Origin of the sequence: Paenirhizobium selenitireducens ATCC BAA-1503 (genome assembly GCF_900492185.1) — a bacterium.
Classification (GTDB): domain Bacteria; phylum Pseudomonadota; class Alphaproteobacteria; order Rhizobiales; family Rhizobiaceae; genus Allorhizobium; species Allorhizobium selenitireducens_A.
The window spans coordinates 57,672-505,605 of record NZ_UEYP01000001.1; the positions used below are offsets into that span (position 1 = coordinate 57,672).

Below are 447,934 nucleotides of genomic sequence, written 5' to 3' on the forward strand. Positions count from 1 at the left end.
GATGTCGGGATGGTTGAGGATCGCGTCGACCGCGCCCTTGTCACCGTTGACGACGTTCAGCACACCGGCCGGAAGTCCGGCTTCGATCATCAGTTCGGCCAGGCGGATCGGCAGCGACGGATCGCGCTCGGAGGGCTTGAGGATGAAGGCGTTGCCGCAGGCGATCGCCGGCGCAAACATCCACATCGGGATCATGCCGGGGAAGTTGAACGGGGTGATGCCGGCGCCGATGCCGACCGGCTGGCGGATCGAGTACATGTCGATGCCGGGGCCGGCACCTTCGGTGAACTCGCTCTTGGAGAGATGCGGAATGCCGATGACGAATTCGCAGACTTCGAGGCCGCGGATGATGTCGCCCTTGGCGTCCTCGATCGTCTTGCCGTGCTCCTTGGAGAGCATTTCGGCCAGTTCGTTCATGTTGTCGTTCAAGAGCTGTACGAACTTCATGAAGACGCGCGCGCGGCGCTGCGGATTGGTGTTGGCCCAGCCCGGCTGCGCTTCCTTGGCGTTCTGCACGGCAGCGTCGAGTTCGGCGTCGCTTGCCAGCGCTACGGTCGCCTGGACCTCGCCGGTTGCCGGGTTGAAGACGTTGCTCGAGCGTCCGCTCGTGCCAGCGACGTGCTTGCCGCCGATGTAATGGCCGATTTCACGCATGGATGTGCCTCCTCAGGGGTCTTTTGACTGGGGTCGAGTATGCGCCTTGATTTGCACAACGCAACAGGATGTTTTACGTATCCGTTGTGCAGGAATTGATGCTCGAATTTTGAGCTGCCCCTCCCCAACCCCTCCCCACAAGGGGGAGGGGCTCGGCTCGCATCCGTTGGATCGCTTGAACAGGGCCTTCAGATTTTTGAGGGGCGATCCTTCAGTCCGGGACAGGACCATGGATTTGAGCCAACTAGTCCATTGGCTATGGACAAGAGGTGCAGGGGTGCGACGCTCGGTGCGTCACTATCCTTCACGGGCGTCAGAGGACAGTGACGCCAGCGCTCTAGGCTGGGTCAAGCCCCTCCCCCTTGTGGGGAGGGGTTGGGGGAGGGGAAGTGACACGAACAAAGGAGACCCCTCATGAACTGGGATGACGTACGCATGTTCCTCGCGGTGGCCCGCTCCGGCCAGATCCTCTCCGCCTCGCGCCGGCTCGGTATCAACCATGCCACGCTGTCGCGCCGCATCACCGCGCTCGAGGAATCGCTGAAGACCCGGCTTCTCATCCGTCGCACCAATGGCTGCGAACTCACCCCCGAGGGCGAGGTGTTCAGCCGGGCGGCGGAGCGCATGGAAACGGAAATGCTCGCGGCCCAGTCCGACATCGGCCGGGTCGACAGCGCGGTCGCCGGCACGGTCCGGATCGGCGCACCGGACGGATTCGGCGTCGCCTTCCTCGCTTCGCATCTCGGCACGCTGACGCGGCGCTATCCGGCCCTGAAGATCCAGCTCGTGCCGGTGCCGCGCGCCTTCTCGTTGTCGCAGCGCGAGGCCGATATCGCCATCACCGTCGAGCGGCCGGAACAGGGCCGCCTCATCTCGTCCAAGCTCACCGACTATACGCTCGGGCTGTACGGCTCGCGGGCCTATCTCGCCGAAGCGGGTACACCGGCCGACATCGAGGCCCTGCGGACACACACGCTGATCGGCCATGTCGAGGATCTCGTCTATTCCGCCTCGCTCTCCTATACCGGCGAGATCATGCGCGGCTGGGAATCCTCGTTCGAGATTTCCTCGGCGATCGGCCAGACGGAGGCCGTGCGCTCCGGCGCCGGCATCGGCATCCTGCACGACTACATCGCCCGCCAGCATGCCGAACTGGTGCGCATCCTGCCCGAAATCACCATCCGCCGCGCCTATTGGACGACCTATCACGAGAGCGCGCGCGAACTGGTCCGCGTGCGCACCGTTGTACAGTTCCTGCAGGAACTGGCCGACGAGAACCGGCGGATTTTTGTGTGAGGCAAAGGCCGTCCGGCCTCAATGCCCCTGGAGCGGGCAGGGTCCCCAGCCCGATCCCTTGCGGTAGTGCTTCTCGTTCTGGCAGGGCGAGCCATCGGTGGTGTTGCGCGATCCGCACCGGCGCGCCGTGCCGTCCTTGGCAAGCCCCTTGGCCCGCTCCTTGCGAAGGGCGGACAGAAGATCCTTGCGCCTTTCCCGTTCATCGATCCAGGCTTCCCTGTGGTCGGGCAGAAGGGACAGGATCTCCTCCGCCTCGCTGATGAGCTCCTCGGCATTGGCAATATTGCCGGGCGTCTCCGGCGGCACCTTGTGGCCCTTCCTCTTGCACTCGGCGATCATCCTGTTCTGCCGGGCGATATATTGCTGGTACTCCCGGATATGCCGCCGCTCCATCGACTCGGCGTCGGCATTGCGCTGGATCTGCGAGCGGGCATCCGCCAGCTCGCTCGCGTATTTGCTGATGGCGTCGTCGAAGTCGCTGATCGACCCCGGATAGGGATCCGGCTCGCCCAGCGCGTCGCCGGGCGTCAAGGATGGCCATTTCGGAATGCTCGGCACGTCTGACAGTTTCGGCATGATCTCCCCCCAGCTTGTCCCTGCGTGGACCACTTGAAGGGCCACGCCCCAACGGCCTTCGATGCGGCCGCGAGAGAATATCAGCGCGATCTGCAACCTGCGTCAAACACTCTTTCGTACAGGTTGCGTTGGCTGCCTGTGATCGGAACTTGGCTTCGATTTCGGCGCAGGCAGAAGACGATCGCCCGCGGTAGGAGGACGGCCGTTCGACGCAGGCCGGCCTGCGCAATTGCCGCTCTGCGCCGTTCGGATTATACAGCTCTGGCTCCCAAGGGCGGGACCGCGATCGATCGGGCTGAAGGCCGCGTCTCCCGCCGCTCCCACCGCAATCAAGAGGACGGATATGGCACGCATGAGAGACGCAACGACACGCAGCGGGGCGATCGCCGCGCTCCTGTTCGGCTCGCCGCTCTGCATCATCCTCTCTGCCAGCCCGGCCTCCGCCCATGCGCTGGGCGGCGTGATGGGCGGTTTCGGCAGCGGCTTCGGCCATCCGCTGGCCGGCTTCGACCACTTCCTCGCCATGCTGGCGGTCGGGCTATGGGGTGCGCAGATGGGCGGGCGTTCCGTCTGGACGCTGCCCGCGACCTTCCCGCTGATCATGTGCATCGGCGGCATTTTCGGCATGCTCGGCATCGGTCCCGGCGCCTATATCGAAACCGGCATCGCGCTCTCGCTGATCGTGCTCGGCGGGGCGATCGCCGCGCGCTGGATAGCGCCCGAGTGGGCGGCGCTGATGATCGTCGCGATCTTCGCCTTCTTCCACGGCTATCCGCACGGCCAGGAGGCGCCGCGCGCCGTCGATCCGGCCGCCTATACCGTCGGCTTCGTCGTCTCGACCGGCCTCATCCACATCCTCGGCATCGGCGTCGGCTTCGGTCTGGGACGGTATTATCAGGGCAGGATCGTGCGGGCGCTCGGCCTTGCCATTGCCGCCTGCGGCGTCTATTTCCTCGTCACCTGAGCAGGCGCGCGACGTACCGCCTTTTTGCGGCTCAGCCTTCCAGAGGGGCGACCTTGCGGCCCGGAACAAGGCCAAGCACGACGGCACAGCCGGCGATGATGACGACCGCGCCGACCATCTGGACGATCGACAGCGGCTCGCCGAGGAAGACGGCCCCGACCAGGACGGCGATCGCGGTGACGGCAAATTCCACGCTGATCGCCCGCGTCGCGCCGATCGAGGCGACCAGGCCGAAATAGAGCACATAGGTCATGGCGCTCATCACCACGGCGGCGATCAGCAGATAGCCGTAGTCGATCAGGCGCGGCACATCCGGCACCGGCACGACGAAGAGCAGCGGCAGGGTCATCAGCCCGCCCATCAGGAAGGCGCCGATCGTCACCTCCCAGGCGCCGGTGCCCTTCAGCCTGTGGCTGGCATAATTGCTGCCGAAGGCGGCGCAGACGCAGGCAAACAGCGCGCCGGCGCAGCCAAGTACGAAGGCCGCATCCACCGGCACGGCCGGAAAGCCGACCAGAAGCACCACGCCAACGAAACCGATGACGAGCCCGATTAGACGCTCCGGCGTGATCCGCTCCAGGCCGAGCAACTGGCCGATCACCATGGCGAACATCGGAATGGTCGCCACCAGGATCGCCGCCATGGCCGTGCCGATCAGCGGCGTGGCATAGGAAAGCCCGATCAGCTGCCCGGCCACGGTGGTTGCCCCGACCACGGCAAACGGCCACCAGCCGGCGCGGAATCTCAGGCTCCGCCCGCTGACGCGCGCCAGGAGGAAAAGCGTGATCCCGGCGATGAAGGAGCGAAAGGTGACGGCGCCGACCCAGCCGAAGGCCGAGACGATCTTCAGCACCAGCAGAAACGACAGGCCCCAGGCGACAGCCAGAAACGCATAGGCGGCAAGATCCTTGGGCTTCATCGCAGGTCCTGGAAAATCCGCGCGGCGGCGGGATAGGGGAGATGAGAAGTAAGCTGATTATCGCTGGCGGCGGACGGGGTCAAGGTGAGCGAGGAACGCGAATAGCATTCAGGATACCGGCCTAGGAAGTCCCCTGGACGTATCCCGCCGTCAAAAGCGACCATGAAATGATTGACTGGGCAGCAATGAAGAGAAGAAAGAAATGGTACGGTTGGGGGGTCTCGAACCTCCGACCTCAGGTGCCACAAACCTGCGCTCTAACCAACTGAGCTACAACCGCACATCGGGCGTCCAAGACGCCTTGAGGGGTCACATACGGACAGTTGGCGTCTTTTTCAAGCCTTTTTTGCACCAAACGAAAAAAGGCCGGGGCAAGTGCCCCGGCCTCAAGTCCTTGGGAGGACATGTGTCTTTGATCAGGCGGCCTTGAAGGTCGACATGACCTTTTCAGCGGCTTCCTTGCCCGGCTTCACGACCGTTTCGGCAACCTTCTTGACGGCTTCCTGCATGGTCTTGGCCTGTTCGACGGTGACTTCGGCCTGCTTGCGGATGAAGGAGGTCTGCAGTTCGACCAGTTCGGCGATCGACTTCACGCCGAGCAGGGCTTCCATGTGCGACAGCGACATTTCGGCATTGGTGCGCAGCGCGTCGATGGCCTTGAGGCCGAGTTCGACGGTGCCGGCCTGGGCGGTCTGCAGCGTGGTCTCGACGGTCTTGGTGGCTTCTTCGGTCGCGGTCTTCATCTTGGCATAGGCGTCCTTCGACTGAGCGGCGCCCTTTTCGGCGAAGTCGCGGAAGGTTTCGTTGACCTTTGCCGGGTCGAAGGCGGTGGCGGAGAAGGAGAAGACGTCCTTTTGGGAATTGGCAGCCATGTCAGTGATCCTCATCTTTGAGCGGGTCAGCGATGGGCGGGCCCGGTTGTGTTCGATGAACCTCATATAGCACCGCCCATTGTGCATTGCAATATTATTGTGCGCCGCAACATAGATTTTCTCGCGTCCGCCGCGGATTAACCCTGTTGGTCGAAACAGTCGCACCTTGCTGGACCCGAAAGCCGTGCCTAGCTATTAAAAATCTGTTAATTTGCCGCAGGTGACGGCAATTGCTAAGACAGGTCCCAGGATGCCCGCTCCATACCCGTTCATCGACGTCGCCGTTCACGACAGCATCCGCACGCGCTTTGCCCGGGGCGAGGCGCTCGTCGTGTTTTCGCCCGCGCTCGACCGGGTGCTGTGGGCCAATGGGGCCGGGGCGCGCTTCTTCGGCAATGCCTCGATCTACGACCTCATCGAGGAAGGGCCGAACCGTGGCGACGTCGCCTTCCGCCAGATCGAGGGCGTGGCGCGCCAGCTTGGCGCGGTCGGCGACAGCCGTTCGCTGCTGTTGCGCATCGCGTCGGGCTTCCAGCGCGTTCCCGTGACGGCGACGGCGGAAATGCTCGAGATCCGTCGCGGCGAGCCCGTCATTCTCCTCTCCGTCCCGCCGCTCGGAAAGGCCGGCAGCCTTGCCGAGCGCGCCGGTGACATGCTGAGCGGCTTCGACGATCCCGACACCCACATGGCCGTGCTCGACGGGGACGGCCGGGTGGTCGTCGCCTCGGCGAAATTCGCCGGTCTCGGCATTACCGCGCAGACCGCCCGCACGCTGGTGACGCTGGCCGGCACGGATGCCGACCATCTGGTCAAGCGGCCTATCCCGACCGGACGGGGCTATCTGCCCGCCGCCATCGGCAAGCTCAGCGACGATCCGGCGCTGCATCTCCTGTTCGCCGTGGAAACCATCCTCGGCACCATGGACCCGACCGACCAGTTCCAGAGCGAGGAACCGGCCCCTGCGGTCGCCCCGGCGACAATCGTCACGCAGGCCTCCGCCGCCGAACCGGCCCTCTCCGCCGAGACCGCGGCCGTGGTGACCGCCGGCGTGGTCGAGGCCGAAGCCGGATTTGCCGATGTCGTCGAAGCGATCGGCGAGATCGAGGACTTCGACGGCGACGAGATCGAGGCGCTGGACGAGGCCTTGGAAGACGAAGCGGCCGAAGACCGGGTTTCCGAAGAGGGTCCGGACGAGGTCGCGACACCGGAGGACGCGGTGCTTGCCGAAGCTGCGGCCGAGGTGGTCGCGACCTTCGAGGAGGAAGCCGGCCCCCTCGCCGACACCGAGGCCGACGCCCTTTCGGCCGATGCCGGGGAGACCGTCGCGCTGACCGACTCAGTTTCGCCAGTTGAGGCCACCGACGCCATGCCGGAGATTACGCCGGACGCGCCTACTGCCGCCGACATGGGCTCCGACGCAAAAGCCGAGGAGTCGGACACCGTTGCCGGAACCTCGGCCGAGACGGTCCGCGCCGTCGGGGCCGAGGCGGCATCCTTCCCATCCTCGCGCGCTGCTCCAGGCCCCGCCTTCGTCTTTTCGCCGGAACGGCGCGCCACACGGTTCGTCTGGAAGATCGACGCCGACGGGCGGTTCTGCGATGTCTCGGCCGAGTTCGCCGAGGCCGTCGGCCCGCGTGCCGCCGACATCAACGGCATCGCCTTTGCCGACCTCGCCGCCCTGTTCAACCTCGATCCGGAGGGAAAGATCGGCGAACTGCTGAAGAAGCGCGACACCTGGTCGGGCAAGACGATCCACTGGCCGGTGGAAGGCACGACCCTGATGGTGCCCGTCGATCTCGCCGCATTGCCGACCTATACCCGCAGCCGCGACTTCGACGGCTTTCGCGGCTTCGGCATCGTCCGGCTGGCCGATGCGGTCGAAGACCCGAACCGCACCGGCCTGACCTTCGCCGCGCCCGCATCACCGAACGAATCGGTGGCGGCTGGCATGATCGAGCCGACGGCAGAGCCCGTGCCCGTCGTCCCGCTGGTCGATGTCCGGCCGCAGGACGCGCCCGCTGCGGATCTGGCAGACGATGCGACCGAGGGCGAACAGCCCGTGTCCTTACCCGAGCCGTCGATCAGCGCGTCCGAAATGCCGGCCGTTGCCGACGGGTCGCAGACCGCCGCGCCCGCGCCCCTCGCCGAAGTGCCGGCAACGAGCGGCGAGCCGGACCTCTTCGAGACGGCCACAGAGACGGCCGAACCGACCGGGCGCGCCGCGGTGGAGCCTCCGGCGCTGCAGATCGTCCAGACGCCCGGCCGCCGCCATTCCGACAAGGTGGTGCAGCTCGAGGAACGTCGCGCCCGCGGCAAGGAGGGCCTGACGCCCGGCGAACAGGCCGCCTTCCTGGAGATCGCCCGCAAGCTCGACCCGCAAGGTTTGCGGGAAAAGGCCGCCGAGGCCCTAAGCGAGATCCGCCGCAACGAGGCCGGGGTCTCGGCGATGGAGACCTCGGAGGGGAACAAGTCCAAACCGGACGCTGCCGAGGAGCGTGCAGCGGAGGTACAGGCCGCCGAAATCGAGACGGGCGAAATCGAGACCAGTGAGATCAAGACAGGCGAGATCAAGACAGGCGAGATCAAGGCGGGTGAATTGTCCAAAGCGCCGGATGCTCTACAATCGGTTCCGCATGCGCCCGTCGCCGACGTCCCCACGCCGCAGGCGCCGGACGCGACAGGGTCTTGGCCGGTCGATCCGGCCGTCGAGGAATTCGCCACGCTGCGTCTCAAGCGCGACAATGCGCTCTCGGCCGAAATCGTCGACCTCATGCCGGTCGCGCTTCTGATCCATGTCGGCGACCGGCTGATCCACGCCAATCCGGAATTCCTGGCGCTGACCGGCTATGCCTCGATCGAGGATCTCGATACCGCCGGCGGCCTCGACGTGCTGATCCAGCGGCAGGATCTGGAGGGGGCGAGCGAAGAGGCGGGCCGGGTCGTCATCGTACGCGCCGACGACCGGTTGGTGCCGGTCACGGCGCGCCTGCAATCGGTGCGCTTCGAGCGGGCGACCGCCCTGATGCTGGCGCTGATCCCGGCAGCCGATGCAGCGCCGGGCACGGCCGAGAAACCCGCAGCGGCCTCGACCGTCGTTCCGCTCCCCGTCGCCGAACCGCGGGGCGAGGCCCGCGCCGAACAACTGGCCCGCCTGCAGGTGGAGGTCGACGAATTGCGGTCGATCCTCGAGACGGCGACCGATGGCGTCGTCATCCTCGATGCCAATGGCGACATCCGCTCGCTCAACCGGGCGGCCAGCGCGCTGTTCAACTTCGACGAGACGGAAACGCGCGGCAAGCCGTTCGTCATGCTGTTTGCCCATGAGAGCCAGAAATCGATCCTCGACTATCTCGGCGGGCTTTCCGGCCATGGGGTCGCAAGCGTCCTCAACGACGGCCGCGAGGTGATCGGCCGCGAAGCCTCGGGCGGTTTCCTGCCGCTGTTCATGACGATCGGCAAGCTCACCTCGTCGAACGGCTATTGCGCGGTGATCCGCGACATCACCCAATGGAAGCGGACCGAGGAAGAATTGCGCAACGCCAAGCGCGCCGCCGAGACCGCCAATGCCCACAAGAGCGACTTCCTCGCCCGCGTCAGCCATGAGATCCGCACGCCGCTCAACGCCATCATCGGCTTTGCCGACATGATGGCCAGCGAGCATTTCGGCCCGCTCGGCCATCCGCGCTACGGCGAATATGCCAATGACATCGTGCGCTCCGGCCGGCACGTGCTCGACATCGTCAACGACCTGCTCGACATTTCCAAGATCGAGGCAGGCGAGATGGATCTCGATTTCACCGCCGTGGGCCTGAACGAAACGGTCCAGGCGGCGGTCTCGATCATCCAGCCGCAGGCCAACGGCCAGCGCGTCATCATCCGGACCGCGCTGTCGCAGGCCGTGCCCAACGTCGTCGCCGACATGCGCTCGATCAAGCAGATCGTCCTCAACATCCTGGCCAACGCCATCCGCTTCACCCCGTCGGGCGGCCAGATCATCGTCTCGACCGCCTATGAGGCGAACGGCAGCGTGGCGCTGAGGATCCGCGACACCGGCATCGGCATGAGCCGCACCGAGCTCGAACAGGCGATGAAGCCGTTCCGCCAGGTGCAGACCGGTGCGCGCAATCGTGGGGACGGCACCGGGCTCGGCCTGCCGCTGACCAAGGCCATGGTCGACGCCAACCGCGCCCATTTCTCCATCTCGTCCTCGCCCAACGAAGGCACGCTGGTGGAGATCATCTTCCCGTCGCAGCGCGTGCTGGCGGACTGAGCCGAAGGCCGGCCCGCGACCAATCCGATACGCGGCAGGAAAGGCCTGACGATCTGGCCTTTCCTGCCTCCTGGAAAAAGGGCTGCCCCTGCGGCCCGTCCACCAGGCATTGCCAAACCCGTTTCCTTCCCGGCCGGTTTCGGCTAGACCGGCTCAGGCACGGTGGCGTCCAGCGCCGCCGGCCTCTTGGGATAACGCAGGGAGACCAGCCTTGGCAGCGGAAGCGCGCATGGCGCAGACAAAGGATTGCGAGCCGATGCGGCGGCGGCTGTCTCTCCCGACGATCGCGGCGATCGCCGTGTCGGCCCTCGTCGCCATGCCGATCGTCGCCATCTTCCTGATCGGGCTTGGCGGCGGCAGCGACAACTGGCAGCACATGCTGACCAATGTCGTGCCGCGCGCCGCCGGCCGCACCCTGCTCCTGCTGGCCTTGACCGGCGCGTTGACCGCCTCCATCGGCATCGTCAGCGCCTGGCTGGTGGCATCCTGCGACTTCCCCTTCCGCCGCCTGCTGTCGGTGGCGCTGGTGCTGCCGCTCGCCATACCGTCCTATCTCGCAGCCTATGCCTTCGGCGAATTCCTCGATTTCACCGGCCCCGTGCAAGGCCTCTATCGCAGCCTGTCCGGCTTTGCCTCGGCGCGGGACTACAGCTTTCCCGACGTGCGCTCGCTCGGCGGCGCCGTGCTGGTCATGACGGCGGTGCTCTACCCTTACGTCTATCTCGCCTGTCGCTCAATGTTCCTGATGCAGGGCCGGGCGGCGGCCGATGTGGCACGCACGCTCGGCGCCGGTCCATGGCGCGTCTTTTCGCAGGTCCAGGTGCCGATGGCCCGACCGGCCATCATGGTCGGGCTGACGCTGGTGATGATGGAAACGCTGAACGACATCGGTGCGGTCGAATATCTCGGCGTCCAGACGCTGACCTTTTCGATCTACGACACCTGGCTCAACCGCGGCAGCCTCGCCGGCGCCGCCCAGATCGCCTCCGTGCTGCTCGTCTTCGTCGTGCTTCTGTTGTGGATCGAGCGTCGGGCGCGCCGCCGCCAGCGCTTCGCCAGCCACAAGACGACCGCCGTCACCATCGACGCCGTGCGCCTGAAGCTCGCCGGTTGGCGCGGCTGGGGCGCGGCGCTCCTCTGCGCCCTGCCCGTCCTGGTCGGCTTCGTCATCCCCGTCGCGGTGCTGGCCGGATTTGCCCTGCGCCGCCTCGACGATTTCGCCGAACCGCGCCTCCTCGAGGCCCTCGGCAATTCGGTCCTGGTTTCCTCGGCGGCGGCCCTGCTCACCGTCATCCTCGCCTTCGTGCTGGCCTATGCCGTCAGGACCGAACGATCGCGGCTCACTGCCGGCGCAAGTCGCCTCGCCTCGCTCGGCTACGGCATTCCCGGAACCGTCCTCGGCATCGGCGTGCTGATACCGCTGGCGAGGCTCGACAACCTGATGGATGGCGCCCTGCGCTCCGCGTTCGGCGTCTCCTCCGGCCTGCTTCTTTCCGGCACCGGCTTTGCCATCGTCTATGCGGCGACCGTGCGCTTCCTCACCATGGCCGAAGGCACGATCGACGCCGGCTTCCAGAAGCTCTCGCCGCATCTCGACATGGCAGCACGCACGCTGGGCCGCAATGCGTGGCAGACCTTCCGGCAGGTTCTCCTGCCGAACATGCGCCCCGCTGTCTTGACCGCGGCTCTGCTGGTGTTCATCGAGACGCTGAAGGAACTCTCGGCCACCATCCTGCTGCGGCCGTTCAACTTCAACACGCTGGCGACGCTGGTTTACGAGGATGCCTCGCGCTCGAAGGTGCAGGATGCCTCGGTGGCTGCGATCATCATCATCCTGGCCGGCCTGATCCCGGTCATCCTGGTGTCCCGCTCGCTCGACCGACCTCGCTGACCCGGGGCGAGCCCATGAAAAAAGGGCGGCTTGCGCCGCCCTGAAAATTCATGCTGTCCAACTGGAGCTTGGGTCGATCAACATCATGTATCGTGAACCAGAGGTTCCAAGCCGCACGTTCATGGTGGGCCTCCAACTTGGTCAAGGTATGCCAAATGCGTCTTAACAAGTCGTTACCCGAGGTGACGGATGTCACCCCGATTGACGCATTTCCAACCCGCCGCCTTGTTCTTTGGCAGCCAAATCCCTCGTATGTCAGGACTTCAGCTCTTCGAGCCCGGCAAACAGGTCGAGTGCCTCCGGATTGGCCAGCGCTTCCTTGTTCTTCACCGTCCGCCCATGCACCACGTCGCGTACCGCCAGTTCGACGATCTTGCCCGACTTGGTGCGCGGAATGTCGGCGACCTGAATCACCTTGGCCGGCACATGGCGCGGCGAGGCGCCGGTGCGGATGCGGGTCTTGATCGCCTTGATGAGGTCCTCGTCCAGCGCGCGTTCGGCGGCAAGCCGGACGAACAGTACGACGCGCACGTCGTCGTCCCAGTCCTGGCCGATGCACAGCGCCTCGAGCACCTCTTCCATCTGTTCGACCTGGTTGTAGATCTCGGCCGTGCCGATGCGCACGCCGCCCGGATTCAGTGTGGCATCGGAGCGGCCGTGAATGACGATGCCGTCATGGGCGGTCCATTCGGCAAAGTCGCCGTGGCACCAGACATTGTCGAAACGCTCGAAATAGGCGGCGCGATACTTGGCACCGTCCGGATCGTTCCAGAACATGATCGGCATCGACGGGAAGGCTTTTGTGCAGACCAGCTCGCCCTTTTCGCCGCGCACCGGCCGGCCCTCGTCGTCCCACACATCGATCGCGAGACCGAGGCCCGGCCCCTGGATCTCACCGCGCCAGACGGGCTTCAGCGGATTGCCGAGCACGAAGCAGGAGACGATGTCGGTGCCGCCGGAGATCGAGGCGAGATGGATATCGGACTTGATCCCCTCGTAGACAAAGGAGAAGCCCTCCGGCGACAGCGGTGAACCGGTCGAGGTCATCATCCGCAACGAGGAGAGATCATGGGTGGTGTTCGGCGTGAAGCCACCCTTGCGCACGGCGTCGATATACTTGGCCGAGGTGCCGAAAAAGGCGAACTGCTCCTCGGCCGCATAGTCGAACAGCACATTGCCGTCGGGATAGAAGGGCGAGCCGTCATAGAGGCAGAGCGTTGCGCCGGAGGCCAGTCCCGAGACCAGCCAGTTCCACATCATCCAGCCGCAAGTGGTGAAATAGAAGAACCGCTCGCCCTTTTCGAGGCCGCAATGGAAGCGCTGTTCTTTCAGGTGCTGCAACAGCGTGCCGCCGGCCGAATGGACGATGCACTTGGGCACCCCCGTCGTGCCGGAGGAAAACAGGATATAAAGCGGATGCGAGAACGGCAGCGGCTCGAAGGCGATCTCGCCGGCCTCATATGGCGCAACGAAGTCGGCGAGCGTCCTTGCCCCCGGCACCGCCTCCGCAATCGCCGGAGCGTCGCCCGCATAGGCGATGACGACCAGCGGCACGCCGAGCTTGGCAGAGACCGCCTTGACCTTTTCCGCCGTATCCTGCCGCTTGCCGTTATACCAGTAGCCGTCGACCGCGAGGAACAGCTTGGGCTCGATCTGGCCGAACCGATCAAGCACACCCTGTTCGCCGAAGTCGGGAGAGCAGGACGACCATATGGCACCGATCGAAGCCGCCGCCAGCATCAGCGCCACGGTTTCCGGCATGTTCGGCACCATGGCGGCGACGCGGTCGCCCTTCTCGATTCCCATGGCACGGAAAGCCTGCTGCAGACGCGATACGGCATGGCGCAACCGATCCCACGACCAGCGGTCCTCGGCCTGGTCCTCGCCGCGGAAGATCATCGCGTCGTCGTCGCCGCTTTCACTCAGCAGGTTCTCGGCGAAGTTAAGCCGGGCATCGGGGAAGAACCGCGCGTCGAGCATGACGTCGCCGTTTTCCAAAAGCCGCTCGCCCTTCTCTCCCTTGACGCCGCAATAGTCCCAGACGGCCGACCAGAAGGCGGCGCGGTCGTCGACCGACCATTGATGGAAGGCATCATAGTCGGAGAAATCGCGACCAACGCGCGTACTGCACCAGGTCATGAAGCGGTACATCGGCGACGACTTGATCTGGCTGTCGGACGGGGTCCAGAGCGGCATTTCCTGTTGCATTCGTTCCTCCTCAAAAACATAGCCTGTATAGCAGTTTGCAGCGCAATATAAAGTCCCGGAGGAGACAGCCGGTTTGCATGCCGGCGGCAATTCCTATATCCGGCAGAACGATGAGACCGGGCCGTTGCCCGGCCGATGGAGCCCGGGGTCCTTCATGCCCGACGAGCGCAGACCAGGCGAACAGTGCCGGCGCCGACAACCGGCCGTGCGACGCATCCTGGGCGTGATCCTAGTTGCGCTTGTCGTCGTCTCGGCGCTGTTCGTCATATCGCGCATCGCCGCCCCCTATCTCGTCTCCTCGGGCCTCGTGCGCTCCGCCATGGAGGGGGCCGTTTCGCGATGGACCGGCCATCGGGTGTCGATGTCCGGCACGCCGGAGATCGAATTCTGGCCGAAGCCGCGGGTGTCGCTCAATGGCGTTACGATCAGCAAGCCCGGCGCTGACGGGATGAAGGTGCTCGGACGGATCGAAAAGCTGTCAGCGACCTTCGGCCTCTATTCGGCGATGCGCGGCCGGCCACAGTTCGACGCATTCCACCTGCTGCGCCCGCGTTTCCATGTGGACCGGGATAACAACGGCCGGCTCGATTGGGCGAGCGAAGGCCTGTTGAGCGCCGCGGTGCGCGAGGTCGAGCCACGCGACGGGGATGCGCAGATGCTCGGGCCCGAATTCGACGCATCCGTCGGCGCTGTCACGATCGAGGACGGCTCGATCGAACTCACCGACGAGGCCTCCGGTCATCTGCTCGTGGCCAATGGCATATCGGCCGATATCGCCTGGCCGAGGCTGTCACAGGCGCTCAAGGCCACCGCCTTGCTCGATGCCGGCGGGCTCGCCATCAAGCTGGACTTCTCCTCGCCGCAGCCGCTATTGCTGTTCTCCGGCAGGGACGCGCGCTTGAACGCCACCCTCGATGCCGCCGCCTTTGCCGCGCGGTTCGACGGCGTCGTCAATCTCACCGACGGCCTCTTCCGCTCGGGCGGGCTCGCGCTCAGCGCCAAGGATATTGCGGCACTCAAGGCGTGGAGCGGCATCCGCCTTGCCGGCCTCGACAATGTCAAGCAGGCGCAGTTGACGGCCGAACTGGCGCGGGTCGGCGAGGAACTGCGCCTCGACGGCCTGGAATTCGACGTCAACGACATCCATGGCACCGGCATCCTGTCGCTGTCGCGCCCGGCTGGGGCCAAACCGCGGGTCAGCGGCACGCTGGCCTTCGACCGGCTGAACATCACCCGGTTGCTTTCCGCCTTCTCACTCGACCTTCCCTCGGCTGACGAGGAGAGCCAGGCGACGGAGCGTCCGCCGCGCCTGCTGCAATGGCTGGATTTCGACCTGACGCTGTCGGCCACTCGCGCCGACCTGCCCCCATTCGAACTGGGCGATGTCGCCGCCAGCATTCTCGCGACCGGCAAGGCGGCGCAGTTCGACATCGCCGACGCGGCCTTTGAAGGCGGCGACCTGACCGCGAGCTTCATCGGTGCCGGCAGCGGCTTTGCCCGCGGCGGCGACCTGACGCTTTCGATCCGCAATGCCGATTTCGCCGCTGTTGCCGATCACCTGAAGGTCGCGGGACCGGTGGCGCGCGGCAGGGGCTCGGTCGACCTCACCGTCAATACCAGGCAGCCCCCCTGGGAGACCGGCCTGTCAGACATGTCCGGCACCTTCACCTTCGCCTCACAAGGGGGCGTGCTGACCGGCATCGACGCGCCGGCGATCCGCAGGCTGGCGTCGACCAGCGCCTATTTCCAGCTGAGCGCCGGTGGTGACGGGTCGATGCCCTATGACCGGCTCGACTACAGCGCCCGCTTCGCCAGCGGTAGGGCCGAAGTGCTGAAAGCCCGCCTCGTCGGCCCGGACGAGACGCTGACCGTCAGTGGGATCGTGCCCTATGCCGACAATGCGCTGGCCCTTCTGGGCGAGCTGTCGGCCACCGATCCGGCCGGCGAGGCAGCCTTTCCGCGCCTGCGTTTCTTCATCGGTGGCGCCTGGCCGGACCCGGTCATCACCCCCATCTATCTCCCGCCTGCAAATCCCCTAAAATAAGCGCGAATCAACGGTGGACCGGAGCATGAGCGGCCCGGTGCACGAGCGCAAAGGGGCTTGCGGTGTATCGGTTTGTCACGGGTCTCATCAAGATCGCGCTGGCTTCGCTGCTGGCAGGCAGCCTCATGGCCTTCATCGGCATCTCGACCGACAGCATGCTCGCCCTCTTCGGCATGACGGCGGAGGAATTCTGGAGCGGGGTGCAAGCCGCCGGCGCCTGGGCCAGCCCGCGCATCCTGCTCGGCGCGGTCATCGTCCTGCCGGTCTGGCTCCTCACCTACCTGCTCATGCCGCGGCGCGACGGTTGAGGAAGGACCGGAAAGCGAGGCTCAGGCCGCTTGGGCCGCCACATGCTCGTCGCGCTGTCTTTGCAGTTCCCGCCGCTTGGTGGTGATCGAGGCGATGATGACACCGATGGTGACGAGGCCGATCAGGATCGAACACACTGCATTGATCTCCGGCGTCACCCCAAGCCGCACCTGGCTGTAGATCTTGATCGGCAGCGTGGTGGCGCCGGGGCCGGTGGTGAAGGAGGCGATGACCAGGTCGTCGAGCGACAGTGTGAAAGCGAGCATCCAGCCCGACACCACGGCCGGCATGATCAGCGGCAGGGTGATCCTGAAGAAGGTCTTGACCGGTGGTGAACCAAGATCGAGCGCCGCTTCCTCGAGGCTGGTGTCGAAGGTGAGCAATCTCGACTGCACGACGATCGCCACGTAGCACATGGTGAATGTCGTATGGGCGATGGTGACGGTCATCAGGCTGCGGTCGATGTCGAGCGCGACGAACAGCAGCAGCAACGACAGGCCGGTGATGACCTCCGGCATGACCAGCGGCGCATAGACCATGCCGGAAAAAAGCAGACGACCGGGGAATCGGCCATAGCGCACCAGCGCCAGCGCCGCCAGCGTTCCAAGGATCGTGCCGAACGACGCACTGAGCAGGCCGACGCGGGCCGTCACCCAGGCGGCGCTCATCAGGCCCTCGTTGGACCACATCTGGCTGTACCATTTCAGCGAGAAGCCGCCCCATACGGTGACCAGCTTGGAATCGTTGAAGGAATAGATCACCAGGATGATGATCGGGATATAGAGGAAGGCGAAGCCGAAGGTGAGGATGGTCGCGTCGAATTTGCCGGGTTTCATGGTTTCGCCCTCACACCTTCTGCTGCTGGTTCTGGAAGATGGCGATCGGCACCACCAGCAAAAGCAGCAGCAGGACGGCCACGGCCGAGGCGAGCGGCCAGTCGCGGTTGCTGAAGAACTCGGTCCACAGCGTCTTGCCGATCATCAGCGTCTCGGCCCCGCCAAGCAGGTCGGGAATGACGAATTCGCCGGTGATCGGGATGAAGCAGATCATCGAGCCGGCGATCACGCCGGGGATCGACAGCGGGAACGTGATCCGCCAGAAGGCCTTCCACGGCGGGCAGCCGAGATCGCTTGCCGCCTCGAGCAGCGTGCCGTCGAGCTTTTCCAGCGCGGCATAGAGCGGCAGGACCATGAAGGGCAGATAGGAATAGACGATGCCTATATAGACGGCGATGTCGGTGCGGTAGATCTGCACCTGCTCGTCGGGCCCGTAGAGACCGATCGCCTGCAGCAGCAGCGTCAAAAGGCCTTCCGGCTTCAGGATGCCGATCCAGGCATAGACGCGGATCAGGAAGGAGGTCCAGAACGGCAGGATCACCAGCATCAGCAGGGTGGGCCGGATCGAGACCGGCGCGCGCGCCATGGAAAGGGCGATCGGATAGCCGATCAAAAGCAGAAGGAAGGTCGAGATTACCGCAATCTTGAGCGACGACAGATAGGCGTTCACGTAGAGCGAATCTTGGGTCAGGAAGAGGTAGTTCTCGAAATCCAGTTCCGAAAAGAACGATCCGATAGCCGACAGTCCGTCGAACACCGGAACATAGGGCGGCATGGCGATCGCCGTGTCCGACAGCGAGATCTTCACGATGATGAAGAACGGCGCCATGAAGAACAGCACCATCCACAGATAAGGTATGAGCACGACCAGCCAGCGCGCTGGCGAAGAGGTCGGTGATGGGGCTAACGTGGCGTCGCTCATGGCCTTGATCCCTCAGCGCGTCAGCACGAGGCCGGCATCGACCGGCCAGCTGAGCCAGACCTTGTCGTCCACCGTGATGGGGCGGTCGACGAGGCGATGGGTATTGGCCTGCGCGGCTCGGAAGGTGCTGCCATCGGCAAGCTTGACGATGAAGACCGAAAAGTCACCGAGATAGCCGATGTCCCAGACCTCGCCGGACAGCGCATTGACCGAGGTATCGGCCGGGGGCTCACTGCCGATGCGGACCTTCTCCGGCCGGATAGCGAAGGCAACCGGAGCACCGGGCTCGGCCTTGCAGGCGGGTTGGTCGACCACCACCCGGAGACCATTGGTGCAAACCACGGTGGCCAGCGCACCTTCCGCCACTTTCTCCACCGTCTCGAGCCTGCCCTCGACGATATTGATGTCACCGATGAAGTCGGCGACATAGCGGCTGTTCGGCGCCTCGTAGATTTCGGCCGGCGTCGCCACCTGCATGATCTCGCCCTTGTCCATGACCGCAATGCGGTCGGACACGGTCATCGCCTCCTCCTGATCGTGGGTGACGATCAGGAAGGTGGTGCCGAGCGTCTGCTGGATGTCCATCAGCTCGAACTGGGTTTCCTCGCGCAGCTTGCGGTCGAGCGCGCCGAGCGGCTCGTCGAGCAACAGCACCTTCGGCCGCTTGGCGAGCGAGCGGGCGAGCGCCACGCGCTGGCGCTGGCCGCCGGAGAGCTGGTTCGGCTTGCGCTTGGCGAATTCCTGGAGTTTGACGAGTTTCAGCATCTCGGCGACGCGCGCATCGATCTCCTCCTTCGGCAGACGATCCTGTTCCAGGCCGAAGGCGATGTTCTTGGCGACCGTCATGTGCGGGAACAGCGCATACGACTGGAACATCATATTGGTCGGTCGCCGATAGGGCGGCACGCCGGATATGTCCTTGCCTTGCAGCAGGATGCGGCCTTCTGTCGGCTCCTCGAAGCCGGCCAGCATGCGCATCAGCGTGGTCTTGCCGCAGCCCGACGGCCCGAGCAGCGAGAAGAATTCGCGCTCATAGATGTCGAGGGTAAGATCCTTGACGGCGGTGAAGTCGCCGAAGCGCTTCGTCACGTTCTCGAACCGGATGAAGGGGACCGATGCGGGATCGGTCCACGGAGAAAATTTGCGCTTTACCGGTCCCAGAGATTTCGCCATCGCCCGATCCAAATGCCTATTGAAAAAAACAGTCCAAAGAAACCGGGCGCCTTGAGGCGCCCGGTTGGTCTTGATCCGATCAGTTGCCGGTCTTGATCTGGGTCCAGACCCGGTTCAGGACGCGCTGTTCCTTCGGTCCGTAGGGCGAGATGGTGAAGAGCTTCTTGACCGTCTCGGCATCCGGATAGACCGACGGGTTCTTGAAGACTTCCTCGTCGAGCAGAGCCTGCGAGGCCAGGTTGCCGTTGGCGTATTGGACGTAGTTCGAGGCCTTGGCGATGACCTCGGGCTTCATCAGGAAGTTGATGAAGGCATGGGCTTCCTCGACGTTCTTGGCATCCGCCGGGATCGCCAGGTTGTCGAACCACATATAGGTGCCTTCCTTCGGGATCACGTAGTTGATCTCGACGCCGTTCTTGGCTTCCTCCGCGCGGGCCTTGGCCTGCAGGATGTCGCCCGACCAGCCGATGGTCATGCAGATATCGCCATTGGCGAGATCGTCGATATAGGAGGAGGAGTTGAAGGTCTTCACGAAGGGGCGAATCTTCATGTAGACATCGCCGCCGGCCTCCAGGTCAGCCGTTTCCTTGCTGTCCGGGTCCTTGCCGATATAGTTCATCGAAATGGCGAAGGTCTCGTCGGATGCGTCGAGGATGTTGATGCCGCAGGATTTCAGCTTCTCGGCGTTCTCGGGTTTGAAGATCGCATCCCAGCTGTCAACCTTGAAATCCGCACCGAGCGCCGCCTTGACCTTCTCGACATTGTAGCCGATGCCGGTGGTGCCCCACATGTAGTTGACGGCATATTCGTTGCCCGGATCGTACTTGGCCAGGCGCTCCATGATGTCCGGCCACATGTTGGACAGGTTCGGCAGCTTGGACTTGTCGAGCTTCTGGAAGACGCCGGCCTGGATCTGGCGGGCGAGGAAAGGCCCGGTCGGCACGACGACGTCATAGCCGGAGCCGCCGGCGAGCAGCTTGGTCTCGACGATCTCGTTCGAATCGAAGACGTCATAGACGACCTTGATGCCGGTTTCCTTGGTGAAGTCCTCGAGAACCGACTCGTCGATATAGTCGGACCAATTGTAGACGTGCACGACGCCCTCGGCCTTTGCCGCGGATGCCATAGCCAGCGTCACCATTGCGGCGGACGCCAAAAAACGCATGAGATCGGTCTTCATTTTCTCTCCTGTTCCAGCCTCCGAGCCTGACGCCCGATCAGCCATTCCCTCTTTTTTTTACCAGACTAGAAAGGAAATGGACGGGCGACAAGGGGTAATCTTCGCAGCTGCAAACCCTCGCCCGGGCTACTGGAAATCGAACGCGGAGAGGCCCGTGACCATTTCGTCGAGTCCAAGCGGGCGCGTCACCGGCGGCTCGGCACGGGCGAGACAGCCCTGCCTTTCGCAGAGCCGGCAGGCTGTCCCCACCGCCACAGGGCCAAGCGTCGAGCCCGCCACCACCTGGCCATAGACCACCTCCTCGCGATGGGCGATGTCGCAGGCAACCAGCAGGGCGGTGCGCCGCACCCGCTCGTTGAAGCCGGCCTGCGGTCCGTCGAGCGTGCGCGACATGGTGAGAAAGCCGGTGCCGTCCGGCATTTCCACGTGATCGACCAGAACCTGGCCCGGCTGGGCGAAGGCGGCATGGATATTGAGCTTGGGACAGCTGCCGCCGAACTTCGCCTGGGGGAAACCCTGCGCGCCGGCCTTGCGGAAGCGATGGCCGGCATTGTCGACCTCGAGCATGAAGAAGGGCACGCCGGATGCTCCCGGTCGCTGCAGCATGGTCAGGCGGTTGGCCGCCTGCTCGTATGACACGTTGAAGCGCGAGCGCAGCATGTCGATGTCGTAGCGCGCGCGCTGTGCCGCAGCAAGAAAGGCGCCATAGGGCATGATGACGGCATGGGCCGCATAGCGCGCCAGCTCGAAGCGCCCGAGGCGCTTGGCCTCGCCGGTCGAAAAGGCCAGCCCTTCCAGTTCGGCGGCGATCTCATCGCCGAAGGCCAGAAGACCGGCTTCCATCGCCACCTCGCGCAACTGGTCGAAGGGCGACAGCCGCTCGGACAGGAACAGCCGCATCGAGTGGCGGTCGTAGCGACGACGAAGATTGGGCATGGTGTGGATCGGCAGGGTGCGCACGACAATGCCGTGCTTGGTCCGCAGCCAGCCCTTCAGCGCCGGCGCCAGATCCTCTCCCGGCGACAGGCCGAGCGAGGCATGAAAGGCCTCCGCCGCATCCTCGATGCGCGCATGAAAATTGGGCCGCTTCTCGAACTTCTCGCGCACCTCGTCGATCGGCAGGCGCGCGCCGGAGATCGAGGTCTCGTGGCCCTCGCGCGCCAGAAGCTCGGCGAGATCGGTGAGCCTTGCCGCCTGCTCGCGATAGGCGCGGTAGAGCTTGACGACGCCGGCCGCCGCATTGGGCGCCGCCTCCGCCACCTCGATCAACTCCTGGTCGCCCGGCACCTCGCCAGACAGAAGCGGATCGCCGAACACCTCACGCAGCTGGCCGGCCATGCCGCCCGCCTCGCCCTGCAGTTCGTCGAGATCGACCTTGTAGACGGCGGCGAGCTTCAACAACAATTGCACGGTGAGTGGCCGCTGGTTGCGCTCGATCAGATTGAGATAGGAGGGCGAGATCTCCAGCGCCTCGGCCATCGCCGTCTGGGTCAGGCCCAGACCATTGCGGATGCGCCGGACCCTGGGGCCCGCAAAGATCTTGTTCTCCGCCATTGTGACACACCTTTTACAACCTTGGTCGACCAGGACACGAATTTCTGAATTGACAACATTTACAGATTTACATCGCCGCAATGTCAAAGACAAGACATGCTAACCTCTTTCCGGGCACCATTTCCTCCATTTATCTGGACGTATTGTGCAGTGCGCTGTAAATCCAGTCACATCGAAAGCGGAACTTCTGCCATCCCAAGGACAGCAGCTTCGTGAAACTGAGCAAGAGGGAGTTTGCTATGACTGATTTTTACAACGTCGTTCCGAATGCGCCGAAGGGCCGCTATGACGGCATCGAGCGTCCGTACACCGCCGACGACGTCAAGCGCCTGCGCGGCTCGGTCCAGATCACCCACACGCTGGCCGAAATGGGCGCCAACCGCCTGTGGAAGCTGATCAACGAAGAACCCTTCGTCAACGCTCTTGGCGCTCTCTCGGGCAACCAGGCCATGCAGATGGTCCGCGCCGGCCTGAAGGCCATCTATCTTTCCGGCTGGCAGGTCGCCGCCGACGCCAACACCGCGTCCGCCATGTATCCGGACCAGTCGCTCTATCCGGCCAATGCCGCGCCTGAACTGGCCAAGCGCATCAACCGCACGCTGCAACGCGCCGACCAGATCGAAACTGCCGAAGGCAAGGGCCTGTCGGTCGACACCTGGTTCGCCCCGATCGTTGCCGACGCCGAAGCCGGCTTCGGCGGCCCGCTCAACGCCTTCGAAATCATGAAGGCCTTCATCGAAGCGGGTGCCGCCGGCGTTCACTTCGAAGACCAGCTCGCTTCGGAAAAGAAGTGCGGCCATCTCGGCGGCAAGGTTCTGATCCCGACGGCGGCCCATATCCGTAACCTGAACGCCGCGCGTCTCGCCGCCGACGTCATGGGCACCCCGACGCTGATCGTCGCCCGCACCGACGCCGAAGCCGCCAAGCTTCTGACATCGGACATCGACGAGCGCGACCGTCCCTTCGTCGATTACGATGCCGGCCGCACGGCGGAAGGCTTCTACCAGGTCAAGAACGGCATCGAGCCCTGCATCGCCCGTGCGATCGCTTACGCGCCGCACTGCGACATGATCTGGATGGAAACCGGCAAGCCGGACCTCGAGCAGGCCCGCAAGTTCGCCGAAGCCGTCCACAAGGCGCATCCGGGCAAGAAGCTCGCCTACAACTGCTCGCCGTCGTTCAACTGGAAGAAGAACCTCGACGACGCGACGATCGCCAAGTTCCAGAAGGAGCTGGGTGCGATGGGCTACAAGTTCCAGTTCATCACGCTCGCCGGCTTCCACCAGCTGAACTTCGGCATGTTCGAACTGGCCCGCGGCTACAAGGATCGCCAGATGGCAGCCTATTCGGAGCTGCAGGAAGCGGAATTCGCCGCCGAGGTCAACGGCTACACGGCGACCAAGCACCAGCGCGAGGTCGGCACCGGCTACTTCGACGCCGTCTCGCTGGCCATCACCGGCGGCCAGTCCTCGACCACGGCGATGAAGGAATCGACCGAAACCGAGCAGTTCAAGCCGGCCGCCGAGTAAGCCTTCGGGGCCTTGCCCCTCACCCTAGCCCTCTCCCCGCTCGCGGGGAGAGGGGACGTGCCCCGAGACGCGCAGCGGTCGATACTCCCGCGGGAGTTTGCCGCAACCGTCCTTCTCCCCGCCTGCGGGGAGAAGCTGCCGGCAGGCGGATGAGGGGCAGCTACAGACCCAACCCTGGATCAACAGTTCAAGAACCCCGCACATAAGAGGAGAAATGCCATGACCCCGCAGACCCGAGTTAAGGAACGCGCCGAAGAACAGGCTTCCGCCATGACGGCCGACCAGCAGGCCATGATCCGCATGGTCGCCAACGACCTGCACCGCCTCAACCAGTCCGTCATGAAGGCGGTCGATGCCGGCGTATCGGTCGAGCTCGTCCGCTCGGCCCGCCATCACGGTGGCGAAGGCAATTGGGGCGACCTGTTGATCCCGGTCATCGTGACCCAGGGCAAATAAGAGAGTTTCAAGGACCATCCGGGGCGTCAAAGCCCCGGGTCGGCTCCCGCGCAATGATCGCTGGCTTCGGGGGGAGCTTCACGCGGTCGCTGCGCGGGATTTTCGTTTGCGCGACTTAGAGCGGCCTGACGAGCAAGCCCTCGGCCAAAGCCTTGAAGGCCGCCACGGCCTTCGGCAGCACGTCCTCCGGATTGTCGCTTGCGGCGATCCACAGGGCCGCATTGAGCGCCGCGCCGCTCAACAGCCGCGCTGCCGCTTCGGCGTCGACGGGCTTGATCGTGCCCTCGGCGATAAGCTGTTCAACGACCACGCGCGTCGCCTGCAGGCAGCTGCTCTGGCTCGGCCACTGCGAAGGATCGCCCAGCACAGCCGGTCCATCCAGAAGCACGATGCGCTGCACCTCCTTGTCGAGCGCCATTTCGATATAGGCCACGCCCTCGTCCAGCAGGGCCTGCCATGCGCTGTTGGCGCGTGCTGCCCGCTCCTGCGCGCGCGCCGCCATCTCCGAATCGATCTGATGCACCACGGCGGCCAGCAGGCCCTTCTTGTCGCCGAAGTTATGATAGAGAGCGCCACGCGTCAGTCCCGCCCTGGCGGTAAGCTCATCCATCGAAGCCGCGGCATAGCCCTGCTCGGCAAAGGACGCTCGCGCCGCCGCAATGAGCTTGGCGCGGTTTTCTTCCATGGTTTCACTGCGCCGTTTTGCCATACCGCCCCTTAAATTCACATACGCGATGCATGCGAGTTGACATACGGTGCGTATGTCAGTATCTCACATACACCTCGTATGTAGTAGCCATGTCCACCATGCTTGCCAAGCCTTTAGCTGGCCGGCACTGACCGGAGAAACAGAATGACCAGCAGGCACGCCGTCTTTCCCGCCAATCGCCACGCCCTCTACGAGGAGCACGGCTATTCCGCGGCAATCCGATCCGACAATCTCCTGTTCGTGTCGGGCCAGGTGGGCAGCCGGGCGGACGGCACTCCGGAGCCCGACTTTCCGGCCCAGGTCCAACTCGCTTTCGACAACCTCGAAGCCACGCTTCATGCCGGCGGATGCAGCTTCGATGATATCATCGATGTGACGACCTTTCATACCGATCCGGAAAGCCAGTTCCCGGCCATCATGGAGATCAAGCAGCGGGTCTTCAGCCAGCGGCCCTATCCGAACTGGACGGCAATCGGAGTTAACTGGCTTGCCGGTTTCGATTTCGAGATCAAGGTGATCGCCCGCATCCCGCCTGCGCATTAGCGCTCGACATCCGGTTCAGGTCACGCCCGGCTAGGCGCTATCCGTCGCCAAAGGTTGGAGGGCCATGCGCGTACAGGGAAAATCGCTGATTTCGCCCTTTGGGCGTTTCTATCGGCCATACGGGCTTGGGCACAGACGGCCATTCGTGCCGTCCGCACTGGCGAAGCTAAAGCCGCCCCGGCAATGAAGACACGGACAGCTGACCGACATCCGGAATGCCGCCTCTGCAGGCGGGCGGCGCCCCAGGCTGCCGCTCTCTCGCGTTACGCCGCGAAGGCGAGGGCCAAGGCGGCGAGCGCGGCGGAGGCACCGAGGCAGAGAAGGGTCAGGCGGCGAAGCCGTGCGAGTTCTTCGTCCCTCGTTCTGGCGATGGCGATGGCTTTTGCCTTGCTGTTCTTCATGATCATCGGCGCCTTCCTGGGAATAGCCGTTGAGGAAAAATGCCGATGCATTGCGGCAATCCGGTCCGACGTCATGTCACATCCGCTGTGGATGCCGGCATCGAGCCAGAATGACTCTGGCACGTTAACAAGAGCTAAATTATGGCGGAAAGCGCGCACAAATCAATGCGCTCACTAAAATTTGTTGCTATGCGTCAAAGCCTTCCGCGCGCGCCGGTCAAATGCTCTCTCCGGCCGCGTGACCGGATGCCCAGGCCCACTGGAAGTTATAGCCGCCCAGCCAGCCCGTGACGTCGACGCATTCGCCGATGAAGTAGAGGCCCGGAACGGCCTTGGCCATCATGGTCTTCGAATCCAGCCCGCTGACGTCGACGCCGCCAAGCGTCACTTCCGCGGTGCGATAGCCTTCCGAGCCGGCCGGCTTGATCGTCCAGCCATGGAGGAAGGCGGCCAGCGCCTCCAGCGCCTTGTCGGACAGGTCGGCAAGCGGTTTGTCGATCTTCTGCCGCTCGGCGACATATTGCGCCAGCCGCTTCGGCAGGTGCTGCGCCAGCACGGTCTGCACCGCCTGGCGGCCGTTCTCCTTCTTCGCCGCCTTCAGCACCGCGGCGAAATCCGCGTCCGGCTCGAGGCAAAGCGAGATCTCGTCGCCCTCGCGCCAATAGCTGGAAATCTGCAGGATGGCCGGTCCGGACAGGCCGCGATGGGTGAACAGCAGGGCCTCGCGAAACGCCGTCTTGCCGTGGCGCACCTCGGCATCGACCGAGACACCGGCGAGCGGCGCCAGCTCGGCCAGCAGCGCGGGGTCGAGCGTCAGTGGCACCAGGCCTGGCCGCGTCTCCGTCAGCCGAAGTCCGAACTGCTCGGCGACCTTATAGGCAAAACCCGTCGCCCCCATTTTCGGGATCGACTTGCCGCCGGTGGCGATCACCACGGAAGCGGCGCGGATCTCGCCGTCCGTCGTCTGCAGGCGAAAGCCGCCCTCGCCCTTCTCGACGGCTGAAATCTCGACGCCGAGCCTGAGGTCCACCCCGCCCGCGCGCATCTCGTCGAGCAGCATGCGGATGATGTCGCGGGCGCTGTCGTCGCAGAACAATTGCCCGAGCGTCTTTTCGTGCCAGGCGATCCTGTGCTTGTCGACCATGGCGATGAAGTCGGCGGGCGTGAAGCGGGCCAGCGCCGACTTCATGAAGTGCGGATTGGCTGAGATATAGTTCTTCGGCCCCGCATGGATATTGGTGAAATTGCAGCGCCCGCCGCCGGAAATGCGGATCTTCTCGCCCGGCGCCTTCGCATGGTCGATCAGCACGACGGAACGTCCACGGCGACCGGCGACGAGCGCCGCCATCATGCCCGCGGCGCCGGCTCCTATGACAGCAACATCAAATATATGCGCCAATTTCGGGTTCCTGCGACAAAGAAACCCTGTCTTTTCGATCAATCGGGCAAAGTCAATGGCGTTTGCCCCCTCGCCAAATGCCGAAGTCGGGTTATGATGCCGCCATCAACAACCAAACCGGTGAGACATGCCTCCGAAGAAAAATATGCTCAGACCCAAAGGCGCAGCGTCGAAAAAGGCGAGCATTCCTCCGGACATCAACTCCACCCGTGGCGTCAAGACCTGGAAGGAAGCCGCAGCTTGGCTGAGAGCCCGCGGCATCGAGGACATTGAGTGCATCACGCCCGACCTCGCGGGCGTTCCGCGCGGCAAGATGATGCCGACCTCGAAGTTCACCGGCGACACCTCGCTCGCCCTTCCCTCGGCGCTCTATCGCCATACGATTTCCGGCGAATATCCGGAGGAAAGCGGCCAGTTCCGCTACGATTCCCGCGACAGCGACATCAAGCTGATGCCGGATCTTTCGACCCTTTCCGTCGTACCGTGGGAAACCGACCCGACCGCGCAGGTGATCTGCGACATCATCACCACGGACGGCGAGGACGTGCCCTACACGCCGCGCAACGTGTTGAAGAACGTGCTGAAGCTCTATGACGCCAAGGGCTGGCGGCCGGTCGTGGCGCCCGAGATCGAATTCTATCTCGTCGCCATGAACGACGACCCGGACTATCCGCTGCATCCGCCGAAGGGCCGTTCCGGCCGCTCCATCCTCGGTGGCCAGGGCTATTCGATCGCCGGCATCAACGAGTTCGACGAGCTGATCGACGACATCTATCACTTCTCGGAAAAGCAGGGCCTCGAGATCGACACGCTGATCCACGAGGAGGGCCCGGCCCAGCTCGAGATCAACCTGCGCCACGGCAACCCGATCGAGCTTGCCGACCAGGTCTTCCTGTTCAAGCGCACGATCCGCGAGGCGGCCCTGAAGCACGGCATCTACGCCACCTTCATGGCCAAGCCCATGCAGGGCCAGCCGGGTTCGGCCATGCACATCCACCAGTCGGTGGTCGACGCGGAGACGGGCAAGAACATTTTCTCCAACCCCGACGGCTCGCCGTCCAAGGAGTTCTTCCACTTCATCGGCGGCATGCAGACCTTCGTGCCGAAGACGCTGGTGATGATGGCGCCTTACGTGAACTCCTATCGCCGGCTCACCCCCGACATGTCGGCCCCGGTCAACAATGCCTGGGGTTACGACAACCGCACGACGGCCTTCCGCGTGCCGGTCTCCGACGCCAGGGCGCGGCGCGTGGAAAACCGCCTGCCGAGCTCGGATGCCAATCCATACCTCGCGCTCGCGGCCTCGCTGGCCTGCGGCTATCTCGGCATCATCAAGGGCATCGAGCCGACGGCGGCCTCCGAGGGAACGGCCAATGAAGGTTCGGTCGAGCTGCCGCGCGGCCTGCTCGAGGCCGTGTCGCTGCTGGAATCCGATCCGGCGCTGGGCGAGGTCCTGAGCGCGGAATTCATCGGCCTCTATGCCGGCGTGAAGAGGGGCGAATTCGAGACCTTCATGCAGGTCATCAGTCCGTGGGAACGCGAGTTCCTGCTGCTGAACGTCTGATCCGAAGGAGTCTCCCATGGCTTGGCAGAGCCCCATCGCACCGGGAATTTCCTGGTATCAATCCACCGTGACCGAGCGGCCGGAATACCCGGCCCTCGACGGATCGAAGACCGTCGACGTCGCCATCGTCGGCGGCGGCTTCACTGGCCTGCAGGCCGCCTACAACCTCGCGACCGCCGGCCTTTCGGTCGTCGTGATCGAGGGCTGCCGCATCGGCGACGGCGCCTCTGGCCGCAATGGCGGGCAGATGGGCACCGGCCAGCGCTGGTATCCGGAGGAACTCGAGGCCGAACTCGGCTACGAGCGGTCCAAGGCTCTCTTCGATCTGGCCGAGAATGCCAAGAAATACGTGCTCTCCTTTGCCGAGACGCACGGCATCGACATGGAATTCATGCCCGGCCAGATGAACGTCTCCCACAAGCCGGGACACGACAAGGAATACCAGCGCACGGCGGAAATCGCCGCAACGCGCTATGGCTATCCGCATCTTGCATTCATGGACGGCAGGGAGACCGCCGAACGCGTCGGCTCGAAGCGTTTCTTCTGCGGCGTGCGCGACAGCGGCACCGGCCATATCCATCCGCTGAAGCTGATCGTCGGGCTCGCCAGGGCAGCCAAGGCTGCGGGTGCGGACATCCATGAGATGACCAAGGCCTCGTCGATCCGCCAGTCGGGGGGCAAGACCCTGATCGATACGCCGACCGGCACGATCACCGCCGACAAGGTGCTGATCGCCACAAACGCCTATATCGGCAATCTCGAGCCGGTGACGGCCGCCCATGTCATGCCGATCCGCTCCTTCATCGGCGCGACCGTACCGCTCGACAGGTTCCCCTCCGTCATCCCGGGCAGGGAATCGATCGCCGACTCGCGCTTCGTCGTGCGTTATTGGCGCCGCACGCGCGACGGAAGAATGCTGTTCGGCGGGCGCGAGGCCTATACCTCGGACACGCCGCGCGACATCTCCACCCATATCCGCCGGCAGATCGCCGAGATCTATCCGGAACTCAAGGATATCGAGATCACCCATGGCTGGGGCGGATCGGTCGGCATCACCATGCCGCGCAAGCCGTTTGCCCGCGAAGTCATGCCCGGCGTGATCTCGATCGGCGGCTATTCCGGCCACGGCGTCATGCTGTCCAACTATTGCGGCAAGCTCTATGCCGACATGGTGACGGGCAAGGGCGGCGAGCTCGACCATCTGCTCGACCTGAAAATCCCGCCCTTCCCCGGCGGCGCGAAATTCCGCAGTCCCCTGCTGTTCCTCGCGCTGACCTGGTACGCGCTGCGCGACAAGCTTTGATTTCTTGCGCTGCGGGCATGGTTTTCGCACCTGCCCACTGGCTTTTTTAAATCGATTAGATTACATCTGGCTTCAGTGATTTCGATTGAGAGAAGCCTGAATGAGCAGCCAGATCATCCCCGTCGAGCCGTTTGACTATGTCGTCTTCGGCGGCACCGGCGATCTTGCGGAGCGCAAGCTCCTTCCCGCCCTTTATCATCGCCAGCTCGCCGGCCAGCTGACCGAGCCGACCCGGGTCATCGGCGCTTCGCGCACGCCGATGAGCGACGACGAATATCGCCAGTTCGCCACCAATGCGCTGAAGGAACACCTGAAAGCCGGCGAGTTTGCCGATGACGAAGTTGCGAAGTTCTGCGCCCGCATCCACTACGTCTCGGTCGATGCCAAGTCGCCGGAGGGCTGGGACAAGCTGAAGGCCCTGCTCGACGAGGGCAAGGATCTGGTGCGCGCCTTCTATCTCGCCGTCTCGCCGGCCATCTTCGGCGACATCGCCGAAAAGATCCGCGATTTCAAGCTGATCACCAAGTCGACCCGCATCGTCGTCGAAAAGCCGATCGGCCGCGACCTGGAATCGGCGCAGGCGCTCAACGACACAATCGGCAAGGTGTTCAAGGAAGAGCAGATCTTCCGCATCGACCATTATCTCGGCAAGGAGACGGTGCAGAACCTGATGGCGCTGCGCTTTGCCAACGCGCTCTACGAGCCGTTGTGGAACTCCGCCCATATCGACCATGTCCAGATCACGGTCGGCGAATCCGTCGGGCTCGAGGGCCGCGTCAGCTATTACGACAAGGCCGGCGCGCTGAGGGACATGGTGCAGAACCACATTCTGCAACTGCTCTGCCTGGTTGCCATGGAAGCCCCCAATTCGATGGAGGCGGAAAGCGTGCGCGACGAGAAGCTCAAGGTGTTGCGCTCGCTGAAGCCGATCACCAATGGCAATATCGAGAAGCTCACGGTGCGCGGCCAGTACAAGGCCGGCGCCTCGGCCGGCGGTCCGGTCAAGGGCTATACGGAAGAGCTCGGCGGACCGTCCGACACCGAGACCTTCGTCGCCATCAAGGCCGAGATCGCCAACTGGCGCTGGGCCGGCGTGCCCTTCTATCTGCGCACCGGCAAGCGGCTCGCCTCGCGCGTCTCGGAAATCGTCGTCTCCTTCAAGCCGATCCCGCATTCGATCTTCGATGACGCCGCCGGGCGGATCGAGGCCAACCAGTTGGTGATCCGCCTGCAGCCCGACGAGGGCGTCAAGCAGTGGCTGATGATCAAGGACCCCGGTCCGGGCGGCATGCGCCTTCGCCATGTCTCGCTCGACATGAGCTTCGCCCAGGCCTTCGACGTGCGCAATGCGGATGCCTACGAGCGCCTGCTGATGGACGTCATCCGCTCCAACCAGACGCTGTTCATGCGCCGCGACGAGGTCGAGGCCGCATGGAACTGGGTCGATCCGATCCTCAAGGGCTGGGAGGAAACCGGGCAGAAGACGCAAGGCTATACGGCCGGCACCTGGGGCCCGAGCCAGGCGATCGCGCTGATCGAACGTGACGGCCGCACCTGGCACGAGGCGGATTAGAGCGCCATGGCTCACAGGATGCACCAGTTCCAAGACCGCGTCGCGCTTGCCGAGGCCCTGGCCGACCGTGTCGCCGCCCTGCTGTCCGCCGCGATCGCCGCGCGCGGCGCAGCCTCGCTCGCCGTCTCAGGCGGCTCGACGCCAAGACTGTTCTTCGAGGCCCTCTCCACCCGCGACATCGCCTGGGACCGGGTCACGGTGACCCTGGTCGACGAGCGCTTCGTGCCGGCGGACCATCCCCGCTCCAACCACCTGCTGGTCGCCACCCATCTGCTCAAGGACAAGGCGGCGCCCGCCCGCTTCGTGCCGCTCTATCATGCCGCGGCCAATGCCGAGGATGCGGCGGCGCTTGCCACGGACGAAACCGCGAGCCTCGGCAAGCCCTTCGACGTGGTGATCCTCGGCATGGGCAATGACGGCCACACCGCCTCCTTCTTCCCCGGCGGCGACCGTCTCGACGCGGCGCTCGATCCATTAGGCGCCCGCCGGGTGATGACGATGGAAGCGGAAGGGGCCGGCGAAACCCGCCTCACCTTCTCCTATCCCGCGCTCGCCGATGCCCGCCTGCTCATCCTCCATATCGAGGGCGCCGAGAAGAAGGCGGTGCTCGACCGGGCGCTGGCCGGAACCGACACGCGGGAAATGCCGGTCCGCGCCCTGCTGGAACGGGCGCCGACCCCGCCCGACATCTACTGGGCGCCCTGAGCCGCCCCACCGCTGCCGCCCCGCGCGCGGGACGGCAATCGACATGCCCGCGCTGAGCGGGCTTTTGAGCGCGACGATCGAAGCCGAGCCGAAGCGCGCCTTATCCAAGGAGTGACATCCGATGTCCGCAGACAGCCGTATCGAAGCCATCACCCGCCGCATCGTCGAGCGTTCCAGGCCGAGCCGCGAGGTCTATCTGGAGCGCGTGCGCGGTCAGATCAGCAAGGGCGTGCATCGCTCGGTGCTGTCCTGCGGCAACCTCGCCCATGGCTTTGCCGCCTGTTCCGTCGGGGACAAGGCGGCGCTTGCCGGCGACATCATCCCCAATCTCGGCATCATCACCGCCTATAACGACATGCTCTCGGCCCACCAGCCGTTCGAGACCTATCCGGCGCTGATCCGCAAGGCGGCAGCCGAAGCCGGCGGCATCGCCCAGGTCGCCGGCGGGGTTCCCGCCATGTGCGACGGCGTCACGCAAGGCCAGCCGGGCATGGAATTGTCGCTCTTTTCGCGCGACGTGATCGCCATGGCGGCCGGCATCGGGCTGTCGCACAACATGTTCGACGCGGCCGTCTTCCTCGGCGTGTGCGACAAGATCGTGCCCGGCCTCGTCATCGCCGCACTCACCTTCGGCCACCTGCCCTCGGTCTTCATCCCCGCCGGGCCCATGACCACGGGCCTGCCGAACGACGAGAAGTCGCGCATCCGCCAGCTCTATGCCGAGGGCAAGGTCGGCCGCGCCGAGCTGCTGGAAGCCGAATCCAAGTCCTATCACGGCCCCGGCACCTGCACCTTCTACGGCACGGCCAATTCCAACCAGATGCTGATGGAGATCATGGGCTTCCACATGCCCGGCGCCTCCTTCATCAACCCGAACACGCCGCTTCGCGACGCGCTGACGAAGGAAGCGACGAAGCGGGCACTCGCCATCACCGCCCAGGGCAACGAGTTCACCCCTGCCGGCGAGATGATCGACGAGCGCTCGATCGTCAACGGCGTCGTCGGCCTGCACGCCACCGGCGGCTCGACCAACCACACCCTGCACCTCGTCGCCATGGCCCGCGCCGCCGGCATCCATCTCACCTGGCAGGACATTTCCGATCTGTCGGACATCGTGCCGCTTCTGGCCCGCGTCTATCCGAACGGCCTTGCCGACGTGAACCACTTCCATGCCGCCGGCGGCATGGGCTTCCTGATCAAGCAGTTGTTGAAGGCCGGCTTCGTGCATGACGACGTGCGCACCGTCTACGGCCAGGGGCTGGCCGCCTACACGATCGACCCGAGGCTCGGGCCCGACGGCAACGTCATCCGCCAGCCGTCGCCGGAAGAGAGCGCCGATCCCAAGGTTCTCGCCCGCATCGACACGCCGTTCCAGCCGAATGGAGGGCTGAAGATGCTGACCGGCAATCTCGGCAAGGCGGTGATCAAGGTCTCGGCGGTCAAGCCGGAACGCCAGGTGATCGAGGCCCCGGCCATCGTCTTCCACGACCAGCAGGAATTGCAGGACGCCTTCAAGGCCGGCACGCTCGACCGCGATTTCGTCGCGGTCGTGCGCTTCCAGGGACCGAAGTCGAACGGCATGCCCGAGCTTCACCGTCTGACCCCGCCGCTCGGTGTGCTGCAGGATCGCGGTTTCAAGGTGGCGCTGGTCACCGATGGACGGATGTCCGGCGCGTCGGGCAAGGTTCCGGCGGCGATCCACGTCACGCCGGAGGCGGTCGACGGCGGCGCGATCGCAAAGATCCGCGACGGCGACGTGATCCGCCTGGATGCGATCGCCGGCACACTGGAAGTCCTCGCCCCCGCCGCCGAATTCGCCGCCCGCCCGGCCATCGTCGCCGATCTCTCGGCCAACGAATTCGGCATGGGCCGCGAACTTTTCGCGCCGCTCCGCCGCGTGGCGGGACCGGCCGACGAGGGTGCGAGCGTCTTGTACTGAACGGGCCGTGGAGTGCGCCTTTCGTGCCGAGCTGCCCGGCCCATGGGCCGGGCCTCGACGCATCCACCCGCGGAGTTAAGTCGGCGAAGAGGCCGGCTGCCAACCCGGAAAACCTAAAGAAGCCGGCCATCTCCATGGCCGGCTGCCTTTTGCTCCAGCGTTTACGCCGCTTACATCATCGCCACGTATTTCGGCAGTTCGGTCATGCGCGGCACGACGATCAGCGTCTTCACATTGCCGCGCTTGAAGGCGTTGAGGAACTTGTTGTAGTCCTCGAACACCACGCAACCGGAACTGTCGCCGCGTTTGCGCAACAGATAGGTGTGGGTCAGGAAGCCGTCGCGGCCATACATCTTGGCATCGCCGACCGGGGTCATGCGGATCGCCTCGATGCCGTGGAAGCGGCTCTCGCGCATCCGCAGGCTGTAGACGTTGGGTGGCGTCGGGCCGCGGTTCTTGACATGGACGAATTTCGGATTGTCGCGCATGTGGGCGCGGCCGGAATGGGCCTCGAGCTTCTCGCCGTTGGGCATGTGGACGATGCCGGCGGAAATATCATAGACGGCGACGCCCCGGCCCGGCAGCTTGGGCTTGCGGGAAAAGAGCGACGGGCGTTCCTCGTCGCTGCTGCTGGCCAGTGGGTTTTCAGGCTTGGCATAGGCGAGCAGTGTCGCCGGCTTTTCCGGTTTCGCCTTGGCCTTGGCGCTAGCGTCAGGCTTTTCGGTGACACGCGCCGGCGCACTCGGGCGGGCGTTCGGCAGCGGCACATCGTCCGGCAGAGCGCCGTGGTCTTCCACTTCGGGTTCGGACAGGAGTTCGACGAAAGGCTCCTCGCGCGGATCCGGGCCGGGGTTGACCACGTCCTTGGCCGGCAGTGGCGCGGCATAGGCGAGGACTGCGGGCGCGTTTCCAAGCGTTTCCGCGCCGGTCGAGAGCTTGTCGCCGGGGGCCAGCGCGGCAGGATCGATCGAGGCTGTCTGGATCGATGCACCGGTGGCGACAATATGGTTGTCCTCCTGCGGTCCAAGCCCGGCAATCGCCTTGGCATTGCGCTCGGCGATCGATTCCGCCAGTGCCATGCGCAACATGTCGCGTGCCATCGGATCCTTCGAAGCGCGCTCGCGCCGTTCCAGCATGCGGTCGCCCTTGTCGACAGCGGCCAGCGCCATCGAGGCGGGAAGCATCAGAATGCCCGCTTCCTCGGTTGCAGCGATCGCTGCAGCGATGCGCATGCGGGCAGCCTCCGCCTCGGTCGCCACGGTTGTGCGAGCGCCGCGCTTCGGCACCTTGCCAGTCTCGGCCGCCTGCCCGGACAGCGCCAGCTTCGGCGCCTCGAGCTTGGGCTGCGACATGACCGAATGAAGGATTGCCACGCCGGCCGTCACCCAGAGGATGGCGGCCAGACCGACGCCGATGGCGACGGGGCTCTTGGAGGCCTTGCGACCTTTTCCGGATCGGGATTTGGGACCAGTGGTCGGTTTGTCCTTGGTGTGTGTCTCGGTCGAGAACGCCATACTCTCACTCGCTACCAGAGGCCGAACGGCCCGGCGGGGTTGATCGCCGCAGCCTGTACACATCCGGTGAGCCGAGAGACCTTGTGTCAGGACCTCCGCTATTCCGGATGTCCTAAACAATGAAGAATCTTGGTAACCAAGAGGTTTACGCCGCGTGATTCTTTTATCACTGGCAGAAATGGCAAGATAAAGGCAAAAACTGACAGTTACACGGCGCGGGTAAGGCCGCCGTCGACGCGAATGTTCTGGCCGGTGATATAGCCGGCACCATCGGAGGCGAGGAAGGCGACGGTCGCGGCGATCTCCTCGCTCTTGCCGTAGCGCTGCATCGGCACGCTGCCGCGCCGTTCCTCCGTCGCCGGCAGGCTATCGATCCATCCTGGCAGAACATTGTTCATACGCACATTGTCGGCCGCATAGGTGTCGGCAAAGATCTTCGTGAAGGCCGCAAGGCCGGCGCGCGCGACGGCGGAAGTGGGGAACATGGCACTCGGCTCAAACGCCCAAGCCGTTGAAATGTTGATGATCGTGCCGGACCTGCGGGCCTGCATGACCGGCGTCACCAGGCGGGTCGGGCGGATGACGTTGAGCAGATAGGTGTCGATGCCCTTGTGCCAGTCCTCGTCGGTGATCTCGAGGATCTGGCCGCGCGGCCCGTGGCCGGCGCTGTTGACCAGGACGTCGATCCGGCCGAAACGCTCCATTGTGCCGTCGACCAGACGCTTCAGGTCGTCGTTCGACTGGTTGGAGCCGGTGATGCCGAAACCGCCGAGTTCGGCGGCCAGCGCCTCGCCCTTGCCGGAGGAGGACAGGATCGCGATCTTGAAACCATCGGCTGCGAGGCGTTTTGCCGCAGCCGCTCCCATGCCGCTTCCACCGGCGGTAATGATGGCAACCTTCTGTTCCGACATGACGAATTCCTTCTGCTGAATGAGGTTGCGAGGATTTCGTCCTTTGCCGGCAAAGTCGAGTCAGAAAAACGAGAGCCGGCGAAGCTTGCACTCCGCCGGCCTTTGATGTCGTGCATAAATGCTGCCCGGTGCCTTACCAGGAGCGAACGTCGAGCACCCGATCGCGATGCGCCGGATGGGTCGAGAAGACGAAGATGCGGTCGAGTTCCTTCTTCGTCAGCAGGCGCAGGAAGCGGATCTCGGCGGTGTTGTTGGCGAAGGTCTTCATCAGCAGGCAGCCCACCTTGGTGATGCGAGCGTCGGGAAGATCAAGATAGAATTGCTGCGGCAGATTGTACTGGGTGAGCAGGCCGATGATCGCGCCGCTCATGGAGATCTTGATGACATCGCAGCGGCGGGCGGCCATGTGCATCACGCCCTTCTCGGTATATTCGATGCGCGCCGCGTTCATCGTGTCCTCCATGGGAAACCGCGCTTCGCGGTCGTACATGAAGGATTCTTCGCGTTGCAGATAATGGCTGCCACCGACCGCCTGTCTCATCTGATGTCCCTGCCCCTGGTTTCCAGTGTTATGGGCAGGAGCCTAGCAGGAGGGACTTTAACAGATGGTATTTGCGCCAGGGCGCCCTGTGGACAAGGCGATCGCGTTTGCGGTCAGGGCAAACGGGAGCTTAATTTTCGGGGGTCACTTCCTGTAGGTGTGTCCTGTCGCGTCGAAAAGGTGCAGTTTGGTCCGGTCGGCCGAGAAACGCATCTTCTCGCCCTTCTTCACGTCGACGATGCCGGGAAGTTTGACGACGATCGGCTCGTCCTCGACGGGGCCGTCGACATAGAGCATCGTCACCTCACCCAGCGCCTCGACGATGGTGAGCGTACCCTCGAACAGGAAGTCATCGCCGGTGGCGATCGACAGGTCCTCGGGGCGAACACCGAAGCTCGCCGCCTTGCCGACATTGGCCGCCGGCGTCTCGATATCGACGCGAACGGACGTACCGTCCTTGAGGGTGATCGTGGTCGGATTGCCGGCAGAGGCAATCGTGGCCGGCATGATGTTCATCGCCGGCGAGCCGATGAAGCGGGCGACGAACAGATTGGCCGGGCGCTCATAGAGTTCGAGCGGCGGGCCGACCTGCTCGATCTTGCCGGCAGAAAGCACGACGATCCGGTCGGCCAGCGTCATCGCCTCGACCTGGTCGTGGGTGACGTAGATCATCGTCGTGTCGGGCATGCTCTCGTTGAGCTTGGCGATCTCGATGCGCGTTGCGACGCGTAGCGCCGCATCGAGGTTGGAGAGCGGTTCGTCGAACAGGAAGACCTTGGGGTCGCGGCAGATGGCGCGACCGATCGCCACGCGCTGGCGCTGACCGCCGGACAATGCCTTGGGCAGGCGGTCGAGATAGGGGGTGAGTTGCAGGATGTCGGCGGCGTTCTTGACGCGGCGGTCGATCTCGTCCTTGCTCTCGCCGGCAATCCGCATGCCAAACGCCATGTTGTCGTAGACCGTCATATGCGGATAGAGCGCATAGGACTGGAACACCATGGCAATGCCGCGCTTGGACGGCGGCACGTTGTTGACCACCTGGCCGTCGATGATCATCTCGCCCGAGGTAATGTCCTCGAGCCCGGCGATCATGCGCAGCAGCGTGGACTTGCCGCAGCCCGATGGGCCGACGAAGACGACGAACTCGCCTTCCTCGATCGTCAGATCGATGCCGTGCAGCACCTTCACCTGTCCGTAGTTCTTGCGGATATCCTTGAGAACCAGGCCCGTCATGTGTCTTCCTCCCAATCAGGCGTGACGCGCGAAATATGCGCCCCAGGCCGGCAATTCGACCGCGTGATCTTCTATCTTGCTGATGAAACCATGGTCTTCCAGGACGTTCCACGACCCTTCGGGCAGCGGAATTCGCGCCGGCTCGGCGCTCATGTTGAAGACGCAAAGCAAGGTTTCGTTGGCCAGCGTGCGGGTATAGGCAAGCGCCGTCTCGCCGATGGTGTGGAATTCCATGTCGCCCTTGACCAGCGCCGGATGGGCGCGGCGGAAGGCGAGAAACCGGCGATAGTGCTCCAACACGCTGTCGTCCTTGCCCTCCTGGACGCTCACCGCATTGATCGCGTGCTCGACTGGGATCGGCAGCCAGGTCTTCGTCGCCGTCGAGAAGCCGGCCTGCTGGGCGGCGCTGTCCCAGACCATCGGGGTGCGGCAACCATCGCGGCCCTTGAATTCCGGCCAGAACTGGATGCCGTAAGGGTCCTGCAGATCCTCGAAGGCGATATCGGCTTCGGTCAGCCCCAGTTCCTCGCCCTGGTAGATACAGACCGAGCCGCGCTGGGTCATAAGGATCGCCGCCATCAGCTTGGCGAAGGCGATGCGGTCGGCGACATTGGCGCCCCAGCGGCTGACATGGCGCACCACGTCGTGGTTGGAGAAGGCCCAGCAGGCCCAGCCTTCGGGGGCCGCTGCGGCAAAGGCTTCCTGCGTCTTGGCGACGACCTTCGGCGTCAGCGGTTCGGGCGCGAGGAATTCAAAGGCGTAGCACATCTGCATCTTGTCGTTGCCGGACGTATATTGGCCGACGATCTCGAGACCATACTGGCTGTCGCCCACCTCGCCGACCGCGGCGATCGCCGGATATTCCTCAAGCAGCGCGCGGAAGCGCTTGAGGAATTCGAGATTTTCCGGCTGGTTCTTGTCGTAGAGATGGTCCTGGAAATTGTAAGGATTGACCGCCGGCGCGGTCGAGGCATTGCGCCGCTCGGGCGCCAGCGCCGGATTGTCGCGCAAGAGCTTGTCGTGGAAGTAGAAATTGATCGTGTCGAGGCGGAAGCCGTCGACGCCGCGCTCGAGCCAGAAGCGCGTCGCGTCGAGCACGGCATTCTGGACCTGCGGATTGTGCATGTTGAGGTCCGGCTGCGACGCCAGGAAGTTGTGCATGTAATACTGCATGCGCGTCGGGTCCCAATGCCAGGCAGACCCGCCGAAGATCGACAGCCAGTTGTTCGGCGGCGTACCGTCGGGCTTCGGATCCGACCAGACATACCAGTCCGATTTGGAATTGATGCGGCTCGACCGGCTCTCGACGAACCATTCATGCTGGTCCGAAGTGTGCGAGATCACCAGATCGATCATCACCTTGATGTTGAGCCGGTGCGCCTCGGCGATCATGGCGTCGAAATCGGCTATGCTGCCGAACATCGGGTCGACGTCGACATAGTTCGACACGTCGTAGCCAAAGTCCTTCATCGGCGAGGTGAAGAAGGGCGAGATCCAGATCGCGTCGGCGCCGAGTGCCGCGACATGCGGCAGACGGGCGGTAATGCCCTTCAGGTCACCGATGCCGTCGCCATTGGAGTCCTGATAGGAGCGCGGGTAGATCTGGTAGATCACCGCGCCACGCCACCAGTCCTTGTCCGGCGCAGAGGTCGATGGGGTCATTGCAGTCATGGTCAGTCCTTGTGAATGCGAACAATGAAGGCCGAATGTCTCAACCGCCCTTGACCGAGCCCGCGAGCAGGCCGCGGACGAGGTAGCGTTGCAGCGTGAAGAAGACGAGGAGCGGAACGATGATGGTGATGAAGGCGGAGGCGGTGAGGATTTCCCACTTGCCGCCGCGCGAGCCGAGCAGGTTGACCAGGCGTCCGGTCAGCACGAGTTCGTTGTCGCCGGTACCGAGGAAGACCATGGCCACCAGCAGATCGTTCCAGGTCCACAGGAACTGGAAGATGGCGAAGGAGGCGAGCGCCGGATAGGAGAGCGGCAGCACGATCTTCATGAAGATGGTGAAATCGGAAGCGCCGTCGACGCGTGCCGATTCCATGATCTCGCGCGGCAGGCCGGCGATGTAGTTGCGCAGCAGGTAGATGGCGAGCGGCAGGCCGAAGCCCATATGGGCGAGCCAGATGCCGAGATAGGTCTTCGACGGCACGCCGAAGAAGCCGCCGACGCTGTTGTACATGCGCAGGAGCGGGATCAGCGACATTTGCAGCGGCACGACGAGCAGGCCGACGATGACCGCGAGGATGATCGCCCGGCCGGGGAACTTCATCCAGGCGAGCGCGTAGGCGGCAAAGGCGGCAACGAGGATCGGGATGATGGTCGATGGGACGGCGACGGTCAGCGAATTGAGGAAGGACTTGCCGATGCCCTCGGCGGTCAGCACGGTCTTGTAGTTTTCCAGCGTGAAGCGTGGCGGAATGCCGGCGGTGTAGAAGATGCGCTGGCCGCGCGTGCCCTCGAAGGCCTTGGGCGAAGTCAGGCGGAAATCGCCGCTCTCCGCAACCGTGAGCTTCTCCCCGTCCTTCAGTTCGGCGGTGGTGCCGGGCTCATAGGCGGCGGGGTCCTGGCTCGACGTGCCGAAGGCCGTGACGACGCCCTTGCCGCCTTCGAAGATGTTGCCGGAAATGACGAAGGCGCCGTTTTCCTCGACCTGGCTTTCGGCGCCGGGCGCCCGGTACATGGCGTTCTGCGTTGAGGTCGAGAGCGCCGTCCACCAACCGGAGGCGACGATCTGGTCCTTGTCGCGCAAGGCCGAGATGAACAGGCCGGCGGTCGGGAGGGTCCAGATGACCACGAGGAAAAGGACGGAAAGATGAACCGCCCAAGTGAGCGGAGAACGGATGCTGCCCTTGTGCATGTCAGCGTCCCTCCATTTCGCGGCGTGCGTTGCGGATATTCCAGATCATGATCGGCACGACCATGATCATGATGACGACCGCGATCGAGGCGCCGCGACCGAAATCACCGCCGCCGCGGAACATCCAGTCGAACATCAGATTGGCGAGCACCTGCGTCTGCCACTGACCGTTGGTCATCGCGAGCACGATGTCGAACACCTTGAGGACGAGGATGGTGATGGTGGTCCAGACCACGGCGATCGTGCCCCAGATCTGCGGCACCTTGATCTTCATGAAGATCTGCCAGGGATTGGCGCCGTCGATGACGGCGGCTTCGATGGTCTCTTCGGGGATGCCGCGCAGCGCCGCCGACAGCAACACCATGGCAAAGCCGGTCTGGATCCAGATGAGGATGACCATGAGGAAGAAATTGTTCCAGAAGGGCAGCGTGATCCATATCTGCGGCTCGCCGCCCAGCGCCACGACGATGGCGTTGAGAATGCCGATCTGTTCGGCGCCGACGTCGCGGTAGTCGTAGACGAACTTCCAGATGACCGAGGCGCCGACAAAGGAGATCGCCATCGGCATGAAGATCAGCGACTTGGCGATATTGCCCCACCAGATGCGGTCGGTGAGCGCGGCGATGATCAGTCCGAACAGCGTGGAGGCGGCGGGCACGACGATCAGCCAGAGCATGTTGTTGTAGATCGACTGGCGGAACTCGCCGTCGAAGAACATCCAGCGATAGTTGGCGAGCCCGACGAAATTGGTGCCGGAACGGTCATAGAGCGAATAGGCGACGGAGGAGAAGAACGGATAGACGAGATAGATCGTCAGCGACACCAGCGCCGGCCCGAGGAACAGCCAGGGGCGGATGCTGTTGGCGCGGTGAATGTTCTGCGACGCCTGAGCCGCATCATCGATATTCGAGGGAAATATCCAGTCGAGGAGAAGATTCGAGCCGTAGAAATAGCCGACCGCTCCGGCAACGCCGATGACGATGGTCACAAGGGCATAGAGTAGCTGTTCCAATCTTGCCTCCCCGGGTGGCTCTTCGCCGGCGGCCGCAAACAGCCGCCGGCAGAACCGCTCCTATCGTTGCCTCGCCGGACCTGTATCCGGCGAAGGGTCGCTTTGCGGACGTTTACTTCAGCGAATCCCAGACCTTCTGGACGCCGGCCGCGACATCGGCGGACGACTTGCCGCCGGTGAAGTCGACCATGCCGGTCCAGAAGGCGCCGGCGCCGATCTTGCCGGGCATCAGGTCGGAACCATCGAAGCGGAAGGTCGTGGCATTGAGCAGGATTTCGCCCTGCTTGGCCATCGGTGCGTTGGCGTAGGCTTCCTTGTTGGCTGCCTTGTACGGCGTGAGGAAGCTCGACTGCGCCATCCACAGTTCATGGGCAATCGGGGTCTTCAGGAACTCGAAGAAGACGCGGGCCGCCGGGGTGTCCTTGGTGAGGATGGCCAGCGTGCCGGCACCGAGTACCGGATTGCCGAGGTCCTTCTTGGACTCGTAAGGCGGCATGTAGAAGAAGTCCGCATCCTCGCCGACCACGGTGCCTTCAGGGAAGAAGGACGGGATAAAGGAGGCCTGATGGTGCAGGTAGCACTTCGGCGGCGAGGCGAAGAGGCCCTTCGGGCTGTCGCGGAAGTCGGTCGAGGAAACGGCAGCGACGCCGCCGTCGACGAACTTGTCGTTCTTGGCGAACCAGCCGAATTCATCGATCGCGCCGAGAACCGCCGGATCGTCGAACTTGATCTCGTTCGACACCCACTTGTCATAGACGTCGGCGGGTTGCGTGCGCAGCATCAGGTCTTCCACCCAGTCGGTGGCCGGCCAGCCGGTGGCGCCACCCGAGCCGAGGCCGATGCACCAGGGCGTGCCGCCGTCGGCGGCGATCTTCTCGGTAAGCGCCTTCAGCTCTTCCATGGTCTTCGGCACTTCGTAGCCGGCATCCTCGAAGTTCTCGGGCACGTACCACACCAGCGACTTCACGTCGATCTTGTAGGGGAAACCGTAGACGGCCGGCGTGCCGTCCTTGCCCTTGTAGGTGGCGAGGTCGACCCAGGACTGGCCGGCGGAATAGTTTTCCAGCAGCCAGTTCTTCACGTCGTCGCCGAGCGGCACCAGATGACCCTTGGAGGCGAGGTCGGCGATCAGGCCCGGCTGCGGCAGGATGGCAATGTCCGGCGGGCTGCCGGCCTGGGTGTCGATGACGATCTGCTGCTCGTAGTTCTCGGAGGAAGAATATTTGACGTCGATGCCGGTGGCGTCCTCGAAATAGGCGAGAATGCTCTCAAAGAGAGCCTGGTCTTCGCCGCGCCACGGCCCGAAAATGGTCACCGACTGACCGCTCGAACCGCCATGGGCCTTCTTGAACTCCTCGAAGCTCGCCCAGTTGAACTTGGCGTCCTCGCCGGGCTTGAACTTGAGTTCGGCGGCACCCGCCGATCCGGCGAGCAGTGCCATGGCAGCCGCCGTCAGGAGAAGTCTCTTCATGTGATTTACCTCCCATCACATAGCGGACGGGCAAAACCCGTCCCGCAGATTGAAAGTCATTCATTCAAAGCGCTTTGGCGAGCTAGTTTTCCCACCGACCTGGAAAGCGAGTCAAGCACAATTCGGAAATTGCCGCAAATGCTTGCAACATAACGGCGAAGAATTCGGCAACTGCAATTCATTCGACCAATTTCCTGTTTGTGGCGACGAACCCGGCTGCTAGAAAAGCACTCCAAGCGCTTTGGACGCCAGCGAGGCGGTATCATGCCGGGCGATCCTGAACGATGGGGAGGAGCAAGCCGTGAACCTGAAGCAATTGTCGGAACTGCTGGGCCTGTCGCAGACGACGATCAGCCGGGCGATCAACGGCTATCCGGAAGTGAGCGAGGAGACTCGCCAGCGCGTGCTGAAGGCCGCCAAGGAAACCGGCTATCGGCCGAACCGCGCGGCGCAGCGGCTGGCGACCGGCAAGGCCGGTTCGATCGGCCTCGTCATGCCGATCGAGCCCAACGACAGTTCCGACCTGCATTTCGCCGAATTCCAGCGCGGGCTTGCCGAAGAGGCCCTCCGGCACGACTTCCATCTGGTGATCATGCCGGCCTCGCCGCGCGACGAGGAGCAGGCGATCCGCGGACTGGTGGCGAGCGGCAGCGTCGACGGGTACTATCTCGCCTATATGCGGGAGAAGGACACGCGCATCGCCATGGCGAAATCCCTGCCCGTGCCGTTCATCGTCCATGGCCGGTCCTATGGCACGGACAATGACTTTCCCTATCTCGACGTCGACAACGAGGGCGCCTTTCGCGATGCGGCTCGGCTCCTGCTGCAACTCGGCCACCGGCGCTTCGGGCTTCTGAACGGGCCAGAGGAGTTCGATTTCGCCATCCGCCGCAGGATCGGCACCGTGGCGGCGCTCAAGGACAAGGGTATCGACCTGGACCCAGGCTCGATGCGCCATACGGCGATGACCGACGAAGCGGGATATCGCGGCATGGCTGAACTGCTGGAGAAGCCGGATCGACCGACGGCGGTCTTATGCGCCTCGACGGTTCTCGCGCTCGGCGCGGTCCGCGCCATCAATCGCGCCGGACTGAAGCTTGGCGAGGACATTTCCCTGATCGCCCATGACGACGTGCTGCCGCTGCTGAAACCGGAGCATTTCACCGTACCGCTGACGACGACCCGCTCGTCGCTGCGGGCGGCCGGCATCCGCATCGCCCACAGGCTGATCGCGGCGATCAAGCGGACACAGCCGCAGCCACCGGCGCACGAGCTGTGGACCACCGACCTGGTGATCCGCGCCTCGACAGGGCCGGCTCCGACCTGAACCGGCGCCCTACCCCCGTCGCGACCGGATGCGGAAACCGTCAGAACTTCGGCGCAGGCTTGCCATTGGCGCGGTAGGCGGCGATCACCGTATTGGCCATCAGCATGGCGATGGTCATCGGGCCGACGCCGCCGGGCACCGGGCTGATCGCGCCGGCGACGGGTGCACATTCGGCAAAGGCGACGTCGCCGACGAGCCGGGTCTTGCCCTCGCCCTTGTCCGGAGCCGGTACGCGGTTGATGCCGACGTCGATCACCGTCGCGCCGGGCTTGACCCAATCGGCCTTGACCATTTCGGCGCGGCCGACGGCGGCCACCAGAATATCGGCATTGCGGGCGAGCGCCGGCAGATCGCGGCTCTTCGAATGACCGATCGTCACGGTGGCATTGGCGGCAAGCAGGAGCTGCGCCATCGGCTTGCCGAACAGGTTGGAACGGCCGATCACCAGTGCGTTCAGGCCGGAAAGATCGCGGCCGTGGATCTGGCGGACCAGGATCATGGCGCCGGCCGGCGTGCAGGACACGAGGCCGGTCTCGGCATCGCCGGTGGCGAGCTTGCCGGCATTGACGACATGCAGCCCGTCGACGTCCTTTTCCGGCAGGATCGACTGGATCACGGCGTCGGAATCGAGGTGCCTGGGCAGCGGCAGTTGCACCAGCACGCCGTCGATTTCGGCATCGGCGTTGAGTTCGGCGACCAGCGCCATCAGGGTTTCCTGGCTGGTTTCCTCGGCAAGCGTATGCTGCACCGACTTGAAGCCGCACTGCTTGGCCATGCGGCTCTTGGAGGAGACATAGGCGTGGCTGGCCGGGTCATTGCCGACGATCACCACCGCAAGGCCGGGCCTGCGCCCCGTGTCGCGCTCCAGCGCCGCCGCCGCCGCCGTCACCGCCTCGATCACCGATGCGGCTGCCTGCTTGCCATCAATCACCGTTGTCACGATCGCATCCCTCGCTCGCGTTTTCCGGCATCATAGCCGCCGTGCCTGGCGGCCGATTGCCTCTCTCCGCCGTATGGAGTCAAAAGCACGGGCTTTGCAAGGGGAAACCGCACCCCTCGCAAACCTCCCTTGGTCTAGCATCAGGGATGCGTGTCCCTCGAGGACGGCCGATCAGGAATAGCGCCGGCTGGTCCGGTCCTGGCGCGTTGCGGAATGGCGGCTGCGCGGTCCGAGACGATTGTCGGTGCGTCGTCGGCCCTGGGAAAGCGGGTCTTCCCCGGCCGCGTGGCGGGGCGGACCGAACAGCTTGAAGCGGGCGACATGGCCGAGGAACACCGGAATGCCGACGATGTAACGGTACCAGAGCCGCTTCGGCTCCAGCCACAACCGGTAGACCCACTCGCAGCGGATGTGGCGCATCCACAGCGGCGCGCGCGGAACCTCGCCCGAAACGAAGTCGAACAGCGCCCCGACGCCGATCACGAGGCGGGCGTGCTCCGGACGAATGTTGCGGTCGATCCAGATTTCCTGCAGCGGGGTGCCGAGGGCGACCAGCAGAATGTCGATCCGTGCGTCCTTGAGGTCGTCCAGCACGCCGGCACAGTTGGTCTTGTCGAAGAAACCGTCGGATATCTCGACGAATTCGTGCCAGGGCGCATGCCTGCGGAAATTCTCCGCGGCCCTTGCCAGGACGTCCGCTCGCCCGCCGATCAGGCCGATCCGCCGGGGCGTGTCCATATAGCTCAGCATGGCGGGAATGAAATCCGTGCCGTTGAGGTTGGCGATGAACCGCTCGCCGTTGAGCAGGCGCGAAGCAAGGTCGACGCCGATCCCGTCGGGCAGCAGCACGGTGCGGGCGAGCGCCTTGCGATAGTCCGGATCGGACATCATCAGATTGGCATTGTTCGCGTTGAGAAACGCCATGTGGGTCGGGCCGAGCGGCAGGGACGCCAATTCGTTCACATAGGAAAGCGCGCCTTCCCAGGTGAGGTCGTAGACCGGCATGCCAAAAAGAGGCAGACGCGGCTCGGGCAGCGGGAGGCTGGGCTGCGGGTTCATGAGCGCCCCCGACGCAGGGCCGATGCGGCATGGCATGGCCCCGCCGGCGCCCGGCCACCCGCGAGGGTGCCGGCAATGCCTGCCAGCAAAGCCCGGTGAAAGGCCGGGAGAAAGAGAACGTCGACTGGAAACAGCATGACACCACGCAATACAAGGAGTGACCCAAGCCTTGTATCAGCGGCAGATCAAGTTCGACTTAAAGGAAACGGTCGCATTCATGCGCGCCGATTGACCGGTCGTTAACCATGCCCGGTGCGACCGCGTGGGGAGACCAGGATGGAGTTCCCGCCTGGACGCAAAACGGCGGCGGATGACCCGCCGCCCGTCGTCATTCTTCGCCGGAGATGCGTCAGTGGGCCGGTTTCGCTGCTTCCCCGACAGCGTCACCCTCGATCACCTTGACCGGTTCGGCCGGCGGTTTCGCGGTTCCCTCGCCGGTCGCGCGCACGTCATCCTTGGACATGTAGTCGAGCTGCTCGATCAGCACTTCCTCGACGAAGCCCTCGCCGAGATGGGCATTGATGTCGGTCTTGATCTTCTCCCGGAATGCGGCGACGTCAAAGGCGGCCATGTTGGAGATGTCGACCATCTTGTTGCCGATCAAAAGCGTGAACAGCTCATCGGTCATCAATTCGGTGAGCGGCAGCTCGACGCCCTTGATCTTTTCCTTGTCCATCATGAAGGAGATGCGACCGAGGAAATAGCCGCGCACGCTGCCGTCGGCGATCATCGGAATGGTGATCGCCTCGCCGCGCACCAGTTCGAGCTTCGCCTTGCGGGCGTCCTCTTCGCTGACTTCGGCAGGCGCCGTCGCCATGTGCACGGAAAAATAGACCGCGCCGAGCGTAACCAGGCAGACCCACAATCCGGCGGCCAGGATCTTGACCATCAGACCTCGCTGTACAGGAACTGTTCCTGGGAATAGGTGCCGTCACCGTCGGCTTCGCGCACGGCGTTCTTCAAGAGATCGGCAACCGCGCGCACGGCATTCATGTGGGCCTCGACACGGCGGGCATTGATCGCCAGCTTCTTCTTCAGGGCGTGCATCTGCTCGACATAGCCGACGGCGAGTTCCCGGGGGTCGGTATCGCGAAACAGCATGGTCAGCTCGTAGAGGCAGCGGCTCTTGTGGGCATTCGATACCTTGAGGTCGAATTCCGGGTCCTTGCCGATGCGCTGGTTTTCGTTGTCGATGATCATTTCGAGGCGGCCGAGCACCGTCTTGATCCGATAATCGCTATTGATGATTTCCATGGTCCTGCCCCGGATGAGTGTTGTTATGCTGTCTTGGCATCGGCTTCGGAGACACCGAGCGTTCGACGCTCAAGGTCCGTCACCATGTTGAACGCCACGCGCCGATCGGTTTCATCGGTGGCGGCGTTGACGACATTGCCCCCGCGCTTGCGAGCCAGTTCTTCGGAATACATCTGGTCGGCGATGCCGACCCCGCCGCTTTCGGCGATCGTCCCGCCGATCTGCTCGGCCATCATGCTCTTCCAGATTTCTCCGGCATTGCCCTTGCCGTAAACGGATTCGGTGTCCTCCGGCATCATCGTCTTGACGAAGTTCTGCAGGACGACGGCCTCGAAATCGCGATAAACCTTGGGCGTCTCCCCGGTCGCGGACTTCTGGACATTGCCGAGACCGGCATCGAAGGCGGCACTGTTGAGCACCTCGACCGCGGCACCGAAGCCGGCACCCTTCTCGGCGAGGCTGGTCGCGGCGAGAGCCGCGCGATGGGTCTTCAGTTTTTCCTGGGCTGCCGCCAGGACCATCGGATCTGCGGCCCGGACGACGTCCAGCACGAGATCGCTCGGAGGTGATATAGCCACGTTTCCGGTCTCCGATACGTTTGTTCAGGTGACGAGTATCACTCGTGAACCTTGCTGGAGGCTGTCGTGGCGAACTGCAGGTCGACCAGATCGTAGATCGCATTGTCGTCCGCCTCGCGATCCTCGTGGAGTCGGGCGTCCTTCATGTTCTCCTCCAGCCGATCACCCTTGGCGCGTTCGCGCAAGAGCTTGATCTCCTGGCCGTATTGGAGGCTTGCGAGTTGTTTGTCGCTATTGGACAGACGGTCGAAGCGGTCGGCATAGTTCTGGGCGAACAGGCGATGGACGGGTTCGAGCGAGCCGATCGCCTCCATGACGGTGGCCATCGAGGCGGCATTCTCCTCGCGGCGCTTGGCGGTGACGGCAAGATCGCTCTCGGCCATGCGCTCCATGTGGCGCTGCACCGTGACGAGGCGTTTCAGCTTTTCGGACTTCTTCGTCGGCCCCATGGGCGCTCCTTCAGCAAGCGGCTCGTGGCGTTCTCAGCCGATAAAGATTCGGGCGAAATTGTCGGCAAATTGTCGGACAATGGCGGCAATGGAGAAATACAGCAGCAACAGGCCGCCCATCAGCAGATAGGGCGTCGAGATGAAGTAGATCGGGATCTGCGGCGCGAGCTTGTTGATCAGACCTATGGAGAAATTGAACATGATGCCGAAGATGATGAACGGGCTGGCGAGCCTGAGCATGAGCAGGAAGGTGGCGCCGAGCGTGTCGGTCAGCGTGATCAGCATCTTCTGCACGTCGGGAAATCCGCCGAGCGGCATCAGCCCGTAGGAATCGATCAGTGCCCGCAGGATGACATGGTGGAAATCCAGCATGAACAGCAGCAGCAGGCCGCCGAAGCTGATCATGTTGGTCAGCTGGTTCTCCGCCGTGTCCTCGATCACGTCCGGTGCGCCCGGCGAGTTGAAGCCGATCGACATGGAGATCGCCGAGCCGGCGAATTGCAGGCCCAGCACATAGAGCCGGGGAATGAGGCCGTACATGGTGCCGATCAGCGTTTCGCCGACGACGAGGTGGATATAGGCATAGTCGCTGCCCGACACCTTCGGATAGATGGTATCCCACAGAACCGGCAGGATGGCCATGGCAACGGCCGCCGCCATCAGCAGCCGGACCATGACGGGAATGCGCGCCGAGGAGAAACCCGGAAGCACCATGAAGCAGGCGCCGATCCGGCAGAAGGCCACGAACATGGCCAGAACTGTCCCCTCGGGGTCGGTGATCATGAAATGGAGCCCAGGATCTTGATCTCGATGCCCTTGGCCAGTTCGACATGCGACAGGACCGGCAGGGTAGCGAACAGCCGCTCGATGATCATGCGCACATAGGAGCGCGTTTCCGGGGACGTGACAAGCACGAAAGGCAGGCCGCGGTCCATGAATTCACGGATTACCTTGCTGGCCTGCTCGGAGAACTCCTCGAGACTGCGCGGATCGATGTCGAATTCGACGATTTCGCCCTTGGCATCGCGCTTCAGCGCCTGGTGGAAGACGAGGTCCCATTTCGAGCCGAGGCGCAGCACGCGCAACACGCCGTTGTCGGTCAGGTCGCCGCAGAGCTGCTGCGCCATGCGTACGCGCACATGCTCGACGATCTGCTCGGTCTTCCTCACATGCGGCGCGAGTTCGGCCACCGCTTCGAGGATCAGATGCAGGTTGCGGATCGAGACGCGCTCGGCGAGCAGCAGCTTCAGCACCGCCTGCAGGCCGGAATAGGACATGTGCGACGAGCAGATCTCGTCGGCGAGCTTCTTGTATTCCGGATCGAGCCGGTCGATCAGGATCTTCACGTCCTTGTAGGACAGAAGCTGCGGCAGGTTGTTGCGGATGACCTCGCTCACATGGGTGAGCACGACCGAGACATTGTCGATCGGATGGAAGCCCTCGCGCTTCAGGTCCTCCGTGAAGGTCTCGAGCACCGAGACCGCCGGCATGCCGAAGGCGGGTTCGCGGATCTCGTCACCCGGCACCTTGGGCTTGCGGCCGGAACCGGTGACGACCAGCACTTCGCCTACGCGCAGTTGGTTGGAGGCGACCGTCGTGCCGTGGATGCGGATCTGGTAGGACTTTTCCTGGATGGCGATGTCGTCGGTGACCTTGATCTCGGGCACCACGAAGCCATACTGGCTGGCGAATTTCTTGCGCATCTTGCCGACGCGGAAGGCGAGTTCCTGGTGGGCGCCGAGCAGCCGGGTCGAAACCAGCTTGCCGAGCGCCAGTTCGATCTCGGCCGTCTTCAGAACGGACTTGACCGAATCCTTCTCGGCTTCCTTGGTCTGGATGACCTTCTTTTCCTCCTGCTCGCGCTTGACCTTGTTCTCCGCCTCGATCTGGCGCGGGATGAACCAGCTGCCGAAGGCCATGATGCCGCCAAGCGCCAGGAAGGGCACCATCGGCAGGCCGGGAACGATGGACAGCAGGACCATCAGCGATGCCGCTACGGACAGCGCGCGCGGATAGCCGCTCAGCTGGTTGACGACGGCCTGGTCGGTCGAGCCCGGATTGCCACCGCGGGAGACGAGAAGACCGGCGGCAAGCGAGACGATGAGAGCGGGGATCTGCGAGACGATGCCGTCGCCGACCGACAGCTTGACGAAGACGTCTGCTGCTTCGCCGATTTCCATGCCGTGGCGGAAGTAGCCGATAATGATGCCGCCGAAGATGTTGATGGCGGTGATCATCAGGCCGGCGATGGCATCGCCGCGCACGAACTTCGAGGCACCGTCCATCGCGCCGAAGAAGGAACTTTCCTGCTCGAGCTCACGCCGGCGATGCTGGGCTTCCTTGTCGTCGATCATGCCGGCCGACAGGTCGGCGTCGATCGACATCTGCTTGCCGGGGATGGCATCGAGGGTGAAGCGGGCGCCGACTTCGGCGATGCGGGTCGCGCCCTTGGTGATGACGATGAAGTTGACCGTGACTAGGATCATGAAGACGATCAGACCGATGACGAAGTCGCCGGACATGACCAGGCTGGAGAAGCCGGCGATCACCCCGCCCGCCGCATTATGCCCCTCGTGGCCGTGCGATAGGATGACGCGGGTCGTCGCGATGTTGAGCGCCAGACGGATCATCGTCGAGATCAGCAGGATGGTCGGGAAGGACGAGAAATCGAGCGGACGCTGGATCCACAGGGAGACCATCAGGATCAGCACCGAAAACGCGATCGAGAAGGCGAGACCCATGTCGATCAGGAAGGGTGGGATGGGCAGAAAGAGAATGCAGAGGATGACGACGATGCCGAGGGCAAAGCCGATGTCGCGACCTTGCGGGCTGACCTTCGGAATAATGATTGCAGATGGTTGCGCCATTTATCGTTCCGTCTCTTCATGAGAGGTCGGCCGCAGGCTTGGACGGCTTGCGGCCATGTTCACGTCAGCGATAGCGGGCGAAGCTTGCGCGAGGGTGGCAGTCCCGGCGAAGGATCGGCCGGAAGCGACCGGTCAGAAGCCGGTCTGGACGCGCGAAAAGACGAGATTGGCGAAAAGCGCGATCTGCCCGCCGACGAAGGGCGCGCTGATGCCGATGGTCACGAGAATGGCGACGATCTTCGGCACGAAGGTCAGCGTCATTTCCTGGACCTGGGTGAGCGCCTGGATGAGCGCGATGGTGACGCCGACGATCATGGCGGCAAGCACGGCCGGACCGGATGCGACCAGCACGGTCCAAACGGCTGCCTGCATGATGTCGAGGGCGTCTGCCTCATTCATGATCTAACTCTTCCCGGCCTGTTTCCGGGGGAATCAGCCCCCGGCACCATCAGGCATCCGAGTTCGTATCAGTGTCGGGATCGGGCGTCGAGGGCTCGCCGACGCGGACACCGACCGTGATCGGGATTTCGTCACCCGCGGTCGTGGTCGCGACCATGGTGTCGCTGTAGACGCGGACCGATTCAATGACGCCTGTGATGGATTCGTCGGCGCTGGTGATCGTCTGGCCAATGTAGTTGGTCGCGTTGGTGAGCGCGTTGCCGGTGATCAGCGTCTCGAGATTGGCATTGGTCTGGATCGTCTGCTCGACCTGGGAGAAGGTGGCCAACTGGGCGATCTGCTCGCTGGCGTCCATCGGGTCGGTCGGATCCTGGTTCTGCATCTGGGCGATCAGCAGCTTCAGGAACGAATCATAATCCAGCGAAGCGGCAGCCGACGCGCTCGATGCAGAGGAGTTGCTGGCCGTGGAGGTCGTGCTGGTGGCCGAGGTAACGCCGTCTACCGCCATGGTGCCATCTCCTTGCGAATCTGCTCGACGGTCGCCGGCGTCATTTCCTGACTGTTGAGGATCTGGTCCTCGATCGGGTAGAGCCCGCGGATCGCCTTCAGTGCATCGAAGGCGCGACCGGAGGAAACCATGCCGTCGACACGCTTCAGCTCGGCGAGGATTTCCTCGTTTTCGAAGCAGGTGAGCAGCATGATGATCGACTTGCGGAACATCGCCATCGACTGTTCGCGCCCGTCGGGATTGATCAGCATCATCTGGGCGATGAAGTAGAGCTGGCGGAGCGGCGTGGTTGCCTGCTCCGGCTGCAGGACGTGGTTTTCCAGAAGGAAGGTCACGTCGTTGAGGAATTCCAGCGCAACCTTGCGGTCGACGCGCAGAACCGCTCCGTTGATGAAAATCCGTTCGCCCGACTTGAGCGAGATGCGCAAAGTGCTCTTCATTTCAGTCCATCCCTGATGATGGTTGTCACGTCGATGATGCCCTGGAAATTGGTGGACTGGCGCTTCCGGATCCGGTCGCATTCCTTCAAAATCCATATGGCGATTGAGATCAGGTTGGCGCGCAATTCGGCGTCCAGCTGATTTTCCGGCTGTTTCAGATCCTCGATGAGGCGGATCCAGACGCGGCGGGTATAAAACAGCGCCTCGATGGCCTGGCGGGTATAGCCCTCTTCCTGACGCGCCAGCGTCAGAAGCTCGATAGAGCGGGTCAGCGCCTGCCGTTCACGATCCTTGGCGTCGGCGACGCCATCCTCCATGATCTCGGCATATGAAAACTGGTACATTCATCTGTCCTTCATTTTCATTCATTCCCTTTGGTCATCAAAGGTAGTTGACGAGGCTCAGCGCCTGGATTTTCGCCGTCAACGTGTAGGATGCCTCGACCAGAGACAGGAGATTGTTCACGCGGGTCGACGCCTCGTAAGCGTCGACCTCGATCTTGCTGGTCAGCGTCGTGTCGATGATGTCGATCTGCACCTGGAGCGATTCATTGGCCTTTTCGATCCGGTTCTCCGACAGGCCCAGTTTGGTGCGGACGCTGTTGATGCCGGTCGTCGCGACGCCGGTGTATTCGATCGCCTTGTTGGTCACCACGGTGCGGCTCGCATCGGAGAGATCGATCGCCAGCAGTTCCTTGGCGACCACCGCCGCCATCGCGAGATAACGCATGGCCTTATCGTTGGCGGTTGCCGAGGTTTCGACGGTTTCGCTCTGGCTGATCCGGCTCGTCATCACCTCGTCGGTCGCGCTCGACCAATCGGTGGTCCAGTCAGCGCCCGAATACATGGGCTCGATGACGTTGGTGATGAAGTTATCCATGCTGGGCGCAGCGCCGGTGGCCGCGATGCTGGCCGTCTGCGGGTCGCTATGCGGGAAGCCGAAATAGGTTAGGAACTCGGCGTCGAAGGCCAGCTTGGCGGCCGAGGTATCCGTATATTCCTGGATCGGCTGAACGTCGGTGTTGATGCCCGAAAACAGATATTCGCCACCGAGCGAGGTGTTGGCCATGCTGGTGAAAGTGTCGAGCGAATTGGTGATCGTCTGGATCGCCGTCTCGAGATTGCTGGTGTTGGAGGTGCCCGAAAGCGCGATCAGCGCATCGTTCATCTCGTCGGCCGCCGTCGCCATCTGGCCGAGCGCCTCCTGGGAGGCCTCCAGGCGCTGGGTGGCGATCGCATTGGTGCTCTTGATCGACTGCAGGCGCAGGCTGTCGCGGGTCAGGTCGACGACGGTGGAGGTGGCCCCACCGATCTCGGCGCCGATATCGGCATAGATGCCGGTGGTGACTTCCTGCTGCGCCTTGATCAGCTCGTTCTGGGCCTGACGGATGGTCAGGCGCATGGAGGTCTGGATCGACAGATTGGAGATGTTTGCCGTCGACATGTCTTATCCCGCCATCGCCAGTACGGCCTGCAGCATTTCGTCGATGGTCGAGACGAGCTTGGCCGATGCCTTGTAGGACTGCTCCACGTCGAGCAGCAGCGAGAGTTCCTCGTCGAGATTGACGCCGGTCTCGGAAGAGTATGACTGGAAGGACCGCTCATAGAGGGCGATCTTGTTGTCCGACGCGGTCGTGGCGTTGGAGCGCAGTTCCTCCAGCCAGCCGATCGAGCCGCTGGCAAAGGTCATGACGCTCATCGACGTCTTCAGATCAGCCGAGGCGTCGAAGGCCCGATCGGCATCGAGTGCATCGGAATAGCGCGCCAGCAGGGTCGTGTAGCCGGACGCATTCCCCGTGTTCCAGACGTAGGCCGCACCATTGATGCCGCCGTCGCGCAACAGCAGCGGATCGCCGCCGGAAGAAGCGATGACAGCGGTCGAGACCGTGATCGTTCCGGCAAGACCGGGCTCGAGCACACCCGAGGTGAGCGCCGTGCCGCCGGACCAGGTGAAGAGACCGGGCATATCGGGCGCGACACCCAGCGGGTCCGTCTCGGCAAAGGCCTCGATCAGGCCGCGCGCGACTTCGTCGAGCTGCGTCTGGAAGGTCGGCGCGATATCGTCGCGCAATTGGAGAAGGGCGCCCAGCGTGCCGTCGGCGGTGGTATTGCCGCCCTCGCCGGCCTGGATCGCAATGCCGTCGACATAGATCGAATTGCCGGTGACCGTCGCGTCATAGGCCAGCGTCCGGGTGAAGGTGACCGCGCGCGGCACGGTTTCGAAAAGCGTCGTGCCTTCCGACGTGTAGAGCACCATGTCGCCATTGGCGCGGGTGCTGGCATCGACGCCGATGATTTCCGAGATGTCTTTCAGCAGCGTGTCGCGGGTGTCGAGCGCATCGCTCGGATCGGCGCCGATCGCGGTTGCCTTGACGACAGCATCGTTGACGATCTGGAACTCGGCGAGAAGCCGGTTGAGTTCCTTGACCTGGGTATTGATCTCGGCATCGGCATCCACCCGGAGCTTCTGCACGGTCGCGGCCGCATTGTTGAGCGAATTGGCGACATCCTGCGCGTCGGTGACCACGGTGGCCGCCAGAGTATACTCCCCCGGAGAGGCCGCGAAGGCTTCCAGACTGGTCTGCAGTTCAGCAAGATAGGTCGAGGGGGAAAGCTCGTAGTCGTTCCCCCCAAGCGCGTTGGAGAGCGTCGTCAGCCCGTTGAGCAGCGTATCCTGGGCGCTGGACGCCGAGGTGGCGCTGTTAAGCTGGCGAAGCAGGGCCATCTGCTGGGCGCGTTCGGTGTTGACCGTCGACGCCCCGTAGATGGTGTTGGTTACGACAGGCGAGCGCCGCACATAGTTTGCGTTTCCGTCATTGGCAATGTTCGTGGAAATGACGGAGGTCTGTTCCCCCGTATTCCGGAAAATGGCTTGAGCCGTATTGAGTGCAGACGTAAGCGACATGTGGCTGCCTTAACCTTCCGGTTATCTCTTCAGGTTGACCAGGACTTCCATCAATTCGGAGCCGGTCTGGAATACCTTGGAGTTCGCGGTGTAATTCCGCTGGGATTCGATCATCGCGGTCAGTTCTTCCGCCACGTCGACATTGGAGTCTTCAAGGGCGCCCGAAATGATCGAGCCGAAGCCGCTGGTGCCGGCATAGCCCATGACGATGACGCCCGAGGAATTGCTCTGGGTGTAGAGGTTGCCGGCAACCGGGTTCAGGTTGTCCGGGCTCTGCACGCTGGCGAGCGCCACGCGGAAGCGCGGGGTCAGGTCGCCGTTGTCGTAGACGACGGAGACAACGCCGGCCTCGTCGATCTCGTAGCCGACCACTTCGGAAGCCGCATTGCCGTTGATCTCGCCTTCCTCGACGGAGAAGTCGGCGGCGAGCTGGCTCGACGTGCTGATGTCGATGGTCATCGACAGCATGTCGGCGCCGGCAACGGTAAAGGCCGTCGTGGTCAACGATGTCGGCGAGACGATCTGGCCGGCGGCGTCGAAGGTCACGGTGGTGGCCGGCACAACGGTGGTCGCGGGCGGACCGGCATAGGTCGCCGTCATCGACCAGACATTGTCCGCGGTCTTGGTGTAGGTGAAATCGATCAGGCGGCTGTTGCCCTGGCTGTCATAGGCGACGAGCGAGGTTGCCTCGGTGTCGCCGACCGCTGCATTCGACGGCAGGTTTACGTTCAGCGCGCCGGCGTCGGAAGCCGTTGCAGAGATCGAGGCCGAGGACAGGTTGATCGGCTCGAGACCGTTGAAGCCGTTGACGACGATGGTCGGATCGGCGGTCGAGGAATATTCGTAACCCATCAGGGTATAGCCGGCAGAGTTCTTCAACGTGCCGTCATCCTGAACCACGAATGAACCGGCTCGCGTCAGATATTCGACGCCATCGGCGCCCTCGACGATGAAGAAGCCGTCGCCGTTGACGGCAAGGTCGGTCGAGGATGTCGTGTAGCTGAACGTGCCCTGGCTCGAGATCGAATAACGGACGTCCGTCTCGACACCACCAGAATTATAGGCGCCCGACGTCGTCGGCAGGATCATCGAGGAAAACTGCACCGAGGCCTTCTTGTAGCCGACGGTGCTGGAGTTGGCGATGTTTTCAGCAACTGTGCCGAGACGATTCGCCTGGGCGTTCATACCGGACACACCGGTTCGCATCGTTCCGTAAAGGCTCATTGAAAATCCTCGTTTCCGTAGTCATTGCAGAGAATAGGAGGTGGGCCTTGCGTGAAGCTGTCTGGAGATGGCGGGCCTTTGCGAATTCACTCATAAGGCCCGCACCACGCGGCCAAGGGCTGAGAAATCAGCTCCAGTCGATGCAGTAGCCAAGGAAGCGCTTGGAATCGACGGGGTCGAAACCGAGCTTCTTGCGCAGCTTCTTGCGCAGCTTGGAGATATGGCTTTCGACGACGTTCTCTTCGACCTCTTCGTCGAAGATGCCGTAGATCGCGTTGAAGATCTGGGTCTTGGAAACGCGACGACCGCGGTTGACGACCAAATATTCGAGGATACGGCGCTCGCGCCGCGGAAGGGGGAAGACCTCGCCGGAGATTTCCGGATCGCGCCCATCCGAGAACACCCGGATCGGGCCGATCTCGGTGAAGTTCGCGATCGCCTTCAGCCGACGCCGGATCGCCGCCGCCCGCGCCAGGATTTCGCGCGGATGAACCGGCTTCCTGACAACATCGTCGACGCCACAGTCGAACAGGGCCAGCGTCGCCTCGAGCGACGGCTGGTCGCTGACCGCGATCACCGGCGCCTGCGTCCTGTCACGAATTGCCCGCGGCAACTCATGCGTGCAATCGCCCTGCCCCAGCAGAAACGCCTCGACGGCCGCGATGTCAGAATCCGCCGCCGTATTGACCCATTCGCCGAACTCGGCCGGATCAAATCCGGTCGATGGAATGCCCTCACGTCCAAATAAGGATGTGTACCCGTCTTTCACGAGCTCTCGCTCGTCTACCACTACGATCATCAGCCGCCTCCGAATCAGTGTGTGGTGTTTCGATGCTCTATCGGTACGAATCGGGCGAATCAGCGACAACTAGATGATGTTAATGGTAGGTATTAACAGTTGATTAAGATTTTGATGGCGATTTGATCTATATCTAGTGGGAGCATCACCACACAGGCACAATTTTCTTGTTGAAAAGTTAACGCATGGTTAACGCCGCGCTTGGGCGGCCAAAAATTGTCCACATTCCAGACACAATCGGCAAATCAGCAGATTGGCGCTTGTCTAGTCCCAAATCTGGCTATTCACCGCAAAATCTTTTGGCATTGTCGGTCCATTTCCCATAGCCGGTCGCCACCAGATTTCCGATCACGCGACAGACATATCGCTGCTGCGCCGGGTCGTTGTTCGGGCCCGCATGATATCGCGCCACCGCCATGGTCCAGGTTTCATGACGATCGTGCAGGTTGCGTAGAAAGCGCGCCGCATACTCGACGTTGGCGCGCGGATCGAACATGGCCTGCACCGATGAAAAATGCTCTCCGTGGAAGTGCTGATTGATCTGCATGCAACCGATGTCGATCAACCTCGAGCCGTTCCGTCGGGCCTGTACGAAGGCCTCGAGGGCATCGGCTTCGCTGTCGAAGTACATCGCCTTTCCCTCCACGTTCATCGCGAAGGCCTGTAGCGATCCCTTGCGCCCTGTCTCCGTCAGGCCGACGGAGTAGAGGATGCCTTCCGGGATCGCATATTTCGCCGCTGCCGCCTGGATCTCGCGTTCGCAGGCGCCGGTCGATGCCGCGACCTCAGATGTAAACGTGGCCAGGACGAGAAGCACCAGCCCCGCCAGGGGTCGCCTGTAGCGCGCTCGCGTCATCTGTCGTCTTCCCCATACCGGTGCCGCTCTCGGCCTGCGTCGTCGCCGTGCGGCGCTCGTTGTTTCCGTTGCCGCCCTGGGCACCACCCTGCGCCTGCTGACCGGATGACTGACCCTGCGCGCCGGTCTGGCCGCTGTCGGCACGATCCGCCGCACCGACGTTCAGGCTGACCTGGATCTGGTCGACCGTGAAGCCTTGCGCCCGCAGCGCCTTCAGCATGTCGCCCTGGTCCTCGCTTAGCGCCTTGTGGGCCGCATGCGTCTCCACGGTTATCTGCACCGTAAGTTCCTCGCCGCTCAGCCGCAGCGTCGCCGTGACATTGCCGAGTTCGATCGGGCTCATCTGCAGTTTCAGCGTATTGACGACCTTGCCGGAGCTCGACTGGCTGGCGGCATTGGCAAGCTCAGAGCCAGGCAACATGGCGCTGGCCCATTCCCCATCACCCATCATCGCGGCGGTGATCGTGGCGGCGTTGGTGGAGGCCGGAGCGATATAGCGGCGCGCATCGAGGACCGCGACGGTCTGACCGCCATCCTTCGCCGAGCCGATGTCATACTTGACCGTCTCGCCGTCCGACGGGCCGACGCGCATGGCGAGTGTCTGGCCCTTGCCGTCGGCACGCAGGAAGCGGAAGGAACGGTCTGCCTCGGTGGCGCCCGCCGTGCCGGTGTCCGCCGTATCGACGGATGGCAGATCGGCCTTCGCCTCGACGCCGACCGCCGAAAGCTCGCCGGAGGACGCGACGGCTGCCGTCGCTTCGCTGGCGGTGGCACGGCCTGCGGCATGATCGGCACGCGGCGCGACCTGCGGGGCTGCCGCCACCGCCTGGTTGAGCATTGACAGCACGTCGCCGAGGTCGGATGCCACGGGGGCGCCCGTCGCTGCGGCTCCAGCCTCGGTCTCCATGTCGGAGGCCGTATCGGTCTCGCCGCCGTGGACAGGCTTCACCGCCCGCTCGGTCTTGTCACCCTTCGCCACCTGGACATGCTGCACGACCGCGGCCACCTGGGCCCCGTCCAGTGTCTCGCCCGTGGTCCCGTTGGCAGGGTTCGCCAATGGGCTGTCAAGGTTCCTTGCCGCCTTGCAGGCGGCGACGATGTCGGTTGCCGGCGCATCGACGCCGAGAGCCTGGATACCGGTGCCGTTTTGCGCAGCGTCCGTGGCTGCCGCAGCGGTGGCTGTCGTCGCAGCGATCGCTGTCGGCGTCCGGCCGGCAGCCGCCGTAGCGGCCGCTGTCGTCGTCCGGCCGACAACAGTCCCGGCGATGTCGGGGCGAGAAAGGGCGGCGCCGGAAACATCGATTGCCGGCCGGGTGCCCTTGGTGGCCCGTGTCTCGGCGCCCTCGGCTTCCACGCCGTGCGCTGCGTCCGCCTCGGTTTCCCCACCGGACACCGCGTCCGCGCGGTCCTGGCGGTTTCGGCCGCTGTGACCGGCGTTCGACAGCGCGTCGTCAAATCCGTTGGCCGCCTTCGCGTCGTTCCGGTGCGAAGAGGCGCTCCCCGCGAGCGAGGAGTCCATGCTCGAAATCTTGGAGGCGGAGGACGGATCGATCATCAGTTCGTGCCTTCTTGCTTCAGGAGATCGTCGATGGCCTCCAGCTTTGAACGGCCGGTATCGACGAAGGAGCGGAACTCCGGATCCTGATCCTGGCTGCCCACCGCCTCCGCCTCGACGGCCGAAACGCCTGGCGGAACCGAAGCCGGCGCTGTCGGATCCTGCTGTTCGTCGATGGCGGGCGCCTCTGGAAGGGATGCGTCGTTCGAAGAAGCAACACTCGGCTCGGGAGCTTGCGCCGGACTGTTCAGTTCGGGCTTGCGTATCACCTCTTCCGCGATGGCGGCCGCGGCGTCACGGAGCGCGCGATCCGACGGGGAGAGGATCTCGTCGGGGATCGCCGCAATCGCCTTGATCGCCGCGCCGACCTCGCTGGTCGGAATGCCGGCCAGCCCGCCATAAAGCATGGCCAGCGCATCCGCGCCGTCCTCGGTACCCGACAGCAGGCGGGCCTTGTCAGCGGCCTGGCGCGCCAGTTCGTTGCGCCCCTTGATCGCCGCCTGCCGCGCGATGCGCAGGTAGACCTCCCGCTGGCGGTCAACGTCCATGTAGACGAGGGTCGCCTCGATCGCCGCCTCGTCGAAGGCGTCATTATGCTCGACGACGAGTTGCACGAAGAGATCGGCAAATTGGCTGGCATAGGGAGAATGCAGGAAGCGGCGCGCGTAGCGATTGGCATAGGCGGCGGCCTTGTCGACCATGCCGCCCTCGACCGCGACGGCCAGCGAGCGGCGCAGCGCCGCCTCCTCGACGATCGTCCCCGGCGCGGTCAACCGGGCCCAGTCATAGAATTCAAGCGCCTTTGCGGGATCGCGCGGGATCATCACATTGCCGGCCACCAGAGCCAGATAGGGTGCGACCTTGGTATCGCGGTATTCCGTCACCATGTCGCCCAGCGTCTTGGCAATCAGCGTGCCCTTGCCGGAGAGGTATTTGCGCAGCGCGTCGGTGACACGATTGTCGAAATTGCCATCGACATCGCGGGCAACGAGGAATTCCAGCGTCGCCGGATTGCCGCCGCTCATCGCATAGATCAGCGCGGCATCGACATTGCGCGGCTCCTCGAACAGCGATGCGTCCGCCTCGCGCAGACGCTTGTCGATCGTCGACAACATGAAGCGCTGCATTTCGGCGGCTGAGTGATCGCCGAGCACGACCGAATCCTGCACGAATTGCAGCGAACGCAGCATCTTGTACGGCGCGATGCCGTCGAGGCCCTCGGCCGCCGCCGCCCCGGTCCAGACAAGGCCGAGGAGCGAAAGAGCCGGTACCAGCCGCTGCAGTTTCGGGCACCCCATGTGATTATCCCTGGTCCGCCTGAATCAGGATCTCGATCCGGCGGTTGGCATCGGCGAGCGGATCGTCGGGAACCTGCAGGCGACGGTCGGCAAAGCCGGAGACCTGCTTGACCCGCCCTTCCGAAAGGCCGCCCCGGACGAGCATGTAATAGGCGCTGTGTGCGCGTGCCATGGACAGGCGCCAGTTGTCGTTTTCGGTTCCCTTGAACTGCCGGCCGTCAGTGTGTCCGCGAATGACGATCGGTCCTTCGCGCCCCTGCAACAGCTTGCCGATCCGCTCCATGGCGACGACGAGCTCCTTGCGCGGCACGGCCGATCCGACATTGAACATCGGCGCCTCGGATTGGTCGGAAATCGTCACCAGCAGGCCACCTTCGGCCGGGCTGACGATCAGGCCCTCGGCGAGCTTGCCGGAAACGCCGCCGATCTCCTTCTCGATCTCGGCCTTCAGGCTTTCAGCCGCTTGTTCCGCGGTCTGGCCCTCGGCCGTCTTCGGCGCGGACGCGACATCGGTCTTGCTACCTGTTCCATCAGCCGCCTGGCTCTTGTCGGCAGCCGCAGCCTCCCTGGCCGGATCTGCAGGCTGTTCCGGCTTCTCGCCGGGCACAGCCAGGGCGACCTCCTGTTCCGCCTTGCTCGGATCCAGGTTCTCGACCGTGGCCGGGGGCGTTTCCTGCTTACCCGGATCGCCCTGGACGGTCTGCACCTGCTGGGTCCAGAAATCCGGATCGAACGGGTCGCGATAGGCCTCGCCACCTTCGGCGCCGGTCGACGGGCCGGAATCGGCCGCACCGCCCTCGCCCTTGGCGCTGACATTGGCTTGTTGGCCGACCTCTTGGGCGATCTCGGCGAGTACGGAATAGGGATTCTCGAAGAAGTCGGCTTCCGAATAGTTGGCCTGGTCGCCGGAGGTCGCGGTCTGGTCCTCGCCGGTCGCGGCGGCAGCACCGACCGTCTCCTGCTGTTCCTCTACCTGGGAGCGTTCCTGCTTCTGCTCACCCTCTGCCTGGTCGACGGGCTTCTTCAAGCCCTTTTCCGTCGGCTTTTCGTCGGAGAGCTTGATCGGATTGAAATAGCTGGCGACCGAGGCCTTGGTCTCCTCGTTTGCCGCATTGACCAGCCACATCACCAGGAAGAAGGCCATCATCGCCGTCATGAAGTCGGCATAGGCGATCTTCCAGGCACCGCCATGGTGGCCGTCGTGATCACCGCCGCCATGCCGCTTGATGATGACGATCTCGTTCTTTCCGTGATGATGATTCTCGCCGTCGCTCATCCCAGCACTTTCTTCAGACTAGCGGCGAAGGCCGAGATCCGGGTAACCAGCACGGTACCGTCGATCTCCGCCGAGAGATCGAGGTCCTGGTCTTCGACATGGCGCAGGCGTCCTTGCTGTTCGGGCATGTGGGCGAGCAACAGGTCGAACAGCGCCCGCGGTCCCTTTACGGTAACCGTGCCCGCCTCGCCGTCGGCGATCGCGGCCCGCAACAAGTCGGCGAGATCGGCCACCGCCTTTGCCGCGACCTCCTGCGACAGGAACGGGGAAAGTGCTTCGGCTGCGTGTTCGCTGATGGCCAGCGCGAGCTCGGCGGTCGTGCGCTCCAGCCCCTCGGCCAGACGCTTCGCGGTTTCGCCCATCAACCGCGCCTCGAGCGCCGCCATCGCCTCTTCGTGGGCCGCCCGCAATGCCAGAAGCTCGGCGGCATGCCTCTCGCCAAGCTCGGTCGATGCCGCTTCATGGCCTTGAGCATAGGCCTCGCGACGCTCGGCCTCGAGGTCGATCGGCTCCGGCTCGGGCTCCGACATGCGGGGAAAATCCGTATTGAATCCGGCGTCGTCGAGGGATGCGAAATCGCCTCCGATCACGCCCGAGGGCGTGCCGGACGGCGCGGAAAAATCCTTGAGATAGTGGGCGAGCGGCATGCTCATCGACGAACTGCTCCCATGGCGAAGATTGCCGACATCCTGTCGCGGCGACATGAGAATGACCTGAATTCCCTAAACATTTTCGGATCGTGCATACTCATCATGCCATCCAGTGCCCGCTTCGGTTGCCGCGTTTGTGTCACGCTGCGCCTGGCATAAGCGCCATTTGCCTCATCCGAGACTAGAAGCCCAAACTTGTGCGAGGATGAAGGTGTTGGACCGCGCCAGGGCAGTTGCGCGGTCCAACGGTTCCACCTTATGCCGATGACCGGCGGCACGGTAGAAACGAAAAGGGTCAACTCCGGTCCGTTGCTGCCGATTACTTGAACAGGGTGAGGATGTTTTCCGCATTGGTATTGGCGATCGAGAGCGCCTGGATACCGAGTTGCTGCTGCGTCTGAAGCGCCTTCAGCTTGGTCGATTCCTCGTTCATGTCGGCATCGACGAGACGACCGACGCCCTTGTCGATCACGTCCATCAATGTCGAGACGAATTCGTCCTGCATTTCGATACGGCTGGTAATCGCGCCAAGCGTCGAGGCCGAGTCGGTCAGGCGCTGCAGCATGGCATCGACGGCGCTGATCATGCCGTCCAGCTCGTCTTCGCTCATCGAGGTGGTCAGCACGACTTCCGAGCCGGTGGCAGCCGTCGTCGCACTCACGTCGATCAGGAAATAGGTGGCGATCGTGGTCGTGGAGCCGGAGGGCTGGGTAACCTGGAAGCCCTTGGTCAAAACGCCGTTATTGGCGTCCTTGGTGTCGATCAGCACCGATTCGGAGGTGTCGAATGCAAGGGTGGTGACCGACACCGCCCCATCCGAAGCGCGGTTGAACGAGGCGACGATCTCCTTCGTTCCGGGTGCAGTGGTGGATTCGTTGAAGAGCCAGTTCTCGCCGGAGAACGACGCCGATTCGGCAATCGCGGCGAGCTGGTTCTTGAGCTCGGAAAGCTCCTTATTGATCTTGCTCTTGTCGACGCCGGGCTCGCGGGCGGCCACCAGCTTCGACTTGATCTCCGTCACCACTTCGACCGCGGATTCGAGACCGGTATAGGCCGTATCGGTTTTCGCGGCGCCGAGACCCAGCGCGTCCTGAACCGTGGAGAGAGCGGAATTGTCCGACCGCATGGTGGTCGCGATCGACCAGTAGGCAGCGTTGTCGGCGGCCGTGGCGACACGATAACCCGAGGATACGCGCGCTTGCGTCTCCTGCATGTTGGAATCGATGCTACGGAGGGTCTGGAGAGCCGCCATCGCGGCGGTATTGGTCATGATGCTGGTCATCTGGTGCCCCAAAATGAAATACGGGACATGCCGGATCTATCAAAATCTGCCGGCGACGACGGACTGCTTCATGCACATCGGCCACTGTTTGCCCTGGTGGCCGACCCGACGCTATTAACGAATGCTTAACGAACTTAGAGTTAACGAAAAGTTAACGCAATAAGGATTTGTTAATCTGTCTGAAGATTTGGTCAATAGAGCATGGCGAGATTTCGCATGGAGGCCGAGCTCTCTCGCAAACGGAAGAGCCGCGGTCCAGGGGACCGCGGCTCAAGGCATACGCTGCAAGATTGGGATGGTCGCGTGCGACCCTCGCGATCTTACTTGAACAGCGAGAGGATGTTTTCCGAGTTGGAGTTGGCGATCGACAGGGCCTGGATGCCGAGCTGCTGCTGGGTCTGCAGAGCCTTCAGGCGGGTCGATTCCTCGTTCATGTCGGCATCGACGAGACGGCCGACACCGGTGTCGATCACGTCGCGCAAGTCGGCGACGAAGTCGGTCTGCATTTCCAGGCGGCTGTTGGTGGCGCCGAGGGTTGCAGCAGCGTCCGTCATGTCGGCCAGCATGGCGTCGACAGCCGAGATCATGCCTTCGACCTGGTCGTCGGTGGTGGCCGAGGACAGCGCGACGACCGTACCGGTCGTGCCGGTGCCGCCGGCGTCGATCAGGAAGTAGGTGGCGGTGGTGCCGGAAGCCGAACCATCATCGACGGTGACCGTGTAGTCATTGGTCAGCAGGCCGCGGGTCGCGTCGACGGTGTCGATCAGGACCGAGGTGGCTGCGTCGAAGGACAGCAGTTCGACCGAAACGGTGCCGTCGGCGGCACGAACGAACGAGCCGACCATTTCCTTGGTGCCGACTGCGGTGGCGGACTCATTGTAGAGCCAGTTCTCGCCCGAGAAGGAAGCCGATTCGGAGATCGAGGCCAGCTGCGACTTCAGCTCGGTCAGTTCCTTGTTGATCTTTTCCTTGTCGACGCCCGGCTCGCGAGCGGCAACCAGCTTGGCCTTGATTTCGGTGACGACGTCGATGGCGGCTTCCATACCGGTGTAAGCCGTGTCGGTCTTGGCAGCGCCGAGGCCGAGTGCATCTTCGACGGCGGCCAGGGCCTTGTTGTCCGAACGCATGGTGGTGGCGATCGACCAGTAGGCGGCGTTGTCGGAAGCGGTTTCGACGCGGTAGCCGGACGATACGCGGTTCTGCGTTTCGTTCATGCTGGAGTTGATGGAGCGCAGGGTATCGAGTGCTGCAATTGCAGCAGAGTTCGTCATCAAGCTCGTCATTTTAATAAAGCCCCTTTCGGCAAAAATCAGTCACGAGGGCATGCCGGGTTTGCGACCGGCAACGGAATTCAGCGTCATGCAAGCCCGCATCGAGTGTTCGTCTGCCGGGCTACCGTTTCAATGGTCACAGAAAACACTATTAAGGTTAATGAATGCTAAACACCGGACAACACATGTTAATTAGCCGGCGGAAACAAAAGAAACGCCGCGGCCTGGGAGGCCGCGGCGCACTATCTTCAGGTGTCGGAGAGGGCCGAGGCCCTCCCCTCCCCTCACGCTTAACGGAACAGCGAGAGGATGTTTTCCGAGTTGGAGTTGGCGATCGACAGGGCCTGGATGCCGAGCTGCTGCTGGGTCTGCAGAGCCTTCAGGCGGGTCGATTCCTCGTTCATGTCGGCATCGACGAGACGGCCGACACCGGTGTCGATCACGTCGCGCAAGTCGGCGACGAAGTCGGTCTGCATTTCCAGGCGGCTGTTGGTGGCGCCGAGGGTTGCAGCAGCGTCCGTCATGTCGGTCAGCATGGCGTCGACAGCCGAGATCATGCCTTCGACCTGGTCATCGGTGGTGGCCGAGGACAGCGAGACGACCGTACCGGAGGTACCGGTGCCCCCAGCGTCGATCAGGAAGTAGGTGGCAGTGGTGCCGGTAGCCGTGCCGTCATCGACGGCAACCGTGTAGTCCTTGGTCAACAGACCGCGGGTCGCGGTGTTGGTGTCGATCAGGACCGAGGTGGCTGCGTCGAAGGACAGCAGTTCGACCGAAACCGTGCCGTCGGCGGCGCGAACGAACGAGCCGACCATTTCCTTGGTGCCGACTGGGGTGGCGGACTCGTTGTAGAGCCAGTTTTCGCCCGAGAAGGAAGCCGATTCGGAGATAGACTGCAGCTGCGACTTGAGCTCGGTCAGTTCCTTGTTGATCTTTTCCTTGTCAACGCCCGGTTCGCGAGCGGCAACCAGCTTGGCCTTGATTTCGGTGACGACGTCGATGGCGGCTTCCATACCGGTGTAAGCCGTGTCGGTCTTGGCAGCGCCGAGGCCGAGTGCGTCTTCGACGGCCGAAAGAGCCTTGTTGTCCGAACGCATGGTGGTGGCGATCGACCAGTAGGCGGCGTTGTCGGCTGCGGTTTCAACGCGATAGCCGGACGATACGCGGTTCTGCGTCTCGTTCAGGCCGGAGTTGATGGAGCGCAGGGTATCGAGTGCTGCGATTGCAGCAGAGTTCGTCATAATGCTCGTCATAAAATACTGCCCCTTGTTGACAGGATATGGAAAGGGACATTCCGGGTCTAAGTACCGGAAACGACGGTCCGCGTCATGCAATTAACCATTGTTTACAGTTGGTTAATCCGTCGTTTTAATGATCCTATTCAACCCGATTAAGGTTAATAGGTCCTGAAGCGATCGACGGAATTTTGAAGAATCTGTTCCATTGCCCAAAAAGGCATCGGGCCGCGCACCTTCCGGTGCACGGCCCGACTTGTCGATGGGTCGGAAATGGCCTGGCCTGGCTGGCCTGGCCGGCTTTTACTTGAACAGCGAGAGGACGTTTTCCGAATTGGTGTTGGCGATCGACAGGGCCTGGATGCCGAGTTGCTGCTGGGTCTGCAAGGCCTTGAGGCGGGTCGATTCCTCGTTCATGTCGGCATCGACGAGACGGCCGACACCGGTGTCGATCACGTCCATCAGGTCGGCGACGAAGTCGGTCTGCATTTCGACGCGCATGTTGATCGCGCCGAGGGTCGCGGCCGCATCGGTAATGTCTGCCAGCATGGCGTCGACTGCGCTGATCATTCCTTCTACCTCTTCATCCGTGTTCGCACTCGAGAGTTCAACGACCGTACCCGACGTACCGGTGCCGCCGGCATCGATCAGGAAGTAGGTCATGGTCGTGCCGGTCGCCGTGCCGTCGTCGACCTTGACGGTATAATCCTTGGTCAGCAGACCGCGGGTGGCATCGACGGTATCGATCAAGACCGAGTCGGCCGTGTCGAACGTCAGGGTCTCGACCGAGACGGTGCCATCGGCCGCGCGGACGAAGGAGCCGGACATTTCCTTGGTTCCCACGGCGGCGGCAGCGGCATTGTAGAGCCAGTTTTCGCCCGAGAACGAGGCGGATTCGGAGATCGACGACAGCTGCGCCTTGAGCTCGGTCAGTTCCTTGTTGATCTTTTCCTTGTCGACGCCCGGCTCGCGGGCCGCGACCAGCTTGGCCTTGATTTCGGTCACGACATCGACCGCGGCTTCGAGACCGGTATAGGCAGTGTCGGTCTTGGCGGCGCCGAAGCCGAGTGCGTCTTCCACGGCGGCCAGCGCCATGTTGTCGGAGCGCATGGTGGTGGCGATCGACCAATAGGCGGCGTTGTCGGAGGCCGTTTCCACCTTGTAGCCGGAGGAGACGCGCTTTTGCGTTTCGTTCATGGACGCGGTGATCGAGCGAAGGGTATCGAGTGCCGCGATTGCCGCGGTGTTGGTCATCAGGCTGGTCATTGAATGCCCCTTTAGGTTCCGGGAAGGAGGGACATGCCGGTCAATGGTTCCGGCGACGGTGGGGCGACTTCATGCCAATTAATTCGGATCTGTGTTTTAAATTAATCCACCGTTAATGACTGCACTTGACCCTAACAGAGTTAACAAAACCTAAATGCCCGACGTGATTTTTATCCATCCTTTAACGAAGGTATCCCGGGCGTTAACAAAAAAGGGGCCGCGCCATGCCCGGCGCGGCCCCCAGATCCCTGCCGGCCCGATAGGGCCGGCGCTGCTTGTCCGCTTAGCGGAAGAGCGAGAGGATGTTTTCCGAGTTGGAGTTGGCGATCGACAGGGCCTGGATGCCGAGCTGCTGCTGGGTCTGCAGAGCCTTCAGGCGGGTCGATTCCTCGTTCATGTCGGCATCGACGAGACGGCCCACGCCGGTGTCGATCACGTCCATGAGGTCGGCGACGAACTCGTCCTGCATTTCCAGGCGGCTGTTGGTGGCGCCGAGCGTTGCAGCAGCATCCGTCATGTCGGACAGCATGGCGTCGACAGCCGAGATCATGCCTTCGACCTGGTCGTCGGTGGTGGCCGAAGACAGCGCGACGACCGTACCCGAAGCAGCCGTGGTGGAGCTGGCATCGATCAGGAAGTAGGTGGCGGTGGTGCCGGAAGCCGAACCGTCATCGACGGTGACCGTGTAGTCCTTGGTCAGGAGACCGCGGGTCGCGTTGTCGGTGTCGATCAGGACCGAGGTCGATGCGTCGAAGGACAGGGTCTGCAGCGAAACCGTGCCGTCCGTGGCGCGAACGAACGAGCCGACCATTTCCTTGGTACCAACCGCGGTGGTGGTGTCGTTGTAGAGCCAGTTCTCGCCCGAGAACGAGGCCGATTCGGAGATCGACGAGAGCTGCGACTTGAGCTCGGTCAGTTCCTTGTTGATCTTGTCCTTGTCAACGCCCGGCTCGCGAGCGGCAACCAGCTTGGCCTTGATTTCGGTGACGACGTCGATGGCGGCTTCCATACCGGTGTAAGCCGTGTCGGTCTTAGCGGCGCCAAGGCCGAGCGCGTCGGAAACAGCCGAGAGAGCCTTGTTGTCCGAACGCATGGTGGTGGCGATCGACCAGTAGGCGGCGTTGTCGGAAGCGGTCTCGACGCGGTAGCCGGACGAGACGCGGTTCTGCGTTTCATTCAGGCCCTTGTTGATCGAGCGGAGCGTGTCGAGGGCGGCCAGAGCAGCCGAGTTGGTCATAATGCTAGTCATTGATGTGTCCCCTTGGAAACAAAATACGAGAGAGGGACATGCCGGGTTCTAGATCCGGCAGAGGGGGTCGACATCATGTCAATTAATCGGTGGTTTAAATTAATCCGCCTCTGTCGCTTAAGAAACAGCACGGACTTTAACGTCACCTCAAGGCAAATGGTTAAAAAGTCGTTTTCGCACTCGATTTGTCAGGAAAAACGGAATTTTTCCTTAGGTATTTGAATTTTATGATAAAATTCACCATCTTCCGGCGGAGTCGGGCGCCGGATGGTTAATCACGGCGTGCCGGAATGGGAAGAAGATCGGCCTCAGACCGGCCCGCGCCTCGAATCGTCGCCGACCTCAGGCAAACGAGCGCACGAGGCTCCCGACGAGCAGGTTCCAGCCATCGATCAGGACGAAGAAGAGGATCTTGAACGGCAGCGAGATCGAGGTGGGCGGCAGCATCATCATGCCCATCGCCATGGTGATGGTCGCCACGATCATGTCGATGACGAGGAAGGGCAGGACGATCAGGAAGCCGATTTCGAAGCCGCGGCGGATCTCGGAGAGCATGAAGGCCGGGACGAGTACGCGGTAGTCGACCTTGTCGCCGACGACCGGCGTCTGGCCGCGCTCGTTGGCGATGTCGACGAAGAGCTTCAGGTCCTTGTCCCGGGTGTTGGCGGTCATGAAGACGCGGAATGGTTCGGCGATCGCGCTGACCGCCTGCGCTTCCGTCATGCGGTTTTCCAGCAGCGGCTGGACGCCTTCGGTCCAGGCCCGGTCCATGGTGGGCGACATGACGTAGAAGGTCATGAACAGCGCCAGGCTGGTCAGGATCATGTTGGACGGGGTCGAAGCCAGTCCCATGCCGGATCGCAGGATGGAAAAGGCGATCACGAAGCGCGGGAAGCTCGTGACCATGATGAGGATGCCCGGCGCGACCGACAGGACGGTGAGAAGGCCGAAGGTTCGGACGATCCAGGCGGCGACCGAACCGTCGATCGGCGCGTTGAAGAGGTCCGTGGGCAGTTGTTGCGCCGCGGCCAGTCCCGGCACCATCATCATGACGGCGGCAAGAAGGAGGAACCGAATCATTCGATCACAAAAGTCCTGAACATCACCTTCGATACGCGCCCTTCGGAGCGAAGGTCAACACGCTCCTGGATGTCATCCTTGAGATACTGGAAGCCGCGCGGCCCTTCGATCTGTTGCAGGGAAACGGTTCGCAGATAGGCGAGAATGTCCTGGTGAACGTCTTCGGCGATCTTGACGTCAATGGCGCCGTTGAACAGGAGCGCCACTTCGAGGCGGATCCAGCTCTCCGACGGATAGGCGAGATTGGTGGTGATCGGTTCCAGCTGGACGATGCCGTTGGCCTCGGCGGGGATGCGCGGCAGGCCGTCCTCGGCCTTGCCCTCGCCCTCGGCGCCGGCTGCCTTTTCGGCGTCGGCGGCCTTCCTGGCTTCCTCGACGGCGGCGATCTTCGGCGCCAGAAGGGTGCCGATCAGCCAGCCCCCTCCCCCGCCGACGAGCGTCAGGACGGCAATTGCCGCGATCAGCATCAAGGTTGCCGATTTCTTCTTCGGTTCGGTGCCTTCGGCCTGTTCCATCTGCCCTGCCGTTCCTTCCAGCTTGCCGGGTTTAAGCGTCAGATCGGCGAGAAGAGGTCGACGACCTGCTGTCCGACCGGTGGCTGCTGGACTTCCGTCAGACGGCCGCGACCTCCATAGGAGATTCGGGCTTCGGCGATCCGCTCATACGAGATCGTGTTGTCGGCATCGACGTCCTGCGGGCGGACGATACCGGCGACGTTGAGGATGCGGATCTCGTGGTTGACGCGCACCTCCTGCGAGCCGGAGATCAGCAGGTTGCCGTTCTCCAGGATGCCGGTGACGACCGCCGCCACGAGAAGCGTCAGCTTTTCCGAGCGTTCGGTCGAGCCCTTGCCCTGGGTGCTGGTGTCGGAGCCCGAGGCGAGTTCGCCGGTCGTTTCCGGTGGCTTGTAGCCGAAGAAATCGGCACTGGTCGACCAGTTCATGCCGCTCGAATTGGTTCGGCTGCGGTCGGTCTCGTTGTTGAACGACGCCTTGTCATTGATCTGGATATTGACCGTGAGGATGTCGCCGACATTCAGGGCGCGGGCATCCTTGAACAGTGCCGACTGGCTGTCACTCCACAGCGAATAGCCGCTTGCCATGGCGCGAGGCTGTTTCGGGTAGAGCGCCATCTGCGGCGTCTGGCTGTATCGCAGGCCGCTGCCGATCGGGCTCATCGATGGTGCGTTGCCGATTTCCTTCAGGGTCTGGCTTTGGCATCCAGCGAGAAGGAGCACGGCCAGGATAGCCGGGGAACGCTTGATCATGACGGGTCCTTCGAAGTATTCGGATCGGCGGCGCTCGACATGATGGCCGCGACCATGGCGGCCTTTTCGGCTTCCATTTCGCTGAGGATGAGGCTCGACTGGCGGGCCGGCAGTTTCATGATGATGGCGGCGGCGAGAAGCGGGTTGACTTCCTGAAGCTGCGGCGCGGCGGCATCCGCCTTCATCTTCTTGTATATCTCGACGAGATTGCCTTCCGCCTGCTTCATGAAGGCGTTGCGCTGTGTCAGCCAATCCTCGTATTCGGCGCGGCGCTGCTCGAGCACGGCAATGCGCTGATCGACGTCGGCCTGGAGCTTTTCCAGCTCCTGCTTCTGCAGCAGGTAGCGCTGGTCGCGCGCCGGGTCGGCGATGCTGGTGCAGAACTGCTGGATCTCGGCCTGCGAGGCCGTGTCGAGGGCAGGCTTCTGCTCCTGGGCGCTGCCGGAGGCAAGCGGCAGGAGCGCCATGCCGGCGACGAGAGCCAGGCTGCGCAGGCGGGGCGAAAATACGGTCGAGGTCATGAACTTCATTGCAGGACGAGCTCCGCTTGCAGTGCGCCGGCCGACTTGATGCCCTGCAGGATGGCGATGATGCCGTCCGGCTTCACGCCGATATTGTTGAGGCCGCTGACGAGGGTGCGCAGATCCGGCCCCTCGACGATGGCGACATTGCCGCCCTCCTTCTGGGCCAGGATGTCGGTCTGTTCCTGGACGGCCGTCTGGCCGCGGGAGAAGGGCTCGGGCTGGATGATCTGCGGCGTCTCGGTCACCTGGACCGTCAGGGTGCCGTAGCTCACGGCAACCCGCGAAACACGGACCTCGGCGCCGATGACGATCGTGCCGGTACGCTCGTTGATCACGACCTTCGCCGGCGAATCGGTCTCGACCATCAGGTTCTCGATGTCCGCCATCAGGCGGGCGAGATCGGCGGTGCGTGGCTTCTGCACGATCACTTCCTGGCTGTCGCGCGCCTCGGCGATCGGCGCGCCGAAGGCGGCGCGGGCAAAGGCGTTAACCGTGTCGGCGATGCGGATCGAGGTCGTGAAGTCCGGGTTGCGCAATTGCAGGACGAGGTTGACCGAATCCTTGAATTTGGAGGGCAGTTCGCGTTCGATGATCGCGCCGTTCGGAACGCGGCCGGAAGTGGTAATGCCTTCCTGGAGATTGGCCGCCTGGCCCTGGGCATTGAAGCCGGAAACGATGACCGAGCCTTGCGCCACGGCATAGATCTGGCCGTCGGCACCGGTGAGCGAGGTCATGACGAGCGTGCCGCCGCGCAGCGAGGTAGCGTCGCCGAGCGAGCTGACGGTCGCGTCGATGCGGCTGCCGGGGCTGGAAAAGGGCGGCAGCGTCGCCGTCACCATGACGGCGGCGACGTTCTTGGCATTGGACTGGCCGCCTTGGGTCGAGATGCCGAGATTTTGCAGCATGGCGCGCATCGACTGCTCGGTAAACGGCGAGGAACGCAGGCTGTCGCCCGTGCCCTGCAGGCCGACGATCAGGCCATAGCCGATCAACTGGTTGTCACGCCCCGACTGCAGCGAGGCGATGTCCTTGATGCGCGAACCCGCGGCCTCCGCGCCGATCACGGGCCAGAGCAGCGCCGCAAGAACGACGAGCGCGATCCTGGACAAGCGGAGAATCTTCATTTCGCCATCACCTGTACTGTTCCGTCCGCCAGCACCGTGCCGGTGACGATGACGCCCGAATCGAGATTGCGGACCTTGATGACGTCGCCGACCGAGGCATCGGCAAGCGGCGTGCCGGAGGCGGAGATCGTCATGTTGCCAAGGGTGAAGGTCAGCCGGACATTGGCGCCGCGGTTGATCGCATAGGGCGGCCTGAGGCTTGCGACCGGAATGGTGCGTCCGGGCAGGAGCGTGCGCTTGGAGATCATGCCTTCGACTTCGGCGATCGATTGCGCATAGCCGCCGGCGATGTTCGGATTGGTGACCGCGACTTCCTCGAGCTGGGTGGCCGACACGGTTTCGCCGGGATAGATGGTCTGGGTCGGCACCACCGCAAAGCCCTGCGCCAAGGCGGCATGCGGCGCGGCCCACGACAGGGACGCAGCGACGGTCACGGCGACCGCCGCCTGGGCCAGGTGTCTCTTCATCCGGCGAAACCTCATGTTTGCCTGCCTCCGTGCTTACTTCAGGTTCTTGCTGACGATCTGAGCCATTTCGTCGGCGGTCTGAATGACCTTGGAGTTCATCTCGTAGGCCCGCTGGGCCGAGATCATGTCAGTGATTTCCTTAACGGAATCGACGTTCGACGACTCGAGGTAACCCTGCTTGATGTAAGCGAAGCCCGGATCTTCCGGAGCCGCCACGATGGCCTCACCCGACGCGGCCGTCTCGGCGAACAGGTTGTCGCCGAGCGGCTTCAGACCGGCCTCGTTGGCAAAGTTGGCGATCGTCAGCTGGCCGACATCGGTGTAGTCGGAACTGTTGCCGACGCGAACCTGGACCTGGCCGGTGCGCGAGACGACGACTTCGCTGGCATCCTGGGGAATGGTGATGCCAGGCACGACGGCATAGCCGTCGATCGTGACCAGCTGGCCATCGGCATTGGTGTTGAAGGCACCGGACCGGCTGTAGAGCGTCGTACCGTCGGGCGATTCGATCTGGAACCAGCCGCGGCCGACAAGGGCCATGTCGAGCTCGTTCGAGGTCTGGGCGAGTTCGCCCTGGGTATGGATGTTGCGCACCGCCGCCGTCTGCACGCCGAGACCGATATTGGCGCCTTCCGGCACGATCGCCTGGTTGGCCCGGTTCGGCACGCCCTGGGCGCGCTCGGTCTGGTAAAGCAGGTCGGTAAACTCGGCCCGGGCACGCTTGTAGCCGGTCGTGTTGATGTTGGCGATGTTGTTCGCAATTACTTCAAGATTGGTCTGCTGGGCATCCATGCCCGTGGCTGCGATGGCGAGCGCTCTCATGTGTTCGTCCTCAAATTCGCTAGATCTGCATCTTGGTTATTTCGAGATAGGCGGAGACGATCTTGTCGCGCAGCGCGATCGCGGTCTGCAGCGACTGTTCCGCCGCCAGAACCGCATCGACCACTTCGCGCGTGTTGGCCTTGCCGGTGATACCTTCGAACGAGGCCACTTCGGCCTGCTTCAGGTTGTTCACGGTGGAGTTGGCCATGTCGCCGAGCACGCTGGCGAAGCTGACGCCGGTCATGCTGCCGGGGGTGGAGCCGACCGTCGTGGTGGTGGAAGATGTGGCATCGGTCGTGATGCTGCCGAGGCCGGAGACCTTGGTGAGCGAGCCGACGTTCTGGATTTGATCGATCATTGCGAGGCTTTCAGAAGAGCAAGGGTCTGGGACAGCAGCTCACGGGTCTGCTTGATTGTCTGGAGATTGGCCTCATAGGTGCGGTTCGCTTCCCGCATGTCGCCCATCTCGATCAGGATGTTGACGTTCGGCATCTTGACGACGCCGTTCTCGTCGGCCGCCGGATGGCCGGGCTCATATTCCTCGATATAGTCGGAATCATCGACGCCGATCGTCTTGACCTTCACCACGTCGGTGCCGCTGGCGCGATCGAGTTCGGTGCCGAAGGTCACCGTCTTGCGACGATAGGGGTCGGCGCCCGGCGTATCACCGGTCGAGCGGGCATTGGCGATGTTCTCGGAGACGATGCGCAGGCGGGTGGACTGGACTTCCAGGCCGCTGCCGGCGATCTTGAGAGCTGCACTCAAAGGATCAGTCATTTTATCTCTTCACCGTCATCAGCATCATGCGATGGAAGGAAGCGACGAGGTTCGTATTGAGCTCGTGCTGCCGCTTGATTTCGCCGGTCTTGGTCAGTTCCTCGGCGATCGAGACCGAATTGCCGGATTCCTGCATGCCGATCTCGTCGTTGAGTTCGGATTCCTTGATCGCGATATTGTCGTCGCTGAGATCACTCAGCGCCATGTGATTGGGATTGGTCCGCGCCATCTGCACCGTGGTCGTGGTATCGAGGACGGCGCTGAAGGGCGTGATGTCCTTGGACAGGTATTTCGGGGTGCTGGCGTTGGCAATGTTGCTCGCCACAACCTCCTGGCGTACAGATAGCCACTCGGCCTGCCTGGACGCCAGTTCGAAGAGCTGGATGGGTTGCATGGACTTTTCTCCGCCATTTTCTGTCCCGAACCTAGAGCGGTAAACTTGCGTGGGACTTACGGAGACAGACAGCCGGGATTTGCGGTCGACAAGCGGGAGGGAGACGCACGGGCCATGTCGTTCAAGGATCGAATCGATGCCGGGGAACAGCTCGCGGACGCGCTGGAGCGGTTGCGCGGCGAAGATGTGGTGGTGATTGCCCTGCCGCGCGGTGGCGTGGAGGTCGCTCTGCCCGTCGCCCGTCGCCTCGGCGCGCCGATGACCCTGCTGATAGTGCGCAAGATCGGCCTTCCGAGCCAGCCGGAACTTGCCATGGGGGCCATCGTCGACGGCGACAAGCCGATCACCGTCCGCAACGAGAGCGTCATCGGCTTTTCAGGCGTGGAGGAGGCAGAATTCGACGCGGTCGTCGCGCGCGAACTTTCCGAGATCCACCGCCGCCAGGCTCTCTATCTGGGCGGACGCAAGCCGGTGCCGATCGAAGGCCGCGTGGCCATCGTCGTCGATGACGGCATCGCCACCGGCGCCACCGTTCGAGCGGCGCTGAAGGGATTGAGGGCGAGGAAGCCGGCGAAGATCGTGCTGGCCGTTCCCGTCGCCTCCGAAGATGCACTGGGCATGTTGAGGGACGACGCGGACGAGGTCGTCGTGCTTGAAGGCTTGAGCGCGCTTGGCGCGATCGGGTTCAGCTATCGACACTTTCCGCAGTTGTCCGATGCCGACGTGATTGCGGCGCTCGACGCGGCGGAGACCCCGGTCCAGAACTCCTGAACCGGGTTCGACAGCTCGCGGATCAGTCGTTCTCGTAAACCTCGCCGGTCGAGGTGACGATCACCCACTTGCCGTCGCGCTGCTCAAGCGTCGCCACGCGGCTGTTGTCCGGCAGGATGGAGCCGACGCGGACCATGAACATGCCCGAGCTGTCCTCGATGAGGGCGCGGCCATTGGCGACGTGCAACAGGCGAAAGCCGCTACGCCCCGGGAACGGCTGGGCTTCCGGCATCTCGTCCCCGGCGGGCTTTTCGGCGCCAAGCTTGGACACGGTAGCAGTTATGAGCGGATCGACCTGCGTGCCGGTCGACTCCCCGCCGCCATCATCATCCTTGTCGACCATGGCGAGCGGAGAGACGCTGAAGACATTGCGACCCGGCCCCTCGGGCAGATCGCGCGTGCGCTCCCAGTCGGCGACGCGGACACCGAACTTCTCCTCGTTGAAGAACACGTACCAGGGAAAGAAAGCTGCAGCGCAGGCCAGCGCCACGCCGGTCGCGCCCAGTATGCGGTCGGTCGTCAGTGTCCGCCTGGGCGCCTTGGGCTTCAGCGGCGCTACTGTTTCGTCAGCGTCGAAATCGGTCACGGTCACCCTCTCGTTCTTGCTGCCGCGGCGGGCTGGTTGCCGCCCAGGGCGGCCTTCAACGCGTTCGCCAGATCGGCATAGGCATCGGCGGCCGGCTTTTCGCCGGGCGTCTGTTTCAGGACTTCATAGATTACCGGCACCTGCTTGATCGCCATATCGAGATCCGCATCGCTGCCGGGGCGATAGCCGCCGATGAGACGCAGGTCACGGGTCTCCTCGAAGCGGTGGACCAGCGTCTTCAGCCGGGAGACGAGCTTTTCCTGATCGCCGGTCCAGGCCTTGCGCGCCAGACGCGAGATCGAGGTCAGCGGATTGATCGGCGGGTAGCGGCCCTCGTCGGCGAGACTGCGGTCGAGCACGATGTGGCCGTCGAGAATGCCGCGGGTGGAGTCGGCGATCGGATCGTTGTGGTTGTCGCCGTCCACCAGGATGGAGATGATCGCAGTGATGGTGCCGGTACCTTCTTCTCCGGGGCCGGCGCGCTCGAGCAGGCGCGGCAGTTCGGTAAAGACCGAGGCCGGATAACCGCGGGCGATCGGCGGCTCGCCGGCGGCGGTCGCCACTTCGCGGATCGCATGGGCGAAACGCGTGACGCTGTCGACGATGAACAGCACGTTCTCGCCCTGGTCGCGAAAATGCTCGGCAATGGTCATGGCGGTCAGCGGCGCCATCTTGCGCAGCATCGGGCTTTCGTCGCTGGTGGCGACGACGGCCACCGACTTCGCCATGTTCGGGCCGAGCGTGTCCTCGATGAATTCGCGCACCTCACGGCCACGTTCGCCGACCAGCGAGATGACCACCTTGTCGAAGGCATCGGCACGCGCCAGCATGGACAAAAGCGTGGACTTGCCCACGCCGGAGCCGGCGAAGATGCCAAGGCGCTGGCCGAGGCAGAGGGGCGAAAAGATGTCGATCGCCCTGACCCCGGTGCGAAACCCCTTTTCGACACGGCTGCGTGTCATCGAAGGCGGCGCGCTGTTGGAGATCGCGCGGCGAACCGAGCCGGGGGCGAGAGCCGGGCCGCCATCGATCGGATCGCCGAGCGCGTTGATGGTGCGACCACACCAGCTGTCGCCAGGGGCGATGCGGAAGGCGCCCTTGCGGATCACCACGTCATGGATGCCGATCGGCTCGCCCGGCTCGATCGGGCAGACATAGGCGAGATCCGGCTCGACCCGAACGACCTCACCCAGATGAACGCCCGTACGGCTGCGATGGGCGACGAACTCGCCGAGACGCAGGTGGCGCGACAGACCGGACACCGTGTAATGGCCGGCCGCAATGGTGCGCACATGGCCACCATGGGTGACGGAATAATCCGGATTGGCGTAACGGGCGGCGAGCCCGGCCATCTGGGTAAGCTTGGGGGACAGCACGGGCATCTGCGGCATCTCTTCCGTCATGGATCGAGGGCTTCGGGCTCAGGTCCGGGATCAGCTCGAACCGCCGAGAACCTTGATCGCGTCGCTGAGGGAGGATTCGCTGTCGCGCATCAACGAGCTGATGCTCTCGAAGGCGCGATTGACCTGGATGAGCTGGGTCATCTCGCCGATGCCGTTGACATTGGAATTCTCGAGGTAGCCCTGCATGATCGATACTTCGGGATTGTCCACCACCGGCTGGGGCTGGTCGACCATCGATACGCCGCTGTTTTCATAGCGGACGAAACCCTTGGAGATATCGGCGGTGAACAGTCCGATGGTCGCCACCTGGCGGTCGTCCTGGATGATCTTGCCATCGGCACCGACGGCAGGCACGCCGCCCGCGCGGTTCAACTGGATCGGCGCGCCGCCGGCGTCAAGCACCGGATAGCCGCGCACCGAGACCAGTTCGCCGGTTTCCTTCATGGTGAAGCGCCCGTCGCGGGTCAGAACCTGGCCGGCCGGCGTGTCGATGGCGAACCAGGCGTCACCCTTGATGGCGAAATCGAGCGCATTGCCGGTTTGCGCGAGTTCGCCGTTCTTGGTCGACAGGTAGTCGTTACCCTGGTTGACGAAGGCGATCTTCGCATTGATGTCGTTCTGCGTCTTGCTCAACACCTCGTCGAACTTGACCTCGGTGGAGCGGAAGCCAACCGTGTTGAGGTTGGCCATGTTGTCGGCAATGGTTGTCAGACGGCGCTCGAGCGCCATCTGCGAGGACAGGGATACATATAATCCGGATTGCACTTAGCTGCCTCCGAGCTTCAGGGAGTTGATGGATATGAGAAGGTCCGGCGAGATGCCGTAACCCGACGAGGAGCCGAAGACCGCCAGCGGATCGTAGTTTTCCGAGGGGTTTTCCATTTCCCACATCGCGGTGAAACGCTCCAGGAACTTGCCGGTCTTTTCAGTGTCCTGGAAGTCCTCTATGTCGAGCACGCGCTCGAAAAACTCCGCCTGCTGATCGATGTTTGCGGCGGCGAACTCCATCGGCAGCTGCAGCGTGGTGCGAACCACCTGGGCCAGCGCATCATCGGCAAGGATGTCCATGGCGGAGGTAATCTTCGAGGCATTGCGTTCGAAGTAGAGCGCCAGGCGAACGCCGGTATTGTCGTTGCCGGCCTCCTGCTCGAGCGTCTCGCGCATGTAGAGGTCGACCACGCCCTGCTGGGCCTTGTCGAAAGAGGTGGCCGCTGCACCCTGGGCCTCGAAATTGAGCGAAGTGGCAAGGTTGGCGTAGCGGCTGTCGGTCAACTGGTTGGCGAAGGCATCGTCCTTGGTGACCCCTTCGGTCAGGACCTTGCGGATGAAGGCCTTGGCATAGGCCATGTCCTCCAGCCCGTGCGCCTTCAACGCATAGTTATAAAGACGCGTATCGGCCATGAATTCGTCGACGGACTTGATGTCGCCGATATTCGACAAATAGTATTCGGTCTCGCGCGCCACGTCCGGTGCCTTTGCGACGCGTTCGATGGACTTGTCGATGTTCTGCGTAATCTGCTGGTAGCTCGTGTAAGTCGTCGTCACGGTCGTTGCGCCTTTCGATATGGACAATCGGAAAATGCGTCCGTTATCGCTCTTCTTGCGGCAAATGGCTTGCGCGAAGCTGTCTGTAGGTTCACAAACCGTCAACGCCCGGGGTTCAGCCTCACGCAAGGCAAGGCCCGTATCGCTTGTGCTGAAAAGCAACGTTCAGATGCGGGCACAAAATGAATATCATCATCGGACTCGTGATTACCTTCGGCTGCGTCCTCGGCGGGTTCATGGCCATGGGTGGCCACCTCGACGTTCTCGTGCAGCCGTTTGAGCTGGTGATCATCGGCGGAGCCGGCCTCGGCGGCTTTATCATGGCCAACCCGATGAAGGTCGTGAAAGACTCGGGCAAGGCGCTGATGGAGGCGTTCAAGCACGCGGTTCCCAAGGAACGTGCCTATCTCGACGTGCTGGGCGTGCTCTATTCGCTGATGCGCGACCTGCGAACCAAGTCGCGCAACGAGATCGAAGCCCATATCGACAATCCCGACGAGTCCTCCATCTTCCAGGCCGCCCCGAGCGTCCTGAAGAACAAGGACCTGACCGCATTCATCTGCGACTACGTCCGCCTGATCATCATCGGCAATGCCCGCAGCCATGAGATCGAGGCGTTGATGGACGAAGAAATCAACACCATCCTGCACGACAAGATGAAGCCCTACCACTCGATCATCGCCATGGGCGACAGCTTCCCGGCGATCGGTATCGTCGCGGCGGTTCTCGGCGTCATCAAGGCCATGGGCAAGATCAACGAATCGCCGGAAGTGCTCGGCGGCCTGATCGGCGCGGCGCTGGTCGGCACCATGCTGGGCATCGTGCTTTCCTACTCGATCTGCAATCCGATCGCCGCCCAGATCAAGATCGTCCGCACCAAACAGCATCGCCTCTACATCATCGTCAAGCAGACGCTGCTCGCCTACATGAACGGCTCGGTGCCGCAGGTGGCGCTGGAATACGGCCGCAAGACCATCTCCTCCTACGAGCGTCCGTCGATCGACGCGGTCGAGCAGGAAATGATGAACCCCGGCGGTGAGAACAAGGCGGCATGACGATGACCGAGCTCGAGACAAAACCCGCGCCCGCCATGGACCACGCCCTGCTCGCCCGCCTGACCGGGGCGCTTGGAGACCGGGCGACCGTCGCCAAGCTCTGCTCGGAATTCGGCGATCTCTACATGGAATTCCTGCCCGACATCTTTCACAGCGAGACCGGGCTGGCGATGGAAGTCGCCTATGCCGGCCACGAAAGCGGCCTGATGAGCGAACTGATCGCCGACCTCGGCGACAACGTCGTCCTGGCCGACACGCAGTTGCGCAACTGGTGCCCGCATTTCACTCTCGCCTGCGGCAACGGTTTCATCATCACACTGATGGAAAACCTGCTCGGCGCCCTGCCGGAGACGATCGAGGAGCCGATCCATCGGCCGCTGTCGCGTATCGAGCTCGACCTGTCGTCCATGGTGTTCGACAAGATCGCCAATGTTCTGCGTTCGGGCGTCAACGCGCCCGGCGGCTTCGAACCCTTGATCGACATGCCGCACAATGCAGAAGATCGCCCGAAGCCGGACGCCGACCATATCGACCCGTTCGCCGCCACCATCAAGATGCGCATCCAGCTGGGCACGGTAGCTTCCGAATTCTACCTCGTCGTGCCGCAGAAGGCTCTGCTGAAGACCGTCGTGACGGTGCCGAAGTCGAAGAACCAGATGTCGCGAAACAAGAAGGAATGGGCCGAGCAGATCGCCGAACAGGTGCGCCGCTCGCAGGTCACGCTGCAGGCAAAGATCCGCCTTCAGACCTTGACGCTGAACACCATTTCGCGGCTTGCGGCCGGCGACGTCATCCCGTTCCGCGACAAAGGCGACGTCATGGTGGATGTCAGCGCCAACGGCAAGGAAATGTACCGCTGCGAGTTCGGCCGGGCGGGGGAACACTATACCGTGCGGGTCAAGGACAATGTCAGCAGCGAAGACGAGATACTGAAACATTTGATGGGCTAAGCCACTCGGCCCGCCTTGGCGGCAAGGCAGGTTGGGGCAAGTTTCAACGGGAATAATCAATCCATGGCTACGAAGAAGACCCCCATTATCGAAGACGACGCGCTGGCGATGCCCGGCAGCGATACCGATTTCGACCAGGCGATCGACGACCTGCGCGGCGTGCTGAAGAGCGATGCCGAAGGAACGCTGCCGGATCTCGGCTCCGATTTCGGCGGCGGGATTGGTGACGACTTCGCCATGGGTGCCGGCAAGTCCGATCCGCTTTCGGCATTCGAGAGCGATTTCGGCGGCGGTGCGCTCGACACCCCGTCGGCCGGTTTCGGCGGCGGCGACACTTTTGCCGGTAGCGCTTTCGGCGAGACCTCCTTCGGCGATACGTCCCTCGGCGACACATCCTTCGGCGCGATGCCGGGCACGTCTTCGGAGCCGGGCAGTGCGCTGAACGCCAATCTCGACCTGATCATGGACATTCCGATCGATGTACAGATCGTCCTCGGTTCGAGCCGCATGCAGGTTTCCGGTCTGATGAATCTCGAGGAGGGCGCCATCATAGCGCTCGACAAGAAGATCGGCGAACCCGTCGAGATCATGGTGAACGGCCGGCGCATCGCGCGCGGCGAGATCACCGTGCTCGAGAACGACGATACGCGCTTCGGCGTCAAGCTGATCGAAGTGATGGGTAGCAAGATGTCCTGACCCGCTCCCGGGGCCAGAGAGGAAAGACCATGATGGACTTTGACGATTTCGGCGGCCCCATGACGGGAAAACCGCTGTCCCAGGCAGACAAGGCGGCCGCGGTGCTGCTGGCCATGGGCAAGGGCGTGGCCGGGAAACTGCTGAAATATTTCACCCAGGCTGAACTGCAGACGATCATCGCCTCGGCCCAGACGCTGCGGACCATTCCGCCGGACGAACTGCAAGACCTCGTCAACGAATTCGAGGACCTGTTCACCGAAGGAACAGGCCTGATGGACAATGCCAAGGCGATCGAGAGCATTCTCGAAGAGGGCCTGACTCCGGAAGAGGTCGATGGCCTTCTCGGCCGCCGCACCGCGTTCCAGGCCTATGAATCCTCGATCTGGGACCGCCTGCAGGATGCCGATCCGGATTTCATCGCCAAGTTCCTGATGCGCGAGCATCCGCAGACGGTCGCCTACATCCTGTCGATGCTCCCGTCGTCCTTCGGTGCCAAGGTGCTGCTGAAACTGCCGGAAAGCCGGCGCGCCGACATCATGAACCGAACCGTCAACCTGAAGGGCGTCAGCCCCAAGGCCGCCCAGATCATCGAGAACCGGGTCCACGACCTGATTGCCGAGATCGAAGCAGAGCGCAATTCGACGGGTTCGGCCAAGGTTGCCGAACTGATGAACGAGCTGGAGAAGCCCGACGTCGACACGCTGCTCAACTCGCTCGAGACGATCAGCAAGGCAGCGGTCGACAAGGTTCGCCCGAAGATCTTCCTGTTCGAGGATCTGCTGGCCATGCCGCAGCGCAGCCGCGTCATGCTGCTCAACGACATCTCCGGCGATATCCTGACGATGGCGCTGCGTGGCGCCTCGGCGGAAATCAAGGAATGCGTGCTCTCGGCCATCAGCCCACGCTCGCGCCGCATGATCGAATCGGACCTGCAGACCGGAACCACCGGCATCAATCCGCGCGAAATCGCGATTGCCCGCCGCGCGGTGGCCCAGGAAGCCATCCGCCTCGCCAATGCCGGTCAGATCCAGCTCAAGGACACCGAAGGCGACCAGCAGGCCGCCTGAAGCCCGAGCGGCTGTTGAAAACTGATGACTCGCAGCGCCCGCCGATTGTATGCCAATCGGCGGGCGTTTAGCGTCATGGGGAAATCGGCGGGATTTCCGACAGCCGGCCCCGGTGTAGGTCAGACGACCTGAACCGGCGGCGAGCGCCCGGAAGTGGACAGCGGTGCGGCCATTCCGCCCGCATTCCTGACAGACGAGGCAAAAGGCGTGTCCGAGGACAAAGACAGCAAGACAGAAGACCCGACCGAGAAGAAAATGCGCGACGCGGCGGAGAAGGGCAACACCCCGATGTCGCGCGAGGTGCCGATCTTCGCCGGGGCGCTCGCCTTTTATCTTTACCTCGTGTTCTTCCTGCCCTCCGGCGTCACGCGCATTGGCGAATCATTGCGCGACCTGTTCGAGCAGCCCGACCAGTGGCGAATCGATACATCGACCGATGTCGTCTCGCTGTTCACCCATCTCGCCTGGGAAGCCAGTGCCCTCCTCCTTCCCGCGGTCGCGCTCATCATGGTGTTCGGCGTCTTAGCGAGCGTCTTGCAGCACATGCCGAGCTTCGTGCTCGAGCGCATAAGGCCGCAAGCCTCGCGGGTCTCGCTGGCCAAGGGCTGGGAGCGGCTGTTCAGCGCCAACGGCCTGGTCGAGTTCGGCAAGTCGCTGTTCAAGATCGTCATCGTCTCGACGATCATGGTCTTCGCCCTGAAGTCGGAATATTTCGGCACGCTGGACGCGATGTTCTCCGATCCGCAGGTGATCTTCGTCAAGTTCGCCGCGATCCTGAAGAAGATCATGATCGTCATCCTGCTGGCCACCTTCGTTCTCGCGGTGGTCGACTTCTTCTGGACGCGGCATCACTGGTACAGCCAGTTGCGCATGACCAAGCAGGAGATCAAGGACGAACACAAGCAGTCCCAGGGCGACCCGATCATCAAGGCCCGCCAGCGCTCGATCGCCCGCGACCGCGCCCGCCGCCGGATGATCGCAAACGTGCCGCGCGCCACGCTGGTCATCACCAATCCGACCCATTACGCTGTGGCACTGCGCTATGTGCGCGAGGAAAACGAGGCGCCGGTGGTGATCGCCAAGGGCCAGGACCTGGTGGCGCTGAAGATTCGCGAACTCGCCCGCGAAAACAATATCCCCATTTTTGAGGACCCGCCGCTCGCCCGCTCCATGTTTGCGCAAGTCTCGGTGGATAGTGTCATCCCGTCGATATTTTACAAAGCCGTCGCGGAACTCGTCCATCGGGTTTACGCCGCGAAGGCGCAGAAGAGACGGGTGCGCTAACTGCGATGAAAAAATGCCCCTACACCACCCAGCGTGAACGCATCGTGGCCGAAGCGATCAGCCCCGTGGCCACCGAATTGCGGCTGCTCGATGCGGCGGACCTGATTTCCCTTCTGCGCTTCGAGCTCTACGGGAACATCGCGGATCTCGTCTCTTCAGCGGCCGAGCTCTACTTCCACCCGGGAACCGTCAATTTCGGCGCAGGCGGCGAATATCGCCTCGAATGGGGCGGTGTTCCGGAGGTCGTTCTCGACCTCGAGATCAAGCCGAGGGATGTGACGATCTATGCCCAGCTCAAGCTCACCGACGAGCATGCCGGGATCGAGATCAACCACATAGCCTTCCAGCAGCCGTCTGGCGACCCCGACGAGAATACCCGCATGTTGGAACGCCGGCTCAGTGAGGCGCGCTTCGTCAAGTCGCGATCCGACGAGCTTTACTCCTGAATCGGTGGCTGCGCCCAAAGCGCTTGCGGTTTAAGCTGGGCGCGGCGACGCCCTATCGGAAAATGATCAGATGATGTAGCCGAGGCGGATCGCCTTGGCGATCGCCTGGATGCGGTTGACCGAATCGAGCTTCAGCGTGGCTGATCCGAGATAGGAATTCACCGTGTGCACCGAAAGCTTGAGATGGACGGCGATTTCATCGCTGATCCGCCCGTCGCCCGCCAATTGCAGGCAGGCGATCTCCCGCTCGCTCAGCGCTTCCGTCGGCATCGCCCGGCGCTCGTCGAGCTGCAGGATTTCCGTCATGATCTTGCAGCAGCGGCCGTGCACATCGAGGATCACCTCGCCGGGCAGGTCGACCGAACCGGTTGTCGGAAACATCACGTAACCGTTGCCGACGGCCCCCAGACGCACCGGAAAGGCAATGCCCGAATAGGCCAGCACGCGCGGCTTGAGCTGCACGACGAAGGGCACGAAGTCGGAGGCCTCGGCGAAGCCGTCGCTTTCCTCGGCGCTCCACAGGACCGGCAGCAGCGAGGTCTCGATGTGCCCGAGCAAGGTCTCCCCATAAGCGGCGATGAAGGGTTCGCTGCCCATCCCGTGGGCCGCCGGCCAGTTCTCGTATTCCGCCACCAGCCGGCGCTTCGAAAGCATGCCGGAACCGGTCACGCGCAGCACGGCAAAACCACGCGCATGCAGGGCGCGTTGCAGCGAGACCAGCTTGGGGAAGATGTCCGAGCGGGACGTCACCTGACGGGAGGTTGAGGCCTTGAGGTCCTCCCGTACGGTTTCGAACGGCCCTTCCGGATATGCCATGCCTGCGCTTCCCTTCTTGCTAAACGAGATTGTTGCGGACCGCATAGGCGATCGCTTCGGAGCGCGTCTTCGTCGCCGTCTTGCGCATGACGCTGGTGATGTAGTTGTTGATGGTGTTCTTCGAAATGCCGAGGATGGTGGCGATCTCGTCGCTGGTCTTGCCCTCGGCGATCCAGAACAGGCATTCCAGTTCCCGTTCGGTCAGCTCGAAATCGCGATCGCTCTTCTGCGCCTTGCGGGTCGACAGGCTGACGCAATAGCCGGCGAGCAGTCCGACCTCGCGCAGCAGTTCCGGCGACAGGACGAAATTCTCCTCGAACAGCAGCATCAGGGCGAAGCGGGTGCGGCCGACGCTCACGGTCAGCGAGACATATTGCCGACTGATGCCCGGCGGCACGCCGGCGTCGTCGGGAAGCAGGTCGAACTTCGGTTGCACCACGGAGAGGCACTTCTCGAGCTCGGTCGAACGCGAATAGTTGGCGGTAATTTCGCTCTCCAGCCGGCGTACCAGATCGAAGGGCCAGTTGGACGAGACGACAAAATCCAGACCGTGCTCCTGGACCAGGTCGTAGCGCGCCAGGAAATAGTGCGAGGCGCCCACGTAATCGCTGAGCACGGCAAGGCTAGCGCTCATGTGCTCGGCCTGGGAAGCGATCGCCAGCTTGCGGATCAACTGGTCCCGGGACGAAAGCCGCGGCCCGGGGTCGGCCACCGACGCAGGCGCCCTTCCACTCGCGGCCGATGCATCGGCTAGCTCCGCATTCATTCTGTTGCCCCCTCAAGGACGAAACTCTGATCGCGATGGTATCGCGCCAATCATCCGGGATACCGCCCTGCCCCGAATGCCGCTTCGCTCGTTCTTGTCAGCTAACGAATCATAGCCATCCTAGAAGATAAAGAGCCAAAGATCACAGTCTCGAATCGATATGTCCCCAACTTGCCGATTTTGGCGCATTCATGGCAAGGGTGCCACGAAGACCTGTCGCAGGGACGGCTTCGCTGCCGGGCTAGCCAGGACGGGCGGCAGACCGCTCAAACGAAAACCGCGCCGGGCTTGCCGACGCGGTCGTGTTGATAATCGGTCGTTGTCAGGCCGCCTTGTCGATGGCCCATTTGCGCAGGATCTTGGCGGCACGCTCTTCCGAGATCTCCACCATGCGCGACAGACGGCGCTCCGGCCCTTCCTTGACCCGGCGGTTGAAGCCGCCGCTGGCATCGTCGCCCATGGTCAGGAGGTCGTCGGTGCTGTCGAAGCCGAAGTCGGCGCCGAAGCCCTCCATCAGCGAGCCGCCTGCCGGGCCAGCGAGCGCCGGCGAGAAGTCCGGCAGTTCCAGACCGGCGGCCTCTTCCACGCCGCCGGCGATGGCGGCAGATCCGCCACCGGCAGCGCGAACCATCGGACGGATGCCCATCCAGACGATCAGGAAGGCGACGGCGACGAAGGCGAGCGAGTTGATGATGCCGCCGAGATTGCGGTTCAGGGTTTCCATCAGGCCCGGGCCGGAGGCGGATTCCTGGAGCAGTTGGTTCTCGAGGAAGTCCATGGCCGTCAGGGTGACGAGGTCACCGCGCTCGGTGTCGAGACCGGCCGCCGTGGTGACGATCTTCTGCATCTCGGCCAGATAGGCATCGATCTTGGCCTGGTCGACCGGCTCACCGACCATGGTGGCGATGCGGCCCTTGTTGACGACGACGGCAACCGAGATCTTCTCGACGGTGTAGCTGTTCTTCACAGTCGCGACCGTCTTGCTGTTGATCTCGTAATTGGTCTGCTCTTCCTTCTTGTCCTGCTCGTCGGAGGACTGCGGTCCGGCGGTGGCACCCTGGACGTCGCCCTGCGGAATGTTCTGTTCGACGGTCGCGGCGTTGTCGGCCTGCTTGCTCTGCGAGCGCAGGTTTTCCTTGGTGACGCGAACCGAACGCTCGACCCGCGATTCCGGATCGTAGATCGTTTCCTGGATCTGCTGCGTATCGGTGTTGAGCTGGGCCGTGACCGACGAACGGAAGTTGTCCATGCCGAGGAACGGCGCGAGCGCCTTGTCGATGTTGGATTCGATCTCCTGCTGCACCGACTGAACCACGCCGAGCGAACGGTTCGCAGCGCCGCCGCTCTCGTCGCCGGAAGCCAGAAGCTGGCCGGTCGAATCGAGAATGGTGACATCCTCCACGTCGAGGCCAGGAACCGAGGAGGCAACCAGATGGCGGATCGACGCGGCCGACTTGCGGCCGGTCTCGGTCGAGGCGCGCACCATGACGGAGGCCGTCGGCTTCTGGTCGCCGCGGCGGAAGTTGCCGACATCGGGCATGACGATATGGACGCGCGCGGCGGCGATGCCGCTGATCTGCTGGATGGTGCGGGCGACTTCCCCTTCAAGGGCACGGACCCTCGTCACTTCCTGCATGAAGGAGGTGAGGCCGAGCGAACCGACATTGTCGAACAGCTCGTAGCCGGCATTGGCGCTGTTGGGCAGCCCGCGCTCGGCAAGAAGCAGGCGGGCCTTGCCGGTCATGCCGACCGGCACCTGGAGGCTTTTGCCATCGGTGCCGACTTCAAAATCGATACCGGCCTCGGCAAGGGCGATGCTGACCTGATTGAGATCCGAGGTTTCGAGCCCGACATAGAGGGTTTCGTAGGCCGGCTTGTTGACGAAAATCGCGGCCGCGATGATGAGAGCGAAAGAAACGACGCCGACACCGGCCATTGCCAGGAGCCGGGTCTGCCCCAGCGACGCCAAGTTCTTAAAGACTTGAAGCAATTGATTTAACAGATTCATTCTGTCTCGCACCATCACAAGAAGGGTCTTGGGGCTTTTGCCCTTGGCGCGACACTAGAAATCGAAACTTGTGCGAGCGTTTCGTGGCGGGGGATTTGCCGGCTTCATCGCGGCAAATCGTCCCGGCTCGCTTCGGCGCCCCTACAAGAGGCGGCGCCTTGATCAGAAGAAGTCGAAATCCCCAGCAGCCTTGCTGAGCGGCTGCGAATGACCGTGACGCAGGCCGGCGCCCAGCGCCTTCTGCATTTCGGCGAGCTTGACCAGGCTGAGCGCCGTGCTCATGTCGACCGCCCAGTCGGAGGGGATCGAACCGGTGATTGTATCGATGAATTCGGCCAGACCACGGGTCTTCTGGACCGCAAGGTCGATGCCCTGCAGCACCTTGATGCTGTCCGGATGCTCCAGCACCTTGGAGCCGCCTAGCTCCAGGAGCTGCGGCTCGATACGTTCGATCAGGTAGGCGACATCGTGCAGTTCCGACACGACGCGCATCATGATTTCCGGCAATGCCTCTTCCACGTCGGCCGTCCCCAGTTTGTTTTCGTTTGGCATCCGGATTCCAGTTTTTAAAAGAATTCGATTGAGCTCTCGACGGGTTTCGAGACAGGAACGGGACGCTGCTCCAGCGCCACGGTCTTCTGGGTCTCGGCCCCCGTCAGCGGATACTGCCTTGCCCGGCCGCTGACCGGCCAGAATTCCAGTTTGCGACCGTGCTCTCCGCCCGTAGAGGAGCCGACCACCTTGATGCCTTCGTCACGCAGGAACTGCATGGCAAAGGCCGCATTCTGCTCGCCGACATTGGAAAACGTGGCGATCGTCTTGGCGCCGCCGAACACCTTGGCCTCCAGCCGGTCGCGGCGTGCGCCCTGCTTCAGCAGACCATTGATCAGCAGTTCCATCAGATGGACGCCGTAGCGGGTCGCATCCCCGCCGCCGGAGCCGGGATTGGCCGAACCGGGCAGCAGGAAGTGATTCATCCCGCCGACACCCGTCACCGGATCCCGCAAACAGGCAGCCACGCACGAACCCAGGATGGTGGACAAGACAACGTGAGGATCGTTGACGACCTTGAACTCCCCCTGGATGATATGGACGCGCCTAGCTGCACTGTCGTCTATCATTTCAGCGCTCCGAATACCGCCTCGATGGCAGCCTTCATCTTTTCGATGGTGAAGGGCTTGGCGAGAACGTTGTTCGCGCCGAGCTGGGCGGCCTTCTGCACCAGCGCACGGTCGCCCTGGGCCGTCAGGATGATGAAGGCCGCCTTCTTCGTGTTCGGATTGGTGCGAACATGCTGGAGGAAGACCAGGCCGTCCATCTTCGGCATGTTGAAGTCGGAGATGACCAGATGATGGGGCTGCTGCTCCATGATCTTCATACCCTGCTCCCCGTCGCCGGCGGCAGTGATCTGCTTGAAGCCGAGCTGGGTCAGGGCGTCGCTCAGAAGCAGGCGACTGGTGACCTGATCGTCGACGATCAGAACTTTGATTTTTTCGGCAAGAGACATTTATTCGATACCTTCTTTTCGGGCGGCAGTAAGTTTGAGGATTTCCTCGCCAATGGAACCAAGCGGCCATTGCTGTTCGACGGCGCCTAATTCATGGGCGACGCGGGGCATCCCATAGACAACGCAGGTCTTCTCGTTCTGTCCGATGGTGCGCGCACCGGCGTGGCGCATCTTCAGCAGTCCGGAAGCCCCGTCGCGGCCCATGCCGGTCAGGATGACCCCCACAGCATTTCGTCCCGCCAGTTCCGCAACGGAATCGAACAGCACGTCCACCGAAGGACGGTGCCCGTTCACCGGCGGTCGATCGACCAGCCGGCAGCTCGGTGCGTGGGCATTGACCACCTGCAGATGGCGGTCGCCGCCCGGGGCGAGATAGATCTTGCCGATTTCAAGTCTGGCTCCATCGGTCGCCTCCTCCACGACCGGGGCGCAGAGACGATTAAGCCGTTCTGCGAAACTTTTGGTAAACGTCGGCGGCATGTGCTGCGTAATCACCGTCGGAGGGCAATTGCGCGGAAACTTTTGCAGGACGGTGATCAGCGCCTCGACGCCGCCGGTGGACGAACCAATGGCGACGATCTTGCGGCCGACCCGGAAATCGTTGGCAGGAGTATTCGCCGGCGGGGCAGCCTTCGGCGCTGTCTGATAGCGATGCTGCGAGCGCGCCGCGGCCTTGACCTTCTCCGCCAGATCACCGAACGGCCGGGCATCGCCCGGCGCCGGCTTTCCGACGCAGTCGAAGGCGCCGATCTCCAGCGCGGCAAGGGTCGCCTCGGCGCCGCGATGGGTCATGGTCGAGACCATGATGACCGGCATGGGCCGCAGCTTCATGATCTTGTCGAGGAATTCCAGCCCGTTCATGTTCGGCATCTCGATGTCGAGGGTGACGACATCGGGATTGAGCTGCTTGATGGCGGCACGCGCCTCCATCGCATCGCCGGCCTGGCCGACGACGCTGACCTCGGGATCGGAATTGAGCACGGCCGAGATGAGCCCGCGCATGGTCGGGCTGTCATCGACGACGAGGACGCGGGCGGGACCGCTCATGCGCGCCCTCCCGTGTATTTGCCGGTATAGCGATAAGTCGTGATGCCGATATTGTCGAAATGGTTCTTCGCGTCGCCGGAAACGCGTTCGGAATGGCCGATATAGAGGTGGCCGCCATCCGGCAACAGGCCGGCGAAACGCGACCAGATGCGCTGCTGCGTCGGCTCGTCGAAATAGATCACGACGTTGCGGCAGAAGATCACGTCGAAATTGCCCTTGAACGGCCATTGCGACATCAGGTTCAGTTCGTTGAACGTGATCAGCTTCTTGACGCGGTCATCGACCTGGAACTTGCGGCGGCCATTGACGTCGACCTCCCTGAACCACTGCTTGCGCATGGCCGGGTTGACGGTCTCGAGCGCGGTCTCGTCGTAGCAACCGGCCCGGGCGAGCGCGAGGATCTTCGGATCGATGTCGGTCGCAAGAATCTTGAAGTCATAGTCGGCGACGTTCGGCATCAGCGACAGGACGGTGAGCGCGATCGAATAGGGTTCCTGGCCGTCGGAACAGGCCGCCGACCAGATGCGCACCCGACCGCCGCTCTTGGCGCGATTGAGGAGCCCCGGCAAGACATCGGACTTGAGGTGGTCGAAATGGTGATTCTCGCGGAAGAACCGGGTGAAGTTGGTCGTCAGATGCGACAGCATTTCGCGCCGCTCCTGGGCCCCTTCCTGCGAGGCAACCAGGCTGCAATAGGCGCGGAAACCCGAAAGCCCCAGATTGCGGATATGCTTCGACAGTCGCGAATAGACCAGCGACGCCTTGGATTCATTCAGGGAAATGCCGGCATCCGAATAGATCATCGCGGCGATCTCATTGAGGTCGCGGCGGGTCAGCGGATATTCGCCGCTGGCCAGGACCTCATCATCCGATTGGCGGGAAGAGGTATTGATGGCAAGCGTCATGCGGCCTCGCTTTCAGCGTCGGGGAAGAGAGCACCAAGCTCGATGAGACAGATCATCCGCTTGTCGATCGCGAGAATGCCGCGGGCATATTGTTTCTCGAGGTCGGAGGAGATCTCCGGCGTCGGCTGTATGTTGTCGTCGCTGACGGTCAGGATGTCGGACACGGCTTCGACCAGCAGGCCCACCACCTTCGCCCCGACCTGGGCGACGATGATGACATGGCGCGCTTCCGGCTCGACCGGCTTCATGCCGAGCCGGATCGAGAGGTTGATGATCGGCAGCACTGCGCCGCGCAGGTTGATGACGCCCAGGACATAGGACGGCGAATGCGGCAACGGGGTCGCGGGTGTCCATCCGCGGATCTCGCGCACCGACATGATGTTCACGCAAAACTCCTGATCGCCGATACGAAAGGCGATGAGTTCGCGCCCACCTTCAACCAAGTTTTTCACCGCATACGACATCATACTAACCTGCGACAGCTAAGGACATTTCCTGTTTGAGCGACTGACCGCGCGAGGCAGCGACGACCGCATCGACGTCGAGGATGAGCGCGACGCGGCCATCTCCGAGGATCGTTGCCGCGGCGATACCCGGCACATGGGTGTAGTTTGCCTCAAGACTCTTAATAACGACCTGACGCTGGCCCTGGATGGCATCGACCATCAGGGCACGCTGGCCGCCGCCTTCGGACTCGACCAGAAGGGCGACGCCCTCGATCGGGTTGGCCTGGATGTTGCGGAAGTTCAGGATCCGGCCGACGTCGACCAGCGGGCAGAACGAATTGCGGATCGAGATGAGACGCTGGTTGGAACCGAAGGAATGGATGTTCTGGGCTTCCGGCTGCAGGGTCTCGACGATCGCGGTGAGCGGGACGACGAGCGTCTGGCCGGCAACCGTGACCACCATGCCGTCGAGAACGGCGAGCGTCAGCGGCAGGCTCATGGTGAAGGTCGAGCCATGGCCCGGACGCGAGGTGATCGAAATACGACCTCCAAGCGCCTGGATCGAACGCTTGACCACGTCCATGCCGACGCCGCGACCGGAGATGTCGGAGATCTTGTCGGCGGTCGAGAAGCCGGGCGCGAAGATCAGGTTGTCGATCTCTTCATCCGTCAGGTTGGCATCGGCGGCGATCAGTTCGTTGTCGATCGCCTTCTGCTTGACGCGCTCGCGGTTGATGCCGGCACCATCGTCGACCAGTTCGATGACGATACGGCCCGAACGATGCTTGGCCGTCAGCTTGATCGTGCCTTCCGGATCCTTGCCGGCGGCGGCGCGCTTTTCCGGGCTCTCGATGCCGTGGTCGACGGCGTTGCGGATCATGTGGGTCAGCGGCTCGGCCAGCTTGTCGATGACCGTCTTGTCGACTTCGGTGTTTTCACCTTCGGTGACGAGGCGGATCGACTTGCCGACCATGTCGGCCACTTCGCGAACGATACGCGACATGCGCTGGAAGACCGGCTTCACCGGCTGTGCGCGGATGGCCATGACCGAGTCCTGGATCTCGCGGGTAAGCTGCTGCAGCTCCTCGAGGCCCATGTTGACCGCGGACGTGCCGGTCGCATCGTTCTCGATGACGCTCTGCGACAGCATGGCTTGGTTGATCACCAGTTCGCCGACCAGGTTGATCAGGCGGTCGACGCGATCGAGATCGACGCGGATAGTCTGGCCGGCGGCGGCGTTGTTCTGGGCGGCGGCGGCCGCTGCGGCGGCTGCGGCTGCGGGCGTCTCCTTCTTCTCGTGCTTGGCGGCGCCGGCAGCGAGCTTGACCACATTGCTGGCGGTCTCGGCGGCGGCGACGGCCTGGTCGACGGCGGTGCCTTCGCCGGCGCCGTCGAGGATCGAAAGATCAAAGGGAACAGGAACCATCGGCGGCTCTTCGCCGGCCGGCGCCACATCGGCCTCGGAGCGCAGCTTGATGTCAAGGTCGCAATCCCACTCGGCGAATTCGAAGACGGAGCGGATGCCCTCCTCGCCCTTGTCGGTGGTGATCTGCAGCTTCCACGAAAAATAGGAGGCTTCCGGATCGATGTCGTCGAGCGAAGGCAGGCTGTCCATGTCGCAATGGACGCTCAATTCGCCGATGCGCGACAGGTCGCGCAACAGAAGAGCGGCCTCGTTGCCCTTGGCATACAGCTCGCGGCGCGGCTTGAAGGAAACGTCGAAGGTCGGCGTAGCGCTCTCCGGCTCACCGCCGAAATCGTCGTCGAAGGAGAACGGGATCGGCTGGAATCCGCTGTCGTCGCTCGGCGCGGGTGCGGCCACCGGCGCGGCGGCCTTGGCGGCCGGCGCAGCTGCCGGGGCAGGCGCGGCGGCCGCGTGCGGGACCTCGCCATTCGCCAGCGCATCGAGTTCCTTCACCAGTCCGCTCGAGCGGGACGGATCCACACTTCCACCATCGCGGGAGGCGGTCACCAGGTCGGCGAGCACGTCGGCCGACTTGAGCATGACCTTCATCACCTCGGGGCCAGGCTCCAGCTTGTTGGAACGAACGCAATCGAGAGTGGTCTCGAAGACATGCGCGAAGGCCACGAGGTCATCCAGACCGAAGGCACCGGCGCCGCCCTTGATCGAGTGCACGGCGCGGAACACGGCGTTGACCGTTTCCGGGTCGCGATCCCCATCATTCATTTTGAGAAGACCGGATTCCAGTTCAGCGAGCTGCTCCTCGCATTCCTGGAAGAAGATCTCTTTGATTTCGTTCATATCCATAGGAGAAAATCCTGGGCTTTAAGCGGTTACACGCTCGATGGCATCGATCAGTTTGGTGGGATCGAAAGGCTTGACAATCCAGCCGGTCGCACCGGCCTGGCGGGCGCGGTTCTTCTTCTCCGCGTCGCTTTCCGTCGTCAGGACGAGGATCGGAACGGCACGGTATTTCTCGTTGCGCCGGACACCTTCGATGAAGCCGAAGCCGTCGAGGCGCGGCATGTTGATGTCGGTGACGATGACGTCCGGATTGCATTCCTCGAGGACTTCCAGCCCCTCGATGCCGTCCTCAGCCTGGATGGTCTCGAAGCCCGCATTGTTGAGCGTGACCAGGAGCATGTTCCGGATGGTCCTGGAATCATCCACGGTAAGCACTTTTTTCTTCATTGCCGGATCTCCTTGGCGAGCAGATGATCTACGTTCACGCCTATCAGTTGAAGTGTCTTGAGAAAGGCATCGGAGGCCTTGACGTAGGTGAAGGGCTTCTTGTCCGCTTCCCATGCCTTGGCCCCTGCCACCAGGATCTGCGCGCATTGCGCGCCGACGCGCTCGACACCCGAAGCATCGATCGCCACCGCGCCACCGCGCAGGGACATGAGGTTGGCCTTCAGGTTGGAGGCCTCGTTCAGGTCGAGCACAGCGGACAGTTTCAAGCTCTTCTGTTCGCCTTTCTTAGCTGCCATCAGTTCTTTCCTTGTCTGGAGGGCCTTGCACAATCCGACCGTTCCGTTCGTCCCGCGGACTCTTCATCCGTTGTTCCGAAGGTCGCATTGCCCGCCCCGATCCATCCTGTGTATCTGAAGTTGGTAAACAATCCCCTCAACCTCCCGCTCAGCCGCCAAGTCCGGCAATACGAGGCGGAAAGCCGAAACCGTCGTCGAAGTCCGCGCCTTCCGGCTCGCCCGAGAAGATCGCGGCTGGCGGCGTCGCCTGGCGCTGCTCGGTCGCTCCAACCCGGCCTTCGGGCTTCGCCGGCTCGCCACCGCGCGCCTGACGTTCGAAATGGAATTCCCTGACAGTGTGTCCCAGCTCGACGATCACCCTGTGGAGGTCGTCGGAACCGCTGCTCGAGCGACGGGCGAAATCGGCGCTTTCGGCAATCTCGCCGCCAAGGCCGGAGACGAGGCCGGAGATCGACGCGAGTTCGCCGGCCTGGGCGCCCGCCGCCTGAGCAATGTCGGAGACCATCGCACTGATGCCGCCGACCTGCTCGACGATGTCGCCGATCGCCTTCTGGGTGCGCCCGACGATATCGACGCCGCTGTCGACCTGCGACTTGGTGGTTGCCACCAGCGCCTTGATCTCGCGCGCGGCCTCGGCCGAGCGCTGGGCAAGCGCGCGAACCTCCTGCGCGACGACGGCAAATCCGCGACCGCTATCGCCGGCGCGCGCCGCCTCGATGCCGGCATTGAGCGCCAGCAGATTGGTCTGGAAGGCAATCTCGTCGATCGCGCCGATGATCTGGCCGATCTGCTCGGCCGAGGCTTCGATGTCGGACATGGCGGTGATCGCCTGGCCGGCGACCGTGCCGCTCGCTTCGACCGCCTTCTGCGTCACCGAGACCTGCTCTTCCGCCGCCCGCGTCCTCGACGCGCTGTCGCGAACCCCCGCCGCCACGGTTTCGAGAGACGAGGTCGCTTCGCGGAGGCGGACGGCCTGGTTTTCGGCCCGGGCAGCATATTCGTTTGCCGCGGTCGAAACGGTCTGCGTTCCCGTCCCGGCGATCGCGATCCGCTCCTCGGAGGCGAGAAGGGCCGATTGCATCTGGTCGATCGCGCCGTTGAGCGTGTCGGCCAGTTCGGCATAGTGTGCTGGCACGTCGCCCGAAATGCGAACCGTGAGGTCGCGCGCGGCCAGCGAACGGAGGACCGGGCCGAAGACTTCCTCGACCTCCAGCCGGTCGCGCTCACGCTGGGCGGCGAGGTCGCGACTGTGTTTCACCCGCAATTCGTTGAAGCGCAGGGACACGGCGATTTCGACGTCGACCATGACCAGCCGGACGATCGCGCCGACGAGGTTGGTGATCTCGCGCTGCCGCTTGCGATTGCCCGGCAGGAGGCCACGGCCGGCGAGATCGGCGATCACCGCCTGGAGGAGGTGTTCCATGACCACGGCATGGCCGGCGATGTGCCAACGCGGATCGAGCCCCATGCGGCTTTCGGCATCGGAGAGAACCTTGACGCGTTCGGCATAGAGCGCATCGAAGCGGGCGTCCGTCAGCACATCCCAATGGGAGGAGAGCAGGTCGTGCAGCCGGTCGAACTGCCGCTCGCTGGAAAAATTGCGCGCGGCATCGGGGAAGGATTGCAGCCGCCGGAAGACGTCGCGAAGGCCGGTCTTGAGGTTCGGCTCGAGCAGATGGCGATACTGGCGCAGCAGATCGCAATCGGCGTCGCCAAGGCCGGCAAAGCGCAGCCGCTCGCGCAGGCTTCCCGCCTGTGCGCCTGCCGTCCGTTCTGCCGGCGAAAACTGCCCCACTGCCAATCCCCGCATGCGGCCGCTTCCTCACGGAAGGCCGCCCGAATTCAACTTTCCTGGTCGATCGACGGGATTGCGGACTTGGAGCCTGTCATGAGCGAGCTCGCCCCTGTCCGCACGCACCGAAGACTGTTCCTGGAACCGCTTCAATGAAATCTTCATACCGGACCAAAACCGGTACGACGGGACGGCGTCATGCCCGACGGTAACCTGCCTCACGCAGATCCCACTCCGACGTATGCTTCAATCTTTATGGTTAATTTCTTGCGCGAAGGTTAATAAAACTTCAATCCCGCGCCTAGGCTTCGGAAAGACAAGGGAAAATCTGCCCGCATGAGGTTGCAGGGTAGATTTCACGCCCGCCTGAGTTTAACACCCTTCCGATTAGCCGCGATCTGTCGAGAAGGACGGCAGGCGGGCCACGAGGCGCGCCGATGCGGCGGCGAGGACAACGCCACGATTCAGCCGACGCAGGCCTTGTGCGGCAGCGCGCGGAACAAAGAATTGCCTTGCCCGTTTCTCCGGCATTCAAGGAGATGGATCTTTGGCAGCGCGGGCAATCTGGAGAGGCGATCTCGTCATAGGCGAACTCAATTGCCCGGTGGCGCTCTATTCGGCTGTCACCGCGCAGGAACGCGTTTCGTTCCACATCGTCAACCGCGATACCGGCCACCGGGTGCGGCGCGAATATGTCGATGCCGACACGGGCCGGGGCGTCGACAATGACGACCTGGTCAAGGGCTACGAGACCAGCGAGGGTCAGTCGATCCTCCTCTCACCCGAGGAGATACGAGACGCTGTGCCGGAGGCCGACAAGACCCTCGACATGATGCGCTTCATCCCCTGTGACGAGGTCGACACGGTGTTCTTCGAACGCCCCTATTTTCTTGCTCCGGGAAATCGCCAGGCGCTCGAGGTCTATGATCTCGTGCGCGAGGCGATGGAGGCGAAGGGGGTGGCGGCGCTGGTGGAGACCGTCCTGTTCCGCCGCGTGCGATCGCTGTTGATCCGCCCGCACGGCAAGGGCATGATCGCCACGACACTGAACTTCGATTATGAGGTCCGCTCCGCCAAGGAGATCCTGGGAGACATTCCCGCTGTCAAGATCGAAGGCGAAATGCTCGACCTGGCGCGCCATATCATCGAGACCAAGACGGGAGAGTTCGACCCCGCCGATTTCGAGGATCACTACGAGGAGGCCGTGATCGAACTGGTCAAGGCGAAGATCGCCGGCCGCAAACCCAAGCGGCTTCCAAAGCGCAAGGACACCAACGTCACCGATCTCATGGCGGCGCTACGCAAGAGCGCGGGCCTGGGCGAAGACCGCAAGGCCGCGGCCAAGCCGGCGAAAAAGACGACCGCCCGGCGATCGACGCCCAAGCAAAGCCAGAGCAAGCGCCCGCCCGGACGAAAGGCCGGTTGATCCATGTCGCTCGATCTTTATCGCAGGAAGCGCGATTTCAAGGCGACGCCGGAACCCCAGGGCAAGGCCGGTCGTCGGGGCGGCGACAGCTTCGTCATCCACAAGCACGCCGCTCGCCGGCTGCATTATGACTTGCGGCTGGAGATGGACGGCGTACTGAAAAGCTGGGCGGTGACGCGGGGTCCGAGCCTGGTCGCCGGCGAAAAACGCCTCTCCGTCCATGTCGAGGATCACCCGCTGGACTACGGCGACTTCGAGGGCACGATCCCCAAGGGCCATTACGGCGCGGGAAGCGTCATTGTCTGGGATCGCGGACGATGGACCCCGATCGGCGACCTGAAGAAGGCCTATCGCAAGGGACATCTGGAGTTCGAGCTGCAGGGCGACAAGCTCTCCGGGCGCTGGCACCTGGTGCGCATGGCGGGCAAGGAGGGCGAGAGCCGCGAAAACTGGCTGTTGATCAAGGCGGAGGACGAGGCTGCGCGCAGAGAGGATGATCCCGACATCCTCGAAGAGCGGCCGGAATCGGTGAAGACCGGCCGGACGATCGAAGAGATCGGCGACGATCCTTCGCCGGCAAAGACCAAGCGATCGGCCTCAAAGGCGAAAGTCCGGCAAAGCGTGGCGTCAAAGCGCGTAGCAGCGGGCGACCCTGCTCCGCCGGCCAGGGAGATCGCTCCGGGCAAGCTGAAGGGCGCGGTTCGCGGCAAAAAGCCCGACTTCGTCGAGCCCGCGCTCGCCACGCTTGTGAAGGACGTACCGAAGGGCCAGCGCTGGCTGCACGAGATCAAGCTCGATGGCTATCGCATCCAGGCGCATCGCGACGGCGAAAACGTGCGCCTGCTGACCCGCACTGGGCTCGACTGGACCGCCCGTTTCGGCACGGACATCGTCGACGGGCTTCTCGCCCTGCCCTCCCGCCACTTCATCATCGACGGCGAGATCGTGGTGGAGAACGGTACGGGCACCAGCGATTTCTCCCTGCTGCAGGCCGATCTGAGCGAGGGTCGCTCGGACCGCTTCGTGTTCTATGCCTTTGACCTTATCCATCTCGATGGCTTCGACCTGCGCGCGGTTGGTCTCTCCGTGCGAAAGGCGGCATTGAAGCAATTAATGGAAGCGGCGCCGCCGCGCCTAAAATTCAGCGAGCACTTCGACGAAAGCGGCGACCTGGTGCTCAAACATGCCTGCCGGCTCAGCCTCGAGGGGATCATTTCCAAGGTGGCAAACGCCCCCTATCGCTCGGGGCGCGGCCGTGACTGGGTCAAGTCGAAATGTTCGGCGCGGCAGGAAGTCGTCATCGGCGGCTACGTCCCCTCCTCCGTGGCGAAGAATGCGATCGGTTCGCTGGTGATGGGCACCCATGACAATGGCAAGCTCGTACATATCGGGCGGGTCGGCACCGGCTATTCGCAAGAGACGGCAAGGCTTCTCATGCGCCGGCTGGAACCGCTTCGCCAGGACGAAAGCCCGTTCGCCGACCGCCTGACCGCTACGCAGCGAAAGGACGTCGTCTTCGTCAGACCCGAGACCGTGGCGGAGATTGAGTTTCGCGGCTGGACGGCGGATGCCCATCTGCGGCACGCTTCGTTCCGTGGTGTGCGCGAGGACAAGGCGGCAGGCGATGTGGTTCGGGAGGGCGAGATGAAGACGGTTGAGGCCGAGCCGAAACGGACAGTGACGCTGACCCATCCCGATCGGGTCTACTGGCCCGACGCGGGCGTCACCAAGGCGGGGCTTGCCGATTACTACATCGAGGTCTGGCCAAGGATGGCGCCCTTCGTCGTCAACCGCCCGCTCGCATTGCTGCGCTGCCCCGAGGGCGTCGGCGGCACCTGCTTTTTCCAGAAACATGCCTGGCGCGGCATGCGCAAGGACATCCGGATCGTGCCCGATCCGGCCGCCCCGGACGACGAGCCCAATGTCGCGATCACCGACCTCGACGGGCTGCTCGGACTGGTGCAGGGCGGCGTGCTGGAGATCCACCCCTGGGGCGCGACGCTCGACGCACTGGAAAAGCCCGACATGGTCAATATCGATCTCGACCCCGGTCCCGGCGTATCGTGGGAGCGTGTCATCGCCGCCGCCCTCGAGGTTCGCGCGCGGTTCGAGGCGATCGGGCTCACCGGTTTCGTCAAGACCTCCGGCGGCAAGGGCCTGCATGTCGTCGCCCCGGTCAAGCCGAAGACCGAATGGCCGCAGGTGAAGGCGGCGATGAAGGCACTGGCCGACGGCATGGCCAAGGACAGCCCTTCGGACTATGTCTCGACCATCAGCAAGGCAAAGCGCGAAGGCAAGATCCTGATCGACTATCTGCGCAACGGGCGCGGTGCGACCGCGGTTGCCCCCTATTCGCCGCGCGCGCGCGCCGGTGCGCCCGTCTCGATGCCGCTATCCTGGGAGGAACTCGGGCCGGACATCGGCCCCGCCCATTTCACCATCGGCAATGCGATCGCCCGGCTATCCGGATCGTTCGCCGATCCATGGGGCGATTTCCGCAAGGCCGAGGCCGTGCTCAAGCCGGCTTCCGGGCCCCGACGCAAGTCGCGTTAGTCCTTAGCGGTCGACTTCTTTTCCGAAGCGAGGCTCTTTCGCAGCGCCGTCATGATGTCGATGACATTGTCGCGCTTCGGCGGTTCCGATTTCTTCGGCTTGGCGGGTTTGGCGGCCTTCTTGCGGGCCTTGATGATCGCATGAAGCCGGTCTTCGACAGGGTCCTGGACAAGATCCGGCGACCAGCTGTCGAGCCGCTCGCCGATCAGCTTCTTCATCATGGTCAGAGCCTTTGCCGATGGCGCCTCCTTACCCGCGTCGGCGAAAAACTCTTCGCCCCCTCGCACCTCGTCGCCGTAGCGCAAGGTCCAGGCCAGCATGCCGCGATCACGCGCCAATAGCAGAACCGCGTGCTCACGCCGATAGAGGACGAGGCGGGATATGCCGGCGGTCCCGGTCTTCGCCATGGCTTCGCGAATGACGGAAAAGGCTTCTTCGCTCACCTTGTCGGCGGGGGCGAGATAATGGGGCGAGTCGTACCAGATCCAGTCGATCGACCCGGCGGGAACAAAGCGCTCAATGTCGATGGTGCGGGTACTCTCGAGCGCCACCTCGTCGAGTTCCTCTTCCTCGAACAGGACGTAATTGTCCTCGTCCTGCGGGTAGCCGCGCATCTGGTCGTCTTCATCCACCGGCTTTCCGGTGACCGAATCGACATAGCGGCTGACGACACGGTTTCCGGTCTTGGCATTGATGTTGTGGAAGCGAAGCTTGGCGCTCTCGGTCACGGCCGGCGTCATCGAGACCCGGCAGGTAACGAGCGAAAGCTTCAGATAGCCTTTCCAGTAGACGCGCCGCGCCATGCCTCCGCCCTCTCTTTTCCTTGCTTCCATAGCCGGCAATTGACCGGCTTTGGCCAGTCAACGTCCCAGCCACTTTGCGGTTCCCCGGACCGCTTCCATTTCATTGGCCATGACGGGAACCGATCGCCTTGAAATGCGTTCGACACGTGGCGACGAGGGAGACCAAGACCATGGCAGAGATCGATACCGACTGGATAGCCAGACGCGCCTATGCGCTGTGGGAAGAAGAAGGCAGGCCGGATGGCCGCCACGACATTCACTGGCAGGAGGCGATACGGGCCTGGGAGACGTGGCAGGCCAGCGCCAGTGCGACCACCGAACATGCCGAACGCCGTATCAAGAAGGCGCGAAACGCCGAACCGACCCAGATACCCGCTTCCGAATCGGCGGCTGCGGTGAAGCCACCGTCGCCGCGCGGCCGCCGCAAGGAATAGCGGACATGGGAACGGTTCATATCGCCCCGTCACTGCCCGACTCGCCGTTCCTCCGGATCTCCAGGGAAGCAAGCCCTCCTGCGCAAACGTCCCGCATTCCTTCCTCCGCTGCCACGCGCAAGAGGCTGAAGGTTCTTGCCGTCACCTCCGAGATCTACCCGCTGGTCAAGACCGGCGGGCTGGCCGATGTGACAGGCGCCCTGCCCAAGGCCTTGTCGGCATTCCGCATCGATACCCATAGCCTCGTGCCCGGTTATCCGGCGCTGCTCGAACAGGCCCGGCGTCATCCGCCGCTGATGGAATTCGACAATCTGCTGGGCGAACGGGCCACGTTGCGACATCTCGAAATCGACGGCCTCTGCCTGTTCGTTCTCGATGCGCCACAGCTTTACGACCGCGACGGCGGACCCTATGTCGATCGTCACGGCAACGACCACCCCGACAACTGGAAGCGCTTTGCCGTCCTGTCGCTTGCCGCAGCCGAAATTGCCGCCGGCGCCCTTCCCGGTTGGCAGCCTGATCTCGTGCATAGCCACGACTGGCAGACGGCACTGACCTCGGTCTACATGCGGTCGATGGGCTGCGCAGTGCCGGTCGTGCTGACGATCCACAACCTGGCCTTCCAGGGTCAGTTCCCGGCGCACGTGCTGAGCGCGATCGGACTGCCGCCCCATGCCTACAGTCTCGACTGCATGGAATATTTCGGCGACATCAGCTACCTGAAGGGCGGACTGATGACTGCCGACCACATCACCGTCGTCAGCCCGACCTATGCCCGCGAAATTCTGATGCCGACCTTCGGGATGGGGTTGCAGGGCGTCTTGCGCCAGAGGATGGACAGGCTGCAGGGTATCGTCAACGGGATCGACCAGGAGATCTGGGACCCGGCAAACGATCCGCACCTGCCGGTCGGCTACGACGCCCGCTCGATTCGCAATAAGAGGCGGAACAAGCCGGCGCTGCTCGAGCGTTTCGCCATGCAGCCCGGCAAGGGCCCGCTGTTTTCCGCCGTCAGCCGGATTACCTGGCAGAAGGGCATGGACATGCTGGCGGAGGTTGCCGACGAGATTTTCCAGGTGGACGGGCGCCTGATCGTGCTCGGCCAGGGCGACCGCGACATCGAGGCGGCGCTGCATCGCACGGCGGAGCGCTATCCGGGCCGCATGGCGGTATCAATCGGTTATGACGAACCGACAGCCCACCTTATTCACGGCGGTTCCGACGCCATCATCCAGCCCTCCCGTTTCGAGCCCTGCGGCCTGACGCAACTATACGCCCTGCGCTACGGCTGCGTGCCGGTGGTGTCGCGCACGGGGGGCCTGTCCGAGACGATCATCGACGCGAACGACGCGGCGCTTTCGGCACGCGTTGCGACCGGCTTCCAGTTTCATCCGGTAACGGCGGATGGTCTGCGCCATGCGATCCGCCGGGCCTGCGCTGCCTATCGCCATCCGACACACTGGTCGCGCCTGCAAATGCGGGCGATGCAGGCCGACTATTCCTGGGATCGCAGTGCCGCAGCCTATGCGTCGCTCTATGAGCGATTGGCTTCCACCCGGTCGCTTATGACCTGACGCTGGATGCACGACGCAAAAATGCCCGGCGTTGTGGCCGGGCACTTCCTGATCGGTTTTTTGTTCACTTGGTGGTCGTGCCGGAGCCCTGCGCCTGGCTTTCGCCGCCGGTGCCCGTTTCAGGCGTCGGATCGCGATCGTTCGTCTCCGCAGGTCTTTTTCATCTCCAAAACTCCTTGACGGGATTGTCGGAAGAACTGGACTGTCGTGCCGATAAGGTCCGCTCCAGGGCTGCGATGTCCTCGCAATCCGCGGGAACCGGGTCGCCGGCAATCGCTTCGAGCACTTCGGGTTTCAACGCACCATTGCGGATCGCCCATCGCAGCGTCTCACGCGTCTGCCGCTCGGCCTCCAGTTGCGCATAAAGCGCGATGATCAGGCGATCTCGAGGATCGGGATGACGCCGCCAGCGGGGCGGCCGAACGGTATCGGTCACGATTTTATCTCCAGAATGAACTCTTCTTTTGCCTCCAGGGGAAACTTTTCGGCGGCTTCATTGTTCCCTGTCCGGGGCTCGTCGCCCACTATGACGAAGCCAAGCGCAGGAGCGAAAAATGACCGATATCGCCAGACAGGAAATCGAAGGCAGGCTGAACGCCCACAGGGAGATTCTCATCTCCCTCCTTGCGGCAGCAATCAATGGTCCGGAAGCCATCTCCGGAATGGTACGCAGCCTGGGAGAGGACGTCCTGCCCAAAGACGGCGCCGAGGATCCGGGCCTGACGCCGTCGGCCGGCTACGCCTCGGGGGCTGAAAAGGCCGACGAGATCCGCGCCATTCTCTCCGCCGCGAACGACCGGGCCGAAGCTCTCAGGCGCATAGGTCCGTAAACGATCACGGTTGTCTGCAGGAGATTATTCCGGGGCCGACCGATCGGTCGGATCGTAATTGGGATCCCAGTCCTTGGGCGGATTCTCCTTGTCGGGAGGCCACTTGTTCACCGTTGCATCCTCGGAACCTGTGATCACCGTCGGCTTGGCGCTCGCCACGCCATTGTTGTCGCCGCCATGCTGCGTTCCGACGAATTGCGGCGCTGCATCCTTGCGGATGTCACCGGCAGCATCATAGGCGTAGGACTTCTTTCGCATTGGAACCTCGCTTCGATCCATGGAGCGTTTCGTGCCATGGACCTGTCGTGATTGTCAGGTCGCGCCATCGGCGTCGCACACTGTCAAACCGACGAACAGGGGCAAAGGTTCCTTGGCGCCGAGGCGGGCGGGATGCCGACGCGGGCTCAAAGCTCGCCGTGGCCCAGCGCATTTTCGATGGCCGACAAGGGAGCGGTCAGCGTCCAGTGCAAGCCGCTGTCCGCGAACTCCATGACCACCTTGCCGCTGAAGGCGGCCGCCGCATGGCGTTCGACCACCGTAGTGCCGAAGCCCTGTCGCGACGGCTTTACCACCGGCGGACCGCCGGACTCGACCCAGCGCAACTGGATCCGCTTGGTACCCTCCTCGCCGTCGAGGAAAGTCCATTCGATCAGCACCCGGCCCTCGGGAACAGAGAGTGCACCGTATTTGACGGAATTGGTCGCCAGTTCATAGAATACAAGACCGAGATTCTGTACGGCATTGGCATTGGCCAGCAAGTCCTCGCCGCGCGTCTCGATCCGGCTCATCGAACCCACGACGGCGGAAAGCTGCAGTTCGATCACCTTGGAAAGCGGAATGCCGCCCCATTGCTGCTGGGCGAGTGCCTCGATCGACTGCGCCAGGCCGGAAAGACGGCCGCTGACGGCCTTTTGCAGTTCATCGACGCTGTCGGTCCCGCGGGCCAGTTGGCGCAGCATGGCCTGAACCAGCGACAGGATGTTCTTGGTGCGATGGACGAGTTCCTGAAGGATGAAATGAACCCGTTCCTCCGCCTGGGCGCGATCGAACGAGGCATTGGACAGCGCGATGGCGACCTGGTTTGCCTCGGTGATCTTGGTCATCTCCGGCGAGACGATCTCGCCGCGGCCGATGCGTTCCGCCACGTGGGCGATCTGGCGGATCGAATACCGCAATTGATGCGCCGCCACGAGAACGATGCCGAGGCTGACCGCAAGCAGGGCGATGCTGCCGTAGATCAGATTCTGCCAGGTATTGGCGAGCGAGGCCTGCGCCGTCGAGACCGGCCCCCAGATCGCCACGCGCCAGGGCCAATCCCCGACGCGAGCATAACCGAGCATGGTTTCGTGACCGTCGTGCAGCGTGACCGCACTCTGGTTGGAGCCGACCATCAGTTCCACCAGATGCTTCGGAAAGTCCCCGCCGGAGGGGATATTCTCCGGCCCGCTCGACACGATGACCTTGTTGTCGACATCGATCACCGCGGCCGACCAGGCGGGGGGCAGGGTATCGGTGGCGGTCAGACTGACCAGGTCTCCGGCATTCTGCGTCAGGACAAGGGCGGCCCCCGATGCCGAAGCCGGCGGCGAGAGCGGCAGGATGAGGTTGAACACCCATTGCTGGCTCGTCGCGCCGAAAAAGATGCCCGATGCCTCGATCTTGCCGGAGGCGAGCACCGACTTGAGTGTCGACATATCCGTCATCCGTTTCAACGGCGCGCCAAATGCAACGCGCGTGTTGAGCTTCTGGTTGCCTTGCGCGTCGGCGAGCAGCACATAGAGCGAGCCTTCGCTGAGGCTCGACGCGACGCGCTTGTGGAAGGACTGGAGATTGCCGGTGGCCAGTTCTGCGGCGCCGCCCAGGAGACGAAGGGTCGTTTCCATGTCCTCGAGCTCGCGCTCGAAATTGCGTCCGATGGTCTGCGCGTCCTGCGCCGTCTCCTGGCGCAAGGCTTCATATTCGCTGCGTTCCAACTGCCACAGCAGGAAGATCACGAAGGCAAGCAACGGCAGCGTCGCCAGGATCGCCATGGCGACGAGATAGGCCCCGATCGAGGCCGTGGGGAAGAGCCGCGAGAGCCTACCCATTCCTGCCGAGGAACCTCGACTGCACCAAGGATGAACGCCGACCTTTACCGCATTCCATTGTTCGTCCTCCCTCGCTCAATATCTCTATCTAATTGAGCAATATAGCATGTCTCTATCGCTGCCAACCGGCAGAACGTCGGGCGCGGAACAATCGACCCGCGTGGCGGGTTCTGTCCTTGCAATGGCAGCCTGGCACTGTGTCGGGCGCCAAGCCATTCATCGCAACCTGCCGCACCGAAGGAGCGATCATGGACAGGACGACCCACAACAGTGACAGGACCGCGGAACGCCAGCGCGACATCCAACGCGAAGTCGCCGCCGACGATGCGCGCGAGGCCTCGGCGAAGACCGGCGACGGCGCGGTCCAGGCGGGGGCGCGACGCTATCCCGAACCGCCGTTTCCGCAGAAGCACAAGCCCAAGCCGGGTATGGAGCACGGCCTCGATCCGGCGCCGATGTATGACGCGCCTTTCTACAAGGGGTCGGACAAACTCGCCGGGATGGTGGCGCTGATCACTGGCGGCGATTCCGGCATCGGTCGGGCGGTAGCCGTACTGTTTGCCCGCGAAGGCGCAGACGTCGCAATCGCCCACCTGGCCGAGGATCGCGATGCTGACATGACCCGCAAGGCGGTCGAAGCGGAAGGGCGGCGCTGCCTGGTCAGCCGCGGTGACGTGCGCGACCCAGATTATTGCCGCCAACTGGTGGCGGACGTGGTCCAGACATTCGGCAAGCTCGACGTGCTGGTCAACAATGCCGCCTTCCAGGTCCATTCGAAACGGATCGAGGATCTTTCCGACGAACACTTCGACGAGACCCTGAAAACCAATCTCTACGGCTATTTTCACGTGACCAAGGCAGCCGTGCCGCATCTGAAGAACGGGAGTTCGATCATCAACACTGGCTCGGTGGTCGGCATCAAGGGAAGCGACAATCTGCTCGACTATTCCATGACGAAGGGCGGGATACACGCGTTTACGCGTTCGCTGGCTGCCAACCTGATTAAGCGGGGCATCCGCGTCAATGCGGTTGCTCCGGGTCCCGTCTGGACGCCGCTGAACCCTCCGGATCGGGAAGCCGAGGATGTCGCCAAATTCGGCAGCCAAGTGCCGATGAAGCGTCCGGCCCAGCCGGAAGAACTGGCGCCTGCCTATGTCTTCCTCGCTTCGCCGCAATGCTCCAGCTACATTTCCGGAGAGATCCTGCCTGTGATCGGCGGCTACTGAAAAAATTGGTGGGGCGCGGAACAAGAAGCGCCCCGGCGCGTTTTCGCGCATCAACGGCCAAAGGAGACGGCAATGGTATTCAAACCGCAGCGCTTTCACGACGAAAAGCCGGTCGTCGAGCTTGAGCACGACAATCAGGAATCGCTTGAGACCGCGGTGGCGCGCCAACTGGCCATTTCCCAAGGGATCGACGCCAGCCGGATCTCGGTCACGGCCTCCGGAACCACGATCTTCCTTTCGGGCAGCCTGTTGGACGAGGGCGAAATCGACCGGGCGATAGAGATCGTCCTGGCGGTTCCGGGGGTCGAGAAGATCACCCACGACCTGCAGGTCGGCTGACCAAGGTTTGGCGATCCGACCGCGTGCCGGGCTTATGGTCGGGCTAGCTGTGCCCGTTTTCGCATCCATGCTCCGGGCCAAATCGCGCGGTGAGCGGCTATAACGATAGGCGCGGCTGATAAAGGACGGCCGTGCCGGCGATCGCCAACATTTTTCCGTCCAAGTTCTGTTGCCGCAGCACGAACGAGCGGCGTTTCGCCACCGTCTGCATATGGCGCTGCGCCGCCTCCACGGCCATCCGATAGGTTGGATAGGAGGGCGACTGTACGCCTTCCGAGAGAAAGACCCAACCGCGTGCATGCGGAACAATGTCGCAAAAAACTTCGGTCATCCCAGACTCCTCCTGATGGCGGCAAACGCGTGAAGCGCCGGATGGTTCCGATCCCAGGAGCTGAATGGGGAAAATCTTTCACGTCGCCGGCCAGCAGCCGCCGACTTCAGGTGCGGGTCGCGACCGGATTGCCAAAGCCGGTGGTCATGGCCCGGTGCAAGCCGCTTAGGCGGCTGGCGAGAGCGGCACGACTTTGCGGCGCATAGCCGACATCGATACGGGGGAGAAGCTGAGGATGTCGCAGATGCTCGGCGAAAAGATGGCCGGCGCGGGTGGTGAAGCTCGCCTCAAAGCCGGCCAGGGCCGCCAAGCGCGCCTCGCGTTCGCCACAGGCGCCAGGCGTGCCAAAGGGATAGGCGAGGTAGCGGACCGGCCGGCCGAGCAGATTTTCGAGATAGGCCTTGTTCGACTTCAGTTCGTCCAGCACCGTCGCCTCATCGAGAGCGGATAGAAAACGGTGGCTTTGCGTATGGGCGCCGATCTCGACCAGGGGATGGGCCGCAAACGTCCGCAATTCGGCTTCATCCATCGCATGGCGTTCGACGAGGGTCGCGAGATCGATGCCCTTGGCCGCGAAGACGGGCGCCAAGGCGTCCGCCCGCGACTGGTCGGTGCCGATCCAGCCCGTGACAGTTCTCATGGTCGACATCTTGCTGGCAAGATCCCCGCAATCGAAGCTGCGCCCCATGGCGGGAAGATCAAACTGGTCCCAGGTCTTGATGATCTCGCGCAAACCCAGCCACCACGCATTTATCTCGCGCGTGATCATGCCGGTCGGAGCAAACAGCGTCATCGGCGCCTGCGCCCGTTCGAGCACCGGCAGGGCATTCGTCCGATTGTCGCGGTAGCCATCGTCGAAGGTCAGCAAGGCAAAGGGCGCGCTGTCCGGTTCGGCCAGCCGGCGCAGCCCCTCGCCGATCGTCGCGATGTCGCGACCGTCGGCGCGCACCGCATCGATGATCCGGGCGAGTTGCGCGGCGCTGCAGCCCGTACGCAATTCGCCGTCGACGTCGGAATGGATCTCGTGAAACATCAGGGCAATGCCCTTGCCGCGATAGGCGCGGGCAAGGATTGCGCCGGCGCCGGTGCGGTGGGCCGCTTCCTCCGACAGCCTGAACATCTTGGGCCTGGCAATCGCGGCCAGGCGGCCCGGCAAAGCCGAGATCGGCTCCTGGCGCAGATTGCGCAGGAGATTTCGAACATTGTCGAGATAAAATGACGTCGGCATGAGAGACCCGTGCAATAGTATGACTGTCGACCGCTCCAGTATACGGAATCGAAAGAAATGATTCCTTAATATCCCGATCCGCGAACGGGGTAGTATTCATGACAGAACCACTGGTGTCCGTTGTCATTCCGTGTTTCAACACGAAAGACTGCGTCGTACACGCGGTGCAGAGCGCGCTCGCGCAGCGGGATGTGCCTGTCGAGGTGATCGTCGTCGACGACGGATCGACCGACGGAACCCCCGAACTGGTGGAACGCGCATTTGCCGGGGACGCGCGCGTGCTCGTCTTGCGCCAACCCCGCAATATGGGTCCGTCCGCTGCCCGAAATGCCGGTTTCAAGGCCGCAAGGGGCACATGGACGGCCCTGCTCGATTCCGACGACCTCTGGCGTCCCGACCGGCTGCAGCGGCTTTTGCGCCACGCGCACGAGGCGGAGTTCATCGCCGACAATCTCATGGCCTATGACGCTGCGGCGGGAGCGGACGCCGGCCCCGTCTACACCGGCTTGTCCGACGGCTATCTGACGATGACGGACTTTCTCCTGCCCTCGGCTGCCGACCGGCACGATTTCGGTTATCTGCAGCCGCTGGTGCGCACCGACTTTTTGCGGCGGCATCGCATCGTCTACCGCGAGGATGTGAGGGCGGGCGAGGATCTGCTGTTCAACCTTCGCATCCTTGCCGCCGGCGGGCGTGCCTACTATGTCGATGAGCCGCTTTATATCTATACGACGCCGGTCGGCGCGATCAGCGGCCTGTCTTCGCCCCACTCCCGCAGCACGGCCGATACGCGTCCGCTCATTGCGGCGCTCGAGCAGGCACGGAGCGAACTGTGGCCCCGCCTGACGGGTGACGAAAGGCAGGCTTTCGAACTCCGCCTCGCCGACCTTCGCGCCAAGGCGCCCATCGGGCGGTTTCACCGCGCCAGGGCCAAGGGCAGGTATTTCGACATGATCAAGCTCTTCCTGACCGAACCCGTCATCCAACGCAGGGTCGTCGCGCGATTGCTGCGGGGAACCGACAGCCAACCGCCATCGCAAGGCCGGCTGCAGCAAGCGGCCGGCGGAGCGTCTCGGCCAAGGCGCAATCTGGACACGTGAATGTCCGCGAAAGCGGATATCAGCAGGAATATCATGGCCACCTTCATCCGTTCGTCGGCTTTCAGCACCCTTGCCGGCATTCTTTCCCTGGCCTTCGGTTTCGCCGGAAGCGTGATCGTGGCGCGTCTGCTGGGCCCCCAGGGGTCCGGCGAGGTCGCCTTCGCGCTGTTCATTGCCATGACCGCCTCGACGCTGGTCGGTCTCGGCTTACCGAACCTGCTCTTGCGCTACATACCGACCTATGACCGGCCCGGCCATCCCGGCGGCGGTCTGGCTCGGGTACTTCTGCCCTACTTCCTGGTGCCGACCGTGCTTGTCGCGGCGGGGCTCGTCGCCTATGCCTTGTGGCTGCAGGTCACCGGTCACGTCACCGAACACGCGCCGTCGACCTGGGCGATGACCAGCCTCATCCTCCTGTCCTATGCGATCGCCAGCCTTTCGGAGAGCGCGGCCCGCGGGCTCAATCGCTTTGCCGAGACAACCAGGCTCACCTTCATCGGCTGCCTCATCCAGCTTCCCCTGATCGCCATCGGCGGATATCTGTTCGGGGTCGCCGGCGCCCTTGCCGGTCATGTGGGCCGCCATCTTCCGCAGGCTCTTGGACTGTGGCGCTATATCGCCCAGAAACCCGATCCCGGCATCGTCGTCACGCCGAAAATGAAAGCCCTTGGCAGGGACAGCTGGTTCTCCGCCGCGGTCGGCATGTTCATCTGGACACGGATGGAGTTCTTCTTCCTCGGCCTCTATTTCGGCACGACCGAAATCGGCCATTATGCGGCGGGGCTGACGCTTGCCGGACTGGTCGTCCAACTCCCCACCCAGATGCTGGGCGGATTGACACCGCATATCGGCCGTCATCATGACAGCGGCGATCTCGACCGGATCCGGCTGACCTATCACCGCATCATGCGCTGGCTCAGCCTGCTCATCCTGCCGATCTGCTTCGGTGGTGCGGCGATCATGGGTGAGTTGCTGCCGCTGCTGTTCGGTCCGGATTTCCGCGAGTCGGTACCCATGGCTCAGGTGCTCGTCGGTTTCGCCTTCATCACCGCGCTGACCACCGTTCCGACGATCATCATCGGCGCCTGCGAGCGAAGCGGCTTCTTCGTCTACGCCTCGCCGATCACGGCGGTTGTCTCCATGGCGAGTTTCGCGCTGATCATCCCGGAGGGCGCCGGGCTCGGGTCCGCCTGGGCTCGGACCGCCGTTCACGGGCTATGGCTGACCTGGCTCATCGCCTTCTGCTGGATGCGCCTGCGGATCGGTCTCAACGTCAAGGACCTGCTGCTGATCGCACTTGCCGCCCTTGTTTGCGCGGCGGTTGCCTATGGCATTCTGCTGGAGATCCAGGGCCTTGTCGGCCTCGTCCTCGCCGTCGCCAGCGCCGCCCTCGTCTATGCGATCGCCTTGCGCCTGCTTCGCGTCGTTCCGCACAATGATGTCGTCGCGCTGGCGACCAATCTTCCTTCCAAACTCCCGCGTCGGCTGTCAGATCTCATCTATCGCCTGCTGCTGCTCGTCGTTCCCACCCGCCGTTCGGATGACTAAGACATGACGCAAACCTTACCGATCGCGTTTGCCGGTTGCGCCGGACACCTGACCCTCCCGGACGCTGCACTCCAAGGCCAAACCGGGATCGTCCTGTGCCGCAGCTGGGGTTTCGACGAACTCTGCACCCGGAAATTCCTCCGCTGCCTCGCCGACGCGCTGGCCGCCGAAGGTTTCCCGGTCCTCAGGTTCGATTATCCAGGCACCGTCGATTCGCTTGATTTCGCCGGCGGCGAGGATCTTCAATCCTGGACGGATGCCGCGATCGCGGCTTGCGACAGTCTGAAGGGCGCGGCCGATTGCCGGCAGGTGGTCGTCTTCGGCCTTGGTCCCGGCACGCTGATCGCCGAGCGGGTGGCGCATCTTCGATCCGACGTCGCGGGCCTCATTCTGGCCGCTCCCATCGCCAGCGGCAAAAGGTTCCTGCGCGAGACCAATCTTCGGGCCAGGGTGATCCTCGAAGGGCTCGGACTTCCCGACCGTGCCCTGCCCGAAGCAGAAGTCTCGATCGGCGGACTGGTGCTGCCGCGCGGCGTTGCCGCCGATCTCCAGTCAACCGGCATCGATATGACACCATGGGCAGTCTCCCTGCCCTGCCTCGTCGCCGCCCGCCCCGCCGTCCCCTCCGACAGTGAAACGGCGACCCGGCTCGGCGCCTCGGGTCATCAGGTCACGCTGCTCCCCTTCGACGGCTACGACAAGCTGATGGAAGACCCGACCGCCTCGATCGTGCCGCAAGCACTGATCGCCAAGATGGCCGACTGGTGTTCGGCAACATTCCCCCACGAAGACAGCGCCGAGAGGACGGCGCGGGCTCCTGACGCGCCGGCGCGGCTGGTCGGCGACGGGTTCACCGAGGAAGGCGTCGTCTTTCGCCCAGAGGCGCCGCTCTTCGGCGTCTTGTGCCGGCCGGTTTCGCCAGGCCCGGCGGGGGAAGGGGGAAAGGTCGCGGTCTTCCTCAACTCCGGCTACGACCATCATGGCGGCTGGGCACGGTGCTGGGTCGAGGCTGCCCGCGACCTTGCCCGCCGCGGCATTCCCTCCCTGCGTTTCGACGTCTCCAACATCGGCGACAGCCCGGCGCGAGCCGGCGATCCGGATCAGGTCCTTTATACCCAAGGTCCGATCCGCGACGTCTCCGACGCGTTGGACTATCTGGATGCGGCCTGCCCCGGCGCCTATGTGCTGATCGGGCGATGCAGCGGCGCCTATAGCGCATTCCACGCCGGACACCGGGATGCCCGGGTCACCGCGCTCGCCCTCATCAACCAGTTGCGCCTGATCTGGGACCCGGAGGAGAGCCTTGTCGAGGTGGCGCGCATGGGCCCGCGCCCGATCGGCGAATACAAGCGGCGTCTGACCGACCCGAAGACCTTCAAACGGCTCATTTCCGGCGAAATCAGCATTCGCGGCGTGCTGCGCGGCCTGTCGATCCATGTCGCGTCGCGGTTGTCGCACGCGCTGGCGCCGGTCTTTCCGAACCTGTCCAAATACGGACGGTTTCGCGCCGAGTGCCACGCAATCTTCCGCGATCTCGACCGGCGGGGTGTGACGATCGCCTTCCTTTGCAGCGAAGGCGACGAGAGCCTGGAACAGCTCGCGCTCTACTTCGGCAAGGACCACGCCGGACTTCGCGCGTTCGAGCATGTCCGCCTCGACACCCTGCCCGACGCCGACCACAACATCACGCCCCTGCCGGCCCAGCGGCACATGCGGCAGTGGATCTGTGAATTCGTGGCGAATGGGAAGTGATCGGCGAACAAAGCCACGGCACCTGAACCCGCGCCGGGCACTTAAGCTGTTCTTAACTCGGAAAAATGGTGCCCGGAGGCGGATTTGAACCACCGACACGCGGATTTTCAATCCGCTGCTCTACCAACTGAGCTATCCGGGCATCAGGCCTTTTGACAAGCCATCCGGCGGATGGTTCCGACCGGCGGGGGAGAGTTTCCCCCGGAAGCGAGGGCGTTATAGCATCTTGTTTCGGCATGTCCAGCGCCTTTCGGCACTTTTTTGACAGCTTTGCGAAGATGCCGGAAAAGCCAATCAATTGAACGGCTTCCCGGCCAATCGCCGGACCGGGTCGCGATCTCCTCAGTAGCTCTCGTCGTCCTCGGCCTTGGATTCGTCGTCGACGACGGGGATGGCGTAGGAGCCTTTGAGCCAGCGCGACAGGTCGAGGTTGCGGCAGCGGTCGGAACAGAAGGGATAGTGCTCGCGCTGCGAGGGACGGCGGCATTCCGGGCACGGACGCGCCTTGCGCAGCGGCTCCACCTTGGCGGAGCGGCCGGTGTTTTCGGTCCCGGCCATGGCTCAGCCCTCCGTCCAGCCGGACTGCACGGCAAAGCCTTCGCCGGAGAGCATCTGCAAGGTCTCGAACAGCGGCAGGCCGACGACATTGGTGTAGGAACCGACAAGTTTCTGCACGAAGCAGCCGGCTATGCCCTGCACGGCATAGCCGCCGGCCTTGCCGCGCCACTGGCCGGATGCGAGGTAGCTTTCGATATCGAGCCCGGACAGGCGCTTGAAGCGCACCTTGGTCTCGACGATCTTCTGGCGCACGATGCCTGAGGGCGTGATCAGGCAGACGCCGGTGAACACCCAGTGGCTGCGGCCCGACAGGAGATGCAGCGCCGACGAGGCTTCTTCCAGATACTCCGCCTTGGGCAGGATACGGCGGCCGACGGCAACCACCGTGTCGGCGGCGACGATATAGCTGTCGTTCCACACAGGATCGCGGCGGATCTCGTCATAGGCGGCCCTGGCCTTGTCGGTCGACAGGCGGCGCGCCAGCGAGCGCGGATGTTCCGACTTCTTCGGCGTCTCGTCGAGGTCCATCGGCATCAGGCGCACGGGCTCGATCCCGACCTGCTTCAAGAGGTCGAGGCGGCGCGGCGACCCGGAGGCCAGTATCAGCTTCTGTCTCAGTTCCATCGACCCTCTCGCAGCCTTCCCCGGCAGCCGGCGACTACTTGAATCGATAGGTGATGCGGCCCTTGGTCAGGTCGTAGGGGGTCATCTCCACCAGGACCTTGTCGCCGGCGAGCACGCGGATGCGGTTCTTGCGCATGCGGCCCGCGGTGTGGGCGATGATCTCGTGCTCGTTTTCCAGCTTCACCCTAAACGTCGCATTGGGCAGCAATTCGGTGACGACGCCGGGAAATTCGAGGACTTCTTCTTTAGCCATTGAACGCTTGTCTTTCTCAGGAGTTGGTCGGGACGCCGGTCGGGGGCCCGAAAATGTGGGCGGAAACTACACAATCACTGCGGTTTTGTGAACCTTGTAGATCGGGCTTTTCGAATTTGTTTCAAACGTCCGCCTGCGAGGGACTTTCTCGGGAGGCGAGGCGCTCCTCGATCAGCCGTTTCAGCCGGTCGCGCACCTCGCGATAGGCGCCGAGGATCTGCTCGCGCGTGCCGGTCGCAACCGTCGGATCGGGCATTGGCCAGTAGACCACCTCGACGGCCGAGGAACGGGTGAGTTCCAGCGCCGCATGATGCGCTTCGGGCGCCAGCGTCACGACCATGTCGAAATAGTCGTCCTCGAGCTCGTCCAGCGTCTGCGGCTGGCGCCTGCCGAGCGTGAGGCCGATCTCGTCCAGCACCGCATCGACGAAGGGATCGCGCTCGCCGGGCCTCACCCCGGCGGAGGCCAGATAGGTGCCGGCCGGCAAGATCGTTCGGGCGATCGCTTCGGCCATCGGCGAGCGGATCGCGTTCATGCCGCAAACGAACAGGATCGCCCCCGGCAGACGCCCATGGGTGTCAGGCTCCGCGTCCGTGACCATCAGGCTACCCGCGCCAATAGAGGACGCAGACCAAGGTGAAGAGCCGGCGGGCCGTGTCGAAATCGAGCTTGATCTTGCCCGACAGCCGATCCATCAGCGTCTGCGACCCCTCATTGTGGATGCCGCGGCGTCCCATGTCGATCGCCTCGATCTGCGACGGCGTCGAGGAGCGGATCGCCTCGTAATAGCTCTCGCAGATCATGAAGTAGTCCTTGATGATCCGGCGAAAGGGCGTGAGCGATAGGATATGCGTGGCGACCGCCTCGTCGCTCTCGGTCCTGATCGAGAAGACCAGCTTGCTGTCGACCAGCGACAGCAGAAGCTTGTAGGGTCCGCCCGCATGGCCGACCGGCTCGAAGGTGTTTTCCTCGATCAGGTCGAAGATGGCGACGGCGCGCTCGTGCTCGACGTCCGGCGTCGAGCGGCCGATCGTCTCGTCCAGCACAACATCGCAGAGCCGGAAGTCGCCCTTCGCCATCGGTCAGCCTTCGAGGTTCAACCGGATGGCGACGGAGCGCGCATGGGCATCGAGCCCCTCGCTCTTCGCCAGCGCGATCGCCGCCGGGGCAAGCGCCCGCAGCTGTTCCGGCCCGAGCCTCAGGATCGAGGTGCGCTTGACGAAATCGAGCACCGAGAGACCGGAGGAGAAGCGTGCCGAACGCGCGGTGGGCAGCACGTGGTTGGAGCCGCCGACATAGTCGCCGATCACTTCGGGCGTGTGGCGCCCGACGAAGATGGCGCCGGCATTGCGCACGCCGGCCATCAGCGCATCGGGATCATCGACGGCAAGCTCCAGATGCTCGGCGGCGATGCGGTTGGCGAGCGGGACGGCGTCGGCGAGCGACTTGACCAGGATGACGGCGCCGAAATCGCGCCAGCTCGCAGCCGCCGTTTCGGAGCGGCTAAGCGATTTCAACTGCCGCTCGACGGCGGACATGACCGCGTGGCCGAGTGCGGCATCGTCGGTGATCAGGATCGACTGGGCGCCCGGATCATGCTCGGCCTGGGCCAGGAGATCGGCGGCCAGCCAGTCCGGATTGTTGTTGGCGTCGGCGATCACCAGCACTTCCGACGGCCCGGCGATCATGTCGATGCCGACCGTGCCGAAAACCTGGCGCTTGGCCGCTGCGACATAGGCATTGCCGGGACCGACGATTTTGGCGACGGGTGCGATCGTTTCCGTGCCGTAGGCGAGGGCCGCCACCGCCTGTGCGCCACCGATCCGGTAGATTTCCTCGACGCCGGCGATCTTGGCGGCCGCCAGAACCGTCGGATTGATCGCGCCGCCGGAGGCGGGAACGACCATGACGATACGCTCCACGCCGGCGACCCTGGCCGGCACGGCATTCATCAGCACCGAACTCGGATAGCTCGCCGTGCCGCCCGGCACATAGAGACCGACCGCCTCGATCGCCGTCCAGCGCGAGCCCAGCCCGACCCCGAGCGCATCCTCGTAGATATCGTCCTTCGGCATCTGGCGGGCATGGTGCTTTTCGATGCGTTCCGCGGCAAGCCGCAGGGCATCCATCACCTCGGGCGCGACCTTGGCCGCCGCTTCGTCGATTTCAGCGGGCGTGACGCGCATCGGCACGTCTGAAAAATCAATGCCGTCGAAACGCAGCGAATAATCGGCGAGCGCCGCGTCGCCGCGTGCCCGGACGTCGGCGATGATCGCCTTCACCACGTCATTGACGTCGTCCGACACTTCGCGCTTCGTCGTCAGGAAGGCGGCAAACGTCTCGCCAAAACCTTCCGCTGCCTGATCCAACCAGATCGCCACGTCCCCTATATCCTTCCTGCCCCGCCTTCACGCACTTTGCCGGCCGAGCCGGTCAATTGCCCGGATGACCGGGCTTGAGGCTGGTTTCCCATGCTCCGCCGGTATCCGCAAGCTGTGCTTCTATACATTCGACATCGAGCGCGATCATGCCGCCGCCCGAAAGGACGAGTTCGATCACGCCTTCCGGCCCCTCGCCCTCGACTCGAAAACGGATGGCAAGCAGCGAGAGCACGTCGTCGCCCTTGCGGCGATCGAAACCGATCGATCGGACCGCGCTCACGCGCTTGAATGACAGCATGGCGCGGCGGCGCTCGTAGCTCCTGCGCTTCTTGCCGGCCCCTTCCCAGACGAAGCGGTTGACGGCAAGGGCAAACAGGCCCGGCCGCGCCTGGAAAGTGATGTCAGAGACCTTGAATACTGCGTCCTGCATGTGGGCGGACACGACCGCAAGGTCGTCGGTGTCGAGAGCGAGGAGCTTCAGGCTTGTCATGTCATCATTGTCCGATTGGCCACCAGGTCACGCGCGACCGGCAGGAGAAGAGGCTGAGGCCCGTCCCGCACCGATCACGCATCATCCTTTCGACATAGGTCGCTGCAATGCAAGAGGCAACCGGTCGCAGGCCCGCAAGCCGCCAAGAAACTCAGTCGGTGATGCGTTCGACCACAGCGCCGCAGCGCGTCAGCTTCTCTTCCAGCCGCTCGAAACCGCGATCGAGATGATAGACGCGCGACACGGTGGTCTCGCCTTCGGCCGCAAGACCGGCGATCACCAGCGACACCGAGGCGCGCAGGTCGGTCGCCATGACCGGCGCACCGCGCAGGCGGCTCACGCCCTCGATCCGCGCCGTCTGGCCGGACAGCGTGATGCGCGCGCCCAGCCGGGCGAGTTCCTGCACATGCATGAAGCGGTTTTCAAAGATCGTCTCTGTGACATGGGAGACGCCGTTGGCGCGCGTCATCAGGCCCATGAACTGGGCCTGCAGGTCGGTCGGGAAACCGGGATAGGGCTCGGTCACCACGTCGACCGGGCGAATGTCGTTGCCGTGGCCGACGACGCGCAGGCCAGACGGGGTCACGGTGATTTCGGCGCCGGCGCGGCGAACGGCCTCGAGCGCGGTGTCGAGCAGGGCGAAATCGGTGCCCTCCAGCGTCACGTCGCCGCCGGTCATGGCGACCGCCATGGCATAGGTGCCGGTCTCGATGCGATCCGGCAGCACCCGGTGGCGGGCGCCCGACAGGCTGTGCACGCCCTCGATGGTGATGGTCGAGGTGCCGGCGCCGGAGATCTTCGCGCCCATGGCGTTCAGGCAGTTGGCAAGGTCGACCACTTCCGGTTCGCGCGCCGCATTGTTGATGACCGTCGTGCCTCGCGCCAGCGAGGCCGCCATCAGCATGACGTGGGTCGCGCCAACCGAAACCTTGGGGAAGGTATAGGTGCCGCCGATCAGGCCGCCCTTGGGCGCCGTGGCATTGATATAGCCGCCGTCGATTTCCATCGTCGCGCCGAGCGCAGTCAGCCCCTCGATGAAGAGGTCGACCGGACGCGTGCCGATGGCGCAGCCGCCCGGCAGCGAGACGCGTGCCCTGCCCTCACGGGCGAGCAGCGGGCCGATGACCCAGAAGCTGGCGCGCATCTTGGAGACCAGTTCGTAGGGCGCGGTCGTATCGACGATGGTGCGGCAGGTGAAATGGATGGTGCGCGAATAGCCCTCGTCCTGGCGCTCGCGCCGGCCGTTGACCGAGACGTCGACGCCGTGATTGCCGAGGATGCGCAGCAGAAGCTCGACGTCGGCGAGATGCGGGACGTTTTCGAGCGTCAGCGTGTCGCTGGTCAGCAGCGAGGCGATCATCAGGGGCAGAGCGGCATTCTTGGCGCCGGAGATCGGGATTACCCCGTTGAGCTCGTTGCCGCCGACAATCCTGATACGATCCATGTAAGCCTACGCTACGGGTGAAAACCCGCCTTTCCTGATCAAGGGTGGAAAAAACCGCCACCCGGCCGGGTGGGCTCTTTAGACGAAAAGCGAGACGGGTTCAATTCACCCGTTCAGCAAGGGTTAATCATCGCGATCCGGCGATTTTGCGGCAGGCAGGCCTTCGGTGTCGTCGGCCTCGCCCTGTCGGCGCGAGCGCTGCTGCTGCTTGCGCCGCATCAGATTCTCCCTGAGTTTCATAGCCGCGCGCGCCTTGCGCTGGGCTGCGGCCACATCCGCATGACGAAGGCGCCCGGCGGGATTGCCGATGCCTGAATCGTCCGCCCCCTCGCCCGCCTGGTCCGTCTGGCCGAATTCGTTGCGCTTTTCGTTCATGCGGCGGTGATAGCCGAAATCCCCGATGTCCGGAAGTGTTCTCAACAGTATGCGCATTTCTTCGGGCAAGTTCGTTTTGCGGCTTGCATCCCCCCCGAAGCTGTGGCAATAGGCGGCTCGCTTGAGACGGCGCGGACGCGCCGAGCCTCGCAGGCTGCTATAGCTCAGTGGTAGAGCACTCCCTTGGTAAGGGAGAGGTCGAGAGTTCGAGTCTCTCTAGCAGCACCATTACCTTCCAATTCGCCAGGAAAATCATCGTCGAAACCGCCTCGCGCAGGTTCGCGCACGGCTGACGGACAAACGGCCCGGGTCATGCGCCCGAGCCGCTATGCTCTTTCGAATCAATGGTCTCGCGTGCCTCAGCCGCAGGCGTTGCGGCTATAGATCTTGCCGGCATCGCGCTTCAGCACCCAGCCGCGATAGGTTCCCATCTCGATCTCGCACCAGATGGTGGTGCCATTCTGCTCGACGCAGCCGATGACGGTGACGCACTGGTCCTTGTCGAGCTTGCCGAGCACGGCGCCCGAGCGGTCGGGCATGGCGCGGATGTTCATGCGGGTAAGCGCCTGGACCGACGTGACGCCGCCGGCGACGTCCGGGGAGCCGACATCGCTCGGCTGGGCGCAGCCGCCGTCGACATAGGTCGGGCAAGGGCCCGCGGGCGTGGCGACCGGGCGCGGCGAGGGCTTGCGGCCCTCCTGGACCAGCGTCAGTTCCTCGCCGTCGCCGATGACGCCGACATAATGTCCCGGCTCCTCCATGTCGGCACGGCCGACCATCGTCAGGCCGTCCTTCGTCGAATAGAGGATGATCGTGTGATCGCCGTTGTTCATCGAATAGCCGATGACCGGGTTGGCGAAGTCGAAGCACGAACCGTCATGGAAGAGCGTCGAGAGCACCCCTTCCGCGACCGGATCTTCCTCGAAGGACAGCCGGCAGCTTCCCTGGGGCGTGGTCATCGTCCAGATCTCCGGCTCGGCGGAGTGGACCGGTAGCGCCACCAGCAGCGTGGCGGCGACAAGCAGTGCACGGCGGGCATGGATCTTGAACATGGGCGAGACTTCCTCCGGTCGGGCGTGAAATGCGGCCAGCTAAGGAACCGGCCAGCCCCTCGTCAATGCTCGACACGGCCGCCCCCAGGGCAAGCCCAGAATTGGACGGTACGGAGGATCGTCCCCTGCCGTCGCGATGCCGCTGTCTGGAGAAGGCCGGCCTCGGTGCAAGGCCACAAAGTCACAGGATAAGTATACGTGTCCCACACCAATTCGTGGCATAAGCACGTTACAACCGCACTGCAATAAAGGTCTCCATGCCGAAGGGCGACGACAAGGACAAGAGCGGGCGTCTCACAGCCCGCGCCAAGCCCGCCCCGCCGAAGAAAAGCGCGATGCTTCTCTTCGCGGTCCTGCTCGTGGCCTTTGCCCTTGCGATCGTCGCCACGCTGCTTTTGGCCAATGACCGGCGCAACCTGCGTGCCTTGCTTGATCACTACGATCTTCACTGGTCGCTTGCCGAGACGCCGCGCCAGCCCGCCGGGACGCGGGCGTTGCGCGGCCGGCGGCTCACGGCGGTTCCGATAGCCATTCCCGCACGCTTCTTCGCTGAACCGGAGAATGCCGCCCTTGGCACCTTCGTGAGGGAGGTGCGGGCCAGCGGCCACGAACTGTGTGCCGCCTTCAAGGCCGCCGGCGTGGACAATCAGGGCTGGAAACAAAGCCAGTTCGACCGCAAGACGTTCGAATGCCTGTCGGAGACGGTGCTGCCGGCGAAGGAGGACGGCGCGCAGAACGCTTCCTTCTTCTTCATCGCCAAGGGCACGCCGGAGGGCGAGGTGGGCTCGATCCGCATGAAGCTCGTCGCACCGGAAACCGCCGACGGCGAGAGCGTGCATCGGCTGCTGGTCAAGGCGCTCGAGCAGCTGATCGAACAGGCCCGATGGCTGGATCTCGCCCCCGCCATCGCCAGCGCCGAGGCCCTGACCGAATTCACCGCTGTGCGCTTCGGCCTGTCCTTTCGCTTCACGCAGGAATTTTCCGCGGCGCGAAGCTATAATCTAATCATCCTGCCGACATCCAAGGATCCGGCCGTCAAGCGCAGCCGCGCCTATTTCGACACTGCGCAATGGCTGACGCTTCCCGCCGTCATTGCCCGGATACCGGACTTCCTCCTGGCCCATGTCGTCGCAACCGCCCCGATGCCGTCCATACCATGACGTCGGCGTCAAAGCTTGAACATATATATAGTTCTCATTATGTATCGACGAGAAAACACTTGCGAAGCGGCCGCCCCGTCGCGATTGCGGGTCGCAACCGCCTGTCGAACAAAGGAACTCATCGATGCACATCCGCCCCGTCACGCACAACTACCACGTCACCGGACAGCTGAAGCCGACGGATCTCGGCAAGGTCGCCGAAGCCGGCTATGCGGCGGTCATCTGCATGCGGCCGGACGGCGAAGGGTGGGGACAGCCGAAATTTTCGGCGATCGAGGACGCGGCCAAGGCCGCCAATATCAAGGCCTATTATCTGCCGGTCGGCGGCTCCGCCGTGCCGATGGAGCAGGCGCGCAAGCTGCGCGGCCTGCTCAAGGAAACCGAAGGCCCGATCCTCGCCTTCTGCGCCTCCGGTGCGCGCTGCGCCGGGCTTTACCAGATGGCCGAACAGATCGGCGGCTGAGCGCGCCGGTCCACACTTCCCCAGCTAAGCCTCGCGCCAGTTCGGGCGCTTAAGAGACGGACAACCGAGGTCCGCGACGATTCGCTTCGACATCGTGGCGCCACGAGCACCTGTTTCGCCCCTTAACGCGGCAACCCGTGTTAAGGGGGCATTCCTGCGAGGCCGCATGCCGAAACTATCCGTCTGCATTCCCGTCGAACCCGGACAGCCGGCGCCGACGCATCTCGTCAACCGGCTTCTCGAGGCACCCGACTCCAGCGTGGAAGTGATTGTCGCCGCCTGCGGCACGCCGAAAGGCGCCTGGCCTTATCTCGAGGCCCGTGCGGCGGCCGATTCCCGCCTGCGGATTCTTCCCCCCGCGCCGGAAGGCCTTTCCGCCGCAAACCTGTGGATCGGTACGCTCGCCGCCACCACCGGCGACTGGGTTTCGCTCGTCTCCCCTGAGGACATGCTCCAGGCCGACCTGCCCCGTCTCCTCGCCCATGTCGAGGAGACGCATCCCGATGCCGACGCGCTCGGCTGGAATGCGTTCGCCATCGATCCCGATGCTCCACGCCGGATAGCCACGACGGTCGCAGTGCCGATCGTCCACCATATAGCCGAGATCGACAAGGCCCGGATGCTGGAAGCCTTCTTCCAATGGGCCGGAAGCCAGAATACGCCGCGCATGCCATTCGGCCTCTATCACGGAGCCGTGCGCCGCCCGCTCGTCGAGACCATCCTTTCATCCACCGGTCGCCTTAGCTGGCTCACCCCCTTGCCACGATGGGAATGGGCGGCCCGCGTGCTGATCTTCTCGCAGGGGTTCGTGCTCTCCCACCGCCCGCTCTCCGCCATCAGCGCCACGCCGTTCCTCCCCGTGCCGATACCGTCGGCGCTTGAGGGCTTTCCCTTCGATGCGCGCATCGGCCTGACGGCCGCCATCGCCGAGGTCCAGGCACGCGTCCTGCACGAACTGGGCGCCAATTGGGCGGGCTTCAACGCGGATTTCGTCAAGGCCTGCACCATCGACTGCATGCGTGAACATGATGAGGCTGCCTTCGAGCGCCGCGGCCAGGGCTATTTCGAGGCGATCCACCGCATGCCCGGCGGCGCCGCGCTGGCCGAGCGTTTCCGCCCCCAATATTTCCCCGAGCCGCCCGAGGACAAGAGACGCGGACTGCATGCGCAAATGCTGCTGGTCGACCGCTTCATCGGCAATGCGCAGACGGCCCAGGAGTTTTTCGACGTAGTCGAATCGATCCTCGCCCCGGTCTTCGTCATCACCGATTTCTTGCCGATCAAGGACGATTGAGCCGCGCAAGCGCGGGTCCGCTTTCAGCCGACCCGGGTCGCGCCCGACAGCGTCAGCAGTCCGGGATCGTCCGGAAAGGTCGCGAGGAAATGGTCGATGCTGCCCTTCGAGAGGGCGCCGCCGGAGGCAAACATCCGCCCCGGCCCGCTTGAGCGATCGCGTTGCTGGGTCGAGAGGAACCAGTCGGCCGGCCCTGCGCCGAGCAGTGAGGCAAAATCGGTTTTCAACTTCGGCTCATCCATCAGGGCGCGATAGTGCTCTTCGAGCAGACCCGCGGAACGGCGCGGCTGATATCGCTCGCACGCCGTCGCCTTTGTTGCCGCGGACATGCGCGCGCGCGCCTCCGGGTCGCCCAGCAGGCGCCCGAGCCTTGTTGCCATTTCGGCCGGATCGGCGGCCACCACGCCGTTCAAGCCATCCGTGACAATGGCGCATTCCGCCGGATTGGCCAGCACCACCGGCACCAGCCCCAGCGACATCGCCTCGATCAGGGCGTTTTCCGCCGTGCCGTAATGATCCTCGCGTAGCGGATAGAAGAAGATCCCGGCGGCCTGGAGCGCGGCGCGGGGATCGGCCGTCTGGCCCTCCAGCCGGACCCGTTCGGGATGGCGCATGGCGCGGGCGCGGGCCGCCGGCTCGCCTTCAGGGTCGAAACCGCCCCAGACCGATACGCGAATATCGGGATTGTCCACCGCGTCGATGATGTCGAAGAAGGCGGGATGCATCTTGACGAAATCGACAGTGCCGAGATAGGCGACCGCAGCTGAAGTCCCGCCCCCCTGCCCCGGATCTGTTCCCGGCGCCCCATCCTCGAAGCCGAAGCCGGAACCGACGACGCCAAGACGTGCGCGCACGTCGTCCGGCAGCGCGGCAATGTCCGGCGACTGGAGTGAACAGGGAGAGGTGAAGAGAAACCTCCCGGCGGCCGAGAACAGGCCAGTCGGAATGTAGGGCGCGAAAAGCCCTGACACATGCGCCCAGAAAAGGCTGCGCATCGGCGGCAGGTGTGATGCGGCCAGAAGATGGTAGAGGCGCGGATGGTTCCACCATTCGACCTGGACGATGTCGGCGCCGTCGATCAGGTCCGCGAGCGAAACACCTTGGCTGGCATGATGGAGGCGGCCTCCCGCCTGCTCGACCAGGTCGGCATAGCGGCGGTCGCGGGGTTCTTCGAGAAGATAGTAGGCGCGATCGACAGACGAGCCGGTCGCGCCCTGGATGGCCGCATGGGCCTTGCCGACACCGCCGCCGAGATGCGGCGTGATGTGCAGGATGTTCATTCGGCGGCGATGGGGGCCATCGGCTTGAGACCGCCCGGCGCCTTGACGGCCGGGTTGATCGTCACCTTCTCGCGGAACCGCTCGAGCAGCATTTCGCGGTGGTCGTCGATATTGTCCGGCAGGCAGTGGGTGAGCTGACCGCAGCTGCCGCAGACCTTGTTCTCGCAACGACGCCCTTCGAGATGCTGCAGGCGCAGCGCGTTCATCGCGTCGGAGGTCCAGATCTGGCTGAGCGGCGTGGTGCGCACATCACCGATGATCAGCTTGCGGCCCCAGTCGAGGAAGCAGGACGAGACGAGGCCGTCGGCGTTCACGCTCATGGCGTAGAAGATATAGGGACAGGTATCGGTGGGCTTCAGTGCCTGCTGATAGATGCCGACGTCGCCGATCTTGATGCCCGAGCGCTCCTCGACGTCGAATTCGGGCCAGCAGGGAGCGAAATTCTCGATGAAGATGCGGTCGCAATAATCGCCGAAGGTGTCGAAGAATTCCTGGCGCTGCGCCTCTGTAATCAGTTCGCCGGGGATCTTGATCGACACTTCCATGTCGCCCTTGTTGGCGTCCAGCCACTTCACGCCCTCGACGAACTTGTCGAAGTCGAAGTCGAAGCCGGTGAACTCCTGATAGGTTTCGCGGGTCATGCCGTCGACGGAGATGTTGATCTTGTCGAGGCCGGCCTCGATCACCGGGCCGAGGCGCTCCGGCGTAAGGAAGGTGCCGTTGGTGGTGGTGTCGATATAGTCGACGTAACCGCTTTTCTTGGCATAGGCGATCATGTCGGCGAGGCGCTTGTTGAGGAAGGGCTCGCCGTCCTTGTACATGCGAAGCACCTTGATTGGCTTGCCGAAGGCGCCCAGGTCGTCGATCGCCTTGGTGAAGACGTCGTATTTCATCGCGCCCTGATAACGGCCGGTGTCGGCGATCAGCTGGCGATGGCCGGTCGGGCAGAAGGTGCACTTGAAATTGCAGGAACTGGCCGGATCGATGAACACGATGAAGGGCGTTTCGAGCGGGATGACGGTCTCGAGAGCGGTCCGGTCATCGAGATTGATCCGCGGCTTCAACTGGGCTTTCATTTAGCGTCTCCGGCATTCGGGTAGGAGTGATCGCATTGCATAGGCCGACCACAGCCGCCGTATCGGAGGGATGGATCGCGGCCGTTCCGAATTCCAGCAGGTCGCGCCTGCCGTATTCGTCGGCGATCCGTTCCGCCAATTGGCGTATCGTCGTCGGGAGACCTGAACAAATGTTGATTGCGCCAGGCTGACCTGTCTCAACCACATCGGCGATCATCGCCCCAGCCTGCCGCACGTCGAGAAAGTCCCGAAGCTGCGTTCCCGCGGAAAGTCTTGCGACTTCGCCGCGACCAAGCCGTTCGCGGATATAAGGCACGAGACGGGCCGGATACTCCCCCTCGCCGTACAGGTAGAAAAGCCTGCACCAGGAGAAGGTCGCGTCCGTCTTCGCGAAATACTGTGTCAGCATATGGTAAACGGAAAGTTTACACGCGGCATAGAGTGTCGCCGGCTCCAGCGGGGCGTCGACCGCAAGCCGCTCCGACGGCAGGCGATATTCCATGCAGGTGCCGACGCCGATGAAATGGCGGATCCCGGCTGCCGCAGCGCCACGGGCGAGTGCCAGGGTCCCGGTGACGCAATCGAGATTGAGCGGCGAGTCGAGATACTTGCCCGGCTCGACATACCAGGCGGCGTGGATCACGGCGTCGACGCCCTCCAGCCGCTCCGCCCACCAGTCGGCGGTCTCGGCAAAGACATCCGCCGTCAGGATGGCGTGCTCGGCCCTTGCGCCCTCCAGCAGGCGCGCCGCGCTGCCGGGGCGAAGCACCGGAACGACGTCATGGCCCGCTTCGGCCAGCCGGCGATGGATCTGGCGGCCGACGAAACCGGTGGCACCGGTCAACACGATCCTAGTCATGACAAGCTCCGGGAAAGGTCACGCCCTGATAGATTACTTTAAAGACAGGCGGACCGGCAGGTTGTTCGAATCATCCGGGATGGCAGTTTAGACGAGCCGGGCGGATTGCGGACGGAAATGATCGAAGCCAAGCAGACAGGGGCGCAGGAGCCAGTCGCGGCATCGCCGGATCGACCGGCGGTGATCGCCCGTGCCTTCGGCGCCCTGCCCGACCGGTCTTCATGCCTCGCCCTTCTCCGCGCCATCGCCGACGAGACTTGCACGCCGGGTCCCATCGCCCCACGCCAGCCGCTGGCGCTCTATGGGGCCGGCAATCTCGGGCGGTTGGCGCGCGACCATCTGCGCACCGTGGGCGAGGATTTTGCCCTGGTCGTCGACCGCAATGCCGAGGCCCTCGCGGCCAGTGGCGAATGGACCGGCACCCGGCTCGTCCATCCCGATGCCGTCGATTTCGGGACGAAGGCGCGGGCCATGCTCGCGGTCAGCATCGTCACCAGCCCCTATGCTCCGCTGGAAGCGGCCCTTGCCGCTGCCGGCTGGCGCGACATCGTGCCCTTCTACGACGTCGCCGAGAGCTTCCGCGACCGCCACCCGCTGTCGAACGGCTGGTTCGCCGACCCCTTCTCCGACGATGACGTCCAGTCCATCGGTGCGGTCCTCTCGGCCTGGGACGACGACCTCTCGCGTGCGCACCACTTGCAATTCATCGCCTGGCGCCGTCTTCGGCAGGAATGGAGCTTCGACGGCGCGCCGGTGACGATCGACGACCGTTTCTTCATTCCGCAGATCCTCGACGTGCTTCGGCCGGACGAACGATTCCTCGATGCCGGCGCCCATCACGGCAGTGTCACGGTGCGCTTCATCGCGGAAACGGATGGGCAGTTTGCCTCCATCCTCGCCGTCGAGCCGGACGGGCAAAGCCGCACAGTGCTCGAGCAAACCCTCGGCGGCCTCACCTCGGATCAACGAAGCCGCATCACCGTCCGCGACGCGCTTCTCGACAGCGAGCGCCGAACCGTCCGCTTCCATGATGGCCTCGGCTACGCCTCGCAGATCTCGCCCACCGGAACGAGCGAACGCGCGACCCAGACGCTGGACGGCCTTGGCGCGGCCCCGAGCTTCGTCAAGCTGCATCTCGAAGGCGGCGAACTCGCCGCTCTCAAGGGCGCGATTGCCACCTTGCGCAAATATCGCCCGATCATTGCCGCAACGGTCTATCATGATGCGGACGGCATTCAGGCGACGCCCGCCTGGCTGATGGACAATCTCGACGGCTACCGTTTCCTGTTTAGGCTGCACAGTTGGTGCGGCACCGGGGCGGTCGTCTATGCCATACCGGAAGAACGGCGATGACCATCATTCCGAGCCTCGACCAGCTTGCCCGCACCGCAGCCGACATCCGGGCCTTCGCGCTGTCGCTGCCCAATCCGCAGCGTCCGCGAACGGCGATCTACGGCACCGGCTTTCTCGGCGCCTGGGCCTGTTCCTGGCTGAAGGACAACGGCTTCGACCTCGTCGCCAGCTTCGACGGCAATCCCGAACGGGCGGGCACACGGTTCCACGGCCTCCCCGTCCATGCGCCGGAAGCCATCGGCGAGATCAGCCCGGATCTGACGCTCGTCACCGCGCGCCATGCGATCGGTCCGGTCACCGCCCGGCTCGAAAAGCTCGGCGTCGCCAGCCTGTCCTTCGACGCCTTTTATGCCGCGCTGCATTTCGAGGCCTTTGCCGCGGTCCACGAACTTCTCGACGACGAGCGCTCGCGCGACGTGCTGCGCGCCGTCCTGGCGGCGATGCTGACGGGCGAGAAATCCTATTGCGAGGTGGTGTTCGAGAAGGACCAGTATTTCTGCCTGCCGCGCTTCTGCGGTGTGGAGAAGGAGATCTTCGTCGATGCCGGCGCCTATGTCGGCGACAGCGTCGAGCGCTTCATCTGGGCGCATTACGGCGTGTTCGCCACGATCCACGCCTTCGAGCCCGGCGCACGCCAGCATGGCGCGCTGAAGGCGAGGACCGCCCGGCTCGTCGAGGAATGGGCGCTCGATCCGGCATCTGTCGTCCTCAACCGCAGCGGCCTTGGCGCCGGCGAGGCGCAGATGGCCAGCGCCAGCCAGAGCGGGCAGTTGCAGAGCCTGGCATTGGGCAGCGTGGGCGCCGGCCCGGATGCGGTCACCGTGACCTCGCTCGACCGCTACCTGGACGGCGCGCCGGCCAGCTTCATCAAGGCGGATGTCGAGGGCATGGAGATGGCCTTGCTCAAGGGGGCGGCCGAGACGATCGCGCGCTATCGGCCGAAGCTCGCCATCTGCGTCTATCACTATCCGTCCGACATACCGCAAATCTCGAGCTACCTGAAATCGCTGGTGCCGGCCTACCGGTTCGCCCTGCGCCACCATTCCCCGCAACTCATGGAAACCGTGCTTTACGCCTGGACAGAGTGAAGCGGCCATTCAAGAGGAGTTACCCATGGATCCTGTCGAACACTTCCGCGACTACGTCGCCAACAATATCCGGGAAATCGGCGAGGACCGGGATTTCATCGGCCTGTCGAACATCTGGGTGCGGGAATCGATCCGCCACCGCTATGCGCAGAACTTCACCTGGCTCGGCCGGCCGATCATCCAGGTCCCGCAGGATACCTATGCGATCCAGGAACTGATCTGGTCATGCCGTCCCGATCTGGTCATCGAAACCGGCATCGCCCATGGCGGCTCGCTGGTGATGAGCGCATCCATGCTCGCCATGCTCGATTACTGCGACGCCGTGCAGGCGGGAACCGTGCTCGATCCGAAGGCCAGCCGCCGCAAGGTGGTGGGCGTCGACATCGACATCCGCGCCCACAACCGCGCAGCGATCGAAGCCCATCCGCTGACCCACAAGATCCACACCATCCAGGGCTCCTCGGTCGCCGACGACGTCTTTGCGCAGGTCAAGGCCCATGCCGAGGGCTATGACCGGGTCATGGTCTTCCTCGATTCCAACCACACGCACGAACACGTGCTCGCCGAGCTCGAGCTCTATGCGCCGCTCACCTCCAAGGGCTCCTATTGCGTCGTCTGGGACACCGGCGTCGAGGACCTGCCGGCCGACATGTGCGCCGATCGCCCCTGGGGCAAGGGCGACAATCCGAAGACCGCCGTCTGGGAATACATGAAGCGGCTGGAGAGCGAAGGCCGCACGGCACGCGACGGAGAGCCGCTGAAATTTGCCTATGACAAGACGATCGAGAACAAGATCACCATCACGGCCTCGCCGGACGGCTTCCTGAAGCGCGTCTGAGCCTTCGTAACTGCCGGGTTACAAACGACAAGGCCGCGGTCGTGACCGCGGCCTTGTCCTATTCGGGAAAGGAAATCCCGTTGCCTGTCTTCAGGCAACGCGCTTCTGCATCGTCTGGATCGGCCGCTTCTCGCCGACCGGCGTCAGCATTTCCTCTTCCCAGGGAAAACGCAGGCCGTCCAGACGCACCTCGACCTGATCGGCCGGGCGGATCATGCCATTGATGACGTCGAGCAATTCCACCGGTGTCGTCACGCCGGCGATGTCGGAGCGGATGAAGGTTCCCGTCACGTTCGAGCCGCTGAGCTGCAGGCCATAGCGCGCATCCTTGAACACCGGCTGGAAATGTTCGAGGAATTTTCCCCGGCGCCAGTTCTTGAACGCTGTCCTGTACCCGTCGCGGACGATGTTGAACGATTCCTCGTCGCGGAACATCTCGGTGTTGAAGGCGCACGACCTGGCGAAGTTCTTTTCCCAGCCGTCATAGGTCAGCTTGTACTTGGCGCGGAACCATTGCTGGCAGATGCCGATCGATGCCGTCACGCCCAATATGCTCTGGAACGGGAAGTCCTTCAAAAGAGGGTCGTCGTCGAAATTGCGGCCGAGCTCGGCCATGAAGATGTCGACCTTCCTCTTGATGTCGGCGAGCTTGCCGATCGAATAGGAATTGCTCTCCGGACAGCTTCCCATGACGGAAAAGGTCCGCTGGCAGAAGGCGAAGTGCTTGCCCTCGACCATCACCTTCATCGCCATGTCGTAGTCGATGACGGGATGCTCGAAATAACGTCCGCCGTATTTCCGCCGGATCCGGTCGAGCAGATCGCGGGAAACCGCCGAATGGTAGATCGAATAGCCCGAGGTCGGAACGGTGGTCGCCTCATACCAGCCGAACATGCGCTTCAACAACTGCTCGCGCGGCACCTTCACGACGAAGGAATTGAACGGCACGTGTATGCTGGTGCTCTTCTGGTCCGGCGAAGGCCAGCTATAGGCCACGACACTCCAGGCGAAGGCCTCCGTTTCCGGATTGACCGCAACCACCTTCTTCAGCACCGTCATGACGTCCGGATCGATGAAGTCGTCGTCACCGATCACGGTCACCCAGTCGCCGGTCGCAGCAGCGAGCGTGCGTTCCCAGTTCTCGATCATCGGCAGGGTGCGGTCGGCGGACGGCAGGTAGACGATGCGCGGGTCGCCTTCATGGGCGCGCATGTAGTCGTTCATCACCGACGGATCGTCGGAATTGTCGACGAAGACGAATTCCAGGTCGTCGCGCTTGCTGCGCAGCAGGCCTTCGATGGTCTTCTGGAAGTAATATTGGCGATTGCGCGAGGGGACGCAGATCGACAGACGCATGTTTCGAGCCATAGTCTTCTCCGCTTCGGGTGATGCAGCGGCTCCGCTTGTTGACCGCCGGGTTTGCAACTCCGGGCTTTTCACTCCGGGCGAAGCGGCCCGCGCAAGGGCGGGTTCGCGACCGCTATCGTCGGGGCATCGCGCTTCGGCTGCGGCGCGTCTAGGGATGCACCGTCAGGCTCGGCACCGCCGTCACGAACTTCCCATCCCAGTCGGTGATATACGAAAGCTGTCGCTTGATTTCTGTCTGAAGATTCCATGGCAGTATCACTACCCTTTCAGGCTTTTCCGATTTCAGGACGTCCTCGGAGACGATCGGGATCCGGCTGCCCGGCAGGAAGGTTCCCTGCTTGGCCGGGTTCTTGTCGACGACAAAGGAAAGCAGATCCGGCTTCACGCCGGCAAAGTTCAAAAGCGTGTTGCCCTTGGCCGCGGCGCCATAGGCGGCGACCTTGAGGCCCTGGCGCTGGCAATCGATCAGGAATTCCACGAAGTCGTTGCGCACGCGCTGCGCGGTCGCCTGAAAGCCGGCATAGAAGGCCGGCTGGCGCATGCCGGCCGCCGTCTCCGTCGCCAGCAAGGCCGCAACGCTTTCGCTTACCGGGTGGGCTGCCGTATCGGCCCGGTCGGCAAAGACCCTCAGGCTCCCGCCATGCCAGGGCGTGGTCTCGACATCGAAGACGCGCAGGCCGTTTGCGGCAAAGATCCGCTCGACGGCGATGAGCGAGAGGTAGGAGTAGTGCTCGTGATACGCGGTGTCGAACTGCGCCTCCGTCACCATGTTGAGCAGGTGGGGGAATTCGAAGGTGGCAACGCCTGCCGGCTTCAGCAGCCGTGTAAAGCCGGCGACGAAATCGTTGATGTCGGGCACGTGGGCAAGCACGTTGTTGGCCGCCATCAGGTCGGCACCCCAGCCGTCGGATGCAAGGCGGGCGGCGAGCGCGACGCCGAAGAAATCCTCGACGATCTCGATGCCCTTTTCGCGCGCCGCGGCCGCCGTGCTCGCGGTCGGCTCGACGCCGAGGCAGGGAATGCCGCGGGCCTTCACATATTGCAGCAGATAGCCGTCATTGGCGGCAATCTCGACGACGCGGGAGGTGCTGTCCAAGCCCAAGCGCTCGGCCATCGCCGCGACATAGGCTTCGGCATGGCCGAGCCAGGAGGTCGAGAACGAACTGAAATAGGCGTAGCTCTCGGAGAAAAAGGTTTCGCGCGACGCAAAATCCTCGGTCTGCACCAGCAGGCATTCGTTGCAGACCCGGATCACCAGCGGATACCAGAGTTCCGGCTTACCCAGATCCGCCTTTCGCACATAGGAATTCGACGGCGGCGCCGTGCCGAGGTCGAGGAAGGGACCCATGTCCTGCGACTGGCAGTGGCGACATTTCATGCGGCAAGTCCTCGGTAGTCGGTGCCCAGCGGCGGATGGCCCGCGTCGCGCGGCGACAGATGCGCGACAGGCAAAGGCCAGGCGATGGCGAGCCGCGGATCGGTCGGGCTCAAGCCCCCCTCCGCCTCGGCGCGATAAGGGGCGGAATGGGCGTAGATCATCCGCACATCGTCGCTCAGCGCCTGGAAGCCATGGGCGAATCCCTTCGGGATGAGGAAGGAACAGGCATTGTCGGCCGAGAGCTCGACCGCGACATGCTCGAGGAAGGTCGGCGAGCCGTGTCTCAGGTCGACCGCCACGTCGAGGATGCGGCCGGCGAGGCAGGTCACGAGCTTGAACTCGCCAAAGGGCGGGGTCTGGAAGTGCATGCCGCGCACGGTTCCGGCAAAGTGCGAGACGCTTTCGTTGACCTGGGCGACCGGCCCGCGCCAGCCGATTTCGGCCAGTTCCTCGCCGCAGAACAGACGCGAGATATGCCCCCGCTCGTCGGCGATGCGCCGGCGCTTGAGGATCAGCAGGCCTTCGATCGGCGTCGTTTCAACGTCGAAACGGGCGGTCATACGGCGGCCCTCATGGGTCGCGCACGAACCGCCTCGAAGGCGCCGATGTCGGCGAGGCAAAGGTCTGCCGCCGATTGGCCCGCCGCAAGCCCGCGATACCAGGCCATGGTGCGAGTGACGGTTTCGTCGAGGTTCCAGACAGGACTGTAGCCGAGCGTGTCGCGGGCGCGCGTGGAATCGAGCATCAGATAACCCGCCTCATGCGGCCCATCCGAGCCGTCACCGTGAACGGCTTCGCCCCCGCCAAAGGCCATCGATGCCTTGTCGAGCACGCTTGCCACCGTTGCCGCCGCCTGATGGTCGGGGCCGAAATTGAGGCTCTGGGCAAAGTGGGGATCGTCCCAGAGGCGTTCCGCCATCATCAGATAGCCGTTGAGCGGCTCCAGCACATGCTGCCAGGGCCGGACAGCCTGCGGACGACGCACCATCAACGATCGTCCCCCGCCCCAGGCCTTGACGGCGTCGGGGATCAGGCGATCTTCGGCCCAATCGCCGCCGCCGATCACATTGCCGGCGCGGGCCGTTGCAAGGCCGATGCCACGCGCGGCAAAGAAGGACGCGCGATAGCTGGCGGTGACGACCTCGGCGGCCGCCTTGCTGGCGCTGTAGGGATCGTGTCCGCCGAGCGGATCGGTTTCGACGAAGGGAAGCGCCGTCTCCGGGTTCTGGTAGACCTTGTCGGTGGTGACGACGACGATCGAGCGGACATCGGAGGCGATGCGCAGCGCATCGAGCAGATGAGCCGTGCCCTGCACGTTGGTCTCATAGGTGCCGATCGGATCGCGGTAGCCGGCGCGCACCAGCGCCTGGGCGCCGAGATGAAGGACGATCTCCGGCTTGGCCAGCATGACGCGGGCCGCCACCGCATGGCGATCGCGCAGATCGCAGATTTCCGCTGCCGCCGGCTTGCCGTTCAGAAGATTGAACAAGGATGGCTCTGTCTCGGGCACCAAGGACAGGCCGGTCACCCTGGCACCCATTTCCGCCAGCCAGAGCGCGAGCCAGCTTCCCTTGAAGCCGGTATGCCCGGTCAGAAGAACGCGCTTGCCTTTCCAGAATGCGGGATTGGCCATGCTCACCACGACTTCCACGGCGGGTTGCCGCTGTTCCACAGGCTCTCCAGATGGACCTTGTCGCGCAGCGTATCCATCGGCTGCCAGAAGCCGGTGTGGAAGAAGGCCTTGAGCTGGCCGTCCTCGGCCAGGCTGGACAACGGTTCCGCTTCCCAGCTGGTCGAATCGTCGGCGATACGGTCGATGCATTTCGGGTCGAGCACGAAGAAGCCGCCGTTGATGAAGCCGCCTTCGCCTTCCGGCTTCTCGACGAAGCCTTCCACGGTGTCCCCGTCGAGCTTCAGCGCGCCGAAGCGGGCCGGCGGGCGGACCGCCGTCACCGTCGCCTGCCGGCCGTGGCTCTTGTGGAATCGGACCGTCGCGCCGATGTCGACGTCGCAAAGGCCGTCGCCATAGGTGAAGCAGAAGGCTTCCTCGTCCTTGAGATAGTCGGCGACGCGCTTGAGCCGCCCGCCGGTCATCGAGTTCTCGCCGGTATCGACCAGCGTCACCCGCCAGTTCTCGGCGCTCTTGCGATGGAACTGCAGGCGGTTCTCGGCCAGGTCGAAGGTGATGTCCGACATATGCAGGCCGTAATTGGCGAAGTATTCCTTGATGACATAACCGCGAAAGCCGCAGCAGATGATGAAGTCACGGATGCCGTGGCCGTGATAGAGCTTCATGATATGCCAGAGGATCGGACGCCCGCCGATCTCGATCATCGGCTTGGGCTTCAGATGGGTTTCCTCGGCGATGCGCGAGCCGAGACCACCGGCAAGGATGACGGCCTTCATCGCGAACGCCCGTCCGCCAGACGGGATCCCGGCGTGCCGGTGCCCCGCTCATCGTAACCCGCAGCAAAAGCCATGATTCGTCCCACGCCCCACGAACATTCCATCGTGGGAAGAGGCTAGCCGACGAAACTGTCGTCAAACTTGAGGGACGAAAGGGCCGATAGCGCCGGCGGCGGCGGAGCGCCGCCGTCCGCTCAGAAGCCGCCCGCGGCCAGGCGACGCCGCAGCGCGCCGATATCGGGGGTCGCATCCTGCTCCAGGCGCTCTTCCCAGGCGAGTGCCGTTTCGACGATCAGGTCGAGGTCGGCAAGGCGCGGCACCCAGGCGAGCTTTTCGCGCGCCAGGGTGGAGTCGGCGACGACGAAGGCTGCATCGCCGGCGCGGCGCGGGCAGTATTCGACGGCAAACGGGCGGCCGGAAACGCGGGCAACCGCGGCCAGCACGTTGAGCACGGAATAGCCGGAGCCATAGCCGCAATTGGCGACCAGGGAGGGCTCACCGCGGCGCAGATAGGCAAGAGCCCGCAGATGCGCCTGAACCAGATCCGCCACATGGATATAGTCGCGCACGCCGGTGCCGTCGGGGGTCGAATAGTCCGTGCCATAGACCGCGACCGAACGGCGCTTGCCAAGCGCCGCCTCGCAGGCCACCTTGATCAGATGGGTCGCACGGTCGGTCGACTGGCCTGTCCGGCCCTTCGGATCGGCGCCGGCCACGTTGAAATAGCGCAGCGCCACATAGCGGAAGTCATGGGCGCGGGCGGTGTCGCGCAGCATGATCTCGCTCATCAGCTTGGACTGGCCATAGGGATTTTCCGGCAGGAGCGGCGCGGTTTCCTTGACCGGCTCGGCGCTTGCCGGCGTGCCGTAGACGGCGGCCGTCGACGAGAAGATCAGCTTGTCGATCCCGGCCTCGACCGCCGCCGAAGCGAGCACCCGCGTGTTGCCGGTATTGTTCTCGTAATAGCCAAGCGGATCGGACACCGATTCCGGCACGACGATCGACCCGGCGAAATGGACGATCGCCTCGATCTCGTTCTCGAAGAAGACCTGCCGCAGCAGATCCGCATCGCCGATGTCGCCGAGGTAGAACCGCGCCTGCGGCGCGACGGCCCAGCGGAAGCCTGTCGAAAGCCGGTCGATTACCACCACGTCCTCGCCTGCATCCAGCAGCGCCCAGACCATGTGACTACCGATATAACCGGCCCCACCCGTTACCAAGATCGCCATGTTTGTCCATCCCGCAATTCTTTGACGGGATGAACCTAGGCAATGCAGCCTTTAACTTTGCTTACAATTCTCGGCCTTGCTCAGTATTGATACAGTTTAGTTTCAAGTATATATAACGCAATATTGCAAACTTCGCTAGAATTTTATCGATCGCGGCGCGGAGCATGGGAACCCCGCGCCGTCGCCGCATCAAAGCGCCAGGATATAGCGGCACAGCCGGTCGGCCGCTTCCTCGATCTGTTTCGGGTCGCGCAGGAAGCAGGCCCGCAGGAAACCCTCGCCGCCCATGCCGAAGGCCGATCCCGGCGCCAGCGCCACGCCGGTTTGATCGACGATGTCGAGCGCAGCCTGCCGGCTGTCGGTGATGCCGTCGATCTTCAGGAAGGCATAGAGTGCCCCTTCGGGCTTCAGGGTTTCGACCCGGTTGGTGGCGATCAGCGCGTCGCACAGCAGATCGCGCGATTTCTTCGCGCGTTCGAAATTCTCGCGAACGAAGCCGTCACCCTGATCGAGCGCGGCAACCGCGCCACGCTGCATGAACTGGGCGACGCCGGAGGTGGAATACTGGATCAGGTTCTCGAAGACCTGCCCCGTTTCCGGCGGCGCGACGATCCAGCCGACGCGCCAGCCGGTCATCGACCAGTTCTTGGAGAAGGAGTTGGCGAAGATCACCCGGTCGCCTTCGACCATGACGTCGAGGAAGGACGGCGCGCGGTGTCCGCCGCCATAGTAATAGAGCGCATAAATCTCGTCGGCGAGGATCCACAGGCCGTGGCGGCGCGCCAGTTCGAGAATGGCCTTGAGGTCAGCATGCGTCGCCGTCCAGCCGGTGGGATTGGACGGCGTGTTGATGAACAGGCCACGCGTCTTCGGCGTGATCGCCTGTTCCAGTCGCTCCAAGTCGAGCGACCAGCGGCCATTGCCGAAGGTCAGCGGAACGCCGACGGAGCGGCCGCCGGCAATGTCGATCGCCGAGATGATGTTCGGCCAGGCCGGCGACAGGTAGATCATCTCGTCGCCCGGCTCGGTGATCGCCTGGACGCCAAGCGCGATCGCCTGCATGCCGGAGGCTGTGACATAGAAATGCTCGGGCGACAACTCGACGCCGAAATGGCGGGCATAGTAGCGCGACAGCGCCTCGCGCAGCTCGGGAATGCCGCGCTGCCAGGTGTAGAAGGTTTCGCCGCCGAGAAGCGCGTCGCTTGCGGCGCGATTGATGAAATCCGGGCTCGGCAGGTCGCCTTCCCCGGCCCAGAGCGGCAGGAGCCCCTCGCGTCCACGGGCATAGTTGATGATCTCGACGATCCCGCTTTCCGGCGCGGCAAGGGCGCGCGGGCTGAGATCCTTCACAAGCGACATGGCAAGCTCTCCGGTTCGACGTCTGTTCGCGAACCAGAGGTCTAGCCGATTGCGCCAGGAAAATCCCATGACAATCCGTGAGGGCAGAATCGATTTCGGTGATGGATACGCGAACGCCCGCCCCGGACGCAGCCGGGGCCAAGCCCATTGCGCATGCCGCCGTCAGCGCGTCTTCAGCAGGTCGCGGATTTCGGTCAGCAGTTGAATGTCGGCCGGCGGCGGAGCGGCTTCCGCATCCTTCTTCTCCTGCTTCTCGAGCGAGGCGCGCAGCGTGTTCACGCCCTTGACCATCAGGAAGATGATCCAGGCAAGGATCAGGAAATTGATGATGACGGTGATGAAATTGCCGTAGGCAAAGACGGCGCCCTGCTCGCGGGCGGCCTCGAGCGAGGTCGCCGTCACCTTGGAACTCAGCGGCAGGAAATAGTTGGAGAAATCGAAGCCGCCGAAGACCACGCCGACCAGCGGCATGACGATGTCCTGGACAAGCGAGTTGACGATCAGGCCGAAAGCACCGCCGATGATCACCCCGACGGCAAGGTCCATGACATTGCCGCGCGCGATAAAGGTCTTGAACTCGTTCAGCATACCCATCTCCTTTGATCGTTCGACAAGCCACGCTCGTCCCTGGCGTGGCGTCCTGCCTCGACAAGGAATATCGAAAGTACGATCATTCGGAAACAGTGAAATTCTTGTCGTCGCGGTCAGCGTTCGACTTAAGATCGAGATTGAAGCGATTTCAAACGGCGGTGACTTCCCCTAAGGTTCCCGCTCGATGGAACGCCGACGATGAGGAGGAAGCGTGCTTCCGGGATGGGTCATCTTTGCCTCGGCCTTCGCCTATCTGCTGCTGCTCTTCGCGGTGGCCAGTTACGGCGACCGCAAGAGCCGCGCCCAGGGCGTGCCCGAGAACGGCCGACCGATCGTCTATGCGCTCAGTCTCGCCGTCTATTGCACCTCCTGGACCTATTTCGGCGGGGTGGGTCTCGCTGCCGAACATGGCCTCGAATTCACCGCCATCTATATCGGCCCGATCCTGATGTTCACCATCGGCATGCCGATCGTCCGACGGATCATCGATCTCGCCAAGGCGGAGAAGCTGACCTCGGGCGCCGACTTCATCGCCGCGCGCTATGGCAAGAATCCGATCGTCGGCATGCTGGTGACGATCATCTGCCTGGTCGGGACCATTCCCTATATCGCCCTGCAGCTGAAGGCCGTGTCGAGCTCCGTCGCCGCCATGGTCGACCCGACGGAATACGGCATAGGGACGGGCAACCTCTATTTCATAGACCTGCCGCTCGTCGTCGCCTTCGTGCTCGCCTGCTTTGCCGTGGTCTTCGGCACGCGCCACACCGACGCCACCGAACACCAGGACGGCCTGATCCTCGCCATCGCGATGGAATCGGTGGTCAAGCTCGTGGCGTTCTGGACGCTCGGCATCTACGTGGTGTTCTTCCTGTTCGACGGACCGACCGACCTGTGGCAGAAGGCGACCGAGAACGAGGCCGTCATGACGGCGCTGTCGTACCAGACGCCGCTCAGCCGGTGGCTGCTGCTGATCGCACTGTCGGCCTTTGCCATCATTATGCTGCCGCGCCAGTTCCACGTCACCGTGGTGGAGAACCGCACCAGCCGCGAGTTGAAGCTCGCCGGCATCCTGATGCCGCTCTATCTCGTCGCCATCAACATCTTCGTCCTGCCCGCGGCGATCGGCGGGATCATGACGTTTTCCGGCGGCGGCGATGCCGACCTGTATGTCCTGTCGCTGCCGCTGCACAACGAGATGGCGACCGTTTCGCTGATCACCTTCCTCGGCGGATTTTCCGCCGCGACCGCCATGGTCATCGTCGCCTCGGTGGCGCTGGCGATCATGGTGTCGAACGACATGATCCTGCCGATCTTCCTGAGGCAAAAGCTTCTCACCCGCCCGAGCCATCGCGACGACTTCGCCAAGACGCTGCTGCACATCCGCCGCTCGGCGATCTTCGCCGTCATGCTGCTCGGCTATGTCTATTACCGCTCGGCCGACAACACGACCGGGCTCGCCTCGATCGGCCTCTTGGCCTTTGCCGCGATCGCGCAGATCGCCCCTTCCCTGTTCGGCGGCCTGATGTGGCGACGAGCCAATGCCCGCGGCGCCATCGCCGGACTGTCCTCCGGCATTTTCGTCTGGGCCTATCTGTCCTTCCTGCCGAGCCTCGGAGCGCAGGACAATTCGCAGATCGCCACGTCCATCCTCGGCTTCCTCTTTCCGGGCGTCGGCATGTTCAGTCCGGAACATGCCGACCCGCTGGTCAATTCGACGCTGCTCAGCCTGCTGATCAACACGGCGGCCTTCATCATCGGCTCGCTCAGCCGCAATCCGCGTCCCGTCGAGCGGATCCAGTCGGGCATTTTTGTCAAGCGCCATCCGCGCTCGCAGTTTGCCACGCGCGGCTGGAAGACGCGGGTCACCGTCGGCGACCTGAAGGCCGCCATCGCCCGCTACCTCGGCGACGAGCGCATGACGCGCTCCTTCCGCTCCTACGAGCAGGCCGCAGGCCGGCGCCTCGATGACGACAGCCCGGCAGACATGGCCTTCATCCATTTCTCCGAGCAATTGCTCGGCAGCGCGATCGGCTCGTCCTCGGCAAGGCTCGTGCTGTCGCTGATCCTGCAGAAGGCCGAGGACACGTCGGCCGACACGGCCTGGCTGCTCGACCAGGCCAGCGAAGCCCTGCAATATAACCAGGACATGCTGCAGACCGCGCTTTCGCAGATGGACCAGGGCATCGCGGTGTTCGACGCTGGCAATCGCCTGACGATCTGGAACCGAAGGTTCCGCAGCCTGCTCGACCTGCCGGAACATGTCGGCCAGGTCGGCTTCCCCTTGAGCGAGATGGTCGCAATCCTCGCGCAACGCGGCGACGTCGCCACCGGCGACCAGGCCCAGCTGGTCAAGCGCTTCCACCAGTTCGACAAGCCGTTCCGGCTGGTCACAACGGCCGGAGAGCGCATCATCGAGGCGCGCTGCAATCCGATGCCGGACAAGGGCTTCGTCGCGACCTTCACCGACATCACCAGCCAGGTGGCGGCCGACAAGGCCTTGAAACAGGCCAACGAGACGCTGGAACAGCGGGTCGGCGAGCGGACCGCCGAACTCACTCGGGTCAACCATGCGCTGGCCGAGGCGCGCGCGGCCGCCGACGAGGCGAATATCGGCAAGACCCGGTTTTTCGCCGCGGCCGGCCACGACATCCTGCAACCGCTCAATGCCGCCCGGCTCTATTCCTCGTCACTCGTCGAGCGGCTAGGCGATTCGGACAATAGCAGCCTGGTCCGCAACATCGATTCCGCCCTGGAATCGGTCGAGATCATCCTCGGCGCCGTGCTCGACATATCAAGGCTCGACACCGGCGCCATGAAACCGCGGCTGGCGCCCGTGCCGCTGCAGGGCTTGCTGGAACGCATCGAGACAGACTTCGCGCCGATCGCGCGGGAAAAGGATCTCAAGCTGGTCGTCATGCCGACGTCGCTCACCGTCCGCTCCGACCCCAATCTCTTGCGCAGACTGGTGCAGAACCTCGTCTCCAATGCCATCAAGTACACCCCCTCCGGACGCGTGCTGGTCGGTGCCCGGCGTCACGGCAATGAGGTCGTCATCCAGGTGATGGACAGCGGTATCGGCATTCCCTCATCGAAGTTCCGCACCGTGTTCAAGGAGTTCGCCCGGCTAGAGGAGGGCATGCGCACCGCTTCCGGCCTGGGGCTAGGGCTTTCTATCGTCGATCGCATTGCCCGCGTGCTGAACCATCCGGTGCAGCTTTCGTCCAAGCAGGGCAAGGGCACGACCTTTCGCGTCGTGATGCCACTGGACAAGTCCGTTCCGGTGGCGGCCGCGGTGACGGACCTTCCCGTGGGCGGCAAGACGGCCATCCCGCTCGAAGGTTTGCGGGTTCTTTGCATCGACAACGAACCGAAGATTCTCGAAGGCATGGACCTCCTTTTGTCCGGCTGGGGCTGCGCCGTCACCTTGGCCGGCTCGATCGAGGCGCTCGATGCGATCGTTGCGGCGAACAAGAGCCCGCCGGACGTCATCATCGCCGACTATCATCTCGGCGACGGTAGCGGCATCGGCGCGATCCTGCGCCTCCGGGCGCTCTACGAGAGCGACATTCCCGCTCTTCTGATCACCGCCGACCGAACGGCCGAGGTCAGGGCGGAAGCCGAACGGCAGAACATCACCCTGCAGCACAAGCCGGTCCGTCCGGCTGCCCTTCGCGCCTTCATCACCCAGGTTTCCGGAGGCAAGCGGGCCGCCGCCGAATAGGTCGCTCCACCGAGACCGAATGGGCTTGAGCCTCAGCGGTTGCGCGATCCAGGCGGATGAAACGGACGGCCTCGATATGCCCCCCCAACCCTCTATCTCCGGCCAGTTCGGTTCTGCGTCCAGCGTTCCAGCGAAGCCACCTGTGGCGGACGCTCGGGCTTCGACCATTCGGCGAGAAGGTCCTCCTCCACCTTGTTGCGGCCCAGCGCCTCCCAGCCGTCGGGACCGGCCCGGACATAGCGCACGAAGGTGAAGCCGGTTCGCCCGCGGGTGGTAGCGGCGACCACTTCGTCCGGCAGGATGAGACGCCTGCCGTAAACGCGACGGGTGGGCAGCCGCATCTCCGGCAGCACGGTGTTCACCAGTTCCGTGCAGAAGGTGCAGGAGGTCGTGTCGAGGTCGAAATAATAGTCGAAGGGCATGCCGACGCGCTGGTAGAAGCCTGTCAGTGCCTGCCGCCGCCGCATAGCGCCAAGGCCGGCGGGCCGCAGGAGGGCAATGGCATCGGCATCCAGCGCGGCAGGCGCCGTGGAAAGGTGGACACCCTTGTTGTCGGCCTCGATGAACAGGGCACCGTCGCGGATCGCGGCGTGGTGCTTGCGGACCGCCGGATGGTCCCAGGCGCCGGCGCGGCGCAGTTGCGCTTCCGTCCCGACATAGATCGCCACATGGCCGAAATGGCCTGGGATCGCATGGCCGGAGAGGCGTCCCTTGTTGCTGACCGCGACCACATCCAACGGCCGGAGATCGGCGAGCAGACGGTCGATCGCGGCGTCATGGCGCAGCAGGTCACCCTTGCGCCAGACGACGGCTGCGACCATCCGGCCGATCGTCGGGGCGAAAGGCTCGGCCAGGGCGACGAGGCCCTTCGGATAGCGTTCCGGCTTCTGGCAGCAATCGCCCAGCGGGGCATCGGCTGGCAACGGGGCCTGGGCGGGCTTCGGCACTGTCGTGCAGGCCGAAACGAAGAGCATCAGCCCGACCACGAGGGCACGGGACGCCCAGCGACGGAGCGCAATTCTGTCAAACGCCATGGCCCAGCCTGCGGCAAGCAGCGCGCATGGTGAAGCGGCGCGAAAATATCATCATCATGCAGAAACCAGGCCCGTCCCCCATCCGCGCACAGACCCCACTCCGTGCTCCGGCACCGTTCATTCGATCCAACGAAGATAACTAATCCGGGGCGCGCGGCAAATCAATCGCCGAGAGGCGCTATGGCAAGCGACGAGAGCTTCAGACGAAGGGGATCACCAGGATTTCAGCGCCCTCAGCGTCGGCGTCTTCTTGAACATATGCTCATCCATTCGGGCAAGCAGGCGGTCGAGCAGTTCGATGGCCTGGCCGACGGCCGGTCCCTTGTTGAGCATGACGCATTCCGCCCTGGCGGCCATGGCGGCATCGGTCATTTCGCCACGGGTCGGTATGCCTTCCCGCACCAGGTCCTCGAGCACCTGCGTCGCCCAGACGGCGGGGACGGACGCCGCCTCGCTGATCCAAAGGATCTCCTCCTGCATTTCCGCCAGCCGTTCGAAGCCGATTTCGGCCGCGAGATCGCCGCGCGCGATCATCACGCCGAAGGGGCCACGCCGCCGTGCCCGGGCGATCAGCGCCGGCAGGTTGCGCACGGCCTCGGGCTGCTCGATCTTGGCAATCAGGCCCAGCGTGCGGTCGGCCATGCCGTGGCGGGCGAGCATGCTGTCCAGCAGGTCAATGTCTTCCGGGCGGCTGACGAAGGAATAGCCGATCATGTCGGCGCATTCGATCACGGTGACGAGGTCGGTCTCGTCCTTGGCGGTGAGCGGTGACAGGCCGAGTGCGGTATCCGGCAGGTTGATGCCCTTTTCCGGCTTCAGCCTGGTGCCGCGCGCCTTGGTCTTGTCGACCCGGATCACCGCCTCGCCTTCTCCCAAGCTTTCCACCACTGCTTCCAGCTTGCCGTCGTCATAGCGCACCCGATCGCCGATCGAAAGGCGCGTCACCATTTCGGGAAGGGAGACACCCGCCGAATAGAGCACCTCGGCACAGGTTCTGGGCAGACCCGAGGCCACGAGGCGGATCCTGTCTCCCGGCTGGAGCCGCGATTTCTTGTCGGGCATCTGCACGGCAGCCGTGCGGATCTTCGGGCCGGCAATGTCCATCAGCACGGTGATGTCGCGGCCCGTCGCGGCACCGGCGGCGCGGGCGAATCCGGCCATTGCGCGCCAGGCCTCGGGGCCGTCATGCGCGCAGTTGATCCGCGCCACGTCCATGCCGCGCCGCGCCAGGTCGAGGATGAAGTCCGGCCCTGCCGCCGCCTCGCTCGGCAGCGTCACCATGATACGCGTACGCCGGTTGACCGGCGGTCGGCCGAACAGGGCCGCCGACGCCTCTTCGAGCCGCGCCTCGCCGCGGAAGAACCCTTCCTCCAGCGGCATGGCAACAGGGCTCTGACGGCCGGCGAGAGCGGCCAGCGCAGCAATGACGGCGTCCAGCGTCGGGAGGACGCGACTTTCAAGACGACCGAGCGAGGAGAGTCCGAGACGCATCAACCGCCGCTGGAGCGGGCGGATGTCGTGATGGCGCAGGCAGAGATAGTGGGCCAGATTGACAAGGGCCGGATCGACCGGCGCTGCACCGCTGCCGGTAAAATCCTCGATCAATGCCGCCGACGCCTCGATGACCGTGGCGCGCAGGGACAGCATATCCTCGAGCAGGGCCGAGGCCTGCAGCATCTCTTGATGAAAATCCTGGCCGTTCATGCACCATGTCCCCTATGGCCTCGCCATGTCTCGGCAGGATACGAGCGCTGATGCGCAGTAGCCGGCAGGCCATTCTGGAGGCGAACTGCATCCAGTTCTAGTCCTCGCACTTGACCGATATGTGACGGTATCACCCCGGGCCGCGGGCATCAGGATGGGACCCGCACCCCTCCTTCCGGCCAATAGCGCCTCGCCGCATTCCTCCCTACATTGGCCGTCCGAGCATTCGTCGCCAGGGAGGGGTCATGCGGATCGCTTTAATGTCGGATATCCACGGCAATCGCCAGGCTTTCCAGGCCGTCCTCACCGCCGCCGCAGAGCGCGGCGCGGAACGCCATGTGATCCTCGGGGACATTGTCGGATACGGCGGCGATCCAGTGTGGTGCGTGGACAAGACGATGGCATTGGCGGCGGAGGGCGCGATCGTCATTCGTGGCAATCATGACCAGGGCGTGGCCGATCCGTCGGTGTCGATGAACGAGGTGGCACGGGCGGCGATCGACTGGACGCGCACCCAGTTGAACGACGAACAGAAGGCCTTCCTCGCCCGGCTGCCTCTGGAGGTCGAGGATGGCGAACGTCTCTACGTCCATGCCGACGCGTCGGCCCCGGCCCGCTATCATTACGTCACCGATGCGGAAACTGCCGCTGCGCATCTTCAGGCCTGCCGCGCCCGCATCAGCTTCTGCGGCCATGTCCACCGCCCGGCGCTCTATGGTCTCGGACCGAACGGCAAGACCACGGCCTTCACGCCGACATCGGCGCAGGGCATTCCGCTGCTTGCGCAGCGCCGCTGGCTCGCCGTCATGGGCGCGGTGGGGCAGCCCCGCGACGGCAATCCGGCTGCGGCCTTCGGCATTCTCGATACCGACCGTGGAGAGATCGAATTCCACCGCGTCGGCTATGACATAGAGGGAGCAGCCGCTAGGATCAGGGCCGTGGGGCTTCCCGACGCACTGGCGTTAAGGCTCTTCCGGGGGAAATAACCGAGGGGACGGGGCGAATGCCGAAGACCAGAATACACCCGGGCGACGTGATCGACGGCTTCACGATCGGCGAACTCGCGCATCGGGGCGGCATGGCGAAACTCTTCAGCGTCACCCATCCGGACTACGATTTTCCGATGCTGATGAAGGTGCCGGAAATGGGGGCCGGCACGGACCCGGCCATGATCGTCGGCTTCGAGATGGAGCAGATGATCCTGCCCCGGCTCTCCGGCCGGCATGTGCCACGCTTCGTCGCCAATGGCGACTTCGCCACCCAGCCCTACATCGTCTTCGAGCGGCTCACCGGGAAATCGCTCTATCCGATGCTCGACGATCTGCCACGACCGCCCGAGGAGGTCGCCTCGCTCGGCTGCCGGATCGCCGCGGCCCTCGTAGACCTGCACCGGCAGAACGTCGTGCATCTGGACATCAAGCCGTCGAACATCATGTTCCGCGAGACCGGCGAGGCGGTGCTGGTCGATTACGGTCTCGCCCGGCACCTGCATCTGCCGGACCTAATGGACGAGGAGTTTCGTCTGCCCTATGGCACGGCACCCTACATGGCGCCGGAACAGATCCTCGGTGTACGCAGCGACTTCCGCAGCGACATCTTTGCGCTCGGCGTCCTCCTGTATTTTTTCGCGACGGCGAAGCGCCCCTTCGGTGATCCGCAGCGGCTGAAGGGCCTCAAGAAGCGCCTGTGGCGGGATCCCGTGCCGCCGCGGGCGCTTACACCAGATCTGCCCAAGCCGCTTCAGGAAGTCATTCTGCGCTGTCTCGAAATCAACCCCGCCCGCCGCTATCCGACGGCCGCGCAACTGATGATGGACCTGCAGGATCTCTCAAAGGTCACGCTCACCGCGCGTGCCGAAAAGCTCGAGCGCGACGGATGGGGCGCAGTGATCAAGCGGCGCTTCAACCCGGACCCAATGGAATTGCTTCGCCCGCAGGCGGCGACGGAGACGGCCGCGGGAGCGCCGATCGTCATGGTGGCGATCGACCTGTCCGACGGCTCGGACGAGCTCGCCGACGCATTGCGCCTGACCGTCAGTCGCATCATCGAGAAGACGCCCAATGCCCGCATTGCCTGCCTGAACGTCCTGAAAATCGCCCGCATCAGCCTTGAAAGCGACCTCGACGCGGAAGGCAACAACAAGCATGTGGCCCGGCTCGTGCAGCTCAAGCATTGGGCCGAGCCGCTGAAGGCGCCGGAGGGAACGATCACCTACCATGTGATCGAGGCGATCTCGCCGGCCGCGGCGATCCTGGATTATGCCCGCCAGAACATCGTCGATCACATCGTCATGGGCGCACGCGCCAATTCGACCATGCGCTCGCTGCTCGGCAGCGTATCCGGCGAGGTCGCCGCGACCGCACCCTGCACCGTCACGGTGGTCCGTGTGCGGCCGCCGGGCGATGCCGCCGAATAGAGAAGGCCGTCAGAGACGCAAGGCCCAGACCGTTGCGTGACCGACGCTGTCGGCCGGCGCCGAGAGACGGGCCGAACGCACAGGTTCGAAGCCGGCGATCCGCTTGGTGCCGGCGATCCGGCCATCATCGGCGAACACCTCCACCGACCCATAGTCCAGGAAGATGCGCAACCGGCGCACCCGCGCGCCCTCGACGATGTAGCGAGGGCTCTCCTCGCTCCCGTTCTCATGACGCAGCCACAATCCCGTTTCGTCCTGGACCAGGCCCAAGGTGACGCCCGGGTGGTGGAAAGCAAGCTCGAACGGCAGCCCGGCTTCGGCAAGCTCGAGCAGGAGCTCGACCGCGCCGTTGGGGAACGTCACCGTCTCGCCGGCTGCCAGGCGGGTACGGTCGATGATATGACTGCGCAGGCTCTCCGCCGCGCCGATCGGTGGCGTGAGCAGTTGCCCGTCCTCCAGCCTCAGCGTGCGCGGCAGGGTCATGGCCGAGGGAAAGTCGATGGTCGGGCCGGTATCGGCCCAATTGCCGAGCCAGCCGATCCCGACCGGCGTCGCGCCGTCCATGAAGGCCTGAAAGGCATAGTTGTCGGTGATGAAATCGAGCTCGCGGCTGAACTCGCGGGAGAAGCTCCGGCCGTCGAACCAGCCGACGTCGACCATGGTCAGGTTCCGGCGCCCGGTCCGCTCGTCCCTGCCGTTCATCAGTCCGTAGATCAGGGCCCAGCGCGTCGCGGGGTCGGTCGCCTCGCCGTCGAGCGGCAGCAGGCACGGACATTCGATCGCCGTTGTCCGGTGACGCGTCTCGATCAGCAGCTTGCCCAGATAGGTCCAGCCGCCGGCCGCCTGAACATCCTCCGTCTCATAGAGCAGGATCACGCCGCCTTCGTCGCTCTGGCTGCCGAGCAGCATCTTCCAGCGACCGTCCGGCCCCTTGAAAACGTAGGGATCGCGAAAATCGAGCGTCAGCCCCTCGCCTTGCGGTCGATGCGGCAGGATGACGGTGGCCTCGCCGGCAGAGAAAAGATCGGCCGAGACGGCCGACATCTGGATCTCCTGTTCCGGCTGGCGATCGCTGACCTTCTCGGTGAAGAACACCCGGATACCCGGACCGTTCGGCAGCGGAATGGCCGAGCCGGAAAAGGCGCCGCCGCGCTTGTCGGGACGCGCCGAGAGCTCTTCCGAGGGAAACAGGAACACCGGCAGGTGCCGCCAGCGCAGGTAGTCGGACGAGACCGCATGTCCCCAGTGCATGTTGTTCCACATCCGGCCGTGGGAGTAATGCTGGTAGAACAAATGCGGCCGGCCGCCGAAACGGCCGAAACCGTTCGGGTCGTTCATCCAGCCGAAGGGCGGGCGGAAATGGTAGGAGGCGGGAAGGTCCGGCGGGGCATTGACGGGATTGGTGTGCAACACGGTGATGCCGGTTTCCAGCACGTCGGCGGCGGTGAACCAGTAGGCGACCGAAACCGATGTGTCCGCACTGTCATAGCGCAGCTCGATGCGGCCGCCGCCGAAGACGTGGTAGATGCGGAAGGAGTTTTCCTCGGCATTGACCGCCTGTACCTCGCCGAACTTGCCGTTCGCGCTGTGAAGCGAGACCGATCCGGGCCTGTCCGGATGAACGGCCTTCAGCCACAGATGCAGGGTGGTGTTGACCGGCAGGTCGGCGGAAATGATGCGCAGGGTGTCTGGTCCGCCCTGTGGTGTCGCCCCGCTTTCCGGCATGACTTCACCGCTTCGTTCCGGGGCATCGCCATTCTGCGCCGCCATGCCTCTTGTCCTTCCGTTCATATTTTTCTTTCGACAACGACCGGACCGGCGCGTCAGTTCCCACGAGGTTCGAGCCTCAGCGTCTCACCGATCCTCAAGACCCGCGCCCGGTGGTTGCCGTCGCTTGCGGCGAGGAAGCGATCGGCCGGCGCGCGGAGCGGCTCCGGCGACAGCGCAAAGGTGCCCCAGTGAATGCCGATGCCGAGCGTAGCGCGCAATTCGGCGAGAATAAGGGCGGCGTCTTCCGGCGTCGAATGCATGCCCGCCACCAGCGGCGACGGCTCGAATGCGCCGATCGGCACCAGCGCCAGATCATAGGGACCATTCCTCCCGCCGATCTCGCCGAAGATCGGGCCATGGGCGCTGTCGCCGACGAACAGCGCTGAGCGACCGGCAGCCCGGATATCCCAGACATAGGCCTCGCCGTCGAGCTTGGCCAAGAGGTTGCGGCGCGTGCCGTGGACCGCCGGAAAGGCGGTGAACCGGGCACGGCCGGCGACGATCGTTTCGCCGACCAGCGGATGTTCGACCGTCGTAAAGCCCGCCTTTTCGCCATGGCTTTCCAGACCGTCCGGCAGGACGATCCGGGCCTTGGGGAAGCGTGTGGCCAGCACCTTCAGGGTCGGGCTGTGCAGATGGTCGTAATCGCCATGCGACAGGAGAACGACATCGATCGGCGGCAGGTCTTCAAGGCCGAGCGGGGCCAAGGCATGGCGGTGCGGCAGCGGGCTTTCGAGCGAGAAGCCGACGGGGAGGACCGGATCGGTCAGGATGGTTACGCCGCCAAGCCGCAGCAGCACGGTGGAATGGCCGAGCCAGGTGAGGCTGTCGCCGCAGGTGCCGAGCCCGGCCAGCGCCTCTTGCCGCGACATGACCAGGCCGTCGTCCGCCTCCGCCCGGCGGACATAGAGGCCGGAGGCAATGTTCAGATGGTGCAGCGCCAGACCGGCCGAGCGCAGGCCGGGCGGCAGAAGGGCGGGGTGATGCGGGCTGTCCGTGGTCACCGCGTGGCAGCCGGCGAGTGCCGCGCCGAGCAGGGCGACCGACAGCACGCGGCGCAGGGTCCGCCAAGGGCGCCGGGCGACGCGGCCCGGAGCCGACGGCAGCGTCCGACCAAGCCGTGACTGCAGGCGGTGTCGGCTCTGCACCTGCATCCGCCAAGGCAGCGAACGAAGCCACGGACGCCGCGCGACGGAGACCGGCCGGGCGTCCGCCCCCTCGTCCGCGTCAACACGCCCCTGCCCCTTGCCCATTCCGCCCCCAAAACCCCCGGATTTTCCGGGGTATGCCCCGTGATCATTCAGCCGCATCGGTCGACGCTTTGCAAGCGGCATCGCCGATCGGCCTCCTCGTCTTTGGTCTCCTTTCTCGCGTCCCCGTCCCCGTCCTCCGTCGCCCTTTCGTCACCGAACCGTCACCGTTTCTTCATCGGCCTGTGACCGACACGCTCTATCGCGAGGTCCAGCACATCAATCCCGGACCTGGAGCCGCCATGCGCCTGACCGCCCCGATCCCTGCCGTGTTTCTGGCCACGTTTCTCGCTCTGTTTCCGCTTCTGCCTTCCGATGCGTCCATTCCGCAGCGCGATCATGCCGGCTTGATCCGCGAGCGGCTGGCCAATGCCAACCGCTTTCGCGACCATGTCATGGTGGTGGCGCATCGGGCCGGGTGGAAGGAAAACGGCCAGGTGGTGCGGGCGGAGAATTCGAAGGCGGCGATCGATCATGCGACGGCGATCGGGGTGGAAATGGTCGAGCTCGACGTGCGCCGCTCGAGGGACGGCGTGCTGGTCGTCATGCACGACGAAACGCTGGAGCGGACCACGACCTGCCGCGGCAAGGTTGCGGATCTCACCCTTGCGGCGCTCAAGGCCTGCCGGCTGATCGTCGAGGGGACGGGGATCGTCACCGACGAGGCGGTGCCGACGCTTGCCGACATGCTCATCCATGCCCGCGGCCACATCCTCGTCAACATCGACAACAAGCTCGAGCCGGAGGACCTCGCCGAGATCGTCGAGACGGCACGCGGGCTCGACATGGCCGACGGCATCCTGATCAAGACGGCGATCTGGAACGACGAGCGGCTGGACCGCGCCCGCGCCGTGATCGACACGATCGGCCCGGACATCGCCTTCATGCCGATCCTCGCCGACGACGCGGTGCGGGACGCCGCCTTTGTCGACAGGGTGGCGCAGACATTCTCGCCGCAGGCCGCCGAGATGATCCACTGGCGCCGCAGCGCCGCCGAGCCGCTGACCGAGGCCGGGGGGCCGCTGTTTTCGCCGCGCGCCCGGGCCGTTGCGGTGCGCGGCAATTTCCACCTGTGGATCAACACCTATCTGATCACCGACCGGCCGGAGGGCATGGTGGCCGGCGGGCGCGGCGACGGGCTGGCCTTTGCGCAAGGGCAGCCCGAGGCGGTCTACGGCTTCTGGGTCGAGCGCGGCGCGACCATCATCCAGACCGACGAACCGGCGGCGCTGATCGGCTGGCTCGACCGGCAGGGCTATCGCCGGCACTATGGCGGCGGCGACAGCTGAGGGTCCGGGCGAAGGCGGGGTCGCTTGTGTGGGTAACTCGCAGCGCTTGGAGCGTGCGGCCCCTCATCCGCCCTTCGGGCACCTTCTCCCCGTGGGGGAGAAGAGGAGGTCGGGCGAGACGTAGCGCCTCAGGCCAAAAAGAAGCCGGCAGCTGACGCTGGGCCGGGTGCCGGGTGATGTGTCGGCGTGAGCGTTGGCGCTTGGCCCCTCATCCGCCCTTCGGGCACCTTCTCCCCGCAAGCGGGGAGAAGGGAACGGCTGTGGCGGGGATAGGCGGGTCTCAGGCAGCTTTGGCGCTTTCCCCATAGGGGTTGAACCGGCCGTAGAAGGTCTCGCCCCTGGCGGCCATGTCCTTGAGGAGCGGGGTCGGCTGGAAGTGGTCGCCGTATTCCGCGGCGAGCTTTTCGCAGAGTGCCACGAAGGTCTTGACCCCCATGCCGTCGATGTAGCTGAGCGTGCCGCCGGTATAGGGGGCAAAGCCGAAGCCGAGGATGGAGCCGACATCGGCTTCGCGCGGGTCGGTGACGATGCCCTCTTCCATGGTGCGGGCCGCTTCCAGCGCGATGGTGACGAGCAGGCGCTGCTTGAGCACTTCGACGTCGACCTCGTCGGCCTTCTTCTGGGCGAACATGTCCTTGAGGCCCGGCCAGAGGAACTTCTTGGCGGGCTTGGCCGGATATTCGTAGAAGCCCTTGCCGTTCTTGCGGCCGCGGCGGTCGAGATCGTCGACCATCTTGTTGATCAGCGCCATGTGCTTCGGCTCGACCGAGGCTTCGCCGAGATCGGCGATCGAGGCCTTGAGGATCTTCTGGCTGAGGTCGATCGCCACCTCGTCGTTGAGCGACAGCGGGCCGACCGGCATGCCGGCCATCTTGGCGGCATTCTCGATCATGACCGGCGGCACGCCCTCGATCAGCATGTCATAGGCTTCGTGGATGTAGCGGAAGACGCAACGGTTGACGTAGAAGCCGCGGGTGTCGTTGACGACGATCGGGGTCTTCTTGATCGCCGCGACATAGTCGAGCGCGACGGCCAGCGCCTTGTCGCCGGTTTCCTTGCCGAGGATCACTTCGGTCAGCATCATCTTCTCGACGGGCGAGAAGAAATGCACGCCGATGAACTGGGCCGGGCGCTTCGAGTTCTTGGCCAGGCCGGTGATCGGCAGGGTCGAGGTGTTGGAGGCGAAGATCGAGCCCTCGGGGAGCACGGCTTCGACCGCCTCGATTACGGCCTTCTTCACGTCGCGGTCTTCAAAGACGGCCTCGACGACGAGGTCGGCATCCGACAGCGCGGCATAGTCGGCGGACGGTGTGATGAGGGAAAGCAGCTTTTCGCCGTCTTCCTTCGACATCTTGCCCTTGCCGACGGCGCCGGCGACAAGGCCCTCGGAATGGGTCTTGCCCTTGGTGGCGGCTTCGATGTCGCGGTCGATCAGGACAACCGGGATGCCGGCGGCGGCGGTCACATAGGCGATCGAGGCCCCCATGAATCCGGCGCCGACGACGCCGACCTTGTTGAACTGCGACTTCGGAACGCCGGCCGGACGGCGGGCGCCCTTGCCGAGCTCCTGCATCGAAACGAACAGCGAGCGGATCATCGAGAAGGCTTCGGTGGTCTGGACGATCTCGGTGAAGTAACGCTGCTCGACCTTGAGCGCGGTATCGAAGGGCAGCTGCAGGCCCTCATAGACGCTCTTCAGGATGGCAAGGGCCGCCGGATAGTTGCCGGCGGTCTCGCGGCGCAGGATGGCGGATGCGGCCGGCCAGAGCTGGGCGGCAGCCGGGGTCCAGATGCCGCCGCCGGGAACCTTGAAGCCCTTTTCGTCCCAGGGGGCGACGGGCTTCAGGCCGTCCTTGATCATCTGTTTGGCGGCCGGGATCAGCTGGTCGGGCTCGACCACCTGGTGGACGAGGTTCATCGCCTTGGCGCGCGAGGCGGTGAGCGACTGGCCGGTGGTCATCATCTGCAGGGCGTCCTGCGTGCCGGCAAGGCGCGAAACGCGCTGCGTGCCGCCGGCGCCGGGGAAGATGCCGACCTTGACTTCCGGCAGCGCGAGCTTGACCGACTTGGCATTGGAGGCGACACGGCCGTGGCACGACAGCGCCAGCTCGAAGGCGCCGCCCATGCAGGTGCCGTTGATCGCGGCGACCCAGGGCTTGCCGTTGGTCTCGATCTTTCGCCACAGCCAGGACATGCGGCCGGCGGCGTCGAACAGCTTCTTGACGGCGCTATCCGGATCCTTCGCCTTTTCTTCCTCGAGCATGGCGAACATGCCCTTGATCATGGTGAGATCGGCGCCGCCGGAGAAGGTCGACTTGCCGGAGGTGAAGACCACGCTCTTGACGGCTTCGTCGGCGACGGTGGCGTCTACGATCGCCTCGATCTCGTCCATCACCTCGACGGTGAAGACGTTCATCGACTTGTCGGGCATGTTCCAGGTGACCAGCGCAATGCCGTCGGCGTCGGTCTCGATGGTGAAGTTCTTGTAGGTGCTCATGATGGGATTCCTCTTCCCTTGAATTTCGCGATGTCGCCGCCGCTCCGAAACAGGTGCGATCCGGCGGGGTTAAGCCCCTCCCCCTTGTGGGGAGGGGTTGGGGAGGGGAATTTGTGCAAAGGCCCCTCCCGCCTGCCGGCCACCCTCCCCACAAGGGGGAGGGTTAAGCCCCCCTCAAACCCTTTCGATGATCGTCGCCGTGCCCATGCCGGCGCCGATGCAGAGCGTGACGAGCGCGGTGTTCAGGTCGCGGCGCTCCAGTTCGTCGAGCACGGTGCCGAGGATCATGGCGCCGGTGGCGCCGAGCGGGTGGCCCATGGCGATCGCGCCGCCGGCGACGTTCATCACGTCGTGGCTGACGTTGAAATGCTGCATGAAGCGCAGCACGACGGCGGCAAAGGCCTCGTTCAGTTCGAACAGGTCGATGTCGGAAATCTTCATGCCGGAGCGCTTCAGCAGCTTCTCGGTGACGTCGACCGGGCCGGTCAGCATCAGGGCCGGGTCGGAGCCGATATTGGTGAAGGCGCGGATGCGGGCGCGCGGCTTGATGCCCATCGCCTGACCGCCGGACCTGGAGCCGACCAGAACGGCGGCGGCGCCGTCGACGATGCCCGACGAATTGCCGGCATGGTGGACGTAGGAGATCTTTTCGATTTCCGGATGGGCCTGGATGGCGACGGCTTCGAAGCCGCCCATCTCGCCCGGCATCTGGAAGGAGGGGTTGAGGCCGGCGAGCGACTGCATGTCGGTGGTCGGGCGCATGTGCTCGTCGCGGTCGAGGATGACAAGGCCGTTCTGGTCCTTCACCGGGATGACCGACCTGGCGAAATGGCCCTTTTTCCAGGAGGCGGCGGAGCGCTTCTGGCTCTCGACGGCATAGGCGTCGACGTCGTCGCGCGAGAAGCCATATTTGGTGGCGATCAGGTCGGCGGAGACGCCCTGCGGCATGAAATAGCCGGGGAAGTTGACCGAGGGGTCCATGTACCAGGAACCGCCCGCCATGCCCATGCCGATGCGCGACATGCTTTCCACGCCACCGGCGATGACGATGTCGTCGGAACCGGCCTGGATCTTGCCGGCGGCAAGGTTGATGGCGTCGAGGCCGGAGGCGCAGAAGCGCGAGATCTGGATGCCGGGGGCGGAGAAGGCATAGCCGGCCTCGAAGGCGGCCGCCTTGGGGATGACGGCGCCGGCTTCCATGACCGGATCGACGCAGCCGAAGATGATGTCGTCCACGGTGGAGGTGTCGAGGCCGTTGCGGTCGCGGAGCGCCTCGAGCGTCTTGGCGGCCAGGCGCGGGGTCGGCACTTCGTGCAGCGATCCGTCCTTCTTGCCGCGCCCGCGGGGGGTGCGCACGTGGTCGTAGATGAAGGCTTCAGTCATGATTTTCTCCCTTGGGGCGCGCGGGCGCCTTTGAATTTTCTGCGGCCATCTTGCGACAGCCCCTCATCCGCCTGCCGGCACCTTCTCCCCGCAAGCGGGGAGAAGGCCACGTGTCGCAACGTCGATTTTTCTCTCGACGGCTCTCGTGGCACGTCCCCTCTCCCCGTTCACGGGGAGAGGGCTAGGGTGAGGGGCATACCATGCGGCCCCCTCATCCGGCCCTGTTGAGCCACCTTCTCCCCGGTGGGGAGAAGGGGAGGATCAGAACGCTTCCGCCGCCATTTCCATGACGCTGTCGGCGCCGGCTTCGATGCGGATCTTGCGCAGCGCGGTTTCCGGCATGATCTTCTCCATGAAGAAGCGGCCGGTCAGAAGCTTGTTCTTGAAATAGTCGGCATCGCCGGTTCCGGCGGCCAGGTTTTCGTTGGCGGCCTTGGCCATTTTCGCCCACATGTAGCCGAGGGTGACGAGGCCGAAGAGGTGCATGTAGTCGGTCGAGCCGGCGCCGGCATTGTCGGGCTTGGCCATGGCGTTCTGCATGAACCACATGGTCGAGGCCTGCAGGTCGTTCAAGCCCTTCTTCAGCGACTTGGTGAAGAAGGCGAGGTTCTCGTCATTGCGGTTCTCTTCGCAGAAATCGCCGATTTCCTTGAACATGGCCATGACGGCGCGGCCGCCATTGGCGCCGAGCTTGCGGCCGACGAGGTCGAGCGCCTGGATGCCGTTGGCACCCTCGTAGATCATCGCGATGCGGGCATCGCGGACATACTGACTCATGCCGTGTTCTTCGATATAGCCGTGGCCGCCGAAGACCTGCTGGGCCATGACGGCATGGTCGAAGCCCTTGTCGGTCAGGACGCCCTTGAGGATCGGGGTGGCGAGGCCGAGCAGGTCGTCGGCCGTCTGCTTCTCGGCGGCGTCGCCCGAACGGTGGGCGATGTCGGACTTCAGCGCCGTCCAAAGCGTGAAGGCGCGGCCGGCTTCGGTGAAGGACTTGATGGTCAGAAGCGCGCGGCGGATGTCCGGATGGACGATGATCGGGTCGGCCTTCTTGTCCGGCGCCTTGACGCCCGACAGGGAGCGGCCCTGGATGCGCTCGCGCGCATAGTTGACGGCGTTCTGGTAGGCGACTTCGGCGATCGACAGGCCCTGGAGGCCGACGCCGAGGCGGGCCTCGTTCATCATGACGAACATGGCGGCAAGGCCCTTGTTCTCGGCGCCGAGCAGATAGCCGGTCGCCTCGTCATAGTTCATCACGCAGGTCGAGTTGCCGTGGATGCCCATCTTGTGCTCGATCGCGCCGCAGGTAACGGAATTGCGCGCGCCGACCGAACCATCTTCATTGACCATGAACTTCGGCACGATGAAGAGCGAGATGCCCTTGGTGCCTTCCGGGGCGCCCTCGATGCGGGCGATCACCAGATGGATGATGTTGTCGGTCATGCCGTGTTCGCCGGCGGAGATGAAGATCTTCTGGCCGGAAATCTTGTAGGAGCCGTCGCCCTGCGGAACGGCCTTGGTGCGCAGCAGGCCAAGGTCGGTGCCGCAATGCGGTTCGGTGAGATTCATGGTGCCGGACCAGGTGCCCTCGACCATCTTCGGCAGGTAGGTCTGCTTCTGCGCCTCCGAACCGTGCACGAGGATGGCGGCGATCGCGCCTTGCGTCAGGCCCGGATACATCATCAACGCCATGTTGGCGGACGACATGTATTCGCCGACGGCGGCGTGCAGCGTATAGGGCAGGCCCTGGCCACCATATTCCTGCGGCACGGCGAGACCGATCCAGCCGCCCTGACAATAGGCGTCATAGGCTTCCTTGAAGCCCTTCGGCACCGTCACGCTTCCGTCGTCGTGGCGCTTGCAGCCCTCCTGGTCGCCTGAGAGATTGAGCGGGAAGAGTTGTCCCTCGGCCAGCTTCGCAGCCTCGCCGACAATGGCCTCGATCATGTCGGGCGTCGCATCCTCGAAACCGGGCAGGTTGTGGTAGCGTTCGAGACCGAGCACGTCGTTCAGAATGAATAGGGTGTCGTTTACCGGGGCCTTGTAGACGGGCATGAATCATCTTCCTCCGAGACTGGATACCGGACCGAGTCCGGGTGGCTTCAGGCTATATATAAAATATTGACGTTTGCGTAAACGTCAATATTTGCCGTCACGTCGATTTTTTGGTGTCCGCTCCGATCGACCGACCGCTCCCCCGCCGGCTGCCCGACGGCTCCCAGGTCGCGTGCCCGACGGCTCCTCGCGACGAAGATAGTCAGCAATCGTTAAAAGTTTTTTCAGGCCGGTTAACGGGTTGTTTACCACGTTTCGTGAATTGTTGCGGGTGAAAGGTGATGATCCGCACTGCGTCGCGCCGCCACCCGGACAACCGGTCGACGTCGATGCCACGCAGCCCTTCCGGGACATGCTGGAAGGAAGCGATCATCGCCACGTCTGACACTCCGCAGGGCCCATGTGCGGGACGACCTGAACCGAAGCGAGCAAGACCATGAACGGATCGCGATCTACTCCTTCCCGCCAAGGCGGCGCGTCATCGCTCGATGCGTTGAACCGCACGATCGAAGGGCTGGAAGCACGCATCGAAGGCCTGATGGGAACGACGGCGCGCCCGCGCCCGGCGGAAGAGCCACGCCGTGAAGGTGTGCGCGAGGGAGTGCGCGAACGGGTCGAGGACCGGCTTTCGCGATCCGAGCAAGACCATCGACCCGATCCGCTGGCCGAGATCCGCAAGCGCCAGCGCATGCTTGAGGAAAGCCGCTTTCGCCCTGGCGATCGCTCCACCGATCGCCTCGCCGGGTCCGCCCGTGGCGAGCGCATGAGCGATCGCATCGACCCGGCTGCGGCCATGACGCAACCCCGTGCCGTTGCCGCCCAGGCACCGGCCGCCTATCCGGCGGACGCCATCACCCGCGAAATCACCCAGGCCCTGCTCGGGCTCCGCCAGGAGCTGAAGCAGGATATTTCCGAGGGGCTGGCGCGCGAGATCAGCGGCCTGCGCAACGAAATGCGCGGTATCCGGGCGATCGCCGAAGAGCAGCGTCCATCGGCCGACATGCGCGAGGACATCGCCCGCCTGGCCGAGAGCATTCATCATCTGGGCCAGGTCAAGGCGCCTGGCGCTGACGGCCTGCGCGCCGAATTCGAGGACCTGCGCTCGCTGATGGACGGGCTGGCGCGCGAGGATTCCGTGCGCCACATGGAAAGCCGCTGGGAGCAGATCGAGGAGCGCCTGGAGGACATCGATCCCGCAGCGTTGCGCGACGAACTCGTGCGCCTGGCCGAGCGGCTGGACGATATCAAGGCACATCTGGGCAAGATGGGCGACAATCGCGCCATCCATGCACTCGAGGACAAACTCGTCACGCTCGCCGCGGCACTCGAACATATCGGCGCCCATATCGATCCGAGCGAGCGGATGATGCAGGAGCAGTTCGCCGGCATCGACATGCGCCTCGACGAGATCACCAGGGCGATTGCCGCAGGCACGCGCGGCGCCAACGCCAATCCCGACCATTCCACCTTCCAGCGCATCGAGGACCGGATCGCCGGTCTCGCTCGGCAGATCGAGATCCTCGCTCATAACCCGCAGCCGGAGACGGATGTCGCAGGCGAACTCGCCAACCGGATCGAAACGCTTGCCACGCGCATCGAGGAACTGACCGCGGAACAGGCCGCCAACCGGCTCGAGGAGCGTCTCGACCACCTGTCGCAGCTTCTGGAGCGGGCACAGACGCCGATGCCGCAGCCTGAACTGACGGGCTATCTGGCCGATATCTCGCGCAAGATCGACGCCCTCGACCACGGGGCGATCAACGACCGGCTGGCTGACCGTCTCGACATACTTGCGCGTCGCATCGAGGAGATCGACGTTGCGGAACCGACCCCGGCACGGATCGACGACAGCGTGCTTCGCCATTTCGAGGAGCGTCTCAATGCCGTGGTCGACCGGCTGGAGGAGACCAGCGCTTCACCGGCTGGCGACAATGCCGGCCTGCGCGGCCTTGAAGAGCAGATCGCCCATCTTTCGGCCCTGATCAGCAGCCCCGCCGCCGGGTCGGATACGGCTAGCCCCTTCGCCGGCCGGATCTCGGCGCTCGAAGACTATATGGCGACCAGCGACGAATACATCATCGAGGCGGCGCGCCAGGCCGCCGAAACCGTGATGGAAAGCTATGCCCGCCAGATGCCGGCGGAGCGCGGCGGCACGACCGATGTCGCGGCGCTCTCCGCCTTGTCGGAGCACCTGCGCGAACTGCAGGACTACAGCCGCAATTCCGAGGAGCGAACCCACCGGACCTTCGAGGCCCTGCACGACACGCTGGTGCAGATCGCCACCAGGCTCGACCAGATGGGCGAAGGCCCCGAGCACCCCGCACCCGCAGCCGCGCCATCGGCGGCTTCTCCCGCGGCTGCGCACCCGGCCGAAGCTGCCGCCATCCCGCCCGCTGCCGCGATGGCGCCATCCGCCGCCGCACCGCAGGCGGTCAACGGCCATGCGCTCGATCGTGAGCAAGTCGATACGCTGCTGATTAGCGAAACACCGATCTCCCATGGTCCGCGCGGCGAAAGGAAGGCCGAGAAACCCGGCCTGCTCGCCGGTCTCGGCAAGCGCCTGCTGCCGGGACAGAAGAAGGAGGAGGCAACCGCATCCGGACGCCGCCACATCGATCAGGCCCCGTCGATCGACCCGATCGAGGTGCTGCCGCCGGAAGAGGCGAACGAACTGCTGGAGCCGGGTTCCGGCGCGCCCGACGTGCGCAAGATCCTGGAACGCGTCCGGGCCAGCCAGGCCAATCAGGGCGCCAAGGGGAGCCCCGAGGCCGATGCGGACCGCGCCGACTATATCGCCGCCGCGCGCCGCGCCGCGCAGGCTGCGGCCATGGAGATGGAAAGCACGCCGAGGAGCATCACCGCCGCTCCGGCCAACGCGGGTGAAAAGCTCTCGAGCCTGGCGCGCTACCGCCGGCCGATCATGCTGGCCGTCGGTGCGATCCTGCTCGCCGCCATGGCGATGCCGCTCATCAACACGCTGACGCGCGGCGAGGCGCCGCCGGCCGCGATCGAGGCTCCGACGGCAGAGGAAAGCAGCCTTGCGCCGTTGGCCGACGATGCGCAGACGCTCCCTGAGGCCGCCGCCGGACCTGCATCGGCCGAGGCGTTCGAAACCGCTGCGGAGCCGGATATCGGCGAACCGTCGAGCACGCCCGAGGCGACGTCCCAGGCCGGTGCAGCGCTGGTCGAAGGCACGCCACTCGGCGAGAGCAATCCCGATCCGCTGATGCCCGCCGGCCAAGGCGAGGCTCAGGTCGATGGGTTTGCCGCAGCACCGGGCGCCGCCCCCGCCGTTGCAACTGTGGACACGACGGTTGCCGCCCAGCCCGCTGCGGAACAGCCCCCGACCCAGGCGCAGACCCAGGCCGCCGAGATCACCGTTCCAGCGGAAATCACGCCGCCATCCCTCTCGCTTGCCGCCAAGCAGGGCGATCCTCTGGCGCTGTTTGAAATCGGCGCGCGCTACACCGACGGTCGTGGCGTCCCCGGCGATTTGGCCGAGGCGGCCAAATGGTATAAGCTTTCGGCCGACCGGGGTTTCGCCCCCGCCCAGTACCGGCTTGCCAACCTCTACGAGAAGGGCACGGGCGTGCCGCGCGACATCGCCGCGGCGAAGTCGCTCTACGAGCAGGCGGCCGCCGCCGGCAATGCGAGCGCCATGCACAATCTGGCCGTTCTCCACGCGTCCGGCAGCGACGGGGCGCAGGACTATGCCAAGGCGGCCGAATGGTTCGGCAAGGCCGCCGAGCTCGGCGTTTCCGACAGCCAGTTCAACCTGGCGATCCTCTATGCCCGCGGCAACGGCGTGCCGCAGGACCTCGAAGCCTCCTACAAGTGGTTCGCGCTGGTGGCCAAGGAGGGGGACAAGGACGCCGCGCAGAAGCGCGACGAAGTGGCCAATGCGATGAAGCCGGACCAACTGGAGCGGGCGCGCGCAACGGTCGACCTGTGGAAGGCCAAGCCGCTCGACGTCAATGCCAATTCGGCCAATGTGCCGGACGAATGGGTCGGCAAGGGCCTGAAGACCGCCAGCGTCGACATGAAGAAGGCGATCCGCAACATTCAGGCGATCCTCAACAAGAACGGTTTCGAAGCCGGCACGCCGGACGGCGTGATGGGAGCCAAGACCGTCTCCGCCATCAAGGCCTTCCAGACCTCGATCGGCCAGGAACCGACCGGCCAGGTGAGCGACAAGCTGGTGAACGAACTTCTGGCGCGCAACAAATAAGCGTGACGCGTCATAAAAATGGAAAAAAGCCGGCGTATGGCAGGCATACGAATTGACTCGCCCTGCCTGCGGGCGCAAGAAAGAACTGACATAGGTCAAGTCCGATCAAGGACTTGAGCCTGTTTCGCTTTCTGCCGAACACAGGCGGCATCCCCGACTTGCCCCCTCTTGAACCCGCTCCCGCGGGTCGGCGCATTTGAGGTCTAAGCGTGACGATCTACCTGCCGATCGCAGAACTTTCGGTCAACATCTTCATCATTCTCGGGATGGGTGCGGCCGTCGGATTTCTGTCCGGCATGTTCGGCGTCGGCGGCGGGTTTCTCATCACGCCGCTCCTGATCTTCTACAATATCCCTCCGGTGGTCGCGGTCGCGACCGGCGCCAACCAGGTGGTCGCCTCGTCGGTCTCCGGCGCGATCACCCATTTCCGCCGCGGCACGCTCGACATCAAGCTCGGGGTGGTGCTGCTGTTCGGTGGTCTGGTGGGGGCCTCGCTCGGCGTCTTCATCTTCTCCTGGCTCCGCCGGCAGGGCCAGCTCGACCTCGTCATCTCGCTGCTCTACGTGGTCTTCCTCGGAGCGGTCGGCGCGCTGATGCTGATGGAGAGCCTGAACGCCATGCGGCGCGCGGCGCGGAACGAGCCGGTCAGCCTGAAACGGCCGGGCCAGCACAACTGGGTGCATCGCCTGCCGTTCAAGATGCGGTTCAAGAAGTCGAAGATCTACCTCAGCGTCCTGCCGATCCTCGCGCTGGGCTTCGCCATCGGCATCCTCACCTCGGTCATGGGCGTCGGCGGCGGCTTCATCATGGTGCCGGCGATGATCTATCTGCTGCGCATCCCGACCAATGTCGTGGTCGGGACCTCGCTGTTCCAGATCATCTTCACCACCGCCTACACCACCGTGGTGCAGGCAGCGACCAATTATTCCGTCGACATCGTGCTGGCCTTCATCCTGATGGTCGCCGGGGTGATCGGGGCGCAATACGGGGTTCGGGTCGGCCAGAAGCTGCGCGGGGAGCAGTTGCGCGCGCTGCTCGGCCTGCTGGTCCTGGCGGTCGGCCTCAGGCTTGCCGTCGAACTGGTGCTGACGCCGGACGACCTCTACTCGATCGCGATCGGAGGCTGACGATGCGCCGGCTCCTTTTCGCGCTTAAGACGCTGGCCCTGCTGCTTTATGGCGGCGTGGCGGCCGCGCAGGTGCCGCTCGCCACCGACATGACCGGCAAGGAGGGCCTCGACATCGGTACCTCCACCAGCGAGATCGCCATCACCTCGGATTTTCGCGGCGCCGATCTCACGATCTTCGGTTCCGTCACCAATAGCGACACGCTGCTGCTCGCCATCGGCCAGTATGATGTGATCGTGACGCTGGAGGGGCCGCGCGACGATACCACGGTACGCCGCAAGGACCGGGTGTTCGGCATCTGGGTCAACCGGACCTCGATGACCTTCGAGCACATGCCGACCTCCTATTCGCTGGCAAGCACACGGGCCCTGTCGGAGATCACCAAGCCGCAGACCCTGACCGATCTGGGCATCGGCATCGACTACATGGCGCTGACGCCGACCGGCTATCTCAGCAGCTCGGCCAATCTCAAGGATTTTCGCGAGGCCTTCCGCCGCATCAAGCAAACCGGCGGCCTGTATCAGGGGGAAGACGCGGGCGTCCGCTTCGTCAGCTCCAGCCTGTTCAAGGCGACGCTGAGACTGCCCGCCAGCATTCCCGACGGCGTCCACATCGTCCATGCCTACCTGTTCAAGACGGGCGAGTTCATCGCCGAGCGGGAACTGCACCTCAGGGTGATCAAGACCGGCCTCGAAGACTCGATCTCGCGGGCGGCGCACGAGAACCCGCTGACCTATGGCCTGCTGTCGGTGCTCCTGGCACTGATCACCGGCTGGGGCGCGAGCCTCATGTTCCGGCGGGACTAAGAGACAGCCTTTTCCATCCTCGCCTTGACGTCGAGATAGGCCGCCGTCAGCCGGGCCAGCGCCGAAGGCGTGTCAGCGGGCATGGACGTGCCGAGATGAAGCGCCCGGAGCTCGGCCATGAAATCCCGCCAGAGGTCTCGCCCGCCCTTTTCCAAAAGTTCGGCGCGGATCGCCAGGTCCTCCGACACGTCCAGATATTTCCGGCCCCAGGCGCCCATCTCGGCAAACAGCGGCACGAGATCGATCGACATTTCCGTGAGGCTGTAGATGCCCTTCTGCTTGTGGCTGGGATCGTCGGCACGGCTGAGCAGTCCCTTGTCGACCAGCTTCTTCAGGCGGTCGGCAAGAATGTTGGAGGCGATCCCCTCCTCGGAATTCTGCAAAAGCTCGCGGAAATGGCGGCGGTTGCCGAACATGACGTCACGGATGACGATCAGGCTCCAGCGATCGCCGAGAATTTCGAGCGTCAGATTGATCGGGCATCCGGAACGGTGGGATTCGGACATGGCATCTCCTGTCGACCAGTTGCGATCTGCCATCAGTTGAGTTAAAAGACAACCGCTTGCATATTGAAAGCAGTTTTGAACATTTGCACGGGAGGACACCATGCGCAAACTGATCGTCTGGAACCTGATGACCCTCGACGGCTATTTCGAGGGAAAATCCCCCTGGGACCTTACCTATCACCAGCTTGCCTGGGGCGAGGAGCTGAGAGCCTATTCGCTGGAGATCTGCCGACAGGCCGACCTGCTTGTCTTTGGCCGTAAAACCTACGAGGGCATGGCGGCGCACTGGGTCGACGCCACCGAAGAACTCGAGATCAAGGAATATATGAACTCGATCGCCAAGATCGTCGTATCGCGGACGTTGACGCATGCCGACTGGAACAACACCCGCGTCGTTCGCGACATCGTCGGCGAACTCACCGCGTTGAAGGCGCAGCCGGGCAAGGATATCTTCGTCTTCGGCAGCGCCGAATTGGCGGACACTCTGCTGAAGGCGGGCCTGGTCGACGAGATGCGGCTCTGCATCGTGCCGGTCGTGCTCGGCGGCGGCAATCCGCATTTCAAGCCGGCCGAGACGCCCCGCGTCTTCACCCTGCTCGAGACCCGGCCGCTGAAAACCGGCGGTGTGGTCCTGCGCTATGCGCCTGCGCCTTCGGCCAGCTGACCTCAACCGATGAGGTTGGCGAAGCGGACCGAATAGACCCGGTCGCGGCCGAGCAGATGGGCGATGAGGGCGGTGCGGTCGAAGAGGCCGGTGAAGGCCTTGTGGCGGAGGTCGAGGCCGCCGGTGAGCACGCCGAAGGCCGGCATCATCAGGCGGATGCCGTCGCTGGCAAAGCACGGCCGGCGCACTGATTTTTCGCGGCGCCGCACGGTCGCGCAGGGGTGGAGGTGGCCGGCCACCTCGCCCTTGGCCGCGGCCAGACTCGGCTCGTGGCGGAAGGTCAGCCCGCCATAGGCGAGTTCGTCGACCGAGATGCCGGGCAGGTTGGACGCGCCGTCCGGATCGTGGTTGCCGTTGATCCAGATCCATTCGCGGCCGGCCGCCATCAGCGCGATGCGCTGGCGATAGGCCTCGGGCATCAGCGCCGAGCCGACCGGATCGTGGAAATTGTCGCCGAGGCTGACGACAATCTTCGGATCGTGGCGGACGATCACTCCTTCGAGGATCTTCAGCGTCGCGAGCGTGTCATAGGGCGGCAGAAGCTGGCCGCGGCGGGCGAAGGCGGCACCTTTCTCCAGGTGCAGGTCCGAGACGACCAGCATGGACAGATCGGGCAGGTAGAGAGCGCCGGACGGATCGCAGACGGCGCTCACGCCGTGAAACGCAATCTCCACCGCGGGTGGCGTCTCGTCGGCGGCAAGGCGTCGTGCTGTCAAACTGGTCATTCCGTGTTCCCGGCCGCCGAGGCGGCAATCCATATTTCACTGCGCGAGGGCATTTAGCACCCCTCTGGCCTGCCGGCGTTTGTCACTGCAATCGATTCACAGGATCGATTGCTCCGCTTCGCGGACCGTTTCGCACCCCCCACAAGGGGGGAGAAAACGCGTGGCGCCCGCTCGGCTCACTTCGCGTCCAAGACGTTTCAAGGCCAGATGGACAGCGAGGCATTGCCGCGGGTTAAGTCCCTCCCCCTTGTGGGGAGGGGGTGGGGAGGGGTTTCCCACCAACACGCAGCCGCATCAACCTTACCCCATGGCCTCGGCGATCAGGTCGTCGGCGGCTTCGGCCAGCACGTGTTCGTGGGCCTCTCCGGCGACCGATTCGCGGCCGATCTCCAGCATCACCGGCACGGCCAGCGGCGAGATATGCTCCAGCCGCTTGTGGGTGATGTGGCCCCTGATTCTCTTTAGCATATCGGCGAGCCGGGCAATATCCAGAAGACCGGCGGCGGCATCCTGTCGCGTCGCCTGCATCAGGATGTGGTCGGGCTCGTGGCTGCGCAGCACGTCGTAGATGAGGTCGGCCGAGACTGTGACCTGGCGGCCGCTTTTTTCCTTGCCCGGATGGCGCTTCTCGATCAGGCCGGCAATCACGGCACAGGTGCGGAAAGTGCGCTTCAGCATCCAGGATTCGGCAAGCCAGGCCTCAAGGTCGTCGCCCAGCATGTCCTCGTCGAACAGGTCGGCGAGCGCCAGGCGCCCCGAAGCGATCATCGTACCCATGTCTTCCAGCCCCCAGATGCCGAGCGAGTAATCGGTGGCGACGAAGCCGAGGGGCTTGGCGCCGATGCGCTCCAGCCGGCGGGTCAAGAGCATGCCGAGCGTCTGGTGGGCGAGCCTTCCCTCGAAGGGATAGGCGACGAGGAAAAAGCGGTTGCCACGCGGAAAGGTCTCGATCAGCAGTTCGCCGCGCTTCGGCAGGACCGATTTTTCGCGCTGGATCTCCAGCCAGTCGCGCACCTGATTCGGCAGGCCCCTGCGACGCTCCGGATCGTCCAGCATGGCGCGCACCTGCTCGGCGAGATAGGTCGAGAGCGGGAACTTTCCGCCGTTATAGGCCGGGATCTTGGGGTCCAGCGAGAAGGCGTTGGAGACGAGGCATTCATTGTCGCGCAGGGCCTCGAAGCGCAGCACCTTGCCGGAAAAGAGGAAAGTGTCGCCGGGGCTCAGCTGTTCGAAGAAATATTCCTCGACCTTGCCGAGCATCATGCCGCCGCGGCCGAGCGAGCCCAGATGGTTGCGCTTGACGAGGCGCACATTGAGCATCGGCGCCTCGACGATGGTGCCGAGGTTCAGGCGATACTGCTGGATGACCTGCGGATTGGAGACGCGCCAGCGGCCGTCCTTGGTGAGGCGGATGCGGGCATAGCGCTCGTAGGTCTTGAGCGCATAGCCGCCGGTGGCGACGAAATCGACGATGCGGTCGAAAGTCTCGCGCGGCAGCGCTGCATAGGGCGAGGCGGTCACCACTTCGGCATAGAGTTCGTCGGCGAGGAAGGGGGCGGCGCAGGCCATGCCGAGTACATGCTGGGCGAGCACGTCGAGCGAGCCCTCGCCGACCGGCGGCGTGTCCTGGGCGCCGAGATAGTTGGCGTCGAGGGCGGCCTGGCACTCCATGACCTCGAAGCGATTGGCCGGAACCAGGATCGCCCGGCTCGGCTCGTCCATGCGGTGGTTGGCGCGGCCGATGCGCTGGGCAAGGCGCGAGGCACCCTTCGGCGCGCCGACATGGACGACGAGATCGACATCGCCCCAGTCGATGCCGAGATCGAGCGTCGAGGTGGCGACCACCGCCCGCAATTTGTTGTCGGCCATGGCGGCCTCGACCTTTCGGCGCTGGGAGACGTCGAGCGAGCCGTGGTGCAGCGCGATCGGTAGGTTGTCGTCGTTGATCGTCCATAGTTCCTGGAACAGCATTTCCGCCTGGGAACGGGTGTTGACGAAGATCAGCGTCGTTTGGAAGTCCTTCAGCACCGCATAGAGTTCCGGCATGGCATAGCGGGCGGAATGGCCCGACCACGGGATGCGCTCCTCGGTCGTCAGGATGGTGATGTTCGGCTTGGCGCCGCCGTCAACCGTGATCAGCCCCGCATGGCGCTCGGCCTCCGGCAGCTGGGCAACCAGCCAGCGCTGCAGGTCGAGCGGTGAAGCGACGGTGGCCGAAAGGCCGATGGTGCTCAGAGACGGCGCGAGCTTCCTCAGCCGTGCCAGGCCGAGCGACAGCAGATGACCGCGCTTCGAGGTGACGAGCGAATGCAGCTCGTCGAAGATGACGTAACGCAGATCCTTGAAGAAGCGCTCGGCGTCATTGGCGGAGATCAGAAGCGCGAGCTGTTCCGGCGTGGTCAGCAGGATGTCCGGGGGATTGAGCTTCTGGCGCTGGCGCTTTCCGCTCGGCGTGTCGCCGGTGCGGTTCTCGATCGAAATCGGCAGGCCCATCTCGGTGACGGGCTTCATCAGGTTGCGCTCGATGTCGACGGCGAGCGCCTTCAAGGGCGAGATGTAGAGCGTGTGGATGCCGGTAAACGGCGTGCCCGGCACTGGCCGGCGGCGCTCGGCAAGCTCGGTCAGCGACGGCAGGAAGCCGGCGAGCGTCTTGCCGGCGCCAGTGGGGGCGATCAACAGCAGGCTTTCCCCGCCGCGCGCCCGCCCAAGCAGTTCCAGCTGATGGGCACGCGGCTGCCACCCCTTGTCCGCGAACCAGCGGAGGAAGGGCTTGGGCAGCGGGATTGCAGCCTCCCCCGGCTTGATGGAATCAGATGTCGGCACGTGCTGAAGGTAGTGAAGCGGTGCGGGAAGAAAAGGGCGGCGGCGAAAAGCTTCGCCATGCCTTGCCGCTTATGGCTCCGCGGCGTGGCGACCCATCGGAGACCGACGGGCGTGCTGCACACACCGTCATCGGCCGGAGGCGCACTCACATCGCGATGTAGCGGTCCTTCCGGTGGTTGATGGCGAGCGTCAGATTGAGCACGACGGCGCCGACGACCGAGCAGAAGATGATGTAGGGCGTGGCGACAAAGAAGGAGAAGATCAGCACCGTGCCGTCGAACACGAGTTGCACCAGGCCGGCGCGCCAGCCGAAGCGATCCTGCAGGTAGAGCGCCAGGATGCCGAAGCCGCCGAGGCTGGCGCGGTGGCGAAAGAGCGCCAAAAGGCCGGCGCCGATGACCAGCCCGCCGAAAATGGCCGCGACCAGCGGGTCGATGTGGGAAATACCGATGGCCCGCGGCACCGCTTCCGTCAGGAAGGAGGTGAAGGCCACGGCGGCGAAGGTCTTCAGGGTGAAACCGAGCCCGAAGCGGCGGAAGGCCAGCCAGTAGAAGGGCAGGTTGATGACGAAGAACAGCAGGCCGAAACTATAGCCGGTGGCATAGTGCAGCAGGAAGGCGACACCGGTGGTGCCGCCGGTGAGCAGGCCGGCGCTCGACAGGAGCAGGACGCCGAGCGAGGCCATCATCGAACCGGCTGCGAGACCCTGGGCGTCGTCGACCAGCGAATGACGATCCGGGGTCGATGTCAGCAGTGTCGCAAAGCTCGTTCTCGCCTCGGCCATTCGCAATTCCACCTTGTTCTCTCGATCGTTTCTGCCGCATTCCATAGCCCTACCGGGCCGACCGCATCAAGACGGCAGCGCCCTGAACAGGAAGAGAAAACCGCGGCTCAGGGAACGTCGTCCTCGCCGGGCATGCCGCCCTCGCCTTCCCATCCCAGAAGCTGACCTGTCTCCTGTTCGTTGAACTTCAATCTGAGACCGGGGCCGGCATCGGTCGGGGGCAGGAATTCCACGCCGAAATGCTCGATCGCCTGGCGCAGCTTGTCGCGCGCGGCGGCGTCGAGGTCCGAAAGGCCGTCCTCGAAGTTCGCCAGTGTATCAACCTCGAGGCCAGCCTTCGCCGCCAGTTGTTGGCGATCGATCTTCGCAAGCGCGCGTGCGGCGTTCACAAGGGACGGGGTCAGGTCCATGGCGGTCTATCTCCTCTGTCGCCGTTCGTCGCACCGAGCTTATCGCAGTTCCGCGATACAGACTAGCGCAGGGCGATGTAGCGGTCAGAGCGGTGGTTGATGGCGAGGAAGAGGTTGAGCACGACGGCGCCGAGCACCGAATAGGCGACCACCTGCGGGCTGACGACGGCAAAGGCGGTGGCCATGACGACGAGGTCGAAGGCGAGCTGGACGAGGCCGGCGCGGATGCCGAAACGATCCTGCACATAGACGGCGAGGATGCCGAGCCCGCCGAGTGAGGCGCGGTGGCGGTAGAGCGCCAGAAGGCCGAAGCCGAGCAGCAGGCCGCCAAGCACCGCGGCCCAGACCGGGGCGATGCTCTCGATCACCAGGAAGCGGCTTTCGATCTCGACGAGGAACGAGGTGAAGCCGACGGCGGCGAAGGTCTTCAGGGTGAAATCAAGCCCGACGCGGCGCAGCGACAGGATGTAGAACGGCAAGTTGAGAACGAAGAAGAGCAGGCCGAAGCTCAGGCCGCTCCAATAGTGCAGGACGAAGGCCAGGCCCGCCATGCCGCCGGTCAGAAGGCCGACCTTGGCCAGCAGATAAAGGCCGAGCGCGGCGATCATGCTGCCGGCAATGAGGCCTTGCAGGTCCTCGGCCGCCGTGTGGCGCGTCGGATTGGAATTCCAGATACCCAGCATGCTCGTCAAATGCGCCATGACACGTCTCCGAAAATGGCCTCCCGCAGTGCAACAAATACTCCGGATGCGCTGAGACGCAAGGGCGATAGGTAAGGAATACTGACCTATCGATAAGTTCGCAATTTTCGATTCGATCAACGGGCCCGGATCGCAACAAACAGAATGCCGAACACCGGTTTTCCGCCATCCATGCGAATGGTCGTGCGCTCGATTTCGCGGATCTCGAAGCCGACGGCGACAAGGGCGGCACGGACATAGGCTTCCGAATGGGCATAGCGTAGCGAAGGGGCGAGATGAAGGCCGTCGGGAGTGCCGGCATCCTCGACCGAAAAGGCGAAGAGCGCGCCGGGGGCTGAAAGTTCGGCGGCCAGCAAAAAGGCGTTCGACAGGTCGCCGAGATACATCAGCACATCGGCGGCGGCGACGAGATCGGCACGGCCGCGCGCCAGACCCTCGGCGAAAAGTTCGGAGCCTTGCGCATCGAGCGACAGGTCGGAGCGCGCGAGGTGATCGTAGATCCCCTTCTCTCCGGCCTTGGCGAGCATGTTGGCCGAGAGATCGAAGCCTTCGAGCCGGCTGACGATGGAGCGGATTTCGACGCCGAAAAGGCCGGTGCCGCAGCCGAGGTCGACGGCGCAGTCAAACGGGCCGCCCGCGCCGCGCACCTTGCGCACCAGCGCCGCGAGCTTGCCGGGGACGGTATAGTCGAGCCGCTCGACGAGGGCCTGCTCGAAGCGGTCGGCATAGTCGTCGAACAGGGCTTCGACATAGCGGCTCGGCGGCTTATTCGGCGTCTCGGTGGCGCCGAGGAGGGCAAGCTTCAGGCCGGCTCCGAAGATATCCTCAGGATCGAGCGCCAGCACCTGCCGCAGCGCCTCCGCCGCCCCTGCGCCAAGGCCTGCCTTCTCGCGATATTCGCCGAGCCGCAGCCAGCCGGCGGCCCAGGTGGGCGCCAGCTCCAGCGCCTGCTCCATCAATTCGGCGGCCGCCGCAGGATCGCCACTTTCGGCGAGCATCCGGGCATAGTCGGCGCGACGGTCGGCAATGACGTCGCCGGAGGAAAACTGGGTGGGCTGCATGGTGAAATCCCGTGGATCAGGCGGCACTTGACCGAAGGGCCGAAAAAACACAAGAGCTAAGTTGTCCGGCGCAAAGCCCATGCGTTCGCGCGCCTTGCTTGCGGGAAACGGCGCCTCTTCCTATGTGAGGACAAACAGGAGATTGCCATGGCCGATCAGGTCAACAGATTTCTCGGCGACACGCCGGGCCGCACGATCATCAAGCTCGTCGTCGTATCGCTGATCGTCGGCTTCATCATGCATGTGTTCGGCATCTATCCGGTCGACATCCTCGAAGGCATCCGCCACTTCTTCATCGAGCTGTGGTATCGCGGTTTCGCCGCGCTCGGACGGGTCGGCGACTATCTTCTGCTCGGCGCGACCATCGTCATTCCCGTCTTCATCGTTCTACGTCTGATCAGCGCAAGGAACTGAGATGCGGCCTGGGACTGTCCAGCCGCTCAAGCGGCGCACGCTGTTGATCCTCTCGGCCGGCGGCCTTGTCGCCGCCTTGGCCGGATGCCGCAGCACCGACATCCTGCCGACCGATGACGACCTCGCCGAGTTGCAGACCGAGGGCGCGCTGCCGATCGTCAACAGCCTGCGGCAAAAGAAGGGACTGGCGGGCCTCGCCCGCAAGCCCGAGGCCGAGGTCGCGGCTCTCGTCCAGGCGAAGCGCATGGCCAAGGCCGGGAAGATGTCGCATCTGATCGGCTTCAACGACAGTTTCCTGGAGCGCATGAAAGAGACCGAGGTCCCGCTTCCCGCGGCCGAGAACATTGCCACCGGCCAGGACAGCGTCGAGCGCGCCGTGCAGGCCTGGATCGATTCGAAGAGGCACCTCGACAACATGCTCGGCACCTATCAGGGCCTCGGGGTTGCCGTTGGGCGCCATCCCTCTTCCGCCAACCGCCCTTATTGGGCCATGGTGCTGTCGGCCTGAGCGATTCCCGCCCCGGCGCGAAGTCAGTGGGCGCATGCATGGACACGAGAAGCCAGCCGGTTCGGATCATCGAAGTGACGCATCGTTCGGTGCTGGCGATCGCCGTGCCGATGACGCTCGGTTACGTCACCACGCCGCTGCTCGGGCTCACCGACACGGCCGTGATCGGCCGCACCGGCGAGGCGGCGGCGCTGGCCGGGCTTGCGATTGCCGCCGCCCTCTTCGACCTCTTGTTCGGTAGCCTGAATTTTCTGCGCGCCTCGACCACGGCACTTGTCGCCCAGGCGGCGGGCCGTGGCGACGCGCCGGAGCTGTTTGCCGTCTTCTGGCGCTCGGTGGCGCTTTCGCTCGTCTTCGGCCTGTTGATCCTTGGATTCTCGCCCCTGATCATTTCCGGTGGCCTGAAGATGATGGGCGCCGAGGGCCGGGTTGCCGAAGCGGCGGCAAGCTATATCGCCATCCGCATCCTTGCCGGCCCGGTGACGCTCGTCAATTTCACCCTGCTCGGCTTCGTGCTGGGGCGGGGTCTCGGCTCGGTCGGGCTCGCCCTGCAGATCCTGCTCAACGGCATCAACATCGTCATGTCGATCCTGCTCGGCCTTACCTTCGGCCTTGGGGTCGCTGGCGTCGCCTGGGGTACGGTGATCGGCGAGACGGTGGCGGCCCTTGCGGGTTTCGCCTTCGTCTTCTGGCGCTACGGGCAGTCAGCCGTACCACGCCTTTCGATGCTGATCGACGCAACCAAGCTCAGGCAACTGTTCCACCTCAACCGCGACATCCTGATCCGCACCTTCTCGCTGATCACCGCCTTCACCGTGATGACCAGGGTGGGCGCGAGCTTCGGCCCGGTGGCGCTTGCCGCCAATGCGGTGCTGATGAACTTCTTCATGATCTCGAGCTTTTATCTCGACGGCATTGCCACCGCCGCAGAGCAGATCGCCGGAGAAACGGTCGGGGCACGCTATCGGCCCGGCTTCGAGCGCGCCGTGAAGCTCACCGGCATCTGGTCGCTCGGGCTGGCGCTCGCAAGCCTTGCCTTCTTCCTTAGCCTCGGACCGTCGATCATCGGCTTCATCACCACGGCACAGGACGTGCGCGCCGCCGCGGAACTCTACCTGCCCTATGCGGCATTAACGGCGCTGACCGGCGCGCTCGCCTTCCAGATGGACGGCATCTTCATCGGCGCCACCTGGTCGCGCGAAATGCGCAACATGATGATCGTGGCCCTGGCCGGTTATCTGGCGACACTGGCAGCGCTGGTTCCGACCTTCGGCAATCACGGCCTGTGGATCGCGCTCAACGTGTTTCTCGCGCTCCGCGGCCTGCTGCTTTTATCGCGGCTGAGGCCGAAGCTCGATCAGACCTTTGCGGCGAGCCAGTAGTCGAGGCGGGTGTCGCGCAGGTCGCGGATCGAGGCGACCTTTTCGCGGTCGAGCAGCGCCGACAGGCCGCGCACGATGCGTGCCGGCAGGCCGGGGCCTTCATAGACCATGCAGGAATAGAGCTGGACCAGGTCGGCGCCGGCGCGGACCTTTTCCAGCGCCGTCTCGGCCGAGGACACGCCGCCGACGCCGATGATCGGCATGGCCGGGCCGACGCGGTGGCGCATGCGGGCGAGCACCGCCGTCGACTTGTCGAACAGCGGCTTGCCCGACAGCCCGCCCGCCTCGCCGGCGAGGCGCGGATCGGTGAGCCCGTCGCGGGAAAGCGTGGTATTGGAGACGATCAGCCCGTCGAGTTGGTGCGCCAGCGCTTCGGCGGCGATGTCGTCCATGCCCTCCTCCGTCAGATCCGGTGCGACCTTCAGAAAGACCGGGCGGCGCAGGCCGGTCGCCGCGGCCATCTCGTCGCGCGCGGCGAGCACGGCCGACAAAAGCGCCGAGAGGCTCTCGCGGGCCTGCAGGTCGCGCAGGCCCGGCGTATTGGGCGAGGAGATGTTGGCGGTGAAATAGGAGGCGACGCCCGAGAAGCGGCGGATGCCTTCGACATAGTCGGCGATGCGGTCGGCGCTGTCCTTGTTGGCGCCGATATTGACGCCAACGATGCCGGCAGGCCTGCGGGCCAGCAATCGGGCAAGGGCGGCGGCATGGCCCTCGTTGTTGAAGCCCAGCCGGTTGATCACGGCCAGGTCCTTTTCCAGCCGGAAGATGCGCGGCCTGGGATTGCCGGCCTGCGGCTTCGGCGTCAGCGTGCCGACCTCGGCGAAACCGAAGCCGAGACGCAGAAGCGCGTCGGGCACTTCCGCATTCTTGTCATAGCCGGCGGCCATGCCGAGCGGATTGGGGAACTGGAGGCCGGCAACGGTGACGGCAAGCCGCGGGTCGGCCTTCAGAGCGCAGCCCGGCACGAGGCCGGATTTCAGCGCCGCGATCGACAGGCCGTGGGCGGTCTCGGCGTCGAACAGGAAGAGGCCCCGGCGGGCAATCGTCTTGAAGGCATCGATCATCGGTCCATCTCCGGAAAGACATGCTGGCCGTCCTCGCCGATCGGCAGGGGCTTCTCCCACAACACGGCATCGAGCGGCAGGTTGGCATAGAGGTGCGGAAAGAGATCGCCGCCGCGCGACGGCTCGAAGCGCAGCGCCTCGCCAAGCGAGGCGGCATCGACGGCGACCAGCAGCAGGCCTTCGGCGCCGGCAAAATGCCGTCTTGCCGTCTCGACCGCCTGGGCGGCTGTGGAAAAATGGATAAAGCCGTCCTGGAGATCGACCGCCGCTCCGCGAAATACTCCGTCCCGGCGCGCCTCCTGCCATATTTCGCGTGGCACGATCTTGTATATGATCCGATCCAAGGGCTTGTCCTTCCGTCAGCGGAGTCTCCGCTGGCGGTTTGCCGCAAACCGACCGGCTTGTCCACGCCTGTCAGGCCCAGGGACGAGCCGTCCGTGACAAATTCGAGGAGATCCCACATGCAACGGATGCCGACCTTGCCGACTGCCATTTTCTTCATCATCGCGACGGGCATCTCAGCACCCGCTTTCGCGCAGGAGACCGACCTGGCGCGCTTCGCGCTGGAGAAGACCGAGACCGGTTTCGTCCGGCTTGACCGCAAGACCGGGGCGCTGACGCTCTGCCAGGAGAAGGACGGGGCGCTGACCTGCCGCATGGCCGCCGACGAGCGCGCGGCCTACGAGGAAGACCTCACACGGCTGGAAAAACGCGTGGAGGCGCTGGAGAGTAGTCTGGCGTCCGGCCGACCGCTGGCAAAGGGCGAACCTCTGCCCAGCGACGAGGAAGTCGAGCGGTCGATCGGCATCATGGAACGCTTCATGCGCAGCTTCTTCGGCCTGGTGGAAGAGTTCAAGGCCAAGGAAGACGGCGCAACGCCCGACAAGACATAGACTATTGTTTATGTTCACGGCAGGGGCTAAAAAGAGAAAGAGCCGCCAACGCGGCGTTCAAGACTTCGCTCTTGGGAGGGGGCTTCGACATGACGGCATCGACCTTCATCATTGCAGACGACCATCCGCTCTTTCGCGGCGCGTTGCGTCAGGCCGTCAGCCGCATCGAGGGAGAGCAGACGATCGTCGAGGCCGGTGACTTCGAGGCCGCGCGCAAGGCCGCAGCCAGCCACCCCGACGCCGAACTGATGCTGCTCGATCTTTCCATGCCCGGCGTCTCCGGATTTTCCGGCCTGATGGCGCTTCGCGCCGAATTCGCCAGCCTGCCGATCGTCATCGTGTCGGCCAGCGACGACCCGACCACCATTCGCCGCGCGCTGGAGCTCGGCGCCTCCGGCTTCATTTCCAAGTCGTCCGGCATCGACGACATCCGCGCCGCCATCCAGTCGGTCCTGGAAGGCGACATCTGGACGCCGAAGAACTATCAGGGCGGCCAGGAACAGGACCCCGACGTCGCCGACCTGATCAACCGGCTGAGAACGCTGACGCCGCAGCAGAGCCGCGTGCTCGGCATGCTGGGCGAAGGGCTGCTGAACAAGCAGATCGCCTACGAACTCGGTGTGTCGGAAGCCACCATCAAGGCGCATGTCTCCGCGATCCTGCTGAAGCTCAAGGTGGACAGCCGCACCCAGGCCGTCATCCAGCTCGGCAAGATCAACATGGCCATGGTCGCCTGACACGGGAGCACCTCCTCGAAACCGGCACTCGATCGAGGATTTTATTCCTTTTCGACTTTACGGACCTGACCAGATTGGCTAGAGTTCCGGCATCTTGCCGGGACGGGCGATATGAGTGCCGTCGTCGCCGGCCCTGGAGCATGAGCGACAATGCTTTCGCATGACACCATCTGGGCCGCGATCGACAGGCTCGCCGAGCGCAACCAGCTGACCCCGTCGGGCCTGGCGCGTCGGGCGGGTCTCGACCCGACATCCTTCAACAAGTCGAAACGGACCGGACCGGACGGGCGCATGCGCTGGCCGTCGACCGAGTCCATTTCCAAGGTGCTGGAAGCGACCGGGACCGGCATCGACCAGTTCATGGGTTTCATCCAGCCGGAGTCGGGCGGAACGGTGCCGAACGGCGCCTTTCCGCCGCAGGCCGGATCGATCCCGCTGCTCGGCTTTGCCCAGGCCGGCGCCGGCGGTTTCTTCGACGATGGCGGTTTTCCCGCCGGCCAGGGCTGGGACGTGGTCGAGTTTCCCGCCTCGCCGGCGCGCAAGTCCGGGGTTTATGCCCTGGAGGTGCAGGGCGACAGCATGAAGCCGCTCTACCGCGACGGCGACGTGCTGATCGTCGAGCCGGGCGCCCAGGTCAGGCGCGGCGACCGCGTGGTGGTCAAGACCCGCGACGGCGAGGTGATGGCCAAGGTGCTGGCCCGCCAGTCGGCGAAATCCATCGAGCTCATGTCGCTCAATCCGGAGCATCCGAACCGCACGCTCGAGATGACGGAAGTCGAATGGATCGCCCGGATCATCTGGGCCAGCCAGTAGGAAAATCGGCCTATGCGTCCCCTGACCACCTTCGTCATCGGCCTGGCCGGACTTGCCCTGTGGGCGACACTGCTGAGCCTGGCCGGCCGCACCATCGGCGAGCAGCCGGGTGAGACCTTCGAAATCGAGGACATGCCGACCGAATGGGCCGAGGCAGCGCCTTCAGACGACCCATCCGCGCCGGCGGAGAGCGGGATGCAGGCGCCGCCCGAGGCAGAGATTGTTCCGGACGCCGACCTGCCAGGCAACCAGCCAACAGGGATGCCGCCGGCCGGCCCCGCGGATCAGGCAAGTCCCGCGCCGAGCGTCCCTGACAGCCTCGAGGTGCGTCCGGTCAGCCCGGAATTCTTCGCTTCGCCGCTCAATCAGGCGGCCGGCCCGCTCGAGCGGATCGAGCCCCTCCAGCCGCCCGCCGAGAAGACGCCGGAACGCGTCAGGCTGGTGCTTCTGCCGCGGCCGGAATCGGTCGAGGCCGGCCTGATCGCCTTCGGCTCGCGCAACCTGAAGCTCTCCGACATCACCACCACCGACCGCATGCGCGTCTGCCCGACGTCGAAGGGCGGCGACTGGCCGTGCGGCATGGTGGCACGCACCCAGCAACGGCTCTTCCTGCGCAATCGCACCATCGCCTGCGACGCCGACAGCGCCGAGTGGGAAGGCACGATCGAGGCCCACTGCCAGGTCGGCGAACTCGACATTGCCAAATGGCTCGCGGAGAACGGCTGGGTGGAGGCGCCGGACGGTTCGCCGCTTGGCGACCTGGTCGAAAAGGCACGCAGCGAGCGCCGCGGCATCTTCGGCGACGACCAGCGTTGAGACGGGGCGGCTTGAAAGCGCGGGCGGCAATCCCTAATCTGCGAGAAAACAACGAGGAATACCCAAGAGATGACAACACCCGTAACGCCGCATGACGCTCTGATCTTCGTCATGGTGATGGCCTCCGCCGTCGACAATTCGATGAACGACAAGGAGTTGCGCCGCATCGGCCAACTGATCGACCTCTTGCCGATCTTCGACGGGTTCGACAAGGACGGGCTGATCGAGGTTTCCCAGCGCTGCGCCGACATCCTGGCCGGCCCCGAAGGTCTGGACATCGCGCTCGAGGTCATCCGCGACGCCTTGCCGGCCCACTCCCATGATACGGCCTATGCGCTTGCCGTCGAGGTCATGGCCGTCGACATGGCCGTCAAGCCCGAGGAGATCCGGTTGCTGCAATTGCTTCGCGACCGGCTGAAGCTCGACAAGCTGACCTGTGCGGCGATCGAGCACAGCGCGATCGCCCGTTACCGCCCGCTCTGATACGCAACGCCCCGGTGTTTTCCGGGGCAGGATCGGCTACGGCAGGTCGCGTCGATTCAAATTGACGCGACCTGCCACAGGCTTCTGTTTGCGCATGTCGTCTTGGCAAAACCGCTGCACATTTTCGCGAGGCATGCTCTAGAAAAGCCCATAGGGAAAATAGCGCAGATAGATCTCCTGGAGCCGGCCATTGCGCGACAGTGCCGCGAGCGCACTGTCGAAGGCCGAGGCCAGCGCCGGGTCGTCACGCCGGACCATGATCGTCAGCCCCTCCCCCAGGAAGCGCTCGGACAGGTAGGCGCCGCCGAGAAGGGCGCAGCAGCCACCCGAGGCCTCGCCGGCCGTCCAGAAGGACAGTTGCAGCGAATCGGCGAAAACGGCCTCGATCTTCTTGCCCTTCAGATCCTCCAGCATCCGGTCGCGATCGGCAAAGCCGACAGGCTCGATATTCGGAAAAAAGGCCCTCAACATCGCCTCGTGCGCCGTGCCGCTGACCACGCCGACCCGACGGCCGAACAGGGCATTGGCGTCTTCTCCGGCGAAAGCCGCCTGCTTGTGACGGGCAAAGCGCGCAGGCAGTTGCATATAAGGCCGGCTGAAGGCGAAACGGCTGCGCAGATCGTCGGTCACCGCGATCCCGGCCATCACTGCATCGCCCTGGCCGCCGTCGAGCGCGCCCTCCAGTTCGGCATAGGGCAGCGCCTGGATCTCGCATTTCGCCTCGATGCCGAGTTCGGCGCAGAGGGCGCGGGCCAGTTCGACATGAAAGCCCGAGAGCCGGCCCGTCTGGTCGGCAAAATTGAAAGGCGGAAAATCCGTCGTCGTCAGGAAGCGCAGACGCAAAAGGCCGGACAGGTCGGGGCGTGGCAGACGCTCGCGCGCATCGAACAGCACCGGCAGATCGTCGGCCCGCGACGATTGCGGCGCGCCCAAGGCCACAAGAAACGCACACGCGGTTGCAGCTAAAAAGCGGGCCCCCTGAAAATGCAGGGATGAAACTAATGCGTGTATCATTATGATCCGCTTCGGGGATAGCTGGGACGTCATCGACTGATGACGGTGTAACAGAATCATGCTGCTCGGGGAATATGGCGACCGTCCGGAAGCGGCCGCCGGGGGATTCAATGCTGCATTGCATGGAGTGCCTGTCCCGGGAGAGCCGGCCGGGGACGGCGCGGGCCTTGCCGCGCTGCGCGGCGAAGCGCTGGTGCTGAAATCGCTCGGGCTTGCCAAACCCCTGATCGCGCGCATGGCAAGGCGAGCGACGAGCCATGGCACCACGATCGAGGACGAACTGCTGGCGAGCGGCCACGTCGAGGAGGCGGCCTATTACGGCGCCCTGGCTCGGCTGGCCGGCCTTGCCTTTGTCGACACGATCCCGGACGGCGCAGTGGTCGACAGCCCGGGGCTGGACAGCCAGCTCACCCGGCCCTGCTGCGTGCGGCTTCACGACAAGGCCCGCCCCCCGCTCACCCTGATCGCGCCTCAGGCACGACGCATAGACCATCTTCTATCCAGCCTTTCCCGCCACCCCGCGCTTCGCCAGTCGCTGGCGATCGCCACGCCATCGACGATCCGGCAGGCGGCCTGGAAGGCGGGCGCGGAGCGGCGCGCACGAGCGACCGTCAGCCGGCTGTTCGAGGAGAGCCCGGCTTTTTCGGCCCGCACGGTGCTGACCGGGCACCAGGGCTTCTGGGCCGGCTTCGCCCTCAGCGGCGTCATCGCCTTCCTCCTTATCGTGCCGGTCCTTGCGGCGGTTTTGCTCCACCTGGCGCTCTCGCTGCTCTATCTGGCAGCCCTTTGCCTGCGTCTCGCCGCTTTGGTCCATGGGCATCGAACCGCGCGAAAGCGCCCGGCCCAGCCTCCGGCGCTCGCGATCGAGGACACCCTGCCCGTCTATTCGGTGATGGTGGCGCTCTACCGCGAGGCCGAAATCGCCCCACAACTGCTCGCGGCGCTGGACCGTCTCGACTGGCCGCGTTCCCGGCTCGACATCAAGCTGGTCTGCGAGGCGGACGATACCGAGACACTCTCGGCCATCCGGGCGCTGAAACCGCCCCGTCACATCGAGATCGTCGAAGTGCCGCCGATGACGCCGCGGACCAAGCCGAAGGCGCTCGGCTATGCACTTCCCGGCGTGCGCGGCGAGTATGTGGCGATCTTCGATGCCGAGGACCGGCCGCATCCCGACCAGTTGAAGGAAGCCTACCACACCTTCCGTGCGACGCCGGAGGACATCGTCTGCCTTCAGGCGCCGCTCATCATCGCCAACATGCACGAATCCTTTACCAGCGCGCTGTTTGCCCTCGAATATGCCGCCCTGTTTCGCCGCATGCTGCCGGTTCTGGCGCGCTATCGCATGCCGCTGCCGCTCGGCGGCACCTCCAACCATTTTCGCACCGGCCCCTTAAGGGCAGTCGGCGGCTGGGATCCGTTCAATGTCACCGAAGACGCCGATCTGGGCATGCGGCTCTACCGCTTCGGCTACCGTTCGGCAACGATCCGCCGGCAGACCCTGGAGGACGCGCCGACGACGACCGGGGTCTGGCTCGGCCAGCGGACCCGCTGGTTCAAGGGTTGGCTGCAGACCTGGCTGGTGATGATGCGCGATCCGCGCCGGACGATCGACGAGATGGGACTGGCCGCCTTTGCGACGTTCCAGCTGCTGATCGGCGGCATGCTGATCTCGGCGCTCAGCCATCCGCTCATCATCGTCTTCCTCGTCTCCTCCTGCACGGCGATGCTGCAGAAGCCTGCCGCGGCGATCGGCGCCTTTGAGGCTGCGCTCTTCATCATCGACCTCACCAACATCGTCGGCAGCTATGCCGCCTTCGTGGCGCTTGGCCTGACGACAATGACCGCTCACGAGCAAAGGCTGATCGGCTGTCGCTGGATGGGCGTCCCGCTCTACTGGATGATGACCTCGTTCGCCGCGTGGAAGGCGGTCATCGAATTGCGCTGCAAGCCGTTCTTCTGGAACAAGACACCGCATCAGCCGCGCCGAGCCAGGGACGCCGCAGAAAGCCAGGCGGGAAGGCAACAGGCAGGCGAACCCCACTTCTCGGGCACTGTCGCGACTTGACCCGGATCCGACGAGTGGGCACTGCTTTCGCAGTGCAACCGACCATCCAGGAGGGGCGGCGTGGCGGGGACGGACGCAAAGGGCGAGATGGCCCATTGGCGAAGGCTGCCGGGGGCGATCTGGGCGATCGGCTTCGTCTCGCTGTTCATGGACATTTCCTCGGAGATGATCCACGCGGTGCTGCCGCTCTACATGGTGACGGTGCTCGGCACGTCGACGCTCACCGTCGGCATCATCGAGGGGATCGCCGAGGCGACCGCGGCGATCACCAAGGTGTTTTCCGGCGCGCTGAGCGACTGGCTGGGCAAGCGAAAGCTGCTGGCCGCCCTCGGCTACGGGCTCGCGGCGCTCACCAAGCCGGTCTTCCCGCTGGCGCCGGGCGTCGCCTGGCTGATCGCCGCCCGCTTCGTCGACCGCATCGGCAAGGGCATCCGCGGCGCGCCGCGCGACGCCCTGGTCGCCGACCTTTCCCCGCCGGAGCTGCGCGGCGCAAGCTTCGGGCTTCGGCAGTCGCTCGACACGCTGGGCGCGCTGCTCGGCCCGCTGCTGACGATCGTCTTCATGTGGGCCTTCAGCAATGATTTCACCCTCGTCTTCTGGATCGCCGTCATTCCGGCCTTCGTCGCGGCCGGGCTGATCATTGTCGCAGTGAAGGAGCCCAAGCGGGAGGCGCCCCTGCGCAAGGTGCACATGCCGCTTGGCCGCCGCGAGCTTCGGCGGCTCAGCGCCAGCTACTGGTGGGTGGTCGCGGTCGCGTCCGCCTTCACGCTCGCCCGGTTCAGCGAGGCCTTCCTCGTGCTCAAGGGGCAGGATATCGGCCTGTCGCTCGCGCTCGTCCCGGTGGTGATGGTGGTGATGAATGTCGCCTATTTCCTCTCCGCCTATCCGGTCGGCGCGCTATCGGACCGGATGAGTCGGGCGCGACTGCTCGTCATCGGCCTCGTGCTGTTGCTGGCCGCCGATCTCGTGCTGGCCTTTTCCTCAAGCCTGACCGGTCTCGTGCTGGGCGCCGCACTTTGGGGCCTGCACATGGGCTTCACACAGGGCCTTCTCGCGACGCTCGTCGCCGATACCGCGCCGGCCGAACTGCGCGGCACGGCGTTTGGCGTTTTCAACCTGATCACGGGCGTAGTGCTTCTGGCTGCGAGCGTCATCGCCGGCCTGCTCTGGGATGCGACCGGTCCGAGAGGCACATTCCTCGCAGGCGCCGGCTTCACCCTCATGACGCTTGCGGGACTTGCGCTTTTGGAAGCCAGGCGTCGGCGCAACGCAAACGGGGCGGCGACAAGCACGGAAGGGGAACAGGCGCCGGAAAATTCACGGTAACACCGTGGTTTGCTCGCGTCGGCACAACAGACCCAGGTCACTGGAAAGATAGCTGGAGCGGGTGAAGGGAATGGAAACTCTCACACAAGTTTCTGAATTTTAAAGCAATATTCTATTAATTTCACACCGATACCGTAGATGATACCGTCGTTCGCGCCGGATGCTACCGACCTTTATGTCGCCGGAGCCCGACGTTGGCTACTTGAATGCAAGCCGTAGACGGCGGAACACTGGTACTTCATGAGAACTTGCCTAAGTCGCGCCCGCCCATACTATCGAAAGCAAGGCCGGCATCCTTCCGGCGTCGCGATCTTCTCAGTGAGCGCAAGGAAATGACGAGCATGGTTGAGGTACGTGATCTCCTTCAGAGCAAAGAGCTTAAAGAGGCCGTCGTCGCCATCGAAGCTCTTGTTAGGGCACATGGATCGACCATCACCTCACCACTCGATAGCTTCCCATCGCTAACATATGGGCGCCGCTTCCAGGCCGAGCGCATCCTGCAAATCCTTCTTGCCGATGAAGAGTCTTTCGCCGGCTTCAAGGACGTGCTTGCCGCTGGATTTGCTGGCTGGCTGCTGCTCCCGAAGGAGCGAGAGGTTAGAGACAACCTCATGATTCACGCGGCTCTAGACCACATGGATCGGGCCGAAATCAAGGCAGGCATGGCCGAGGCTGCCTTAACGTTGGCCAGAGATGTTGCCGCCAGATACGTACTGACGGGGGTAGATTTTCTTACCACGATCTACGATGTCTTAGGCGGATATCAGGCGTTCTCAGACTGCCCAAACTTCGAGACGGTATGGAAGCGGTTCGATGGCGTGGAGAAGACTATTGCCACCGCCGTTCGAGCGCTGGCCTATCTTCACCACGCTACTGATCAGTTCTCCGGTCGCGACGGCGGCTTTACGCCGACACTGAATAGGACCGTTGTTGTCTTCAGGGGGATTAAGAAAAATTCGCCTGTATTCTTCAAGGAGCGATACGTGTCGCGCTCGCTCCTCCATGGTCGCTGGAGCCAAAACAAGCAAACTCTCGCTCTACTATACGCGGCGTCCACCGTCCGGGTGAACCGCAAGTCGTTGTTGCAACTGCTTCTCGACGGCTTTTTCTCATATCGCGACCACTGTCGGTATATCGACTTGTGGGTAGGCCGTGCGCGGTATGTCTCTCATCACGTTCTTGCACGCATGGAAGACCCAATGCTGGCTCGTCGCACGAACGCGCTTCTTGGTGAAGGACCGGTCATCAGGTTCGCTCCGCCGAGATTGACCCCGGTCGAAAGGGTTCAGTTCGATCTAGCTTTCGGCTTTAAGGATCAGACCGTATAAAACCACGTAAAATCAATAAGATGGACATTGGTATTTTTCACGTGTCCATTTTTTGGTGGCTTATTTTGGACAATGGCTTTTGCTGTCACCTTTGCACCGTGTTCAATACCAACCACGGAGACGCACGTTGACACACCAACCGACAGGCTTGGGATCAGGCCAAAGTACAAAAGCATTCCCCAACAGCGGACTTGTCCGCTTAAGGCAAATCCTCGCTCCGGATGGCCCCATTCCCATCAGCAAGAGTTCGTGGTGGGCAGGGGTGAAGACCGGCCGCTATCCCCCTGCAATCAAGCTCGGCCCCAGAACGACTTGCTGGGACGCGGCTAAAATCCGCGCCCTATTCGAAGAGCTGCGCCGCCAGTAGCGGTAAAGCAGCAGGTGCGCCCCCGCAGCTGGAATTCCAGCTGCGGGCCTCTCACGCTCCCGTTCATCCAGTTGCAAGCGCACCAGCGCCAACACCGCCCGGAGGCACCGCCCCGGCCCGTGTTCGTGCGCCTAAAGGAAAGACCCATGATCCAGATTTACAGACCGCAGACCGTTGACAATCTTGTTGAACAGTCGACCGAGCGCATCGAGCAGGCAGTCCGCGACACAATGCCGAAGTCGAAGTTCCGCGTGTGCACGCTGACCACTGAACAGCGCAAGCGCACCGAGATTCTGGCGGACCAGCAGAGTACCGTCCACCCGAACTGGGAAAGCCTTGATACCGAACGTCGTAGCGCCGCTTGCCGTCTCGAGTGGGCCCGTTTGATGATCTTCCTGAAGGTCTATGTCCACCCGGTTTTGCTGGCTTTGCGCGGCGATGCCTACCACGTCATCATTGCTGACCGACGTTGGCAGGTGTCTCCGGACGAGCTCTCTCCGTATGCTTTCGATCGGCCCCGCCGGAAACTGCGGGATGGGATGCAGCGGCTCCACCGCAATGGCATCAATCCTGTCTTCGTCGCGGTTTACGAGCTCTCCGCGGGCCGCAATCTCGACGGCACCTATCCCTTTGAACCTCACATTCATTTGCTCGTGTTCGGAGCGACAAAGACTGATCTTAAGCAGGTGTTTTGCGTGCGACAGCACAAGTCCGAGCGCGGGAAAATGAAGCCTGTTCGAGTCAAAGCTGTGAAACGGTCTGAGGTCGGAAACATCCTCGGTTACCTCTCGAAGATCAAGCCGCAGGAGCGTGTTCAGTACATCGACCGTAGCGGCCGCTACAACCGGACCACGAACCGGATGTCTGCGGATCGTCTGCACCTCTGGCTGTCTTGCATGTCTAAAATTCCCATCGCGCAGCTGATCCAGTTCGGCGGGTTCGCCGAGTCGATGACCTATCGCTTCGCGACCTGCGAAATGGCAACCCTGATCGGAGAACTCTGATGAATGAGCCGAAGAACAACAGATTGAAGGGTAAGAAAGCTCGTCAGAAGGTGCGGAAGGGCGGTGTTGGCGCTGGTGCGCTTGCAACTGCACCTCGACAGAAACCTTTCCTCACACTGCCCCCGCTTATGCCGGCGAACCATGGCCTAGGCCATGTTTCTGTGGGAGGTGCTCAAGATATGCCTCAGGACACACTGGCCGCCATCGCAGCATCATCCGTGGTTCGCGTCACCGCGGATGATGGCAGCCCGCACTATGTCTGGGAGCGTGAAGGCAAGATGGTGGCCATATCAGCAGTTGACGTCGTGCAAGCCCTTGCGAAGGTCTACACCGCTCTGTTTCCCTTGGGCATCCTTGCCGTTTCCGCAGCTATGAAGCGTGCGGTCAGGCAGAAACTGGAGAGTGCGCCAGAGTCAAATGCGATCATCGTGGCAACCCGTGGCGGGTTCGAACGAGCTGATCGGCCGCGGTTCTACGCCTCGGCGGACGGGACGATCATCAGCAGCGTGCCGGGGCTCAAGGTTCTCTTCGCTGGCAAGAACGCACGCTTTGAAGGACTCGGCCGTTTTCGGTGGTATGAGCGAGAGATGGCGCGGGTCATTAAAGACCAACCGATCCCCTTGCTGGTGTTCTTCTATGCGCTGACTCCGGTGCTGCAGCCGTTCGCCAAGAAAGCCGGCTTTTTGGTCCAGAACACGATCCTTGAGGTCAGCGGCAGGTCGAGCCGCTACAAGTCCTCGATCACTAACTTCGTTGCGGGATCCGTCTGGGGCGGTTCTTCCGAACCCCTTGGATTTGCCGACTCTTGGAACCTCACCCCGGCCAAAGCGGAGGAGATCTTTCGCGACCAGAACTACGCGCTCGTTGTCTTCGATGAAGCTGCATCAGCAGGGGGATCCGAGAAGGATCGCGGGCAGATCATCGGAAATGTGGTCCATCGGCTTTCCGCCGGCAAGGAGCGAGGTCGGATGGGCGAAATGTCCGACTACTACAACGTGATGGCGCTCTCTAACTCGAACGAATCCCTCACGTCCATTCTTGCCTCTGCGCCGGAAGTGAAAACCGCACTGGAAGTGCGTTTGATCACCCTCCGAGTCCCAACGCGAGAGACCGGAACGTTCGAGTTCGTGCCGTACGGGTATGAGACCGTCGATAAGGCAATGGAGGATGTGTTCAAACTGACAGAGGGACATCGCGGTAAGCTGGCGAAGCGCTTCATCGCCGATATCCTCAGCTGGAGTAGCCGCGACCACGAGGAACTCAGTAGCACCATCCGTGCAGCGGTCGACGACTTCATGTCGCGCGTGGGCCTGCAGCGGGCCAATGCGGATCCTGTGGAGGTTCGCCGGGCGAAGCCCTTTGCACTCGCTTACGCCTCAGCCGTCTTGGCATTCAGGGCTGGAACGCTTCAGAAGAAGCGGTGGGGTGCTGTGCGTCGGACCTTGCAGAGAGCTTGGTTCCGTTACGGCCGGTTATCTATGGCTGGCAATTCACCCGCCGGACTCAATGAATTCCTGGCGGATCAGAGCAAACTGATCGTAGACATTCCCTTGGGCGACAGGCCGGAAATCCCTTCCAAGGCCTTTTCGCGGATCGACGGATTTATCTACCGCGACAAAAAGCATCGCCCTTACCTCGCAATGACGCCCAGCATGGTCAGTAAGCACCTCAATTTGACCGCGTCCAGATTGAAAAAACTGAAGACGGAGGGAACGCTGCATGCTGGAAAGCATCTTCAAACGCGTTTGCGGTTACGCCTTGAGGAAGGAAGAGAAAAACGGGAATCGTTCTACCTTTTCTCGATCACCACGGTGCCGGATCATGCGCAACCCTTCAACGAGGGAAAATAGGCGAATGAGTGCTCAAAAGGATAACATATTGATTATTATAACTAATCTGATATGATGCCATCATGAACGGCGATAAAGCCCCTTCGAAAGGGCGGCCGTTTGAAGTGACCGCCGCTGTAAGCGGCAGTGCATGTTTTCACTCAAAGGGCGCCCATTGCGGCGCTCTTTTCCGTTTCAGGAGCTTTGCAATGCAGAACACCAACCCCCCTACCGAAACCACGCGGCGCCGGGCCATTTCGCTGCCGCCTCTTTCAATTCTGGGCTCGCGGCCACTACCGCTGTCCGAACCTTCACCGAAGCCGAAAATCGTCGCGACAGCAGAGGAACGTGCTCTGATCATGGTGGGGCTGGACGACAAGGGAAAGCCGCACGCTTCGTGGTTCGCCCTGAGCGACACAGCCAAGGTGGCTAGAGCCGCCGATCTCATGGATATGGCCGTGATCGAGGTGAAGATGCCCGATCTAGTAGCCACCGCCGCCGCCCTGCCACGGGGTAAGCTGTTCGACAGCGGTAGGGCGTTCGTGCCCTTCGTCAAGCGCGAGACCTACGAGAAGCTCGCCACATATCTGGACGACGACTTCATCGCCGCCACCTCAGCCCGCCTTGAGGCGACCGCACCCGGCGGAAGTGGTGCCGCCAGCTATGCCAAAGCCAGCAAGGGCGAAACGACCGCTCGGTTGCCGGAAGATTGGTCGAAACTGACGGTCGGCGATCGCGTGCTGGCGTCCGACGGGCCGGGCGATGGCTGGTATGAGGCAGACATCCAGGAGGCACTGCCGGATGATCAGTTCCGGCTGCGGTGGCGCGATTGGCCAGAGCTGTCCAACTTCACCCGGGGCATCACTGATATCGCCCTACTGCATCCAAGGCACGTCGATGCGTGAGGTGCTGGCGATGTTGACCCTGTCACCCAGTCTGCCCCCCAGTGACACGGGCGGCCCCGCCCAGCGCGGAGCCGGTGTGGCTGCCCATGCTGAAACGCTCACCACAAACACCGCATTGAACGACCTTTTCCGGCTCGATTTCAGCCGGGGCCGTGTCGTCATGACACCCGGCGTTGCGGCCTTGCCCCAGAGGGCTCTATGCGACCTGCTTAGAGCGGTACAGAACTTCGACGCCTTCACGCCGGATAATGACCCTCATAGCGAGCACGACTTTGGCAAAGTGGCGATCGGCGGCGAAACCTACCTCTGGAAGATCGACTACTATGATGCCCATTTGGAGCATAGCTCGCCGAACCCGGCAGATCCTGCCGTCACCACGCGCGTCATGACGATCATGAGGGGCGACGAGTACTGACATGCCTCTCGAGCGTGCTTCGGCGCATCGCAGGCCGTGGCAATGCTGCGGCCTTCTTCATTTCGAGGTGCTGTCCTTCCGTTTGCGGCCTGCCCGCATCGGCAGAGGGCGGTCCTCGTCGGGACCTAGTTCAGCGAACAAGCGTCCAACAGGCACCTGCAGCACGTTTGACAATGCCTCCAGGGTGTCGATCGTGACGTTCTCCTCACCTCGTTCGACGCGGCCGACGTATGAGCGATCGATGCCGGCCTCAAGAGCGAGCCGCTCCTGCGACAGTCCCTGCTCGACCCGCAGCTTTCGAAGATTCCAGCCAATAGTTTCTCGTGTGCCCATGTATCGCCGAGAAGGCCACAGCCACCGCTTGACAATCCACGGACCAATGATCCCATATTTAGCCAACCAAGGTGCTGCGCTCGATTCCCGGAATTGCTGTCAGCCCCATCACTCGCAAAGGAAAAGACCGTGACCGCCTACCTTGACGCAATGCGCCGCTACTTCGACTTTTCCGGCCGAGCTACGCGAACGCAATTCTGGTTGTTTAGCCTGACCGTGTTGGTCCTCGGGATTGCCGCGATCGTTTTGGATACCGCCGTGCTGGGCGCATCCAAGCCAAGCCTGTTCACTTGGCTTGTGTATTTCCCGCACCTAATCCCCTCGATTGCCGTGACCATCCGACGCCTGCACGACAGTGACAAGTCCGGCTGGTGGATACTCCTGGGACTGGTGCCGCTTGTTGGTGTCGTCGCTCTTATTGTTTTCGGCTGCCTGCCATCTTCTAGCGGCCGCAATCGGTTCGGTGCGGCGGACGAGCAGCATGCCGCTGCTTCGGCCGCAGTAGCCGCCACAGCGCAGACGGCACCACAGGGGGCATCGATCGTCGATCAAATGGAGAAGCTCACCGCCCTACGAGCCTCGGGCGCAATCGACGATGCCGAGTTTCAGCGGATGAAGGCCAATCTGCTTCACTGAAAGACCTAGGCCCGCCAGCCTCAATTCTATCATCATCACGCGAAAGGCTCACCCAATGAAAATCGCCACAGGTATTATAGCCATGATGCTCGGTCTCGTCGCCTTGCTTCAATCCTGCACCGTCGGAACAGCGTCACACCTTATCGGCGATCAGGCGTCATCGGATGCCGGCGCCGCCGGCGTGATTGCCGGCTTTCTGATCTTCGTCGGTGGCGCATTCGCATTCGGCTTGCCGTCGGTATCCGTGTTCGTTTTTGTAGCGGCGGGGTTATTGGCCCTGACCGGAGCGGCTGATTTTCCCGACCTACAGATTTGGGCGGTGATCAGTGTAATCTTCGCCGGAATGGCCGTGGTCGGCTGGCGCTCTGATCGGAAAAAGAAGAAGATGGCGGCCAGCGCGGCGGGTCGCGCCGAAGAAGGGGCATAACCATGCGAACGCTATTCGCGCTTACCCTATCTCGTCGTCTTGCCCTAATTGTCGGCCTGTCTCTCCCGGGCGTAGCTATCGCCCAGGACCCCAATATTGGCGGCCAAGGACTCGCGATACTCACTCCTCCGATGACTTGCTACTTCGATAGCACTATCCTGTATGGATCTTACGCGATTGAGAAGCACGGCTCTCGAGAGTTTCGATTCCAATTGCGGGAAGACGGCATTCTACTTGTGAACGGGCACGAGGTGAAACCGCTTCGCTCGAAACTCATCGGCACCAACAGCTGGGCAGCTATCGATGTCGGAGCGATCGTTGTCGATCCCAAAGAGGCGGCGATGCTGCAGTTGTTGCCACCTGATCAGAAGCGGCAGTTTCAGGACATGGCCTCCGGCCGAGGGATTATGATGACCGGCGGCTTGGTGCGGTTTATCCAGATTTCCTTCTCAGACAGCAGTGTGGTCCTGAGTTCAATAATTGACGGCAAGGAGGTGGACATAATGTCCGACCGGTGCCATTGAGCTTGAGCATCTCCATGCAGACTTCCCGCTATAAGTTGGCGCAGGACAAGCGCGAAGACGATTGCGGATTCCGACGAAAGCCGGTCGGCATACTGCTCAATATCCAGCCACCGTCCTACGATGTGTCGCGTTGCCGTCCGGCAATACCGGGGGCCGGATCGAAGAGGATTGCGAGCCGTCGCGCTTGGACCAACGGACGAACCGCCACCCTCATCTTGCGTGCCAGCCAGCTAGCTAAGCGCTAGTACCCCCGCCTCTTCTCTACAAGTGCTCGCGCGAGGCCTTTGTGAAATTCGCCGATCCCGGACCTCGAGATTGTGCTCTTCCGATCCGCCGAATAGGCTTCATCCATCTTTCTCACCGTGACCTGCTCGTTGCGTTTAGAATACTCGCAATACAGATCCACCTCGCTCATGGCCTGCAATACGGGCCACTTCTGTAAATAGCTCGGCAGCGAGATGTATTGCTCGGCGTAGCTTGCGATGCGAAAGTTCTTTTCGGAGGCGACGCCGATCTCCCATGGCACCCACCAGGAATCCTTCGTTGCCGTGGAAAGAACCGCGACGAGCTGGTCACATTCGCTCATGCGTTTGCGGATATGGTCCGCCAAATCCGGTCCATCCGATGCGAGTGCATCATCAATAACATCCAGGTAGGTCGCGATGCCGTTGGCCTTGATCCGCTCGGCGACCCTAGAGGCGGTGCCGCTATCCTCTTTCTTATGGGATACAAATACTCTTTTGGGCATCAAATTCTCCCTACGGTCTTGTCAACCGGGTTAATCAACCGGATGTCGCGCTGTCGCTGCTGCGCGTAGGCCACGACATCCGCCGTTCCACCTTTTCCCTGCGCAGGTTGTTGATCCCACACAGCGATGATCACGTCGGAGTGGTCCACGATATATCTGCCGGCTTTAAAAAAGGCGTCTTCCTCGGAGCCCACTACTCCTTCGATATTGTCTATTTTCGCTTGATCAACCAGTTTTAGGTAAGTGGCTCGCGAACGCCCCCGGAAGTATTTCACGTAGTGATCAGTTGGAATGACGGCGCGCAGAGGGGAGCCCCGATCAAGGATGCACTCTGCGAAAACCTGATCGGCGCCTTCGGCGAGTGAGCTTAACCCTTCTTCGACGTGGCCAAGCGTTTTCAGTTCCTCGCGTATTTTCGTCCTGACCCAACTCCAGTCGATGCCTTCACGGCTTTGATGCCCTGTAATTCCGACGATCATCAGATTCTTCCGCTGGAAGCCAAACGCCAGTAAAATTCTCCAAGTGGCGCGAGATAAACGCCCCCCGATTGCTCTGCCGTCCAATAGAGGTCTCTGCCGGAGCGATTTTTCAGCAAACCAGCTATTTGATACTGTTTGAATATTTTGAAGATGGCGACATTATCCGGCTCTGCGCAATGCACGTTCTGTTCTTCAAATGTGGGATCGAGCATATATACGTAGTCGGATGTGGGGAAAAATTCCGGTAATCTGCGTAGAAGATCGTCAACGATCAGGGGCTCACATTCTCGCACCGAATCAAGTTGCTTCGCGTGCGATTTGTAGATGGGCCGTTGGTCCCAAGCCCCCAGAGCTGCCTCCACATATCCGTAAATCGAGGCCGCCGACACACGCCCTCGAACATTCGCCGCGCCGCCCTTCAAAGCCCCCACCACAAGCTCTGTGAAAATTCCTTGGCCTCCCACCTCCATTGATGGCTCTGAAGGTCTTGAAGCCGCAAGGATGGTCATTCCTTCCCGAAGCTGCGTCTGTGCATGTTGGCCACCCTGATTGGCCGACACGTTGCCCATGTTGCCTGAAAAGCAGCAGTCGATTATGACCAAGACGGAACGAGCACGTGATCCGTTCGCGAGCCGAATGATCTCGTCCATGTGGATGCCGGGATCGCCGGGCTCGCCATCCTGACTGACAAGATATCCCCCTGTCTCTTCCAATGATCCATGACCGGAAAAGTAGAACAGGACGTCGCCGTCGAAGTGGAACAACTCGACTAACGCTGAGCGGAGATTGACCCTCGTGACACGCGAGGCATCGGAAGTCAGCGTGAGGCAGTCGTAGTTCGGCCTATTGTCCTCGTGGCGGCTGAGAACCTCACGCATAGCGTTGGCGTCGGCAATGCAGCCGGACAGATTATTCACCCCGGTGTTGTCGTAATGGTTGATTCCTGCGATGAGAGCCCTTTTGGGCATTGGCACCACCCTATCGCGCTCCGCTAACTAGAATCTTCAGGTTATCCCACGTCCAGTTGTACATCTTATCCTGAGCAAGAGCCGACAGCGGCTTCCTACAAGTCTTCGAAGAACGCCCCCAAAGCAGGAAATAGGGTTTATTTTCTTCTCTCGCGATCTCAAGCTCAATACTGACGCCGGTTGCAGTATGAGTATACTCGCCGCAGATGATCATGACTTGTTGAACGCTCCGAATGCGCGTCCGGACCTTGGCCTTCCAGTCTCCGGTCATATGTTCTTTCACCGACCAGTCGGCCAGCTCGAACGGCGAATCCTGATTCTTCGATTGCCCGACAAGTAAGTTCCGCAGATCCTCGTCGTGATCAAAATCAAATGAAGTAAAAACTCGCGTCTTCGGCATATTTTCGCCCTTCCGCCACCATAGCGCCCGCGATACCCTACCCGCGATCCGCCAAAGACTGTTTCGATTCCGACACCGCAAGAACAGGAGTAGAATTTCCCGCGAGATACCGCAAGCTAACCGCGCTGGTAAATCACAACTTTGCTGTGCAGGATTGGTCGAATACGCGTGGGGCTGGATGCGGGATGTCTCGCGGTGATCGGGCTCTTGGTGATGGCCACCGAACCCGCTTCTGCGGTTTCGGCCCATACGGGTGACGAACACTGGGAAAGGTGCGGCGGCTTGTATACTGGCGCCAGAATAGAGCCCCGAGTTCGACCTGACTCAACCCAATTCCCCGCAGTTCCCGAGTGCCGTACGCTTCCGAAGCGCAGGTCACGGTACACATGCGCGATTGCGGCACCAAGATCATTGTTTGCTGGAGCCTGCGGCGCCCCCCCGACAGGCTTCGCCGCGCGCCGAACTCGTTTGATATAGGTGACGGCGAGCCGCAACATGTGGGTATACCGTTGCGTGACATACTGACTGTTACGGTACCGTACGTCACATCCGGGTTGACACGGGCTATTTGTGACGCCGTAGCCTTGGGTCTAAAGCTGGAGGTTACAAATGGCCCGCATCGGTTACGCACGCGTCAGCACCCTTGATCAAGACTTGCAGGCTCAACTTGACCGCCTCCAACGAGAGGGCTGTGAAATTATTCGCTCAGAGAAGGTCTCCGGCGGCAGTCGCAATGGCCGCATCGAATTGGCGACTATTATCGAATTCTTACGTCACGGTGACGAACTCATGGTCACCCGCCTTGACCGGCTAGGGCGCGACACTCGCGACGTACTCAACATCGTCCACGAGTGCGAGCAGCGCGGCGCGTATGTAACAATTCTCGACCCATTGGTTTCAACAAGGGGCGAGATGGGACCGGTGATACTCACAGTGCTTGGTATGGTCGCACAAATGGAGCGCCGGTTCATCAAGGATCGCCAGCGGGAAGGGATTGAACGTGCCAAAATGCGCGGTGCCTATTGCGGGGGGAAAGCTCGCATCGACCGCTCAAGGGTAAGGAAACTTCATGCCGAAGGCCGCTCGGCTAAAGAAATTGCATCCGTGGTCGGTTGCTCGCGAATGCAGGTCTACCGCATCATATCAACGATGACTGAGGCATAGAAGAACCGTCCTCAGCGACAACTGGCGGAATTGCCTTGCCATTCTACCAGCCTCGTGCCGCGCCCCCGCCTCATGTTTGGGCTTGAATTTGAACCAGCACTCAATAGTGTCACATGGGTCCGACCCTCGAGTCGTCGATTCGATCACTCGATGAGAATGCATAGAATATGACTGAAACAGCCTGCATTGATCTGTTCTGCGGGGCCGGTGGGTTAACTCATGGTCTACAGGCCAAGGGCGTGAACGTTGTGGCCGGGGTTGATGTTGACGAAAATTGCCGTCATCCCTTCGAGGTAAACAACAACGCAATTTTCCTACTAAAAGATGTACAGCATCTTCGTTCTGAAGAGCTTAGAACACTCTTCGGAAGTGCAAGATTCAAAATTCTAGCCGGTTGCGCGCCATGTCAACCGTTTTCAACGTATGCTCAAAGATACGATACAGCAGGTACTCCGCGCTGGGCACTGCTTTATCACTTCGGTCGCTTGATCCGGGAACTTGAACCCGACGTGGTAACGATGGAAAACGTTCCCACTGTCGCGAAGCACAAGGTGTTCTCCGATTTCGTCAACGCATTGGAAGAAACCGGCTATGTAGTTCATACCGAGGTCGTCGATTGCAGAGCGTATGGCTTGCCACAAAACCGTCGCAGAATGGTCCTGTTGGCGTCGCGTTTCGGAAAGATCACCATCCCGCCGCCGTCCCACGAGACTTACGTTTCCGTTCGAGACGCGATCGGTCATGTCGTCCCAGTAACCGACGGGGAAAAAGATCCCAAAGATCCTCTTCACACGTCATCAAAACTGTCGCCGATCAACCGGCAGAGGATACGCGCCTCAAAACCGGGTGGAAGCTGGCGTGACTGGCCACGTGAACTTGTCGCGGAGTGCCACAAACGTGCGACAGGCAAGACTTATCCGGGGGTGTACGGTAGAATGAAATGGGATGAGCCCGCCCCCACGTTAACAACACAGTTTTTTGGTTTTGGAAACGGCCGTTTTGGGCACCCGGAGCAGGATCGAGCACTTTCGCTTCGAGAAGGAGCAATATTGCAGGGGTTTCCGACTGACTACTCGTTTCTACCGATGGGTCAAAAAGTGCACCTCAAGGCCTTGGGGAGGATGATCGGGAATGCAGTTCCTGTGACTCTTGGCGAGGTAATAGGTAGCGCCATCACCGCACATTTGGCCAGTATTGAAGCAGGCGCATCCGAACAACCGGTCGAAAGTTCGCAGGGTGTTGAAAGCCAAACCTGTATCGCGTGAAACCAGTATCCGAATGGGGAAAGTCCGGCAAAAGGGCACCGGCGCCGAACTCCGTATCCGTAAGATGCTTCATGCTGCTGGCTTACGCTATCGCCTTCACGTCGCTTTGATCACCAAGCCGCGTAGGGTTGCAGATATTGTTTTTCCCCGTGCGCGTGTCGCGGTTTTCATCGATGGATGCTTCTGGCACGGCTGCCCTATCCACGCATCCTGGCCCAAAAACAATGCAGAATATTGGCGGAGCAAAATCGAAACCAATCGAGCGCGAGACGCTGACACTGATCAAAGGCTTGGTGAGGCTGGATGGGAGGTCATCCGCGTCTGGGAACATGAGAACCCCTCTGAGGCCTCAATGAGAATAGCAAAGCGCATCGCCGCCCGGAAAGCATCAAGAAAATAACTGCAGATTGCTAAACCGCTGCAATTGCAACGAATTGGAAACACGTAAAATCTATCCTCCCGTTTAATCGAATATCATGACTTTTTCAAGCGTACACGGCGCCAACGGAGTTCTCATGAACGCTAAGACAGACAAAGCAAAAGCTATTCCAACGAAGCAGTTCTTCGTCTCAATGCTGACTCGCGACATTAGTTTGGCGGACGCTATCCTAGATTTGGTCGACAACTGCCTGGACGGCGCTTTGCGATTAGCGGCAGGAGCCGCGGTGGACTACCGGAAACACTGGGTAAAGATTTTGTTGAAGGAAGACAGCTTCACGATTGAAGACAACTGCGGAGGGATTCCACGCAAGACGGCGATAAACTATGCGTTTAAAATGGGCCGGGAAGCTAAAGATGACCGTGATGCCGAGAACGAGACAATCGGCATGTACGGCGTCGGAATGAAGCGTGCAATATTCAAGATGGGCCGCGACGCTACTGTCACGACACTACATGGGAATGATGGCTTCCGTGTTCCAATCACGTCTGCGTGGCTTGATGACAAAGAATGGGATGAGTTGCCGATCATCGATACTGTTGGCAGCGACCGCTTGGGAGAAGCAGGCACGAAGGTCGAGGTTACCGCCCTGTACCCGGGCGTCGCGCGGCACTTTGTCAACAAATCGTTTGTTAACGACCTTAGCACCTCGATTGCCGAGCACTTCACGATGTTCTTGCAGCGGGGGCTCTTGATTGAAGTTAATGGGGTTTCTGTTGCGCCAGTATTGGTCGAAGTATTAGTTTCAGAGGATGAAAAAGGCCCGACACCCTTTGTATTTCAGCAGGTGATTGATGATGTTGAGGTGTCTATCGCGGTAGGCCTGAACACTGGTCGCGGTCTTCCCAGCGACGAGGATGACGGCCCCAGTTTTGAGGGAGACAGGTCCGTAGCAACGGCCGGATGGACGGTATTTTGTAATGACCGCGCCGTGATCGTTGGAGATAAGAGCCGTCTAACCGGTTGGGGAGATGGTATCCCCCTCTATCACTACCAGTTCTCGATCGTGACCGGGATCATTGAATTTCGGTCGAAGCACGCCGAAAAGCTTCCCGTCACCACCACGAAGCGGGCACTCGATACATCATCAGACGTTTGGCTCCAAGCGCTAGTCAAGATGAAGGAGGGTATGCGCATTTGGATCACGTACACCAACCGCTGGAAAAACCACCCTCGTTCTGACCAAACTAGGCACTGGGAGGGCACTAGTCCCAAGCCACTTCGAGCTGTGATTGAGACAGTGTCTGAGCGCGCCGGAGCGACAAAATCTGATGGTCGGATCGAATATAATCCGCAGAAACAAAAGGTTGTACCGCTCCCCGAAGGCCATAAACCTTCATCGAAGCGGATCGTATTCTCGCGTCCAGTTGAGGAAATAAGAAGCGTGTCAAAGTTCCTGTTTGACAGCCTTGATGAGGCAGCTGGTATTGTCGGAGACAAGTGCTTTGACCTCGCCTTGCAGGACGCCTTGAAGCAGCAGGAGGCAGAGTAATGTCGAGTGGGTCTTCCATTCCTTACCGCCTCCGACCGAACAAAGCCGTTGATCGAGAGCTCTTTCTCAGCCTGCTTTTGCGGCTGGCGGCAACACTGCGGCTTGAAGGCTATCGGTACGTAGGCCTAGGTGGAGCATTCCTGGAAGACTTTCGTTTGATGCATGCTCGGCTGGGCATCAACGACCTTGTCTGTGTTGAATCCGAGGAGGACGTTCACAAAAGGCAAAACTTCAATCGACCGATCGACCACATCAGCTGCATCCATTCCACTTTAGAGGAGTATTTGGATGAGAACGATTTTGAAAAGCCCGTTATTATTTGGCTTGATTATACAGAGCCAAGCGACATTACAGATCAAATACAGCGCTTTGCTAGAACGACAATCGAGGTTCCATTTCAAAGCATCTTGCGCGTGACTCTAAACGCAAATCCCGGGTCTCTTGGGAAGCCGGCACCAGACGACGTATCTGTTGAAAACTCTGCAGGAATTCGTTCATCTAACGCGCCGACAATACAGGAATGGCGCCTTGAAAGGCTACGTGAGCGCCTTGGTGCCCTATTTCCAAGCGAACTCCAATCCGGCGATATGACCTACAAGACCTTTGGTCGCGCACTTCTCAAAACCTTGAGCATAGCCGTGGAGCGAGAGCTCCTAAGCTACAGTGATAGGACAGTCATATGGTCTTTGGCCACGCACTATGCCGATGGCCAACCGATGATAACAGCCACATTGATCGTGGTTCCCAAAGGCGACACCACACTCTCCACTGTGGTTTCCGAGTGGGAGTACGTTTCATCTCCAGAAGCTCCCCTTCTTCTTGACATGCCATCTCTCTCGACGCTTGAACGCTTGACGATGGAGTCTTGCGAAGATCCGAAAACCAAACTGGATTTCAAGCTACCGAGGTCCGACATGGGAGGCGATCCATTCGAATCCTTTAAGCGGTTCTATCGGGTCTTCCCCCATTTTTCCCGTGTCGAAATATAGGACCGTGTGAGCCGGCAGTAACGTGTGAGGGAGCGGGATATTATCGCTTTCCCACACGCTCCTGATCAAGCATATCTGCCCACCATTGCATCATCCGTACACGCTCATCCCAGTAGGTGGCCCTGTTATAGACCCTTCGGACCTTTGAAGCGTCCAGATGTGCAAGTTGGGCCTCAATGGCGTCAGGCTTGAAAGCCCCCGACTCGTTCAGTATACTACTGGCCGACGAGCGAAACCCATGAGCCGTGTGCTCCTCCCCCCCTACCCCCATTCGCCGCAAAGCTGAGTTCATCGAATTTTCGGAGAGCTGCTTCTTGCCAGACATCATAGAGGGGAAAACGTTGGGCCCCTCGCCGAACAACTCTTTCATATTCTCGATGATCTGCAGCGCTTGGCGAGACAACGGTACGTGATGCTCACGACGCATCTTTGCCTTCGCCGCTGGTATTGTCCAGATCGCATTGTGAAGGTCGAGTTCAGTCCACTCCATCGACCTGGTCTCGCCGGGCCGGGCGAAACAAAGCGCCTGAATTTTCAGCGCCGCGACTAAGGACGGCCACCCCTTGTAGCCGTAAATTGCCCGCATGATCCCGCCCAACTCCGCACGGGTCGTCAGCGCAGGGTGGCTCGTGGGCACATGACGTTGAAGAGCTCCGCGCAGAGCGGAAGTAGGGTCCGCCTCAGCCCTTGCTGTAGCGATAGCATACCGGAATACCCTGCCAACCGCCGAACGTGTTGCCAAAGCGCTTTCGACCCTTCCGCTCTTTTCGATGCCCGTGAGCACCGCCAACACGTCCTTGGCTGTGATTTGCGTTATTGGGTACGGCCCAAGTTTAGCCGCCAGATCCTTCAGCATCCACGTGTTCTTGGTGATAGTTGGCTCAGCGCGCTTGTCCCGTCGCAGCTTCTCAATAAATTCATCGGCGATCAGACCGAAAGTGTTGCCGGCTGCTGCCTTCGCCTCCAGCTGCTGCCGCTTCTTTGCCATCGAAGGATCGACCCCCTCGGCAATCTTGCGTTTCGCATCATCACGTTGGCCTCGTGCCTCTGCCAATGTCATGGAGGGATAGCTTCCGAGGGTGAGCGTCTTACGCTTGCCGAAGAAGTTATAATCCAACCGCCACGACTTCCCGCCTGCAGCTGAAACGTAGAGATACAGGCCGTTGGCATCCGTGAGCTTTCGCGGCTTGCCATCTGCCTTCGCATTGCGAATCTGAATATCGGTCAACGGCATTACGGTATAAACTTCCTGAACGTTCGCTTCGTACCGTGATTTTTACCGCGAAACTTGCTGGCTGTCACCGCACTTCGCTGCACGTCGTTACGCGCACGCGAGGCCGAACGCTATATTTTTCAGGCGCTTTGATTGCCCTAGTGAACTTTGTTGGACATCGTTGGAAGGGTAGCTGGAGCGGGTGAAGGGAATCGAACCCTCGTATTCAGCTTGGGAAGCTGCTGCTCTACCATTGAGCTACACCCGCGCGCGGCCCGCACAGTTCCAACAGATGCGGCGGCCTGTCAAGAGCGAAAGCCGTCGATCAACCGCGGTTCAGCCGAGACGGAAATGCTTGGACAGCTTCAACCCTTGCGCCTGGTAGTTGGAGCCGAGGCCGGAGCCGTAGAGACCTTCCGGCCGTTCCTGCATGTGCTCGTAGACGAGGCGACCGATCACCTGGCCATGCTCGAGGATGAAGGGCACCTCGTGGCTGCGCACTTCCAAGACCGCGCGGCTTCCCGAGCCGCCGGCGGCCGCATGGCCGAAGCCCGGATCGAAGAAGCCGGCATAATGCACGCGGAATTCGCCGACCAGCGGATCGTAGGGCGTCATCTCGGCGGCATAGAGCGGCGGGACATGCACCGCCTCGTTGGAGACGAGAATGTAGAATTCGTCCGGATCGAGGATCAACTCGTCGGCGCCGCGGCTGTAGAGCGGTTCCCAGAAGTCGAGAATGTCGTGGGCGGCCTTCTTGTCGACGTCGATCACGCCGGTATGGTGCTTGCCGCGATAGCCGATCAGGCCGTCATCGCCGGTCCCCTTCAGGTCGATCGACAGCGCAATGCCGCCGCCCGAGACGTTCGGCGCTTCGCTGGCGACCAAGGTCTCCGCCGCATGCAGGTCGAGCAGTTCGCGCTCGCCGAGCAGTGCCTGGCCGACGCGGAAGCGGATCTGGGACAGGCGCGAGCCGCGCCGCACGATGACCGGGAAGGTGCGAGGGGAGATCTCCAGATAGAGCGGCCCCTTGTAGCCGGCCGGGATCTTGTCGAATTCCTGGGCGTAATCGACCATGACGCGGGTGAAGATGTCGAGGCGGCCGGTGGAGCTCTTCGGATTGGCCGAGGCCGACATTTCGGCCGGCAGGTCGAGGCTCTCCATCAGGGGAACGATATAGACGCAGCCGGTCTCCAGAACGGCGCCGTTTTCCAGGTCGATCTCGTGCAGGGTCAGCCGTTCGAGCTTGTCGGCGACGGTATGGGCGCGGCCGGGCATGAAGCTCGCACGCACGCGCAGGGCCTTTGCACCGAGGCGAAGGTCGAGGCTCGCCGGCTGGATCTGGTCATGGTCGAGCATCATCTCGCTCATCAGCCGGCCTTCGCCGAAGAGCGTGCCGATGGCGCTGTCCGAGAGAATGCCCGTGGTCCTGGTCATTTTTTCGTCTTCCTGTTCGGGCCAGACAAAACCAAAGTCGAGGAATTGACGCAAGCCCGCGATGGGCGTATGGCAGGCTTATCCCGTGGTGATTTGGCCGGTCGGCTTGCAGCCACGTTAAACAAATGGCTAAAGAGACCGGGTGCTAGAAACCGGTCCGATTTCGCGACCGGTTTTTTTGTATTCGAAAGGCTGAAAGGCATGAGCAAGAACTGGCGTCCGGCAACCCAACTGGTCCATGGCGGAACTCTTCGCTCGCCCTATGGCGAGACCTCCGAGGCGATCTTCCTGACCCAGGGCTTCGTCTACGAGAGCTCGGAAGCGGCGGAAGCCCGCTTCAAGGGCGAGACGGACGGCTATATCTACGCTCGCTACGGCAGCCCGACCAATGACATGTTCGAGAAGCGCATGTGCCTGCTCGAAGGCGCCGAAGACGCCCGCGCCATGGCTTCGGGCATGGCCGCGGTCGCCGCCGCCGTGCTCTGCCAGGTGAAGGCCGGCGATCATATCGTCGCCGCCCGTGCCCTGTTCGGCTCGTGCCGCTATGTCGTCGAGACGCTGGCGCCGCGCTACGGCGTGGAATGCACGTTGGTCGACGGCCGGGACCTGGAGAACTGGGAAGCGGCGATCCGGCCGAACACCAAGGTGATGTTCCTCGAAAGCCCGACCAATCCGACGCTCGAAGTGGTCGACATTGCCGGCGTCGCCAGGCTCGCCGACCAGGTCGGCGCGACGCTGATCGTCGACAACGTCTTCGCCACGCCGCTCTTCCAGAAGCCGCTCGAACTCGGCGCCCATGTCGTGGTCTATTCGGCGACCAAGCATATCGACGGACAGGGCCGCTGCCTCGGCGGCGTCGTGCTCTCGTCGAAGGACTGGATCACCGAGAACCTGCAGGATTATTTCCGCCATACCGGCCCGGCCATGTCGCCATTCAATGCCTGGACGCTGCTGAAGGGTGTCGAGACCCTGCCGCTGCGCGTCAAGCAGCAGACGGCCAATGCCGCGGCGATCGCCGATTTTCTGGCCGAGCAGCCGCAGGTCGCCAAGGTGATCTATCCCGGACGCGCGGACCATCCGCAGGCCGACATCGTCGCCAAGCAGATGACCGGCGGCTCGACGCTGGTCGCCTTCGAGATGAAGGGCGGCAAGGACGCGGCGTTCAAGCTGCAGAACGCGCTGGACATCGTCAAGATTTCCAACAATCTCGGCGATGCCAAGAGCCTGATCACCCATCCGGCCACCACGACGCATAAGAACCTGACCGACGAGGCGCGTGCCGAACTCGGCATGTCCGGCGGCACGGTGCGTCTGTCCTGCGGCATCGAGGATACGCAGGACCTGCTCGAAGATTTCGCCCGCGCCATCGAGAAGGCCGGCGCCTGAGCGCGGCTCCCGCCCGGCAAGGTCCTAGAAAAGTCCGGGTGAGCGTCTTGCGCGCCCGGACCGCGGCCCTTAACCCCAACCGTTAGCATTAACAACGAAATCTGTGCCTCGCCGACCGCTTTGGCCGGCCTGTGCGCTTGTATTTTCCCTTCATCGCGCCATGCTGTAGGCTATGCTTAGCGAAGCTTTAAAAAGGTCCCGTGCATGTACCGCGCCGTGACACGCGACATCGAGGTCAGTGTCGAACCCTATTATCTGGAGGAGCAATCCGATCCGGAGGACAGCCGCTATGTCTGGGGCTACCGCATCGTGATCGCCAATCACTCGACCAGGCCGGTGCGGCTGATGCAGCGCTATTGGCACATCACCGACCAGAACGGCCAGGTGGACGAGGTGCATGGTCCGGGCGTCATCGGCGAGCAGCCGCGGTTGAGGCCGGGTGACACCTATGAATATTCCTCGGGCTGCCCGCTCGACACGCCGTCGGGCATGATGTTCGGCCACTACCAGATGGAAGCCGACGACGGCGAAGTGTTCGAGGTCGCCATTCCGGCCTTTTCGCTGGATGCGCCGGGCATGGTCCGGGTGCTGAACTGAAAACGGCAGGGTCAACGACCCTGCCGCTCGCATCATTTCATTTAGGAACTGCTCAGGCGCTCAGGACTTCCGCCGCCTCGTAGCGGTAGGTGGTCGAGCAGAATTCGCAGGTCACCGTGATCGCGCCGTCCGTCTGGCTGGCATCGATCTCCTCCTGGGAGAAGCTCGACAGAACGCCCTTTATCTTGTCGCGCGAACAGCTGCAGCGATCATAGACGGCATGCGGGTCATAGACCCGAACGCCGCGCTCGTGGAACAGCCGGTAGAGCAGGCGTTCCGCGCCGATCTGCGGATCGGTCAACTCGTCGGCGTCGATCGTGTCGACGAGGGCGCGCGCTTCCGCCCAGGCATCGTCCTCCGAATGCGTCGGTTCACCATTGTCGCCGTCGCCGCCATGCAGGTCGGCGTGACGCATGCGATCGGGCGCCTCCGGCAGGAACTGGGCGATCAGGCCACCGGCCCGCCAGGTGCGGCGCGGACGGCCCTCCTCGTCGCGGTCGAAGAACTCGGCAGCACCGAGGCGAACCCGCGTCGGGATCTGCTCCGACTGGCGGAAATAGACGCCGGCAATGTCCTCGAGCGAGGCACCGTCGAGCGGCACGATGCCCTGATAGGGCTGCATGAAGTTGCCCTGGTCAATGGTCAGCGCCAGCACGCCAGCGCCGAGCAACTGCTCGGGCGAGGTGCGGCCGGCGGCGACCGCCTCGGCCAGACGCTCCTCGTCGAAGCGGGCATAGGCGCGGACATTTTCCGGCGAGGCGAAGTCGGCGACCAGCAGGTCCACCGGCCCGTCGCTTTTGGTCTGGACGGTGAACTTGCCCTCGAACTTGAGCGAGGTTCCAATCAGCACGGTGAGCACGATCGCCTCGGCCAAAAGCCGGGCGACCGGCTCGGGATAGTCGTGGCGGGCAAGAATGGCATTCAGCAAGGGACCGATCTGCACGGCGCGACCGCGCACGTCAAGGCCTTCCACCTGGAAGGGCACGACCCGGTCATCACCGGCGAAACCGAATTCGCCAAGCTCGGAAGGCCTGTTCATCATCATTGTACTCCTGGCGCCCTGGCGCTCGAACATGGGGAGGCGCTCAGCCTCTTTATCAACGGCTCAAATGGGAACCGGACGGAAAAAGATCAAGCGCTGCGAAAGCCGTCGTTCCGCCGCGTCGTCTTCAGGCTTCCGCAGCCGCGATCAGATGGCGCCGAGGCACCAGGCGAGGATCGACTTCTGCGCATGCAGGCGGTTTTCCGCCTCGTCGAACACGACCGACTGCGGACCGTCGATCACCTCGTCGGTCACTTCCTCGCCACGATGGGCCGGCAGGCAGTGCATGAACAGCGCGTCCGGACCAGCCTGCTTCATCAGCGCGGCATTGACCTGGAAGGGCTGGAAGACATTGTGGCCGCGTGCCTTGTGCTCCTGGTTCATCGAGATCCAGGTATCGGTGACCACCGCGTCCGCGCCGGCGACCGCGCGCTCCGCCTCATGGCACAGCATGATCTCGCCGCCATTGTTGCGCGCCCAGTTCAGGATCTTGTCGTCCGGCTCGGAACCGAGCGGCACGGCCATGTTCATCCGGTAGCCGAAACGGGCAGCACCCTCGACCAGCGAATGCAGGACATTGTTGCCGTCGCCGGTCCAGGCGATGGTCTTGCCCTTGATCGGGCCGCGATGCTCCTCGAAGGTCATCACGTCGGCCATGATCTGGCAGGGATGGGTGCTGTCGGTCAGCGCATTGATCACCGGCACGGTTGCATGCTCGGCCATCTCCAGCAGCCGCGAATGGTCGGTGGTGCGGATCATGATCGCGTCGACATAGCGCGATAGAACCTTGGCGGTGTCGCCGATGGTCTCGGCGCGGCCGAGCTGCATTTCTGTTCCGGACAGGAACAGCGTTTCGCCGCCGAGCTGGCGCATGCCGACATCGAAGGAGACGCGGGTGCGGGTCGACGGCTTTTCAAAGATCATCGCCAGCATCTTGCCGGCGAGCGGCTTTTCGGCGGTGCCGGCCTTGGTCGACTGCTTGCGGGTCTTGGCGTCCTCCAGGATCAGCCGGAGGTCGGGTGCCATCATGGCGGAGAGGTCGAGAAAATGCTTCGGGGATGCCATGTCTTGCTTACCTGCCCTGGTTCGATGACGCCGCTTTGAGCTTGCCCTGCAAATGCTCGGCCGCCTGTTCGATGCGCTTCAGTCCTTCCCGTGCCTCTTCGACGGTGAGGATGAGCGGCGGCAGGAGACGGATGACGTTGTCGCCGGCGGGAACGCCCAGCACATGCTCCTCGCGCATCGCCATCAGCAGGTCGGTGTTGGGCACCGTGGCCTTGATGCCGAGCATAAGCCCCTCGCCGCGGATCTCCTCGATGATATCGGGATAACGGTCCTTGAGCGAGGCGAGCCCCTGGCGGAAGACCAATGCCACGTCGCGGACGTGTTCCAGGAAGCCATCCGCCAAAACGACGTCGAGCACGGCATTGCCGACGGCCATGGCAAGCGGATTGCCGCCATAGGTCGAGCCGTGGGTGCCGGCCTTCATGCCGGACGCGGCCTCTTCGGTGGCGAGGCAGGCGCCGAGCGGGAAACCGCCGCCGATACCCTTGGCAACCGCCATGATGTCGGGTGTGATGCCGGCCCATTCGTGGGCGAACAGCTTGCCGGTCCGGCCGACGCCGCACTGCACCTCGTCCAGCACGAGCAAGAGGCCGTTGTCGTCGCAGATCTGGCGGAGCGCCCGGAGGAACTCGTTCGACGCGGTGCGCAAGCCGCCCTCGCCCTGCACCGGCTCGATCAGGATCGCGGCCGTTTCCTCGGTGATCGCGGCCTTCACCGCGTCGAGATCGCCGAACGGCACCTGGTCGAAGCCGGGCGCCTTGGGACCGAAGCCTTCCAGGTATTTTTCCTGGCCGCCCGCGGCGATCGTCGCGATGGTGCGTCCGTGGAAGGCGCCTTCGAAGGTGATGATGTGGAAGCGCTCGGGATGGCCCTTGACGAACTGATAGCGGCGCGCCGTCTTGATGGCGCATTCCAGCGCTTCGGCGCCCGAATTGGTGAAGAAGACGCGATCGGCAAACGTCGCCTCGGTCAACCGGCGACCGAGCGTCTCCTGACCGGGGACATCATAGAGGTTGGACAGGTGCCAGACCTTGCCGGCCTGGGTGGTCAACGCCTCGATCAGATGCGGATGGGCATGGCCGAGCGAATTGACCGCGACCCCGGCGGCGAAATCGAGATAGCGATCGCCATCCTCGGTATAAAGCCACACCCCCTCGCCTCGCTCGAACCGCAAGGGCGCGCGCATATAGGTCTGATAGAGAGGCGAGGCTTCGGCCATGGTTAAAACACTCCTTCGGGAGGGCTTGACGGGACTAAGGACGCTTCTTGACTTCCGGCGAACAGCGCCTTTCAGAAATCAAAAATGCCGCCTTGCGGCGGCGGGGGCACTATCGACATTTCGGCCTTGCCTGTCAACGAAACAGCGCGCCGCGCCTGAATTTTCGGCCCGCCGCGAACCCTGCCGAGCGTTTCGTGCGCAACCCGCGGCGGCGACGCGCCAGGGTAGCAAGTTGGGGAAAACCTCAAAATCGATTCGCGATGATTCGCCCGACTCTTGTCACGGAGTCAGCCCGGCACTAGGTTAATACTCAATAAAGAAACTGCATGCGGCGGAACCAGTCACCGACAGTATCGAGGCGAGTTTGTTTCGGATAGCTCCGAAGCAACGGTGAGCGATTCTGCCATCACATATCGCGAGCGGCGGAGAGATAACGGCATGAATTGGACGGATGAGCGCGTCGAGAGACTGAAGCGGCTTTGGGCGGAAGGCTTGAGCGCGAGCCAGATCGCGGCACAATTGGGCGGCGTCAGCCGCAATGCCGTGATCGGCAAGGTGCACCGGCTGAACCTGCCCGGCCGCGCCAAGGCCGGCGGCAGCACGACGGCTTCGCGGGCGGCCAAGCGTCCGGCGCCGGCGCCGCGCCCGGCAAATTATCCGTCTCGCGTCACCACCCGCACGGTTGCGCGGGCGGCGGGATCGAACATGCTCAAGGAAGAGATCGACATCGACGGCGACGAGACGATCGAGATCCGTCCGGTCGGCAATGTGGTTCTGCCGATTTCGCGCAAACTGGTGCTGACCGAGCTGACCGAGCGCACCTGCAAATGGCCGATCGGCGACCCGATGAAGGACGACTTCCACTTCTGCGGCTGCGAATCCGCCGATACGTCGCCCTATTGCAGCTACCACGCCAAGCTCGCCTACCAGCCCGTCGGCGAACGCCGCAAGGCGGCAAACGCGGCAGCCCGCTGAGCGCAGCCGGGCGAAACAGCCACCGAAACGCAAAACGGGCCCCACGGGCCCGTTTTCTGTTTTACGCCAGGAGCGATCTGCCCGTCAGGCTTCCATCGAATAGCCTGCACCGCGCACGGTGCGGATGACGTCCTGCAGATTGGAAAAGTTCAGCGCCTTGCGCAGGCGACCGACATGCACGTCGACGGTGCGTTCGTCGACATAGATGTCATGGCCCCAGACGCCGTCCAGCAATTGCGAGCGCGAGAAAACGCGACCGGGCGAGGCCATCAGGAATTCCAGCAACCGGAATTCCGTCGGGCCAAGGCGCACTTCGCGGCTCTTGCGGTGAACGCGATGGGTTTCGCGGTCGAGCTCGATATCGCCGCACCGCAACACGCTCGACAGGACTTCCGGCCGGGCACGGCGCAGCATGGCCTTCACGCGCGCCATCAGCTCGGGCGTCGAGAACGGTTTGACGACATAGTCGTCGGCACCGGTGGCAAGCCCCCGGACCCGTTCACTTTCCTCGCCGCGCGCGGTCAGCATGATGATCGGCAGGCGTTCTGTCTCGGGCCGCATGCGCAGCCGGCGGCAGAGTTCGATACCGGAGACGCCCGGCAGCATCCAGTCGAGGATCAACAGGTCGGGCACGCGTTCCTGCAGGCGGAGCTCCGCCTCGTCACCCCGCAGGATCGTTTCGACCTCGTAGCCCTCCGCCTCGAGATTGTAGCGGAGCAGCACGCTGAGGGCTTCTTCGTCCTCGACGACAGCGATTTTGGGCAGCATGTGGGGCGACAACCTCTCGTATGCGGCGGGGATTATTCGGTGACGGCGCCGAAAGAGGACGTCATATCATCCTTCGGCCGCTCGCCCTCGGGCTGGGCGCCCGTGGTCATGTAATAGATGGTCTCGGCGATGTTGGTCGCGTGATCGCCGATGCGCTCGATGTTCTTGGCGCAGAACAGCAGATGCGTGCAGCTTGTGATATTGCGCGGATCCTCCATCATGTAGGTCAACAGCTCGCGGAACAGCGAGGTGTACATGGCGTCGATTTCCTCGTCGCGATCGCGGATCGACTTGGCCTTTTCGGCGGACCGGGTGTTGTAGACGTCGAGCACTTCCTTGAGCTGGATCATCGCCAGTTCGCTGAGGTGCTCGAGACCGCGGGCCAGCTTGCGCGGCACGCCGGTTGCCTGCACGGCCATGACGCGCTTGGCATTGCTCTTGCCGAGGTCACCGACGCGTTCCAGGTCGTTGGCGATGCGCAACGCGCCGATGATCTCGCGAAGGTCGGCGGCGACCGGCTGGCGGCGCGCGATCGTGATGATCGCCTTGTCGCCGATTTCGCGCTCGGCGGCATCCATGATGACGTCGTCGGAGATGACCTTCTGCGCCAGGGCGGCGTCGGAATTGACCAGGGCGCGAACGCTGTCGCCGACCATCTGCTCCGCCAGGCCGCCCATCTCGGTGATGCGGCGCATCAGGTATTTCAGTTCCTCGTCATAGGCCGTGTAGATATGCGATGGCGACATGTTCGTTGTCCTCGAAATTGATATCCGGTCTCAGGCAGGCGCCGGATCAGCCGAAACGGCCCATGATGTAGTCCTGGGTGCGCTGATCGTCCGGATTGGTGAACATCTTGTCCGTGTCGTTCTCCTCGACCAGCAGACCGAGATGGAACATCGCGGTCCGCTGCGACACGCGGGCTGCCTGCTGCATCGAGTGGGTGACGATGACGATGGTGAAGTTGGTCCGCAATTCGTGGATCAGTTCCTCGACCTTGGCGGTGGCGATCGGGTCGAGCGCCGAACAGGGCTCGTCCATCAGGATGACTTCCGGGCTGACGGCAATGGCACGGGCGATGCACAGGCGCTGCTGCTGGCCGCCGGACAGACCGGTGCCCGATTCCTGCAGGCGGTCCTTCGCCTCGTTCCACAGCCCTGCCTTCTGGAGGCTGCTCTCCACGATCTGGTCGAGGTCGGCCTTGCTGCGGGCCAGACCGTGGATGCGCGGTCCGTAGGCGATGTTCTCGTAGATCGACTTGGGGAACGGATTGGGCTTCTGGAAAACCATGCCGACGCGGGCACGCAGTTCGACCACATCGATGGACGGATCGTAGATATCCAGGCCATCGAGCGTGATCTTTCCGGTGACCCGGCAACCGTCGATCGTGTCGTTCATGCGATTGAGGCAGCGCAGGAAAGTCGACTTGCCGCAACCGGAAGGACCGATCAGGGCCGTCACCGTGTTCTTGCGAACATTCAGATTGACGTCGAAAAGGGCGCGCTTCTCGCCGTAATACACCGACACGTCCTGGCCGATCATCTTGTGGTCAACTTCGGTCATTTTCTGTTCCAGTGCCTTCTCAACAGCTGCGTCGGTCAATACATTCATCTCTCTCGGCTCCCGCTACCAGCGTCGTTCGAAGCGGCGACGTAGAACAACCGCAATGATATTCATGGCCAGAAGGAATACCAGCAGGACGATGATCGCACCCGACGCGCGTTCGATAAAGGCCGGGTCGCCCCTCTGGGTCCAGTTGTAGACCTGCACCGGCAGCGCCGACGCGGGATCGAAGAAGCCTTCCGGCGGTCCGGCCGGAAACTCGCGGACGAAGGCCACCATGCCGATCAAAAGCAACGGGGCCGTCTCGCCAAGCGCTCGGGCCAGGCCGATGATCGTTCCCGTCATGATGCCGGGCATGGCCAGCGGCAGGACGTGGTGAAAAGTGGCTTGCATCTTCGACGCGCCGACGCCAAGGGCGGCGTCGCGGATCGACGGCGGGACCGCCTTGAGCGACGCGCGCGTGGCGATGATGATCGTCGGCAGCGTCATCAGCGTCAAGACCAGGCCGCCGACGATCGGCGCCGACTGCGGCAACCCGACGAAGTTGATCAGGACCGCAAGGCCGAGAATGCCGAAGACGATCGAGGGCACGGCAGCCAGATTGGCGATATTCACCTCGATCAGATCGGTAAAGCGGTTCTGCGGCGCAAACTCCTCCAGATAGATCGAGGCAGCGACGCCGAGCGGCAAAGAGAGCACAAGCACGATCAGCATCATGTAGGCGGAGCCGATGATGGCGACGCCGAGGCCCGCGGCTTCCGGACGCGTGTCGGAGGCATCCGGGGCAGTGAAGAAGCCCCAGTTGAACTTGGTCGTCAGGATGCCTGCTTCGCGCAGCTTGTCCGCCAGCATCAACTGTTCGGGAGAGACGTTGCGGTCGAGCTGTGCGCTCGCCATGCTCACGCGCCCCTTGTAGTAACCGTCGATACGCCCACCGGCGAGCAGGTCGAAGCGGACGGTCTGCCCGATGACCGAGGGATCGGCGAGAACATATTTGCGCAGGTCCGCCGGCGCTTCCTTGGAGACCATTTCGGCAGCCGACTTGGCGTTCAATCCGTGGACGGCAACGCCCTTCGCAGCCATGGCGTCGACGAGGGCCTTTTCGATCAGCGGCGCGTAACCGAAAGTCGAGATCTTGGCGATGGCATCCGGATTGCGGGTGCCGTCCTTGTCCAGCCTTGCCGGATCAAGAAAGATATCCAGGCTGATGTAGGTCTGGCGAAAGGCTGACAAGCCACCCGTGAAGATCGACGTCATCAGGACGACCAGGGCAAGAACACCGATCGCCACCGCCACCACGCCGAGCTGGCGAAAACGCCGCTCGGAGGCATTACGGCGCTCGATTCTTGCACGGTCTATCAGCGCCGGCTTTCCAAGCGTATCTGCCGTGAAATCGGTCATTCGTACTGCTCCCGGTATTTGCGGACAATGTAAAGGGCCAGCACGTTCAGCCCAAGCGTCAGGACGAAGAGGGTAAGGCCAAGGGCAAACGCGACCAGGGTCTCGGGACTGGCGAACTCGGTGTCGCCCGTGAGCTGGCTGACGATCTTGACGGTCACCGTCGTCATGGCCTCGAAAGGATTGAGCGAGAGCTTGGCGGAGGCGCCCGCGCCGAGCACCACGATCATCGTCTCGCCGATGGCACGGCTTGCCGCGAGCAGGATGGCGCCGACGATGCCGGGCAGAGCGGCTGGCAGAACGACCTGCTTGATCGTCTCCGACTTCGTCGCGCCGAGCGCGTAGGCACCGTCGCGAAGCGCCTGCGGGACGGCATTGATGATGTCGTCGGACAAGGAACTGACGAAGGGGATGATCATGATGCCCATCACGATACCCGCCGTCAGCACAGATGACGAAGAGGTTCCCACGCCCAAAGGCTGAGCGACCCAGTCTCGCAGGAACGGCCCCAGAGTGACGAGCGCAAACAGGCCGTACACGATCGTCGGGATGCCTGCGAGAACCTCGATCGCCGGCTTGACCACGCTGCGCGCTGTCGGACCGGCGTATTCGGCGAGATAGATGGCGATCATCAGGCCGAGCGGTACGGCAACGATGAGCGCCACCATCGAGATGTAGAAGGTGCCCCAAAGCAGGGGAAGAATGCCCAGTTCGGAGCCGCCGCGGAACTGGGGGTTCCAGACGGTCGAGAAGAAGAATTCGCTCGCCGGATAGATCTTGAAGAAGGAATAGGTCTCGAACACCAGCGAGGCGACGATGCCGATCGTCGTCAGGATCGCAACTGTCGATGCCGCGATCAACAACGACTTGACGAAGCTCTCGCTGATGGCGCGCGCGCGCAGATCCGGGGCAATGCGGCGGTAGGACCAGAAAGCCAGGCCAGCCGAAAGCGCAAGCACGAGGACGGCCATTGCGGCATTGCCGGTTGCGGAACCGAGACGATAGACCTTGGCTGCCTCGAACACTTCGTTTGGTACTTCGCTGCCCAGCGCCACGCCGACTTCGGCCAGAAGACTACGGACATTGGTCTGGTCCGCACGCATGGCGGAAAGCTGGCTCTCGTCGAGCTTGCCGCGCGCCAGCACGGCATCAAGGCCATCGGCGATGCGACGCACATCGGCCATCACGAGGCTGCGCGCACCACCGTCCGGAATTGCGCTGTCAGGAATCATGCCGCTGACGCGGCCCTCAATGATCGCAGGCTGCACGAACAACCAGACGACAAGCACGACGAGGGAAGGAATGGCCGCGAACAAGGCGACGGTCTGGCCATAGTAGCCGGGAAGGGAATGGAGCTTCTTGCCGGTCGACGCAGAAAGCGACAGCGCACGACGCTGGCCGATGACGTAGCCGAGGGCAGCAAACACCGCAACGACCAGGATAATGATGCCAACGCTCATATCGCCCGCAACCTCCGGAAAAAGAAAAAACCGGCGGCGCGATCATCGCGCCGCCGGGCAGTCGTATGGATTAGTTCAGCGGGCCCATCGGGGTGCGAGCCTTGACGGCCGCCTGGGTCTTGGCAAGTTCCGGATCCGATACGAGGCCGTAAGCGGCCAGCGGGCCGTTCGGGCCGGCCATTTCGTCCGAAACGAAGAACTCGACATATTCCTGCAGGCCCGGGATTACGTCGAGGTGGGCGTTCTTGACGTAGAAGTAGAGCGGACGCGAAACCGGATATTCGCCGGAAGCGATCGACTCGACCGACGGAACGACGCCGCCCATGGTGCCGACGCGCAGCTTGTCGGTGTTGTTCTGGTAGAACGACAGACCGAAGACGCCGATGCCATTCTTGTTGGCGTCAACGCGGGCGAGAGTCTCGGTGTAGTCGCCGTCGATGTCGACAGCGACGCCATCGGTGCGCAGCTGCATGCAGGCCTTGTCGACCTTTTCAGCGCCGGCAGCCTTATGGGCTTCCGCCGTGCCGTTTTCTTCGCAACCAGCGATGAGAACCTTCTCGTCGAAGACTTCGCGCGTGCCGTGCTTGGTGCCGGGGATGAAAGCGAGGATCGGCTGAGCCGGCAGGTCGGCGCGGATTTCATTCCAGGCCTTGTACGGGTTGTCGATCAGCTTGCCATCCTTGACGACCTTGGCAGCCAGAGCGGAATGCCAGTCAGCGGGGGTGAAGGCGTATTCCGGGCCATTGATGTCGGAAGCGAAGACGATGCCGTCATAGCCGATCCGGACTTCCTGGATTTCCTTGACGCCGTTGGCTGCGCAGGTGTCGATGTCCGACTGCTTGATGCGCGAGGAAGAGTTGGCGATGTCGATGGTGTTCTCGCCCACGCCTTCGCACAGCTTCTTGCGGCCGGCGCCCGAACCGCCGGATTCAACGACCGGGGTGCCGAAGTCGGTGTTTTCGCCGAAAGCTTCTGCAACGATCGAAGCATAGGGCAAAACGGTGGAGGAGCCAGCGATCTGGATCTGGTCACGAGCGACAGCGGCGCCGGCAAAGGCGACCGAGGCAACAAGGGCTGCTGCCGAAAGTTTCAAAACGTTCATCTAGAATTCTCCCGTTATTGGGCTGGTGGGTCGATGCGACCATGTTCAGCGGCGTCCGCCGAAGATCAGCACGCAGTTCTTAGCGGCCGTTCCCCCAAGTTTTTATGTCAGTTCCGTGAAACATTTATGACAATCTATCTCATTGATTTTACATTGTCATATTACGATTTCAACACAAGCGGCCGGGTTTTATGTCAAAAACGCACGGCAAACTCCGTTCCCTGGCCGATTTCCGACTTCACGACGAGCCGGGCGCGGTGGCGCGTCAGGATGTGCTTGACGATGGCCAGCCCCAGGCCTGTGCCTTTCTTCGAGCGACTGTCGGTCACGCTGACCCGGTAGAAACGCTCCGTCAAGCGCGGAACATGCTCCGCCGGGATGCCCGGACCATGGTCGACGACGCTGACCTCGACGGGGGACCCCGCCGGATTTCGCACATAGACGTCGACCACCTTGCCCTCCTGGCCATACTTGCAGGCATTCTCGATCAGGTTTTCGAACACCTGGACGAGTTCGTCGCGGTCGCCGAGCACCTCGACCTTTCCCTCCGGGACGTGCAGGCGGATCTCGACGTCCAGGTCCGAGGCGAGCGGTGCCAGGCTGTCGCGCACATGCCCGATGACCGGCACGAGATCGACCTTCTGGTCGGGCGCGATATGGGCCTTCAATTCCAGCCGCGACAGGGACAACAGGTCATCGACCAGGCGGCTCATGCGATTGGCCTGTTCCAGCATGATGGCGAGAAAGCGTTCCTGCGCCTTGGGGTCGCCGCGAGCGGGACCCTGCATGGTCTCGATGAAACCGCGCAGCGAAGCAAGCGGCGTGCGCAGTTCATGGCTGGCATTGGCGACGAAGTCGCTGCGCATACGGTCGATGCGGCGCAGTTCGGAGATATCCTTGAACGACAGAAGGAACAGGTCTTCGCTTGCGCCCTCGATGCGAAGCGGCGAGGACCGCACGATATAGACACGCTCGGAGGGCAGCCGTTCGGAATGCTCGATCTGGTTCGGTTCGTCGGTGGCGATCGTCTCGCGCACCATGTCGAGAACGCTCGGCGAGCGGAAACGCGCGGAAATATGGAGGCCGGGCTCGAGCGCGCCAAACGCCTTCTCCGCCGCGCGGTTCTGCTCCCGCAGCATCCCATCGCGGCCGAGGACGAAAACCGGCAGGTCGATCGCGCCGATAACGGCGGAGATGACCAGTCCGGAGGCATCGCCCTTGTCCGCCGTCTCGGCAGAACCGGCGCTCGCAGCCGGCAGCGCTTTGGGCGCCTCCTCGCGCTCGCGCAGCACGATCGCCAGGAGCGAAAGGGCGAAGAGGATAGCGGCGAAGACCAGTTCAGCGCCCGCAAGATAGGCCGCGACGGAAACGAGCGCCGCCACGACCAGATAAGCCCAGCCGGAGGCGATGCGGCCCATCACAAGTCTCCAGCCAAAGGAATTTCCGGTCAAGAAGCGTCCCGCCCTGTTGGTTCGTATCTCATCGTCAAACTGTCCTAATAGCGCCGATTCATGACAGATGTTTGCGGGCCGCGCCATCGCCGCCCCCCGTTTTCCCCCGCCGAGGCGCTGGCGGCGAATATCAGCAAGGGCTTGAATCGGCGCACCAAATATGGCCTGACTAGTCACGGCCCGGCGCCGGCCGCGGCAATCGGGAGAGACATCATGGACAATGAACAGCAAAGCCGCGCCGTCGAACTGAAGATCGACGGCGAGACGCGCATCTTCGACATCGACGACCCTGATCTGCCGAAATGGATCGACGACAAATCGCTTGCCTCGGACAATTTCCCTTACGACAAAAAGATGGAAGAGGACGAATACGAGGATCAACTCGAGGACGTGCAGATCGAACTGGTCAAACTTCAGTTCTGGCTGCAGCGCACGGGCCGGCGTTTCATGGCGCTGTTCGAAGGGCGCGACGCCGCCGGCAAGGGCGGCACCATCAAGAACATCCTGATGTACATGAATCCGCGCTCCGCCCGCGCGGTGGCCCTGTCGAAACCGACGGAGACGGAACGCGGGCAATGGTATTTCCAGCGCTATGTCAGCCATTTCCCGACGGCGGGAGAGTTCGTGCTGTTCGACCGCTCCTGGTACAATCGCGCCGTTGTCGAACCCGTCAACGGCTTCTGCACCACGGAACAGTATGAGAAGTTCCTTGAGGAAACACCGCGCTTCGAGAGCCTGATCGAGCAGGAAGGCATTCACTTCTGCAAGTTCTGGCTGAATATCGGCCAGGAGATGCAGATCGAACGCTTTCACGACCGACGGCATGATCCGTTGAAGATCTGGAAGCTTTCCCCCATCGACATCGTCGCGCTCGGCAAATGGGACGACTACACCGAAAAGCGCGACCGCATGCTGAAGGAAACCCATACGAAACACGCGCCGTGGACGATCGTCAGGGCTAATGACAAGCGCCGGGCGAGGCTCAATGTCATCCGCCACATCCTGCATTCCATGGACTATGACGGAAAGGACCACGGCAAGGTCGGCAAGCTGGATGAAAAGATCATCGGGTCCGGACCGGACTTCCTCAACGGGAAGCGGAAGTGAGCGGCAAGCCGCTCACTCGCCCGGCAGGATGCGCACCGAATAGAGCCGAACGCCGCGGCCTGCGCCGGACAGATCGCCGTTCAGCAGCAGCCGCCCCGGCGTGCCGGGCGCCATGGCGCGCTCGAAGGAGACACGGAACAGGACGTCCGACCTTTCCGGATTGACGGTGAAGCGATGGCGCGCGCAATCCCCGAGACGGCCGAACTCGCAGGTGACCGAGATCTGCACCGGCTTGTCGTCGGCCGACTGCAGCGTCAGCGCGATGGTCGAGGTCCGGCCGGCCATTTCCCGCAACACCTCGGCGGGAACGGTTATCTCGACGCTGCCGTCGGCATCGGCGCTGCGCGACACGATCTGGATGGCCGTGCCGTCGCTCGCCGCCACGACATCGACCAGGGCATTGCCGCGCGGGCGGATGGCGGAAATCTGCTTGGGCTCGAAAACCTCGATCCAGCTTTCGGAGAACCCGCTTTGGGCGTCCAGCGTGCGCGGCGCGGCAGTGCTCTCCGGGGTCGGCTGCGTCGCAGTGTCGGCTCCGGTGAAATCCTCGTCCTCGGCACGCGGCGGCGGATTGGGAACGCTTGTGTCACGCTCGGACGCGGACAGCATTATGCCAGACGTATAGATCCACCACGCGCCCATGCCGAGGGTGGAAACGACGATAGACAGGATGAAGAGGCGCGAGAAGAGACCGCGCCGCGGCTTGCGTTGACGCATGGGTGGCTCGGCGCGCACATCGAGCACATGGTCGACCTGTTCGCCTAAGGCCTGCCCGGCCGGCTGGCCGGCATCCGGCTCTGTCCGCTGGCCGCGCGTCGCCGTCAGCCCCTCGTCGGTCTCGGCCGGACGCGGGGAGGCACGGGACGTATCCCCAACCGGCGGCACGGCCTCGTGTGGCTGGGCAAGGGGCGGGGCAACTGGCGCGACCGCCGACGAGGCGGGCGTCGCGGCAACGGCCGGACGCGTCGGCGCCTCTGCCGGGCCGACGGCATGGTCGAGCCGGCCGCGCTCTTCCTGCTCGATCGCGTGGATCAGCATTTCGAGCCGGTGGCGCTGCTGGGCGATCGTTTCGGGATCATTGATGTTCTGCTTGCGCAACCCGCTTTCCAGCGCCTGGCGCGCCGACTGGTAGATACGGGCGCGGGTCTCCGCATTGGTGCGATCCGAGCGCTCGAGAGCGTTTCTGATTGCCGTTTCCAAACCGTTCAAGGGCGATCCTGCTCCTGCCGGCGGTGTTTGTTCCGCCCGTGGTCCATGCTTTAACGATTCGGTAACGGCTGGAGCCGCGATCCGCAAGCCCCGCGACCATGCTTACATCGGTTAGGCAGAAGAAAGTGGCGGCCCGGAGCTTATCGCCATCACGGGGTACTCAACCCTTGAGGGGCTACCTGTCGGAAGGGCTGGCGGAATACGGCATGGGGCGGCGCCGACGGTCTTTTCCTCGCGCGCGGCTTCTGCTAGCTTATTGACGTTTCCGTAAACGTAACATCTAGCGAGGCTTCCCATGGCTCTTCCACCGATCCTTTCCGATCATCTCCGACTGCCGGTGGTGGCCTCGCCGCTGTTCATCATTTCCCATCCCGCGCTGACGCTCGCCCAGTGCAAGGCCGGCATTGTCGGCGCCTTCCCGGCCCTCAACGCCCGTCCGGAGGCACAGCTCGACGAATGGCTGGCCGAGATCACCGAGGAACTGGCGAGCCACAATGCCAGAAACCCGGAGCGGCCCGCCGCCCCCTTCGCCGTCAACCAGATCGTCCACCCCTCCAACAAGCGGCTGGAGCATGACCTGACGATGTGCGTGAAATACAAGGTGCCGATCGTCATCTCCTCGCTCGGCGCGGTGCCGGAGGTGAACGCCGCCGTGCATTCCTACGGCGGCATCGTGCTGCATGACGTTATCAACAATCGCCACGCCCATTCGGCGATCCGCAAGGGCGCCGACGGCCTGATTGCGGTGGCGACCGGCGCCGGAGGCCATGCCGGCACGCTGTCGCCCTTCGCGCTTGTCCAGGAAATCCGCGAATGGTTCGACGGGCCGCTGCTTCTGGCCGGCGCGATCTCGACCGGCGGCGGCATTCTCGCCGCCCAGGCGATGGGCGCCGACATGGCCTATATCGGCTCGCCCTTCATCGCCACGACCGAGGCGCGGGCTTCGGACGCCTACAAGCAGGCAATCGTCGAGGCGCATGCCAATGATATCGTCTATTCCAACTATTTCACCGGCATCCACGGCAACTACCTGAAGTCGTCGATCGTCGCCGCCGGCATGGACCCCGACAACCTGTCGGTCGCCGATCCGTCGAAGATGGACTTCGACAAGGCGACCACCGGCGCCAAGGCATGGAAGGACATCTGGGGCTGCGGCCAGGGGATCGGCGCGGTCAAGGCGGTGGAACCCGTTGCAGACGTCGTCGATCGGCTGGAGAGCGAATACAAGGCGGCGCGCGCGCGCCTTGCCCTTTAGGCCACCCTTTTACGGGGTCAGCGCCGTGGAAGAGGGAAAACCGCAGGAGCCGAAATTCCCGGCTTGAAATTACGGCGCGATGCCTGTATCAGCGCCTCCAGATCAACGAACCGCACGCGCTGCGGTTCGCGTTGGCCGCTTTAGCTCAGGTGGTAGAGCACATCATTCGTAATGATGGGGTCGCAGGTTCGAGTCCTGCAAGCGGCACCACTCTTTTCCTTGTCTCCCGACATTCACCGCATGACCGCCAAGCCGTCACTGCGCTTGGGCGGTTGCCGCGTGTTGCGCGACACAGACTGAGGCCCCGAGACTGCCGCCCACGGCGATCAGGACCGGGTCGTCATGGCCGATGAGCGCGATTCCTTCACCGATGTTGTCCAGCGTGCCGCGCCATTGGCGTTCCGTCGGGCGGCTGACATTGCTGACGATGACGACGGGCGTGTAATGGGATGCGCCTTCGCCCATCAAACGTTCAGCGATCAGGGGAGCGGTGCGGCCGCCCATGTAGAAGACATTGGTCGTGCGCGGATCGGCGAGCGACGACCAGTTCATGTCCTTCGGCAGGCCTCCGTCCCGCGAATGGCCGGTGACGAAACGCACCGATTGGGCATGATCGCGATGGGTGAGCGAAAGGCCGAGCCGCGCGGCCATGGCGCTCGCGGCCGTGATGCCGGGAACGACATCGACGGGAATGCCCTCTTCCTGCAGGCGGGCGATCTCCTCCCCTGCCCGGCCAAAGATCATCGGATCGCCGGATTTCAGCCGCACCACGCGCTTGCCGGCCTTGGCGAGCCTGACCATCATGTCGTTGATGTCCTCCTGCTTGCAGCTTGTCCGGCCGCCACGTTTGCCCACCAGTAAGCGCTTTGCCTCACGGCGGGCAAGTTCGAGCACCTCTTCGGAGACGAGATCGTCGAACAGGATGACATCGGCGGCCTGAAGCGCACGCACGGCCTTGAGGGTCAGAAGCTCGGCATCGCCGGGGCCGGCACCCACCAGCGTCACTCGGCCGGTGGCGGCTTGACGCCCGAGCCTTTCGGCATCGGCGAGAAGGGTCCGGGCGGCATCCTCCCCGGGCGGCTGGTTTCCGGCAAAGGCGCGGTCGACGAAGCGTTCCCAGAAGGCGCGGCGCAGCTGGCCGGGGGCGAGCCTGTCGCTGACGCGCTCCCGCAGCGCCTGGGCGAGCTCCGCCCATTGTTTGAGCGCCGGCGGCAGCAGGGTCTCGATGCGGCGGCGGATCGCCTGGGCGAGGATCGGCGCGGCACCATCGGTGGAGATCGAGACGATGACGGGCGAGCGGTTGACGATCGAGCCGAACTGGAACTGGCAATAGGCCGGCTTGTCGATGACGTTGACCGGCACGCCGGCGGCAACGGCGGCGGCGAAGAAGGCGCGGGCGTCCTCATCGGTCTCGCAGTCGGCAAGGGCGAGCGCGGCGCCACGAAAACTCGCGTCCGACCAAATCGCGTCATGGTGTACGACGGCGCCGCGCGACGTAACGTCGCTGCCCCTCATCCGGCTGCCGCCACCTTCTCCCCGTTTTGACGGGGAGAAGGGACCCGTGGCACGGGCGGGGCTGCATACGTTTTCTCCCCGCCTGCGGGGAGAAGGTCCCGGCAGGGGGATGAGGGGCGTTTCCGCCATCAAACCGCGCATGACCTCCGACAGCTCGTCCTCGGCGCAATAGACATGCACCTGCGCCCCGCAGGCGGCGAGCAGTTCCGCCTTCCAGGCGGCGGCGTCAGAGCCGCCGGCGACGACGACGCGCTTGCCCTCCAGCGACCAGAAGACCGGTAGCTTGGCGAGCGGAGCCATGCGGGCGGGCGCGGGTCTTGCACCCTTGTCATTCGGCGGCAGCGACCTGGCATCCATCGATGATCCCCCTGATTTCGGCGCGGCAGGAGCCGCAATTGGTTCCGGCATAAAGCGTCTCGCCGATCGCCTCGACCGTGCCGCAGCCGCCACGGACGGCCGAGACGATCTGGTTGACGCCGACGGAAAAGCACGAGCAGACGGTGGCGCCCGGATCGCTTCGCCCGGCACCCGGACGGCCGGCGACGACGGCGAAGCGGGTACGGCTGTCGGCATGCGGTTCGGACAGCTGGCCGATCGCCCAGTTGCGCGACACCGAGACCGGATCGGGCGCCAGGAAGAGGGCGAGCAGCAGGGCAGCGCCATCAAAGAACGCGATTCGGGCCTCGCCGCTGGCACGGTCGCTGTAGCCAAGGCTTTGAGCGGCGTCCGGCAGGACGAAATGGGTGTGGCACCAGGCCTCGATATCGGAAAGCGGGGCGTCGAAGGCGAGTTCGACGCGCCAGCCGCCTTCGGCCCGGGCGAGCGCCCAGTAGGTCGCGTCGAGGCCGGAGGGCTTCACCGCGCTCACGGCAAAACCGTAGGCTCCGGCGGCAAATCGACGGGCAGCGACCGCGCCATGCTTGGACGCCGGCTGGCCGGAGACCGGATCGGTGATCGACGGCAGAAGCGTATCGACGCGGGCGCGGGCGGAGAATTCGTCCGTCCAGTGCATCGGCACGAAGACCCCTCCCCTCGCCTGCCGGGCAGTCAGCAGGGCGCGCACGATGATATGGCCGTGAGGGCTTTCGATCCTCACCAGATCGGCGTCGCTGATGCCGAGATTGGCGGCGTCGTCGGGATGGATCTCGACGAAGGGCTCGGCGAGATGGGAAGACAGGCGGGCGCTTTTGCCGGTGCGGGTCAGGCTGTGCCAGTGATCGCGCACCCGGCCGGTGTTGAGCGCCAGGGGAAAGTCGGCGGAGGTCCGGACCGGCACGTCGGCGTCGACCGCGACGAAGCGGGCCTTGCCGTCGACATGATAGAAGCGGCCATCGGCGAAGAAGCGGGTCTCCTGCGGTCCGGTTCCCGCCGGTTGCGGCCACTGGAAGGGCTTGAGTGTGGCAAAGCCGGGGTCGTCGATATCGCCATAGGCGCCGATGTCGAAGTCGCGAACGCCGTCGTTCTCGAAGCCTGAGAGCGCCGCGTGCTCGGCAAAGATCGCGGCCGGCGAGGCAAAGGCGAAGGCCTCGGCAAAGCCCATGCGGCGGCCGACTTCGGCCAATTGCCACCAGTCCGGCCGGGCATCGCCGGGCGGGGGAAGAAAGGCCCGCTGGCGGGAGATGCGGCGCTCGGAATTGGTGACCGTGCCGTCCTTCTCGCCCCAGCCGGTGGCGGGAAGCAGGACATGCGCGAGCTTCGTGGTGTCGGTGTCACGGACGATGTCAGAGACGACGACGAAGGGGCAGGCCGCGATCGCCGCCTTCACCGCATCGGCATCCGGCATGGAGACGACCGGATTGGTGGACATGATCCACAGCGCCTTGATGCGTCCGTCGGCGACGGCCTGAAACATCTCCACGGCCTTCAGGCCCGGCCTCTCGGCCATGGTCGGCGCGTTCCAGAAGCGCCGGACGCGGTCGCGATGATCCGGGTTTTCGATCTCCATATGGGCGGCGAGCATGTTGGCGAGGCCACCGACCTCGCGGCCGCCCATGGCGTTGGGCTGGCCGGTGAGCGAGAACGGCCCCATGCCGGGCCGGCCGATGCGGCCCGTCGCCAGATGGCAATTGATGATGGCATTGACCTTGTCGGTGCCAATGGAGGACTGGTTAACCCCCTGGCTGTAGCAGGTGACCGTCTTTTCCGTGCGTTCGAACAGGGCGAAGAATTCGCGGATCTGCATGGCCGGCAGGCCGGTCGCCTCGATCAGGTCGGCCATGGAGAGCGACGAGGCGGCGGCAAAGGCCTCGACAAAGCCGTTCGTATGGGCGCCGATATAGTTCTGGTCGAGCACCGGGCTTCGGGCGAGATGGGCAAGCAGACCGTTGAACAGGGCCATGTCGCCATCGGGGCGGACGGCCAGGTGGAGGTCGGCAATGTCGCAGGTCATGGTGCGGCGCGGATCGATGACGACGATCTTCATGGTCGGACGCCGGGCCCTGGCGGCGGCGATGCGCTGGTAGAGCACCGGGTGGCACCAGGCGAGATTGGAGCCGGTGAGAACGATCAGGTCGGCCAGTTCCAGATCTTCATAGGTTCCCGGCACCGTGTCGGCGCCGAAGCCGCGGCGATGGCCGGCAACCGAGGATGCCATGCAGAGCCGCGAATTGGTGTCGATATTGGCCGAGCCGATGAAGCCCTTCATCAGCTTGTTGGCGACGTAGTAGTCCTCGGTCAGCAGCTGGCCGGAGACGTAGAAGGCGACCGAGTCGGGGCCGTGTTCGGCAATCGCTTGCGAGAATTTTTCCGCCACGAGGTCGAGGGCCGCGTCCCAGCCGGCTGGCCGGCCGGCAATCTCGGGCGTCATCAGGCGGCCGTCGAGATCGATGGTTTCGGCGAGCGCCGTGCCCTTGGAGCACAGGCGGCCGAAATTGGCCGGGTGATCCGGGTCCCCCTTGATCGAAACCTTGCCGTCATCTGCGGCCGTTGCGATCACGCCGCAGCCGACGCCGCAATAGGGACAGGTGGTGCGGGTTTCAGTGGGCATTCGCAGTCATCCTCTGTTGTCTCAGACTACCCTTGCCCCTCATCCGGCTGCCGCCACCTTCTCCCCGTTTTGACGGGGAGAAGGGAATTGTGGCACCGTCGGCGTTCCATCCGCCTTCTCCCCGCCTGCGGGGAGAAGGTCGCGGCAGGGGGATGAGGGGCACTGTCCGCAGGACTCGCGCCATCCGCCTACTCCGCCGCCATCATCAGGCTTTCCAGCGCGATCGACAGCATGCCGCCGTCGTTGCGCACGGGGATGGTGCGCACCTCGCCTTCGTCGGCGCCGAGCGCGCGGCCCGTCTCCAGCGAGATCACCCAGTTGTGCAAGGGGCAGGTCACGGCCTTGCCGTGGACGATGCCTTGGCTCAGCGGGCCGCCCTTGTGCGGGCAGTGGTCCTCGATGGCGAAGACCTCGTTCTCGGCCGTGCGGAACACGGCGATCTTGCCCTCGGGCGTCTTCACGCAGCGCGCGCCGCGCAACGGGATTTCGTCGATATGGCCGATGGTGATCCAGGTCATGGGTTTCGTTTCCTCAACTGTTGTCCAACTTCGAAGCGCCCGTTGCCTCTTCTCCCCAGCGGGGAGAAGGTGGCCCGGAAGGGCCGGATGAGGGGGGCGCTTGCGCCACTGGCCCCCTCACCGCCTCGCATGCGCTCGGCACTTCTCCCCGCTGGGGAGAAGAGGGAGACCTACTCCGCCGCCGCTGAATAGCCGACGGTCGCCATCGGCTTGAACTCGTGCTTGTCCTTGCCCGACACGCGCTCGGACCACGGGTCGACCTGGGCGAATTTCTGGGAGAAGACGAAGCGCTCGTAATAGGCCTTGCGCTTTTCCGCGTCGGTCAGGATCTGCCGGCGGATCTCGTCCAGCCCGACGCGTTTCGCCCATTTGTAGATGCGCTCGAGATAGCGGGCCTGCTCGCGGTACATCTGGGTGAGCGCGACGATATGCTCGAGCGCCTCGTCCTCGGTCCTGACCAGACCCAGCACCTCCGTGCCCTTGATGTCGAGGCCGGCAGCACCCGCGAAGTGGATCTCGAAGCCTGAGTCCACACAGATGACGCCGATGTCCTTGCAGGTCGCCTCGGCGCAATTGCGCGGACAGCCGGAGACGGCGAGCTTGAGTTTCGCCGGGGTCCACGAGCCCCACATGAATTTTTCGATGCGGATGCCGAGCCCGGTCGAATCCTGCGTGCCGAAGCGGCACCAGTCGGAGCCAACGCAGGTCTTCACGGTGCGCAGGCCCTTGGCATAGGCCTGGCCGGAGACGAAGCCGGCCTTGCCGAGATCGGCCCAGACGGCGGGCAGGTCTTCCTTCTCGATGCCGAGAAGGTCGATGCGCTGGCCGCCTGTCACCTTCACCATCGGGATCTCGAACTTGTCGACGACGTCGGCGATAGCGCGCAGTTCGGCCGCGTTGGTGACGCCGCCCCACATGCGCGGCACGACCGAATAGGTGCCGTCCTTCTGGATGTTGGCGTGGACGCGCTCGTTGATGTAGCGCGACTGGTAGTCGTCGGCATATTCGTCCGGCCAGTCGCAGACGAGGTAGTAGTTGAGCGCCGGGCGGCATTTGGCACAGCCGCAGGAGGTCTTCCACTCCAGCTCCTGCATCACGGCGGGAATAGTCTTCAGGCCCTTGGCCTTGATCAGGCGGCGCACGTCGTCATGGCCGAGCTCGGTGCAGGTGCACATCGGGGTGACGGCGGCAGGATTGTAAGCGTCACCCAGCGTCAGCGCCATCAACTGCTCGACCAGTCCGGTGCAACTGCCGCAGGAGGCGGACGCCTTGGTGTGGGCACGCACGTCGTCGAGCGAGGTCAGGCCCTTGGCCGTGATCGTCCCGGTGATCTTGCCCTTGCAGACGCCGTTGCAGCCGCAGATTTCCGCATCATCCGGCAAGGCTGCAACGGCCGCCATAGGGTCCAGCGGGCTGCCCCCCTGATAGGCCTGGCCGAAGATCAGGGTGTCGCGCATCGCGGAGATGTCGGTGCCCTTCTTCTTCAGGTCGTTGAACCAGGCGCCATCGGCGGTTTCGCCGTAGAGCACCGTACCGATGATGCGGTTGTCCCTGATGACGAGGCGCTTGTAGACGCCGGCCGTGGCATCGCGCAGCACGATCTCCTGGCGGTCGTCGCCGTCGGCAAAATCGCCGAGCGAGTAGAGCTCGATGCCGGTGACCTTGAGCTTGGTCGGCGTGTCGGAATGGACGAAGGCGGGCGTGCGATCGCCGGCAAGATGCGAGGCGGCGATCCGCGCCATTTCGTAGAGTGGTGCGACGAGGCCATAGACCATGCCGCCGACCTCGGCGCATTCGCCGAGCGCGAGAATGTCGCCGTCGGAGGTCTGCATGCCGGCATCGACGACGATGCCGCGATTGACGGCAAGGCCTGCCTCCCTGGCGAGCCCGACATTCGGGCGGATGCCGACCGCCATGACCACCAGCGATGCCGGAATGATCCGGCCGTCGTCGAGCTCGACGCCCTCGACCTTGCCCTCGCCGATGATGGCCTTGGTGTTGGCCTTGCAGATCACCTTGATGCCGCGCTCCTCGACGGCCCTTTGCAACAGGTAGCCGGCGGCCGGGTCGAGCTGGCGTTCCATCAGCGTCGGCATGACATGCAGCACCGTCACGTCCATGCCGCGTGCGCTGAGGCCAGCGGCCGCTTCGAGGCCGAGCAGGCCGCCGCCGATGACGACCGCCTTGTCCCGGGACTGGGCGGCCAGCAGCATGGCCTGCACATCGTCGAGGTCGCGATAGGTGATGACGCCCGGCAGATCATTGCCGGGGACGGGAATGATGAAGGGCACCGAGCCGGTGGCGATCACCAGCTTGTCATAGCTCTCCGTCACGCCGTGATCGGAGGTGACGGTCTTCTTCTCCCGGTCGATCGCGACGATCCTGTGGCCCTTGTAGAGCATGATGCCGTGGTCGACATACCAGCCGTCGCCATGGATGACGATCTGCTCGTAGGTCTTTTCACCGGAGAGCACCGGCGAGAGCATGATGCGGTCATAGTTGACGCGCGGCTCGGCGTTGAAGATCGTGACCTCGTAGAGGCCGGGGGCCCTTTCGAACAGTTCCTCCAGCATGCGGCCGGGGGCCATGCCATTGCCGATGATGACGAGTTTCTCAGCCATTGATGTTACTCCGCGGCTTCGACGAAGCGGTGACGTTCGTAGAGGAACTTCAGCACGGCTTCGCGGGATTTGAGATAGGTGCGGTCGGAGGCAAGCGCGATGCGATCGCGCGGGCGGGGGATCGGAACGTCCAGCACTTCGCCGATCTTGGCGGCCGGGCCGTTCGTCATCATGACGATGCGGTCGGAGAGCAGCACCGCCTCGTCGACATCGTGGGTGATCATGATCATCGTGTTGCCGAGGCGCGCGTGGATTTCCATCACGGCATCCTGCAGATGGGCGCGGGTCAATGCGTCGAGCGCGCCGAAGGGCTCGTCGAGCAGCAGGATCTTCGGCTCCATGGCGAGCGCCCGGGCGATGCCGACGCGCTGCTTCATGCCGCCGGAGATTTCCGCCGGGCGCTTGTCCCTGGCGTGTGCCATCTGCACGAGATCGAGATTGCGCATGACCCAGTCCTGCTTTTCGGCCTTGGACTTGCGGCCGGCAAACACCTTGTTGACCGCGAGATTGACGTTTTCGTAGACGGTGAGCCAGGGCAGCAGCGAGTGGTTCTGGAAGACGACCGCGCGTTCCGGGCCCGGTGCGTTGACCTCGACATTTTCGAGGAGGACGGCACCGGACGAGACCCTCGTCAGGCCGGCGATCAGGTTCAACAGCGTGGACTTGCCGCAGCCGGAATGGCCGATGATCGAGACGAACTCGCCCTTGTCGATAGTCAGCGTCACGTCCTTCAGCACTTCGGTCCTCGTGCCGGCGCGTTCGAAATCCTTGTCGATATGGTCGATCTTGAGATAGGCGTTCATGGAGTCGTCTCCTCAATTGGCCGCTGTGCCGCGGGTGACGACGCTGCCCAAGAGGGCGACCAGCTTGTCGAGGACGAAGCCGGTCACGCCGATATAGGCGAGCGCCACGATGATGTCGGAGAGGCGCGACGAGTTCCACGCATCCCAGATGAAGAAGCCGATGCCGACGCCGCCGGTCAGCATTTCGGCCGCGACGATGGCGAGCCAGGACAGGCCGACGCCGATCCTGAGGCCGGTGAAGATGTAGGGCGCTGCGGCCGGCACCATGATGCGGACGAAGAATTCCAGCGGGTTCAGCCGCAGCACGCGGGCGATGTTGCGGTAGTCGTCCGGGATGTTGCGCACGCCGACGGCGGTGTTGATGATCACCGGCCAAATCGACGTGATGAAGATGACGAAGATCGCCGAGGGATTCGAATCCTGGAAGGCCGCGAGCGACAGCGGCAGCCAGGCGAGCGGCGGCACAGTGCGCAAGATCTGGAAGATCGGATCGAGACCGCGCAGCGCCCAGACCGACTGGCCGACGACGGCGCCGAGCAGGACGCCGACGATGGCGGCAAGTCCGAAGCCGATTGCCACGCGCTCCAGCGAGACGAGCACGCGCCAGGCCAGCCCGATGTCCTGCGAGCCGTAGTCGAAGAACGGATAGGCGATCAGGTCGAAGCTGTCGATCCAGACCTGCGATGGCGGCGGAAGGCTGGAGCCGGCTTGAGAACAGGTCAGCTGCCAGAGCGCCAGCAGGAGTGCGGCGACCACGAGCGGCGGCACGACGTTGCGGGCCATGCTTGCGCCGATGCGGCTCAAATCGAGCTTGCGGGCCGGTCGTTTCACCATCTGCACGACGGTGCCGCCCCCGGTCGTCGGGGTGGGGATCGGTACCTCGTTCTTGCGGGCGGTTGCGGTCATGGTGTGCTCCTCTTGCGAGCGGTGTCGGTTGTCGTCGGGGTTGGGCTGGGTTGCCCCTCACCCCGCCCTCTCCCCACAAGCGGGGCGAGGGAGTGCTAATGTTGCGGCTCCGCCCTTCTCCCCACCTGCGAGGAGAAGGAGTTCGGGGCACGGCCTTGGCCCCATCGCCCCCATCGCCCCTCTCCCCGTTCACGGGGAGAGGGTGGCGGCAGCCGGGTGAGGGGCAGGCGCGTCACGCGCCGGCCTTGATCGTCAGGCTGTCGAGATAGGCCTTCGGGTTTTCCGGATCGAAGACCTTGCCGTCGAAGAAGGTTTCGACGCCGCGCGAGGTGGAGGTCGGGATGTCGGCGGCGGCGAGCCCCAGATCGGCGGCTGCCGCGCGCCAGATGTCCTCGCGGTTGACCTTGTCCACCAGCGCCTTGATGTCGGTGTCAGCTGAGAACTTGCCCCAGCGGATGTTCTCGGTGAGGAACCAGGCGTCGTGGCTCTTGAACGGATAGGAGGCGTGATCCTTGAAGAACTTCATCTCCAGGCCGGTCTTCTCTTCCATCCGGCCGTTGCCGTAGTTGATGTTGCCCTTGAGGCGGCCGGCCACGTCCTTCGGCGGCACGTTGAACCATTGCCGCTTGCCGAGGATCGACGCCATTTCCTCCTTGTTGTCCATGCTGTCGGCCCAGATCTGGGCCTCGATGACGGCCATCATCAGCGCCTTGGCGGCGTTGGGGTTCTTCTCGATCCAGTCGGAACGCAGGCCGAGCGCCTTTTCCGGGTGGCCCTTCCAAAGTTCCCCCGTCGTACAGGCGGTGAAGCCGATGCCCTGGTTGACCAGTTGCTCGTTCCACGGCTCGCCGACGCAGAAGGCGTCCATGTTGCCGACCTTCATGTTGGCGACCATCTGCGGCGGCGGCACGACGATGGTAGAGACGTCCTTGTCCGGGTCGATGCCGCCGGCGGCGAGCCAGTAGCGGATCCACAGGTCGTGGGTGCCGCCGGGGAAGGTCATGGCGACCTTGATCTCGTTGCCGGCCGCCTTCTTGGTGGCAAAGGCGTCCTTGAGCTTCGAGGCGTCGAGCTGCACGCCCGTTTCCGCATATTCCTTGGCGACCGAAATGCCCTGGCTGTCGAGATTGAGCCGGGCAACGATCGACATCGGCACAGGCACGTTGTTCTGCGTCACCTTGCCGGTGGAGATGAGATAGGGCATGGGGGTGAGGATATGCGCGCCGTCGATGCCGTTCGCTTCGCCACCGAGCACGAGATTGTCGCGGGTGGCGCCCCAGGAGGCCTGTTTCAGCACTTCGACCCCGGTCAGGCCGTATTTGTCGAACAGGCCCTTTTCCTTGGCGATGATCAGGGGGGCGGCGTCGGTGAGCGCGATGAAGCCAAGCTTCAGCCCGGCGACCTCGGGGCCAGCACCGGCGGCAAAGGCACCCGAAGGCAGAAGCGTTCGCGCGGCGCCGATCACGGCGGCGGCAGCGCTGGTCTTGAGAATGCTGCGGCGGCTGATGCCCATTCCTGTAGTCTTCGTCATGTGCTGTTCCCTTTGCTGGAGACGGAGAGCCGGAAAACGAAAAAACGCCGCTCGGTGGATGCGTCAGCGGGGAAGGAGGAGCCCCGGACAGCAAAAACCTTGCGACGTCGATGTCTGATGTGAACGCGCGCTATGCGCTCATCTGCTGCCAGTCGCCATTGACCGGTGCGTTTTTATCCAAGCAATCGGCATGCCAGTTTGACACGCCTCGGGTAAGCCGATGTTTCAGCTAGCAAAATATTCGCTAAGGGGTCCGGAAGTGGCGCCCGCCTAAAAAGAAGCACTGCCGAACAATTGTGCGCCTGCTCTCGGGCCGGCTTAAAGGACGCTGGCGAATTGTGCACTGCGCTCGCCGTCAGGCATCCTCGTCGGAGCCATGCGAGGCGCCAAGCGCCCGCACCGGGAAGGCGGCGACATAGTCGGCAATGCGGCTCGGATCGAAGACGTGGCCGTCCATGAAGCGATCGTCGGGGGCGGCGCCCTCCAGCCGCACATCGGCGTCTGCCGGCCCATCCGCGCTGCCGAGGGCGGCACGATAAAGATCGGGCCGGTAGGCGGACACTGCCACCCTTGCACCGTCGTCGCTGAATTCCGCCTGCCCCCAGCGGATCATCTGGCTGTAGATCCACAGCGCCTGGCTTGGCCGTGGATAATTGGCGTGGTCACGATGAAAGACGAAATAGTCGGGGATCGTGCGCAGATTGCCCTTGGAGTCCAGGCTGAACTCGCCGGCCAGGACACGCCGGATAATGCCGACCGGGGCGGCGATGTAGCGAGGTTCTGCGAGCAGCGCGGCGAGCGTGTCGTGGTTTGCCCCGTCGTCGCACCAGCGCGCCGCCGCATCGAGCGCGACGATCAGGCGCGACACCGTCTCGGGATTGCCGTCCGCCCAATCCGGGCGCATGCCGATCACCTTTTCCGGGGCCGAGGGCCAGATGTCCTGCTTGGCCGCGACGATGCGGCCGACGCCACGCTCGGACGCCACCATGTTCCACGGTGCGCCGACGCAGAAGCCGTCAATCGCGCCGGCAGCCAGCGCATCGGAGGTGAGCGGCGGCGGCACGACGACCAGCTTGACGTCGCGGTCCGGATCGATACCGCCGGCGGCCAGCCAATAGCGGAACTCGTAATTGTGCGAGGAGAAGGGATAGGTCATGCCGAGCGTCGGCGGCTGTTCGCCGCTGGCGCGCATGTCCGACAAGACCGAGGCCAGAGCACGGGCGTTGTCGAGCGCCGACGCCGCATCGCCGAGACCGGTCAGGGCCTGCATGCGCTCGAATAGCCTGAGCGACAGTGTAATGGCATTGCCGCCGCGGCCGAGAGAGAAGGGCGTGATGGTCGGCGAAGGATTGGAGCCGAGGCCGAGCATGGAGGCAACCGGCATGGGCGAGAGCATATGGGCGATGTCGAACTGGCGGAAGGCCAGCCGGTCGCGGACATTGGCCCAGGAGACGTCGCGCACCAGGTCGAGGGCCAGGCCTTCCCTGGCGGCGAAGCCGAGTTCCGCCGCGACGATCAGCACCGAGGCATCCATCAGCGGAATGAAGCCGGCGCGCAGCACTTTTGCGCCGCGCGCGGTGCCGACTGCTGGCAGGGGCAGACTCGTTCCGCTATCGCTCGGTCCCGTCATGTCATTCACTCCGGCTCCTCCGGATATCGACCTTTGTCAGGGTCTCCATCACATCAATAATCCCGCCGCCGTCACCACGCTCTGGGCGATGTCCGACAGCTTCTTCTTCTCGTTCATCGCCGTCTGGCGCAAAAGAGCGAAGGCCTCCTCCTCGGAAAGGCCGCGCATCTTCATCAGAATGCCCTTTGCCCGCTCGATCACCTTGCGCTCTTCCAGCGCGCTCCTAGCATCGGCCAGTTCGCGCTGCAGGCGGCTGAAGGCGTTGAAACGGCTTACCGCCATGTCGAGGATCGGCTTGACCCGCTCCTTTTTCAGACCGTCGACGATATAGGCCGAGACGCCGGCATCGACCGCCGCCTCGATCGAGGCGGTGTCGGAGCGGTCGACGAACATGGCGATCGGCCGCCCGACCGTGCGGGTCAACTGGAACAGGTGTTCCATCATATCCCGGTTCGGGTTCTCCAGATCGATGATGATGACGTCTGGCTTCAGGTTCTCGATGATTCGGGCGATGCCGTTGACCTCATGCACGACCGTGACGCGCAGGTGCCCCGCCTCCCGCAGGCCTTCCTCGATAATGGAAGCGCGGATGGCGTTCTCATCGATCACGAGGACAGTGAGGTCGGAGTGCATCATGCCCTATAAATGACGCAGCGCAAAAAGCTTGGCAAGCGGTCAATGCCTAGAAAATGTGCCGAATAAAAACTGCACAGAAATTAAACACGTATCGCAAGCGTCAGGGCGGGGAGCTTCGCTGTCGCGACGGACGAAAACGCCGCCCACGAGGGCGGCGCCGACTTCTCACGCAGAAGATCCGCGGAGGCGCATTACTCGGCGCGGCCGACGCTTTCGTAGACGAAGCCGTGCTTGCGGGCCTCGGACGGCGTGTAGATGTTGCGCAGATCGACAAGAACCGGCGACTTCATCATGTTCTTCAGGCGGGCAAGGTCGAGCGAACGGAACTGCTTCCACTCGGTGATGATGACCAGTGCATCGGCCTCGACCGCGACCGCATCGACGTCGTCGTGGTAGGAGAGTTCCGGCATGACATGGCGGGCCGCCGGCATTCCTTCCGGGTCGTGGGCCTTCAGCGTGGCGCCCTTGTCGAGCAGCGCCTGGATGATCGACAGGGCCGGCGATTCGCGGATGTCGTCGGTGTCGGGCTTGAAGGTCAGGCCGAGGATGCCGATCGTCTTGCCGCGCAATTCGCCGCCGACCGCGCGCTCGACCTTGCGAGCCATGGCGCGCTTGCGGGTCTCGTTGATGCCGACGATCGTTTCGATCAGGCGGATGGGGGCATTGTGGTCCTGCGCGGTCTTGACCAGCGCCAGCGTGTCCTTGGGGAAGCAGGAGCCGCCGTAGCCCGGTCCGGCGTTGAGGAACTTCAGCCCGATGCGGCTGTCGAGGCCCATGCCGCGCGACACGTCCTGGACATTGGCGCCAACCTGCTCGCAAAGATCGGCGATCTCATTGATATAGGCGAGCTTCAGCGCCAGGAAGGCGTTGGCGGCGTATTTGGTCAGTTCCGCGGTGCGTCGCGAGGTGAACAGGACCGGATGCCTGACCGGGTCGAGCGCGCCGTAGACCTCCGCCATGATGGAGCGGGCCCGGTCGTCGTTCATCCCGACCACGACCCGATCCGGCGCCATGAAATCGTCAATGGCGGCGCCTTCGCGGAGGAATTCGGGGTTGGAGACGACGGCCACGTCGGCATCGGGATTGGCTTCGCGGATGATCCGCTCCAACTGGTCGCCGGTGCCGACCGGCACCGTCGACTTGGTGACGATCACGGTGAAGCCGCGCACCGCGGCAGCGACTTCGCGCGCCGCGGCGAAGACATAGGTCAGATCGGCGTGACCATCGCTCTTGCGCGACGGGGTGCCGACCGCAAGGAAGACGACATCGGCATTGCCGACCGGTTCTGCAACCTCGGTGGTGAAATGCAGCCGCCCGGCGGAGACGTTCCTGGAGATCAGCTCATCGAGGCCCGGCTCGAAGATCGGCACCTCGCCTCGCTGGAGTTGGGAGATCTTTTCGGCCGCCTTGTCGATGCAGACGACATCATGGCCGAATTCCGCCAGGCAGACACCCGAAACCAGTCCGACATAACCTGTGCCAATGATCGCAATACGCACGCCCAGACTCCATTTGGCTCTAAAGGCTGCAAGTGTTTCCGTCCGCTATTCTTGCCGATCTACATGAGGATCGCAGAATAGCGGAAGCAAGAATCCATGGCAGCTCATGCCTTGAATTAGAATTTATTGTTTTCCGGAGAGATGCTTACCGCATTGCAAAACGAAAACCAAGAGCTTCGATCGCGCAAACCGCGGCAGCGCGCTACAACATCACTTAGCTCGATGGGAGATCGATCAAACATGGACTCGCGCGCTCGCCAGACGCCGTCTGCGCAAGGCTTTTCTATCTCAGAGCATGTTATGCCGCTTTCGAGACGCGCAAAGACCCCCGCGCCTGGCGGGGGCCTTGTATTCCTGGATATTCCTGGTGGGATCGATCAGATCCAGTAGGGCGGGACGCCGTAGTAGTCGTAAACCGAACGGCCGTTATCGCGATACCAGTCCTGACTGTCGTCCCGCAGACGCGGAGCGCGCTCGATCTGCTCCCGGGTGAGGTCGATGCGATAACCGTCGAGCGATTCATCGAAGGTCAGCTTTTCCCACGGCAGAGGATAATAGTCGTCACCAATGCCGAGGAAGCCGCCGAAGCTCAGCACCGCATAGGCAACACGGCCGCCGCGCTTTTCGAGAATGATCCGCTTGACCGAACCGATGCGTTCTCCATCGACACCATAAACGGCGGTGCCGTCGACCTTGTCGCTGGCGATCAGGGACGGCGTGTCCCTCACGTAAGGATCGCGGTTCATTGCTTGAGAATTCTGATGCATGCTGCACCTCCTCTTTCTGGTGTGGCGATGGGAGAGAAACGGCCGGCCGGGGTGAAAGTTCCGAAATTCACAGGCGGAGGAACCGGTGCCGGCGGGCCAGAGCGAGGCGGCAACGCAGGGATTATTGACGCTTACGTCAAGGTTATATAGAGCTAGCCACTTGAACCGGAATGCCAAAGGCTTAAGCTCGCTTGACGCATCTGGGAGGATGAATGCCCGCCGCACGCGGTGGACAGGGCGCAATGGACGTCGGGAGGGGAATACATTGACGGACGCAACGAACCGCCTGAGCGGGCGGGCAAATGAAAAGATCTGGCTCGCTTCATACCCCCCTGCGGTTCCGGCGGAGATAGCCCCCCATGCGCACCCGTCGCTCGGCGCGCTGTTCGAAGCGAGCTGCGCCACCTATGCCGATCGCCTCGCCTTCTCCAGCATGGGCCGGGGCATGACTTTCCGCGAACTGGAGATCCAGTCGCGCAAGGTCGGCGCCTGGCTTCAGGCCAAAGGTCTGGTCAAGGGTGACCGCGTCGCGGTGATGACGCCGAACATTCTGCAGAACCCGGTCGCGGTCTACGGCATCCTCCGGGCGGGCCTCACGGTCGTCAACGTCAACCCTCTCTACACGCCGCGAGAACTGCAGCATCAGTTGGTGGACTCCGGCGCCAAGGCGATCATCGTGCTGGAAAACTTTGCCGGCACGGTACAGCAGGTGCTGCCCAATACGCCGGTCAAGCATGTGATCGTCGCCACCATGGGCGACATGCTGGGTTTGAAGGGCCACATCGTCAATTTCGTCGTGCGCAAGGTGAAGAAGCTCGTTCCCGCCTGGTCGATCCCGGGACACACCAGCTTCAAGGCAGTTCTCTCCGAGGGCGCCAGCCAGACGCTGAAGCCGGTCGACGTCGTCGCCAGCGACGTTGCGTTCCTGCAATATACCGGCGGCACCACCGGCGTATCCAAGGGTGCGACGCTGACCCATGCCAACCTGCTCGCCAACAAGCAGCAGATCGCCATCTGGCTCGAGGCGGCCTTCGCAATCAAGGGCCGGCCGGAGGTCATGACCTTCATCTGCGCCCTGCCGCTCTATCATATCTTCGCGCTCACCGTGAATTCGCTGATGGGGATCGCCACCGGCAGCCATAATGTGCTGATCGCCAATCCGCGCGACATTCCCGCCTTCGTCAAGGAACTGCAGAACCACAAGGCGCATATCTTCCCCGGCCTCAACACGCTGTTCAACGCGCTGATGAACAATCCGGACTTCAAGAACCTCGATTTCTCCTCGCTGCTGCTGGTGCTCGGCGGTGGCATGGCCGTGCAGCGGCCGGTGGCGGAACGCTGGCTCCAAATGACCGGCTGCCCGATCACCGAGGGCTACGGCCTTTCGGAAACCTCGCCGGTCGCCACCGTCAATCGTCTCGACAGCACCGAATTCAGCGGCATGATCGGCCTTCCCCTGCCCTCGACGGATATCGAGATCCGCGACGAGGACGGCGCCACGCTGCCGATCGGCGAAGTCGGTGAAATCTGCATTCGCGGCCCCCAGGTGATGGCCGGCTACTGGCAGCGCCCCGAAGAGACGGCCAAGGTCATGACCGACGACGGCTTCTTCCGCTCGGGCGACATGGGCAAGATGAACGAGGGCGGCTACGTCAAGATCGTCGACCGCAAGAAGGACATGATCCTGGTTTCGGGCTTCAACGTCTATCCGAACGAGATCGAGGAAGTGGCGGCGATGCATCCCGGCGTGCTCGAATGCGCGGCGATCGGGGTACCCGACGCCCATTCCGGCGAAGCGGTGAAGATCTTCGTCGTCAAGAAGGACCCGGCCCTCACCGAGGCCGACCTCAAGGCGCATTGCGCGGCCAACCTGACCAACTACAAGCGCCCGCGCTTCATCGAGTTCCGCAGCGAACTGCCGAAGTCGAATGTCGGCAAGATCCTGCGGCGCGAACTGCGCGACAGCGAGCCGGCCAAGTAAAACGGCGCTTCAGCTAGCCACGACAGACGCCCGGAATTGCCAAGTGCAGTCCGGGCGTTTTCATGCGCTTGATCGCCAGCGCCGCCCAGAATAGGGTCGCCTTCATCTCCGCCAAATCAGGGACATGAAGATGCAGGCAATCATCGACAAGCTCACGAGCACCGCCGCGGCCACCCGGGCCGAGGATCTGCGCGCCGCCTTTGCCGCTGATGCCGGGCGCTTCACCCGATACAGCGCCGCGCTCGACGACCTGCTGATGGACTATTCCAAATGCGCGGTGAACGACGAGATCATGGCCCTGCTCGAAGAGCTTTGCGCTGGCGTTGCCGAAAAGCGCGAGGCGATGTTTGCCGGTGAACCGATCAATTTTACCGAGGGACGTGCAGTCCTGCACACCGCCTTGCGCAACAGGTCGAACGCGCCGGTCATGGTGGACGGCCGCGACGTCATGCCCGAGGTGAATGCCGTGCTTGCCGCCATGGGCCGTTTCGCCGAAGGGATCCGCTCCGGCTCACTCACGGGCTCGACCGGCAAGGCGATCACCGATGTCGTCAATATCGGCATCGGCGGTTCCGACTTGGGCCCGGTGATGGCGACGCTGGCGCTCGCCCCCTTTCATGACGGCCCGCGCCTGCACTTCGTCTCCAATGTCGACGGCGCCCATATCAGCGACACGCTGAAGATCCTCTCCGCCGAGACGACGCTGTTCATCATCGCCTCGAAGACGTTTACGACGATCGAAACCATGACCAATGCGCAGACGGCGCGGCGGTTCGTCGCCGAAAAGCTCGGAGAGGCCGCGGTCGGCAAGCATTTTGCCGCCGTCTCGACCGCATTGGACAAGGTCGCCGCCTTCGGCATCGATCCCGAGCGCGTGTTCGGCTTCTGGGACTGGGTCGGCGGGCGCTATTCGATCTGGTCGGCGATCGGCCTGCCGCTGATGATCGCCATCGGCGAAGACGACTTCGGGCGCTTTCTCGACGGCGGCCATGCGATGGACCAGCATTTCCGTCACGCGCCGTTCCGGCAAAACCTGCCGATGCTGCTCGGCGCGATCGGCGTCTATCATCGCAATGTGCTCGGCTACCAGACGCGGGCGATCCTGCCTTACGACCAGCGGCTGTCGCGCTTTCCCGCCTATCTGCAGCAGCTCGACATGGAATCGAACGGCAAGAGCGTCACCGTCGACGGCAAGCCGGTCGCCGGCAGTTCCGGCCCCGTGGTCTGGGGAGAGCCGGGCACCAATGGCCAGCACGCCTTCTACCAGCTGATCCACCAGGGAACGAGCGTCATCCCGGCCGAGTTCCTGATCGCCGCGCGCGGCTTCGAGCCGGATCTGCGCCACCAGCACGAACTGCTGATCGCCAATTGCCTGGCGCAGTCCGAAGCCCTGATGAAGGGGCGCACTCTCGCCGAGGCCAAAGCCCAGCTGACCTCCAAGGGCATGGACGAGGAGAAGGCCGATCTCATCGCCCCGCACCGCGTGTTCTCCGGCAATCGTCCGTCGATCACCTTCGTCTACGACCAGCTGACCCCCTATACGCTCGGGCGGCTGATCGCACTCTACGAGCACCGCGTGTTCGTCGAGGGGGTGATCTTCCGGATCAATTCCTTCGACCAATGGGGCGTGGAACTTGGCAAGGAACTGGCGACCGGCCTGCTGCCGGTGATCGAGGGGAAGGTGGCCGCGACCGGGCATGACAGCTCGACCGCAGGCCTCGTCGCGACATTGCTTTCGAGGGCGAAATAGCCGCGCGGCAAGAATGACCGGTGTCGGAGGCTCGCGTCAGACGAAGCCGATTTCGTCTGCATAGGGCGGGTTGGCGCCGGCGCGCGAGACCGTAACGGCGGCCGCCCTGGCACCGAGTTCGAGGGCAGAGCGAACCGCCGCCTCGTCCAGATTGGCGACCTTGGCCTTCGTCAAGAGACCCTGGCGCTTCAGCGATGCCAGTATGCCCGCATCGAAGGTATCCCCGGCACCGACCGTATCGACCACTTCGACCCGCTGGCTGGGCACCGAGACCTTGAAGCGCCCGGTATAGCCGGTCGCACCGTCCGCGCCGCGGGTGATGACGACGAGTTTCGCGCCCATCTCCAGCCAATGGCGGGCCAGATCGTCATGGCTGCCGGACAGGCCGAACCATTCGAGATCCTCGTCGGAAAACTTGAGGATGTCGGACATGGCCGCCATGCGGTTGATCCGGGCCAAGTGCGCCGCCTTGTCCTTGATGAAGCCGGGCCGGATATTGGGATCGAGCGAGATGACACGGGCTTGGTGTTCGCGCGCCATCAGCGCCTCGTAGGTCGAGCCGCAGGGCTCGGGGATGAGGCTGATCGCGCCGAAATGAAGCGCCTCGCAATCCGGCCCGAGGACCGGGAGATCGTTCGCCGAAATCATCCGGCCGGCGGTGTTTTCGTCATAGAAGGCATAGCTTGCATGGCCATCGACCAATTTGACGAAGGCGATCGTCGTCGGCCTGGACGACGTCGCGCAGAAACGGAAGTCGACGCCGCTCGACGTCAGAGTGTCGCGCAGGATGTCGCCCATCATGTCGTCGGAAAGGCCGGTGAAGAAGCCTGTCGGAATGCCGAGCCGGCCAAGGGCGATCGCCGTGTTGAAGATGGCGCCGCCGGCGTAAGGGGCAAAAGCCCGCTCACCCCGTGTCGATTCGCGCGGCAACATATCGATCAGCGCTTCTCCACAACACAAGATCATTCGACCGTCCTCCCGATATGTCCCGTCGCCGGAATGGATTTCAATCGATTTAATCCATCCGACATGAAAATGCCAGTCCCGTATCAGCCGAGCGAAGCCACCCCGCCATTGCGGCCGGACCAGGCGAGCGGCGCATCGAGGAAGGCCTCGACCTCGGATAGCGTCTTGTCGTCAAACAGCTTGCGCTCGCGGGCGACGGCCAACACGTTGCGCCAGGTGGCGATGTGGTGGAGGGTGACATTGCCGTTGGTGAAGCGTTCCTCGGCCTCCGGAAAGATGCCATAGTAAAAGAGGGCGATACCGTGGTCGACCGTGCCGCCGGCGGCGCGGATCGCATCGATGAACTTGAACATGCTGCCGCCGGCCGTCGTCAGGTCCTCGATCACCAGGACACGTGCACCTTCCGGCATATGGCCTTCGATCTGGGCGTTGCGGCCATGACCCTTCGGCGCCTTGCGCACGTAGATCATCGGCAAGCCGAGCCGCTCGGCGAGAAAGGCGGCAAAGGGAATGCCGGCCGTCTCGCCGCCAGCCACGACGTCGAACTGCTCGAAGCCGGCATTGCGCATTACGGTCGCCGCTGCAAAGTCCATGATCGCGGAGCGGATTCGCGGATAGGAGATCAGCTTGCGGCAGTCGATATAGACCGGGCTCATCATGCCGGAGGAGAGCTTGTAGGGCTTGTCGGCGGAAAAATGCACCGCCTTGATCTCCCACAGCATCTTCGCCATCAGCTCGGCCATGACGGCGGGTTCGGGAAAGGTCGTCTGGATCATTTCGGCTCCTGTCGCGTTACGGCATCCGAAAGCGGCCAATAGCAGCAACGCGACGGGCTGGCCAGCGCCAGCGGCAAATTGCATCCATGCCGGCGTGCTGCGAGACAATGTCGCAAAGGTCGACGAGAGTTGGCAACCGGTCCCTTGAAGCAGAACAGCACCAACCACACGTTTGTCATGTTCGTAACACAGCATGCCGGAAACCACAGGAGGCCACAATGTCGGAACTCATCGTAATCGGCTACCCGAACAGCCAGAAGGCAGAGGAAGCCCGCGCGACGCTTTATCAGCTGGCAAAGGAATATCTCGTTGAAGTGAAGGACGCGGTCGTCGCTGAGGCTGACGACAAAGGTCAAATCCGACTCAACCAGATGGTGTCGATGTGGAGCATCGGCGCCAGCGGCGGGGCCTTCTGGGGCCTTCTGGCGGGGATTCTCTTCTTCAATCCGCTGGTCGGCGTTGCCGCTGGCGCGGGTGCCGGTGCGCTGGCCGGCGCACTGACGGATTACGGGATCAACGACAATTTCATGAAGGATGTCGCGGGCGTCCTGCAGCCAGGACAGGCCGCCTTGTTCATCCTTGCCGACCGTGCGGCCTCCGACAAGGTCATCGACCGTTTGAGTGGTCATGGCGGCAGCATCATCCGCACCAATCTCGACTCCAGCAAGGAACAGGAGTTGCGGGCTGCCTTCGACAAGGCACGCATGGGCACCACCCCAACCGGTCCCGACGCAGCCTGAGACAGGAGGAACGCAAATGAACGCCATCGCCATTCAACCGCTGATCGCGCTGATCGCCGGGATCCTTATCCTCGTCATGCCGCGCCTGCTCAATTACGTGATCGCGATCTATCTGATCATTGTCGGCGTGACCGGGCTGTGGCCGAACCTGACGAGCGGGCTCAATCTCTAATCTTCAGCTCACGTCCCAGAACAAGTCGAACATCGGATCGAAGACGGTGACCGGACCGGCTCCGGTTTCGATCTTTGCCGGATAGGGCACCGGCGTGTCGCGCCGCACCAGCGTGATCGTATCCTCGTTCGGCGCAAGTCCGTACCAGGCCGGACCGTTCAGGGAGGCAAAGGCCTCGAGCTTGTCGAGCGCGTTTTCCTGTTCGAACACATGGGCCAGACAGCTCATCGTGTTGATCGAAGTGTAGATGCCGGCGCAGCCGCAGGCGCATTCCTTCAAGGGATCGACGTGGGGCGCGGAATCGGTGCCGAGGAAGAAACGGCGATCACCGGAAGTCGCGGCGGCCCGGAGCGCCAGACGATGGCTCTCGCGCTTGGCGACCGGCAGGCAATAGTAGTGCGGCTTGATGCCGCCAACCAGGATGGCATTGCGGTTGATGATCAGATGGTGGGTGGTGATCGAGCCGGCAATGTTGCGCTCGGCGGAGCGGATATAGTCGATGCCGTCCGAGGTGGTCACGTGTTCCATCGTCACCTTCAAGTCCGGCAGACGCCGGCGCAGCGGATCGAGCACGGTATCGATGAAGACCTTTTCGCGGTCGAAGATGTCGACCTCGGGCGTCGTCACTTCGCCATGCACGCAGAGCGGCAGGCCGATCTTCGCCATGCGTTCCAGCACCGGCATGGCCTTTGCCATGTCGCGCACGCCGCCGTGGGAGTTGGTGGTGGCGCCGGCGGGATAGAGCTTCACGGCGGTGACGAGACCGCTCCTTGCGCCCTCCTCAACATCGTCCGGGCTCGTGTCCTCGGTGAGGTAGAGGGTCATCAGCGGCTCGAAGCGATCGCCCTTCGGCAGGGCCGCCATGATGCGGTCGCGATAGGCCTTCGCATCCGCCGTCGTGACGACCGGCGGCACGAGGTTGGGCATGATGATGGCACGGGCGAAATGCCGGCTGGTGTCGCCGATCACCCCTTCGAGCATCGCGCCGTCGCGCAGATGCAGGTGCCAGTCATCGGGGCGGCGAATGGTGATCGAGCGCATGACAATACCTCCGGGGCATGGGTCTTCACCCCGCAGATAGCATGTTCCCGATGCGGGTCAAACCTGCCTTTAGAGCGTTTCCTGACTCTAAGCGACCTTTCCGGAAAGGGCAGCCAGCGTCCTTTCCGCTTCCTCCAACTGCTCGCGCCGGTCGTTCTCCATGATGGCCTGGATCTTGGGCAGGGCGCGCTCGAAGGCGGCGACGCAGTCGGGATCGAACTGGGTGCCGGCGCGACCGAGGATATGTTCCACCGTGCGCTCGAAAGACCATGCCGGCTTGTAGGGCCGCTCGGTCGTCAGGGCGTCGAAATTGTCGGCGATGCACACCACGCGGCCAGAGATCGGAATCACCGTGCCGGCGAGACGGTTCGGGTACCCCTGGCCGTCCCAGCGTTCGTGATGGCTGGCGGCTATTTCCGACGCGAGTTGCAACAGCGAGGAATGCGAGCGGGCGAGGATGTCGCTGCCGATCTGCGCATGGGCCTGCATCTGCCGGTACTCGGCCTCGGTCAGGCGCCCCTGCTTGAGGAGCACGGTATCCGGCATCGCCACCTTGCCGATGTCGTGCATCGGCGCCGCCAGGCGGATGTCGTTGCAGAACTGTTCGGGCAGACCGAGCTCAAGCGCGATCGCCTCGGAATAGGCGGCCACCCGCAGGGTGTGGCGCGAGGTCTCCGGATCCTTGTAGCCGGCGGCCAGCGTCAGGCGGTGGATGATCTCCTGCTCGCGCTGGCGCAATTCGAAGACCGCCCGGTCGACCTCGCGGCGCAACCATTCGGCCTGGTCGGCGAGCTGGCGGCGGGCCCGGGCGAGCGACACGATGTTCTGCACGCGCGCCTGGAACTCGACCGGGTTGATCGGCTTCGTCAGGAAATCGATGGCACCGGCATTGAGTGCCGCCATGCGCGTCGTCATGTCCTTGTCGGCCGTGACGAAGATCACCGGAACCTGGGCATACTTTTCGAAACGGACGATCTCGGTGAAAAGCTCGACGCCATTATAGACCGGCATCTGGTAGTCGATGATCGCGATGTCGAAATCGAGTTCCGGAAGAGCGGACAGAACCGCATCGGGACTGGCGAAGGCGAGCGCCTCGCAGTTTTCCAGCTTGCCGACGAGTTTCGTCAACAGCTTCAGGTTGGTGCTGTTGTCATCCACCAGCAAAATACGCATAGACGCCTCCTTCACTCTCAAGCTACCAGTCTGAATTTCAGGGTTTCGATTTCATCGCTCAGCCTGTCGACGTCGGCGGACGACGGCCTGACGCGGCGCAGCGCATGCGCCTTGTCGGCGATGTCGTTGAGGCCAACATTGACGGCTGCGCCCTTGATCGTGTGCAGGACACGATCGATCCTTTCGGGATCATGGTTGGCCAGCGCGACGTGAAGATCCTTGATCAGGGATGCCGCATCATCGAAGAAGGACTCGACCAGTTCGCGGAAGACGTCTTCGCCGAGCGCATCGACCAGTTCTGAATGCCGCGCCTCGTCGAGGCCCTCGATCGACAGGGCCGGCAGGTCGACGTCGTCGATGATGATCGGTTCCGGCAGGCCGATATCGTCCTGCTCGTCGTCATCGTGCCCGGTGGCCGGGACTTGCGCGATCGACTGAATCACGTTGCGCAGCCTTTCCATTGTTATCGGCTTGGACTCGAAGCCGGCCATGCCCGCCTCGATGCAGCGTCGGCGGTCGTCGTCGGAGGCATTCGCCGTCATGGCGATGATCGGCGTGGTCGAGCACGCTCCGCCCTCGGCGATGATACGGCGGGTTGCCTCGATGCCGTCCATCACCGGCATCTGCATGTCCATCAGAATGGTGTCGAAGGGCTGCTCCCTGGCGATCGAGACGGCTTCCGCGCCGTCCCTGGCGACCACGACCTCCTGGCCCAGACGAGCGAGGAAACGGGTCGCGACAAGCTGGTTTACCCGATTGTCCTCGACCAGCAGGATCCTGAGGCGCGGCAGAGGCGCCTTGTCCGGCCCACCGGCCTGGCGTCGGACCTCGTCCTTGCCGACGGCGACGACCGCGAGCTCGAACCAGAAGATGCTGCCGACGCCGACCGTGCTGCTCATGCCCAGCTCGCCGCCGAGCTTTTCGACGATCTGCTTGCAGATCGTCAGCCCGAGGCCGGTGCCGCCATACTTGCGGCTGATCGAGGCATCGACCTGCGAAAACGGCTTGAACAGCTTGGCAAGGCCCGCCTCGTCGATGCCGATACCGGTATCCTCGACCTCGAAACGCAGCATCAGCTTGCCGTGTCGATAAAATTCGCGAAGACGCAAGGTCACAGTTCCCCTGGTGGTGAACTTGGCCGCGTTCGACAGGAGATTGAGCAGGACCTGGCGCAGGCGCGTCGGATCGGTGCGCACGTAGAGCGCGTCGAGGGAGTAGGGGATGTCGAGGACGATCGAATTGCCGTGGTCGTCGGCCCGACCGCGAATGATACTGACGGTGGTTTCGGACAGGGCGCGGATATCGACGGCGCGCTCCTCGAGCTCCAGCTTGCCGTGCTCGATCTTGGAATAGTCGAGGATCTCGTTGATGACTTCCAGCAACGCCTCGCCGGACGAGCGAATGGTCTTGACGCTGGACAGCGCATCTTCCGGAAGCTCGGAGAATTCCAGGAGCTCCGACATGCCGAGAATGGCGTTGAGCGGCGTGCGGATCTCGTGGCCCATTGTCGCCATGAACTGCGACTTAGCGCGGTTGCCGGCATCCGCCGCCTCATAGGCTTCCGTCAGGCGCTCCGCCATGCCCTCGAGTTCGAGCCCTGCCTTGCGCACCGACTTCAGCTGCCGGCGCAAGGTGACGACAAGGAAAACGACCGATACCATGAGCAAGGCCAGCATGATCGCCGAAGTCTTCTCAAGCTCGAGGATGGTGGCGCGCGCATCGGCCCGTTCGGCACTCAGCTGCATATTGGTCTGAACGAGGAGGTCTTCGGTCAGCTTGACCAGGCCCGCCAGCGCAAGGTCGAGCTTTTCCAGTTCGGCGGCATTCGGAATGGTGCCCTGGGCGTAGCGGTCGAAGGCCGGCTGGATAGCGGCAACCGTCGTCTCGACCTCGCCGAGCAAGCGCAGGATCTTGGGATCCTCGGTGAAGTAGCTGCTGAATTTCGATTCCTTCACCACCTGCACGCGCGAATGCAGAATGTCATAGCGCAGCGAGAGTTCGTCGATGAGGACCTTGCTCGGCGACTGACGGCGCAGTTCGGCGAGGCTGTCGTCAAGGGTGCGCGCCTCGCGATCCAGCTGGTAGACCGACCACACGGCGTTCTCGCGAATGCCGTCCTGCAGGAAGCGGAACTGGCGTGAAATATCGACGAAGAGCATGATCAGCACGAGCAGAAGCACGGCCGACAGGATTTGCAGGATCAGGGTGGTGCTCCCTGCCTTGCGCATGATGTCGGCGGTTCTGCGGACGCGTGTCACCGAAGGACCTCGATTTCACCGATCTGCCAGACCGAACGCGCGAAGTATTTTTCGTTATAGAGCGCCCGATCCTGGTCGAAGGGATAGACCAGCATGGAGGGCCCCTTGGTCCGCACGGTCATGATCTTGCCGTCGAGCCGCGTGGCCAGGATAGTGTCGATGTCGCGGGCATCGGAAATCGGCAATTCCGCGGAATAGCCGTTGAGGGCGCGAATGATCAGACGGCTACCGTCTGCGCCCGCGGCTTCAAGCACTTCGCGCAGGAAGGGACCGGAGAACTCGACCTCGCCTTGCGTCCATGGTGTCTCCATGGTCACGCGCCTCCCTTTGAGCCCTTCCAGCATGGAAAGGTCGAAGACTGCCAATCCGTCGCGATTGGGCTGCGCGACGGCGCCGCTGATCGTGAGGATGACAGGACCTTTCGGCGCATCCAGCGCAGCGGCCGGGGCGGCGGCGAGCAAAGCGGCGAGAAAGAAGGTGAGAGCGGATTTCATGCGTGCACTCGTCAGGAACGATCGGTCTCAGATGGCCAAGGCCGCGGGATCCGGGCGCTGTCCCAGACAGGACGAAATCAGCGAGCGAAAGGCGACGGCCTCCACCGGCTTGGTGAGGAAGTCCGTCACGCCCCCTTGCCGTGCGGCTTCGCGCAGGCCCGGTTCGTGATCGGCGGTGACCATGACGACGGGAACTTCATCGTAGCGGGATGTCATACGGATCGCCTTGACGAACTGGAGTCCGCTCATTCCGGGAAGGATGTGGTCGACGATCAGCATGGCGAAAAGCCTGTTGTGACACATCGTCAGCGCCTTGCCCGCGTCCGGCTCGATGACGATCTCCTCGTCGGTCACCTTTCTGGCAAGGTGCTTCAGGATCATCGCATTGGTCGGATTGTCTTCCACGATCAAAATGGCCATGCCCGCTTCCCTTCGCTGCCAACCGCCTAACTTAGGCGATCTCTAGCAAAGGGAGGCTGAGATAGGCTGAACCATTTTGAATCAATTTTACCGATTGCTACTTTAAGTCGACCTTAATCAATTAGCGGCGACTAAAGCGCAAGGCGGCGGCCCGCGGGTCGGCAAGCGTCTTTCCCGTGTGGCTATCGGGACCCGTCGATCAACCCTCGAGTGCGCGGGAAATGCGCCGGGAAAGCTCGACGGGATTCTTCAAGATGATGGCGCGGCTGGTCCGCTCGATCACCTGTTCGCGGATCAGGCGCGACATCTCGCGCGAAACGGTTTCCCGACTCGAACCGATATGCTCGGCGAGTTCGGCATGGACCATGGGCGGAGAGATGATGCGCTCGCGCCCGCCATCGCCGCGCAGGCGCGAAAGACGCAGAAGAGCGTTGTAGAGGCGGTGCTTGGTGTCGAGAAAAGAAAGCTCCGAGATCCGCTCGTTCATCGCCCGTATGCGCCGCGACAGGAGTTGCATCAACCCCAGGCACACGTCCCGGTGCGCCTCGAGAACATCGTGAAAGACGGCATAGGGGATGACGGTAACCACGGCGTCCGTGACCGCCATGAGGCTTGCCGAACGGGACAGACCGTCAATCGCGGAGAGTTCGCCCAAGAGGTCACCGCGGCGAAAGGTTCCGAGGATCGCCTCCTTGCCGACGGTGAAGCGCAAGACGGCGCGGATTTCTCCGCTCTGCACGACGAAGACGTCCTTGGACAGGTCCTCGAAGTCGACTAGACTTTCGCCCGCGCAGAGATTTCTTGTATGGCAACGCGACAGCAGTTCATTGTCTTCCTCGGCCGTCAGGCTGGCAAATATTGCGGTGCCGCGCAGCGTGGAAAGACAGGGAACGTTATTCGGCGGAATGGCTCCCACGGTCAAATTATCTTCCATTTTTCTTGTTCTTGCAGCCATGAGCACGAGATGAACACGGTGCTTCTTATGCCTCTGAATACCGGAAGCGCAAGAAGGGCCCACCGAAGAAACGGTCGATGTATTACCAGGAGGTTAATTTCGACGGCCGGAGCCTATCCCATTAACCAATCGATCCCGCCGAGGGGCCCCAGACGTCGGTGAGGGCAAAACCGTCGGCCAGCGGGTCGAAGGGGTCGAGCGCCACCTGGTGCAGGCCGAAGGTGAATCCGCGGCCGCTGATCGTCGGGATGACGGCGGGGCGACCGGCAACCTCCGTCACCTCCTTCAGTCCGACCTCGAATTCCGAGCCGATGATCGAGCGCGATTTCAGCACGTCGCCGACCTTGACCTTGCCGCGCGCGTGCAGCGTCGCAAGATTGGCGGAATTGCCGGTGCCGCAGGGCGAGCGGTCGACGCGGCCCGGCCACATCGTCGTGCAGGTGCGGATCGCGCCGTCGGGATCGACATCGCGGAACATGACATAGGCGACCCCGGAGATCGCCGGGATGTCCGGATGGACGACGGGAATGCGGCGATTGATCTCCTCTTTCAGGATCATCCCGGCCTCGACCAGCCCACGGGCATTGGCCTTGTCGATGGTGAGGCCGATCTGGCCGACATCGACCAGCGCATAGAAGATGCCGCCATAGCTGAGGTCGAAGCTTATACGGCCCCATTGCTCGGTTTCGAGGCCAACGTCCAGTTCATGAACGAAGGACGGCACCATGGTGAGCTTGACCCGCTCGCAGCGACCGTCGCGGCAGGTGGCGGTTGCCGTCACGAGGCCGGCCGCCGTGTCGAGCACCACCGTCGTTTCGGGCTCGGTCATCTCGACGATGCCGCTTTCGAGCAGGGCCGTGGTGATGCAGATCGAATTCGATCCAGAGCTGGCATGGGCCTGATCCGGCTGGAGGATGACGAAACCGGCATCGGCCTTCGGATTCTTGGCCGGCAGCAGCAGGTTGACCGAGCCGATCGGCGCACCGCGCGGTTCGAGCACCAGGAAGCGACGCAGTTCCTGGCCCTTCGGGTCGTTGTTCAGCCAATGCAACTGTTCGGCGATCGTCTCGCCGGGGATCTTCGGCACACCGCCGACCGCCACCTTGCCGATCTCGCCCTCGCAATGAACGTCGATCAGTTGCAGCGTACGCTTCCATCTCATGGTCTTGCTCCGTCCGTCAGGAATTCGTGTCACGGCGCGACAGCGCCGTCAGAAGTTCGGGTCTTGCCGTATCCTTGCGGGCGAGTGCGGCAAAGGCGGCGGCACGGTCGATCAGGACGCGTTGCGCGCGGAGCGCGGCGACCGCCTGCCTCCGATCCACCCGCACAAAACGCAGGCGGCTGCCGACCGGGGCCTGGCCGAGCCGCCAGAGATCGGCCTCGATCACATGGGCGATCTTCGGATATCCGCCGCAGGTATTGGCCTCGGCCAGCTGGATGATCGGCTGGCCGGACGGCGGCACCTGAACCGTGCCGGGCATGATGCCGTGCGAATGCAGTTCTAGCTTTTGCCGCAGCGTCAGTTCGGGACCGGACAGGCGATAACCCTGGCGATTGGCATCCTCGGTGACCTGCCAGGCGGCGGCTTCCAAGGCATCGACCGCGGCCTGATCGAAGACGTCATATTCCGCACCCGGCAGGACGCGAATGGGCACCTCCGCGCCGGTGTCCGCGGCACCACGGCCGATCGTCTCGGGATCGAGCCCGAAACCCGCCGGCAGGCCGCCGAGCGCGGCCGGCGCAAAGCCTGTCTCCAGCCGGTCGCCGCGGCGCAAGCCCCTGCCCTCCAGCCCGCCCCAGCGGCTCTTGAGGTCTGTGGAGGCCGAACCAAGCACGGCGGGGACGATCAGACCGCCGGCAATCGCGAGATAGGCGCGGGCACCGCGACGCGGCAGACCGAGCTCAAGAACATCGCCGGCGCTGACGGGCAGCGCCCACCAGGATGGATAGCGAGTACCGCCCAGCGTGACCGGCAGATCGGCACCGGTCACCGCCACAAGCGCGGCCCGATCGAAGCGCATCCGGAAGGGAAAGATCGCGACCTCTATGGCGGCCGCGTTCGGGTCATTGCCGACCAGCCGGTTGGCAAGCTCCAGCGCCGGCGCATCCATGGCACCGGAGCGTGAAACGCCTGCGTCCAGATAGCCGAAGCGGCCGAGGTCCTGCACGCAATTGGCCGCGCCCGTCGTCAGGATCTCGATCATGCGCGGATCTCCTTGACGACGAAACGGATACGGTCCCCGGCGCGTAGGGCGGCTGGCGGCTCGCGCAGCGGATCGAACAGGTGAAAATCGGTATGCCCGAGAATATGCCAGCCGGAAGGGGCGGTGAGCGGCATGATACCGGCCTGGGCGCCGCCAATGATGACCGAGCCCTCCGGCACAGCCATGCGCGGCACCGCCCGACGGGGCAGCGCCAATCGAGGGTCGAGCCCGGAAAGATAGACGAAACCGGGCATGGCCCCGACGGCGGCGACCGAGTAAACGGGTGCCGTGTGCATCGCGACAAGGCGCTCGATCGTCAGGCCCTTTTCCTGGGCGACCGCGGAGAGATCGCTCCCTTGATTGCCGTAGACGACCGGGATGTCGAGCAGGCGACCGGCCGCCGGTGCGGCAACCGTCTTCGTCCATTCGGCAAGCAGATGAGCTTCGAGGCTGTCCGGATCGAGGCGAAGCGGGTCGAACACGACAATCAGGTTGTTCATGCCGGGCGCCACCTCGCGGACGCCGGGCAGTGTCTTCAGCACGTCGGCGAACACCCAGATGCGCTCCTGCAGCGAAGGATCGAAGACCGGGCCGGCCGCATCGAAAAGAAGGGCTCCCGCCCCTTCAGCGCTCACCTTCGGATTGTCGCCGTGTTGCTGCATGCCCACCTTCATCGCCATCCTTCGCGCCGTGATATATCAGAATGCGGTGGAGACCCAAAGCATTTCTTGGGTCCTCCATTGTGCATCGGCGCCGGCTCGACCTACAATCCGCAAGAACCGAAGCATCAGGAGCGTAAGCGGCATGGCACTCAACGTCGACCTCAATTCCGACATGGGCGAAGGCTTCGGCGCCTATCGCATGGGCGACGACGAGGCGATGCTGTCGATCGTCAGTTCGGCCAACATTGCCTGTGGCATGCATGCAGGCGACCCCGACATCATGGCTTCGACCTTTGCCATCGCCAAGTCCAAGGGCGTGGCTGTCGGCGCCCATCCCGGGTTTCCCGACCTCTGGGGCTTCGGGCGGCGCAACATTCCCTTTTCCGCCGGCGAGATCGAGCGGCTGGTCGCCTATCAGATCGGTGCGGCGCAGGCGCTTTCGACCTATGCCGGCCATCCGATCACCCATGTCAAGGCGCATGGCGCGCTCGGCAACCTCACCCAGCAGGACGAGAGCGTAGCGCGCGCGGTCAACAATGCCATCAAGGCCGTCGATCCGTCGCTGGTCTGCCTGACCATCGCGCTCGGCCACCAGGAACGGCTGGCGCGCGACATGGGGCTGACCTGCCGCTCCGAGATCTTCGCCGACCGTGCCTATACTGACGAGGGCTTTCTCGTGCATCGCAGCCAGCCCGGCGCCGTGATCCACGACGCGGAGGCCGCCGCCGCCCGCGTCGTGCGCATGGTGAAGAACGGCGCGATCGAGACCGTGACCGGCCGAACGATCGTCACGCCGGTCGATTCGATCTGCGTTCACAGCGATACGCCGTCCGCCGTTTCCATCGCCCGGACCATCCGGGAGACGCTCGAAGCGCAAGGAATCACCATTGCCAATTTCCTGCGCTGAGGGGGGAGAAATGGACCTCGCGACGATCGAACGACTGATGCAGATGCTGGAGAATTCCACGCTCAACGAGCTGGAGGTGAGCGAGAACGGTATGCGCATCCGCCTGGCCAAGACCGCGACTCGCATTGGTGGCGCCCCGCCCTCGCCGTCGCTGCGGCGCGACACGCCGGAAGCCATGGCGGCGGCGGAAATCGCCGCCTTGATGGCGCTGCCGGAGATTGCCGAGACGGATGAAGCGGTGATCGTGGCCGGTCTGTCGGGCACCTTCTACCGCGCGCCTGCGCCCGGCGCCGAGCCCTATGCCCAGGTAGGGGACCTGATCGAGGAGGGCCAGACGCTCGCGCTGGTCGAGGCGATGAAGATGCTCAATCCGGTCGAGGCAACCCGCGGCGGTCGTATCGCGGCAATTCTGGTCGGCGACGGCGAGCCGGTGACGCCCGGCATGCCGCTGATCCTCCTCGCGCGGGATTGAAACCTATGTTCGACAGCGTGCTGATTGCCAATCGCGGCGAGATTGCCCTGCGGATCTTGAGGGCCTGCCGCGACCTTGGGCTTAGAACCATTGCCATCCACTCGGAAGCCGATCGCAGTCTGCGCCATGTGGCGCTGGCCGACCAGGCCTTGTGCATCGGGCCGGCACCTGCGGCGCGGAGTTATCTCGACAGTGCTGAAATCCTGCTTGCCGCGCAACTGACGGGAGCCGGTGCCATCCACCCGGGCTACGGCTTCCTGTCGGAGAATGCCGGCTTCGCCGAAATGGTCGAACAGGCCGGCCTCACCTTCGTCGGCCCGCCGTCTGCGGCGATCAGGGTGATGGGCGACAAGGTCGCCGCCAAGCGGGCGATGATCGCCGCCGGCGTGCCCTGCGTGCCGGGGCCGGACAGTGCCCTGCCGCAGGACCCGGCCCGCATCGCGGCTATCGGCGCGGAAACCGGCTATCCGCTGATCGTCAAGGCATCGGGCGGCGGCGGCGGGCGCGGCATGCGGATCGTCCGCGATCCCGACGCCCTCATCGGGGCGGTCCAGATGGCGCGTGAGGAGGCTGGGCGGGCGTTCGGCAATCCGGAAGTCTATGTCGAGCGCTTCCTCGAATTTCCGCGCCATGTCGAGATCCAGGTTCTGGCCGACAGTCATGGCAATGCCATCCATCTGGGCGCCCGCGACTGCTCGATCCAGCGTCGTCACCAGAAGCTGATCGAGGAGGCGCCGCCACCGGGCATAGATCCGGCCGCCATCGACGCGATCGGCCGGCGCTGCGCGGCGGCGTGTCTCGCCATCGGCTATCGCGGCGCCGGCACCTTCGAGTTTCTCTATGAGGACGGCGCGTTCTACTTCATCGAGATGAACACGCGCGTCCAGGTCGAGCATCCCGTTACCGAAGAGATCACCGGCGTCGACATCGTGCGCGAACAGTTGCGCATCGCCATGGGCGAGAGGCTCGAGGTCGCGCAGGACGACATTCGCTTCGACGGCCATGCCATCGAATGCCGGATCAATGCGGAGCACGCCTTCAACTTCACGCCTTCGCCGGGAAAGGTCAGGCAGTTCATCGCGCCGGGCGGGCCCGGCGTACGGCTCGATACCCATCTTTATCCGGGCTATGAGATTCCGCCGAATTACGACTCGCTCATCGGCAAGCTGATCGCGCATGGGCCGACGAGGGATGCCGCAATCGCCCGCATGCGCCGGGCGCTGGGCGAGCTCGCCATCGAGGGCGTGGAGACGTCGCGTCTGCTTCACCTGTCGCTGCTCGACGAACCCGGCTTTTCTGCCGGCGGCTTCGACATCCATCATCTCGAGCGGCTGATGGCCGGAGGCTTCGGGAGGTCATGATGGGGAGCGAATGGATCGAAGCCGTGATGGATCTGATGCGGCGCCACGGTATTGCGGAATTCGAATACGAGGATGCCGACCGGCATTTCGTGGCGAGCGAGGGCGCGATCCTGGAGGTCGACCAGCCCTTGAACCAACCGATATTTCACCAACCGGACCATGCGCCCCGCGCCGGCGAAACGCTTCTCGCTCCGCATATCGGCATGTTCCGCGCCACCCACCCCCTCGACGCGGATGCTGCCGCGCTGCCCCGACTGGTCAGACGCGGCGAAATCATCGGTTATCTCAAGGCAGGCGCCCTACTGCGCCCGGTCCTTGCGCCGTCGGATTGCGTGCTGTCGCGGCAGTTGGCTGACGAGGGCGTGCTGGTGGGCTACGGTACAGCCCTATTCGAACTGCACACCGCCCGGCCTTGAGAGCGCTTCGGCCCTCAAGGCCGTGACGGGATCAAGGCAGTCCCGGCAGCGCCGATCGTGTTGCCGGCGGAATTGCCGAGCTGGAGCCATTGCTGGCCGTAGTTGCGCCGTGTCCGCGGGTCGAAGATCGAGATCGGCGCGCTGATCACCGTGCTTGCAGCCTGGCCCACAGTCGTACCGGCTCCGACCGCCACCGCGCCGAGGCTCTCGCCGAGACCGACGGCAGAGTCGGTCACCGCCTGGCCGGCAATCAGCCGGTCGCCGATGAGGCGCACGACCTCGGGGCTCTCGGCAAACTTGCCGTGATTGAGCGGATCGCCGGATTTCAATTTGGTCAGGTCGAGAACGGTGATCCCGGCCGCCTCCAGCTGGCTGCGATAGGGCTCGGTGCTGGGGTCGATGTGGCCAAGGCGCTCGACATTGCCGGAAATGCGCTTCGACAAGGTGAGGGCCCGGTCGTCGCGCGAGACGAACAGGGTGAAATGCGGCGCCTTGCCGCCAAAGGACTGGTATTGCTGTCCAAAGACATCGACGTCGAGATCGGGGGCGGCCAGGATGACATTGCTGATCTTCGGATCGATCCGGCCGTTGCGGATCGCCATCTGGCGCAGCGCCTCGACCGCGAGCCATGTGCCCATGGAATGGGCCATCACCGTCACTTCGCCGACCGCCGGATTGCGGGCGATCTGCGTCAGCAGGTCCTCCAGCGCGTCGCGGGAATAATTGGTGCTTTCCTTGTCGAAATTATAGTCGAAAAGCGAGCCGCGCGACGGCCAGGTGAATACCACCGGCACGACATCGGCCTTGGAATCGTGGACGATCTGGGCGAAGCGATAGACGGCTTCCTCATAGAGGTTGTTGAAGCCATGGACGAAGACGAGCACGCGCCGGCTCTTCGGAACATGGGTCTTGAGCCAGGCCTCGCCCTCCTTCTCGTCGGCGATCGGATCGACCGCGACCGTGGTGAAGTCCTTCTGCGGATCGGCAGGGAGGCGCTTCGGCCACTGGACCTGGCCGATCTCGCGCTGGCCATCGGGGGGGATCGAAATCGTCACCGCATCGATCATCAGGCCGGTGCCGCGCTCGCCGGTAAAGAGGATCGCCTTGTCTTCAGCCGGCGCCCGCGTCGTCGCGGCGATCAGTTCGACCTTGGTCGTGCCGTCGGCCACGTGATTGGTGGGCTCCATCACGCCGATCGGCCGGCCGGCGCAAGCCGACACAGCCAGAAGGATGCCCGCCACCATCGCGGCGCGGCGGAAAGCCGCTGCTGTGCCTGCGCCCCTCGGCCGCGGTGATCCAGCCTTATCGATGCAATGCGGATCCACGACTTCTCCAACGCCCAGGCTTGACAGCTACGCCTGGCGTCATACCGGGCTTCACGCCCGGTTTCCAGTCCCTCGCCGACAGGGCTCAGTGACCGGGCGTCAGGCGGAGGCGAGTTGCCCGCGGGCCCAGTCGATGATCTGCCGGGCCGACATGGCGCCGGAGACCCGGCCGACCTCACGCCCGCCCTTATAGAGCAGCATGGTCGGGATGCCGCGAATGCCGAGCCGCGAAGCCAGTTGCGGCTCGTTTTCCGAATTCAACTTGATCAGCCGCACCTCGGGCTCCAGGACGCCGGCGGCCTCCGCGAAGGCCGGCGCCATCATCCGGCATGGGCCGCACCACGGCGCCCAGACATCGACCAGGACCGGAATGTCGCTGCGGCCCATCTGCTTGTCGAACGACGCCGCGTCGACATCGGCCGGATGCGCATCGAACATGGCGTGACCGCACTTGCCGCAGCGGGCCTCGGAAGCCGGACGATCGGCAACCAGGCGGTTGACGGCAGAACACTGCGGACAAACGATCTTTTTGTCTTTTTGCATCTTGCGTATCCCTACTGTTTCAAGCCCCATCGGGTGAGGTCACTGGCTTGACAATATATTCGGAATAACGTAGATACGCAAGAATGAAAGTTGACCCGGACTCCATGCAGGATGCCGCCGACGATGCGAGCGAGTTGCTGAAGGCGCTCGCGAACCGTCACCGGTTGCTCATTCTCTGCCAACTGATCGACGGCGAGCGTTCGGTCGGCCAACTCGCCGAATTCCTGGGCATTCGCGACTCGACGGTCTCGCAGCATCTGGCGCTTCTGCGCCGCGACAGGATCATCGCCGGCCGCCGGGATGGGCAGACCATCTGGTATCGGATTGAAAGCGAGCCGGCGCGCAATGTCATCGCCGCGCTCTACGGCAGCTTCTGCGCCGTCTAGACCGGACCACCGCCAACCGCACCCCAGCCAGCAGGCCCCAGGATGAGCGACCCGCCTCAGGCGGGCCGCATCGTGCCCTTGTCGCGCAGGTTCGCATGCCAGGAGAAGGCCTCCTCGAGCACATGCGGCGTGTGACCGCCCCGCTTGACGGCGCGATCGTAATAATCCTGCAAGGCATCGCGATAGGCTTCGTCGACGCAATTGGCGATGATCACCGCCGCCCGTTCGCGCGGCGCAAGGCCGCGCAGATCCGCCAGACCGACTTCCGTCACCAGGATGTCGGTATCGTGCTCGGTGTGGTCGACATGGCTGACCATCGGCACGACGGAGGAGATCGCGCCGTTCTTGGCTGTGGACTTGGTGACGAAGATCGACATGAAGGCGTTGCGGGCGAAGTCGCCCGAGCCGCCGATACCGTTCATCATGTGGGTGCCGCCGACATGGGTCGAATTGACATTGCCGTAGATGTCGAACTCGAGCGCGGTGTTGATACAGATGAGGCCGAGACGCCGGATCACTTCCGGATGATTGCTGATCTCCTGCGGGCGCAGCATCAGGTGGTGCTTGTACTCGGCCAGACGCGGCAGGACCTTCCGATACATTTCCGCCGACAGCGTGATCGATGAACCGGAGGCGAAGGTCAGCTTGCCCGAATCGATCAGCTCGAAGGTCGAATCCTGCAGCACCTCGGAATACATCTTCAGGTCATGGAAGGGCGTGTCGATGAAACCGTGCAGGACCGCATTGGCGATCGTGCCGATGCCGGCCTGCAGCGGCTGCAGTTCGTAGCCCAGGCGGCCCTGCTTGACTTCGTTGACGAGAAATTCCGTCAGGTGGCCGGCGATCGCGCGGGTATCGTCGTCCGGCGGCAGGATGCTGGCCGAGCTGTCGTGCTTCTCCGAAACGACGATCGCGACGATCTTTTCCGGCGGGATCGGAATGAAAGGCAGCCCCACCCGGCTTTCCGGCGTGACGACCGGGATCGGCATTCGGGTCGGCCGGCGCGACGGAATGTAGATATCGTGCAGCCCCTCGAGCGAGACCGGCTGCGACAGGTTCAACTCGACGATGACCTTGTCGGCGAGGATGGCGAAGCTGGCCGAATTGCCGACCGATGTGGTCGGCACGATGCCGCCGCTCTCGGTGATGGCGACCGCCTCGATGACGGCAATGTCCACCGGCTTCAACTGCTGGGTGCGCAATTGCTCCACGGTTTCGGACAGGTGCTGGTCGATGAACATCACCTCACCGGCATTGATCGCCTTGCGCAGCCCCGGATCCGACTGGAAGGGGATGCGACGCGCCGTGACATGGGCCTCGGCCAGGGTCTTGTCGAGATCATTGCCGAGCGAGGCGCCGGTCATCAGCGTGATCTTCAACGGATGCGACCTGGCCCGCTCCGCCAAGGCCATCGGCACAGCCTTTGCCTCGCCGGCGCGGGTAAAGCCGCTCATGCCGACCGTCATGCCGTCCTTGATGTAGGCCGCGGCCTCCTCGGCGCTGACCAGCTTGTCGAGCAGCGGCTTAAATCTGATCCGGTCACGCAACATAATGATCCTCATGAGACAACGCATTGACCCGATCTTGCTCGGTCGGGCGGAGGCCATGGCTTAACGGCCCCCGGCGGGAGAACGCAATCATTCTTCCGTCGCATCGCGCGCGCGTCTGCCATGCGATTCTCGCATGGCTAGAGCCTCGGGCGAGACGCGTGGAGACGGCACGCCGACCGTCCGTTCCAATTCGGCCAGATTGTGTCGGGCGCCTACCCAACCCTGGCTGATGGGAGCATCGGAAAACGCAGAAAGAACGGCCTAGGCCGATTATGGCGGAGCACAGATTGACCGAATATCCTTGTCGCGAGAGAGTGCCCTCATGGATCGTCTGCTGAAAAGGCCGAAACGCGCGACGGAAGGATGGCTCAGGTGCGTCTGCGCCGCGGCCGTTCTCCTTGCGGTGGGCGTTGCGCCGACCTGGGCGGAAGAGGGTACGAGCACCTTTCCATCCACCGAGGAAGGCCTCGACGAGATGTTTCCGCCGGTGCCGGAGGATGCCTATCCGATGTCGGACCCGGAGCCTCCGCCGGAGATATTCGGGCCGTTCATGCCCCCTCCACTGGCCGGCACATCCGATCGCCCGGTTCGTGACGACCGCTCCGTGGAGCAGCGCATCGCTGACTCCGCAAAGCACCAGAACGCGATCATCGAACAGATCAAGGCGCTGCTGAAGCAGAGCAATGTTTCTATCGTTCCGCCACCGTCCTACGAACTTGAATGCAACGAAGATCCGGTCGTCGAACTCCTGACCGAGCAATTGGTCCAGTCGTATGTGAAGCAGGGCGGCGATCCGGAACTGGGCCTTCTCGAACAACTGATCACGGTGCGCAGGGAGCTTGCCATGCTCGGCGTCGAGCCGGCCGACAGCTACCAGGCGCAACTCGCCAATCGGCTGCTGGTGAAAGCGCAGACACTGATCAAGACCTATGGCAGCCAGCGCGACAAGGTCCTGGCGATCCTTGGCCTCGCCCACAAGGCCGCCAATGTGCTCCAACTGCTCGGAGATTCGGCGATCGAGCAGAAATTTTTCGGCGAGATCACCGGATGGCTGTCCAAGCTCGTCCCGGACATGCTCAAGGACATCAGGACGCAGCATGACTACCGGCTGGTCAATGCGGTCTTCACCCTGACCCGCGTGATCAACTCGTCCGGGAAGCTGAGCGGACAGGCGGACCCCAGCGAGATCCTGCGGCAGATCGAGGAGGCGATGCGTTTCGACCTCTCGCTGGCGCTCGAGGCGTCGGGCGGGGCCCACGAGTGGTCTCTCAAGAGCGAGTTCGCGCTCACCCCGACGCTGGCTGCCGGCAAGAACAAGCTCCTCCAGCTGATGTATGTCGGCGAGGGACAGGGAACCTATGCCAGTTACGCCTACAAGAACGGCACACAGACGATGCAAGCCCCGGATTTCCCGGTGATGGCCAAGGTCACGGACTTCGATCCCTGCAAAGGCACAGCGGTGCTCTTTCTCGACCGTTTCTTTGCGCAGGAGGGCGAGACCTATCTGCGGAAGGACACGACAAACAAGGCACCTATCGTCTGGGCGGCCTTCGCCAACGTCTTTCGGGCGCAACAGGTCGACCAGGGGTTCGAATTCGAGCTGCCGGTGAAGACAAAAACCGAAAAGGCGGTCGATACCGTCTTTGATCAGAGCGCCAAGGGCTTCACCGGGAAGTTCACGGTGAAGCTGACCCACAAGCCTCAGTGAGAGGTTATTGAGCCATGACCGGCCCGGCGCCGACGTCGGCTCACAGCTAGCCGCACGGCGTCAAAAGCGCCAAGCAATCCATAAATCTGATTGAAGGAAAATGGCGCACCCGAAGAGATTCGAACTCCTGACCCCCAGATTCGTAGTCTGGTGCTCTATCCAGCTGAGCTACGGGTGCGTACCGGCCCGACTGTCGTCGGCGGCGTGGCGATCCTCTAAAACGTGCCGCGCAGGATTGCAAGCACCTTTCGGAAAAAAGAGTCATTTTGCCGTCACATGCGTCAGCCGACCGCGTCAATCGACTGCGGATCGTGACGATCGCCGGGTCAGGCGCGGGCCCGCCAATCGTCCAGCGCCACGGGGCGATCGGGGATTTCGATGCGGAATAGCGTGCCCGGTCCCGGCTTTTCCACAAGGGCGATGGTGCCGCCATGGGCGAGCACGAGTTCGCGGGCGATCGCCAGGCCGAGACCGATGCCGCCCGAGCGAGCCGACCCGCGGAAGGGGGTGAACAGGTTTTCCCGCGCCTTGGCCGGCAGTCCGGGGCCGGTGTCGTCGATGGTGATGGCGACGACGCTGCCGATGCGCTGGGCGGACAGGGAAATGCGACGCAGGGCGCCCGGATCATCGATGCCGTGATTGGCCAGCGCCTGCACGGCGTTGCGGCAGATGTTGTGGATGACCCTGAACAATTGTTCGCTGTCGGCCTCGACCTCGATGTCGCCGGCAACCATGTCGACGAAATCGATCCCGCTTTCGGGGTCGATTGCAAGAATGTCGCGCACTTCCTGGCAGACGTCCGCCAGCCGGAAGCGGCGGCGCCTGGGCTCGGCTTCGGATGCCTGCCCGAAGGCGAGAACCTCGTTGGTATAGCCGACAGCCCGGTCGATGGTGCGGACCAGCTTGGGCGCGAAACCCTTGACCATCGGATCATCGACATCGACGAGGCGGTCGGACATCAGCTGCGCCGAGGCGAGAATATTGCGCATGTCGTGATTGATCTTCGACACCGCCAGTCCGAGATCGGCAAGATTGCGCTGCTGTTTCAGTGTCTTCTGCAACTGTTCCTGCATCATCGCGAGGTGCCGGCCGGCGAGCGCGATCTCGTCGTCGCCGGGCGCGGGCGCCAGAATGCGGGCCGGATCCTCCGGATTCTCGGCAAAGGACTGCATGCTCCGCGTCAGCCGGCGCATCGGCCTGATCATCATGCGGTTGATGGCGATATAGATCAGCGAGGCGGTGATGAGCGAAATCATCAGCGATACGGAAAAGACGTTGCGGGCATAGGCCAGCATGGCCTGCCTAAGGCTCCTCTCCTCCATCACCAGTTCGATGATCATGTCGCTTTCGCCGACAGGTCCGTAGACGCGCAGCACGCGGTCGCCGCCGAGCAGCAGCGTATAGAGCGCATCGCCGATCGACTGCAGGGCCGGCACATCGGACAGATCATATTGCGCATCGACCTGCGGCGGCATGCCGTCGACCGCCAGAAGCCGCGATGTCCCGTCCTTGCGCAGCACGATCGCCTTGGTGCCGGTCGCCATCAGCGTGTCATCCTGGACGGCGCGCGGCAGTTCGGCCGGCTGCAGCCCGTCAATCACCACGCCGGCGGCGGCGGCGGTGTTCAGTCGGTCTTCCAGCCAGCGCAGGCGCATGGAGGCGACCGACGGCACGAAGATCAGCACCTCGGCGAGCATGACGAAAGCCATGGTCAGCCACAGAAGCTTGCCCGACAGGCCGCGCAGCCGATGCGGCATGACCGGTGGCTTCGTCGATCCGGCTTGCCGACCGCTTTCGGTCAGTCGCGCCATCGTCCCCTCCCGTCGTTCCCGTCCAGACCGGGCGCTGCTGCGAACAGTCGGACACGTCAAAGTGCAACTATATTAGCGGACATCGAGAATTTGGCCAATGGCATCGCGGGCGAGGTCATGGGGCGTCTCTCGTCAAGCGACCGCGGACGCGGAAACGCCGCGACCCTGAGGTCGCGGCGCCCAAAAATCGGTTCTGGCGGCAGATCAGAACTCTTCCCAGCTTTCCGTTTCCTGGACCCTGGCGGTGGCGGCCCGGCCACCACTGAAGGCCTTTGCCACGGAACCCATCATCTGGCGGGCCGGCGACGGGGCAGGCTTGTGCTGGGAAGGCTTGGCGACGACGGGGGCCGCATGGGACCGCCCTTCCTCGCCGATGCGGAACTGGGCGACGAGGCCGGCCAGACCATTGGCTTCGCCCGACAGCCTGTGGGTGGCCGCCGAGGTTTCCTCGACCATGGCCGCATTCTGCTGGGTCACCTGGTCCATCTGGTTCATCGCGGTGGCAACCTCGGCCAGACCGGTCGACTGTTCCTTGGCGGCCGAGGCGATCGAATGGATATGGTCGTTGATCTTGAGGACGCGGGCCTCGATCTCCGACAAGGCCTCGCCGGTACGCTGCACCAGCTTGACACCGCCGGACACTTCCTCGCCCGACTTGGTGATCAGCGCCTTGATGTCCTTGGCCGCGTTGGCGGAGCGCTGAGCGAGCTCGCGCACCTCCTGGGCAACGACCGCGAAGCCCTTGCCGGCGTCCCCGGCGCGGGCCGCCTCGACGCCCGCATTCAGGGCCAGGAGGTTGGTCTGGAAGGCGATTTCGTCGATCACGTTGATGATTTGCGAAATCTCGCGGGAGGCCTGCTCGATGCGGCCCATGGCGCTGACCGCGTCGGAGACGACGATCGCCGACTGGGCCGCGCTCTCCTTGGCTTCGCTGACCATCTGGCTGGCTTCCTGGGTCCGCTCGCTCGAGCCGCGCACCACGACGGTGATCTGGTCGAGGGCGGCCGAGGTTTCTTCCAGTGCGGCGGCCTGCTGTTCCGTGCGCTTGGCGAGATCGTTGGTCGCCGTGGTCATTTCATCGGTGTTGCCGTTGATGGTGTCCGTCTTGGTGCGGATATCCTTCATCGTCTGGCGCAGGCGCTCGAAGGTCGCATTGACATTGGTCTGCAGCTCGGCAAAGGCGCCGCGGAACTCGCCCCGCATGCTCTGCGTCAGGTCGCCGGACGACAGGCTGGCAATGACCCTGCGCGTTTCGGAAATGCCCTGATCGACCGAGGACAGCAAGGCGTTGATGTTGGCCGCGAACTGGTTGAGGTTGGCGTCTCCGTAGTCCTTGTCGATGCGCTGGCCGAAATCGCCGGCGGCGGCGGCCGCGACAACGACAGACATGCTCGACTGCAGATCGTCGCTCTTGGCGCGCATCGCGCTCTCCTGGGCGTTCATCCGCTGCACGGCCAGACCATTCTGCTTGAACACCGCGACGGCGGCGGCCATTTCGCCGATTTCGTCGGCGCGGCCCTCATAGGGGATATCCGTGTCAAAATCGCCGTCGGCCACCTTGTTCATCGCCGCGGTGACGTTGCGGATCGGCCGGCTCAGATGGTTGACGCCGATGTGGATACCGAGGCCGGCGCCGACCAGGACAGCAACGGCCGTAAAGCCCGTGATCAACGAGAGCATCAGGGCGCGGAACGCGTCGAGCGAGCTCATCAGCTCGGCCAGCTTGGCCTTGTCGGCGTCGACCACGGCATCGATCTCGGCCTGGAAGGCCTTGCGGTTGGCGCGGTTGCCTTCATTATTGCCCTGCTCATTGGCGGCGGGAGGCCCGACCTCCCGACCCAGACGGACCGTTTCGGAGCGGAACTGGCGGAACTCGGCCGCACGCGCCGTCATCGCGTCAAAGGCCGCGAGTTGCTCCTGCGGCACCAGAGGCTTCCAGCGGGCAAGGACCTCGTCCATCAAGTCGAGGTTCTTCATCAACCCCTTGGCGAAGCCCTCGGCCTTTTCGCTGCTGGCGGCACCATAAATGCCGCGCGCCTCCATCACGACGCCGGTCACCAGACGGTTCAACCGTTCACCGAGATAGACGCGCTCGGAGGCGACGCCCACTTCATGGGACTTCGCCCCATACTGCGTCGTCACGAAAATCCCCATCGCCCCGATGAGCACAGCCGCCAAACCGAGTATTGCCACCAATGTATAGATCTTGCCGCTGACTTTCACGGACTTGCTCCTCAAACAGAAGGGAGCCTGATCTGACCCCCGGATATTGAGGAATTTAGCAATCGCACGTTAACGAACCATTGATTGCTAAACTAAGGCTGTTTCACCCCCTTTGCCCCGCGTCGGATTTGCGAAGGGACGGCATTACCGGGATTTCTTCTGGAAACTCCCGCTCGGGGGAGCGCCACTGACCGACCACGGGCGCAAAAGCCTTCGTCAAGGCAACCGAACGTGGTTAATTACGGATTGTTAGTTTTCGCCTAGCCTTTCGTCACAGGCCGCGACGGCGGCATGAGCGGTAATTGACTCGCGGCGTCTTCGTCCGTATAAGCCGCGCACGTCCGGACCGAAAAACCCGCAACGACGGGTGGAAAGCCGTGCGCAATCCAACGCTCTTGCAGAAATGCAAACCCAAGAAGGGCCGCACACCGCGGTATTAAATAAATGACGAAGCGTACCTTTCAACCTTCCAAGCTTGTTCGCAAGCGCCGCCACGGCTTCCGTGCGCGTATGGCCACCAAGGGCGGCCGCAAGGTTCTCGTTGCTCGCCGCGCTCGCGGTCGCAAGCGTCTCTCGGCCTAAAGGCCGGGTTTGCCCGGGACCGGGCGAATGACTGAAACCAAAAAGAAACAAACTGTCGGGCGGCTGAAAAGCCGGCCGCAGTTTCTTGCCGTTCGCGCCGGCGAAAAGCGCAAGGGCGGGTTGTTCCTCCTCGAGGTTCTCGACCGTCAGCAGCCCGACACCGAGCCCAGGGTCGGTTTTACCGTTACCAAGAAGCATGGCAACGCCGTCGAGCGCAACCGCATGCGCCGCCGCCTGAAAGAGGCGGTACGACTGAATGCGGCGTTTGCAATGCAGCCCGGACACGACTATGTCATTGTCGCCCGCAGGGAGGTGCTCAATGCACCCTTTGCGCGGATTGCCGCGCAATTGGCCGAACGGATCAAGACCAGACCAAAACACTTACGGTCCCCCGCGACCGATTCCAGGAAAGTATGATGCAAAACAACCGCAATTACTTCATCGCGATTGCCCTGTCTGTGCTGATCGTCCTCGGCTGGCAGTATTTCATCATGGGTCCCCGGATCGAAGCCCAGCGGGTGGCTGAAGAGGCACGCCTTGCCCAGCAGGCCCAGACGACCCAGGCGCAGACGGACACCGGCGCCCCTGCGGGCAGCGTCTCCGGCAACCTGCCGGGCAGCAGCGCCCAGGCGACCGCCGAGACCAACCGCGAAGAGGCGATCGGCAAGTCGGAGCGCGTGGCGATCGACACCCCGGCGCTTGCCGGCTCGATCAACCTGTCCGGCGCCCGCTTCGACGACCTGAAGCTCAAGGAATATCGCGAGACCGTCGACCCGACGAGCCCGATCATCACGCTGTTCAACCCGGCCGACACCAAGGACGGCTATTTCACCGAACTGGGCTACATCGCCGGCGAGAATGCCGGTGCGGTTCCCGGTCCTTCGACCCCCTGGACGCTCGCCGAAGGCGACAAGCTGACCCAGGCGACACCCGTCACGCTCTCCTTCACCAACGAGACGGGCCTGACCTTCCTGCGCAAGATCTCCGTCGACGAGCACTACATGTTCACCGTCGAGGACACGATCAAGAATGCCGGCATCGCCGCCGCTTCGGTCGCGCCCTATGGCCGCATCACCCGCTACAACAAGCCGACCACCGCTTCCGTCTACGTTCTTCACGAGGGCTTCCTCGGCATCATCGGCGCGACTGGCAGCCTCACCGAGCAAAAGTACGGCGACGTTGAAGAAGAGGCGGTTACAAACGAGAAGGCAACGGGCGGCTGGATCGGCGTCACCGACAAGTATTGGGCAGCGGCTCTCGTGCCGCCACAGTCGATCGCATACGACTCCCGCTTCTCCCACTTCACCGACGGCCAGCCGCGCTACCAGGCCGACTTCAAGAATGATGCTGTTGCGGTCGCCCCTGGACAAGAAACAAGTCTTAAAACGCTGGTTTTCGCCGGCGCCAAGGAAGTGCGGGTCGTAAACGGTTACGCGCTTGACGATTCCTGGTTTGGAACTCTCTTCGCAAGCCTGCGTGGCGGCAATGCCGCTGATGTGCAGAGCTACGAAGTTCCCCGATTTGACCTCCTGATCGACTGGGGATGGTTCTGGTTCTTCACCAAGCCGATGTTCCAGCTCATGGACTTCTTCTTCCGTCTGGTCGGCAATTTCGGCGTCGCCATCCTGCTGACCACCATCGTCGTCAAGGCGATCTTCTTCCCGCTGGCCAGCAAGCAATATGCCTCCATGGCCAACATGAAGCGCATGCAGCCGAAGATGGAAGAGCTCAAAGCCAAGCACGGCGACGACAAGATGGCGCTGCAGCAGGCGATGATGCAGCTCTACAAGGAGGAGAAGATCAACCCGGTGGCCGGCTGCTGGCCGGTGCTCTTGCAGATCCCGGTGTTCTTCGCCCTCTACAAGGTCATCTACGTCACCATCGAAATGCGCCACGCGCCGTTCTTCGGCTGGATCCAGGACCTGTCCGCGCCGGACCCGACGACCTTCATCAACCTGTTCGGCCTGCTGCCGTTCGAAGGCCCGACCTTCCTGCATCTCGGCGTCTGGCCGATCATCATGGGCATCACCATGTGGTTGCAGATGCGCATGAACCCGACCCCGCCGGACCCGACCCAGGCGATGCTGTTCAACTGGATGCCGCTGATCTTCACCTTCATGCTCGGCACCTTCCCGGCCGGCCTGGTCATCTACTGGGCCTGGAACAACACGCTGTCGATCGCCCAGCAGTCGATCATCATGAAACGCCAGGGCGCCAAGATCGAACTGTTCGACAATATCAAGGGCATGTTCCGGCGAAAGCCCGCCAAGACCAAGTAGTCCCCGAAAGCCCCGGCCAGTCCGGGGTTTTCTTTTATGACCGCCACACGCACGAGCTCCGATGACCGCCCTACGCTCTTCGCCCGTCCCCGCCGCCCGCTCCTGGCTCGGCATTGCCCTGGTGCTCGGCTCCGCCCTGGCCTGGAGCTATGGTGGGGCGATCCAGCGCTTCATCGGCCTCAACGATGGCTGGGCGATCGTCTTCTGGCGCTGCCTGTTCGGCGGCCTGTTCCTGCTGGCCTTCATGCTGATCCGTGACGGGTTTGCCGGAACGGTCCGGCTGTTTAGGGCGATGGGATGGCCCGGATTGATGGTCGCAATCGGCTTTGCCGCCGTTTCGACCTGCTTCGTGCTCGCCGTCAGCATGACGGCGGTTGCCAATGTCGTGCTGTTCATGGCGGGCATCCCGCTGTTTGCGGCGCTGCTTGCCCGCGTGGTGCTCGGCGAACCGATTACCGCCGTGACCTGGGGCGCCATCGGCGCCGTGATCATCGGCGTGGCGATCATGGTGTCTGCATCGATCGGCGAAGGCGGCTCTCTGCTCGGGCTCGCCCTTGCGGCCTCCATCCCCGTCATCTTCGCCTGCATGACGGTGCTGACGCGGCGTCACCCGGATATCCGCATGACGCCGGCCGCCAGCACGGGGTGCTTCATCGCGGCCGCGATTGCGGCCACCCAGGCCGGTGCATTTGCCGTCGGCGCTCAGGATCTTGCCTTGCTGTTTGCCTTCGGCGCGCTGAACCTCGGGCTCGGCATGGCCATGTATGTGACGGGCGCCCGCATGATCCCGTCGGCGCTTGCAGCACTGCTTGGCACGGCGGAGATGATCCTTGCCCCGGTGTGGATGGTTCTCCTGCATCAGGAGGTTCCCTCCGGCCGGACGATGATCGGCGGAGCTATCGTCCTTGCGGCCCTGTTCACCTATCTTATCGGCCACAGTCGCCGCGATCCGGGACCGCACAGGCCGCCCGCGTCTTGACTTTGCCGGCCAAAACCCGGATTTCACAGGGCATGCGAAAGGCCATCCCATGACAAGCAACAACCAGAAGACCGATCAGCCTCTGTTCGGCCGCCCATGGATCTTCATCCGCGGCGTGCCGTCGATGAAATTCCTGCCCCCCGAAGGCCCGCTCGAAGTGGCCTTTGCCGGCCGTTCGAATGTCGGCAAGTCGTCGCTGATCAACGCACTGGTCGGTCACAAGGGCCTGGCCCGCACATCCAACACGCCGGGCCGGACCCAGGAGCTCAACTATTTCGTTCCGGAAGGCTATTCGGGCGAGGCGGGCGACCTGCCGCCGATGGCGCTGGTCGACATGCCCGGCTACGGCTATGCCCAGGCGCCGAAGGAACATGTCGACGCCTGGACCAAGCTGGTTTTCGACTACCTGCGTGGCCGCGCCACGCTGAAGCGTGTCTATGTGCTGATCGACAGCCGCCACGGCATCAAGAAGAACGACGACGAAGTTCTCGATCTTCTCGACAAGGCGGCGGTGTCCTACCAGATCGTTCTGACCAAGACCGACAAGATCAAGGAAGCGGGCGTGCCGCGCCTGATCGCGGAGACGCTGGAGAAGATCAAGAAGCGCCCGGCCGCCTATCCCTTCGTCCTCGCGACCTCGTCGGAAAAAGGAAATGGCCTCGACGATTTGCGCGCGGCAATCCTCGAGGCCATCGGCCAGGCGACCTGACGCAGTACGCCCGGCCTATGCATTGCCCCGCCCGAGGCGGGGCAGGCGTGTGGCTCAGGCCTTCGGCAGCAGGACCTTGTCGATCACGTGGATCACGCCGTTCGACTGCTTGACGTCGGCGATGGTCACGGTGGCCACGCCGCCGGTCTCGTCGGTCAGCGTGATCTTGTCGCCGTCCATCTTGGCCTGAAGCATGCAGCCGCCGACCGTCTTGACCGGATGGGTGCCGCCGTCATCGGCGATCATCTTGCCGATGGCAGACGACATGGCGTCCGCCGCAACGACGTGGCAGGTCAGGACCTTGGTCAGCTGGTCCTTGTTCTCGGGCTTCAGCAGCGTATCGACCGTGCCGGCCGGAAGCGCGTCGAAGGCGGCGTTGACTGGAGCGAAGACCGTGAACGGACCTGCGCCCGACAGGGTCTCAACCAAGCCTGCAGCCTTGACGGCGGCGACCAGCGTCGTGTGATCCTTCGAATTGACGGCGTTTTCGACGATGTTCTTGTCTTCAAACATGGCGGCGCCACCGACCATCGGGTTTTCGGCGTGGGCGGCAAGGGTGCCGGCTGCGAGGGCTACGGCAAGGGTGAGCGGGCGAAGGGTGGTCTTGAACATTTCGGTTTCCTCTGTCCTGGTGTTCTCGATCCGTCCTCGGCGGCAGGATTGCCATCCGGGCGGTTGTTTCGATCCCGTTGTCGGGAACACTACAAAGGACGAGGGCTCGAGCGAGGAAGTTTCAGGTAGCGCGCAAAAATCCGAAGAAAAATTGTAAGAAACTGATATTAATAATCTTTTTCATTGGCTCCGGCGCGCCGAGGCGATGCGCCCGTCACAGGTGCGCCGGTCCAAGCGCGATGACCGGACCGGTGGCCTGGCCGGTCGGGGAGCCGCCGAAGGGCTCGAGGCTGACGGCGAGAATGACACCCTCGGCAAAGCGGTCGCGCAGGGTATCGGGGACGATGATCTCCCCTTCCCCGGTCTGCGGCAGGACGCCCAGCGAACGCGGTGCCGCCTCGCCCTCGATCAACCAGAGTTCCAGCGATTTTTGCTGCTGCTCGCCGGTTGCGACCGGCGTCACCTGAAGCCTGCCGGATCCGCTGTCGTAGCGCGCGACGAGGCTGATGACGCTGTCCTTGCCGGCAAGTTCGGCGACCAGCGGCCGGCCACCGGCCGAGCGGTCCCACAGCCCCGCTTCGGTTCCCGCGAGAACGGCGGCGACGGCGACGCCGGCAAAGGCCAGGCCACGCCAGAGGGCGAGCGAGTTCCACAGGCCACCCAACGCCGTCCATGACGGATTGCGCCGTGGCGGGCCGTAGATCTTGCTCTCGATCCTGGCGAACAGCGCCTCGGGCGGGATTTCGACGCCGTAGTCCTCATTGAACTGCGAGAGGTTGTCCTCCCAGCGGCGGACGATGGTGGCGAAGGACTGGTCGTGGCGCAGCCGTTCCTCGACCTGCAGGCGATCCTCGACGCCGAGCACGCCGAGCACATATTCTCCGGCGATCACTTCGTCGCGGGAGCGGTCACCCTTGCTCTGGTCTGGCGTCGTCATCCATGCACTCTCTCAATTTCAACAGGCTGCGACGCAGCCATGTGCGCATCGTGTTCAGCGGCACCGCGAACCGATCGGCCAGCTCCTGATAGGACAATCCCTCCACATAGGCATGCCTCACGGCGCGCGCCCGGTCAGGATCCAACTCTTGCAGACAGGTGTCAATCCGCCTTCCTTCCGATCGCAGCACCGCACTTTGTTCGGGATCGGCCGCGCTGTCGGCGAGGTCGACAACCGTCTCCAGCTCTTCCGCCGGCGGGCGCCTCCCCCTCAGACGGTCGATGCAGTGATAGCGGGTGATCGCCGCCAGCCAGCCCATGGCACCATTTCCCGACGAGGCGAAGCTTTCGGCGCGCTGCCAGATCTTCACGAAGACATCCTGCAAAGCCTCCTCGGCATCGGCCCTGTCTCGCAATATACGAAGGCAGATGGCAAAAAGTTTCGGCGAAGAACGGCTGTAGAGCACGGAAAATGCTGAGCGGTCCTTGAGCGCCACCCGGCTCAGCAGTACGGCGATTTCGTCGCTAGGCATCGGCTTTCGGGCCCTCTCCTCCAGACAGCACTCCCCCCGGGCGCAATTTCGTCGTGTCCTACAGGCGTTTACGCCATCCGTTCATCGCCGGATCATCGGCGACGCATATCTTTGCCCGGATTATTCCATCGCGGACGATCTTGCGTTAAAAGGCCGCGAACCAATCACGAGGGCATCCGATGACGGCATCCGAAAGCGAAACCCAGGCGCGGCTCCTTGCTCAGGCCCTGCCCTTCATGCAGCGCTACGAGAACAAGACGATCGTGGTGAAATATGGCGGTCACGCCATGGGCAATGCCGAGCTCGGCAAGGCCTTTGCCGCCGACATCGCGCTTCTGAAGCAGTCGGGCGTAAACCCGATCGTCGTGCACGGCGGCGGCCCGCAGATCGGCGCGATGCTGACGCGGATGGGCATCGAATCGAAGTTCGAGGGGGGCCTTCGCGTCACCGACCAGAAGACCGTCGAGATCGTCGAAATGGTGCTCGCCGGCTCGATCAACAAGGAGATCGTCGCCCTCATCAACCAGACGGGCGAATGGGCGATCGGGCTTTGCGGCAAGGACGGCAACATGGTCTTTGCCGAAAAGGCCAAGAAGACCGTCGTCGATCCGGATTCCAACATCGAGCGCGTGCTCGACCTCGGCTTCGTCGGCGAAGTGGTGGAAGTCGACCGCACGCTGCTCGACCTGCTCGCCAAGTCCGAAATGATCCCGGTCATCGCACCGGTCGCGCCGGGCCGCGACGGGCACACCTACAATATCAACGCCGACACCTTTGCCGGCGCGATCGCCGGGGCCCTGCGCGCCACGCGCCTGCTGTTCCTCACCGACGTTCCGGGCGTGCTCAACAAGGATGGCGAACTGATCAAGGAACTCTCGGTCGCCCAGGCGCGCGCGCTGATCAAGGACGGCACGATCTCCGGCGGCATGATCCCGAAGGTTGAGACCTGCATCGACGCGATCCGCGCCGGCGTGCAGGGCGTGGTCATCCTCAACGGCAAGACGGCGCATTCGGTGCTCCTCGAAATCTTCACCGAACACGGCGCCGGCACGCTGATCGTTCCCTGATCGAGGCTTTGCCGGCTAATCCCAGGCGGTCAGAGGGCAAACAGCCCGACCGGCCGCATCTCGCCTTCGTGGCGCAGGAGAAATTTCTTGCGCCACAGCCCGCCGCCATAGCCGGTGAGCGACCCATCCAAACCGATGCAGCGGTGGCACGGAATGACAATGGCGATCGGATTGGCGCCATTGGCCTTGCCGACCGCCCGCACCGTTTCCATTCCCCCGACATTCCTGGCGATATCGCCATAGGAACAGGTTTCGCCGAGCGGCACCTTCAACAACTCCGCCCAGACCTTCTGCTCGAATTCGCTGCCGGCCGGTGACAGCGGCAGGGTGAAGTCAAAGCGTTCGCCGGCGAAATAGGCCTTGAGCTGCCGACCCGTTGCCGTGGTGATCGCATTGCCGGTGGCTATGACATCGCCGCCGAGACGGCGGCGCTGCCGCTCGAGCCTGTCGGCCGGCGATCCGTCATCCTCAAATCCGAGAACCCGCAAGTGCGTGTCGTCGGCGACGGCAACCAGGTCGCCAACGGGACTGTCGAACCACTCGCAGAACAGCGTTTCCGTCACGTGAGCCAGACCTCCCGCTTGTCGAGGAAGGAATGATAGTGGCTTGGCCAAGTCGCCGCAATCGGTGAGCACGGACGGATATCGGGCCAGCACTCAGACGACGAGCAACAGCAGCACCCCGGCGACGATCAGGACGCAGCCGGCGACCTCCAGACGGTTGATCTTTTCCTTGAAGACGAAGACCGAGGAGGCAAACGTGAAGAGCATCTCGACCTGGGCCAGCGCCTTGACCACCGCCACCTGCTGCAGTGTCATGGCCGTGAACCAGCCGAAGGAGGCGGTCGCGCCGACGAAGCCGACGAGAATGCCGATCTTCCAGGCGGCGCCGACCCGGCGAAGCTCGGCGCGATCACGCCACAGCATCCAGAAGAGCATGGCGAATGTCTGCACGAGTATGACCACCACCAACGTGTAGCTCGCCTGCATGACGCTGTCGGGTGCAGGAAGGCTCGGCTGGAGCGCGAGCGAGGCGGAACGGTAGGCGATGCCCGAAACGCCGAAGAACAGGCCGGACAGGAGGCCAATCAGCGCGGTGCGACTGACGACAGAGGTAAACAGCGCCGACAGTGTCAGCGTCGTGCGCGCCACCGAAATCAGCATGACGCCGAGCACCGACACAATGATGGCCATCAGGGTGGGGACGGTGATCGTCTCACCGAACAGAACCAGCGCGATCAGGGCGGCCTGGGCCGGTTCGGTGCGCGAATAGGCGGTGCCGACGGCGAAGTTGCGGAACGAGAAGAGGTGGACCAGCAGGAAGGTCGCCGAGATCTGGGCAAAGGCGCCGATCACCGCCCAGAAGGCGAAGGCGCCGTCCGGCACCGGCAGCGGCCGGCCGAGGCCATAGTGCAGCACGGCCAGATACACGAGCGCGAAGGGCACCCCGTAGCCGAAGCGCACGAAGGTTGCGCCCGTCGTGCCCATTCGGCCTTTCAGATGCTTTTGCAGGACGGAGCGCAGATTCTGCAGGAATGCGCTGGCGAAGGTGATGAGGATCCAGGCGGGCATGAGGTGCTGTTAGCACCCGGCAACGGGGAACGATAGCCGGCGGCGCTGCGGAAAGCGACGAGTCGGTTAGAAACGTCGGGGCGAGAAAGTCGTCGGCGCGAGGCCTTGCCTTGCGAAGACCTCCGGCTGATCGCTCCCCGTCAACAGGCTGGCGGCGAGCGCGCCGAGCGCGGGCGAACTGAGGATGCCGTAGCCGCCTTGCCCGGCGAGCCAGAAGAAGCGGGGATGGTCGCTGGCCGGCCCGATCACCGGAAGGCGGTCGGGCGCGAAGCTGCGCATGCCGGCCCAACTCTTGGCGATCCGGCGGACCTCCATGGTGGTCGCCGTCTCCAGATGATGCGCTGCCCAGGCGACATCGATCTCCTCCGGCTGGACATCGCCCGGCTCGCAGGGGGTCTCGTCGGCCGGCGAGACGAGCAGGCGGCCGGCATCGGGCTTGATGTAGAACTCGTCGTCCAGTTCGTTGATTTCCGGCATGGTGCGGGCATCGACGCCGTCCGGCAGGTCGACAAGGATCGCGGTTCGCCGATGCGGTACGACACCGATCGGCGCGATGCCGAACAGCGCCGCTGTCGGATCGGCCCAGCCACCGGTGGCATTGACGACGATCCGCGCGGCAATCGTTTCTCCTTCGGTGTCGAGCAGCCAATGGCGGCCATCGTCGCGGGCGGACATGACACCGGCCTTCTGGCGGATGTCAACGCCGGCGCGGCGGGCGCCCTTCACATAGCCCTGCAGGAGGCTTTCGACCTCGATGTCCCAGAATTCCGGATCGTGATAGACGCCGGCGACATAGGCGGGGTCGAGGATCGGCACCATGACTAGGGATTCTTCGACCGACAGCCGTGTGAGATTGTCGGCCTTCGTCCGTTCGGCGGCGAAATGGGCCTCGAACCTTTCCAGTTTTTCCGCATTGGCGATCATCAGCCCGCCGCGCGGCACGAGCAAGGGCACGTCGGTGAAACCCTCCGGCGGACGGTCGAAGAAATCGCGGCTGATGGCGGCCAGCTTGCAGACCTCCGGGCTGTTGTAGCGCAGCACGAATTCCGCTGCCGAGCGGCCGGTCGAGTGATAGCCGAGATTCTCCTCGCGCTCGAGCACCACCACCGAGCGGTCGGCGCCGAGGAAATAGGCGAGCGAGAGGCCAGCGATCCCGCCGCCGAGGATGGCAATGTCATAAGTCTGCATGCATGGTGTTCCCGAATGAAGGCCCATGCTAGCCGGGGACACAGCCCCCATTCAAATTTATAGAGACAAAAGCCACCATCAATCAAATTGATGCAGTACTTCATCCTGGAACAGTTCAAGGCCGTCCATCACGGCCACGAAGGCCTGCTCGGCCGGATTGAGCATGGCGTTGGGATTGCTGATCAGGAAGACCTCGCTGACCGGCAGGTTGCCATAGGGCGGCAACTGCCAGAGCCGGCCGGCCTCGACCCAAGGGCGCACCAGATGATTGGGCAGCATGCCGATGCCGATATTGGCGGCGACCATGCGGATCACCTCCTCGACATGGCTGGACACGGCGCGCACCTCCTGCCCGAAGGAACCGACGGCGCGCACCGCCGTCACCGCATTCATGTGCTGGCCGCCGAGCACGTCGGCGGTAAAGGCGACATAGGGATCGCCGCGCAGGTCGTTGAGCGATGCGCCCTTTACGCCGAACAGCCGGTGGCCGGCACCGCAATAGAGGGCATAACGCTCCAGCTTGTACGGCACCTTCGCCAGGTGATCGGGAATGATGCCGTCGCAGATGCCGATGCTGGCAATGCCGCGCTCGACCGAGCTGATGACATCCGCCGTGGTCTCGATCGTCACGTTCATGGTGACCTTCGGATGGGCACTAAAGAAGCGCGCGGTGCGTTCGTCCCAGCCTGGGTGGTGGACGTGGGAGACCGCATGGACGGAAACATGGCCGGTAATGTCGGCGCCGGCGCCTTCAAGCGTATCCGGCAGGCGAACGACGGCGGCGAAGATGTCGCGCGCCTGACGATAGAGCCGCTCGCCGGCCTCGGTCATCTCGAAGCGGCCGGGGCGGCGGTCGATCAGGCGGTGGCCGGTGGTTTCCTCGAGCCGTTTCAAGGCCATGGAGACGGCCGGCTGCTGCAACAGCAAGCGCGAGGCTGCGGCCGTGATCGACCCTTCTTCGACCACGACGGCAAAGGTCCGCAGCAGATTCCAGTCGAGATTGTGGGCGAAGCGTTCGAGCCGTTTGCTGGCCATGGGGTCGTCCCGGTGAAAGGCACCCCGACAATAAATCACGTTGATATCGACTATTGCAACTATCTATTTCGCTGATGATCCCGCCGTGCTTAGACTGCCCGGCAAGGCGTCGCGACAGGCGTCACAACAAGGGGAACAATCATGAAGAAAACCATTCTGGCGCTGGCCTTCACGGCCCTGACAGCGCTTTCCGCTCAGGCGGCCGACAAGCTGGTGATCGGCACCGAGGGTGCCTATCCGCCCTTCAACTTCGTCTCTGCGGACGGCAAGGTCGGCGGCTTCGACGTCGAGATCGGCATGGCGCTGTGCGCAGAAATGAAGGTCGAGTGCGAAGTGGTGACCCAGGACTGGGACGGCATCATCCCGGCGCTGCAGGCGAAGAAGTTCGACTTCATGATCGCCTCGATGTTCATCACGCCGGAACGGGCCGAGAAGGTCGCCTTCACCAAGTCCTACTACAAGGCGCCGATGACCCACATTGCCCAGAAGGGCGCCAACATCACCGATTTTTCCAACGAGGGCCTGAAGGGCAAGGTGATCGGCGCGCAGTCCGGCACGACCCAGGCGGAATATGCGACCGCCACCTATCCCGACCTGGACATCAAGCTCTACCCGACCCAGGACGAGGTCAACATGGACATGATCAACGGCCGTCTCGACGTCCAGATCGGCGACATGCTGCCGATGATGGACTGGCTGTCGAAGGGCGACGGCGCCAAGTGCTGCGAACTCGTCGGCGCACCGATCGCCGATCCGAAGTTCATCGGCCAGGGCGCCGGCATTGCGGTGCGCAAGGAAGACACCGACCTGCTCGCCAAGCTGAACGCGGCGATCGACGCGATCCGCGCCAACGGCACATATACCGAGATCAACAAGAAGTACTTCCCGATCGACATCTACGAGATGAAGTGATCGGGGCCGCTCGCCCGATCGAAAACCGATCCCCTCGCCGGCAGATGTCGCGAGGGGATTTTCGCATCCGGGATTGGCGGGCCCGGGCCGTTCCGGGCGTTCCGGTCGACGCAGATCGGCTTGCCAAATCCGCCGGTCCTGTCATAACGCGAGCATGACCGACAAAGCCCTTCTGCCGCACAAAGACGACTTCGCCCATGTCCGCGACTGGGTGTTCGACCTCGACAACACGCTCTACCCGCATCACATCAATCTGTTCGCGCAGATCGACCGCAACATGACGGCCTATGTGGCCCAACTGCTGCAGATGGAACCGGCCGAGGCGAAGGTGCTGCAGAAGAAATACTACCACGACCACGGCACGACGCTCGCCGGCCTGATGCAGCACCACGGCGTCGATCCGAACGACTTCCTCGAAAAGGCCCACGCGATCGACTATTCGGCGCTTCTGCCGGACGAGACCCTCGGCGCGGCGATCAAGGCGCTGCCGGGCCGCAAGTTCATCTTTACCAACGGCACGGTCGCCCATGCGGAAGCCGCCGCCCGTGCACTTGGCATTCTCGATCATTTCGACGACATCTTCGACATCGTCGCCGCCGGCTACCAGCCGAAGCCGGCCGGCAGCACCTATGACAAGTTCACCAGCCTGAACCGCATCGACACGCGCCATGCCGCCATGTTCGAGGACCTGCCGCGCAATCTGGCCGTGCCGAAAACCCTTGGCATGAAGACGGTGCTGCTGGTGCCGCGCAATCTTGGCGACGTGGTGCTGGAAAGCTGGGAACTGGCCGACAATACCGACCCGGCGAGCATCGACTATGTCACCGACGACCTTGCCGGCTTCCTTGGACGCCTGATCGACCTGTCGGCTTGACGGAATTCAAATATTACCAAAGCTTCACCCAGCTTACCGATGTTTAAGTAGGTTCTTGCATTCGGCCGCCCTAGATTTCCTTCATCACCACTGGATGAAAGGAAAACTTCCATGACCGGCAAGACACTCACCCTCGCAGCCATCGTCGGCGGCCTCCTGATCGGCACCTCGGCGACCGCTGTTCTCGCCCGGCAGGACATGGGACGCGGTCCCGGCGGCGCAGGCATGTTCGTCCGCATGCTGCAGGAATTCGACACCAACAAGGACGGCAAGATTGCCAAGGACGAAGCGACGGCCGCCAGGGACAAGATGTTCGCGACCGTCGACGCCGACAACGACGGCGTGCTGACGCCCGGCGAGTTCCGCAAGCATCGCGAAGCCATGCGCGCCGCCCGCCAGGCGGAAATGCAGGCCAATGCACCAGCGCAGAACGGCCAGGGCCAGGGTAATGGTCCTGCCGTGGGTCAGGGTCAGGGTCAGGGTCAGGGTCAGGGCAATGGTCCCGGCGCCGGCCAGGGTCAAGGCCCGCAGGACGGCTCGGGTCCGATGAATGCCGAACCGCCGCGTGACGGAACGGGCAACCAGTTCGGCTGGAACCGTGACGACGATCGCGGACCGCGGGGCGAACGTGGTCAGCATCACGGCTGGGGTCGTGGCTGGGACGATGAAGATGGCCCACGACCGGGCAAGCATCACGGCATGCGCGACGGCGAACGCGGTCCCGGAATGGGCCGTGGCGGCCCGATGGGCGAGCAGATGGGTCAACGCGGTCCGGGCGGCATGATGCGCATGGCCGACACCGACGAGAACGGCCAGATCAGCAAGGAAGAAGCGACCGCCGTCGCCGACAAGATGTTCACCCAGATGGACACCGACAAGGACGGCTTCATCACGGCCGACGACCTGCCCAAGCGTGGCTTCTGGGGCCGTTAAGGCCCGCCAAAGCCTGGAGCTGCAATGGGTCCGCGACTTCTGTCGCGGGCCCATTCGCATTCAGTGCTCATAGTGGTCCGCGATGATCTGCCAGGCCTGATCGGCAGTCTCGACGAAATGCAGCAGTTTCAGGTCATCCGGGGCGATCGTTCCGAAATCCGCCAGCGCCTCGAAATCGACGATGCGCCGCCAGAAGGCCTCGCCAAACAAGATGAGCGGGATCGGCGCCATGCGTTTGGTCTGGATCAGGGTCACCGACTCGAAGAACTCGTCCAGCGTGCCGAAGCCGCCGGGGAAGATGGCGATTGCCTTGGCGCGCATGAGGAAATGCATCTTGCGGATGGCGAAATAGTGGAAGTTGAAGCTGAGCTCCGGTGTCACATAGGGGTTCGGCGCCTGCTCGTGCGGCAGAACGATGTTGAGCCCGATGGTCGGTGCGCCGACTTCGGCCGCCCCGCGGTTGCCGGCCTCCATCACCCCCGGCCCACCGCCGGTCGTCACGACATATTCCCGATGGTCGTGGGTGGCTGCGTGCTCGGCGCACAGCCGAGCGAACTTGCGCGCCTCTTCATAATAGACGGATGCCGCCATCAGATTGGCGCGCTGCGTTTCGTTGCGGGCCGCCCAGGCATCCTTGCCGGGCTCGGGGATGCGTGCACCTCCGAACATGACGACAGTCGACTTGATGCCGCGCTCGGCGAGAATCATCTCGACCTTCAGCAATTCCAGTTGCAACCGCACCGGGCGCAGTTCCTCGCGCATCATGAAATCGTCGTCGACATAGGCAAGCCGGTAAGACGGGGATTCTGACTGAGGCGTCCGGGGCACCTCGGCGGCGCGTCTGCGGTCGGTCTGGCTGTCTTTGAGTGCGACCCAAGATCCGTCCTTGCTCCGTTCTCGGCCATTCGAGGATTTTGCCATTTGTCGTGCCTTTCATTGTCGCGATCGGAGACGCCGAATGCGCCGGCGGCTGTTTTCAACCCCGGTCGAATGCGCTAGAGCAGTCACCAGTTCCCGATTGCGAATGCGGATATCGTCCGGTTCAACGATAGACAACGAAGTTTAAGGAATTCAGATGAACGCCACGGATCTCAGTGCCCTCGAACACGTCATCGATGCGGCTTTCGACAATCGCGACACGGTCACCACCGCGACCCGCGGCGAGATCCGCGACGCCATCGAGACCGCGCTCAACCTGCTCGACAGCGGCAAGGCGCGTGTCGCCACACGCGGCGAGGACGGCAATTGGACGGTTCACCAGTGGCTGAAAAAGGCCGTGCTTCTGTCCTTCCGCCTGAACGGCATGGAAGTGGTGAGCGGCGGCCCCGGTGGCTCGACCTGGTGGGACAAGGTTCCCTCCAAGTTCGAGGGCTGGAGCGCCAATGAATTCGAGCGCGCCGGCTTCCGCGCCGTGCCCAACGCCGTGGTGCGTCGCTCGGCCTATATCGCGCCCAACGCCATCCTGATGCCGTCCTTCGTCAATCTCGGCGCCTATGTCGGCGAAGGGACCATGGTCGACACCTGGGCGACCGTCGGCTCCTGCGCCCAGATCGGCGCCCATGTGCATTTGTCCGGCGGCGTCGGCATCGGTGGCGTTCTGGAACCGATGCAAGCCGGCCCGACCATCATCGAGGACAACTGCTTCATCGGCGCCCGTTCCGAAGTCGTTGAAGGCTGCATCATCCGCGAGGGCTCGGTACTCGGCATGGGCGTGTTCATCGGCAAGTCGACCAAGATCGTCGACCGCGCCACCGGCGAGATCTCCTATGGCGAAGTGCCGCCCTATTCCGTCGTGGTCGCCGGCTCGCTGGCGTCCGACAAGACCATGGCCAACGGCCAACCGGCTCCGAACCTCTACTGTGCGGTGATCGTCAAGCGCGTCGACGCGCAGACCCGCTCGAAGACCGGCATCAACGAGCTGCTTCGGGACTGATCAGGATGCAGGCGTCCGCCCGGCGGCCGACCATCAGCTGGCTGCTCTTCAGCCCGTCCGGCCGCGCCGGACGGCAGGTGTTCATCCTCGGCTGGCTGTTCTGGCTGATGATCAATGGCTATACCATCGCCTCGATCGCCCTCCACCGGGAGGACGAGGCGCTGTACCGGCTGTTCAGCCTGCTGTTCTTCGCCGGTTTTGCCGCCTCGTTCGCCTCGACCATCATGCTCGGCATCAAGCGCCTGCACGACATGGGGCTTTCGGGCCTCCTGGTCCTGGTGCTGTTCATTCCCGTTGTGTCTTTCGTCATGCTTTTCGTGCTCTGTCTCTGGCCCTCGCGCCCGGGCGCCAATCCTTATGGGCCGGCACCCGACTGGCCGCAGACCTGACCCTTGCGGCTGGTGACAGTTGCCGGCCGATCGGCTAAACGTCGTTCATCCTCCCGAACGGTCCCGGCCGACGCTGCCGGACCTCCCAAAAAAGCGCCCGAGATCATGAACGCCACCAATCCCATCGACGTCCTCCAGGCACTTATCCGCTGCCCTTCCGTCACACCTGCGGAAGGTGGGGCGCTGACCACGCTCCAGGCCCTGCTCGAACCGCTCGGCTTCGAGGTCATGCGCATGACTGCGAGCGAACCGGGCACGCCCGACATCGAGAACCTCTATGCCCGCCTCGGCAGCGACGGCCCGCATCTGATGTTTGCCGGCCATACCGATGTCGTGCCAGTCGGCAGCGAGGCCGACTGGAGCCACCCGCCCTTTGCCGCGGAGATTGCCGACGGCATGCTCTATGGTCGCGGCGCCGTCGACATGAAGGGCGGAATCGCCTGCTTCGTCACGGCGCTCGCGAGACTGGTCGAGGAAAAGGGTCCGCCGATGGGCTCGGTCTCGCTGCTCATCACCGGCGACGAGGAAGGACCTGCCGTCAACGGCACCGTCAAGCTGCTCGAATGGGCCAAGCAGAAGGGCGAGCACTGGGACGCCTGCCTGGTCGGCGAGCCGACCAATCCGGACCAGCTCGGCGATATGATCAAGATCGGCCGGCGCGGCTCGGTCTCCGCGACCGTCACCGTGCGCGGCGTGCAGGGGCACGCGGCCTATCCGCATCTCGCCGACAATCCGGTGCGCGGCGCGGTGCGTCTGGCCGATGCGCTGATGCACCCGCCCTTCGATCACGGCACCGACAATTTCCAGCCGTCCAATCTCGAGGTCACGTCGATCGACGTCGGCAATCCGGCGACTAATGTCATTCCCGCATCGACCAGCTTCAAGTTCAACATCCGGTTCAACGATGTCTGGACCGCGGAAACCGTGCAGGCCGAGATCCTGCGCCGGCTGGACGAGGCGGCCGCCGACAGCCATCTGCGGCCGGGGCGCGATCCCGTCGCCTATGACATCGTCTGGTCGGAGCGGCCGAGCCATGTCTTCCTCACCCGCGACGATGCACTGATCGGCTCGCTGTCGCGCGCGATCGAGACGGTGACGGGCGCGACGCCGCAGCTTTCGACCACCGGCGGCACATCGGACGCACGCTTCATCAAGGACTATTGCCCTGTGGTGGAGTTCGGCCTGGTCGGCCAGACCATGCACATGGTCGATGAGCGGGTGGCGGTCGAAGACCTGGAAACGCTGACCCGGATCTACAAGACCTTCATCGAGCAATGGTTCGACAATGCCAACGCTTAAGGAGGTCGAGTTCTATCTCACAGGCCTCTGGCTGCTGTTCAGGCAGGATCCCAACGGCCTTGCCTATCTGGATTTTTCCGATCGCGGCGCCTTACGTTCGTTCTGGGCGGCCTTTTTCGCGCTACCGACGACACTACTGACCTTCCTGTGGTGGCGCGGCCTCTATCTGAAGTCCATGCCGGAGGGCGCCGATGTCGGCCCGCTTTTCTTCTTCCGCCTCGGGCTGGTCGAGATCGCCAACTGGATCGTGCCGCTGGTGCTCGTCGGGCTGGTCTGCTGGATGGTCGGGATCGGCGCCCGCTTCCTCTCCATCGTCGTCATCGCCAATTGGCTGACCCTGCCGATCGCTTACGCCTACTCCGTCATTCTGCTGATCATGATGCTGGTGCCCGGCCTCACCGGCCTTGCCGTGCTTCTGTCCTACGTGCTCGCCTTCGCATTGATCATGGCGTTGTTCCGCATTCTGCGCATGGTGCTGGGCGACCACGTGCTGACGATCGCGACAGTCACCATGGTCCTGCTCGTGCCAGGAATGATCCTTTCGGAGGTGCTGGAGCGCTTCCTCGACGTCTATCCCGGCTGACGGCTCAGATCGACCGCTGGTTGACCCGCTTCGACAATTCGGCCGCCGTCTCGACCCGCTCGGAATAGCGCTCCACCAGATAGTCGGAACGCTCGCGCAACAACAAGGTCAGCTTGACCAGTTCCTCCATCACGTCGACGACGCGCTCGTAATAGGAGGACGGCTTCATCCGCCCGGCTTCGTCGAATTCGCTGAAGGCCTTCGGCACGGACGACTGGTTGGGGATGGTGAACATCCGCATCCAGCGGCCGAGAACGCGCATCTGGTTGAGGGAATTGAAGCTTTGCGAACCGCCGCAGACCTGCATGAGTGCCAGAGTGCGACCCTGTGTCGGGCGCACGGCCCCGATCGACAGCGGCAGCCAGTCGATCTGCGTCTTCATCGCGCCCGACATGGCGCCATGGCGCTCCGGCGAGCACCAGACCTGGCCCTCCGACCAGAGAGACAATTCACGCAGTTCCTGCACCTTGGGATGGGAGGCCTCGACTTCGTCGGCAAGCGGCAAGCCGTGCGGATCGTAGATGCGAACCTCCGCGCCATAGCGGCGCAGGATGCGGGCCGCCTCCTCGGTCAGGAGCCGCGAATAGGAACGCTCCCGCAAAGAGCCGTAGAGCATAAGGATGCGCGGCGGATGGGTCATGCGCTCCGGCTGGAACAGGCGCGCCTCGTCGACCGGGCGAAACTGGCTGTCGTCGATGTTCGGCGTATCGGTATCCTCGAGGCTCATTCGGCCGCACCACCGGTCTTGACGACTTCGCCGTCTTCCTTGGTGTAGGTGTCGACGGGATTGTCCAGGAGCGCCAGAACGGTCTCCGACGGACGGCACAGGCGCGTGCCCTTGTCCGTCTCGACGATCGGGCGATTGATGAGAATCGGATGCGCCATCATCGCATCGATCAGTTGTTCGTCGGAGAGGCCCTCGTCATCGAGACCGAGCTCCTCGTAGGGTGTCCCCTTCTTGCGCAGCAGTTCGCGCGGCGCAATGCCCATCTTGCCGATCAGCTCGACCAACCGCTCGCGGCTGGGCGGGGTCTTCAGGTATTCGATGACCACGGGTTCTTCGCCCGACAGGCGGATCATTTCTAGCGTGTTGCGGGAGGTTCCGCAGGCTGGGTTGTGATAGATGGTGACGGGCACGGCGCTCTCCATATTTCGAAACTTCTTGAAATATGGATATGTCATTTCGCGACGCATGACAAGCGCCGCGCCAGGGACCATCAGACCAGATCGTCGCCCGGATAATCCACGCGCAGAAAGAAGAGCCCTTCCGGCGGCGCGACCGGGCCGCAGGCGGCGCGGTCGCGCGCCTTGAGCGCTGCCTCCACGTCGTCCGGCGTCATCTTGCCTTCCCCGGCGAGCTTCAGCGTGCCGGCGAACGAGCGAATCTGGTTGTGCAGAAAACTCTGCGCCGTGGCACGGATCTCGATCAGGTCCTCGGTCCTTGTCACGTCCAGCCGGTCGAGGGTTCGCATCGGGCTGTTGGCCTGACAATGCGCCGAGCGGAAGGTGGTGAAGTCATGGTGGCCGACAAGCCGCTGGGCGGCCGCGTGCATGACTTCGTGATCAAGCGGTTTCGACACCCACCAGGCGCGCTCGGCCTCGAGTGCGAGGCGCGAGGGCCGTGTGATGATGCGATAGAGATAGTGTCGGCGGATCGCGGAAAAACGCGCATCGAAACTGTCATCGACCGCGCGGACGTCGAGCACGGCGACCCTTTCGCTGGCCAGGGCCAGATAGGCGTTCAGCGCATTGCGCAGCTTGTAGGGCACCCAGGCACGTGTCAGGTCGACATGAACGACCTGACCCTTGGCATGAACGCCGGAATCGGTGCGGCCGGCACCGCGGACCGACGCCGTTTCGCCGGTCAGCGACAGGACCGCATTTTCGAGTGCGCTCTGCACCGAATGGCCGTTGTCCTGGCGTTGCCAGCCGACATAGGGGGAACCGTCATATTCGACGGTCATGCGGAAACGCGGCATCAGCTCAGAACCGTTCCGGGCGAAACGGGCGTACCACGCAGGAAATCGGCCGCATCCAGCTGCTTGCCGCCAGCTCTCTGCAAACGGGTTAGGCGGACGGCACCCTGCCCGCAGGCAATGGTCAGCGATCGATCGAGGACCGCGCCGGGGGCGCCCTCGCCTTCGGCCGGGGTCGAGCCGAGAACCTTGACCCTCTCGGGCTTGCCGTTCACCGCAAGCTCGAACCATGCGCCGGGAAAGGGCGACAGGCTACGAATGTGATTGTGCACCTCAGCCCCGTCGCGGGAAAAATCGATGCGCGTTTCGCTCTTGTCGATCTTGGCCGCATAGACCACGCCCTCATCGGACTGGGGAACCGTCGCAAGCGTTCCCGCCTCGAGAGCAGCCATCGCTTCGACCATGGCTTCGGCGCCGACGGCGCTCAAGCGATCATGCAGTTCGCCCGCGGTCATGTCCGGCCCGATCGCAACCTTGCGGGTGAGCGCCACGGGGCCGGTATCGAGGCCCTTGTCCATCTTCATCACCATCATGCCGGTTTCGGCGTCGCCGGCCATGATGGCACGCTGGATCGGAGCCGCTCCGCGCCAACGCGGCAGGAGCGAGGCATGGCCATTGAAAGCGCCGAGCCTTGTGCCGGTCAGGATCGCCTCCGGCAAGAGCAAGCCATAGGCGACGACCACCGCGACATCGGCACCGAAGGCACGGAAACGGTCCCGGTCTTCCTCGGCACGAAAATTCAAAGGATGCAGAACCGGCAGGCCGAGCCGCTCGGCGGAAAGATGAACCGGGGACTTCTGCAGGTCCAGCCCGCGACGTCCACCCGGACGGGGCGGCTGGGTATAGACCGCGACGATCTCGTGGCCGGCGGCGGCGAGCGCCTCCAGCGTGGCCACGGAAAACTCCGGCGTGCCCATGAAGATGATGCGAAGTGCCATGATGGTTTTCGCCCTCCCTTTTTCGCGAGCCGTCCTGCTGTTCAGGCGCCATTCGCCCGACGAGATCAGAGCGCCTTCGCCCTTGCCGCCTTGGTGAACCGCTTGATCACCATCTCGCGCTTGAGGCGGGAGATATGGTCGATGAACAGGATGCCGTTGAGATGGTCGATCTCGTGCTGCAGGCAGGTGGCGAGCAGTCCGTCGGCCTCGGTCAACTGTTCCTTGCCATCCCGATCGAGCGACTTGACCGTGACGGACGCCGGACGCTCCACCTCGGCATAGTAATCCGGGATGGACAGGCATCCTTCCTCATAGACGGAACGCTCGTCCGACGACTTGATAATCTCCGGATTGATGAAGACCAGCGGACACTTGTCCTCACCCTCCTTGGAAACGTCGATCACGAGCAGCCGGCGCGGCACGCCGATCTGGATGGCGGCAAGCCCTATGCCCGGCGCCTCGTACATGGTTTCGAGCATGTCGTCGGCAAGCTTCTGCAGTTCCGAATCGACATGCTCGAAAGGCGTTGAGACCTGGCGCAGCAGGGGGTCGGGAAGAATGATGAGCGGCTTGATGGTCATGGGGCTCCCATATCGCATCTTTTCCGGCGATGGAATCGAAAAACGCGGGCCTGGCCCGCGTTTCCGGCAAGTCGCGAACGGAAGAGCAGAAGCTCTAGGCGGCGTATCTTTGCGAGGCCGGACGGCGTTCACTCGCACCTGCCCGGTCGGCATGGCCGCGCGTACTCAACTGGCCGAGCAATTGGACAAGTCCGGCAACCTCGCTGCGCAGCCGCTGCGTTTCGGCGGAGGTCTGTTCAACCATGGCGGAATTCTGGTGGGTGAGGGTGTCCATGCTCTGGGTTGCCTGGTTCACCTCCTTGAGGCCGGTCGCCTGATCCTTGGCGGCGGTGGCGATCTCGGACACGATGGCGTGGATCGTGTCGATGCGACTGATCATGTCGGCGAGCGCCGTACCGGTATTGGAGACAAGGCCGACGCCCTCGTTGACCTGGTTGCTGCTCTGCGAGATCAGCCGCTTGATTTCCTTCGCTGCATCCGCGCTGCGCTGGGCAAGCTGGCGGACTTCCTGGGCAACGACGGCAAAACCCTTGCCGGCTTCACCGGCACGCGCAGCCTCAACGCCCGCATTCAGCGCCAGCAGATTTGTCTGGAAGGCAATCTCGTCGATGACGCCGATGATCTTGGAAATCTCGGTCGATGATTTCTCGATCTCCGCCATGGCGGCAATCGCCTGGGCGACGACGTCGCCGGAACTGCGGGCCTGCTGCTGGGTGTCGTGCACCGCCATCGAGGCCCGTTCGGCATTGGTTGCCGTCTGGCCGACGCTGACCGACAGCTGCTGAAGCGCGGACGAGCTCTGCTGCACGCCGGCTGCCTGCTTGGCGGTGCTGACGGCGATGTCGTCCGAGGCCTTGGCGATCGTCTCGGTGCCGTCGAGGATTTCCTCCGAGGCGCGGCGGATAGAGGCGAAGGACTCGCTCAGACGAACGACGGTTTCGTTGTAGTCGACGGCCATCCGCTTGAAATTGTCCGGCAGATCCGTGGTCATCTTGCTCTCGAAGTCGCCACGGGCCAGCGCCTCGAGACCCCGGCGCAGATGCTCCATGGCGATCTGCTGGTCGGCCTCGAACTGCTTGCGATCCTCCTCGAGCTGCTTACGCCGCTCCTCGAGCGTGTCGAGGTAGACCGAGATCGAGTAGTCCATGTCGAGCATGGACGCCTTGATGAGAGCACCCAGCTTGTCGGCCAGCGCCGCCGCATGATGCTTGCCGAAGGGGAAGGGCCAGTGCTTGACCAGCACGCCGGCGACCAGCTCGGTCATCAGCATGGAATAGCCGCCGATATACCAGCGCGGCTCCAGGCCGATCCGCGCATGGGTCCTGCCGATCGCCGTCACGCCCTTGACGTAGTCGGGATCGAAGGTTCCCTTGGAAACCTTGTCCCAATGACCCAGCTGGGCATTCTTCGCCCCCGCCATATGCTCCTTGCTGCTGAAGAAGCGGGCGAGTTGCGGCGTGGCGCCGACCTTGGCGTAGAATTTGTCGAGCACGCCGCCGAGAAGTTCACTGAGGGACGGTCGCAGGGAGTTCAGTATCTTGGACGTCTTCTGGTCAATCTCGAGGAATGCCAGACGTTCCTCCAAACTCTTGTCTGCTTCTACACTCATGATATCGCCATGCTTTCTCGGGCGCCTTGATGCGCGCTCCAAATTTTAGGAATACATGACAACAATTCGTGAAATTCCTAAATGGAACATGAACAGGTCGCGCGAGAAATCACCACGCCATGGCCCATCCCGGGACGACCGGACCTGGGCCATGGCGGCATTGCGTGAAGAGAGCCATCAGCCGGCGCGACGGTAGGCCGCCGTGTGGTCCTGTTCTCGACGCGCGTGAGCGACCGTCGAGACAGCCGCGGCGTCGCGCGTCCGGAAACCACGCAGCGCGGCAACGAGGCGCTCGACCTCGTCGCGGAGCGTCAAGGTCTGGGCGGAGGTCTCCTCGACCATGGCGGCATTCTGCTGGGTGATCGTGTCCATGCTGGCGACCGCCGTGTTGACTTCCCGCAGGCCGCCCGATTGATCGGACGCGGCACCGGCGATGCCCTCGACGATCCCGTTGATTTCGCCGATGCGACCAATGATCTGGTCGAGCGCCTCGCCGGCGCTGTTGACCAGGCCCACACCGGTCTGCACCTGTCCCGAACTCTGGGAAATCAGACCCTTGATCTCGCGAGCCGCATTGGCGCAGCGTTGCGCCAGTTCGCGAACCTCCTGGGCCACGACCGCGAAGCCGCGGCCGGCCTCGCCCGCGCGGGCCGCCTCCACCCCGGCATTGAGGGCGAGAAGGTTGGTCTGGAAGGCGATCTCGTCGATGACGCCGATGATCTTGGAGATTTCGTCGGACGACTTCTCGATCGCCCCCATGGCGCTCACCGCGCGGGTCACCACTTCGCCCGATGCCCTGGCCTCGTCGAGGGTGATGCGCACGACGCTCGCCGCCTTTTGCGCTCCATCGGCTGCGAGTGTGACGTTCTGGGTCAATTCGTGAAGCGCGGCCGTGCTCTCCTCGAGCCCGGCAGCCTGCTGTTCCGTCCGCTGGGCGAGGTGATTGGACGCCTCCGAAATGGCCGTCGTCGAACGTAGGATCTCTTCGGCCGCGCCGCGCACCGTGCTGATCGTGTCGCGCAGTTTCTCGACCGAAGCATTGTAGTCATGGGCCATGCCGACGAAGTTTTCCGGCTGATCGGGCGAGAGTTTGGCCTCGAGATCGCCGCCAGACAGCCGGTTCAGCACATCGCTGAGGGCGGCGAGCGCGACCGCCTGCTGATGCTCGGCCTTGACGCGCGCGTCTTCAGCCGCCTTCCGCTCGGCGGCCAGGATGTCCAAATAGACGGTGATCGCATAATCCATGTCGAGAAGAGCAGCCTTCACCAGAACGCCGATCTCTTCGCCGAGCACCTTGCCTTCCTTGCGGGCGAACCGCGATGGCCAGCGCTCCCGGACCACGGCATGGATGAGTTGTTCGATCAACAGCGCATAGCCGCCGATGTACCAGCGGGGCTCCAGTCCGATGCGGGCATGCGCTTGGCCGACGGCGGTCACGCCGGCGACGTAACGCTCATCGAACTGTCCCGTCGTGACGATGTTCCAGTGACCCTCCTGCCGCTTCTTGGCCCCCTGAAGATGGTCCTCATTGCGAAAGAAGGCGGCGGTCTCGGGCGTGCCCCTGACCTTCTTGTAGAAGACGTCGAGCGCCGAGCCGATGTTCTTGCCGATGGTCGGCGCAAGCGCCCTAAGCTTCTGTCTTGCCGTCTCATCGAGACCGAGGAACTGGAGTCTGGCCCCGAGGCCGCTATTTTCATCGTGTCTGGTCATGTTAGCCCCGGGCGCTGGATCGGCCGTTGAAAGTTGTTTTTGCGATGCGTTATTTAGCTTTGATGAATTGTCGAGAAGGGTAAATATTTGATTTAGCTAATCTGCGATTTATGTCCATTCGCGGGACACTTGCGCCCTCACTCCTTCCCCAATGAGGCCCTGTCCGACCCGACCGGCGATGCGCAGTGCATTAGCCCGCGGCGCGAGACACGCCGGCAAATGTTCCTGATTTGATCTGTCACGACCGAGAGAATCTGCTAGTCTCCGCGGCCATGAACAGCACCGATCTCACAGCGCTCGCCATCGACACATTTGGTCTTTCTCCCTCCGCACTTGTCGGCATCGTCGGCGCGACACTGCTCGTTTTCCTTTTCCTGCTTCTCCTGTCCCTGCGCCGCTCCAGTCGCCTTCGCGCTGGGATGGAGATGGAAGCGGCTCGACGCGAAGCCGTGGCCGAGGCGCGGCTTGCGGAACTGCTCCGGGCCCAGGCGGAGATGCACGGACGACTGGCCGCCATGTCCGACGTGTTCGGCAAACGTCAAACGGAGCTCAACCAGACGATCAACCAGCGGCTGGACGGCCTGACCCAACGCCTCGGCACGACGATCACCGAGCAGACGAAATCGACGCATGAGAACCTGCGCCACCTGCAGGAACGTCTGGCGGTGATCGATGCGGCGCAGAACAATATCCAGTCGCTCGCCAAGGACGTGGTCGGGCTGCAGGCGATCTTGTCCAACAAGCAGACGCGGGGCGCCTTCGGCCAGTCGCGCATGGAAACGATCGTCGCGGACGGCCTGCCGATGGGCGCCTACACCTTCCAGTCGACGCTCTCGAACGGCATGCGCCCCGACTGCACGATCCGCATGCCGAACGGTTCGCCGCCGCTGGTGATCGACGCGAAGTTTCCGCTCGAGGCCTGGAACGCCATTCGCGACGCGCAGACGCCGGAGGAAAGGAAACTCGCCGGCCAGGCCTTTCGCCGCGATATCGAGGTGCACATTCGGGACATCTCGGCCAAGTACCTGATTGCTGGCGAAACGCAGGATATGGCCTTCCTGTTCGTTCCATCGGAATCGATCTTTGCCGAGATCCACGAGCATTATGAGGCGGTCGTCCAGAAGGCCCATCGCCTGCGTGTGGTGATCGTCTCGCCCTCGCTGCTGATGCTGTCGATCCAGGTGATCCAGGCCGTCCTCAAGGACCAGCGCATGCGCGAGCAGGCGCACCTGATCCAGGGCGAGGTCGTCCACCTGATGGAAGACCTGGTCCGCCTGGACGAACGCACGAGAAAGCTGCAGGGGCATTTTCTCGCCGCGCAAAAAGATGTGGACATGATTCTCACTTCCGCCGACAAGCTGACCAAACGGGGCGCCAGGATCGAAGCCCTCGAATTTCAGGCGGGCTCGGCCGCATCGACCGACGAGGACCAGAGATCGGTGGAGAGCCGAACCGGCCTGCTGAAGCTGAGGATCGTCGACGACGAATAGGACCCGGTCCAACCAAGACCAAGGACGGAAACACGCATGATCACCGTATTCGGCTCCATCAACATGGACCTCATCGCCACGACGCCCCGGCTCCCCAAACCGGGCGAAACGGTATCTGGCAGCGGCTTTTCAACCGCCGCCGGGGGCAAGGGCGCCAATCAGGCCTTGGCCGCGCGCCGGGCCGGCTCTACCGTGCGCATGGTCGGCGCCGTGGGGGGGGACGAATTCGCCGCGCCGGCGCTCGCCCTCTTGGAGGAAGCGGGAACGGATCTCGGCGCCGTCCGGCGCGTCGGCGGACCGACCGGAATCGCCCTTATCCTGGTCGGCGGCGACGGCGAGAACATGATTACTGTGGTGCCGGGCGCCAACGGCATGGTTGGCGAGCAGGAAGCCTCGGCAGCTGTCGCGGTCATGCAGCCGGGCGATTTTCTCATGCTGCAGTTGGAAGTACCGGCAGAAGCCGTGGAGCGGGCGCTGATCGAAGCGAAGACGCGCGGCGTTTCGAGCATCTTGAACATCGCCCCGCTGACAGCGGATGCCGTGCGTCTCGGGCGGATGGCCGACATCGTCATCGCCAACGAAACCGAATTCGAGCTTTTCGCCGGACGTGGCGCCCTGACCGCGCCGCAGCGCGAGGACGCCCTGATGCAACTTCATCGGGAGACCGGCCAGACGCTGATCGTCACGCTCGGCGCCGAGGGCGTGATCGCCGCGCGAGAATCCAAGCTCCATCGGGCCCGTGGCCTGGCGATCGAACCGGTCGACACGGTTGGCGCGGGCGACACCTTCTGCGGCTATCTCGCCGCAAGCCTGGATCAGGGATTTGATTTCGAAGCCGCGCTTCGCCGTGCAGCCGTCGCCGGGTCGCTTGCCTGCCTCAAGCATGGGGCCCAGCCATCCATCCCCACCGCCAACGAGGTCGAGCCACATCTCTAGGAGACGCCCGCTTCGGCCGCCCCTTTTCACCATCCCGGATCAGAGGCGGGCGAAGCGCTCGATCAGCAGGTCGAAGAAGCCGTCGGCATCGACATGGCGCATGACGCGCGCATTCGGCGTGCGGTTCGATACCCGCCACCAGTCGACCACCGTCATGCCGACCGTCAGCTCCGAAGTGGTCTCGATCTCGACATTGCAATGCCGGCCGGAAAAGAGTTCGGGCCTGAGAAGATAGGCGATCACGGTCGGATCGTGCAGCGGCCCGCCGTCAGAGCCGTATTTTTCCTCGTCGAAGCGCTCGAAGAACTCCAGCCAGTCGACCATGACCTTGGCCGGTCGGGTGCCGAGCGCGGCAAGCCGGGCCACGCGAGCCTTGGTGGTCATCAGCTGGTGAGTCACGTCGAGCGGCATCATGACGAGCGGGATTCCCGCCCTGAAGACGATGTCGGCCGCTTGAGGATCGACATAGATGTTGAACTCCGCCGCGGGCGTGATGTTGCCGCCTTCGAAGAAGCCGCCTCCCATCAGCACCAGTTCGCGGATGCGCGGGGCGATGTCCGGCGCCTTCCGGATCGCCATGGCGAGATTGGTCAGCGGGCCGAGCGTGCACAGCGTCACGCTGCCCTCCGGCTCGCGGCGCAGCGTCTCGACGATGAAATCGACGGCGTGCTGCGGCATGACCTGCATCGTCGGTTCGTCGAGCACCGCGCCATCGAGACCCGTCTTGCCGTGAACGTGCTCGGCGGTGACCAGCGGGCGTTCGATCGGCCTGTCGGCGCCCTCATAGACCGGGATGTCGGTGCGGACACACAATTCGCAGACGATCCGCGCATTGCGGCTCGTCAGCCTCAGGGGCACGTTGCCGGCGACGGTGGTGATCCCGAGGATGTCGAGCTCTTCCCCGCTGGCAAAGGCCAGCATCAGGGCCGCCGCGTCATCCTGCCCCGGGTCGGTATCGATGATGATTTTCCTGCGCTCGGTCATGGCCGCCATCCTGTTCAAAGGGTCGCCTGATGAGCCCGGTCAAGGCTTTTGTCAAGTATCGGCACGGTGTGTCCGCCACTCCGGGCCGCCTCTCCTTGATCGACGGCGCCAAAGCGCATCTTCCTCAGAAAAGGGAACACGAACGATTTGGCGCCACCTTGCGCAACGGCTCTCTCCCGAACGCCGCGGTCCGCCCGCGTGAGGCGAAAATGGTGCGAAAAATTAACATTTCCGCTGCACAGTAGGGTTAACGGCATGATCGTGCCGTAGCTCCCTGAAGTGGCGGAGGACCGGAATGTTGATGAGAGAAGTAAACGCGCGTCTTACCCAGTCGGAACTGGCCCATCTCGGTGCCGGCGAAGTGGGATACATCCGCAAGATGCGTTCCGAGGAAGTGTCCCGCTGCTTTCCGGAAGCGCCGGATATCGATCCCAGCCTCGATCTCTGGGCCCTGTTCGGCGCCGACGGTACGCCGATCCTCCTGACCGACAATCGCTCCAGCACCTTCTACAAGGCAGCCGAGGACGAATTGAAGACGGTCAGCCTGCACTGACCTTCGACGTCACGACCTAACGAATGTGAGATAGGCAGAGGCGCGGCCTTCGCGCTTCGCCTTGGCTTCGTAGCGCGTGCCCGGCCACCCGGAGAACGGGGTCCGCCAGTCCGCCGCATTGCGCGCGGTCCATTGGAAGCCGCCATGTCGGCTGCAATGCTGCAGCGTCCAGTTCAGATAGGTATCGATGTCCGAGGCGAAGCAGAACAGGCCGCCGGGCTTCAACACGCGATGGAAACGCTCGAGATTGACCTGCGAGACGAAGCGCCGTTTCCAATGCTTCTTCTTGGGCCACGGGTCGGGATAGAGCAGGTCGATCTGGTCGATCGAGCCGTCCGGCAGCCAGTCGAGCAGCTGCGTGGCGTCATCGTCATGAACGCGGATATTGTTCAATCCCTCGGCCTCGACCACGGCCAGAAGCTTGGCCATGGAGTTGACGAAGGGCTCGACGCCGATGAATCCGGTCTCGGGGTTGGTGCGGGCGCGATGAACGAGATGCTCGCCGCCGCCAAAGCCGATTTCGAGGCGGACCTTCTCCACGGCAAACGGAAAGAGCGACTTGATGTCGACCGGGGCCGGAGAAGCCAGATCGATCTTCAACGCCGGCAGGAGGGTTTCCATTCGCTCGACCTGCTGGTCGCGCAACGGCTTTCCCTTTCGCCGACCGAAGAAGGCTTCGGTCGACCGTGTCCTGCGTTCCGCTTCCGTCATTCGTTCAAGCCTTGAGAGCATCCTTGAGCGGCTTGACCAGATCGAGCTTCTCCCAGGAGAAGGAGCCGTCACGGCCAGCCTTGCGGCCGAAATGACCGTAAGCCGACGTCTTAGCATAGATCGGCTTGTTCAGGTCAAGATGGCGACGGATGCCCGACGGGGAGAGATCCATGACCTTGCGGATCGCGGCCTCGACCTCGTCCTCGGTCACCTTGCCGGTGCCGTGCAGGTCGACATAAATCGACAGCGGCTGGGCGATGCCGATCGCATAGGAGATCTGGATGGTGCAACGGTCGGCGAGGCCGGCCGCGACGACGTTCTTGGCTAGGTAGCGCGCAGCATAGGCCGCCGAACGGTCAACCTTGGTGGTGTCCTTGCCGGAGAAGGCGCCGCCGCCGTGGGGGGCCGCACCGCCATAGGTGTCGACGATGATCTTGCGGCCGGTCAGGCCGGCGTCGCCGTCCGGGCCGCCGATGACGAACTTGCCGGTCGGGTTGACGTACCACTTGCAGTCATCGGCGATCTTCAGGTCGCCGAGCGCTTCGCGAATATAGGGTTCGACGACCGAGCGGACCTTGTTCGAATCCCAGCTGTCATCGAGATGCTGGGTGGACAGGACGATCGACACCACTTCAAAGGGCTTGCCGTCGACATAGCGCACGGTCACCTGGCTCTTGGCGTCGGGCCCGAGCTTGGCAGCCTCGCCTTCGCCCTTCTTGCGAGCGGCGGCGAGCAGCTGGAGAATGCGGTGGGCGTAATAGATCGGCGCCGGCATGAGGTCCGGCGTTTCGCGGCAGGCATAGCCGAACATGATGCCCTGGTCGCCCGCGCCTTCGCTGTTGTCATGGTCGGCGGCCTTGTCGACGCCCTGGGCGATGTGGGCGGACTGCGAATGCAGCAGCACGTCGATGCGCGCCGTCTTCCAGTGGAAGCCGTCCTGCTCGTAGCCGATGTCGCGGATCGCCTTGCGGGCGGCCGACTTGAATTTCGAGGGATTGATGACCTTCTCGCCGTTCTTGTCGAGCTTCATCAGGCTGTCGGGCAGGCGAACCTCGCCGGCGATCACGACGCGGTTGGTCGTTGCCAGGGTCTCGCATGCGATTCGCACGTTCCAGGGGTCTTCACCAGTCTTGGCGGCTTCCCGGTAAACCAGGTCGACGATTTCGTCGGAGATGCGGTCACAGACTTTGTCCGGGTGACCTTCGGACACAGATTCACTGGTGAAAAGATAGTTCGCGCGCATGCGGGATTCCCCTCAAAGAACAGGCCTTGCCCTTGTTAGTCAGTTCACGCACGAAAAACAAGGAGACAACGACATAAATATATCTTTATATCGACATTTCCGCGACCCACTGAGCAGAAAAAAAGCGGCCGGAGCCGCTTTCTTCCATCGATCGCAGCGGAAATCAGTCGGCATCGGCTTCGGCAGCCAGCGCCTTGACCAGATCCACCAGCTTGCGACGCACCTTCGGGTCGGTGATCTTGACGAAAGCGCGGTTGAGCTGCAGCCCCTCCGACGAGGACAGAAAGTCGACGACGTAGTTGGAGCTCGATGCTTCGGCCATGCCGGAGGCACCCGATGCCTGATCGCCCGGCGCGTCTTCGAAGAAGAAGGAAACCGGAACATTCAGAATGCTGGAAATGTTCTGCAGCCGGCTGGCGCCGACGCGGTTGGTGCCTTTTTCGTATTTCTGGATCTGCTGGAAGGTGATGCCGAGGCTCTCGCCCAGCTTCTCCTGGCTCATGCCCAGCATGGTACGGCGAAGGCGAATCCGGCTGCCGACATGGATGTCGATCGGGTTCGGCTTCTTCTTATTCTCAATCATGTTGCGATCCTGACAAGTGTTGGCATTGCACCATAACCCTCTGCTCCGGACGGACCATAACGTGGCGTTGCACACGCCATTCAGGAACTTTAAGCATACGTACGGACCTATGGTTCAATCCACTATGCAATTTTAGGGGTTTTTGGTCAATTCGTCCGAAAAATAAAACCCATGCGTGAAATCAGCGCAGTCAATACCATAGCAAGCACAATCAACCAAAAGTTGATCGATCGGTCGACATTGTTCCATTTTGAAACGGACACTAACCCGATGGTTGCATCTGCCGCCCCTCTGGCGTTCAGCGCCACCCCAGAAATGATACGCCCGCGGACATCGACAATGGCGGAAATGCCGTTATTGGCGCTGCGAATGAGCGGCAAACCGGCCTCGACGGCGCGGATTCTGGCCTGGAGGAAGTGCTGATAGGGGCCTGGGGTGGCGCCGAACCAGGCGTCATTCGTCACGTTGAGGATCGCTCCGGCCTCGCCCGCCGGAATGTCGATCTCGTCGGGGAAAATGATCTCGTAGCAGATCAGCGGATAGAGACCGACGCCCGAGGGAAGCGGGAGCAGCGACCGATCCGAGGCCGCCGAGAACCCGCCGGGCAGGCTCACGAGGTTGTCGAAGCCGACCCGGCGCAGCACATCCTCATAGGGAACATATTCGCCGAACGGCGTCAGGTGAACCTTGTCGGATGCCGACAGGATCTGCCCCTTGTCGTCGATCACGTAGACGGAATTATAATAGCGCGGCGCCTGCCCTGCCCCCTGCTCCTCGGCGCGCACGGCGCCGCTGACCAGCACCTGCCCGTCCTTCAGCACATCGGCGATCCGCGCCAGGGCGTCGGGATGCTCGGTCAGGATGAAGGGAATGGAGGTTTCCGGCCAGACGATCACATCGGGCTGCGGCTTTCCCGCCTCTACCGGCTCGGCGGACAATTCCAGGTGCTGGTTGAATATGTCGATCCGGTCGGCGTTTTCGAGCTTGCGCGCCTGGTCGATCACCGGCTGGACGAGCCGCACCGTCAGCGTCTTATCACCGCTCGGCAGAGACTGTCCCAGCATGTAGGCGCCAAAGCCGAGGTGGGCGGCAAACAGCAGCCCCGACAGGGCGAGCCCCGGCAGCAGACCCTTGCGGGTTCCCAGCAGTGCCGGAACCGAGAAGACAAGGACCGCCAATGTGCTCACGCCGAACAATCCGAGCGGGGCGGCCGATTGCATCATCAGCGGGATCGGCATGGCGCCGTAACCGATTGCATTCCACGGGAAGCCGGTGGCGACAAAGCTGCGGAGCCATTCGGCCAGACCGAAGCCGGCGGCCAGTGCCGCGATCCGACCGATCCCATCCGACCAGAGCAACCGTGCGAGCAGGGTCGCCAGTCCGTAGAACAGGGCAAGCACCGCCGGCAGGCCGAGGACGGCCAGCGGAAGCGCCCAGGCGAAGTCCTCCGCCTCGATCAGCAGTGCATTGCCGAGCCACCACAGGCCGGCAACGAAATAGCCGAAGCCGAACAGCCAACCAATGACGAAGGCGGATCGAAGGCCATAGGAATGGGCCCGATCAGGATTGCCCGACACCCCGTCGAGCAGCCACACCAATAGCGGAAAGGAGACGAACAGGACTGCGAAGAAGCCGAAGGGCGGCAGGGCCAGGGCCCCGAGCGCACCGGCGAGAAACGCCAGGAGTGCGCGTCTCGCTCCTGCAAGCAGCATGATCCTTCCGGCCAGCCGTTCCATCCCGTCCCTTTCCCGTCGCCCCGAATCAATCTGCCCGCAGTGTTCCAAAAAACACCGGACTTGTCGTGCGGATAGCAGCGGACAGCAGAGGGCGGCCGGAAACCGGACCGTCAGGCATTGCCCTCGATGTCGAGGGGAGCGGCTGGGTTGGCGGCAACCGTGTCGGCTGCGGTTGGAGTCCGCAGCTTGGCGGCCTTGGCCGGGATCTCGACGTCGCCCTTGATGATGCGCCGCCGTGCGGCCGGCCGCTTGCGAACGACCCGTACGCGCTTGATACGGCGGGGATCGGCGTCAAGAATGTGGAACTCGAAGCCTGGCAGCGCCTGGACCACCTCGCCGCGGACGGGAATCCGGCCGAGCGCAGCAAATATCAGGCCACCAAGGGTGTCAACATCGTCGAGCTGATCGCGAACATCGAAATCGGAACCGATCGCCACGGCGATCTCCTCCAGTTCGACCCGCGCATCGGCCACCAGAACATCGTCCGACATCCGGCTGAACATGGCCTCCTCGTCGTCATGTTCGTCGTCAATGTCGCCGACGACCATTTCGACGATGTCCTCATGCGAAACCAGACCGTCGGTGCCGCCATATTCGTCGATCACCAGGGCAATCTGGGTGCGGGCCGTCTGCATGCGGCTCAAAAGGTCGGAAGCCAGCATAGAAGGCGGCACGAACAGGATCGACCGGACGATGCCGCATTCGGCCACGGTCTTCGACAGATCGACGCGACCGAGATCGAAATCTGTCTTGGCGGTGCGCGGGGTCTTATCCGCCTTGTCGGACTTGTCGGCCTTGTCCGCCACCGACTTGTCGCCAGCGGACGACGCCGCGCGTGACCCGTTGCGCCGCTTGTTGCGGGCCTGCTTGGTGACGTAGGACAGAAGATCGCGGATGTGCACCATGCCGCGCGGATCGTCGAGCGTCTCGCAATAGACAGGCATGCGCGAGCGTCCGGATTCCTCGAACAGGACCATCAGTTCGCCGATGCTGATGTTTTGATCCACGGCCTCGATGTCGACCCTCGGCACCATCACATCCTCGACCCGCACCTCGCGGAAACGCAGGATATTGTGGAGCATCGCCCGTTCTTCAGGGGTGAAGACATCGCTCGTTCCGGCGTCGGCCTTCAGCGCGTCGGTCAGGTCTTCGCGAAGGCTCGATGTCTGCGGCGGACGCAGGATTCGCGCGGCGCGAGCCCAGAAGGAAGCGTGGGTTCGGCCGGAAGTTTCCGGCCTAGAAGGACTTCCGCCCTCTTCGGAAGAGGAACCGTCCGATCCCTCATTGGCCTCGGAGGCCAGTCGTGTCGCAAAATCGCTCATCATTCCAAACTGTCAAACCGGGTCCTGGCCCGCATAGGGATCAGATAATCCAAGTGAGGCCAAAATGCGAGTCTCAAGGCTCTCCATTCTTTCCGCTTCCTCGCGGTCCATGTGGTCATAGCCGAAGAGATGCAGAAAACCGTGGACCATCAGATGGGTCAGATGGTCAGCGAAACTCTTTTCGAGATCGACCGCTTCGCGCTCAACGGTCTCGCGCGCGAGGATGATGTCGCCGAGCATCGGGCCGGGCTTTCCGCCGGGGACGAGCGGAAAGGCGGGAAAGGAAAGCACGTTGGTCGGCTTGTCCTGCCCGCGCCATTCCGCATTGACCGCCCGCACCTGCTCGTCGTTGGAGAAAACCAGCGACACCTCGATCGGCATGGCGGGAAAGGGCTGTTTTTCCTCGCTGCGCAAATATTCCGCAGCCGCCTCCAGCACTTTGCCCGCCAGGCTTTCCAGTTCGGCTTCCTGCGCCCAGCCCTCGGCTTCGATGGCGATCTGTATGTCGAGTTTCGGCATCATCGGGTTCCGGCCTAGCGGTCGGTCTGCTCGCTTTCGTCCTGGACGGCATATTGCGCATCATAGGCCCGCACGATGCGTCCGACCAGCGGATGGCGCACGACATCGACATCCTTGAAGCGCACGAAGGAAACGCCCTCGACATCCTTGAGGATCTGCAATGCCTCGACAAGGCCCGATTTCACCCCACGCGGCAGGTCGACCTGGCTCGGATCGCCGGTGACGATCATCCGCGCATTCTCGCCGAGACGCGTGAGGAACATCTTCATCTGCATCGACGTGGTGTTCTGGGCCTCGTCGAGAATGACCGCGGCATTGGCCAGCGTGCGGCCACGCATGAAGGCGAGCGGGGCGATCTCGATGACGCCGGCGGTGATCGCCCGCTCGACCTTGTCGCCGGGCATCATGTCGTAGAGCGCGTCATAAAGCGGCCGCAGATACGGATCGACCTTCTCCTTCATGTCGCCGGGCAGGAAACCGAGGCGTTCACCGGCCTCGACGGCCGGACGCGACAGGATGATGCGGTCGACCGCGCCGCGTTCCAGCAATTGTGCCGCATGGGCGACCGCCAGATAGGTCTTCCCGGTGCCGGCGGGACCGACGCCGAAGACCAGTTCCGAGCGCTCGAGCGCCCGCATATAGACGTCCTGCGTCGGCGTGCGGGCGGAGACCGTCTTCTTGCGCGTAGCGATCTGCGCCATGGAAAGCTTGGCCTTGCGCTCCATCGTCGGCAGCGTCAACTGATCGTCGGCGGCAACCGCCATGCGGATCGCACCCTCGACGTCGGACGCTTCCACCGAGCCGCCACTTTGCAGCCGGGCATAGAGAAAATCCAGCGCGCGGCGCGCCTGGTTGGTTGCGAGCAGTTCACCGGAAATAGAGACGGAATTGCCCCGCGCCCGGGCCTGGATCTGCAGCCGATCCTCCAGCAGCTTGAGATTCTGGTCGAACTGACCGAAGAGCTCACTGGCGAACCTATTGTTCTCGAACGTCAAGATGAAGTGATTGGCGTCGGTCACGGCGGCATGGAGGTTGCGTGAGGATGAAGTAATCACTTCTTGTGGGTTCAAGCGATCAGGCTCCTGTGCGATCAGGTTCTGGCCCTCACTCTAACCCTCTGCCACCTCGGCAAACAAGCTGTTCGGGCCGGCTGCGGTGATTCGTACATTGATAATGTCACCGATTTTCGACTGGTTTGCATCAACATTCACAGATTGCAGCCAGGGAGAGCGGCCAATCAATTGACCGGGCATGCGACCGGGCTTTTCCAGAAGTAAGTCGATTTCGCTGCCAATCAAGGAGCGGGAGAAATCCTGCTGCTGTTTCAGCAACAATTCCTGCAGTCTGGCGAGGCGTTCGGTCTTCACATCCTCGGCCACGTGATCCGGCAGATCGGCACCCGGCGTTCCGGGACGCGTCGAATATTTGAACGAATAGGCCTGGGCGTAGCCAATGGTTTCGACCAGATCCATCGTCGCCTGGAAATCCGCTTCCGTCTCGCCGGGGAAACCGACGATGAAATCGCCGGACAAGGCAATGTCCGGACGGGCCGCGCGGATACGCTCGACCAGAGCGATGTAGTCCGCGGCATTGTGGCGGCGGTTCATCGCCTTGAGGATACGATCGGAGCCGGCCTGTACCGGCAGGTGCAGATAGGGCATCAGCATTCTGAGATCGCGATGCGCCTCGATCAGCCGGTCATCCATGTCGCGCGGATGGCTTGTGGTGTAGCGCAGACGGGCCAGCCCCGGGATATCCGCCAGCCGGTAGAGCAGGTCGCCAAGCCCGATAGGTCGGCCCGACGCGTCCATGCCGTGCCAGGCATTGACGTTCTGGCCCAGCAGGGTCAGTTCGCGAACGCCGGCGGCGACCAGTTTTTCGGCTTCCGAGACGATCTGTGCGATCGGGCGGGAAACCTCCGAACCGCGCGTATAGGGCACCACGCAGAAGGTGCAGAACTTGTCGCAACCTTCCTGCACGGTGAGGAAAGCGGTCACGCTGCGCGCCCTGCCCTTCACCCTGGTCGGGTCCGGCAGATGCTCGAACTTGTCTTCCAGCGCGTATTCGGTATCGACCACCCGCTCGCCGGAGCGCGCGCGCTTCAGCGCCTGGGGCAGGCGATGGTAGGTCTGCGGGCCGATCACCACGTCGACTGCGGGTTCCCGGCGGGCGATCTCGTCGCCTTCCGCCTGGGCGACGCAGCCGGCGACGCCGATCATGAACTCGCGGCCCTCGGCGGCGCGGGCCTTCTTCGTCTCGCGCAGCCGGCCGAGCGCCGAATAGACCTTTTCGGCCGCCTTTTCGCGGATATGGCAGGTATTCAGGAGAACCAGATCGGCATCGTCCATGGTCTCCGTGGCGACATAGCCCTCGGCGGCCAGCGCATCGGACATGCGGCCGGAATCATAGACGTTCATCTGGCAGCCATAGGTCTTGATGAAGACCTTGCGCTCGGCAAGGGCGGTGGCGCCTTGCGGCTGATCGGTGGCGGCAAGAAGTGCGGTGTCCTGGGTCATGCGGGCTATTTAGTGGTTTTTGCCGGCGGATTAAACCGAAAAATGCCAAGCGGCCCCTAGCGCCACAGCCGGCCGCGCAGATGGTCGAGCAACATGCTGCGGATTCGCTTTTCCACCAGTGCCGCAACCTGCTTGCGATTTCCGCCCTGGCGATACTCGACGACTTCTCCGAAACTGACGTCGACATCGATCGCGCCCGCCTTCAGCACGCCGAGGAGGTGCGGCACCATGCCGACATCGCCCGGCCAGCCGGCCAGCGGCCGGTGGTAGCGTCCCATCGGCATGCCATGCACGCGCGTGTAGGCGATCGCCACGGGCTGGACATAGACGACGCCTTCGGGGGCGAGCGGCAGGGCGGCGGCGGCGGCACCGAACAGGGAGGTTTTCACATCGAGAACGCGGTTGCCGTCAGAGGTCGTCCCCTCCGGGAACAGCACGACGATCTCTCCATCGGCCATGCGCTCGGCAATCTCGCTCACCTGGTCGCCGGTGCGGCGCTTTTCCTCACGCACGACGAAAATGCTCTTCTGCAACCTCGCAAGCAGGCCGAAGATCGGCCAGCCGGAGACCTCGGTCTTGGCGATGAAGACGACGTCGGCAAGTGCGCCGAGCACCAGAATGTCCTTCCACGAGGCGTGGTTGGCGGCAATCATCAGCGGACGATGGCGCTCCAGCCTGCCATGGGAGCGAATGCGGATGCCGATCAGACGACAGGCCAGTCCATGCCAGAGACGGGGAAGCCGGCGGCGCAGTTTCCAGTCAAAACGGAGAGCCAGAAGCTGGATTGGCGCGAGCAGCAGAGTCATGATCGCAATCACGAGCAGGACAAGCGCGACCCTCAACCAGTTGATCACGCAATCACCCCAGTTGACGGACGCATGGTTCAGCCTTCGTCCTTGGCAAGCGGCACACCGTACAGTTCGAGCCTGTGGTCGACGAGGCGAAAACCGTGCTCGCGGGCGATGCGCTCCTGCAGCGCCTCGATCTCCGGCGAATGGAACTCTATGACAACGCCGGTCTTCAAGTCGATCAGGTGGTCGTGATGTTCTTCCGGTACGGTTTCATAGCGCGAGCGGCCGTCGCGGAAATCGTGGCGCTCGATGATGCCGGCGTCCTCGAACAGCTTGACCGTGCGATAGACGGTGCTGATCGAGATCTTTGCGTCGATCTTCACCGAGCGGCGGTAGAGTTCCTCGACATCGGGGTGGTCGGCGGATTCCTCGAGAATCCGCGCGATGATGCGACGCTGTTCGGTCATGCGCATGCCGCGCTCGACGCACAATTCCTCCAGCGATTTGGGTGCTTCGCTCATGACCAGAATGTTCCCGCGCGTGCCACTCTTATGACAGAGGCAACTATCGAAGATCGCGCCGCATGACAAGCGCAGAGGATCGCCGTCCACTTGCGTCGGTGTAATAGGCGGGCCGCTCGCCGGCCTTCTGGAAGCCGAGCTTGCGATAGAGGCCAAGGGCGGCCTGGTTGCCGTCGTCGACCTCGAGGAACATGGCTTCGCCGCCGCGGCCACCGGCCTCACGCATCGCCGCCTGCATCAGCCGCCATCCGAGGCCGAAGCGAGCGCACTTTTCGCCGACGGCAATCGTCAGGATTTCCGCCTCGCCCGCCGTCTCCCGCGCCAGCACGAAACCCGCCAGCGGGGCCTTGAAGATCAGGGTATTGGTCTGCCAGACGACGAAACCGAAGGAATTGGGCTGGAGCAGAAGGCTGAGGAACTCGCCGTCGTTCCATGCCTTGGAGAAGCGCTGGGCATGCAATTCCGCGACCGCGGCGCAATGCTCGGCCGCCATCGGCACGATTTCGAATTCGGGTTTGCGATTGAGATAGGTGTCCAGCATCGGCCTTCACGCTCGGGATACGGCAAAACCCGTCTGCGGTTTGGCATCGGGTCCGCGCAAGTATAGCGGCGTCGGCTTGCCCGCAGCTTTCGCCTCCGCGCCGAGCATGGCGGCAACCGAAATAGAGAACCGGTCGCTTTCCGTCACTGCGCCAGCGTCAGACAGAAGAGGCCCGGCGGAACCAATGATCTGCCATTCCCCGGAAGAGGCAAGCGTGCGGAACTCGTCGAGGGACGTCATTTCTGCCGCGCCCAGCGGTTCCAGCGCCGCGGAAAAGCGCTGCAGATAGATTTCACCGCGCTTGGCATCCATCGCCGCCAGCACGGGCATCCCTTGGTTTGGCACCATGTGCGCCAGAATGGAAAGCGTCGATATGCCGACGGCCTCGATGCCGAGCGAGAGCGCCAGGCCACGCGCGGCGGCGACGCCGACGCGGATGCCGGTGAACGAGCCGGGGCCAATGGTCACGGCGATGCGCTCAACCGCCGACAGATCGATCTTGGCGGCATCGAGCGCCGCATCGATCGTCGCCATCAGTTTTTCCGCATGGCCCCGACCGATCATTTCGGTCGCTTCACCCCGCAGACGATGAGCGTCGCCGTCATAGACCGCCGCGGAACAATCGACGCCGGCCGTATCGATCGCCAGTACGATCATTCCCCGCTCCTCGCGACCCGCGGTCAGACCGCTTCGACTTCCTGCACTTCGGGCACGAAATGGCGCAGCAGGTTCTGCACGCCGTGCTTCAAGGTCGCGGTCGAGGACGGGCAGCCGGCGCAGGCGCCCTTCATGTTGAGATAGACCTTGCCGTTCTTGAAACCGCGGAAGGTGATGTCGCCGCCGTCCTGGGCGACGGCCGGGCGGACGCGAGTCTCAAGCAGTTCCTTGATGGTCGCGACGATCGTTTCGTCGCCCGCTTCGAAGAACTCTTCGTCGCCGTCCTCGTCATTGGCGGTCGCGGCCGAGCCCATGACCTTTGCTCCGCTCATGAAATGCTCCATGATCGTGCCGAGGATCGCCGGCTTCAGGTGCTGCCATTCCGGACCGTCCTTGGTGACGGTGACGAAATCATAGCCGAAGAAGACGCCGGTCACGCCGGGAATCGAGAAGATCCGGGCCGCCAGCGGCGAGACGGCTGCGCTGTCGGCGTCGCGAAATTCGGCCGTGCCGGACTCCATCACGACCTTGCCGGGAAGAAACTTGAGCGTCGCCGGGTTCGGCGTGGCTTCGGTCTGTATGAACATGGGAACCTCCGAGCGGCTTCAAGGGCCGCCGTTCAATTTAGAATGCTTCAAAAAAGATAGTCCTGAACGCAACGGCCTTCAAGCCTGATCTGACATTCGCCACGCGGCCGATCAGCAGAGCGCGTCGATTTCCTCGTTGGTGAGGGAATCCGGCAGGACGGTCACGGGGATCGGAAAGGCGGCACCGCGCCCGGCGATCATCGAAACCAGCGGACCGGGTCCCTCCTTGGTCGACCCCGCCGCCAGGACGAGGATGGCGATGTCGCGGTCCTCCTCGATCAGCCCGTTGATCGCAGCGGTGGAATTTCCCTCGCGGATGACGATTTCCGGCTCGATGCCGATCGTCTCGCGCACGGTCTGCGCCGCCTTGGCCATCACGGCCTCCGCCTCCTCGCGAGCCTCGGCCCGCATGATCTCCTCCACGCCCAGCCATTGCTGGAAATCGCCTTCCGGGATGACATACATCAGCACCAGACCGCCATTGGAGTTCTTGGCGCGTCGCCCGGCATAGTGCACCGCGCGCGAGCATTCCGGCGTATTGTCGATCACCGCCATGAACTTGCGTCGGTGACCTTCGAGGCGTGACAGGCGTGTTGAAACCATAGGGTACCCCGCCGCAGGATGGGTTGAACTTCAGCCATATTCGCGGCTGGCTCGCTTTTTCCGGCCGCGCAGGATGGCCGCGACTTTACTGCACGAAGCCGATAATGTCGCGGACTTCCTTCATGGTTTTTTCCGCGCGCGCCCGCGCCCTTTCGCCGCCGTCGCGCAGGACGCCGTCGATATAGGCCGTGTCGCCCATCAGGCGGCGCATTTCGCCGTTGACCGGCGACAGGACTTCGACGGCGAGCTCGACGAGCGCCGGCTTGAACACTGAAAACTGCTGTCCGCCGAACTCGTTGAGCACATCTTCCTTGGTACGGTCGGAAAGGGCGGCGAAGATGCCGACCAGGTTGTCGGCTTCGGGGCGGCCTTTCAGGCCATCGGTCTCGCTCGGAAGCGCGTCCGGGTCGGTCTTGGCCTTGCGGATCTTCTTCGAGATGGTTTCCGCATCATCCATCAGGTTGATGCGCGACAGGTCGGACGGATCCGACTTCGACATCTTCTTGGTGCCGTCCTTGAGGCTCATCACGCGCGGCGCGGGGCCCTCGATCAGCGGCTCGACCATCGGAAAATAGGCATGAACCGGCTCCTCGCCGACCGTGATGTCGATGCCGTAGCCGGTGCGGCGGATCTGTTCCACGAAGTCGAGATTGAACTTCATGGCGATGTCGCGGGTCAGTTCCAGATGCTGCTTCTGGTCCTCGCCGACCGGTACATGAGTGGCGCGGTAGACGAGAATGTCGGCCGCCATCAGGCTCGGATAGGCGTAGAGACCGAGCGACGCCTGCTCGCGGTCCTTGCCGGCCTTGTCCTTGAACTGCGTCATGCGGTTCATCCAGCCGATGCGGGCGACGCAGTTGAAGATCCAGGCCAGCTCCGCATGCTGCGGCACGGCCGACTGGTTGAAGACGATATGGTTCTTCGGATCGATGCCGCTTGCCAGAAACGCCGCCGTGATCGAGCGGATCTGGCCCGGCATGTCGTCATGGACGAGCTGGGCCGTCAGCGCATGCAGGTCGACGACGCAATAGATGCAGTCGTGATGTTCCTGAAGCGCGACGAACTTGCGGATCGCACCGAGATAATTGCCAAGATGGAGATTGCCGGTCGGCTGAACGCCGGAAAAGACCAGCGGCTTGAACTCACCCATGATTGTCCTCAACAGGCTGGTGGAGGGCCCGATCTGTCGATCGAAATTAGCCAGCGGCTTATGCACCCCGAAAGGTCGACAATCAAGGGCCAGTTTTGCCGCCCCTGGAGCTCGAGCACGGTCGGAACTCAACCCGGAATTTTCCCGAGAACCGCGCCCGGAACGCAGCGCATCCGCCACCGAGGTTAATGCAGATTAACCATTGCGGCAGCAGGATTCCTGAATTGGAGCATTTTTCTCCTTATTGACGTCACTTTTAGGAATGAAATGCCTCCCCGCAACCTAGATAGCCTTTCATGAGGAAAGGTCCTTCCACGGGGGATATCATGCGCATTCCTTATCGCGTCGCGCTTGCCTGCCTCTTGACGCTCAGCCTGAACACCGCGGCTCTGGCCGGAAGCAGGGAGGAACGGCGTGTCGTCAAGCTGAAGCACGACTACACCGCCGCCTATACGCTGCAACGGGTCAGTGTGCGGGCCAATTGCTTTCCGAAGGAGCTCAGGCGGGTCCTTGCGCATATTGCGCATAAGACCGGCCGCAAGCCGGTCATCACGTCGGGCCACCGCCCACATTCCGGCGGCTCGCAGCACAGTCACTGCTATGCGGCGGATATTCGCGTGCCCGGCGTGTCGGAAAAACGCGTGCTGGCAGCCGCCGCCAGTGCTCCTGGTATTGGCGGCATCGGCCGGTACTGCAACGGCCTCGTCCATGTCGACATCGGTCCGAAACGCATCTGGCGTCATTGCGGTCGCCGCTAGGCCTTGGGCTTGCGCCTCAGGTTCCGCCGCAGCATGCCGATGTCTGCCCCGCCAATGGCAAAGGCGACGCCGAAGTAGACGACCATGGCGATGGCCACCAGGCCGCCAAGCGCTGTCAGCTGATGGAGCAACGAGGCATCCGGCGCCAGCCAGGCGGACCAATAGTCCGACAGATAGACCAGCATGACCGCCATGATCGCCGCGGCGATCATCAGGCGCAGGGTGCGGGTGAACAGGGCCCATTCCCAGGTCAGGTGACCGCGGCGATGCAGCGTTATGAAAAGCAGCACGGTGTTGATCCAGCCGGCGGCCGCCTCGGCGATGGCGATGCCGCGTTCGGCGAGGATTGGGAACAGCGAGATCGCCAGGGCGGAGTTGATCACCACGGAAATCCCGGTGAACCGCATCGGCGTGCGGGTATCTTCGCGGGCGTAGAAGCCCGGCTGCAATGCCTTGATCATGACGAAGCCCGGGAGGCCGATGCCGTAGATTGCCAGGATCGCGGCGACCACCGTGGTGTTCTCCTGCGTAAAGGCGCCACGCTCGTAGAGCACGCGGATGATCTCATCCGACAGGACCCAGAGCGCGGCTGCGGCCGGCAGGGTCAGGAACAGAACGAATTCCATCGAGCGGTTCTGGATGTTGCCGGCTTCCTTCATGTGACCGGCCTTCAGCGCGCGCGCGAGCTCGGGCAAGAGCACCACGCCGACGGCCACGCCGACGACGCCGAGCGGCAATTGATAGATACGGTCGGCATATTGAAGGGCGGCGATCGCCCCTTCCTTGCCCGAGGCGATCGCCTGGCCGATCAGCTGGTTGATCTGGGTGATGCCGCCGGTTACCGCGGCCGGAACGGCCAGCACCAGCAGGCGTTTCACGTTCGGCGTGAAGCGCGGAAATTTGAAGGAAAGCTTGATGCCGGCATGGCGCACACCGGCATAGACCACCGCCATCTGCAACACGCCAGCGGCGAGAACCGACCAGGAGAGATACCAGGCGGTCATCGCCGGATCAGCACCTGTATAGAGCGCCCAAAGGAGGGCGCCGATCATCAGGATGTTGAGAAAGACCGGAGCGATGGCGGCTGCGAAGAAGTGATGCAGCGAATTCAACATGCCGGACAGCATGGCGGTCAGCGACATGCACATCAGATAAGGGAACATGACCGCCGCAAGGCGCACCGTCAGGGAATATTTGACCGGATCATCGGAAAAGCCGGGCGCGATCACCCATTGCACCAGCAGCGGCATGGAAAGCTCCATGACGATGGTGATGAGCAAGAGCACGGTAAACAGCACGCCGAAGACTTCCTCGGAGAAGCGCTTGGCACCGTCAACGCCGTTGGCCTCGATCTCCTTGGCAAACAGCGGCACGAAGGCGGCGTTGAAAGCGCCTTCGGCAAACAGCCGGCGAAAGAGATTGGGAAAGCGGAAGGCGGCATAGAAGACGTCGGCCATCGGCCCGGTGCCGAGTGCTGCCGCCATCAGCGTTTCGCGGGCAAAGCCGAAGACGCGGCTGCCGAGCGTCGCGCCGCCGACGGTCATGAACTTCTTCACCAGCCCCATGGTCAGACCTTGGCCTTCTTCTGGACCGGAACGGCGCGCTGGACGGCCTGGGCGATGATGCCGGACGGCATTCGATCGCGCAGTTCGTCACCTTGCTCGGCCATGACAGCCTTTAGCTGGGTGACGATGCTCGCCTGGCGGTTCTCGTTGGTCACCTTCTGACCGACCAAGTCCGTGACGTAGAAGGTATCGATAACTTTTTCGCCGAAGGTGGTGATGCGCGCCGAGTGGATGTCGAGCGACAGGTCGGAGAGGACCGCGGTGATTTCGGCAAGCAGGCCGATGCGGTCGAGGCATTCGACTTCGACGACGGTGAACTTGTTCGACAGCGTGTTCGAGATCGTCACATGCGGCTGGACCGGGAAGGTCTTGTTCTTCTTCTTGCCCTTGCTGCGGGTGGCAATCACTTCCGGCAGACGCTTGCGGCCCGACAACACGTCTTCGATCATCTTGCCGATGGTTGCGGCACGCCGCATCTCGTCCTCGTCGATGGGGAACTCGCGGTTGACCAGAATGGTGTCGAGCGCCCGACCGTCGGAGGTGGTGAAAATCTGCGCATCGGCAATGTTGGCACCGGCCGCGGCACAGGCGCCGGCGATGATCGACAACAGGCGCGGATGGTCGGGCGAGAGCACCGTGATCTCGGTGATCGCATGGAAGGAGTGGGTGCGAACCATGGTCGCCAGCGCCTTGCCGGCCTTGTCCGCTTCACGGATGAAATGGGCGTGGCGCACCTGGTCTTCCAACTCCACGGAGAGCAGATAGGGCTCGTAGTGCAGCTTGGTATAGGTCTTCTGGTCCTTCTGGCTCCAGTCGCCGAGTGCCTGCGTCAGCATTTCGGCCGCATGCTTGGCCCGCTCCTTGCGCGACACTTCGGAGAAACCGCCGGACAGGAGCAATTCCGTCTCGTAGTAAAGCGTGCGCAGCAACTGGCCCTTCCAGCCGTTCCAAACCCCCGGCCCGACCGCGCGGATGTCGCAGACGGTCAAGACGAGCAGCATCTTCAACCGATCGAGCGACTGGACCTTCTCGGCGAAGTCGGTGATCGTCTTGCGATCGTGCAGGTCGCGGGTCTGGGCGACCATCGACATCAGCAGATGCTGCTCGATCAGCCAGGCGACGAGCTCGGTCTGCTTGGCATTGAGGCCGAAGCGCGGGCAGAGCTTGCGTGCCACCTTGGCGCCGGCGATGGAATGGTCTTCCTGGCGGCCCTTGGCGACATCGTGCAACAGGACGGCCACATAGAATGCCTGCCGATCCTCGATGCTCGGCAGCACCTTGGCCGACAGCGGATGAATGTCCTCGGCCTTGCCCTTGTCGATCTCGGCCAGCACTTCCACGGTGCGGATCAGATGCTCGTCGACGGTGTAGTGATGATACATGTTGAACTGCATCATCGAGACGATCTTACCGAATTCGGGGATGAAACGGCCGAGCACGCCGGCCTCGTTCATCCGCCGCAGCACGAAGCCTGGATCACGGCGCGACGTGAGGATGGCAAGGAAGAGGCGGTTCGCCTCCTCGTTCTCGCGGAAGTCGTGGTCGATCAGCGCCAGCGAGCGGGTCACGGCCCTGAGCGCGTCGGGATGGAATTCCAGCCCCTTCAGGTCGGCGACGTGAAAGAGCCGCATGATCGACACCGGATCGCGCTTGAAGACATCCGGATCGGCGAGCGCAATGCGGCCACGGTCCTCGATGAATTCCGGAGTGCCCGGCAGCTTGCGGGCGCGATTGGCAAAACGCCCGATCACGCCGGTCAGGCCCGGCGCCGCCTTGGCCTGCTGCTCCTCGAGTGTCGCGCAGAAGATACGCGTCAGGTCGCCGACATCCTTGGCGACGAGGAAATAGTGCTTCATGAAGCGCTCGACGGCTGAAAGGCCGGGGCGTGGCTGGTAGCCGAGATTGCGGGCGATCTCCGGCTGGATATCAAAATAGAGGCGTTCCTCCGGCTTGCCGGTCAGATAGTGCATGTGACAACGCACCGCCCAGAGGAAGTCGTCGGCCTTCTCGAACAGACGCCATTCCTGGCGGGACAGCACGCCAAGCCGGACGAGATCGCCGGCGTCGCGGATGTGGTAGCGATATTTGGCAATCCAGAACAGCGTTTGCAGGTCACGCAGCCCGCCCTTGCCTTCCTTGACGTTGGGCTCGACCAGATAGCGGCTGTCCCCCGCCTTGCGATGACGTTCGTCCCGCTCGGCCAGCTTGGCGGCGATGAATTCCGGCGCTGTATTGTTTGTCACTTCCTGGTCGAAGCGGCGCTGCAGTTCGGTGACGAGCGCCTCCTGGCCGCAGACGAAGCGCGTTTCCAGAATGGCCGTGCGGATCGTCATGTCGTCCTTAGACAGGCGCATGCACTCATCCACGGTGCGGGTCGCATGGCCGACCTTGAAGCCGATGTCCCACAGCAGATAGAGCATGAACTCGACCGCCTTGTGCATGTCCGCCGTCAGCTTGGGAGGCGTCAGGAACAGGAGGTCGATGTCCGAGCCCGGTGCCAGTGTGCCGCGGCCATAGCCGCCGACCGCCGAGACCGCGACCATGTCGGCCTTGTCGCGATAGACGTGGCGTACGACGAGATCGAAGATCACCGAAATCAGCTGGTCCTGAATCCACGAGATCCGCCGGGCGCAATTGATCCCGCTGCCATCCTGGAACAGCTTTTCCTTGGCCAGTTCCCGGCCGTCGGCGCTGACCTTCTTGAGGATCGGCAGCAGCCCGGCCCGGATGTCGAGCAGGTGACCGGAATGTGCGAGCGCGACGGCCTCGCAGTCAGCCTTGAGGGCGGCGACGTCGAGCAGGTCGCCGTATTCGAGTTCGGTCATGGCCATTGTTGCGGCATGCTTTCTTCGGCTTGTCGGCCTGCCCGAAGGCCGGCGACGGATGGCGCTATAACGCCTTTCGGGCGCCTTGGACAGGGATATTAGCCCTCAAGGCTTGCCAAGTTGTTTCCTCAAGTCATACAGCGCGTCGAGCGCCTGGCGCGGTGTCATGTCGTCGAGATCAAGGCCTTTCAACATTTCCTCGACCTTGGACGGCCCTGCCTTTTTCGCCTCCTCACGGCGCACCGCCACCTGGAACAAGGGCAGGTCGTCGATCAGCGAACTTGCCGGGTTCTTGCGATCGGCATCCTCCAGGCGGGTCAGCACATCACGCGCCCGGGCCACGACGGAAGCCGGCAGACCGGCAAGGCGCGCCACCTGAATGCCATAGGAACGGTCGGCGGCGCCGGGGCCGACTTCGTGCAGGAAGATCACGTCATTGTCCCATTCCTTGACCCGCATGGTGACGTTGGAAAGGCGCTCGAGCTTTTCCGACAGCACCGTCAGTTCATGGAAATGGGTGGCAAACAGCGAGCGGCAGCGATTGACCTCATGCAGATGTTCGACCGCCGCCCAGGCGATCGACAGGCCGTCGAAAGTCGCCGTGCCGCGGCCGATCTCGTCGAGGATGACGAGCGAGCGCTCGGTCGCCTGGTTGAGGATCGCCGCCGTCTCGACCATCTCGACCATGAAGGTGGAACGGCCGCGCGCCAGGTCGTCGGAAGCACCAACGCGGGAGAACAGGCGATCGACCACGCCGATATGGGCAGCACCCGCCGGCACGAAGGAGCCCATCTGCGCCAGGATGGCGATCAGCGCGTTCTGGCGCAGGAAGGTCGATTTACCGCCCATGTTGGGGCCGGTCAGCAGCCAGATCGCGCCGTCCGAGCCCGTCTCCGACGGCGAGAGATTGCAGTCATTGGCGATGAAGGGGCTCGCCGACTGGCGGCGCAGCGCCTGTTCGACCACCGGATGGCGACCGGCGACGATGGAGAACATTCGGCTGTCGTCGACCAGCGGGCGGCAATAGCCCTGCTCCTCGGCAAGGGCGGCCAGCCCGACGGCAACGTCGATGACGGCCAGCGCCCGCGCTGCCGCCTTGATCGGCTCGGCGGCAGCGACCGCCTCCGCCGTCATCCGCTCGAAGGCCTCGAGCTCGATCGACAGCGCCTGGCCGGCGGCGTTGGCGATGCGGGTTTCCAGATCGGCAAGCTCGGTCGTGGTGAAGCGCATGGCGCTGGCCATGGTCTGGCGGTGGATGAAGCGGGCCTTGGCCGCCTCCCCGTCCGTCATCGTTCCGGAATTGCCGGCGGTCACCTCGATGAAATAGCCGAGCACGTTGTTGTGCTTGATCTTCAGCGACTTGATGCCGGTCTCCTCGGCATATTGCAGTTGCAGGCCGGCAATCACCCGGCGCGACTGGTCGCGCAGTGCCCGTACCTCGTCGAGCTCGGGGACGGCACCGGCCTTGAGGAAGCCACCGTCCCGCTTCAGCAGCGGCAGCTCTTCCGCCAGCATCGCGCCGAGCAGGTCGGCGAGCGCCTTGGGCAAGACCTTGAGATCCGCAACGGCTGCGGCGAGTTCTTCGGGAAGAACCGCACTGCCCAGCAGTGCCGCGACCTCGCCGGCCGTGACGATCCCCTGCAGGATCGCGCCAAGGTCCCGCGGGCCGCCGCGATCGAGCGCCAGGCGCGAGAGCGCGCGCGGCATGTCCGGCACGCGTTTGAGGCCGTCGCGCAGCCGGTCGGAGAGCGATGGCTCGGACAGCAGGAAGGCGACGGAATCCTGCCGCCCGGCAATTTGCTCCGGATCGGTCAACGGTGACATCAGCCGCTCGGCCAAAAGGCGGGCGCCGCCGCCGGTTACCGTCCGGTCGATGGCTTTCAGCAGGGAGCCGTTGCGATCGCCCGACAGCGTCTTCACCAGCTCGAGATTGGCACGGGTGGCGGGATCGATGAACAGCGTCGAGGCAGCACTCTGGCGCTCGGGAAGCCCGAGCGGCGGGCGTTCGGAGATCTGGGTCTTCTCGACATAGGCAACGGCGGCGGCGGCGGCAGCAATCTCTGCGCGGCTGAACGTGCCGAAACCATCCAGCGTCTTGACGCCGAAATAGCGGGCGATGCGCCCTTCCGCCGTCGCGCTGTCGAACAGCACCGCCGGCTGGGGTACGACCACGCGGCCAAGCACATCGAAGGCAGGTTTCAGTTCCGGATCGAAGAACAGCGTGTCGGCGACGATCAGTTCACGCGGCTCGATCCGCAGGATATCCGCGAGCAGACGCCCCTCGTCGGTCTCGGCGAGACGGAAGATGCCCGTCGAGATGTCGATCCAGGCGATCGCCAATTGCGGGGTCGCACCGCCCCGGATGCGGGCAAGCGCCATCAGGTAGTTCGATTCCGATGGCGAAAGCAGCCTTTCCTCGGTCAGCGTGCCGGGGGTCACGAGACGCACGACGTCGCGCTTGACGACCGACTTCGATCCGCGCTTCTTCGCCTCGGCCGGATCCTCGACCTGTTCGCAGACTGCGACGCGGAAACCGAGCGAGATCAGCTTCTGCAGGTAGTCGTCGGCGGCATGGACCGGCACGCCGCACATCGGGATGTCCTGGCCCAGATGCTGGCCGCGCCTGGTCAGCGTGATGCCGAGCGCGCGCGAGGCGTCGACGGCATCCTCGAAGAACAGCTCATAGAAATCGCCCATCCGGTAGAACAGCAGGCTGCCCGGATTGTTGGCCTTGATCTCGATATACTGCTCCATCATCGGGGTCGCAGACGCGCGGCTTTCCTCCGAGGCAAGCTCGGCGGCGTTCAGGACCTCGTTGGTGGGGACGCTGTTGATTGTCACTGTCTGAAGTTTTCTTGAAACGGAAGTCGTGCAACACTAACGACCTAAGCCAAGCAAAAACAACCGCCAAGGTCGACCGGGCCAAGGCTGCCCACAACAAGCTTCGAGGGAACATGGCAAGCAAGGATCGCAACGGACGCAGCAAGACGTCGGTCACGGAACAGGAAGCACTCGATTTCCACGCCCAGGGACGGCCGGGCAAGCTGGAAATCACCCCGACAAAGGCCATGGCCACCCAGCGCGACCTGTCGCTTGCCTACTCGCCGGGCGTCGCCGTTCCGGTGAAGGCGATCGCCGCCGATCCGGCGACCGCCTACGACTACACGACGCGCGGCAACATGGTCGCCGTCATCTCGAACGGCACGGCCATTCTCGGACTGGGCAATCTCGGCGCGCTGGCCTCCAAGCCGGTAATGGAGGGCAAGGCCGTGCTCTTCAAGCGCTTCGCCGACGTCGATTCGATCGATCTCGAGGTCGATACCGAGAATGTCGAGGAATTCATCAACTGCGTGCGTTATCTCGGGCCCTCCTTCGGCGGCATCAACCTCGAAGACATCAAGGCGCCGGACTGCTTCATCATCGAGAGCCGACTGCGCGAGATCATGGACATCCCGGTCTTCCATGACGACCAGCACGGCACGGCGATCATCGCCGCGGCAGGCCTGATCAACGCGCTCGAGCTGACCGGCCGCGACTTCAAGACCACCAAGCTGGTCTGCAACGGCGCCGGCGCTGCGGCGATCGCCTGCATCGAGCTCATCAAGGCGATGGGCTTCAATCCCGCCAACATCATCCTGTGCGACACCAAGGGCGTGATCTACCAGGGCCGGATCGAGGGCATGAACCAGTGGAAGTCGGCCCATGCGGTCAAGACCGACCGCCGCACGCTGAAGGAAGCCATGGAAGGTGCCGACGTCGTGCTCGGCCTGTCGCAGAAGGGCGCGTTTTCCGCCGACATGATCCGCTCCATGGCGGCAAACCCGATCATCTTTGCCATGGCCAACCCCGACCCGGAAATCACCCCGGAGGAAGTCGCCGAGATCCGTGACGACGCCATCATGGCGACGGGCCGCTCGGACTATCCGAACCAGGTCAACAATGTTCTGGGCTTTCCCTACATCTTCCGGGGAGCGCTCGACGTGCGTGCCTCGCAGATCAACGACGCGATGAAGATCGCCGCCGTCAGGGCGCTTGCGAGCCTGGCGCGCGAGGACGTGCCGGACGACGTCGCGGCCGCGTACCAGGGCAACCGGCCGCGCTTCGGGGCCGAATATATCATTCCCGTGCCCTTCGATCCGCGCCTGATCTCGGCCATCCCGGTCGCGGTGGCGAAAGCGGCGATGGAGACCGGGGTTGCCCGTAAGGCGATCGAAGACCTCGACGCCTATAGCCGCGAGCTTTTTGCACGGCGCGACCCGATTGCGGCCACGACCCAGCGCCTCTACGAGAGGGTCCGTCAGAATCCCAAGCGTGTCGTCTTCGCCGAGGGCGAGGAAGAGCAGGTGATGCGGGCAGCGATTTCCTTCGTCAACCAAGGGCTCGGCACCGCCATCCTGCTCGGTCGCGATGCGCCGCTCAAGGAAACCGCCGAACGCGCGGGCATCGATCTCGACCGCCCCGGCATCGAGGTGGTCAATGCCCGCGTCTCGACCCGGGTCGAGGCCTACACCGAATATCTCTACTCGCGCCTGCAGCGCAAAGGCTACCTGCACCGCGACTGCCAGCGCCTGATCAACACCGACCGCAATCATTTTGCCGCCTGCATGGTGGCGCTCGGCGATGCCGACGCCATGGTGACCGGCACCACTCGCAACTATTCGACCGCGCTCGAGGACGTTCGCCGCTGCATCGATCCGCAGCCGGGCCATCGGGTGATCGGTGTGTCGCTGGCGCTGACGCGCGGCCGCACGGTTCTGGTGGCCGACACCGCCGTCCACGACATGCCGACGGCCGAAGAACTCGCCGACATCGCCGAGGAGGCTGCCGGTCTTGCCCGACGCCTCGGCTACGAACCCCGCGTGGCGCTTCTCGCCTATTCGACCTTCGGCCATCCGACCGGTGAACGCTCCGAACGGTTGCGCGAGGCGGTAAAGATCCTCGACAAGCGCCGTGTCGATTTCGAGTATGACGGCGAAATGGGGGCTGACGTCGCGCTCAACGCCCACCGCATGGAGCAGTACCCGTTCTGCCGCCTGTCGGGCACCGCAAATGTCCTGGTCATGCCAGCGATCCACTCTGCCTCGATCTCGACCAAGATGCTGCAGGAACTCGGCGGCTCGACCGTGATCGGTCCGCTGCTGGTCGGGCTGGAGAAGTCCGTGCAGATCGCCCAGATCGGCGCCAAGGACAGCGACATCGTCAACATGGCGGCGATCGCCGCCTACAATGCCGGCGAGTGATCCGGCATAGGCCCGACCAAGCACCAAAGAACAGCCCGCCGACCCAAGTCGGCGGGCTGTTTTTTTCCTCAAGCTTTCAAGGCATGAGAATCAGCTGGCGAAGCGGCCGGCGTCGGCGCCGTAATAGTTGCGGTAACGGTCGGAAATGCTGGAGATCGGCAGGACGATCAATGCGTCCGTGGTGTTGAAGGCGTGATCGACCACCGCGCCTTCGCCGATCATCGCGCCGAGCCGCAGATAGCCCTTGATCAGCGGCGGCATGGCGGCAAGCGCCTTGCGCGGATTGATCGCCTCGACCGGCATCAGATCCATTTCACGATAAAGTTCGGGCAGTGCACGAACCGCCCATTCATCACGCGCCACGGCGTTGTGGTAGAGGAAGGACAGCGCCAGCGCATGCTCTTCGGGACGAATGCCGGGGAACGAACCGCAGCCGAACATGGCATCGACACGATGGGTCAGCGCATAGGCCCAGCATCCCTGCCACAGAAGTTCGACGGTGCGTTTGCTGCGGTATTCCGGCAGAACGCAGGAACGGCCGAGTTCCATGAAGCGCTTTTCCGGATGACGTGCCATCAGGGCGTCGACGTCGAATTCGGTCGCCGAGTAGAAGCCGCCATTGGTGCGCGCCACGTCGTGACGCAGAAGCCGGTAGGTGCCGACGATCTGATCCTCCGGGTCGCAGTCGAGCGAGCGGTCCAGCACCAGGAGGTGATCGCAGACCATGTCCCAGGCATCGATGTCGCGCTTGCGGCGGGCCGAATCCGAAGGGATCTGCGCGCCCATCTCTTCGACGAAGACCCGGTAGCGAACGGCCTGCGCGGCATCGATCTCGCGATCGTTGCGGGCAATCCTGGTCTCCAGGTTGCCGATGCGTCCGAGCAAGCCTTCCGTCGTCCGACCGGCGACTGCGGCGGACTGCGCGCCACCATCGACCAGGGACACTCGATCCAAAAGTTCAATGCTCATAGCGACTCGTCCGGGTTGTCTTAAAGCGCCATAAACCATGGATGTGCGACAGCAAAGTGACAGATGACGCTGCACTGATGGAGCCCCGGCGGGCTCTTCCGTTTCCGGCTGTCTCACGCATCCGCGGCAAAGGGCAGATTACGCTTTCGAGGCCCGATGCGCCAGTATCTCGTCGAGGAGTATGAGAGCGGCACCGACACTGATGAAGCTATCGGCAAGATTGAACACGGCAAAGGACCAAGTCTGGGTGTAGAAGAGGACGTAGTCGACCACGTGACCATAGACGAAGCGGTCGATGATATTGCCGAGCGCACCGGCGATGATCATGGCGAAGCCGAGATGGGCGATGTGGTGTCCGGGGCCGGTCCGTTTCCACAGCCACAGGACAAAAGCGACGATGACGATCCGCAAGCCGACGATGAACCAGCCATGGGCGTCGGCCAGCATGGAGAAGGCGACGCCGAGATTGTGCGTGCGGTAGAGTGCCAGCATGGGCATGACCGGCACGGCCTCGTGCAGCGGCAGGTAAAGCTCGACGGCAAGCTTGATCGCCTGGTCGAGCAGCAAGGCAATGGCGATGAAGATCGCGGCCGGCAGCGGCCGGCTGAAGGGGGCGAGGAAGGTGTTCATTTGGGCCCGTCGAGGGTCAGAAGATGGCGGCGGACCTCGAACAGCATGACGCCGGTCGCAACGGCCAGATTGAGCGAATCGGCGCGTCCGACCTGCGGAATGCGGGCCAGCGCATCGGCAGCACCCGCCATATCGTCGGGCAGGCCCGACTGCTCGTTACCCATCATCAGCACGACAGGCTTGCTGCGGTAGTCGATAGTGCGATAGTCAACCGCGCCGGCGAGATGGGTCGCGACGAGACGCGCGCCGCACTCCTTCTTCCAGCGCAGGAAATCGGCGGGCGTCGTCTTGACCAGTGGCACGGCGAAGAGCGAGCCCATCGTGGCGCGCACGGTCTCCAGCGAAAACGGGTCGGTGCAGTCGCCGACCAGGATCACGCCCGAGGCGCCAGCGGCGTCGGCGGTGCGGATGATGGTGCCGAGATTGCCGGGATCGCGGACGCGGTCGAGCGCCACCCACGTCTCGGATCCTGAGGGCCGGACAACCTTCAGCGACTTCCAGCGCTGTTCGAAGACGCCGGCGACCATCTGCGGATTTTCCCGCCGGGTGACCGACGCCATGACCTTCTCGCTGACCTCGAGCACCAGCCCGCCTGCGGCGACGGTACGGGCGGCGACCTTTTCGACCAGGGGTTTGCCTTTGGCACCCTTGGAATAGATCAGTGTGCGGATCGTCCAGCCCAGATCGAGCGCGTCGATGACCAGCTTCAGGCCTTCCGCCATGAAGCTCTTGGTCTCGTCGCGCGTCTTCTTCAAGGACAGCGCCTTGATGTCCTTGATGATCGGATTGGCCAGGCTGGTGATTTCCTTGACCTGGCCGACCCGGCGGGGGCCGTCATTCCTGTACTCTTCGTTCATTTCGGCACCCAGCGGCTGAAAAGAGAGGTCGAGAGCGCCCGGCCCGGGGTCTTGCCGTCGAGGCCGGCCTCGCGGATCACCAGTTCGCCGGATTCGACGAGGCCGCCCTTGCCGCGCATCGTCTCGCGCATCAGTTCGTGGATCGAATAGAAGCTCGCGCGGATCGAATAGGCGGTGAGCACCAGGCCCAGCGTCTTGGGTGCCAGGAGTTCGCGGCAAATGTCGAGCATCAGCGGCAGATGCTCGAACAGGTGCCAGACCTCGCCATTCGGTCCCCGGCCGAATTTCGGCGGATCGGTCAGGATGATGTCGTAGCGGTGGCCGCGCCGCTCCTCGCGCTGAATGAACTTCATCGCGTCGTCGCAGATCCAGCGGATCGGCGCCTTGTCGAGCCGGCTCAGCGACTGGTTCTCGCGGGCCCAGCCGATCGCCTTCTTCGACGCATCGACATGGGTGACCTCGGCGCCGGCGGCAGCCGCGACCAGCGAGGCAACACCGGTATAGCCGAACAGGTTCAGCACCTTCAGCGGTCGATCTGCCGTCTCGACACGCTCCTTCATCCAGCTCCAGTGGGCGATCTGCTCAGGGAACACGCCGACGTGACGGAAGGATGTGAAACGGCCGAGAAAATCGACGCCGAGCAGCGATAGCGGCCAGGTCTCGCCGAGCGCTTCGCGGGGAAAGCGCCAGCGGCCCATGCCGTCCTCATCGGTGTCGCCGGTAAAGATCGCATCGGCCTTTTCCCAGACATGCGCCGGCAGTGTCTTGGGCCACAAGGCCTGGGCTTCGGGCCGGACGATGCGATAGGGACCGTATTGCTCGAGCTTCTCCCCCGCGCCGCTGTCGATCAGATGGAAGTCGCCGGCGCCCTGGGATTCGAGGATCACCGGCACGCGTTCGGCCGGGCGCTCGCCGGTGCGCACCATCAGTGTCCGCTGCGGCTCGGCCGGCGGGCGGGCACTGTCAACCGCCATCGACATGTCGGCCGGCTTCGACGCGCGCGCCTCGCCTTCGGAAAGCTTGACGCCGTGCGGCTTCAAGGAAGCGCTCCGGTCCGCATCGCGAAGGCCAGCCTTGACAGGCTTCGCCATGGGCTTGGACGCCTTCCCGGCCTTTCCGGCGGATGCGTTGCGCATCGGCCGGCGTTCCTTGTTCTTCACGCGATGATCCTGCTTGTCGTCCTGAAATCGAGCGAAACGCCTTAGCACCCCTGCACAGCTGGGAAAAGCGCTTTCCCGCCCGCATCTTCGCGCACCTTGCGTGCGACAGCGTCACGTTTGCCGTGTCATCTGGCCAGCATCACCTGTTCAGCGTCACTTGGCCGGAATCTGCGGCAATCCGCTGCCGGCCAGTTGTTCGGCGCGACTCTTGTGTCGATCGGCCTCGGCCTGCCAGCGCACGGCCTGACGGGATTCGGTGCGGGCCTTCTTGCGGTACTTGCCCTGAGCGAGCCAGGTCGCGGCAGAGCCGAGCAGAAGGCCCAGAATGAGCGCGAGAAACAGGAAGACGAAGAATGGCGCGGTCAGGGACAAGAGGGCGTCGTCGGGCTTGAACGGATTGAGCGCGAGCGTCACCGCCTGCCGATTGGCCACCGACAAGACGATCAGCACGATCGCCAGGGGCACGAAGACAACCAGACTGACGACTTTCTTGACCATAGCGCATTACTCCTCGGCGGCCCGCCGCCACGCATCCGATCTCAGTTCGGCGGATGCCTCCAAGTTAAGCCGCGTCGCGGGCTTTTCAAGCGCGCCGGGCTTCTGACCGATTATTCGTCGCCTTCGTCTGCCATGCCGGGATTGAGCCGTTCGCGCAATTCCTTGCCGGTCTTGAAGAAGGGAACCCATTTTTCCTCGACGAAGACGGTTTCGCCGGTGCGCGGATTGCGGCCCGAGCGCGAAGGCCGGTTTTTCACCGAAAACGCGCCGAAGCCGCGCAATTCGACGCGATTGCCCGCCGCGAGCGCGTCGGTGATCTCGTCCAGAACCGCATTGACGATGTTTTCCACGTCACGATGGTAGAGATGCGGATTACGCGCCGCGACAATCTGCACCAGTTCCGACTTGATCACGCGCGCCCCCTGAATGGTTGAGTAGACCTTGGTCGCTCCAAACGTGCCAAACCGAAAAAGCAGCGTCAAGGAACAACTTAACCGGCCCGAGGCGATCCGCTCGGCCGCCGGTAAAACACCACAATGTCGCGGGATAATCAACCTTCGGCGGTCGTTTCGCCTCATCTTGGACATCGGAGCCAGGCAGCATGGGTTTTCAGGCCCTTGCCGTCCGGACCGGCGGCGGCCGCTTGTATTCGCTCGGGCAATTTCCATATTGGCAAGCGAATGCAATAATGCGAAATGTCAACCGGATTCCTCCCCCGCTTATCCGGGCAGGCCAACCCGAACAGGCTTCACTTATGTTGAATCGCGTGGACCATGGTGCGACGACCGCTGGCGGCCGGCCAGAGGGCGATGCCTATCGCCTTGCCGTCAGCCATTCCGCCCGGGTCAAGCGCTTGAAGGTCCTTCTGCCTGTCGTCGCCTTACTCATCTCGCTCGCCTTCGTCGGCGTCTCGGTGGTCAGGGCCTATCTGCCGGAGAACCTGCAGATCGCCTCGGCCAAGATCGAGAATGGCAAGGTGGTGATGGAAAAGCCGGCAATCGCCGGGCGCAACGAAGACGGCATCAGCTATTCGATGCGGGCCGAACGCGCGCTTCAGGACATCAAGAACCCGAACATCATCGCGCTCGAAACGATTGCAGCAGCCGTGCCGCTGAACGAGAAGATCATCGCCCGGGTCGAGGCGTTGAGCGGGGTGTTCGACCGCTCCTCCGATCTTCTTGACATGGACAAGCCCTTCACCATCAAGCTCTCGACCGGCCTCGAGGCCAGCTTCCAGTCCGCCCATCTCGACATCAAGGGCGGCAAGATGGAGACGAGCGATCCGGTCGCCATCAAGGCGGACGAAGCGTCGATTGTTGCGCAGTCGCTCAAGATAACGGATAAGGGACGCATCATCACTTTTCAGGGCGCCGTTCGGGTAAACATCGAACCGTCCGCCATCCGCAAAACAGGCAATTGAGAGCCGGGCCCGTCATGAATTTCGAACGCCGTACATCGTCCTTCAAGACTGGCCTCCTGGTCGCAACCGGTCTTGCCTTACTGGCCTGCTCGCCGGCCGCGTTGGCCCAGGCGACAAAGAGCAATCTGAATGGCCTCAAGCTGTCGAACGACCAGCCGATCCAGATCGAAAGCGATACGCTGGAGATCCGCGAGCAGGAAAAGACCGCGCTGTTTTCCGGCAATGTCAAGGTCGTGCAGGGCACGACGACGCTGCAGTCGGGCAACATGACCGTGCACTACCGCGGCGAGGGCACCAGCGTCACCAACGGCAATGCCGACATCGAGAAGATCGACGTCACCGACAAGGTCTTCCTGTCTTCCGGAACGCAGCAGGCGACGGCGGACAAGGGCACCTTCAATCTCGACGCCCAGGTCTTCGTGCTGGAAGGCGACCGGGTGGTGCTGTCGGAAGGCCAGAACGTCTTCGTCGGCTGCAAGCTGACGGTGCAGATGAATTCGGGAGAAGCCAAACTCGACAGCTGTGGCGGTCGCGTGCAGATCCAGCTCGATCCCAAGTCCCAGAAGAAGAATTAGTATCGGCCACAACGTGAAAATTCCCGTCGTCTCAGACCTGATCGGCGCCAATCGCGCGCCGCAGCCCAATCCTGCGGAAGTGCGTCTCGACAAGACGCGCTATGAGGGGACACTGATCGCCCACGGCCTGACGAAAAGCTACAATACCCGCCGCGTGGTCAACGGCGTATCGCTGGTCGTGCGCCGCGGCGAAGCCGTCGGCCTGCTCGGCCCGAACGGCGCCGGCAAGACGACCTGTTTCTACATGATCACCGGCCTCGTGCCGGTCGATGCCGGTACGATCGCCATCAACGGCAACGAAGTCACCGGCATGCCGATGTATCGGCGCGCGCGCCTCGGCGTCGGCTACCTGCCGCAGGAAGCCTCGATCTTTCGCGGCCTGACGGTCGAGGACAACATCCGGGCGGTGCTCGAACTTCACGAGAGCGACGGCAAGAAGCGTGATGCCAAGCTCGACGAACTGCTGCACGAGTTTCACATCGAGAAATTGCGCAAGTCTCCGGCGGTGGCGCTGTCAGGCGGCGAACGCCGGCGGCTCGAAATCGCCCGGGCACTGGCCACCGATCCGACCTTCATGCTGCTCGACGAGCCATTTGCCGGCGTCGATCCGATTTCGGTATCCGACATCCAGAACCTCGTCCGTCACCTGACGGCGCGCGGCATCGGTGTGCTGATCACCGATCACAATGTCCGCGAAACGCTCGGGCTGATCGACCGCGCCTACATCATCCATGCCGGCGAGGTGCTGACGCACGGGCGGGCCAACGACATCGTCAACAACCCGGATGTGCGCCGCCTCTACCTCGGCGACAAGTTCAGCCTCTGACCCCTACTTAAGAAATACGCCGGCACCCCACGGTTCGGCTTGACCAAACCTCGCAAAAAAGCAATTTTTGGGCCAAGTGGATTACAACGGAAAGTCCCGCGCCACAGAGCGGGATTTCAAGGCTGTATAGGGGAGTTTCGCGTCCGCCATGGCGTTGTCGGCAAACCTGTTCCTGCGCCAGAACCAGTCGCTGGTGATGACACCGCAACTGATGCAATCCATCCAGTTGTTGCAGATGACTCATCTCGAACTGATGAATTTCATCGCGCAGGAGGTGGAAAAGAACCCTTTGCTCGAAATGGCGGCGGAGGGTGGCGAACAATTGGGCGAGCCGCGGACCGGCGGCAATGACGACGCTCCTTCAGCCAACCAGCACGAGAGCAGCGCGAGCGACGAGCACGCCGAGCCAAGTCCCTCTCTCGACAGCGAATGGTACGAACCCGGGCATGGCGACAGGCTCGATGACCGCCTTGATGCCAATTTCGACACGGCGCTTTCCGACGAGGGAACAGCGACGCGCGCCGATGCGCCGGAACTGCTCGGCCAATGGAAATCCATGCCCGGCGGTGGATCAGGCGAAGGGGAAGGCTATGACCTCGATGATTTCGTCGCCGGCCAGATCAGCATCCGCGACCACCTCAATCAGCAGATTCCCTTTGCGCTGTCCAAGCCCGGCGATCGGCTGATTGCCGCGATCCTCATGGATCACCTCGATGAAGCCGGCTATCTGCGCGCCGATATCGACGAGATAGCCGCGCGGCTCGGTGAAACGGCAGAACATTTGTCGACCGTCCTGGAAACGCTCCAGGATCTTGATCCGCCCGGCATATTCGCCCGCTCGCTCAGCGAGTGCCTCTCGATCCAGCTGAAGCAACGCAATCGCCTCGATCCGGCGATGAAGTCGCTGATCGACAATCTCGAACTGCTCGGCAAACGCGACTTCTCCAGCCTCAAAAGGCTCTGCGGCGTGGATGAGGAGGATCTCATCGACATGCTGGCCGAGATTCGCAAGCTCAACCCGAAGCCGGGCAGCGGCTTCGAGAACAGCATCCTTGAATCGGTGGTTCCCGACATCGTCGTGCGCCCGGCGCCGGACGGCAGCTGGCGTGTCGAACTCAATCCGGACGCCCTGCCCCGCGTGCTGATCAACCAGAATTATGTGACGGCCGTCGGCAAGGGAAGCAAGGCCTCCGACAAGGACCAGGCTTTCCTGTCGGAATGCCTGCAGAACGCAAACTGGTTGACGCGGAGCCTGGACCAGCGGGCCCGCACGATCGTCAAGGTGGCGAGCGAGATCGTCCGCCAGCAGGACGCCTTCCTGCTTCACGGCGTCGACCAGTTGCGGCCGCTCAACCTCAAGACGGTCGCCGACGCGATCAAGATGCACGAATCGACGGTCAGCCGGGTGACGTCGAACAAATACATGCTGACGCCGCGCGGGCTGTTCGAGCTCAAATACTTCTTCAGTGTCTCGATCGGCTCGGCCGAGGGCGGCGACAATCATTCGGCCGAGGCGGTGCGCCATCGCATCCGCGCGTTGATCGCCCAGGAAAGCTCCGATGCCGTGCTGTCGGACGACGATATCGTGCACACGCTGAAATCCTCCGGGGTGGATCTGGCGCGCCGCACCGTGGCGAAATATCGCGAGGCGATGAATATTCCGTCCTCGGTCCAGCGTCGCCGCGAGAAGCGCGCGATCGCCAAGGTCGCGGCAATTTAGGATTGCGAAATCACCGCCCAGGTTGAGGAAAGGTTAAGAAGGCGTTGACTTTTACAGGTGGCAGGGCTAGAAGCCCGCCCCGATCGACAGAGGTTCAGACGTTCCGACTTATCCCCAAATCTACGCTCGGCACACAGGAAACGAACCGACATTAGCGCTTGAAAAGCTTGGATGCGGAAGGGGCTTGGCGTAAGCTGATCGACGCCAACCAATGATAAGAAGGGAAACGCCATGAGTGTTCGTGTATCCGGCAAACATATGGAAATCGGCGATGCTTTCCGGCAAAAGATCGGCGAGCGGGTCGAAGACGCCGTCACGAAGTACTTCGACGGAGGCTATTCGGGCCAGGTTACCGTAACGAAGTCGGCAGCAGCCGCAGCGCCGTTCGTCGCCGATTGCATGGTGCACCTCGACGCCGGTGCCAACCTGCAGGCCACCGGCTCGGCCAACGACCCGCAGATCGCCTTTGACATTGCCGCGGACCGCATCGAGAAACGCCTGCGCCGTTACAAGCGTAAGCTCAAGGACCACCATCCGAACAACCAGGCGAGCCCGGCTGTCGAGATCGCCTATACGGTCATGGATGCGGTGCCGGACGAACACGACGAAGTGCCGGAGGACTACGCGCCGACGATCGTTGCCGAAAGCACCAAGAAGCTGCGCACGATGTCGGTTGCCAATGCCGTCATGGCACTCGACATGACGGATGAGCCGATCCTGTTGTTCCGCACGCCGGGCACGCAGGAAGTGAACATCGTCTACCGCCGTCACGACGGCAATATCGGATGGATTGATCCCGCCAACATCAGGGGCTGACCAGCCCACGGCAAGCGGCGGTTCGCCGCCGCCTGCCTCATCCTTGTCTCGGCGGCATGAAGGATTTTGAAATGGCCTTGGCAGATTTGCTGCAACAAGATGCGGTCGTTCCCGCGCTTCGGGTGAATTCCAAGAAGCAACTCCTGCAGGAACTGGCGGCCAAAGCCTCGAAACTGACAGGCATTTCCGAGCGGGAAATCTTCGACGTCATCCTGCAGCGCGAGCGGCTCGGCTCAACCGGCGTTGGAAACGGCATTGCCATTCCGCACGGCAAGCTCAGCCGCATCCACGCCATCACCGGCATTTTCGCCCGGCTGGAAACCCCGGTCGACTTCGAGGCCCTGGATGACCAGCCGGTCGATCTGGTGTTTCTGCTGCTCGCGCCCGAAGGCGCCGGCGCCGATCACCTGAAAGCGCTGTCGCGTATCGCCCGCGTGCTGCGCGACCAGGACCTGGTGGCCAAGCTTCGCGCAACCGATTCCGCCTCCGCCATCTATGCCTTTCTCAACGAGGAACAGGCGTCGAACGCCGCCTGAGCGCCGAGACGACCTCATGAAAAAAGCGCCCGTCGGGCGCTTTTTTCGTTTGATTGCCGGTGAGCCGCAGCTCAGCCGTTCTTGACGTCCGCAGCATCGCCGTTACCTTCGGCCTTCGGGCCGCCCTTGGCGACACCGACCATGGCCGGGCGCAGTACCCGGTCGCCGATCGCATAGCCCGCCTGGACCACCTGCACCACGGTATTGTTGGGCACGTCGGCATTGGGGATTTCGAACATGGCCTGGTGGAAGTTCGGGTCGAACTTCTGGCCTTCCGCGTCGATCTTGCGAACGCCGTGGCGCTCGAGCGTCGCAAGCATGCCACGCTCCGTCATCTCGACACCCTCGACCAGAGCGGAAAGACCGGTATCAGCGGCGGCGCGGGCTTCGTCCGGAAGAGCTTCAAGCGCGCGGCGCAGATTGTCCGAGACCGACAGCATGTCGCGGGCAAACGCCGTGACGGCATAGGCCTTGGCGTCTTTCAGCTCGCGCTCCGTGCGGCGACGCAGGTTGTCCATTTCCGCGGCCAGCCGCAGGAAGCGATCACGCAGTTCGGCATTTTCCGCCTTCAGCGTCTCGATCGGGTCAACCTCCGCTTCCGTGCCGGGGGTTGCGGCGTCCTGCGCGGCATCGGCCGCGGCGGTTTCAGCCGCTGTGTCAGGGCCGTTGTTGTTGGCTTCGTCGGTCATGACGTCCTCCGAGTGACAGTGTTTGCAATTCGTGCCCGATATCAGGGTTTAAGGTGGAAAAATCAAGGTTCTGGCGAAAGAAGTGTCGCGCCCGATCCGCTACAGTCCCGAACGCGCCAATCGCGCCATCAGCTGGGCCGTATAGTCGACCATCGGCACGATGCGGGAATAGTTGAGCCGTGTCGGGCCTATGACGCCGACCGCGCCGACGATCTTGTCTTCGCCGTCGCGATAGGGCGCAACGATGAGCGACGAGCCCGACAGCGAGAACAGCTTGTTTTCCGAACCGATGAAGATCCTGACGCCCGGACCGCTTTCGGCGAGATTGAGGATCTCGATCAGGCTTTCCTTGCGCTCCAGGTCGTCGAACAACAGCCGCAGGCGGTCGACGTCTTCCGAGCCGGCAAGGCCCTCGAGCAGATTGGCGCGGCCACGCACGATCAGCCGCGTCGGCTTTTCCTCGTCGCTGCCGCCCGACCAGACGGCAAGGCCGCGCTCGACCAGGTCCTGCGACAGCGTGTCGAGTTCACCGGCCACCTGCTGCTTCAGCTTCACCAACTGGGTCCGCAATTCGGGAAGCGTCTGCCCGGCCAGATTGGCATTGAGAAAATTCGCGGCTTCCGTCAGTTGCGAGGCCGTGATGCCCACCGGCAGGTCGATGATGCGGTTCTCGATCTGATTGTGCTCGCCGACGAGCACCGCGAGTGCCTTGGTCGGCTCCAGGCGGATGAACTCGACATGCTTGAGGATCGGGTCGTTCTTGGCCGAGATGACCAGGCCCGCGCCGCGCGACAGGCCGGAGAGCATGCGGCTTGCCTCGGTGAGCAGGTTTTCCATCGGCTGGGCCGGACCCGGCGGGCGGATCTGCCGCTCGATGCTGCCGCGTTCCTCGGCGGTCAGATCGCCGACCTGCATAAAGGCGTCGACGAAGAAGCGCAGTCCCTGCTGCGTCGGCAGACGGCCGGCGCTGATATGCGGGGAATAGATCAGCCCCAGATCCTCGAGATCGGCCATGACATTGCGCACCGATGCCGGCGACAGCGACATCGGCAGCAGGCGGGAAAGATTGCGCGACCCGAGCGGATCGCCCGACTCCAGATAGGTTTCGACGATACGTCGAAAAACTTCCCTGGAGCGCTCGTCCAGCGAAGCGGTCACGTCCTTCGACGGTGACTTCGGTGATTTCATGCGTCGCGTAGGCGTTGTTGGTCTGTCATTGCCCTGAAATATAGTCACTCCCGCAGCGATCACCAATGGGGAATTTCGCCAAGTTCCGCCGGAATTGGCCGGCATCATGGTTTTTCTTTGCAAATCGCAACCACGGACCGTAGAAGGCCTCTAACGATCTCAGGAGTGGGCAATGCGGCCATCAGGCAGAAAAACCGACCAAATGCGCAAGGTGTCCTTCGAGCGCAATTTTTCCAAGCACGCGGAGGGTTCCTGCCTCGTCAAGTTCGGCGACACACATGTGCTGTGCACCGCAAGCCTGGAAGAGAAGACCCCGCCGTGGCTGCGCAACAGCGGCAAGGGCTGGGTCACGGCCGAATACGGCATGCTGCCGCGCGCCACCGGCGACCGGATGAAGCGCGAAGCCGCAGCCGGCAAGCAGGGCGGCCGCACGCAGGAAATCCAGCGGCTGATCGGCCGCTCGCTGCGTGCCATCGTCGATCTCGAAGCGCTCGGCGAACGCCAGATTACCCTTGACTGCGACGTCATCCAGGCCGATGGCGGCACCCGCACGGCCTCGATCACCGGCGCGTGGATCGCCCTTCACGACTGCCTGAAGTGGATGGAAGCGCGCAACATGGTCAAGGTCGAAAAGGTCCTCAAAGACCATGTCGCGGCCATTTCCTGCGGCATCTTCGCCAACCAGCCGGTCATCGACCTCGACTACCTGGAAGATTCGGCGGCCGAGACCGATGCCAACTTCGTCATGACCGGCTCGGGCGCGATCGTCGAGGTGCAGGGGACCGCCGAAGGCGCGCCGTTCTCGGAAGAGGAATTCCTGACGCTGATGCGGCTTGCCCGCGGCGGCATCGGTGAACTCGTCGAGATGCAGAAGCAGGCCCTGCTCTAGACGCGAAAGACCAGAGGACCGGGAGACGTGACGCAGCCCTTGGAAGGTATCCTGGAGACAGCGCTCTACGCCGCTGACCTCGATGCGGCGGAAGCCTTCTACGGCGGCGTGCTCGGCCTGGAAAAGGTGACCCGGCAGGCAAACCGACACCTGTTCTACCGCTGCGGCCCCGGCATCCTCTTGATCTTCAACCCGGCCGAGACGGCAAAGCCCGTCCCGGCCGGTGCCCTGCCGGTGCCGAGCCATGGGGCGACCGGACCCGGCCATGTCTGCTTCCGCGTGCGCGGCGAACAGATAGAGGGGATCGTCGAGCGGCTGCAGGCGGCGGGCGTGCCGGTGGAATCGGACTTCTTCTGGCCGAACGGGGCGCGCTCCATCTACTTCCGCGATCCGGCCGGCAACAGCCTGGAATGCGCAGAGCCCCGGCTCTGGAACCTTAAATAGGATTTGACCGCATGCGAAAGCTCGACACCCGCACCATCGTGGTTGCCAGCCACAATGCCGGCAAGATCGCCGAGATCGCCGACCTGATCGGCCCGTTCGGGTTTTCGGCCAAGAGCGCGGCCGAACTGAAATTCGCTGAACCCGACGAGACCGGCACGACCTTTGAGGAGAATGCCGCGATCAAGGCGCTCGCCTCCGCTCGCGCTTCGGGCATGCCGGCGCTGTCGGACGATTCCGGCCTGGTCGTCGATGCGCTCGACGGCGCGCCCGGCGTCTACACGGCCAACTGGGCCGAGCGCGAGGACGGCAGCCGCGACTTTGCCATGGCGATGGAGAAGGTCGAAAAGGCCCTTGCCGAACGTGGCGCCACCAGCCCCGACCAGCGCAGCGGGCGTTTCGTCAGCGTGCTTTGCCTTGCCTGGCCCGACGGCCACACCGAGATGTTCCGCGGCGAAGTCGAGGGCACGATCGTCTGGCCGCCGCGCGGCACCAAGGGCTTTGGCTACGATCCCGTCTTCCAGCCTGAGGGGTTCGACTCCACCTTTGGCGAGATGACGTCGGAAGAAAAGCACGGCTGGAAGCCGGGCGATGCGCAAGCGCTGTCGCATCGGGCGCGTGCCTTCAAGACCTTCGTCGAAACCTGCCTGGAGGCCTGAACCGCCGATGTCAGAGGCCCCGCCGCTTCTTTTGCCCGATACCGGCGAGCCGGGCTTCGGCGTTTACGTGCATTGGCCGTTCTGCGCGGCCAAGTGCCCGTATTGCGATTTCAACAGCCATGTCCGCCACCAGCCGGTCGACCAGCCGCGCTTCGTCTCCGCCTTCCTGCAGGAGATGGAGGAGATGCGCCGGCTCAGCGGGCCCAAGACCGTCACCAGCATCTTTCTCGGCGGCGGCACGCCCTCGCTGATGGACCCTAAGACCGTCGGCGCCATCCTCGACGGCATTGCCCGCCAGTGGCACGTGCCCGACGGCATCGAGATCACCATGGAGGCCAATCCGTCGAGCGTCGAGGCGACCCGCTTTCGCGGCTATCGCTCAGCCGGCGTCAACCGCGCCTCGCTCGGCGTCCAGGCGCTCAACGATCCGGACCTGAAATTCCTCGGCCGGCTGCACGATGTCGAGGATGCCTTGAAGGCGATCCGGCTGGCGCGCGAGATCTTTCCGCGCATGTCCTTCGACCTGATCTATGCCCGGCCGCACCAGACGGTCGATGCCTGGGAAAAGGAATTGCGCCAGGCGATCTCCTATGCCGTCGACCACCTCTCGCTCTACCAGCTGACCATCGAGGAAGGCACGGCCTTCTACGGCCTGCACAAGGCCGGCAAGTTCATCGTGCCGGACGAGGAGCAGGCAGCGCTGCTCTATGAGGCCACGCAGGAGATCACGGCAAGCGAAGGGCTTCCGGCCTATGAGGTTTCCAACCATGCCCACCCGGGCGCGGAGAGCCGGCACAACCTGACCTATTGGCGCTATGGCGACTATGCCGGCATCGGCCCCGGCGCCCACGGACGGCTGACGCGCGGCCGCGACAAGCTGGCGACCGCCACCGAACGCAATCCGGAAGGCTGGCTCACTGCCGTCGAGCGCGATGGCCACGGCATGATCGAACAGGAATTGCTGGGCTCGGACGAGCAGGCCGACGAACTGCTTTTGATGGGACTTCGGCTGCGCGAAGGCGTGGACCTTGCCCGCTGGCAGCAGCTTTCCGGCCGCGATCCCGATCCGGCGCGCGAGCAGACTTTACTGGAACACGGCTTCATCGAGCGGCTCGGCAATTCGCGCCTGCGCTGCACGCCCAAGGGCATGCTGATCCTCGACGCGGTGGTGGCCGATCTCGCCTGCTGAGAAGGCGAAACGAGGAGAAGACGCCATGCCGGTCGATGCCGCCTTTGCCCGCCACGACATGGCGATCCTCTATGACAGCTTCAATGTTCACGGCGCCGATGGCGACTTTTATCTGAGCTTGCCTCGCGACCCTTGCCGCATTCTCGACCTTGGTTGCGGCACCGGGTCCGTCGCGCTGCGGCTCGCCGATCTCGGTCACGCCGTCACCGGCCTCGATCCCGCGCCCGGCATGCTCGACGTCGCCCGCCAGAAGGACAAGGCCGGCACGGTCCGCCGGATTGCCGCGGACGCCCGCGACTTTGCCCTTGGCGAGACCTTCGACCTGATCATTATGACCGGCCATGTCTTCCAAGTCTTCCTCGACGATGCCGAAACGCTTGCCGTCCTGTCCAGCGCGCGCAGGCACCTTGCGGAGGGCGGCCGACTCGTCTTCGAGAGCCGTAATCCGCCGGCGCGGGCGTGGGAAGGCTGGACCGAGGAGCGAACGCGCGAACGGACCGATGTGCCGGGCATCGGGCAAGTCGAGGTCTACTATCAGGTGCGGGACGCATGGGGAGATTTCGTCCGCTTCGACGCCGTCTTCACCCTGCTGGAGAGCGGCGAGCGCCGGATCAGCGAGAGCACGCTGCGGTTTCCGGGCCGGAATACCATCGCCCAGCTGCTCAAGGCTGCCAGCTTCTCCTCGGTCCAATGGCTCGGAGACTGGGACGGAACGCCGCTTGCCGCGCACAGCCCCGAAATCATCGTGATTGCCGAAGCCTGAGACGGCCGTCGGAGACGACCCCTCGGTCAGCCTTGCGCCCAGACATGCAGCCACTCGGTCGGCTCCCCGTCATAGCCGCCGCCGGAGGCCGTCTCTATCCGGGGCGTGGCAAAGCCGGCCAGGCGATAGCTCTCGGTCAGCCATTCCTCGGAGGGCCGATTGTAGTAGCGACCGAAGCGGTCCATCCCTTCCTCCACACCGGCCTTGAAACTTGCATGGAAGTGTCCGCCGTCCCTCAGCGCGCGGCGGATGCGGCGAAGGACATCGGGAAGTTCGGCGCGGGGCACGTGCAACAGGCACGCATTGGCCCAGACGCCATCATAGGCCGCCACCTCGTCCAGATCGGAGAAACGCATAACCCGCACCGGGCGGCCGAGCCTTGCCTCGGCCTCGCGCGCCATGGCCGCCGATCCGTCCGTCGGCGTGACGGCAAAGCCGCGTTCGATCAGCCATGCGCTGTCCGCGCCCGCGCCACAGCCGAGCTCCAGGATCGTGCCGCCCGTCGGCAAGAGCTCGGCGAAAGCCGTCAGCCGGGCGACCGGTGGCAGCCGCTGCCGGGCCGCATAGGTCTCAGCATTCTCGTCATAAAAGGCGATCGGCTCTTTCGATGAATTCTCCAAGGCATGGCTCCGCGATTGGCCGCAACGAAGAAGGCCGGCGTTTCCGCCGGCCCCCGTTCCTCATGCATTATTCTCGTTGATCAGCCGCTTGAGCAGTTCGATCTCGTGGCTGAGCTTGGTGTCCTCGCCGACCAGTTCTTCGATCTTGCGCACCGCATGCAGCACGGTCGTGTGATCGCGCCCGCCGAAACGGCGGCCGATTTCCGGGAAGGAGCGCGGCGTGAGCGTCTTGGCGAGATACATGGCGATCTGGCGCGGCTTGACGATGACGCGGGTGCGGCGGTTCGACACCAGTTCCTGGCGCGAGACATTATAGTGGCGCGCGACGATGCGCTGAATGTCCTCGATGCGGACGCGCTTCTGCTCGGACGCGCCGACCAGGTGGGCCAGCAGTTCGTCGACCCGCTCGACCGACAGGTTCGGCTCGAAGGAACGGCGGAAGATCAGCTGGTTGAAGGCGCCTTCCAGGTCCCGGCCGCTGCTCACCACGCTGCGAGCGACATGCGAGAGGATTTCCAGCGGAATGTCGAGCGAAGCATCGTCCTTCTTGGCGGCATCCAGCCGGCTCTTCAGCATTTCGAGACGCATCTCGTAATCCGGCGCTTCCATTTCGATGGCAACACCGCCCTGCAGGCGCGAGCGCACCCGTGGGTCGAGCGATTCCAGCTCCCAAGGGGCGCGGTCGGCGGCAACGACGACCTGCTTGGCGCTGTCGAGCAGCATGTTGAGAAGGTGGCAGAATTCGTGCTGGATCATCTTGCCCTGCAGGAACTGCATGTCGTCGATGATCAGCAGGTCGATGTGGCGCAGCGAGTCCTTGAGCGTCAGGGCATCGTTGTCGCGGATGGCGGTGGCAAAGCGCCACATGAAATATTCGGCCGTCAGATAGACGACGCGCGGGGCGCGCGGGCTGTGGACGGCGGCATTGGCGATCGCCTGCAGCAGATGGGTCTTGCCCAGGCCGACGGAGGAATGGATGAACAGCGGATTGAAGCGAACGGCGCCGGCGCCGGCTTCGGCAATCGTCTTGGCTGCGGCCAGCGCCACCCGGTTGGAGGCGCCTTCGACATAGCCTTCAAAGGTATAACGGCTGTCGAGCGGCGAACCGAAGAGCGGGCCGTTGGGCGTGCTGCGGGTCGTCGCCGCATGGCCGGCGGATGCGGCGAACTGACCGATCGGCTGGGCCGAGGGCTTGCGGGCCGGTGCGGCGGGTGCCGCATCCGCGGCCGGGCGCTCTTCGGCCGCCGGGGCCTTCTGGTTGCGGCTCGCGCTGCGCACCAGGATCTCGACCTTCAGAATGGCCGGATCTTCCTGCTGGAAAATGCTGGTGATCAGGTCGAGGTACCGGTTGTTGATCCACGACTTCAGAAAGGTCGTCGGCACCGTGAGGCGCACCAGGCTCTTGGAGGCGGAATGCAGCTTCAGACGGCCGAACCAGCTGGCATAGACATCCGCACCAACCTGTGCCTTCAGCCGCTGGCTGAAGCGCTCGAACATCACATCATGCTTCATCTCGGAACCGTCCCCTGCCGTGTCGGAGCATGCGACGCCAAGCGCCGCTTGTGCTTGGTCCCCGTTAACCAGCGCACCGGCCGTCACTGTATTCATCTGCATTTTGCCGCCTTTTTCACTTCTCTGTCGCACCGGGCGCCAAGCGTCCGATGTTCAATCTGGTCCCCGTGCGGTGTGACAGCCCGCGCCCTTGACAGGACGTCGATGCACACCTTGCTCGCCTGGCGACCCCGAAAAGGGATCCCCATGCGAAATGGATGCAGCTACCTTGCGGTGGCGCGCATCCCGCGCAGATACCGGCTGATCCTTCATCCTCGACATGAACGATCGCGGCCGGGAGCTGCGCTCCTCTTCCGTTTCCTTGCGTCGACTGATCACCGACGTTTTCGACAAAATCCGCCATTGCGGAAATCGTGAGATTCCCGGCGCACGGCCAACAGTGTCTGAAGAAACGGAATAGGAAAATCCCGCCCCAAGTGACGATAGGGTGACCCTGACACGCAATTTGCCAGTTCAGAACACCCCCGGAGGTCAACTCCGCGCCCCTTGTTGGAAGGCATTAAGGCAGGATCAAAAGTGAAGATCAACTGTGATTTTTACGCAAAATTAAGCCGCGGCCATTGACTCGCCCGCCCTCTTCAGACTGTCACAATTGCCGTCTGGAGAATCGCTTTTGAATCAAGGAGATTCAAAAAAGGGCGGGGATGGGACGCGGAAAATCGCACGAAAATAAAAATTCGCTTGACTCGAAACCGCAGCCACCTGCCGTTAAGTGATGCTGGAGGCAGACGGCATTCCTCCAGCAACTAATTGATTTATTTGTATTTTTTCTGTCACCCAGATGACACTCAATTGTCAAACTGGCTGACACCCGGGTCCGGATTTCAAGAACGCAGAAAAAGCCCGGCTTCTCAGCCAGGCTCTTTCAAATGCGACAAAAATGGGGCGGAAATTAGACCGCCAGCGCCTTTACGCGGCTCGCGAGACGCGAGATCTTGCGCGAAGCGGTGTTGGCGTGAACCACACCCTTGCTGGCTGCACGCTGCAGTTCCGGCTGTGCGGCCTGCAGGGCGTCCTTGGCGAGAGCGGCATCACCCGAGGCGATGGCTTCCTCGACCTTGCGGATGAAACCGCGAACGCGGGAACGGCGAGCCTTGTTGACTGCAGTACGGCGAGCGATCTTGCGGGTCGCCTTCTTCGCCGAAGTTGTATTGGCCATGGATGCCTCTCTTCGAATTCAAACCAAAACCCGCCACCGCCGCGTCGGGTCGTTGCGACCTGCCATATCAGCAATTCGGGAGCTATTCTCGGAAGAGCCATTGGCTCTCCCAACCGTGGGCGGGCATATAGCCCGAAAGCGCAGGGTCGTCAACGCGCAATTTGCAGGAAATCGCGCGTTACTGTCCCCTTTAGCGGTTCTTGAACACCGGCTTGCGCTTCTCGGTGAAGGCCGCCATGCCTTCCTTCTGGTCTTGCGTGGCAAAGAGCGAATGGAAAAGACGGCGCTCGAAGCGCAGCCCCTCGCTCAGCGTCTGCTCAAAAGCCCGGCTGACCGTCTCCTTGACCATGCCGACGGCGGTCTGCGAGAAGCTGGCGATCTTCTCGGCGGCTGCGACCGCCTCGTCCAGCAGGCGCTCCTGGTCCACCACCCGCGCGACCAGCCCGGCGCTCTCGGCCTCGTGGGCGTCCATCAGCCGGCCTGTGAGGCAGAGATCCATCGCCTTCGCCTTGCCGACCGCCCGGGTCAGGCGCTGCGTGCCGCCCATGCCGGGAATGACGCCGAGCGTGATCTCCGGCTGGCCGAACTTCGCCGTCTTGGCGGCAATGATGAAGTCGCACATCATGGCGAGCTCACAGCCGCCGCCGAGCGCAAAGCCGGATACGGCGGCGATCATCGGCTTGCGGAAACCCGCGACATCGTCCCAGCCGCTGAACAGGTCGGCCCGATAGGCATCGACGAATTCGAGCGACTGCATCTCCTTGATATCGGCGCCGGCGGCAAAGGCCTTTTCCGAGCCGGTCAGCACGACGGCGCCGATTCCGTCATCCGCCTGCAGTTCGCCGAGCAGCTGGCGCATTTCGGCCAGTACGGTCGAATTGAGCGCATTCAGCGCCTGCGGCCGGTTGAGCGTGATGATCGCCACGCGGCCGCGGGTCTCCAGCAGGAGGGTTTCATAGGTCATCGGTATCTCCCGTTCCTTCTCAAAGTCTATTTCTGGCAGTGGTGACAATAGAATGACGAACGTCCACCCTGCACGATCCGCTCGACCCTACCGCCGCAGCCGGGCGTCCGGCAAGCTTCACCCTCGCGGTCGTAGACGCAGAAGCTGTGCTGGAAGTAGCCGAGCGTCCCGTCGGTCTGGATATGGTCGCGCAGCGACGAGCCGCCCGCTTCGATCGCGTCGGCGATCACCGCACGGATCGCTTCGGTCAGCGACTGCAGCTCCTTCTTCGGCCGGCCGGTTGCCGTCACCAGGGTCGCGGCGGCGCGCTTCGGCGACAGATGCGACCGCCAGAGCGCTTCACACACATAGATATTGCCGAGCCCGGCGATGACCTTCTGGTCGAGGAGGGCCGTCTTCAGCGGCTGCTGCTTGCCGGAAAAGCGGCCGGCGAGATAGGCGGCGTGAAGCGCATTGCCGAGAGGCTCGGGTCCAAGCTCGCGAAAGGCGGGATAGGCATCGAGATCGTTACGCAGCGCCAGATCCATGAAGCCGAAGCGGCGCGGGTCATTATAGATGACGCGCGCGACGCCCCTGCCCTGCGCCTGCTCCAGATGAAAGATGACGTGATCGTGCTTTTCGTCCTTCGACCGGGCATGGTGGAAGTCGCCCGGCCGGTCGGACCTTTCCCCTTCCTCGATGCGGAACGATCCGGACATGCCGAGATGGGCGACCACCGTCGTTCCATCGTCGAGATCAATCAGCAGGTACTTGGCGCGCCGCGCGAGACCGATGATCTGCCGGCCGGTCAGCCGTGCGACGAAATCGCGCGGCAGGGGAAAGCGCAGGTCGGGACGACGCAGCTCGACCCGCTGCATCACCGCCCCTTCCATGGTCGGCGAAAGCCCTCTTTTGACCGTCTCGACCTCTGGCAATTCCGGCATGGCATCCCATCTTTCCGTTTGAACGGCGCCTGAAACGTCTGTAGACCAGCGCGACAGCGCGTTTGCCGGCACAGGCCCGAGATAGCGCGCCCGAGGCGATTTCGCTATGGTCTTTAAGGCCGCATGAGATAATGGAGTGATCAGATGGCCGAGAGCCGCACTTCCGCCGATGGCGGCATGGAAACCTCCTACGGCTTCCGCGAGGTCGCCGAAGGCGAAAAGCAGGTTCTGGTCAACGAGGTCTTCCACAAGGTCGCCAAGCGCTACGACATCATGAACGACGTCATGTCGGCGGGCCTGCATCGCATATGGAAGGATGCTATGATTGCCGCGCTCAACCCGCGCAAGGATCCCGCCTACAAGGTGCTCGACGTGGCCGGCGGCACCGGCGACATCGCCTTTCGCATCGTCGAGGCTTCCGGCCGGCTTGCCCACGCCACCGTGCTAGATATCAACGGCTCGATGCTCGGCGTCGGCGCCGAACGCGCCGAGAAGAAGGGCCTTTCGAACAACCTTACCTTCGTCGAGGCGAATGCCGAGGAACTGCCCTTCGAGGACAACAGCTTCGACGCCTATACCATCGCCTTCGGCATCCGCAACGTGCCGCGCATCGACGTTGCCTTGAGCGAGGCCTATCGCGTGCTGAAGCGCGGCGGGCGCCTGCTGGTGCTGGAATTCTCCGAGGTCGAGATGCCGCTGCTCGATCGCTTTTACGATCAGTGGTCGTTCAAGGCCATTCCGCGGTTCGGCAAGATGATCACCGGCGATGCCGAGCCCTACCAGTATCTGGTGGAATCGATCCGCAAGTTTCCCAATCAGCGCGACTTCGCCGCGATGATCTCCAAGGCCGGCTTCTCGCGCGTCACCTTCACCAATTATTCCGGCGGCATCGCAGCGCTGCATTCCGGCTGGAAACTCTGATCTTCATGAGCACTGTCGGGGCATATTTCCGCCTGGCGCGGGTCGGCTGGGTGCTGGTCAGGGAAGGCGTGATCGCCGCCCTGCCCTCCGAAGGCCTTCCGCCGCTCATCGCCTTCGCCAAGGGTGCGGCCGGGCTTCTGGCGCGCAAGCGCGCCAGGCGTGAACAGCGCTCCGACCGGCTGGCCCGCGCCGTCGAGCGGCTCGGGCCCTCCTATGTCAAGATCGGCCAGTTCCTGGCGACCCGGCCGGACGTGGTCGGTGCCGATTTCGCCGACGACCTAGCAGGCCTGCAGGACCGCATGGCCTTCTTCCCGACGGAGGCCGCCAAGGCGACCGTGACGGGATCGCTCGGCCGCTCGATCGACGATCTCTATGTCTCGTTCGGCGAACCGATCGCGGCCGCCTCGATCGCCCAGGTCCACCCGGCGGAGGTCGACACTCCGGAAGGACGCAAGAAAGTGGCCGTCAAGGTCATCCGGCCCGGCGTGCGCAAGCGCTTCGCCGACGATCTCGAGGCCATGTATCTCGTCTCCCATCTGCAGGAGCGTTTCCTGCCGCATACCCGGCGCCTGCGCCCGGTCGAAGTGACGCGCACGCTCGAGCAAACCACCAAGGTCGAGATGGACCTTCGGCTGGAGGCGGCGGCGCTTTCGGAAATCACCGAGAATACGAAGGACGATCCCGGCTTCCGCGTGCCGATCGTCGATTGGGAGCGCACCGGCCGCGATGTCGTCACCATGGAATGGATCGACGGCATCAAGATGTCGGATGTCGAGGCGCTGAAGGCGGCCGGCCACGATCTCGACCATCTGGCCGACACGCTGATCCAGTCCTTCCTGCGCCACACCCTGCGCGACGGCTTCTTCCATGCCGACATGCATCCGGGCAACCTGTTCGTCGCACCCGACGGCATGATCGTCGCGGTCGACATGGGCATTGCCGGGCGCCTTGGAAAGAAGGAACGCCGCTTCCTCGCCGAGATCCTCTACGGTTTCATCACCCGCGACTATCTGCGCGTCGCCGAGGTCCATTTCGAGGCCGGTTACGTTCCCTCGCACCACAATGTCGCAAGCTTTGCCCAGGCGATCCGGGCGATCGGCGAGCCGATCCACGGCCAGCCGGCCGAGACCATTTCCATGGGCAAGCTGCTGACCCTTTTGTTCGAGGTTACCGAGCTGTTCGACATGGAAACGCGGCCCGAGCTCGTCATGCTGCAGAAGACGATGGTGGTGGTCGAGGGCGTGGCGCGCATGCTCAATCCGCGTTTCAACATGTGGAAGGCGTCCGATCCGGTGGTCTCCCAGTGGATCCGCGACAACCTCGGCCCCAAACGCATTGCCGGCGACCTCAAGGATGGTCTGCGTGCGGCGTTCCGACTGGCCGAGGCGCTGCCCGAGATCGCCGCCAAGACGGAAAAGCTGCACGGCGAGATCGTCCACATGAGTGAGAACGGCCTGCGGTTCGATCCCGAAACGGCCGAGGCGATCGGACGCTCGGAAGCCCATTATGGCCGGTTCGGCCGGTTGGCATTGTGGGTGATCGCGGCGCTCCTTCTCTGGATCGCCATCAAAATCGGTTGATTTGGCCTAAAAACCTTTCTACGCCTAGACGCGCCCTCGTGCTCCATTCACCTCGCAATGGGCGGCTCTCGCCGCTTCCGTTTCCATTCGTTGCTTTTTGCGCGCTCTTTTTGCGCCATAATCCGGGAAATGCCATGTCGGCCACCAATGCCAATTTTGTCCGCACGACTTTCCTGATGCTGATCGTCGGGACCATCGTCCTGATCGGCATCATCCTGTCCTCGTTGTGGCTCGTTGACCGAAGCCAGGCCACCTTCGCCTATATCATTCACGAACGCGATATCCGCCGCGCTTCCGCCGACCTCCTGCAGACGATCGTTGATGCGGAGACCGGCCAGCGTGGCTTCATGCTGACTCAGGATGAGAGCTTTCTCGATGTCTATGAGAAGGCCATGACGCATGTTCGCGAGAATCTGTCGAGGGTTGCCGACCTCGTTCGCGGCAAGCCCATCAAGGAAGAGAAAATGCCGACCCTGCGTCGGTTGATCGAAAGCAAGCTGGAGGAACTGACGCACACCGTCGCGCTGACACGACAGGGAAGGGAAGAGGAAGCAATCGAGCTCACCCGCTCGGAACTCGGCCGGGAATTGATGGACCAGATCCGCGAGATCCTCGATTTCTTCCGGGCCCAATCGGATATCAACGTCGACAACGGCATCGCCGAACAGCTCGAAGCGAATTCCCGACTGCAATGGTTCATGATCGGCGGCGGCATCGCCATCCTCGCGGTCATGGGGGGCGCGATCGCCATCATTACCCAGCATGTGCAAGCCCTTTCAACCGCCCGCCGCGAGGTGGAGGCCCTCAATGCCGGGCTGGAAGACCGGGTCAACGAGCGCACCGAGGACCTGATGCGCGCCAACCAGGAAATCCAGCGCTTCGCCTATATCGTCACGCACGATCTTCGCGCGCCGCTGGTGAATGTCATGGGCTTCACCGCCGAACTCGACACGTCTCTGAAGGCGCTGCAGGCCTATGTGCTGGCGGATGGAGAAAAGCTCAGCGAGGACCAGATCAAGGAAGCCCGGCTGGCCGCATCGGAAGACCTGCCGGAGGCGATCGGCTTCATCCGTTCCTCGACGAAGAAGATGGACGGCCTGATCAACGCCATCCTGAAGATTTCGCGCGATGGCCGGCGGCCGCTCAAGCCCGAGAGGGTCGAACTCAAGGGCATGCTGGAAGCGACCAGCGCCAGCGTTCACCATCAGATCAGCCAAAGCGAAGGCAGCGTCGAGCTCGACGTTCGCGTCCCGATGATCAATACGGACCGTTTTTCTCTCGAACAGATCCTTGGTAACCTTTTCGATAATGCCGTAAAGTATAAACAAGCGGAGAGGCCGCTGAATCTGACGGTGCGCGTGTTGCCCGAAGGGCGAAACATGGTGCGCATCGAAGTCGAGGATAACGGCCGCGGCATTGCAGACGAAGACCACGAACGCATTTTCGAGCTTTTCCGCCGGTCAGGACAACAGGACAAGTCGGGAGAAGGCATCGGCCTTGCGCATGTGCGGTCACTGGCCAGGAACCTCGGCGGCGAGATAACCGTTAGTTCCAAACTTGGCTCGGGATCGACCTTCGTATTGCGCCTGCCATCGGATTTGTCGCGTATTGTACGGAGTTGAGAGATGAAAGCCGTGGGAAAAGAAGTCACCATCGTCATGGTCGAGGACGATGAGGGTCACGCCCGTCTGATCGAGAAGAACGTGCGGCGCGCCGGCGTCAACAATGAGATCATCCCGTTCACCAACGGGACCGAGGCACTTGACTTCATCCTCGGCAAGGATAGAAGCGGCACGGTTTCCATGGATCGCTATCTGCTAATCCTGCTCGATCTCAACTTGCCGGATATGTCCGGCACGGATATTCTCGAAAAAGTCAAATCCAATCCGCATACGCGTCGCCTTCCGGTCGTCATTCTGACCACGACCGACGACGAACGCGAAATCCAGCGATGCTACGATCTCGGGGCGAATGTCTACATCACCAAACCTGTCGACTATGACAATTTCGCCAATGCCATCCGGCAGCTTGGACTGTTCTTTTCGGTCATGCAGATTCCCTGATACGGGGCTTCCGCGATGAGCATCCGCATCCTCTATCTGGATGATGATGCGGCCATTGTACGTCTGGTGGGCAAGGCCGTGGAACGGCTCGGCTACAGCCTTTCCCATGCGGAAACGCCGGAGGACGCGCTGAGCCTGCTCGAAGCGGAAAGCTTCGACGTCATGGTGCTCGATCACTATTTGCATAACACCACCGGCCACGAGGTGCTGAAACGCCTGCGCGCCCGTGACATCACCATACCGGTCGTCTATGTGACCGGCTCGAACGAGGCGCAGATCGCCATCGAGGCAATCAAGGCCGGTGCGTCTGACTATGTCATCAAGACGGTCAGCGACGACTTCATGCCGCTGCTCATCAGCGCCATCGAGCATTCGGTGGCCAATGCGCAGTTGCGCATCGCCAAGGAGCGGGCCGACGAGGAAATCAGACTTGGCAAGGAGCGAGCCGAAGCCCTTCTGGCCGAGGTTAACCATCGCGTCGCCAATTCGCTGGCGCTGGTGGCCAGCCTCTTGCGCCTCCAGATTTCCAACTCCAAGAGCGAGGAGGTTCGAAACGAACTCGCCGAGACCCAGGCGCGCATCACCGCGATCGCCGGCATGCATCGCAGCCTCTATACGTCCGACGACGTGAGCCGGGTCGAACTCGACCGCTACCTCTCGACGCTGACCAGTGAACTGTCGGGCTCCTTGCAGAACCCGGACAAGCCGCTGCACCTTATCCTCGACGCCGATCCGATCAGCATCACGGCGGACCGCGCCGTCTCCGTCGGAATGATCGTCACCGAACTCGTCACCAATGCCTTCAAGTACGCCTATCCCGAGCGGAGTGGCGGCGAGGTCCGCGTCCGGCTGAAGCGCACCGGCGAGAACGAGGCCCTGCTCAGGGTCGAGGACGATGGCGTCGGCATCCAGCCGGGAAGCGCGCCGACCGGCACCGGGCTCGGAAGCCGGATCGTCAAGTCCATGGCCGCGACGCTTGGGCCGGGCCTGTCGCATCTCGAGACTCCGAACGGGACGATCGTCGAGGTGCCGCTTCAGATCCTCATTACTCCCGCCGCGCGCAACTGACCCATGATCACCGCGTCATCACCGCTTGTTGGCGGCGATTTCCCCGATCGATAAATTCGGATAGTGTCGCCGCGATTTCAGGAGGGTTCCACAGCCATGACCTTGGCGGGCAAGCGCATCGTTCTCATCATCTCGGGTGGAATAGCCGCCTATAAGAGCCTGGATCTCGTCCGCCGGCTACGCGAGCGGGGCGCTTCTGTCCGGCCGATCATGACGCGCGGGGCACAGGAATTCGTCACCCCGCTCGCGGTCGGCGCCCTGTCGGCGAGCCATGTCTATACCGAGCTCTTTTCCCGCGAGGACGAGCAGGACGTCGGCCATATCCGCCTTGCGCGCGACTGCGACCTGATCGTGATTGCGCCGGCGACCGCCGACCTGATGGCGAAGATGGCGAACGGCCTCGCCGACGAGCTCGCCTCGACCGTGCTGCTCGCCACCGACCGGCCCGTGCTGGTCGCGCCGGCGATGAACCCGAAGATGTGGGCGCATCCGGCGACAAAGCGCAACGTCGCGACGCTCGCCGCCGACGGCCTTTCCTTCGTCGGGCCGATGGCCGGGGAAATGGCCGAGGGCGGCGAGAGAGGTGTTGGCCGCATGGCCGAGCCTCTCGACATCGTCGCTGCCGCCGAGCGCCTGCTCGACGACGCTCCGAAGCCGCTTGCCGGCCGAACCGCCATCGTCACATCCGGTCCGACCCATGAGCCGATCGACCCGGTCCGCTATATCGCCAACCGCTCCTCGGGCCGCCAGGGCCATGCGATTGCCGCCGCGCTGGCGAGGCTCGGTGCGGACGTGACCCTCGTTTCCGGACCTGTCACGATTGCCGATCCGCAAGGTGTCGTCACCGTGCATGTGGAACGCGCCGAAGAGATGCGCGATGCGGTGATCTCGCGGCTGCCGGCCGACATCGCCGTCATGGTCGCGGCCGTTGCCGACTGGCGCGTCGCCGCATCGGCGGAGCAGAAGATCAAGAAGAAGCCCGGCGAGGCCCCCGCCCCGCTGCAACTGACCGAAAACCCGGACATCCTGAAGACCGTCGGGCATCATGAACATCGTCCGAAGATCGTCGTCGGCTTTGCCGCCGAGACCGAGAACCTCGAGGACAATGGCCGCGCCAAGCTGGAACGCAAGGGCGCCGACCTGATCGTCGCCAATGACGTATCGCCGGAAACCGGGATCATGGGCGGCACGCGCAACAGCGTGAAGCTGATCACCAAGGTCGGCGTCGAGCAATGGCCCGACCTTTCCAAGGACGAGGTCGCCGACCGGCTGGCGCAACTGATCGCCGACCGGCTGGCGGGAGCATGACGGCCGTGAACCTTTTCGACCGGGCGGATTTCGATGCCTTCGTCACCGGGCTTGCCGGCGTCACGCTGGTCGACCAGTGGGAATCGCATGTCGCCAAGGTGGGCGACAAGGTTTTCGCCCTGCTGCATCGCGACGACGAGGGTGCAAACATCTGCGTCAAGGTCACGGAGGAAACCTTCGAGATCCTGACGTCGCTCGAAGGTATCGGCCAGGCGCCCGATTTTTGCCAAGCGCAAATGGGTCTCGATCACCGACAAGGCATCGCTCCCGGCCGAGGAACTCGTCCACTATGTGAAGCGATCCTACGATCTCGTGGCCGAGGGTCTGACCCGAAAACTGAAGAACGAGCTCGGGATCGTGCCGCTCGCCTGAGACGTCCTGGATGTCAGAGCGCCATGGCCGGTTCTGCCATGCGCTCCACCTTGGTCTCCGGCTCCGAGGCCGGCTCGAACTTGGTCGCATCGAGGCCCTTGGCGTCGAGGATCACCGCACTGCCGGCCGGGATCTCGACCCAGGTGTCGGTCTCGTCGTTGAGCGGCTCGGAGACGAGGCAATATCCGCCCTTTCCGCCCATGGGTGCGGCAAACAGCGTCGGCGCATGGGCGTCGGTGGCATAGCGCACGGCATAGAGCGTCCGGCCGTCGGAAAAGGCGGCCGTGAAGCGGACGCGGGCCGTGCCCGTCAGGTGACGGCTGATCTGCTCGACGAAGCCGACGGCCTCGGCCATCGCGGCGATCGGCCGGTCGCGCAGGCCGAACTGCAGGGCGAGCAGGAAAAGAAGCTCGGAATCGGTCGAGCCGGCGCGGGCGTTGAAATGCTCGTCGTCCAACATCGATTCCATCGGCCGGCGCAGACGGTCGAAATGATCGATCTGGCCATTGTGCATGAACGACCATGAACCGTTGACGAAGGGGTGACAGTTGTCGCGCCGGGTCGAACCGTGGGTCGCGGCACGGACATGGGCGAGAAACAGCGGCGAGCGGATCTGCCGGGCAAGGCTCTTCAGGTTGCAGTCGGACCAGGCAGGCAGAACGTCGCGAAAGCGGCCCGGCTCCGGCCGGTCGCCATACCAGGCGATGCCGAAGCCATCTGCATTGGTGGCGGTCTTGGCCTTGGTGGCGCAGTGCGACTGTTCGATCAGGGAATGGGCGGGCGAGGTGACGAGTTCCTCGAGATAGATCGGTTCACCGCGATAAGCTGCCCAGCGACACATGCTTTCCAAAATCTCCGATGGTCCGTCCGCATGCGCCCGGCCCGCAATATAACCGATCCGGCGGTTCGTCCCTGCGGACAGTCTTTGCTCGAATGGCTAACGAAATCTTAACAATCGCTCTATTGATGACAGAATTTTGACGAACGCCGCAATCACTTTTTGCAGTGCGACATCGCCTTTTGTGAACACTGCGTTCCCGCCCGGCCTCCTGCGGGCGCGGCTGCGATCGATTATATTGGCGTCAAGTTGAAACTCGCTCGAAAGGAGCACGACAAATGTCCATACGCCCCGTCAAGCATGAGAGCCGCGCCACGCCCGCCATGGAAGGCGCCGGCGTCAAGCTGCACCGCGTCTTCGGCTTCGGCGATCCGTCGATGACTGACCCCTTCCTGATGATGGACGATTTCCGCAACGACAATCCGTCCGACTATATTCGCGGCTTCCCCTGGCATCCGCATCGCGGCATCGAGACCATCACCTATGTGCTGGCCGGCACAGTCGAGCACGGTGACAGCCTCGGCAATCGCGGCCTGCTGGGCGCCGGCGACGTTCAGTGGATGACGGCCGGCAGCGGCATCATGCACCAGGAAATGCCGAAGGGTGACTTCTCCGGCAAGATGCACGGCTTCCAGCTGTGGGCCAACCTGCCCTCGTCGCTAAAGATGACCGCACCGCGCTACCAGGACATCAAGGGCGCGGACATCCCCGTGATCGTCGATGACGACGGTACTGTCGTGCGCGTGATCACCGGCGAGTTCTGGGGCAAGACAGGGCCCGTCGACGGCATCGCCGCCGAGCCGGTCTATCTCGACATCTCGGTTCCGCCGGGCAAGCGCAAGAGCTTTCCGGTCGATACCTACCGCTCGGCCTTTGCCTATATCTTCGCCGGTTCCGGCTCCTTCCGCGACGCCTCCAAGCCGTTTGGCGTGAAGGTGGAGAAGGAGTACATGGGCGAGGAGCTAAACATCCGCGACCTCTCGGGCAACCGGACGCTCGTCGTGTTCGACACCGGCGACGAGGTGACGGTGCACGCCGGCGAGGAGGGTATCCGCTTCCTGCTGGTGACCGGAAAGCCGATCAAGGAACCGGTCGCCTGGCACGGGCCGATCGTCATGAACACCCGGGAGGAGCTGATGCAGGCGATGCGCGAACTGCAGAACGGCACCTTCATCAAGGCCGATCACTGAAGGCCGAGAGACGACAGCAACACAAGACGCCGGGCCCTTCGCCCGGCGTTTTCGTCTCCCCGCCTGTCGACACACCCTTTGCCAAGGCCTAGGCTCGCAAAGCATGGCAAGGCATTTTGCGGCCGCAACGGGGTACAGATGGCAAATACCGCATTGGACGAGTTGAGAGAACGCCTGCGCGCCGCGCAGCAGGAGTTCGAAGCCGAACTCGACCGCCGCATCGAGATCCAGCGCGAACGCTTCCGCTATGAACTGGAGCGGGGCAAGGTCCGTTTCGAGAAGGACATGCGCGATTGGCAGGCGAAATATCGCACAGGCCTGTGGCGCTACCTCACGCGGGGACACTTCGCCTATCTGCTGACCGCGCCGCTGATCTACGGCCTGATCGTTCCGCTGGTCCTGCTCGACCTTTCGGTGGCGATCTACCAGCAGATCTGTTTCCGGGTCTACGGCATCGACCGGGTGAAACGGGGCGACTACGTCGTCATCGATCGCCACCACCTCGCTTATCTCAACGGGCTGGAGAAACTCAACTGCGTCTATTGCGGCTATGCCAATGGCGTGATCGCCTATGCGCGCGAGATCGCCGGGCGGACGGAGCGATTCTGGTGCCCCATCAAGCACGCGACGCGCGCCGCCGACCCGCACCCCCATTTCGAGAAATTCCTCGAATATGGCGATGCGGAGGCCTATCGCGCCTGGCTGGAAAGCTATCGCCGCGGCAAGGTACCGAAGGAGGATAACGCGTGAAACCCCTCTCCCTCGACAAGGTCTACCAATTGATCGAGCCCGGTCCCGTGGTGCTGCTGACGACGGCCTTCGGCGGAAAGCCGAACGTCATGACCATGTCCTGGCACATGATGATGGAATTCACGCCACCGCGCATCGGCTGCATCGTCAGTTCCGCCGATCACAGCTTTACCGCGCTTTCCAAAACCGGCGAATGCGTGATCGCCATTCCCTCGGCAGACCTGGCCGAAAAGGTCGTGGCGATCGGCAACTGTTCCGGCCGCGACACCGACAAGTTCGCCGAGATCGGCCTGACCGCGCTGCCGGCCGAAGAGGTTTCGGCCCCGCTGATCGGCGAATGCTTCGCCAATCTCGAATGCAGGGTCGTGGACCGGGACTTCGTCGAGCGCCACAACCTGTTCGTACTCGATGTGGTGAGGGCCTGGCACGACCCGAAACAGGTTGCGCCGAAGACCCTGCATCACAAGGGCTACGGCACATTTTCCGTCGATGGCGAAGAGATCACCCTCGCATCCAAGATGCCGTAAGCCGTCCGTTCAATTGAACACCAGCCCACCGTCGACGATGAGGTTTTGGCCGGTCACCGCGCGTGACCAAGGGCTGGCGAAGAACAGCACTGCATCGGCCATCTCCTCCGGCGTCGTCACCCGGCGCAGCGGCGTCGAGCCGGCGATCAGGTCGAACACTGCCTCCGGCGTCGCGCTGCTGGCATCGGTCGTGCGCAGTAGCCCGCCCGACACCATGTTGACCGTGATCCCGAAAGGCCCGAGTTCAGCGGCGGCCGTCCGCGTCAAGGACAGCAGGGCAGCTTTCGCGGCCGTGTAGTCATGGTAAGGCACGACCGGGTTCTGGAAGAGGTTGGTGCCGATCAGCACGATCCGACCAAAGCCGCGCTCGCGCATGGAAGGTGCCGCCGCCTGTATCAGGTTCAAGGCCCCCTTCACGCCGGTCTCCATATGGGCGGCGATCTCGTCCCAGGTCAGCGCATCGAGCTTCGAGCGCGCATCGCCGTTGAAGGAGAAGTCGGCGAGCGCGTTGTGGACGATGGTGGTCGGGGCGCCGAGACGCACTTTTACATTAGCCACCATCTGCGCCACTGCTTCGCCGTCGCGGACATCGGCGCCGAAGGCCGACGCCTTGCCACCGAGACACGAGGCCAGATTCTCGGCCGCCTTGCCGCTGTTGCGGTAATTGACCGCGACGCTTGCCCCTTCGCGGGCAAAGGCGGCGGCAATCGCGGCCCCAAGGCCGCGGCCGGCACCAGTGACGAGGACCGTCTGTTCGTTCAGTGGCAGGCTCAAAGGGTGTTTCCTTCCGTGTTCCAGAGCGCGTGAAAATGATGAATGGGGCCGTGGCCGGTGCCGACGGAGAGATCTCCGGCTGCGACAACCGCACCGGCGAGCCAGGCCTTGGCCACGGCGACCGCCTCGGCCGGTGCGGAACCCTTGGCGAGCTCGGCGGCAATGGCGCTCGACAGTGAGCAGCCCGTGCCATGGGTATTCTTCGTCTGGATGCGCGGCGCCTCGAACCAGCACGTGCCGGCTTTGGAAACCAGCACGTCGGGGCTCTCCGTCCCGCCGAGATGGCCGCCCTTGACCAGCACCGCGGCCGGCCCGAGCGCGCGAAGCCTGAGCGCCTGCGCCTCCATGGTCTCCCGGTCCATCGCTTCCGGCTCGCCCAGGAGGGCGGCCGCTTCCGGCAGGTTGGGCGTGATCAGGGTGGCGAGCGGCAGAAGGCGAGTCGTCAGCGCTTCGACCGCGCGCGGATCGAGCAGCGAAGCGCCGCCCTTGGCGACCATGACCGGATCGAGCACGATCGGCATGACGCGATGCGGCTCGAGTGCGGCGGTGACCGCCTCGGCGATCCCGGCATTGGCGATCATGCCGATCTTCACCGCATCGACCCGCACATCGGCCAAGACCATGCGGATCTGCTCGGCGACGAAATCGGGGGGCACGGCATGGACGGCGGAAACCCCTTGCGTGTTCTGGGCCGTCAGCGCGGTGAGCGCCGCCATACCGTAAACGCCGCGGGCGGAGAACGCCTTGAGGTCGGCCTGGATGCCGGCGCCACCCGAGGGGTCTGAGCCGGCGATGGACAAGACGTTGCGGATCATGATCGTGCCTTTCGGATGGCTTCGGAGAGTTGGTGGGCTGCCACCTGCGGGTCCGGCTGTCCGCAGATCGCGGAGACGACGGCGAGACCCCGAGCGCCTGCCCCGAGGACTGCCTCGACATGGCCGGTCTTCAGGCCGCCGATGGCGACGGCCGGCAGCGAGGTCGCGGCGACCAGCCGGGCAAGCCCCTCCAGGCCGACCGGCGGCTTGTGGCCGGGCTTGGTCTGGGTGGCAAAGACGGGTCCGGCCCCGATATAGTCGACGACAGTCGGGTCGACGGCCGCCGCCAGTGCCTCGGTTTCGACCGAGAGCCCGAGGATCATGTCCGGCCCGATCAGGCCGCGCGCCGTCTGCGCGTCCCTGTCGTCCTGGCCGACATGCAGGCCGTCGGCTCCGATGGCGATCGCAGCCTCGACATCGTCGTTGACGATCAGCGGCACACCGGTGCCGGAAAGTGCGGTCTTCAGCGCCCGGCCGGTTTCGATCATCTGACCCGATGAGGCATTCTTGTCGCGCAGCTGCACCATGGTCACGCCGCCGGCGACGGCCAGCCGGGCGGTCTCGACCATGCCGAGCGGCCGGCAAAGATCCGGATCGAGGACCAGATAGAGGGAGAGGTCGAAGCGCTTCACAGCCGCACCACCCGGGCGCGGTTGTCGAGCACGGCGCCGCCGACCTCGGCCAGGAGGTCGAGGAAGCGTACGGAAAAACTGCCTGACCCTTGCGCCTCCTTGCCCGCCTGCTCGCCGGCCACGGCGAAATGGGCAAGGGCGGCCACCGTCGCGTCGAAGGGATCGTCCGGGCGGATCGCGGCATAGGCGCCGACGAGGCAGGTGAGCGAGCAACCCAGCGCCGTCACCTTCGGCATCAGCGGCGATCCGCCTTCGATCCTGGCCGCCCGCCGGCCATCGGTGACGAAGTCGGTGACGCCGGTGACGGCGACGATGCAGCGCTGCGTTCCCGCCAGACGCCGCGCCGCTTCCTCCGCCTCTTCGACCGGATCGCGGCTGTCGACGCCCTTCGCGCTGCTCACCCCACCGGCAAGGGCGATGATCTCCGAGGCGTTGCCGCGCACGATGGTCGGCCCAAGCGCGAGCAGATCGGCGGTCGCCTTGCGGCGAAAGGCGGTAGCGAAATGGGCGACGGGATCGAGCACCCAGGGACGACGGGCCGCCACGGCGCCACCGATCGCCGCCTTCATGCCGGCCACCCAGGCCGGCGACAAGGTGCCGATATTGACGGTGAGCGCACCGGCAAAGCCGGCAAATTCGCCGGCCTCTTCCTCCGCATGCACCATGGCGGGCGAGGCGCCAGTTGCGAGAAGCACATTGGCGGCGACGTTCATCGCCACATAGTTGGTGATGCACTGGACGAGCGGTGCCGCGTTCCGCATTTCGGCCAGCAGGGTTCCGGGTGTTTCGGTCTTGGTCATCTTGCCCCTTTCGAGCGGGGCAAGTGCAAGGGGACAGATGGCGCGCGAACGGCGAAAAGGCCCCGAGCGACTCCCTCCGCCAGCATTATCTGGTTCAGGTTCAAAGGGTACTTCTCAGCCCGCCTTGCGACGAACGCCCCTGTCTCTCAATGGGACCTGTTTTAGACGCCGCCGAAGCGGTTGTCACCTCCCTGGTCGGTTCATAATGGCGCTACATGGGACCAATACCCGTATTGCGCGAATTCTGGACTCCCAGTCTCGTCAGAGACCGCGGCTTGCGTTATGGTGACCTATCCCTGATGGAGGCGAATGGCATGGATCATCGTTTCGTCGGTTTGCCGAAGGATGCGCGGGGAAGGACCGCGAAAACCTATCTCTACGCTGCCAACCGCAAAACAAGGAAACGCCAGGTTCTATGGGGAGACTGGCTGCAGGTCACCTCGGAGCAGCCGGATGGCTGGCTGGAAGTGCTGTGGAGCCCGACCGGCACGAATCCCGAGACGCTCTACATCGCCAAGGACCATACGACAGACGAACGGCCGCTGGAGATCGTCTTTCTCGACGTCGGCCAGGGCGACGGCGCCGTGCTGATCGCGCCGGAAGAGGACCTTGGCGAGGCCGTCGTCGTCATCGACGCCGGCGTCTCGGAGCACATGTACGAATTCCTGCTCAAACGCTTCCGCTCCTACAATACCAGCTTCAAGTTCCGCGCCGCGATCATCACCCATCCGGACATCGACCATTATGGCGGCTTCGAGCCAATCTTCGCCTGGCGGAATTTTGGCTTCGAAACAGTCTACCAGAACGGTCTGGTGGAGCGCGTCGGCGGGGACGGGTTCGACAAGCTTGGGGGCAAGGTGAAGGATGCCGCGACCGGCATCAGCTATGTCGGCGATCTGGCAATGTCGCGCGCCGACATGGAACGGCATTTCGGCACCGTCGGGGCAAACGAGCGGCAGGCCTTCGCCCAGACGATGAAGCATGCGCTGGACAATCCCAATATCGGCGACTTCGCCATGCTGTCGGCCCGCCACGGGACGCAGGAAGACGGACGCGGCTGGCTGCCCGGCTTTGCGCCGGCTGACCAGCGGGGCTTCAGCATCGAGGTGCTCGGACCGGTGCCCGAACCGGACGCGGCGGGCAAGGACCGCCTGCGCGTGCTCGGCGACTACGGCGAGACGAAGAACGGCCATTCCGTCATCCTGCGCCTGCATTATGGCGACTTCAAAATCCTGTTCGGCGGCGACCTGAACGAGAAGGCGGAGAAATACCTGCTCTGCCACTATGGCGGGGAGGCCAGGTTCCCGAAGATCGGCACGCCGGCCTATGACGCGATGATCGCGAAAGCGTCCGCCCGGCTGCGCTCGGACCTGATGAAGGTCTGCCACCACGGCTCGGAGAAGGTGACGGATGCGTTTCTCGATGCGGTCAACCCGGCTGCCTTCGTCATCTCATCAGGGGACGAGGAGGGGCACATCCATCCGCGGCCGGACCTGCTTGGACGGCTCGGCAAACGCGGCCGCGGCGACGCACCGGTCATTCTCTCGACCGAATTGCAGCGCTCGGTGCGCGAGGCCGAAGACGAGAAGCTGGTTCAATCGCTGCAGAGCGCCGTGCTCAAGCTGCACGACAGGCCGGACAAGGCGCTGCGCGACAGGATCATCAACGACATCTGGACGCTCGGCCGCTCGAACGTCACCGTCTATGGCACGGTCTACGTCAAGACCAACGGCAAGCGGCTGATCGCCGCCTTCCGCATCGAGACCGGCAGCGAGATCGAGAAATGGTTCACCTTCGAATATGCGCTCAATGCGGCCGGCGAACTGGTCCGGGTGGAGTGACTGCGATCCGCACGTGACCTCCCAGATCGTCCTGGGCTCGCTCCGTCGGCGTGGACACAAACGCAGCGCAACCGTTTGCCGCAGCGGCCAAAACCGGCTATCCCGGTTTTCCGCCCGCCTTTCCCTCTCCAAGGATCTTCCGATTGAGCACCGCCCGACACACGGTCTATGACAAGCGTTATGCCGGCTTCCTGTTCGACATGGACGGAACGCTGCTGAATTCCATCGCTGCCGCCGAACGCGTGTGGGGACGATGGGCGGCCCGCCACGGGCTCGATGTCGAGGCCTTCCTGCCGACCATGCACGGCAAGCGCGGCATCGACACCATTCGTGGACTGGGCCTGCCGGGCGTCGACGTGGAAGCCGAAGCGCTGGTCATCGAACGCGGCGAGATCGAGGATGTCGAGGGCGTGGTGGCCCTGCCCGGCGCGATCGATTTCCTGAACGCGCTCCCGTCCGACCGCTGGTCGATCGTCACCTCGGCGCCGGTTGCGCTCGCCCGCGCCCGCATCGAGGCCGCCGGCCTGCCGCAGCCGCCGAAGATCGTCACCGCCGAGGATGTCGCGATCGGCAAGCCGGATCCCGCCGGCTATCGGCTCGGTGCCCGGCATATCGGCGCCGACCCGGCCCGCTGCCTCGTCTTCGAGGATGTGATGGCGGGTGTTCTGGCGGCCGAGGCCGCCGGATCGGACGTGATGGTGGTCACCGCTACCCATGGCCATCCCATGGAAACCCCGCACCCGACGATCGCGTCTTACGAGGGCCTGGTCGTGCACGTCGATTCGACGGGCCATATGCAGATCGTCCGGGCGATCTGACCGGCCTTCATCCGCGGCGAAGCCCGGGTTCACGCCCGGGCGTCATGCTGCGGTATATCGAGGGCGGGCAAGACGCCGCCCTGCGGAGCGGACGATCACGCCGCCTTGACGGCGTGATATTCCTTGATCGCGGCCATCTTGATCGCCGGATAACGTTCGCTCTCGTAGCGCAAGGAAAAACCGTCCTGCGCCATGAACACCGGATCGCCGTCCAGATCCCGGCAGATGTCGCCGCGGCGCGCCGTCATGAACTTTTCCAGTTCGCCCGGCTGGTCGGACGAGATCCAGCGGCAGACGGAGAAGCGCGACATTTCGAACGAGACCGGCAGGCCGTATTCGCCCTGCAGGCGCTCCTTCAGCACGTCGAGCTGCAGCGCGCCGACCACGCCGACGATCGCCGGCGAGCCGTCTTCCGGCGAAAACAGCTGCACGACGCCCTCTTCGGCCATCTGCTGGAGCGCTTCCTTCAGCTTCTTGGCCTTCATCGCATCCTCAAGACGAACGCGGCGCAGGATTTCCGGCGAGAAGTTCGGCACGCCCTGGAAGACCAGCGGCTCGCCTTCGGTCAGCGTATCGCCGATGCGGAGCGTCCCGTGGTTCGGAATACCGACCACGTCGCCAGCAAAGGCGGTGTCGGCGAGCTGGCGCTGCGAGGCGAAGAAAAACTGCGGCGCCGTCAGGCCGATCTGCTTGCCGGTGCGGGCGAGCCTGACCTTCATGCCGCGCTCCAGCTTGCCGGAGCAGATGCGGGCAAAGGCGATGCGGTCGCGGTGGTTCGGGTCCATGTTGGCCTGGATCTTGAAGACGAAGGCCGTCATCTTGTCTTCATTGGCATGGACCGTACGGATGTCGGCAACCTGGTCACGCGGCGGCGGGGCGATGTCGCCGAGCGCATTGATCAGATCGCGCACACCGAAGTTCTTCAGCGCCGAACCGAAGAAGACCGGGGTCATGTGGCCTTCGAGGAAGGCCTGGCGATCGAAGGGTCGGCAGGCCTCCTGGGCCAGTTCCAGTTCTTCGATGAAGGCTAAGCGTTCGTTTTCCGGCAGCTGCTCGGCGACATTGGCCGGGCTGTTGACCGGCAGGCCCTCGACCTGCTTGTCGGAACCGCGGAAGGTGTTTTCCACCAGATTGTAGGAACCGCAGAAGGACTTCGAGCGGCCGACCGGCCAGGTCACCGGCGCGGTGTCGAGCGCCAGCTTCTCCTCGACCTCGTCGAGGATCTCGAAGGGATCGCGGCTTTCGCGGTCCATCTTGTTGATGAAGGTGATGATCGGGATGTCGCGCATGCGGCAGACCTCGAACAGCTTCAGCGTCCGCGGCTCGATACCCTTGGCCGCATCGATGACCATGACGGCGGCATCGACCGCTGTCAGCGTGCGATAGGTGTCGTCGGCGAAGTCTTCGTGGCCGGGCGTATCGAGAATGTTGAAGACGTTGCCGTCATATTCGAAGGTCATCACCGAGGTGACGACCGAGATGCCGCGCTCGCGCTCAATCTTCATCCAGTCCGAACGGGTCTGGATGCGATCCTTCTTGGCCTTGACCTCACCGGCAAGCTGAATGGCGCCACCGAACAGCAGGAGCTTTTCGGTGAGCGTCGTCTTGCCGGCGTCCGGGTGGGCAATAATAGCGAAGGTGCGGCGACGGGAGACCGCCTCTGCAAGCGTTTCGGCCATGAAGTGAAATTCCTTTTGTTGGCCGGTTATCTAGCGAGTCGGGGTCGAATATGCAATTGGGAAGCGGAACGCCCCCCCCCCGCAAGGAAGGATGACCGTCATGCGCGATGTTCTCGGCCCCATGCTCAACCTTGTTCGCCTGGCGCACGGGCACGACATGGCCCTGCCGACCTATGAGACGGCGGGGGCCGCCGGCATGGATCTGAGGGCCGCCGTCGCCGAAGGCGAGCCGCTTGTTCTTTCGCCGGGCGATCGAACGCTGGTGCCGACCGGCTTCGTCTTCGAGATCCCGGAAGGTTTCGAGGCGCAGATCCGCCCCCGCTCCGGCCTCGCCTTCAAGAACGGCGTCACCTGCCTCAACACGCCGGGCACGATCGACAGCGACTATCGCGGCGAGGTGAAGGTGCTGCTGGTCAATCTCGGGCACGAGCCGTTCGAAATCAGCCGCGGCATGCGGATCGCCCAGATGGTAATCGCGCCGGTGGTGCAGGCGCGCGTGTCGGAAGTCTCCGACGCATCAGAAACAATGCGCGGAGCCGGCGGCTTTGGCTCGACGGGGGTCTGAAGCGCACTCCTCCCGACCATCCGGGGCAGATGCCTGACCGATTGGCGTGTTCCACCGCCAACCGTTGCATGATCCTAGCGCTGCGCTTCGGTCGCCATGCGGACGGCCAGCCCGGCGAGAACAGTGCCCATCAGCCAGCGCTGCACCACCATCCAGAAGGGCCGGCCGGCGAGGAAAAGCGCGATCGAACCGGCCATCAGCGCGATCATCGCATTGACGGTGACGCTGATGGCGATCTGGCTGGCGCCGAGCACCACCGATTGCAGGAGCACGCTGCCGAGCGCCGGATCGACGAATTGCGGCAGCAGCGACAAATAGAGGACCGCGGCCTTGGGGTTCAAGAGATTGGTGACCAGCCCCATCATGAAGAGCTTTCGCGGGCTGTCCTTCGGCAGGTCGCGCACCTGGAAGGGCGAACGCCCGCCCGGCCGCACCGCCTGCCAGGCAAGCCAGAGAAGATAGGCGGCACCGGCAAATTTCAGCGCGTCATAGGCAAAGGGCACGGCCATCACCAGCACCGTGATGCCGAGCGCCGACATCAGCATGTAGAAGACGAAGCCGAGCGCCACGCCGCCGAGCGAGACGAGGCCGGCGGCCGGGCCCTGGCAGATGGAGCGCGACACCAGATAGATCATGTTCGGCCCGGGCGTCAGCACCATGCCGAGGCAGATGAAGGCGAAGGCTATCAGGGACGAAGAGGAGGGCATGGGGCGAGGCCTCGGCTGGCGTTTGTCGCCCACGACCTAAGCCAGGCCCTCGGCCCGCCGCAACGGCGATCTTGTCACCATTGCAAGTTCGGCTGCGCGGCGCTAGCAATGCGTCATTCACGGAGGTCCCCATGACGCCCACCACGCTTCTCGCCTATAGCGGCGCGCTTTTCGTTGCCGCCGCCATTCCCGGCCCCGGCATGACGGCGATCGTGGCGCGGGCGCTCGGCTCCGGTTTCCGTCCGACCTTCTTCATGGGGCTCGGCCTGATCCTCGGCGATCTCTGCTATCTGACCGCCGTCATCCTCGGCCTTGCGCTGGTGGCGCAGACCTTCACCACGCCATTCCTGATCATCAAATATCTGGGCGCCCTCTATCTCGTCTACATCGCCTGGAAGCTCTGGACGACCGGGCTGATCGCGCAGGACATCGAAGCCAAGCGCTCGACCCATATCGGCCTGTCCTTTCTCTCCGGCCTGCTCGTCACGCTCGGCAATCCGAAGACCATGCTGTTCTACGTGGCCCTCGTGCCCACCCTGATCCCGCTCGAAGCCATCGGCCCGAGCGATTACGCCGCCCTCGTCGGCATTACGTTCGTCGTGCTCATCGCCGTGCTCATTCCCTATATCCTGCTCGCCTCGCAGGCCCGGACACTCCTGAAAAAGCCGAACTCGCTGAAGGCCCTGAACCGCTCGGCGGCCAGCATTCTTGCGGGCACCGCCGCCTATATCGCCGAGCGCGCCTGAACGAAATTTCGCCGGCAGTGGCGCCGGAGGCGCTATTTTTCCAATCAAACGAGCACGCCTAGGCGAAGGGTTCTGGCGAGTGGCCGGCTTTCGCCCTATTGTGCCCGTCAAAGCAGATCCAAAGGGAGATCCACCATGTCCGACACCAAGAAACCGGGCCGCGGCCGCGTCTATGACTCGATCACGCAAACTATCGGCGACACCCCGATCGTGCGCCTCGACAAGCTGGCGAAGGAAAAGGGCGTGAAGGCCCACCTGCTGGCCAAGCTGGAATTCTTCAACCCGATCGCCTCCGTCAAGGACCGTATCGGCGTCGCGATGATCGAGAGCCTGGAAGCCCAGGGCAAGATCACCCCCGGCAAGACCACCCTGATCGAGCCGACCTCCGGCAATACCGGTATTGCGCTGGCCTTTGCCGCCGCGGCCAAGGGCTACAAGCTGATCCTCACCATGCCCGAGACCATGTCGATCGAGCGGCGCAAGATGCTGGCCCTGCTCGGCGCCGAACTCGTTGTGACCGAAGGTCCGAAGGGCATGAAGGGTGCGATTGCCAAGGCCGAGGAACTGGCGGCTACGCTCCCCGACGCCATCATCCCGCAGCAGTTCGAAAACCCGGCCAACCCGGAAATCCATCGCAAGACGACGGCCGAGGAAATCTGGAACGACACGGATGGCGGCGTCGACATCTTCGTTTCCGGCATCGGCACGGGCGGCACGATCACCGGTGTCGGCCAGGTGCTGAAGGCGAAGAAGCCCGGGGTCAAGGTCATCGCCGTCGAGCCGGCCGACAGCCCGGTTCTGTCCGGCGGCAATCCCGGTCCGCACAAGATCCAGGGCATCGGCGCCGGCTTCGCGCCGAAGATCCTCGACACCCATGTCTATGACGAGATCGTCACCGTCACCAATGACGAAGCCTTCGAGACAGCCCGCCTCGTCGCCCGCCTCGAAGGCGTACCGGTCGGCATCTCTTCGGGCGCGGCTCTCACGGCCGCGATCAAGGTTGGCCAACGCGCGGAAAATGCCGGCAAGACCATCGTCGTGATCATACCCTCCTTTGCCGAGCGTTATCTCTCGACCGCACTTTTTGCCGGCCTTGGCGAATAAGCGTAATCGCTTTACCAACCCATCTCCCGAAGGGCGCCCGGCGGCGCCCTTCTTTCGTTTCGGCCTGAACCGGGCCTCTCGCGCTCCGCTTAAATGACCGGTACAGCAGCCCCGCGCGAAGGTCACCAGCACTCGCCCTGTCCGCCTTGCGGCCCCCCCCCTTCACCACCTCCTACCGTTTCCGACGCAGCCGCCACCCCGACCGGCAGACAGCCGAACTCCGCCCCGCCTCATCAACGCTCAAGCCCTCTTCGGCCAAGTCAAGCGCGCCGTTTGCGACCCCTTCCCCCAGTCGCCGCCTCACCCCTGGAATGCTCCCGGCCCTCGCCCTGTCCATCTGGCCCTCTCCTTCACGCCGCGGCCGACAGCCGTTCCGAGGCGATGCGGTAGGAGATTGCCTCGGCAAGATGGATGCGACCGAGCAGCGGCGCTCCGTCGAGATCGGCGAGCGTGCGCGCCACCTTCAGCACCCGGTGATAGCCGCGGGCGGAGAACTTGAACTTGTCGGCCGCGTCGCGCAGCAATTGCAGGCCGGCCGGATCGGGCTCCGCGAGCTTCTCGATCAGCGCCGTGGAGCATCGGGCATTGGTCGTCACGCCGCCTATACCCGCCGCCTCGAACCGTTCGCGCTGCATGTCGCGGGCCAGCGCCACCCGGCGGGCGACGTCAGCACTTCTCTCTGCGGCCATCGGCCGGATGAGGTCGGCAGCCGAGACCGCCGGCACATCGATGCGGATGTCGATGCGGTCCATCAGCGGGCCGGAGATCCGCCCCTGATAGTCGGAAACGCAGCGGGGCCCCCGCGCGCAGGTGTGCCCCGGCTCGCCGGCCATGCCGCAGCGGCACGGATTCATCGCCGCCACCAACTGGAACTCGGCGGGATAGGAAACCCGGTGATTGGCGCGCGCAATGATACATTCGCCGGTCTCCAATGGCTGGCGAAGTGCATCCAGCACCGGCGGAGCGAATTCCGGCAGTTCGTCGAGGAAGAGCACGCCGCGATGGGCAAGCGAGGCCTCGCCCGGCCGGGCGCGCAACCCGCCGCCGACCAGCGCCGCCATTGTCGCTGAATGATGCGGCGTGCGAACCGGACGGCGATCGGACAGCTTTCCGCCCGAGAGCTGTCCGGCGATCGAGTGGATCATCGACACTTCGAGCAGTTCGGCGGCCGAAAGCGGCGGCAGGATCGACGGGAGCCGCGCGGCCAGCATCGACTTGCCCGAGCCCGGCGGTCCGACCATCAAGAGATTGTGCCCGCCGGCGGCCGCCACCTCGAGCGCCCGCTTGGCGCTTTCCTGGCCCTTGATGTCGGCGAGGTCCGGCAGGTTGGACGGCAGCGCGCGCACCGCCGGCTCGGGCCTGGTCAATACCTGGGTACCGCGGAAATGGTTGGCGAGCGCGATCAGGCTGCGTGGTGCCAGGATATCGATCTCGGCGCCGGCCCAGGCGGCCTCCGCCCCGCAGCCGGCCGGGCAGATCAGCCCCTTGCCGAGCGCATTGGCACCGATCGCCGCCGGAAGCGCGCCGGCGACATTGGCGATCGTGCCGTCGAGATTGAGTTCGCCGATCACCACATAGTCCGACAGCGCATCGCCCGGGATTGCGCCAAGCGCCGCCATCAGGCCGAGCGCGATCGGCAGATCGAAATGCGACCCCTCCTTGGGAAGATCGGCCGGCGCCAGATTGACGGTCACCTTCTTGGGCGGCAGTGCCAGGCCAGAGGCGTGCAGGGCCGCCTGCACCCGCTCGCGGCTCTCGGCCACCGCCTTGTCGGGAAGTCCGACGATGTGCATGTTGATCTTGCCCGGCGCCACCATGACCTGGACATCGACCGGAACGCCTTCAATCCCCTGGAATGCGACTGTACTGACACGCGCCACCATTGCCCGCCCCCAAAAAGCCAGTCCTCGCCACGCAACTACATCTTGCGCGGGCCACGAGTTGCAATCTGGCACAGAACGCGATCGATAACAAGAACATTAGCGGAACAAATTCGCGCTATACTCGATATGCGGTTGCATCCGGTTGTATAGATGGAACGAAGGGGGATCAGACGCGGAGTAGAGCGGGCCTCAGGCCCGCTTCTTCTCGATCGCGTCCCACAGCAGGGCGGCAATATCGGCGCCACCGAACTTCTTGACTTCGCGGATGCCGGTGGGCGAGGTCACGTTGATCTCGGTCATGTAGTCGCCGATGACGTCGATGCCGACCAGCAGGAAGCCACGCTCCTTCAGCGCAGGACCGATGCGGGCGCAGATTTCCTTTTCCCGCGCCGTCAGTTCGGTGGCCTCGGCGCGTCCGCCGACATGCATGTTGGAGCGGCTGTCGGTCTCGGCCGGCACGCGGTTGATCGCACCCACCGCCTCGCCGTCGACGAGAATGATGCGCTTGTCGCCCTTGCGTACCGCCGGCAGATAGGCCTGGGCGATGAAGGGCTCGCGAAACATCTGGTGGAACATCTCGATCAGCGAGGTGAAGTTGCGGTCGTCGCGCGTCGAGTGGAACACGCCGGCGCCGCCATTGCCGTAGAGCGGTTTCAGGATGATGTCGCCCATCTCCTCGCGGAAGCGGGCAATCTCGGTCACGTCCCGGGTGATCAGGGTCGGCGGCATCAGGTCGGCAAATTCGGTGACGAATATCTTTTCCGGCGAATTGCGCACCCAGGCCGGATCGTTGACCACCAGCGTCCTCGGATGGATACGCTCCAGAAGATGGGTGGAGGTGATATAGGCCATGTCGAAGGGCGGATCCTGGCGCAGGAGCACCACGTCCATGGTCGAGAGATCGACCCGTTCCGGCTCGCCCAGCGTGAAGTGGTTGCCCTTCTCGTCGCGCAGTTCCATCGGCTCGACGGTGGCGATGATCTTGCCATCGCGCATGGACAGCCGGTCGGGCGTGTAGTGGAACAGCTTGTAGCCGCGCGCCTGGGCTTCCAGGCTCATCGCGAAGGTCGAATCCCCCGCGATCGCGATACCCGCGACATGATCCATCTGGACCGCAATATTCTTGATCTTCGCCATGGCCTGCCCCTCGTTCAAAAGCAACCGAGATTTAGGCCGCCTCCCGGCCAAAGGCAACGACGCAGACCATCAATTCTCCTGAACCTCGGCTCAGCCGAGAATGCGCTTGGCGGTCGGCGACCGCAAGGCATTGCGAATGCGGTAGAGCATGGCCAGCGGTTCAGGGAAAGGCCTGCGGACAAAGGCGATCTTGCGGACATAGTCATCGACGCGCCAGGTCGCCCAGGTACCGCCGCGGAAATAGGCGATGTCGCCGACCTTCAGCAGCCGCTCGGACCCATCCTCCGCCGTCACGTGGACTTCGCCCTCCTGGATGACAACGGTTTCGTCCCAGCCGAAAAACCAGCGAAATTCGCCCGCCGTGCAATCCCACACAGCCGTCGAACTTGCCTCGTCGGCGCTCGACGAATGGTCGCCGACGCGGGCGAGCGGCGTGCCGCGCAGGATCCATTCGGGATTGATGGGTGCCGGCTTCAGCGCCAGATGGCTGCTATGGGCTGCAACCAGCGGCGGCATTTCCTCGTTGCGAAAGGTTCTTGGTACAGCAAGCAGCGTGCCGGCCATGCCGACGAGCATGAGTTTGAAAGCCATGTCCGTTCCCAGATTAGATCATCTGCACGGAAAGATAGCATTGGGGAGTTACATTTCGCTTTTGCCGATCGTTCAAATTGTAACGATCGGCCTTGCCCTCCAACAAGCCCGCGAGGGGGACCTCAGGCGAAACTCGCCTCACGTGCGTACGAGCGGACCGCGCCGCCTTCTGCAGGCGAAGCCGGCCTGTCGATGCGCCGTCCCGTCTCCTTGGCGAAGAAGTGGATGCGCTCGGGCGCGACGGTCAATTGCAGTTCCTCGGTGATCTCGGCTTCCACCGGTACGACGGCCGTCAGTGCCTGCGAAGACAGATGCCCGTGCACCAGCCGGTGCGCTCCGAGTTCCTCGACATAGTCGACCTTGAACGGCAGGCGCTGGTCACCCTCGCCGGCCAGCGTCAGGTCTTCGGCACGCACGCCGACAGTGACCGCACCTGTCGTGCCTGGCTGAGCGCCGAAGGCCATCGACACGTCGCCGATCACCAGCCGGTCGCCCTCGATCGCGCCATCCAGCAGATTCATCGCCGGCGCGCCGATGAAGCTCGCGACGAAAGTGGAGGCCGGACGATGATAGACCTCGAGCGGTGTACCGATCTGCTCGATCGTCCCGCCGTTCAGCACCACCAGCCGGTCGGCGAGCGTCATCGCTTCCAACTGGTCGTGGGTCACGTAGATCGCCGTGGTGGCCAGCCGCCGCTGCAGCTTGCGGATCTCGCCGCGCATGGTGACGCGCAGCTTGGCGTCGAGGTTGGACAGCGGCTCATCGAACAGGAAGACCGCCGGCTTGCGCACGATGGCGCGGCCCATGGCGACGCGCTGACGCTGGCCGCCGGACAGCGCCCTGGGCTTGCGCTTCAGATAGGGCTCGATCTCCAGCATGCGGGCCGCTTCGGTGACGCGCGCCTCGATCTCCGCCTTCGGCGTCTTGCGGTTCCTCAAGCCATAGGCGAGGTTGTCGTAGACGCTCATATGCGGATAGAGCGCATAGTTCTGGAACACCATGGCGATGTCGCGCTCGGCCGGCTCGACATTGTTGACGACGCGCCCGCCAATGCTGACCGTGCCTTGCGATATGGCCTCCAGCCCCGCCACCATGCGCAGCAGGGTCGACTTGCCGCAGCCGGACGGTCCGACGAGCACGATGAATTCGCCGTCCTCGATGGCGATGTCGATGGCTTTGACCGCGTGCACGCCGCCGTCATAGATCTTCGAGACCTGGTCGATCAGAATGGACGCCATGGGTTTACCTTTCTCACTTGTCGCTTTCGGTCAGGCCCTTGATGAACCAGCTCTGGAAGATCACCACGACGACGACGGGCGGCAGCATGGCGAGCACCGCCATGGCGAAAGCCTCGTTGTAGTCGGGGATCTGCGAGCCGACCCAGACCTGCAGGATCTGCTTGATGCCGCGCATCAGCGTGTAGAAGCTCTCGTCCGTGGTCATCAGCATGGGCCAGAGATACTGGTTCCAGCCATAGACGAACATGATGATGAAGACCGCCGCGATCATGGTGCGCGACAGCGGCACGAGCACGTCGATGAAGAACTTCACCGGGCCTGCGCCGTCGATGCGGGCCGCCTCCAGCAGTTCGTCCGGCACGGACTTGAAGAACTGCCGGAAGAAGAAGGTACCGGTCGCCGAGGCCAGCAGCGGCAGGATCAGGCCGACATGGCTGTTCAGCAGGCCGAGCTCGCTCATCACCTTGTAGGACGGCATGATGCGTACCTCGAGCGGCAGGAGCAGCGTGGTGAAGATCAGCCAGAAGGCGAGCGTGGCGAAGCGGAAGCGGAAATAGACGATGGCATAGGCCGCCAGCATCGACAGGACGATCTTGCCGATGGCAAAGCCGAGGCCGAGGATCAGCGAGTTCACCGCCATGGTCATGCCCGTGACTTCGCCGGTAAATCCGCCCTTGCGGAAGAGTACCTTGCCATAGGTCTCTTCCAGGTGTCCGCCGATCGACAGCATCAGGCCGTTCGAGTGGATTTCGGCCGCGGTATGGGTCGAGGTGGTGAACGCCACCACCAGCGGCCCCAACATCAGGATGACGCCGGCGATCAGGATGAGGTGGTCGAAGAACTTGGTGCGATACATCAATCCGTCCCTCAACCGTAATGAACGCGGCGTTCGATGAAGCGGAACTGGATCAGCGTGAGCGCCAGCACGATCACCATCAGGATCACCGACTGGGCCGAGGACGAGCCGAGGTCGTTGCCGCGGAAGCCGTCGAGATAGACCTTGTAGACCAGCGTGATCGGGTTGTTGGCCGGCTTGTCCTTCACGATCACGTCGATCACGCCGAAGGTGTCGAACAGCGAATAGGTCATGTTGATGACCAGCAGGAAGAAGGCCGTGGGGGTCAGTAGCGGCAGGATGACCGTCCAGAAACGGCGGGTGCCCGACTTGCAGTCGATCGCCGCTGCCTCGCGGATCGAGGCCGGAATGCCCTGCAGGCCGGAGAGGAAGAAGATGAAGTTATAGGGGATCTGGTTCCAGACCGCGACGGCGATCATGGCGAAGGCCGTGTCGAAATAATTGATCCCGACCTTCATGTCCCAGCCGAACAGCGCAACGAAATGCACGAAGGGGCCGATGTGCTGGTCGAAGAACATCATGCCGATCAGGCCCGCGACCGGCGGGGCGATGGCGTAGACGACGATCAGCAGCGTCTTGTAGGTGGATTGGCCGCGAATGACGGCATCCGCCTTCAAGGCCAGCAGCAGGCCGAGCGACAGCGTCAGGAAGGTGACGATCAGACTGTAGGCTACGGTGAAGCGGGCGATCTTCTGGTATTCCGGCGCCGTCAGCGCATCGGTGTAGTTGTCGAGGCCGACGAAGGCCGAGCCGAAGCCGAAGGGATCCTCGATGAAGAAGGACGAGTGGATCGCCTGGGCCGACGGCCAGTAGAAGAAGATCGAAATGATCGCGAACTGCGGCAGGAGCAGCAGATAGGGAAGATATCGCGAGGAGAACTGGACGCGCTTCATGGTGCTGTCTCTCAAGAAGGACAGGCCTTCTTCGTGGAACGGGCGCCCCTCATCCGCCTGCCGGCACCTTCTCCCCGCAGGCGGGGAGAAGGGCGAAGCCGCGGCATCTGCACTCCCTCGCCCCGCTTGCGGGGAGAGGGTGGGGTGAGGGGCGATATCCCTTTGACCGATCAGCCGGCCGTCTTGGCGAAGCGGGCGAGCAGTTCGTCGGCTTCCTTCTTGATGGTTTCCATGGCTTCCTTCGGCGTGGTTTCGCCGGCGAAGATACGGTTGTATTCGCGTTCCATCACCGAGCGGATCTGCGGATAGAAGCCCATGCGATAGCCCTTGTCCCATTCGCCGCCCGGCAGGGACAGCTGCTGGATGCCGACTTCGGCGGCCGGCTTCTCGTTGTAGAAACCTTCCGACTTGGCCAGCTCATAGGCTGCCTTGGTGATGGCGACGTAGCCGGTGGCCTGGTGGTAGAACTTCTGGATCTCGGGCGAGGTCAGGAAGTGGAAGAAGGATGCGGTGCACTTGTTCTCGGCTTCCGGCTTGCCGGCCATGGCGAACAGGGCGGCGCCGCCGATGAAGGTGTGAACACCTTCCGGATGAACCGACTTCCAGAAGGGCAGGAAGGTGGCCGAGAACGGCATGGTCGCGGTCTTCTGCAGGCCGCCGAACGAACCCGACGAACCGATCCAGAGAGCGACCTTGCCTTCTTCGAAGGGCTTCTGGTTGTCGCTCCAGCCGGCGCCGTAATAGCCGAACAGGCCCTGGTCGTACCAGGCCTTCAGCTTTTCGTACATCATGACGTGGTTCGGGTCGGTGACGTTGATCGTCGTGTCGACGACGCTGTCATAGCCGTTGTTGTTCGAGGCGAACTGGAGATTGTGGCGCGAGAAGAAGTTCTCGGTGAACTGCCAGGTGAGCTGCGACTGGACGAGCGGGGTGTAGCCGGCCTCCTTCAGCTTCGGAGCGATGGCTTCGAATTCTTCCCAGGTCTTCGGCGCCTCGACACCGGCCTTCTTCAGCGCGTCGGTGTTGACGTACATGATCGGCGCCGAGGAGTTGAACGGCATGCCGACGAACTTGCCTTCGCTATCGGCGTAGAAATAGCGAACGCCCTCGATGAAGTCATCGCGGTTGAATTCGAAGCCGGCATCCTTGATCAGGTCTTCGGCGGCGACCGCAGCGCCCTTGGCGTTGATGATGGTGGCGGCGCCGGCGTCGAAGACCTGCAGGATGTTCGGCTGCTCGCCCGAACGGAAGGCGGCGATGCCGGCCGACAGGGCTTCCTCATAGGTGCCCTTGGAGACCGGCGTCAGGGCGCATTCGCTCTGGGCGGCGTTGAATTTCTGGGCGACTTCGTTGATCACTTCGCCATTTCGGCCGCCCATGCCGTGCCACCAGGTGATGTTGGTCGCGGCCAGCGTCGTCGATGCGGTCATGGACAGGGCCAGAGCGGCCATGGAAAGCTTTTTGAACATGGAAAAAATCCTCTCCGCCAATATTGGGGTGAGGAGTGCATTAGCCGCGATCTGTGACGCGAAAATAAACATTTTATGTCATTTCGATTACAGTCTTCGCCGATACGAAAGCAAAGCGAAACTAGAACGCGCCTTGATAATGGCGCGGCAACTTCCACGGCGTGATTGCGACGATGTCATAGCGCAGCGACAGGCGTGCCGCGTCGGGCTGGCGGGCGAGCCAATGGTCGCCCGCCGCGCGGATCCGGTCTTGGCTGGCGAAAGTCACGGCGTCGACCGCGGCCATCAGGTCACGGCGCGCCTTGACCTCGACGAAGGCCACGAGCTCGCCACGCCGCGCAATGATGTCTACCTCGCCCGCCCGCACGCGATAGCGCATGGCGAGGATGCGATAGCCTTTCACCATCAGGAAGAGGGCAGCCGTCCATTCCGACCAGCGTCCCCGGCGCTCCGCACGCTTTCTCGTCTCCGGCGCCGCCAGCCTTGTCATCCGTCAGCCTTCAGCGCGAGCAGCCGCTGGTAGAGTTCCTTGCGCGGCTGGCCCGTCAGCTTGGCTGCCTCCGTCGCGGCCTTGGCCGTCGGCAGCGTCTCCGACAGTTCGATGAGCACCCGGTCTATCTCGCCAGCCTCCGGCGCGGCCCTTGCGAGCGGCGGGCCGACGACGAGGACGACCTCGCCCTTGACCGCCTTGTCGGTATATTGATCGGCGAGCTCCTTCAGCGTGCCGCGGCGAAACTCCTCGAAGGTCTTGGTCAGTTCGCGGCACACCGAAGCCTGCCGTTCGGCCCCGAGTTCTTCCGCGGCGGCGGCGAGCGTGTCGCCAATGCGGTGCGGGCTCTCGAAGAAGATCAGAGTGGCCGGAACATCGCGCAATTGCGCCAGCCGCTCGTGGCGCGCCTTGTCCTTCACCGGCAGGAAGCCGGCGAAGAGAAAGGCGTCGTTGGGCAGGCCGGAGCCGACAAGGGCCGCGAGCGGCGCCGAGGCGCCGGGGATCGGCACGACGCGATGGCCCGCCTCGATCGCCAGCTGGCCGAGACGATAGCCGGGGTCGGAGACGAGCGGGGTGCCTGCATCCGAGACGAGCGCCACGGACCTGCCAGCCTCGAGCGCCGCGATCAGCTTCGGCCCGGCCTCGTTGGCATTGTATTCGTGATAGGAATAGGGGCGGTTCTGGATACCGAAACGGTCCAGCAGCACGCGGGTCACACGCGTATCCTCGCAGGCCAGCACATCGGCGCCGGCCAGCGTTTCGAGCGCCCGAAGCGTGATGTCGCCGAGATTTCCGATCGGAGTCGCGACCAGGTAGAGCGCCGGCTCCAGCGGTCGCGCCGCGATCATCACATCATTGATGCGATAGGTCCGCGGCTGCGCCGTCGCTTGTCTTGGATCTTCCGTCACTTGGTCCGTCCTGTCGCCTGGCCTTGGGTCCCACCTTATCGTCCAGCCCCTGCCGCAGGGCAAGAGCGGCATTGGCCGCGCGCCGTTAGGCATGGTGTCAAATTGGTGCGCGACATCACAGCTGCCTCTTGCTTTTCGCGCGCAATTCCTGCCATTTTGCCCGTCCCACACGATCCGGCCACCGACGGCCGGCAAGGAACAATGCGACCCGGCACACCGGATCGCGACAGGTCGAAAGCGGAAGCGTCCATGCGTATTACTCTCGAACGGTCCAACCTTCTCAAGTCGCTCAATCACGTGCATCGCGTGGTCGAACGTCGCAACACGATCCCGATCCTGTCGAACGTGCTGCTGCGGGCCGAAGGCGCGAGCCTGGCGATGAAGGCGACCGACCTCGACCTCGAGATCACCGAGGCGACGCCCGCCATGGTCGAACAGGCCGGCGCGACGACCGTTCCGGCGCACCTGCTTTATGAAATCGTCCGCAAGCTTCCCGACGGCGCGGAAGTGCTGCTCGCCACCACGCCGGACGGCGCGACGATGACAGTCGCCTCCGGCCGTTCGAAATTCTCGCTGCAGTGCCTGTCGGAAGCCGACTTCCCCGACCTGACGGCCGGCAACTTCACGCATTCCTTCAAGCTGAAGGCCTCGGCTCTCAAGATGCTGATCGATCGCACCCAGTTCGCGATCTCGACCGAGGAGACCCGCTACTATCTGAACGGCATCTTCCTGCACACGATCGAAAGCGCCGGCGCGCTGAAGCTGCGCGCGGTCGCCACCGACGGCCATCGCCTCGCCCGCGCTGACGTCGAGGCCCCCTCCGGCTCGGAAGGCATGCCCGGCATCATCATCCCGCGCAAGACGGTCGGCGAGTTGCAGAAGCTGGTCGACAATCCCGAGCTGATCGTCACCGTGGAAGTCTCCGACGCCAAGATCCGCCTGACCATCGGCGAGATCGTCATGACCTCGAAGCTGATCGACGGCACCTTCCCCGATTATCAGCGGGTCATTCCGCAGGCGAACGACAAGGAAATGCGCGTCGATTGCCAGAGCTTTGCCCAGGCGGTCGATCGCGTCTCGACCATTTCCTCCGAGCGCGGACGCGCGGTCAAGCTTGCCCTCAACGAGGGCCATCTGACGCTCACCGTCAACAATCCGGATTCCGGCAGCGCGACCGAAGAGGTCGCCGTCGGCTATGACAACGACCCGATGGAAATCGGCTTCAATGCCAAGTACCTGCTGGACATTACGGCGCAACTGTCCGGCGACGACGCGATCTTCCTTCTGGCCGATGCGGGCTCCCCCACACTGGTGCGCGATACGGCCGGGGACGACGCCCTCTATGTCCTGATGCCGATGCGGGTGTGATTCGGCGACGCAATCGGGGGATATTTCCCCAATTGCGCCATTTGGCCTTGTTTTTGCGACAAACCGGCGCAACATGCTGCTGGCGCATATGGTTGCGCTAGACGGTCTTGAGTGGGGAGTTAGGCCATGGTTCGACGCTTGAAGGAACGGTTCGAAAAGAAGTTCGACGAAGAGATCCGCTTCTTCAAGGGGATGATGCAGGGCCCGAAGAGCGTCGGCGCCATCGTTCCGACCTCGTCCATCACCGCCCGCAAGATGGCGAGCGTCATCAATCCGCAGTCGGGCCTGCCCGTTCTCGAGCTCGGCCCGGGCACCGGGGTCATCACCAAGGCGATCCTGGCACGCGGCGTCAAACCGGAGAACCTCGTTTCGGTCGAGTATTCCGAGGATTTCTACGATCATCTGACCCAGGACTTCCCCGGCGTCAATTTCATCCATGGCGACGCTTTCGATCTGCCGAACACGCTCGGCAAGTTCGCCGATCAGACGTTCGATTGCGTCATTTCGGCGGTGCCGCTTCTCAGCTTCCCCATGCCGGCCCGGGTCAAGCTTCTGGAAGACCTGCTCGACCGTCTGCCCCCCGGCCGGCCGGTGGTGCAGATCACCTATGGCCCGGTTTCGCCGATCCTGGCCCAGCCGGACCGCTACCAGATCCAGCACTTCGATTTCATCGTCCGCAATATTCCGCCGGCGCAGCTGTGGATCTACCGCCGCGGCTGATTGCTGACGGCGGGCGGCGCACCCGATGTTCGGTCTCTACATCACCCATCCGCAGGTCAGGATCGACCCGGCCATCCCCGTTCCGCAATGGGGGCTTTCGGATCTCGGTCGCGACCGTGCCACGCGGGCTGCCACGCGTCCCTGGGTGAAACGCCTCACCCGGATTGTCTGCAGCGCCGAGGTGAAGGCGATCGAAACCGCGGAAATCCTCGCCAGGGCCGCCGGCATCTCCTTCGAGACGGTCGAGGCGATGCATGAGAATGATCGCTCCGCGACCGGCTTCCTGAAGCCCGACGCCTTCGAGCAGGCCGCCGACTGGTTTTTCGCTCATCCCAACGAGAGCTATCACGGCTGGGAGCGGGCGGCGGACGCCCAGGCCCGTATCGTCTCCGGCGTGGACGCCATCCTCGGCGACCACGACCCGGCGGCGCCGATCGCCTTTGTCGGCCATGGCGGCGTCGGCACCCTGCTCAGGTGTCACCTGCTGGAAATTCCGATCAGCCGCAGCCACGATCAACTGCCCGGCGGCGGCAATCTTTATGCCTTCTCTCTTGCGGATCGTCGCATCGCATGCGACTGGACGCCGATCGAAGACTGGAAGGGGATCGAGCCATGACGCCACGCGAACGCCTCATCGTCGGCCTGGATGTGCCGACCGTCCGGGAAGCGGAAACCATCGTCGAAACGCTCGGTGACGACATCCTATTCTACAAGATCGGCTACCAGCTCGCCTTTGCCGGCGGGCTTGAGTTCGCCCGCGAGCTTGCGGAGAGCGGCAAGAAGATCTTCCTCGACATGAAACTGCTCGACATCGACAACACGGTCGCCTCGGGCGTCGAGAACATTGCCAAGATGGGCATGTCGATGCTGACGCTTCACGCCTATCCGAAGGCCATGCGCGCCGCGGTCAAGGCAGCCGAAGGCTCCGGCCTCTGCCTGCTCGGTGTCACCGTTCTGACCTCGATGGATGAGCAGGACCTGGTCGATGCCGGTTATGAATATGATCCGCACACGCTGGTGCTGAAGCGCGCGGAGCAGGCCCGCATCGCCGGCATGGGCGGTATCGTCTGCTCCGCCGAAGAGGCAAGCGCCGTGCGCAAGGTCATCGGCCCCGACATGGCGCTGGTGACCCCCGGCATTCGCCCGGCCGGCGCCGACAAGGGAGACCAGAAGCGGGTGATGACGCCGGCCGACGCGCTCAAGGCCGGATCGAGCCATCTCGTCGTCGCGCGCCCGATCGTCAAGGCGGAGGACCCGAAGGCCGCCGCGCGGGCGATCCTCGCCGAAATGGCGACCGCTCTCTGAGAGGACGGCGGCTCAGCGCGCCGGATCATTCAATCATTGCCCACGACCTCGTTGGTCGGGTCGGTATTGCGGATCAACCCGTTCCAGCCGCCTGAAATGCGATTGCCGCGCACGACATTGTATTTGGCGAGATCCCGCGGATCGAGGCTGCTGCCCAAAGGCAGGTCCGGGGCGCCGAGGCGATGGGTGGTGCGACCATTGCGCTGGTTCAACCAGATTGCCGGGCGCGGACGAACCATCCCCTCATAGTGAAACCGATTGCCCTCGATGCGATTGTATTGCGGGGGCTGATGGCGGATCGTCCCGCCCTCGCCGGCGTTACGGTAGAGGAAAATGCCGCCATTGATCGCGTCCTCGAAGACATTGCCGGAAATGAGGTTGCGGGCAGAGCCATCGACCGCGACCTGCTCCCGCCGCGTCGTCTTCACGGCAAAGCGGTTGTCGATGATGCGGTTTTCGGCGCTCTCGGCGTCGAGATAGAGCGCCGTTGCCGTCGTTTCGCCGCGGAACCGCGATCCGCTCACCGTCACCCCGGTGACCCCCGGCCCGAGATAGAGCGGCAAGGTTCCCTGGGCGACGAAATCGAGATTGTCGAGAATGATCGCCGTCGGCGCGGCCGCCTGCGCGCGCGCGGTGTGGCCCGACGTCAGCGATGATCGCCGCACCTGTTCTGCCTGCCCGTTCAGGCCGAGGCCGGCCAGGCGCATGTTGCCGATGACCGTGCAGTTCTTCACCGTAATCGCCTTCGGCACGCTCCAGCTTCCGTCTCGTGCCTGCAGCGACCGGATCATGACCGTTGGCCGACGATGGCTGATCGGCATGTCAGGCGTTCCGAGCGTCCCGCCACGGCAATCGAATGTCGTGCCGGACGCCTTGGCGCCGGAAAAGGCGATCGGCCGGGCAATGACATCCTTCGGGTCGAGCGTCACGTCGCAGGAGATTTCGACGGGGCTGGCCTTGGCACCGGGCGGGCTGCGCAACTGCTCGTAGACGGAAGCCGGGCAAGCCTTCGCCTCGGCGGATCCGGCGGAAAGCGCAACAGCACCAGCCGCCAGCAGAAAAAGCGCAATCCCCGCTCCGACCAAAGAGACGAACGTGGGGCTGTGTGTTTCCGACATTGGCTCTTCCCCATCGACAGGCGGAAACCCGTATAACCGCGACACGGTGCAGCGCTTGACCGGGACGCCGATTTGCTCAATTAAACCATCATAACCAACAGGGATGGGACGAAAAAATGGCCAAGGGCTACTGGATCGCAAGAGTCGATATTCGCGATGCCGAAGGGTACAAGGGTTATGTCGCGGCGGCAAAGCCGGCTTTCGAAAAGTATGGTGCGAAATTCCTTGCGCGCGGCGGCGAGTTCACCGAGCTCGAGGGCAAGGCCCGGGCCCGCAACGTCGTCATCGAGTTTCCCTCGCACCAGGCCGCGGTGGATTGCTACAATTCGCCGGAATACCAGATCGCCGCGAAAATCCGCCAGCAAGTGGCCGATGCGGAAATGGTCGTCGTCGAAGGCGTCTGAGTTCAAGACCTTTTTCGAAGGGCCGAGCGCGTCGACGGCCCTTCCGCTCGCCTTTCGATTCGGCTAAAGACAGCGAGAATTCCAGCGCATCCTGCGCACGCCTATTCCAAGGAGCCAGCCCATGACCTTGTCCAACCTTCCGCCGCTCGTTACCGTGTTCGGGGGATCGGGCTTCGTCGGGCGGCATGTCGTTCGGGCCCTGGCCAAGCGCGGTTACCGCATCCGTGTCGCGGTTCGCCGCCCCGACCTCGCCTTCTTCCTGCAGCCGCTCGGCAATGTCGGGCAGATCTCCTTCGTCCAGGCCAATCTTCGCTACCGCGCGTCCGTCGACAAGGCGGTCCAGGGCGCCGACCACGTGGTCAACTGCGTCGGCATCCTGTTCGAGAGCGGTCGCAACAGCTTTGACGCCGTCCAGGATTTCGGTGCCCGCGCCGTTGCCGAGGCAGCCCGCTCCGTCGGCGCCAGGCTTACCCACATTTCGGCGATCGGCGCCGACGCCAAGTCGGATTCCGACTATGCCGCGACCAAGGGCCGTGCCGAAGATGCCGTCCGGTCGATCCTGCCCGATGCCGTGATCCTGCGCCCCTCGATCGTGTTCGGGCCGGAAGACGACTTCTTCAACAAATTCGCCGCCATGACGAAGGTCATGCCGGTCCTGCCGCTCGTCGGCGGCGGCAAGACGAAGTTCCAGCCGGTTCATGTCGAGGACGTGGCCGAGGCCGTTGCCCGCTCCGTCGACGGCAAGCTCACCCCCGGCGCCGTCTATGAACTGGGCGGCCGCGACGTCAAGACATTCCGCGAATGTCTCGAAACCATGCTCGAGGTGATCGGCCGCAAGCGTCCCTTCCTGACGCTGCCCTTCGGCATTGCTTCTTTGATCGGCAGCCTTTCGTCGATGATCCCCTTCGTCAAGCCGGCGCTGACCAGCGACCAGGTCAAACTCTTGAAGTCCGACAATGTCGTGTCCGAGGCTGCCAAGGCGGAAGGCCGCACGCTCGAAGGCATGGGGATCAGCCCGGTTTCGCTCGAATCGATCCTGCCGACCTACCTCGTTCACTACCGCCCGCACGGCCAGTTCACCGGCTCGGGCAAGGCTGCCTGACCTCTTGTGGAACCTGATCGGCCGTCTCTGCGTTGCACAAATGACGCAGGGACGGAATCCTTGCGTTAACCGCGAATTCAGCAAGATCTTCTATTGATGCCCCTGCGGGCAATGCGTAAACAACCACCAGTTCGGACGCGGCGGACACCGCCGGCGACGACCACAGCATCATATCGAGGGGCCTCTTCATGGGTAAGTCTATCGCACTGTTTTTCGCGTGTGCGGCACTGGTCATCATCGCCGGCTCGTTCCTGGCGCCGTCCACGGTTGCTGCGCGCAAGGGCAATTGCGCACCCGCCTATGGCGTCGATCCCTGCAGCACCGGCTCGATCTCGGTCACCCAGTAAGTTTTCGTATAATCAGACGAAAAAAGGCCGCTTCCGGGCGGCCTTTTTCTTGTCCTGTGCGGCGCTTTCTCAAGCGCCCCCGATACCCAGCATCAGCCCGATCAGGCCGAGCGTTCCGACAATGATCCGCCACCAGGCAAACGGCGCATAGCCGCGCTTCGACACGAAGTCGAGCAGGCTGCGCACCACAAGAAGCGCTGACAGGAATGCCGCCACGAAACCGATGGCGATGATCGCGCCATCGTCGAAGCTCAGCGCATCGCGGTTCTTGTAAAGGTCGAGGGCAAAGGCGCCGACCATCGTCGGCATGGCGAGGAAAAAGGAGAATTCCGCCGCCGAGCGCTTGTCCGTTCCGAGCAGCAGCGCGCCGACGATGGTGGCGCCCGAACGCGAGACGCCGGGGATCATAGCGACGCACTGGCAAAGGCCGATCTTGAAGGCGAGCGACAGGGGATAGTCCGTCACCTCGGTATATTTCGGCGTGAGCTTCAGCCGGTCGATCCACAGGAGCACGAAGCCGCCGAGGATCAGCATGACGCAGATCACCATGGGCGTTTCGAACAGCACCGACTTGATGAAGTCATGGGCCAGTGCCCCGATCACCGCCGCCGGCAGGAAGGCGAGAAGGATTGCCGCGACGAATCGACGGCTCCCCGGATCGGTCGGCAGGCCGATCGCCAGCAGGAAGAGCTTGCGAAAATAGACGCTGAGGATCGCCAGGATGGCGCCGAGCTGGATCAGAACGGCAAAGGTGTTTTCCGGCGACTTGAAGCCGAGGAAATGGCCGGCCAGCAGCACATGGGCGGTCGAGGAGACCGGAATGAACTCCGTCAGGCCCTCGATCAGGCCAAGGAAAAGCGCGCTGAGAATGGATTGATCTTCCATGGAAGGTCCTTGAGAAGCAGGGCGGGAGGACGTGCGATTTGCTTGTATTGCGTCAACCAAGCTCCTATAGCTTGGAAGCCGTGGTCATGACCAGCCGCAAGTCGCGCGCCCGTGCCGGTGTTCAAATGCCTGAAGAATTCGAGTGACAATGCCAACATTGTATCATCACCCCATGTCCACCGCGTCCCGGTTCGTCCGGCTGGTGCTCTCCGAATACGGCTTCCAGGTCGATCTCGTGGAAGAGCAGACATGGGAAAAACGCCGGGAATTCCTGTCGCTCAACCCGGCCGGCACCCTGCCGGTCTATGTCGATGACAACATGCGGGTCCTGTGCGGACCGGTGGTCATTTCCGAATTTCTCGACGAGACCCACGGCGTGCTGAAACGCGATCGCCGGCTCTTGGCCGAAGATCCGTTCCAGCGCGCCGAGATTCGTCGACTAACGGAATGGTTCCTGCAGAAGATGGAGCAGGACGTCACCAGGCCACTGGTGCGCGAACGCGTCCACAAGCTGCTGATCCCCAACGGGCTCGGCGGCGGCGCGCCCGATTCCAAGGTCTTGCGCACGGCTCGCGGCAATATCCGCCAGCACATGAAATACTTGAGCTGGCTTTCCGGCTCGCGTCCCTGGCTTGCCGGCGACCGGCTGAGCTATGCCGACCTCGCCGCGGCCGCAGCGATCTCCGTGCTCGACTATCTCGGGGAAATCGACTGGGCGGAATATCCGGTCGCCAAGGAATGGTATCAACGGATCAAGTCGCGACCATCCTTCCGTCCGCTGCTGGCCGAGCGCCTGCGTGGCCTGACCCCTGTTTCGCACTATGCGGACCTGGATTTCTAAGGAAGCCGGGCCATGCCGCAAGAGCAGGCCATATCCGCCCCCGACAAGAAACGCGCGTCGCTGACCGCCTTCATCAAGAAGGAGGCCGAGGCGCAGGGGTTCGACCTCTGTCGCATCACCACGCCTGACGCCATTCCCGAGGCGCCGGAGCGCCTCTCCGCCTATATCGAGGCCGGCTATCACGGGACGATGGACTGGATGCCGGAGACGCGCGAGCGTCGGGGCGATCCCCGCGTGCTTTGGCCGGACGTGCGCTCGATCGTCATGTTCGGCATGAATTACGGCCCCGATCTCGACCCACGTTATCTCCAGTCGCGGCCTGAGAAGGGAGCGGTCTCGGTCTATGCCCGCAATCGCGACTATCACGATGTGATGAAAGGCCGGCTGAAGGAAATCGCCACCCGCTTTGCCGCGCGCGCCGGCGCAGACGTCAAGGTCTTCGTCGACACCGCCCCGGTGATGGAGAAGCCGCTGGCCGCAGCGGCCGGCCTCGGCTGGCAGGGCAAGCACACCAACCTGGTCAGCCGCGACTTTGGCTCCTGGCTGTATCTCGGCAGCCTGTTCACCACGGCCGACCTGTTGTTGGATGAGCCGGAGGTGGATCATTGCGGCTCCTGCCGCGCCTGCCTCGACGCCTGTCCGACCCATGCCTTCCCCGCGCCTTACAAGATCGATGCGCGGCGCTGCATCTCCTATCTGACCATCGAGCACAAGGGCAGCATCGATCCGGATCTGCGTGCCGCCTTCGGCAACCGCATCTATGGTTGTGACGACTGCCTGTCGGCCTGTCCGTGGAACAAGTTTGCCAGCGAAGCGCGCGAGATGAAGCTTCAGGCACGCGCCGACCTGTTGGAGCCCGACCTTTCCTTCCTGCTTTCGCTCGACGACCCGACCTTCCGCACCTTCTTCAGCGGCTCGCCGGTCAAACGCATCGGACGCAACCGCTTCGTGCGCAATTGCCTGATCGCCGCCGGCAATTCGGGCAGCGGCGATCTGGTCCCCGCCTGCCGGACACTCATCGGCGACGCGGCGCCGGAAGTTCGCGGCATGGCGGTGTGGGCGCTTTCGCGGCTGCTGCCGCAGGCGGATTTCGCGAAAATGCGCCAGGCGCACCTTCCGGCCGAGACCGAAGCCGAGGTAAGACGGGAATGGACGATGGCGGAGTAAAGTGATGCATGTGATGATTTTCGGCGCCGGCTATTCCGGCAAGTCCATCGGCCGGCTTCTGTCTTCCGCCGGACATCAGGTCTCCGGCACGACACGCAGCAGCGAAAAGCAATCCGCCTTGCGTGAATGCGGGATCGCGCCCTTGCTGTTCGACGGTAACGAAATCTCGCCGACGATCAAAGCCGAACTGGCCACGGTCACCCATCTCGTCCAGTCGATCGCGCCGGGCCGCGACGGCGACCCGCTGATCCGCCTTTTCGGCGAGAACGAACTCAAGGCGCTGATGCCGAAGCTCGAATGGATCGCCTATCTCTCCACCGTCGGCGTCTATGGCGATCATGGCGGCGCCTGGGTGGATGAGGACTCGGTGCTCAATCCCGTCTCGCAGCGCTCGGTCGAGCGCGTCGAGGCCGAAATGGCCTGGCAGGCGCTTGCCGAACGCACCGGCGTGCCGCTCGCCATCCTGCGCCTTTCGGGTATTTACGGTCCGGGACGCAACGCCTTCGTCAACCTTTCCAACGGCACGGCGCGGCGCCTCGTCAAGAAGGACCAGGTGTTCAACCGGATACGCGTCGAGGACATCGCTGGTGCGGCCGCCTTCCTCGGCGAAAGGCTCCAGCCGGGCATATATAACGTGACCGACGACGAGCCCTGCCCGCCGCAGGACGTGGTCGCGGAGGCAGCGCGATTGATGGGGATCGCACCACCACCGGAGCAGCCCTTCGAGACGGCCGAACTCACGCCGATGGCGCGGTCGTTCTATGGCGAGAACAAGCGGGTCTCCAATCGCCGGCTGAAGGCGCTCGGCTTTGCCTTCTCTCATCCGGACTACCGTCAGTCGCTTCAGGATCTCTGGTCGAACGGTACCTGGAACAAAGCGGGCCACCGGGCGTTTTAACAGCACAACAAGACCTCCGGACGAGTGATCCACCGCCGTCTGCCCCCGAATCTCCACATTTCAGGCATGAAATGTGGCGGTTCGGATTATTTTTGCGTGATTTTTTTCGTGATCGCACCATTTTGGGAATTGCCCGGAATGGATTTCCGCTTTTTCCCTGAAATTAAACTGCTTTTGCTGAACGCGATCAAATCGCAACCATAGCGATTCGTTTTCTGGAATCACGAATGTTACACCTTGAAACATTCCGTGATGTGGCAAAGGCACGTTTTTGCCATTTTTCCCCTCGTTTTGGCGATGCCACGCAAAATTTGGCTCGTGTCAACGACTAGGGAAATGCAAATTGACGAATATCCGGCGCTCAACCTTCACTGTCGCAACAATAGTAGCCCTCGCTGCTTTCCTGCCGCTCTCGGCCCATGCGGCCTCTTCCTGCGGCGGCGCATCCTGGTATGCGTTGCACTCCAAGACAGCTTCCGGTGAACGCATGAACCCGTCGCTTCTCACCGCCGCCCACAAGTCGCTGCGCTTCGGCACCAAGCTGAAGGTCACCAATGCGAAGAATGGCAAGAGCGTCGTGGTGCGCATCAATGATCGCGGCCCGTTCATTCGCGGACGGGTGCTCGACCTTTCCAAGGCCGCCGCGCAGAACATCGGCATGATCCGCTCCGGCCACGGCAAGGTCTGCTACGAGATCATCGGCTGATCGCCGACCCGCGACTGGACACGACGCCGACCGGTTAGGCGCTTGCTCTTCAAACGGTTCGCAGTTACCACGCTCTCTTCGAATTCAGGAGAATGGAACATGCGTCTGGGCGGCCGCCTCGCTGGTGCGATCGAAGTGCTGGATGACATCGAAACGCGTCGCCGCCCGGTGGCGGACGCGCTGAAGGACTGGGGCCTCGCGCACCGCTTCGCCGGATCCGGCGACCGCGCCGCGATCGGCAACATCGTCTATGATGCATTGAGAATGAAGCTCTCGCATGCCTGGCTGATGGACGACGACAGCGCCGCAGCGCTCGGCTGGGCCGTGCTGCTGCGCCAGTGGGGCCTTGTCCCCGAAGCACTGGCAACCGAATTCGACGGCGACAATTTTGCCCCGAAGCCCCTGACGGCGGAGCAACTCGCGGCCTTTTCGTCCCGCGACCTCGCCGATGCGCCGCTGCATGTGCAGGGCGACATCCCGGAATGGATCCAGCCGTCCTTCGAAGCCGCCTTCGGCGAAGACTGGCTTTGCGAAGCCAAGGCGCTCGCCGAACGCCCGACGCTCGACCTGCGCGTCAACACCATCAAGGCCAATCGCGACAAGGTTCTGAAGGCGCTCGACCGCACCAATGCGAAGGCCGCCAGCATCGCCCGCTTCGGCATTCGTATCCCCGCAGGCGAAGGTGCCTCGCGCCTGCCCAACGTCACCGCCGAACTCAGCTTTCAGAAGGGCTGGTTCGAGGTGCAGGACGAGGGATCGCAGATCGTCTCCGATCTGGTCGACGCCAAGGAAGGCGATCAGGTTCTCGATTTCTGTGCCGGCGGCGGCGGCAAGACGCTCGCCATCGCCGCGGTGATGAACAACAAGGGCCAGGTCCACGCCTATGACGCCGACCGCAAACGTCTGGCGCCGATCATCGAGCGGCTGAAGCGCGCCGGCACCCGCAACGTCCAGGTGCACGACAGCTTGCGCGGCATCGAAAGCCTGAAAGGCCATGTCGACCGCGTGCTGGTCGATGCCCCTTGCACCGGTACCGGCACGTGGCGCCGGCGACCCGACACGAAGTGGCGGCTGACGCTCCGCAATCTGCAGGAACGCGTCGCCCAGCAGCAGGAAGCGCTCAGCGAAGCGGCCGCCTATGTGCGCCCCGGCGGGGAACTGCTCTACGTCACCTGTTCGGTCCTGCCGGAGGAAAACGACGCGCAGGCGACCGCCTTTTGCGCCGCCAATCCCGCGTTCGAGATCGCGCCGACGCTCGACGGCTGGGATCGTCTGTTCGGCAAGGATGCACCGCGCCCACGCTCGCAGAACGGCCTCAGCGTCACCCTGAGCCCCGCCTCGACCGATACCGACGGCTTTTTCTTCTGCCGGATGCGCCGCAAGGCATGAGGCGCATCCGCCCCGTCGGACTTGACGAACCGCAAGCGGTGGGCGCTTTTCTATTCTCGACTATTTGACACCAGTTTCATTTTCCGCCAAGACAAAGTCGTTCGTTTTACGCAGAGGGCGCGCAAGCGTCGAAGGAGAGACCATGTCCCGCAAATCCATTCTTGGCGCCTCGTTCGCGCTCTTGATTGCCTCGGCAAGCTTCATGGCCGGCCCTGCAGCTGCCGCCACCGACGCGGCGGCCGTCCTCAACCACTATGCGGCGCTGGCCCATGCCAAGTACGAGGACTCGCTCAACACCGCCAAGGCGCTCGACGCCGCCATCGACGCGCTGATCGCCACCCCCAGCGAAGAGACGCTGAAGGCCGCGCGCGCCGCCTGGATCAAGGCCCGCGCGCCCTACCAGCAGTCGGAGGTCTATCGCTTCGGCAATGCCGTGGTCGATGACTGGGAAGGCAAGGTCAATGCCTGGCCGCTCGACGAGGGCCTGATCGACTATGTCGACGCCTCCTACGGCACCGAGAGTGATGAGAACGCGCTGTTCGTCGCCAATGTGATTGCCAACCCGAAGCTGAAGATCAACGGCAAGGATGTCGACGCCACCCATCTGACGCCGGAATTCCTCTCCGAGACGCTGCATGAAGCCGGCGAGATCGAAGCCAATGTGGCGACCGGCTATCACGCCATCGAATTCCTGCTGTGGGGCCAGGACCTCAACGGCACGGGTCCCGGCGCCGGAAACCGCGCCTATACGGACTTCGACACCAAGAATTGCACCAACGGCCATTGCGACCGCCGCGCCGCCTATCTCAAGGCAGCCTCCACGCTGCTGGTTTCCGATCTTCAGGAAATGGTCACCTCCTGGGCGCCGGACGGCGAAGCGACGAAGACCGTGACCGCCGATCCGAAGGCCGGCATCTCCGCCATCCTCACCGGCATGGGCTCGTTGTCCTACGGCGAACTGGCCGGCGAGCGCATGAAGCTCGGCGTGCTGCTGCATGATCCGGAAGAAGAACACGACTGCTTCTCCGACAACACCCATGCCTCGCACCTCAACGACGCCGTCGGCATCGCGTCCGCCTATACCGGCGAATACACCCGCGCCGACGGCACGAAGATGACCGGCCCGTCGCTCTCCGAACTGGTCGCGGCAAAGGATACGGCGCTCGACGCCGAGATGAGGGCCAAGCTCACCAAGACGCTCGACGCGATGAACGCCATGGCCAAGCGCGCCGAGACGGTCGAGGCCTATGACCAGATGATCGGCGAAGGCAATGCCGAGGGCAATGCTACCGTGCAGGCCGCCATCGACGGGCTGATCGACCAGACCAAGACCATCGAGCGCGTCATTGCGTCGCTGGATCTGGGCACGATCGAGCTTGAAGGTTCCGATAGCCTGGATAATCCTAACGCCGTGTTCCAATAAGACAAAGGCGGGCCATCGGACCTCTCCGGTGGCCCGAATTCCATTAACATGTCCCGCATCACCGCCCACATCACCCGGCATCTGCTGCTCGCAACCGCCCTGTCCTTTGCCGTGCTCGGCACCGCTCTGGCCGATGATCCGGTGCGGCGGACGGATCTGACGCCGAAGGACCTGAAGCGCGTCGAAAAGGTCACGAGCCCGACGACCGACTTTTCAAAGCCGGAACCGTTCGAACTGATGCAGGGCGGGGCGGCTACGTCGACCCACCCGGTCAACGGCGATGCTTTTTCGCATTTTTCCGCCAACATTACCTTCTCCGAGGAGGAGGAGTTCAAGCTCGGCAATGCGCTGTTTCGCAAGTTCTGGGTGTCCTCGCCCTCCTCGACCCAGGCCTCCGACGGTCTCGGGCCGCTGTTCAACGCCCGCGCCTGCCAGAGCTGTCACCTGAAGGACGGACGCGGCCATCCGCCGGAGGGGGCAGCCGATGCCACTTCGATGTTCCTCAGGCTCGCCCGCCCGGCGCGCACCGACGAGGAACGCCAGGCGGTGGCCGAGCTTGCGGCCGTCAATTTCCCCGATCCCACCTATGGCGGCCAATTGCAGGATCTGGCCGTTCCGGGCATTGCCGCCGAAGGCCGGATGAAGATCACCTATACCGAGGAAACCGTGACGCTTGCCGGCGGCGAGACAGTATCGCTGCGCAAGCCGACCTATGCGATTACCGATCTCGCCTACGGTCCGCTCGCCCCGGAGACGACTCTGTCGCCGCGCATCGCCAATCCGATGGTCGGCATGGGGCTGATCCAGGCGATCACTGATGCCGACATCCTTGCCCGGGCCGATCCGCAGGATCGTGATGGCGATGGCATTTCCGGCCGCGCGGCGCGGGCCCGCGATCACCGCACCGGCGAGTTGAAACTGGGCCGCTTCGGCTGGAAGGCACAAAACGCCTCCGTGCGCGACCAGAGTTCCAGCGCCTTCAAGGGCGATCTCGGCATTTCGACGCCGGACGCGCCCCATCCCTTTGGCGACTGCACGCAAGCACAGGAAAAGTGCCTGTCGATGCCGACCGGCGTGCAGGTCCGGCTGGGCGACACCGAAGCCCCCGACCCGGTCCTCGACCTCGTCACCTTCTATTCGGAAAACCTGGCGCTGCCGGCCCGGCGCAACATCGACGATCCGACCGTACTCAAGGGAAAGTCGATCTTCTACGCGTCGGGCTGCGTCGCCTGCCACACGCCGAAATACGTGACCAGCCGCAAGGCGGAAAACAAGGCGCATCGGTTCCAGCTGATCTGGCCCCATTCCGACTTTCTGCTGCATGACATGGGCGAGGGTCTCGCCGATGGGCAGCAGGTCGGCGATGCCGGCGGACAGGAATGGCGCACGGCGCCGCTCTGGGGAATCGGCTTGACCGAAGTGGTGAACGGCCACACCTTCTTCCTGCATGACGGACGCGCCCGCAACCTCACAGAGGCGATCCTCTGGCACGGCGGCGAGGCGCAGGCGTCCCGCGACAGCTTTGCAGCCCTGCCGCCCGATAATCGCAAGGCGCTGATCGCCTTCCTGGAGTCGCTATGAAACCTCTCGTTCTCAGCCTCTTCATTGCCCTTGGCCTTTCGACGACAGCAACTGCGCAGGAGGCCGGGGCGACCCCGGCGACCCTGAAGAGCGAGGCTATCCCGGCGGTCATGGAAAAGGCCGTCGAAAACTTCATTCGCCCCGGCTACCATCGATTCCGCGACCAGTCGGCCACCCTTGAGACCGACATGCACGCGCTCTGTGCCGGGCCCTCCGCCGAAGCCCTCGACAAGGCCCGTGTCGCATTCGACAAGACGGTCGCCGCCTGGAGCACGGTCGAGATCGTCCGCGTCGGGCCGGTGATCGAGGCCAACCGCTTCGAGCGCATCCTCTTCTATCCCGATCGCAAGAGCACCGGGCTGAAACAGGTCCAGGCCATCCTGGCCAGGCCGGACGAGAGTGCGACATCGGTCGAGACACTGAAGGACAAGAGCGTCGCCATGCAGGGGCTCGGCGCGCTCGAATTCGTCCTCTTCGGCACCGGATCCGAGGTACTGCTGAAGGATCAGCAGAACTTTCGCTGCCGCTACGGTGCCGCCATCGCCGGCAATCTGCTGCGGCTCGGCAACGAACTCGCCGACGAATGGGACAAGGATGGCGGGATAAAGGACGCCTGGAAACACCCCGGACCGGACAATCCGGTCTTCCGTGACGGCCGCGAGGCGATCACCGCCCTGCTCGGCATTCTGGTCCACGGCGCCGAGGCGATCCGCGACCAGCGGATCGAGACCTTCTACAAGGGCGCGGACAACAACACCTTCCCACGGCAAGCGATCTACTGGCGCAGCCGCAACACCTGGCACTCGGTGGAGGCCAATATCGAAGCCCTCCGCGCGCTGATGCGGGAATCGGGCATGGCCGACCTCCTCGACGAGGATTCGCGATCGATCGTCTCCTCGATCGACTTCGTCGCCAGGTCTCTCGTCAGGGTGGCCAACGACATCGATCCGGATATCGAGGCGGCCGTCGCCGATCCGATCGAGCGCACCAAGCTCGACTTCCTGCTGCTCAACAGCAAGGACCTGATCCTGCGTCTGGGCAACGATTATGGCGGCGCGATCGGTCTGACGGCTGGCTTCTCCTTCTCCGACGGCGACTAGGATGCGGAAACCGGGGCTGATCGACCGGCGATCCTTCGTGAAAGCGGCAGGCGCCGCCTTCCTCGCCACGCTTTCGCCGCGCGCGCTGTTCGCCCTCGAGCGCAGCGATGCCGTCTACGCCTCCGGGTTCCGATCGCCGAACGGCCAATTCGGCATCGGCCTGGTCGCCGAGGACGGGACCTTCATCGATCGGATCGCCCTGCCCGACCGGGTCCACGGCCTGGGCCACAGTCCGGCGACCGGGCTTTCGGTCGCGTTCGCCCGGCGTCCCGGCACCTTTGCGGTCATCTTCGACGCCCGCAAGCGCGCCGAACCGATCGTCATCGCCGCGCCCGACAACCGCCACTTCTTCGGCCACGGCTACTTCTCGCCGGATGGCCGCCTGCTTTATGCCAGCGAGAACGATTTCGACGCCAATCGCGGCATGATCGGCGTCTACGATGCGACGGACGGCTTCCGCCGGATCGGGGAATTTTCCGCCCACGGCATCGGCACCCACGACATGACGGTCAGCGACGACGGCCGCCTGTTGATCATCGCCAATGGCGGGATCAAGACCCATCCGGATTTCGGTCGCACCAAGCTCAACCTCGACCATATGGAACCCTCGCTGGTGCTCGCCGATGCCGCGACCGGCGCCCTGATCGAGAAGCACGTCATGCCGCGCGAACTCAGCCAGTTGTCGACCCGGCATCTCGACCTGGACCAGGATGGTCGCGTCTGGTTCGCCTGCCAGTACGAGGGCCCGCGCAACGATACGCCGCCGCTGGTTGGCCATTTCGCCCGCGGCGAGGCCCTTGCCTTCGTCTCCCTGCCGCAAGACATTACCGCAGGCCTCGCCAACTATGTCGGCGCGATCGCCGTCAACCGGCGCGACGGTCTCGTCGGCTTAACCTCGCCGAAGGGCGGGCTGGCCGTCACGCTCGACGGACGGAGCGGCAAGGTGGTTTCGACAACCGTCGTCGCCGATGCCGCCGGCATAGCGCCCGCCTTGTCGGGCTTCGCCGTCTCCTCCTACGACGGGCATTTCCAGGCGATGCAAAGCCCGCTGGCCTGGGACCAGCATATCGTCCGCCTTTCATAGGCGGGACCTTGGCGAAGAACCACCGCGCCCTATCTTCACACCATGCGTAAAACAGTCACCTATGTCGTCTTCATCGCCGCCGTTGTCGGGCTCGGCATTCTCTCGGGCCTCTCCAACATGCCGGGCGAATGGTATCGGTCGCTCGAGAAACCGTTCTTCAATCCGCCGGCCTGGATCTTTGCCCCGGTATGGACGGTGCTCTACGTGCTGATCGGCATTGCCGGGGCAAGGGTCTGGCTCAAGGCGCCGGCCTCCGCCGCCATGCAGATCTGGTTCGCCCAGATCGCGCTCAACATGATGTGGTCGCCGGCCTTCTTCGGCCTCGAGGCACCGGGCCTCGCCCTGCTGGTCATCCTCGGCCTCCTCGTTACCATCATCGGCTTCATCTGGCAGGCGGGACCAATCGATCGCGTGGCGCGACTGCTGTTTTTCCCCTATCTCGCCTGGCTGGGCTTCGCCACACTGCTCAACGCCTCGCTATTCCTGATGAACTAGGACGAGATGCGGCCGAATCCGCCTTTCGGCCGCTTGCCGAAGCTCATCCGGCATGCCAATTTCGCGCCTGCGAAAAGAGGCACATCCATGAATGAAATCGATAGCGACGCGGTCGGCGAGCGGATCCGCAGGAGCTTCGCCCGGCAGGGCGCCATGCACACGCTCGGCGCGGAACTCACCAGCGTCAGCCAGGGCGTCGTCGAAATCGAGATGCCCTTCGACGAGAAGCTGACCCAGCAGCACGGCATCCTGCATGCCGGCGTGATATCCGCGGCCCTCGATACCGCCTGCACCTACAGCGCCTATACGATGATCGAGCCGGACGTCTCGCTTCTGACGATCGAGTTCAAGGTCAACCTGATGTCGCCCGGCAAGGGCGAGCGCTTCCTGTTTCGCGGCGAGATCACCAAACCCGGCTCCACCATCATCGTCGCCGACGGACGCGGCTACGCCCTGAACGACGGCCCCGCCAAGCTCATTGCCTCGATGACCAGCACGATGATGGTCGTTCGCGGCCGCAAGGAGATTTCCGGATGACGTTCGAGCTCAAGTCGGTTTCGGGCAGGTCGATCCTGTTCGTCATGGCGGTGGAGGCCGAATACGGCTCGTTCCTGCGCTCGCGGATCGAACCTTTGATGACGGGCGTCGGCCCGGTCGAGGCCGCCATCGCGCTGACGCGGGCGCTCTCCGGGCTCGAGGCGGAGAACCAGCGGCCCGATCTCGTCGTCTCGCTCGGCTCAGCCGGCTCGGCCAGGCTGGAGCAGACGGAAATCTACCAGGCCTCCTCGGTCTCCTATCGCGACATGGACGCCTCGCCGCTCGGTTTTGAAAAGGGTCGCACGCCGTTCCTCGACCTGCCGGCCGCTGTCGAACTGCCGCTGCGCATTCCCGGCGTGCCGACCGCCAGCCTGTCCACCGGCGCCAATATCGTCTCGGGCACCGCCTATGACGCGATCGACGCGGACATGGTCGACATGGAGACTTTCGCGGTCCTGAGGACCTGCCATGCCTTCAACCTGCCGCTGATCGGACTGCGCGGCATTTCCGACGGCAAGCAGGAACTCAAGCATGTCGACGACTGGAAGGAATATCTCCACGTCGTCGACCGCAAGCTGGCGCTCACGGTCGACAGCCTGTTCGAGGCGCTGGAAGACGGCGTGTTCTGGTTCTAGGGCCGGATCGCCCGGAATTGCGGACAATCGGCACAATTCTCCGATTGAAAGAAGCCACGCTTTTCATTAAAGGCTCGCCATGACCCAGACAGCACATCCCGACAGCGTCCTCATCATCGATTTCGGCAGCCAGGTAACGCAGCTGATCGCACGCCGCGTGCGCGAAGCCGGCGTCTATTGCGAGATCGTCCCCTTCCAGTCCGCCGAGGAAGGTTTCCATCGGCTGAAGCCGAAGGCGATCATCCTGTCGGGCAGCCCTGCCTCGACGCTGGACGAGGGAAGCCCCCGCGCGCCGCAGGTCATCTTCGACAGCGGCCTGCCGATCTTCGGCATCTGCTACGGCCAGCAGACGATGTGCGCCCAGCTCGGCGGCAAGGTCGAAAGCGGCCACCACCGCGAATTCGGTCGCGCCTTCCTCGAGATCGACAAGGAATGCCCGCTGTTCGAGGGCCTGTGGTCCGCCGGCTCGCGCCACCAGGTGTGGATGAGCCACGGCGACCGCGTCACCGCGATCCCGCCGGGCTTCGAGGTCGTTGCCACCTCGTCCAACGCCCCCTTCGCCTTCATCGCCGACGAGAAGCGCAAGTACTACGCCGTGCAGTTCCATCCGGAAGTCGTGCACACGCCGGACGGCGCCAAGCTGATCGGCAACTTCATCCACAAGATCGCCGGCCTTAAGGGCGACTGGACCATGTCGGCCTATCGCGCCAAGGCCGTTCAGGCCATCCGCGACCAGGTCGGCGACAAACGCGTCATCTGCGCGCTGTCGGGCGGCGTCGATTCCTCGGTCGCGGCTCTGCTGATCCACGAGGCCGTCGGCGACCAGCTGACCTGCATCCTCGTCGACCACGGCCTGATGCGCAAGAACGAGGCCGCCGACGTGGTCGCCATGTTCAAGGAACACTACAACCTGCACCTGATCCACGTCGATGCGATCGACCGCTTCGTCGGGGAACTGGAAGGCGTCAGCGATCCGGAAACCAAGCGCAAGATCATCGGCCGGCTGTTCATCGAGACCTTCGAGGACGAAGCCAAGAAGCTCGGCGGCGCCGACTTCCTCGGCCAGGGCACGCTCTATCCGGATGTCATCGAAAGCGTCTCGTTTACCGGCGGCCCGTCGGTGACGATCAAGTCGCACCACAATGTCGGCGGCCTGCCGGAGCGCATGAACATGCAGCTCGTCGAGCCGCTTCGCGAACTGTTCAAGGACGAAGTCCGCGTTCTCGGCAAGGAACTGGGCCTTCCCGACAGCTTCATCGGCCGCCACCCCTTCCCCGGCCCCGGCCTTGCCATCCGCTGCCCCGGCGGCATCACGCGCGAAAAGCTCGAGATCCTTCGCGAGGCCGATGCCATCTATCTCGACGAGATCCGCAAGGCCGGCCTCTATGACGCGATCTGGCAGGCCTTCGCCGTGCTCCTGCCGGTGCAGACCGTCGGGGTCATGGGCGACGGGCGCACCTACGAGTTCGTCTGCGCGCTGCGCGCCGTGACCTCGGTCGATGGCATGACTGCCGACTTCTACCACTACGACATGGAATTCCTCGGCCGCGCCGCCACCCGCATCATCAACGAAGTGCGCGGCATCAACCGCGTCGTCTACGATGTGACCTCGAAGCCGCCCGGCACGATCGAGTGGGAATGAGGGGATGCCTTCGGCGGCGATCGCGCAGGTCTGACGGGGTCTTCGTCGCCTTCCTATTGCCGCCATGGTCTTCACCCGGCTCTTCCTGCTCTGTCTCCATCACCGTGAGGAAAATGAAGCCGGGTCGGAGCTGGCCGTAAAGGCAATGTGGCTAGGTTGGATAAAGGTCTTGCGTTGTGTTTGGCTTTCCTCACGCGAAAGCCCGTCGAATCGAATTTCATGCTCAGCGTTTCGACACTGCCGACGCGATCACTGGTTTCCCGAAACCGCATTGGGAACAAGCCATCTGATCATCGCGACCTTCAACGCGTCGTTCAGAACCAGGCACGAGACGAGCGCGTAGCCGAATATGGCGAGCATCTGCCACCAGGGCAAAGGCGCGAGCCCCTTGATCCCAACGAAGGTCAGGCAGGTGCCCACGATGACGTCCGCAGACAGGGCTAACATGAAGACCTTGCTTGGCAGGGTCCGCCAGAACCAGTTCCGCTCTCTCGCCGACACGACAGAGAAGACGGCGAAGTATAGGAGCATCAGAAAGCTGAACGTATAGAGTGCGTCGTTATTGGTCGCCAAACCGAAGTTCGTCCAGCCGATCCACAATAGGAAAAGCGTTTCCGCCACCATCGCGATACCGAGAACGATGGACACGATGATGAAACCGCCAATGTTCCATGTCTCCGGGTTCTTCGACGGTTTGACATTGTCCGTGGCGAGGGCGACTTTCGCGAAATCCGTCAGGAAAACCAGAAGCAGCATGGAGAAGGCGGACACAACGAACTTGCCCGTCACAACGAATGCGATGGCCACGAAGGCAGCCTTCAGGATGGTCCGGCTGATCTTGTTGATGACCCATGTGAGGATGCGCTGATAGATCGTTCTTCCCTGTTCGACCAGCGTGACGATGTTGGTCAGCCCCGCCTCGGTCAAAACGACGCTCGCAGCGCCCTTGGCGACGTCAGTCGCGGTGCTGACGCCTATTCCCACCTCGGCCTGGCGGAGGGCCGGCGCGTCATTGACGCCATCACCCGTCATGCCGGTCACATGCCCAGCAGCCTGCAGATGCTTCACCACGGTATATTTGTCTTCCGGGAACACCTCGGCAAAGCCATCGGCGCCGGCGAAAAGGTCGGCCGTTTCGGCGCCCTTTTGTCCGCTTGCGGCTTTCAAATCCGCGACCCGCTGGATCTCGGGGAGTCCGACGCCACGACCGATCTCAAGCGCCACGGGAAGCGCGTCGCCGGTCAGCATTTTTACCTGTACGCCCAGATCATGGAGTGTCGCAATGAGCTGCTTGGCATCCGGTCGCGGCGGATCGTATAGTGCCACCAGTCCCAGCAAAACAGGGGTGCCGTTGGCTGGGCCGCGCGCCACCGCCAGCGTCCGATAGCCCTTTGCTGCCGACGCGCTAACGCGCGCATCCAGCATCTCGATTTCGGCTGGCTGGAGTCCACAGGCCTCGGCGACGGTGCGCACGGCGCCTTTCATCACGCGCAGCTGCTGTCCATTCTGCTCGACGACGGCTTCCGTCCGACGGGTTTTCGCATCGAACGGCGCGAAAGAAACAGGCGTGGCGGCGGCAAGGCCGTCGAAGACATGATGAGCTTGCGCCGCAGCGAGAAAGGCCAGGTCGATCGGATCTTGGTTGGATTCCTGCGATGCGAGCGCGCCTGCAACCAAGACATCGGCTTCCGTCGCTTGCGCCAACGGGGTCACGCCCGTGACCGTCAGTTGGTTCATTGTGATCGTGCCGGTCTTGTCCACGCAAAGCACGTCCATCGTCGCGGCGTCTTCGGCAGCGCTCAGCCGGGTGACCAACACCCCGCGCCGGGCCAGTTCTTTCGACCCGAATGCCATGCTGACTGTGAACATAACGGGAAGCGCAACCGGCACAGCGCTCATCATGAGGACGAGCAGGAGCGGGATCATTTCGAGCAGCGGTGCTCCGCGGACCAGGGAAAGCACAAACACCGCACCGAGCACTGCGCCGACAATGACGAACAGCCAGCGCACGATCTTGGCCACGACCGCTTCGATATGAAGTTTCGGACGCGCCTCCTGCACCAGTTCTGTCGTGCGGCCGAAATAGGTGTGGGCACCCGTCAAAATCACCAGGCCATTGCCCTCGCCCCGCCGGACGATGCTACCCGATGAGAGGACGTCGCCGGGTTGCTTGTCAGCATCTTTCGACTCGCCCGTGAGCGCGGATTGGTCCACGCTCACGGCGTCCGTGAGGAGTCTCACGTCCGCAGGGATGACGTCACCCGGGCGCACGCGGACGATATCGCCAGGCACCAGCTCTCGCGCGGGAATCACTTGCCAATTGGAATCGCGAAGAGCGCGAGCATTGACCTGCAGGCGCTTGCGCAAGGCATCAACGACGCCAGCAGCCCGCTGTTCCTGGGTAAAGCTTAGAATGGCGTTGACAATCAGCAGCGCGGTCACGACCGCAAGGTCGGTATAATTCCCGAGTACGGCGGATAGGATCATGATCAATTCAAGCATCCACGCCGAGATGCCCCAGAATTTCTTCATGAACTCCAGGGCCGGATGCGCCTTCCTTTCGGCGACTTCGTTGTAGCCGTGCTTCTTGCGCTGTGTATCGACCTCCGCGTGCGTGAGCCCGGTATCGGGATTTACGTGGAGCGCCGCGAGCGTGTCAGGGATCGACGCGGTGGCGACGTTGGGGGCGCTCTGGTTTTGGGATGTCTCCATCGTGAATATCCTTTTGCACCGTTTGCGAAGGTCTCGCCAATGGGCTTGGGCTGCACGTCCGTCGTTGTCAGGGGCGACAGATGCCATTCCGTCCGACGATACGCTCGAACGGCACTCGTGTCAGTGGATAGGCTTGCACGGTTGGTTCGCAGCCCTCAATCATGGCTGGCGGTCTTTTTCAGGTTTGCTGGTATCGCCGACTCGGGGAGACGGTTCTTGGTCTTGAGCAGAGAACTTTTTTGTGAAAATCAGGCATTACCATGACCTAAAATGATCGAGCGGGAATAAGCCTCCAGAGCACCTCGGAGCCGCTGGGACGGAACGGCAGGCGCTCCGTCCTCCGCTGGCCCGCACATTTTCCTGATATCGCACCTATGCAACCGTTTTCCGCCGCCCATCGACCGTCCTGGCCACCCGCATCATCAACGAAGTGCGCGGCATCAACCGCGTCGTCTACGATGTGACCTCGAAGCCGCCCGGCACGATCGAGTGGGAATGAGGCTTCCTGCATCCTTTTTCGGACCATTCTTGGCGGCCGGTAACCTCGTTGCCGGCCGCCACCCGTTTTGGTCCACCCTTGCCAGACCACCACCCCGAATAGTTCCACACCGAAAATCGACAGTTCAAGAAGAGATTTTCTATCAAGCAGTTTTTATATAAACATTATATATTTCAGCTTATCTCAATACATAGAGAAGTTACAATTTATAAACCATACCTCTCTACCCTCCTCAAAGAAGATTCGAGATCAGTCAGTATTAGACGAGTCGAAATTTCCAGAGATCTATTTTCGGCGAGGGGGCCGCCATGACCAATTTCAAGCAGGACACCGTGCATTCGACGACCACCCATGCGGTCGAGCCATCAGCCGGAGAGAATATCGAGCAGCGCCTCGACTTCATGCAGCTTTCGAAGACCGACCGGGAGGGGATCCGCAGCCTGAAGGCGCTGGTTGACCGGGAACTACCGAAAGGGTTGGACAAGTTCTATGCGCAGATGCGCAAGACACAGGAGGTCCGCCGGTTCTTCTCCTCCGACGAACATATCGACCGCGCCAAGGGCGCACAGGTGAACCACTGGTCGAAAATCTCGCAAGGCGACTTCAGCGCCGACTATGTCGCCAAGGTCAGGACGATCGGCACCGTGCATGCCCGCATCGGCCTCGAGCCACGCTGGTATATCGGCGGCTACGCCATCGTGCTCGATCACCTGGTCCAGGAAGTGGTTCGCCATGCCTTCGCGGGCCAGGGCATGTTCGGCAAGGGACGGGCCAAGACAGAGGAGACCGGACGCGTGCTCGGCGCGCTGGTCAAGGCGGTGATGCTCGACATGGACCTCGCCATCTCCGTCTACATCGATGAAGCCGAGGCGGCCAAGCAGAAGGCACAAGCGGAAGCGATTGCCGCCGAGCGGAACCTGGTCTGCGAGATTTTCGGCGAAGCCATGGCCCGCATCGCTGCCAAGGACCTGACTCACTGCATGGCCCACGACGTGCCGGAAGCCTATCACCCGGTCTGTTCCGACTTCAACAACGCAACACAGGAACTGGCCGCGACGATCGGCGCCATCGAGACCGGCATGCGTCAGATCAACAGTGGCAGTGAGGAGATCCGACAGGCGGCGGAGGATCTGGCCAAGCGCACCGAACGACAGGCGGCCTCGCTCGAGGAGACCGCGGCCTCGCTCGATGAAATCACCACGACCGTGGGCGACTCGACCCGGCGCGCTGGCGAGGCGAGCCTGCTGGTGGAGCGGATGAAGAACGGAGCCGAGGATTCGGGCGAGATCGTCAAGCAGGCCGTGTCGGCCATGGACGCGATCGAAGCCTCCTCCACCGCGATCGGCAACATCATCGGCGTGATCGACAACATCGCCTTCCAGACCAACCTGCTGGCGCTGAATGCGGGCGTCGAAGCGGCCCGCGCCGGCGAGGCCGGGAAAGGATTCGCGGTCGTCGCACAGGAAGTCCGTGAACTGGCCCAACGATCCGCCCAGGCAGCGCGCGAGATCAAGGACCTGATCACCCGGTCCGGTGAACAGGTGCGCAATGGCGTCGAGCTTGTAGGCAATACAGGCGAGGCGCTGCAGGCGATCGTCACCGATGTCGGCGAACTCTCCCATCACATCAGCGCCATCGTTCAGGCGGCCCGCGAGCAATCGACTGCACTCACCGAGATCAACACTGCCGTCAACAGCATGGACCAGGCGACCCAGCAGAACGCGGCCATGGTTGAGCAGTCGACGGCAGCCACGCACGCGCTTACGGGCGAAATCGGCCGCATCGTGGGGATGATACGCCAGTTCGAGACGGGAAATCCGGCCTTGATCCTCGGGAAAGATGCGCCCGGTGACGGGCGGCGGCGGCCGGCGGCCTGACGGAGCCGGTTCACGGCCACGCTTGCGGATTGCCGCGGTTTTGTTATTCCAGACAGCGCGTGCCGAATTGGCCGCCTTTACCGCCCAGCCTCGACGAGAACCGATTCCATGCCCGCCACGATCTACGGCATCAAGAACTGCGACACCATGAAGAAGGCGCGCCTGTGGCTCGACGAACACGGTGTCGACTATGCCTTCCACGACTACAAGGCCTCGGGGATCGACCGGGAACACCTCCAGCGCTGGTGCACCGATGCCGGCTGGGAGACCGTGCTCAATCGTGCCGGAACCACGTTCAGACAGCTGCCCAACGAGGCCAAGGCCGATCTTGACCCGGAAAAGGCAATCGCTCTGATGCTCGCCCAGCCGTCGATGATCAAGCGGCCGGTGCTGGAAGCCGACGGCAAGCTGCTGATCGGCTTCAAGCCGGAGATCTATGCCGCCGAACTCAAGGCCTGAGCCATGGCAAAAGCGACGCGGGCGACGCAGTTTCTCGAGAAGGCCGGCGTCGCCTTCACCACCGTGACCTATGACTACGATCCGGACGCCGAGCGCATCGGATTGCAGGCGGCGGAGGCGATCGGCGAGGCGCCGCACCGCGTGCTGAAGACGCTGATGGCCGAACTCGACGGCAAGCCGGTCTGTGTCGTGGTGCCTTCCGACAGGGAGGTGAGCATGAAAAAACTGGCAGCAGCCTTCGGCGGCAAGCATGCGGCGATGATGAAACCGGCCGTGGCCGAGAAGACGACCGGCTATGTGGTCGGCGGCATCAGCCCCTTCGGCCAGAAGAAGCCCGTGCCGACCGCGATCGAGGTCGAATCCCTCAACGAACCGCATGTTTACATGAACGGCGGCCAGCGCGGGCTGCAGGTCAGGCTTTCACCGCAGGATGCGCTCAACGCGCTTCGCGCCATCGCGGCGCCGCTGGTCGCCTGAAGCCGTCGCAGCCAGCCCGAGCACCCCCCTGCCGCGACCGGCCTTAGCCGGCGTTTTTCGCGCCGATCCAACCCTGCGCCAACCTCCGGCGAACGGGACACCTTCATTTTCGCCGCAAAGCTCTCTAGGCTAGTCGCACCTATCGCCAACAACCCTCAGGCCCTCCCATGACATTCCTGCCCGAATTTGAAACCGCCGTCGATCCGATCCGCCTTGAAAAGCTCGCCGAAGTGGCCGTCAAGGTCGGCCTGCAATTGGAAAAGGGCCAGGATCTGGTGATGACCGCGCCGCTGGCAGCCCTGCCGCTCGCCCGGCTGATCACCAAGCATGCCTACCTGGCCGGCGCCGGCATCGTCACCACCTTCTATGCCGACGAAGAGGCGACGCTTGCCCGCTACGATCACGCCCCGGACGAGAGCTTCGACAAGGCGTCCGGCTGGCTCTATGACGGCATGGCCAAGGCCTATGAGAAGGGCGCGGCGCGGCTGGCGATCGCCGGCGACAATCCGATGCTGTTGTCCGGCCAGGATCCGGCCAAGGTGGCACGGGCCAACAAGGCCAATTCGATCGCCTACAAGCCGGCGCTGGAGCACATCTCCAATTTCGACATCAACTGGAACATCTGCTCCTATCCCAACCCGTCCTGGGCAAAGCTGGTCTTCCCGGACCTGCCGATCGCCCAAGCCGTCGAAAAGCTCGCCGAGGCGATCTTCGCCGCCTCGCGCGTCAACGAGGCCGATCCCGTCGCCGCCTGGGCCGCCCACAATGCGGAGCTTCGCAAGCGCTCGAGCTGGCTGAACGGCGAGCGCTTCTCGGCGCTGCATTTTACCGGCCCCGGCACGGACCTGACCGTCGGCCTTGCCGACGGCCACGAATGGCATGGCGGCGCCTCCACGGCCAAGAACGGCATCACCTGCAATCCCAACATCCCGACGGAGGAGGTGTTCACCACGCCGCATGCGCTGAAGGTCGAGGGCCATGTCTCGTCCACCAAGCCGCTCTCGCACCAGGGCACGCTGATTGACAACATCCAGGTGCGGTTCGAGGGCGGTCGCATCGTCGAGGCGAAGGCGTCGAAGGGCGAGGAAGTGCTCCTCAAGGTGCTCGACACCGACGAGGGGGCGCGCAGGCTGGGCGAAGTGGCCCTGGTGCCGCATTCCTCGCCGATCTCGGCCTCCGGCATCCTGTTCTACAACACCCTGTTCGACGAGAACGCCTCCTGCCACATCGCGCTCGGCCAGTGCTATTCCAAGTGCTTCCTCGATGGGGCCTCGCTGACGGCCGACCAGATCAAGGCGCAGGGCGGCAATGCCTCGCTGATCCACATCGACTGGATGATCGGCTCGGACAAGGTCGATATCGACGGCATCCGCGCCGATGGCGCGAAGGTGCCGGTGATGCGCAAGGGCGAATGGGCCTGATCGATCCGATCATCGGAAAGGCTGGTCACACCGGCCTTTCCGGCGTCAGACGGCGGCTGACATTGCCGGCGGCGGCCGGGACGCCCACTGCGCCGACCAGACGCTGACGAGCACGGCCACGAAGCCGAGCATCTGCAAGGGCGACAGGTTCTGGCCGAGCAGCGTCCAGCCGAGCAGCGTCGCGACCAGCGGGCTCAGGAAGCCGAGGGAGGCGACCGCCGACGGCTCGAGGCGGGCGAGCCCCCAGAACCAGACGAGATAGGTCAACGCGCCGCCGATCAGGCCGAGATGGACGAAGCCGAGATAGTTCTCGAGTGTCAGGGATGGCAGCGCCGGCTCCAGCATAAACGCCAGCGGCACCAGCATGATGCCGCCCGCCGTCAGCTGCCAGGCGGTGAAGGTCAGGCTGGAGACCGGCGGATGCCAATGGCGTGAGAGCACCGTGCCCGCCGCCATGGACGCGGCCCCGGCCAGGCCTGCCGCCACGCCCAGCGGGTCGAGCGCTGCCTTCGGCGTCAGTACCAGCAGGGCCACGCCGAAAAGCCCGCCGGCCGCCGCCAGCACCACGGCCCGGCGCATCGGCGTGCCGATCACGAGCCGGGCAAGGCCGATGACGATCAGCGGCTGGATCGCCCCCACCGTGGCGGCGACACCACCCGGCAGGCGATAGGCCGAGACGAACAGCATGGCCCAGAAGAAGGTGAAGTTCAGACCGCCGAGCACGAAGACGCGCGGCCACCAGCGGCCGGACGGCAGCTGCTGCACGATGGCGAGAAGCAGAAGCCCGGCCGGCAGGGCGCGCAGCATGGCGACGGTGAGGGGGTAGCCCCGCGGCAAAAGGCCGGTGGTGACGATGTAGGTGCTGCCCCAGATCGCCGGCGCCAGCGCGGTCAGGGCGATCACCGCCAAGGGCGATTTTGTCTTCAGTTCCATTATCTTGACCTCAAACTATATCGTCAGATTACCTGCAGATATCTTGACGTCAAGCAAAATTGTCGGCTAGCTGTTCCCATGACCATTCCCAAGCCCGACGCCGTCGATCAGATTCTCGCCCAATGGAACAGGGAGCGGCCCGACCTCGACGTCTCCGCCATGGGGCCTCTCGGAAGGCTGGCGCGGCTGCGCACCCATCTGTCGCGCGAGATCGATGCGGTCCTTTCAGCCCACGGGCTGAACAGCTCGACCTTCGACGTCCTGGCGACGCTGCGCCGGTCGGGCGCGCCATACCGTCTCTCGCCGTCCGACCTGATGGCGACCATGATGGTCACCTCGGGCACCATGACAAACCGCATTGACCAGTTGGAGAAGCAGGGCCTCGTCGAGCGCCTGCCCAATCCGGACGACCGGCGCGGCCTGCTCGTGGCGCTGACGCCCAAGGGGCGCGCGCTGGTGGACGAGGCGGTGACGGCGCATGTCGCCAATCAGGAACAGCTGATGGCCGCGCTCAACCTCGAGGAGCGCCAGGCGCTCGACACGCTTCTGCGGCGGTATCTGTCTGCCTTCGAATAATTCGGCCGGCCATGCGCCACGTGGACCCATTTAAATCCCCGGCGGATTTCCTATCTTCAGCGAAGAACGGCTTGTTGCGGAACGGCTCGATTGTTGCCCCTCAAGCCCGATCCGCACAACAAGGAGAAGAGACCATGGGACGGATCACAGGCGCATTGTTCGCGAGCCTCTCTCTGCTCACCGTCGCGACATCCCCGGCCATTGCCGACGACGCCCAATTGGCGGCGATCCTGTTCGGGCGAAACTACAATGACGGCGTCACGGCCGTTTCCGTCTGGCCCGGACATGCCGATCGCGGCGGGGGCGGAGCCGCAGAGCCGACCTTGCAGACACCGGCCCGCCTGCGCGCGGCGCAGGCCGAAGTGGCCGCGGATCCGACGCTCCAGGCAGCGATCGAAAGACGCCATATCGCCCTGCATAACGTGGTCTGGGTCGAGACGGCGGCCAATGGCGGCCGGATCCTCTACTACCGCTGAGCACCGTTCCAGGGTCGACGCTCCCGTTTATTGGCGTGAGAACCGCCGAGATGATGAGGGCGATCGTTCAGCGGATGCACCGAAGCGATGGCAGCGCACCGTCCACCTTTCAGAACAGGCTGCCCTGCCCGGCCGGCGGCTCGCTCTTCTTCGCCGGTCGAGGCGCGGCTGCAGGCCTGGCGCTGACGGCCGACGAAGCAGGCGGCGATGACGGCTCACGCACGGGCTGACCAGGCGCGCCGTCTCCGCCTTCGGTGACGGCCGAGACGCGACCGTCGGAAAACTCGATCGAGATCGCCGATCCTGCACCAAGGCTGGCCGCCCGCGAGACCGGACGATCGCCCGCGTCGCGGATCACCGCATAGCCGCGCTGCAGCACGTTCTTGTAGGACAGTGACTGCAGCATGCGCTCGTGGCCGGCAAGCGTCGCGCGGTTCGCCCTGAGTTCGTTCAAAACTGCACTGTCGGCGCGCCGGGTGAGCCCCTCCAGCCGGTCGCGGCTGCGGTCGGTCTGGGCGCGCAGGCGCGCAGGCAGATTGCGCAGCACCGCATCGGCGCCGCTCACCCGCGCCCGCAGGCGGTCAATCATCCGCTCGACGATCCGTTCGGCAAGCGCCGCGCGCTCAGTGACCCTCTGGCGCCTCTCGCCGATGCGCCGCGCCAGCATGTCGGGACGCAGCGCCGATGCCGAGCGCTCGAAGGCCCGGCGCTTGGCCATGGTATTGAGTTCCAGACCCCGGCCGAGACCGGTCGCGGCCTCGTCGAAGCGGCGCCGCGGCAGGGCCAGCAACTGGTCGAGCGACGGAAGAGCCCGCGTCAGCGCCCGCAGACCCTGGCGGCGGATTTCCATCTGGCGGGACGTGGCGCCCGAAAGCCGCGCGGCGATATTGGCGACCTGCGCAACCAGCTCGGCCTTGACCGGCACCGCCATCTCGGCCGCACCCGTCGGCGTCGGCGCGCGCACGTCGGCGGCATAGTCGATCAGCGTCCAGTCGGTCTCGTGGCCGACCGCCGAGATCAGCGGAATGCCGCTTGCCGCTGCGGCACGAACGACGATCTCGTCGTTGAAACTCCAGAGGTCCTCGAGGCTGCCGCCGCCGCGCGCGACGATCAGAACGTCCGGCCGAGGAATCGGGCCGCCCGGCGCAAGCGCGTTGAAGCCGTGGATGGCATTGGCCACCTCCTCGCCCGAGCCCTCGCCCTGCACCTTGACCGGCCAGACCAGCACGTGGACCGGAAAGCGGTCGGCGATGCGGTGCAGGATGTCGCGGATGACGGCGCCTGTCGGCGAGGTCACGACCCCGATGACCTTCGGCATGTAAGGCAGAAGCTGCTTGGCGGCGGGATCGAACAGGCCCTCGGCCCCAAGCTTGCGCTTGCGCTCCTCGATCAGCGCCATCAATGCGCCGGCGCCCGCCGGCTCCATCTGCTCGATGACGATCTGGTATTTCGACGAGCCGGGGAAGGTGGTGATGCGCCCGGTGGCGATCACTTCCATGCCCTCTTCAGGCCGGTATTTCAGCTTGGAGAACGAGCCCTTCCAGATCACCGCATCGATGCGGGACTTGTCGTCCTTCAGGCTGAAATAGGCGTGGCCCGAGGAATGCGGGCCGCGATAGCCGGAGATCTCGCCGCGCACGCGCACGTGATCGAAGGCGGTCTCGATCGTGCGCTTGATGGAGCCCGATAGTTCCGAGACGGTGAACTCGGCGAGATTGGAGCGCGAATCATCGCTGGAGAAGCTGATCATGCGCCCTTCCTAGCGCAAAATGCGGGGAAGTTCAGCCGCCCTCTTGCCTGATCTCCCGGCATTTCGCCCTCGCCGCAAGCCCCGGAACCACAAGGGCAAACGCCTGCCCCCACCGACCCGCCGGCCGGTCGATGCGACCCTCCCATTTCCCCGCCTTTTCCTGCCGGGGGAAAATCGGTGGAAATCAGCTGCCCAAGAGGAGCCCTTCCATGACCGACCGCTTCGCCGCCTTCCAGCCTTCCCTTTCCGGTCCCGCCTCGACCGGCTTCCCAGTCGTGCCGGACGATGCCATCGACCTGCCCGAGGCGACGCGGGCGCTCTATGTCGGCATGCGCGGCAATCTTGCCGTGACCATGCTGTCGGGTGCCGAATTCGTGCTCTCCGGCCTTCCCGACGGCAGTCTGCTGCCGCTGCGCGTCGTGCGGGTGCGGGCGACGGGTACCACCGCCGGCGCCATCGTCGGTCTTGCCTGAGCCTCCTCCACTCAAGGTTAGCCCGACTGGCCGGGCGCGGTTACGCTGCGTCCGGCCGCCTTTCGAACGGAAACCGCCTGTTAGCCAATTCGCCCTAGAATCGCCGGACGAGTCCTGCAAAAGAGACGCATGATGATTTTTGCCACCGCCATGATGATCGGAATTGCCGCCAGCCTGACCCGCTCGGCGATGAGCATCGCTCTGGCCGCGGTGCTGATCGGCGTCGTCTTCGCGCTTGCCGCAGCCGTTTCGCCCGGGCCTGTCGCCTGGTTGTCCCTGGCTTCGGCCTATGCCGGCTTCAATGCCGGCCTGATCCTGCATCTCGTCGGCCTCGTCGCCATCGAGCGTCGCAAGGCCGCCTGAACAACCCACCGCCTGCCCTCAGGTTTCGCTCGCTCACCGCCAGGCAAGAGGATTGCCCGCGGGGCCTAGAACCGCATGCGGTAGAGCGCCAGGCCCGACTTCGGATCGCGCGGCAGGGCCTCCAGATAGGTCGGCACCTCTCCCCGCTCGAGCGCTGCATAGAGCCCGTCGGGCTTGAGCTCCCGGATCGTCTCCGTCTGCAGATCCGTGCCGCAATAGGCAATGATCGTGGCACCGGCGCCGCGCAGGAAGGCCGCCGCCTCTGCGGGCGTCGCGAGGCCAATATGCAGCTCGGTCAGCATGCCGCCCTGGTTGCGGTGATAGGGAGCCGAAAGCACCCTGTGCGCCGTGAAGCGCAGGATTTTCGAGCCCGTATTCGACGGTGCGACCACGGTTGTCGCCGGCAAGAGCCCGAGTTGGCGAAGGGCTGCGGCCGATTCGCAATCCTGCGAGGACGTCGCGGGCCCGACGCTCGCCTTCATCCGTTCCGTGACGCCGGCTGTCCCTTCGGTCGCGAACACACCGACAAGCAGCCAGACGCTCGGCACGGCGAGCAGCGTCGTCACCGCAAAGGCAAAGCCGGCGCCCATGTTCTCCGGGTCGTCGCGGGCGTTTCGGCGCAGTTCGGCGATCAGCAGCGACAGGGGCAGGATCGACAGAAGGTTGGCGAAGACCGCGCCGCGCAGCTGGATCAGCGCGATCAGCCAGCTGACGAGGATCAGCGCCAGGAGGATGGCATGGCTCTCGCGCCGGTCGTCGCGGACGATACGCAACAGGCAGACGACGATGGCGAAGAAGCCGACCGCATAGAAACCGCCGAGGCTCGCCGGCTCGACCCGCACTTGCTGGAGGATCGACTGCGCCTCGATGACGAAGTCGAGCCAGAGGGTGACCAGAAGCGGATCGAGATCGTTGAGCGGGTTTTGCAGGCATTGCGGGGCAAGGATCAGCGCCGCGGCGAGCACGGCTGCGCCATCGGCCATGAGGACGGCAAAGCGGGTGCGGCGTGAAGCGTTGCTGGCCAGCTGGACCGTAACCAGCAGCAACAATCCGCCCACGGCGGTGATCCCGTAATAGCTGATCGAAAGGCTGTCGCAGGCCGCCATCGTGTAGAGGCGCGGCGGCACGGTGGCGAAGAACAGGGCCGAGATGGCGATCGTCACCGTCAGCGCGAAGGCCCGCGCCGCCGGGGCAAAGCCCGAACCATGCCAGGCCCACAGGACCGCGACGACGAGGCAGGCGGTGGCGACGAAGGGCGAGGTTTCCGCACCGATTGCGATCGCCAGCGCGGCCGCCAGCGCGGCAAGGGCAAAGCTCGCCGGCTTGTGACGCGGATCGACCAGCATGGCGGCGATGACGGCGACCAGCACCAGCTGGACATTGTGATGATCGATCGCGCCCGGCAGGAAGCGGTTCGAGGTCAGGGCCAGCAGGGCGGCAAGGCCAAGGGCGATCGGCATGGCGGGCAGTCCACCGATGCGGCGCGCCCCGACCGCCACGGCGACGAAGAGCGGCAGGATCAGCAACAAGGGCCAGACCAGCAGTGCCGCGGCCTCGGCGCGCTCGGCCGGCAGAACCTGGGAGAAGGCGAGGATCAGCGCGGCGATCGGCAGATCGACCAGGCGCGACCAGTGCATCAGCGTTCCGCCATCCAGTCCGAGGCGATATTGGGTCAGATCGAACCACGACTGGCCGCCGAGCAGATCGCGCACCTGCACGAGGCGCATCGCGTCGTCATTGTCGACGCCCACATAGTCGGTGGCTCCCGGCAGGTTGATCAGCAGGAGTATGACGATGGTCGCGATACCGAAGAAAGCGACGACGAAGTCGAGACGGGTCCAGAGCCTGCCCCATGTCTTGTCGGCCGTTACCTGATCGATCATGCGTGCTCTATCCTTCGTCCAGGCCTCTCGCACTGTCGCGAGACAAAAACACGCCTGCCATGTCTCCGCGAAACCTAGCCTTAACCTTCTCAAGAAATAGTAAAACCAGGCCGGACGCCGCGTTCGTCGGGCATGTCTCTGTCGCGAGTAGCCGATATGCCTGGGTCAGCATCCGAAAATCTCGACGTGGCGGTTCTGCTGCCCTGCTATAACGAAGGCGCGACGATCGGCGCCGTGGTGCAGGGCTTTCGCACGGCACTGCCGCATGCCCGTATCTATGTCTACGACAACAATTCCACCGACGGCACCGCGCTGACGGCCATGCTGTCGGGTGCGACCGTGGTGCGCGAGCGCCGCCAGGGCAAGGGCCATGTGGTGCGCCGCATGTTCTGCGACATCGAGGCCGACGTCTATGTCATGGCTGACGGCGACGGCACCTATGCAGCCGACGACGCGGAGGAACTGATCCGCACGCTCTTGACCGAGCGCGCCGACATGGTGGTGGGCACGCGCCGTGGCGTGCATGCCGATGCCGGGCGCAACGGCCATGCCTTCGGCAACCGGCTGTTCAACACGCTCTATCGGTTCCTGTTCGGCAACGATTTCACCGACATCCTGTCGGGCTACCGGGTCTTTTCGCGCCGTTTCGTCAAGAGCTTCCCCGCCGTCTCCGCCGGGTTCGAGATCGAGACGGAAATGTCGGTGCATGCATCGCGGCTGAAGCTGCCGGTGGCCGAACTCGAACTCGACTACGGCCGCCGGCCGGAGGGCTCGCATTCCAAGCTCTCGACCTTCAAGGACGGCGCGAAGATCCTCTGGATGTTCGCCATGCTGATGAAGGAAACGCGTCCCTTCGCCTTCTTCGGTGCCATCGCGGCGACGATCATGGCGGCGAGCCTAACCTTCATGACCCCGGTCCTCGTCGAATATTTCACCACCGGCCTGGTCAGCCGCATGCCCACCTGGATCCTCGCCACCGCCCTGATGCTGATGGCGCTGTTTTGCTTCACCGCCGGGCTGATCCTCGATTCGCTCGCCCGCTCGCGGGCCGAGCAATTGCGCATCCACTACCTGACCCTGCCGGCGCTCGCCCATGCACAGCAGGCGGCCCGGACGGACCGCGACAAGCGTAAGCCGGCGCGAACCGCCGACGCGGCATGAAGAAGCTGGCCCGCTTCGGCATTGTCGGAACCATCGGCTTTCTCGTCGATGGTTCCGTACTCTGGCTGCTGCTCGAGGCGACGCCGCTCGGCCCGTTCCTGGCGCGCGTCATCGCCATTGCGGTTGCGCTGGTCGCCACCTGGTATCTCAACCGCAGCTTCACCTTCGGCGCCTCGCGCCGTTCGATCGCGGTCGAAGGTTTCCGCTACGGCTCGGTCGGCATCACTTCGGCCATGGTCAATTATCTCATCTACAGCGGGCTTCTCCTGTCGCTGCCGATCCTTCAGCCGCTGGCGGCGCTGGTGATCGCCTCGATCGCCGCCATGGCCTTTTCCTTCTTCGGCTATTCGCGCTTCGTCTTTCGCCGCTGATCTCGGGCTCAGACCGTCTCCCAGCCGTCCTTTTCCCCGGCGCGATAAATCGCGTCGATGAAGCGCTGGTTGTCGCGCGAACTTTCGAGGCTGACGACCTCGGAGCGATCTCCGCTCAGCGCCGCCTTGGCAAAGGCCTCGGCCTCGCGGCGATATTGGCGGCTGTCCTGGAAACGGAAGACCTGCGACTGGTTGTGCGACTGGTTGGAAAGCTCGACCTCTTCGGCGCCCCATCGATCGGCGTTGAAGGGCGAGCGGACCTCGATGAACCCTTCCGTGCCGTGGAAGACCATGGACTGGCGGTTGGCCATCTGCGTCGAGACGTAGAAGCTCAGCTCGAAGTTGCCGAAATCCGCCTTGACGCTCGAATAGATGTCGGTGCCGAATTCGGCATCGCGCTCGACCACGGCCTGCACCTTCAGCGGCTCGGCGCCGGTGGCGAAACGCGTGGCGATCGCCGGATAGACGCCGATGTCCGGCAGGCCGCCGCCGCCGAGTTCGGGAATGTTGCGCATGTTGCCGGGGTCGCGGTTGAAATAGGTGAAGACGCCCTGGACGTGGCGCAGCCGCCCGATCGCCCCTTCGGCGAGCAGCGCGCGCACCTTGTGCCAGACCGGCGTGTAAGTGACCATGAACGCTTCTGAGACCAGCACCCCATTGCGGTCGCGCGCGGCGATCAGCTGGTCGATGTCGGACGCCTTGAGCGCGATCGGCTTCTCGCACAGCACATGCTTGCCGGCGTCTGCCGCCCTGATTGTCCACTCGACGTGTTGGGCGGTCGGCAGCGGAATATAGACGGCATCGATCACATCGGAGGCCAGCATTTCCTCATAGCTGCCGAAGGCATGCCGCACGGAGAAGCGGTCCGCCATGGCGCGCGCCCTGGAGAGGTCGCGGCTGGCAATGGCGGTGACGACGCAGTTTTCCGCGTCCTGCATGGCCGGCACGACGAGTTCCCGGCCGATCTTGGCCGTGGACAGAATTCCGAAACGCAGCATGGGGCTCCTCCTGTATCGTTGCCGCGCGACCCTAGTCAGAGATCCGCCGCTTGGCAACGGGCCTCGAAGGCAAGCCACGGCAGACCGCAGGGAGGGTCCCTATTGGCCGGAAATGTCCCATCGTCGTCCGGAGATGAACTTTTTTCCTTTTTTCCCTGCACTATTCTAGGCTATCCCTTCAGCACAAAGGATGCAGAAAATGACCGACAGCAAGACCGCCCTTCTGGTAATCGACGCTCAGGAATCCTTCCGCCACCGCCCCTACTGGCGCGACGAGGACGTGGTCGACTTTATCTCCAAGCAGCAGGCGCTGATCGACGGGGCGAAGGCCGCCGGCCATGCCGTCGTGCAGATCTTCCACACCGACGACGATGCAGAATTCCGCCTGGACAGCGGATTCGTCACGACGCTTGCCGGCCTTAAGATCGAGCCGGACGTCATCATCCACAAGACCCGGCATTCGGCCTTCGTCGGCACGCCGCTCGAAATCTGGCTGCGCCAGCGCGGCATCGGCCGGCTCATCGTCTCGGGCATCCGCACCGAACAGTGCTGCGAGACGACGACGCGCCACGGCGCCGATCTCGGCTTCGTGGTCGACTACGTGACCGAGGCGACGCTGACCTTCCCGATGACCCATGCCTCGGGCCAGGTCTTTAGTGCCGCCGACATCAAGACCCGCACCGAGCTGGTGCTGGCCGGTCGCTTTGCCCGCATCGCGACGGTGGAACAGGCGCTCGGCCAGATCGGTCTCGCCGCATGACAGTCGCGCCCCGCCCCGACCGCCGGATCATTCCCGTCTATGTCGTGCTGCCGCCGCACACGCTGCTGATGGATGTCGCCGGTCCGGTCGAGGTGCTGCGCTATGCCAACAGCGAACAGGAGGACATCCTGTTCGACTGCCGTTTCGTCGCCGCCCGCGCCGAACAGACGACATCGATCGGGCTTTCGCTCGCAAATCTGGCGCCCCTGCCCGAGCGACTGCCCGTCGGCGCCTATGTCGTCATCTCCGGCAGCATGGGCGCGGTCCCCGATCCGTCGTCGGTTGCGGCCGAGCGGGCGGAAATCGCGCGCTGGCTCGCCCGCGTCGTCGTGCCCGGCATCACGCTCGTCACCATCTGCTCCGGCGCCCTGCTCGCAGCCTCCGCCGGCCTGCTCGACGGCCATGCCTGCACCACCCACGCGGACTGCATCGCCGACCTCAGCCGCCTCGCCCCGACCGCGCAGGTGCTGGAGAACCGCCTCTTCGTCGAGGACGGCGAACGCTTTTCCAGCGCGGGGATCTCCACCGGCATCGACCTGATGCTGCACATCGTCTCGACGCTCACCTCCGCGCCGGTGGCGCTTTCGATCGCGCGCACCATGGTGATCTACATGCGCCGCAGCGGCGCCGATCCGCAGCTCTCGCCCTGGCTGTCCGGCCGCAACCATCTGCACCCGGCGATCCACCGCATCCAGGATGCCATCATGGCGGATCCGGCCCGCGACTGGACGCTGTCGCAACTGGCGGATCTCGGCCATCTGAGCGAGCGCCACATGACGCGGCTTTTCCGCGAGCATGCCGGACTGTCCGTCACGGCTTACGTCAACCTGATACGGGTGACCCTTGCCCGCGACATCCTCTCCCATTCCCGCCTCGACATGGAGACGGTGGCCGAGCGGGCGGGTTTTTCCTCGCCGCGCCATCTCAGGCGCATCTGGGCGCAGCACAATGCCCTGCCGCCCAGCCACTACCGCACGTCCGATCAAAGAAATTGAGTGGTCGATCACAGGCGCGGTTGCTAACCTGCAGGCTCTCAAACCCGGCCGCCTTCGGCCGCCTCCCGCGAACCCACGGAGTTTACCCATGCAGAAGCGTTCGCTCGGCCGCACCGGCCTTTCCATCGCGCCCGTCGTCTTCGGCGGCAACGTTTTCGGCTGGACCGCCGACGAAAAGACCTCGTTCGACCTGCTCGATGCCTTCTTCGACGCCGGCTACAACGCCATCGACACGGCAGACGTCTATTCCTCCTGGGTCGACGGCCACAAGGGCGGCGAGAGCGAGGAAATCATCGGCCGGTGGCTGAAGCGCGGCCATGTCGCCCGCGACAGGGCGGTGATCGTCACCAAGGTCGGCTTCGACAGCCAGGGCCGAAAGACCGGGCTTTCCGCCAAATGGATCGCGGAGGCCGCCGAGGCCTCGCTGAAGCGGCTCGGCACCGACTATATCGACCTCTATCTCGCCCACAAGCCGGACGAGGACGTGCCGATCGAGGAGACGCTGGAGGCCTTCGCCCGGCTCAAGCAGCAGGGCAAGGTCCGGGCGATCGGTTGCTCGAACTATGAAGCCGACCAGTTGCAGGCTTCGCTCGACGCCGCCGCGAAGAACGATTTGCCGCGCTACGACGTCGTGCAGCCGGAATACAATCTCTACACCCGCGACAGGTTCGAGGGGCCGCTGGCCGACCTCTGCATGCGGGAAGAGATCGGCGTCATCAGCTACTACGCGCTCGCCGCCGGCTTCCTCACCGGCAAGTATCGCAGCCTGAAGGACACGGAAGGCGCGGCGCGCAGCTACCGCGTCGGCGATTATCTCGACGACAAGGGGTTGAGGATCCTCGCCGCCCTCGACGCGGTAGCCGCCGAGACCGGTACCTCGCCGGCAACCGTCGCCATCGCCTGGGTCGCCGCCCGTCCCGGCATCACCGCGCCGATCGCCTCGGCCACCAGCCTTCGCCAGCTCGAAAGCCTGATCGCCGCCGGCAAGCTTGCGCTTTCTCAAGCCCAGATGGCGCGCCTCACCGAAGCCGGAGCGTAAGAGATCCATGACCATCGAGATACGCGACGCCCAACCCGCCGACGAAGCCGCCTGGCGGCGGCTGTGGAAGGGATACCTGACCTTCTACAAGGTCGACCTGCCCGAAGAGGTCACCAACCACACCTGGGCACGCATCCTCGATCCCTCCTCCCGCGTCGCCATGCGGGTGGCGCTGGTCGACGGCCAAATGGCCGGCTTCGCCATCCACCACTTCCACGATTCCACCTGGGCCCTTTCGCACGAATGCTATCTGGAAGACCTCTATCTCGGCGAGACCTTCCGCGGCAAAGGTCTCGGCCGGGCGCTGATCGACGACCTGATCGCACTCGCCAAGCAAAAGGGCTGGTCCCGCCTCTACTGGCACACCGACCGCGACAACGCGACCGCCCGCAAGCTCTACGACACCTATGCGAAGGAAGACGGGCACGTGCGCTATCGGATGGCGCTGGCGTAAGTTGTATGCCGCTGAGGTATGTACTAAATTCAGGTTCGAAGGAGTTCAGTCATGGCGACCGTGAACATTCGGATTGACGACGAAATCGAGGCGCGCTGGGAAAAGATCACGAAGGCCCATGGCCTCGACCGCAACAATCTCTTTCGTGACGCTATCCTCGAAAAACTTGAGGAACTGGAAGACCTCTATGCAGTGGAGGCCCGCCTGAAAGAGCCCTTCAAGCCCGTGCCGAATGATCAGGTGTGGAAGGAACTCGGGCTTGCGGATTGAATGGCATCCCGCCGCTGTCGAGGAACTCTGGCAGCTGGGGACAGCCGATCAACGGCGCATCAAGAAGGCGCTCGATCTTCTTCTTGAATTGCAGGATCCGAGGCAGCGTTTGCAGCCATATCGCGGCGATCTGAAGGACTTCTGGAAGCTGAGGGTCGGGGATATACGCCTTGTCTGCCAGATCCGGCGCGAGGGCGACGACTACGTCCTTGTCATCAGAGTTGCGCACCGTAGTTCGGTGTATTCGGATCGCAGCCAGCGGCTTATTCGAGCCCGTGATCCGGACGAGACCTGAAGCGAAAGAAATCCACGAAGGCCCTGAGCGCCGGGCGCATCTGGCGGCGGGAGGGATAATAGATGAAGAAGCCTTCGAAGGGCGGGCACCAGTCCTCGAGCACGGGGACCAGCCTTCCGGCCGCCACATCCGCGTCGATCCGCCCGTCGAACAGGTAGGCAAGCCCCACGCCGTCGATCGCTGCGCGGCGCATCAGCCGCTGGTCGGAGAGGATCAACGGCCCGGACACGTCGACGGCCAATACCTTTCCCGCCTTTTCCAGCTCCCAGCGATAGATGCGCCCGCTGGAGAAGCGCCGCCGGATGCAGCGGTGATGGATGAGGTCGCCCGGCGCCTGCGGTCGCCCATGGGCGGCTATGTAGGCTGGCGACGCCACGATCACGCCGCGCTGTGGACCGCTGGCGCGCACCGCGATCATGTCGGCCTCCAGATGTTCGCCGAGCCTCAGACCGGCGTCGAAGCCCTCAGTGACGATGTCCTCGAAGCGATCATTGGTGACGACGTCCAGTTCGATCTCGGGATAGGTCTTCAGGAAGGCGCCGAGGCGCGGAACGATCAGGTCTTCGGCGGCGAGCATCGGCATGGTCAGGCGCAACGGCCCGGCCGGCGTGCCCCTGCGGTCGGCCAGCCCTTCCAGCACGGCACCGATGTCGGCGAGCGCCGGCGACAGCGTTTCCAACAGCATGCGCCCCTCTTCCGTCGGCGCGACGCTGCGGGTCGTGCGGGCAAGCAGGCGCACGCCGAGACTCGCCTCCAGCGCGGTCACGGCATGGCTGACGGCGGAAGGGGCGATGCCCAGTTCCTCGGCAGCGCTGCGAAAACTGCGGGCTTCGGCAACGGCCGCCAGAACGGCGAGCTGCGAGAGTTGGATCCTGTTCATTGTTCTATCTGATAGAACAAGCCGCGACGGATTGCATGCATTATCGACGGTGCGATGAGGCGCTATCTTGCCCATGTCACCTCCGTCTATACTGGCGGCCGGTGATCGAAGATCAGAGGTATGATTTCATGAAGACACGCACACTTGGCCCCCTCTCCGTTTCCTCGCTCGGCCTCGGCTGCATGGGCATGAGCCATGGCTATACCCAGACCGGCGACGAGGCGGGATCGCTGGCAACGCTTGCCCGTGCCGTCGAGCTCGGCGTTACCCTGTTCGACACCGCCGAGATCTACGGGCCATTCACCAATGAGATCCTCGTCGGCAAGGGCCTGAAGCCCTATCGCGACCGGGTGAAGATCGCCACCAAGTTCGGCTTCCGCATCAACACGGAAAATCCCAACGACGCGTCCGCCGGCGGCACGGATTCGCGCCCCGAACATGTGCGCGAAGTCGCCGAGGCCTCGCTGAAACGGCTCGGCGTCGAGGTCATCGACCTGTTCTACCAGCACCGCGTCGATCCGGACGTGCCGATCGAGGAGACGGTCGGCGCCATGGCGGATCTGGTGCGCCAGGGCAAGGTCAGGGCGATCGGTCTTTCCGAGGCCAGTGCCGCGACGCTACGGCGTGCCCATGCCGTGCATCCGATTGCCGCCATCCAGAGCGAATATTCGCTGTGGACCCGCGATCCGGAAGAAAACGGCGTGCTCGACACCTGCCGCGAGCTCGGCATCGGCTTCGTGCCCTTTTCTCCGCTCGGCCGCGGCGTGCTGACCGGTGCGCTGAAGACCCTCGACGGCATGGCGGAGAACGACTTCCGCCGGACTTTGCCGCGCTTCTCGCAGGAGAACTTCGACGCCAATCTGGCGCTGGTCTCGGCGCTGGAAGCGATGGCAGCGGAAAAGGGCGTGACGCCCGGCCAGCTGGCGCTCGCCTGGGTTCTGGCCCAGGGCGATTTCATCGTGCCGATCCCCGGCACGACCAAGATCGCCAATCTGGAAAAGAACGTCGCGGCCGCCGACATCGTGCTTTCGGACGCAGAGGTTAAAACCCTCGGTGACATGCTTTCCCCGCAAAAAGTGGCGGGTGCGCGCTATCCCGAACGCATGGCGAAGATGGCGGGGCGTTAGGCCCCGCCTTTGCTGCGCCTTGCGTCCGCGGCGATCGGCTGGCTCGCATAGTGCAGGCGTTTGTTTTCGTACATCATGTCGTCGGCCCGCTTCATCAGCGCTTCCATGCTTTCGCCCGGCTCGCTGGTCGCAAAGCCCAGCGATATGCTGAGCAGTGCATCGGAATAGAACTGGTTGTTGATCTTCAGGATCTCGTGGATCGTGTCCACCATGCCCTGCGCGGCCTGGCGGTCTGCGCCGGGCATCAGGACCGCGAACTCGTCGCCGCCGATCCGCGTCGCATGGTGGGGCGGTTTCACGACGCTGTTCAAGACCTCACCGAAACGCCGAAGCAAGGCATCGCCGGCGTCGTGCCCGCGCTGGTCATTGGCCTCCTTCAGGCCATTGAGATCGACGACGATGGCCGAGACCGGCCTGAGCGACTTGCGTTCCAGCCGGTTCAACTCGTCGGTATAGAAGGCGCGGTTGTGCAGCTTGGTCAGGATGTCGTGCTTGCCGAGATATTCGAGATAGGCCTCCGCCTTCTTGCGGGCGGTGATGTCGGTCAGCGCAACCTGCACCCGCGACCAATCGCGCTCATGGCCGGGGAAGACCGCGAAGTTGAGAAGGATATGCCGAACGCTGCCGTCCAGTGCGTAATTGACCACTTCGCGGCTGTGATAGAGCCGATCGTCCCAGAGATCGATCAACTGTTCGCGGAACGGCTTTTCCATCTCGTCACGGAAGATCTCGCCCTGGCGAAGCAGCAGCGTCTGGCGATCGGGCGCGCCGAACAGGTCGAGCGTGGCCTGATTGACATCAAGAACCCGGATCTCCGACATGCACTGGCGTACGAATTCCGGATGCACGTCGGTAAACACCCGGAAGTCGACGATGCCGCGTGAACGGACATCTTCGATCAGCGTCCGGATACCGCTGAAGTCCTCGATCCATAGCGACACGGGCGAATGCTCGAAGACGCCTTCCGCATAGCGCCGGTTCTCCAGCTCGGCGCGCCGGGCATCCTCCCGCTCCGTCACGTCCTCGGTGGTGACCAGCAATTGCCCGAGCGTCCGCTCATGGCCCGGAAGGACGGAACCGCGCAGCTGAATATCAAGTCGCCGGCCCTTGAGCGTGTAGTTCACCGCCGTTCCGGCGAACTCCATCCTGCCTTCCCACAGGTCCGTCAGTTCGTTGATGTGGGTTTCCCACATGTCGTCGCAGAAGACCTTGCCGAGATTTCCGGCGAGTTCCTCAAGGTCTTGCGCCTCGAACAGGTCGAGCGTCTTGCGGTTGACCTGCAGGATCCGGATCTTCGAGGAGCATTCCGCGACACGCGTGCGATCCTGTTTGAGAAAGGCGCGAAGATCTGTCACGCCCTCAGCGCGCCAGGCGTCGAACTGGGCTTTGACCGCGCTGAAATCCTCGATCCACATCGCAATCGGAGCGAGTTCGAAGATGTTCGCGTCCACGGAAACGTTCATTGGAATATCGCCCACCGGAGAAAAATCGCGTCAAGAGAACCTTGACCCTCGGCATGTCGGTCAGGCTATTCAGTATTGATTAAATCTCTATTGATCAAACAGGGGCAATTCCGGCCGGCCAAGACGGTGCCGTGCGCGGTCCTGAGGAGGCTGGGAAAGCTCGCCGGGCGCCCTTTCGCCGTGCTCGGGCTTGTCCCGAGCATCTGCGTGCGGGTTGTTTTCATTGACCTCAGGAAATCCTCGGCACAAGGCCGAGGATGACGCCGCGCAATGGTGCGTATTTGCCGCAAACCGGAGCGGCGCCGAACGCCGCTCCCTCCTCTTCTCGTCCCTCAGGCGCGCAGGCTACCGCCGGTGGTCTTTTCGACATTACCGACGATCTTCTTCGTCAGCGCGTCGAAGTCCTCGTCGGTCAGTGTCTTTTCGACCGGCTGGATCAGCACCTCGATCGCCACCGACTTTCGGCCCTCGCCAACAGACGCACCCTCGAAGATGTCGAAGACATTGACGCCGGTGATCAGCTTGCGGTCGGCGCTGGCCGCCGCCTTGATGATCGCGGCCGCCTCGACCGCCTTCTCGACCACGAAGGCGAAGTCGCGCTTCACCATCTGGAAGGGCGAGAGGTCGAGCGCCGGCTTGGTGCGGGTCGCCTTCCGCTTCGGCTCCGGCACGGCGTCGAGATAGACCTCGAAACCGCAGAGCGCCCCGGACACGTCGAGCGCTTCCAGCGTCTTCGGATGGAATTCGCCGAAATGGCCGATCACCACCTTCGGGCCCATCTTGATCGTGCCGGAGCGGCCCGGATGATACCATTCGGGACCACCCTGCTCGACCTGGACATTGCCCATCGGCAGGCCGCAAGCCTCCAGAACGGCAAGCGCGTCGGCCTTGGCGTCATAGACGTCGACCGGCTTGCCGCCGCCCTTGGCAGCGTTCGACCACATGCGCCCGGCGCCCGCAAGCGATGCGGTGCCGCGGCGGATGCCGCCGGCGACGCGACGCTGGCCTTCCGGCCTATCGCTCTCATAGGTACCCGAGACCTCGAAGATCGCCACGTCGCCGAAGCCACGGTCGGCATTGCGCTGGGCTGCCGTCAAGAGGCCCGGCAGCAGCGAGGGGCGCATGTCCGACATGTCGGCGGCGATCGGGTTGGCGAGCTTCAGCGCGCGGCTGCCGCCGCCGAAGAGCCTGGCGTGTTCTTCCGGGATGAAGGACCAGGTGACGGCTTCCAGCATGCCGCGCGAGGCCAGCGACCGCTTGGCCGTGCGGGTGCGGATTTGCAGCGGCGTCAGGATCTTGGCGTTGACCGAACCGGTCGGCGCCAGCGGCTCGGGCTTGATCTTGTCGACGCCATGCACGCGCATGACCTCTTCCACCAGATCCGCCTTGCCGTCGACGTCAGGACGCCAGGAGGGAACCGCGACGGAAACCGTCTCGCCCTTGCCCGAGACCTCGAAGCCGAGGCCGGTCAGGATCTGGCGGGCTTCGTCATTGGAGACGGTGAGGCCCGTAAGGCGCTTGACCTCCGAGAAGGGGAAGTCGACGGTCTTGCGGTCGTAACCCTTGTAGCCGACGACCTTGGCCTTGGCCGCCGTGCCGCCGCACATGGAGAGCACCAGTTCGGTGGTCCGCTCGAGGCCGGGCATCATGTATTCCGGGTCGACGCCGCGCTCGAAGCGATAGCGCGCATCGGTGATGATACCGTGGCTACGGCCGGTCTTGGCGATGTTGATCGGATCCCACAGAGCGGATTCGATCAACACGTTGACCGTGTTCTCGTCGCAGCCGGAATGCTCGCCGCCCATGATGCCGCCGATCGATTCCGGGCCGTTGTCGTCGGCGATGATGACGTTGGTCGGGTTGAGCTTGTAGGTGCGGGTGTCGAGCGCGAGAATTTCCTCGCCCTCGCGGGCGCGACGCACGGTGAGTGTTCCCTTGACCTTGTCGGCGTCGAAGACGTGCATCGGCCGACCCTGGTCGAAAGTCATGTAATTGGTGACGTCGACCAGCGCCGAGATCGGGCGAAGGCCGATGGCGATGAGCCGCTGCTGCATCCAGCGCGGGCTCGGACCGTTCTTCACGCCGCGCACCAGCCGGTAGGCAAAGCCCGGGCAGAGGCGCTCGTCGTCGAGCACGATCTTCACTTCGATCGGCGTTTCGCCCTCGGTCTTGAACTCGGGCGCCTTCGGCTGCTTGAGCTTGCCGAGCCCGGAGGCGGCGAGATCGCGGGCGATACCGAAGACGCTCGTACAGTCGGGACGGTTCGGTGTCAGGTTGATCTCGATGACCGGATCGTCGAGCCCGGCATAGGACGCAAACGAGGTTCCGACCGGCGCGTCGTCCGGCAGGTCGATGATGCCGTCGTGATTGTCCGACATGTTGAGTTCCTTTTCGGAGCACATCATGCCGTGGCTTTCGACGCCGCGGATCTTGCCAACCGCCAGCGTCACGTCGATGCCGGGCACATAGGTGCCGGGACGGGCCAGCGCACCGACCAGGCCGGCCCGCGCATTGGGTGCGCCACAGACGATCTGCACCGGCGATGCACCGTCGCCGGCATCGACCGTCAGAACCTTCAGCCGGTCGGCTTCCGGATGCTTTTCGGCCGTCAGGATCTTGGCGATGACGAAGGGCTTGTACGCCGCCTTGTCGTCGACGTCCTCGACCTCGAGGCCGATCGCGGTCAGCCGCTCGCAGATCTCGTCGAGCGTGGCCTCGGTTTCCAGGTGATCCTTCAGCCAGGAGAGTGTGAATTTCATGGGTCTGTCCTCCTTACGCGCTCAAACCACCGAACAATGTCGGCACGTCGAGCGGGCGGAAACCGTAATGGCTCATCCAGCGCACATCGGCGTTGAAGAAGTCGCGCAGGTCCGGCATGCCGTATTTCAGCATGGCGATGCGGTCGAGCCCCATGCCCCAGGCAAAGCCCTGGTATTCGTCCGGGTCGAGGCCGCCGGCGCGCAGCACGTTCGGATGGACCATGCCGCAGCCGAGGATTTCCATCCAGTCCTTGCCCTCGCCGAACTTGACGATCGGCCCCGAGGAACGGTCACACTGAATGTCGACCTCGAAGCTCGGCTCCGTGAAGGGGAAGAAGGACGGGCGGAAGCGCATGGTGACATTGTCGACCTCGAAGAAGGTCTTGCAGAACTCTTCGAGGATCCAGCGCATGTGGCCGACATGAGCGGTCTTGTCGATCACCAGGCCCTCGACCTGGTGGAACATCGGCGAATGGGTGGCGTCGCTGTCCTGGCGATAGGTCTTGCCGGGAATGACGATGCGGATCGGCGGCTTCTGCGCTTCCATGGTGCGCACCTGAACCGGCGAGGTGTGGGTGCGCAGCACCTTGCGGTCGCCGTTGTCGTCGGGCTCCAGGAAGAAGGTGTCGTGCATCTCGCGGGCCGGATGGCCCTCGGGGAAGTTCAGCGCGGTGAAATTGTAATAATCAGTCTCGATGTCCGGGCCCTCGGCGATCGAGAAGCCCATGTCGGCGAAGATCGCGGTGATCTCGTCGACGATCTGGCTGATCGGATGGATGCGGCCGCGCTCGGCCGGCGAGGAACGGACGGGCAGCGAGACGTCGACCGTCTCGGCCTTCAGCCGCGCGGTGATGGCGGCGTCCTTCAGCTCGCTCTTGCGGGCGGTGATCTTTTCGGTCACTTCGGTCTTCAGCGCGTTGATGGCGGCGCCGCGCGTCTGGCGGTCTTCCGGCGTCATCGAACCCAGCGTCTTCAGGAGTTCGGAAATTGAACCCTTCTTGCCAAGCGCGGCGACGCGGACCGCCTCGATATCGGCTTCGTTGTCCGCCGCGGCGATGTCGGCGAGAAGCGCCGTTTTCAAACTGTCGAGATCGGACATGTCCGTTTCCTGCCCCTTATACCACCGGGTCCCTAACGCCCCGGCATGACGACAAAATGAAAAACCCGCGCTAGCCCTGCCAGCGCGGGTTTCCCAACAATTTCTTTTACAAAAGCTTGGGAAGCGCTGGCTTACTTGACCGCGCTTTCAAACTCGTTGGCCGTGCCGGCGTCCTTGAGGTAGGCCAGTGCCTTCTTGGCAGCGGCAACCAGGGAGCCGAAGGCTGCCGGTTCATGGATGGCCATGTCGGACAGAACCTTGCGGTCGACTTCGATGCCGGCCTTGTTGAGGCCGTCGATGAAGCGGCCATAGGTCAGGCCGTGTTCGCGGACGGCAGCGTTGATACGCTGGATCCACAGGGCGCGGAAGTTGCGCTTGTTGACCTTGCGGTCGCGGTAGGCGAATGCCTTCGAACGGTCCACGGCGGCCTTTGCGGCGCGGATCGTGTTCTTGCGGCGGCCGTAGAAGCCCTTGGCTGCCTTGAATACCTTGTTGTGCTTGGCGCGGGAAGTTACGCCACGTTTTACGCGTGCCATGTCATGATCTCCTTAAATGATCCAAAAAGCGAAAGGGTCTCAGAGACCGTTCGGCAGGTAGTTCTTGATGACCTTCTTGCCGTCTGCTTCGGAAAGAACCATCGTGCCGCGTGCGTCGCGGATGAACTTGTTGGACCGCTTGATCATGCCGTGGCGCTTGCCGGCGGCAGCCGCCAGGACCTTGCCGGTGGCGGTGATCTTGAACCGCTTCTTGGCGGAGGACTTCGTCTTCATCTTGGGCATTTTGCTACTCCATTGTTCTTGTATCGAAACGGACAGACGACGCCCGTTTTCAAGCATAAAGAACGGCCACGGCATGCCCTGCCGGACCGTTCGGACGCGCGCTTATAACCGCTGACGGATAAAAGCGCAACGGGTCGCATCGGGAATCTCGAACGGCCGCCGACGATGCGGGCCCGCTACCCGCGAAGCGGCACCGACAGCTTCACCGACAGCCCGCCGAGCTTCGCGCGGCCGAGTTCCAGCGATCCGCCATAGGCCGACAGGATGTCCGCCGTGATGGAGAGCCCCAGCCCGGACCCGCTGCCATCCTCGCCCAGATGCACACCTCGCGAGGGAAGGATGGCCAGATCCGCCTCCGATGCGCCCGGACCGTCGTCCTCGACGATGATCACAGCGGCCTTGTCCGCGGCCGCCGCCGTGATGCGAATTTCGCCCCGGGCGAACCGTGTCGCATTGTCGAGCACGTTGCCGAGCGCCTCGGCGAAGTCGGCGGCATCCATGTCCACCGCAAGCCCGGCCGGAACGCGGATCTGCCATTCGATACCGCGCGGCTCGGTAATGGGCCTCAGCACCATGACCAGCTTGCCAACCAGGGAACCGAGTTCGGTCAGGCTCATCTGCTCGACGCCAAGCCGCGCCGATTGCAGCTGGCGGTCGGCGCGCTGGCGAATGAGATCGACCTGCTGGCGAGCCAGTTCCCTCTCCGTCGGCGGAAGATGGTCGGCGACATGGAGCAGGACGGTCAGGGGCGTCTTCAACCCATGCGCCAGATCGCTCGCTCGGGCTCGCGCCCTTTCCACCGCCGTCTCACGCTCCTGGAGCAGCAGGTTAAGTTCGGAAACGAGCGGCCGCAGTTCCGAGACGCCGACGTCGTCGACCGAATTCGCCTGCCCGGAGCGCACCAGCCCCACCCGCTGCTGAAGGCGCACGAGAGGCGCGAGCCCGACGCCCACCTGAAAGATCGCGGCGGCCACCAGGACTGTGGCGCTGAGGGTCAGCATCAGGGCCATGGCGCTGTGAAACTGGGCAACCGCATCGTCGAACTCGAAACGATCGAAGGCGGCCGACAGCGTAAACCTCCGCGAGCCATTCGGCCCGTCGAGGGAGATCGCACGCTGATAGACAAGAAGGTCGGCACCGTCGGGCCCCTCCGCCGCCAGGAACCCGTAATCCGCCGGAAGCAACGCATCGGCCGGCAGGTCGACATCCCAAAGCGACCGCGAGCGCAGCACCTCGCCCGATTCGGGAGCCACCTGCCAGTAGCGTCCGCTGCCTGGAAGCGTGAAGCGGGGATCGGACGGCGTCTTTTCAAGAACCACCTTCTCGTTGCGCAGTTCCAGGCCGGCGGCCAGTTGATCGACGATAACGGCCATTTCTACCCGGTATCGTTCGGCCACATAGCCCGAAAAGACACGGCTCAAGCCGTAGCCCAGCACGAGAAGGATGAAGACGATGGCGGCGAAGGCTCCGATGACGACCCGGACCCGGAGCGACTGGATCATGCGTTCTGATCCGGCAGCACGTAGCCAAACCCGCGTCGCGTTTCGATCGCCTCCGGATCGGTCTTGCGCCGAAGCCGGGCGATCATCGCCTCGACCGAATTCTTGGCGGCGTCATCGTCGCGCCCCTGCACGCGCCGGGCGATCTCGATCGGATCGAAGACGCGACCGGGCTCGCTGACAAGCAATTGCACGAGGCGGTATTCAAGCGCGGTCAGGTCGAGCGGTTGGCCGTCATAGGTCACGCGCCGGGTCTGGTCGTCAACGACGAAACGCCCTGCGGACTTGATCGGCGACGGCCGCCCGCGGGCACGGCGCAGCAGCGCCTTGAGACGCGCGACCAGCTCTTCGCTGCGAAAGGGTTTCGGCAGATAGTCGTCCGCTCCGGCCTCGAAGCCGTCAACCCGCTCCATCCAGGAACCCCGCGCGGTCAGGACGAGGACCGGCGTATCGAGGCCGCTCGCCCGCCAGCGCTTGAGGATCGACAGGCCGTCCATGCCCGGCAGGCCGAGATCGAGAATGATGGCGGCATAATCACCGGTCTCACCCTCCTCCCAAACCTCTGGCCCCGTCGCGAGATGGTCGACGATATAGCCTTCCGCCTCGAGCTTGGCCTTCGTATGTTCCGCGATATCGCGATCGTCTTCGGCAAGCAGCAGCCGCATGTCGTCACCACCACCCGAACGGGCCGAGCGTGCGACCCGTCTCGGCATTGAGGCGAAGCGTGCGCACGCCGCCCTTTTCGTTCTCGACTTTGAGCACATAGAAAGGGGTCTTGGACTCGAGCGACAGGTCGACGGACAACACGCGTCCTGCTCGCATGGCGGCTACGCGCTGCAGAATCTCGCGAAGCGGCAGAATGCGGCCTTCCCGGACTGCGTCGCGCGCCTTGGTATGGTCGTCGTCGGACCCCGCTCTATCGTTGTCGTCGCCATCCTCGCTTTCGCCCTTGTCACCGCCGGAACCGGAATCATCGCCGCCGTCGTCACTACCGCTGCCGCCGTCGTCGCCACCACCACCGTCGTCGCCACCACCGTCGTCGCCACCATCACCGCCGTCGCCACCATCACCGCCGTCATCGTCGGCAAGTGTCGGCCCCGCCCCCACGAGGTGCGCCGTCGAGGTCACCGCCACCAGGAGAAGCAACAGGAATTCCCGCCTATCGATGGCCGTCATTGTTTCTCAGCCTCCCCTCGGGCGCCAGTCTCTAAGAACAGTAACGTCTGTTTCATCGGCACGCCACAGCAACAAGAAGAAAGCCCCGCCCTTGCGGGCGGGGTGAAAAGACCTGTGATCCCGGCGGCTGGATCACAGCCCTTTCAAACGGAATCAGCTGGCCGGAACGACCGTCACCCGCGTAACCGATCCGGCAGGTGCCTCGAACTTCACTTCGGGCTTGCCGTGTTCCCACTCGAACCGCAACTGCAGGCGCTGGCCGGCCTGATCGACGGCGATCAGCGAGCCCTTGGAAAGACCGGCATATTGGGCATCGTTGACGATCAGCTGGGTCTCTTCGCGCCGACCGTTGGAGACGTTGTCGTCATCCACGTCGTCGACACCATCGTCATCGACACCATCGTCGTCGGCAACGTCATCATTGCCGTCATCTTCGACGTCATTGTCGCCACCGCCGTGATCGTCGGCACCGTCGTCGCTGTCGTCGTGACCATTGTCACCACCAGCGCCATGGTCGCTTTCGCCGCCGCCATGGTCGCTTTCGCCGCCGCCGTGGTCGCTCTCGCCACCGCCATGGTCGCTTTCGCCGCCACCATCGCTTTCGCCGCCTCCGTCGCTTTCACCACCGCCGTCGCTTTCGCCGCCGCCGCCGTGATCGTCAGCATAGGCGACGGAAACGACGGACGCGGCAAGCGGCAGAGCGAGGCTGGAAACGACCGCCGGCAGAACGGTCAGCGAAAGCAGTGCGGTGCTCGATACGAGCAGGGGCTTACGCAGAAGGTTGATCATCTTTATTCCTCCGGTGTTTGAGAATCTCTGATCTCTACACCCGGAACTTACCCGCCCTCGGCTGACAGTTCGCCCAGCCGCGCTGTCAGAGAACTGTCAGCAGCGGACAAGAAAAAAGCCGCCCCGGAAGGCGGCTCGTTTTCTGGTAATGATCGCAACCTTACTTCGGCGCGAGCACCATCATCATCTGACGGCCTTCGAGCTTCGGCTCGGCCTCGACCTTGGCGACGGCGAGCGTGTCTTCCTTCACCTGCAAGAGAAGCTTCATGCCGAGTTCCTGGTGGGCCATTTCGCGGCCGCGGAACTTCAGCGTCACCTTGACCTTGTCACCCTCTTCGAAGAAGCGGTTCATGGCCTTCATCTTCACCTCATAATCATGGGTGTCGATGTTGGGACGCATCTTGATTTCCTTGACCTCGACGATCTTCTGCTTCCTGCGCGCTTCGGCCGCCTTCTTCTGGTTGGCGAATTTCAGCTTGCCGAGGTCGAGGATCTTGCAGACCGGCGGCTCGGCATTGGGGGAAATCTCGACCAGGTCGAGACCCGCCTCTTCCGCCATCCTGAGCGCCTCGTCCGTCGGCACGATGCCGAGGTTCTGGCCTTCGTCATTGATAAGCTGGACCCGGGGAATCCGGATCTCCCGATTGGAGCGCGGCCCTTCCTTGACAGGGGCATCGGCTTTGAAAGGTCTGCGAATGGTCGTATTCTCCTGAACTGTTGAGCCTAGCGACGACGCGCCTGACGCGCGGGCCTCCAGCGTTTCAGCTATTTGGCTCTTGCCGCTCGGCAAGTCAATAACACGCTTCGGATGGAAAATCACCTGCTGTCCGTCACTTCGCGAATCTGTTTTACAGGGCCTTACACACCCAGGGAGCCCTCCATGACCTCGATCCACTCCGTCCCGCACGCCGAAACGATCACGGTCGGCCGCGGCGACGAAGCCCGCGACATCGCCATCCTTACGCGCCCCGCGGCTGCGACGACGGCGCCTGCGGCCCCCGCGCTCGTCTGGCTCGGCGGCTATCGTTCCGACATGAGCGGAACCAAGGCGCTTGAGATGGATGCGCTGGCGGCGGAAAAGGGCCTGGCGGCGATCCGCTTCGACTATTCCGGCCACGGCGCCTCCGGTGGCGAATTCCGTCAAGGCACGATTTCCCGCTGGCTGGAAGAAGCGCTCGCCGTCGTCGATCATGCCGGCCTGCCGAGCCTCGTCCTGGTCGGTTCGTCAATGGGCGGCTGGATCGCGCTGCGCCTGGCGCAGGAACTCGCACGACGCGGCACCGGGCCGCGGCTCGCCGGCATGGTGCTGATCGCGCCGGCGCCGGACTTCACGGTCGAGCTGATCGAGCCGAACCTTTCCGAAGCCGAACGGACGTCCCTCGCCGAGCGGGGCTATTTCGAGGAGCCGTCGGAATACAGCCCCGAACCGAACATCTTCACCCGCGCGCTGATCGAGGACGGCCGGGCGAACCGGGTGTTGACCGGGATCATCGAAACCGGCTGCCCGGTGCATATCCTGCAGGGCATGGCCGACCCGGATGTACCCCATGCCCACGCCCTCAAGCTGATGGAATTCCTCCCCGCCGACGACGTCGTCCTGACCCTGGTGCGCGACGGCGATCACCGGCTGTCGCGGCCCGAGGACATCGCCCGGATGAAGGCGGCGATCCTGTCGATCGTCGACGCCGGCGGTGCGGCCGATCTGTAGCATTTTAACCATAGTTGACAAATCCCTAACGCAGCGTCGGCGCCACGATTGACTCTCAACCCCGTTGGACCTTAACTTTTTGTTAAGGATTAAGGGGACGAGTTCATGATGAACCGATCGCGCGCGTTTGCGGCGCTGCTTGTGATGCTCGGCGTTTGCTCGCCGGCCGGCAATGGCTTCACCGCACCGAGGACTCTGCTGTCGATGACCACCGGCAGCGTCACGTCGCAGCCGATCGGCCATTATGAATTCTGCCGCCTTCACCGCGACCAATGCAGCGTGAAGAGCAAGCCCGGCGCCCTGCCGCGCCTCACCCCGCACGGCTGGGACGTGGTCCGCGACATCAATGCCGGCGTCAACGCCGCCATCATGCCTGTGACCGACGCCGAGGCCCATGGCCGCGAGGAGGTCTGGAGCTATCCGGTCGATGCCGGCGATTGCGAGGATTTCGTCCTCCTGAAGCGGCAGAAGCTGATGGAAGCCGGCTTCTCGGCCGCCGACCTGCTGATCACCGTGGTGCGCAAGCCCGATGGCGAGGGCCATGCCGTGCTGACGCTGCGCAGCGCCCAGGGCGACTTCATCCTCGACAACCTCGTCGACGAGGTGAAGCTCTGGACGGAGACGCGCTATACCTATCTCAAGCGTCAGGCGAGCTTCGACACCGGCCGCTGGGTGACGATCGAGAACGGCGCGACCGACGTCATGGTCGGCGCGCTCGACTGAGGCCACCCTGCCGGCACGCCGCGCTTTATGGCCGGACGGCGTCAGTGGCTGCGGGCCCATCCGTCTTCGTCTCAACATCGCCATCCCGTGCGATCCCGGCCCCGAATTCAGTTCGTCGATGTCTCCTGCGAAAGCAGCGGCGCCAGGCGCGATAGGGCGATCATCGCCGCAAGTCCGACCGCCCCCATCAACAGCAGGCAGCCGACCGCCGCCGATATGCCGAGCTTCTCATTGACGAAGATGATGGTGAAGGGTGCGGCAGCCGACAGGACCATGCGAATGCCCGACAGCGTGCCCATGGTCCGGCCGTAGCCGGCCGTGCCGAAATAATGCAGCGGCAGGACGCCGCGAATGATCGACGTCAGCCCCTGGCCGATGCCGAAGAAGACAGCAAACAGCAGCACGATGGCGACGGCCGGGAAGATTGCCGCGGCAAACAGCAAGGCGAGCGCGAGGAAGATCGCCCCGGTGGCGATCAGCCCCGTCACCGGCGGGGACAGCACGCCCCGGCGCGCATATTCGATGATGCGAGCCGCGACCTGCGACGGCCCGATCATGCTGCCGGCAAGCGTCGCGATCGCCGGCGTGAAGCCGGCATCGCCGAGCAGCACCAGCAAGGAAGCGCCCATGGCCGAGAGAACGAATCCGCCGGCCGAAAGGCTGATGGCCATCAGGGCGAGTTGCGGCCGGCGGCTGACGACCGGGGGACGTCCGGCGCCAGCAGCATTCGTCGCGGGGCGCACCGGCGGCTGCCGATAGGACGGCCAGAGCGCGTGCACCGGAAGGGCGAGCACCAGGTTGAGACCGGCAAGGACCAGATAGACTTCCCGCCAGGTCATCATCGTCAAGAGCCACTGGATCAGCGGCCAGAACACCGTCGAGGCAAAGCCCGCAACCAGCGTCACCAGCGTGATCTGGCTTCTGGCCTCCTGGCCGTGGCGCTGGGCCAGCGCGGCGAAGCCGGCATCATATTGCACGGCGATCGACACGAATTCCGCCGCCAGCGTCACGGCGGCGAACTGCCAGCCGTTCTGTACCATGGAGAGGCCCGCGAGCGCCGCGGCCGCCAGGATCGATCCGAAGGTCAGCACGGGGCGCGCGCCGAACCGGTCGATCAGCCGCCCGATAATGGGAGCGGACACGGCGCCGCCCAACAGGCCGATCGAAAAGACTGCGAAGACAAAGCTCTGCGACCAGCCGAATTCGCGAGCGATTTCGGGCGCCAGGATCGAGAACGAATAGTAGAGCGTGCCATAACCGACGGTCATGGAAACGCCCATGCCGAGAGTGGCCGCGGATGGTTTCATGATGACGCCGCTACGCTATTCGCATAGCGGCTTCATGACAATCATCAACCGTGGCCGATCAGGATGCCGGCGGCGAGAACGAGCGAGCCGCCGAGCACGACCTGCATGGCGGCGCGCAGGAATGGCGTCTCCATATACTTGTTCTGGATGAAGGCGATGGCCCAGAGTTCGAAGAAGACGATCACGGCGGCGGTGATGGTCGCCGTCCAGAAATGCGGAATGAGATAGGGCAGCGCGTGACCAAGACCGCCGAGCGCCGTCATGATGCCCGAAGCCAGGCCGCGCTTGATCGGCGAGCCGCGCCCCGATAGTTTCCCGTCGTCGTGGGCCGCTTCGGTAAAGCCCATGGAAATGCCGGCGCCGACCGAGGCCGACAGGCCGACGAGGAAGGTCTGCCACGTGTCGCCGGTGGCAAAGGCGGCAGCGAAGATCGGTGCGAGGGTGGAGACCGATCCGTCCATCAGACCGGCAAGTCCCGGCTGCACATAGGTCAGCACGAACTGGCGGTGGGCGCTCGCGTCTTCCTCTTTCTTGACGTCTTCCGGCGTGTGGCGTTCGCCGAGCATGGAGGCGATTTCCTCATGGCCCTGTTCGGCCAGGGCCAGATCGCCGAGCAGCTTGCGGGTTTGCGCGTCCGTCGTGCGCTGCGCCGCCGCGATATAGAAGCGGTAGGCGCCCTGCTCCATCGTCTCCGCCTCGGCGCGGATCTGGTCGAGGCTCTGGTTGGCGCGCAGCCAGTCCGGCTTGCGTTCATAAAAGCCGCTGACATGCTCGCGGCGGATCAGCGGAATGCGCTCGCCGAAGCGCTGGCGGTGCATTTCGATCAGCTGATTGCGGTGGGTGTGCTCGACCTCCGCCATATCCTCGAACACCTTGGCCGATTGCGGATATTGTTCGCGCAACTGGTCGGCATAGGCGAGGTAGATGCGCGCATCGTCCTCTTCCGACGAAATCGCGAGCGCCAGGATTTCCTGGTCGCTGAGGCTGGAAAAAGGGCGTTTCGACGACGAAAACAAGCGCGCCAGCATGAAAATCTACCTCATTCTTTATAATCATTCTAAATCTAGTTCGCGAGCTGTTCGAGGTCAAGTCGTCACGGTGCCGCACCCCTTGACCAGGGCAATTCCAAAAGCCGATGCGACGATCGGCCCGGGCGCGCCCGTTTGACGAGCGCATCACGATCAACGACAAGCGTCAAGCTGACATGGGACGAAGGAAGGAGACGGCGATGCAGGATGATCTGATCGGTCGCGCGGCGCACCGGGCCGAGATCACCGCCCGCGCCGAGGCGCAGATGGCCGGAATGGGCGTCGACCGCGCCTTCATCGATAAACTGGTCGAGACGTTCTATGGCCGCATCCAGGCCCATCCGAGCCTTGGCCCCGTCTTCGACACCCGCCTATCCGGCCGCTGGCCGGAGCACCTCGCCAAGATGAAGGCCTTCTGGACGTCGGTCGCGTTCAAGAACGGCGCCTATGGCGGCAAGCCGGTCCAGGCCCACCACGGCGTGGCTGGCATCACAGAGGGCTTGTTTGCCGAATGGCTGGCGCTGTTCAGCCAGACCCTCGTCGACATGGAAGCGACGGACGAAGCCCATGCCTGGTTCATGGCGACGGCCGAACGGATCGCCCGCAGCCTCGTCACCGCCCTCTTCTATAATCCCGCCCTCGACGACCCGACCCGACGCATCTAGCCGTCCGCCTGACGGATCTGCCAACATGCCCCGGCGCGCATCTTTCGCATTCCGTCCGAGCTTTCTGCGTAATTTTGCGAAAGGCAAAACACCCTTGCGCGCAATTCTGGCAGCCTTTTGGGCTTGCAAGCACGACACATCATGGCTAGACCCCGCATGGGAGGAGGAAATGATTATAGGAAACAACCAAGGTCACTGAACCATGAATCGCCGTAAATTCTTCCAGCAAGCCGGCGCCGCCGGCTTGGGCGCTGCTGCCTCCGTCTCGCTCGCCGCCCCGGCGCTTGCCCAGGAAAATCCCAAGATCACCTGGAAGCTGACCTCGTCCTTCCCCAAGAGCCTCGACATCATCTTCGGCGCCGCTGACGAGATCGCCCGCAGCGTATCGGAAGCCACTGGCGGCAATTTCACCATCCAGACCTTCGCTGCCGGTGAGATCGTTCCGCCGCTCCAGGCCGCCGATGCGGTCGCTGCCGGCACCGTCGAGATGGCGCACACCTGCTGCTACTATTACATCGGCAAGGATCCGGCCTTCGCGCTCGGCACCGCCGTCCCGTTCGGCCTCAATGCCCGGATGACCAATGCCTGGTTTTCGGCCGGCGGCGGAAATGAACTGATCAACGAGTTTCTCGCCGGGCACAATCTCTATGCGCTGCCCGCCGGCAATACCGGCGCCCAGATGGGTGGCTGGTACCGCAAGGAAATCAAGACGATCGACGATCTGAAGGGCCTGAAGATGCGCATTGCCGGGCTCGCCGGCGAAGTGATGAGCAAGGTCGGCGTCACGCCGCAGCAGATTGCCGGCTCGGACGTCTATGCCGCGCTCGAAAAGGGCACGATCGACGCCACCGAATTCGTCGGCCCCTATGACGATTTCAAGCTCGGCTTCTACAAGGTCGCCAAGTACTATTACTATCCTGCCTGGTGGGAAGGCGGCCCGGCCGTGCATGCCTTCTTCAACAAGGAGAAGTTCGAAGGGCTGCCGGCGAACTACAAGCGCATCCTCACCGACGCCTGCGCGGCAGCCAATGCCTCCATGCTGGCCAAGTACGATACGCACAATGCGGCGGCGCTTCGCCGGCTCGTGGCGGAAGGAACCGAACTGCGGGCCTTCGGCTCCGACATCCTCGATGTCTGCCACCAGGCGGCGCTCGAGACCTATGCCGAGCTTGGCGCCAAGAACCCCGCCTTCAAGAAGATCTATGACAGCCAGCAGGCGTTCAAGAAGGATGCCTATCTCTGGGCACAGATCGCCGAATACGGCTTCGATACCTACATGATGATCCAGCAGCGCCAGGGCAAGCTCTGACGCCTTCGCCGCCAAGGCGCGCAAACCCCGCCCCGGACATCCCTGTCCGGGGCTTTTTCTTGGCGCGCGCCCATTCGGGCCGGCTTAGCGGAGCGCAATTCAATATTTCTAATTTTATATGTTAGGTATTTGTTATTTTGAGTGTTTTACGATCCGCGCAGTGTGTTTTGCGTGGAGTTCGAAAATTGCGCTTGTCGATAGCCCTTGCCACGATTGTCGTGGCTCTCAGCCCGGCCGTTTCGGCGTTCGCCGAAGGCTGGATCGTCTCCAAGGTTCGTCAACCGGCAAACTATACGATCGACAGCAAGACCTGGCAGCGCGTCGTGGACGGAATGGAGATCCCGACCGGAGCCTGGATCAGCACCGGACCGCGCGGCCGCGTGCTCCTCGCCCACGAAGACGACATGGTGACGGTCCAGCCCGGCACGATGACGGCAATCTTCGCCAAGGACCGCGCGGGCAAGAAATTCGAAATCGCCCAGCAGGTCGGTGAGATCGTCGTCGACTTCGAAAAGCGCGCCGGCCGCAATCTCAAGATCCAGACACCGTTTCTCGCGGCGGTCGTCAAGGGCACGCGTTTCACCGTCCAGGTCGACCGCAAGGGCGCCACGCTCGGGGTATCGCGCGGCGTCGTCGGCGTTACCGACCCGCAACGCGGCCAGTCGGTCGACGTCCTAGCCGGCCAGTCGGTCGCCGTTTCGCCAGGTACTCCGGGCTCGCTCTCCGTCCTCGGGCCCGGTCCAAAGTCTCCCGTCGTCAGCGCGCCGGTCACCACCCCGGCCGTTCCCAGCATCGATGCGCGCACCAATCCTAACGACCGCGCCGACGGAGCCGGCAACACGCCCGGGAACCGCAACGGGATTGGCAACGGAAACGGGATTGGGAACGGCAACGGGAACGGGAACGGCAACGGCAACGGCAACGGCAACGGAAACGGAAACGGAAACGGCAACGGGAACGGAAACGGAAACGGCAACGGGAACGGGAACGGAAACGGCAACGGGAACGGGAACGGGAACGGCAACGGCAACGGGAACGGGAACGGCAACGGCAACGGGAACGGGAACGGAAACGGGAACGGGAACGGAAACGGAAACGGCAACGGCAACGGGAACGGGAACGGGAACGGCAACGGGAACGGGAACGGGAACGGGAACGGGAACGGGAACGGCAACGGGAACGGCAACGGCAACGGCAACGGCAACGGGAGATGAGCAGGGCAGAGTGATCAAGGGCCTAACGTCTCTCGGGGACGATATTTCGCCATCACCAGAAAGCAGAGGATGTTGAAAGCCGCCTTCCCCTTCCGCCGGTTGCTGGTCCTGGCCAGCCTGTTCTGCATCGTCGCCAGCCTGGCCGGGCTCGGCGGCTTTGCCCGGCTGGACGCGGGGCTGACGGCGCGGCGCATGGCTCTCTCGCCGCGCGCACCGACCGGCGATGTGGTCTTCGTCGCCATCGACAAGCAGAGCCTGGATGAAATCGGCGTGTGGCCCTGGGACCGCTCGGTCCATGCCCGGCTGATCGACGTTCTCACCAGGGCCGAGGCCCGCGACATCTTCCTCGATGTCGATTTCAGTTCCCGCTCGTCGGAGGCGGGCGACCAGGCTCTGGCCCGGGCGCTCGAGCAGGCCGGCGGCGGGGTCATCCTGCCGACGTTCACGCAATACCGCACGACCGGCGACCGATCCGGCGCGACGGACGTCACGGCACCCCACCCAATGTTCTCCAAACATGCCTGGACGGCCAGCGCCAGCGTGCGAGCGGATGCCGACGGCGTCGTACGAAGGTTCGCCTATGGCGAAGAGCAGGATGGCGAATTCGTCATGTCCGTTCCCGCCGCACTCGCCGGAAAGGCCGACGCGGCCTCGCCACCGTTCGTCCTCGATTTTTCCATCGATCCGGCCAGCCTTGTCTCCCATTCGGCAATCGACGTCGCCTCCGGCCGCGTCGATCCTGCCGTTTTCAAGGACAAGATCGTCGTCGTCGGGGCGGCCGCGATCGAATTGAAGGACAATTTCCTCGTGCCGGTGCATGGTCTGGTCTCGGGCCCGATACTCCAGATCATCGCGACGGAAACCCTGCTGCAGGACCGGACGCTGACCCCGCTGCGAGCCTGGCCCATGCTGCTCCTCTGCGCTGTCCTGGGCTTTGTCACCCTTTCGCCGCGGCGCAGCCTGCGTCTGCAATCCTTGCTGATCGGGTCGACCGTGATCGCGCTGGAAACAGCGGGCTTCTGGCTGCAGTCGGCCCATGCGCTTCTCCTGCCGACCGCCGCCAGTCAGGCCTTGCTCGGCCTGATCGTCGTCACCCGCATCCTCGAGGAGCTGGACCTCAGGACCTGGCTGTTGCGGCTCGCCTCGGTCGAGGCCGACAACAGCCGCAGCCTGCTTGGCCAGGTCGTCAGCGACAGCGCCGATGCGATCCTGGTGATCGACGAGGACGGGATCCTGATCGCCCACAGCGCCCGCATCGCCGACGTGCTGCCCGAACTCGCCCCGCTCAGGGACGGCGATGCGGTCATGACCATCCTTCCCCAGGCCTGGCGTCGCGACATCGAAGCGGCCATGGCGGATCTGCGCCGGCAATGCGCCGAACCGGCCAAGCTGCACGAGCTCACGCTTGGCGAAGGCGCCGGGGCCCGGACGATTGAATACACCATCACCGCCTCACAGAGGGCGCTCGCCAACGGCAAGAGCCGTCGCGGCGAAGACCATGCCTTCGTCGCCTGCGTTACGGCGCGCGACATTACCGAACGCCGGCGGCAGGAGGAGCGGATCGGCTTCTTGTCACGCCATGACGTTCTCACCGGCGCGCTCCGCAGTTCGGCCTTCGTCAACGAGATCAACGACAAGCTGCGGCAAGAGCCGCCGGCGGGACGCGGCCATGCCGTCTATGCCGTCAACCTGCACCGTTTCAAGACCATCAATTCCACCCTCGGCCGCTCCAAGGGCGACGCCCTGCTCAAGGCGGTGGTACGCCGGCTGGGATCGCTCGACGATCGGCTGTCGCCGATTGCCCGTCTCGGCGGCGACACGTTCTCCGCCTTCACCCTCACGCCCGTCACCCCTCAGGAAGCCCGCGCGCTGGCGGATGCCATCGTCGCCGCCCTTTCGACCCCCTTCGCGGTCGCCGAGGCCAAGGCGCAGCTCGGCGTGCATATCGGCATGGTGTTCAGCACGGATGCGCCCAGCCGGGGCGGGGCGGCTCTCGTGGCGGAGGCGGAACTCGCGCTCGACGACGCCCGCCGCACCAATGGCAATGGACTGGTCGAGTTCGATCCGGAGGGCGGCGCCCGCCACGCGCAGACCCGGCGGATCGAGGCGGAACTCTGGCATGCGCTCGACCGCAACGAGGTCAGGCTGTTCTACCAGCCGCAGGTTTGCCTGACGGATGGCAAGCTGATCGGCTGCGAGGCCCTCTTGCGCTGGCACCATCCCGAGCTCGGCTTCGTCTCGCCGCAGGTCTTCGTCGAGATCGCCGAGGCCAACGGCTTCATCGAGCCGTTGGGCGCCTGGGCCATGCTCCAGGCCTGCCGCGACGCCTTGACCTTCCGGCCGGACCTTGCGGTGGCGGTCAACGTCTCGCCGCTGCAATTGCAGCGCGGCGACATCGTCGCCACGGTCCGACAGGCGCTGCAACAAACCGGCCTTCGACCCGACCGGCTGCAGATCGAAATCACAGAATCCACCTTCCTCAACCCGTCCGGCGACATGCTGGAGAAACTGTCGGCGCTGAAGGCGCTCGGCGTCTCCATCGCGCTCGACGATTTCGGCACAGGCTATTCCTCCTTCGGCTATCTGGCGCGCTTCCCGCTCGACAAGATCAAGGTCGACCAGATGTTCGTTCGCACGCTGATCGACAACACGGCGAGCCAGGCGATCGTCCAATCGGTGAAGACGCTGTGCCGCGGTCTCGGCATCGCCATGATCTGCGAAGGGATCGAAACCGAGGCGGAAGCCGCCTTCCTGCGGCGGATCGGCTGTGAGCAGGGCCAGGGCTATCTGTTCGGCCGGCCGCAACCCGCCGAAGACCTCATCCGGCTGGCGGACAGCGAAAGCGTCCCGCTTCCGGTGGCGGCGCGGGCTTGATGCGGCGGGGCAAGGCTTGTTGAGCCGCCCTCACGCAGAGAGAGCGCCACCCGCCTATTTCGACACCTGCCAGCCGCCGCTGCCGCCGCCCCATTTGTTGCTGGCCGACCACTGGCCCGAACCGGAACGCCCGTCGACCCGGCCATTGATCGTCCCGTTGAACGGATAGGGCTTGGTCTCCTTGAACACCGTGCCCTGCAGCACACCGGTCAAAGGCGCGCTGAAGGCGCCGTCCGCGCCCAGCGATCCCGAAAACCGTGCGGTGAAGCCGTCGCCCTCGAAGCTGCCCGAAATCGAACCGGAGACCGAAGAACCGGCAACGACAAGGGTCAAGGAACCGGAGGCCTTGCCGGAAATACGGCCACCATATTGGCCGGCGAGATCCGCAGCAGGCTGCTGCGGCTCCTCGGTCAGCCCGCTATGGCGCGCCACCACGGACCGGTATTCCTTGAACTTCTCCAATTGGTCCCGGTATTCCTTGGAACTGGCCCCATACACCACACCGGTCGACAGAAGATTCGCCATGGCCTTGATGTGGGTCGCATTGTGCGGGTCGAGCACGCCGTCGTTCTTCAGCTTGTCGCGGATCATCTGGGTGAAGCGCTGGAGATTGTAGGGGTGCTTGGTCCACCAGTCGCGCCCGTATTTGCCATAGGCCGCCGTGTCGAGGGCCTCGGTCATCAGGTCGGCTTCGGCCTGGGCATCGGCGCGCGCCTTCTCCACCACGGCGGCCGCCTGGTCCTTCTTGCTGCGGGCCGCAAAGGTCTGGAGTATGTCGTCGACGACTTCCTCGTCGCTCGTTGCGGTCAACCGATCGCGCACCGCGTCGCTCGGTTCCGCCGTCGCCTGGGAAATGTCGTCGGCACGCTGGTCAACCAACTCGATCTTGCGGTCGCGGATGACGGAGGAATAGAGCGGCAGCGTTTCCAGCCGCGTGCGGATCGCCTCGCGGGTCTGCTCGTCACCCTTGGCATATTCCTGGTAGAGTTCCTCGATCGTGCTGTCGACGAACTTGCCCTTGGCGTAGTTCACCACGCCCGCCGCCGTCTCGACCGCTGTAAAGGCGGCGGCCGCCGGCGTCGCGGAGATGAAGGCGCGGCCGAGAAATTCATAGGCCGCCTGCGGATCGCCGCCCGCCGCCTTGCCGAGCACGTCGGCCGCCTCGTTGACCTTGTCGATATTGCCGAGCACGCCTGCCATCTGCTGGCGCAGGCCTGGGTCCTTGATGCCGTTGGCCAGCGTCTTGCCGAGCGCGACAGCGACCTCTTCGGTCGCCGCCTTCGCCTTTTCCGGATCGCCGCTGGTCAGCGCATCGGCCGCATTCTCGGCGAACTTGTTGATCTCGTTAGCCGAAAGCGCCACCGTGCCGAGCTGGCGGACAAGGGCCTTGTTGGCTCCCGACTTGTACAGCTTCTTGTAGAGCGCGACGATCGCCGCCTGCGACTGCGACTTGATCACCTCCTTGGCCTGTTCATCGGCATAGTCGAGCGCCGCCTTCTTGGCATCCTCCTGCCACGTGGTCGGCGCCTGGGCGAGCGCCGCCGGAGAAAAGAGCGCGAGTGTCCCGGCCATGACCAGGGCCGGCAGGTCAATCGGTCGCAAGGATCTCATCTCGGGTTCACCTCCAGGTCGCTCAGGTCGATATCGGCAAAGGGATCGGCTCCGCTCGCCGGTGCGACGGCGGGAACCTCGGTGCCCTCGGGCGGCGGCAGGGTTTCGTCGAGGCTCCCCAGTACCAGCTCGAACAGCGGCAGACCGTCGGCCAGGTCCTCGCCGAAGGCGCGGTAGGACAGCGTCAGACGGGCGCCGTCGCCGCGCGGTTCGTCGAAGAATATCTGCCGGCCACGCATGCGGCCTTCGCTCAGTTCGAGCACGGTCGCAGGACGTCCGATCATCACCGTGTAATCCAGCGAGGCGACCTCGTCGCTCGGCATCGGCTTGTCCTTCGGCCAGAGCGACAGCGCGATCTGCGCCCCTTCGTCCGGCCGGGTCATGACGATCCCGCCGGCGATGTCCTCGTCGGGCCCGACCTTCCAGCCGGTTGGAACCGCGACCGAGGTGCGGCCCACCCAGGCACGGCGCTCGTCGTCTTCTTCGGCCAGATCCTCCTCTGCCTCGCTGTCCGCCGTTGCGGCACCAGGCGACGTCGCTACCTGGTTGCCCGACCCGAACACGACCCGTGGCTGCCCGCCGCCGCCGTCCTCGGCCTTGCTCTCCTCTCCATCGATCGTCACGCTCTCGAGGATGCGGTCGAAGTCCGGGTCGCCACCGCCGAGGCGGATGTCGCCGGTCGCTTCGAACAGGAAATGCAGGCGCTTCTTGTCCGCCCGGCCTTCGTCGAGCGTCACGCTCAAAGTCTCGATCCCCTCGAACCTCGAGTGGATCCACAAGGCCGCCTGGCCGGCAACCTTGATCTTGCGATGGGAGAGGATGTCGTTAAAGCCGAGCAGCGGTTCGTCGGGGAACCACCACCAGACCATCAGGCTACGCTGGCCGTCGGGTGCCTTCAGGGTGAGCGTGTCGCCGTCGATCTGCTTTTTCCAGTCCTGCGGCGCCTGGAGGGCAAAACCCTCGAAAGCATGTGTCGCCCAGCCATCCCTTTGGGTCACCGGCGGCGCCTTGCCGTCATCGGCGGTCGTCCCGGCGGCGTCCACGGAGCGTGCACCGTCGTCACTGGCCAAACCCGTCTCTTCCGGCAGATCCTTATCAACCGTCGTCGCCGGCTGTTCGCCTTGGCCGTCGGCCCCCTCGTCCGCCGTGCGCAGCGAGTTCGCCATGCGCGCGGCCATCGGATCGAGCCTGGCCTTCAGGCCCTTGGCATAGCTGATCTCGAAGGTGTGGATCACCCCGCCATCATCGCTCAGCAGCACCTTGCGCAGGAAGAAGTCGCCGCCGCGAAAACCGGAGTGCAGATACCAGTTGTCTCCCCGGCGCTTCTGGGTGACCTTCTCGTCGTCGGCGAGGCCTGCCAGGTGCTCCTCGATCAGTTCGTCGAGCGTGCTGTCGAACACATTGTGCGAACCGAAGACCAGGAAGCGGGCCGAGCCATCGCGCGCCTCGAAGGTCCGCCCATCATCGTTCTCCGGCGGCGGCAGCATACGGAACATCGGCGCGGAATAATCGATCCGCGTGCCGAAGCGGTCGTTGCGATAGGTGATCCAGTTGCTGGCCATCGGATCGGCCGGGACACCGGCTTTGTCCGCCTGGTCGGCATCTGTCTCGCCGGCATCGGAGGGCTGGGCGGCGTCGGCGGGTTCGGCCGACTTCTCCCCGTCCGCACTTTCGGCCGGCCAGGGATCGCCTCCCAGGTCGGAGGGGGGCGCATCGTCGCTAAGATCGAGCGGCGGCGGCGGGCTGCCGGGTCCCGTGGAGTCCCTATCCGGCGGTGGGCCGTCGGGGCCGCCGTCCGGTGCGGCGCCGCCAAATACATAGGCGTCATAGGCCCAGCCGCGCGTACCATCCGGGAGTTCGACGTTCAGCCAGCGTCCGTCACGACCGATCACCGTCAGTTCGGTGCCCGGCCCCATGGGCAGGATCATCGGAAAGCGCGAGCCCGGCCCCGTGCGCAGCGCGAGGAAATTGTCGCCTGCCGGGTTCAGCCCCCCGACATAGTCGGCGTGCGTCGGTCCAGCCGCCAGGCTCGCTCCAAGCGATGCCAAAAGGATAGTGCCCAGCCAGAATATGCGATGCCGGTCCACGCCATGCCTCCCTGATGCCGCAACGCCGTCCGCCGATCATGGATCGGAAGACAACCCCTGCGACAATTCCCCGCGATAGTCCAAGGCGAGTATGCGCCTTTGCGGCCGGCGATTATTGATTGAAGTCAACTGCGGGAACAAAGGATTCCGGCAAGCCGACCGTCCGCGTCAGGTCGCCTGCGGCATGGCCGGACACCTCAGGCCTCCAGACCTTTCAGCACATTGGCGACGTTCAAGCCGATCTCGGGCACGCCATAGCCGCCCTCCATGACGGTCAGGATCGGCAGGCCGGTCGCGGCGATCATCTCGCCCATGCGGATATAGTCGGGGCTCTTCAGCTTGAAGAAGCTGATCGGGTCCTGCTCGAAGGTATCGACGCCGAGCGAGACGACGATCGCCTCGGCACCATAGGCCTCGATGCGCTGCAGCGCATCGGCGAGCGCCGCAGCCCAGACCTCCCAGGTCGTGCCCGCCGGCATCGGATAATTGGCGTTCAGCCCCTCGCCGTCACCCTCGCCGGTCTCGTCGGCATAGCCGAGGAAATAGGGGAAGGCATCGACCGGATCGCCGTGCAGCGAGGCGAAGAAGATGTCGCCGCGATTGTAGGTGATGTCCTGCGTGCCGTTGCCGTGGTGGAAGTCGACGTCGAGGATCGCGACCTTCTTCGCCCCGTGATCGAGCAGGCGCTGGGCGGCGACCGCGGCATTGTTGATGAAGCAGTAGCCGCCGAACAGGTCGATACCGGCGTGATGGCCCGGCGGGCGGCAGAGCGAGAACGCGAAGCGGTTGCCGGCATTCAGCCAGTCGGCCCCCGAAAGCGCCACGTCCATCGACGAGATCGCCGCCTCGTAGGTGCCCTTGGAGATCGCCGTCTCGACCGAATTGGCATAATAGCCGACAGCGCCGTCGATGTTGTTGGGCACGCGATTGCGGCTGCGGCGATAGGCAAAGGCCGTCGGGATCGCCTCGCCGGGGAAGCCTTGAGCGCTCCAGCGGTCCCAGCAGGTGCGCAGGAATTCGAGATAGTCGGCGCCGTGCACCATGAGCGCGGTCTCGAGCCCGTGTTCCTCGGGCGCAACAACGTCGGCAAAACCCGCTTGCCTGACCGCCTCGAGAATCCATTCGGCGCGGAACGGCCCCTCGAAGGGCTTCACCAGGATGCCGCCATGCAGCTCGGTCTTGGCGTCGCGCAGCTTGTGCTTCTCGGAATAGATGACCCGCATGATTGTTGACGTTCCCCTTGTAATCTTGAGTGGAACGTAACGTCATCCGCGCCCGCTCGGCAAGACGGACACAAGGTCATTTCCGGTCGGATGACCAAAATTTCATCCGACCGGAACAGGCTTACGGGACGAGGTTGATTTCCTCGGTCTCTCCCCCGGTGCAGGTGTAGCAGCAGTCGGAGCAGTTCTCGGCATTTTCCGGCCCAGTGCCCCAGTAAGTCCCCTGATCGCCGGAAACCCAGGCGCCGTAGCAGATCTGCTCGCCTTCGTTGCAGGACAGCGGGATCTCCTTGGTCTCGCCGTCATCGAGATAATAGACTTCGTTGCCGCCCGGCCAGACGTGGTTTCGGTCCTGGCTGTAGAGTTCGACCTCGACGGCATTCGGATGGCTGTTGCGCATGATGAACGTCACGTCGGCAGCCGAAGCCGGCAGTGCGGAGCCAGCAAGCGTGCCTGCGAGAAGGACGAGAGCCGCGGCGCGGCGCATCCCGGTAGAAAGCGAAGTCATTGAGGTACCCCCGGTTCTGGAGACCCGAACGGTCGGGCCTTGCCATTGCTAGCACGACGCGGCGGGCCTGAGGGAGGGGGCCCGAGCCATGGTCCGCGGACAATTTTTGGGTGTTTAGCCGATCTGCTTGTAGAAGATCGTCGTGTCGCAGTAGCGCCCATCCGGGAACAGCGCATAGTTCGGGATCACCCCGGTCCGGCTCCAGCCGAGCTTCTCATAGATCTTCTCCGCCGGCTCCCCCGTCGCGGTATCGAGCACCAGAAGCGTGCGGCCGGCTTCAGCCGCCGCCTTTTCCGCCGCCTCCATCAGCCGGCGCGACAGGCCGAGCCCGCGGGCCCGGCGATGCACCAAAAGCTTCATCAGGTCGCCGCGATGCGGCTGGTTGGGTTTGCTGGCGAACCCGACCTGGACCGTCCCGACCACCCGCCCGTCATCGCCCTCTGCGACGACCAGCAGAACCTCGCCGCGCCCGACGGCAGCCGCCACCCCCTGCCAGAAGGGAAGCGCGTCCTTAGGCCGATAGGGCGACATGAAGCCGAGCGAGGCGCCGCCCTCGACGCAATCGGCGAGCACCTCGCAGAGGTCGGGAAGGGCGGCCAAGGCTTGTTCTTCGTTCAGCAGGCGGATGGCGGTCATCAGGCGCTCCAGAGGCAGTTGTTCAGCGGTGGCCGAGATCGATGATCACGGCATAGCGGGCGGGCTTGTCCGTCGGGTTCCTGAACCCGTGGACGTCGCCGACATTCATGAAGAGACAGTCGCCGGCAGTAAGCCGGTGCACCGCCTCGCCGACGGAAAGCTCCATCTCGCCCTCGAACAGCCAGACATGCTGCGACTGGCTGCGGCTCGCCTGCTGGCCGGGAAAGCGCACCTCGGCGCCGGCGGGGAACTCGACCTCGACCACGTCGACGCGGCTGCCCGTTCCGCCCGGCGAAACGACCCTACGCAGGTAGCCGCTTTCCGGATCGCGCCAGACCGGCTGGTCGGCCCGCCGGGCGAGCGGTGAAACCTCTGCCCCGCTGGTGGCGAAGAAGACCGAGAGCGACACACCGAGCGCCGAGCAGAGCCGCGCCAGAAGCGCCGCCGTCGGGCTCGCCTCGCCGCGCTCGACCCGCGAGATCATCGCCCGGCTGACGCCGGACAGTTCCGCCAGCTGGTCGAGGGTCAGGCCGCGCTCGGCACGAAGCGCATTGAGGCGGGTGCCTATATGGCGCGCCAGGTCGGCGTCATCATTTTCCATTATCATAGAATGACGTAGTCATATGCTGGAGTCAAGGCCCGCGCCGGCCTTTGCGTCCTCAGCGCCGGGGCTTCAGCCGAACCCTCGCAATCCCGCGGCGCGCGGACTGGGCCGTCCGGGAAACCACAGCCGGCGTCGCGGCGACGCTATCGCGACCCTTTTCCTTCGGCTAGAAAGACTGGACGGTCTCCTCCCGGCGACCGTTTCCGCATTCCACCGCCTTGCCGGGCGCCGATCCGGCGTCGCCATTCTCCAGGAAGACCCGATGACCTCTGAGGAAGCCAGGGCGAATTCGCCCCTCTCCGTCGCCAGCATCGTTGCCTCGATGACGGCGGTGGCGCTCGGCAACGGGGTGATGTCGGCCTATGTTCCCTTCGTCCTGACCCGCAGCGACAGCCCTTCCTGGGCCGCGGGCGCGGCGATCACCGCGGTCGCCTTCGGCGGGCTCGTCGGCTGCGTCGTCGCCGGTCCATTGATCCGCCGGGTCGGTCATGCGCGGCTTTTCGCCGCCTCGATGGCGCTCGTCATCCTCGGGGCACTGTTGATCGCGATCGGCGTCAACCCGATCCTGTGGATCATCGGTCGCCTGCTCTACGGCATGGCCGGCAATACCAATTTCATCATCGCGCAGAGCTGGCTCAACCATGCCGCCTCGAACGAGTGGCGCGGCAAGGCCATGTCCTTCTTCTACATGGCCTATGTCGTGGGGTTGGGGGTCGGCGCCTTCGCCTTCGGCCAGCTGCCGGCCGAGGGCAATCTCGCGCCGCTCGTCACCATATTCTTCACCGCGCTCGCCATCCTGCCGATCAGCCTGACGCGCCTGCCCACCCCGCCGGCGCCGGCCAGTGTCAGCGTCGACATCAAGATGGCCTGGCGCAATTCCCCCGTCGGCTTCATCGGCGTTCTCGCCGCCGGCGGCCTGTCGATGATGGTGCAAGGTTTCACGCCGATCTACGCCGCAGGCAACCAGGTGTCGCAGGGCGAGGTCGCCCTTCTGATGTTCGTCATGCAGCTCGGCATGCTGTTCATCCAGTATCCGCTCGGCGCGCTTTCGGATCGCATGGATCGTCGCCTGGTCCTTATGTTTACCTGCGGGCTGATCGCCGTCATGGCCGTCGTCGCGCTGTTTGCCTCCTTTGCCCAGCTGCTGCTGCTGATGATCGTCTTCGCCATCTGGGCCGGCGCGGTCGAGACCGTCTATTCGATCGCCAATGCCCATGCCAACGACCGCACCAAGCCCGAGGATTTCGTGCCGCTGGCCTCGACCCTGCTGGTCGCCTGGTCGGCCTCGGCAACGCTGGTGCCACTGTTCGTCACGCTGGTGACGCCGGTCTTTGGACCCAAGACCTTCATCTATGCCGCCATGGCGGTCGCGGCAGCCTACGGCGCGTTCATTCTGATGCGGCTCAAGGGCCGCGAAGCCGTTCCGCCGGATGAGCGCGAGGGTTTTGAAATGCTGAGCGCCCAGGTGCCGAACGCCACCGTCATCACCGAGCCGGACGACGGCCGTGGCGACAGAGGCCGCTGACGGGGCTATAAGCGGACAAAACCCATCATCAGGGTGAACAAAACCCTGCTTTTCCGCTTTGCGGGCTCAAGCGCCGCTGCTATATGCGCAAGCCATGAGCACAGAAACCCGCACACCCCTCGACCATATCCGCAACTTCTCGATCGTGGCCCATATCGACCACGGCAAATCGACGCTGGCCGACCGTCTGATCCAGACGACCGGCGGCCTTGCCGAGCGCGACATGTCCGAGCAGGTGCTGGATTCGATGGATATCGAGCGCGAACGCGGCATCACCATCAAGGCCCAGACGGTGCGACTGCACTACAAGGCCAATAATGGCGAGACCTATGTGCTGAACCTGATCGACACGCCCGGCCACGTCGACTTCGCCTATGAGGTTTCGCGCTCGCTGTCCGCCTGCGAAGGGTCGCTTTTGGTCGTCGATGCCTCTCAAGGCGTGGAAGCGCAGACGCTCGCCAATGTCTATCAGGCGATCGACAACGATCACGAGATCGTCACGGTCTTGAACAAGATCGACCTGCCGGCGGCCGAACCCGACCGCATCAAGGAGCAGATCGAGGAAGTGATCGGCATCGACGCCTCCGAGGCCGTGCTGATTTCCGCCAAGACGGGCTTGGGCATTCCCGACGTGCTGGAAGCCATCGTCCACAAGCTGCCGCCACCGAAGAGCGAGCTTGGCGAAAAAGGCCCGCTGAAGGCGCTGCTGGTCGACAGCTGGTACGACACCTATCTCGGCGTCATGGTCCTGGTGCGCGTCATCGACGGTGTGCTGACCAAGGGCCAGACCATCCGTATGATGGGCACGGACGCCAAGTACCAGGTCGAACGCGTCGGCGTGCTGACCCCGAAAATGCTGGCCGTCGATTCGCTCGGCCCCGGCGAGATCGGCTTCTTCACCGGCTCGATCAAGGAAGTGGCCGATACCCGCGTCGGCGATACCATCACCGAGGACAAGCGCCCGACGGCAAAGGCGCTGCCGGGCTTCAAGCCGGCGCAGCCGGTTGTGTTCTGCGGCCTATTCCCGGTCGACGCCGCCGATTTCGAGGACCTGCGCGCCGCCATGGGCAAGCTGCGCCTCAACGACGCCTCCTTCTCGTTCGAAATGGAAAGCTCGGCAGCCCTCGGCTTCGGTTTCCGCTGCGGCTTCCTCGGCCTGCTGCACCTGGAGATCATCCAGGAACGCCTCGAGCGCGAATTCGACCTCGACCTGATCGCCACCGCCCCATCGGTCGTCTACAAGCTGAAGATGACCGACGGCACCGAGCGCGAGCTGCACAATCCGGCCGATATGCCGGACGTCGTCAAGATCGCCGAGATCCGCGAACCGTGGATCAAGGCGACGATCCTCACCCCCGACGACTATCTCGGCGGCATCCTGAAACTCTGCCAGGACCGCCGCGGCATCCAGACCGAACTCACCTATGTCGGCAAGCGCGCCATGCTCACCTATGAGCTGCCGCTCAACGAAGTGGTCTTCGACTTCTACGACCGCCTGAAGTCGATCTCCAAGGGCTATGCCTCGTTCGACTATCATCTGGCCGACTACCGCGAGGGCAATCTCGTCAAGATGTCGATCATGGTCAACGGCGAGCCCGTGGACGCGCTGTCCATGCTGGTCCACCGCTCGGCGGCGGAAAAGCGCGGCCGCGACATGTGCGAAAAGCTGAAAGACCTGATCCCGCGCCACATGTTCAAGATCCCGATCCAGGCGGCGATCGGTGGCAACGTGATCGCCCGCGAAACCATCTCGGCGATGCGCAAGGACGTCACCGCCAAGTGCTACGGCGGCGACGCCAGCCGCAAGCGCAAGCTGCTCGACAAGCAGAAGGCGGGCAAGAAGCGCATGCGCCAGTTCGGCAAGGTCGATATCCCGCAGGAAGCGTTCATCGCCGCACTGAAGATGAGCGACGAGTGATCCTCGCCTTCTCCCGCGGGGAGAAGGTGGCCCGAAGGGCCGGATGAGGGGGCTGTTCCGCCTGTCCATCGGGATCATCACGCGCCCTCAACATCATAGAAATGGCAAGGCCGGCGCAGCGCCGGCCTTTTGCGTTGCCCCCGCGACTGCGCTATAGTTCCGCCGTTCCGATGGAGAGTGCGATGAGTTCGAACATCCGCAAGGCAACCGATGTCCCGCTTGACGAAACGCTGGTCACGGAAGCCCGCGTGCTCGGCCTCGACGTGTCCGATGCGGCCGAGAAGGGGCTTGCCCGCGCCGTCAAGGCGGAGAAGGAACGGCTCTGGCGGATCGAGAACGCCGACGCGATCCGGGCGGAGCGCGAATATGTCGAGAAGCACGGATTGCCTTTCGCCAAGTATCGGCAGTTCTGATGAGCCGGTTCCGCGTCTTTCGTCTGAGGGCCGGAAACATGCTCGCGGTCGACCTTCAGTCCGACCTTTTGGATCAACTTCCGTCGCGAATTATGGCTCCCTTGCTCCCTGTCCGACATGCCTTGGACGATGACGCGCCTTACGCCCCGCTTTGTGATTGACGGCCAGCCCTATGTGATGGCGACACATCGCATGGCCTCCGTCCCGACCTCCGAGATCGGCCCGATGGTTACAGACCTCTCGCACCGATCCGATGAAATCACCGTCGCGACGGACTTCCTGTTCCAGGGCTTCTGAGCGCCCCCCTCACTCCGCCCCGGCCTTGGCCTTCTCGAAGCGCGCCTCGAATTCGCGCCTCAGTGCCCGGCGTTCTTCCGCCGCGCGCTTGCGCCTGGCCTTCATCTCGCTGTCGATCACCAGTTCCGGTACCGTGGTCGGCTTGCCGGCCTCGTCGACGGCGACCATGGTGAAATAGCAGGAATTGGTATGGCGGCGCTCGCCGCTGCGGATGTCCTCGGCCTCGACGCGGATGCCGATTTCCATCGAGGTGCGGCCGGCATAGTTGACCGAGGCGAGGAAGGTGACGAGTTCGCCGACATGGATCGGCTGGCGAAACACCACCTGGTCGACCGACAGCGTCACCGCATATTGCTGGGAAAAGCGCGAGGCGCAGGAATAGGCGACGCGGTCGAGCAGGTTCAACAGCGCGCCGCCATGCACCTTGCCGGAAAAATTCGCCATGTCCGGCGTCATCAGCACGACCATGTCGAGCTGGCTTGGATCGTGGGCGCGGTTCATGCGGTGTCCTTTCCGGCTCGGCGTCAGGCGGCCCAGTCTAGGCGCCGAGTTCGGCGGTGAAAAGGGGGCAGGCGCAGGGAGAAGCCTCCCTTTGCGCCCCAGGACGGGGAAGCCTCTTCGCTCTTTCTCAATGAAATCAAGCCCCACCCGGAAATTTCATCCCCGCCCCTTTCCCCCCGCCTAGAATGGCCGCGTTCCGCCATCGGATGCATCGGGTCATGCGAACCCGGCGAGGCGGAACCGGTGCCGGGGGTGGGAGCGATCGCAGGCTTTCCGTCCTCGGGGCAGGATCAGGGACACCCCTCGCTGAACAAGCGACGTGCCTGTACGGCACCCAAACGGGCGTCAAGCCGTTGTCTCGTCGACGACGGAGCCCGTGTAGAGGAGTCGGATTTCCGTGCCAAAAATCACCGAACGGGGCGCCGCAGGGTGCCATATATTTTCTAACTTACGAGGCAGCTTGCAGCGCCCCGTCCGAACCCTTCGGCCAATCGCCGAAGAGCAACCGAAACCGATCAGAACCACGGGGCGAAACCGCCGGCGTGAAGGACAAGCCGTGTGCGGCCGCCACCTCGCCGCGGCCTGCCGTCGGCCGAATGCCTCAGATCAGCGCCACCCAGGCCCGGGCGATCGCCAGCCCGGCCGCGTCGGCATCGGGCCCATGCATCGCGGCATAGTCCGGATGACGCCGGAGCCAGCCGGGATGCTTCTTCTCGACCAGATCCGGAAACAGGCGGTTCCACTGGTCCACCACGCCGCGGTTTGCCTCGAAATGGAACTGCATGCCATAGGCCGCACGCCCGACCCGGAAGGCTTGGTGGTGGGCCGCGGCGTTGCGGGCGAGATGGATGGCGCCCGGCGGCAGAGTGAAGGTGTCGTCGTGCCACTGGAAGGAGAGAAACCCGCCTTCGTTGACCGCCGACAGCACCGGATCGGCACGCCCGGCCTCGGTGGGCTCGATCGCCTGCCAGCCAAATTCCGGCGCTGCCCCGATCAGGTTGTCGCCGCCAAAGGCGCGGGCCAGCAACTGGCTGCCGAGGCAGATGCAGAGCACCGCCCTGCCCGCCTCGCCATAGCGCCGCATCACCTCCGCAAGCGCCGGCAGGTAGGGATGCTTCGTGTCGTCCCGGGCGTTCTGTTCGCCGCCGAAGACGACGAGCGCATCGTGATCGTCGACCGAGCCTGGCAGCGCCTCGCCGGCATAGGCCCTGATCACCTCGACCGTCGCGCCGGCCTCCGAGAGCGCCACGCCCACCTGGCCTGGATCGGAATAGCGGGTATTTTCGATGATCGCGACGCGCCTTGTCATGCCATGGTCCTGTTTCGTTGACGGCGGGAGATGACCATGAGTGCGCTGACCGTTCAAGCCCTGCAGGCGCCCCGCCCTTTGCCGAGCGGCGGGGCGCGGCTATAGATCGTCCGATAACAACGGAGCGTCCCATGGACCGGAAACCCCGCATCACCATTCTCTACTGCACCCAATGCAACTGGCTGCTGCGCGCCGGCTGGATGGCGCAGGAACTGCTGCAGACCTTCGGCGACGCCCTGGGCGAGGTGGCGCTCATTCCCGGCACCGGCGGCAGCTTCGAGATCGGCATCGACGGGACGCTGATCTGGGAACGAAAGCGCGATGGCGGCTTTCCGGGGCCGAAGGACCTCAAGCAGAGGGTGCGCGATGTGATCGAGCCGGAGCGCGACCTTGGACACGTCGATCGGCCGAAGGGCGAAGGCCGTGCCGGGGACTGAGACGGAGACGGGCGGAGATTGCTCCCCGCCCGGTGCCCGAAGATCGACAGTCGGTTCCGCTCAATAATAGGGAGAGCGGCAGACCTTGAAGTAACCGCTGGTCGACAGGAAGCGGTTGGTCTGCGGATTGTACGAACGGTAGCGATTGAGGCACCATTCGACATGCCGGTTCCAGTTGCGCCCGCCATAGACCGGCGGTGGCGGCGGTGGAGGCCGGCGATAGATCGGCGGCGGTGGCGGTGGCGGGCGACGATAGCCGTCATCCCACCATACCGGCGGAGGCGGCGGCGGGCGGCGGTAGATCGGCGGCGGTGGCGGTGGCGGACGACGGTAACCGTCATCCCAGTCCGGCGGCGGGCGACGGCGGCGGGTGTCGTAGCAGCCGTAGCGGTCGCAGACGACCTCGACCTTCACCACATCCGAGGCTCCCGAAGCCGGCCGGGCGGACGGCGAAAGGCCGGATGCCGCCTGGGCCGGGACGGCGAAAAGGCCGGCCAGGCCGAGCAGCGAACCGAGCAGCATATGGGCCAGTTTGTTCATGGCGCTCCTCCAGTAAACGGGGCATTCGGCCTTGGCGGTGGACCATCCTCCGTCTTCGCCCGATGTCCGGCGATCCCGCCTCCCCCGCTGAAACGGCTGGCGAGCCGGCCTGCGGACAAGGCGAAACATACAAGCTTTCCCGAGCGATGATGGCTTTTCCAAGACCCCGCGTAAAGCGTCCGCGACCGCTTCGCATGCCCGAATGCCAAAAAAAATTGCGCCGTGAAAATCCGCATCCCAAGGCTTTCCGGGCGATGCTTGGGCAATTGACACGAAAACTTCAAAAAGCCAGTTGACAGCCGGAGTCCCTCCCCTTACATGGCTCCTCGTCGCCCAGATGGCGGAATTGGTAGACGCGCCAGCTTCAGGTGCTGGTACTCGAAAGAGTGTGGAGGTTCGAGTCCTCTTCTGGGCACCAAATTCCCGTTTCAGACCGTCCTAGATGGTCCAGAAGCAAAGAAAAAGGCCCGGTTTTCCGGGATTTTTTGTTGTCTAACGTCCAGTGACGTCCCGTTGCATCCGAAGATTTTGTTGGTAGCATCGTTGGTGCTTGGCAGAAAATGCCAACAGCGGCTTGGCCCGATGCCAACAGATTTGCGGCTGGATACCAACATGGCGCTCACCGACACTGCCTTAAAGGCCCTCAAACCAACAGAAAAACCAACAAAGCACAGCGACGGCGGCGGGCTGCACCTTCTGCTGTCTCCCAAAGGCTCGAAGCTGTGGCGCCTGTCCTATCGCTTCGATGGTAAGCAGCAGACGATGGCGCTGGGGGCATATCCAGCAGTCACGCTTGCCGATGCACGCCGGCACCGGGAAAACGTCAAGGCATTGCTGGCCAAGGGCATCAACCCCTCGCATCATGCGAAACTGGAGCGTATCACCAAGCGCGCCAGCAATGCCGTCACATTCAAGGCGGTGGCGGATGAGTACCTTCTGAAGATAGCGAAAGAGGGCAAAGCCGACACGACCCAGAACAAGAAGGAATGGCTGCTTGGCCTTGCCATGCCTGACATCGGTTCGCGGCCTGTGTCCGAAATCACCGCCGCCGAAATCCTTGTTCCGTTGCGAAGGATCGAAGCCAAGGGCAATTATGAAACCGCCCGGCGCGTTCGCTCCACCATCGGACAGATTTTTCGATACGCCATTGCCACGGCGCGCACCGACAACGACCCGACCTTCGGCCTGAAAGGCGCATTGACGGCGCCGGTTGTCTCGCATCGAGCCGCCGTCACCGACAAGAAGGCGTTCGGTGGACTGCTTCGCGCGATCTGGGCCTACGAGGGAATGCCGGAAACGCGCATGGCGCTGCAATTGATGGCCCTGCTCTATCCCCGGCCCGGCGAGCTTCGCCAAGCCGAATGGAGCGAAATCGATTTCGACAAGGCGATCTGGACCTTACCGGCGTCTCGCATGAAGATGCGCCGGGAGCACCGCAAGCCGCTGTCGGCCCAAGCTTT

General features: G+C 63.6%; 434 protein-coding genes, 7 tRNA genes, 3 pseudogenes and 2 riboswitches (2 of these 446 only partly in view). Of the genes and pseudogenes, 184 read left to right on the plus strand and 260 right to left on the minus strand.

The features are described 5' to 3' along the window. A protein-coding gene (locus tag RHIZ70P_RS00240) for a CoA-acylating methylmalonate-semialdehyde dehydrogenase (RefSeq protein ID WP_115668382.1) crosses the window boundary here: on the minus strand, nt 1-654 show its start. It extends 843 nt beyond the left edge of the window; only the first 654 of its 1,497 coding nucleotides appear in the window; it begins with the start codon at nt 652-654; the stop codon falls past the left edge of the window. A 414-nt stretch (nt 655-1,068) separates the two neighbouring features. Here RHIZ70P_RS00240 and RHIZ70P_RS00245 point away from each other — a divergent pair, with 414 nt between their 5' ends. Beyond that, complete coding sequence (locus RHIZ70P_RS00245; RefSeq protein ID WP_115668383.1) at nt 1,069-1,950, plus strand: LysR family transcriptional regulator; 882 nt, start codon at nt 1,069-1,071, stop codon at nt 1,948-1,950. Between the two features lie 18 nt (nt 1,951-1,968). On the opposite strand, the gene RHIZ70P_RS00250 is transcribed toward RHIZ70P_RS00245, so the two are convergent. Next, complete coding sequence (locus tag RHIZ70P_RS00250) at nt 1,969-2,526, minus strand: hypothetical protein (RefSeq protein WP_147293954.1); 558 nt, start codon at nt 2,524-2,526, stop codon at nt 1,969-1,971. Between the two features lie 343 nt (nt 2,527-2,869). On the opposite strand from RHIZ70P_RS00250, the gene RHIZ70P_RS00255 reads away from it, so the two are divergent. Further along, complete coding sequence (locus RHIZ70P_RS00255; RefSeq protein WP_328588159.1) at nt 2,870-3,490, plus strand: HupE/UreJ family protein; 621 nt, start codon at nt 2,870-2,872, stop codon at nt 3,488-3,490. A 31-nt stretch (nt 3,491-3,521) separates the two neighbouring features. Here RHIZ70P_RS00255 and RHIZ70P_RS00260 read toward each other — a convergent pair whose 3' ends face one another. From RHIZ70P_RS00260 to RHIZ70P_RS00270, 3 genes are all read right to left on the minus strand, one after another. Next, complete coding sequence (locus tag RHIZ70P_RS00260) at nt 3,522-4,409, minus strand: DMT family transporter (protein WP_115668385.1); 888 nt, start codon at nt 4,407-4,409, stop codon at nt 3,522-3,524. 203 nt (nt 4,410-4,612) lie between these two features. Continuing rightward, nucleotides 4,613-4,689, minus strand: a tRNA-His gene (locus RHIZ70P_RS00265). Between the two features lie 136 nt (nt 4,690-4,825). Continuing rightward, nucleotides 4,826-5,281 carry a phasin gene (locus RHIZ70P_RS00270; protein WP_115668386.1) on the minus strand — a complete coding sequence of 152 codons (456 nt, stop codon included), beginning with the start codon at nt 5,279-5,281 and terminating at the stop codon, nt 4,826-4,828. A 250-nt stretch (nt 5,282-5,531) separates the two neighbouring features. Between RHIZ70P_RS00270 and RHIZ70P_RS00275 the strand changes: the two genes are divergently transcribed. Beyond that, on the plus strand, nt 5,532-9,551 hold the full coding sequence (locus RHIZ70P_RS00275) for an ATP-binding protein (protein WP_115668387.1): 4,020 nt from the start codon (nt 5,532-5,534) through the stop codon (nt 9,549-9,551). A gap of 256 nt (nt 9,552-9,807) precedes the next feature. Continuing rightward, complete coding sequence (locus RHIZ70P_RS00280) at nt 9,808-11,442, plus strand: ABC transporter permease (RefSeq protein ID WP_235842127.1); 1,635 nt, start codon at nt 9,808-9,810, stop codon at nt 11,440-11,442. 255 nt (nt 11,443-11,697) lie between these two features. On the opposite strand, the gene RHIZ70P_RS00285 is transcribed toward RHIZ70P_RS00280, so the two are convergent. Continuing rightward, the gene (locus tag RHIZ70P_RS00285; protein ID WP_115668389.1) at nt 11,698-13,650 is read right to left on the minus strand and encodes an acetoacetate--CoA ligase; all 1,953 of its coding nucleotides are present in this window, start codon (nt 13,648-13,650) and stop codon (nt 11,698-11,700) included. A gap of 205 nt (nt 13,651-13,855) precedes the next feature. On the opposite strand from RHIZ70P_RS00285, the gene RHIZ70P_RS00290 reads away from it, so the two are divergent. Together RHIZ70P_RS00290 and RHIZ70P_RS00295 are read left to right on the plus strand one after the other, a co-directional pair. Then, the gene (locus RHIZ70P_RS00290; RefSeq protein WP_181903909.1) at nt 13,856-15,694 is read left to right on the plus strand and encodes an AsmA family protein; all 1,839 of its coding nucleotides are present in this window, start codon (nt 13,856-13,858) and stop codon (nt 15,692-15,694) included. Between the two features lie 62 nt (nt 15,695-15,756). Continuing rightward, the gene (locus RHIZ70P_RS00295) at nt 15,757-16,002 is read left to right on the plus strand and encodes a DUF6460 domain-containing protein (RefSeq protein WP_115668391.1); all 246 of its coding nucleotides are present in this window, start codon (nt 15,757-15,759) and stop codon (nt 16,000-16,002) included. Nucleotides 16,003-16,023: 21 nt separating this feature from the next. On the opposite strand, the gene RHIZ70P_RS00300 is transcribed toward RHIZ70P_RS00295, so the two are convergent. The 5 genes from RHIZ70P_RS00300 to RHIZ70P_RS00320 form a co-directional block, all read right to left on the minus strand. Further along, complete coding sequence (locus RHIZ70P_RS00300; RefSeq protein WP_115668392.1) at nt 16,024-16,839, minus strand: ABC transporter permease; 816 nt, start codon at nt 16,837-16,839, stop codon at nt 16,024-16,026. 10 nt (nt 16,840-16,849) lie between these two features. Next, a complete protein-coding gene (locus tag RHIZ70P_RS00305; RefSeq protein WP_115668393.1) occupies nt 16,850-17,761 on the minus strand; it encodes an ABC transporter permease subunit in 912 nt (303 codons plus the stop codon). A gap of 12 nt (nt 17,762-17,773) precedes the next feature. Next, the gene (locus tag RHIZ70P_RS00310; protein WP_115668394.1) at nt 17,774-18,934 is read right to left on the minus strand and encodes an ABC transporter ATP-binding protein; all 1,161 of its coding nucleotides are present in this window, start codon (nt 18,932-18,934) and stop codon (nt 17,774-17,776) included. Between the two features lie 79 nt (nt 18,935-19,013). Beyond that, a complete protein-coding gene (locus RHIZ70P_RS00315) occupies nt 19,014-20,114 on the minus strand; it encodes a polyamine ABC transporter substrate-binding protein (RefSeq protein ID WP_115668395.1) in 1,101 nt (366 codons plus the stop codon). Between the two features lie 126 nt (nt 20,115-20,240). After that, nucleotides 20,241-21,668: a helix-turn-helix domain-containing protein gene (locus RHIZ70P_RS00320; protein ID WP_115668396.1), complete on the minus strand. Its 1,428-nt coding sequence runs from the start codon at nt 21,666-21,668 to the stop codon at nt 20,241-20,243. A 239-nt stretch (nt 21,669-21,907) separates the two neighbouring features. On the opposite strand from RHIZ70P_RS00320, the gene aceA reads away from it, so the two are divergent. Beyond that, entirely contained in the window at nt 21,908-23,197 is a 1,290-nt protein-coding gene (gene aceA / locus RHIZ70P_RS00325) for an isocitrate lyase (protein ID WP_115668397.1), read from the plus strand. A gap of 219 nt (nt 23,198-23,416) precedes the next feature. Continuing rightward, nucleotides 23,417-23,653, plus strand: a complete 237-nt coding sequence (locus RHIZ70P_RS00330) for a hypothetical protein (RefSeq protein WP_028739060.1) — start codon at nt 23,417-23,419, stop codon at nt 23,651-23,653. Between the two features lie 115 nt (nt 23,654-23,768). Here RHIZ70P_RS00330 and RHIZ70P_RS00335 read toward each other — a convergent pair whose 3' ends face one another. Next, nucleotides 23,769-24,362, minus strand: a complete 594-nt coding sequence (locus tag RHIZ70P_RS00335; RefSeq protein WP_115668398.1) for a TetR/AcrR family transcriptional regulator — start codon at nt 24,360-24,362, stop codon at nt 23,769-23,771. Between the two features lie 144 nt (nt 24,363-24,506). Here RHIZ70P_RS00335 and RHIZ70P_RS00340 point away from each other — a divergent pair, with 144 nt between their 5' ends. Then, a complete protein-coding gene (locus RHIZ70P_RS00340; protein WP_115668399.1) occupies nt 24,507-24,905 on the plus strand; it encodes a RidA family protein in 399 nt (132 codons plus the stop codon). Between the two features lie 263 nt (nt 24,906-25,168). Here the strand turns inward: RHIZ70P_RS00340 and RHIZ70P_RS22885 are convergent, their stop codons facing one another. Further along, nucleotides 25,169-25,312: a hypothetical protein gene (locus RHIZ70P_RS22885; protein WP_181903937.1), complete on the minus strand. Its 144-nt coding sequence runs from the start codon at nt 25,310-25,312 to the stop codon at nt 25,169-25,171. Nucleotides 25,313-25,523: 211 nt separating this feature from the next. After that, a complete protein-coding gene (locus RHIZ70P_RS00345) occupies nt 25,524-26,705 on the minus strand; it encodes an NAD(P)/FAD-dependent oxidoreductase (RefSeq protein ID WP_115668400.1) in 1,182 nt (393 codons plus the stop codon). Between the two features lie 127 nt (nt 26,706-26,832). Between RHIZ70P_RS00345 and RHIZ70P_RS00350 the strand changes: the two genes are divergently transcribed. The 5 genes from RHIZ70P_RS00350 (at nt 26,833) to edd (ending at nt 33,789) form a co-directional block, all read left to right on the plus strand. After that, nucleotides 26,833-28,269, plus strand: a complete 1,437-nt coding sequence (locus RHIZ70P_RS00350) for a glutamine synthetase family protein (protein WP_115668401.1) — start codon at nt 26,833-26,835, stop codon at nt 28,267-28,269. A gap of 16 nt (nt 28,270-28,285) precedes the next feature. Continuing rightward, nucleotides 28,286-29,572, plus strand: a complete 1,287-nt coding sequence (locus tag RHIZ70P_RS00355) for an NAD(P)/FAD-dependent oxidoreductase (protein WP_115668402.1) — start codon at nt 28,286-28,288, stop codon at nt 29,570-29,572. A gap of 100 nt (nt 29,573-29,672) precedes the next feature. Further along, the gene (zwf, locus tag RHIZ70P_RS00360; protein WP_115668403.1) at nt 29,673-31,145 is read left to right on the plus strand and encodes a glucose-6-phosphate dehydrogenase; all 1,473 of its coding nucleotides are present in this window, start codon (nt 29,673-29,675) and stop codon (nt 31,143-31,145) included. A 6-nt stretch (nt 31,146-31,151) separates the two neighbouring features. Further along, a complete protein-coding gene (pgl, locus tag RHIZ70P_RS00365) occupies nt 31,152-31,850 on the plus strand; it encodes a 6-phosphogluconolactonase (RefSeq protein WP_115668404.1) in 699 nt (232 codons plus the stop codon). 121 nt (nt 31,851-31,971) lie between these two features. Continuing rightward, a complete protein-coding gene (edd, locus tag RHIZ70P_RS00370) occupies nt 31,972-33,789 on the plus strand; it encodes a phosphogluconate dehydratase (protein ID WP_115668405.1) in 1,818 nt (605 codons plus the stop codon). Nucleotides 33,790-33,959: 170 nt separating this feature from the next. Here the strand turns inward: edd and RHIZ70P_RS00375 are convergent, their stop codons facing one another. From RHIZ70P_RS00375 to RHIZ70P_RS00410, 8 genes are all read right to left on the minus strand, one after another. Continuing rightward, complete coding sequence (locus tag RHIZ70P_RS00375) at nt 33,960-35,303, minus strand: DUF2778 domain-containing protein (protein ID WP_115668406.1); 1,344 nt, start codon at nt 35,301-35,303, stop codon at nt 33,960-33,962. 206 nt (nt 35,304-35,509) lie between these two features. Beyond that, on the minus strand, nt 35,510-36,214 hold the full coding sequence (locus RHIZ70P_RS00380; RefSeq protein ID WP_115668407.1) for an SDR family oxidoreductase: 705 nt from the start codon (nt 36,212-36,214) through the stop codon (nt 35,510-35,512). A gap of 133 nt (nt 36,215-36,347) precedes the next feature. Then, a complete protein-coding gene (locus tag RHIZ70P_RS00385) occupies nt 36,348-36,704 on the minus strand; it encodes a hypothetical protein (RefSeq protein WP_181903929.1) in 357 nt (118 codons plus the stop codon). Nucleotides 36,705-36,899: 195 nt separating this feature from the next. Beyond that, nucleotides 36,900-37,988, minus strand: a complete 1,089-nt coding sequence (locus RHIZ70P_RS00390; protein WP_115668409.1) for an ABC transporter ATP-binding protein — start codon at nt 37,986-37,988, stop codon at nt 36,900-36,902. 15 nt (nt 37,989-38,003) lie between these two features. Next, a complete protein-coding gene (locus RHIZ70P_RS00395) occupies nt 38,004-39,659 on the minus strand; it encodes an alpha-glucosidase family protein (RefSeq protein ID WP_115668410.1) in 1,656 nt (551 codons plus the stop codon). A 40-nt stretch (nt 39,660-39,699) separates the two neighbouring features. Then, nucleotides 39,700-40,848: a carbohydrate ABC transporter permease gene (locus RHIZ70P_RS00400; RefSeq protein WP_115668411.1), complete on the minus strand. Its 1,149-nt coding sequence runs from the start codon at nt 40,846-40,848 to the stop codon at nt 39,700-39,702. A 1-nt stretch (nt 40,849) separates the two neighbouring features. Next, complete coding sequence (locus RHIZ70P_RS00405) at nt 40,850-41,860, minus strand: carbohydrate ABC transporter permease (RefSeq protein WP_115668412.1); 1,011 nt, start codon at nt 41,858-41,860, stop codon at nt 40,850-40,852. Between the two features lie 112 nt (nt 41,861-41,972). Then, entirely contained in the window at nt 41,973-43,331 is a 1,359-nt protein-coding gene (locus RHIZ70P_RS00410; RefSeq protein WP_115668413.1) for an ABC transporter substrate-binding protein, read from the minus strand. A gap of 301 nt (nt 43,332-43,632) precedes the next feature. On the opposite strand from RHIZ70P_RS00410, the gene RHIZ70P_RS00415 reads away from it, so the two are divergent. Continuing rightward, nucleotides 43,633-44,658, plus strand: coding sequence for a LacI family DNA-binding transcriptional regulator (locus RHIZ70P_RS00415; RefSeq protein ID WP_115668414.1), 1,026 nt, complete (start codon nt 43,633-43,635; stop codon nt 44,656-44,658). Nucleotides 44,659-44,698: 40 nt separating this feature from the next. Here the strand turns inward: RHIZ70P_RS00415 and folD are convergent, their stop codons facing one another. Beyond that, nucleotides 44,699-45,598, minus strand: coding sequence for a bifunctional methylenetetrahydrofolate dehydrogenase/methenyltetrahydrofolate cyclohydrolase FolD (folD, locus tag RHIZ70P_RS00420; RefSeq protein ID WP_115668415.1), 900 nt, complete (start codon nt 45,596-45,598; stop codon nt 44,699-44,701). 171 nt (nt 45,599-45,769) lie between these two features. After that, nucleotides 45,770-46,657, minus strand: coding sequence for a WecB/TagA/CpsF family glycosyltransferase (locus tag RHIZ70P_RS00425; RefSeq protein ID WP_115668416.1), 888 nt, complete (start codon nt 46,655-46,657; stop codon nt 45,770-45,772). 29 nt (nt 46,658-46,686) lie between these two features. On the opposite strand from RHIZ70P_RS00425, the gene RHIZ70P_RS23385 reads away from it, so the two are divergent. Further along, nucleotides 46,687-46,818, plus strand: a complete 132-nt coding sequence (locus RHIZ70P_RS23385) for a hypothetical protein (RefSeq protein ID WP_268877509.1) — start codon at nt 46,687-46,689, stop codon at nt 46,816-46,818. A gap of 188 nt (nt 46,819-47,006) precedes the next feature. Here RHIZ70P_RS23385 and RHIZ70P_RS00430 read toward each other — a convergent pair whose 3' ends face one another. From RHIZ70P_RS00430 to flgB, 34 genes are all read right to left on the minus strand, one after another. Beyond that, on the minus strand, nt 47,007-47,546 hold the full coding sequence (locus RHIZ70P_RS00430; protein WP_115668417.1) for a flagellar basal body-associated FliL family protein: 540 nt from the start codon (nt 47,544-47,546) through the stop codon (nt 47,007-47,009). Beyond that, nucleotides 47,546-47,911, minus strand: a complete 366-nt coding sequence (locus tag RHIZ70P_RS00435; protein ID WP_181903910.1) for a hypothetical protein — start codon at nt 47,909-47,911, stop codon at nt 47,546-47,548. The genes RHIZ70P_RS00430 and RHIZ70P_RS00435 overlap by 1 nt, the downstream gene beginning before the upstream one ends. 23 nt (nt 47,912-47,934) lie before the next feature. Continuing rightward, nucleotides 47,935-48,489, minus strand: coding sequence for a rod-binding protein (locus tag RHIZ70P_RS00440; protein WP_115668419.1), 555 nt, complete (start codon nt 48,487-48,489; stop codon nt 47,935-47,937). Between the two features lie 38 nt (nt 48,490-48,527). Next, the gene (locus tag RHIZ70P_RS00445) at nt 48,528-48,938 is read right to left on the minus strand and encodes a hypothetical protein (protein ID WP_115668420.1); all 411 of its coding nucleotides are present in this window, start codon (nt 48,936-48,938) and stop codon (nt 48,528-48,530) included. 33 nt (nt 48,939-48,971) lie between these two features. Further along, nucleotides 48,972-49,721 carry a flagellar biosynthetic protein FliR gene (fliR, locus tag RHIZ70P_RS00450; protein WP_115668421.1) on the minus strand — a complete coding sequence of 250 codons (750 nt, stop codon included), beginning with the start codon at nt 49,719-49,721 and terminating at the stop codon, nt 48,972-48,974. Further along, nucleotides 49,718-51,805 carry a flagellar biosynthesis protein FlhA gene (gene flhA, locus RHIZ70P_RS00455; RefSeq protein ID WP_115668422.1) on the minus strand — a complete coding sequence of 696 codons (2,088 nt, stop codon included), beginning with the start codon at nt 51,803-51,805 and terminating at the stop codon, nt 49,718-49,720. Before flhA ends, fliR begins: the two co-directional genes overlap by 4 nt. A gap of 132 nt (nt 51,806-51,937) precedes the next feature. Then, entirely contained in the window at nt 51,938-52,204 is a 267-nt protein-coding gene (gene fliQ / locus RHIZ70P_RS00460) for a flagellar biosynthesis protein FliQ (RefSeq protein WP_115668423.1), read from the minus strand. A gap of 49 nt (nt 52,205-52,253) precedes the next feature. Further along, the gene (gene flgD, locus RHIZ70P_RS00465) at nt 52,254-52,712 is read right to left on the minus strand and encodes a flagellar hook assembly protein FlgD (protein ID WP_115668424.1); all 459 of its coding nucleotides are present in this window, start codon (nt 52,710-52,712) and stop codon (nt 52,254-52,256) included. Continuing rightward, the gene (gene flbT / locus RHIZ70P_RS00470; RefSeq protein WP_115668425.1) at nt 52,703-53,152 is read right to left on the minus strand and encodes a flagellar biosynthesis repressor FlbT; all 450 of its coding nucleotides are present in this window, start codon (nt 53,150-53,152) and stop codon (nt 52,703-52,705) included. The genes flgD and flbT overlap by 10 nt, the downstream gene beginning before the upstream one ends. Beyond that, nucleotides 53,149-53,496 carry a flagellar biosynthesis regulator FlaF gene (gene flaF / locus RHIZ70P_RS00475; protein ID WP_115668426.1) on the minus strand — a complete coding sequence of 116 codons (348 nt, stop codon included), beginning with the start codon at nt 53,494-53,496 and terminating at the stop codon, nt 53,149-53,151. The genes flbT and flaF overlap by 4 nt, the downstream gene beginning before the upstream one ends. Nucleotides 53,497-53,533: 37 nt before the next feature. Then, nucleotides 53,534-54,595: a flagellar hook-associated family protein gene (locus RHIZ70P_RS00480; protein ID WP_115668427.1), complete on the minus strand. Its 1,062-nt coding sequence runs from the start codon at nt 54,593-54,595 to the stop codon at nt 53,534-53,536. A 3-nt stretch (nt 54,596-54,598) separates the two neighbouring features. Then, entirely contained in the window at nt 54,599-56,056 is a 1,458-nt protein-coding gene (flgK, locus tag RHIZ70P_RS00485; RefSeq protein ID WP_115668428.1) for a flagellar hook-associated protein FlgK, read from the minus strand. A 21-nt stretch (nt 56,057-56,077) separates the two neighbouring features. After that, nucleotides 56,078-57,280, minus strand: a complete 1,203-nt coding sequence (locus tag RHIZ70P_RS00490) for a flagellar hook protein FlgE (protein ID WP_115668429.1) — start codon at nt 57,278-57,280, stop codon at nt 56,078-56,080. Between the two features lie 127 nt (nt 57,281-57,407). Next, complete coding sequence (gene rem, locus RHIZ70P_RS00495; protein WP_115668430.1) at nt 57,408-58,079, minus strand: transcriptional activator Rem; 672 nt, start codon at nt 58,077-58,079, stop codon at nt 57,408-57,410. Between the two features lie 280 nt (nt 58,080-58,359). After that, nucleotides 58,360-58,935: a lytic transglycosylase domain-containing protein gene (locus tag RHIZ70P_RS00500; RefSeq protein ID WP_115668431.1), complete on the minus strand. Its 576-nt coding sequence runs from the start codon at nt 58,933-58,935 to the stop codon at nt 58,360-58,362. Then, complete coding sequence (locus RHIZ70P_RS00505) at nt 58,865-60,490, minus strand: flagellar hook-length control protein FliK (protein ID WP_115668432.1); 1,626 nt, start codon at nt 60,488-60,490, stop codon at nt 58,865-58,867. The genes RHIZ70P_RS00500 and RHIZ70P_RS00505 overlap by 71 nt, the downstream gene beginning before the upstream one ends. After that, nucleotides 60,490-61,788, minus strand: a complete 1,299-nt coding sequence (motC, locus tag RHIZ70P_RS00510; protein WP_115668433.1) for a chemotaxis protein MotC — start codon at nt 61,786-61,788, stop codon at nt 60,490-60,492. The genes RHIZ70P_RS00505 and motC overlap by 1 nt, the downstream gene beginning before the upstream one ends. 4 nt (nt 61,789-61,792) lie before the next feature. Further along, entirely contained in the window at nt 61,793-63,064 is a 1,272-nt protein-coding gene (locus tag RHIZ70P_RS00515; protein WP_115668434.1) for a MotB family protein, read from the minus strand. Then, nucleotides 63,061-63,717 (minus strand): GTPase, encoded by a 657-nt coding sequence (locus RHIZ70P_RS00520; protein ID WP_115669014.1) that lies wholly within the window; start codon nt 63,715-63,717, stop codon nt 63,061-63,063. Before RHIZ70P_RS00520 ends, RHIZ70P_RS00515 begins: the two co-directional genes overlap by 4 nt. A gap of 316 nt (nt 63,718-64,033) precedes the next feature. Further along, the gene (locus RHIZ70P_RS00525; protein WP_115668435.1) at nt 64,034-64,996 is read right to left on the minus strand and encodes a flagellin; all 963 of its coding nucleotides are present in this window, start codon (nt 64,994-64,996) and stop codon (nt 64,034-64,036) included. Nucleotides 64,997-65,316: 320 nt separating this feature from the next. Next, nucleotides 65,317-66,279, minus strand: coding sequence for a flagellin (locus RHIZ70P_RS00530; protein ID WP_115668436.1), 963 nt, complete (start codon nt 66,277-66,279; stop codon nt 65,317-65,319). A gap of 278 nt (nt 66,280-66,557) precedes the next feature. Beyond that, nucleotides 66,558-67,520, minus strand: coding sequence for a flagellin (locus tag RHIZ70P_RS00535; RefSeq protein WP_115668437.1), 963 nt, complete (start codon nt 67,518-67,520; stop codon nt 66,558-66,560). A 285-nt stretch (nt 67,521-67,805) separates the two neighbouring features. Then, nucleotides 67,806-68,768 (minus strand): flagellin, encoded by a 963-nt coding sequence (locus RHIZ70P_RS00540; protein ID WP_115668438.1) that lies wholly within the window; start codon nt 68,766-68,768, stop codon nt 67,806-67,808. Nucleotides 68,769-69,051: 283 nt separating this feature from the next. Continuing rightward, the gene (locus RHIZ70P_RS00545) at nt 69,052-70,017 is read right to left on the minus strand and encodes a flagellin (protein ID WP_115668439.1); all 966 of its coding nucleotides are present in this window, start codon (nt 70,015-70,017) and stop codon (nt 69,052-69,054) included. Nucleotides 70,018-70,359: 342 nt separating this feature from the next. After that, a complete protein-coding gene (gene fliP, locus RHIZ70P_RS00550) occupies nt 70,360-71,097 on the minus strand; it encodes a flagellar type III secretion system pore protein FliP (RefSeq protein ID WP_115668440.1) in 738 nt (245 codons plus the stop codon). Then, complete coding sequence (locus tag RHIZ70P_RS00555) at nt 71,094-71,612, minus strand: flagellar basal body-associated FliL family protein (protein ID WP_115668441.1); 519 nt, start codon at nt 71,610-71,612, stop codon at nt 71,094-71,096. Before RHIZ70P_RS00555 ends, fliP begins: the two co-directional genes overlap by 4 nt. Before the next feature lie 38 nt (nt 71,613-71,650). Beyond that, on the minus strand, nt 71,651-72,364 hold the full coding sequence (gene flgH, locus RHIZ70P_RS00560; RefSeq protein WP_115668442.1) for a flagellar basal body L-ring protein FlgH: 714 nt from the start codon (nt 72,362-72,364) through the stop codon (nt 71,651-71,653). Then, nucleotides 72,361-72,894 (minus strand): MotE family protein, encoded by a 534-nt coding sequence (locus RHIZ70P_RS00565; RefSeq protein WP_115668443.1) that lies wholly within the window; start codon nt 72,892-72,894, stop codon nt 72,361-72,363. Before RHIZ70P_RS00565 ends, flgH begins: the two co-directional genes overlap by 4 nt. Then, complete coding sequence (locus RHIZ70P_RS00570) at nt 72,891-74,012, minus strand: flagellar basal body P-ring protein FlgI (RefSeq protein WP_115668444.1); 1,122 nt, start codon at nt 74,010-74,012, stop codon at nt 72,891-72,893. Before RHIZ70P_RS00570 ends, RHIZ70P_RS00565 begins: the two co-directional genes overlap by 4 nt. Further along, nucleotides 74,009-74,494 (minus strand): flagellar basal body P-ring formation chaperone FlgA, encoded by a 486-nt coding sequence (flgA, locus tag RHIZ70P_RS00575; RefSeq protein ID WP_115668445.1) that lies wholly within the window; start codon nt 74,492-74,494, stop codon nt 74,009-74,011. Before flgA ends, RHIZ70P_RS00570 begins: the two co-directional genes overlap by 4 nt. 18 nt (nt 74,495-74,512) lie before the next feature. Further along, the gene (gene flgG / locus RHIZ70P_RS00580) at nt 74,513-75,301 is read right to left on the minus strand and encodes a flagellar basal-body rod protein FlgG (protein ID WP_115668446.1); all 789 of its coding nucleotides are present in this window, start codon (nt 75,299-75,301) and stop codon (nt 74,513-74,515) included. Nucleotides 75,302-75,320: 19 nt separating this feature from the next. Next, entirely contained in the window at nt 75,321-75,659 is a 339-nt protein-coding gene (locus RHIZ70P_RS00585; RefSeq protein WP_115668447.1) for a flagellar hook-basal body complex protein FliE, read from the minus strand. Further along, nucleotides 75,656-76,078 (minus strand): flagellar basal body rod protein FlgC, encoded by a 423-nt coding sequence (gene flgC, locus RHIZ70P_RS00590; RefSeq protein ID WP_115668448.1) that lies wholly within the window; start codon nt 76,076-76,078, stop codon nt 75,656-75,658. Before flgC ends, RHIZ70P_RS00585 begins: the two co-directional genes overlap by 4 nt. A gap of 1 nt (nt 76,079) precedes the next feature. Further along, the gene (gene flgB / locus RHIZ70P_RS00595) at nt 76,080-76,472 is read right to left on the minus strand and encodes a flagellar basal body rod protein FlgB (protein ID WP_115668449.1); all 393 of its coding nucleotides are present in this window, start codon (nt 76,470-76,472) and stop codon (nt 76,080-76,082) included. A gap of 114 nt (nt 76,473-76,586) precedes the next feature. On the opposite strand from flgB, the gene RHIZ70P_RS00600 reads away from it, so the two are divergent. After that, entirely contained in the window at nt 76,587-77,243 is a 657-nt protein-coding gene (locus tag RHIZ70P_RS00600) for a phosphoribosyltransferase (protein ID WP_115668450.1), read from the plus strand. Nucleotides 77,244-77,265: 22 nt separating this feature from the next. On the opposite strand, the gene RHIZ70P_RS00605 is transcribed toward RHIZ70P_RS00600, so the two are convergent. Genes RHIZ70P_RS00605 through RHIZ70P_RS00620 form a run of 4 tightly spaced genes read right to left on the minus strand, consistent with a single transcriptional unit; the run spans nt 77,266 to nt 80,777 of the window. After that, nucleotides 77,266-77,829 carry a flagellar protein gene (locus tag RHIZ70P_RS00605; protein ID WP_115669015.1) on the minus strand — a complete coding sequence of 188 codons (564 nt, stop codon included), beginning with the start codon at nt 77,827-77,829 and terminating at the stop codon, nt 77,266-77,268. Between the two features lie 2 nt (nt 77,830-77,831). Beyond that, nucleotides 77,832-79,232, minus strand: a complete 1,401-nt coding sequence (gene fliI, locus RHIZ70P_RS00610) for a flagellar protein export ATPase FliI (protein WP_115668451.1) — start codon at nt 79,230-79,232, stop codon at nt 77,832-77,834. A 30-nt stretch (nt 79,233-79,262) separates the two neighbouring features. After that, nucleotides 79,263-79,997, minus strand: a complete 735-nt coding sequence (gene flgF, locus RHIZ70P_RS00615) for a flagellar basal-body rod protein FlgF (protein ID WP_115668452.1) — start codon at nt 79,995-79,997, stop codon at nt 79,263-79,265. Beyond that, nucleotides 79,998-80,777, minus strand: coding sequence for a DUF1217 domain-containing protein (locus tag RHIZ70P_RS00620; protein ID WP_115668453.1), 780 nt, complete (start codon nt 80,775-80,777; stop codon nt 79,998-80,000). Nucleotides 80,778-80,959: 182 nt separating this feature from the next. Here RHIZ70P_RS00620 and motA point away from each other — a divergent pair, with 182 nt between their 5' ends. The 6 genes from motA to RHIZ70P_RS00650 all read left to right on the plus strand — a co-directional run bounded on the left by motA (nt 80,960) and on the right by RHIZ70P_RS00650 (nt 86,275). After that, entirely contained in the window at nt 80,960-81,832 is an 873-nt protein-coding gene (gene motA / locus RHIZ70P_RS00625; protein WP_115668454.1) for a flagellar motor stator protein MotA, read from the plus strand. Next, nucleotides 81,829-82,782 carry a FliM/FliN family flagellar motor switch protein gene (locus RHIZ70P_RS00630; protein WP_115668455.1) on the plus strand — a complete coding sequence of 318 codons (954 nt, stop codon included), beginning with the start codon at nt 81,829-81,831 and terminating at the stop codon, nt 82,780-82,782. The genes motA and RHIZ70P_RS00630 overlap by 4 nt, the downstream gene beginning before the upstream one ends. Before the next feature lie 63 nt (nt 82,783-82,845). Further along, on the plus strand, nt 82,846-83,478 hold the full coding sequence (gene fliN, locus RHIZ70P_RS00635) for a flagellar motor switch protein FliN (RefSeq protein WP_115668456.1): 633 nt from the start codon (nt 82,846-82,848) through the stop codon (nt 83,476-83,478). Between the two features lie 29 nt (nt 83,479-83,507). Then, nucleotides 83,508-84,545 (plus strand): flagellar motor switch protein FliG, encoded by a 1,038-nt coding sequence (fliG, locus tag RHIZ70P_RS00640; protein ID WP_115668457.1) that lies wholly within the window; start codon nt 83,508-83,510, stop codon nt 84,543-84,545. Between the two features lie 186 nt (nt 84,546-84,731). Further along, entirely contained in the window at nt 84,732-85,829 is a 1,098-nt protein-coding gene (gene flhB / locus RHIZ70P_RS00645) for a flagellar biosynthesis protein FlhB (protein WP_419178263.1), read from the plus strand. Between the two features lie 5 nt (nt 85,830-85,834). Further along, the gene (locus RHIZ70P_RS00650) at nt 85,835-86,275 is read left to right on the plus strand and encodes a hypothetical protein (protein WP_115668458.1); all 441 of its coding nucleotides are present in this window, start codon (nt 85,835-85,837) and stop codon (nt 86,273-86,275) included. 66 nt (nt 86,276-86,341) lie between these two features. Here RHIZ70P_RS00650 and visR read toward each other — a convergent pair whose 3' ends face one another. The 13 genes from visR to RHIZ70P_RS00715 form a co-directional block, all read right to left on the minus strand. Beyond that, on the minus strand, nt 86,342-87,091 hold the full coding sequence (visR, locus tag RHIZ70P_RS00655; RefSeq protein WP_115668459.1) for a transcriptional regulator VisR: 750 nt from the start codon (nt 87,089-87,091) through the stop codon (nt 86,342-86,344). Between the two features lie 19 nt (nt 87,092-87,110). Next, entirely contained in the window at nt 87,111-87,857 is a 747-nt protein-coding gene (gene visN, locus RHIZ70P_RS00660; RefSeq protein WP_115668460.1) for a transcriptional regulator VisN, read from the minus strand. Between the two features lie 322 nt (nt 87,858-88,179). Next, the gene (gene fliF / locus RHIZ70P_RS00665) at nt 88,180-89,865 is read right to left on the minus strand and encodes a flagellar basal-body MS-ring/collar protein FliF (protein ID WP_181903911.1); all 1,686 of its coding nucleotides are present in this window, start codon (nt 89,863-89,865) and stop codon (nt 88,180-88,182) included. A 162-nt stretch (nt 89,866-90,027) separates the two neighbouring features. Continuing rightward, nucleotides 90,028-90,417, minus strand: a complete 390-nt coding sequence (gene cheT, locus RHIZ70P_RS00670; RefSeq protein ID WP_115668462.1) for a chemotaxis protein CheT — start codon at nt 90,415-90,417, stop codon at nt 90,028-90,030. A gap of 14 nt (nt 90,418-90,431) precedes the next feature. Continuing rightward, entirely contained in the window at nt 90,432-90,986 is a 555-nt protein-coding gene (gene cheD, locus RHIZ70P_RS00675) for a chemoreceptor glutamine deamidase CheD (protein WP_115668463.1), read from the minus strand. Continuing rightward, a complete protein-coding gene (locus RHIZ70P_RS00680; RefSeq protein ID WP_115668464.1) occupies nt 90,983-91,372 on the minus strand; it encodes a response regulator in 390 nt (129 codons plus the stop codon). Before RHIZ70P_RS00680 ends, cheD begins: the two co-directional genes overlap by 4 nt. Further along, nucleotides 91,373-92,419: a protein-glutamate O-methylesterase CheB gene (gene cheB / locus RHIZ70P_RS00685; protein ID WP_115668465.1), complete on the minus strand. Its 1,047-nt coding sequence runs from the start codon at nt 92,417-92,419 to the stop codon at nt 91,373-91,375. Beyond that, nucleotides 92,416-93,324, minus strand: a complete 909-nt coding sequence (gene cheR / locus RHIZ70P_RS00690; RefSeq protein ID WP_115668466.1) for a protein-glutamate O-methyltransferase CheR — start codon at nt 93,322-93,324, stop codon at nt 92,416-92,418. Before cheR ends, cheB begins: the two co-directional genes overlap by 4 nt. Then, the gene (locus tag RHIZ70P_RS00695; RefSeq protein ID WP_115669017.1) at nt 93,321-93,788 is read right to left on the minus strand and encodes a chemotaxis protein CheW; all 468 of its coding nucleotides are present in this window, start codon (nt 93,786-93,788) and stop codon (nt 93,321-93,323) included. Before RHIZ70P_RS00695 ends, cheR begins: the two co-directional genes overlap by 4 nt. Nucleotides 93,789-93,792: 4 nt before the next feature. Next, entirely contained in the window at nt 93,793-96,039 is a 2,247-nt protein-coding gene (locus RHIZ70P_RS00700; protein ID WP_115668467.1) for a chemotaxis protein CheA, read from the minus strand. Nucleotides 96,040-96,057: 18 nt separating this feature from the next. Then, complete coding sequence (gene cheY1 / locus RHIZ70P_RS00705; RefSeq protein WP_075641521.1) at nt 96,058-96,423, minus strand: chemotaxis response regulator CheY1; 366 nt, start codon at nt 96,421-96,423, stop codon at nt 96,058-96,060. Next, a complete protein-coding gene (locus RHIZ70P_RS00710; RefSeq protein WP_115668468.1) occupies nt 96,420-96,719 on the minus strand; it encodes an STAS domain-containing protein in 300 nt (99 codons plus the stop codon). Before RHIZ70P_RS00710 ends, cheY1 begins: the two co-directional genes overlap by 4 nt. Nucleotides 96,720-96,867: 148 nt before the next feature. Then, nucleotides 96,868-98,529, minus strand: coding sequence for a globin-coupled sensor protein (locus RHIZ70P_RS00715; protein WP_115668469.1), 1,662 nt, complete (start codon nt 98,527-98,529; stop codon nt 96,868-96,870). A 529-nt stretch (nt 98,530-99,058) separates the two neighbouring features. On the opposite strand from RHIZ70P_RS00715, the gene RHIZ70P_RS00720 reads away from it, so the two are divergent. Continuing rightward, nucleotides 99,059-99,937, plus strand: coding sequence for a Ku protein (locus RHIZ70P_RS00720; protein ID WP_115668470.1), 879 nt, complete (start codon nt 99,059-99,061; stop codon nt 99,935-99,937). A gap of 3 nt (nt 99,938-99,940) precedes the next feature. Then, on the plus strand, nt 99,941-102,490 hold the full coding sequence (gene ligD / locus RHIZ70P_RS00725; RefSeq protein ID WP_115668471.1) for a DNA ligase D: 2,550 nt from the start codon (nt 99,941-99,943) through the stop codon (nt 102,488-102,490). Here ligD and RHIZ70P_RS00730 read toward each other — a convergent pair. Then, on the minus strand, nt 102,487-103,293 hold the full coding sequence (locus tag RHIZ70P_RS00730; RefSeq protein ID WP_115668472.1) for a Ku protein: 807 nt from the start codon (nt 103,291-103,293) through the stop codon (nt 102,487-102,489). The two genes, ligD and RHIZ70P_RS00730, sit on opposite strands and share 4 nt — an antisense overlap. Before the next feature lie 170 nt (nt 103,294-103,463). Between RHIZ70P_RS00730 and RHIZ70P_RS00735 the strand changes: the two genes are divergently transcribed. Both RHIZ70P_RS00735 and glgA read left to right on the plus strand, forming a co-directional pair. Then, nucleotides 103,464-103,727 carry a DUF2934 domain-containing protein gene (locus tag RHIZ70P_RS00735; RefSeq protein WP_115668473.1) on the plus strand — a complete coding sequence of 88 codons (264 nt, stop codon included), beginning with the start codon at nt 103,464-103,466 and terminating at the stop codon, nt 103,725-103,727. A gap of 125 nt (nt 103,728-103,852) precedes the next feature. After that, nucleotides 103,853-105,301: a glycogen synthase GlgA gene (gene glgA / locus RHIZ70P_RS00740; protein WP_181903930.1), complete on the plus strand. Its 1,449-nt coding sequence runs from the start codon at nt 103,853-103,855 to the stop codon at nt 105,299-105,301. Between the two features lie 160 nt (nt 105,302-105,461). Here the strand turns inward: glgA and RHIZ70P_RS00745 are convergent, their stop codons facing one another. Continuing rightward, nucleotides 105,462-105,737: a hypothetical protein gene (locus tag RHIZ70P_RS00745; RefSeq protein WP_115668475.1), complete on the minus strand. Its 276-nt coding sequence runs from the start codon at nt 105,735-105,737 to the stop codon at nt 105,462-105,464. Between the two features lie 118 nt (nt 105,738-105,855). Here RHIZ70P_RS00745 and RHIZ70P_RS00750 point away from each other — a divergent pair, with 118 nt between their 5' ends. After that, nucleotides 105,856-106,131, plus strand: a complete 276-nt coding sequence (locus RHIZ70P_RS00750) for a hypothetical protein (RefSeq protein WP_115668476.1) — start codon at nt 105,856-105,858, stop codon at nt 106,129-106,131. 24 nt (nt 106,132-106,155) lie between these two features. Here RHIZ70P_RS00750 and RHIZ70P_RS00755 read toward each other — a convergent pair whose 3' ends face one another. Both RHIZ70P_RS00755 and RHIZ70P_RS00760 read right to left on the minus strand, forming a co-directional pair. Beyond that, a complete protein-coding gene (locus tag RHIZ70P_RS00755) occupies nt 106,156-106,389 on the minus strand; it encodes a hypothetical protein (protein ID WP_181903912.1) in 234 nt (77 codons plus the stop codon). Nucleotides 106,390-106,535: 146 nt separating this feature from the next. After that, nucleotides 106,536-108,218 (minus strand): sensor histidine kinase, encoded by a 1,683-nt coding sequence (locus tag RHIZ70P_RS00760; protein ID WP_115668477.1) that lies wholly within the window; start codon nt 108,216-108,218, stop codon nt 106,536-106,538. 248 nt (nt 108,219-108,466) lie between these two features. Here RHIZ70P_RS00760 and RHIZ70P_RS00765 point away from each other — a divergent pair, with 248 nt between their 5' ends. Continuing rightward, nucleotides 108,467-109,444: an SDR family oxidoreductase gene (locus RHIZ70P_RS00765; protein WP_115668478.1), complete on the plus strand. Its 978-nt coding sequence runs from the start codon at nt 108,467-108,469 to the stop codon at nt 109,442-109,444. Between the two features lie 72 nt (nt 109,445-109,516). Beyond that, nucleotides 109,517-109,783, plus strand: a complete 267-nt coding sequence (locus RHIZ70P_RS00770; RefSeq protein ID WP_115668479.1) for a BON domain-containing protein — start codon at nt 109,517-109,519, stop codon at nt 109,781-109,783. Between the two features lie 97 nt (nt 109,784-109,880). Here the strand turns inward: RHIZ70P_RS00770 and RHIZ70P_RS00775 are convergent, their stop codons facing one another. Together RHIZ70P_RS00775 and RHIZ70P_RS00780 are read right to left on the minus strand one after the other, a co-directional pair. Continuing rightward, nucleotides 109,881-110,114, minus strand: a complete 234-nt coding sequence (locus RHIZ70P_RS00775) for a hypothetical protein (RefSeq protein WP_115668480.1) — start codon at nt 110,112-110,114, stop codon at nt 109,881-109,883. Nucleotides 110,115-110,220: 106 nt separating this feature from the next. Next, nucleotides 110,221-111,342: a polysaccharide deacetylase family protein gene (locus tag RHIZ70P_RS00780; RefSeq protein WP_115668481.1), complete on the minus strand. Its 1,122-nt coding sequence runs from the start codon at nt 111,340-111,342 to the stop codon at nt 110,221-110,223. A 98-nt stretch (nt 111,343-111,440) separates the two neighbouring features. Here RHIZ70P_RS00780 and RHIZ70P_RS00785 point away from each other — a divergent pair, with 98 nt between their 5' ends. The 3 genes from RHIZ70P_RS00785 to RHIZ70P_RS00795 are packed head-to-tail and all read left to right on the plus strand — an operon-like array spanning nt 111,441 to nt 115,742. Then, nucleotides 111,441-112,442 carry a glycosyltransferase family 2 protein gene (locus tag RHIZ70P_RS00785; protein WP_115668482.1) on the plus strand — a complete coding sequence of 334 codons (1,002 nt, stop codon included), beginning with the start codon at nt 111,441-111,443 and terminating at the stop codon, nt 112,440-112,442. A 33-nt stretch (nt 112,443-112,475) separates the two neighbouring features. After that, nucleotides 112,476-113,990: a lipopolysaccharide biosynthesis protein gene (locus tag RHIZ70P_RS00790; RefSeq protein WP_181903913.1), complete on the plus strand. Its 1,515-nt coding sequence runs from the start codon at nt 112,476-112,478 to the stop codon at nt 113,988-113,990. A gap of 3 nt (nt 113,991-113,993) precedes the next feature. After that, nucleotides 113,994-115,742, plus strand: coding sequence for an alpha/beta fold hydrolase (locus RHIZ70P_RS00795; RefSeq protein ID WP_115668484.1), 1,749 nt, complete (start codon nt 113,994-113,996; stop codon nt 115,740-115,742). Between the two features lie 66 nt (nt 115,743-115,808). On the opposite strand, the gene RHIZ70P_RS00800 is transcribed toward RHIZ70P_RS00795, so the two are convergent. The 10 genes from RHIZ70P_RS00800 to RHIZ70P_RS23195 all read right to left on the minus strand — a co-directional run bounded on the left by RHIZ70P_RS00800 (nt 115,809) and on the right by RHIZ70P_RS23195 (nt 121,912). Beyond that, nucleotides 115,809-115,884 (minus strand) — tRNA-Phe (locus RHIZ70P_RS00800). Nucleotides 115,885-116,084: 200 nt separating this feature from the next. Beyond that, the gene (gene yacG / locus RHIZ70P_RS00805; protein WP_115668485.1) at nt 116,085-116,300 is read right to left on the minus strand and encodes a DNA gyrase inhibitor YacG; all 216 of its coding nucleotides are present in this window, start codon (nt 116,298-116,300) and stop codon (nt 116,085-116,087) included. 3 nt (nt 116,301-116,303) lie between these two features. Next, nucleotides 116,304-116,924, minus strand: coding sequence for a Maf-like protein (locus RHIZ70P_RS00810; protein ID WP_115668486.1), 621 nt, complete (start codon nt 116,922-116,924; stop codon nt 116,304-116,306). A 34-nt stretch (nt 116,925-116,958) separates the two neighbouring features. Then, nucleotides 116,959-117,177, minus strand: a complete 219-nt coding sequence (infA, locus tag RHIZ70P_RS00815; RefSeq protein ID WP_004435948.1) for a translation initiation factor IF-1 — start codon at nt 117,175-117,177, stop codon at nt 116,959-116,961. 121 nt (nt 117,178-117,298) lie between these two features. Next, nucleotides 117,299-117,778 (minus strand): low molecular weight phosphatase family protein, encoded by a 480-nt coding sequence (locus tag RHIZ70P_RS00820; RefSeq protein WP_181903914.1) that lies wholly within the window; start codon nt 117,776-117,778, stop codon nt 117,299-117,301. Between the two features lie 4 nt (nt 117,779-117,782). After that, nucleotides 117,783-118,256 carry a UPF0262 family protein gene (locus RHIZ70P_RS00825; protein WP_115668487.1) on the minus strand — a complete coding sequence of 158 codons (474 nt, stop codon included), beginning with the start codon at nt 118,254-118,256 and terminating at the stop codon, nt 117,783-117,785. Nucleotides 118,257-118,259: 3 nt separating this feature from the next. Next, nucleotides 118,260-119,558, minus strand: coding sequence for a histidinol dehydrogenase (hisD, locus tag RHIZ70P_RS00830; protein ID WP_115668488.1), 1,299 nt, complete (start codon nt 119,556-119,558; stop codon nt 118,260-118,262). A 52-nt stretch (nt 119,559-119,610) separates the two neighbouring features. Next, nucleotides 119,611-120,048, minus strand: coding sequence for a DUF2948 family protein (locus RHIZ70P_RS00835; RefSeq protein WP_115668489.1), 438 nt, complete (start codon nt 120,046-120,048; stop codon nt 119,611-119,613). Between the two features lie 151 nt (nt 120,049-120,199). After that, on the minus strand, nt 120,200-121,492 hold the full coding sequence (gene murA / locus RHIZ70P_RS00840) for a UDP-N-acetylglucosamine 1-carboxyvinyltransferase (RefSeq protein ID WP_115668490.1): 1,293 nt from the start codon (nt 121,490-121,492) through the stop codon (nt 120,200-120,202). Between the two features lie 123 nt (nt 121,493-121,615). Further along, nucleotides 121,616-121,912, minus strand: coding sequence for a hypothetical protein (locus RHIZ70P_RS23195; RefSeq protein ID WP_235842105.1), 297 nt, complete (start codon nt 121,910-121,912; stop codon nt 121,616-121,618). A gap of 108 nt (nt 121,913-122,020) precedes the next feature. Here RHIZ70P_RS23195 and RHIZ70P_RS00850 point away from each other — a divergent pair. Continuing rightward, a tRNA-Thr gene (locus tag RHIZ70P_RS00850) sits at nt 122,021-122,095 on the plus strand. A gap of 131 nt (nt 122,096-122,226) precedes the next feature. Here RHIZ70P_RS00850 and RHIZ70P_RS00855 read toward each other — a convergent pair. Then, complete coding sequence (locus RHIZ70P_RS00855) at nt 122,227-122,919, minus strand: SH3 domain-containing protein (RefSeq protein ID WP_115668491.1); 693 nt, start codon at nt 122,917-122,919, stop codon at nt 122,227-122,229. A 257-nt stretch (nt 122,920-123,176) separates the two neighbouring features. Here RHIZ70P_RS00855 and RHIZ70P_RS00860 point away from each other — a divergent pair, with 257 nt between their 5' ends. From RHIZ70P_RS00860 to RHIZ70P_RS00870, 3 genes are all read left to right on the plus strand, one after another. Next, nucleotides 123,177-124,079, plus strand: coding sequence for a DUF6030 family protein (locus RHIZ70P_RS00860; protein ID WP_115668492.1), 903 nt, complete (start codon nt 123,177-123,179; stop codon nt 124,077-124,079). Between the two features lie 124 nt (nt 124,080-124,203). Continuing rightward, nucleotides 124,204-124,542 carry a beta-lactamase hydrolase domain-containing protein gene (locus RHIZ70P_RS00865; protein WP_115668493.1) on the plus strand — a complete coding sequence of 113 codons (339 nt, stop codon included), beginning with the start codon at nt 124,204-124,206 and terminating at the stop codon, nt 124,540-124,542. Between the two features lie 166 nt (nt 124,543-124,708). Next, entirely contained in the window at nt 124,709-125,836 is a 1,128-nt protein-coding gene (locus tag RHIZ70P_RS00870) for a hypothetical protein (protein ID WP_115668494.1), read from the plus strand. 23 nt (nt 125,837-125,859) lie between these two features. Here the strand turns inward: RHIZ70P_RS00870 and RHIZ70P_RS00875 are convergent, their stop codons facing one another. Genes RHIZ70P_RS00875 through RHIZ70P_RS00885 form a run of 3 tightly spaced genes read right to left on the minus strand, consistent with a single transcriptional unit; the run spans nt 125,860 to nt 129,051 of the window. Next, on the minus strand, nt 125,860-127,116 hold the full coding sequence (locus RHIZ70P_RS00875) for a glycosyltransferase family 4 protein (protein ID WP_115668495.1): 1,257 nt from the start codon (nt 127,114-127,116) through the stop codon (nt 125,860-125,862). Continuing rightward, nucleotides 127,113-128,192, minus strand: a complete 1,080-nt coding sequence (locus RHIZ70P_RS00880; RefSeq protein WP_115668496.1) for a radical SAM protein — start codon at nt 128,190-128,192, stop codon at nt 127,113-127,115. The genes RHIZ70P_RS00875 and RHIZ70P_RS00880 overlap by 4 nt, the downstream gene beginning before the upstream one ends. Next, entirely contained in the window at nt 128,155-129,051 is an 897-nt protein-coding gene (locus RHIZ70P_RS00885; protein ID WP_115668497.1) for an NAD-dependent epimerase/dehydratase family protein, read from the minus strand. The genes RHIZ70P_RS00880 and RHIZ70P_RS00885 overlap by 38 nt, the downstream gene beginning before the upstream one ends. A 117-nt stretch (nt 129,052-129,168) precedes the next feature. On the opposite strand from RHIZ70P_RS00885, the gene RHIZ70P_RS00890 reads away from it, so the two are divergent. From RHIZ70P_RS00890 to RHIZ70P_RS00900, 3 genes are read left to right on the plus strand one after another with little or no spacing between them, the layout of a single operon-like run. After that, nucleotides 129,169-130,404, plus strand: a complete 1,236-nt coding sequence (locus tag RHIZ70P_RS00890) for an FkbM family methyltransferase (protein ID WP_115668498.1) — start codon at nt 129,169-129,171, stop codon at nt 130,402-130,404. Continuing rightward, the gene (locus RHIZ70P_RS00895; protein ID WP_115668499.1) at nt 130,401-131,492 is read left to right on the plus strand and encodes an FkbM family methyltransferase; all 1,092 of its coding nucleotides are present in this window, start codon (nt 130,401-130,403) and stop codon (nt 131,490-131,492) included. Before RHIZ70P_RS00890 ends, RHIZ70P_RS00895 begins: the two co-directional genes overlap by 4 nt. A 25-nt stretch (nt 131,493-131,517) precedes the next feature. Then, nucleotides 131,518-132,330, plus strand: a complete 813-nt coding sequence (locus RHIZ70P_RS00900; RefSeq protein ID WP_115668500.1) for a cephalosporin hydroxylase family protein — start codon at nt 131,518-131,520, stop codon at nt 132,328-132,330. A 90-nt stretch (nt 132,331-132,420) separates the two neighbouring features. Here the strand turns inward: RHIZ70P_RS00900 and RHIZ70P_RS00905 are convergent, their stop codons facing one another. The 8 genes from RHIZ70P_RS00905 to mscL all read right to left on the minus strand — a co-directional run bounded on the left by RHIZ70P_RS00905 (nt 132,421) and on the right by mscL (nt 140,658). Then, on the minus strand, nt 132,421-133,698 hold the full coding sequence (locus RHIZ70P_RS00905; protein ID WP_115668501.1) for a glycosyltransferase family 2 protein: 1,278 nt from the start codon (nt 133,696-133,698) through the stop codon (nt 132,421-132,423). A gap of 148 nt (nt 133,699-133,846) precedes the next feature. After that, complete coding sequence (locus RHIZ70P_RS00910) at nt 133,847-135,076, minus strand: class I SAM-dependent methyltransferase (protein ID WP_115668502.1); 1,230 nt, start codon at nt 135,074-135,076, stop codon at nt 133,847-133,849. Then, on the minus strand, nt 135,073-135,636 hold the full coding sequence (locus RHIZ70P_RS00915; protein WP_115668503.1) for a dTDP-4-dehydrorhamnose 3,5-epimerase family protein: 564 nt from the start codon (nt 135,634-135,636) through the stop codon (nt 135,073-135,075). The genes RHIZ70P_RS00910 and RHIZ70P_RS00915 overlap by 4 nt, the downstream gene beginning before the upstream one ends. Beyond that, nucleotides 135,633-136,709 (minus strand): CDP-glucose 4,6-dehydratase, encoded by a 1,077-nt coding sequence (gene rfbG / locus RHIZ70P_RS00920; protein WP_115668504.1) that lies wholly within the window; start codon nt 136,707-136,709, stop codon nt 135,633-135,635. Before rfbG ends, RHIZ70P_RS00915 begins: the two co-directional genes overlap by 4 nt. 2 nt (nt 136,710-136,711) lie before the next feature. Continuing rightward, complete coding sequence (rfbF, locus tag RHIZ70P_RS00925; RefSeq protein ID WP_115668505.1) at nt 136,712-137,482, minus strand: glucose-1-phosphate cytidylyltransferase; 771 nt, start codon at nt 137,480-137,482, stop codon at nt 136,712-136,714. A 194-nt stretch (nt 137,483-137,676) separates the two neighbouring features. Beyond that, entirely contained in the window at nt 137,677-138,711 is a 1,035-nt protein-coding gene (galE, locus tag RHIZ70P_RS00930; RefSeq protein WP_115668506.1) for a UDP-glucose 4-epimerase GalE, read from the minus strand. A 189-nt stretch (nt 138,712-138,900) separates the two neighbouring features. Continuing rightward, a complete protein-coding gene (locus RHIZ70P_RS00935; RefSeq protein WP_115668507.1) occupies nt 138,901-140,070 on the minus strand; it encodes a pyridoxal phosphate-dependent aminotransferase in 1,170 nt (389 codons plus the stop codon). Nucleotides 140,071-140,232: 162 nt separating this feature from the next. Next, nucleotides 140,233-140,658 (minus strand): large conductance mechanosensitive channel protein MscL, encoded by a 426-nt coding sequence (gene mscL, locus RHIZ70P_RS00940; protein ID WP_115668508.1) that lies wholly within the window; start codon nt 140,656-140,658, stop codon nt 140,233-140,235. 214 nt (nt 140,659-140,872) lie between these two features. Between mscL and RHIZ70P_RS00945 the strand changes: the two genes are divergently transcribed. Continuing rightward, nucleotides 140,873-144,382, plus strand: a complete 3,510-nt coding sequence (locus RHIZ70P_RS00945; protein ID WP_115668509.1) for a PAS domain-containing hybrid sensor histidine kinase/response regulator — start codon at nt 140,873-140,875, stop codon at nt 144,380-144,382. 92 nt (nt 144,383-144,474) lie between these two features. On the opposite strand, the gene RHIZ70P_RS00950 is transcribed toward RHIZ70P_RS00945, so the two are convergent. Further along, nucleotides 144,475-145,416 carry a YiiX/YebB-like N1pC/P60 family cysteine hydrolase gene (locus tag RHIZ70P_RS00950; RefSeq protein ID WP_115668510.1) on the minus strand — a complete coding sequence of 314 codons (942 nt, stop codon included), beginning with the start codon at nt 145,414-145,416 and terminating at the stop codon, nt 144,475-144,477. 213 nt (nt 145,417-145,629) lie between these two features. Then, nucleotides 145,630-147,120: a pyruvate kinase gene (locus RHIZ70P_RS00955; RefSeq protein ID WP_115668511.1), complete on the minus strand. Its 1,491-nt coding sequence runs from the start codon at nt 147,118-147,120 to the stop codon at nt 145,630-145,632. 245 nt (nt 147,121-147,365) lie between these two features. On the opposite strand from RHIZ70P_RS00955, the gene RHIZ70P_RS00960 reads away from it, so the two are divergent. Together RHIZ70P_RS00960 and RHIZ70P_RS00965 are read left to right on the plus strand one after the other, a co-directional pair. Beyond that, nucleotides 147,366-148,106 (plus strand): metallophosphoesterase family protein, encoded by a 741-nt coding sequence (locus RHIZ70P_RS00960; protein WP_115668512.1) that lies wholly within the window; start codon nt 147,366-147,368, stop codon nt 148,104-148,106. A 17-nt stretch (nt 148,107-148,123) separates the two neighbouring features. Beyond that, on the plus strand, nt 148,124-149,536 hold the full coding sequence (locus RHIZ70P_RS00965; protein ID WP_115668513.1) for a serine/threonine protein kinase: 1,413 nt from the start codon (nt 148,124-148,126) through the stop codon (nt 149,534-149,536). 9 nt (nt 149,537-149,545) lie between these two features. On the opposite strand, the gene RHIZ70P_RS00970 is transcribed toward RHIZ70P_RS00965, so the two are convergent. Next, complete coding sequence (locus tag RHIZ70P_RS00970; protein ID WP_115669021.1) at nt 149,546-151,261, minus strand: GH32 C-terminal domain-containing protein; 1,716 nt, start codon at nt 151,259-151,261, stop codon at nt 149,546-149,548. Between the two features lie 98 nt (nt 151,262-151,359). Continuing rightward, nucleotides 151,360-152,454: an MBL fold metallo-hydrolase gene (locus tag RHIZ70P_RS00975; RefSeq protein ID WP_181903915.1), complete on the minus strand. Its 1,095-nt coding sequence runs from the start codon at nt 152,452-152,454 to the stop codon at nt 151,360-151,362. 344 nt (nt 152,455-152,798) lie between these two features. Between RHIZ70P_RS00975 and RHIZ70P_RS00980 the strand changes: the two genes are divergently transcribed. Then, nucleotides 152,799-153,845 carry a glycerophosphodiester phosphodiesterase family protein gene (locus RHIZ70P_RS00980; protein ID WP_115669022.1) on the plus strand — a complete coding sequence of 349 codons (1,047 nt, stop codon included), beginning with the start codon at nt 152,799-152,801 and terminating at the stop codon, nt 153,843-153,845. A 280-nt stretch (nt 153,846-154,125) separates the two neighbouring features. Here RHIZ70P_RS00980 and RHIZ70P_RS00985 read toward each other — a convergent pair whose 3' ends face one another. The 4 genes from RHIZ70P_RS00985 to RHIZ70P_RS22890 all read right to left on the minus strand — a co-directional run bounded on the left by RHIZ70P_RS00985 (nt 154,126) and on the right by RHIZ70P_RS22890 (nt 160,159). Further along, nucleotides 154,126-156,342, minus strand: a complete 2,217-nt coding sequence (locus RHIZ70P_RS00985; RefSeq protein ID WP_115668515.1) for an FAD-dependent oxidoreductase — start codon at nt 156,340-156,342, stop codon at nt 154,126-154,128. A 174-nt stretch (nt 156,343-156,516) separates the two neighbouring features. Beyond that, nucleotides 156,517-157,725, minus strand: a complete 1,209-nt coding sequence (locus RHIZ70P_RS00990) for an acetyl-CoA C-acetyltransferase (RefSeq protein ID WP_115668516.1) — start codon at nt 157,723-157,725, stop codon at nt 156,517-156,519. A 261-nt stretch (nt 157,726-157,986) separates the two neighbouring features. After that, nucleotides 157,987-159,780: an acyl-CoA dehydrogenase C-terminal domain-containing protein gene (locus RHIZ70P_RS00995; RefSeq protein WP_115668517.1), complete on the minus strand. Its 1,794-nt coding sequence runs from the start codon at nt 159,778-159,780 to the stop codon at nt 157,987-157,989. Between the two features lie 202 nt (nt 159,781-159,982). Next, on the minus strand, nt 159,983-160,159 hold the full coding sequence (locus RHIZ70P_RS22890) for a hypothetical protein (RefSeq protein ID WP_181903916.1): 177 nt from the start codon (nt 160,157-160,159) through the stop codon (nt 159,983-159,985). Nucleotides 160,160-160,216: 57 nt separating this feature from the next. On the opposite strand from RHIZ70P_RS22890, the gene RHIZ70P_RS01000 reads away from it, so the two are divergent. The 3 genes from RHIZ70P_RS01000 (at nt 160,217) to RHIZ70P_RS01010 (ending at nt 165,941) form a co-directional block, all read left to right on the plus strand. After that, complete coding sequence (locus tag RHIZ70P_RS01000) at nt 160,217-164,008, plus strand: SEL1-like repeat protein (protein ID WP_115668518.1); 3,792 nt, start codon at nt 160,217-160,219, stop codon at nt 164,006-164,008. Nucleotides 164,009-164,217: 209 nt separating this feature from the next. After that, nucleotides 164,218-165,135 (plus strand): sulfite exporter TauE/SafE family protein, encoded by a 918-nt coding sequence (locus RHIZ70P_RS01005; RefSeq protein WP_115668519.1) that lies wholly within the window; start codon nt 164,218-164,220, stop codon nt 165,133-165,135. 2 nt (nt 165,136-165,137) lie between these two features. Next, nucleotides 165,138-165,941, plus strand: coding sequence for a TIGR02186 family protein (locus RHIZ70P_RS01010; protein WP_115668520.1), 804 nt, complete (start codon nt 165,138-165,140; stop codon nt 165,939-165,941). Here the strand turns inward: RHIZ70P_RS01010 and RHIZ70P_RS01015 are convergent. Then, nucleotides 165,938-166,447, minus strand: a complete 510-nt coding sequence (locus RHIZ70P_RS01015; protein WP_115668521.1) for a winged helix-turn-helix transcriptional regulator — start codon at nt 166,445-166,447, stop codon at nt 165,938-165,940. The two genes, RHIZ70P_RS01010 and RHIZ70P_RS01015, sit on opposite strands and share 4 nt — an antisense overlap. Before the next feature lie 100 nt (nt 166,448-166,547). Here RHIZ70P_RS01015 and RHIZ70P_RS01020 point away from each other — a divergent pair, with 100 nt between their 5' ends. Then, complete coding sequence (locus tag RHIZ70P_RS01020) at nt 166,548-167,111, plus strand: dihydrofolate reductase family protein (protein WP_115668522.1); 564 nt, start codon at nt 166,548-166,550, stop codon at nt 167,109-167,111. 2 nt (nt 167,112-167,113) lie between these two features. Here the strand turns inward: RHIZ70P_RS01020 and pdeM are convergent, their stop codons facing one another. From pdeM to RHIZ70P_RS01050, 6 genes are all read right to left on the minus strand, one after another. Next, the gene (pdeM, locus tag RHIZ70P_RS01025) at nt 167,114-167,836 is read right to left on the minus strand and encodes a ligase-associated DNA damage response endonuclease PdeM (protein WP_115668523.1); all 723 of its coding nucleotides are present in this window, start codon (nt 167,834-167,836) and stop codon (nt 167,114-167,116) included. Nucleotides 167,837-168,136: 300 nt separating this feature from the next. After that, the gene (locus RHIZ70P_RS01030) at nt 168,137-170,659 is read right to left on the minus strand and encodes a ligase-associated DNA damage response DEXH box helicase (RefSeq protein ID WP_419178253.1); all 2,523 of its coding nucleotides are present in this window, start codon (nt 170,657-170,659) and stop codon (nt 168,137-168,139) included. A gap of 145 nt (nt 170,660-170,804) precedes the next feature. Beyond that, nucleotides 170,805-171,443 (minus strand): YitT family protein, encoded by a 639-nt coding sequence (locus RHIZ70P_RS01035; protein WP_115668524.1) that lies wholly within the window; start codon nt 171,441-171,443, stop codon nt 170,805-170,807. A 107-nt stretch (nt 171,444-171,550) separates the two neighbouring features. Beyond that, entirely contained in the window at nt 171,551-171,853 is a 303-nt protein-coding gene (locus RHIZ70P_RS01040; RefSeq protein ID WP_115668525.1) for a hypothetical protein, read from the minus strand. 62 nt (nt 171,854-171,915) lie between these two features. Continuing rightward, a complete protein-coding gene (locus RHIZ70P_RS01045; RefSeq protein ID WP_115668526.1) occupies nt 171,916-172,554 on the minus strand; it encodes a YitT family protein in 639 nt (212 codons plus the stop codon). Nucleotides 172,555-172,670: 116 nt separating this feature from the next. After that, a complete protein-coding gene (locus tag RHIZ70P_RS01050) occupies nt 172,671-173,615 on the minus strand; it encodes a class I SAM-dependent DNA methyltransferase (RefSeq protein WP_115668527.1) in 945 nt (314 codons plus the stop codon). 147 nt (nt 173,616-173,762) lie between these two features. Between RHIZ70P_RS01050 and RHIZ70P_RS01055 the strand changes: the two genes are divergently transcribed. Genes RHIZ70P_RS01055 through RHIZ70P_RS01065 form a run of 3 tightly spaced genes read left to right on the plus strand, consistent with a single transcriptional unit; the run spans nt 173,763 to nt 175,919 of the window. Next, nucleotides 173,763-174,029 carry a DUF6460 domain-containing protein gene (locus RHIZ70P_RS01055; protein ID WP_028738887.1) on the plus strand — a complete coding sequence of 89 codons (267 nt, stop codon included), beginning with the start codon at nt 173,763-173,765 and terminating at the stop codon, nt 174,027-174,029. Nucleotide 174,030: 1 nt separating this feature from the next. Next, the gene (locus RHIZ70P_RS01060; protein ID WP_115668528.1) at nt 174,031-174,537 is read left to right on the plus strand and encodes a CAP domain-containing protein; all 507 of its coding nucleotides are present in this window, start codon (nt 174,031-174,033) and stop codon (nt 174,535-174,537) included. 38 nt (nt 174,538-174,575) lie between these two features. Beyond that, nucleotides 174,576-175,919 (plus strand): MATE family efflux transporter, encoded by a 1,344-nt coding sequence (locus tag RHIZ70P_RS01065; protein WP_115668529.1) that lies wholly within the window; start codon nt 174,576-174,578, stop codon nt 175,917-175,919. On the opposite strand, the gene RHIZ70P_RS01070 is transcribed toward RHIZ70P_RS01065, so the two are convergent. Then, entirely contained in the window at nt 175,895-176,983 is a 1,089-nt protein-coding gene (locus RHIZ70P_RS01070; protein ID WP_115668530.1) for a quinone-dependent dihydroorotate dehydrogenase, read from the minus strand. The two genes, RHIZ70P_RS01065 and RHIZ70P_RS01070, sit on opposite strands and share 25 nt — an antisense overlap. After that, nucleotides 176,980-177,327 carry a DUF952 domain-containing protein gene (locus RHIZ70P_RS01075; RefSeq protein ID WP_115668531.1) on the minus strand — a complete coding sequence of 116 codons (348 nt, stop codon included), beginning with the start codon at nt 177,325-177,327 and terminating at the stop codon, nt 176,980-176,982. The genes RHIZ70P_RS01070 and RHIZ70P_RS01075 overlap by 4 nt, the downstream gene beginning before the upstream one ends. A gap of 126 nt (nt 177,328-177,453) precedes the next feature. Here RHIZ70P_RS01075 and RHIZ70P_RS01080 point away from each other — a divergent pair, with 126 nt between their 5' ends. The 5 genes from RHIZ70P_RS01080 to RHIZ70P_RS01100 all read left to right on the plus strand — a co-directional run bounded on the left by RHIZ70P_RS01080 (nt 177,454) and on the right by RHIZ70P_RS01100 (nt 180,725). Then, complete coding sequence (locus tag RHIZ70P_RS01080) at nt 177,454-177,876, plus strand: hypothetical protein (RefSeq protein ID WP_115669024.1); 423 nt, start codon at nt 177,454-177,456, stop codon at nt 177,874-177,876. An 89-nt stretch (nt 177,877-177,965) separates the two neighbouring features. Next, complete coding sequence (locus tag RHIZ70P_RS01085; protein ID WP_115669025.1) at nt 177,966-178,613, plus strand: response regulator transcription factor; 648 nt, start codon at nt 177,966-177,968, stop codon at nt 178,611-178,613. Nucleotides 178,614-178,763: 150 nt separating this feature from the next. Then, complete coding sequence (locus RHIZ70P_RS01090) at nt 178,764-179,426, plus strand: S24 family peptidase (protein WP_115668532.1); 663 nt, start codon at nt 178,764-178,766, stop codon at nt 179,424-179,426. Between the two features lie 12 nt (nt 179,427-179,438). Beyond that, the gene (locus tag RHIZ70P_RS01095; protein WP_115668533.1) at nt 179,439-180,242 is read left to right on the plus strand and encodes a thermonuclease family protein; all 804 of its coding nucleotides are present in this window, start codon (nt 179,439-179,441) and stop codon (nt 180,240-180,242) included. A 69-nt stretch (nt 180,243-180,311) separates the two neighbouring features. Then, nucleotides 180,312-180,725: a tellurite resistance TerB family protein gene (locus tag RHIZ70P_RS01100; RefSeq protein ID WP_115668534.1), complete on the plus strand. Its 414-nt coding sequence runs from the start codon at nt 180,312-180,314 to the stop codon at nt 180,723-180,725. Nucleotides 180,726-180,863: 138 nt separating this feature from the next. Here RHIZ70P_RS01100 and RHIZ70P_RS01105 read toward each other — a convergent pair whose 3' ends face one another. Further along, a complete protein-coding gene (locus RHIZ70P_RS01105; RefSeq protein ID WP_115668535.1) occupies nt 180,864-181,739 on the minus strand; it encodes a transporter substrate-binding domain-containing protein in 876 nt (291 codons plus the stop codon). Nucleotides 181,740-181,797: 58 nt separating this feature from the next. On the opposite strand from RHIZ70P_RS01105, the gene RHIZ70P_RS01110 reads away from it, so the two are divergent. The 8 genes from RHIZ70P_RS01110 to RHIZ70P_RS01145 all read left to right on the plus strand — a co-directional run bounded on the left by RHIZ70P_RS01110 (nt 181,798) and on the right by RHIZ70P_RS01145 (nt 190,981). Beyond that, nucleotides 181,798-183,807 carry a glycosyltransferase family 2 protein gene (locus tag RHIZ70P_RS01110; protein ID WP_115668536.1) on the plus strand — a complete coding sequence of 670 codons (2,010 nt, stop codon included), beginning with the start codon at nt 181,798-181,800 and terminating at the stop codon, nt 183,805-183,807. An 87-nt stretch (nt 183,808-183,894) separates the two neighbouring features. Beyond that, nucleotides 183,895-185,133, plus strand: a complete 1,239-nt coding sequence (locus RHIZ70P_RS01115) for an MFS transporter (RefSeq protein WP_115668537.1) — start codon at nt 183,895-183,897, stop codon at nt 185,131-185,133. Nucleotides 185,134-185,474: 341 nt separating this feature from the next. Further along, the gene (locus RHIZ70P_RS01120) at nt 185,475-186,461 is read left to right on the plus strand and encodes a hypothetical protein (protein WP_147293956.1); all 987 of its coding nucleotides are present in this window, start codon (nt 185,475-185,477) and stop codon (nt 186,459-186,461) included. 55 nt (nt 186,462-186,516) lie between these two features. Next, nucleotides 186,517-186,828: a helix-turn-helix transcriptional regulator gene (locus RHIZ70P_RS01125; protein ID WP_235842106.1), complete on the plus strand. Its 312-nt coding sequence runs from the start codon at nt 186,517-186,519 to the stop codon at nt 186,826-186,828. A 146-nt stretch (nt 186,829-186,974) separates the two neighbouring features. Then, a complete protein-coding gene (locus RHIZ70P_RS01130) occupies nt 186,975-187,832 on the plus strand; it encodes a hypothetical protein (RefSeq protein WP_115668540.1) in 858 nt (285 codons plus the stop codon). After that, complete coding sequence (locus RHIZ70P_RS01135; protein ID WP_115668541.1) at nt 187,832-189,682, plus strand: DUF927 domain-containing protein; 1,851 nt, start codon at nt 187,832-187,834, stop codon at nt 189,680-189,682. Before RHIZ70P_RS01130 ends, RHIZ70P_RS01135 begins: the two co-directional genes overlap by 1 nt. Nucleotides 189,683-189,870: 188 nt before the next feature. After that, the gene (locus tag RHIZ70P_RS01140) at nt 189,871-190,566 is read left to right on the plus strand and encodes a hypothetical protein (RefSeq protein WP_147293957.1); all 696 of its coding nucleotides are present in this window, start codon (nt 189,871-189,873) and stop codon (nt 190,564-190,566) included. Then, entirely contained in the window at nt 190,559-190,981 is a 423-nt protein-coding gene (locus tag RHIZ70P_RS01145; protein WP_235842107.1) for a DUF3768 domain-containing protein, read from the plus strand. The genes RHIZ70P_RS01140 and RHIZ70P_RS01145 overlap by 8 nt, the downstream gene beginning before the upstream one ends. Nucleotides 190,982-191,038: 57 nt before the next feature. On the opposite strand, the gene RHIZ70P_RS01150 is transcribed toward RHIZ70P_RS01145, so the two are convergent. Then, a complete protein-coding gene (locus tag RHIZ70P_RS01150) occupies nt 191,039-191,314 on the minus strand; it encodes a helix-turn-helix domain-containing protein (protein WP_115668543.1) in 276 nt (91 codons plus the stop codon). 129 nt (nt 191,315-191,443) lie between these two features. On the opposite strand from RHIZ70P_RS01150, the gene RHIZ70P_RS01155 reads away from it, so the two are divergent. The 3 genes from RHIZ70P_RS01155 to RHIZ70P_RS01165 are packed head-to-tail and all read left to right on the plus strand — an operon-like array spanning nt 191,444 to nt 192,901. After that, nucleotides 191,444-191,950: a DUF805 domain-containing protein gene (locus tag RHIZ70P_RS01155; RefSeq protein ID WP_115668544.1), complete on the plus strand. Its 507-nt coding sequence runs from the start codon at nt 191,444-191,446 to the stop codon at nt 191,948-191,950. A 55-nt stretch (nt 191,951-192,005) separates the two neighbouring features. Continuing rightward, on the plus strand, nt 192,006-192,377 hold the full coding sequence (locus RHIZ70P_RS01160) for a hypothetical protein (RefSeq protein ID WP_115668545.1): 372 nt from the start codon (nt 192,006-192,008) through the stop codon (nt 192,375-192,377). Nucleotides 192,378-192,379: 2 nt separating this feature from the next. Beyond that, on the plus strand, nt 192,380-192,901 hold the full coding sequence (locus RHIZ70P_RS01165) for a hypothetical protein (RefSeq protein WP_115668546.1): 522 nt from the start codon (nt 192,380-192,382) through the stop codon (nt 192,899-192,901). A 241-nt stretch (nt 192,902-193,142) separates the two neighbouring features. Here the strand turns inward: RHIZ70P_RS01165 and RHIZ70P_RS01170 are convergent, their stop codons facing one another. Genes RHIZ70P_RS01170 through RHIZ70P_RS01185 form a run of 4 tightly spaced genes read right to left on the minus strand, consistent with a single transcriptional unit; the run spans nt 193,143 to nt 195,496 of the window. Then, the gene (locus RHIZ70P_RS01170) at nt 193,143-193,649 is read right to left on the minus strand and encodes a toll/interleukin-1 receptor domain-containing protein (RefSeq protein ID WP_115668547.1); all 507 of its coding nucleotides are present in this window, start codon (nt 193,647-193,649) and stop codon (nt 193,143-193,145) included. Continuing rightward, entirely contained in the window at nt 193,649-194,128 is a 480-nt protein-coding gene (locus RHIZ70P_RS01175; protein ID WP_115668548.1) for a hypothetical protein, read from the minus strand. Before RHIZ70P_RS01175 ends, RHIZ70P_RS01170 begins: the two co-directional genes overlap by 1 nt. Continuing rightward, nucleotides 194,128-195,096, minus strand: a complete 969-nt coding sequence (locus RHIZ70P_RS01180) for a caspase family protein (protein ID WP_115668549.1) — start codon at nt 195,094-195,096, stop codon at nt 194,128-194,130. Before RHIZ70P_RS01180 ends, RHIZ70P_RS01175 begins: the two co-directional genes overlap by 1 nt. A 10-nt stretch (nt 195,097-195,106) precedes the next feature. Then, on the minus strand, nt 195,107-195,496 hold the full coding sequence (locus RHIZ70P_RS01185) for a TIR domain-containing protein (protein ID WP_115668550.1): 390 nt from the start codon (nt 195,494-195,496) through the stop codon (nt 195,107-195,109). A gap of 609 nt (nt 195,497-196,105) precedes the next feature. Between RHIZ70P_RS01185 and RHIZ70P_RS01190 the strand changes: the two genes are divergently transcribed. The 5 genes from RHIZ70P_RS01190 to RHIZ70P_RS01210 all read left to right on the plus strand — a co-directional run bounded on the left by RHIZ70P_RS01190 (nt 196,106) and on the right by RHIZ70P_RS01210 (nt 200,845). Next, nucleotides 196,106-196,660, plus strand: coding sequence for a recombinase family protein (locus RHIZ70P_RS01190; RefSeq protein WP_115668551.1), 555 nt, complete (start codon nt 196,106-196,108; stop codon nt 196,658-196,660). Nucleotides 196,661-196,827: 167 nt separating this feature from the next. Continuing rightward, complete coding sequence (locus RHIZ70P_RS01195) at nt 196,828-197,925, plus strand: DNA cytosine methyltransferase (RefSeq protein WP_115668552.1); 1,098 nt, start codon at nt 196,828-196,830, stop codon at nt 197,923-197,925. A 13-nt stretch (nt 197,926-197,938) separates the two neighbouring features. Next, the gene (locus RHIZ70P_RS01200; RefSeq protein ID WP_115668553.1) at nt 197,939-198,325 is read left to right on the plus strand and encodes a very short patch repair endonuclease; all 387 of its coding nucleotides are present in this window, start codon (nt 197,939-197,941) and stop codon (nt 198,323-198,325) included. A gap of 115 nt (nt 198,326-198,440) precedes the next feature. After that, a complete protein-coding gene (locus RHIZ70P_RS01205) occupies nt 198,441-199,856 on the plus strand; it encodes an ATP-binding protein (protein WP_181903917.1) in 1,416 nt (471 codons plus the stop codon). Continuing rightward, nucleotides 199,856-200,845: an O-methyltransferase gene (locus tag RHIZ70P_RS01210; protein WP_115668555.1), complete on the plus strand. Its 990-nt coding sequence runs from the start codon at nt 199,856-199,858 to the stop codon at nt 200,843-200,845. Before RHIZ70P_RS01205 ends, RHIZ70P_RS01210 begins: the two co-directional genes overlap by 1 nt. 40 nt (nt 200,846-200,885) lie before the next feature. Here RHIZ70P_RS01210 and RHIZ70P_RS01215 read toward each other — a convergent pair whose 3' ends face one another. The 3 genes from RHIZ70P_RS01215 to RHIZ70P_RS01225 all read right to left on the minus strand — a co-directional run bounded on the left by RHIZ70P_RS01215 (nt 200,886) and on the right by RHIZ70P_RS01225 (nt 203,492). Next, nucleotides 200,886-202,079 (minus strand): tyrosine-type recombinase/integrase, encoded by a 1,194-nt coding sequence (locus RHIZ70P_RS01215; protein WP_115668556.1) that lies wholly within the window; start codon nt 202,077-202,079, stop codon nt 200,886-200,888. A gap of 173 nt (nt 202,080-202,252) precedes the next feature. After that, a tRNA-Gly gene (locus RHIZ70P_RS01220) sits at nt 202,253-202,326 on the minus strand. Between the two features lie 68 nt (nt 202,327-202,394). Continuing rightward, on the minus strand, nt 202,395-203,492 hold the full coding sequence (locus RHIZ70P_RS01225) for a 2'-deoxycytidine 5'-triphosphate deaminase (protein WP_115668557.1): 1,098 nt from the start codon (nt 203,490-203,492) through the stop codon (nt 202,395-202,397). A 75-nt stretch (nt 203,493-203,567) separates the two neighbouring features. Continuing rightward, nucleotides 203,568-203,646: riboswitch (SAM riboswitch) on the plus strand. A gap of 47 nt (nt 203,647-203,693) precedes the next feature. On the opposite strand from RHIZ70P_RS01225, the gene RHIZ70P_RS01230 reads away from it, so the two are divergent. Together RHIZ70P_RS01230 and apaG are read left to right on the plus strand one after the other, a co-directional pair. Further along, the gene (locus RHIZ70P_RS01230; RefSeq protein ID WP_115668558.1) at nt 203,694-204,878 is read left to right on the plus strand and encodes an O-succinylhomoserine sulfhydrylase; all 1,185 of its coding nucleotides are present in this window, start codon (nt 203,694-203,696) and stop codon (nt 204,876-204,878) included. Nucleotides 204,879-205,082: 204 nt separating this feature from the next. Continuing rightward, nucleotides 205,083-205,475, plus strand: coding sequence for a Co2+/Mg2+ efflux protein ApaG (gene apaG, locus RHIZ70P_RS01235; protein ID WP_115668559.1), 393 nt, complete (start codon nt 205,083-205,085; stop codon nt 205,473-205,475). 52 nt (nt 205,476-205,527) lie between these two features. Here apaG and RHIZ70P_RS01240 read toward each other — a convergent pair whose 3' ends face one another. From RHIZ70P_RS01240 to RHIZ70P_RS01250, 3 genes are all read right to left on the minus strand, one after another. Then, the gene (locus tag RHIZ70P_RS01240) at nt 205,528-206,517 is read right to left on the minus strand and encodes an Hsp33 family molecular chaperone (RefSeq protein ID WP_115669027.1); all 990 of its coding nucleotides are present in this window, start codon (nt 206,515-206,517) and stop codon (nt 205,528-205,530) included. Between the two features lie 147 nt (nt 206,518-206,664). Beyond that, nucleotides 206,665-207,582, minus strand: coding sequence for an ornithine carbamoyltransferase (gene argF, locus RHIZ70P_RS01245; protein ID WP_115668560.1), 918 nt, complete (start codon nt 207,580-207,582; stop codon nt 206,665-206,667). Nucleotides 207,583-207,589: 7 nt separating this feature from the next. Further along, entirely contained in the window at nt 207,590-208,801 is a 1,212-nt protein-coding gene (locus RHIZ70P_RS01250) for an aspartate aminotransferase family protein (RefSeq protein ID WP_115668561.1), read from the minus strand. 438 nt (nt 208,802-209,239) lie between these two features. Between RHIZ70P_RS01250 and RHIZ70P_RS01260 the strand changes: the two genes are divergently transcribed. Beyond that, complete coding sequence (locus RHIZ70P_RS01260) at nt 209,240-209,776, plus strand: GcrA family cell cycle regulator (protein ID WP_115668562.1); 537 nt, start codon at nt 209,240-209,242, stop codon at nt 209,774-209,776. A gap of 84 nt (nt 209,777-209,860) precedes the next feature. Here the strand turns inward: RHIZ70P_RS01260 and phoB are convergent, their stop codons facing one another. The 7 genes from phoB to phoR all read right to left on the minus strand — a co-directional run bounded on the left by phoB (nt 209,861) and on the right by phoR (nt 217,482). Continuing rightward, the gene (gene phoB / locus RHIZ70P_RS01265) at nt 209,861-210,544 is read right to left on the minus strand and encodes a phosphate regulon transcriptional regulator PhoB (RefSeq protein ID WP_115668563.1); all 684 of its coding nucleotides are present in this window, start codon (nt 210,542-210,544) and stop codon (nt 209,861-209,863) included. Between the two features lie 32 nt (nt 210,545-210,576). After that, complete coding sequence (gene phoU / locus RHIZ70P_RS01270; RefSeq protein ID WP_115668564.1) at nt 210,577-211,290, minus strand: phosphate signaling complex protein PhoU; 714 nt, start codon at nt 211,288-211,290, stop codon at nt 210,577-210,579. Between the two features lie 46 nt (nt 211,291-211,336). Continuing rightward, nucleotides 211,337-212,152: a phosphate ABC transporter ATP-binding protein PstB gene (pstB, locus tag RHIZ70P_RS01275; protein ID WP_115668565.1), complete on the minus strand. Its 816-nt coding sequence runs from the start codon at nt 212,150-212,152 to the stop codon at nt 211,337-211,339. A 15-nt stretch (nt 212,153-212,167) separates the two neighbouring features. Beyond that, nucleotides 212,168-213,505, minus strand: coding sequence for a phosphate ABC transporter permease PstA (gene pstA, locus RHIZ70P_RS01280; protein WP_115668566.1), 1,338 nt, complete (start codon nt 213,503-213,505; stop codon nt 212,168-212,170). Beyond that, entirely contained in the window at nt 213,502-214,962 is a 1,461-nt protein-coding gene (gene pstC, locus RHIZ70P_RS01285; RefSeq protein WP_115668567.1) for a phosphate ABC transporter permease subunit PstC, read from the minus strand. The genes pstA and pstC overlap by 4 nt, the downstream gene beginning before the upstream one ends. Before the next feature lie 70 nt (nt 214,963-215,032). Continuing rightward, nucleotides 215,033-216,064: a substrate-binding domain-containing protein gene (locus RHIZ70P_RS01290; RefSeq protein ID WP_115668568.1), complete on the minus strand. Its 1,032-nt coding sequence runs from the start codon at nt 216,062-216,064 to the stop codon at nt 215,033-215,035. A 194-nt stretch (nt 216,065-216,258) separates the two neighbouring features. Continuing rightward, a complete protein-coding gene (gene phoR / locus RHIZ70P_RS01295) occupies nt 216,259-217,482 on the minus strand; it encodes a phosphate regulon sensor histidine kinase PhoR (RefSeq protein WP_115668569.1) in 1,224 nt (407 codons plus the stop codon). Between the two features lie 246 nt (nt 217,483-217,728). Here phoR and ppk2 point away from each other — a divergent pair, with 246 nt between their 5' ends. Beyond that, nucleotides 217,729-218,622 (plus strand): polyphosphate kinase 2, encoded by an 894-nt coding sequence (gene ppk2, locus RHIZ70P_RS01300; RefSeq protein ID WP_115668570.1) that lies wholly within the window; start codon nt 217,729-217,731, stop codon nt 218,620-218,622. 12 nt (nt 218,623-218,634) lie between these two features. Here ppk2 and RHIZ70P_RS01305 read toward each other — a convergent pair whose 3' ends face one another. Beyond that, nucleotides 218,635-219,831 (minus strand): hypothetical protein, encoded by a 1,197-nt coding sequence (locus tag RHIZ70P_RS01305; RefSeq protein ID WP_115668571.1) that lies wholly within the window; start codon nt 219,829-219,831, stop codon nt 218,635-218,637. 295 nt (nt 219,832-220,126) lie between these two features. On the opposite strand from RHIZ70P_RS01305, the gene RHIZ70P_RS01310 reads away from it, so the two are divergent. Together RHIZ70P_RS01310 and RHIZ70P_RS01315 are read left to right on the plus strand one after the other, a co-directional pair. Next, nucleotides 220,127-221,086 (plus strand): NAD(P)H-dependent flavin oxidoreductase, encoded by a 960-nt coding sequence (locus tag RHIZ70P_RS01310; protein ID WP_115668572.1) that lies wholly within the window; start codon nt 220,127-220,129, stop codon nt 221,084-221,086. A 134-nt stretch (nt 221,087-221,220) separates the two neighbouring features. Beyond that, nucleotides 221,221-221,296: transfer RNA gene (locus RHIZ70P_RS01315), tRNA-Thr, on the plus strand. A 45-nt stretch (nt 221,297-221,341) separates the two neighbouring features. Here the strand turns inward: RHIZ70P_RS01315 and cysG are convergent. The 11 genes from cysG to RHIZ70P_RS01370 all read right to left on the minus strand — a co-directional run bounded on the left by cysG (nt 221,342) and on the right by RHIZ70P_RS01370 (nt 236,498). Beyond that, entirely contained in the window at nt 221,342-222,958 is a 1,617-nt protein-coding gene (gene cysG, locus RHIZ70P_RS01320; RefSeq protein WP_235842108.1) for a siroheme synthase CysG, read from the minus strand. Then, on the minus strand, nt 222,930-225,587 hold the full coding sequence (locus RHIZ70P_RS01325) for a nitrate reductase (RefSeq protein WP_115668573.1): 2,658 nt from the start codon (nt 225,585-225,587) through the stop codon (nt 222,930-222,932). Before RHIZ70P_RS01325 ends, cysG begins: the two co-directional genes overlap by 29 nt. A gap of 188 nt (nt 225,588-225,775) precedes the next feature. Next, complete coding sequence (gene nirD, locus RHIZ70P_RS01330) at nt 225,776-226,105, minus strand: nitrite reductase small subunit NirD (RefSeq protein WP_115668574.1); 330 nt, start codon at nt 226,103-226,105, stop codon at nt 225,776-225,778. A 170-nt stretch (nt 226,106-226,275) separates the two neighbouring features. Beyond that, nucleotides 226,276-228,726: a nitrite reductase large subunit NirB gene (nirB, locus tag RHIZ70P_RS01335; protein ID WP_115668575.1), complete on the minus strand. Its 2,451-nt coding sequence runs from the start codon at nt 228,724-228,726 to the stop codon at nt 226,276-226,278. A 5-nt stretch (nt 228,727-228,731) separates the two neighbouring features. Beyond that, nucleotides 228,732-229,529 carry an ABC transporter ATP-binding protein gene (locus RHIZ70P_RS01340; protein ID WP_115668576.1) on the minus strand — a complete coding sequence of 266 codons (798 nt, stop codon included), beginning with the start codon at nt 229,527-229,529 and terminating at the stop codon, nt 228,732-228,734. Between the two features lie 12 nt (nt 229,530-229,541). Continuing rightward, the gene (gene ntrB, locus RHIZ70P_RS01345) at nt 229,542-230,435 is read right to left on the minus strand and encodes a nitrate ABC transporter permease (protein ID WP_115668577.1); all 894 of its coding nucleotides are present in this window, start codon (nt 230,433-230,435) and stop codon (nt 229,542-229,544) included. A 232-nt stretch (nt 230,436-230,667) separates the two neighbouring features. Then, nucleotides 230,668-231,966: a CmpA/NrtA family ABC transporter substrate-binding protein gene (locus RHIZ70P_RS01350; RefSeq protein WP_115668578.1), complete on the minus strand. Its 1,299-nt coding sequence runs from the start codon at nt 231,964-231,966 to the stop codon at nt 230,668-230,670. Between the two features lie 355 nt (nt 231,967-232,321). Then, nucleotides 232,322-233,596 carry a CmpA/NrtA family ABC transporter substrate-binding protein gene (locus RHIZ70P_RS01355; RefSeq protein ID WP_419178264.1) on the minus strand — a complete coding sequence of 425 codons (1,275 nt, stop codon included), beginning with the start codon at nt 233,594-233,596 and terminating at the stop codon, nt 232,322-232,324. Between the two features lie 48 nt (nt 233,597-233,644). Then, nucleotides 233,645-234,232 carry an ANTAR domain-containing response regulator gene (locus RHIZ70P_RS01360; protein WP_115668580.1) on the minus strand — a complete coding sequence of 196 codons (588 nt, stop codon included), beginning with the start codon at nt 234,230-234,232 and terminating at the stop codon, nt 233,645-233,647. Nucleotides 234,233-234,423: 191 nt separating this feature from the next. Then, a complete protein-coding gene (locus tag RHIZ70P_RS01365) occupies nt 234,424-235,731 on the minus strand; it encodes a UDP-glucose dehydrogenase family protein (RefSeq protein WP_115668581.1) in 1,308 nt (435 codons plus the stop codon). 377 nt (nt 235,732-236,108) lie between these two features. Continuing rightward, a complete protein-coding gene (locus tag RHIZ70P_RS01370) occupies nt 236,109-236,498 on the minus strand; it encodes a PRC-barrel domain-containing protein (protein ID WP_115668582.1) in 390 nt (129 codons plus the stop codon). A 208-nt stretch (nt 236,499-236,706) separates the two neighbouring features. Between RHIZ70P_RS01370 and RHIZ70P_RS01375 the strand changes: the two genes are divergently transcribed. Together RHIZ70P_RS01375 and pgi are read left to right on the plus strand one after the other, a co-directional pair. Next, the gene (locus tag RHIZ70P_RS01375; protein WP_115668583.1) at nt 236,707-238,479 is read left to right on the plus strand and encodes a long-chain fatty acid--CoA ligase; all 1,773 of its coding nucleotides are present in this window, start codon (nt 236,707-236,709) and stop codon (nt 238,477-238,479) included. A 130-nt stretch (nt 238,480-238,609) separates the two neighbouring features. Further along, nucleotides 238,610-240,229: a glucose-6-phosphate isomerase gene (pgi, locus tag RHIZ70P_RS01380; RefSeq protein WP_115669029.1), complete on the plus strand. Its 1,620-nt coding sequence runs from the start codon at nt 238,610-238,612 to the stop codon at nt 240,227-240,229. Nucleotides 240,230-240,265: 36 nt separating this feature from the next. Here the strand turns inward: pgi and RHIZ70P_RS01385 are convergent, their stop codons facing one another. Beyond that, nucleotides 240,266-241,195: a carbohydrate kinase family protein gene (locus RHIZ70P_RS01385; protein WP_115668584.1), complete on the minus strand. Its 930-nt coding sequence runs from the start codon at nt 241,193-241,195 to the stop codon at nt 240,266-240,268. Between the two features lie 83 nt (nt 241,196-241,278). Continuing rightward, nucleotides 241,279-241,971, minus strand: coding sequence for an orotate phosphoribosyltransferase (locus RHIZ70P_RS01390; protein ID WP_115668585.1), 693 nt, complete (start codon nt 241,969-241,971; stop codon nt 241,279-241,281). A gap of 218 nt (nt 241,972-242,189) precedes the next feature. Between RHIZ70P_RS01390 and RHIZ70P_RS01395 the strand changes: the two genes are divergently transcribed. Continuing rightward, on the plus strand, nt 242,190-242,711 hold the full coding sequence (locus RHIZ70P_RS01395; protein ID WP_115668586.1) for a DUF1269 domain-containing protein: 522 nt from the start codon (nt 242,190-242,192) through the stop codon (nt 242,709-242,711). A 16-nt stretch (nt 242,712-242,727) separates the two neighbouring features. After that, on the plus strand, nt 242,728-242,883 hold the full coding sequence (locus RHIZ70P_RS01400; RefSeq protein WP_115668587.1) for a DUF3096 domain-containing protein: 156 nt from the start codon (nt 242,728-242,730) through the stop codon (nt 242,881-242,883). A gap of 3 nt (nt 242,884-242,886) precedes the next feature. Here RHIZ70P_RS01400 and pyrC read toward each other — a convergent pair whose 3' ends face one another. The 9 genes from pyrC to pxpB form a co-directional block, all read right to left on the minus strand. Beyond that, a complete protein-coding gene (gene pyrC, locus RHIZ70P_RS01405; protein WP_115668588.1) occupies nt 242,887-243,924 on the minus strand; it encodes a dihydroorotase in 1,038 nt (345 codons plus the stop codon). Nucleotides 243,925-244,011: 87 nt separating this feature from the next. Then, nucleotides 244,012-245,097: an HD domain-containing phosphohydrolase gene (locus RHIZ70P_RS01410; RefSeq protein ID WP_115668589.1), complete on the minus strand. Its 1,086-nt coding sequence runs from the start codon at nt 245,095-245,097 to the stop codon at nt 244,012-244,014. Nucleotides 245,098-245,114: 17 nt separating this feature from the next. Next, a complete protein-coding gene (locus RHIZ70P_RS01415; protein WP_235842110.1) occupies nt 245,115-247,355 on the minus strand; it encodes an ATP-binding protein in 2,241 nt (746 codons plus the stop codon). Next, complete coding sequence (locus RHIZ70P_RS01420; protein WP_115668590.1) at nt 247,352-247,849, minus strand: molybdopterin-dependent oxidoreductase; 498 nt, start codon at nt 247,847-247,849, stop codon at nt 247,352-247,354. The genes RHIZ70P_RS01415 and RHIZ70P_RS01420 overlap by 4 nt, the downstream gene beginning before the upstream one ends. 27 nt (nt 247,850-247,876) lie before the next feature. Continuing rightward, entirely contained in the window at nt 247,877-248,269 is a 393-nt protein-coding gene (locus tag RHIZ70P_RS01425; RefSeq protein WP_115668591.1) for a response regulator, read from the minus strand. Between the two features lie 199 nt (nt 248,270-248,468). Further along, a complete protein-coding gene (locus RHIZ70P_RS01430) occupies nt 248,469-249,203 on the minus strand; it encodes a Crp/Fnr family transcriptional regulator (protein WP_115668592.1) in 735 nt (244 codons plus the stop codon). Between the two features lie 142 nt (nt 249,204-249,345). After that, nucleotides 249,346-250,386 carry a 4-hydroxyproline epimerase gene (locus RHIZ70P_RS01435; RefSeq protein WP_115668593.1) on the minus strand — a complete coding sequence of 347 codons (1,041 nt, stop codon included), beginning with the start codon at nt 250,384-250,386 and terminating at the stop codon, nt 249,346-249,348. Nucleotides 250,387-250,402: 16 nt separating this feature from the next. Then, complete coding sequence (locus RHIZ70P_RS01440; protein WP_115668594.1) at nt 250,403-251,428, minus strand: biotin-dependent carboxyltransferase family protein; 1,026 nt, start codon at nt 251,426-251,428, stop codon at nt 250,403-250,405. Next, nucleotides 251,425-252,108 (minus strand): 5-oxoprolinase subunit PxpB, encoded by a 684-nt coding sequence (gene pxpB / locus RHIZ70P_RS01445; RefSeq protein WP_235842111.1) that lies wholly within the window; start codon nt 252,106-252,108, stop codon nt 251,425-251,427. Before pxpB ends, RHIZ70P_RS01440 begins: the two co-directional genes overlap by 4 nt. Nucleotides 252,109-252,232: 124 nt before the next feature. On the opposite strand from pxpB, the gene RHIZ70P_RS01450 reads away from it, so the two are divergent. From RHIZ70P_RS01450 to RHIZ70P_RS01465, 4 genes are read left to right on the plus strand one after another with little or no spacing between them, the layout of a single operon-like run. Beyond that, nucleotides 252,233-252,997, plus strand: a complete 765-nt coding sequence (locus tag RHIZ70P_RS01450; RefSeq protein ID WP_115668595.1) for a LamB/YcsF family protein — start codon at nt 252,233-252,235, stop codon at nt 252,995-252,997. 10 nt (nt 252,998-253,007) lie between these two features. Then, nucleotides 253,008-253,469, plus strand: coding sequence for an acetyl-CoA carboxylase biotin carboxyl carrier protein (gene accB / locus RHIZ70P_RS01455; RefSeq protein ID WP_115668596.1), 462 nt, complete (start codon nt 253,008-253,010; stop codon nt 253,467-253,469). A gap of 5 nt (nt 253,470-253,474) precedes the next feature. Beyond that, a complete protein-coding gene (accC, locus tag RHIZ70P_RS01460; RefSeq protein WP_115668597.1) occupies nt 253,475-254,830 on the plus strand; it encodes an acetyl-CoA carboxylase biotin carboxylase subunit in 1,356 nt (451 codons plus the stop codon). After that, on the plus strand, nt 254,830-255,246 hold the full coding sequence (locus RHIZ70P_RS01465) for a hypothetical protein (protein ID WP_115668598.1): 417 nt from the start codon (nt 254,830-254,832) through the stop codon (nt 255,244-255,246). The genes accC and RHIZ70P_RS01465 overlap by 1 nt, the downstream gene beginning before the upstream one ends. A 14-nt stretch (nt 255,247-255,260) precedes the next feature. Here the strand turns inward: RHIZ70P_RS01465 and RHIZ70P_RS01470 are convergent, their stop codons facing one another. Together RHIZ70P_RS01470 and trxC are read right to left on the minus strand one after the other, a co-directional pair. Continuing rightward, the gene (locus tag RHIZ70P_RS01470) at nt 255,261-256,490 is read right to left on the minus strand and encodes an alpha/beta hydrolase (RefSeq protein ID WP_115668599.1); all 1,230 of its coding nucleotides are present in this window, start codon (nt 256,488-256,490) and stop codon (nt 255,261-255,263) included. A gap of 180 nt (nt 256,491-256,670) precedes the next feature. Beyond that, the gene (trxC, locus tag RHIZ70P_RS01475) at nt 256,671-257,114 is read right to left on the minus strand and encodes a thioredoxin TrxC (protein ID WP_115668600.1); all 444 of its coding nucleotides are present in this window, start codon (nt 257,112-257,114) and stop codon (nt 256,671-256,673) included. Nucleotides 257,115-257,197: 83 nt separating this feature from the next. Here trxC and RHIZ70P_RS01480 point away from each other — a divergent pair, with 83 nt between their 5' ends. Beyond that, nucleotides 257,198-257,500: an ArsR/SmtB family transcription factor gene (locus RHIZ70P_RS01480; RefSeq protein ID WP_115668601.1), complete on the plus strand. Its 303-nt coding sequence runs from the start codon at nt 257,198-257,200 to the stop codon at nt 257,498-257,500. 56 nt (nt 257,501-257,556) lie between these two features. Here the strand turns inward: RHIZ70P_RS01480 and RHIZ70P_RS01485 are convergent, their stop codons facing one another. Beyond that, nucleotides 257,557-259,050: an acetyl-CoA hydrolase/transferase family protein gene (locus RHIZ70P_RS01485; protein WP_115668602.1), complete on the minus strand. Its 1,494-nt coding sequence runs from the start codon at nt 259,048-259,050 to the stop codon at nt 257,557-257,559. A gap of 322 nt (nt 259,051-259,372) precedes the next feature. Here RHIZ70P_RS01485 and RHIZ70P_RS01490 point away from each other — a divergent pair, with 322 nt between their 5' ends. Continuing rightward, a complete protein-coding gene (locus tag RHIZ70P_RS01490; protein WP_115668603.1) occupies nt 259,373-260,758 on the plus strand; it encodes a hypothetical protein in 1,386 nt (461 codons plus the stop codon). A 101-nt stretch (nt 260,759-260,859) separates the two neighbouring features. On the opposite strand, the gene RHIZ70P_RS01495 is transcribed toward RHIZ70P_RS01490, so the two are convergent. The 3 genes from RHIZ70P_RS01495 to RHIZ70P_RS01505 form a co-directional block, all read right to left on the minus strand. Then, nucleotides 260,860-260,936: transfer RNA gene (locus tag RHIZ70P_RS01495), tRNA-Arg, on the minus strand. A 148-nt stretch (nt 260,937-261,084) separates the two neighbouring features. After that, the gene (locus RHIZ70P_RS01500; protein ID WP_235842130.1) at nt 261,085-262,515 is read right to left on the minus strand and encodes a sensor histidine kinase; all 1,431 of its coding nucleotides are present in this window, start codon (nt 262,513-262,515) and stop codon (nt 261,085-261,087) included. Between the two features lie 258 nt (nt 262,516-262,773). After that, nucleotides 262,774-264,792 (minus strand): methyl-accepting chemotaxis protein, encoded by a 2,019-nt coding sequence (locus tag RHIZ70P_RS01505; RefSeq protein ID WP_115668605.1) that lies wholly within the window; start codon nt 264,790-264,792, stop codon nt 262,774-262,776. Nucleotides 264,793-265,236: 444 nt separating this feature from the next. Here RHIZ70P_RS01505 and rpmH point away from each other — a divergent pair, with 444 nt between their 5' ends. The 5 genes from rpmH (at nt 265,237) to yihA (ending at nt 269,341) form a co-directional block, all read left to right on the plus strand. Continuing rightward, a complete protein-coding gene (gene rpmH, locus RHIZ70P_RS01510; protein ID WP_115668606.1) occupies nt 265,237-265,374 on the plus strand; it encodes a 50S ribosomal protein L34 in 138 nt (45 codons plus the stop codon). Between the two features lie 27 nt (nt 265,375-265,401). Beyond that, a complete protein-coding gene (gene rnpA / locus RHIZ70P_RS01515) occupies nt 265,402-265,791 on the plus strand; it encodes a ribonuclease P protein component (RefSeq protein WP_115668607.1) in 390 nt (129 codons plus the stop codon). Beyond that, the gene (gene yidC, locus RHIZ70P_RS01520; RefSeq protein WP_181903918.1) at nt 265,788-267,653 is read left to right on the plus strand and encodes a membrane protein insertase YidC; all 1,866 of its coding nucleotides are present in this window, start codon (nt 265,788-265,790) and stop codon (nt 267,651-267,653) included. Before rnpA ends, yidC begins: the two co-directional genes overlap by 4 nt. 61 nt (nt 267,654-267,714) lie before the next feature. Continuing rightward, nucleotides 267,715-268,632 (plus strand): DMT family transporter, encoded by a 918-nt coding sequence (locus RHIZ70P_RS01525; RefSeq protein WP_115668609.1) that lies wholly within the window; start codon nt 267,715-267,717, stop codon nt 268,630-268,632. Nucleotides 268,633-268,681: 49 nt separating this feature from the next. Next, nucleotides 268,682-269,341, plus strand: a complete 660-nt coding sequence (gene yihA, locus RHIZ70P_RS01530; protein ID WP_115668610.1) for a ribosome biogenesis GTP-binding protein YihA/YsxC — start codon at nt 268,682-268,684, stop codon at nt 269,339-269,341. A gap of 54 nt (nt 269,342-269,395) precedes the next feature. Here yihA and RHIZ70P_RS01535 read toward each other — a convergent pair whose 3' ends face one another. From RHIZ70P_RS01535 to RHIZ70P_RS01545, 3 genes are all read right to left on the minus strand, one after another. Further along, the gene (locus tag RHIZ70P_RS01535) at nt 269,396-269,953 is read right to left on the minus strand and encodes a fasciclin domain-containing protein (RefSeq protein ID WP_115668611.1); all 558 of its coding nucleotides are present in this window, start codon (nt 269,951-269,953) and stop codon (nt 269,396-269,398) included. A gap of 214 nt (nt 269,954-270,167) precedes the next feature. Beyond that, complete coding sequence (locus RHIZ70P_RS01540) at nt 270,168-270,890, minus strand: anti-sigma factor (RefSeq protein ID WP_115668612.1); 723 nt, start codon at nt 270,888-270,890, stop codon at nt 270,168-270,170. Continuing rightward, entirely contained in the window at nt 270,862-271,422 is a 561-nt protein-coding gene (locus RHIZ70P_RS01545) for a sigma-70 family RNA polymerase sigma factor (protein WP_115668613.1), read from the minus strand. The genes RHIZ70P_RS01540 and RHIZ70P_RS01545 overlap by 29 nt, the downstream gene beginning before the upstream one ends. A 179-nt stretch (nt 271,423-271,601) precedes the next feature. Between RHIZ70P_RS01545 and argB the strand changes: the two genes are divergently transcribed. After that, nucleotides 271,602-272,489 carry an acetylglutamate kinase gene (gene argB, locus RHIZ70P_RS01550; RefSeq protein WP_115668614.1) on the plus strand — a complete coding sequence of 296 codons (888 nt, stop codon included), beginning with the start codon at nt 271,602-271,604 and terminating at the stop codon, nt 272,487-272,489. A 29-nt stretch (nt 272,490-272,518) separates the two neighbouring features. Here the strand turns inward: argB and RHIZ70P_RS01555 are convergent, their stop codons facing one another. The 4 genes from RHIZ70P_RS01555 to RHIZ70P_RS01570 form a co-directional block, all read right to left on the minus strand. Continuing rightward, nucleotides 272,519-273,052: a methylated-DNA--[protein]-cysteine S-methyltransferase gene (locus RHIZ70P_RS01555; protein WP_181903919.1), complete on the minus strand. Its 534-nt coding sequence runs from the start codon at nt 273,050-273,052 to the stop codon at nt 272,519-272,521. Between the two features lie 93 nt (nt 273,053-273,145). Continuing rightward, the gene (locus RHIZ70P_RS01560) at nt 273,146-274,060 is read right to left on the minus strand and encodes an EamA family transporter (protein ID WP_115668616.1); all 915 of its coding nucleotides are present in this window, start codon (nt 274,058-274,060) and stop codon (nt 273,146-273,148) included. A 66-nt stretch (nt 274,061-274,126) separates the two neighbouring features. After that, complete coding sequence (locus RHIZ70P_RS01565) at nt 274,127-275,248, minus strand: NAD(P)/FAD-dependent oxidoreductase (RefSeq protein ID WP_115668617.1); 1,122 nt, start codon at nt 275,246-275,248, stop codon at nt 274,127-274,129. Nucleotides 275,249-275,326: 78 nt separating this feature from the next. Beyond that, nucleotides 275,327-276,283, minus strand: coding sequence for a LysR family transcriptional regulator (locus RHIZ70P_RS01570; RefSeq protein ID WP_115668618.1), 957 nt, complete (start codon nt 276,281-276,283; stop codon nt 275,327-275,329). 141 nt (nt 276,284-276,424) lie between these two features. Here RHIZ70P_RS01570 and RHIZ70P_RS01575 point away from each other — a divergent pair, with 141 nt between their 5' ends. From RHIZ70P_RS01575 to RHIZ70P_RS01585, 3 genes are all read left to right on the plus strand, one after another. Further along, on the plus strand, nt 276,425-277,195 hold the full coding sequence (locus RHIZ70P_RS01575; protein WP_115668619.1) for an ABC transporter substrate-binding protein: 771 nt from the start codon (nt 276,425-276,427) through the stop codon (nt 277,193-277,195). Nucleotides 277,196-277,349: 154 nt separating this feature from the next. Beyond that, nucleotides 277,350-278,069: a pyrimidine 5'-nucleotidase gene (locus RHIZ70P_RS01580; protein WP_115668620.1), complete on the plus strand. Its 720-nt coding sequence runs from the start codon at nt 277,350-277,352 to the stop codon at nt 278,067-278,069. Nucleotides 278,070-278,180: 111 nt separating this feature from the next. Beyond that, complete coding sequence (locus tag RHIZ70P_RS01585) at nt 278,181-279,002, plus strand: calcium-binding protein (RefSeq protein ID WP_115668621.1); 822 nt, start codon at nt 278,181-278,183, stop codon at nt 279,000-279,002. Between the two features lie 60 nt (nt 279,003-279,062). Here the strand turns inward: RHIZ70P_RS01585 and RHIZ70P_RS01590 are convergent, their stop codons facing one another. Next, nucleotides 279,063-279,923: an LOG family protein gene (locus RHIZ70P_RS01590; RefSeq protein WP_115668622.1), complete on the minus strand. Its 861-nt coding sequence runs from the start codon at nt 279,921-279,923 to the stop codon at nt 279,063-279,065. A gap of 154 nt (nt 279,924-280,077) precedes the next feature. Between RHIZ70P_RS01590 and dapD the strand changes: the two genes are divergently transcribed. The 4 genes from dapD (at nt 280,078) to RHIZ70P_RS01610 (ending at nt 283,206) form a co-directional block, all read left to right on the plus strand. Beyond that, a complete protein-coding gene (gene dapD / locus RHIZ70P_RS01595; protein WP_115668623.1) occupies nt 280,078-280,935 on the plus strand; it encodes a 2,3,4,5-tetrahydropyridine-2,6-dicarboxylate N-succinyltransferase in 858 nt (285 codons plus the stop codon). A gap of 5 nt (nt 280,936-280,940) precedes the next feature. Continuing rightward, on the plus strand, nt 280,941-281,324 hold the full coding sequence (locus RHIZ70P_RS01600) for a DUF805 domain-containing protein (RefSeq protein WP_115668624.1): 384 nt from the start codon (nt 280,941-280,943) through the stop codon (nt 281,322-281,324). Between the two features lie 105 nt (nt 281,325-281,429). Next, nucleotides 281,430-282,623, plus strand: a complete 1,194-nt coding sequence (dapE, locus tag RHIZ70P_RS01605) for a succinyl-diaminopimelate desuccinylase (RefSeq protein ID WP_115668625.1) — start codon at nt 281,430-281,432, stop codon at nt 282,621-282,623. Beyond that, nucleotides 282,610-283,206: a hypothetical protein gene (locus RHIZ70P_RS01610; RefSeq protein ID WP_115668626.1), complete on the plus strand. Its 597-nt coding sequence runs from the start codon at nt 282,610-282,612 to the stop codon at nt 283,204-283,206. Before dapE ends, RHIZ70P_RS01610 begins: the two co-directional genes overlap by 14 nt. Before the next feature lie 4 nt (nt 283,207-283,210). On the opposite strand, the gene arsH is transcribed toward RHIZ70P_RS01610, so the two are convergent. The 7 genes from arsH to RHIZ70P_RS01645 all read right to left on the minus strand — a co-directional run bounded on the left by arsH (nt 283,211) and on the right by RHIZ70P_RS01645 (nt 290,020). Continuing rightward, complete coding sequence (gene arsH, locus RHIZ70P_RS01615; RefSeq protein WP_115668627.1) at nt 283,211-283,933, minus strand: arsenical resistance protein ArsH; 723 nt, start codon at nt 283,931-283,933, stop codon at nt 283,211-283,213. Further along, a complete protein-coding gene (gene arsC / locus RHIZ70P_RS01620; protein WP_115669032.1) occupies nt 283,930-284,343 on the minus strand; it encodes an arsenate reductase (glutaredoxin) in 414 nt (137 codons plus the stop codon). Before arsC ends, arsH begins: the two co-directional genes overlap by 4 nt. Nucleotides 284,344-284,423: 80 nt before the next feature. Further along, the gene (gene truA / locus RHIZ70P_RS01625) at nt 284,424-285,185 is read right to left on the minus strand and encodes a tRNA pseudouridine(38-40) synthase TruA (protein WP_115668628.1); all 762 of its coding nucleotides are present in this window, start codon (nt 285,183-285,185) and stop codon (nt 284,424-284,426) included. Further along, nucleotides 285,185-286,120, minus strand: a complete 936-nt coding sequence (fmt, locus tag RHIZ70P_RS01630) for a methionyl-tRNA formyltransferase (RefSeq protein ID WP_115668629.1) — start codon at nt 286,118-286,120, stop codon at nt 285,185-285,187. Before fmt ends, truA begins: the two co-directional genes overlap by 1 nt. Before the next feature lie 65 nt (nt 286,121-286,185). Beyond that, on the minus strand, nt 286,186-286,701 hold the full coding sequence (def, locus tag RHIZ70P_RS01635) for a peptide deformylase (RefSeq protein WP_115668630.1): 516 nt from the start codon (nt 286,699-286,701) through the stop codon (nt 286,186-286,188). Between the two features lie 94 nt (nt 286,702-286,795). Then, complete coding sequence (locus RHIZ70P_RS01640) at nt 286,796-288,313, minus strand: globin-coupled sensor protein (protein ID WP_181903932.1); 1,518 nt, start codon at nt 288,311-288,313, stop codon at nt 286,796-286,798. Nucleotides 288,314-288,487: 174 nt separating this feature from the next. Continuing rightward, nucleotides 288,488-290,020 (minus strand): methyl-accepting chemotaxis protein, encoded by a 1,533-nt coding sequence (locus RHIZ70P_RS01645; RefSeq protein ID WP_115668632.1) that lies wholly within the window; start codon nt 290,018-290,020, stop codon nt 288,488-288,490. Between the two features lie 272 nt (nt 290,021-290,292). On the opposite strand from RHIZ70P_RS01645, the gene RHIZ70P_RS01650 reads away from it, so the two are divergent. Together RHIZ70P_RS01650 and RHIZ70P_RS01655 are read left to right on the plus strand one after the other, a co-directional pair. Next, nucleotides 290,293-291,510, plus strand: a complete 1,218-nt coding sequence (locus RHIZ70P_RS01650) for a DNA recombination protein RmuC (protein ID WP_115668633.1) — start codon at nt 290,293-290,295, stop codon at nt 291,508-291,510. 36 nt (nt 291,511-291,546) lie between these two features. Continuing rightward, nucleotides 291,547-292,446: a ribokinase gene (locus RHIZ70P_RS01655; protein ID WP_115668634.1), complete on the plus strand. Its 900-nt coding sequence runs from the start codon at nt 291,547-291,549 to the stop codon at nt 292,444-292,446. Nucleotides 292,447-292,485: 39 nt separating this feature from the next. Here the strand turns inward: RHIZ70P_RS01655 and RHIZ70P_RS01660 are convergent, their stop codons facing one another. Then, nucleotides 292,486-293,430: a nucleoside hydrolase gene (locus tag RHIZ70P_RS01660; RefSeq protein WP_115668635.1), complete on the minus strand. Its 945-nt coding sequence runs from the start codon at nt 293,428-293,430 to the stop codon at nt 292,486-292,488. Nucleotides 293,431-293,459: 29 nt separating this feature from the next. On the opposite strand from RHIZ70P_RS01660, the gene RHIZ70P_RS22735 reads away from it, so the two are divergent. Next, on the plus strand, nt 293,460-293,675 hold the full coding sequence (locus RHIZ70P_RS22735; protein WP_147293958.1) for a hypothetical protein: 216 nt from the start codon (nt 293,460-293,462) through the stop codon (nt 293,673-293,675). A 50-nt stretch (nt 293,676-293,725) separates the two neighbouring features. Beyond that, nucleotides 293,726-293,983 carry a DUF1150 family protein gene (locus RHIZ70P_RS01665; protein ID WP_115668636.1) on the plus strand — a complete coding sequence of 86 codons (258 nt, stop codon included), beginning with the start codon at nt 293,726-293,728 and terminating at the stop codon, nt 293,981-293,983. Nucleotides 293,984-293,992: 9 nt separating this feature from the next. On the opposite strand, the gene trmB is transcribed toward RHIZ70P_RS01665, so the two are convergent. From trmB to trpS, 15 genes are all read right to left on the minus strand, one after another. Then, the gene (gene trmB / locus RHIZ70P_RS01670; protein WP_115668637.1) at nt 293,993-294,694 is read right to left on the minus strand and encodes a tRNA (guanosine(46)-N7)-methyltransferase TrmB; all 702 of its coding nucleotides are present in this window, start codon (nt 294,692-294,694) and stop codon (nt 293,993-293,995) included. 4 nt (nt 294,695-294,698) lie between these two features. Next, on the minus strand, nt 294,699-295,937 hold the full coding sequence (metK, locus tag RHIZ70P_RS01675) for a methionine adenosyltransferase (protein WP_115668638.1): 1,239 nt from the start codon (nt 295,935-295,937) through the stop codon (nt 294,699-294,701). 163 nt (nt 295,938-296,100) lie between these two features. Continuing rightward, nucleotides 296,101-296,520 (minus strand): helix-turn-helix domain-containing protein, encoded by a 420-nt coding sequence (locus RHIZ70P_RS01680; RefSeq protein WP_115668639.1) that lies wholly within the window; start codon nt 296,518-296,520, stop codon nt 296,101-296,103. Nucleotides 296,521-296,666: 146 nt separating this feature from the next. After that, a complete protein-coding gene (lnt, locus tag RHIZ70P_RS01685; protein WP_115668640.1) occupies nt 296,667-298,256 on the minus strand; it encodes an apolipoprotein N-acyltransferase in 1,590 nt (529 codons plus the stop codon). Nucleotides 298,257-298,366: 110 nt separating this feature from the next. Continuing rightward, nucleotides 298,367-299,578: a transporter associated domain-containing protein gene (locus RHIZ70P_RS01690; protein ID WP_115669033.1), complete on the minus strand. Its 1,212-nt coding sequence runs from the start codon at nt 299,576-299,578 to the stop codon at nt 298,367-298,369. Between the two features lie 12 nt (nt 299,579-299,590). Then, a complete protein-coding gene (gene ybeY, locus RHIZ70P_RS01695) occupies nt 299,591-300,097 on the minus strand; it encodes an rRNA maturation RNase YbeY (protein ID WP_115669034.1) in 507 nt (168 codons plus the stop codon). Between the two features lie 14 nt (nt 300,098-300,111). After that, nucleotides 300,112-301,167 (minus strand): PhoH family protein, encoded by a 1,056-nt coding sequence (locus RHIZ70P_RS01700; RefSeq protein WP_115668641.1) that lies wholly within the window; start codon nt 301,165-301,167, stop codon nt 300,112-300,114. A 39-nt stretch (nt 301,168-301,206) separates the two neighbouring features. Beyond that, complete coding sequence (gene miaB, locus RHIZ70P_RS01705) at nt 301,207-302,613, minus strand: tRNA (N6-isopentenyl adenosine(37)-C2)-methylthiotransferase MiaB (RefSeq protein ID WP_115668642.1); 1,407 nt, start codon at nt 302,611-302,613, stop codon at nt 301,207-301,209. 56 nt (nt 302,614-302,669) lie between these two features. Further along, nucleotides 302,670-303,467 (minus strand): lysophospholipid acyltransferase family protein, encoded by a 798-nt coding sequence (locus tag RHIZ70P_RS01710; protein ID WP_115668643.1) that lies wholly within the window; start codon nt 303,465-303,467, stop codon nt 302,670-302,672. A gap of 29 nt (nt 303,468-303,496) precedes the next feature. Further along, nucleotides 303,497-303,925 (minus strand): Fur family transcriptional regulator, encoded by a 429-nt coding sequence (locus RHIZ70P_RS01715; protein WP_115668644.1) that lies wholly within the window; start codon nt 303,923-303,925, stop codon nt 303,497-303,499. 43 nt (nt 303,926-303,968) lie between these two features. After that, nucleotides 303,969-304,466 carry a GNAT family N-acetyltransferase gene (locus RHIZ70P_RS01720; RefSeq protein WP_115668645.1) on the minus strand — a complete coding sequence of 166 codons (498 nt, stop codon included), beginning with the start codon at nt 304,464-304,466 and terminating at the stop codon, nt 303,969-303,971. A 6-nt stretch (nt 304,467-304,472) separates the two neighbouring features. Next, entirely contained in the window at nt 304,473-305,123 is a 651-nt protein-coding gene (tsaB, locus tag RHIZ70P_RS01725; RefSeq protein ID WP_115668646.1) for a tRNA (adenosine(37)-N6)-threonylcarbamoyltransferase complex dimerization subunit type 1 TsaB, read from the minus strand. Nucleotides 305,124-305,146: 23 nt separating this feature from the next. Next, nucleotides 305,147-305,710 carry a NifU family protein gene (locus RHIZ70P_RS01730; protein WP_115668647.1) on the minus strand — a complete coding sequence of 188 codons (564 nt, stop codon included), beginning with the start codon at nt 305,708-305,710 and terminating at the stop codon, nt 305,147-305,149. A gap of 111 nt (nt 305,711-305,821) precedes the next feature. Further along, nucleotides 305,822-306,313, minus strand: coding sequence for a universal stress protein (locus RHIZ70P_RS01735; protein ID WP_115668648.1), 492 nt, complete (start codon nt 306,311-306,313; stop codon nt 305,822-305,824). 85 nt (nt 306,314-306,398) lie between these two features. After that, nucleotides 306,399-307,463, minus strand: coding sequence for a tryptophan--tRNA ligase (trpS, locus tag RHIZ70P_RS01740; protein ID WP_115668649.1), 1,065 nt, complete (start codon nt 307,461-307,463; stop codon nt 306,399-306,401). Between the two features lie 326 nt (nt 307,464-307,789). On the opposite strand from trpS, the gene RHIZ70P_RS01745 reads away from it, so the two are divergent. Continuing rightward, complete coding sequence (locus tag RHIZ70P_RS01745; protein ID WP_115668650.1) at nt 307,790-308,221, plus strand: YcbK family protein; 432 nt, start codon at nt 307,790-307,792, stop codon at nt 308,219-308,221. Here RHIZ70P_RS01745 and murJ read toward each other — a convergent pair. From murJ to mutS, 3 genes are all read right to left on the minus strand, one after another. After that, nucleotides 308,218-309,786, minus strand: a complete 1,569-nt coding sequence (gene murJ, locus RHIZ70P_RS01750) for a murein biosynthesis integral membrane protein MurJ (protein WP_115668651.1) — start codon at nt 309,784-309,786, stop codon at nt 308,218-308,220. The genes RHIZ70P_RS01745 and murJ overlap by 4 nt on opposite strands. A gap of 2 nt (nt 309,787-309,788) precedes the next feature. Further along, entirely contained in the window at nt 309,789-312,617 is a 2,829-nt protein-coding gene (locus tag RHIZ70P_RS01755) for a [protein-PII] uridylyltransferase (RefSeq protein WP_115668652.1), read from the minus strand. A 99-nt stretch (nt 312,618-312,716) separates the two neighbouring features. Then, nucleotides 312,717-315,452, minus strand: a complete 2,736-nt coding sequence (gene mutS, locus RHIZ70P_RS01760; RefSeq protein WP_419178254.1) for a DNA mismatch repair protein MutS — start codon at nt 315,450-315,452, stop codon at nt 312,717-312,719. A gap of 113 nt (nt 315,453-315,565) precedes the next feature. Here mutS and RHIZ70P_RS01765 point away from each other — a divergent pair, with 113 nt between their 5' ends. Beyond that, on the plus strand, nt 315,566-317,851 hold the full coding sequence (locus RHIZ70P_RS01765; protein ID WP_115668653.1) for an NADP-dependent malic enzyme: 2,286 nt from the start codon (nt 315,566-315,568) through the stop codon (nt 317,849-317,851). A 90-nt stretch (nt 317,852-317,941) separates the two neighbouring features. Here RHIZ70P_RS01765 and RHIZ70P_RS01770 read toward each other — a convergent pair whose 3' ends face one another. The 6 genes from RHIZ70P_RS01770 to RHIZ70P_RS01795 form a co-directional block, all read right to left on the minus strand. After that, nucleotides 317,942-318,820 (minus strand): GNAT family N-acetyltransferase, encoded by an 879-nt coding sequence (locus RHIZ70P_RS01770; protein ID WP_115668654.1) that lies wholly within the window; start codon nt 318,818-318,820, stop codon nt 317,942-317,944. A gap of 138 nt (nt 318,821-318,958) precedes the next feature. Continuing rightward, nucleotides 318,959-319,450: a signal peptidase II gene (lspA, locus tag RHIZ70P_RS01775; RefSeq protein WP_115668655.1), complete on the minus strand. Its 492-nt coding sequence runs from the start codon at nt 319,448-319,450 to the stop codon at nt 318,959-318,961. Beyond that, entirely contained in the window at nt 319,447-320,307 is an 861-nt protein-coding gene (locus RHIZ70P_RS01780; protein ID WP_115668656.1) for a TrmH family RNA methyltransferase, read from the minus strand. The genes lspA and RHIZ70P_RS01780 overlap by 4 nt, the downstream gene beginning before the upstream one ends. Beyond that, the gene (locus RHIZ70P_RS01785) at nt 320,304-321,467 is read right to left on the minus strand and encodes a class I SAM-dependent methyltransferase (protein WP_419178255.1); all 1,164 of its coding nucleotides are present in this window, start codon (nt 321,465-321,467) and stop codon (nt 320,304-320,306) included. The genes RHIZ70P_RS01780 and RHIZ70P_RS01785 overlap by 4 nt, the downstream gene beginning before the upstream one ends. Nucleotides 321,468-321,620: 153 nt before the next feature. Next, entirely contained in the window at nt 321,621-321,965 is a 345-nt protein-coding gene (locus tag RHIZ70P_RS01790; protein ID WP_115668657.1) for a DUF1049 domain-containing protein, read from the minus strand. Between the two features lie 110 nt (nt 321,966-322,075). Next, on the minus strand, nt 322,076-322,378 hold the full coding sequence (locus tag RHIZ70P_RS01795; RefSeq protein WP_028738774.1) for an integration host factor subunit beta: 303 nt from the start codon (nt 322,376-322,378) through the stop codon (nt 322,076-322,078). A 341-nt stretch (nt 322,379-322,719) separates the two neighbouring features. On the opposite strand from RHIZ70P_RS01795, the gene lptC reads away from it, so the two are divergent. From lptC to ptsN, 6 genes are all read left to right on the plus strand, one after another. Continuing rightward, entirely contained in the window at nt 322,720-323,385 is a 666-nt protein-coding gene (gene lptC / locus RHIZ70P_RS01800; protein WP_115668658.1) for an LPS export ABC transporter periplasmic protein LptC, read from the plus strand. Nucleotides 323,386-323,399: 14 nt separating this feature from the next. Further along, nucleotides 323,400-323,960: an LptA/OstA family protein gene (locus tag RHIZ70P_RS01805; protein WP_115668659.1), complete on the plus strand. Its 561-nt coding sequence runs from the start codon at nt 323,400-323,402 to the stop codon at nt 323,958-323,960. A 40-nt stretch (nt 323,961-324,000) separates the two neighbouring features. Continuing rightward, nucleotides 324,001-324,786 carry an LPS export ABC transporter ATP-binding protein gene (gene lptB / locus RHIZ70P_RS01810; protein ID WP_181903933.1) on the plus strand — a complete coding sequence of 262 codons (786 nt, stop codon included), beginning with the start codon at nt 324,001-324,003 and terminating at the stop codon, nt 324,784-324,786. Nucleotides 324,787-324,934: 148 nt separating this feature from the next. Continuing rightward, nucleotides 324,935-326,506 carry an RNA polymerase factor sigma-54 gene (rpoN, locus tag RHIZ70P_RS01815; protein WP_115668661.1) on the plus strand — a complete coding sequence of 524 codons (1,572 nt, stop codon included), beginning with the start codon at nt 324,935-324,937 and terminating at the stop codon, nt 326,504-326,506. A gap of 231 nt (nt 326,507-326,737) precedes the next feature. Further along, complete coding sequence (gene hpf / locus RHIZ70P_RS01820) at nt 326,738-327,322, plus strand: ribosome hibernation-promoting factor, HPF/YfiA family (RefSeq protein ID WP_115668662.1); 585 nt, start codon at nt 326,738-326,740, stop codon at nt 327,320-327,322. 71 nt (nt 327,323-327,393) lie between these two features. Beyond that, complete coding sequence (gene ptsN, locus RHIZ70P_RS01825) at nt 327,394-327,858, plus strand: PTS IIA-like nitrogen regulatory protein PtsN (RefSeq protein WP_115668663.1); 465 nt, start codon at nt 327,394-327,396, stop codon at nt 327,856-327,858. A 71-nt stretch (nt 327,859-327,929) separates the two neighbouring features. On the opposite strand, the gene grpE is transcribed toward ptsN, so the two are convergent. Both grpE and hrcA read right to left on the minus strand, forming a co-directional pair. After that, nucleotides 327,930-328,547, minus strand: a complete 618-nt coding sequence (grpE, locus tag RHIZ70P_RS01830; RefSeq protein ID WP_115668664.1) for a nucleotide exchange factor GrpE — start codon at nt 328,545-328,547, stop codon at nt 327,930-327,932. Between the two features lie 99 nt (nt 328,548-328,646). Then, nucleotides 328,647-329,735 (minus strand): heat-inducible transcriptional repressor HrcA, encoded by a 1,089-nt coding sequence (gene hrcA / locus RHIZ70P_RS01835; protein WP_115668665.1) that lies wholly within the window; start codon nt 329,733-329,735, stop codon nt 328,647-328,649. Between the two features lie 172 nt (nt 329,736-329,907). On the opposite strand from hrcA, the gene rph reads away from it, so the two are divergent. Genes rph through RHIZ70P_RS01860 form a run of 5 tightly spaced genes read left to right on the plus strand, consistent with a single transcriptional unit; the run spans nt 329,908 to nt 333,676 of the window. Next, complete coding sequence (gene rph, locus RHIZ70P_RS01840) at nt 329,908-330,624, plus strand: ribonuclease PH (protein WP_115668666.1); 717 nt, start codon at nt 329,908-329,910, stop codon at nt 330,622-330,624. A gap of 27 nt (nt 330,625-330,651) precedes the next feature. After that, a complete protein-coding gene (locus RHIZ70P_RS01845) occupies nt 330,652-331,068 on the plus strand; it encodes a VOC family protein (protein WP_115668667.1) in 417 nt (138 codons plus the stop codon). A gap of 11 nt (nt 331,069-331,079) precedes the next feature. Continuing rightward, a complete protein-coding gene (gene rdgB / locus RHIZ70P_RS01850) occupies nt 331,080-331,724 on the plus strand; it encodes an RdgB/HAM1 family non-canonical purine NTP pyrophosphatase (RefSeq protein WP_115668668.1) in 645 nt (214 codons plus the stop codon). Between the two features lie 7 nt (nt 331,725-331,731). Further along, the gene (gene hemW, locus RHIZ70P_RS01855; protein WP_115668669.1) at nt 331,732-332,913 is read left to right on the plus strand and encodes a radical SAM family heme chaperone HemW; all 1,182 of its coding nucleotides are present in this window, start codon (nt 331,732-331,734) and stop codon (nt 332,911-332,913) included. Nucleotides 332,914-332,938: 25 nt separating this feature from the next. Beyond that, nucleotides 332,939-333,676, plus strand: coding sequence for a class I SAM-dependent methyltransferase (locus RHIZ70P_RS01860; protein WP_115668670.1), 738 nt, complete (start codon nt 332,939-332,941; stop codon nt 333,674-333,676). A gap of 26 nt (nt 333,677-333,702) precedes the next feature. Here the strand turns inward: RHIZ70P_RS01860 and RHIZ70P_RS01865 are convergent, their stop codons facing one another. The 5 genes from RHIZ70P_RS01865 to mutM form a co-directional block, all read right to left on the minus strand. After that, nucleotides 333,703-334,296 carry a class I SAM-dependent methyltransferase gene (locus RHIZ70P_RS01865; protein ID WP_115668671.1) on the minus strand — a complete coding sequence of 198 codons (594 nt, stop codon included), beginning with the start codon at nt 334,294-334,296 and terminating at the stop codon, nt 333,703-333,705. Nucleotides 334,297-334,356: 60 nt separating this feature from the next. Beyond that, a complete protein-coding gene (dnaA, locus tag RHIZ70P_RS01870; RefSeq protein WP_115668672.1) occupies nt 334,357-335,910 on the minus strand; it encodes a chromosomal replication initiator protein DnaA in 1,554 nt (517 codons plus the stop codon). Nucleotides 335,911-336,760: 850 nt separating this feature from the next. Then, the gene (rpsT, locus tag RHIZ70P_RS01875; RefSeq protein WP_115668673.1) at nt 336,761-337,027 is read right to left on the minus strand and encodes a 30S ribosomal protein S20; all 267 of its coding nucleotides are present in this window, start codon (nt 337,025-337,027) and stop codon (nt 336,761-336,763) included. 190 nt (nt 337,028-337,217) lie between these two features. After that, nucleotides 337,218-337,991, minus strand: a complete 774-nt coding sequence (locus tag RHIZ70P_RS01880) for an enoyl-CoA hydratase (protein ID WP_115668674.1) — start codon at nt 337,989-337,991, stop codon at nt 337,218-337,220. 26 nt (nt 337,992-338,017) lie between these two features. After that, complete coding sequence (gene mutM, locus RHIZ70P_RS01885; RefSeq protein WP_115668675.1) at nt 338,018-338,914, minus strand: bifunctional DNA-formamidopyrimidine glycosylase/DNA-(apurinic or apyrimidinic site) lyase; 897 nt, start codon at nt 338,912-338,914, stop codon at nt 338,018-338,020. Between the two features lie 144 nt (nt 338,915-339,058). Between mutM and ubiE the strand changes: the two genes are divergently transcribed. The 7 genes and pseudogenes from ubiE (at nt 339,059) to RHIZ70P_RS23200 (ending at nt 346,226) form a co-directional block, all read left to right on the plus strand. Further along, nucleotides 339,059-339,835 (plus strand): bifunctional demethylmenaquinone methyltransferase/2-methoxy-6-polyprenyl-1,4-benzoquinol methylase UbiE, encoded by a 777-nt coding sequence (gene ubiE / locus RHIZ70P_RS01890; RefSeq protein WP_115668676.1) that lies wholly within the window; start codon nt 339,059-339,061, stop codon nt 339,833-339,835. Nucleotides 339,836-339,840: 5 nt separating this feature from the next. After that, entirely contained in the window at nt 339,841-341,415 is a 1,575-nt protein-coding gene (gene ubiB / locus RHIZ70P_RS01895; protein WP_115668677.1) for a 2-polyprenylphenol 6-hydroxylase, read from the plus strand. A gap of 134 nt (nt 341,416-341,549) precedes the next feature. After that, on the plus strand, nt 341,550-343,037 hold the full coding sequence (locus RHIZ70P_RS01900) for a sensor histidine kinase (RefSeq protein ID WP_115668678.1): 1,488 nt from the start codon (nt 341,550-341,552) through the stop codon (nt 343,035-343,037). Nucleotides 343,038-343,040: 3 nt separating this feature from the next. Then, nucleotides 343,041-343,478 carry a response regulator gene (locus tag RHIZ70P_RS01905; protein WP_115668679.1) on the plus strand — a complete coding sequence of 146 codons (438 nt, stop codon included), beginning with the start codon at nt 343,041-343,043 and terminating at the stop codon, nt 343,476-343,478. Nucleotides 343,479-343,493: 15 nt separating this feature from the next. Then, nucleotides 343,494-344,546, plus strand: a complete 1,053-nt coding sequence (locus tag RHIZ70P_RS01910; protein WP_115668680.1) for a sensor histidine kinase — start codon at nt 343,494-343,496, stop codon at nt 344,544-344,546. Between the two features lie 96 nt (nt 344,547-344,642). Next, nucleotides 344,643-345,854 (plus strand): bifunctional phosphopantothenoylcysteine decarboxylase/phosphopantothenate--cysteine ligase CoaBC, encoded by a 1,212-nt coding sequence (gene coaBC, locus RHIZ70P_RS01915; RefSeq protein ID WP_115668681.1) that lies wholly within the window; start codon nt 344,643-344,645, stop codon nt 345,852-345,854. Between the two features lie 5 nt (nt 345,855-345,859). Next, a pseudogene (locus RHIZ70P_RS23200) lies at nt 345,860-346,226 on the plus strand (MmcQ/YjbR family DNA-binding protein). Between the two features lie 13 nt (nt 346,227-346,239). Here RHIZ70P_RS23200 and RHIZ70P_RS01925 read toward each other — a convergent pair. After that, nucleotides 346,240-347,067, minus strand: coding sequence for a class II glutamine amidotransferase (locus RHIZ70P_RS01925; protein ID WP_115668682.1), 828 nt, complete (start codon nt 347,065-347,067; stop codon nt 346,240-346,242). Between the two features lie 275 nt (nt 347,068-347,342). Between RHIZ70P_RS01925 and RHIZ70P_RS01930 the strand changes: the two genes are divergently transcribed. From RHIZ70P_RS01930 to RHIZ70P_RS01940, 3 genes are all read left to right on the plus strand, one after another. Next, the gene (locus RHIZ70P_RS01930; protein ID WP_115668683.1) at nt 347,343-348,254 is read left to right on the plus strand and encodes a pirin family protein; all 912 of its coding nucleotides are present in this window, start codon (nt 347,343-347,345) and stop codon (nt 348,252-348,254) included. Between the two features lie 138 nt (nt 348,255-348,392). After that, entirely contained in the window at nt 348,393-349,004 is a 612-nt protein-coding gene (locus RHIZ70P_RS01935) for a hypothetical protein (RefSeq protein WP_115668684.1), read from the plus strand. After that, complete coding sequence (locus RHIZ70P_RS01940) at nt 349,001-349,531, plus strand: flavin reductase family protein (protein WP_115668685.1); 531 nt, start codon at nt 349,001-349,003, stop codon at nt 349,529-349,531. Before RHIZ70P_RS01935 ends, RHIZ70P_RS01940 begins: the two co-directional genes overlap by 4 nt. A 9-nt stretch (nt 349,532-349,540) precedes the next feature. On the opposite strand, the gene RHIZ70P_RS01945 is transcribed toward RHIZ70P_RS01940, so the two are convergent. From RHIZ70P_RS01945 to thiM, 4 genes are read right to left on the minus strand one after another with little or no spacing between them, the layout of a single operon-like run. Further along, nucleotides 349,541-350,305, minus strand: a complete 765-nt coding sequence (locus RHIZ70P_RS01945) for a 3-oxoacyl-ACP reductase (protein ID WP_115668686.1) — start codon at nt 350,303-350,305, stop codon at nt 349,541-349,543. Next, nucleotides 350,302-351,120, minus strand: coding sequence for a bifunctional hydroxymethylpyrimidine kinase/phosphomethylpyrimidine kinase (thiD, locus tag RHIZ70P_RS01950; RefSeq protein ID WP_115668687.1), 819 nt, complete (start codon nt 351,118-351,120; stop codon nt 350,302-350,304). The genes RHIZ70P_RS01945 and thiD overlap by 4 nt, the downstream gene beginning before the upstream one ends. Further along, nucleotides 351,117-351,752, minus strand: a complete 636-nt coding sequence (gene thiE, locus RHIZ70P_RS01955) for a thiamine phosphate synthase (RefSeq protein WP_115668688.1) — start codon at nt 351,750-351,752, stop codon at nt 351,117-351,119. Before thiE ends, thiD begins: the two co-directional genes overlap by 4 nt. Continuing rightward, nucleotides 351,749-352,552, minus strand: a complete 804-nt coding sequence (gene thiM / locus RHIZ70P_RS01960; protein ID WP_115669037.1) for a hydroxyethylthiazole kinase — start codon at nt 352,550-352,552, stop codon at nt 351,749-351,751. Before thiM ends, thiE begins: the two co-directional genes overlap by 4 nt. 54 nt (nt 352,553-352,606) lie before the next feature. Continuing rightward, nucleotides 352,607-352,703: riboswitch (TPP riboswitch) on the minus strand. A 163-nt stretch (nt 352,704-352,866) separates the two neighbouring features. Between thiM and RHIZ70P_RS01965 the strand changes: the two genes are divergently transcribed. Together RHIZ70P_RS01965 and RHIZ70P_RS01970 are read left to right on the plus strand one after the other, a co-directional pair. Further along, a complete protein-coding gene (locus RHIZ70P_RS01965) occupies nt 352,867-354,393 on the plus strand; it encodes a ComEC/Rec2 family competence protein (protein WP_181903920.1) in 1,527 nt (508 codons plus the stop codon). Nucleotides 354,394-354,536: 143 nt separating this feature from the next. Beyond that, nucleotides 354,537-355,211 carry an HAD-IA family hydrolase gene (locus RHIZ70P_RS01970; protein WP_328588163.1) on the plus strand — a complete coding sequence of 225 codons (675 nt, stop codon included), beginning with the start codon at nt 354,537-354,539 and terminating at the stop codon, nt 355,209-355,211. 95 nt (nt 355,212-355,306) lie between these two features. On the opposite strand, the gene RHIZ70P_RS01975 is transcribed toward RHIZ70P_RS01970, so the two are convergent. Further along, complete coding sequence (locus tag RHIZ70P_RS01975) at nt 355,307-356,890, minus strand: peptide chain release factor 3 (RefSeq protein WP_115668690.1); 1,584 nt, start codon at nt 356,888-356,890, stop codon at nt 355,307-355,309. A 91-nt stretch (nt 356,891-356,981) separates the two neighbouring features. Here RHIZ70P_RS01975 and dut point away from each other — a divergent pair, with 91 nt between their 5' ends. Continuing rightward, a complete protein-coding gene (dut, locus tag RHIZ70P_RS01980; protein WP_115668691.1) occupies nt 356,982-357,455 on the plus strand; it encodes a dUTP diphosphatase in 474 nt (157 codons plus the stop codon). A 74-nt stretch (nt 357,456-357,529) separates the two neighbouring features. Here dut and RHIZ70P_RS01985 read toward each other — a convergent pair whose 3' ends face one another. Next, on the minus strand, nt 357,530-358,162 hold the full coding sequence (locus RHIZ70P_RS01985) for a LysE family translocator (RefSeq protein WP_115668692.1): 633 nt from the start codon (nt 358,160-358,162) through the stop codon (nt 357,530-357,532). A 131-nt stretch (nt 358,163-358,293) separates the two neighbouring features. Between RHIZ70P_RS01985 and RHIZ70P_RS01990 the strand changes: the two genes are divergently transcribed. Together RHIZ70P_RS01990 and cysK are read left to right on the plus strand one after the other, a co-directional pair. Then, on the plus strand, nt 358,294-358,908 hold the full coding sequence (locus RHIZ70P_RS01990; protein WP_115668693.1) for a LysE family translocator: 615 nt from the start codon (nt 358,294-358,296) through the stop codon (nt 358,906-358,908). A 135-nt stretch (nt 358,909-359,043) separates the two neighbouring features. After that, a complete protein-coding gene (cysK, locus tag RHIZ70P_RS01995) occupies nt 359,044-360,012 on the plus strand; it encodes a cysteine synthase A (protein ID WP_115668694.1) in 969 nt (322 codons plus the stop codon). Nucleotides 360,013-360,362: 350 nt separating this feature from the next. Here the strand turns inward: cysK and RHIZ70P_RS02000 are convergent, their stop codons facing one another. The 9 genes from RHIZ70P_RS02000 to rsmI form a co-directional block, all read right to left on the minus strand. Next, complete coding sequence (locus RHIZ70P_RS02000; RefSeq protein WP_115668695.1) at nt 360,363-361,895, minus strand: YifB family Mg chelatase-like AAA ATPase; 1,533 nt, start codon at nt 361,893-361,895, stop codon at nt 360,363-360,365. A gap of 189 nt (nt 361,896-362,084) precedes the next feature. Continuing rightward, nucleotides 362,085-363,032, minus strand: a complete 948-nt coding sequence (gshB, locus tag RHIZ70P_RS02005; RefSeq protein WP_115668696.1) for a glutathione synthase — start codon at nt 363,030-363,032, stop codon at nt 362,085-362,087. 90 nt (nt 363,033-363,122) lie between these two features. After that, nucleotides 363,123-363,623, minus strand: coding sequence for a cupin domain-containing protein (locus tag RHIZ70P_RS02010; protein WP_115668697.1), 501 nt, complete (start codon nt 363,621-363,623; stop codon nt 363,123-363,125). Nucleotides 363,624-363,745: 122 nt separating this feature from the next. Next, entirely contained in the window at nt 363,746-364,861 is a 1,116-nt protein-coding gene (locus RHIZ70P_RS02015; RefSeq protein WP_115668698.1) for a sn-glycerol-3-phosphate import ATP-binding protein UgpC, read from the minus strand. 13 nt (nt 364,862-364,874) lie between these two features. Then, nucleotides 364,875-365,717 carry a sn-glycerol-3-phosphate ABC transporter permease UgpE gene (ugpE, locus tag RHIZ70P_RS02020; protein ID WP_115668699.1) on the minus strand — a complete coding sequence of 281 codons (843 nt, stop codon included), beginning with the start codon at nt 365,715-365,717 and terminating at the stop codon, nt 364,875-364,877. A gap of 11 nt (nt 365,718-365,728) precedes the next feature. Continuing rightward, nucleotides 365,729-366,610: an ABC transporter permease subunit gene (locus RHIZ70P_RS02025; RefSeq protein WP_115668700.1), complete on the minus strand. Its 882-nt coding sequence runs from the start codon at nt 366,608-366,610 to the stop codon at nt 365,729-365,731. A 170-nt stretch (nt 366,611-366,780) separates the two neighbouring features. After that, on the minus strand, nt 366,781-368,079 hold the full coding sequence (locus RHIZ70P_RS02030) for an extracellular solute-binding protein (protein WP_115668701.1): 1,299 nt from the start codon (nt 368,077-368,079) through the stop codon (nt 366,781-366,783). Between the two features lie 121 nt (nt 368,080-368,200). After that, nucleotides 368,201-368,569, minus strand: coding sequence for a YraN family protein (locus tag RHIZ70P_RS02035; protein ID WP_115668702.1), 369 nt, complete (start codon nt 368,567-368,569; stop codon nt 368,201-368,203). Beyond that, nucleotides 368,566-369,417: a 16S rRNA (cytidine(1402)-2'-O)-methyltransferase gene (gene rsmI, locus RHIZ70P_RS02040; protein ID WP_235842132.1), complete on the minus strand. Its 852-nt coding sequence runs from the start codon at nt 369,415-369,417 to the stop codon at nt 368,566-368,568. The genes RHIZ70P_RS02035 and rsmI overlap by 4 nt, the downstream gene beginning before the upstream one ends. Before the next feature lie 261 nt (nt 369,418-369,678). Here rsmI and dnaN point away from each other — a divergent pair, with 261 nt between their 5' ends. The 4 genes from dnaN (at nt 369,679) to pyrF (ending at nt 372,870) form a co-directional block, all read left to right on the plus strand. Beyond that, nucleotides 369,679-370,845: a DNA polymerase III subunit beta gene (gene dnaN / locus RHIZ70P_RS02045; protein WP_419178256.1), complete on the plus strand. Its 1,167-nt coding sequence runs from the start codon at nt 369,679-369,681 to the stop codon at nt 370,843-370,845. Between the two features lie 126 nt (nt 370,846-370,971). After that, complete coding sequence (gene pmtA, locus RHIZ70P_RS02050) at nt 370,972-371,565, plus strand: phospholipid N-methyltransferase PmtA (protein ID WP_115668705.1); 594 nt, start codon at nt 370,972-370,974, stop codon at nt 371,563-371,565. Between the two features lie 25 nt (nt 371,566-371,590). Continuing rightward, nucleotides 371,591-372,181, plus strand: a complete 591-nt coding sequence (locus RHIZ70P_RS02055; RefSeq protein ID WP_115668706.1) for a histidine phosphatase family protein — start codon at nt 371,591-371,593, stop codon at nt 372,179-372,181. Next, nucleotides 372,178-372,870: an orotidine-5'-phosphate decarboxylase gene (pyrF, locus tag RHIZ70P_RS02060; RefSeq protein ID WP_115668707.1), complete on the plus strand. Its 693-nt coding sequence runs from the start codon at nt 372,178-372,180 to the stop codon at nt 372,868-372,870. The genes RHIZ70P_RS02055 and pyrF overlap by 4 nt, the downstream gene beginning before the upstream one ends. Nucleotides 372,871-372,899: 29 nt before the next feature. Here the strand turns inward: pyrF and RHIZ70P_RS02065 are convergent, their stop codons facing one another. Then, nucleotides 372,900-373,988 (minus strand): right-handed parallel beta-helix repeat-containing protein, encoded by a 1,089-nt coding sequence (locus RHIZ70P_RS02065; protein WP_115668708.1) that lies wholly within the window; start codon nt 373,986-373,988, stop codon nt 372,900-372,902. Between the two features lie 116 nt (nt 373,989-374,104). On the opposite strand from RHIZ70P_RS02065, the gene RHIZ70P_RS02070 reads away from it, so the two are divergent. The 3 genes from RHIZ70P_RS02070 to RHIZ70P_RS22895 all read left to right on the plus strand — a co-directional run bounded on the left by RHIZ70P_RS02070 (nt 374,105) and on the right by RHIZ70P_RS22895 (nt 375,841). After that, entirely contained in the window at nt 374,105-374,392 is a 288-nt protein-coding gene (locus RHIZ70P_RS02070) for a DUF1330 domain-containing protein (RefSeq protein ID WP_115668709.1), read from the plus strand. 121 nt (nt 374,393-374,513) lie between these two features. After that, the gene (locus tag RHIZ70P_RS02075; RefSeq protein ID WP_115668710.1) at nt 374,514-375,494 is read left to right on the plus strand and encodes a complex I NDUFA9 subunit family protein; all 981 of its coding nucleotides are present in this window, start codon (nt 374,514-374,516) and stop codon (nt 375,492-375,494) included. Between the two features lie 188 nt (nt 375,495-375,682). Further along, on the plus strand, nt 375,683-375,841 hold the full coding sequence (locus RHIZ70P_RS22895; RefSeq protein WP_028738715.1) for a hypothetical protein: 159 nt from the start codon (nt 375,683-375,685) through the stop codon (nt 375,839-375,841). Between the two features lie 69 nt (nt 375,842-375,910). Here RHIZ70P_RS22895 and RHIZ70P_RS02080 read toward each other — a convergent pair whose 3' ends face one another. Continuing rightward, the gene (locus RHIZ70P_RS02080; RefSeq protein WP_115668711.1) at nt 375,911-376,726 is read right to left on the minus strand and encodes an undecaprenyl-diphosphate phosphatase; all 816 of its coding nucleotides are present in this window, start codon (nt 376,724-376,726) and stop codon (nt 375,911-375,913) included. A 148-nt stretch (nt 376,727-376,874) separates the two neighbouring features. Here RHIZ70P_RS02080 and RHIZ70P_RS02085 point away from each other — a divergent pair, with 148 nt between their 5' ends. From RHIZ70P_RS02085 to guaA, 13 genes are all read left to right on the plus strand, one after another. After that, nucleotides 376,875-377,567 (plus strand): glutathione S-transferase family protein, encoded by a 693-nt coding sequence (locus RHIZ70P_RS02085; RefSeq protein ID WP_115668712.1) that lies wholly within the window; start codon nt 376,875-376,877, stop codon nt 377,565-377,567. Nucleotides 377,568-377,579: 12 nt separating this feature from the next. Continuing rightward, nucleotides 377,580-378,734 carry a tRNA epoxyqueuosine(34) reductase QueG gene (queG, locus tag RHIZ70P_RS02090; RefSeq protein ID WP_115668713.1) on the plus strand — a complete coding sequence of 385 codons (1,155 nt, stop codon included), beginning with the start codon at nt 377,580-377,582 and terminating at the stop codon, nt 378,732-378,734. A 4-nt stretch (nt 378,735-378,738) separates the two neighbouring features. Then, nucleotides 378,739-379,632 (plus strand): SDR family oxidoreductase, encoded by an 894-nt coding sequence (locus RHIZ70P_RS02095; protein WP_115668714.1) that lies wholly within the window; start codon nt 378,739-378,741, stop codon nt 379,630-379,632. Nucleotides 379,633-379,975: 343 nt separating this feature from the next. After that, nucleotides 379,976-380,338, plus strand: a complete 363-nt coding sequence (locus tag RHIZ70P_RS02100) for a septal ring lytic transglycosylase RlpA family protein (RefSeq protein WP_115668715.1) — start codon at nt 379,976-379,978, stop codon at nt 380,336-380,338. A 99-nt stretch (nt 380,339-380,437) separates the two neighbouring features. Then, a complete protein-coding gene (locus tag RHIZ70P_RS02105; RefSeq protein ID WP_115668716.1) occupies nt 380,438-381,727 on the plus strand; it encodes an RsmB/NOP family class I SAM-dependent RNA methyltransferase in 1,290 nt (429 codons plus the stop codon). 142 nt (nt 381,728-381,869) lie between these two features. Then, on the plus strand, nt 381,870-383,150 hold the full coding sequence (locus RHIZ70P_RS02110) for an imelysin family protein (protein ID WP_115668717.1): 1,281 nt from the start codon (nt 381,870-381,872) through the stop codon (nt 383,148-383,150). 48 nt (nt 383,151-383,198) lie between these two features. Further along, a complete protein-coding gene (locus tag RHIZ70P_RS02115) occupies nt 383,199-384,731 on the plus strand; it encodes a di-heme oxidoredictase family protein (RefSeq protein ID WP_115668718.1) in 1,533 nt (510 codons plus the stop codon). Continuing rightward, a complete protein-coding gene (locus tag RHIZ70P_RS02120) occupies nt 384,728-385,831 on the plus strand; it encodes an imelysin family protein (protein WP_115668719.1) in 1,104 nt (367 codons plus the stop codon). The genes RHIZ70P_RS02115 and RHIZ70P_RS02120 overlap by 4 nt, the downstream gene beginning before the upstream one ends. A gap of 1 nt (nt 385,832) precedes the next feature. Beyond that, nucleotides 385,833-386,915, plus strand: a complete 1,083-nt coding sequence (locus tag RHIZ70P_RS02125; protein WP_115668720.1) for a DUF1513 domain-containing protein — start codon at nt 385,833-385,835, stop codon at nt 386,913-386,915. Nucleotides 386,916-386,957: 42 nt separating this feature from the next. Continuing rightward, nucleotides 386,958-387,410 carry a TspO/MBR family protein gene (locus tag RHIZ70P_RS02130; RefSeq protein WP_115668721.1) on the plus strand — a complete coding sequence of 151 codons (453 nt, stop codon included), beginning with the start codon at nt 386,958-386,960 and terminating at the stop codon, nt 387,408-387,410. 87 nt (nt 387,411-387,497) lie between these two features. After that, nucleotides 387,498-387,947 (plus strand): PaaI family thioesterase, encoded by a 450-nt coding sequence (locus tag RHIZ70P_RS02135; protein WP_115669039.1) that lies wholly within the window; start codon nt 387,498-387,500, stop codon nt 387,945-387,947. After that, a complete protein-coding gene (locus tag RHIZ70P_RS02140) occupies nt 387,944-388,582 on the plus strand; it encodes a 5'-methylthioadenosine/S-adenosylhomocysteine nucleosidase (RefSeq protein ID WP_115668722.1) in 639 nt (212 codons plus the stop codon). The genes RHIZ70P_RS02135 and RHIZ70P_RS02140 overlap by 4 nt, the downstream gene beginning before the upstream one ends. Before the next feature lie 79 nt (nt 388,583-388,661). Then, on the plus strand, nt 388,662-390,224 hold the full coding sequence (gene guaA, locus RHIZ70P_RS02145; protein ID WP_115668723.1) for a glutamine-hydrolyzing GMP synthase: 1,563 nt from the start codon (nt 388,662-388,664) through the stop codon (nt 390,222-390,224). Nucleotides 390,225-390,473: 249 nt separating this feature from the next. On the opposite strand, the gene RHIZ70P_RS02150 is transcribed toward guaA, so the two are convergent. Continuing rightward, nucleotides 390,474-392,936, minus strand: coding sequence for a plasma-membrane proton-efflux P-type ATPase (locus tag RHIZ70P_RS02150; RefSeq protein WP_115668724.1), 2,463 nt, complete (start codon nt 392,934-392,936; stop codon nt 390,474-390,476). A gap of 409 nt (nt 392,937-393,345) precedes the next feature. Here RHIZ70P_RS02150 and RHIZ70P_RS02155 point away from each other — a divergent pair. The 5 genes and pseudogenes from RHIZ70P_RS02155 to RHIZ70P_RS02175 form a co-directional block, all read left to right on the plus strand. After that, nucleotides 393,346-393,435 (plus strand): annotated as a pseudogene (locus tag RHIZ70P_RS02155) (GMP synthase); the annotation flags it as partial. Between the two features lie 308 nt (nt 393,436-393,743). Further along, on the plus strand, nt 393,744-395,312 hold the full coding sequence (locus RHIZ70P_RS02160; RefSeq protein ID WP_115668725.1) for a globin-coupled sensor protein: 1,569 nt from the start codon (nt 393,744-393,746) through the stop codon (nt 395,310-395,312). A gap of 108 nt (nt 395,313-395,420) precedes the next feature. Further along, nucleotides 395,421-395,771, plus strand: coding sequence for an ArsC family reductase (locus RHIZ70P_RS02165; protein ID WP_115668726.1), 351 nt, complete (start codon nt 395,421-395,423; stop codon nt 395,769-395,771). A 3-nt stretch (nt 395,772-395,774) separates the two neighbouring features. Continuing rightward, nucleotides 395,775-396,248, plus strand: coding sequence for a Cys-tRNA(Pro) deacylase (gene ybaK / locus RHIZ70P_RS02170; protein WP_115668727.1), 474 nt, complete (start codon nt 395,775-395,777; stop codon nt 396,246-396,248). 167 nt (nt 396,249-396,415) lie between these two features. Continuing rightward, the gene (locus tag RHIZ70P_RS02175) at nt 396,416-397,669 is read left to right on the plus strand and encodes an aminopeptidase (RefSeq protein ID WP_115668728.1); all 1,254 of its coding nucleotides are present in this window, start codon (nt 396,416-396,418) and stop codon (nt 397,667-397,669) included. A gap of 45 nt (nt 397,670-397,714) precedes the next feature. On the opposite strand, the gene RHIZ70P_RS02180 is transcribed toward RHIZ70P_RS02175, so the two are convergent. Next, a complete protein-coding gene (locus tag RHIZ70P_RS02180; protein WP_419178265.1) occupies nt 397,715-398,596 on the minus strand; it encodes an EamA family transporter in 882 nt (293 codons plus the stop codon). Nucleotides 398,597-398,680: 84 nt separating this feature from the next. Here RHIZ70P_RS02180 and RHIZ70P_RS02185 point away from each other — a divergent pair, with 84 nt between their 5' ends. Both RHIZ70P_RS02185 and RHIZ70P_RS02190 read left to right on the plus strand, forming a co-directional pair. Continuing rightward, complete coding sequence (locus RHIZ70P_RS02185) at nt 398,681-399,178, plus strand: MarR family winged helix-turn-helix transcriptional regulator (RefSeq protein WP_115668730.1); 498 nt, start codon at nt 398,681-398,683, stop codon at nt 399,176-399,178. A 134-nt stretch (nt 399,179-399,312) separates the two neighbouring features. Further along, nucleotides 399,313-399,654 (plus strand): hypothetical protein, encoded by a 342-nt coding sequence (locus tag RHIZ70P_RS02190; protein ID WP_115668731.1) that lies wholly within the window; start codon nt 399,313-399,315, stop codon nt 399,652-399,654. Nucleotides 399,655-399,763: 109 nt separating this feature from the next. Here the strand turns inward: RHIZ70P_RS02190 and xseA are convergent, their stop codons facing one another. After that, nucleotides 399,764-401,404 carry an exodeoxyribonuclease VII large subunit gene (xseA, locus tag RHIZ70P_RS02195; protein ID WP_115668732.1) on the minus strand — a complete coding sequence of 547 codons (1,641 nt, stop codon included), beginning with the start codon at nt 401,402-401,404 and terminating at the stop codon, nt 399,764-399,766. Nucleotides 401,405-401,613: 209 nt separating this feature from the next. Between xseA and RHIZ70P_RS02200 the strand changes: the two genes are divergently transcribed. After that, nucleotides 401,614-401,877 (plus strand): spike base protein, RCAP_Rcc01079 family, encoded by a 264-nt coding sequence (locus RHIZ70P_RS02200; protein ID WP_115668733.1) that lies wholly within the window; start codon nt 401,614-401,616, stop codon nt 401,875-401,877. A gap of 129 nt (nt 401,878-402,006) precedes the next feature. Beyond that, nucleotides 402,007-402,240: a hypothetical protein gene (locus RHIZ70P_RS02205; protein ID WP_419178257.1), complete on the plus strand. Its 234-nt coding sequence runs from the start codon at nt 402,007-402,009 to the stop codon at nt 402,238-402,240. 65 nt (nt 402,241-402,305) lie between these two features. Here RHIZ70P_RS02205 and RHIZ70P_RS02210 read toward each other — a convergent pair whose 3' ends face one another. Next, nucleotides 402,306-404,123 carry a hypothetical protein gene (locus tag RHIZ70P_RS02210; protein WP_115668734.1) on the minus strand — a complete coding sequence of 606 codons (1,818 nt, stop codon included), beginning with the start codon at nt 404,121-404,123 and terminating at the stop codon, nt 402,306-402,308. A gap of 156 nt (nt 404,124-404,279) precedes the next feature. On the opposite strand from RHIZ70P_RS02210, the gene RHIZ70P_RS02215 reads away from it, so the two are divergent. After that, nucleotides 404,280-405,284: a glycosyltransferase gene (locus RHIZ70P_RS02215; protein ID WP_115668735.1), complete on the plus strand. Its 1,005-nt coding sequence runs from the start codon at nt 404,280-404,282 to the stop codon at nt 405,282-405,284. Further along, nucleotides 405,281-405,655 carry a GtrA family protein gene (locus RHIZ70P_RS02220; RefSeq protein WP_115668736.1) on the plus strand — a complete coding sequence of 125 codons (375 nt, stop codon included), beginning with the start codon at nt 405,281-405,283 and terminating at the stop codon, nt 405,653-405,655. Before RHIZ70P_RS02215 ends, RHIZ70P_RS02220 begins: the two co-directional genes overlap by 4 nt. A gap of 8 nt (nt 405,656-405,663) precedes the next feature. On the opposite strand, the gene RHIZ70P_RS02225 is transcribed toward RHIZ70P_RS02220, so the two are convergent. Next, nucleotides 405,664-406,653, minus strand: coding sequence for a Gfo/Idh/MocA family protein (locus RHIZ70P_RS02225; protein WP_115668737.1), 990 nt, complete (start codon nt 406,651-406,653; stop codon nt 405,664-405,666). Between the two features lie 199 nt (nt 406,654-406,852). Between RHIZ70P_RS02225 and RHIZ70P_RS02230 the strand changes: the two genes are divergently transcribed. The 6 genes from RHIZ70P_RS02230 (at nt 406,853) to RHIZ70P_RS02255 (ending at nt 410,466) form a co-directional block, all read left to right on the plus strand. After that, nucleotides 406,853-407,413 carry a cysteine hydrolase family protein gene (locus RHIZ70P_RS02230; RefSeq protein WP_115668738.1) on the plus strand — a complete coding sequence of 187 codons (561 nt, stop codon included), beginning with the start codon at nt 406,853-406,855 and terminating at the stop codon, nt 407,411-407,413. Next, the gene (locus RHIZ70P_RS02235; protein WP_115668739.1) at nt 407,410-408,408 is read left to right on the plus strand and encodes a GlxA family transcriptional regulator; all 999 of its coding nucleotides are present in this window, start codon (nt 407,410-407,412) and stop codon (nt 408,406-408,408) included. Before RHIZ70P_RS02230 ends, RHIZ70P_RS02235 begins: the two co-directional genes overlap by 4 nt. Before the next feature lie 88 nt (nt 408,409-408,496). After that, the gene (locus RHIZ70P_RS02240) at nt 408,497-409,447 is read left to right on the plus strand and encodes an aldo/keto reductase (RefSeq protein ID WP_115668740.1); all 951 of its coding nucleotides are present in this window, start codon (nt 408,497-408,499) and stop codon (nt 409,445-409,447) included. Nucleotides 409,448-409,454: 7 nt separating this feature from the next. Beyond that, nucleotides 409,455-409,901, plus strand: a complete 447-nt coding sequence (locus RHIZ70P_RS02245) for a GNAT family N-acetyltransferase (RefSeq protein ID WP_115668741.1) — start codon at nt 409,455-409,457, stop codon at nt 409,899-409,901. Nucleotides 409,902-409,952: 51 nt separating this feature from the next. Next, nucleotides 409,953-410,171, plus strand: a complete 219-nt coding sequence (locus tag RHIZ70P_RS02250) for a DUF6290 family protein (RefSeq protein ID WP_115668742.1) — start codon at nt 409,953-409,955, stop codon at nt 410,169-410,171. Further along, complete coding sequence (locus RHIZ70P_RS02255; protein WP_181903921.1) at nt 410,161-410,466, plus strand: type II toxin-antitoxin system RelE family toxin; 306 nt, start codon at nt 410,161-410,163, stop codon at nt 410,464-410,466. Before RHIZ70P_RS02250 ends, RHIZ70P_RS02255 begins: the two co-directional genes overlap by 11 nt. On the opposite strand, the gene RHIZ70P_RS02260 is transcribed toward RHIZ70P_RS02255, so the two are convergent. Beyond that, the gene (locus RHIZ70P_RS02260; RefSeq protein WP_115668744.1) at nt 410,435-411,346 is read right to left on the minus strand and encodes a LysR family transcriptional regulator; all 912 of its coding nucleotides are present in this window, start codon (nt 411,344-411,346) and stop codon (nt 410,435-410,437) included. The two genes, RHIZ70P_RS02255 and RHIZ70P_RS02260, sit on opposite strands and share 32 nt — an antisense overlap. Nucleotides 411,347-411,474: 128 nt before the next feature. Between RHIZ70P_RS02260 and RHIZ70P_RS02265 the strand changes: the two genes are divergently transcribed. Then, nucleotides 411,475-412,473 carry an aldo/keto reductase gene (locus RHIZ70P_RS02265; protein ID WP_115668745.1) on the plus strand — a complete coding sequence of 333 codons (999 nt, stop codon included), beginning with the start codon at nt 411,475-411,477 and terminating at the stop codon, nt 412,471-412,473. Here RHIZ70P_RS02265 and RHIZ70P_RS02270 read toward each other — a convergent pair. From RHIZ70P_RS02270 to infC, 10 genes are all read right to left on the minus strand, one after another. After that, on the minus strand, nt 412,470-413,936 hold the full coding sequence (locus RHIZ70P_RS02270) for a sensor domain-containing diguanylate cyclase (RefSeq protein ID WP_115668746.1): 1,467 nt from the start codon (nt 413,934-413,936) through the stop codon (nt 412,470-412,472). The two genes, RHIZ70P_RS02265 and RHIZ70P_RS02270, sit on opposite strands and share 4 nt — an antisense overlap. 332 nt (nt 413,937-414,268) lie before the next feature. Beyond that, entirely contained in the window at nt 414,269-416,695 is a 2,427-nt protein-coding gene (gene pheT / locus RHIZ70P_RS02275; RefSeq protein WP_115668747.1) for a phenylalanine--tRNA ligase subunit beta, read from the minus strand. 13 nt (nt 416,696-416,708) lie between these two features. Continuing rightward, nucleotides 416,709-417,794 (minus strand): phenylalanine--tRNA ligase subunit alpha, encoded by a 1,086-nt coding sequence (gene pheS / locus RHIZ70P_RS02280; RefSeq protein ID WP_115668748.1) that lies wholly within the window; start codon nt 417,792-417,794, stop codon nt 416,709-416,711. A gap of 131 nt (nt 417,795-417,925) precedes the next feature. After that, complete coding sequence (rplT, locus tag RHIZ70P_RS02285) at nt 417,926-418,330, minus strand: 50S ribosomal protein L20 (RefSeq protein WP_115668749.1); 405 nt, start codon at nt 418,328-418,330, stop codon at nt 417,926-417,928. A gap of 39 nt (nt 418,331-418,369) precedes the next feature. Beyond that, a complete protein-coding gene (gene rpmI / locus RHIZ70P_RS02290) occupies nt 418,370-418,573 on the minus strand; it encodes a 50S ribosomal protein L35 (protein ID WP_028738670.1) in 204 nt (67 codons plus the stop codon). Between the two features lie 176 nt (nt 418,574-418,749). Further along, nucleotides 418,750-420,075: a sensor histidine kinase gene (locus tag RHIZ70P_RS02295; protein WP_115668750.1), complete on the minus strand. Its 1,326-nt coding sequence runs from the start codon at nt 420,073-420,075 to the stop codon at nt 418,750-418,752. Next, nucleotides 420,072-420,737, minus strand: a complete 666-nt coding sequence (locus tag RHIZ70P_RS02300) for a response regulator transcription factor (protein WP_115668751.1) — start codon at nt 420,735-420,737, stop codon at nt 420,072-420,074. Before RHIZ70P_RS02300 ends, RHIZ70P_RS02295 begins: the two co-directional genes overlap by 4 nt. A 4-nt stretch (nt 420,738-420,741) precedes the next feature. Further along, entirely contained in the window at nt 420,742-421,248 is a 507-nt protein-coding gene (locus RHIZ70P_RS02305; RefSeq protein WP_115668752.1) for a PepSY domain-containing protein, read from the minus strand. 153 nt (nt 421,249-421,401) lie between these two features. Continuing rightward, the gene (locus tag RHIZ70P_RS02310; protein WP_115668753.1) at nt 421,402-422,037 is read right to left on the minus strand and encodes a hypothetical protein; all 636 of its coding nucleotides are present in this window, start codon (nt 422,035-422,037) and stop codon (nt 421,402-421,404) included. A gap of 160 nt (nt 422,038-422,197) precedes the next feature. Next, on the minus strand, nt 422,198-422,734 hold the full coding sequence (gene infC / locus RHIZ70P_RS02315) for a translation initiation factor IF-3 (RefSeq protein ID WP_115669041.1): 537 nt from the start codon (nt 422,732-422,734) through the stop codon (nt 422,198-422,200). A 183-nt stretch (nt 422,735-422,917) separates the two neighbouring features. Here infC and RHIZ70P_RS02320 point away from each other — a divergent pair, with 183 nt between their 5' ends. Together RHIZ70P_RS02320 and RHIZ70P_RS02325 are read left to right on the plus strand one after the other, a co-directional pair. Then, nucleotides 422,918-423,745, plus strand: coding sequence for an alpha/beta hydrolase (locus tag RHIZ70P_RS02320; protein WP_115668754.1), 828 nt, complete (start codon nt 422,918-422,920; stop codon nt 423,743-423,745). 105 nt (nt 423,746-423,850) lie between these two features. Next, nucleotides 423,851-424,468, plus strand: a complete 618-nt coding sequence (locus tag RHIZ70P_RS02325; protein WP_419178258.1) for a transglutaminase-like cysteine peptidase — start codon at nt 423,851-423,853, stop codon at nt 424,466-424,468. Nucleotides 424,469-424,575: 107 nt separating this feature from the next. Here the strand turns inward: RHIZ70P_RS02325 and RHIZ70P_RS02330 are convergent, their stop codons facing one another. Together RHIZ70P_RS02330 and mbfA are read right to left on the minus strand one after the other, a co-directional pair. Beyond that, nucleotides 424,576-425,775, minus strand: coding sequence for an MFS transporter (locus RHIZ70P_RS02330; RefSeq protein WP_115668755.1), 1,200 nt, complete (start codon nt 425,773-425,775; stop codon nt 424,576-424,578). 44 nt (nt 425,776-425,819) lie between these two features. Continuing rightward, nucleotides 425,820-426,803: an iron exporter MbfA gene (gene mbfA, locus RHIZ70P_RS02335; protein ID WP_115668756.1), complete on the minus strand. Its 984-nt coding sequence runs from the start codon at nt 426,801-426,803 to the stop codon at nt 425,820-425,822. A 200-nt stretch (nt 426,804-427,003) separates the two neighbouring features. Here mbfA and RHIZ70P_RS02340 point away from each other — a divergent pair, with 200 nt between their 5' ends. From RHIZ70P_RS02340 to RHIZ70P_RS02355, 4 genes are all read left to right on the plus strand, one after another. Next, on the plus strand, nt 427,004-427,468 hold the full coding sequence (locus tag RHIZ70P_RS02340) for a group III truncated hemoglobin (RefSeq protein WP_115668757.1): 465 nt from the start codon (nt 427,004-427,006) through the stop codon (nt 427,466-427,468). Between the two features lie 202 nt (nt 427,469-427,670). After that, nucleotides 427,671-428,777 carry a TRAP transporter substrate-binding protein gene (locus tag RHIZ70P_RS02345; RefSeq protein WP_115668758.1) on the plus strand — a complete coding sequence of 369 codons (1,107 nt, stop codon included), beginning with the start codon at nt 427,671-427,673 and terminating at the stop codon, nt 428,775-428,777. Nucleotides 428,778-429,109: 332 nt separating this feature from the next. Then, complete coding sequence (locus tag RHIZ70P_RS02350; RefSeq protein WP_210209721.1) at nt 429,110-429,991, plus strand: FecR domain-containing protein; 882 nt, start codon at nt 429,110-429,112, stop codon at nt 429,989-429,991. 69 nt (nt 429,992-430,060) lie between these two features. Beyond that, complete coding sequence (locus RHIZ70P_RS02355; protein WP_115668759.1) at nt 430,061-432,865, plus strand: EAL domain-containing protein; 2,805 nt, start codon at nt 430,061-430,063, stop codon at nt 432,863-432,865. 54 nt (nt 432,866-432,919) lie between these two features. Here RHIZ70P_RS02355 and RHIZ70P_RS02360 read toward each other — a convergent pair whose 3' ends face one another. The 6 genes from RHIZ70P_RS02360 to RHIZ70P_RS02385 all read right to left on the minus strand — a co-directional run bounded on the left by RHIZ70P_RS02360 (nt 432,920) and on the right by RHIZ70P_RS02385 (nt 439,531). Then, entirely contained in the window at nt 432,920-434,476 is a 1,557-nt protein-coding gene (locus tag RHIZ70P_RS02360) for a hypothetical protein (RefSeq protein WP_115668760.1), read from the minus strand. After that, nucleotides 434,473-436,563, minus strand: coding sequence for an SH3 domain-containing protein (locus RHIZ70P_RS02365; RefSeq protein ID WP_115668761.1), 2,091 nt, complete (start codon nt 436,561-436,563; stop codon nt 434,473-434,475). Before RHIZ70P_RS02365 ends, RHIZ70P_RS02360 begins: the two co-directional genes overlap by 4 nt. A 197-nt stretch (nt 436,564-436,760) precedes the next feature. Continuing rightward, nucleotides 436,761-437,786, minus strand: a complete 1,026-nt coding sequence (locus RHIZ70P_RS02370; protein WP_115668762.1) for a histone deacetylase family protein — start codon at nt 437,784-437,786, stop codon at nt 436,761-436,763. A 121-nt stretch (nt 437,787-437,907) separates the two neighbouring features. Continuing rightward, complete coding sequence (locus RHIZ70P_RS02375) at nt 437,908-438,273, minus strand: hypothetical protein (RefSeq protein WP_115668763.1); 366 nt, start codon at nt 438,271-438,273, stop codon at nt 437,908-437,910. Nucleotides 438,274-438,408: 135 nt separating this feature from the next. After that, nucleotides 438,409-438,930 (minus strand): GNAT family N-acetyltransferase, encoded by a 522-nt coding sequence (locus RHIZ70P_RS02380; protein ID WP_115668764.1) that lies wholly within the window; start codon nt 438,928-438,930, stop codon nt 438,409-438,411. Between the two features lie 22 nt (nt 438,931-438,952). Continuing rightward, entirely contained in the window at nt 438,953-439,531 is a 579-nt protein-coding gene (locus RHIZ70P_RS02385; protein ID WP_115668765.1) for a helix-turn-helix domain-containing protein, read from the minus strand. Between the two features lie 265 nt (nt 439,532-439,796). Here RHIZ70P_RS02385 and RHIZ70P_RS02390 point away from each other — a divergent pair, with 265 nt between their 5' ends. From RHIZ70P_RS02390 to RHIZ70P_RS02405, 4 genes and pseudogenes are all read left to right on the plus strand, one after another. After that, nucleotides 439,797-441,059 (plus strand): MFS transporter, encoded by a 1,263-nt coding sequence (locus RHIZ70P_RS02390; RefSeq protein WP_115668766.1) that lies wholly within the window; start codon nt 439,797-439,799, stop codon nt 441,057-441,059. Nucleotides 441,060-441,153: 94 nt separating this feature from the next. Then, nucleotides 441,154-442,977, plus strand: coding sequence for a translation elongation factor 4 (gene lepA, locus RHIZ70P_RS02395; protein ID WP_115668767.1), 1,824 nt, complete (start codon nt 441,154-441,156; stop codon nt 442,975-442,977). Nucleotides 442,978-443,159: 182 nt separating this feature from the next. Beyond that, entirely contained in the window at nt 443,160-443,390 is a 231-nt protein-coding gene (locus RHIZ70P_RS02400; protein ID WP_115668768.1) for a type II toxin-antitoxin system CcdA family antitoxin, read from the plus strand. Continuing rightward, nucleotides 443,390-443,687: pseudogene (locus RHIZ70P_RS02405) on the plus strand (CcdB family protein). Before RHIZ70P_RS02400 ends, RHIZ70P_RS02405 begins: the two are co-directional and overlap by 1 nt. 9 nt (nt 443,688-443,696) lie before the next feature. On the opposite strand, the gene RHIZ70P_RS02410 reads toward RHIZ70P_RS02405, so the two are convergent. Next, nucleotides 443,697-444,188 (minus strand): acyl-CoA thioesterase, encoded by a 492-nt coding sequence (locus RHIZ70P_RS02410; RefSeq protein WP_115668769.1) that lies wholly within the window; start codon nt 444,186-444,188, stop codon nt 443,697-443,699. Between the two features lie 601 nt (nt 444,189-444,789). Then, nucleotides 444,790-445,497, minus strand: coding sequence for a type 1 glutamine amidotransferase (locus tag RHIZ70P_RS02415; protein WP_115668770.1), 708 nt, complete (start codon nt 445,495-445,497; stop codon nt 444,790-444,792). A gap of 131 nt (nt 445,498-445,628) precedes the next feature. Between RHIZ70P_RS02415 and RHIZ70P_RS02420 the strand changes: the two genes are divergently transcribed. Further along, nucleotides 445,629-445,934 (plus strand): SelT/SelW/SelH family protein, encoded by a 306-nt coding sequence (locus tag RHIZ70P_RS02420; protein WP_115668771.1) that lies wholly within the window; start codon nt 445,629-445,631, stop codon nt 445,932-445,934. Between the two features lie 60 nt (nt 445,935-445,994). Here the strand turns inward: RHIZ70P_RS02420 and RHIZ70P_RS02425 are convergent, their stop codons facing one another. After that, a complete protein-coding gene (locus RHIZ70P_RS02425) occupies nt 445,995-446,474 on the minus strand; it encodes a BA14K family protein (RefSeq protein ID WP_115668772.1) in 480 nt (159 codons plus the stop codon). A 331-nt stretch (nt 446,475-446,805) separates the two neighbouring features. Between RHIZ70P_RS02425 and RHIZ70P_RS02430 the strand changes: the two genes are divergently transcribed. Further along, nucleotides 446,806-446,892 (plus strand) — tRNA-Leu (locus RHIZ70P_RS02430). Between the two features lie 194 nt (nt 446,893-447,086). Further along, on the plus strand, nt 447,087-447,934 hold the 5' portion of the coding sequence (locus tag RHIZ70P_RS02435; protein WP_115668773.1) for a tyrosine-type recombinase/integrase. It continues 346 nt past the right edge of the window; the window shows 848 of its 1,194 coding nt (coding positions 1-848); the start codon lies at nt 447,087-447,089; its stop codon lies beyond the right edge, outside the window.

Bases quoted from the DNA above. Each gene is read 5' to 3' on its own strand.
- RHIZ70P_RS00245 (WP_115668383.1), top strand. From the start codon at position 1,069: ATGAACTGGGATGACGTACGCATGTTCCTCGCGGTGGCCCGCTCCGGC.
- RHIZ70P_RS00250 (WP_147293954.1), bottom strand. From the start codon at position 2,526: ATGCCGAAACTGTCAGACGTGCCGAGCATTCCGAAATGGCCATCCTTG.
- RHIZ70P_RS00255 (WP_328588159.1), top strand. From the start codon at position 2,870: ATGGCACGCATGAGAGACGCAACGACACGCAGCGGGGCGATCGCCGCG.
- RHIZ70P_RS00260 (WP_115668385.1), bottom strand. From the start codon at position 4,409: ATGAAGCCCAAGGATCTTGCCGCCTATGCGTTTCTGGCTGTCGCCTGG.
- RHIZ70P_RS00270 (WP_115668386.1), bottom strand. From the start codon at position 5,281: ATGGCTGCCAATTCCCAAAAGGACGTCTTCTCCTTCTCCGCCACCGCC.
- RHIZ70P_RS00275 (WP_115668387.1), top strand. From the start codon at position 5,532: ATGCCCGCTCCATACCCGTTCATCGACGTCGCCGTTCACGACAGCATC.
- RHIZ70P_RS00280 (WP_235842127.1), top strand. From the start codon at position 9,808: ATGCGGCGGCGGCTGTCTCTCCCGACGATCGCGGCGATCGCCGTGTCG.
- RHIZ70P_RS00285 (WP_115668389.1), bottom strand. From the start codon at position 13,650: ATGCAACAGGAAATGCCGCTCTGGACCCCGTCCGACAGCCAGATCAAG.
- RHIZ70P_RS00300 (WP_115668392.1), bottom strand. From the start codon at position 16,839: ATGAAACCCGGCAAATTCGACGCGACCATCCTCACCTTCGGCTTCGCC.
- RHIZ70P_RS00305 (WP_115668393.1), bottom strand. From the start codon at position 17,761: ATGAGCGACGCCACGTTAGCCCCATCACCGACCTCTTCGCCAGCGCGC.
- RHIZ70P_RS00310 (WP_115668394.1), bottom strand. From the start codon at position 18,934: ATGGCGAAATCTCTGGGACCGGTAAAGCGCAAATTTTCTCCGTGGACC.
- RHIZ70P_RS00315 (WP_115668395.1), bottom strand. From the start codon at position 20,114: ATGAAGACCGATCTCATGCGTTTTTTGGCGTCCGCCGCAATGGTGACG.
- RHIZ70P_RS00320 (WP_115668396.1), bottom strand. From the start codon at position 21,668: ATGGCGGAGAACAAGATCTTTGCGGGCCCCAGGGTCCGGCGCATCCGC.
- aceA (WP_115668397.1), top strand. From the start codon at position 21,908: ATGACTGATTTTTACAACGTCGTTCCGAATGCGCCGAAGGGCCGCTAT.
- RHIZ70P_RS00330 (WP_028739060.1), top strand. From the start codon at position 23,417: ATGACCCCGCAGACCCGAGTTAAGGAACGCGCCGAAGAACAGGCTTCC.
- RHIZ70P_RS00335 (WP_115668398.1), bottom strand. From the start codon at position 24,362: ATGGCAAAACGGCGCAGTGAAACCATGGAAGAAAACCGCGCCAAGCTC.
- RHIZ70P_RS00340 (WP_115668399.1), top strand. From the start codon at position 24,507: ATGACCAGCAGGCACGCCGTCTTTCCCGCCAATCGCCACGCCCTCTAC.
- RHIZ70P_RS22885 (WP_181903937.1), bottom strand. From the start codon at position 25,312: ATGATCATGAAGAACAGCAAGGCAAAAGCCATCGCCATCGCCAGAACG.
- RHIZ70P_RS00350 (WP_115668401.1), top strand. From the start codon at position 26,833: ATGCCTCCGAAGAAAAATATGCTCAGACCCAAAGGCGCAGCGTCGAAA.
- RHIZ70P_RS00355 (WP_115668402.1), top strand. From the start codon at position 28,286: ATGGCTTGGCAGAGCCCCATCGCACCGGGAATTTCCTGGTATCAATCC.
- zwf (WP_115668403.1), top strand. From the start codon at position 29,673: ATGAGCAGCCAGATCATCCCCGTCGAGCCGTTTGACTATGTCGTCTTC.
- pgl (WP_115668404.1), top strand. From the start codon at position 31,152: ATGGCTCACAGGATGCACCAGTTCCAAGACCGCGTCGCGCTTGCCGAG.
- edd (WP_115668405.1), top strand. From the start codon at position 31,972: ATGTCCGCAGACAGCCGTATCGAAGCCATCACCCGCCGCATCGTCGAG.
- RHIZ70P_RS00375 (WP_115668406.1), bottom strand. From the start codon at position 35,303: ATGGCGTTCTCGACCGAGACACACACCAAGGACAAACCGACCACTGGT.
- RHIZ70P_RS00380 (WP_115668407.1), bottom strand. From the start codon at position 36,214: ATGTCGGAACAGAAGGTTGCCATCATTACCGCCGGTGGAAGCGGCATG.
- RHIZ70P_RS00385 (WP_181903929.1), bottom strand. From the start codon at position 36,704: ATGTACGACCGCGAAGCGCGGTTTCCCATGGAGGACACGATGAACGCG.
- RHIZ70P_RS00390 (WP_115668409.1), bottom strand. From the start codon at position 37,988: ATGACGGGCCTGGTTCTCAAGGATATCCGCAAGAACTACGGACAGGTG.
- RHIZ70P_RS00395 (WP_115668410.1), bottom strand. From the start codon at position 39,659: ATGACTGCAATGACCCCATCGACCTCTGCGCCGGACAAGGACTGGTGG.
- RHIZ70P_RS00400 (WP_115668411.1), bottom strand. From the start codon at position 40,848: ATGCACAAGGGCAGCATCCGTTCTCCGCTCACTTGGGCGGTTCATCTT.
- RHIZ70P_RS00410 (WP_115668413.1), bottom strand. From the start codon at position 43,331: ATGAAGAGACTTCTCCTGACGGCGGCTGCCATGGCACTGCTCGCCGGA.
- RHIZ70P_RS00425 (WP_115668416.1), bottom strand. From the start codon at position 46,657: ATGAACCCGCAGCCCAGCCTCCCGCTGCCCGAGCCGCGTCTGCCTCTT.
- RHIZ70P_RS23385 (WP_268877509.1), top strand. From the start codon at position 46,687: ATGGCATGGCCCCGCCGGCGCCCGGCCACCCGCGAGGGTGCCGGCAAT.
- RHIZ70P_RS00430 (WP_115668417.1), bottom strand. From the start codon at position 47,546: ATGGTCAAGATCCTGGCCGCCGGATTGTGGGTCTGCCTGGTTACGCTC.
- RHIZ70P_RS00435 (WP_181903910.1), bottom strand. From the start codon at position 47,911: ATGGAAATCATCAATAGCGATTATCGGATCAAGACGGTGCTCGGCCGC.
- RHIZ70P_RS00445 (WP_115668420.1), bottom strand. From the start codon at position 48,938: ATGGGGCCGACGAAGAAGTCCGAAAAGCTGAAACGCCTCGTCACGGTG.
- fliR (WP_115668421.1), bottom strand. From the start codon at position 49,721: ATGATCACCGACCCCGAGGGGACAGTTCTGGCCATGTTCGTGGCCTTC.
- flhA (WP_115668422.1), bottom strand. From the start codon at position 51,805: ATGGCGCAACCATCTGCAATCATTATTCCGAAGGTCAGCCCGCAAGGT.
- fliQ (WP_115668423.1), bottom strand. From the start codon at position 52,204: ATGAATGAGGCAGACGCCCTCGACATCATGCAGGCAGCCGTTTGGACC.
- flgD (WP_115668424.1), bottom strand. From the start codon at position 52,712: ATGGCGGTAGACGGCGTTACCTCGGCCACCAGCACGACCTCCACGGCC.
- flbT (WP_115668425.1), bottom strand. From the start codon at position 53,152: ATGAAGAGCACTTTGCGCATCTCGCTCAAGTCGGGCGAACGGATTTTC.
- flaF (WP_115668426.1), bottom strand. From the start codon at position 53,496: ATGTACCAGTTTTCATATGCCGAGATCATGGAGGATGGCGTCGCCGAC.
- RHIZ70P_RS00480 (WP_115668427.1), bottom strand. From the start codon at position 54,595: ATGTCGACGGCAAACATCTCCAATCTGTCGATCCAGACCTCCATGCGC.
- flgK (WP_115668428.1), bottom strand. From the start codon at position 56,056: ATGTCGCTTACGTCTGCACTCAATACGGCTCAAGCCATTTTCCGGAAT.
- RHIZ70P_RS00490 (WP_115668429.1), bottom strand. From the start codon at position 57,280: ATGAGCCTTTACGGAACGATGCGAACCGGTGTGTCCGGTATGAACGCC.
- rem (WP_115668430.1), bottom strand. From the start codon at position 58,079: ATGATCGTAGTGGTAGACGAGCGAGAGCTCGTGAAAGACGGGTACACA.
- RHIZ70P_RS00500 (WP_115668431.1), bottom strand. From the start codon at position 58,935: ATGACGCGAGCGCGCTACAGGCGACCCCTGGCGGGGCTGGTGCTTCTC.
- RHIZ70P_RS00505 (WP_115668432.1), bottom strand. From the start codon at position 60,490: ATGATCGATCCGTCCTCCGCCTCCAAGATTTCGAGCATGGACTCCTCG.
- motC (WP_115668433.1), bottom strand. From the start codon at position 61,788: ATGGGGTGCCCGAAACTGCAGCGGCTGGTACCGGCTCTTTCGCTCCTC.
- RHIZ70P_RS00515 (WP_115668434.1), bottom strand. From the start codon at position 63,064: ATGAGCGACGGCGAGAATCATCATCACGGAAAGAACGAGATCGTCATC.
- RHIZ70P_RS00520 (WP_115669014.1), bottom strand. From the start codon at position 63,717: ATGAGCATGCCGCTCGCCCACTATCTCAAGGATTTTTCCGCGCCGTCC.
- RHIZ70P_RS00525 (WP_115668435.1), bottom strand. From the start codon at position 64,996: ATGACCAGCATCATGACCAATACCGCCGCGATGGCGGCTCTCCAGACC.
- RHIZ70P_RS00530 (WP_115668436.1), bottom strand. From the start codon at position 66,279: ATGACGAGCTTGATGACGAACTCTGCTGCAATTGCAGCACTCGATACC.
- RHIZ70P_RS00535 (WP_115668437.1), bottom strand. From the start codon at position 67,520: ATGACGAGCATTATGACGAACTCTGCTGCAATCGCAGCACTCGATACC.
- RHIZ70P_RS00540 (WP_115668438.1), bottom strand. From the start codon at position 68,768: ATGACCAGCCTGATGACCAACACCGCGGCAATCGCGGCACTCGATACC.
- RHIZ70P_RS00545 (WP_115668439.1), bottom strand. From the start codon at position 70,017: ATGACTAGCATTATGACCAACTCGGCTGCTCTGGCCGCCCTCGACACG.
- fliP (WP_115668440.1), bottom strand. From the start codon at position 71,097: ATGATTCGGTTCCTCCTTCTTGCCGCCGTCATGATGATGGTGCCGGGA.
- RHIZ70P_RS00555 (WP_115668441.1), bottom strand. From the start codon at position 71,612: ATGGAACAGGCCGAAGGCACCGAACCGAAGAAGAAATCGGCAACCTTG.
- flgH (WP_115668442.1), bottom strand. From the start codon at position 72,364: ATGATCAAGCGTTCCCCGGCTATCCTGGCCGTGCTCCTTCTCGCTGGA.
- RHIZ70P_RS00565 (WP_115668443.1), bottom strand. From the start codon at position 72,894: ATGAAGTTCATGACCTCGACCGTATTTTCGCCCCGCCTGCGCAGCCTG.
- RHIZ70P_RS00570 (WP_115668444.1), bottom strand. From the start codon at position 74,012: ATGAAGATTCTCCGCTTGTCCAGGATCGCGCTCGTCGTTCTTGCGGCG.
- flgA (WP_115668445.1), bottom strand. From the start codon at position 74,494: ATGAGGTTTCGCCGGATGAAGAGACACCTGGCCCAGGCGGCGGTCGCC.
- flgG (WP_115668446.1), bottom strand. From the start codon at position 75,301: ATGAGAGCGCTCGCCATCGCAGCCACGGGCATGGATGCCCAGCAGACC.
- RHIZ70P_RS00585 (WP_115668447.1), bottom strand. From the start codon at position 75,659: ATGATCGATCAAATCCAGAACGTCGGCTCGCTCACCAAGGTCTCCGGC.
- flgC (WP_115668448.1), bottom strand. From the start codon at position 76,078: ATGACTGATCCTTTGAGTGCAGCTCTCAAGATCGCCGGCAGCGGCCTG.
- flgB (WP_115668449.1), bottom strand. From the start codon at position 76,472: ATGCAACCCATCCAGCTCTTCGAACTGGCGTCCAGGCAGGCCGAGTGG.
- RHIZ70P_RS00600 (WP_115668450.1), top strand. From the start codon at position 76,587: ATGTCGTTCAAGGATCGAATCGATGCCGGGGAACAGCTCGCGGACGCG.
- fliI (WP_115668451.1), bottom strand. From the start codon at position 79,232: ATGACGGAAGAGATGCCGCAGATGCCCGTGCTGTCCCCCAAGCTTACC.
- motA (WP_115668454.1), top strand. From the start codon at position 80,960: ATGAATATCATCATCGGACTCGTGATTACCTTCGGCTGCGTCCTCGGC.
- RHIZ70P_RS00630 (WP_115668455.1), top strand. From the start codon at position 81,829: ATGACGATGACCGAGCTCGAGACAAAACCCGCGCCCGCCATGGACCAC.
- fliN (WP_115668456.1), top strand. From the start codon at position 82,846: ATGGCTACGAAGAAGACCCCCATTATCGAAGACGACGCGCTGGCGATG.
- fliG (WP_115668457.1), top strand. From the start codon at position 83,508: ATGATGGACTTTGACGATTTCGGCGGCCCCATGACGGGAAAACCGCTG.
- RHIZ70P_RS00650 (WP_115668458.1), top strand. From the start codon at position 85,835: ATGAAAAAATGCCCCTACACCACCCAGCGTGAACGCATCGTGGCCGAA.
- visR (WP_115668459.1), bottom strand. From the start codon at position 87,091: ATGGCATATCCGGAAGGGCCGTTCGAAACCGTACGGGAGGACCTCAAG.
- visN (WP_115668460.1), bottom strand. From the start codon at position 87,857: ATGAATGCGGAGCTAGCCGATGCATCGGCCGCGAGTGGAAGGGCGCCT.
- fliF (WP_181903911.1), bottom strand. From the start codon at position 89,865: ATGAATCTGTTAAATCAATTGCTTCAAGTCTTTAAGAACTTGGCGTCG.
- cheT (WP_115668462.1), bottom strand. From the start codon at position 90,417: ATGCCAAACGAAAACAAACTGGGGACGGCCGACGTGGAAGAGGCATTG.
- cheD (WP_115668463.1), bottom strand. From the start codon at position 90,986: ATGATAGACGACAGTGCAGCTAGGCGCGTCCATATCATCCAGGGGGAG.
- RHIZ70P_RS00680 (WP_115668464.1), bottom strand. From the start codon at position 91,372: ATGTCTCTTGCCGAAAAAATCAAAGTTCTGATCGTCGACGATCAGGTC.
- cheB (WP_115668465.1), bottom strand. From the start codon at position 92,419: ATGAGCGGTCCCGCCCGCGTCCTCGTCGTCGATGACAGCCCGACCATG.
- cheR (WP_115668466.1), bottom strand. From the start codon at position 93,324: ATGACGCTTGCCATCAATACCTCTTCCCGCCAATCGGATGATGAGGTC.
- RHIZ70P_RS00695 (WP_115669017.1), bottom strand. From the start codon at position 93,788: ATGTCGTATGCGGTGAAAAACTTGGTTGAAGGTGGGCGCGAACTCATC.
- RHIZ70P_RS00700 (WP_115668467.1), bottom strand. From the start codon at position 96,039: ATGGATATGAACGAAATCAAAGAGATCTTCTTCCAGGAATGCGAGGAG.
- cheY1 (WP_075641521.1), bottom strand. From the start codon at position 96,423: ATGAAGAAAAAAGTGCTTACCGTGGATGATTCCAGGACCATCCGGAAC.
- RHIZ70P_RS00710 (WP_115668468.1), bottom strand. From the start codon at position 96,719: ATGGCAGCTAAGAAAGGCGAACAGAAGAGCTTGAAACTGTCCGCTGTG.
- RHIZ70P_RS00715 (WP_115668469.1), bottom strand. From the start codon at position 98,529: ATGCGGGGATTGGCAGTGGGGCAGTTTTCGCCGGCAGAACGGACGGCA.
- ligD (WP_115668471.1), top strand. From the start codon at position 99,941: ATGTCGCTCGATCTTTATCGCAGGAAGCGCGATTTCAAGGCGACGCCG.
- RHIZ70P_RS00730 (WP_115668472.1), bottom strand. From the start codon at position 103,293: ATGGCGCGGCGCGTCTACTGGAAAGGCTATCTGAAGCTTTCGCTCGTT.
- RHIZ70P_RS00735 (WP_115668473.1), top strand. From the start codon at position 103,464: ATGGCAGAGATCGATACCGACTGGATAGCCAGACGCGCCTATGCGCTG.
- RHIZ70P_RS00750 (WP_115668476.1), top strand. From the start codon at position 105,856: ATGACCGATATCGCCAGACAGGAAATCGAAGGCAGGCTGAACGCCCAC.
- RHIZ70P_RS00755 (WP_181903912.1), bottom strand. From the start codon at position 106,389: ATGCGAAAGAAGTCCTACGCCTATGATGCTGCCGGTGACATCCGCAAG.
- RHIZ70P_RS00760 (WP_115668477.1), bottom strand. From the start codon at position 108,218: ATGGGTAGGCTCTCGCGGCTCTTCCCCACGGCCTCGATCGGGGCCTAT.
- RHIZ70P_RS00765 (WP_115668478.1), top strand. From the start codon at position 108,467: ATGGACAGGACGACCCACAACAGTGACAGGACCGCGGAACGCCAGCGC.
- RHIZ70P_RS00770 (WP_115668479.1), top strand. From the start codon at position 109,517: ATGGTATTCAAACCGCAGCGCTTTCACGACGAAAAGCCGGTCGTCGAG.
- RHIZ70P_RS00775 (WP_115668480.1), bottom strand. From the start codon at position 110,114: ATGACCGAAGTTTTTTGCGACATTGTTCCGCATGCACGCGGTTGGGTC.
- RHIZ70P_RS00780 (WP_115668481.1), bottom strand. From the start codon at position 111,342: ATGCCGACGTCATTTTATCTCGACAATGTTCGAAATCTCCTGCGCAAT.
- RHIZ70P_RS00785 (WP_115668482.1), top strand. From the start codon at position 111,441: ATGACAGAACCACTGGTGTCCGTTGTCATTCCGTGTTTCAACACGAAA.
- RHIZ70P_RS00790 (WP_181903913.1), top strand. From the start codon at position 112,476: ATGGCCACCTTCATCCGTTCGTCGGCTTTCAGCACCCTTGCCGGCATT.
- RHIZ70P_RS00795 (WP_115668484.1), top strand. From the start codon at position 113,994: ATGACGCAAACCTTACCGATCGCGTTTGCCGGTTGCGCCGGACACCTG.
- yacG (WP_115668485.1), bottom strand. From the start codon at position 116,300: ATGGCCGGGACCGAAAACACCGGCCGCTCCGCCAAGGTGGAGCCGCTG.
- RHIZ70P_RS00810 (WP_115668486.1), bottom strand. From the start codon at position 116,924: ATGGAACTGAGACAGAAGCTGATACTGGCCTCCGGGTCGCCGCGCCGC.
- infA (WP_004435948.1), bottom strand. From the start codon at position 117,177: ATGGCTAAAGAAGAAGTCCTCGAATTTCCCGGCGTCGTCACCGAATTG.
- RHIZ70P_RS00820 (WP_181903914.1), bottom strand. From the start codon at position 117,778: ATGGTCACGGACGCGGAGCCTGACACCCATGGGCGTCTGCCGGGGGCG.
- RHIZ70P_RS00825 (WP_115668487.1), bottom strand. From the start codon at position 118,256: ATGGCGAAGGGCGACTTCCGGCTCTGCGATGTTGTGCTGGACGAGACG.
- RHIZ70P_RS00835 (WP_115668489.1), bottom strand. From the start codon at position 120,048: ATGACAAGCCTGAAGCTCCTCGCTCTCGACACCGACGACCTTGCGGTC.
- murA (WP_115668490.1), bottom strand. From the start codon at position 121,492: ATGGATCGTATCAGGATTGTCGGCGGCAACGAGCTCAACGGGGTAATC.
- RHIZ70P_RS00855 (WP_115668491.1), bottom strand. From the start codon at position 122,919: ATGTTCAAGATCCATGCCCGCCGTGCACTGCTTGTCGCCGCCACGCTG.
- RHIZ70P_RS00860 (WP_115668492.1), top strand. From the start codon at position 123,177: ATGCCGAAGGGCGACGACAAGGACAAGAGCGGGCGTCTCACAGCCCGC.
- RHIZ70P_RS00865 (WP_115668493.1), top strand. From the start codon at position 124,204: ATGCACATCCGCCCCGTCACGCACAACTACCACGTCACCGGACAGCTG.
- RHIZ70P_RS00870 (WP_115668494.1), top strand. From the start codon at position 124,709: ATGCCGAAACTATCCGTCTGCATTCCCGTCGAACCCGGACAGCCGGCG.
- RHIZ70P_RS00875 (WP_115668495.1), bottom strand. From the start codon at position 127,116: ATGAACATCCTGCACATCACGCCGCATCTCGGCGGCGGTGTCGGCAAG.
- RHIZ70P_RS00880 (WP_115668496.1), bottom strand. From the start codon at position 128,192: ATGAAAGCCCAGTTGAAGCCGCGGATCAATCTCGATGACCGGACCGCT.
- RHIZ70P_RS00885 (WP_115668497.1), bottom strand. From the start codon at position 129,051: ATGACTAGGATCGTGTTGACCGGTGCCACCGGTTTCGTCGGCCGCCAG.
- RHIZ70P_RS00890 (WP_115668498.1), top strand. From the start codon at position 129,169: ATGATCGAAGCCAAGCAGACAGGGGCGCAGGAGCCAGTCGCGGCATCG.
- RHIZ70P_RS00895 (WP_115668499.1), top strand. From the start codon at position 130,401: ATGACCATCATTCCGAGCCTCGACCAGCTTGCCCGCACCGCAGCCGAC.
- RHIZ70P_RS00900 (WP_115668500.1), top strand. From the start codon at position 131,518: ATGGATCCTGTCGAACACTTCCGCGACTACGTCGCCAACAATATCCGG.
- RHIZ70P_RS00905 (WP_115668501.1), bottom strand. From the start codon at position 133,698: ATGGCTCGAAACATGCGTCTGTCGATCTGCGTCCCCTCGCGCAATCGC.
- RHIZ70P_RS00910 (WP_115668502.1), bottom strand. From the start codon at position 135,076: ATGAAATGTCGCCACTGCCAGTCGCAGGACATGGGTCCCTTCCTCGAC.
- RHIZ70P_RS00915 (WP_115668503.1), bottom strand. From the start codon at position 135,636: ATGACCGCCCGTTTCGACGTTGAAACGACGCCGATCGAAGGCCTGCTG.
- rfbG (WP_115668504.1), bottom strand. From the start codon at position 136,709: ATGGCCAATCCCGCATTCTGGAAAGGCAAGCGCGTTCTTCTGACCGGG.
- rfbF (WP_115668505.1), bottom strand. From the start codon at position 137,482: ATGAAGGCCGTCATCCTTGCCGGTGGTCTCGGCTCGCGCATCGCCGAG.
- galE (WP_115668506.1), bottom strand. From the start codon at position 138,711: ATGGCGATCTTGGTAACGGGTGGGGCCGGTTATATCGGTAGTCACATG.
- RHIZ70P_RS00935 (WP_115668507.1), bottom strand. From the start codon at position 140,070: ATGTCGCTTGTGAAGGATCTCAGCCCGCGCGCCCTTGCCGCGCCGGAA.
- mscL (WP_115668508.1), bottom strand. From the start codon at position 140,658: ATGCTGAACGAGTTCAAGACCTTTATCGCGCGCGGCAATGTCATGGAC.
- RHIZ70P_RS00950 (WP_115668510.1), bottom strand. From the start codon at position 145,416: ATGGCGTTTGACAGAATTGCGCTCCGTCGCTGGGCGTCCCGTGCCCTC.
- RHIZ70P_RS00955 (WP_115668511.1), bottom strand. From the start codon at position 147,120: ATGAACGGCCAGGATTTTCATCAAGAGATGCTGCAGGCCTCGGCCCTG.
- RHIZ70P_RS00960 (WP_115668512.1), top strand. From the start codon at position 147,366: ATGCGGATCGCTTTAATGTCGGATATCCACGGCAATCGCCAGGCTTTC.
- RHIZ70P_RS00965 (WP_115668513.1), top strand. From the start codon at position 148,124: ATGCCGAAGACCAGAATACACCCGGGCGACGTGATCGACGGCTTCACG.
- RHIZ70P_RS00970 (WP_115669021.1), bottom strand. From the start codon at position 151,261: ATGCCGGAAAGCGGGGCGACACCACAGGGCGGACCAGACACCCTGCGC.
- RHIZ70P_RS00980 (WP_115669022.1), top strand. From the start codon at position 152,799: ATGCGCCTGACCGCCCCGATCCCTGCCGTGTTTCTGGCCACGTTTCTC.
- RHIZ70P_RS00985 (WP_115668515.1), bottom strand. From the start codon at position 156,342: ATGAGCACCTACAAGAACTTCACCATCGAGACCGACGCCGACGGCATT.
- RHIZ70P_RS00990 (WP_115668516.1), bottom strand. From the start codon at position 157,725: ATGACTGAAGCCTTCATCTACGACCACGTGCGCACCCCCCGCGGGCGC.
- RHIZ70P_RS00995 (WP_115668517.1), bottom strand. From the start codon at position 159,780: ATGCCCGTCTACAAGGCCCCGGTAAACGACACCCTATTCATTCTGAAC.
- RHIZ70P_RS01000 (WP_115668518.1), top strand. From the start codon at position 160,217: ATGAACGGATCGCGATCTACTCCTTCCCGCCAAGGCGGCGCGTCATCG.
- RHIZ70P_RS01010 (WP_115668520.1), top strand. From the start codon at position 165,138: ATGCGCCGGCTCCTTTTCGCGCTTAAGACGCTGGCCCTGCTGCTTTAT.
- RHIZ70P_RS01015 (WP_115668521.1), bottom strand. From the start codon at position 166,447: ATGTCCGAATCCCACCGTTCCGGATGCCCGATCAATCTGACGCTCGAA.
- RHIZ70P_RS01020 (WP_115668522.1), top strand. From the start codon at position 166,548: ATGCGCAAACTGATCGTCTGGAACCTGATGACCCTCGACGGCTATTTC.
- pdeM (WP_115668523.1), bottom strand. From the start codon at position 167,836: ATGACCAGTTTGACAGCACGACGCCTTGCCGCCGACGAGACGCCACCC.
- RHIZ70P_RS01035 (WP_115668524.1), bottom strand. From the start codon at position 171,443: ATGGCCGAGGCGAGAACGAGCTTTGCGACACTGCTGACATCGACCCCG.
- RHIZ70P_RS01040 (WP_115668525.1), bottom strand. From the start codon at position 171,853: ATGGACCTGACCCCGTCCCTTGTGAACGCCGCACGCGCGCTTGCGAAG.
- RHIZ70P_RS01045 (WP_115668526.1), bottom strand. From the start codon at position 172,554: ATGGCGCATTTGACGAGCATGCTGGGTATCTGGAATTCCAATCCGACG.
- RHIZ70P_RS01050 (WP_115668527.1), bottom strand. From the start codon at position 173,615: ATGCAGCCCACCCAGTTTTCCTCCGGCGACGTCATTGCCGACCGTCGC.
- RHIZ70P_RS01055 (WP_028738887.1), top strand. From the start codon at position 173,763: ATGGCCGATCAGGTCAACAGATTTCTCGGCGACACGCCGGGCCGCACG.
- RHIZ70P_RS01060 (WP_115668528.1), top strand. From the start codon at position 174,031: ATGCGGCCTGGGACTGTCCAGCCGCTCAAGCGGCGCACGCTGTTGATC.
- RHIZ70P_RS01065 (WP_115668529.1), top strand. From the start codon at position 174,576: ATGGACACGAGAAGCCAGCCGGTTCGGATCATCGAAGTGACGCATCGT.
- RHIZ70P_RS01070 (WP_115668530.1), bottom strand. From the start codon at position 176,983: ATGATCGATGCCTTCAAGACGATTGCCCGCCGGGGCCTCTTCCTGTTC.
- RHIZ70P_RS01080 (WP_115669024.1), top strand. From the start codon at position 177,454: ATGCCGACCTTGCCGACTGCCATTTTCTTCATCATCGCGACGGGCATC.
- RHIZ70P_RS01085 (WP_115669025.1), top strand. From the start codon at position 177,966: ATGACGGCATCGACCTTCATCATTGCAGACGACCATCCGCTCTTTCGC.
- RHIZ70P_RS01090 (WP_115668532.1), top strand. From the start codon at position 178,764: ATGCTTTCGCATGACACCATCTGGGCCGCGATCGACAGGCTCGCCGAG.
- RHIZ70P_RS01095 (WP_115668533.1), top strand. From the start codon at position 179,439: ATGCGTCCCCTGACCACCTTCGTCATCGGCCTGGCCGGACTTGCCCTG.
- RHIZ70P_RS01100 (WP_115668534.1), top strand. From the start codon at position 180,312: ATGACAACACCCGTAACGCCGCATGACGCTCTGATCTTCGTCATGGTG.
- RHIZ70P_RS01105 (WP_115668535.1), bottom strand. From the start codon at position 181,739: ATGATACACGCATTAGTTTCATCCCTGCATTTTCAGGGGGCCCGCTTT.
- RHIZ70P_RS01110 (WP_115668536.1), top strand. From the start codon at position 181,798: ATGCTGCTCGGGGAATATGGCGACCGTCCGGAAGCGGCCGCCGGGGGA.
- RHIZ70P_RS01115 (WP_115668537.1), top strand. From the start codon at position 183,895: ATGGCCCATTGGCGAAGGCTGCCGGGGGCGATCTGGGCGATCGGCTTC.
- RHIZ70P_RS01120 (WP_147293956.1), top strand. From the start codon at position 185,475: ATGGTTGAGGTACGTGATCTCCTTCAGAGCAAAGAGCTTAAAGAGGCC.
- RHIZ70P_RS01130 (WP_115668540.1), top strand. From the start codon at position 186,975: ATGATCCAGATTTACAGACCGCAGACCGTTGACAATCTTGTTGAACAG.
- RHIZ70P_RS01135 (WP_115668541.1), top strand. From the start codon at position 187,832: ATGAATGAGCCGAAGAACAACAGATTGAAGGGTAAGAAAGCTCGTCAG.
- RHIZ70P_RS01140 (WP_147293957.1), top strand. From the start codon at position 189,871: ATGCAGAACACCAACCCCCCTACCGAAACCACGCGGCGCCGGGCCATT.
- RHIZ70P_RS01145 (WP_235842107.1), top strand. From the start codon at position 190,559: ATGCGTGAGGTGCTGGCGATGTTGACCCTGTCACCCAGTCTGCCCCCC.
- RHIZ70P_RS01150 (WP_115668543.1), bottom strand. From the start codon at position 191,314: ATGGGCACACGAGAAACTATTGGCTGGAATCTTCGAAAGCTGCGGGTC.
- RHIZ70P_RS01160 (WP_115668545.1), top strand. From the start codon at position 192,006: ATGAAAATCGCCACAGGTATTATAGCCATGATGCTCGGTCTCGTCGCC.
- RHIZ70P_RS01165 (WP_115668546.1), top strand. From the start codon at position 192,380: ATGCGAACGCTATTCGCGCTTACCCTATCTCGTCGTCTTGCCCTAATT.
- RHIZ70P_RS01170 (WP_115668547.1), bottom strand. From the start codon at position 193,649: ATGCCCAAAAGAGTATTTGTATCCCATAAGAAAGAGGATAGCGGCACC.
- RHIZ70P_RS01175 (WP_115668548.1), bottom strand. From the start codon at position 194,128: ATGATCGTCGGAATTACAGGGCATCAAAGCCGTGAAGGCATCGACTGG.
- RHIZ70P_RS01180 (WP_115668549.1), bottom strand. From the start codon at position 195,096: ATGCCCAAAAGGGCTCTCATCGCAGGAATCAACCATTACGACAACACC.
- RHIZ70P_RS01185 (WP_115668550.1), bottom strand. From the start codon at position 195,496: ATGCCGAAGACGCGAGTTTTTACTTCATTTGATTTTGATCACGACGAG.
- RHIZ70P_RS01190 (WP_115668551.1), top strand. From the start codon at position 196,106: ATGGCCCGCATCGGTTACGCACGCGTCAGCACCCTTGATCAAGACTTG.
- RHIZ70P_RS01195 (WP_115668552.1), top strand. From the start codon at position 196,828: ATGACTGAAACAGCCTGCATTGATCTGTTCTGCGGGGCCGGTGGGTTA.
- RHIZ70P_RS01200 (WP_115668553.1), top strand. From the start codon at position 197,939: ATGGGGAAAGTCCGGCAAAAGGGCACCGGCGCCGAACTCCGTATCCGT.
- RHIZ70P_RS01205 (WP_181903917.1), top strand. From the start codon at position 198,441: ATGAACGCTAAGACAGACAAAGCAAAAGCTATTCCAACGAAGCAGTTC.
- RHIZ70P_RS01210 (WP_115668555.1), top strand. From the start codon at position 199,856: ATGTCGAGTGGGTCTTCCATTCCTTACCGCCTCCGACCGAACAAAGCC.
- RHIZ70P_RS01215 (WP_115668556.1), bottom strand. From the start codon at position 202,079: ATGCCGTTGACCGATATTCAGATTCGCAATGCGAAGGCAGATGGCAAG.
- RHIZ70P_RS01225 (WP_115668557.1), bottom strand. From the start codon at position 203,492: ATGACCAGGACCACGGGCATTCTCTCGGACAGCGCCATCGGCACGCTC.
- RHIZ70P_RS01230 (WP_115668558.1), top strand. From the start codon at position 203,694: ATGAGCAAGAACTGGCGTCCGGCAACCCAACTGGTCCATGGCGGAACT.
- apaG (WP_115668559.1), top strand. From the start codon at position 205,083: ATGTACCGCGCCGTGACACGCGACATCGAGGTCAGTGTCGAACCCTAT.
- RHIZ70P_RS01240 (WP_115669027.1), bottom strand. From the start codon at position 206,517: ATGATGAACAGGCCTTCCGAGCTTGGCGAATTCGGTTTCGCCGGTGAT.
- argF (WP_115668560.1), bottom strand. From the start codon at position 207,582: ATGGCATCCCCGAAGCATTTTCTCGACCTCTCCGCCATGATGGCACCC.
- RHIZ70P_RS01250 (WP_115668561.1), bottom strand. From the start codon at position 208,801: ATGGCCGAAGCCTCGCCTCTCTATCAGACCTATATGCGCGCGCCCTTG.
- RHIZ70P_RS01260 (WP_115668562.1), top strand. From the start codon at position 209,240: ATGAATTGGACGGATGAGCGCGTCGAGAGACTGAAGCGGCTTTGGGCG.
- phoB (WP_115668563.1), bottom strand. From the start codon at position 210,544: ATGCTGCCCAAAATCGCTGTCGTCGAGGACGAAGAAGCCCTCAGCGTG.
- phoU (WP_115668564.1), bottom strand. From the start codon at position 211,290: ATGTCGCCATCGCATATCTACACGGCCTATGACGAGGAACTGAAATAC.
- pstB (WP_115668565.1), bottom strand. From the start codon at position 212,152: ATGAATGTATTGACCGACGCAGCTGTTGAGAAGGCACTGGAACAGAAA.
- pstA (WP_115668566.1), bottom strand. From the start codon at position 213,505: ATGACCGATTTCACGGCAGATACGCTTGGAAAGCCGGCGCTGATAGAC.
- pstC (WP_115668567.1), bottom strand. From the start codon at position 214,962: ATGAGCGTTGGCATCATTATCCTGGTCGTTGCGGTGTTTGCTGCCCTC.
- RHIZ70P_RS01290 (WP_115668568.1), bottom strand. From the start codon at position 216,064: ATGAACGTTTTGAAACTTTCGGCAGCAGCCCTTGTTGCCTCGGTCGCC.
- phoR (WP_115668569.1), bottom strand. From the start codon at position 217,482: ATGGGCCGCATCGCCTCCGGCTGGGCTTATCTGGTCGTGGCGGCGCTC.
- ppk2 (WP_115668570.1), top strand. From the start codon at position 217,729: ATGGACAATGAACAGCAAAGCCGCGCCGTCGAACTGAAGATCGACGGC.
- RHIZ70P_RS01310 (WP_115668572.1), top strand. From the start codon at position 220,127: ATGGCTCTTCCACCGATCCTTTCCGATCATCTCCGACTGCCGGTGGTG.
- cysG (WP_235842108.1), bottom strand. From the start codon at position 222,958: ATGGATGCCAGGTCGCTGCCGCCGAATGACAAGGGTGCAAGACCCGCG.
- RHIZ70P_RS01325 (WP_115668573.1), bottom strand. From the start codon at position 225,587: ATGCCCACTGAAACCCGCACCACCTGTCCCTATTGCGGCGTCGGCTGC.
- nirD (WP_115668574.1), bottom strand. From the start codon at position 226,105: ATGACCTGGATCACCATCGGCCATATCGACGAAATCCCGTTGCGCGGC.
- nirB (WP_115668575.1), bottom strand. From the start codon at position 228,726: ATGGCTGAGAAACTCGTCATCATCGGCAATGGCATGGCCCCCGGCCGC.
- RHIZ70P_RS01340 (WP_115668576.1), bottom strand. From the start codon at position 229,529: ATGAACGCCTATCTCAAGATCGACCATATCGACAAGGATTTCGAACGC.
- ntrB (WP_115668577.1), bottom strand. From the start codon at position 230,435: ATGACCGCAACCGCCCGCAAGAACGAGGTACCGATCCCCACCCCGACG.
- RHIZ70P_RS01350 (WP_115668578.1), bottom strand. From the start codon at position 231,966: ATGACGAAGACTACAGGAATGGGCATCAGCCGCCGCAGCATTCTCAAG.
- RHIZ70P_RS01355 (WP_419178264.1), bottom strand. From the start codon at position 233,596: ATGACGGGACCGAGCGATAGCGGAACGAGTCTGCCCCTGCCAGCAGTC.
- RHIZ70P_RS01360 (WP_115668580.1), bottom strand. From the start codon at position 234,232: ATGATGCACTCCGACCTCACTGTCCTCGTGATCGATGAGAACGCCATC.
- RHIZ70P_RS01370 (WP_115668582.1), bottom strand. From the start codon at position 236,498: ATGCATCAGAATTCTCAAGCAATGAACCGCGATCCTTACGTGAGGGAC.
- RHIZ70P_RS01375 (WP_115668583.1), top strand. From the start codon at position 236,707: ATGAATGCCCGCCGCACGCGGTGGACAGGGCGCAATGGACGTCGGGAG.
- pgi (WP_115669029.1), top strand. From the start codon at position 238,610: ATGCAGGCAATCATCGACAAGCTCACGAGCACCGCCGCGGCCACCCGG.
- RHIZ70P_RS01385 (WP_115668584.1), bottom strand. From the start codon at position 241,195: ATGATCTTGTGTTGTGGAGAAGCGCTGATCGATATGTTGCCGCGCGAA.
- RHIZ70P_RS01390 (WP_115668585.1), bottom strand. From the start codon at position 241,971: ATGATCCAGACGACCTTTCCCGAACCCGCCGTCATGGCCGAGCTGATG.
- RHIZ70P_RS01395 (WP_115668586.1), top strand. From the start codon at position 242,190: ATGTCGGAACTCATCGTAATCGGCTACCCGAACAGCCAGAAGGCAGAG.
- RHIZ70P_RS01400 (WP_115668587.1), top strand. From the start codon at position 242,728: ATGAACGCCATCGCCATTCAACCGCTGATCGCGCTGATCGCCGGGATC.
- pyrC (WP_115668588.1), bottom strand. From the start codon at position 243,924: ATGCGCTCGATCACCATTCGCCGCCCCGATGACTGGCACCTGCATCTG.
- RHIZ70P_RS01410 (WP_115668589.1), bottom strand. From the start codon at position 245,097: ATGCGTATTTTGCTGGTGGATGACAACAGCACCAACCTGAAGCTGTTG.
- RHIZ70P_RS01420 (WP_115668590.1), bottom strand. From the start codon at position 247,849: ATGAAATCCGCTCTCACCTTCTTTCTCGCCGCTTTGCTCGCCGCCGCC.
- RHIZ70P_RS01425 (WP_115668591.1), bottom strand. From the start codon at position 248,269: ATGGCCATTTTGATCGTGGAAGACAATCCGACCAATGCGATGATCCTG.
- RHIZ70P_RS01430 (WP_115668592.1), bottom strand. From the start codon at position 249,203: ATGGAAGATAATTTGACCGTGGGAGCCATTCCGCCGAATAACGTTCCC.
- RHIZ70P_RS01435 (WP_115668593.1), bottom strand. From the start codon at position 250,386: ATGAGATGGAAGCGTACGCTGCAACTGATCGACGTTCATTGCGAGGGC.
- RHIZ70P_RS01440 (WP_115668594.1), bottom strand. From the start codon at position 251,428: ATGATCGAGATCCTGACGACGGGCGCGGCCAATTGCGTGCAGGACCTC.
- pxpB (WP_235842111.1), bottom strand. From the start codon at position 252,108: ATGGCGATGAAGGTGGGCATGCAGCAACACGGCGACAATCCGAAGGTG.
- RHIZ70P_RS01450 (WP_115668595.1), top strand. From the start codon at position 252,233: ATGGCACTCAACGTCGACCTCAATTCCGACATGGGCGAAGGCTTCGGC.
- accB (WP_115668596.1), top strand. From the start codon at position 253,008: ATGGACCTCGCGACGATCGAACGACTGATGCAGATGCTGGAGAATTCC.
- accC (WP_115668597.1), top strand. From the start codon at position 253,475: ATGTTCGACAGCGTGCTGATTGCCAATCGCGGCGAGATTGCCCTGCGG.
- RHIZ70P_RS01465 (WP_115668598.1), top strand. From the start codon at position 254,830: ATGGGGAGCGAATGGATCGAAGCCGTGATGGATCTGATGCGGCGCCAC.
- RHIZ70P_RS01470 (WP_115668599.1), bottom strand. From the start codon at position 256,490: ATGGTGGCGGGCATCCTTCTGGCTGTGTCGGCTTGCGCCGGCCGGCCG.
- trxC (WP_115668600.1), bottom strand. From the start codon at position 257,114: ATGCAAAAAGACAAAAAGATCGTTTGTCCGCAGTGTTCTGCCGTCAAC.
- RHIZ70P_RS01480 (WP_115668601.1), top strand. From the start codon at position 257,198: ATGAAAGTTGACCCGGACTCCATGCAGGATGCCGCCGACGATGCGAGC.
- RHIZ70P_RS01485 (WP_115668602.1), bottom strand. From the start codon at position 259,050: ATGTTGCGTGACCGGATCAGATTTAAGCCGCTGCTCGACAAGCTGGTC.
- RHIZ70P_RS01490 (WP_115668603.1), top strand. From the start codon at position 259,373: ATGGATCGTCTGCTGAAAAGGCCGAAACGCGCGACGGAAGGATGGCTC.
- RHIZ70P_RS01500 (WP_235842130.1), bottom strand. From the start codon at position 262,515: ATGCCGCATCGGCTGCGCGGCCTGTCGGGCAAGCTTCTGTGGCTGACC.
- rpmH (WP_115668606.1), top strand. From the start codon at position 265,237: ATGACGAAGCGTACCTTTCAACCTTCCAAGCTTGTTCGCAAGCGCCGC.
- rnpA (WP_115668607.1), top strand. From the start codon at position 265,402: ATGACTGAAACCAAAAAGAAACAAACTGTCGGGCGGCTGAAAAGCCGG.
- yidC (WP_181903918.1), top strand. From the start codon at position 265,788: ATGATGCAAAACAACCGCAATTACTTCATCGCGATTGCCCTGTCTGTG.
- RHIZ70P_RS01525 (WP_115668609.1), top strand. From the start codon at position 267,715: ATGACCGCCCTACGCTCTTCGCCCGTCCCCGCCGCCCGCTCCTGGCTC.
- yihA (WP_115668610.1), top strand. From the start codon at position 268,682: ATGACAAGCAACAACCAGAAGACCGATCAGCCTCTGTTCGGCCGCCCA.
- RHIZ70P_RS01535 (WP_115668611.1), bottom strand. From the start codon at position 269,953: ATGTTCAAGACCACCCTTCGCCCGCTCACCCTTGCCGTAGCCCTCGCA.
- RHIZ70P_RS01540 (WP_115668612.1), bottom strand. From the start codon at position 270,890: ATGACGACGCCAGACCAGAGCAAGGGTGACCGCTCCCGCGACGAAGTG.
- RHIZ70P_RS01545 (WP_115668613.1), bottom strand. From the start codon at position 271,422: ATGCCTAGCGACGAAATCGCCGTACTGCTGAGCCGGGTGGCGCTCAAG.
- argB (WP_115668614.1), top strand. From the start codon at position 271,602: ATGACGGCATCCGAAAGCGAAACCCAGGCGCGGCTCCTTGCTCAGGCC.
- RHIZ70P_RS01560 (WP_115668616.1), bottom strand. From the start codon at position 274,060: ATGCCCGCCTGGATCCTCATCACCTTCGCCAGCGCATTCCTGCAGAAT.
- RHIZ70P_RS01565 (WP_115668617.1), bottom strand. From the start codon at position 275,248: ATGCAGACTTATGACATTGCCATCCTCGGCGGCGGGATCGCTGGCCTC.
- RHIZ70P_RS01570 (WP_115668618.1), bottom strand. From the start codon at position 276,283: ATGGCCAGCAAACGGCTCGAACGCTTCGCCCACAATCTCGACTGGAAT.
- RHIZ70P_RS01575 (WP_115668619.1), top strand. From the start codon at position 276,425: ATGAAGAAAACCATTCTGGCGCTGGCCTTCACGGCCCTGACAGCGCTT.
- RHIZ70P_RS01580 (WP_115668620.1), top strand. From the start codon at position 277,350: ATGACCGACAAAGCCCTTCTGCCGCACAAAGACGACTTCGCCCATGTC.
- RHIZ70P_RS01585 (WP_115668621.1), top strand. From the start codon at position 278,181: ATGACCGGCAAGACACTCACCCTCGCAGCCATCGTCGGCGGCCTCCTG.
- RHIZ70P_RS01590 (WP_115668622.1), bottom strand. From the start codon at position 279,923: ATGGCAAAATCCTCGAATGGCCGAGAACGGAGCAAGGACGGATCTTGG.
- dapD (WP_115668623.1), top strand. From the start codon at position 280,078: ATGAACGCCACGGATCTCAGTGCCCTCGAACACGTCATCGATGCGGCT.
- RHIZ70P_RS01600 (WP_115668624.1), top strand. From the start codon at position 280,941: ATGCAGGCGTCCGCCCGGCGGCCGACCATCAGCTGGCTGCTCTTCAGC.
- dapE (WP_115668625.1), top strand. From the start codon at position 281,430: ATGAACGCCACCAATCCCATCGACGTCCTCCAGGCACTTATCCGCTGC.
- RHIZ70P_RS01610 (WP_115668626.1), top strand. From the start codon at position 282,610: ATGCCAACGCTTAAGGAGGTCGAGTTCTATCTCACAGGCCTCTGGCTG.
- arsH (WP_115668627.1), bottom strand. From the start codon at position 283,933: ATGAGCCTCGAGGATACCGATACGCCGAACATCGACGACAGCCAGTTT.
- truA (WP_115668628.1), bottom strand. From the start codon at position 285,185: ATGCCGCGTTTCCGCATGACCGTCGAATATGACGGTTCCCCCTATGTC.
- fmt (WP_115668629.1), bottom strand. From the start codon at position 286,120: ATGGCACTTCGCATCATCTTCATGGGCACGCCGGAGTTTTCCGTGGCC.
- def (WP_115668630.1), bottom strand. From the start codon at position 286,701: ATGACCATCAAGCCGCTCATCATTCTTCCCGACCCCCTGCTGCGCCAG.
- RHIZ70P_RS01645 (WP_115668632.1), bottom strand. From the start codon at position 290,020: ATGACCAGACACGATGAAAATAGCGGCCTCGGGGCCAGACTCCAGTTC.
- RHIZ70P_RS01650 (WP_115668633.1), top strand. From the start codon at position 290,293: ATGAACAGCACCGATCTCACAGCGCTCGCCATCGACACATTTGGTCTT.
- RHIZ70P_RS01655 (WP_115668634.1), top strand. From the start codon at position 291,547: ATGATCACCGTATTCGGCTCCATCAACATGGACCTCATCGCCACGACG.
- RHIZ70P_RS01660 (WP_115668635.1), bottom strand. From the start codon at position 293,430: ATGACCGAGCGCAGGAAAATCATCATCGATACCGACCCGGGGCAGGAT.
- RHIZ70P_RS22735 (WP_147293958.1), top strand. From the start codon at position 293,460: ATGAGCCCGGTCAAGGCTTTTGTCAAGTATCGGCACGGTGTGTCCGCC.
- RHIZ70P_RS01665 (WP_115668636.1), top strand. From the start codon at position 293,726: ATGTTGATGAGAGAAGTAAACGCGCGTCTTACCCAGTCGGAACTGGCC.
- trmB (WP_115668637.1), bottom strand. From the start codon at position 294,694: ATGACGGAAGCGGAACGCAGGACACGGTCGACCGAAGCCTTCTTCGGT.
- metK (WP_115668638.1), bottom strand. From the start codon at position 295,937: ATGCGCGCGAACTATCTTTTCACCAGTGAATCTGTGTCCGAAGGTCAC.
- RHIZ70P_RS01680 (WP_115668639.1), bottom strand. From the start codon at position 296,520: ATGATTGAGAATAAGAAGAAGCCGAACCCGATCGACATCCATGTCGGC.
- lnt (WP_115668640.1), bottom strand. From the start codon at position 298,256: ATGGAACGGCTGGCCGGAAGGATCATGCTGCTTGCAGGAGCGAGACGC.
- RHIZ70P_RS01690 (WP_115669033.1), bottom strand. From the start codon at position 299,578: ATGAGCGATTTTGCGACACGACTGGCCTCCGAGGCCAATGAGGGATCG.
- ybeY (WP_115669034.1), bottom strand. From the start codon at position 300,097: ATGCCGAAACTCGACATACAGATCGCCATCGAAGCCGAGGGCTGGGCG.
- miaB (WP_115668642.1), bottom strand. From the start codon at position 302,613: ATGACCCAGGACACCGCACTTCTTGCCGCCACCGATCAGCCGCAAGGC.
- RHIZ70P_RS01715 (WP_115668644.1), bottom strand. From the start codon at position 303,925: ATGAGCGAAGCACCCAAATCGCTGGAGGAATTGTGCGTCGAGCGCGGC.
- RHIZ70P_RS01720 (WP_115668645.1), bottom strand. From the start codon at position 304,466: ATGCTGGACACCTATCTCAATCGCAAACCCGAATTCGAAATCGTGCCG.
- tsaB (WP_115668646.1), bottom strand. From the start codon at position 305,123: ATGATCGTACTGGCGATCGATACGGCCGGCGTCGATTGTTCCGCGGCG.
- RHIZ70P_RS01730 (WP_115668647.1), bottom strand. From the start codon at position 305,710: ATGTTCATACAGACCGAAGCCACGCCGAACCCGGCGACGCTCAAGTTT.
- RHIZ70P_RS01735 (WP_115668648.1), bottom strand. From the start codon at position 306,313: ATGGTTTCAACACGCCTGTCACGCCTCGAAGGTCACCGACGCAAGTTC.
- trpS (WP_115668649.1), bottom strand. From the start codon at position 307,463: ATGGGTGAGTTCAAGCCGCTGGTCTTTTCCGGCGTTCAGCCGACCGGC.
- RHIZ70P_RS01745 (WP_115668650.1), top strand. From the start codon at position 307,790: ATGCGCATTCCTTATCGCGTCGCGCTTGCCTGCCTCTTGACGCTCAGC.
- murJ (WP_115668651.1), bottom strand. From the start codon at position 309,786: ATGGGGCTGGTGAAGAAGTTCATGACCGTCGGCGGCGCGACGCTCGGC.
- RHIZ70P_RS01755 (WP_115668652.1), bottom strand. From the start codon at position 312,617: ATGGCCATGACCGAACTCGAATACGGCGACCTGCTCGACGTCGCCGCC.
- RHIZ70P_RS01765 (WP_115668653.1), top strand. From the start codon at position 315,566: ATGGCAAGCAAGGATCGCAACGGACGCAGCAAGACGTCGGTCACGGAA.
- RHIZ70P_RS01770 (WP_115668654.1), bottom strand. From the start codon at position 318,820: ATGAGCATTGAACTTTTGGATCGAGTGTCCCTGGTCGATGGTGGCGCG.
- lspA (WP_115668655.1), bottom strand. From the start codon at position 319,450: ATGAACACCTTCCTCGCCCCCTTCAGCCGGCCGCTGCCGGCCGCGATC.
- RHIZ70P_RS01780 (WP_115668656.1), bottom strand. From the start codon at position 320,307: ATGAACGAAGAGTACAGGAATGACGGCCCCCGCCGGGTCGGCCAGGTC.
- RHIZ70P_RS01790 (WP_115668657.1), bottom strand. From the start codon at position 321,965: ATGGTCAAGAAAGTCGTCAGTCTGGTTGTCTTCGTGCCCCTGGCGATC.
- lptC (WP_115668658.1), top strand. From the start codon at position 322,720: ATGTTGAATCGCGTGGACCATGGTGCGACGACCGCTGGCGGCCGGCCA.
- RHIZ70P_RS01805 (WP_115668659.1), top strand. From the start codon at position 323,400: ATGAATTTCGAACGCCGTACATCGTCCTTCAAGACTGGCCTCCTGGTC.
- rpoN (WP_115668661.1), top strand. From the start codon at position 324,935: ATGGCGTTGTCGGCAAACCTGTTCCTGCGCCAGAACCAGTCGCTGGTG.
- hpf (WP_115668662.1), top strand. From the start codon at position 326,738: ATGAGTGTTCGTGTATCCGGCAAACATATGGAAATCGGCGATGCTTTC.
- ptsN (WP_115668663.1), top strand. From the start codon at position 327,394: ATGGCCTTGGCAGATTTGCTGCAACAAGATGCGGTCGTTCCCGCGCTT.
- grpE (WP_115668664.1), bottom strand. From the start codon at position 328,547: ATGACCGACGAAGCCAACAACAACGGCCCTGACACAGCGGCTGAAACC.
- hrcA (WP_115668665.1), bottom strand. From the start codon at position 329,735: ATGAAATCACCGAAGTCACCGTCGAAGGACGTGACCGCTTCGCTGGAC.
- rph (WP_115668666.1), top strand. From the start codon at position 329,908: ATGCGGCCATCAGGCAGAAAAACCGACCAAATGCGCAAGGTGTCCTTC.
- rdgB (WP_115668668.1), top strand. From the start codon at position 331,080: ATGCGAAAGCTCGACACCCGCACCATCGTGGTTGCCAGCCACAATGCC.
- hemW (WP_115668669.1), top strand. From the start codon at position 331,732: ATGTCAGAGGCCCCGCCGCTTCTTTTGCCCGATACCGGCGAGCCGGGC.
- RHIZ70P_RS01860 (WP_115668670.1), top strand. From the start codon at position 332,939: ATGCCGGTCGATGCCGCCTTTGCCCGCCACGACATGGCGATCCTCTAT.
- dnaA (WP_115668672.1), bottom strand. From the start codon at position 335,910: ATGCAGATGAATACAGTGACGGCCGGTGCGCTGGTTAACGGGGACCAA.
- rpsT (WP_115668673.1), bottom strand. From the start codon at position 337,027: ATGGCCAATACAACTTCGGCGAAGAAGGCGACCCGCAAGATCGCTCGC.
- RHIZ70P_RS01880 (WP_115668674.1), bottom strand. From the start codon at position 337,991: ATGACCTATGAAACCCTCCTGCTGGAGACCCGCGGCCGCGTGGCGATC.
- mutM (WP_115668675.1), bottom strand. From the start codon at position 338,914: ATGCCGGAATTGCCAGAGGTCGAGACGGTCAAAAGAGGGCTTTCGCCG.
- ubiE (WP_115668676.1), top strand. From the start codon at position 339,059: ATGGCCGAGAGCCGCACTTCCGCCGATGGCGGCATGGAAACCTCCTAC.
- ubiB (WP_115668677.1), top strand. From the start codon at position 339,841: ATGAGCACTGTCGGGGCATATTTCCGCCTGGCGCGGGTCGGCTGGGTG.
- RHIZ70P_RS01900 (WP_115668678.1), top strand. From the start codon at position 341,550: ATGTCGGCCACCAATGCCAATTTTGTCCGCACGACTTTCCTGATGCTG.
- RHIZ70P_RS01905 (WP_115668679.1), top strand. From the start codon at position 343,041: ATGAAAGCCGTGGGAAAAGAAGTCACCATCGTCATGGTCGAGGACGAT.
- RHIZ70P_RS01910 (WP_115668680.1), top strand. From the start codon at position 343,494: ATGAGCATCCGCATCCTCTATCTGGATGATGATGCGGCCATTGTACGT.
- coaBC (WP_115668681.1), top strand. From the start codon at position 344,643: ATGACCTTGGCGGGCAAGCGCATCGTTCTCATCATCTCGGGTGGAATA.
- RHIZ70P_RS01925 (WP_115668682.1), bottom strand. From the start codon at position 347,067: ATGTGTCGCTGGGCAGCTTATCGCGGTGAACCGATCTATCTCGAGGAA.
- RHIZ70P_RS01930 (WP_115668683.1), top strand. From the start codon at position 347,343: ATGTCCATACGCCCCGTCAAGCATGAGAGCCGCGCCACGCCCGCCATG.
- RHIZ70P_RS01935 (WP_115668684.1), top strand. From the start codon at position 348,393: ATGGCAAATACCGCATTGGACGAGTTGAGAGAACGCCTGCGCGCCGCG.
- thiD (WP_115668687.1), bottom strand. From the start codon at position 351,120: ATGATCCGCAACGTCTTGTCCATCGCCGGCTCAGACCCCTCGGGTGGC.
- thiM (WP_115669037.1), bottom strand. From the start codon at position 352,552: ATGACCAAGACCGAAACACCCGGAACCCTGCTGGCCGAAATGCGGAAC.
- RHIZ70P_RS01965 (WP_181903920.1), top strand. From the start codon at position 352,867: ATGGATCATCGTTTCGTCGGTTTGCCGAAGGATGCGCGGGGAAGGACC.
- RHIZ70P_RS01975 (WP_115668690.1), bottom strand. From the start codon at position 356,890: ATGGCCGAAACGCTTGCAGAGGCGGTCTCCCGTCGCCGCACCTTCGCT.
- dut (WP_115668691.1), top strand. From the start codon at position 356,982: ATGACCGTCATGCGCGATGTTCTCGGCCCCATGCTCAACCTTGTTCGC.
- RHIZ70P_RS01985 (WP_115668692.1), bottom strand. From the start codon at position 358,162: ATGCCCTCCTCTTCGTCCCTGATAGCCTTCGCCTTCATCTGCCTCGGC.
- RHIZ70P_RS01990 (WP_115668693.1), top strand. From the start codon at position 358,294: ATGACGCCCACCACGCTTCTCGCCTATAGCGGCGCGCTTTTCGTTGCC.
- cysK (WP_115668694.1), top strand. From the start codon at position 359,044: ATGTCCGACACCAAGAAACCGGGCCGCGGCCGCGTCTATGACTCGATC.
- RHIZ70P_RS02000 (WP_115668695.1), bottom strand. From the start codon at position 361,895: ATGGTGGCGCGTGTCAGTACAGTCGCATTCCAGGGGATTGAAGGCGTT.
- gshB (WP_115668696.1), bottom strand. From the start codon at position 363,032: ATGGCGAAGATCAAGAATATTGCGGTCCAGATGGATCATGTCGCGGGT.
- RHIZ70P_RS02010 (WP_115668697.1), bottom strand. From the start codon at position 363,623: ATGGCTTTCAAACTCATGCTCGTCGGCATGGCCGGCACGCTGCTTGCT.
- RHIZ70P_RS02015 (WP_115668698.1), bottom strand. From the start codon at position 364,861: ATGGCGTCCATTCTGATCGACCAGGTCTCGAAGATCTATGACGGCGGC.
- ugpE (WP_115668699.1), bottom strand. From the start codon at position 365,717: ATGTATCGCACCAAGTTCTTCGACCACCTCATCCTGATCGCCGGCGTC.
- RHIZ70P_RS02025 (WP_115668700.1), bottom strand. From the start codon at position 366,610: ATGAAGCGCGTCCAGTTCTCCTCGCGATATCTTCCCTATCTGCTGCTC.
- RHIZ70P_RS02030 (WP_115668701.1), bottom strand. From the start codon at position 368,079: ATGTTCAAAAAGCTTTCCATGGCCGCTCTGGCCCTGTCCATGACCGCA.
- RHIZ70P_RS02035 (WP_115668702.1), bottom strand. From the start codon at position 368,569: ATGACAAGGCTGGCGGCGCCGGAGACGAGAAAGCGTGCGGAGCGCCGG.
- rsmI (WP_235842132.1), bottom strand. From the start codon at position 369,417: ATGATCGCGGCGCGACCGCTGGAGCCGGCGCTCTACCTGGTCGCGACT.
- dnaN (WP_419178256.1), top strand. From the start codon at position 369,679: ATGCGACCCGGCACACCGGATCGCGACAGGTCGAAAGCGGAAGCGTCC.
- pmtA (WP_115668705.1), top strand. From the start codon at position 370,972: ATGGTTCGACGCTTGAAGGAACGGTTCGAAAAGAAGTTCGACGAAGAG.
- RHIZ70P_RS02055 (WP_115668706.1), top strand. From the start codon at position 371,591: ATGTTCGGTCTCTACATCACCCATCCGCAGGTCAGGATCGACCCGGCC.
- pyrF (WP_115668707.1), top strand. From the start codon at position 372,178: ATGACGCCACGCGAACGCCTCATCGTCGGCCTGGATGTGCCGACCGTC.
- RHIZ70P_RS02065 (WP_115668708.1), bottom strand. From the start codon at position 373,988: ATGTCGGAAACACACAGCCCCACGTTCGTCTCTTTGGTCGGAGCGGGG.
- RHIZ70P_RS02070 (WP_115668709.1), top strand. From the start codon at position 374,105: ATGGCCAAGGGCTACTGGATCGCAAGAGTCGATATTCGCGATGCCGAA.
- RHIZ70P_RS02075 (WP_115668710.1), top strand. From the start codon at position 374,514: ATGACCTTGTCCAACCTTCCGCCGCTCGTTACCGTGTTCGGGGGATCG.
- RHIZ70P_RS22895 (WP_028738715.1), top strand. From the start codon at position 375,683: ATGGGTAAGTCTATCGCACTGTTTTTCGCGTGTGCGGCACTGGTCATC.
- RHIZ70P_RS02080 (WP_115668711.1), bottom strand. From the start codon at position 376,726: ATGGAAGATCAATCCATTCTCAGCGCGCTTTTCCTTGGCCTGATCGAG.
- RHIZ70P_RS02085 (WP_115668712.1), top strand. From the start codon at position 376,875: ATGCCAACATTGTATCATCACCCCATGTCCACCGCGTCCCGGTTCGTC.
- queG (WP_115668713.1), top strand. From the start codon at position 377,580: ATGCCGCAAGAGCAGGCCATATCCGCCCCCGACAAGAAACGCGCGTCG.
- RHIZ70P_RS02095 (WP_115668714.1), top strand. From the start codon at position 378,739: ATGCATGTGATGATTTTCGGCGCCGGCTATTCCGGCAAGTCCATCGGC.
- RHIZ70P_RS02105 (WP_115668716.1), top strand. From the start codon at position 380,438: ATGCGTCTGGGCGGCCGCCTCGCTGGTGCGATCGAAGTGCTGGATGAC.
- RHIZ70P_RS02110 (WP_115668717.1), top strand. From the start codon at position 381,870: ATGTCCCGCAAATCCATTCTTGGCGCCTCGTTCGCGCTCTTGATTGCC.
- RHIZ70P_RS02115 (WP_115668718.1), top strand. From the start codon at position 383,199: ATGTCCCGCATCACCGCCCACATCACCCGGCATCTGCTGCTCGCAACC.
- RHIZ70P_RS02120 (WP_115668719.1), top strand. From the start codon at position 384,728: ATGAAACCTCTCGTTCTCAGCCTCTTCATTGCCCTTGGCCTTTCGACG.
- RHIZ70P_RS02125 (WP_115668720.1), top strand. From the start codon at position 385,833: ATGCGGAAACCGGGGCTGATCGACCGGCGATCCTTCGTGAAAGCGGCA.
- RHIZ70P_RS02130 (WP_115668721.1), top strand. From the start codon at position 386,958: ATGCGTAAAACAGTCACCTATGTCGTCTTCATCGCCGCCGTTGTCGGG.
- RHIZ70P_RS02135 (WP_115669039.1), top strand. From the start codon at position 387,498: ATGAATGAAATCGATAGCGACGCGGTCGGCGAGCGGATCCGCAGGAGC.
- RHIZ70P_RS02140 (WP_115668722.1), top strand. From the start codon at position 387,944: ATGACGTTCGAGCTCAAGTCGGTTTCGGGCAGGTCGATCCTGTTCGTC.
- guaA (WP_115668723.1), top strand. From the start codon at position 388,662: ATGACCCAGACAGCACATCCCGACAGCGTCCTCATCATCGATTTCGGC.
- RHIZ70P_RS02150 (WP_115668724.1), bottom strand. From the start codon at position 392,936: ATGGAGACATCCCAAAACCAGAGCGCCCCCAACGTCGCCACCGCGTCG.
- RHIZ70P_RS02160 (WP_115668725.1), top strand. From the start codon at position 393,744: ATGACCAATTTCAAGCAGGACACCGTGCATTCGACGACCACCCATGCG.
- RHIZ70P_RS02165 (WP_115668726.1), top strand. From the start codon at position 395,421: ATGCCCGCCACGATCTACGGCATCAAGAACTGCGACACCATGAAGAAG.
- ybaK (WP_115668727.1), top strand. From the start codon at position 395,775: ATGGCAAAAGCGACGCGGGCGACGCAGTTTCTCGAGAAGGCCGGCGTC.
- RHIZ70P_RS02175 (WP_115668728.1), top strand. From the start codon at position 396,416: ATGACATTCCTGCCCGAATTTGAAACCGCCGTCGATCCGATCCGCCTT.
- RHIZ70P_RS02185 (WP_115668730.1), top strand. From the start codon at position 398,681: ATGACCATTCCCAAGCCCGACGCCGTCGATCAGATTCTCGCCCAATGG.
- RHIZ70P_RS02190 (WP_115668731.1), top strand. From the start codon at position 399,313: ATGGGACGGATCACAGGCGCATTGTTCGCGAGCCTCTCTCTGCTCACC.
- xseA (WP_115668732.1), bottom strand. From the start codon at position 401,404: ATGATCAGCTTCTCCAGCGATGATTCGCGCTCCAATCTCGCCGAGTTC.
- RHIZ70P_RS02200 (WP_115668733.1), top strand. From the start codon at position 401,614: ATGACCGACCGCTTCGCCGCCTTCCAGCCTTCCCTTTCCGGTCCCGCC.
- RHIZ70P_RS02205 (WP_419178257.1), top strand. From the start codon at position 402,007: ATGATGATTTTTGCCACCGCCATGATGATCGGAATTGCCGCCAGCCTG.
- RHIZ70P_RS02210 (WP_115668734.1), bottom strand. From the start codon at position 404,123: ATGATCGATCAGGTAACGGCCGACAAGACATGGGGCAGGCTCTGGACC.
- RHIZ70P_RS02215 (WP_115668735.1), top strand. From the start codon at position 404,280: ATGCCTGGGTCAGCATCCGAAAATCTCGACGTGGCGGTTCTGCTGCCC.
- RHIZ70P_RS02220 (WP_115668736.1), top strand. From the start codon at position 405,281: ATGAAGAAGCTGGCCCGCTTCGGCATTGTCGGAACCATCGGCTTTCTC.
- RHIZ70P_RS02225 (WP_115668737.1), bottom strand. From the start codon at position 406,653: ATGCTGCGTTTCGGAATTCTGTCCACGGCCAAGATCGGCCGGGAACTC.
- RHIZ70P_RS02230 (WP_115668738.1), top strand. From the start codon at position 406,853: ATGACCGACAGCAAGACCGCCCTTCTGGTAATCGACGCTCAGGAATCC.
- RHIZ70P_RS02235 (WP_115668739.1), top strand. From the start codon at position 407,410: ATGACAGTCGCGCCCCGCCCCGACCGCCGGATCATTCCCGTCTATGTC.
- RHIZ70P_RS02240 (WP_115668740.1), top strand. From the start codon at position 408,497: ATGCAGAAGCGTTCGCTCGGCCGCACCGGCCTTTCCATCGCGCCCGTC.
- RHIZ70P_RS02245 (WP_115668741.1), top strand. From the start codon at position 409,455: ATGACCATCGAGATACGCGACGCCCAACCCGCCGACGAAGCCGCCTGG.
- RHIZ70P_RS02250 (WP_115668742.1), top strand. From the start codon at position 409,953: ATGGCGACCGTGAACATTCGGATTGACGACGAAATCGAGGCGCGCTGG.
- RHIZ70P_RS02260 (WP_115668744.1), bottom strand. From the start codon at position 411,346: ATGAACAGGATCCAACTCTCGCAGCTCGCCGTTCTGGCGGCCGTTGCC.
- RHIZ70P_RS02265 (WP_115668745.1), top strand. From the start codon at position 411,475: ATGAAGACACGCACACTTGGCCCCCTCTCCGTTTCCTCGCTCGGCCTC.
- RHIZ70P_RS02270 (WP_115668746.1), bottom strand. From the start codon at position 413,936: ATGAACGTTTCCGTGGACGCGAACATCTTCGAACTCGCTCCGATTGCG.
- pheT (WP_115668747.1), bottom strand. From the start codon at position 416,695: ATGAAATTCACACTCTCCTGGCTGAAGGATCACCTGGAAACCGAGGCC.
- pheS (WP_115668748.1), bottom strand. From the start codon at position 417,794: ATGTCCGATCTCGACAGTTTGAAAACGGCGCTTCTCGCCGACATCGCC.
- rplT (WP_115668749.1), bottom strand. From the start codon at position 418,330: ATGGCACGCGTAAAACGTGGCGTAACTTCCCGCGCCAAGCACAACAAG.
- rpmI (WP_028738670.1), bottom strand. From the start codon at position 418,573: ATGCCCAAGATGAAGACGAAGTCCTCCGCCAAGAAGCGGTTCAAGATC.
- RHIZ70P_RS02295 (WP_115668750.1), bottom strand. From the start codon at position 420,075: ATGATCCAGTCGCTCCGGGTCCGGGTCGTCATCGGAGCCTTCGCCGCC.
- RHIZ70P_RS02300 (WP_115668751.1), bottom strand. From the start codon at position 420,737: ATGCGGCTGCTGCTTGCCGAAGACGATCGCGATATCGCGGAACATACG.
- RHIZ70P_RS02305 (WP_115668752.1), bottom strand. From the start codon at position 421,248: ATGACGGCCATCGATAGGCGGGAATTCCTGTTGCTTCTCCTGGTGGCG.
- RHIZ70P_RS02310 (WP_115668753.1), bottom strand. From the start codon at position 422,037: ATGATCAACCTTCTGCGTAAGCCCCTGCTCGTATCGAGCACCGCACTG.
- RHIZ70P_RS02320 (WP_115668754.1), top strand. From the start codon at position 422,918: ATGACCTCGATCCACTCCGTCCCGCACGCCGAAACGATCACGGTCGGC.
- RHIZ70P_RS02325 (WP_419178258.1), top strand. From the start codon at position 423,851: ATGATGAACCGATCGCGCGCGTTTGCGGCGCTGCTTGTGATGCTCGGC.
- RHIZ70P_RS02330 (WP_115668755.1), bottom strand. From the start codon at position 425,775: ATGAAACCATCCGCGGCCACTCTCGGCATGGGCGTTTCCATGACCGTC.
- mbfA (WP_115668756.1), bottom strand. From the start codon at position 426,803: ATGCTGGCGCGCTTGTTTTCGTCGTCGAAACGCCCTTTTTCCAGCCTC.
- RHIZ70P_RS02340 (WP_115668757.1), top strand. From the start codon at position 427,004: ATGCAGGATGATCTGATCGGTCGCGCGGCGCACCGGGCCGAGATCACC.
- RHIZ70P_RS02345 (WP_115668758.1), top strand. From the start codon at position 427,671: ATGAATCGCCGTAAATTCTTCCAGCAAGCCGGCGCCGCCGGCTTGGGC.
- RHIZ70P_RS02350 (WP_210209721.1), top strand. From the start codon at position 429,110: ATGGAGATCCCGACCGGAGCCTGGATCAGCACCGGACCGCGCGGCCGC.
- RHIZ70P_RS02355 (WP_115668759.1), top strand. From the start codon at position 430,061: ATGTTGAAAGCCGCCTTCCCCTTCCGCCGGTTGCTGGTCCTGGCCAGC.
- RHIZ70P_RS02360 (WP_115668760.1), bottom strand. From the start codon at position 434,476: ATGAGATCCTTGCGACCGATTGACCTGCCGGCCCTGGTCATGGCCGGG.
- RHIZ70P_RS02370 (WP_115668762.1), bottom strand. From the start codon at position 437,786: ATGCGGGTCATCTATTCCGAGAAGCACAAGCTGCGCGACGCCAAGACC.
- RHIZ70P_RS02375 (WP_115668763.1), bottom strand. From the start codon at position 438,273: ATGCGCCGCGCCGCGGCTCTCGTCCTTCTCGCAGGCACGCTTGCTGGC.
- RHIZ70P_RS02380 (WP_115668764.1), bottom strand. From the start codon at position 438,930: ATGACCGCCATCCGCCTGCTGAACGAAGAACAAGCCTTGGCCGCCCTT.
- RHIZ70P_RS02385 (WP_115668765.1), bottom strand. From the start codon at position 439,531: ATGGAAAATGATGACGCCGACCTGGCGCGCCATATAGGCACCCGCCTC.
- RHIZ70P_RS02390 (WP_115668766.1), top strand. From the start codon at position 439,797: ATGACCTCTGAGGAAGCCAGGGCGAATTCGCCCCTCTCCGTCGCCAGC.
- lepA (WP_115668767.1), top strand. From the start codon at position 441,154: ATGAGCACAGAAACCCGCACACCCCTCGACCATATCCGCAACTTCTCG.
- RHIZ70P_RS02400 (WP_115668768.1), top strand. From the start codon at position 443,160: ATGAGTTCGAACATCCGCAAGGCAACCGATGTCCCGCTTGACGAAACG.
- RHIZ70P_RS02410 (WP_115668769.1), bottom strand. From the start codon at position 444,188: ATGAACCGCGCCCACGATCCAAGCCAGCTCGACATGGTCGTGCTGATG.
- RHIZ70P_RS02415 (WP_115668770.1), bottom strand. From the start codon at position 445,497: ATGACAAGGCGCGTCGCGATCATCGAAAATACCCGCTATTCCGATCCA.
- RHIZ70P_RS02420 (WP_115668771.1), top strand. From the start codon at position 445,629: ATGGACCGGAAACCCCGCATCACCATTCTCTACTGCACCCAATGCAAC.
- RHIZ70P_RS02425 (WP_115668772.1), bottom strand. From the start codon at position 446,474: ATGAACAAACTGGCCCATATGCTGCTCGGTTCGCTGCTCGGCCTGGCC.